We start from the raw sequence: 461,373 nt of genomic DNA on the forward strand, positions 1-461,373 counted from the left end.
GCTACGCATTAAATGCAGGTGTAGTCATAAAGTTATTTCCCCTCTCTCCTTAATTTCTTATAAATACCTTTCAAATAGTTTACCACAAATTATAATATAGTTCCAATTATATGAATATTTAGAATTACCTGAGCCCCAAAGATCTTTTAAAGATTCAAAAATCATCCATTTATTTTTTAGCTTTTTTAGCAACACATAACATTCCGCATGTGCCTTATGCTGGAACATATCTATTAGTTTCACTTTTATAGTTTTATGTCCTAATTGATTTATAGTTTTTATATCTATTACTAAAGTTGCTGCGTTTGCTACTTCACTTAAATATAAATTACTACTATTTATTTTAGACCTTCAATTCTCTCAACTATAGCTTTAAGCATTTCTTTATACTTTTCACCTTTAGCTTTTTCAACATCAACTATAGCCTGTGGTGCTTTTGCAACGAATTTTTTATTAGAAAGCTTCTTTTCTACTCTATCAATTTCACTTTCTAGCTTTTCTTTTTCCTTATTTAATCTTTCTAATTCCTTTTCTACATCTACTAAATCTAAAAGTGAAAGATATATTTCAGCTCCTTTAGTAACCACAGATATAGAATTCTCTAGGATTTGTTCTTTAGAAACTAAGAACTCAACTTTACTAGCTGAAGTTAATTTTTCAAAATACATTATTCCTTTTTCAAAGACTCCTTTAGCTTCACTTGAAGCAAATACTATTAATTTAGCTTTTCTTGAAAGTGGAATCTTCATTTGAGCCTTTATATTTCTAACAGTCTTAATGGCTTCTATAACATAGGTCATTTTTTCTTCTGCATCTTTAAATGAGTTTTCTTCACTATATTCTGGCCACTTAGATATTGTACTTGACTCATATTCTCCATCTAAATAAAAGAATTTTTTCTAAAACACTAATGGAGAAAAATTCTCCTTTTTTATAATTTATTATTTTAAAATAATAAATTATACTTCTTTTAAATCTGAAACATTTACCATAAATTCGTTATTATTGTTTAAATCTTTTACTAACACTTCATTATTACCCTTATTTACTGTTTCCAACCAAACTAAATTTCCATTATAGCTTACATTTATTACACCTAAAGATTGTTTTATTTCCATAACCCTATGTAAATCCATAATTATTTCTCCTTTTTTCATTGTATTTATTAACTATATTATTCCCTTCAAAACAATATAGTATGTTTATTAATTTGATACTTTTTATACTTTTTACTTCAATGTAATAAGAGAAACTAAAACGTATAAATAAACTATTAATTGCCAAATATAATAATATATTTATTTTAGATACGATAAGGAAGTGTTTTTAATAGATGAAAAAACAAAAACATTTTAGAAGGTTTTTATAAAATAAAAAATGAAGTAAATTCTAATAGAAAATAATAGATTAATTAAATATGTCACTTTGTCTATTTTATACCACATATGGTGTTTATATTCACATATATTTTATTATAAAAAGGTTAAACTACAAATGTGCTTGAATATAGTATATATTTTTGAAGGGAGTAATATTTATGAATAACAAAAATTTAGAAGAAGCTAAACAGGCAAATGCTCAATCAAGAGCTAATAGCGGCATGACTAATAGTGGAAATACTGGTATGACTAGTAGCACTAACAACTCTGAGTTAGAGGAAGCTAAACAAGCAAATGCTCAGTCAAGAGCTAATAGCGGCATGACTAATAGTGGAAATGCTGGTATGACTAGTAGCACTAATAACTCTGAGTTAGAGGAAGCTAAACAAGCAAATGCTCAGTCAAGAGCTAACAGCGGCATGACTAATAGTGGAAATACTGGTATGACTAGTAGCACTAATAACTCTGAGTTAGAGGAAGCTAAACGAGCAAATGCTCAGTCAGGAAATCCTATGAAGTAACTTAAAATAGGCAGAATAAAGTCTGCCTATTTTAATTTATATTATTAAGAGTCTGTCAAGAATTTTGTGTAAACTTCCATAAACATTTTAAAATATTCAATATTTTTGCAACAAGGTAGCATGTTGATTTATTATTACGTATCAACATTTTTTTAAAATGACTGATTGTAAAATGAAATTGAACTAAAAAAATCTATAGTGAATTATTCTGTATTATGATTTAATCAGAAAACAAAATCTAAACAGGAGATAACCACTATGAACTACACAAATAATAACACAGAATCGCGTAAATTAAATCGTCCTATAAATACTATTCTTAATAAAATTCATCGTGGTACTACTACTCAGATTAAGCAAGGAAGAAAAGTTGAAGTTTATCTTGCTGATACTGGTGAAGCAATCTATCTTAAGAACCGTCAGAACTCTCATCATCTATATAAGCCTCTTGAATGTAGCACATTCATAAACTATGTTATAGATAAGATTATAAACGATTCATGGTCTCCTGATGCATGTTTTGGCAATGCTCTTAAAAGAGCTGAATTTGAACGTTCTCAAATGGTTTCTCTATAACTATATTGATCTTGGTCTTTTAAGGGTTAAGAACTCAGATTTAACATTAAAACTAAGACACAATATAAAGCTATCTAAAGTTCGTAAGAACAAGAAAAAACTTGGCAAAAGCATTGAGGAATGTCCTGATTCCATTAACAACAGAGAAGAATTCGGCTATTGGGAAATAGATACTGTAATTAGTGAAAAAACTAATGATGACCGCGTTCTATTAACTATTCTTGAACGTAAGACTAGGAATGCTCTTGTACGCAAAATCCCTTCTAAAACATCTGAAGCTGTTATGAATGAACTTACGAGTATTCGTCAGCTGTTTGGTGATAAATTTAGTCAAGTTTTTAAAACTATAACTGGCGATAATGGTTCTGAATTTGCAGAACTATCATCTCTTAAAACTGATACAGAGACTATGGTGTATTATACCCATCCATATTCATCATTTGAAAAAGGAACCAATGAAAGGCATAATAGGTTGATACTCCGATTCATCCTAAAAGGTAAGAGTATAGATGGCTATACTTCTGATAACATTGCTTTTATAGAAGACTAGATGAATACATTTCCTCGAAAGATACTAGGTTATAAAACCCCAGAAGAACTTTTTGAGGAATAACTGGATATAATATATGCTATCTGGAGAGCATCTGGAAAATTAAGTCATAATAAGAAATAGTTCAATTTGTTATTACAATTTATCTCTTAATATTCCTTAACCTTTACTCATCTTTATCAAAGTTTTTACATGTTATTGATTAATTATCAATATCATACATTAATTTATATTTTTTATGCTATTCTAATAACTCCTGCTAATGTTGCAGAATTCAGATACGGATGTCCGTAATGAAATGTAGTTTTCTTAGTTTCTTCTTCAAATATTTCTTTAAATTTATCCCTATCATATAGAATCTTTAACTCCTTATCCCTGTCTTCGATCATTGTAATTTATATTAGTACTTATTAAATAACTCTCATCTAAACCTTTTTATAGTAATTGCTATTATATTCTACATTTAGTTCAGTAATGCCTGACTTCAATAATTTCTCTTCGATTACACGTTTTTTTTCATTACTTTCCATGATGTTGATGGTATTGAATACTCCATCTGCAATTGTATCAAATTGATGCATCGGTATGCCTACTGCTAATTCATGATCTTTCCATCCAGATCTATGCCTAGTTCCAATACATAATAAGGATACTTGCATATCTTGTGTCACATAAGGTTTAGCACTACATTCATAGCATATAGCTTGATTGCCCAAGAACCCAATATCCTTTCTTGCTCCATAGTGATATGAATATCCTTGTACTATTCTCATTAAATTATAGGGGTTAGTTACTATTAGCGCGATGTCAGGAGAGTCCTCGAACATACTTAAAGGCTGGACTAAAACACCATATGGCTCCTCTTTAGAATATGAGAGGCTATCCCTAACTTCTTTTGCAACTTCAGCATCTTTATACAGTCCTAGCCGTACCCAATTTTGGCCTCTTTCATTTACAGTATCTTCTTGAAATCCAAGAGTTCGAGCAGCGCTAGTACACGCTAACATATCTCCAGTTGCTTTCAATGAGTGTCCACATGTGGCACTTTTAACCATTCCACAATAGTTTATTTTTTTTATAGGACATTGACCACTTAGTAGTTCATATTCTTTTTTAGAAAAAGCAAACTTAATTCCAACTATTTGTCTTTCTAAATCTAAAGCACAGTTGAGTTTCAATAAAGCTTGTTTCCAACTTGGTTCCATATCATTTCTCCTCTCCATGTATATATCTAATATTATATAAAACAGCACTGCTATTATATAAATTGCTGTGCTGTTTTAGTAAATTGTATTAATTAAATTTTTACTACAACTATAGGGATACAAGCTCGAATTTTAAATTATTCATGAACCTTAAAAATATTTCCATGCAAAATAAAGCATTGATTTTTAAGTGGTCACGAGCATGCATCACTATTTTAGGTTCCAAAATTTTAAATGTATAAGTTAAATTGTGATTTTGGAACCCTATATTTGCTTTTCATTTTATTTATAATGAGTATATACCCCTGGGAATTTAGCGTCTATTTCATCTTTTACTGATTGTATTTTTAGACATTTTGCATAGTCAATAGCCCATTGCTTGTCTTTGTTTTCTGCTTTAACTACAGGTCCAATTGGGTAGTCTACAGATTGTTTATCACGAACTAAATATGTAGAAGGATTTTTTCCTGCATTGAACATATGAGTGAAGAATACTAGTGATCCATCCATATCTTCTAGGCTTCTTACAGTTTGAGCTTGTTCCATATCAATGATTTGAATATTTTTAGGGTTTTTAGCTACATCAGCTACAGTATATGGACCTTTATGGTCTTTAGCTAATTCAATGAGACCTGCGTCTTCAAGTACATGCATACCTATATCCATGTTCATAGCATCATTCATAATTGCTATTTTAGCACCTTCAGGAAACTCAGATACAGATTTATATTTTTCTGAATATAGACCTATTCCTGTATAATAACCATATGGTTCTAACATATGTAAGTCTCCTTTTTGACCTTGATTAAATGTTTCAATAAATTTCTTATGCTGACCTATAGAAATATCTACTTCTCCATCATTAGCAGCAGTTACCACCAAAACATTTGAATCAAATAGAACAAATTCTGTCTTATATCCTAATTTAGCATATTCTTTTTCTATAGCATCATAGGTTACTTTAGAGATTTCAGTACCTCCTACTCTAATTACATTCTTTTCATCTTCTTTTTTATTGCCACAACCTACCAACAATGATGATATCATTATTGCCAAGGCAATAAACTTTAATAATTTACTTGCTCTAAATTTCATTTTTTTCTTCCTTTCTACTTTAAAATTTTATAAATAAATCTACCTAATCCTTGAATTAGAAGAACCATAATAAGTAAAATAGCCACAATGAAATACATGATTAAATCGTCAAACCTTTGATATCCGTATGCAAGAGCTACAGCGCCTAATCCACCAGCTCCTACTGCACCAGCAATAGTTGTAGTATTTAGCATATTTATAATCATCATAGTAAGATTAGATACTAAATTTGGCAAGGCAACTACATACATAACTTTAAATACAATTTGTAGCGTTGAAGCTCCCACAGATTTTGCAGCCTCTATTAATTGTTTATCTACTGTTCTCAACGAATTTTCAACTATTCTAATTGCGTAGGGTACACCTGCTATAGAAATTGAAAAAATTGCTGAATTTGCTCCAACAGTAGTTCCTATAATCAATCTTGTCAAAGGCATTAATGCCACTATGAGAATTAAAGTTGGGAAAGACCTTAATATGTCGGCACATTTATCAATTATGATAAATACAAATTTATTTGGTATTAATCCATCTTCGTCAACAAGTACTAATATAGTACCTAAAACAAGTCCTATAATAATAGAAAACAGAGAAGAAAAAAACAATATTTTTACTGTCACCCATATAGCAGGAATAATCACAGTAGGTAAGTACTCAAATAAGCGGGTATTACTTGCATCCATCAATAACACCACCTTTACTTACTAACCTAAATTCAACACTCTTCTTCTGTAAAAACTCTATTGTTTTATCAAAATCATTTTCATCAATATTTATAAGTAGATTGTTGTAACGAATGGAATCATTATTATAAAAATCACTATCTAATAAATTAAAATCTCCTGAGATATATTTAGCTAGTTGAGAAACTACACCATAATCTCTGTTTAAATTAACATTTAGTCGAATATTAACACCACTTTTAGGTAAAATGACCTCCTTTTCTCCTAATAAGTTTAGAAGAGACTTAGGTTTATCTGAAAATAAATCAATAACATTTCCTGATTCCGTTATTTTACCTTGTTCTAAAATAGATAGTTCATCACAAATACCTTGTACAACATCCATTTCATGTGTTACAACCAAAACAGTTATATTCATATCCCTACTAATTTGTTTAATGAGATTAAGAATAGATTTTGTAGTATTAGGATCTAAAGCTGATGTAGATTCATCAGATAAGATGTATTTAGGTTTTAAAGACAAGGCTCTAGCAATTGCAACTCTTTGTTTTTGTCCCCCGCTTAATTCAGTTGGGTAAGCATATATTTTATCTTCCAAACCTACCATTTCAACTAACTCTTTTACACGATTATGTATATCATCTTTTTTATATCCCCAACATTCTAAAGGAAATGCAATATTTTTATATACAGTCTTCCTATCTATCAATGAAAACTGCTGGAAAATCATCCCCATATCTTTTCTAAAATTGCGCATTTCATATCTATTTAAATCTTCTACTTTTATACCATCTACAACAATTGATCCTTTATTATACTTCTCCAAACCATTGATACACCGTAGTAGGGTGGACTTTCCAGCACCGCTTTGCCCTACAAGTCCATATATCATTCCAGTATCTATTTTTAAATTGACATTGTCTAGCACTTTGCGAGTATGAAATGACTTTTCTAAATTGACAATTTCTATCATATTTCCTCCTTTATATGCATAAATATAAATAAAAATTAACTTAAAGTAAAATCATTACTTCTTATTTTTTAAAATTTCTTATTATATACTAATTATTTGAGAAATTATAATAATCATTAATAAAGTATACAACTTTGTATAACATTTTAAAAATTTAAAAATCCAATAGATACATAACTATCTATTGGATTTAACTATATAAAAAATATATTTTTATCATATAACAAATTCTCATAATATTTACCTGAATTATAAATTCATTTGAATCCCTGAACTACTTTATATTTAAATATACAATTTATATGGTACTACTACCTTAGTATAGAAGAAATATATATCAACTATATTTAATAGTTTTTGTCATTACTCCTTCTACTTAAGTCTTGTAAATTTATTAATTTCTAGCTCATCTTTCTCTAAAGACTATACTTGTACTAATAACTTTTGAATCTCATCTTCTTCTAACATTCTATACTGCCCTTTTTTAAGTGTTTCATCTAGCATTAACTCTCCAATGGAAATCCTCTTTAAATAAATAACATAACAACCTACTGCTTTTAACATACGTTTTACCTGATGTTTACGTCCTTCTGAAATTGTGAGATATCCGGATACAACCAGTTGTTCATAGTGATTTGAATCTATATTATAAAATCTTCTAATATCTGTGTCCTGTTCAAACTCTTTATATGTTCCACATCTTACCTCATCTATTTTTGCAGGCTTCGTCAATGCTTCACCTTCTCCTATAGAAATGCCTTCTTCTAACTTTTTTATCTCCACTTCATTTAGGGAACCTAATGCAATAAAAAAATATTTCTTTTCAATATGCTTTTCTGGATACATCAATTTATGATTAAAGTCTCCATCATTGGTAAACAACAACAATCCTTCCGTATCCTTGTCTAATCTTCCAACATGAAATATTCCACTAGTGTTAACTCCCTGTAAAAAATCAAAAACTGTTTTATTTACTGCATCTTTTCTTGCAGTAATACATCCCTCTGGTTTATGAAACATATAATATACTTTTCCTGTGTAGGCAACCACCTTATCAAGATACTCAATAACATCAGTACTTTCACTAATTTCCATTATCGGTTCTGTTACAACTTGTCCATTGACTTTAACAGCCCCTTCTTTAATATAATTTCGAACATTTTTCCGTGTTCCAACTGCTGATTCTGCTAAAAATTTATCTAATCTCATGTTTCCTCACTTCTAATCATTTGTAAAATAAATTTAACTATATTAATATATAATATTTTTATTTTGGAGTAAAGATTATAACTCTAAAATTTTAAAAAAGAACTAGGTGATTTCTCTCCTAGTTCTTTTTACCTCTTTCATTTTATACTTGTGAATTCCATGAGTTCCAGCATTAATTCTCAAGACTTAACCATGCTTCCATAACTATATCCAATTCTTTATTTAATTCTTCTTTTCTACAATACAACTTATTAAGCTCTTCATAATCTAATAAGCTGTTAGACATAGCTAAATCAAGCTCTCTTATTTCATTTTCAAGACTTTCAACTCTTTTTTCAGCCTTAGCCTTTTCCGCTTCCTTCTTTTTACTTTCATCAATATTTCTTGGCTTCTTAATTTTTTCAGCCTTTATCACCGGTTCTTTAGGCGCCTTCAAACTTAATTCATCTTTTATGCTTTTATAATAATCATAATTACCAGAATAACTTTTTAGTGCATTGTCCTCAACAGCAATAACTCTTTCTCCAATTTTATTGATAAAATATCTGTCGTGAGAAATGAAGAATATAGTTCCTTTAAACTCTTCCAAAGCTTCCTCAAAGGTTTCTATGGAATCAATATCAAGATGATTAGTTGGCTCATCCAGTATCAATAGATTTATATCTTCATACAATAATTTACCTAACTTTAGCCTAATCTTCTCTCCTCCTGACAAATGTTTTACTTTTTTAAATACACTTTTACCATAAAACATGAACTTCGACAGGTATTCCCGTGCTTTTCCCTCCAGTATAGAAATATCTTCCCTAAAGCACTCTAACACAGTGAGCTCTTCATTTTTAAAAGTTATTTTCTGTGGTAAATATGATGCCATAACATTTGCTCCTAATTCTACTACTCCATCATCAGGATGTTCTTCACCTAATAGTAATTTTAAGAAAGTGGTTTTTCCGCATCCATTGGGACCTATTAATGCAACTCTTTCACCAAAATTAATCAATAAATTTGCATCCTTAAAAATAACCTTATCTTCAAAACTTTTAGAAAGTTCTATGGCTTTGATAGTCTCATTACCTGACCGCTGTGCAGATTTTAAATTTAGTTTCATATTTTGTTTTTCAAAAATTGGTTTTTCTATTTTATCCATTTTATCAAGCTTTATTTGTATACTTGCAGCTCTTCTAAAGAATTTATTATTATCAGCTCTCATAGCCCAATCTCTTAAATCCTTTACGGTCTTCTCCATAGCATTTATCTTCTTTTGCTGTTCTCTAAAATTCTCAAATTGAATTCTCATATTTTCTTCTTTTTGATTAACATAAGAAGAATAATTGCCCTTGTAAGCTATAGACTTCATATCCTCTATTTCTACTATTTTTGTTACTACATTATCTAAAAAATATCTATCATGAGATACAATAATTACAATTCCTTTATAAGCTTTAAGATAGCCTTCGAGCCATTCAATAGAATCCATATCCAGATGATTTGTAGGTTCATCCAGTAGTAATATATCTGTATTATCAATCAAGAGCTTCCCAAGAACTACCGTAGTTTTTTCCCCACCACTTAATAAACTAAAGTCTTTATTTAAAAAGCTATCATCAAATTTTAGTCCAGTACAAATTTTGCCTAATTTTTCTTCTATATCATATCCTCCATTAACCTCATATAGTTGAACTAAGTCACTATACTGCTTCAACACTTTTTCTAGCTCAGCACCTTCTAAAGCTTTCATTTTATCTTCTAATTTATGCATTTCCCTTTCTATGCTGTGAGCTTCCTCAAAAGCCAAATTTAACACATCAATAACTTTCAAACCTTCAGGATATTGAGGTATTTGTTCAAGATAAGCTCTAGTGGCTTCTCTAGGTATAGAAATAAATCCTTCATCATATCCAGGGCTTGTAGCACCTGGGTAACCAACGCAATAATTCATTGGTTCTATTCCCGCTATTAATTTAAGAATAGTGCTCTTTCCACTTCCATTTGCACCTACTATACCAACCTTTTCTCCTGCATAGACTTGAAAAGTTATATCTTCAAGAATAAGGGTAGCATCCATATATTTTTTTATACCATCTAATGATAATTGAAACATAAAAATTCCTTCTTTCATCCATCTTTTAAATCAGCATCTTATGGATAGGCAGAAAAAATCTTAACTACTATACTATTACATTTTTTAAAGAAATTTTAAAAATAAAAAGACCATAAGAAGATGATTCTTCTTACAGTCCAAAATACTCTATTATTATAATTTATTTAAACCTAGATATAATCAAAAATTACGAATGTAAATAAAAACATCCATTATGCTTATATACCTAATTGCAGAGTTTCTCAAAAACTCTAGCTCAATATTTCAAAATAAATATTTGAAACATTATATAAATTATAATATTGAATTTCAGTAAAGTAAGTTACCTTCTAAATGCCTTATTCCATAAAGAGCATAACAATAAAACCTAAATATAATTAGGCAAATTTAAAACTCATTATAAAATACATATTAATTTAAAATTAATATTAGCAATTAGCTGGTGTCATAACTTACTTCCCTCCTTCAATGTTTTCTTTATTATATCATCATTTGTATTTTATGTAAATAAGTTAAAATAATGCATTTATTATCTAAAATCTCTTGAATGATTATTACCTTAAGCTAATCCTTTATTTCCCATTTATCCTGTTTATTATTGTAATGTACATAAAAACTTTTCTTTACTGGCAACCTACAATCTTTATCCTCAAAAATATAAAAATCACCTTGAACCTGGCCACAGTGTGGGCAAATGTGTACTGCATAAGGTGTCTTAACAATAGATGTCGAGCGATATTCCATTTTTATCCCTAAGTTATTAGCAAAATCCGCATAAGATTTAGGTTTATTCCATGTTAAATAATATTCATATGTTTTAGTGTATTGAAGGTTCTTCGGTGGTTTAGAAAATGGCTGTAATATATCCATACCCTTTCCACATCTACAGCAGGGGTACCCTTCTCTGATCTCCATAAATAACTGTATATCGTTTAAATCATTTGAATAATCATCTTCTTGTAAGATTTCTTTCCTTTTTTCACTATCTGCATAAATAAAGACATCAGTATTCAACCATTTCAATACAGGTATTAAATCTTTGCAAACAGGAAAATACCAGACTTTTCTTTTAAAATCCCACTTTGCCCCTGCTTTTTTCGCTTCTTCTTTTTCTTCGTATTTTACATTTAATTTAATTCCTTTTATTTCCATATTCTTCTCACCTTTACAAGTATTTTACTGTAAATTTTGAGTTCTTTATTTATAATGTTAAATATTTTTTCATAATATGATACTTTTTAAAGAATAAAAGTTACCGAAATCTAGCATGTACTCTAAGACATCAATCATCGTAACTTGTCTAAAATGCTGAACTCTATTTTAACACTATACTTAGTCACATCTGTTCCCTTAACAAAATATCTAAATATCTTTTCAAAGAAATCATCTGCTGAAAGTATGGTTTCATTACATAGTATGGAATCTAAATTGAATTTAAAGACTATTTATCAGGCTAATTATAATTTAGTAATATAAGTTCGCTCTTTCCGAAATATTTCTACAATAACGCACTTTCTAGTTCCTTAATGCCCCTCACATACATCTCGCACATAAAACCTTTAGTTTTAAATTTATCTATTTCATCAATATAAATTCCATATCTAGATAAATAAAATTTTCTATGTAATTTATATTTAGATACAATTTATATGCACTAACTAATTATGTAATAAAAAAAATATATATATGATCATTTAACATAAGGTTCGTGTAGGCATACCTATACTATAAACTCTATTCCTATGATTATATCACCTTATATTGCATTTAATTTAATACATTTTTTTGAGCAAGCCACTCGCACTATTTAATGAATCTTTCAAGCAATTTATATCACCAAATATAAAAAAATGATCTTTTGCACGAGAAACAGCCACATTCATTAAACTTTTATTTGCATCAATAAAAAAACAACCATCTAAATTTCCATATACTGTAGACATCACTATAATTTTTCGTTCTGCTCCTTGAAATGTATGTATGGTTCCTACACTAATTTTCATATATTGTTCTGGCATTTGTTTCTTTAATTCTGCTTGTATACATATTACTTGAGCTTTAAATGGAGTTATAATTCCAATAAGATTTTCTTTTTCATCTTCTGGGTAAGCTTGTACAATAAATTCATAATTCTCTTTTAACCAGATTACAATTGTTTCAGCTTCTAAACAATTCATTCTGCTATTATCCTTTTTTAAAGAATATTCTGAGCTAATTTGCTTTAACCCCATCTGAGGCCATTTCTTTATGACAATCTTTTTATCTTGACTTCCCCTTCCTCTCATAGGCTGAAGCTTTCCTTTGTATACTAGTTTATTGCTATAGTCAATAATTTCATCATAGCAGCGGCGATGTTCACTTAAGAACAAACCTTTCTCATTAAATTTTTCATACTTACAACATTTAGTAGAAACTTTCATAACACTTGAGCAAGAACTATTTAATCCTATCTGTTCTAGCAATCCAAATTCACTGAAAGATTGTATTACCCCATTTGACAGTGCCAGTGTTTTGTCAAGTGCCCGATTTACGCTCCATACTGGTTCTATCTGATATATGTCTCCAACAACAATAGCCTTTTTAGCAAGCGAAAATGCCCCGGCAGCAATTTCTGGAGATACTTGTCCTGCTTCGTCAACAATGAGTAAATCAATGTAATTATATAGGAAAAAGTTTTTTTGATCTCCATATGCTAAGAACTGCTTAGGTAGCATATAAAATGTCATAACCATGCATGGTGTTATCATACTAAGTCTATTATAAAACATATCTAAAACATTTTTAAAGTTTGTACCTTTCTGGTTATCTGACAGTTCACCCTCTCCACTCACCCATCTGCACTCAAAATAATGTACTGCCAACCAAAACTCCATATATCTAATCTTTTTATCTATTAAGTTATTTATAAAGTCGATATTAAGGTTATATTTTTCATCTTCTTTTTCATCCAATATTATATTATGATGTTTAAGCTGCTCTAGCTCTTTGTCATATTGTCTTTTGATTTTTGGACTTGATCTTTTTTCTTTTTGAGGTCAGAAAGCTCTTCGTTATATTCAAAATATCGTTGACTATATCTTTCTTTAATTTCGTCGAAGCTCATATATTCATTTATAAAACCATGTTCTTCATCACTCATAAATAATCTAAATTCAGTTTGAATTTTTTTTGAAAAACATTTTATAAACCTTAACAACTTATATAAAAATGGAATACTCTTGTAGTAGCTTTCCCAATCACTAACTCTTTGATGAATATTAGAGATTTCTTCTTGTTTTTTCTCAATTTGATGTTGTAAATTGCTTAGGCATTTATCTATAGTTTGTCCATTCAAATCATATCCATCAACTTTCTGAGCCAAGGACAACAAAGCATTTTTACTTTTTTCGCAAAATAATAATTCCTCATGCAATTTATCCTGACAGGCAGTTATATCTTGATACTCAACTCCAAAATATTCATTACAGCTTTTTATAAGCCTAATTTTTGAACTTTTAATATTTTCTTTATCTTCAACATCAGAAACAAAAAATTCACCTTTTTGATTGGTATATTGATATCCTTTATTTTTCGCTTCTTTTATCTTTTTGGCAGACGGGAAATAAGTAGCAAAGCTATTTACTCCTTCAATCCATCTTTCTTCCAGGTTAGATATTCCCACTTTTTTAATATTTCCGAAAGAAGCAATGATATTAGTTACTGCTTGATTATTAGTTGAAGAAGCTACAATCAATGGAGCTCTCTCTTTATTTATTGCTCTTTTAACATACATATCCGCAACTATTGATTGCAGTAAAGTAGTTTTGCCTGTACCTGGAGGACCATTAACCGCTAAAATCTCATCATCACTCATGCAATTGAAATGATTAACGACTTCTCTTTGTGATGGAGATAAAGGATATTCTCCACCCATCTGCCCACAGTGTATCTGCATTTTTGATAAATTATTTTCTATAAGCGGATTTGTATTTGTTATTTTAGTTGATATAAAATTATCATAAAGTGGCTTAGGTTGATTATCTTTTATTAAATGATTGTATAAGCTCAGAATATGGTAAGTGGAATGAACTGTTTTGTCTATGAAAACATACATATTGTTTTCCAATTCAAAGAAGGGCTCTTTATCATCCATATTCCGAATCGTATTCTGTTCAAATTCTGATTCTGTGACAGACTCATAGAACTTTTTAAAAAATTCAACATATTCTAACCACGTTTTAATTTTTTCAACTTGATCTACATGATCACTCATAAAATTGTCAACTATCTCTGCTTTTCCTATGGCTAATACAGGCTCTATCATAGGTGTTAAATACTCTCTCGGAATCCAAGGCAACTTTTTATTTCCTTCATCAAAAAACAAAGTGCCTTCCATATCAAGAATTGCAGGTATGTACAGTAAGCCTGTTAGTTCATCTATTTCATCTTGCACTTTCTCATTTTCACTAAAAATTGTCTTTACTGTTTTTGCACAAATAATAACTGAAACTTTTGATTTTTTGCTAATTGGAATTTCATCATCTACGCCTTGCCTATTTAACGTGGAAAAAATATCCTTGCATACTGTTAACCCAAGTTCTCCATTAATTAACTCTTGCTGTTTGATTATAAAAAACTTATCTGATTTAAAATCTATCCCCATATTAGATTGCACTGCCACAGTATTTCTAAAATAATTTGTTATCTCTTTTGTTTTGTAATTCATTTATACTACCACCATTATTAATCTGATTTTTCAAAAGTTTTGAAAATATCTTCAGATACATAAATATTACCAGAATTATGTATCTCTTGATAATTAATTTTTTAAATCTATTATAAATGTAATATTCTACAAAATTCCAAATATTCCTTCTTAATTACCATAAATTTGACAATACATATTTACATTTTTCACCAATATGCAACGTATAGATATAAAAATCATGAAATTATAAAACTGAATTAGCTTCTTCATAACCTTTTTACTTTATATTAGATTTATAGTTACGTATCTACTAATACCATAATAAATTACTACTTCTCTCTTTATTTAATTGATCTGATCGTTATCTTTAAAATTATTATCATTTGTATTAAGATCGCACAAAACTTCAAAATAAATAAATTCAACGACTACAAAAAAATCCTTGTAATATATTCCTACCACATACTCCACACGCCTCACCCGTGAATTTTATATAAAATGCCCCTATTAAATACCTTTAATAGGGCAACTCGATTTCTATTATATGAGATTAACGAATAGAGGAATTGAGCAATTAGATTTTTACCGAAAGAAATCTTTTTTCTTCATACTCCTTCACTCAGCACTATATTGATTAACTATTTCAAGTAGCTGCTTAACTTTATCATCAGAAACATTTTCAGAAAGTCTTGCACAAGCCAAAATAGGCGCCCATAAAAATATTTGTTCTTTGTTTAGATGGCTCTTTTCACAATAAAGATGGAGATATAATTCAGCTAAATCCACAGAAAATTGCAAATATAAAAGATAGGAACGATACACATCAGCAGCTATATTACCACAGGATGAGTCAACCCAATCAATTATTACAATATCATCTTTTGTCTTCATAAGATTAAATATATGACAATCACCATGACAGAGATTATTTCCATAGGATATTTTATTCATTTTATCTAACAGCCTTTGTTTAGTCATATGACTTGGTCCTATAGCAGCATTTATTTTTTCCGTAAGCTTTTCTGACATTGGCTGAAATTTTTCAGTGGGCACTGCATGAATTTTCATCTGTGTTTCGATTGCTAGTCCCATATAATATTCTGCTTGTTTCATATCCTTATAAATTAGACTACCAAGAGATTCTCCCTCAATATATTCCATAACAATTGCTTGCCTTCCATTAATTAATGTAACATCATAGACCTTTGGAACTGTTAACCCGCAATTGTATGCATACTCTTGCTTTGCTGCTTCATAATAGGCTTCACCTTCAGCTGCCCCTTTATGAAATAATTTAACTGCCTTATCTTCCCATTGATATAATTTTGCTGTATTTCCTTCTGCAATTAGTTTATGCAATCCCATATGAAAAACCTCCATCTACATTTTTTATAATGATATTTTGAAGTAATGATTCTTCATAGTCTTTTATTAATAGGTCTAGTATTATAATCTTTTTATTTTGAATTTTCTACATAATAAACTTATACATGTATCCTATAAACTCCACAACTTTAAAGAGTTATTCTGACTTTCTACAGACGCTAATAATGCTAGGAGCTAAAGGTAAGAATGGAGTTTTATCCCAATCTGAATATTGGCTTTCAATATTAAAACCATTGTTATTTAATATTGATTTAAGAGTATCATTATTAGTAAAACGACAGGCAATTCGAGAAGTGGTTTTCTTAAATCCCCAATCACGGAAAGTCGCCCAATGCATTATATGATTTTTTTCATCATAATATTGAGTTCCAGATACTTGAACTGATATTCCGTCCTTATCTATAAATTGTCCCCAACTTGTTTCCTCTTGGTTTGTTAAATCAGTTCCCATAGGATTACGTGTTTCAAATGCAAATATACCATTTGGTTCTAAATGCTTATAAACCGTTTTAAGTAAAGAATTTTGATCTTCATCACTCAAAAATGCTTGGAATGCATTTCCTGTTAGATATATCATAGAAAAACGCTTTTTGCATTCAAAAGTTCTAGCATCACCTTCAATAAAAGTCACAGGCAACCCCTCTGCTTTAATTCTCCCATATTCAAGCATCTCTGCTGTAATGTCAACGCCTGAAACTTTAATTCCACATTTCGCTAAATGTATCATTGTTAACCCCGTGCCACATGCAAGTTCTAAAACTTCCCCGTGAGTCAGCTTAGCAAGTTCAAGATAAAAATTATATTTATCAATTTCACCACCAAACTCAAGATCATAATTAATCGGATCTCGATATTCTTCAAGATTATTGTGCTTTATCATAATACTCTCCTCCAATTAAATTAAAGATTAAATGTACTTAACTAATACTCAAGAAAATAATAATGTAAATAATATTTTTATTGTATATTTTAAAGCGATTTATTTCAATGATAAAGCATTTAATCTTGCCATATATTTTCATGTTATTCATTAAAATTGGCTAATAATAAAACCTCAGTATTTTAACTGAGGTTTTATTATTAGCTTCTATCCCTTTTAAATAAACATTTCTTAGTAAGTGCTTACCTTGGGTATCAGCAAGTACTCATTGCTAGAAAATATGGTAAAAAATTTCTCAATTTTTTTGTGAGAGTATGTCATTGTATTTGAATGTGAAATAAAGTTTCAGCATTCAAGCATGCTGATTTTTTTATTTTAATCTATTATCGAACATTAATTGAATTTGAATACCAAAAGGGTCTTCAATAATCCCGTATGCTTTACTAAACACATTACTGGATAATGGCACAATGATTCTAACTCTGTTATCTGTAATTAAGCTATTATAAAAATGCTCAATTTCGTTTAAGTCAGCACTTTGAATACATAATGATGTGTTATTACCAACTTTATATCTTTCATTAGTATCCATTGTATCTTCTGCAATCATTACTTTAGTTTTTCCAATTGATAAGATAGAGTGAGAGATATAATTTTTATTTTCATCAGTAATCTGAATCGTGCTATCTCTTTTTGCCATATCTTCGTATGTAACCAGCAATAATTCCTTTGCATTGAAATGTTTTTTATAGAAACTTATGGCTTCTTGTGCTTTTCCGTTCATTGAAAGAAAAATAGCAATTTCTAGTGTTGTACTCATAGTATCAATCTCCTTTTGTATAATAATTTTTAGGCATATATTTAATTGATATATCCCCTTAAATTTATTATAATATGTAAAGGTATCAAAATATGACACCTTTTAAAAGGAGGATTGTATGAAAAAATCAGAAAGATTAAATGACATGATACAATACTTAAATGGTCTAGAGTTCTTTAATTTGAGTGACTTAATGGATAAATATAATATTTCAAAAAGTACAGCTTTGCGTGATATTAGTTCATTAGAACAGTTAGGTATGCCTATTTTTTCAGAGTATGGTAGACATGGAAGATATGGTATTTTAAAAAACAGGCTATTATCACCTATTATCTTTACTCTTGATGAAGTGTATGCTTTATATTTTGCAATGTTGACGTTAGAGTCTTATCAATCTACGCCATTTTATTTAAGCGTTAATAAACTAAATGAAAAATTCGAAAATTGCCTTTCTAAAGAACAAATAAAACAGATTCATCAAATGAAAAAAGTATTGCAATTTGAAGCATATCGGCACAATAATGCTAGCCAGTTTTTAGATAAAATTCTACAAAGTATTCTTAATGAAATTAGTTGTAAAATTCACTACTTAAAAAATAATAAACAAGTAAGTTATCATATTCAGTTTTTTAAAATTTCTGCTAAATTTGGACAGTGGTATGCTACTGGAATAGATCTAAATACAAATAAACATAAAGTTTTCAGATGTGATAGAATAACTTTGTTAGAATTTCATAATGATAAATCACAATTTTCTGTAGAAGAACTTATCCATCGTTCATTAGACCTTTATCGTTCTGAAAAAAATATTGAGTTTGAAGTAGAAATTTTAGAACAAGCAAAGGATATTTTTTATAAAGAGAATTATCCATCGATGAAAATAGAAAGTGGAACTAAGACACTTATAAAGGGGTTCTATAACTTAGGTGAAGAAGAATTTATTGCTAATTATTTTATTAGGTATGGTAATTCTATTACATCAGTAAAACCTGAAGCCCTAAAGCACCTTATTCAAGAAAAAATAGAAAATTTATTAAATCATTATCAAAAATTATAAATAAGCATGCAGATCACAATACTGTGAAGCATGCTTATTTCTTTATAATATTGAAGAACATGGAGAAATAAGTATCCTATTATAATAATCCTTCTAATATTGTGTTTTAGTTTGTTAAGCAGCCTTACCTATAAATATCGCCTTATATGTGATTCCTATTCGTAAGACCAAAGATTTGACGCTAACTTTCCTAAGATTTCACCTCACGATGAACACCCTTGTCTTAAGCTATACACTTACCACTACTAGGTCGTATTAAGAACTTTCACCTATAAGATTACTCTTACACTGGTCACAGCTTAAAAAGAACCCACAAAAGTGTGAATCCTTAATATTATTATTTATTTTAACTAAATGAACCTAATAAATACATACCACCAAAAATAAAAATTATAGCCATTATTGTAGCTAATACCAGACGTCCTACATTTACCTTTTTAGCCACATTAATATTATCTTCATTTGTATCTAAATCAGCTCGTCCAGATAATACGTATTCTGCATATTCGGCATTTTGGCTCATGTACCACTCTTTACTTTCTGAATTTTTCTTTGCCATTTTTTTAGCAAATTCAAAATCATTTTTCACTTTATTTTCAAAATCAAAAAAACTTATTTTTTCAGCTTTCTTTTGTATCAATCCACCTATCGTTGCTAAAATTATTCCTGTAACTAAAGCTACTGGAATAATAACTTTAAGCTCCTCTATGTAAGTTGGATTTGTAGCTGTAAAAATTCCAAATAATAGCATAACAATTGAACCTATGCAAATCCAACAAACTCCTTTTAAAATTGCTCCTAACACACTTAAAATCGTTGCACGTGTACTCCACTCATAAATTTTATAACGAACATTTACAAAATACATACAATACCTCCTAATAATAACAATTACTTATATAATGTATAATAACTGTAATAATAAAGCAACTAATAAGATTATTAGGCACAAACAAAAAAGAGTTGATTAATGATACTGGATTAGCTCAACTTTTGTTCAATCTATATGTAAAGTTATTAGAGAACCAAAAGACTAATCATATGGTATCGTTGCAGTATCTGAAGTTTTATTTAACTCAAGTTACTTTGCACTTATTAAATTGAATAACATTTATCATTATAGACTGTATACTAATATAACTGTTTTACGTGAGATTGTATTATAGGGTTGCACAATAAAAATTTAATTTATACATGATTTTAATTTCCATAACAAAAATTCTTTTCTATGAATTAAAAATTAAGAATGAAAAATGAAAAATTATGGTTAAAACTCCACCACTAAGGCCTTTGGAGTTTTTTTTAAAAATAAGTTTTATTTTAAGAAATTCACCTCTAGTGAATTTTTCCTAAACTCTTCATTATTAATTGTTAATCCTTAATTACTAAGGGTTTAAGCTATTTTCTAGAAAAATTATTTTCCAGAGTATATTTTAAGTTTTCATATTGGATGCCTATAGTTTCTCCTCACTGCTTAGACGTGTTCTCAATTATCGGAAATAGTAATTGGATTGCAAAACCCTTCCCATACTCAGACTCAACTTCAATTTCAATCTGCAATTCATCGCATAATTTCTTTACAAGATACAATCCTATTCCACTAGACTTGCTTTGACTAGAATTATCTCCTGTAAACCCTTTATCAAAAATAAAAGGAAGATCAGAACTTAATACTCCAATACCATTATCGGAGATTCTAAAATAATACCTATTTTTTACACTGTCAAAGCCAGTTTTTATCCATATAAAGCTCTCAATTTCTTCATTGGAGTATTTTACTGCATTAATTAATATTTGCGTAAAAATAAACTGAAGTGTCTTTTTATCCGATAAAATTGGTACATCTTCAATCTGAGAAACAACCTGAACTTTTTTTTCTTCAAGTAATGTTTGAAGTTCCAGCAGTACATCTTCAAAACACAGATTTAATGAGACTCTCTCCAAAAGATAGTCAACATGGGATGACTGTAATCTTGCATAAAATAGTATTTGTTCAACATTATCACTGATATTAATTCTTGCATGCTCAAGCCTTTGATACACCAACTTTGACATTTCTTCTCTGCGATTTTCCAAAACTAATGCTTCTAAAAAAATAGGTCTCTTTATCTCATGAACCCAGCTTTCAATAAACTCTTCATAGTCTATGAATTTCAGTTTTGCATCATCTAATTGATCATTTTGTATCCTCAGCTTATTAGCTAGATAGTTGACTTCTTCCTTATGAGATTCACCAATGAATTCTATAAATAAACATTCATGATCCAACGAAGGTTCATGAAGGAAATCATAGAAGGCTTTGTGCTGTTTTTTCTGTTTTTTGAAGACAAGTAATATCCCAAAAATAATACTAATTGCAGAAAAAATAACCATAATACCAACTAAAAGAGCAAATGTTTCTGGATATGCTAACCAAGCCACAAAAATGAAAAAACTATCACTTATGCAAAGAAGTAATATCCAAGAAGCTGATTCCTTTAAAATATTAGTCCAATCTCTTGGTTTCATTCACAATTACCTCCTTTTAGCTGATACCCAATTCCTCTGATTGTCTTGATTCTATTAGATAATCCAACTGTTTCAAGTGTCTTACGTAATCTGGTCATATTTACTTGTAATATGTTCTCATCAACATACTCGCTACTTCCCCATAGTAAGCTAAAAAGCTCCTCTTTTTTTACTACTGAAGGAGCAGCTTTCATCAAGGCTTTCATAATAATTCCTTCATTCTCCGATAATGAAATAGAATTTTCTCCAGAATATAATACATTTGTATTCTCATCTAACTGAAAATCACCAACATCTAACAGAATCCGCATATTTGCATAGAGATGAATCAACTTTTGAATTCTAGCAATTAGACGTTTAGGATGACAGGGCTTTGTTAAGTAATCATCTGCACCTAACTCTAATGCATGCAGCTCATCACGAAGTTGATTACGTGAAGTCAGTACCAAAACAGGACCTATTCCTCTAGCCTTAAGTGCCCGGCAAATATCAAATCCAGAAAGCTTGGGTAAATTCAAATCTAATATAATTAGTGAAGGAGATGCTAAAATAATGTCTTCCAAAGCAGTATCGAAAGAAGAGATACACTCTACAGAGTATCCCTCTTTCTCTAATATATTCTGTAACTCATCACGTAGGAAAATATCATCCTCAACAATAACTATTTTTTCCAAGCTTCAGCCTCCTATCAAATCTCTTTTAATTTCTTTATCTCTTCATCACTATTTCTCTGAATCATCCATATATAGCAAAGCTCAAAAGCAATAAAGATAATAAGTGCAATTCCTGCCAGTAAAATAATACTGCTGCTGTTTGATTCTTTTGGAATAACTATAAAAGCATCTATCATTGACCAAACTCCAAAAATTGAGCTAATCAACGCTACAGCAATCACCAAACCAAAATACCACCATATTTGTATCCTAGCTGATGAACACAGAGATTTAACACTTGCTCCTAACATAGATAAGGTAGAATATCTATGTCTTGTGCTTCTTTGCTGCATAAGGAACTTCAATCCTAACACCGTGTTTGCAATAATAAGGAACATCACACCTAAATAAAGTGTGGTATAGCTGCCTGCAACTATATAAAATATCTGTCTTCCCATACTTGCAAGATAGCTTTCATAGTTTAATCCAGATGTATTAAGTAAATTATCTACTTCATACATGGCTTGCATTAATCCTTTTTCGCTAACAAAATCAGGATCTAGAACCATATTAAAAAGTGTTGATTCTTTAGAATTTCCAATCAACACATTGTACATATCATCGGTAACAATCAATCCATAGGAAATAGTGATGGCTCGATCTGCAACAAGATTGCTTGTATATAGTGTTGATGTTAATTTATATGGTTTTTCATCTATATAAATTGTTGGGTTAGTTTCTAATACTTTACTTAACATACCATGAGAAAATGGAAACTCACTACTAGAATATACTGCAGCTTCATTATCTCCTAGTACAATAGGAGATTTATTCATAGACTCAAGTACCTTATTATAACTAGAAACAGTAATTAAATATGGGCTATCTTGATAAGACAAATCCCTTAATAGATATTCTTTTTCCTGTGAATTTTCTTCTTTTGAAACTGCTTCTTCTAATCCTGCCCAAGAAAAACTTTCTGTTCTCAAATTGCCAAGTTTCATAGGATAATAATCCTTTATATAAGGTTCCAATTTATCAGATGTCAGTACAGAAACAATTTCTTTTTCTGATCCTTCAAAAGTAAAATCTGCGGTTCTGGCTGATGCTCCACCTCGAATTAAAATTGTAGAAATACCAAAAGCAAAACAAACCATCGCCAAAAGAATTAAAAGTGACGATATAGCAAGAGAACTCGATTGATGTAAAACATTCTCTTGAAGCTGTCTTCCTGTAAATGTAAATAATCCGGTAGACGAACTACTTTTACGTCTTATCCATCGTCCAATGAAACTTCCCAATCCGCGAAATAGCATAAAAGTTCCACTGATACCAACGAACAATATTAATGCAAACATAAGAGCATCAAGAGTATGCAAATATAAAATTGCTAATATATAAGCTGCACATAGCAAAACTACTCCAAGTATCAAACTAATCCATCCCCATGCAGGTGAAAGAATTCTTTGTGATTTTTCTTTCTGTTCATTGAGTAAATCTACTGGTTCCTTTTTGCTCATCATAAAGCTAAGAATAAACATAGCTAATAATTGCACCATAATAAAACCAAGTACAGTTAATCCTAGACCAGTCCATGAAATATGAAACTGATGACCAATGATGCCCATTCCAATAAGTCTAGAAGTTGTAAGACTAATTATCTCCGTTAAAAATAAGGAAATTGGAATTCCAATAAGCAAAGCTATTAACCCATTCCATAATGTTTCTCCCATAATCATTGCGAACAATCTGCTACTTTTCATTCCCATCATTAAATAAATTCCAAATTCATGACTGCGACGCTGCAACTGGTATCTGTTAGCAAAATAAACTAAGAAAAATACGAAAAATAATGAGACCACATATAGCATAGAAATCATTAATAAAAGCCTAGCTACAGCATCACTCTCAATGGTCTTTAGATATATCATAACATCCTGTTCTCCAAGAGAAAGGATGACATAAAAAGCAACAATAGAAATAACCAGTGAGGCAAAATAAACTCCATTTTCTTTTCGTGTTTTACTACTATTTCGTTTGACGAAATCAAAGAACATTAGCACTGCCTCCTCCCAACTGTGCCATAACGGTTAAGATACGTTCATAGAACGAATTCTGGGTTTCTCCTGGCACTTTCTTTCGAAGCTCATGAAAAATTACACCATCTTGAATAAATAAGATTCTAGAACAAAAACTTGCTGCATTGGCATCGTGAGTAACCATCAAAATCGTAGTCCCATCTATCTGATTGATGGAAGATAGTTTTTCCATCAAGCTTTTTGCATTTTTTGTATCCAAGGCGCCGGTTGGCTCATCTGCTAATACAATGCTTGGATTTGAGATCAGCGATCTTGCTGCTGCAACCCTCTGCTTTTGGCCTCCTGACATTTGAGATGGAAATTTATTTAATACATCCTCAATATCAAACTGCTTCGCTAATTTTTGAAGTTGTTCCTCATTCTTTTTGGAATTCTCTCCATGTATGGATAACGGCAAAATAATATTTTCTCTAGCAGTTAAATTATCTAATAACTCAAATTCTTGAAATAAATATCCAATTTTACTTCCTCTATATTTTGCTAATTGCGATCCTCTAAATGAGGAAATATTCTGTTCCTCCAATAAAATCTGTCCAGATGTCGGTTTAATCATTGTTGCAATACAATTAAGTAATGTGGTCTTGCCTGACCCGCTTGCCCCCATTATTCCAAGAAATTCTCCTGGAAACACATCAAAAGTAATTCCTTTTAATGCAATAGTTTCACTTTGCCCCTTACCATATATTTTATATACTTCTTCAACTCGAAGCAATTTATCTGAAGCTTTCATAATATCTCCTCCCTGTACTTTTAGGTTAGTGTAAAGTTTAAAATTCTATTCAATTTATTTTTTAGGTTCAATTTTTAAAGCATGTTTTACACTATCATCTTTTCATACAAATACTATATAATAAAAATTCACCAATTAACACTTACAGTTGTTGTAAGGTTTGTAATGAGAGGGATATCTCATTTATTAAGTTAATTATCTGATCCTGTTACCTTCTTAAATTTCATATTTAAGAAGATAATCATAATTAGTTCTTATTATAATAAATCCATTGTCTGGGATATTTATTTTACCTAGCATGTCTTCCGAAATTTCACTATTCAATTTTCATTATGTTATGCACTGAACCATGCGGATTTTAGCAATACAATACCTTCTCGTATCTGTTGTTCACTCAGTAAGCTATATCCTGCAAATATAATATTTCGTGGACAATCATTCCTGTTATTCCAGAATGGAATCATAGAATATACTTTGACTCCGACTTTTTCTGCCTGTTTAATAAGCCAATCCTGTTCTTCACCATCTGTAAACTCCAAAACGAAATGCAACCCTGCTCCGCGACCATGTAGAATTACTTTGTTTCCAAACATTTTTGTTGCTTCCTGTACAAATACATCATGACGCCTTTTATAGGTGATACACATTTTTCGAATATGGCGCTCATAATTTCCATCCATCATATATTCGGCTAAAACACGTTGTGTCAACCATGATACGGGGGAATTATAGGAACGGAACAGACTACAATATATAGTCAGCAGCTGTACTGGCAGCACCATATAGTTCATCCGTAGTGAAGGAGAAAGAGACTTCGAAAAAGTTCCAATATAGATAGTACGGTCGTTGGTATCTAGGGAATGGAGCGCCGGCACTGGATTGGCATCATATCTGAGCTCACTGTCATAATCATCCTCAATGATATATGCATCGTTAGCATTTGCCCAATTAAGTAGCTCCTTGCGCTGAGAAATTGGCATCACGGTTCCGTAAGGAAATTGATGTGAAGGTGTTACATAGGCAGCACATGCGTCAGAACGGTAAATGGATGAGATGCTAAGCCCCTCTTTACTGGCTGGGAGCAAATGTAGATTATAATTATTATTGATAAATACATCCCTTGCCCCATTATAGCCAGGCTCCTCCATAACAATAGTGTTGTTTTCTTTTCGCAGAAGAGTACACAAAATATCTAATGAATAGTGTAGTCCACAGCCAACGATAATTTGTTCTTCACAACAAACCATACCTCTTGATCTATGCAGGTGTTTTCTGATTTCTTGTCGTAACAACAAATCACCCTGATTATCTGGATACTGATTAAATACTTCTTTTTGCGATGATAAGAGAATTTGAGAGGTGTATTTTCGCCATAACTTAAAAGGAAATTGCTCATAAGGAAATGCACCATACTGAAAATCATATAGACTTACAGGTTGCTTCAGTTCTGCTCTTTCAATAGATGAAGCATTTATATCCTGCGGCACGTAATTCCTCTCCGTAAATTTACTTGAAGTGTCTAGAACAAAAAAACCTGATCCATGTCTTGCTTGAATATATCCCTCCACAGCTAGCTGAGTATAAGCCTGACTAACAGTATTGCGTGCAATACCTAATGTTTTGGCTAATGTGCGAATACCTGGAAGCCTTTCTCCATGTGTAATATCTCCTTGTTCAATATCATTTTTGATCTGATGATAGATTTGAAGATATATTGGATCATCTGAATTTTCTTGAATATAAATCATATAATTATAACCATCCTTATGTCAAAGTGTATCCTATATTATATCGTATAAGTGTATCTTTTAACAGGTACACTTATAGGATATAATATGTTTGATTGTACATCAAGTACATATTTATTCTTGAATGACGATCAAGTTCAAAATACAAGGAGGATAATGAAATTATGCAATATAGAATGAAGAAATTTCAATTAACGTCGGAGCAAATTGACGAGCTACTTCATCGTGCGGATACCGGACGATTCGCTACTATCAATGAGAATGGCTATCCATATGTCGTTGCCATGCACTTTGTTTACTACAATAATAAAATTTATATGCATGGCCTACCAAAGGGACAAAAAATCGATAATGTAAATCGTAACTCCAAAGCATGTTTTGAGGTTGATGAATTGTTTGGTCTCTTGACTGACAATATCGAGAATGCCTGTGACACTGAGGCGGAGTACAATAGTGTTGTGATTGCTGGAAACGCTTCGCTGCTTGAGGACTTGGATTATAAACGTGAAGTATTCAATAAGTTGGTTGAGAAATACACGCCACAATTTGCTAGGAAAGCGCTTCCTGATAACATGATTAAGGGGACTGCTGTGATTGAGATTGATATCGTAGAGTGTACAGGAAAATATCATAAATAGGGCAAAAAGCAAACTTATTTTATCTAATTGCCATAAAAACCAAATATGATTTTCCCAATAAAATTTATCCCGCTTTTTATTGCGGGATAAATTTTATTAGCTTGTTTTAAGACTATGTGTAATATAGGCATCCAATATGAAACCTTAAAATATACTCTAGAAAATAATTTCCCCCAAAAATGGCTTAACTCCTTAAAAATTGTGAATTGTGAACTGCGAATTTTAAATTTAGGAGTGGTATATCTATATCATGACTTTTCGAAAGTTAATTACTTATTTTGTTCCTGTGCTACAATTACACTTTCTACTAATAATAAAGCTCCATATTTTAGTGCATTATCATCTGTAGCAAAATAAGCATTATGCCAAGGTGCACTTCCCTCGTCTTTTCCTACACCTAGCCAATAAAAAAAAGTTGGCACATATTTTGAATAAACAGCAAAATCCTCTGAACCTAGACAAGGGTCAGTGCCAACTACACTTTCCTCCCCCATAGCTCTTTTCGCAGCTTCACATGCAAGGTGATACATCTCTTCGGAATTATGAAGAAGTGGTACATCTCCGTCATAACTTAGACTTGCTTTACACTCATAAGAAAGTGCAGTATTTTCTATAATAGCTGCAAGTCTCTCCTTTGCAGTATCTCTTCCCTTATTGGATAAAGCACGAATAGATCCTGTCATAACAATTTCATCTACAATAAGATTCTCCGGCGTACCTCCATGGATGGAGCAAATTGATACTACTACAGCATCCAATGGATCTACATTGCGGCTTACAATAGTTTGAACTGAATTGATAATACTTGCTCCACATACAATTGGATCAATAGTTAAGTGAGGCATTCCTCCATGACCTCCTACTCCACGAAGAACAATTGTGAAATTATCTTTTGCAGCCATTAAGCTTCCTTTTTTTACAGCAACTTTCCCAGTTTCAATCTCAGGACGATTATGAAGTCCAAATATATAGTCTATTTTTATCTTGTCGAACAAGCCATGCTTAATTAGCTCTGCGGCACCTGATGTAGTTTCTTCTGCTGGCTGAAAGATAAATACAACATCACCACTTAATTCACCTTTCATATTTGACAAAACTTTAGCAGCACCTAATAGTGCTGTAGTATGAAAATCATGACCACAAGCATGCATTAGTCCTTCTGTTAAAGACTTATCTTTTACATCAGCCATCTCATGACACTTGATTGCATCAATGTCTGCACGTAGTCCAACCACCGGTCCTGATTTTCCCGTTCTTAATATGCCTACTACTCCTGTATCCATCCCCATATTCTGCAATTCAATTCCCAATGATATGAGTTTTTCTTTTAAGAACTTAGTTGTTTTATATTCTTTCATAGAAATTTCAGGATGCTGATGTAAATATTTTTTAATATCTTTTAATTCATTTTCTTCTGATTCACTTATATGTAACATTATTCCACCCTCCATTATTATTTTTCATCACTTCCAAACAGTACAAGTACCTACCTTTTCTCAAAATCAATTTGCTGGATATGTAATATGCAGGAACATAAAATATATCCTAATCATTATATTTAAAGTTGTTTTATTCTTATTCAATTAGTAAAATATCATTCTCATCTACACCAAGATATTGAGGTAAAAATTCAGTATTATTATGTTCACCAATCTTTTTTTCTCTTTTCCAATATATCTTACTTGATTCATAACTATGGGTTAATTCTCCGCTAGAAAAGATAATATTGTATTCAAATGGTGCCTCAACCACATTTAGTGGATTTACCTTTATTCTATTAACACTTTGTCCAATCTTTTTTTCATCGTCTATTGTGATAGGATAAAAATCATGAGCTCTAATTCCAACGCCAGACAGATTATCTGGAACTCTTTTGCCTGTTTTTAAAGTGACTCCCCAATCTAATGCCCTCACTTCATATTCTCCTGTTTTTGCTGCCTTTGAAAAATTTTTGCATCCTGTTAGTTTTGCAACTTGATGTTTTACAGGATTTTCAAACAATCCTTTTGTTTCGCCCTTAGCTATTATACTTCCATAATCAATAACCATAAGTTCATTACTTAATTTATATACCTCATCTCTGTCATGAGTTACCATAATTGCAATTCCATCAAAACTTTTTAAAAGTTTTGATAGTTCAATTTGAAGTTCTTCTCTCAAATAAGAATCCATTGCTGAGAATGGCTCATCTAAGAGGATTACTGATGGTTCATATGCTATAATTCTGGCTAATGCTACCCTTTGCTGCTGTCCACCTGATAGATTTACCGGATATCTTTTTTCTAACCCTTCTAGATGAAATTGCCTAATTAATTGGTTTATCTTATTATTCTTATTGTCAGCAGATAACTTTGAAGTAGCGAGACCTACCCCAATATTCTCCCTTACAGTCATATTAGGAAACAAAGCATAATTCTGAAATAGATAACCAACTCTTCTCTTCTGGGGACGCAGATTTACTTTTGTCTTTGAATCATAGAGGTAGTTTCCATCTAATATAATTGTTCCTTCATCTGGTGTAATAATTCCTGCAATTGATTTTAATGTAACACTTTTACCGCAGCCAGATGCTCCGAGAATTCCAAGACAGCCTGGGGATGCTTCAAACTCTATATCTAACATAAATTCTTTTAACTTCTTTTTTATCTTTACTTGTAATGACATAACTTCTCCCTCCGCATCAGTTAAAAACAAAATAACTTAACATGAACTCAGCGTGAAAGTACTTCTCTTTCTCACTGGGTTCCTTGGTTTTAAATAATAGATTACGCTCCTTATCTAATATAGAGATACAATGTGAAAACTTAGTATATACCATGAAAAATAAATTTTCTATAAAAGCAGTTTAATCCCTTAAAAATTAAGGATTAATAATTAATAATGAAAAATTTAGGATGAAATTCACCCTTAGTGAATTTCTTAAAATAAAATTTATTCTCAAAAAACTTCAAAGATCTTAGACGTGAAGTTTTAACCATAATTCGTGTCTTTCATTCTTAATTGTTCATTTATAGAAAAGAATTTCTGTTATGGAAATTAAAATCATGCATAAGTTAAATTTTCATTAGGGAACTCTATATAAAATTTTTAGAGTTATTCCTTTTCTTCACTGGCTTTCTAAAATATATTTCACTATTTTCGCCGTTTATTATATTGCTTTACAGCAAAATAATTCATTAATACCACAATAGCAAAAGATATAACAACAAGAATCCAAACATATTGGTACGCATTATCCATATTTCCTGCTGCCACGTTAGAATAAACTGCCAAGGATAATGTTCTAGTTTTACCTGCAATATTACCTGCAATCATTGCAGTTGCACCAAATTCTCCTAATCCTCTTGCAAAAGCAAGGATTCCACCGGATACTACACCGGGTAAAGCATTGGGCAATAATACTTTCCAAAATATCCACCACTCAGATCTTCCAAGTGTTCTTGCCGCATCCATTAAGTTACCATCTACTTGTTCAAATGCCCCTTTTGCGGAACGGTACATTAGCGGAAAAGAGATAACAACTGCTGCTATTACAGTTGCCGTCCATGAAAATGCAATCTTGACATCAAAATAATCAATAAATAATTTACCAACTGGTCCATTTACTCCGAAGATAAGAAGTAAAAAGAAGCCTGCAACTGTTGGAGGCAGCACCATAGGCATAGTCAAGATTCCGTCCCATATCATTTTACTTTTTTCATTATTTAATCCAATCACTGCCCTCGCTGCCAATATGCCTAAAAAAAATGTAATTATAATTGAAACAACAGCGGTTTTTATAGAAATCAAAATTGGTGATATATCCATAGTGCGCTCCTTACTTATTTTAATTCACAACTTAAGTCAATGCACAATTCACAATGCAAAATGCACAATTAAGGATGAAATTATTTTTAAGCAAAATAATTTCTTTAATATATTTATACCTAGCAATGCATTTGCTAGGTATGTGGCGAACACTGTTCGCCGCTACAAAATCAATTCAAATTTATAAATTGTGAATCTAATAGTTTTAGTTGCTATAATATAAAACTCAATTATTTTATATAGTTTTCCTTACCTTATATATGCTGTTTTTACATAGTTCCATTATTTATTTGGCGTAAAGCCATATTCTTTAAAAATTGTGCTTACTTCATCAGAAGTAAGGAAATCAACTAAAAGCTGTGCTGCTTCTTTCTTTTTAGAATTTGTTACTATTGCTGCAGGATATATTACTTTTGTTTTTAAGCTTTCTTCTGGAGCTTCTGCAATTACCTTAACCTTATCTGTGCTAATAACATCAGAGCCATATACAATACCTGCATCTGCACTTTTTTCTGCAACCCAGTTCAAAACTTCAGTTACGTTGGTTCCAAGGCTTGCCTTTTTGCTTACTTCATCCCAATTACCTAAATTAGTTAATACCTCTTTTGCATATTGTCCTGCTGGTACGCTTTCAGGATCTCCAATTGCAATTGCATCAGCATTAGTGATATCTTTAAAATCTTTTACTTTTGAATCTCCATCTGCTGGAACAATTAGTACTACCTTATTTTCTAATACGTCTACAATAGTATCTTCATCTACCAGCTTTTTATCTTTTAGTGCATTCATTTGTTTTGTAGCAGCAGACATGAATACATCTGCATCCAGCCCTTCTTCAATCTGTTTCTGTAACTTTCCTGAACTATCATAAGTACCTTCCACTTTAACCCATGGATACTTTTCTTGGAATGCTGGAATAATTTTATCCTTATATGCATTCTCAAGACTTGCTGCTGCAGCCAACATAATAGTTACATCCTCATGAGCCTTTTCTTTCGTTTCATTCTCTGCTGTGTTCTTCTTGGCACTTGAACATCCTGTCATCACAACCATTGCAGCCAACATTGCTGCTATCCCCTTAACTAAACGATTTTTTTTCATTTTTTTACCCCCATCAATATTCTATTTTCTTGCACAGTCTGAACTAGATCCTTTTAAAATTCTAATTCCATGTTCTAGCTCATCTATGATAAATCTCAGGCTTTCTATTACAGCTTTTTTGCTTCCTGGAAGATTTACTATAATTGTTTCATTGCGAATAACAGATGCGCCCCTGCCTAACATAGCTCTCTTTGTAATATTCATTGAACCATATCGAATTGCCTCTGCAATACCTGGAGCATTTCTAGTAGCAACTGTCATAGTTGCCTCTGGCGTGCAATCTCTAATAGAAAATCCTGTTCCTCCTGTAGTCAATATTAAGTTAACCTGTCTTTGATCCGCCAATCGAATTAGATTTCTTTCAATTTCTTTTTGTTCATCTGGAAGAATCATGGTTTCCATAATCTCATAACCTGCTTCTTTTAGTATAGTAACAATTGCAGGACCACTTTCATCTTCTCTCTCTCCCTTAAAGCCCTTATCACTTAATGTAATAACAGCCGCAGTAAGTTTTGCATCCACAGAAGGTAATTCCATGTTCATTTCATCTTCCACTTTCATTCTCCCTCCATGTAATACCTTTGCAAATACACCTTCTCTTGGCATTATACAGTCTCCCATTGCTTTATATATCTGACAATGACTATGACACTCTTTTCCGATTTGAGTCATCTCAAGAACTACTTCTCCACAATGAAATCTAGTACCAACAGGCAGGTTTCTGAAATCAAAACCTTCTACAATAAGATTTTCTCCAAAATCCCCCAAAGAAACATTTGCTCCTTTTTCTCGAAATGCTTCAATTTTATCAAAGGAAAGAAGACTTACTTGACGATGCCAATTGCCAGCATGAGCATCATCTTCAATTCCCCAATTTTCTATAAAATTTGCCTCTTCAATCTCTCGTTTTTTAGTACCTCGCTTTTCGCTGATACATATTCCTTTTATTATTCCCATATGATTTATCTAACCTTTCATTCATGAATTTAAGCCTAGTTTCTTAACAGCAGCTTCTAATCCTATCCTCCAATTTTAACCATAGCCTCTCCTTCTGTAATTTTCTCAAGATGGTCAAAGCAATGAGCTTTTGGTTTATTTTTGATAACTTCTTTCATGTTATCTAATAATTCCATTTGACTCCCATTTCTTAAAACTTCTTTAAGATCAGCTCCGCTCTCATAGCATAAACAAGGTTTCATAAAGCCTTTTACCGTAATCCTAATTCGATTACATCCTTTACAGAACTTACCATGCATTGCACTGATAAATCCTATGCTGCCATTAAATCCTGGAATATGATAATAAATAGCAGGGCCATTACCATGTTTTTTCATGTCTTTTTCTATGCTTGGATATTCTTGTTTTATTCTAAGCAATAATTCTTCATTATTAACTGCTTTAAATTTTCTTCCATAACCTATTGGCATCATCTCAATAAATCTTACATCAACAGGTATCTTGTTTGAGAACTGAATTAATTTTCTCCACTCCTCACCATTTTTTTCTTCCATTAATACACTATTTATCTTAATCGGAATCTTTTTCTCAACCGCTTTTTTTATTCCTTCTATAACTTTATCTAAAGCATTTAGTCCTGTTATTTCATAAAATATATCAGGCTTTAAAGTATCTAGACTAACATTAATACCATCAATCCCTGCTGTTATCAAATCTTCAAGATACTCCGATAGTAAAACTCCATTGGTAGTTATGGTTACTTTCTCTATACCAGGTATTTTCTTTATCATACCAACTAACTTCGCACAATCCTTCCTTACAAGCGGTTCCCCTCCTGTAATCTTTATGGAATGAATGCCAAGAGAAGCTGCACTTTTGCAAATCCTTTCAATCTCTTCAAAAGTTAGTATCTCATTCATGGAAGTCCATTCAATTCCATTTGGCATACAGTATTTGCATCGAAGATTGCACCTATCTGTAATAGAAATTCTCATATAATCAATTATTCTTCCATAAGAATCAATCATATTAACACTTGCACCTTTCCGCTTCATCATATATCTTTGGGATTCTGAAATAGCCCGCTTTTTCCTCCAGACTTTTGGCTTAAACGAATATTTCCAATCTCCATGGTTTTGTCTACAGCTTTACACATATCATAAATTGTAAGAAGTGCAATAGATACTCCAGTAAGTGCTTCCATTTCTACTCCGGTTTTTCCATAAGTTCTCCCAATACAACATGCTTCAATTTCACAGCTCTCTTCCTTTATCTCAAAATTAATTTCTAATTTTGTCAGGTTTAGAACATGGCATAAGGGAATTAATTCAGAAGTTCGTTTTGCCCCCATAATTCCAGCAATTCTAGCCACACTTAATACGTCACCTTTTTCTACAGTTTTGTTTACAATTTTCTCAAGGCATTCCTTGCCCATATGAATACGTCCCTTAGCAATTGCTTCTCGCAGAGTATCTGGCTTTTCACCGACATCTACCATTACTGCATTACCCTTAGAATCAAAATGTGTAAATTCCATGTTTATACCCCTTTTCCAAATCCACAGTTTGGGAATGTACAGATTGGACAAGACAAACATAATCCTCCTTGCCCTAATGCCGCAAGTTCCTCTTCTGTAACTTTATCATCTGCCATAATTCTTGGAAGAATTAAATCAAAGATTGTTTTCTTAGAATACATCACACATCCTGGAAGTCCAAGGATTGGTATAGTGTTTTTATAATATGCCAATAAGAACATAGCGCCCGGTAGAACTGGGGCACCGTAGGATATTATCTTAGCACCAGTATTCTTAATTGCCAGAGGAGTTTTATCATCAGGGTCTACACTCATTCCCCCTGTACAAAGAATAAGATCAACTCCTTCTTCAATCATACTCAAACAATTCATGGTTATCTTCTCATGGTTGTCATCTAAGGTAACATGTTTTATAATCTCTACATCATATTCCGCCAGTTTTTCCTCTAAAACAGGGGTGAATGTGTCTTCTATTCTTCCATAATACACTTCATTGCCAGTGGTAATAATTCCAACCTTTTTATGAGAAAAAGGCAATACATTTAGAATAGGTTCTTCTCCACATAATCTCTTTGCTGCTTCCATCTTCTCTTTTTCAATTACTAAAGGAATAATTCTAGTTCCAGCTAATTTATCTCCTTTTTGTACTGGAAAATTACCATGTCTTGTGGCAATCATCATCTGCCCTAACCTATTGATTTGTTTTAATTTTTCATTATCTATTTTAAGAAGTCCGTCACATGAGGCAATTAACTCAATTTTACCTTCCTTAACATCGGATCTCTCTATATGATTTCCTCGACAAATAGAACATAATATCTCTGCTGCTTCATTTTCATGAAGCATTCCCTCTTTGTTTTCCCATATATAAAGATGATCCTTTCCAACACTTAATAATACAGGAATATCTTCCCTAGTAACGATATGACCCTTTCGAAATACAGTATCCTTTGTAACACCGCGAATAATCTGGGTAATATCATGGCATAGAACATGTCCCACTGCATCTTCTGTTTTTATTAATTTCATAACCTTTTCTCCAATCAATTAATAATAAAATCTTCTATAAGAATATCCATGGTTCCTCCGCAGACCATACCTTCACTTTCAGCAACTTCTCCTGTTAAATCTTGATGTACCACTTGATATTTTCCTGTTCCTATAATTTGAATTGCTATGTTTATGATGTCTTTTTCCGCGCATCCTCCACCAATACTTCCATATACTTTTCCATATGAATTAACAACCATCTTAGCACCTACACTTCTTGGAGTAGACCCTTTTGTACTCATTACAGTTACAATAGCTGCTGGTTCTTTTAATGAAGCTAAATATGTGATAACATCAGAATCTAAGTCAGAGTTAACAACATCCTTTTTCATATTTCTATTACTTCTTCGAATATTGCTTCCTCGTTTATATGAAATTAATTCTGCTAAAATTGAGATAGCAATCTCATCTGGAAGAACTGCTCCAATATCCAGTCCAATAGGTGAACAAATTTCACCTATTTTATCTCTATCGTATCCCTCTTCTTCTAAAATCTGAAAAAGGCCTTTTACTCTTCTTTTTGATCCTATCATCCCTAGATAAAATGGTTGAGCATGCCCCAATACATATCTCAAACAATCTGCATCATAACGATGTCCTCTGGTTATAACGGTAATATAATCTGTATCCTTTATAGATAACTTTCTTAATGCAGGCTTAAAGCCCTCACAAATTACTTCACTAGCCCATGGAAATCGCAGATGATTTGCAAATTCTGGCCTATCATCTATCACAGTTACATGAAAGCCTGCCTTAGATGCAAATTCACATAAAGGCAGTGCAACATGACCGCCTCCAAGTATAATCAGTCTATCCTTTAAAGCAATGGGTTCATAAAAAGATATACTTTTATCTTCTTTAAGAGCAACAGGTTTTATGATAGATTCTCCTGTTATCTCATCTAATATAAGCTTTTTTGATAGGTCATCATGAATTCTGCCTTCTTGTCCTGAAAAGGTTGTCACAATATTTACTCTTTGTCCCTTTTGTAAAGCCTCTTGAACTTGTACATAGATGTTTTTATTCATCTCTGATTACTCCTTATCATATTTTGTTCTAAAAATATTTCATTTTCATAGTAAAATATCGAATTGTTTTTTAATACAACTCGCTTTTAAAAAAAAATTTGTTTTATTATTTTATTACGTTTTTTCTAAAATATCTTCCATAAAATATTCTCTGAACTTTTCATCAACAATTTCATTAATCTCTTTCTCAAAGCACTCATAGTGTTCTAAAAGTTTTGATCCTTTCTCTGTTAAAGTAGTGTATCCTCCGCCTATACCGCCTTGTTGTCTATTTACTACCTTAAACCCTAACTCCTTCTCCATGTTTTTTATCATATTCCAACTTTTACTGTAAGATAGATTTAGGTTCTGACAGGCATACCGTACCGAGCCAGTATATTGAATCTGTTTCATTAAACTAGCAGAACTGGAATCAAAAAATGGTGTTTCTTTCGCCAACCTTATTTTTATCTGTGCTCTAAAAAGCTGATTGGTGTGAGATTTTAATGTCTCTTCATAATCTTCTTTGGTATCCGTATCCATTAAAACACCTTTATCATCTACTTGGATTAGTGTCTTATTATAACCACAATTTTTAATGGCTTTTCTAAGACCACCCTTTCCCTTGTAAGATAAAATGTTATCTAAAACTTTACAATTCAATAGAATTGGATGACCATTCCTTCCTTGGAAAACAGGTACTGCAACCATGGCATCTGACTGTAATAATACTCTTACAGTTTCAACAGTAAATAGAGGAATATCCGCTGGAGTAAAAATAATCTTTTCACATTTGTCTTTTAAATGCTCTAATCCAATTTTGGCTGATTCGAACATGTCAGTTTGAGCATAATCTTCATTTCTTAAAAAGATTATTCCCATATGACGAAGTTTATTTTCCAGTTGTTCGGCATTATTACCGGTAATAACCACAATATAATCTACACCAGCTGCTTCCGTGGTATGGATAATCCGCTCAATCATTGTAATAGAACCTACTGGCATCATGGGCTTAAATTCACCCATTCTAGAAGACATACCTGCTGCTACAATTATTGCTCCCTTCATAATACCCTCTCATTCTAATGCACAGAGAACTTCTGCCCTGTGACCATTCTTATTAATATGAATTAAGACCATCTATAAATGCAATTTACCGTGAATGTCTACAACTAATAGCTTATTTTAATAGGATTTTGAATTATTTTGTGGAGCTAAGCTATTGTTGTAAGCTTCAACTCAATCATTCATCCATACTTCCTAATCATGTAGAAAGTATGTCTACATGATATCAACTATTATAGACACATAATACTCCTTTGTCAGAACATTGTAAATACTCTATTTAATAATTATTTTCAACCCAAATTTATCATTTATTTCCAAACTAACCCACACTCTTTTTGATACACCGCTTAAAATCAATCTTTTTTATATCACTATTTTCCATAGCTACACCCTCAAATATTTCAATTCGCAATGCAAAATTCACAATTAAGATTGAAATTATTTTTTACAAATTAATTTCTTAAACTAATTTTTACTAGCAATGTATTGCTAGTTTTCCACCTCTGGGGAACAGTAGTGAAGCCCTTTAGGGTTCCCCTGAGGTGCAGTATAGCTCGGAACAATACTAATAAATTTAACTAATACTATAGAGAGGCTACATTTGCTGATGTTTTATTGTAGATGCGAACAGTGTTCGCCAGTTCTTTTTAATACGTCTTATAGTTTAATATTTATTCAATAATATATGGCGAACACCGTTCGCCGCTACGGTTAATCAATTCTAAATTTCTCAGTTATTACTGAGAAATATCCAAAATTGTGAATTGTGAACTGTGAATTTTGAATTTAATAGTTTTAACGGAATACCATAAGTGTTAATTATTTTTAGAGATAGATTAAATTTAGGAGTAGTACATCTATAATAGGTGTAATATTAAATTAAGATGGCATAGAGCCACCTTAATTTAATTCCCTTACATCCTCTGAAATAAACAACGAAGATTTTCATGCATTTTCTATAAAACTTTATTTAATCCTATTTTTCTTCCGCTATAGCAGATATATTTAATTTGTCATATAGATCCTTATTTGCTTTAGCAAAATCTAATGACATATGTCTGGCCTGCTCTAAAATGCCCTTTGCTTCGTCTATTTTATCATGTTCCATAAGGGTTGCTGCACAGTCATGGTAAGGATCCATATAGTTATGATCCGTAAGTTTCACAGCATTTTTAAGATAATTTATGCCATTTTCAACTTCCCCCAATTTGCATAATGTTAGGCCTAACCCTTTATTTGCATATATATCATTGTGATTTATTTTAAGAATTTTTTCATTTATCTCCTTAGCTATAGTATAATTCTTTAGCATAAAATTTACGTAGGCATAAAGATTTAAAAGCTTTATATTCTCCTTTTCTAAATGAGCTGCTCTTTCTAATAAAAGTTCAGATAATTGAAATTGTCCAATTTCTGCTAATTTTTCTGCATTTTCAAATAGATTATCTATATCATTTATAGCTTTTATTTCTTCTCTTTTTCTATCCATGGCTATGTAATATGAACAATATCTATTTTCTTTGTATATACTATTCTCCATACATAATCTTGTATTAGAGCATCCACCAAGGCATATATCCCCATAATTACATTTACTACAAAATCCATCTATTTTTTCTTTTGTAATTTCTCTATTCCATTTAAAAGTTTCAGAATTTGTCCATATATCCTTTAGAGAAGTCTTTCTTATATTTCCTTCAATAAATTCTTTATTTCTTATAGAAGTGCATCCCACTATATCCCCATTACATAAAATACCTAAGCTATGCTTTCCAGCTCCGCAGCCTTGCCATATGTAATCATTATTAGAAGAAGTCTTTCTTACTTCCATTTCTTTTGTATTATAATATCCTATGCAATCCGCAAAGTGTATTTTTATTTTATTATCATTTAAATTTTTATATCCAAAATCGATTATTGTATCAATTCCCTCGTTATCTAAAACTAATTCACAGTTTTCTTTTAAATTTCCCATTGGCATACCAATTTGAAGCTGCCATGTAGTTACTCCGCTTTCTATGAATACATTTTTCATATCTTCTAACTGATTTATATTCTTTTTATTTACTGTAGTTATTACTGCAGAGTACATGCCTTTATCTTTCATAAGCTTAAGAGCTTTTATAGATCTTTGAAAGGAATCAGCCTTTCTCATAAAATCATGAGTTTCTTCCAAACCATCTATACTTATAGCAATAGTATTTATTCCTGCTTCAATAGCCTTATCAATAATTTCTTCATTTATAAGCCATCCATTGGTTATCATAGTTGGAATAATACCATTATCCCTAAGTACCTTTGCTATAATATGCCAATCATCTCTTGTGGTAGGTTCTCCTCCAGATAGAGTTATATGTTTAAAACCTAATGTTCCAAGTTCTTCACATAAACTTAAAGCTTCCTTCGTCGTTAGTTCGTCACTTTGTGGGCTTTCACATATTGATCCACAATGTTTACAACGCATATTGCATCCCATCGTTATTTCCCATACACCAGTTATTGGCTTATATTTCATAACCATCCTCCCTCTTAAGCATGTTATTATTTATTGTCTATTATATAAAAGATTTAGAATTAAGATATTGGGAATGACTTAAGCCATTCCCAATATTGCTTATGATATTTCCTAAATTTCTACTGGTGGAATTCCATATAGAGGTTCTGGTTTAGAATTATCCCCCATTGTGTTAAGTGATTGTGTAACTTCATCTGTAGATATAAACTCCTCAAGACCTTTAGTTAATTCTTTGATATCCACATAAATGCCCCCTTTCTATATTTATTTTACATTAATACTAAATAATATATTTAATGTAAATATATTATTTAACTGTATATTATTGTATAATGTATAGATAGAAAAGACAAGCTTTTGCACAAGATTTAACAATTATATTGATGGAACTTTAGAACTAGCTATTAAGAAGGAGTGGTAAGTATGGAAAAAGCAACTTATGATAAAGAAAATAGAGAATCTTTTGCCCTATGTATGTCAGCATTATGCAAACATTTTGGTACTAAAATCTCTGTGTCTAAAATTAACAGCATTATAAATTATAAAGAAGAAGATTTAAATATTACGAATTTAGAAGATAAACTAGGATTTTCCATTAAACAGCTTAAAGGAAATAATATTGAAGATATATTATCTTATTGTCCTATACCTGCAATAGCATATATAAATGAAAATGAAATCAATCATTACATAGTCATAAAGAAAATAAATAATGATAAAATAATAGCATATATTCCCAAAAAGGTGTTACAAGCTTTTCTTTTGCTGAATTTATGGATATATGGAATGGTATTATGTTTATAATCATCCCTAAAATACAGTTAGATTCAGAAAAGAAAGGGCTATTTAAGAAATTTTCTGCCATCCTAAGATATCAAAAAAAGTTTATTATAAAAATATTTTTTAGTTCATTACTCATAACAATTTTTGGTGTAATAGGAGCATTTTATTTTAAGTTTCTTATTGATAAAATAATTCCTAATAATTCTAAGGATTTATTAACTAAATTTTCTCTTTTATTTATTTTGCTTTTCACCTTTAAAACTTTATTTGAATTATTTAGAACTCAGCTTCTGTTATATCTTGGACAAAATATAGATATAGGGCTTATGCTCGGCTATTATGAACACGTTGTTGACTTACCTATGAACTTCTTTGATAGAAGAGAAGTTGGAGATATAATATCAAGATTTAATGATTCAGGAAAAATAAGGGATGCTATATGTAATGTAGCTTTAGCAATTATGATAGATGTTCTTATGGCAATTATAGGTGGAACTATGCTTTATCGCCAAAATGCTATATTATTTTTAGTAACCATTATTCCCATTGTTTTTTATGGCATAATAGTATACTTTTTAGAAAACCTTTAGAAGATATAAATAGAAAAACTATGGAAAGTGGATCAAATCTTACTTCATATTTAATATCATCACTAAACGGAATAGATACTATCAAAGCTTTTAATACGGAAAATGAAACAAAGCTTAAAGCGGAAAAGAAATTTTTAAATTTGGCAAGAAATGCTCTAAAAAGAGGATGGACTACCAACCTACAAAGTTCTTTAAAAGCCTATATTAAAGTTATATTTAACGTAGTGATCTTTTGGATTGGTGGAATAGAAGTAATAAGGGGAAATTTAACTTTAGGTGAGCTCCTAACCTTTAACGCTCTACTTGTATATTTTTTAAACCCAATAGAAAGCATAATAAACCTGCAGCCATCTATTCAAACAGCAATAGTTGCGGCAGAAAGAGTTGAAAATATATTAAATATTGAGAAAGAAAAGATAAAGTATAAAGGTTCTTTAAAACCTTCTTTAAAAGGAAATATTAGATTTGAAAATCTTTCCTTTCAGTACAATTCAGATAGCCCTGTGTTAAATAATATTAATATTGATATAAAATCTGGTGAAAGAATTGCCTTTGTAGGTGAAAGTGGTTCAGGCAAAACCACTTTAACAAAGCTTTTAATGAATTTTTACTCCATAGAAAAAGGAAATATATTTATAAATAATATTAATATAGATGACATAGATCTTGATTATTTAAGAAAAAAATTGGATATGTTTCTCAAACCCTGTTTTTCTTCAATGGAACTATAAAAGAAAATCTACGTATGGGAGATTTTTTTATAAAAGATTACGAAATAATTGAAGTTTGTAAAAAAGTTCATATAGATGACTTCATAAGTTCTCTTCCTAATAAATATGATACTATCATAGATGAAAATGGAACTAATTTATCAGGAGGTCAAAAGCAAAGGCTTTCTATAGCAAGAGCTTTATTAAAAAATCCAGATATATTTCTACTAGATGAGGCCACTAGCAATCTGGATTCTATAACTGAAAAAATTGTTGAAGAAACTATATTGGAGTATGCAATGAATAAAACTACCATAATTGTAGCTCATAAATTGAAGTTTATAACTTCCTGTGATGTTATTTATGTTATAAAGAATGGGAAAGTAATAGAAAAAGGGTCTCATCAAAAACTTATAGAGGAAAGTGGAGAATATTATAAGCTCTGGCATAAACAATTGAATGATTAAAATATATGCTTTGAAGTATTTTCAAGTGTAATTGAAAATACTTCAAATGCAGGAATCTATTTTATAATTTTCTTTTAACATTACTTATAATAAATCCACTTTTCGGCAATGTGGGTATTCTTACCAGACTATAGCCTAAATCTTGCTCTGAGGCTTCAAACTCAATTTTGTTAACAAGGAAATCTAAGCTTCCTCTCATAATTTCTATGGTAATACCCTCACCTGGACAACGGTGTGTCTTAGAAGGGTCACCTCCACCTTGAGGGATAAAATCAAATAAACTTCCTTTCCACTCTTTAAACCGCTCCGGATTAAATTCATCAGGTTTTTCCCATATACGTGAATCATGGTTAGTACCGTACATATCAAGTATCACGAGCATTTCTTTTTTAAATTCGTATTCATTTAATATAAAATCCTTTCGCACTCTTGCACCAATAAAAGGACCGAAAGGATAGTACCTGCGGACTTCTTGCACAAACATTTCAAGATAGTTGTTGTCACCAGAACGCAACTTTTTTTTACATTCTGGATGCTCATATAAAGCTAAGGCTGCAAAGGTAATAAAAGTTGAAATAGCAACAATAGGTCGTAATACATTAATAAGTTCTATAGCCGCCATTTGAGTATCCATCTGACTACCATCAAGCTCCTTATGAAAAGCCATAGCGTATAATGCTGAACATTCTTCAGCTTCCAATCTACCAGAGCGAACATCTTCAATAATCCCCTCTATCCACTTTTCAGCTCTATATCTTGCCATTTTTCCTTTCCAGTACCGCGGTCCAATCGCCCCTAAGGCATCAACCATTGAACTAAAGTCCTCTGCCCGATTCTTTATTTCTGATTCATGTAGTGGAACTCCTGCCCACTGACATGCTACCTGGCATAAAATTTCTTTTGCTTCATCAAAAAGCACAATCTCCTTGCTAACCTGCCATTTACTTATAGTAGCTTCCCATTTCTTCATTACAAGTTCAGCTAATTTCTCTTGATGTGGTTGGGTCATAAGTGACATAAAAAGATTCTTTCGATGAATGTGTGTTTGTCCATCCATAGTCTGGATTGCATTCTCTCCAAACAGTGTTTTTTGTATCCGTTTAGGTGCTGCACCGCTTCGCTGAAACCGTTCTTGGTCATAAAATAACTCTGCTGCTTGCTTACCGGTCATGCAAATTACCTTTTGTCCTAATAAGCGAGTTTCAAACATGTCAGACTGATACTTATCAACTCTATTTTTGATAAACAAATATCCTTCCTGCAACAAAGCGTGAGTGTTGTCAATACTTTTATCCTGTGCGATATAGTCCTTAATTAACATACACTTATCTTCTCCTTTTTACTATAATTGTAAAATCAGCATATACTTTAAGTATTGAAATATAACTTTTTAGATATAAAAATAAATACCATTCTTATGTCTTATTCATGAACATTAAAAAACCACCACTTACAAATAAGTAAATATATTACACATTTAAATTGCTCCAACTCTATTTTGAAGACTTCTTTCTTATATATTCTTTTACATGAAATCTATTATGTGTAAAAAAAGTATTTCTATACAAATGAGCTTAATGAATCTACATAGTTAAAAACAATATTTCATGTTATAACAAAAGTTATTAATAGTATGGAATAGCCAAATAGTAATATATAGAGATACAATGCGAAAATTTAATATATACCCTGGAAAACAAATTTTCTATAAAAACAGCTTAAATCCTTAGAAATTAAGGATTTATAATGAAGAATGAAGAATTCAGGAAAAAACTCACTAAAGGTGAATTTCTTAAAATAAAATTTATTTTTAAAAAACTCTAAAGGCTTTGGCCGTGGAGTTTTAACCATAATTCTTCATCTTTCATTCTTAATTTTTCATTCGTAGAAAAGATTTTTTGTTGTGGAAATTAAAATCATGCATAAGTTAAATCTTCATTAAGGAACCCTATAGAGTTCATGTCATTAAGTTTAAGTAAAACTTCTTATCTTGCAAATAAAGCAAAGAATAAATTATGACATTATATTTAAGTTGTGGCACTACAGATATCTTTAAGAAGAATTTAAAGACCTCCCTTAGTCATTATAATAACTAAAAGAGGTCTTCTAATTTTTATTTTAGCAGGCTATTACTTCTTTAATAAAAAATTCTCTTCCACTTAATATTTCCCAGTGAATACTCCCGCAGTTTGGACATTTTTTATGGTTTTGAATAAGGTTAAAAACCTTGTTGCAATCTTTGCAAAGAGCATTGCCCGGTAATATCTCGATTTCTAATTTTGTGTCTTCTAATATTGTACCATCAACTGCCGCAGGATAACATTGCTCTATATACATAGGAATCATTGATGAAAGCTCCCCAATTTGCAGTACCAATGTATCAATTTTAGCTAATTGATTTTCTTTTGCAATTTTCTCTACTACCCTAACAACCTCAATCACGACACCTAATTCATGCAAATTAATCACCTATCCTTTACAATGGTAAAAGCCTTATACTTAAGAACTTATAAATAAATTCTTAACCTTTTTAACTGCAATTTTTCCTTTACGTTTAAGAAGTTGTTTAACAACTACCGGTTTCATATCTTCATAGGCTACACCTTCACCATCATATTTTCTAACAAGTGAAATAGCATCAAACTTGCATTTAGTTGTACATTGACCACATCCTACACAGAGGAATTCATCTACAACAGTAGCACCACAGCCAAGGCATCGCTCTGTTTCCTTTTTCATCTGCTCTTCTGTAAAAGTACCACGTAAATCCTTGAAGGTTTTTTTAGATTTATTTTCATCCTCATGACTTGCTTGCTGTCTTGGAATAGTATCGTATCCATCAAATATAGCCTCTGATTTATCTAATGAATGATACTCTTTTCTGTCACGACCGATAATTAAGCTCTGTCCTGAATTAACATAACGATGTATTGAAATAGCACCTTCTTTACCTAAAGCAATAGCATCGATAGCAAATCTAGGACCTGTAAATACATCTCCTCCAGCAAATATATCTGGCTCTCCTGTCTGTAATGTAACAGAATCAGCTTTGATTGTCTTATTAGGATTTAATTCAATTTTGCTGTCTGTAATCAAGTTACCCCATTCCATTGCCTGGCCTACTGAAAGCAATACATGATCTGCATCAACGATTATTGTATGATTTTCGTCATACTGTGGATTGAACTTTCTATTTTTATCGAAAACAGAAATACATTTTTTAAATTCTACACCAATAACACGTCCATTTTCTGTAATAATAGACTTTGGACCCCAGGAATTATTTATTGTAATATCTTCAGATAAAGCTTCGTCAATCTCTTCTTCAAGAGCTGGCATTTCTTCACGGCTTTCAAGGCAAAACATATCTACTTTTGAAGCATCAACTCTTACAGCGGTTCTTGCAACGTCTATAGCAACATTACCTCCCCCGATTACAACTACATTTCCTTCAAGTTTGGAGCTGTCACCTAAATTTACATTCCTTAAGAAATCAATGCCTGTAATAACTCCTTGTGCATCTTCACCTTCAATCCCAAGTTTTCTTCCTGCCTGAGCACCGATTGCAAGATAAAAGGCTTCATATCCTTGACTTCTTAAGTCATTAATAGTTACATCTTTACCAACTTCAACACCTGTTTTAAACTCAACATCTAATTCTCTTAAAATATCAATTTCAGCATTAATTACATCTTTTTCTAGTCTAAAAGACGGAATTCCAAGTGTTAACATTCCACCAAGTTCATTTTGTTTTTCAAATACTGTTACCTTATAACCATCAATAGCTAAGTAATAAGCACAAGAAAGGCCGGATGGACCTGCACCGATAACACCAATTTTTTTGCCATATTCATGTCTTCGTTTAGGTACATAGCGACGTTCCATATTTAGATCTTGCTCTGCAATGAATTTTTTGATGTCATCAATAGCAATAGGTTCATCAATATCTCCTCTGGTACAAGCAGATTCACATTTCCTTGGGCAAATACGTCCGCATACTGCTGGAAATGGATTTTCATACTTGATAAGCTCAAGGGCTTCTGTATATTTTCCCTGAGATGCTAACTTAATATAACCCTGAATTGCAATATGAGCAGGACATTCTGTTTTACAAGGACTCGTACCAGTATCAACTACATTTTTTCTATTAATACGATAATCTGTATTCCATTTCTCCGGACCCCACTCTGTATCACGTGGAGTTTCTTTTCTTGTTATTGCTTCAGTAACCGCTGTTTTAGAACACAGCTTTTGACCCAATTGTAATGCATTAACTGGACAATTCTGTACACATTCTCCACAGGCAACACATTTATCTTTATCTACATGTGAAACATAGTTTGAACGTACCATGTCAGCATTTATAAACATCTCAGCAGTTCTCAAGGAAAGACAGGAACATCCGCAGCAATTGCAAATTGCATGAGTTTTTCCTGAACCATCTAAATTTGGTATCTGATGCATCAAACCGTTCTCTTCCGCTCTTTTAATAATTTCAAAAGCTTCTTCACGGTTAATCTGACGACCTCTGCCTGTACGGATATAGTATTCAGCAGCATGCCCCATCTGAATACACATATCTTCTTTTAAATGACCGCATCCTTCTCCCATAACTTCCCTCGCTGTACGACAAGAACAATCTGAAACCGTAAAGATATCGTTTTCATTAAGGTATTTAGAAACTTCCTCATAAGATGCTCTTCTAGTTTCACCTTCAATAGCTCTTTCTATAGGAATAACACGCATAAGCCCTACCCCTACAGGAAAATTACCTGTGGTTTTTGGTCCTCTTACTCTTCCGTATGCCTCAAAAGCTTCTGCAATTTGAGGATATTTTGCAACATTTTCCTTGTTATTGACCATCATTTCCATAATACCTGGAACCCAAGTGTCATACCAAAAATGATCTACTCCATCAATTTCATTGACAAAACAAACACCTGCAACTGCCAAATCAAATAATAATTTAGCGGTTTTCTCTAAAGATTTACCGCACAGTGGAGCAAGCTCTTTTGCAGTTGTCTTTTTACGTATCTTCATACAAAGTGCCACTTCAGCCATCTCTTCTGTAACAACAGGTTCAAGGATCATATATTCTGGATCTGTTGGTTTAATTTCATTTTTTGAGCCTCGTTTTTTGTTGCTAATATGATTGGCAAGATCAAGTACTTTTTCTTTAACCATAAGTTTTACCCTCCAATAGAGATTATGATAATGCTAATTTTCATTCCACTTTTTCACTTCAGCACGTAGCCAATCTACCCATCCATCAATTCCTTTGCCTGTTTTTGCAGAAATTTCAAAAATTTTAATATTTGGATTTAATTTTTTTGCTCTTTCCTTACATGCTTCTAAATCAAAATCGAAGTATTCCAATACATCTATTTTGTTTATCAAAAGAACATCAACAATGGAAAACATTAGTGGATATTTCAGCGGTTTATCATCACCCTCAGGTATACTTAAAATCATGGCATTTTTTGATGCACCGGTATCAAATTCCGCAGGGCATACCAAATTTCCCACATTTTCTAAAATAGCAAAATCTATATTTTCAGTCCCTAAGCCAATTAATCCTTGCTTTGTCATATCTGCGTCAAGATGACACATACCACCTGTATGAAGTTGAATTACTTTTACACCAGTTTCGGAAATAGTGTGAGCATCAACATCTGAATCAATATCTGCTTCCATAACTCCGATATTCATTTCATTCTTTAAAGCATTAATTGTTCTTGTAAGTGTTGAGGTTTTACCAGAACCTGGTGATGACATTAAATTAAGTAGAAAAGTTTTCTCCTTTTTCAAATCTTCTCTAAGCAACTTCGCTTGGCAATCATTGTCTTCAAAAATACTTTGTTTAATCTCAAGAACTCTAAAATTATCCATAATTTTAACCCCCAAATATTTTATTATTCAGCAAATGATTTTACTTGCTGATATTTTTTCATATCTACATAAAGTTCATTTTTGTATGGATTTCTCTTGGTCTTTACAGTCTTATAACTCATGAAAATCAATACTGCAATGTTGACTACTAATGCTGCAAAACTCCATATAGTTAATGCACTAGTATTATATGTGGAAGATACAGCAAATTTTCCACTATCGATAAATGATGGGAAAGTTTGTGCAAACATACACCATAGTGCTAATGTGTGGGCACGATGTTGTAACCAAGCACCTTTACCAATGGTAAATGCACATAGAGTAGGAACTAACAGTAAAGCAAATCCACAGTACCATGCATGACCTGGTAAGCAGTTATATGTGTATGCAAAGTTCCAAATGTCATAGGCTACAATCCAGAACCACATCATATCTGGCCATAACATATCCTGACTTCCATCCTTTCCAGTTTTCTTACGGATACAGATGCCAAACCATCCAGTGATAGCAATGATATTTATGATACCTGCTGCTGCGTTCATAAAATTCCATGGACCTCCAAGTACATACATTGCTTCATCAGCAAGAAATCCACCTTGTGCATAGTTAAGTCCTACTTCAATGTCACGAACTACTGCTTCACATATATTAATTGCAAGAATCAATGGTGGGAAGCAAAGTGCAAAACGACTGTCAGAAAGACGCCATTCTTTTCCGGTGTTCTTATTTTTGCCATGCAAATGACGAATACACCAAAAACCAATACAACCTGCGGTAGAAGAATACACCTTAGCAAGATGAAACCAGTCAGTATAAGTAGTGTCACTCAATACTGTAAACCAGAGAACAGAAAGTATAATAGGCATAATAATAAAACATAAGAATCCTGCTTCCTTGGATCTTCTTGTTACTTCATTTAAAGCAAATAACAGAACAAATACCAATATCCAAACAAGCCACACAGAAATTGCGGATGCACCGCCTTCATAGTTGAATATAAACATTCCAAATCCCCCTCCTTATTTACTCCAGTTTCGCTATTCTAGGATAGTAAACTGTCCATTTTATGATCTCCATTTCTCTGGTCATACCAGTATAACAGGTGTGGTTTTGATAAAATATTAACATAAATATGCTCTATATGCAATATTTTACATGGTTTTTAATACTTTTTTTCTATATTTTTCTTGTTTCTTTAGTGCTATTACATTATAATTATTATTGGCTTCTGTACATACCACAACCAGTTTAAAGGAGTGATAAAACCATATGGAGTTTAAGAAATTGAGTTCACCATCGTTAAAAGAATTATTTATTAAGGAACTAGAGATTATGATTCTATCTGGCAAACTACCCATAGGAAAAAAGCTTCCTTCAGAAAGAGAACTTGCTGAATCCATGCAGGTCAGCAGATCTGTAGTCAATGCTGGTATTTCAGAACTTGCCAGAAAAGGCTTTTTATTAATTAAACCAAGAGTGGGTACCTTTGTAGCTGATTATCGTAGAAACGGAACTATGGAAACTTTAATTTCTATTATGAATTATAACGGTGGAATATTAAGAGAAGCAGAAATACGTTCTATTTTGGAGCTTCGAATAGCATTTGACTCACTTGCCATAGAATTATGTATTCCAAAAATTACAGATGATGAAATTAATATATTAAAAGGATATGTAAAACAAATGGAGGAGGCAACCTCTCCAGAAGTGGCTTCTGAGATTGCCTTTAGCTTTCAACATGAACTTGCCTTTCTTTCCGGAAATACACTAATACCTTTGATCTTCTACTCATTTAAGGTTCCCATTCTATCCTTGTGGGAACGTTTCTGTAGATTATACGGTTTAGAATCTTTACACAAAAACACAGCTATTTTGTGTGATTACATTGAAAAAAGAGATACAGATAAAGCTTTAGAATGGCTAACTACCTCCATCAATGATACCATCAATGGCAGCAGACAAATTTACTATTAAAAATTAAGAATAAAAGATACGAATTATGGTTAAAACTATTGAATTCACAATTCACAATTGATTAACTGTAGCGGAGAACAGTGTTCTCCATAAAACCCAAATCCATTCCCATTATCAGATATTGGACATATAAAAAATGACGAACAATGTTCGCCGCTACAAAAATCTATACAGAAATTAGTTTGATTAAAACTAATTTCAACCACCATTTTCAATTGTCCATCGTCAATTCTCAATTGATTAGTTATTGGCTGTATATTAATCTTTAAATTAGTATATCTATATCTGCTCTTCCTTTATGAGGATAACGGCTTAATCCCCCGCAAATGTTTCTGCGAGGGATTTTGCTTATGGCTAAAAGTCTTTTACTACACTGATTCCCACTGCGTTAGCACTAGTCATCATAATCTCATCTTTTTATATATACTGATACTTAAATCCTAGTTAATTTAAGCTGAAAATCAAGGTACATCATTAATTATAGATTTAGTCATTCTAAAAATCCCTTTAAACTTTCTCTTGCAAAGACTAATATATTACCCTTAGTCTTTATTTCTCGTTATTTTCAGAATAAAATTTTAGGGCTTCTCCGATAAATTTGGATGAACCATTTCCATATTCCTTATTAGTTACTTTTATCATAATAGAATCTGACAAATAAAGCTCTGCTGTATACCCCCAATGATTTTCTCCCTCATCTACTTTTAAAGCTTCATTCTCTTCCTTGGTTTCCTCTGCTATTTCTTCAACAATTTGTTGAATCTCTTTTGAATTAGGATTTTTACTTAAGTCAGATACAAGCTTTTTATATAGTGTATTTAATTTAGGCTGCTTATCTCCCAAATTATTTTTTAGAGCTTCACCAATAAATTTAGATGCACCATTTCCATATTTATTATCAACTGCTTTTATCCATTCAGGCGCAAATAAATAAATTCGCACCATATAGTACCAGCGATCGTCTCCATTATCCATTTTGAAAATTTCATAATCTTTTTTAGCTGTATTTGTTATTTCTCCAGCAATTTGTTGAATCTCCTTTGAAGAAGAATCTTTATTCAAGTCAGATACAAGCTTTTTATATAATTCTTTTAATTCAGGATGATTATCTTCCAAGCAATCTTTTTTAAACTCATCATATTGTTCTGCTATAGTGAATACATCACTATTAAGATTTTTCTTCATAGCTTTAACATATTTTTCAATACTTCCATACTTCTTTATAGCCATTTTAGCAATTTCAGCTTGATTAGATTTAAATTTTTCAATATATTCATTATATTTATCTACACTACCATAATATTTAATTACCTTATCCTCATGTTCTTTTTTAAACTCTTCTAATGCATTAAAATATTCACTCATATCAAATTCTTTAAAACTCATTGTATTTTCTCCTTTTAATGTTCTATTTATAAGCTTTATTAAATTATTTAATCTGTTGCGTTTTAAAATAAGCAACCTTTTATGACTTTCTAGCGCTTGATTTTTATCAAAGCTAGGATTATCCATGATTTCTTTAATCTCTTTCAAAGGTAAATCAAGTTCTTTAAAAAATAAAATCTGCTGCAAGGTTTGAAGAGCTTCATCGTCATAAAGTCTGTAACCTGCATCTGTGAATTTGCTTGGTTTTAGGAGTCCAATCTCATCATAGTAATGTAGTGTACGTACACTTATTCCTGTAAAATCTGAAACTTGTTTTACTGTTCTCATTTCTACACCTCCAAGTTTCCTTTTAGAGTTATCAATACTGTCTAACAGTTTGCCGGCTATGATTTCTTGTCACTATCATCAAACTCTATCTTTACGTTACATTACCACGTAACGTTAGGGTCAATACTTTTTTAGGTTTTTATGCCCAAGATAATGTAAACATATCTTTATCTATAAAAAGACCTTTATTATTATAGTTTTTTATAAAAATAAATATCTTAACTATAAGAACTTCAAGAAAAAACTACCAAGTTATTACAACTTGGTAGCTCTTCAAATATATTAAACACATGCTTAGTATTAAATGTAAGATTATAAGAATTTAACAAATATGATTCCAATCATCATCAATACTAGAGTAGCAATTCTTCTACTATCAATCTTTCTTTTTTGTAGATTAAACATTCCAAACTGATCAATTATTAATGCCATAATCATTTGACCCAGTAGGAAAATCATAGTAGTTAAAACTGATCCAAGTACAGGCAGCAAGATAATGTTGCCTGTTAGAATAAATATTCCAAATATACCTCCCATATATGTCCAAATAGGAATACGCTTTTTTTCAGTGTTATACAAAGGAAACTCTAAGCGACGTTGAGTAATCAATATCAAAGTAGCCAAGATAATGGTGCCAACGAAAAAAGAAATAAAGGTAGCTCCTAAAATAGAACCGGTTGCAACACGAAGTTTTCCATTAATGGCAGTTTGCAATGGTGGTAAAAATCCAGCTAGAACTCCCAAAATTACCCAAATAATTTTACCATCCTTCTTTTCTTCTTGTGACGCCATAGTTAAATCTTTTCTCTTTTTAGGTTGAACCAATGAAATGGCGAAAATCATAATGACAACTCCGAGTGTTCTAGTAATGGTAACGGGATTAGCTTGTACACCGAACCACCCAAAGTGATCGATTAGGATTCCTACAATCATTTGCCCAGTTACGGTTACTAGCGTTGTAATTGAAGCACCAAGTTTTGAAAAAAGAATGATATTAGCCACATTAAAGCCAACACCAGTTATTGCTCCACCGATAAAAACATACAATGGATATGAAAAATCAATTCCAACTGTAATTCCTATAGGATCTATTATTAAATTTATAACCAGCAGTATCACTGTTCCTAAAGAAAATGCGATAAATGAAGCTGTTAAAGGTGTTTTTGAATAAGAGCTTAAACGAGCGCTTATAGATGCCTGAATAGGGAAAAACATCCCGATAATTATACCCATAATTAAGTAAAGTGTGATTTGCATAAGTTTGCCTCCTTTTATTTATTTATTACTTTTATTTTTAAATTGTAATGATACGATTAAAATTATTTTCTGAAATAACAATCAAAAATCAGTCTTTTTATCTAACTATCACACTAGGGACAGTTGAATAGATTTTCCGTAATATTGCCTTATATTTAGAATCGATAAAAGATATTTAACTCAATTGATTTAATATTTATCCATACCAATAATCAATCAAATTTATAATTAAAGATTTCAAAGACTCTTTATATCTTTAATTAATTAAAAAATAAGAGTGGATTATAAATCCACAGATATTTTCTTAACAAGATCTGATATTTTTCGATTCTTTAATTCTTCCTCCATTTTTTCCTCCGCCGAAAGCATCACTTTTTTTATAACGCATTCTGAATGAGATTCTAAACAGCAATCAAATAAAGATGATTTACCCTCAATAGCATGTATAATGTCCAAGAATGAAATATCTTCCCAATTTTGACTAAGCGAATAACCTCCGTTGACACCTGAAGAAGAATTGATCATTCCTTCCTTAACTAACTTGGTCAATATTTTGGACAAGTACGTTGGAGAAACTTTTTGTTTTTCTGCTAACTCCTGTACACTCACAAGTTTATTCGGTGTGTCTATTGCAAGAAAAAGCATGGTATGAAGAGCATAATTTGTAGCTTTTGAATACTTCATAACGTATGAATCACCTCCAATTAAAGACTTCATATATCTATAATAACCTTAATAGTCTTACTTTGTCAAATAGTTTTTTATTTGCTTTATATAACTTATTTATAGATAAACTACTTTTAAAATTAATGTATAGGTGAATATAGCTGCACCCTTAAGTATTTCAATTCGTAGCTTAAAATAATGCACAATTCACAATTAAGGTTGAAATTAGTTTTAATCAGACTAATTTCTTTAATAGATTTTTTAATAGAAGTGACTGCGTCACTTTGAAAAGAAATAAATTTAGAACTTCTCTTATAAAAGAGAATTATCAATAATTCTCAATTGTATAAGAGTTCCTCTAAGATTTAGTATAACTCAGAACGATACCAATAAATTTAACTAATACTTTGAAGAGACTACAGCTGCTAATTTGTTTATAATAAGTAACTATATTACTTTAAAACAAATTAATGCCGAATTCCTCAGCTTCCGCTGAGAAATATCCATAATTGTGAATTTTGCATTTTGCATTCAAAGTTTTAAGGGTGGAAGCCGAGTATTTCTTCATCTAATGAATACTATTAGATACATTGTTTGGACGTATATTCTGTAGTTTTAAATCTTTTTCTAGTTTATCTAATACTTTTAAACATATATTATAATAAGTAATTTCAAGGCTTTCATTCTTTAGACTTCTTTTACATATAATAAAAGTTAGAATTATGATTATAAAAAAAGCTGCTAAATATAAAAACATTGAATAAAATATATTTTTATTCTCACCTATTAAAACAAATCTATTAATAAAGATATTTAAAAAATTTGTAACAACTACTAGGATGGAAGCCGAGATACGTGTAAAAAGGGTCACAAGCTAGATAAATTTTACATATATAGATTTAATTTAAATAATTTAGGGTAGTACCAGCATCCCTGTCATGTACTGAAAGGTATCTGGAGTAAAATGGAACAAAAAAGTATAAGACATTAACCTAGCACAACAAATATAGTTAGGCTTTATATATTTAATAGTAATTAATAATCTGTGCCATCTAAGTATCCATTTGTAAATAATTGAAGATCTTTTTTTTATTTGGTTAAATGGCAGTATACGATATATTATATATGTACATAGTGTTATAGACTAATATCACTCGGTTTTAACTGTCTTAGTATAGATAGTCTGACAAAATCTACGCTAAGACATAAATTTATGAATTAAGAGTTAAATACTGTACTCCAGTTAAAATTCCCAGATTTCTTCGCTTTTTTAGGCCAATTGGAACACCATTTGGACACTAATGGTGTTTCTCTCTATCAAGACTAGGTGTGTATGGTTTAATATCCAAAACAGGAATTTCATTATCAGCATATATATAGGCTAAGCCAATAATGTCGTTTTGATAAAAAAGGAAGTCTGAGAATAATCAAACTTCCTTTTTACTTTAGAATATTCAATTGATATTTATACTATATTTTTAATATCATATGGTAATAAATTCTTCACTTATTAACCATTAATTTATAATTCTAGCATTAGCCCAATCAGCATGATCATTGTCTACACCATCTCCGCCGTCAGTAGCAACAAGCTTTAACTGGCTCACTCCAGTTACATTTACGTTTATTGATTTAGCTGGTGTACCTCCAGTAATCACACCACTGTCATAAAGTTTAACTCCATCCCCAAATACTTGGAATACTACACTACCATTATTACCAACCTCACTATCTACTCCTACATCAGCTCTGAACATTGCGAATTGATTTCCAAGGTCATAAACAGTTTCACTTACAGCATGTGTGCCAATTCCCTTTGTATAGTGTTGTCCATTAATACTAATTTGATTAGAATATACACTCTTATCCTTTTGTGTTGGAAGTGAAGGGAAAGTTGTGGTTGCAGATGTCCAGTCAACATCACTTAGATAAGTAGATGTATTGTATAATCTAGCATTAGCCCAGTCAGCGTGATCATTTGTTTCACCATCTCCGCCGTCAGTAACAACAAGCTTCAACTGGCTCACTCCAGTTACATTTAACCTTATTGTTTTAGCTGGTGTAGCTCCGGTCATCAAGCCACTATCATAAAGTTTTACTCCATCTGCATATACTTGGAATATTACACTACCATTATTAACGACCTCACTGTCAACTCCTAAGTCAGTTTCAAAATTTGTGAATTGCTTTCCAAGGTTATAAACAGTTTCACTTGAAGCATGTGTTCCAATTCCCTTTGCATAAGTTTTTCCATTAAGTGTAATTTGATGAGAGTCTACACTCTTATCTTTTTGTGTTGGACGTGGAGAGTAACTTGTGGTTGCAGATACCCAGTTAAGATCGCTTAAATAGGTTAAATCAGTAAAAGCATTCACACCATAAGATATTTCAGGAGTTGCTGCTTTTACGGATGTTGTTGGCATCATTGCAAAAGTTTGAAAAAATACTGTAGATGTGATTAGAGACGTAGCTAATAAAAGTTTTAATTTTTTATTCATTAATACCTCCAAAATAAATTAAAATTATTATTTTACATTAATTACCTTTTAAGTATATATATTCTTTTTTAGCTTGTCAATCATAATATTTATAATAAATATAAATCCTACTTACAAAAGGCTATAGATTATTTGAAATTGAATTGTCCATTTGATTAAAGTTTACTTAAACATATAATGGAAGCTGAGATACGTGTAAAAAGGGCCACAAGCTAGATAAATTTTATTTGGATATGGTTCTAACATGGGCCCTGTTCAAACTTCAAAGCATATTAGGGGTTCTATTACACCTCATATGATAAGTTTTACAAACAAAAGACATATTACAGAAGAAAAATTAGATAAAGCTCTAGTTGATGTTATTAATTTTTATAATAAGTTTTCCTTACCTAAACTGTGGTGAAAAGTTAATGTAGTGGCAGCAGATGGAACACAGCTAGATACTTATTCTCAAAATTTATTAGCAGAAAATCATATTAGATATGGTGGTATTGGAAATATAGCTTACAATCATGTTTCAGATACATGTATAGCATTATTCAGTCATTTCATACCCTGTGGTGTATGGGAAGCAGTGCATATAATAGATGGGCTATTGAAGAATAAATCTGATATTCAACCTGATACGATTCATGCGGATACTCAAGGACAATCAACAACAGTATTTGCATTGACACATCTTTTAGGGATAAATCTAATGCCTAGAATACGTAACTAGAAAGATCTAAAATCCTACAAAGTTGACAAAGACTTAAAATATACTTATATAGAAGCATTGTTTAATGCTACAATTAACTGGAATATCATAGAAACACATTATAAGGATCTATTTCAAGTTGCTTTATCAATTAAGGCTGGTAAGGTATTACCTTCTATGCTCCTTAGGAAACTTAATAATGAAAGTAAAAAGAATAAGCTATCCCAAGCGTTCAGAGAGCTTGGCAGTGTAATAAGAACTATTTATCTACTGGAATTTATATCAAACTTTGAACTAAGAGAAAAAATAACTGAAAGTACTAATAAAGTTAAAGCTTATAATTGGTTTCTAAAGTGGTTTTTCTTTGGAGGAGAAGGCATCATCTGTGAAAATGATCCAGATGAGCAAAATAAGATTATAAAATACAATGAATTATTAGCAAATGCAGTTATACTTCATAATGTAATTGACATAAATATTGCTCTTGAAAAATTAGCTGTTGAAGGTGTAATTGTAACCAAAGAAGAGATTAAATCTTTGAGTCCATATATGACAGCACATATTAAAAGGTTTGGAGAATACATTATAGATTTAAATGAAATTCCTGATCCAATACATGAAGTTGATCTTGAACAAATAATAGAAGAGGCTGCTGTGTAAATTTTTTACACCTTGTGGCCCCTTTTACACGTATCTCGGCTTCCACCCTTTAACTATGTCACTAAAAAGTAGCAATTAGCTTCACATATATTTAATATTAAAAATAGTATATCTACACTATACCCCTCTATAAATTTTTAGATACATGAGAAATATGGATTCATGCCAATGACTATCGGGTTCGTCATGTGTAGTGTTTTTTAGATTTGTAGTTTCATCACCGATCTCATTTCAAATTGTATTTCTATTACAATTTTCTGTTTACTTAATGTAAGTCTGAAGATAAATACACTTCAAAAGTCGTTCCACTTTTATCTGCTTTTACAATCCGTATATCTCCATCATGAAGTTCAACGATTTTCTTTGCAGAGTCAAGTGATACCGTTGCCTTTTGTTGCATGAGAGGTATCGCCCTGATAAAATTTATCAAAAATACGTGCTGCCGTTTCTGAGTTCATACCACTCCCCTGATCAGAAATAGTGAAGATAATATTTCCTTGTTTATTAATGATACGAATATCAATAGCTGAATTTTCCGGTGAAAATTTAATAGCATTATCAATTAAGTTAATCCACACCTGTTTAAGCAATTCTTCATTTCCATACAGAAAAATTCATCGCAATCGAAAGAAATTTCAATATTCTTCTTTGTCCATTTACTTTCCAACAATGCAACCACCCTACGGACTTGTTCGCTGACATTATAACGAGCCCTGTCTGTTACGATTGTTTGATTTTCTATTTTTGAAAGATTCAGTACATTGGTGGCTAGGTCAGCAAGACGATCTGATTCACTGATGATAATATCAAGATATTCATCCCTCTCCTCTTTGGAAAGGTCATCATATTTCAGCATTTTTGCAAAGCCCCGTACAGAAACGATGGGCGTTTTGAATTCGTGGGAAAAATTATTGACAAAATCAGAGCGTAACATTTATGCTTCCCAGTTCTTCTGCCATATGGTTGAAACTTATGTTCAGCTTTTGTAATTCGTCCGCCCCTTTTAGATGAATCCGCGCGCTGAAATCCCCCTCAGCCAATCTGTCAACTGCTGAAATAATTACACGCAAAGGAGTAAGCGGAATACGACTGAAAATCATCGCAATGATTGTTCCTACAAGCACACTGATCATAGCAAACCCAAAACGGCATGATAGGCTCTCGTGAAGGATTCGGATTATACAAGCCAGTACGGCTAAGTATCAAAAACACTACAACCAGAAATAATGTCGACAATAACATAATTATAAAAATAATAGCTGCAAACATCATCGCTAGCTGAAACCTCCCTGGCTTTTTACAAAATTTATTCACACTTCTTCACCGCCTTATATCCAATACCACGAATAGCAACAATTTCAAATTCGGTATAGCTTTCAAAACCGCTTACGCAGACGGGTAATATGCACATTTACCGTAGTATCTACCGTTTCAGACTCCATTCCCCATATCTCATCCATCAATTGAATGCGAGTAAAAATCTTATCAGGATAAGACAATAACTTATAGAGCAGATAAAACTCCTTTTGTGGCAGTGTCTGGCTTTCTTTCTCTCTAGTAACTGTTAATGCGTCGTAATCTAGTGTAACTTTGCCAATATGCAGTTTACGTTCGTTTACAATCTGCGCACGGCGCAGCAATGCCTTGATACGAAGCAGCATTTCTTCCTCGTTGACAGGCTTTACCATATAATCATCCGTTCCAACAATAAACCCCTTACATTTATCCTCAGGCAACTGCTTTGCTGTTACCATGAGAATCGGTGTATTAATTTTACAGCTGCGAAGCTGTTTGGTAAATTCATACCCGTCCATTTCCGGCATCATAATATCCAGAATAATCAAATCAATATGCTGCGTATCCATCAGCTCCAGCGCAGCAACACCATTTTCCGCATGAAGTGCTTCATATCCTGCGTGTTTCAGCACCGCCTGCATCAGTCGTGCAGTATTTTTATCATCTTCTACAACTAAAATCTGAAACATAAAATCATTCCTCCTATCTCATTTTTGCTTTCGGCAAGTAATGTCAGAACTGTTCTCTCGTCATGCTCAAACTCGAAAATACTTCATAATTTCAAGCAAAACTCAAAATGCCTTTCACGTTCTCGGTGACTTCGCTCGTCAAATAATCATAAATAACCCTGCTTAAACAAACTTAGCATCACTGTCCATGATTACTTTGCCCTGCCTTTTATAGGTATTATACCCTGGGAACATAAACCTAAAATAAACTAATTCAAATTTTATTTTTTACTGTCTGAGTTTATTTTCAGTTTTTGAAAATATTGTAGAATAGATTCTGTTGAAAAAAATTCTCAATAAAGACAAAACAAAAAGGAGTTGACACAGTATGCTTCAAATCAAAAATATATGCAAAAAATATACCACAGGGGATTTGGTGCACTCCGCCCTCGATGGTGTCAGTCTGAACCTTCGTGACAACGAATTGCCATTCTTGACCAGCGGTTCTGGTAAAACTACATTACTGAACATCATCGGCGGTCTCGACCGCTATGACAGTGGCGATCTTATCATCAACGGCATCTCTACTCAAAAGTACAAAGATGGCGATTGGAATTCTTATCGCAACCATACAATCGGTTTTGTTTTTCAAAGCTATAACCTTATTCCACATCAGTCAGTATTGTCAAACGTTGAATTGGCACTGACGATTTCTGGTATTTCCAAGAGCGAGCGTCGAAAACGTGCGGTGGACTTTGAAAAAGTAGGGCTGGGTAATCAGCTTCACAAAAAGCCGAATCAAATGTCCGGCGGACAAATGCAGCGTGTTGCAATCGCCCGTGCGCTTGTAAATAATCCAGATATTCTTCTTGCGGACGAACCAACGAAGTACGGATAGCGAAACAAGTGTACAGGTTATGGAGCTACTGAAAGAAGTAGCGAAAGACAGACTTGTAATCATGGTTACACATAACCCAGAACTGGCAGACCAATATGCTACCCGTATTGTGAAACTGCGGGATGGAAATATAACCGACGATTCCAACCCATATCAGGTAGATGAAAAACAAACTGTGCCTCCACAGCACAAAAATATGGGTAAAACATCCATGTCCTTTCTAACAGCCTTATCTCTAAGCCTCAATAATCTGAAGACAAAAAAGGCAAGGACGATTCTTACCTCATTTGCCGGAAGTATAGGCATCATTGGAATCGCACTAATACTGGCGCTTTCCAGCGGTATCAACGCATATATTGGAAATGTGCAGAAAGATACTCTATCAACCTATCCTGTCAGCATTGAAAGTAACAACACGGATATGACCTCCATGATGTCTGAATTTATGTTTAAGAATACAGAAGACGGCGTGGATCATGACCTTGACAAGGTATATTCTAATAACATTACCACGAGAATGTTTTCTACACTGAGCAAAGAAACAAAGGCAAACGACTTGGGAACTTTCAAGAAATATATTGAAAGCGATGAATCCAACATTCTCGATTATGTTTCCTCCATTCAATATGGATACGATTTAGACTTGCAGATTTACAGTTCCGATACCTCGGATGGCGTTTTACAATTAAATCCCAGTGAACTATTGAACAGTAGTGGCATGGGCAACATGAGTGGTTTCGGTGCCCCAAGCATGATGAGTATTGATGTTTTTGAGGAAATGCTCGGCAACAAAAAGCTTTTGGAATCTCAATATGATGTTCTTTCCGGACGCTTCCCGGATGAAGACGCATATAACGAGGTAGTGCTTGTAGTTGATGAAAACAACGAAATCAGCGATATGACTCTTACTCCATAGGTTTAATGAATCAGGAAGAATACAAGGAAATAATGAAGGCTGCCATGAGTGGTGGTGATGTCAAAGAATCTGAACAGGCTTCCTTTACTTATGATGAAATTCTCGGTACTACATTCAAACTGGTACTTTGAACACTGATTACTATAAGTATGACAAAGAATCCGGTGTTTGGGAAGATATGCGAAAAGATGAAAATTATATGACCAAACTGGTTGATAATGCCCTTGAGCTGAAAGTTGTTGGTATTCTTCGTCCAAATACTGAAGCTAGCGCTACTTCCATCAGTGGATCAGTGGGATACACCTCTGCACTTACCAAATACGTTGTCAATGGTAACAATGACAGTGAAATTGCAAAAACGCAGCTTGCTAATCCTAACACCAACGTCTTTACCAATATGCCTTTTGATATGGACGACTATGCGAATAATCTGACCATGGATGATGTGAACAAATATGTGGCAACGTTGTCTCCTGAGGAACAGCAGCAGGTTCAAGTGATGTTGTCCACCATGAGCGAAGAAGAAATTCTGAAGACCTTTGGTGAACAAATGCAAGCAAATGCCGAAGAGGAATCCTCTTACGAGAATAACATCTCCACATTGGGCATCGTAGATATGGATCAACCGTCTGTCATCAATATCTATCCTGTAGACTTTGAAGCCAAAGATGAAATTACATCAATCATTGAGGATTATAACGATGCACAAACCACCGCTGTACTATGAAGAAATGACTATCGGCTATACAGATATGGTTGTATAATGATGTCTTCCGTGACAACTATCATCAATATGATCAGCTATGTATTGATTGGATTTGTGGCAATATCTCTGGTAGTATCCTCAATTATGATTGGTATCATCACCTATATCTCCGTTATAGAACGTACAAAAGAAATTGGTATCTTGCGTAGTATCGGTGCATCTAAGCGAAACATTTCCAGCATCTTCAATGCAGAAACTATGATTGTTGGATTTGCTTCTGATGCCCTCGGTATCGTTATCACTTTACTACTGTTGATTCCAACCAATGCAATCATCGCCTCAGTGTCCGGTGTTTCCGGCATTGCTTCCTTGCCATGGGAATATGCAATTATACTTGTTGTAATCAGCATGGTATTAACTTTGATTGCTGGTCTGATTCCTTCCGGAAAAGCTGCTAAAAAAGATCCAGTTACAGCTCTCAGAACAGAGTAATATTATAATACACAATGCTTCCAGCGAAACTTTTAAGCCAAAAGTATTGTGATATATCCTTTCATATTCCATAAAGAAGAGGTTTAAAAGCTAATTTAATAAAATCCCATATTTAAAAAAGAGGTATTGTTTTTACAGCGATACGCTCCTCTTATATATGGACAGTTTAGAATTCTAATAATTCTCATATACTTGAAAGGGAACAGTACACAAGCAATGTCTCTACTTTTATTCAGATTGTCTGTATGTTACAGATTTAATAGGTGAAATTGAAAAATTTGATTTTCCTATTTAAAATTGTGTTAATAGGGTGTCATCATTCATAAATACCCGATGTTATCTATAAAAAACCCTAAAAATCAGGGCAAAAAAGGGGCATTTTTCGCCCCAATTTTTGTCCGTTTTTCACGTCATAACCACAACATCTTGTGATCAAATTGCCTTATTTGTCCTTTCAATCACAATTCATCATCAAACCTATGCACTCAACGTGTGCTGTCTGTTGGAGCATGTCTACTGGTTGTACTTCTAGGGTTTTATATCCTAACTCATTTAGTATTCTTAAATCTCTTACTAGAGTTGCTGAATCACAGGAAAGGTAGACTATTTTTTTGTGGTGATATTTTGACTATGGCTTGAAATAGTGATTCCTTGCAGCCTTTTCTTGGTGGGTCTATTATTTTTTGAAGATGCCTTACTTAAGGCATAATTATGAACCGTCCCTTACATGTATAAATCTATTCCTCAAGAATACAAGAATATAAACAAAGGATAGAGGCTTTAGATGAAGAGACTATTAACGTTATAGCTACAGATATATTTGATATTGATAATTTAGATGAATTGCAAAAGTATCTTTAAGTGAATTGTGGTGTAAAATTATGTACTTCAACCTCCCTTTTAGATACTCAAATACTTTTATAAGACTTACAAATTGAAAACTAATTTATCATGACCTAATTCTGAAAATATATTTGTAAGCACAAAAGAGCTAAACATCTAGTGAATAGGGGCTTTTTCCAGAGTATCTTCGCTGCGTGCTTAACTCTCTAATTGAGAAGCATATAAATATATATTTACATAATAAAATCTACTCATTCTCATCTATATTCCAAAGCTATTTCTCATCATTCCATAATAAATTAATTGTAATCTTTCTATAATATTTGAAAATTTATTACATGTAGTATATAATATGGTTATAAAGCTTAATTAAAGATATTTTTCATATTGCTACAATTTAAGTAAAACAAAGTAATTAGTTGTATCTACCCATTTTTTTATATTCCAAGTATGGCTTTTTAATTAAAAACATATAAATTAGGGCTTATATAAAAAGAGGAACTCCTAAAATATTTATAAGAAGTTCTTTTTTTATGCGCTCATTCTTCTAAAATTTCAAAGGAAATCAAAGGGAATATATTTGTTCTTTTAATAAGAATACAACTAGAGGTTATATACATATAACCTCTAAAATTATGCCACCATTCTTTCGCTAAGCTTACCAAATATAGAGTTCCACAATGAAAAAATTTTATGCTTTTCAGTATTATAATTTGAACTATTGGATTCACAACTTTTTCAATTCACAATTCACAATTCACAATTTTGGATATTTCTCAGCAGAAGCTGATAAATTTAGAATCTATTAACTGTAGAGGAGAACAGTGTTCTCCACAAAACCCAAATCCATTCCCATTATCATATATTTGGCATATAAAAAATGGCGAACAATGTTCGCCGCTATAAAAATCTATTTAAAGAAATTAATTTCCTCATCAATTGTCAATTGTCCATTTTCAACTCTCCATTGATTAAAGTTGTGAATTGGAATATTTAAGGGGTAACTATATTTGGCTATACATTAATTTTTTAGATAGTTTATCTATATAGTTCTTATCTAGCTGGCATTAGTGGTCTTTGGCTATGGGTAATTATTAAACCATAATTTTAAAATAAATATATTGTATAGGAGGATATACACATTGGATTTACTCTTAAAAATTAGTATTGTATTATTTGTTGGTGTTATTGGAGGAAGATTAGCTAAATATCTTAAACTTCCTAATGTAACAGGTTATTTAGTAGCTGGATTATTTATCGGTGCATCTTTTTTAGGAACAATTACTGAACAAGACATGGCAAGTTTTTCAATCATCAATGAAGTAGCATTAGCAACTATAGCTTTTAGCATAGGTAGTGAATTTGTGTTAAAGGATATGCTAAAGGTAGGTTCAAGTATTCTTATAATCACAATAGCTGAGGCCATTGGTGCTGTAATATTAGTATTTATAGTGACTTATTATGGATTTAATCAATCCTTTGCATTTAGTATTGTAATAGCATCTATGTCTGCAGCTACAGCTCCTGCTGCAACAATGATGGTAATTAGGCAATATAAAGCTCACGGCCCCCTTACAAGGACTATTTTACCGGTTGTTGCAATTGATGATGCTGTAGGAATTATGCTTTTTGGACTTGCTATGTCCTTAGCTAAAATATCTATTGATTCAACAAGCCATTCTTTTTTACAGATGATTAGTGCACCAATTATAGAAATTTTAGGCTCTCTTTTACTTGGATTTTTACTAGGAGCTATACTTACATTTGCAGCTAATAGAGCGAAGAGTAAAGAGGAGTTATTATCAACTGTATTAGCCTCAATTGCTGCTAGCACTGGACTAGCTAATTTATTAAATCTATCTCCCCTTTTAACTTGCATGATGCTTGGTGCAACTCTTGTAAATTTAATGCACAATTCAAATCGTGTATTTACACTTATAACGGATTTTACTCCTCCTATTTATTTGTTATTTTTTACTTTAGCAGGAGCCAGTTTAGATCTAGGTATTCTAGCTCAAGTTGGTGCTTTAGGTGTAGGATATGTTATAGCTAGAGCCACAGGAAAAATCCTTGGTGCTTTCTTAGGAGCAAAGGCTGTAAATGCAGATGATGCAGTGGTTAAATATTTAGGACTTAGTCTATTGCCACAGGGTGGTGTTTCCATAGGATTATCCATAATAGTAAGGCAAGAATTGCCACAATTTGCCGCCGCCATAACTACAGTTATTCTATTTAGCGTATTAGTTTATGAAATTTCAGGACCTATTCTAGCAAAAATCGCCATAGAAAAAGCTGGAGAAGTTAATGGATTAAATAAGGTTTCAAAGCAAGCCTGTTAAATACAATAGAAATCATTGGAAAAGCACTCTTTTTTGTATATAATTTAAATGACTAATTATATGATGAAAGTTGGTGATACAATGTACGTATTATTTCTAGTACTTAATGAGGTTGATTACTTAGACGATATTCTATCTACCTTTTTAGATATTGGTGTAAAAGGTGCAACAATTTTAGATAGCCAAGGAATGGGTAGTGTCCTAGTTAATGGTGAAAATGGGGACATACCTCTCTTTAGATCATTAAAAAGTTTTCTAGATAGTTCTAGACCTTATAACAAAACAATTTTTACCGTTATCCAAAGCGAAGAACTTGCTAAAAAGGCTATGAAAGCAGTTAATGACGTAGTTGGAGATATTTCAAGACCAGGTGTAGGTTTAATGTTTACAATTCCTATAGGTCATATTTATGGTATGAATGAAAATTGCTCCTATGAATAGTTTTTAAAATTCCTTACCAATTTTTAAGTTGATAATTGATAAGTATAAATAAAATTTTAACCATACTAAAACTTCTAAAAATATATTAAGGATTCTGCTTAATCAGAATCCTTTCTTCTTTAACTCTCCATTATCAACTCTTAATTTTTAAAGATGGCTTCCATGTTTTATTTTCAGTTGTGAAACTAAAGATTCGTCCATAAATTGAAATAAAGTAATACTTGAACATCCAATTAGGCAGCTTTTAAACTTTTTCTATTATAATTTTTTTATCTTTCAAAGATTTTACCATAAACTCCTTAATTCTTGGAGTTTAGAATTTATTTTTTGCACAAGGAGCTGCGCACTAATTATTTAATGCGCAGTCCTGTTATTCTATTCTCTTTTGTAAAAATCTTGGACTATTTCAATAAATGCCTGCATTTGCGGAGTCACCCATTTATTCTTATGATAAAGGAGCTGACTGCACATCTGAATCGTGGGGATATCCGTTTGAATCCGTGATAACGTGCCTTGCTTGATTGCTTTTTTTACTGAAAACAGAGGCAGAAAGGAAACTCCTACGCCTTCTTCAAGCAGATGGATTATGGTTTCGGTGTTGCCGATTTCCAACACAGGTCTGATGTCCATCTCCTGTGCGGCAAGCATCCTTTCCAGTTCATAACGATAGCTTCCACCCTTTTCCGTCAATATGAAGGGTTCTTTTATAATATCTTGTAGGTCAATCTTTTGTCCATCTATAAAAGAATGGCGGCTCGAGGTCACAAAAACAATATCTTCCTCCTGCTGCACGGCTCGTACCCATTCTGAACCGTATATCTTTTGATCTAATGTAAAGAGTAGATCTATATCATTGCATTTAATCATATTTATCAATTCTTCTGTCTTAGCGGTTTTTATAATTGTCTCTACCTGTGGACAAATGTGATGAAATTGCAACAATAGTTCAGGAAGTATAGCGGTACACAGGGATTCCACTCCTCCAATGCGAAGAGACCCTGTTGGAACATCAGCATTAGATGCAAAAGTCATAGCTGCATTTGTAACCCTCATGATTTCATTAGCATAAAGAATAAATGCCTCTCCTCTATCTGTCAAGTTCACTTGTTTGCCAATCCTTTCAAAAAGTTGTGTCCCAAGTTCTCTCTCCAATTGTTGCATCTGAATTGTGACGGTAGATTGAGAGTAACCCAGCTGCTCTGCTGCCTTTGAAAAATTTCTTGTTGCTGCTACCCTCAAAAAAGTTGCAATATTTCTAAACTCCATGTATATCACCTATTAATATTTTTAATGTATATTATGAAATCTATGAATTTCACAAATATATAGTTACATGCTACTATAGGTAGTGGGAGATGTCAATCTTTTAGTTTGACGTTTCTAATATACTATATATGTAAGGTGACGATAGAATGAATAAACAGAAAATGACATTAAATAATCAAATACAACATGCAGTTGAAGATTTTATTCAGGCATTTTGTGCTGACAGGCAGGAATTAGCTGCTAACAAAATTATGCATGAAGCCGATGAAAACCAAATTTCAAAACTTAAGAAAATTGACATACCCGCTAAGGGATGCCCTATAAATACAGTGGTAACCGAAATGATGGAAGACGTTTATAAATATAGAGCCTGCGTAAATCATCCCCGATTTTTTGGCTTCGTTCCGGGACCGGCGTCCATGCTATCCTGGTTAGGTGATGTTATGACATCCGCTTATAACATTCATGCTGCAAATTGGGCGACAAGCTCTGCAGCAAGCTGCATCGAAGAGAAATTGATTGACTGGCTCTGTTCTCAGGCTGGCTATACAAAGAAATCTGGTGGATTGTTTGTGTCTGGTGGTTCCATGGCTAATATGACAGCACTTACTGCCGCTCGTGATACGATATTGAAAGAGGAAAAACAACACTTAGGCGTTGCCTACGTTTCAGATCAAACTCATAGTTCTGTGGCAAAAGGCTTGCGCATTATCGGAATTCCAAACACCAGAATTAGGAAAATTCCTACTGATTCTTGGTTCCGAATGGATATGAATCAGTTAAAAGCTGCCATTGAAAAAGATATAGCGGATGGGCTTATTCCATTTGTTGTGATTGCAAGTGCCGGAAGTACCAATACTGGAAGTATTGATCCACTGCAGGAAATCTCCTCTTTGTGTCATAACTATGGCATATGGATGCATGTGGACGGCGCATACGGAGCTTCTGTGTTGTTGACGAAGAAATATAAGCATCTACTCAAAGGAATTGAAGCTGCAGACAGCATCAGTTGGGATGCGCATAAGTGGTTATTTCAAACCTATGGCTGCGGTATGGTTCTAGTAAAGGATAGATCAACCCTGTTCAACAGCTTCAGTACCCATCCAGAATACCTTAAGGATTTGGAAGCAAGGGAAGGTGAAGTAAACTATGGCGATATGGGAATGGAACTTACGCGACCAGCCCGTGGCCTGAAATTATGGTTTACTCTACAAGTAATGGGATCAGAGGCCATTGATGAAGCAATAGAGCATGGATTTCAACTTGCAGAATGGGCAGAGGATGAACTGAAAAAGAAAAGAGATTGGGAAATCATTTCTCATGCACAGCTTGCCATAGTAAATTTCCGTTTTGCTCCATCTGGCTTAACGGAAAAACAAATAGATGAACTTAATCAAAACATCTCTAAAGCAATCATTGATAACGGCTACGCAGGTGTCTTTACTACAGAATTAAACGGCAAAAAGGTTTTACGTATTTGTGCACTTCACCCTGATACTACAGAGAGTGATATGAGAAACACAATCCGTCTGTTGAATGATTATGCCCAAGAGTTTTATCAACCGATGAGAGCAATGAGAATTAGCAGTTAAGGCTTTTAATAACTTATATTTTATAGATTGAGTTATTAAATTAAAAGGTTGTTGTACTACAGAAGAAAAATTACAAATAAAGCCTGCTCTCTTTGCAGGCCAGGCTTTTTTATTATGTGCTTTAGCCTGTTGAGAATGGACGTTATATGGGCATTTAACACAGGCTAAAGCACATATAAATACAAAAAAGTCAAGTGCTGTTGCAGTTGGCTTCTTTGTATTTATATTGTTTTATATCCTAATTGATCTAGAATTATTAAATCTCTTGCTAAAGTTACAAAGTCATAGTAAAAATAGACTATTTTTACTATGACACTTTAACTATTATATCTAGTAAGCTTTATTTAATTTTCAGCTCCTAAAATAATAGAAATTCTTATTGATTTTAGATAATATGTTAAGTATTTATTTGTTCTAAAATCTCATTAAGCCATAAGTTAACTAAGTTTATTGCCCCACGAAAGCCTATAAATGGTGATTCATAAGGATTTAATCTCCATTTTATATCGGGGTTAGATATTTGAAGATCTATGTTTCTTTTTGCCCATTTCAAAGTTTCTCCGCTTGCCATTAAAAGTCCATTTTTCTCTGATGCTATAACCTGTACCCATTCATCTTCCGAAAAATAAGGGATTTCTTCGCTTGTCATACTTTTACAATCACACCAACAAGTTCCCCTAATTAGCGATAATTCTTGTTCTGCATAAGAAAGAATACCTTTTACCACATCAGCATGACCTCCTAATGAAATTCTTCCTCCATCAGGATGTTCTCGTATTATATGTTTAAAGGCAGTAATTGCAGGTGAAGTTTGATTCATAATTTTTTCTTTTTCTAATTTTATAAAGCTATTATCTGGAGTTAATCCAGAAATCTTAGCTATCTTATCTATCCATCGAAGAGTTCCCTCAATTCCATAGGGTCTAGCTAATAAATATGGCGTTCCAAATCTCTCTTTTAGTTGTTTTGCAGCAGGTTCACCCTCTCGTCGTATTACTAAATTAATATGGGCACCACCCATATTCTCAATTTCTTCCACAGATGTACCAGAGGTCATAACACAAAGTTTTTTCATACCAAAAGCACCCTTCATTATGCGGATAAGTTCTTCTGCATCAGCGTGAAAGCGAAATAAATCAGCACAGGAACCAATTATATTAAAAGTAGGCTCTTCTGTTTTTTCTATATCCTTTGGTAATGTTTTTGCAAGAAGCAAAAGTGCTTCCTGAACACCACGATGTCCACATATATCAAAACCTCCATATCCAAATGGAAGTAAAGGAATATTAGGATATTCCGGTTGTAATTCTTCGCATATAGCCATTAGGTCCGTTCCAATAATCGTTGGTACTGAAGATGGTAGCAAGAAAACAATCTTAGGCTTATCCCTTTCTACAATTTGAGCAATAGCACGATTAAGTCTGTTAGTATCACCTAATGAAATATCTGTTTCATCAATGTGAGTAGAGTATAGTTTGCACCCTTCAGATATCCCAGCTTGATTTAAAAACATTCGTCCATACTGCATGTGTCCCATACATCCGTATTCAATCAAAGCAGCGTCACGTATTGAAGCAAGGGTCCATAATGCCCCCATTCTACCTGACATTGGTGGTTTGAATTTATGAATTCCCATTGCTGTTCCTCCTTATTTCCTGCATGTTTACTTTTTCATACACATTTAGCATCCTACTTAATAAAGCTACTGTTCTTTCATAGCCCATTTGTCCATACAAGTCCTCTAAGTATGGTACGCAAGGAACTGAAACTGAATCTTTTAGAAGTTGTCCTAAAGAAAATTCTGTTTTAATACGTTCCAAAAGAGCTATATCAGCATTATTATTTACCATATGACATATCATAGGATCATAACCTTGCTTTTTAATAGCTTTTGCCCATTTTCTATCATCAGGATAAAATTCATCCATATGTAACAGTATAGGATTCATTTCAAATTTAGTTAAATATAAGACAAGAGGTAAAGGCATCATGGCACCAATATGAGTCAAAATATAGTTTTTCTCTTTTAACACATCTTTTGCCTGATTTTGTAGTGTAATAGCTTTTTCTCTTGATTCATCAAATTCATGGTTAAATTTAATTTTCAATGCTTTTGCTACAGCTTCATAAATGTTATCAATTTCAGATACATCATAAATTTCATGAAGACTTATAAATGGAACTTGAAACTTCTCCCACATCATTTCGGCTAAAGGATTCATGAAAGGTGAAAGTACAAGATTAAGAGCTGCATCTGGTGAAACAATAAAATCCTCAACATCAGATTTTGGAGCAAGCATTCTAAGGTAAAATCCTCTTTTCTCCAATGCTGTTAATAACTCAGGCATAGGAACATGTTTTTCTCTCGGACTACGACCAAGAATATTGATTGTATCAGCTCTTGTTTTTCCCCTCTTCATTAAGCTTTCAAATGCTACTAAGGTTTTCCAATAACCTGAAGGATAACTATTACACTTAAAATGTGCCATTAATACAAATGTAAGTTGTGCTGAAACTTGAGGCTGTAGCTCATGTACAATTGCCTCTATATCTTCACCAATTACCTCTGGAACACAGGTTAAAATTATCATAATGGCTTTTGCACCGGACTTATCCATTTCTTTGATAGCTTTAATCAATCCCTTGCGACATCCAAATACAACCTCGGTTGAATCTAAAATATACGTCCAATGTAGCTCACCTTCTTCGTTTTTAATACGAGAAATAATATTACGACTATAGGTTCCACATTCTGGTGTGCCTACAACCAATGTAGACATCCCCTTAACTTGTGCACTAAGTGCCAATGCAGTATGCATAGGACAGTGATTTCCCGGGAAAGCGGCTGGAGTTAGAAACTTTACACCAGCATTTGTCTTAACTGAAGATAAAGGCTTTAAATGTTCTAATTCCTTCATTATCACTTTCCTCCCTCCAATAGAATTTTTGCTAAAGCTCGGTAATTCTTTGTCATCTCACATTCTGGGAAAGCTTCAACTACAGTTTTTCCTAATGCCTCAGCCTTCTGTACATAGGGATCTCGTGACATGGAATAAATTACTGGGCTTTCAATTTCCTCTGCAACTTTTCTAACTAATTCTTGTTCATTTTCAATGTTTTTAGAGTTGAGTATCAGTCCTCGAAGAGATGCATATCCACGTTTACCAAAGCTTTTAACAGCATGTGCAATATTTGTAGCTGCGTAAAGTGACATCATTTCCCCTGATGTTACTATACATACCTCATCAGCATATCCTCCTCTAATAGGCATAGCAAATCCGCCACATACCACATCCCCCAACACATCGTAGAGGATAACATCCGGCTTATACACTTCATATGCATCTAATTCTTCCAATTTTTCAAAAGCAGTGATTATTCCACGACCAGCACAACCTACACCGGGAACTGGCCCTCCTGATTCTACGCACAAAACCCCAGTACTACTTTTAAATACAAGGTCATCTAGATTGATATCCCCTTTTTCTCTCAAAGTATCCAATACTGTGGGGATGTTTTTACCACCAGTTAGATTGCGAGTAGAGTCCGCCTTAGGATCACATCCAATCTGCATTACTGTTAGTCCCATTTCTGCCATAGCTGCGGATACATTGGATACTGTAGTGGACTTACCAATGCCGCCTTTTCCATAAATCGCAATTTTTTTCATATAACCATCTCCCTTTAATACTATTTCTACTACTTGATTAGTTCATAGGAAATACATGTGGGACGGCCTGTTTTAGATCCCCACACAATCTCCGCATCAATATTGAAAGTATCTTTTAAAACCTTTGTAGTCATAATTTCTTTAGGTGTTCCATGACTTATAATACTTCCACTACGCATTGCTATCATATGATCGGCAAAACGTGCCGCTAAATTTAAATCATGGAGCACCATAACGATTGTACGATTTTGTTCCCGATTCAAATTGTATAAAAGCTCCAACAGCTCTAGCTGATATGTCATATCCAAATAAGTGGTAGGTTCATCTAACAATATCAAATCAGTTTGTTGTGCTAATGCCATTGCAATCCATACTCTCTGACGCTGACCCCCTGAAAGGTTATCCACCGCAGTGGTTTCAAGTTCAGTTAACTTTGTAATCTCTAATGCCCACGCAACTATTTTCTTATCTTCAGAGGACAGTTTACCAAGTCCCCTCTGATAGGGAAAACGACCATAGGATACAAGCTCACCAACAGTAATACCTGGTTGAGCCTGAGGAGTTTGGGGCAATATCGCCATCTTTTGTGCCACATCCTTAGTGGAAAATTTTCTAATATCATCACCATTTAAGTACACCATGCCATTTTTAGGCTTTAAAATACGCCCTATAGTTTTCAGTACAGTTGATTTTCCACAGCCATTGGGACCAATTATGGTAGTTATCTTACCCTTAGGTATATTCATATTCAAATCATCGACTATGAGTTTATAATCATATGCAATGGATAAATGCTTTGTTGCAATACTGTTCATAAGTGGTTACTCCTTATATCAAATACATATTTTCTTATAGTAAAATTTGTTAACTTAGAATTCTAAGCATAAGTGTAAAATTAAATCATATTTTGCATTATTAATAATTGAGAATACAGCCCCTCTTCCACTTAATTCTCCTATTGTTATTGGTTGCTACGAGAAAGGAGATAAAGAAAATATGGTGCCCCTATAACAGCTACCACAATTCCTGTTGGAATTTCAGAAGGTTGAATTATAACACGTCCAATAGTGTCTGCAATAGATACTAATAAAGCACCAACAAGTGAAGTAGTCAATAAAAGTGTACGATGACGTGATCCAACAAGTCGCCTTGATAAATGTGGTGATATGAGGCCAACAAAGCTAATACTTCCACTAACAGATACACATGAAGCAGCAAGCCCAACAGCCACCGTAAGTAATCTTCTACGCTCTTTCTCTACTGAAACACCAAGTCCATAGGCTATATCGTCGCTAAGGTTTAATATATCCATAACAGATGCTTTGGTTAATGTATAAGGAATTAATACCAATAACCATGGCAATAATGCTAAAACAAAATTCCAATTTGACCCCCAAATACTTCCTGACATCCAAGCAACAACAAAGTTATACTGTGTTTCATCTAACTTCACCACCAATAAAGTGGTTAATGCAGAAACCCCAGCTTGTACTGCAACTCCTGTTAAAATAAGTCGCATAGTTGTGACACCTTCATTTTTCTTATAAGAAAAAATGTACACTAAAACTGCCGTTGCCCCTGCCCCTATCAATGCTAGAAAAGGTAAAGTAAATACTGATAGAAAGGATTCCGTACTAAAAATCATTACATACAAAATTACCATTAAACTAGCGCCTGCATTAATACCTAAAAGCCCTGAATCGGCTAAAGGATTTTTTGCTACATTTTGTATTATGCATCCTGATAGAGCTAGTCCCATTCCTGTCAGCATTGAGATAACTATACGAGGTAGCCTAAAATCAAATAAAATCATCTTTTCTTGGTCTGTACCTTCCCCAAATAAAGTCCTTAAAGTATCAAGTGGAGATATTTTAATATATCCAGCATTCATACTTATAATTAAGGAGATTATAAGTAATACTAAACATCCAATTATAATTAATGTATTACGAATAGCTATCTTACGTTTATATGCTTCAGTTATTTGTTGTTGTTCTTTCATTACATTGCGCTCCTTTGCTTACGAGCTAAGTTTAAGAATAATGGCACACCAATTAAAGAAATTATAACACCTATTGGAGTTTCAAAAGGAGGGTTTAAGGTTCTTGCCCCTAGATCAGCCAATACAACTATCAAAGCTCCTATTACTGCTGTAGAAGGAATAATTAATCTATAGTCCATCCCCACAAAGAAACGTGCAATATGAGGAACAATCAACCCTACAAATCCAACTGCACCTACTACAGATACAGAGGCTCCTACCAAAATGAGAACTATAAATGAAGATAATGCATTTACTACTTTTATATTTGTTCCCAATCCCTTAGCAGTATCTTGACCTAAACTTAAAATAGAAATAGAACGTGATAATCCAATTGCCCCTATTAATCCCCCAATTATCAAAGGAAACATTATTCTAACCTGCTCCCAATTAGAGCCAGCAACACCACCAACTGTCCAAAACATTATGCTTTGAGCCACATTAAAATAAAGGGCAATCCCCTGACTAAGTGCTATAAGCAATGTATTGACAGCTGCACCTGCCAATACAAGACGAATAGGTGTTGCTCCCCCTTTTCCCATAGAAGCAATTCCATTAACTAATCCAGCTCCAAAAGCTGCTCCTAAAAAAGAGATCAATATAATATGCATATATTTCATTTCGGGAAAGAAGGCAAAACATATTGAAAGAGCAAATGCTGCCCCAGCATTAAGCCCTAGTAAACCTGAATCAGCTAGTGGGTTTCCTGTAGTTCCTTGCATAATTGCTCCTGAGACAGCAAGAGCAGCACCAACTAGAGCACTTGCTATAACACGAGGTATACGGATATTAAGTATAATAAGATGATTCATTTCTCCATCATTGAAATGAAATAGAGCATCCCAAACAGAAGATACTGAAATATTTGCTGCTCCCTTGGTAATAGAAAATATCATAATAAAAATAAGTAATCCTAGTCCACCCAATAGAATAAACCACATCGCCCATATATGACCTTTTTTCTTCATATAACTGCTACCTCCTCATTACTGTAAACTGTCTTTATTAGGTCACAGAAATCACAAACTTTTATTTAAATCTAATATAGTCTGTGAATAAAGGTTATTTTGATAGGGCTTTTATTAAATTTTTAGCTGCAATCTGCAATGCTAGTGGACTTTCACTATTTAAAGAATCATCGAAAAATAAAATATTATCGTTCTTTACTGCGTTAAGTGACTGCCATACTGGAGAAGATTTTTCTTTTTCAATAGCAGAATTAACAATATCCTGAAAATGTCTAAATATAATATAATCTGGATTCATCTGAGATAAACCTTCTAATGAAATAACCTCACTATTTTCAGGGTAACCATTAGGTATTGACAAATTAAAACCATCATCCTTGTTATAATAAATGGTATTACTTGAGCCAAATGCAACAAAATTTCCCTTTCCATCAACTCGAAGTAAAGCAAATGATTTGTCTTTATGCTTTTCTAATAGCTCTCTAGTTTTTTGAATTTCATCTTCAGTTTCATTTATAATTTTAGTAGCTAACTCATCTTTTCCAACAATTTGTGCACATTGCATAGTTTTATTTTGCCAAGAATCTTTAAAATCTATTTGAACCACAGGAGCTATTTTAGCTAATTTATCATATATCTTATCTACATGACCTTTAAATGTCACAATTACATCTGGCTTGGATTCAAGAATTGCCTCTATGTTTAAATCTCTAGCACTACCTAAATCTATAATATTAGCTGTACCAGCATATGGCTTAAGGGTTTCAAATTCATCTAAAGCTTTCATTGCGTTACCAACCGTTGCTCCAGCAGAAGCAGTTGGTGGTGTTTCCAAAGCAAAAAAATAATCCAAAAACGCCGCATGAAGAATTGCTATTCTCTCAGGTTTTTCATCAAATTTAATCTCCTTTCCTGTTGCATCCTTTATAGTCCTAGGCCACTGAGAGTTTCCCTTATCTTCTACCTCTTTCGTAGATGTATTATCTGATTTACTTGCACTATCCTTATTATTAGCTCCACTACAACCAGATAGTATACCTATGATTAATGTAAGTGAGATAAATAATCCCATAAACTTTTTCATTTTCATTCCTCCTAAATAATAATTTCAATAATATAGATAAATTCCTTAAAGTTTAATATATAGCTAAACATAGCTACAGTCTTGAGTATTTCAATTCACAATGCAAAATTCACAATTATGGTGAAAATTAATTTTTACAAATTAATTTCTTTAAAAGATTTTTCAATAAAAGTGACTGTGTCACTTTTAAAAGGAATAAGTTCAAAACTTCTCTTATAAAAGAGAAGTATCCGTAATTGTCCATTGACAATCGTCAATTCTCAATTGTATAAGTGATTGTATCACTTCAAAAATAAATATTTTTAAATTTCTTAGCTTTTGCTGAGAAATATCCACAATTGTGAATTGTGAACTATGAATTGTGAATTCAATAGTTTCAACTATAATACTAAAAAACACCAATTATTTTTGCATATATTAATTTTAGAGATATTATATTCATATAATCATATTGATAAAGTTAGTCATGACTAATTTAGCTATGACTAATATAGCAAATAAAAAATACTATGAAAATGGATGATTACTGAATCCATAATGCATTATTCCTGAATTTCTCTTAAATTACAAATTAGAAAATTAATGGTATGATTGAATTTTTTTCATAAGGTAAGATGCAATCTCTATTGTGATTTAAAGAATAAATCAGTCTTAAAAGTCGTAAAAAATAGTTTAAACAAAAAAAGAAAGTTCTTAAATCCTTAAACAATAAGAATTTAAAAACTTCCTTTTATATACTTCAATATAAAAATTAATTAATATACCATGATTCAATTCTAGTAAAATGTAACACAGACTTGAATCATCACTCTTTATATCTGAACTTCTCACGAAACTTACTTGGCGAATCTCCAAATTGTTTTTTAAATCTCTTACTAAAATGATATGGATCATGATATCCAACGCTTTTTGCTATGGCTATTACGGGAGTATCAGTTGTTACTAACAATTCCCTTGCACGATTAAGTCTATGAATCATAAGATAATCTCCTGCCCCCATTCCTACATATTTTGAGAACACATAAAATAACCTATTCTCATTTACGCCATGTAGTTCTGCAAGAGAACGAATAGTAAGAGTATCCATATAGTACTCATGAATATAATCTGATACTTGTTTAAATAATATCCTATCATCACCATTTGATTGGTTATATGCACATGTAAAGATTTCATCTAATGCACAGCGAAATGCAGTATCTGTTTGAAATTTAGCAATTGATCCTGGTTGATTTGATACTCTCCATAATCGTTGTAACAACTCAACAAGCCGAGCACTTTGTCCTATAACAAGTTCAAAATGTGCATTCTCTAATGAAAATCCTTTTGGCTCTGGCTTACGCATACTGTAGAGAACTAAAATATAACTCCATTTTTTATCACCAACCACACTTTTACTCAAACTCATATTCGCGCCACCATGAATCACATTTCCAACACTTGCTATGTAAGAAGTGCCATTAAAAAGTAAGTCCGCTTGACCTCCTAATGGGAAAATAAATCCGGGAAAAGGTGCTGTTTTCATATTACCAGAACTTCCTGGTTCAATACTATAATTATATACTCCTTCTACTTGAAAAGCGGTATTAGCGAAATGTTCTACAAGATTAAGTAATTCTATCCCCATTTAATACCTCCTTTCACACTATGTTTTATAACAGCCATTTAATAATATTACTTTATAAAAAATAGTTCTATTAATCTATGATATGTGCTTAAATATTTAGCTCATTATAACTTAATTATTTATAGTTTACAATCTTCCTCTGGTATCATCATATAGACATCCCGTATAAAAACTTAAAATATACTTATGTGGATGATTTTTATATAAATTACTATATTTTATCCAATGGAATTTGAATTTCAGTCAAGTATTTATCAGGATTTCTCTCATTCCATGGTCCACGATGAACAATTTGCCTGCTTTGCCCAGTCATTTTATATTGATTGTGTTTCTGTAACCAATTAGCAAAGGCTAGAAATGCATTGGCAATATTCTTAAACTCACCATATACCATTGTGCAAGCCATTATTGGTATAGGTTCTGTATTGCGATATACAAATCCATTCATATTTTCCCCTATTTTGTCTACAGGTGCACATAGTTCAACATCAACATCTCTTTCTTTATATTCTGTATCATGATAAATAGAAAAAGTGTTATTGGAAATGGAAATATTATTTTCATCTGAAAACTCAGACATTTCTTTCCAAAGCTCACCTTCCCCATAATAGTCAGGAATTACTTTTCTCAAAGAAAGAACTTTATAACTAGGTATGCTTTTAATAGTAACATTGTAGTGAATTGACATTTTTTCCTCTTGAATATCTTTCATTGCTAATTCTATCTTACTCAATTTATCCTGTTCTTCCTTAATGGCATTCTCAATTTCTAAACGTTTATTTTCAAGTTGATTTGTAATAAAAGTATCATCCCAGCGACTAAGTGCAATTGCAATTTCTGATACATTAAATCCTATATCTCGTAGAAAAATAATTTTATTAAGAATAGGAATTTGCTCTGTAGAATATAACCTATAGCCAGAAAATTTATCTATTTTTGCAGGTTTTAATAGACCAGTTTCATCATAATATCTTAGCATTCTAACTGATACTTGGGTTAATTTAGAAAACTCACCTATCTTGAACATTACTATCACCCCTATATCAAGATATTATAGTGATTGTTCTACTAAACTTCAACATACTTTATTAAGGACGAACCATGAAGCAATGTACATCACAATATTATTAAACAACACCATAAATAAAGCAATTTTTATATTTATTGCTTTTTAGTGGTTTCCTCTTTAACTTCTAGATTTTATACTTTGATATGACAAAAATATGATAGTTTATAGTTCATCTATCGACCTACATATAAAACTAGAAATTAAATTCCTTTTCCCAATTAAAACTGCCAGATTCCTCTAAACTTTTGTACCAGTGACTGCACCATTCTGGCACACCAGGAGTCTCAATTCTGTCAAGGCTTGGTGTATATGGTTTTATGTCAAGTACAGGTGTACCATCATTAGCATCAATATAAGGAATTTGAATGATACCTTTCTCATAGTCAATGTAAATAATTTGCACTACAGTCAATGCAATAGGGTTTGGACGAATAGGTGACCTTGTAGCAAATATCCCCATTATATCTGGAGACTTTTTATATGGCTGTGATACTTCAAGTGTATTTCTTGCCTCTTCATTATCAAAGCCACTAAACCACCAAATCACATTAATATGACTAAACCCATCTAATGCCTGTAGAGCTGGAATATAACTTGGCTTAATTTCAATAACCATTTTCTCCTCATTGACGCTAATTTTTCCAATAGGACTTACTTGAAAACTTTTCATAACTCATTCCTCCACATGATTTTTATTTTCCCATAAACCCACTGTATACCCTGACATCATGTGAGAGTCAATATGAAAAATAATCCTCATTAATGTTTAAGCCCATTGATGAGGATTATCATTTTTGCCTTAATAGCTATTGAATTATATAACTTGATCAGTAAAGATTTTTTTCGTTTTACCTAAGTATATCAGTGATATTATAAAAAATAGAAGTATTGCACTCTCGTAATGAATAAGTTTATTATTTTCATTTGGTATAATGCGGCAGGAAAATCTATTAATGCATGTATCAATATTGCTATAAACAAATATATATTTTTTCTATATTTTATAGCATATAGAACTATCATTGTTAAGCCTATTTGTATCCCAAATGCAAATATTCTTTCCGTAAAACTAATTATAAAATTACTAACAGGTGTTTGTATCAGTATTTCTTTTAGTTTCAAAAGTTGACTTGCTTTAGAAGCAGGGACTTTTGAAACTATATTATATCAAATAACCCTCTATTTATTAAATTACTATATATTATAAATTGTACACTTGAAAAAACACCTATAATTATAGCTTCTATACCACCATGACCTATACCAAAAGCAATGCCATCTTTCCATTCATGATTATTTTTAAGAACTGTTTTAAAAGCAATAAATCTGCCCACTTCTTCAAATATACCCGCTGTTAATGCTCCATATATAGAAAAAAATATAGGATTTTTAATTAAATTATTTCCTATTACAACCATATGAAGAAGTCTTTCAAGTATTTGCGTAAAAATAAAGAAAACAATGGCACCTATAATAACAGGCTTTAAACTTATTTTTTCTTTCTTTTTAAAGTATATCAGTACAATTATCGGAAGTAAAACGCACATAGCTCCAGATATTCCCGCAGAAATTATTGATGCTGAGTTCACCAAAAAAATCCCCTCTTTTTTATATTGTTATGTTTGTTATATATATTATATAACAAATATAATAAAAAATCAATATTTATGATAATTTACTAATATTTATGGCAAATAGCTAAAAAACACAATTTTAATAAAAAAAGACTCTATTGAAATTTCTTTCAGTGGAATCTTTTTTATGCACCTACTTATCTTTTAAGTCCTTTAACTCATTGAAAAGAGCTTCTGTCTTTTCCTTCTCTTCGTAATTTATATAAATAATTTTTTCCTTTGTAGCTATTTTAATTACTGAATTTTTATCATCCTCTATAAATAATTTAACTCTATCTCCATCTTTTGTTCTAAATTGTCCCACCTTTTGTTCCCAATGGCTCCTCCATTTTGTTTAGCAGCTATTGGAGGAAGAGATTTTTCAAAAGACAATTCCACTATATCTTTTCTATCTATATTTTCAGAGTACATACCTTTAATAGTTACAACTTGTTCTCTTATTTGTAAATCAACTTTCATTGAAGTAGACGCATAAACTGTCATCACAATAGTACCTATTATCAATAATGCTGTAAGAGCCATAACTACTTTTCCCATAGGACGTGCAACATTTACGGTCCAACCCACGCCTGCCCTCTTTTCTACAAAAAATGCTGGATCATTTGGATTATAATAAATCATACCAAAAATGTAATTATCATCATCTTCTCTATTAATAACTAATGTATCTTTATCTTGTCTATCTTTCTCTATTGAAATATTTTTTCCGCTTTGTCCCACTTTATAGCTATATATAATCAATGCAAACCCTAAAATTATACTAAATATGCTCATAGTTGTTGCGATAATAAACTCATTTTTAGTTGATATTAAATTCATATTTCCCAAATTTATTGCAGTAAAAAGTATGGCTATAGCATAGGTAAACATAATTATAAATATTGACATTATCCTTCTAAATTTTATACTTTGAACTCTTATATCTTCAACATTTCCTCCATTTAAGTTTTGCTTTGATTTGCTAATTGATAAAAAACTAAAAAATAATACAATTATTGTAAAGAGGAAAGTTATTAATCCTATAATCTCTACTTCTTTCCAATTTCTTAATGCTATAAAAAACACCAATAGGAAAAGTAAAACTGGAGGAGCAAAATACCATTTACTTAACTTTTCATAATTTCTGCCCTTAGCCTTTATATCCACTACTACTATATTTTCATCAGTTAATAAATCTTCCCAGTTTTCTCTTTTTTTAATAGTTTTTACTCTTTTATTAGTCTTATAAAAGCACCAACTGTTCTCAAATATAAATAAAAATACGCTGAATATAAGTATAATTGACCAGTACTCTTCACTTACTTTAATCATTATTAATATACTTAAAAGTACAGTTAATAAAAAACATATATTTAAATTTCTTTTATAATTTTTATCTTCTTTTATCAAGTCTTCTTTTTCTCAAAACCTATTGGAATTCTAACTCCGTAAAAAACAGCTCTTTGAGAAAATTTCTGCATAAAGACAAGAGGAATATAGGTTATTATCATTATAATTAAAAATATTAATATTTCTGCTTTCACAAAAATCACCTACCTATTTAATATCATCATATTTGTCGCTAATTAACTTAATTATTTCTTCCTTACTAGCTCCTTTACATATGCACCTGCATAAAAAAACTTCTAGTTCCTCATCTATGGAATTTAAGAAATCCTTCTTATTACCCTTATTAACATTAACCATAGCACCTTTTCTTCTATCTATTGATAAGTACCCCTCATCTTTCAAAAGATTATAAGCCTTATTAATAGTATGAAGATTCACTCCAATATCTACACTTAAGTCCCTAATAGACGGGAGAGCCTCACCCTCTTCTAGCTCACCTCTTGCAATTGCTTTAATAATTTCATTTTTTAATTGTACATATATTGGAGTTTCACTATCGAATAATATCTTAATCACCTCACCACCACCTTTAAATCCTAACATTTATTCTACATGTTATATTTGCTATATATATATTATAACAAATATATTAAAATTCAATATCATAATTATTTTTTTAATTTTATTGTCAAATAAAAATTAGATACTGCGAGAATGAAAACTTTTGAGGGATTTTTATAAGTTATAGTTTTATTCAATTACCTATTTAATGAAGTAAAAAAACTCCTCAAAGGCTTGTATTTACAAGATTTTAAGGAGTAATATGAACTCTTATTATACACTTTAAAATTAAATTTGCTTAATACTAATTTATCACTATTTAATCATTGGACCAAAATCAATTTCAATACCATATATATTCTTTAAAGACAGAGCTTGTGTATTGACATCCTAAATCACTATGAAGTATTAAAGGTTTAGTTGGCTTTTGAAGCCCCATGGCGTTCTTTACAGCTTGCAGAGCAAGAACAGTGTCAAGGTGTTTAGACATTGAATAATCTATTATTTTTCTACTATATATATTCATAACTGAAGCTAAACAGCACCAACCGTCTTTAATTGTAACATTATAATCTGTCCCTCCTATTTACGCCGCATCGAACTGACTATTATATAGGTCTGCATAGAATCCGCCTTGTTCCATTAATTCGTTATGACTTCCGCTCTCCATGATATCCCCATCTTTCATAACAAGAATCAAATCCGCATTTTTAATTGTTGATAGTCTATGGGCAATAATAAATGAAGTACGTCCTTTCATTAACTCATCCATGGCATTTTGAATGATTAACTCTGTACGAGTATCTACAGAACTTGTAGCTTCATCAAGAATTAACATTGGTCGATCTGCAATCATGGCTCTCGCTATTGTAAGTTGTTGTTTTTGTCCTGCCGATAGATTCACTTGATCATTTAACACCGTATCATATCCATGTGGAAGCGTACGTATAAAATGATGCAACCCAACTGCTTTACATGCCTCTTCTAACGTTTGTTCAGAAACATTTTCTGTACAATATACTAGATTTTCACGTACCGTTCCTTCAAAAATCCACGTATCTTGAAGCACCATACAAAATTGTGCATGAACATCCTCACGTCGTAACTGATGAATTGGAATATTATCAATCTTAATTGTACCACTTTGTATTTCATTGAAACGCATTAAAAGATTCACAATCGTAGTTTTCCCTGCTCCAGTTGGTACAACAATTGCAACCTTTTGACCTGGCTTGGTAGAAACCGAGAAATCATTAATAATTGTTTTATCTGACCCTTCATAACCAAAATGTACATCTTCAAAATCAACCTTACCTTGTACATTTTCAAGCTTTCTTGTCTTTGTTGACTCTTCTTCCATTTCTTCCGCTTCAAGAAATTCAAACACACGCTCTCCTGCTGCTGCAGCCGATTGTAAAGACTGGGCAGCTTGCGCAAGCTGGCTTAATGGCTGTGTAAAATATCTTACATATAATATAAACCACGATTACTCCAAAGGAAATCGTTTTATTCATTGCAAGAACGGCACCAACTACACAAACTGCAACATAACCTAAGTTACCAATAAATGACATCAGGGGCATCATTAACCCTGATAAACATTGAAGCCATAAAAGTACTTTCTCGAAGTTCATTATTTAAATAAACAAATTTCTTTCGTGCTTCAGCTTCACCATTATAAGCTTTTACAATGGTATGCCCGGCATAAATTTCTTCAATATGTCCATTGATTTCACCTAGATGCTGCTGCTGACATGCAAAGTATTTTTGTGATTTTCCCATTATAAGCATCATTAATACAACTCCAATACAAGTTGCAACAATTGCTGTAATTGTCATGATTACATTGGTCTTTAACATCATAACCAAAGATCCAACTAATAAAGTAATTGCAGAAACTAATGTCCCCACACTTTGATTTAGAGACTGCCCAATGGTATCTACGTCATTAGTCACACGAGATAGCACATCTCCTGTTGTTGTCTTATTATAAAACCACATCGGCAAACGATTAATCTTAGCAGAAATATCTCCACGTAACTGTTTAGATATATTTTGTGTAATAGTAGCCATCACCATACCTTGTATTAATGACAGCAGAAAACTAAGTCCATAAAATATAACCAATGTCCAACCAATTCTAGCAACACCATCTAAATCAATTCCAGTCACAATTCCTTTGTAATCAAATCGGTAAGTTCTGATAATTTGTCAGGACCAATTAAGGTTAACACAGTACCCATAACTGCACAAAGTAATGCAATTACCATAACTAACCAATATTTTTTACAATATTGAAGTAACTTTACCCATGTTGTCTTAAAGTCTTTGGCTTTCTCACCACCGCCGCCCATACCTGGTCCTGGTGGTCCCATTTGTTTTCTATGATTAGATTGCCCTAATTTATATTCTTCTTTATGACTCATGCTAACTCCTCCTTCGATAATTGTGAATACGCAATTTGTTGATACACTTCACATGTTTTCATTAATTGTTCATGTGTATCAATTCCCACTACTCCCCTTCATCAAGTACTACAATTTTGTCTGCATCACGAACAGTTCCAATACGTTGTGCTACAATCAGTTTGGTAGCATCTGCACACTGAAGTTTTAATGCATCACGTAATTTACGGTCTGTCTTATAATCTAGCGCTGAGAAGGAATCATCAAAAATAAATATTTCTGGATGTCTACAAATCGCTCGGGCAATAGATACTCTTTGTTTTTGTCCACCAGATAAATTGGCACCGCCTTGTGCTACAAAGCTATCATAGCTTTCTTCTTTTGCTTCTACAAATTCAGCTGCTTGGGCAGTACTAACTGCCTCTATAATATCAGTGGCAAGAAATCCATCCTTACCATTATCTCCAAAGGCAACATTCGATTTGATAGTTCCTCCAAATAACGTTGCTTTTTGGGATACATACCCAATTTTATTATGAAGTGCGTATTGGCTATATTCCTTCACATTAATTCCGTCTACTAAAACTTCTCCTTCTGTTACATCATAAAAACGTGGTACTAAATTAACTACCGTGCTTTTACCACATCCAGTGGAACCGATAAATGCCACCGTTTCCCCCTTTTTGCAGTGAAACTTACATTACGTATTACATATTCCTCTGCATCTGGATACTTAAAACTTACATTTTTGAATTCCACTTCACCTTTACATTCTGTTTTTGAAAACGTAATCTGTCCATCTACGATAGTTGGTTTTGTATCTAATACTTCTAGAATACGTTTCGCAGAAACGGAAGCACGAGGTAACATAATAAAAATCATAATTAGCATCATAAATGCCATAACTACTTGCATTGCATAAGAGGAGAAAACTATCATATCTGAAAACAATGTCATTTTCTCCATCATACTAGCTTCTTGAATTAGAATCGCTCCCACCCAATAAATTGCTAAGGATAAACCACTCATTACTAACTGGATAGTTGGCAGCATCATAGCCATTACACGGTTGGCAAATAAATTGGCTCCCGTTAATTCTGTATTTGCTTTTTCGAATTTACGCTCTTGATATTCTTCTGCATTATATGCACGAACAACCCGAAGACCAATAAGGTTCTCTCTCGTTACTCTGTTTAGATCATCCGTTAATTTTTGAAGTCGCTTAAACTTAGGCATTGCTAAAATTACACAACAACCAACAACAACTATTAGGAACAATACCGCAAGTGCTGTTGTCAATGTCCATTGCCAACTCTTACCATAGATTTTTATAATTGCCCATACTGCTAGAATAGGTGCTTTAATCATGGCTTGTAAGCCCATTACAACAAGCATTTGCACTTGTGTAATATCGTTGGTGGATCTTGTAATCAAACTGGATGTAGAAAATCTATTGATTTCTTCCATCGTAAAGGACTGTACCTTATCAAATAGATTCCCTCTTAGTCTGGCACCGAAGTTGGAAGCAACTTTTGCGGCTAATGCAGCAACAATAACGGAACCAACAAGACTTCCTAGTGCACATGTTAACATCTTTCCTCCTGCAGTTAAGATTTCACTCATTGTGCTACCTTCGATCTGCACCAACATTGTAATTTCACTCATATAATCTGGTAATTTTAGGTCCAACCATACCTGTGCTATAATAAATACAAGGCTGATTCCTACAAATAACCATTCTTTTTTCGTTAAATTTTTAAATAATTTAATCATATGATTCTCCTTTCTGTAAGTTAGGAATATCATATCGCATAAAAAGAAACTGAAACTAAACTCATTATGCATTTATATTAATACATAAAAAAAGAGCAATTGTTCTAAAACAATTACTCTAATCAATATATTATTATACTCTATTTTGGTAAAATAACAGAAAATTTCGTTCGCTCCTTTGAGCTATATACATCAATTTTCCCTTTATGAAGTTCTACAATTCGTTTTGCAATGGATAAACCAATTCCCGTACCTTCCGAGGCATGAGAGGTATCCCCTTTCCAAAATTTATCATAAATACGTTTAGTTTCTTCCGTATTCATCTCTGGTCCATGATTAATGATGGATACAGTAATCAAATCATGTTCTTCTATCAATTCAATCTCAATATCACTATGGGTTGGTGAAAACTTAATGGAATTATCCAAAATATTAATCCACACTTGCTTTAATAATTCTTCACATCCTTCAATATAATACTCATTAAATTCCACAGTCATTGAGATTCCTTTTTGCATCCACTTATTCTCTAACATTAATACACTGTTTCGCAATTGCTCCGAAAGATTAAATTGAGAAATGTCCGTTAGAATGCTTTGATTCTCAACTTTGGTCAAATTAAGTACATTGGTTGCCAGCTCAGAAAGTCTAGTAGATTCCTCCACGATAATACTTAAATACTCCTTTTGCTTTTCTTTCGAAATCGTATCCCTTTGTAATAACTTAGCAAACCCGCAGATTGACACAATTGGTGTTTTAAATTCATGGGAAAAATTATTGACAAAATCAGAACGAAGCATCTCTGTATTTTCCAATTCTTCTGCAAGTGTATTGAAACTATTGGATATGTCCATGGCAAACGATACGTGTCCTAAATCTATTCGTGTTTGATACTTTCCATTGGCTAATCGATTCATGCCATGAATGATTGTATTGATTGGCTTTAAGGGTATACGGCTAACAATAATAGCAACTACAGTCCCGATTAATATACTAGCAATTGCAAACCAAATAGTTGGGATCCAAATATTTGGTGTGTTAAAGGTATCAATAATTTGTAGTTTATTTAACAATACAACAAAAGAACCTACAATCACCATAGTAATCCCCAATATCAAAAAACCAAAATAGCAAATACTAACGTTAATATCACTGGTGTGGGATCTTTAGTACTTATGTTTCCTTATGAACTTTATCATACTAACTTCACCGCCTTATACCCTAGCCCCCGTACGGATTCAATTTGAAATTCTGACCAACCCTCAAATCTCCTGCGTAACCTACCAACGTGTACAGTTACAGTTTCCCAACCCGAGTCACTCTCTGTCCCCCAGATTTCATCCATAAGCTGAATCCTTGTAAATATCTTACCCGGATAAGATAATAATTTAAATAGAAGCTGAAACTCTTTTTGTGGAAGCACTTGTGTTTCTCCCTCTCGTGTTACCGATAAAGAGTCTGCATCAAGTACTACATTTCCAATCATTATTTTTCGTTCACTTGTAATTTTAGCACGACGTAACAGCGCTTTAATGCGTAGCACCATTTCCTCTGCATCTACTGGTTTTGTCATAAAATCATCGATTCCCACTTGAAATCCTTTTTTCGATCAGCAGGAAGTTGTTTCGCCGAAACCATTAATATAGGTAGTTCATTTTGTACGCTACGCAAAATCTCTGTAAATTCATAGCCATCCATCTTTGGCATCATAATATCTAACACGACTAAATCAATGTGAGTTGTATCTAAAATATCCAAAGCTTCCACTCCATCGGAAGCTGTAAATACAATATACTGTTCTTCTTCTAGCACTGCTTTCATAAATCTTCTCGTATTTTTGTCATCATCTACAACAAGAATATGAACCATACTTCATCACCTCCATTTTATTATAATACATTTTCATAAACTCATTCTAAACAAATTGATACTTGTATTCTTAATAAGTATTATACTGTAGGCGTATTTATGTCACTGCCTTTATCTCTATCCCTTCAACCGATATCCTACCCCCATGCCCTTTGAATATACCTTGGATTCGATGGTTCTTTTTCAATCTTCTCTCTTAATCGATTAATATGAACCTCCACCGTTGCACTATCTCCTAATGCATCCATGCCTCATATTCTTTCATATAGCGTTTCACGGTCAAAGATAATATCCACATGAAACATAAAGAATAACAACAACTCATACTCCCGATTTTTTAAGGCAACTTCATCTCCTCGAACAAAAACACGATGTGTATCTGTATTTAATTGAAATTCTTCAATGGATAGAATTGGATTCTTTACCGTAGGAATTTCTTTCAAACGATTATAGTAATCAATATGAGTTTTTATTCTTGCCAACAACACATTGGGAGAAAAGGGCTTTTCAATATAGTCACTGGCTCCCAATCCTAGTCCTCGAACTTCATCAATATCTTCTTGGCAAGCAGTTACCATTAAGATTGGAATATCAGCTTTTCATTCAATTGCCTCCACACCTTTCCAATTTTTTTGTTTTCTGAGTTCTATTTTTAGATACAAAAAAGAAACCACTCATTCTCAAAAGCTTGAAAATAAGCGATCTCCACACTCTTTACTATTTAATTGAATGATTATAATAACATTATTTTATGAACTGTAAATTTATGTGTTTCGAGACACCATATCAAGAACTACAGATACATTTACGCCATCATAAATTGCTTTTTTTCTTCTCTTTTCAATCTTCTTGAGAAAAGCTGAAATCTCTCTCAAAGTGCCTAAAATCAAGGATTTTTATATACCTGTTCGATGTATTGCAACTATGGTCTCCACATGTGCCGTCTGCGGTAATATGTATACTTGTTGTACTTCTAGAGTTTTATATCCTAATTGATCTAGAATTCTTAAATCTCTTGCTAAAGTTACAGAGTTACAGGAAAGGTAGACTATTTTTTATGGTGATATTTTAGCTATGACTTGAAGTAGTGATTCTTAATGGCCTTTTCTTGGTGGGTTTACTAATGTAATCTAAATTTACTTAGGATATAATTATGAACCGTCCCTAATAATAAAAACCAGTAGCTATTATGGTAATTCAGAGTGTCAATAAACCCTTTTTAGGAGAAGTTGAAAAGCTGTCCCATTTGCTGGATTTGTTTTACTTCCATACTTAAATAATATATAATAATATCTAATTAGTAGGTCTTTGTAGTAGAAAGCAAATTGACATAACAGAATGTAATTATGAACATAGTCGGGACCTATATGTTGATAAAGGAGTGGTTACTATGTCATTAATTTATTTTCCGGGGTGCAAATACACTGCACATTCACCTATAAATAGTGATAAAATTCAAAACTATCTCAAAAAACGATTTGACATGCACATTACAGGCTGCTGCAGTACAAATATGAGCGGAGTATCGGATGAAGATATAGCAGTATATGTATGTCCTACATGCGGGGCTTTTCTCCAAGAACATTCTCCTCAGATAAAGTCAATCAGCGTGTGGGAGATTTTAGATGAAGATAGTGATTTTCCATGGCCTGATTACCGTGGCGAAGTGATTACTGTACAGGATTGTTGGAGGACCTATGATAATCGTGCACTACAAAATGCTGTCCGTAGTATCTTAAGTCGCATGAATATTGTAACCGAAGAAATTGAAGCATCATATGACAAAGCTGATTATTGTGGAATATCTCTTTTAAAGGCATACTCTCCCCGTTATGAGCGTTTTGCCCCAGTGCGATTTATTGAGAATGCAGGAGATAAATTTGTTCCTCGCACTGAAGAAGAACAGAAAGTTTTGATGCAAAAACACTGTGCTCAATTTAAGACTGATAAAGTTGTATGCTATTGCACAGGTTGCTTGGAAGGATTATCAATGGGAGGAGCGAACGGCATTCATCTAATGGATTTAGTAATGAATTCCGTACAGTAGATAAAATGATCAAAGAAATACCCCAAGAGATCTATTTATGATGTATCCATCACCATCGTGGATTTCCACTGACGGGTACAGGCTATACGCCTTTTCTTTCATGGGACCTTCATCAAGATATTCTGTATGGTCGCGATGATTTTCAAAATATTGATTCTCTTTAGTGATGGTAGTGCGTATGACGTCCTCATACTCCATGGCCTCTGACGGGGTTATTTCCTCCGAAGGCTCATCTAATCCTACTCACCTTGAGGATAGGGGATGATGTTCAGAGGAGAAAAAGATAAGCATCATTTCATTTACCATTGTGCTTTCCTTCAATCTTTATTGAAGTGATAGATTTTGAACTCTAAAAAAGGCATAAAAAAGCAGGATATCTTCTTTAGAAAATACGCCTGCTCATTCATTTTCAGAGAATAGTTATTTGTGTTCTTGATGAGATTAACTTGTTATCCTCCTTCATTGCTATGCATTATATAAAAATATGAGATATCTATTATAATTAACTTTTATAAATTTTGATAAAAATAAAATAATGGCAAGACGAAAATAAATTTTATAACATGCTTATAATTTTGCGTGCTCGCTCAATTACACTTCCGGGTGGAATTTTTATACACGTATATCCAAAGGACTTATACGTTTTTTCATGAATATCTTCAAAACATAAAGCTTCCTCAAAGCTAATCTTTCTTGCCTCTGAGGGCTGGCAAAAACCCAAATTCTCAATAAAGAATACCGTCTTCTGATAGATTTGTTCATTCTCAATTCTATTTATTTCTTCCAGAATATCTTTAGATGGTTGATATCCAAGATATTCACTTAGAGCATATGTGCAAAAAACTGAGCGGTCATAAATTTGAACTTCAGATGGAAGAGCTGAAAGCTGTACTTGCCTTTGTTTTTGCAATTCCACAATTTTATTAATAAAGAACGCATCCTTCCATGGCTCAGCATTACCTTGTACTTGCTCTAAAGCAATTATATCAGTTGCGGCTTCTTCTACTACCAAATAACCCATTGTTTCTAATAATCTAATAATTGAAGTTTTTCCACTTCCTGGTGCACCTGTTAAAATATATCGTCTCATAAAACACCTCCTAAAAAAATTTAATTTAAACGCATAGTCTGCCATTGTTTTTGCTCCTTCAGTTGCATATCCGTTTTCATAATATTTTTTAATCAAGATATATCCGATTCCCTAAACTTCTTCATGGTCTACAGTCTCTTTTAAAAGGCAATTTTGCCTACGACTTCCTGTGTGAGCTTATTTATAGCTAACAGATAGATATTCGTTCTTCAAAATGCTCATAATGACGATATCATGCCAACTTCCATTACGATAGAGTGCCTGACGTAATTTTCCTTCATGTATAAAACCCATTTTTTCATAAAGCTTTATGCCTCTTTTATTGAACGAAAATACTTGCAAATATATTCGATGCAAATTAAACTCATTAAATGCAAACTCTAGTATTAAAGAAATAGCAGCTGTACCGATTCCTTTTCCCCACATCTCTTTTACTCCGATATCAATAATACACTCAGCAGAGCGATTCTTATAATCTATATTTATTAAAGAAATGATACCGACTGCTTGATTAGTTTCTTTGTACTCAATAATATAACCCTTAGCATTAGATTGAGTGGCTATTGCTGAAACGTATTCTTCCGTTTCTTCCAAAGTATACATATCGAGTTGTGGACTAGTACTTTGCATAACCTCTATGTCGTTACGCCAATTATGATAGGTAGAATAATCATTTAAAGAAATTTTTCGTAATCTTATCACTTCATTTTCAAACATTATATGCTCCTCCTTAAGATAGAATACTCTCAATCATCGTATTCAGTAAATCAAATATTTTAGAAAGTTTAATACTCGGACAAAATTGATTATATTGTTGTAACATAATTCCATCAATCATTGCGATAAGTAATTCAGCAAAGGAATTTACATCAATTTTATCTCTAAATTCTCCTGCCTCAATCCCCATGTTAATGAATAACTGAATAGCATCCGCAAGCTTTTCATGCCTTTCTTGTAAATATGGAATTTCAGAAACATCATGTGAAAGAAAAAATTCTGATTTTGCACGTACTAAATTCGTTTCTGAATTTTGTATTGACAATACTGTTTTCTGAATCCAATCTTTTAGCTGCGGTAATAAGGGTTCTTTGGGATTAGGGCTTAAAACTGATTCCATGTTTAAAAAATCATCATATTTTAATGCAGCTACAAAAACAGAATCAATATTTTCAAAATGTGCATATAAACCGCCCCTCGATATTTTTGCTTCATCCATAATGTCTTTCATCGTGGCATTAGAATAACCTTTCTTAGCAAAAACATTAATGGCAGCTTTTGCAATCTTACTTTTTCGTGCTTCTAAATATTTCTCACTTACCTGTGGCATTAAAGTCACCCCCTACACTAAAATAGACATTATTGTCTATTTTAGTGTAGGGCTAAATAGTGAATTTGTCAATACTATTTCTTAACAATCTTCCAGTTGTTTTCATTCTTTTCCAATACTAAATCAAACTGTGATACTTGCATTGCCTTTGTCTGCTTAGATAAATATCAATTAAATAGAATGATTTTATTTCTTTTTTTTAATAGAGATAAAAGTTTCTCATTTTTTCGTTGTATACTAATCACTTTTCTCCTGATTTTTTACACAAAATAGGCACTCATTTCTGAAGATCCAGACATAAAAAAGAGATACCATTTTCACAGTACCTCATAACTTTTAATTTTATTCTATTGTATCTCCACACTCCATATCAATAACCACGGAAATGTTAATATATTTTTTTAACTGTTTATTACGAATATTATCACCCTCATTTGTAAAAACAAAATGGTTGAAGAAGTACCTAAAATTAAGGACTTCTATATAATTTTTCGTTATAGCAACATACAAGTCTCCACATGCCTTGAGGATCCAAAAAGATACCGTTTGGGCATGGTAGTACCTTGGCGGCAAGTTATAATTCAGAAACAGTCGCCTGGATAGGTCATTTTTTGTGTCAATTTGCACCTACTTTTGCATTACAATTCAATTTACTGTTTTGATATTCCCATTAATGAGGTTACCAAGTTATTTTAGAATTTATTTTTATATAGGGACTTGACGGTTACGTTACGTTACAGACTATAATGAAGAAAAGCAAAATATGCAAATAGAATTTCGGAGGATTTATTATGAGTAAAACATTGGTTGTATATTACTCTTATTCAAATACAACAAAAAGTTTGGCAGAAGATATAGCAATCATTACAGATGGAGATATTAGAGAGTTAATCCCGGAAAAACCTTATTCATTTACCTACAATGGCGCAACAAAAGAAACAAGAAATGAAATTGAAAGGGGTACTGTCCTAAGTTGCTGTCTGGAAATGAACCGGTAAACAAGTATGAATATATTTTTGTAGGAACACCTAATTGGTTCAAATCTTTTGCACCGCCAATATTGAGTTTTCTGCGTAGTGTTGATTTGAGCGGAAAAACAATCATTCCGTTTTGCACTCATGGTGGTGGTGGATTTGGGCAAATAGAAATCAATATATCTAAAGAATGCCCTAATTCAAAATTGTTACCGGGATTTGCGGCAACAAGCGATTTTGATGATAAGCATGTTCAAGATTGGATTGACAGCATTGAGATGTTAAAGTAAATGAAGTTCTAAATCTCAACGTTAATGGGAGGATGCTCAAAGTGCGAAAGCAGTATTATACAGTAAACGAAATAACCAAGATAGCAGGAATTACACGAAGAACCTTACATTACTATGATGAGATAGGTTTGTTGAAAGCAACAAACCTATCCTCTCATGGCTATCGCTTATATGATATGAACGATTTTGAAAGACTACAAATTATTCTGTTTTTGAAAGAAATGGATTTGCCATTAAAAGATATATCTTGCATTCTTCAATTATCAAAACAAGAACAAAACAGAATATTGGAACGTCACTATAAAATTTTATCAAAAAACAGAAATTGGAAAAGATGATGTCCAACTTAGAACGTTACTTGTCCGGTGAGGATATATTTGATTTAGATATATTTGAAAACACAAATGTTCTTCCTCTAAAAGAGCAATACAAGAGAGAGGCAAAATTTGCCTACGGTGAAACAGAAAAATTCAAAGAGTATGAGAAAAATATGTCCCTATTAACCAGCGAAGAAAAAGATAAACTCTATACTGAGTTTGATGATGGCATGAAAGAGCTGTTCAAACTATTTGCCAAGCATATGAAAGAATCTCCTACTTCGGATAATGTACAGTCCATTGTCAAACAATGGGCAGACAGCTTTCAAGACTTTTGTATGTGATAATGAAATCCTGAAATGCATCGCAAATACTTACAAGTTTGATAGCAGATTCAAAAAATATATAAACCAATTTAGTGGTGAAGATTTGAGTGATTTTATTTACAGAGCTATCATTTTCTATTGTGCTGACAAATGACTTCTAAATAATCTCCACCACCTCAACGGAAATAAGAAACAAGCCTCTAAGCTTGCCTCTACTTCTTTTACGGGTTATGTCATCTTTTTTATCTCTTCAATGGTCATCTTACAATCATCTAAGCTAAAAACCGCCTGGACACCTTTATTTATCAAGGTTTCAGGCGGGTTCAATTCTCCCCACGGCTTCTGTATGTGCTGTCCGTGGAAACATTTCTACTTGTTCTACTTCTAGGGTTTTATATCCTAATTGATCTAGAATCCTTAAATCTCTTGCTAAATTTGCAGGGTCATAGTAAATATAGACTATTTAACTATGGCTTGAAGTAATAATTCTTCACAGCCTTTTCTTGGTTGATTTGGTTCTATAATCTGAATTTACTTAAGATATAATTATAAACCGTACCTTAGATATATAGCAAGGAACTATAATTGACAGCTGGTTTGCTCCATTCTCGTATCATAATAATCTGCCATTGCATAGCTTCCAGTTGGTATTAAATTTATATTTTTATGAGTTAGACCCTTGGCACTTTCTACATTCCAAATATTTAATAATACTACAGGCTTATTTTCTTTATGTAGGCTTCGAAATAATTTTGTTTTTTCCTTTATTGTCATATTATGACCCCTTTCATAGTTGATACACTCATTATAAAGTTATCCATAATTTTATGCATACGAAAAATGAACATCTATTTCTTAATTAATGATCTAGTATAATCCTGTAAACACAAGAAGCGGAACAGCATAAAAAATGGAATACACCAAATAAGACATATCCCATTTATACTCATAGAAAATATAAGCAAAATTTCTATATTTCAATTTCTATGTTATTAATTATTAGGTTTTCCACTCCTAACAATGGATGGGGTGTTCTGGGTAACATATACCTACCCGTGTTACCAAATACCGGAAGCTCATATGATTATTTTCCACCTGGTCGATGAAGTTATTCTCATGCTTGTTAGACCATAGAATATTAAGATACAACCTTATCCTTATCCTCAATGACAGCAATTCCGTCTATTTCAAGAAGGCAAGCTGGGCGTGCAAATTTCGAGACAAATAGGACGGTGACTAAAGGTGGATTCTCTAATAAACCTACCATTTCTTGGAATACTTTGTAACCAATTCACAGGTCGCATCCACTGAATAAATAGATATTGAGTTTAACCAAATTGGCAAAGCTTGCATTTTCAGAAGCTAAAATAGTCACGATATTATTAAGCGCTTGCTTTGTCTGCAATTCCAAATCACCGACTCCAATCAGCTCACCTTTTGAATTAGTAGCATTTTGTCCGCCTATATAAATTTTTTGCCTTTCCGCTTACGGTAATCGCTTGACTAAATGCTTTTGATACGAATAGCCCCTTTGGGTTTTTATGCTCCATTTTAAATTCACTCATAATTTTTGCTTCTTTCAATCAAATCTATCCTTTTGTTTTTCTGCACTTTTAAAGCTATCTGCCCATTCTCTTACTCTACAGATGCTTTCTTCTTCTGATAAATCCTCAATCCTGGTCATAATAGACCATCTTACCCCAAAAGGATCCAAAATGCTCCCGAATCGATCACCTGAAACAAAGTTAACAATTTTTCCCTAACTTTTGCTCCCCTTGCCACTGCATTTTCAAACACCTGATCAACATCTGAAACGTAAATTGCCAAAGAATAACATGCATTATCCTCAGTTGGCGGCAAGACCAATTTGTATGACGGATTCTCTACTCCCAGCTGCAAAAAGCCATTGCCAAAATCTAATTCCGCATGAACAACTATTTTATTACCATTTCCGTCGAAAAATTCAGTAGTATCCTTAACCCTTGCATTAAAAACTGTCTTATAGAACTCTATTGCTTCAGAAGGATTCTTCACTACTATAAATGGTGTTATAGTTGTAAAGCCGTTGGGTATTCCATTCTTTGTATATTTACCTGTTACTCCTATATATTTTTTGCAATCAGCCATTTTGGTACCTCCTTTAAATTATGCCAAAATATTATTAAGCATGTGTTCATTGGATCGAATTCATCAAGCGTAATCAATCATTTATTTGAATCAACGCTTTTCATCATTATAAAACAGCTTCACTGACAACTACTGTCAGCAAAGCTGTTAAATCTGATAATATTCCATTAGCTCCGATGCAACGGTAACAAGTTTTTTCTTCAAACTCTGCGGTTCGATTACTTGAATGGCCTTTCCATAAGATAGAAGAAAATAAGGTACATATGCATGAATGGCTCTTTCGTCAAGTAAAAAAACTGCTTGATTTGACGTCCTCTCTTTCAGATGATGACCTAAAAACCAATGAATGCACAAATCGTCCAAAGCTTCTGCTCTGCCACTGATAATTAATGAAATCACTCCATCCTTACCTGTTGAATCAGGCAAAAGATTCTGCAAAAAATTTCCTAACAGAAAAGGTTTCAGGTCTTTTAAATATCATTTGTGTTCGTTTTATCTGTAAAATCCGTTCAGCTCGAAAGCTTCTGATTTGATTCCTAAGATGGCAAAATCCTACCGTATACCATTTATTGTTCCAATAAAGTATTCCATAAGGATCAATCACTCTTGACCGGGGTTGTTCTTCATGGCTTGTGCGGTATTCAATTTCTACAGAATATTCGTTTGCTACAGCCCGCTCCAGTTCTTCCAATGTCGTCTTAACAGAAGGGGCAATATTACGGTTTATCACTTCGAAACCAGCTAAATGGCGATTGAGAATACTTTCTTGTTCCCGGTTTGAATACATTTTTAATTTTTGAGTTGCATTACTTAAGGACTCACTGAAAGGGTATCCTGCTTCTTTGGCAAATACAGCGGCATGAAGAAGCGCTTTTTGTTCTTCAACATCAAAAAACAAAGGTGCTTGGATAAAATTGTTCAGCAATCTATATCCACCGTTCTGCCCTGCATCTGATAAAATCGGTACTCCGCTTGCACAGAGCGAATCAATATAACGGTAAACGGTTCGTATATTTATCTCTAATTTTTCCGCAATTTGCTTAGCAGTTATTTTTGCTCCTGAATTCAGCATCCAAAGAATTGCCAGCATATTATCATTTTTTGCCATGAGACACCCTCCTCTCCTACTTTTCTTCCAATGCAATTACTCTATGATCTTCAGCCAGCAATTTCATCTGACTGAGATAACAAATTTTATTCCTCCGACATTTCGGTATAATTCAATTTTTTATATGTTTCTCTAATATATACTCTAGTAGCTAAAATTAATTATGTCAAATGGAATGTTAATAAGAAGTTTTCATAACTTGTTTATTCAAAAACTAATTAAATTTTATTTCATATTGACATGAATAGAGTGCAATCCCTTGTTCAAGAAATGCACTCTATTCATGTTCTTCATATTCATTTATTCAACGGTATAAGGAATAATTTTTTTAACAGTGATAGATATCAGATAACCTTAGAAATCTACTTTATCCGGATGAAGCCCTGAGCTTCCACAATCGGTTAGTCTGTCAATCTTCTCAACATCTTGTGCACTGATTTCAAAGTCAAATACCTCAAGATTATTTTTAATTCTCTCCGGTGTAACAGACTTTGGCAATGGAACAATTCCCTTTTGAATAATCCAGCGCAGACTAAGCTGAGCTACAGATTTTTTGTATTGATCCGCAATTTCCTTTAATGCTGGATGCTTCAAAATCTGTCCGTTTGAAAATGGAGCCCATGCCTCCACCAAAATATTGCGTTGCTTACAAAATACTACAGTTTCCTCCTGCAACATGCCGGGATGGAATTCAATTTGATTCACCATCGGTTGAATCTTAGCGGTTGCCAGCAATGGTTCTAAATGGTGCGGAAGAAAATTACTAACTCCGATTGCTTTAATTTTACCCTGGTTATGAAGTTCCTCGAATGCTCTCCAGCTCTCGCTGTTTGCTTCCTGCCAGTTATTCTTGGATGCTTTTGCAATAGGCCAGTGGATAAGGTATAAATCAAGATAATCAAGCTGTAAATCCTCTAAGGTTTTATTAAAAGCAGCTAATGTCTTTTCATATCCTTTGTCATCATTCCACAGCTTACTTGTTACAAATAATTCTTCACGTGCCACACCGGATTTACGTATGGCTTCACCAACACTTTTTTCATTTCCATAAGCAGCAGCGCAGTCGATATGTCGATATCCTGCCTTGATTGCATTTAGTACAGACTGCTCTGTTTCCTCTCCACTAGGCGTGCGGAATGTACCGAATCCTATATTTGGAATCTTATAGTTGTTGCTTAATGTGTAAAAATTTTCTTTCATAATTATTTTCCTTTCTGATTTATTATCGTATAAAATTTGTTATAACATGGTCTTCATCTACAGGAACAGGTATTTTTTCTTTTTCAGCGTCAATTATCTTAAGGAGCCAGGCCATTGATCTGGCATTTTTACGAAGGGTCTGAATACCTTCTTCGTCCTGATGAACTTCTCCTCTTTCCAAACCATATGCTACTGTCCAGTATTGAGACGGCGGCATAACTGTCTGGGCTAAGTTAAGATAGTTATTTAGCTGGTGTACTACATCTACACCACCGGCACGTCTTACAACTGAAATGGAAGTTGCAACTTTATATTTGAAATAATCTGAACTCGTGTAGAATACTCTGTCCAGAAAAGCCTTCATTGTTCCTGCTACTCCTGCATAATAGGTAGGGGATGCAAGAATAAAGCCATCTGCTTCACGCATTTTTTTTGCAACCTCATTGACAATGTCATTCTTAAAAACACAGTGATTTTCCTCGGAAGTCCAACAGTATCCACAGCCAATGCACCCATGAATATTTAGCTGGCCAATTTGAATGATTTCAACTTCTATACCCTGCTGCTCCAGCTCATCTGCCATAACCTTAAGTGCCTGACTTGTATTACCGTTTTTACGGGGACTACCATTAATAACTATCACTTTCATAAATTCACACCCCTTTCTCTGCTATACGGCAAGTATAGACCCTACACCTAACTGTAAGTCAATAGTATATGTAAAAAAAATTTTTCATATTCATAAATTCATACTCCTTTCCCTACGATACAGCAAGTATAACCTTACACTTAACAATTTTCATAATCATCCTTGACTTAGAGTTAAGTGTAAGTTATATAATATATAAAAAACTATTTGAGGTGATAAACGTGAACTATACCATAGCACAAGCCGCTAAAAAAATGAATTTAACAACATATACATTAAGATACTATGACCGTGAGGGACTGCTCTCTAATGTTAAAAGGGATAAATCAGGCAATCGTATTTTTACAAGGGATGATATGGAAATGCTCTCACTTATATGCTGTCTTAAGAATACTGGAATGCCTATTAAGAAAATTAAGCAATTCACAGACTGGCAGAATGAAGGTAATCATACCCTTCATGTCCGTAACGATATTTTAATAAAACATAAAGAAGATATTTTAACGCAAATCGAAGATTTAAAAAAACATCTTCGTTTGATTGACCGAAAGCTCGATTATTACCATGATGCCTGCCAGGCCTATGATACAGACTCACCAATTCCAACCTGCTGTGCATATACAGACAATGAGTTGGATTTTTAGGTCTAATTTTAACAACTATTTTTATTTATATAATTTTGATATAAAATGTTTAATCCCAAAAGGACGCGGCAGGATAATCTAAATAAAATCCTTCCGCGTAGTTTTTAATATCAAATTTTTTAGATCCTAAATCAGTATTCTTATGGGATTTGAAATCACGTTGTTTCAAAATTTCCTTGTTATGATTAATCCAATGAGGATTCCGCTTCTACAGCCAAGCATTCTCGCTGTATCTCCTGCTTCAGTTCTTCATTAGCCTACAAATAACCTTAAGTTCATCTCGTATATTTTACAGGACTTTGTAAGATAATAAAATTGTGAGCATGCACACATGGTTATACTATAATGAAATATGGAGGCAAATATGGAAACAACTAATCAAAATTCAAACTGGTATCCGTCTGCCTATGGCGCGGACGACGAAATCGGTGCGGCCAACCTGCTAACTCAGGAGGTAGTACTACAAGCCATGCAACTAGTAAAACAAGGTAAAACACTGCCTTTGGCTGTTCCGGTCGACAAAAACTTTCCTGCATTCCGCCACCGTAGTTTTCGATTGTACAATATACAACCAGGGCAGCAAGACGGGAAGACTCTTGGTCCAAACAAGTTTACCTTTAACGATGAATTGGTGAACGCCTGGACCGGTGTGGGTACTCAGCTTAACGGTATCTTACCATATCGGTATTGACAACGTTTATTACAATGGCAACAAGGCTGCTGATTTCGTTACCATAGATGGAGTAGAAAAGCTTGGCATCGAAAAAGTGCCGCCAATTGTTACCCGTGGAGTAGTGCTAGATATGACTGCATATTATGGTCAGGACATTATTCCCGGTGGCACCGAGTTCACTGTTGCAGACATTCAGGTACCGTGTTGAAGAAACAAGGCATTGTCTTACGCAAGGGCGACGTAGTATTGTTTAACACCGGTTGGCTAGAACTCGTTGGCAAGGACAATAAGCAATTCCTAGAAATGGAACCCGGTATCGGTATGGCAGCAGCTCAGTGGCTAGCCGATCAGAACATCGTAGCTTTCGGCGGTGACACATGGGCTTCGGAAGTGTACCCTGATTCCAAAAACGGCGAACAATTTCCTGTTAACCAGTTCCTACTGACCAAACGGGGTATTTATAACCTAGAGCTGATTGATAGCCGCTCACTAGTACGTGATCAAATTTGGGAGTTCCTGTTTGTGCTAGGACACCCATTATACGTTGGTTCTACACAGGTTAATATCAATCCGGTGGCGATTTATTGATGCCATAGGATATTGTGGATTATAAATTCGTACATAGTGGTCATCCTATTCTGTTTCGTTTAAGTGGAAATTAAAAACGCCTTGATGCTTGCACTGAGCATCAAGGCAAAAATTTTATTCTGTGCTTATCTTTCTACAATTCATCTTTACGACGTTCATCTCTCTAAAATGAACAGGGAGTCCCATAACTCTCTTCCACCTCTTAAATCCACTATAGCCTATTATTCTTATGTAAGTATTGACTGTATCATTTACTATAAAATCGGTAAGTTTTATAGTACAAGTTAAAGCCTCAATAATAGGTTAAAACAACATATGCTACTAACCATCCCACGGTAAATTCACGAGCCCACTTCCTTCCAATATCCTTTTCATAGGATTTTTTAAAAATACCATTTCAGCATGTTATTGTCAATCACTTTTTCCAAAAAAAGGGACACAACTTCCCCACCTAAAAAATGTAAAAAAATATAGTTAACTATTTACAGTTATATGTTTCGTACTAAGTCCTTACATTACTTTTGAAATAGTGCGGAATCATACTCCTTGCTTGTTATAAGTCGCACAATACTCCACGTAATCTACTTAGTGCTTTTTCATTCATAGTATTCATAGATTTTATTACACCTTCTCTTTGCTTCATTCTATAGCTTTCACCTTTAATAGCAACAAAATGGGCATGATGGATGAATCTGTCCAATATAGCAGTTGCTAATACTGGATCATAAAATATTCTTCCCCATTCTTCAAATACTTTATTTGATGTGATTGTTACAGACCCCTTTTCATATCTTTTTGATATTATCTCATAGAAATCATCAACACTATTTTGATTGAATTTCTTTAATCCAAAGGAATATAATCTATATAATTGTCCGTGTCTAGTACCAAAAATGATAGCTATTTCTTATAGAGTCCTTTTTTTACCATATATACAAATAAAGAAGTTAAAATGAGCCCTTTTAATACAGCACTAATACTCATGCTCCACCATACCCCTGTCATTCCTAATGTCATGCTTGATAATATTAGAGCTCCAGGAATCCTTAGAAAATTTAAAACAATTCCCATTGCTGCCGGGATTTGAGTTCTGCCTATACCATTAAATGCTCCTGCTGATGCCATCTCAATAGCTATAAAAAATTGAGCTAGTCCCAAAATTCTTAAATATACTATTCCTTGAGTTATTGCAGTAGCATCCTCTGGTGTAAACATTTTAAATATGGGCCCCCCTGCAAATATAAGAATGAGGGTTGCAAATATTCCTATAGTGCCAACTATTTTAATTCCTTTATAATATCCTTTTTCTACCCTTTCATAATTTCTAGCACCATAATTTTGCCCTATAAATGCTTGTATTGCGGAGGAAAACCCTTCTGCCGTCCTCCATGATATGCCCTCTATTTGAGAGCCTATAGCTTGTACAGCTACTGGTGTTGGTCCCCATTTAGCTAATATTTTTACCAAAACTATAGATACAGATACAAGGGCTCCCGATTGTAAGAAAGCTGGAAATCCCAACTTGAATATCCTCTTAATGTAATCCTTCTTTGGTAATTTTAAAATATGTAAATTGGAAAATAAAACTTTGTTTTTTCTTGATGCTAATATAAATATTAAAGTAATCACAATCTGGGCAGCTACGGTAGCTAATGCCGCCCCTTTTATACCCATTTTAGGGAATGGTCCAATCCCAAAGATTAAAACAGGGTCTAAAACTACATTAGTTACTAATCCTATAGAATTTATTATAAAAGGCGTTAAACTATTTCCCGCTGCATTAAATATTGCTGAATAAATTGGACCGATAAAATGAAATACAAGTCCACAGGCTATAATTACATAATAATCTATTGCCATTTGAATGGTCTCAGAATCACCCAAATTAAAAAATCCTATTATCTTATATCTAAATACTAGTAAAATCAATGAGTAAATAAGCCCTATAAATATGTCTAATTTTATTGCATTGGAAATATACTTCCTGGCATCTTCCATATCATTTCCTCCATAAGCTTGAGACACACCCACACTTACCCCTATTGAAGAAATCAGAACTAATGCCGTGCCAAACCACATAAAATATCCTACAGTACCTGCTCCGGCTACGGCCTTGGTACTAAGTCTACCTAACCACATCATATCTGTTAAGTTATACATCATCTGTATAAAAGATGTACCCATAATAGGTAATGCTAATTTAATAAGCGTGCTGGAAATATTGCCCTCTTTTAAATTAATGTTTCCTTTCATATAATCCTCCTCTGTTTATCAACTGCAAGTAAAACTACAGCAAAACTTGCGGCAAATCCGATATATGTAGTTACAACATCACAGTGCACAAATTGCATAGTATCGTATATAACTTATCCTGTGGTAATCGAACCACTAGGGTTATTAATATAAAGCTGAATACCTTTATCAGAATTTTAATCGTCTAAAAACAAAAGTTGAGCAATAATGGAGCTGGCAAGTGTTCCGTTAATTTCTTCTCCTAATAAAGCTAACTTTGCACCTAAAAAAGTATGTTACTAAATATACATATTATTTTACAACATAAGTAATCTTGACCTACATTGTTTACGATGCCGATTTATGTTGAGCGAAAGACTATCTTTAAATGAATGTGAAAAAAATAAAAACCACAAGTATAAACCTGTGGTTAAAGTACGGCGTATTTAAATCATTTTACGAGTAAAACTTATTCAGCATTGCGCAGTAAGGAGGATTCCCTATATTTTAATGGAGTAATACCATATTGCTTTTTAAATGCTGCACAGAAATTGCTAGAGCTTGAATAGCCAATTTCATAGGCAATTTCATTAATTGATTTCTCTGTGTTCAACAGCATCGAAGAAGCCCGTTGTAAAGAAAATTTCCTGTGATAGCTAAAAATAGTATCTCCATAAATAAGCTTGAAACCTTTGGTCAGTTTTTTAGGATTAATGACCAACTTTTTAGATAGTGAAAGAATGCTTGGTAATTCAAATGGCTGTTCAAGCAGGATTTGAGGAATTTCCTTGATTTTTTGTAATTCATAAGGGGTGAGTGCTATCAACTCATATTTTTCATGCTTCATAATTTCGTCTGATACGATCATTGATAATGTCTCCATAACCTTACTTTCGTAAAATAAAGTGCGGGTTTTTTCAGGGAGGCGACAATTAAATATTTGCAGAAAAGTGGCAGCTATTTCAGGAGGAGTGTTCAAACCTAAATAATACTCCGAGCGATGCTGATCTTCCAGTTTTTCTATCGTATCATTCCATACTTCAATTCCAGCGCTGCCAAAATAAGAGGGAATTGCACTTCTACTGGATATAATAGATACCCCTTGATATTTTTGGTGGGCATATCGTTTCACAGTTCCACACATATCTTGTGACATAGATACAGATAAATTGTTTGGCCCAAAACATGTGTCTCCTGCTTTTCCTTCTTGGATATACATACACCCATCTATACAGTATTCGATTTCAAAATAACCCCCAGATAAATCAAACGCTGTTTCTATGTCCTTAGAAAAAACACAGTCATAAATAAACAACATAATATTGCCTAACAAGTTATAAATCTGTATAGTGCCTTCTCCGTATTCTGGCTTTATATCGTAAACAATGCCTTTACATTCATCATGGTTGGGCAAGAAACGAGCACATCCAATTTGTTCATGCATGGCCCTATACTGCTCAAGCATATTTGTGTATCCATTTCTTGAATTTATATAGAATTTATGCTCCATTTACAAGCTCCTTTCTTACCCTAATACTGCCAAAAAACTACCTTTAAGTAAACTCTTAAACAAATTAATTATACTATATTGTCCTATCTATTTCTATTCAATACTTTTAAATACATATGTTGTTTTATAGTTTCTTCTCTGTTATTAAATATTCTCCTAAAGTGGGTTATTCACTGCACTACAGCTATTTGTATGTTTGTAATCAATTTTTCTGAATCAATACTTTCCTTTAATATTCCATCATTTTAACCTTAACATCAATCCTTATGGCTTCAATGATTCTTGCCACTTAATTTACAAATATGTTATCGTAAAGGGTAATTCTATCAATAATAATCTTGGCACTACCATGCATAATAAAAAAGGCATTCCTAGGTAGAAATGCCTTTGCAAAAAATTCTATTTATCTTAGTTCCGTTGTTACCTCTGGGTATCTATCAATCCTATCATCAATTAAAGGCTCTTTTATCCCCTTAAGATATTTATTAAAAAATGACAGTATATAATCATTCATGATATTTTCTTGTTTATCACCATCGATTTTACCTAAAACATCAAATCCTATACTTTTTACCCCAGGAAGTAAAATTGTCATATCTGTGAAATCATTATGCTCAGCTTTATCCACTGCCACAATTAACATTTTCTGTTTTGGATGATACCCATCTATTATCGTTTCTTTACCTTCTGAACATGTCATAAGCATGAAAGGCTGTGAAAGATTATTATAGACAAGAAATGGTGAGCCATCCATATTTATTCCTGCCTTGAAACGCTTATCCACTGCACAAACTTGACCAGCTGTTGCTCCTCCAAAAGAATGTCCAAAAACGCCCATATTGTTTACATCCAATTTACCTTTAAACTGGCTCAAAATTTCCCCTTTATTAAGTTTCTCTATCTGGTTTGCAACAAAAATGGTGTCATCCTGCCAAACATTAAGACTTTCAAAAACTGTCCCCTTTTCGTCAAGTGTTTGTTTGTAATACTCATAGTTGGAAGCTTCTTGAAGATAAGAGTATTTATCCCAATCATCATCTAATTTATTGATTTGTTCTTCACTGAATGGAATGCTTACCCCATCAGGAAATCTACTCTCAGCTGCTTCATAGGTATGAGCAATACTGAAGACAATGTATCCATTGCTAGCTAATGTTTCCATTTGTGCAGTATTCTGCCCTATAAGCCCCGTATGCCCATGAGAAAAAACTATTACTGGATATTTGTGTTCCTGGTTAGAAATAGGAACCTCCTTATAGCTGTTAGTTTTGACTGATGTGAGGTGTCTAAGCAGATAAGGTATACCTAAAACTCTTTCAAAATTTTTACAACTCTCTTTCTCCATATAAAATTCTGGTTCTTTATCTGTACAAAACTTTGCCTCTGTAGGGTACCATACTTGAACAGGAAGCATTCTCTGCGTATTCGAGTTTGTATAAATTTCTTTGCGAGAATTATCAGTGAAGCTAAATAATTGAGTACCAACTTGATATTTTCCCTTTGGGCTAGGTAAATCTACTACAGGCAAAATTAAATGAATAGCGATTATTAACAGTAGTATGACCCCAAGTAAACTAATCATTACTCTTTTTGTTGTTTTAGACATAATAAATTTCATCTCCTCTCTTCTTTTGCAAGGGATAAGTCAAAATCGATATACTGCTGGTATATCCTTCTATGTACCAATCACATTATTGTTTTTAGGTTTATTGTGCCTTTCAGATCCTTCTCGATTTTATCTCTAAGTTTACTTATATAAACTATAATGATATTTCTCAAAGATACTTTGTTCCTCACACAGCCTTATAAGCTTCCTTCTGCCTTTCTAAACAGTTCTTTATCCATTCAATCCCTCCTTAATTCATTTTCAGCATAAAAAAAGCCGCATATTCACTTTTGAATAATACGGTATTTTACTATATTCTATGTCTATTAAACCAAGGAATAAAATAATCAATAAGCTTTAAAACTTGTTTCGATGTAACTTCTTCCTTCCCCTTAAGCATTAAATCTATATATTTAAAACTTGTTTCACCTGGAAAATAATAATTAAGTACAATAATTATATCCTCAATTTTTGTTATCCAACTTTTATCTATTACTGCAACAAGACAATATGCTCCACGAATAATTCTTTTTAAAGCTGAGATTAGCATATTACTATCTACTTCATTTTTAATTATATTATCTTTATAATTTATAAGAGAACTAATAATATCTTGATTTAACGATTGACATATGATTCTATTAGGTTTCATTTTAGGAAAATTAATAGATAAATCTTCCCCATATATGCAAGTACATATATGCTTAATCCAAAATCCCCAATAGTATAAATTTTCCTCTTTCAAAACATCATTTAGTGTTCCAATATCAAAATCTATTTTAGGAACCATTTTATTCTCTTCTAAAAACTCGTTCTTATGATTATTTAACTTTTCTAACTCTTCACGAGTGAGCTGTAAATTTAATACTATTGATAAATCAATATCTGATTTTCCCAAAATAGCTTCACCTCTGCCAACACTTCCATATACATATATGCTATGCAATTTATCATTCAAATCTTGCTTCAATAATTGTATTAGCTCTTCTAATATTAATAAATAGTTTAAACTTATATTATCTTTTGAAGCATAGTTTATTATATATCCTTCTCTATCTGTCCCTATCTGAGTTGGAAAATTCATATAATCACCTTCATTTCTTATTGATCTTTAGATTGTCTTATATAATTAATTTTTTTAATATTAAGTGTTTTATATAAACCATTATATATACAAATACCGCATTATTCAATTTTCAAAGAACATAGGTAAAGTCTCAAAATTTCGAGGATGATCGGCAACATAATTGAATACCGATCCGTCCGATATTCTAGAAACACTCCACCTCTGCATCAATTACCTTTGTATTTTAATGGGCAAAAAAGGTGTAGCAACATAAAGCCACTATACTTTTTTATCGTTCACTTAATTATTTGGCAACCTCACCCATAAGATTATGCTATATAGATACACTATCCATATGAACTCCTTCTTCAAAATTATCAAGTCCAGTTCAAAGCCTTCTTAAGCAGTATGCAATATTAGGCATATGAAAGAAAATAATAGTTCAAAGATGTTAGCATATGCTTCATATCAGACAAGACGTTAGGTTCTGCTCATAGTGGCGCTATAATCGGATTCTGACAACGCAGTATGATATTAAATAGGCTAACCATACTGATCTATTATTCTTTTGAAGATGCTTAAGTCTAAATAAATTGTAAACGCTACAAATCCTATAGATTCCAGTTGCCTTAAGTTAAAGTATATCCATGTCTTAAACTTCTTTATTTAAAACACTTGAATATAAACTTTTTGCATCAACCACAATTCTTTGATTCTCAAATGTAAAACTGTATCCTACGTCCGTAATAAAATATCCGTCTACTGTAGGTAGAAGTTCAACAGGTTGATCTAATCCTGGTAAATTAGCAAATAACTTATTCTCTTTCATAAATACTTCAACATTCTTTTCATACTTACCACAAAATGATGGGTATTGCGAAGTGTTTGGATTTTTATCTAATAATTCTTTAAAATCTCTTATTGGGCTTGGTTCTTCACCTCTAATGATGCTATTTAATCCATACATGAACGTTGCACTTCCCCATTTATTAGGTGTCTCAATATTAGATAAGAATATAAACGTTAAATCTTTATCTATATAGCGAACAAAGTCTGTTGAATAGCCTGGCCACCCTCCGGAATGTAGTATTATTCGTCCCATTTTCTCATCATTTCTAATTGACCATCCATAGCCATAATATTCTATTTTCCCATTATCATACGCTGTAGGTGTATACATTTCTTCTTGAGTTTCATGAGATAATATTTTACCTTCTTTTAAAGCTAAGCTCCATTTAAGCATATCATGTACTGTTGAATTAACTGCTCCATCTCCTTCTATACCGTCTAAAGGTATGACTTCACTGTATCCTTCAGAATCATCTGGCAAAATATACTTACCATTTTCATAGACATAGCCATACGCATAATTATCAATTTTTTCTCCATTCAGCCTTCTATGGTACACTTGAGAATCTTTCATCCCAGCTGGCTCAAAAATTTCTTTTTTAAGAAACTCTTCGTAAGATAAACCAGATGCCTTTTCAACAATAAGGGCAAGCAGTGAATATCCTGTATTAGAATAATCCCAACCTTCATTTGGTTCAAAGTGTACAGGAAGTTTTGATTCTGCAATAAACTTTTCCATGATTTCATTGTCAGGGATGGTATTATTTTTTCTACCATTTTGTTCAACCCAATCCATATAATCTGGAAGTCCACTTGTATGGTTTAAGAGATTTTTTACTGTTATCCCTTTATACGGTATTTCAGGAAAGTATTTTTCTAATTTATCAGATAGGGATAATTTCCCCTGATCACGTAAAATCATAATCGATGAAGCAGTAAATTGTTTGCTTACCGAAGCTAGTTCAAAAACAGTATCTATATTGAGATTTTTTTTATTTTTTTGATTTGCGAAGCCTATCGCATTTTCATATATAATTTGATCTCCTTTTGCTAAAAGTACGGTTCCATTAAATACTCCTCTCTTATACGCATCATTGATGTACTTATCCATTAAATCTTTGTTTATATTAATTTGATTTTCATTTTTCTCTTCAGCTTGATTAGCTTCTATATTTGAATTTCCACAAGCTGATAATGTAGCACCCATCAATGCTAATCCAATTACAATAATTAATACTTTAGAATATTTTTTCATTTTTACCTCCTTGTAAGATAAATAGTTTAAGGTGGCAGGAAGAAGACCTGCTGATGTTAACAATAAATTTCTTCTACTTTCATCTGCACTTTCCGTAATTTTGTTTTACCTTGAAGTAACATATTTCGTTGTAAAAAATGCTACAATAATGGAAACCGGTAGTACACTCAAGGCGATAACCACAGGAGTTATAGGCAACATAAATGCCACATATATCAACCAGCATACTGGTACATACAAAAGTAATATCCCAACACCAAGTACAGTTGTCGCTATCAATCTGCCTATATTATACTTCTCTAAAATTGCCACAAGCAGAAGTCCTAATGTTGATAATGTGAACAGATAACTAATCGAAATAAAGAAAACAGTGGTTCCGATGATCAGCAGCAGTAAAAGCGGTAGCAAACCTGCAAGAGCTTCGGTAAGTGATTGTTTTCTCATACGGAAGAAAAATATTGTCAGAGTGCCAACGGTAAGCACCATGGTTTGACAAAGGAAAAGCGTTTCAGTGTTGCTTGATTCGCTTAAATGCATTATCTGCGTTGTCAATGTTACAATACACCAACTCAGTAACGTCATAACGGCCATTGTTTCAATCAGCCGGCCCGCGCTAATGGCTATCCCGCTGATTCGGACCCTGCCATACCTGATCTGTAAAATAAGCCATAATAAAGCAGCCAAAACAACAAGTCCTGAAAGGATATATGCCACAGTATTGCTCATTAATACTAAACGGCCAGGAAAAAATGGAAAATAAACACCGTCTTGTTTTGAACTGTTGCCCTGAAATTGCTCTTTTGCACTATAATCAGCCATTTCCCTAACAGTTTTCAGATAATTATATGCTGTTCTAGGATTGAAGTTCTCATAATTGTCTGACATTGCGCCATAACTCTCAACGCCTTCTGCCACTGTAAAATTAAGTCCAGAATACCCTGCATCTAAAAAACTAGTCATATCAGTAGTATTTGGCATTTTACGATACAAAGAAGATGTAAACGAAAAAGCCAAAGGACGGGAATTTGCCGATTTAAAATAACGCATGAGATCATAATTATAAGCAGAAGATTCAAACATAAGCACTCCTCCACGATTACCGCGACCATCTACGTTAATTACAAGATTAATAGACTCTTTTAATTCTGGATGAGATTTAACAAAGGCTTTTGAACCAAATGCCCCTAACTCTTCGCCATCACAAAATAAAAAATAGATATCATTTTTCAAGTTAGTATTTTTTGATTGTTCACGCATAGCTTCAAGCAAGGCGCATACAGAAATCATATCATCACCTGCGCCAGGAGTACCCTTTTCAGTATCGTAGTGAGCCATCATCAATACACCACGGTCAGTATTTGGCGCATCCAATTTAACTAAAATATTTTTTAATATTAATTCATCATTTTTATTAAAATGGGCTTCATTCCGAATATGGTCTTCTATTTCATTTTCTTCGCCCGGCTCAGCGCCCAGCCCAGATTTAATATCCTCAATTGTGTAAACCTCAGTTTCAACAATAGGTTCCAATCTCATTTCACGGATTTGTGCCAAAATATGTGTGCGTACTGATTCAAGCTCTTTTGAACCGGCTGGGTGCGGCACTACTGTCATGTCTTTCAGATTGTCAAGCATCCGTTTATAAGCTGGATAATCCGTATCCGATTCCGATGGTACTGCTGGTGGCTTCATTTGTAGAAGACCTACCGAAGTACCAACCACAAAAACTATAATCATCAAAAAAATTGGTATTTTTTTAGATAAATTTTGCTCTTTGCCTTTAAATAAATTTTTTAATGAATTCCAAATTGTGTCCATTTTATACCTCCACGAAAATTAGTATATACTCAGCATAATTCAAGGAAAATTAAATAATGGTAAATAAACAGCTTACTGGTAACATTGGCAAACCTTTTCTTCTTCTCCTGTTATATTTTATTGCATTATAAATTCCCTCAATACTCCGGAAACTTTGTTTCTGACACTAATATTCTTATTTAAAATATCAGTTGAAAGCTCATGTATTACTTTTATAAATTCAACAGTAAAAATAACTTAATAATTTTTTAAAGACGACAAATTTCAAGCTATACTTTATTTATTTTTACCTAAAGGCTGTTGCTGAGTAACACAGTACAGCATTCCCCCATGCTGATACAAGTTAATAACATCAATAGGTATAATTTCTCTGTCCTCATACAATTCGGATAAGACTCCGATTGCTAACTCATCCTTGACATCATTGTAAACAGGTAATAAAACTACTTCACTCCCAATATAATAATTAAGATAGGATCCTTTGCATTTAAGTCCCTCCACGTTTTTTGAGGTCAGAGGCAGCTCAATAATTTTATATGGTTCTCCTTTAGCATAAAGAAAACAATGGCATCTATAATAACAGGCTTTAAATTTATTTTTTCTTTCTTTTTAAAGTATATTAGTACAATTATCGGAAATAAAACTCACATAGCTCAAGATATTCCCGCAGAAATTATTGATGCTGAGTTTACCAAAAAATCCCCTCTCTTTTCTATATTTATATTTGTTATATATATAATATAACAGATATAATTAGAAATCAATATTTATGGCAAATAGCTAAAAAAAACAATTTCAATAAAAAAGACTCTATTGAAATTTCTTTCAGTAGAATCTTTTTTATACACCTACTTATCTTTTAAGTTCTTTAACTCATTGAATCTGCTAAAACATTTTGTTTGCCTTTACATAAAAATCTTCAAAATTCCATATCTTGTTTTATCTCTCCAAAAGTACCTTCAACTTGTGTACTTCGATTCATTCTAAGCTTGCAACCTTCTTGACTTGCAATTCTTTCAAAGTCTTCTTTGAGAAGTTCGTTAAACAACTTTGAAGTTTCAAGGCTTTTCACTCTTTCTTCTAATGGCGTTTTGCAGTTGTTTTCTTTTATGAATTTGCTTTTGTGTGAACAGTTACCACATTCCTTAAATGAAATTAAAATTTAATGATGTATCCTGTTTGCTAAAAAGTAAGTGTCAAAGGCACTACATTTTGATGATGGGTTTTAGCTATACTATTTTACACAAAAGTATGGCATCAAACGAATTAATAGCTCATGTAATAAATTTAAAATACCAATACGCAATGTCTTTATATTCCCTAGATTAAAAAAACAAATCAATAATTGACCTTATAAATCATAAATAACTCTGTCGCCTATTCTTATAGATGAAAATAGAGATGCTTTTATATTTTTGATTTCATCATAAATTTCTTTAATGCTATGCTATAATTGCTATACAATCGAACTGTACTTTTTTAGTGTCTGGATATAATACGATAAATGAAGAAGAAAAAGAACTATATGATGTAATTATTATTTGTGCTTTAGGATGCGTCCGTGGATTTAAGCATTGTAAAAAATAATAAATGGTTGAGGTAATAAAATGAATGTAAATGAAATTCGACCTTATAAAAAAAATAGCTTAAGCAAAAAACAGGTGGGTATGAATGTTATTTTATTTTTTGTTATTGGTATAGTTTTAGGAATTGCATCAAAATATATGGATACTGTACCATCAAACGGTGTCATTGGAAGTATTATAAATGTTATTGGAAATATTTTCTCACAAATTGAAGTATGGGTTCTTATTGCTACAATAATTTCTTCTTGGAGTAAAACCCCCATATCAGCAGCATTAAATGTTTTTATGTTCTTCTTTGGAATGATATTAAGTTATTATATTTATTCAATGAAATTATTTGGATTTTTTCCAAGCTACTATTTTATTCGCTGGGGACTAATAGCCTTATTATCACCTTTTGGAGCATATGTAACATGGTATGGCCGCGGGCAGGGCTGGATAGCTGCATTATGTGCTGCTCTTCCTATTGGGTTGCTTATGTCTAAAGGATATAGCTTTTTTTACTTATTTGATATCTCATCTGGTTTTGATCTTATTGCAGCAATTTTACTATACTTCATTTTACCCATTAACAAAAAACAGTGTTTTAAGATTTTACCCTTGGCCATTGTAATTGCTTTTATTTTTAGACGCTCTAGTATTTTAAGCCATATTTTTGGCGGCTTATAAATATAGTGATGAAAATATAAGGATATTTATATATTACAAAAATAATATCCATAGTGATCCTTCTAATCAATATCTTAAGTTATAAAGTAAAATAGATAATCCATATAATATATAAATATGAGCTGGATAAAATATATAAAATAGCTTCTTCATAGGTTTACCCTTTTCTCCATTATATAAAAACATAAAAATTACAGCAAAAACACCCATCCATTCGTAGTAGTTTGTAAACATAAGTTTTAAACTAATAGGTCTTATAAGTAAGATTGGTAATATAATCATCCATAAAAACTGGAACAGTCCAAAAGCTGTTATCTGTACTTTTCTGTTTTTGTAAAAAATATATAGTATAAGTCCAGATATAATAATATAAATACCTCCTTCAACTATAGAAGGCGCTGGTAAAACTGTATAAAATAAAATATTTGCATAAATTCTTAGAGAATCTGTTAAAAAAGGAGATAAAAATGATCCAATAATATATGGTGCAATAAAAGGCCCTATTAAAAATAGTACTCCTTTAAATATTTTCTTTTCCCTGAGATAGTCAATTCCCCTAAACATAACCATAAGTATAACAAAGGTAGATAGTATTCCATTCATAGCATAAAAGCCATCTCCTCTTCGAAGTTGTGGAATAGTTTCCAATAAGAATCTTACAACTCCCATTGCAATTGATATTAAATAAATCCTTAAAAAATATTTTTTCTTATTAGAAGTATATGTATATCCTTCTATCATCATAAATAAAAATAATCCACCAGCTAATCTCCCAATCCAAGAAAACACAACAGGCACCTTACCTGTAAATTCAAAAAAATAATGGATATGATCAAATAACATAAATATAAGAGCTAATAATTTAATTTGAAATCCTGTAAATCCTTTTTTACTTGTTTGTAATGTCATTTTAATTTCTCCTTATCAAGTAATTATTAGTAGCTACTAGATATAATCTAACATCTAATTATAAAGAATTTATAAAGTTTATCTAAAAAAATAGGGGGTAGTGCTAAAAGAGCCCCTTCTATTATTTAAAATCATTAGCTAAAAAATCAAATAAATGATTTTGACTAGTTGAAGGATAAATGGCCCATACTGTGAACTACTACCACTTACTTCGTTGAAGTAGTAGCTTCATGGTCAATACTCCCAACGGAGCAGGCGCCGAAAAAGCCTTGTATTATAAGGCTTTCCAGGCGAAAAACCAAGCAACAAGGGATTTATAAAACCGCATTCTATGGCGTGACAAGACGCATATAGCAGCACCCACAGAAAAACGGGGTGCAGTGGCCACTAATCGGCTACCGCGCCCCGTTATTTTTTATTCATCAAACTAAATTTTGGATTTTACTGTTTGTATTTTCCCCATTTTATATACGCAGCTGTAGTCACAATGTTTTTCTTCTATTACTTGAAATTTATGTGTATGAAAATAATCTTTTTTATTACATGAAAAAAAGGTTTTGAAAGATTTGGGTTCAAGCAGCTTCATTGGAGAAAACTTTATTTTTTTCATAACTTCTTTGGGCTGTTCCCATTCCAAAACCAATAAATATCCTGTGGTTTTTAATACACGATATGCTTCTTGCAGGACTTTTCCTGCAAGATTACTGTCTATTTCATGTAGTACTAATGCAATCAGAACTATGTCAAATGAATTATCTTCAAAAGGTATTGAACTTGCATCAGCCTTATAAACTTCAATATTGTTAAATTTTCCTTTTTGAATTTTATCCTTTGCAATTTTCAGCATATCTGAAGAAATATCTATTCCAACTATTTTTGCGTTTCTTCAATTTTCAGCAATGAGCAAACTATTTGATGCAGTTCCAGTACACATATCCAAAATATCAATAGGCAAATCTGGAATTGCTTCAATAATAGCTTTTCTTGGATTTATCCCTTTTTCCTTAAAATAGAATACATCAATTAAGTCATAAAAACTAGATAATAACTTATATGTCAAGCTCATAAGCTTGCTCCTTTCTGTAATAAATTAATTATATCACTTGATGATAGAAAAAATTTAAATTACAAATTTGGCATCAGAACTGGCGTGCAATATTTTTCCAGTGTTAATGCAGCTTCAAAAAGACGTATCTCATCTGCACCATAAAGTATCATGCCACGAGGCATACCATCATCGCCCATACCGAGGCGTATTGCTAACGATGGCAGACCACAGAAATGCATAATGTTTGTTGGTCCAGTCATCACACAAGCATCAAATCCACGTAAGCTTTCAAGTATTTGAGTACGAAGCCTTACACGTTCACTTAGCGCAGCTAAATACGTCATATTGTCAACTTTTCCAGAGATATCATCCAAAGCACTGCGTAGGAACGAGTTACCATATTTCATCATATCCTCAGGATTATTTTCATAAGCGCAGACAATTTCTTTAAGTGTACGATGTTTTGCATTTGAATTAGCGAGATAATCTTCCAAGTCATGTTGAAATTCAAAATGCATCACATCTCTCTGGCATGGTACATGCGCATGGGTGACTTCATCTATGTGAACGCCATCCTGCCGCAACCCATCAAACACACATTCATACCTTGCAAGTTGTGCTTGAGAAACTTGTTCCTTATCAAAGTTATTTACAGCTATACGCATACTTTTAGGTTCCTTTGGATTTATTGATGTAAGTGGCTTTTCACGCATACATGAATAAATCAGTAGTGCATCTGCCATATCTCGAGTTATTGGTCCCGCACTATCAAGTGTTCTAGCAATAGGAATAATACCTTGAAAGGATAAGGATTCGTGAGCTGGTTTCAATCCTGTCACTCCATTTTCCGTAGCACAACCTATAATAGAAAAAGAAGTGTCAGTGCCAACAGCGGCACTACAAAAGCCAGCTGACATTGCGACAGCCGAACCAGAACTTGACCCACCAGGGCTTTTCTCACGATTATAAGCATTTTTCACCTGACCACCACGTGAGCTATAGCCACTAGGCATGTTGGCACTAGTATAGTTTGCAAATTCCGTCATATTGGTTTTACCGAGTATAATCGCACCATTTCGCCGTAAGTTTGATATAATTTGTGCGTCACATTTGGCTAAATTATCAGCAAGTGCAAGACTTCCTGCTGTAGTATGGAGACCTGCTACATCTATGTTGTCCTTCACAAGTATGGGAAGTCCGTGTATTGGTCTGTTAAATGCTGATTTTTGATTATCCATCTGCCTTGCTATATTTAAGGCATTTTCATTGATCTCAGCTACTGCATTCAACCCATCTATCCCATCATATTTTTCAATACGCTTAAGATATGCCCGTGTAACCTCCTCTATCCCTAAACGCTTTTTCTGTATCTCTCGGATAAGCTGGATGGAGGTCATAGCAAATACTTCATTCATAAAGTTTCATCTCCTCACATATCATCATTTTGATATACAGCTGAACTTCTATAGTGTTTTATTAATACTTATACTTCTTGTCATCCTAGTAATTTTCCTTGTAGATAAGCCTTTATTTTTAATATTACTAAATACTCATTTACTGAATCTATCAAAATATTTTATTAAATTATAATAGAATTTATAATTTCGCTAAGAAAATCTGATGTATCTTTAATTAAATTGAAATCTATTTGGTCAATAGTATCCATTTCAGTATGTGTTATATCTAAGGCAGATTCAAACAAATCACTTGAAGTAACTGCAATACAGGGTATTTTCTTAAATGCAAACATTGTATGGTCTCCTGAATACCATTCTTTATCTATTACAACATTTTTACTTTTTTCAATCCCATTGCTTAATTTCCCACTTAATTCATTTGTAAAATTATAAGTTAAAATTGCTGTTTGCGAGTTTCTACGACATGGTGAATCAATATTAATAATAAGTTTAAAAATACGCAAAAACAAAACCTTAACGCAGACATCCTCAGTTCTGCGTAAAAGTACGCCCTAGGCCAAAAATTCCCCCAAACCTTAGTTTGAGGGAACATAAAACACACTTCAATATTTACATGATATTGACAGAACAAGATAAAGCCTTGTAGACATAGGTCTCTTTTTGTTAAATCAATACTTATACAATAATTCAAAGTAAATATATTATGATTTTCCACTTTTCAATTTTATCTCAATAATTTCAATTCTATCAGCAGGATTAGAAATTTCTATCTTAGAATTTATTTTTGAGAATCAAGAATAAACATAGATGCATCATGACCCATAAATATTTTATTTCCAGTATAAAAAGTTTTGGATTTAATATCCCTGTACCCAATTTTAGTCATAATATCAGTTAGCTTTACTTGATCAAATCCGTTATGAACCATATCTGAAACTATTTCTTCATTTTTATTAAAATCTACGATTAGTAAATGTCCTCCTGGATTTAGAACATCATATAATCTTGATAGAACTAATTCAACATCATTAATATGGAGTAGAACCTGAGCCATAAAAATATAGTCAGTATGTAAATCCCATTGACCTTCCTTTTCAAAATCAAAGCATAAGGTCTCTACATTCTTAATATTGAACTGAGAAATCTTTTGATTTACTTGATTAATCATGTTTTGTGATGTATCCAGAAAAAGCATAGAATTAAAATCATTTAACAAGTTCATTCCTACAAGCCCAGTTCCACACCCAAAATCAATAGCCTTCTTACTTTTGGTGTCAACTAAATATTCGCCAATGGCATCTGATGATACCTTAGCAATTTGGATTCTTTCAGAAGTGTCATATCTATTAGCTATCATTTCAAACTTATCAGTATTTCCCATAATTACCTCTCCAATCTGCTTTAATAAAAGCTAATCCCATTTTTATTATCTATTCAAGGACTTTAGCATATACACCCAAGCAGCAATGCAGCATTCATAATTGATAAGACACTCTAATAATCTATTAATACTGGTTTATAGTCGTCAGGCAATTCTTCTTCACTTAAGAATTGAAAATTATCATCATTTAGTATTGGAAAGAATGCTTCATATGGAATCCTAGAAAACTCACATGCATAATCATTAGCTCCGAACCATCTACCCTCTTTGCTGCTTAAATTTAAACCTCTAGCAAATTTTGTATAGTTTGAGCAATCATGAACTGCTAAATTCCAGTTTTCTTCATCAGCTATTTTCATGAATTTAAAAGTTAATTCCCTACTCCAAATTGGAGATATGTAGCCCTGTCTTGAAATATACATGTTATCCTCAGAATAGTTGTCTATGTTGTTCTCATTTAAATGTAATTCTGCACAATTGATAAAATCCAGTTTTGTATCTAAAATAGCTTGCTTTTTCTTAAAGAATGTTTCGAAAAACTCAGGAGTCATTGGAGTTTCAACACCCACATTTTTAATATATTTTTTCGCAATTCCAATATTCTCAATAACTTTATCTGAACAATTAGAAGCACCAAGGTTAAAACGTATCTCATCAAGACCAGCTTCACCCAATGCTTTCAATGTCTCTTCTGTAGCTAAAGTTCCGTTGGTGTATAGATGTTGATGAATTCCTGCATCACTAAATTTCTTTATAACCGAATAGTATTTTTCAATTTCCATGAATGGCTCTAAATAAACGTAGGAAATACCTGTAGGTTTCTGGTGAATGGAAAGAAGCAAATCAATATCCTTCTCATAAAATTTACTTCCCCCAATTTCCCACATACCTTCTCCAATAGGAGGAATATCTTCTAGTTGTCCATAATTATAACAGAACTTACACTCTAAGTTACATTTGTTTGTTTTTCTAATTGCACTTAATCCAGTCCCTAAAAGGCAAGAACGACATCCCTTTGAGAATTTATTTTCATTTCCGACAAAAAAAGTTCTATTTTCTAAAGTCTTTAAACCTTTAATTTCTGACATTAATTTATCATTTCTATGATCGATGACTGCCTCAATTTGTGCTAAGGTAGCATAAATGATTTCCTCATGTTTTACACTAAGCCCTTCATCCTCAGGCAATTGGGCAAAAAAATCAAACCATATCAACGCATCACTCTTTGAAATTTTCATAATGTATCCTCCTCTAATTAATCCGTTAGTGTAAAATTTTTTACACTATTTTTTAGATTTTCTCTTTATATCTCAAGGGTTGCAGAGTTTTTTACACAAAAAAATAATGCCTCCCTTTTTTGGTATAATTGAGTTCACTTACAACGTAAGACTATCCAAAAGGAGAGTGTCATTGTTGAACCCAATTATATCATTTTTATTCCTATATAATCAATATTTATTAAAACAGATGGATCAGTTACTTTTATAGGGATACAAGCTCGAATTTTAACTTATTCGCGAACCTTAAAAATATTTCCATGCAAAATAAAGCATTGATTTTTAAGTGCTCACGAGCATGCATCACTATTTTAGGTTCCAAAATTTTAAATGTATAAGTTAAACTGTGGATTTTGGAATCCTATATCCATCTCTCACTTTAGAAGATGGGAGAATTTCGCACAGGAGGGTTGAAATAAAAGTAAATATCTTATAACAAAAGCACCAAGATTTTTATATCTCAGTGCCTTTATTTTCTATGTTAATAATAAGAAAATTTCATATTGGAAAATCCATTTATTCTTCTTCAATATATTTATAATCTACTGCAATTTTTTCTATGAATAAATTTGATAGCTTATTTCATCGTAAACTCTTCCGTTGACGGCCGACCATTCCAGACATCCCCGTTGGAACGGTAGTATACTCTTTCTACAGAACCGTCTGTTTTTGTATAGTCTATAACAAAAACTTGCCCTGTTTCTATAAGCATCGGATAATTGTCATAAGGCAGTACATTGCCCGTTTTCTTCTTATCCTTGAAATCGTCATAAGCATTTTCCAAGCGCCAAAATTCCCGACATGCGTAATCTTTGAATCCTGTCAAATCTTGTTTTCCGAAATAAGACGCCTCGTAATCTTTTTTGTTGACTGTGATTTTATCCACTCTGAACGGTTCAATGTCTTTCGCTAGCCAAGCTAAGTCCTCCGAATAAATGGCGTCGCCGTAACGTTCCTTTAGTTGGTTTGCCATACAAGGAATAGATTTAGTCATATAGTCCATAGCACCAAAATCCGTATGAGCTCCGCCGTAAATCCCCATAATGTTCTCACCCTTTAGTTTGTCAAATTCGCGGATAAAGTTTTCTACCATCTTGTTTTCGCGATATACATCATCAGAATGTTCGTAAAAATACTTGCCTTGCTCAATCGCTTCTTGTGCCAATAAATATTGCTCGGAGCTTTCCAAATTATTTTCTTCAAGATACTTCAAAAATCGTTGTCCAGTAGTATGGTACTGGTGACCCACATCCGTACCGTGGAAAATAGTTTCGGGGCACTCGCTTTTTATTTTCTTATAAAATTCCTTAGTATAAGGGGTGTATGACGCTGTACCTTCCCAATCCTTATATAATTCCTCCAGAATATCGTCGCTATCCGACTGCATCCACAAGTTTAAAAACTCTGCAGAATAGTATGAATCTTCAACAAATAAATGTCGCATATTCTCGTTATGGTAGTATTCATGCCACAGCTCTAATTCTTTTTCCAATATTTTTTCAACACCATGCTGCTCTCCATACAGATAAATCTGCCCCGTTGATATCTCTGCAAATTTCTGAATGCGTGGCTGTATCAACCAGCGCGGCGCTGTCTGAACAAGTAACCAATGCTGACAGCATGATTAATGCGACAGCAAACATAAAGAATCTTGTCTTTTTCATAGTTTCACCTCATAATATAAATTATTTTTGTTAACTTAATTTATCTCAAAAAGCAAAAAACACGAAAAAATATGTCTTTCACGCCCTATAAATAATATTTTGCTTGTACTATACGCTTGTATCACAAGTTAAAAGATTGTCCAAAGATATAGTAAAGCCTAAAGACTTATACATATCCACATCTATATCGGCACAACCTACCCAGCCTGACGTTACACTTTCTGATTTCCTTGTATCAAAAACATAGTTTGCAAGGTTACTTGAAACTTATTCCAAATATAGATAATATTCCATATCAACTATAACATCCAAATCATCTTCTTACAATAGATTTAGGTGATTTTATCAAATAAAAAGAGCGTCTACGACGCATTAAAAAACTATCTCTAATTAAACTTAATTCTAAAAATTTATTTTCTTCTTATCTTGATGTATAGCACACGCTATTAATATTATTAAAAATCAATTGACTTCTGTAAACACCAGATTAATACATCTTATGTCATTACTAAAGGCATTAATGAGTCTTCTTTAGATGGTACTTCTTCGCTATGTGTTCCTAAACCAGACATTGCACTATATATGGAATATAGGGAGAAAAGAAAACTAGAATTAGAAGATTCTGAGAGTAAAGATTCCTATGAATTTGTAACTACATAGAAAGATTGCTTTTGGTTCTGTCAAAGGCGAACGTATCGAGTTTATTTTACCCTTGACCGGACCAAAAGAGCAATCTTAGGAGATATTATCTCATAGAAATTGATGGATTAAAATGCGGGTTGGATTTTCCCCTTACCCAACTAATTATTAAAAATAGACTGCATATTTTTTCTTACTGCCTTTATCAGTTCTTTTGGTAGTTTTTCTACTTGTTCACCAATCATTACTCCATGTGGTTGTTTATATCCTTCATTCCATACGAAGTTAAAGATTTTTTCATTTGTTTCGCTATTTTTTCCTATCTGAAAAGCATAGACTTCAACATTTTTAGATAATAATTCTTGTACAGCTTCTTTTGATGATCCTGGAAAACTTGATGCACCATCTGTAACTTCAAAGACTATCTTTATTTGTTTCCCTTTTTTAAGTTCACTTTCCTGTATGGGCGTAATTTTATTAGATATTTCCCTAAGGCAGCTTGCATCATCTGTTGCCCCATCTGTTGCATTTAGCTTTACGATTGAGCGAATTATATCGCTTTTCTCTTTTTCACTCACATTTTTATCATTAAATTCTTTAACATTATAATACTTACTGCCAAAAAACCAAGTTTCGCTTAAAACTTCTACTTTCTGATTCAATTGCTCTGCATTACTTTTCAAATATCTATTAAAATCATCTATAGACAGCAAGGTCACTGCCAAAGCTTTTCTAGCTGCCTCAATTTTTGACGGATTCATTGATCCTGAATTATCTATCACAAAGGAAATCTCTATTCTTTCAGGCAATATATCTGCTCGAGTCTCTAGTAAGTATCTATTGAAAATTGGAAGATTTTTATAATTTCCCTTTTTTTCAGCTTCTACAAAATCTGGATAAAAGTTAATAAAACTATCCACATCTAGTTTTCCCTTTATTTGACCATCTTTTTTTACACTTACTTCTTTTTTTGCGTCCCCTATTAACTTTTTCCAAAATTGGCGCATTTGTTCTCTTTCTAATTTCATTTTATTTGAATAAAATTCAAACAATTCTTGATCTGATTGGCTAATCCCATAGGTCTCTAAATCTACCTTGCCTTGCATGGCATTTTGTATACTCTCACTTATTTGATCTTGTTGATCCATCATTTCTTCTAAAATCTTTTCTACTTCTTCTTGAGTAGATTCTAGTGAATCTGGCATCTCATCTGCCTTTGACTGTTCAAAAGGATTTTCACTTTCTTTAACCTGCTCTTCTTTCTGTCCTTTTGATTTATAAAACATCATTTCATCAATTTCTTGTTTCCATAATTGTTCAAAAGTTGGATAGATGAAGGAACGAATGAATGGATCTCTCTCTCTAATTCCTTGATCATTATTTATCTGTCTAATTAATTGATAATGAATAAAATCAAAAAAAGGCTGATTGAAAATTTTTCTATCAAATGGATTTTCAGCACATTCTTCAATTTTAGGCTCTATTTTATATAATTCAATAATAAAAAAGCTATTTGCAAAAGCTCTATGCCTAGGCATTTGAGAAATTGACTCAATGGTCTTACCTGTTTTTTTCATATATGAGACAATCTTTTTGAAGTTTTCTTCATCCCTATATATAGGACACATCTGCAAAACTCTTAAAAATGATGTCTGTTTATCCAGTAGATGTAACAAATCAAAAATTTCTTTTCTTACATAATTAGAAATAATTTTAGGCTTATATGCGGGGTCATTTTCCAATCCTTCTTTTTTTATCCTAGCCATAATATAACTTGTCATGTGATCAGTTTCTTTCTGCCAATCTTTTTTTCTATTCAAATATTTTTTAGTTTGTTTTTTCCAATCAGGATATAAAGCTAGCTCATAGTAGATATGCCACATGATTTGATTATCATCTAACTCTCTATCTAGAAAACTTTCCAAGGGTAAGTACAAAACTCCTTTGGAAGGATTTAATAAAAATCTTTGTAGTTTTGAATCAGGAATATACATCAAACTAGAATCTCCTGTAAATGTGGCTAATGAGCGTTGTTCTTTTTGCAAAAACTCTTCGCAATGTTTTTTAGATTCTTCAATTAGTGTTTGTTCATCAAAGTTAAACATACTCATTCCTCCTATTAATACAGCGGCAGATTCCACAAGTCTTTTGGTGTATCAATTCGATCAATGTGTAGCAGATTTAATTTACCTTCTATATCCATCAGCAGATATTTTGAAACATCTAATTTAAGGACATTAGTAAAAAATATATCCTTAATCGTTGCATCTTTATTTAGATACCAATTTCCAAAATTCTCTTCAAGTAAGTATATGATTCCATCTTCACTTAAAACTATAGCTGTGCCACTTTTAGATTGAACATCAAACAAATTACCTTTTAAATCATTCAATTCTATTTTTATATTTTTTGAGTCTTCATATAAAGGAAATATCTTAAGCTGACCTTTATTGCCTGCCACTATAATGGAATTCTTATTACCATTTTCATCCTCTAAACATCTAATTTGCCTTATTTCATCATTTAGAAAATCAATTTTTTCTGTAATAGTAAATTGTTTGTTCTCATATTTAATAAAATATAATTCTCCCGTCTTTGTTCCAACTACAAAATAATCGTCATTTATTTTTTCTAGTACAGTCCAATTTGGAATAGTGCAATATATATCTTTATGAAAAAGCAAACCATATTCATCATTTTCTTTTATTATTTCAAATAAATTTAACTTTTCATCTCCATTTTCCACCACAAATAAACCATTTCTAATTGATAAACATCTTCCAAACCCATTGAAATCATGATCTATTTGAACCCTTTGAACTTTAACCTCTCCATTAATATTAGGCAGCTTATCAAAATTATCACTTGAAATTAGATAGCATCCTCCTCTTACTCCCAAGAGCAAAATTTCTTTATCATTTAATTTGCACATAAAGGAAATTGTCTCTTTTATTTCTTTAATAGGAGGGCTCCATTCTCCTTCAATTTGATTATGATCAGAAAAATCATCCACAACATCTATATAAAAAAATTGAACTTTTCTATCCATACTACTTGTAATGAAAAGGCTTTTATTAATCCTCAATGTAGTTTGTAAAAAACTCTCAAAACTAAAAGCCCCCAATTGTTTTATCGGATTTATCCTCATTGAAGTCTTCTTAATATCATTTGCATAAACTCGATAATAGGGAATTAAATCAGTCAATAACTCTTCTTCTATTTTTAAAAGTTTGTTTAATTGCTCTTTAAAACCATCATCTAAAATTCCATTTCTTTGGCATTCATTCAGCTTTTCTCTTAGCTCTTTAACTTGGCTCCTAAAATCCTTGACCTCTACCGACAAATTTATTTTCATTTTTCTTCTCCATTACCTTCTAAGTATTCAAGTAAATCTTTTGAATGCTCTAAGTGAGATAATTGTTGGTCTAGCTTTTGATACTCTGCCGCATCAATTCGCGATGAATCATCAATAGCAGCTTCAAAAGTTTCTTTTAGTCCTTTTGGTAAAGTTTTTCTCGGAGTTCCTTTCCCAAATATCAGATGAACTACATCTAAATAGCTTAAAGTTTCTGTTAATGGTCGGACATAGTTATATGGACGAGTACGAATTTCATCATATGTTGTGGTTGCTTCTCCTATACCTTTTGACTCAACCTTCCATCCTTCTCCCATAGGAAAAAATCCAAAACGTACTGCTTGTGAGAGAATATAGTTTTGGTCATCAGGATAAGTGATTGAACTAATAAAGCCATCCCACAAAGCTTTGCTTAGGTCTTTTTCTTCTCCTCCATTCCAATTATTTAAAACGTGCAAAATATTACGAATTGATAATACAGACTCCCTTAGCTCTAGTTCATCCATTCCGCAATCTTTTTGAGCTTCGTCATCTTTCCATTTACCCATAAAAACATTTTGAGTAACTCTGCACAATTGAGAAAATCTAAACAATTCTTCTAATGTTCTTTTGGAATTAGGAAGATGGATATTTCCATTTTTATCAGCTAATCGCGCTATTATCACTCTAAAAAGTTCATTTCTTTCTGGGAACTCTTGATCTTCTAAAGAACCAATTGTCTTTTGAGGTACATAATTATATTCAATGGTTACGAAACGGGATTTAAATGCTGGATTTAGCTCATTGGTTCCTTCATAATTGACCATTTGACTTGACAGGTTTCCTGTACCAATAAATCCAAATCCAGACTTAATCAAAACAGGACCAACTCCTGTGATATAAGCTGTATTCCCTGCATGACGCTGCAGAATATCATTTAAAGCAATTAAGTTTTGCATAGCAATTGTATTTAATTCGTCTACGATTACAGGGCGGCCTTCTTTTACTGCAATCAAAATTTCTCTTTCTATTTTTTTGATTTCAGTACCAAAAGCACTATTACTTGCTACCAATAAATCAGAAAAACTTTTCCATATTTGAATCTTAAGTTGTAACTGTTCTTCATCAGTCATCTTCTCTAGTCTAGTTCTGTGCTCATCCATCCACTCATAAAAATCTCCTATAATCATGTTCAGATAATCCGCAAAAGATCCTTGGGAGAAACTGTGTTTGAGAGACAAAGTTTTCTCTACAAACATATCTTCATAAGTTAAATTGTGGGAGCCAGATATAAATAGTGGCTGCAGCGATTCTATTTCCTCTTTACTTCCATTAGTTAAAATATTTTTATAGTGTAGTTTTCTTTCTTCATTAAATTCTCCAAATTTTTCAATAGCATCACTTTCTGTGGCATTTGGATTTCTAGAAAACCAATCCTCCATCTTATCTTCTAATTCTATTTGTATTCTATTTTGAATAGTAAAATCTAAGGCTGCTTCAGTTGCTAATTGTGTTTTTCCACTTCCCAAATGTCCTACAATATACACAGGAACACCTAAATTCAACGAATCTATTACTTTTTGTTTTGCTTCAACTACATAAGGTACAGTTACCAAACGCTGCTGATGTTGGGTTTCTATATCACTTGTCAATTGACGTTTATGATAAAATTCCCATGCTTCTGGAGAATTTTCTAGAATTGTCTCTAACTCTTTTTCCAATTTTTTTATGCAATCAACTCGATATCTTGTAGCTGAATTACTGCCATAATGACTATAATTATTACTCTCGCTGTTGACCCTTCTTTCCCAACGAAGAAAAAACTTTTCATATTCAATTGAATTTTCAATTTCTTGTATCTTTTTGCCCTTGTTTTCCGTTTCTTCTTCCACATAAGTTTTATATTTTTCGTAATAAACATTGTTTCTTTTAGAATCTAGAGGAATTTCATAATCCCTTTCTTCAAGTCTTCGAAAAGCTTTAAAAAACGTCCCTTGCTCTTCTATTTTTTTATTATTTTCGTATTCCGATGATTTTAGAGCTTCTTTTCGTAAATCATCTTCATACCAGCTTTGCATTTCTCCTATATTAGGAATATAACCTTGCTTAAGATCTGTTTTTTCTTTCACAGAAGTTCCTCCTTCGTATGATATTCTATTATATTATTAATATACCAAGCAGCCATATAAATAATAACTATATATAAATTAAAATCCCGATTTTTTTAAAATTCGGGATTTCAATCAAATTATCTAACTGTAAATGTCATTAAATAATTCCATATTCTTTTAATAATTTTTCAACGTCTGTTCCTGCTACTTGTTTTAAAACTTTACGTTTAGCCATTGGTGGTAAATCAAGTTTTGGTTTTTCTCCATCTAATAAACATACACCTGCGCTTAATAAATAGCGGATGTCATATCTTGAACCAAATACCTCAGGAACTCCTTTTTCAACTCCAGTTAAAACATATACTGCTTCCATAGCTGTACGTCCTGAATATTCTATAGTAAATACAGTATCACGGCCTGGATCATCTAATGTTTCAGCAAATTGTCCAAGGAAAGCAAAGTTTACTCCATTCTTTGGTACAACATATGGACGATCTCCAGCTGCACGAGGCATAAACATAGATGTAATAAATGGCATCATAACAGGAACTGCAGTACATGATCCTGCTAATTCTTCAATTTCATCTGTAGGAACGCCTATATGATATAACCATTCTTTTGTGATTTCCTTACCAGTACAATCTCTCATAGGTTTCTTAATATAATCTCCTGGAACATCAGAGAATAAACCATATACCCAAACAACAACGTCTTTTTCAGGCTGTCCATAATATTGTTCTTGACGGTTTATCGTCCAACTCATCAGCCATGAAGAGTCAAGAGCTGAAACTATTCCTCCTGTTACAGTACGTCCGCCATATGGTGAACGTTTTGTGATTTTTTCAATGTACTCAGGAACACGTTCATCATGACAAGTTACTGTACAAGATTCCCAATTAGATTTTTCTGTATGTGTACAGAATTTATCAGGTCTTCCAAATTCATCTGATTGAGCTGCTATATTTCTCCATAACTTCCAGCATCCTTCTGGCTCTCTATTAAATGGTGCAGGAGTATTGTCATCACCATATCCTGAACTTTCAGTCATAGAACCATTAGTGATAAACACTAAGTCGTTTTCTGTTAAATCAATAGATATATCTTTTCCAGTTTTATCTGTTGCAACTATTTTCTTTGCAACCTTTTTATCATTTGAAATTGAGAATTCAACGTTATCAACAGTAACTCCATATTCGAATTTAGCACCATGGTCTTCTAAATATTTAACCATAGGTTTTACAAATGAAGTGTATTGATCATGTCTTGAAAATTGTAGTGCAGAAAGATTTGGCAATCCGTCAACATGGTGAATGAAACGATTCATATATAATTTCATCTCTAAAGCACTATGCCAGTTTTCAAAAGCGAACATTGTTCTCCAATATGTCCAGAAATCAGTGTTTAAAAGCTCTTCAGAAAAAATATCTTCAATAGCTTTATCTTCAAGTTCTTCATCTGGCATATTTACAAAAGCAGCTAATTCTTTTGCTAAGTCTTGACCCAAATTGAATTTTCCATTGTCATAGCGCTCACCTTGATTTTTAGTAATACGACAATTGCTAAAGTTTGGATCATCGTAGTTTGTATAATAAAAATGATCTAAAACACTCATATTAGGATCTTCTGTAGATGGTAATGAACTAAATAAGCTCCATAAAACCTCAAAATGGTGACCCATTTCACGTCCGCCACGTGCTACATAACCCATATTCTGACGAACTTGACCGTCTAAAGATCCGCCTGGAATGTCTAATTGCTCTAAGAAAGTAATCTTACTGCCATCCATGTGAGCATCACGAATTAGAAAGCAACCAGCAGCTAAAGCTCCAATTCCAGTACCAATTAAATAAGCTTTTTTATCTTCAATTCCTTTCGGCTTTCTTGCATTTACTAAAGCATGGTAACTTCCATTTGTAAGAGTAAGTCTATCATCATGTGTTTTTAATTTCATTATTATCTACCTCTTTCTTAATTTTTTTATAGTTTTCTAAATACTACTATCATATTTAGAGTCCTTCTATATTCACTCTACTAGTATGCCAATATGGTGTCATAATAATAAGTCCTCATTTAATTTTGTGGATACTTATTATCTGTAAGCTTTCTATAAGTCTATGATATAGTCTTTTTGTGTCCTTTTCATTAGATAAACAAACTGCGGTGTTCGAAATTCGAACACCGCAGTTTGTTTATCTATTTTTTAGGCATTTAGGTCAAAATGTCTGATATAAAAGAAATTTCATATTTATTTTTGCTAAACATCATTTAAACCAGCACTTCGCTTAAGGGATAACTCAATATTTCCATCGAAGAGGTACCCAATTCGTCTGATGATAGTATCAGGGTCTTCCTTCATTCCAGAAGCAATCCAGCGTAGTACCATTTCAGTGAGGGCACACTGATAGAAGGAAGCAATTAGTTTTCTATCTTCCAAAGAAGCTGAGATACCATCACTTACTCTTTCAACATACCGAATCATAACATTTCCTGATACATTGAATATATAGTTCACTAACTCTTCTCTCTGCATGGAATTATATACATGATAAACTGCTCTTCTGTTTTCTAAAGCAAATTTAGCAGCCACAGTAAAACTCTCCTCCCAGGAGAGTGTATCATTATATTCATCAATGACTGTCTGAAGTTCTGTTTGGAAGATTTCTGACAAAAGTGCATATACATCTGTGTAGTAATAATAAAAAGTATTTCTGTTGATCTCACATTCTGTAGCAATATCCTTAACTGTGATCTTGTTAAGTGGACGCTCATTCAGCATCTTTATAAATACCTCACGAATCATTTTTTTGGTATATTGCTGTGCCAAATCGCCACCCCCTTAATGCTTTATTTATACTCAAAATTATACCATAGGGTAAGCTATTTTTAAATAATTCATCATAACTCTCAACTCTTTAAAATAGCGTTATCTAATCCGTCAACACAATCACATATAATATTGTGAGTTAAATTTAAAATTAGTTATTATTATTGTACAGTTCACCATATCAGTGACATGTAATATAGTTTATTAGTATATCGCTTTTGACAATTGAATATTCACCATTATTCCCATCTGAAAAATCGAATAGCTATACCGGTGCATATTACCATAAGAGCAATCATCACAATGCTTGGCATCATTATATTATCTACAGCTAAACCAAGTGAAGTTGCTTTTAAAAGCTTTATTCCTTGCGTCAATGGTAGTATATTAGAACACTTTTGAAGCGCTGTTGGCATAACTTCATAGGGCAGCGTTGCCCCTGAAAAAATCAACATGGGAAAATATAACATACTTGCCATAACACTTGCTGTCTTTAAATTTGGAGCAATTCCTCCTACCATAAGCCCTATACTAAATATAGAGCCCATCACTAAGAAATAAGAAGCTAAAAACTGGATCCAAGAACCATTTAATCTAAAGCCAAAGAAAATTGCTGCAATAGCATAAACAAGTATAAGTGAAGCAATGGCGTAAAATGCATAAATTACTACCTGAACTGTTAAAATCACAGCAGGGCTTATAGGTGTTACTTTAAACCTCTTTAGAATTTTTTTATGACGATAGTCAGATACTACCAGCGGTAATCCCATGACGCCACCTGCACATATTGCAATTGTAGTAATAGCTCCAAATGATTGTTCTAAAAAAGTGTATCCCGCACCATCAAATGCTGATTTATCTCCGTAGATAATACCGATAAGGATTGTTACCACTACTGGCATGCAAATTGCAAAAATAAACATGTCCATCCCTCGCAGGGACAATTTCAGTTCTGTTTTCAACATTGTTTTAAATGCTTTCATTATCCTCTTCCCCCTCGCCTATATACCATAAATATGCTTCCTCAAATTTTTCATATGGACTTCCTGCAATTGCTTCCTGTACTGTTCCATAGAAAATGCTTTCCCCTTTTTTAAGAATACAAATCCTATTACACAATACTTCTACCTCATCCATAAAATGCGAAGTTAAAAAGATAGTAAGTCCTTTCTTTTTTAAATCTAAAAGTCCTTTCCATACCTCTCTCCTTGCTCTAGTGTCAAGTCCTGTAGTTAGTTCATCTAAAAACACAACTTCTGGGTTAGGAATTAAAGCGAGTATAATAAATAGTCGCTGCTTTTGACCACCTGAGAGCTCACTCACTTGGCTTTTACATTTATTTGAAAGGCCAAACTGTTTTAACAATTTCTCATAACTTACTGGCTGTTTGTAAAGAGCTTGTGTAACTTCGCAAAGTTCTTCTACTGTTAGTTTGTCTTGATAGTTTGATTCTTGAAATTGGATTCCAACTCTCTGATATAATTCTTTTCTCTGCGTTTGTGGATTCATTCCTAAAATAGAAATTGAGCCGCTATCAAATTTCTTCGTACCTAAAACACATTCAATGATAGTACTTTTCCCTGCCCCATTAGCACCAAGTAATCCAAATACTTCTCCATTTTTAACGGATATGCTAACCTTATTTACAGCTTGTATACTCCCATATGATTTACATAAGGCATGAATTTTAACTGTTTCCATGTTTAAAAAACCTCCTATTTTTAATACATAAAAAAGAATAACACCAGAATAAAGTCTGGTGTTATAATGTAGGATTTATATTAAATTTTTCTTGCATGGATTTTAGCTGACTTAAAACACAATTTGCATTTAACTCCGCGTTACTTAGTGAAGTAAGAAGCTCATCACATACTGTTACAATATCTTCATCAGCTTTTGGGGTATCAATAACTTCCCGTATATCGATTTCTGAATTATTGGATAGTGCATTTACCATGCGCAAAATTGCCGCAAGAGAATAATTTGCAAGGCGTAAAGAACGTATTATCTTCAATAATTGAATATCGTTTTTAGTGTATACCCGATATCCATTTTGTTTTCTTTTTACAGAAAATAATCCATTCATCTCCCAATTTCTTAACGTATCTATGGTAATATTCAAATGTTCTGCAGTTTGTTTTCTTGTGAAAGCTACGTCATCTTCTTTCTCCTGTATACCAGAGAGTAATTTTTTTGTAATTTCTATAGACTCTTCTGCATTTTTCTGTTCTATTTTAACTTGATCTATATAGCTATTAGTACATACAATTGCCTTTTGGAATTCACCTTGGGCAGATAATTTAATAATATTAATCATATTTTTCCTAAGACCACTTTGCAACACCTCAACTTTAAGTGCTGTCCTAGCCAGCTTAAATTGCGTAATATGAAACTCTGAGAAAACCCGATATCCATTGGATAATCTTTGAGGTTTAGGTATCAATTCTAGTTTTTCATACAATCTCACAGTATTAGGGTGTATACCTATTATCTTTGCTACTTGTGCTGTCTTATATCCATTTTTCATAGCATCCTTACCTCCATTTATCTCTATCATAATGAATATTTAAAGTCTGGTGTTTTAGTGTATAGTTTATTATTAATAGTGGTAAATCAACAAACCCTGTTTATAAATCATCTTTCTCAAACAAAAGCAGTTCATCTATCCATCTTTCAGCTACTTTACAGCTAACATCAGAAAAAGACTTCAGTAAATTGCTGAAGCTAGTGGTTGTAATTTTAAAAGTTATATTTTTTGAGAATAATGATAAATACTTATATAGTCAATTCCTTGCATCTTCTTGCATTTTTTCTGTTTTCTTCTGTTGTTATTTAACTATCGAAGAAATCCTAGAGTGGGTAACCCCAAATAACACTTAATTCGACAGATGTCTTAATAAATTAGAGATACAACTATAGATGCACTCTATCTATAGACTAGAAGGCGCTTTAAACATTTATGGTGGACATTACAAATTCGTCTTCCCGTTGAATTCCTTCTTTATGGTATTGATAACATCGAGGATGCAAATAAATTTCTGGACTCTTATATTTATACTTTCAACAGCAACTTTACAGTATACCTTGAAGATATCTAGAGAGCTTTCACAAGCCCTCTCCTAGATATAACCTTGATTACTGCCTCATTGTAAAAATGTAGCGTCAAATCGTTAGGGGAGGTGTGCCCTCCTACGGAAGTAAGTTATTTAATATTGATGAATCAAGAGCTTGATTCATCCTCAAGGTGGCTCAAATTCCGAGCGTTCTATAGGTTATTATTAATAGTATGATTTGATGCAGATAAAGATATTCGCAGTATGTTGTAGGATATCTCTCTAAATAACTATGTTTAAAAAGATAATAACTCCTTAGAGAGTGAAATTTTGAAAGTTTACTAAAATTGGTTTTTATTGTTTAATACTACTTTGTTTAATGTGTGCAACACCCCATGTGTTCATAGAATCCAAGATTGGTTTCAATGAGTGTCCAAGTTCGGTCAGTGAGTATTCTACCCTCGGTGGTACTTCCGGATAGACCTTTCTATCAACTATTCCGTCTGACTCCAACTGTTTAAGCTGCTGCGTTAACATCTTCTGGCTTATTCCACTAATTCCTTTACTTAGTTCAGAGAATCTTTGTGTTCCGTTATTAAGCAGATTTCTTATTATTAGGACTTTCCATTTATGCCCTATCAAATTTACAGTATATTCAATCGGACATGATTTATCACATGGCATTATGCTTCCTCCAATTCATCTTTATTAAATACTTACTATTTGGTTAGTATTGAACCGAAAAGTGCCTTCTTGTAAAAAGAAAGTAACTATACTATGATAATTTTACAGTAACTCATTTGTAAACTCAAGCGCTTGTAATTTATTCATTGTTATTGCTGCATACTGAAATAAATGTTGGTACTATGAAAAATTTAATAAAAAAATATACACCGATATTATTCGGATTACTAATGAGCAGTTTTACATCATGTATTATTTCCTCTGCTTTAGGATTTGTGGGCAATACATCTGGTATTTTTTTTATTAATTGGATAAAAGAGAGAATAATTATTCTTTATTTAGTTCTTCTATCGCAACATTTGTTCCCCTTATAATCAGAAAAGGGATTATAAAAATTACAGAGGATTGACTAAAAATATAAATACAACAAAACTATATAAAAAAGGAGAATTTGTTATGCAAAAAATTAACATTGAAAATATTTTAGACTTTGCAGTTGGCAAAAGTGCCCGCAAAGAAATATTCAAAGAAGGTCAGTTAGATATAGGTCTTTTGCTTTACGCCCCTGGACAAACAACACCTGATCATAAACATTCCAATATTGACGAAGTTTTTTATGTAATTTCCGGTGAAGGCACAATTACTATAAATAACGAACCAATGCTTGTAAAAGAAAAAGACATCATTTTTTCCCCTCATGATGAAACACATGGATTCCAAAATACGACTTCCTCTAATTGGGTCGTATTGCAGATTAAAATGGCATTACCAAAAGAAAACTGAATACAGAGCTTATAAACACTAAATAATGAACTAGGAGGTATTAATGAATGTTTACACACATTGATCATATTGCAATTTCTGTAAAAGACAGAAAAAAGTCTATTGACTTTTATGAAAAAAACTTTGGGTTTAAAAAATATTTTGAACATGATGTTCCTGGTGTACCCGAGATTGAAAAAGTTGTCTATCTTCAACTAGGTGAGACTGTATTAGAACTTGAGAATTGGACAAATAAAAAAGTGAATTCTGGATACCACTTTTGCCTTATTAGCGATGACTTCGATGCAGATTACGATAGACTCATAAAAGCAGGTGTACCTGTTGTGACTAAGCCGCATATCCCCAGTCCTAGAACCCCTGAAGAAAAGGGTTGGAAAAGGGTCGTCTTTAAAGGCCCGGACGACGAACATATCGAATTTCGAGGTTAAATCAAATCAATGAAAAAACTACTTGAAGTTCTAAATGTTATCTATTTACCGTTTTAAAAGTGCAGCTAAACCACGATAATTACAAATTATCGTGGTTTTTTATTGTCTTATTTAGAATTACCTTCCAAGTTTGAAGATGACGAGTATTAATGAATTGGAGGTGAACTAATGGAACATAATAACTTTGATAGGCTTAAACTGCCAGAAATACAAAAGGACTTACACGCGAATAGTTAGCTGAAATCATAAACATAACTCCTCGCTATCTCATGTCAATTGAAAATGAAAATAAGAAACCAAGCTACGATGTCCTGTTCCAGCTTGTCCGAGAGTTAATCATATAGAATTAAATAATAGACCTGCTGACAAAGTCTCTTTTTTAGAAAAAACATCTATGAATCCTGTATAACTACGTTATAATTCTAAAATAAATTCGGCTTTGCCAGCATGTCCAATAATTAAGAATTTCTTAATATCAAATTTTATGAATTATTCAATGGGAAGTTTTGAAAGCATTTCTGCCACATTAAAATACATTTGTTCAATTCCGTTTCGATCATATTTCATTCCACAAACCTCAATATGATCTGTATTATCCAATTCACCAAGATAATTCCATGTACCCTTTACGGCAGTTCCGTTATAATCCATCATTTGGTCTGTTGAACCAACCTTAGGGTTTATGGCTGATATCACACTCACAACTCCGTCATTTCTCCACCAGCTTTTATCTATAGGAACTTCACCACTCTTATTGTTTGTATACATACCCATAAATATCGAAGTTTTTATAAGAATCGGATTCATATTTTTATTTGGTACCTGAAAATGAGTTAATCGATCTTCATGAGTATTTACACATGCAATTGAAAAATAATTGATATCACTTTGTGCCTTAACATAGGAATTAAATTCCTGTGCTCCTTCCGGTGACAAATCCCAGATACTTAAATCCTTGCTTTTTTTCCAGATTTCACTGTTAATTACTTTATTGCTGTAGTCTAAACATGATTCGCCAGGTTTTCTTCTAAGTCCCCACTGATCTAATTGAAAATCGTAATTTAGGTCACCTAAATCAACCTTTCTGCCTTTTATTGCGGCAATGGCTGCAACAAATTGATGTGTGAGGGGCTCAATATCACATTTTATATGCGCTTCCTGACTTCCATCATGTGGAGTAGCAATAGATGTAATACTGGATACCCATGATTTTCCCCCAGTAAAAAGTGGATTGATGTTTTCGTCTGTGGTAAATTCTAATTCATCAGGATCTCCATTTTCTAAAAGCTGTGCCAATAGGCGGGTTGTCTGTCCTCCCATACTGTGTCCAATTAGGTGAACTTTCTGAATATTGCCAGATGAATCTTCTGTTCCAATTTCTTTGTACACGCCTGGATAACTTCGTCCGTATCTTGCATGTCCATATTTTTTAGAGTGTGATTCACCATAATCAACTGTGCCGCCTACAATATATGTATACAGCTCACATGCTCTATCCCAGTTACTTGAAACAGGTCCGATAGATGGAGAATATACAGTATAACCCTTCTCCCTAAGCTTTTTAGTCAGACTTTCCTGACCTCCCCAGTAATAAAGACCGGCTGCCTCATTGCTTCCCCAACCAAAACATCCATGTACCATAACTATGGGATAATCATTTCCAACTACCATAGCATCACTGTTATCAACAGCTTTTACAGTAGAAATTGAAGTGAAACCAAAAATTGTACACATGATAAGAATAGATGCCATAAACCTTTTAAAATAAGATTTTTTCATACCCATGCTCCTTTACATTATAAATTCTGTAGTCAGCAGCTAGGCTATAGAACTTATTTTATTTTGATCAAATTAATAGTAACTTTCAATTGGAGTATCCTAATGTTAATTATTCTTAACAGGACATTAAAGAAGGTTAGTTCGTTCATTTTTGATAGAGTACTATAGGGTTCCACAATGAAAATTTAACTTATGCATGATTTTAATTTCCATAACAAAAAGTCTTTTCTTGAATGAAGAATTAAGAATTAAAGATGAAGAATTATGGTTAAAACTCCACGGCCCAAGCCTTTGGACTTTTTAAAAACAAATTTTATTTTAAGAAATTCACCTTTAGTGAATTTTTTCCTAAATTCTTCATTCTTCATTATTAATCCTTAATTTCTAAGGATTTAAGCTGTTTTTATAGAAAATTTATTTTCCAGAGTATATATTAAGTTTTCATATTGTATCCCTATATATTATTACAAAAGCTTGTCCACTGACTTAAGTATCACATGCTGCTTACTCAAGTGTTTCATCTCTAATGATAGCCGTATTAAGGCATTTTCATTGGATAAAAGCTGATTATATGAGACTTTAATCAGTATTTTACTTAGGATATTCCTTTTCTGATTTCTCCATTTTTTCTATAGAAAGGTAGTGATACCATAAAGAAAGCAAATGACTTATCTGCCTCACTTATAAGTGTTGATGTTTATGCCTACGAAAATATTATCTGAATTTTAGACTGTGACCAGAGAAAACTTCTTTAATTTACTGTCCCCAATGCTCAATTTGATGTGGATAAGATTATTGATAAACTTTCCGTATTTTTGTAATTTCACCTCCTTTTAGCTACCTTTCTTTTTGCTAATATTTTATTAGTTGTTAATGTCTTCGTTATAGCATACCATTATATTACAGTCAATCTTATGAAATGACTATAATAAGCCTAAAATACCAAATATCCAAAAATATCTTCCTTTTTTTAACTATTACATTATTTTCCTATTTCGAAAAAATAAAAAAGGAGAACCTCTAGATTCTCCACTACGAATGATAGCTTCAATTCAGCAATACAGCTCTGATGAGAAAGCTTTCTTTTTCCAAATCTTTTCCGTTTAAAAATTTATTTGCAAAAGCATATAGTATTGATTCGACATCATACTTATAGTCATTGTTTATATCTTTTACTACGTGTATAGCATTAATTATTTTATCCGCTATCCCTATTTTTCCTCCCATAATAGGAGTGAATGTTAAATATATTATATCTTGTTTTGTAATATCCTTGCCTAATTTTATTTTTTCAACAAATTGAACTATTTCTAATTATAACTTAAATTTCCAGCCATTTTTAAAGATCATATTTAATTAAATATCTTTTGATGAAATGTATTCAGCGAATCCTCTCACTCTCTATCTAAGCTTTCACTACAAACCTTCTCTATCTTATTTGCAGCTGCACTAGCTCCTCCAGCTTTCTGTAAGCTTTTAGAAATCACTTCTGCATTTCTTTTGTAGGATATATCATTCAATACTTGTAAAACAGTTTCTCGAATACTACTTGCAGTATCTGACTTTAATCTTTTTCCAGCATTTAGTTCTGCTACTCGGTTGGCCACCATAGCTTCTTCACTGTGTAATGGAAATAAAACGGATGGTACACCAAAATATAAACTTTCACTTATGCTATTCATCCCACAATGAGTAATAAACACATCAGTCTGCTGTAAAACTTTTAATTGTTCAACTTTGGGATAAACTTTAAAATTGTCTGGTAACTTATCAAAACTAAAGATATCTGCCTTTTCTCCAACAGACATGATAACTTGGCAATTTACATCAGCTAATGCCTGAATACAGTTTTGATAAAAATGTCTATTTTGATTCAACACCGTTCCTAATGAAATATAAATCAGTGGATATTTCTTTTCAATTTGTTCAGCTTCTGGAACTCGGAAAGAAGGTCCTACAAAAGCATACTTATCTGAAAATGTTTCTACCATAGGCTGAAATTCTTTAGATGTATAAATGATTGTATCAGTATCATTGTCATTTTGAATAATGCTTATAAAGTTTTTTACATTATAGCCTTTTTCCTGGAGCAGCTTTATCTTTTTATTAATTCTTGGAATGCCTATAAACATACGGAACACTTCTTTTAGACTCTGTTTTATTAACTTTGCAGTATGTTTGTTCATTGCAAAGGTCGTAGTAGAGCAAATATATGGTACATTTAATTTTATTGCAAATAATTTTCCCCAAATACATATAGAATCTGATACTATACAGTGCGGCTTAAATTCTTTAAGCTCTTTACATACCTTTTCATCTAGACTCATAGTCATATCTGCTGTCATCTCTATAAGGGATGCAAAATCCTTTCCCACTTTCTTTTCTATATCTGGCGTAAGTTCTGGCAAATAGCTATCGCATGGAATAAATTTTGCACCTGCGTTTTCAATCTTCTCCTGAAACTCATAAAAGGAATAATACCAAACTTCATGACCACGTTTTACCAATTCATCTACTACTGCTATAGTAGGATTAGTGTGCCCATGAGCTGGGATGCTGAAAAATACTATTTTACTCATCATCTTCTCCTTCAGACTCACTCAATTTTTTTATTTCTTTAGCAAAAACAAGTGAATCTTCTTCCGATTCCAATGGATAAATCTCCCGTGCTTTACCTGCAAAAATTGCATCAGCAATCTTAGAAAAAATCTCATACCGTTCAATTGCAATACCTTTTTGGGCATCTGCAAGCAAAATTAAAGTATCTCCTGGAGAAATATCAAACATATCTCTCACTTCCTTTGGAATAACAATCTGTCCCTTTGGACCTACCTTCACAGAACCCATATATTTATCTTCCGAAGCTTTTTTATTCATAGCAATCTTCCTTTCAGTATTACTTTTTATACTAGTTATACTTAACATACTCTTGTATTGAAATTTTGTCAATGTAACTAACTTAAATATTACAAAAAACTCCTAAACTATCAGTCTAGGAGTGTATAACATATATTTGAAAGTAAATCGCTAAAACTATCCCATTGATTTTATATCTATAAGTGTTTTTTTATTCTTCGCTACCTACTGACAAATTAATTTCTTCATACGTTATAACCTTATTTTTGCTATCTCCAAACTTTCTAACAACTGGCGTAGGATTTTGATTAAAATTCATGCTTAAACTTTGATTTGAATAGTGCCCTGCTGGATCAATGTAGTATTTAAAATCTATTATTTTTTCTACATCTATTTCTGCATAAGCTATTCCTTCTGTTTCTGCTGGGATCATTTCACTTATTGGTTCTCCATCTGGTCCATAAATGCAAGTATGTCCACTCTTGAATGTATCAAAGTATTCTCTTTGTTCAGGGGTTAAACAAATCATATCTTTCATTTCTTCTGAATAAATTGATGAAGTCATTAATACAAATGTTTGAGTAGAAATTGCATAGTATCTGCTTGATATTTCATCATTGAAATATCCTGGCCAAGATGCTACATGAACTTGCTCATTTTGTGAATTCATTGCTAAAAGATCTAATGGCACTTGATGTTCCCAGCACATACATCCACCTAAATTACCTATTTCGGTTTCAAATACTGGCATTAAACTTCCGCTTCCATCTCCCCAGATTAATCTTTCTGCAACTGAAGCTCTCATTTTTCTATGCTTTCCGATTAAATCTCCATCTGGATTAAACCATAATTGTGATAAATATAATGAACCGTTATCTTTTTCACTACAAGAAATACATACATATGTTTTATTTCTTTTAGCTGCTTCACTTATTTTTTGAACTGCTAAACTTGGAATTTCAACTGCATTTTTGTATAATTCATGATAGAATTTTCTTGTATATTCAGGATGTCCGATAAATGCAAACCAAGGATAACCTGGAAGGAATGCTTCTGGAAATGCAACTAATTTTGCTCCATTTGATGCTGCTTCATCAATTAATCTACAAGATTTCTCAACTGTTGCATCTAAATCTAAATATACTGGTGCAGCCTGAACTGCAGCTCCTATGAATTTTGGGTATTGTTTTGCCATAATTATATCCTCCTTTAATTTAACAAAAAAGACGTATTAAGTTATTATTTTTCACTTACATACTTCTTACAATTATGGTATTATAGTGTAATCTATATATCAACAAGTAAAATTCAGATCTGTGCTAGTACAGTACTTAAGGAGTGATTCATTTTGCTTAAATATGAAGAGATTATAGAATATATTAAAAACAGTATAAAAACAGAGAAATTAAATCATCCAAAAAAATTGCCTTCTATAAGATTTATTCAAAAATTGTTTCAGTGTAGTACTGGCACAGTTTTAAAAGCTTATTCAAAGCTTGAACAAGATCATATTATCTATTCTGTACCTAAAAGTGGATATTACATAGTTGATAATTTTTATAAGCTAAGTACTGCTAAGGAAACTATAATTGATTTTTCAGCTGTAAATTTAAGTGCTGAAGCTTTTCCATATGAGAATTTTCAACACTGTCTAAATAAATCAATAGATTTATACAAAGAGAAACTATTTTCTTATTCCGATCCTAGAGGCTTGAACTCATTAATTAATGTGCTATCAAAACATATTCAAAACTATCAAATATTTGCAAAGCCAGATAATATACTTATTACATCAAGCTCTCAACAAGCATTAAACATATTATCAATAATGCCGTTTCCGAACGGAAAATCTAATATTCTAATTGAACAGCCTACATACCATGGAATGATAAAATCTTTGGAGCTTAATAATATTCCAGTTTTGGGCATAAATAGAGATTTTAATGGACTAGATTTATATGAATTAGAAAAATTATTTAAATATGGAAATATAAAATTTTTTTACAGTATACCTCGATTTCATAATCCAACTGGAACTTCATATAGTAAACTTGAAAAACAAGAAATTGTTAAATTAGCTCATAAATATGACGTATACATTGTTGAAGATGATATTGCTGCTGATTTAGATATGAATAAAAAAAATGATCCAATGTTTTCTTATGATATTTCTTCAAAAGTAATCTATCTTAAAAGTTATTCAAAAATACTTATGCCTGGTTTGAGAGTTGCTGCTCTCATATTACCTGATTTATTAATTAATAGTTTTTTAGAACATAAAAAATGGACTGATATAAATAGCCCTATACTATCTCAGGGAGCCTTAGAAATATACATAAAAAACGGAATGTTCGATACTTATATGAAGCAATTAGTTAATTTATATGCCGAACGCATAGGCTCTTTAAAAAATACTTTATTAAAATATAAACATCCAAGAATAAAATATAATATTCCTGAATCAGGATATTTTGGTTGTATTTATGCGGATGGCTCTTTAAAACATGATAAAATACTTAATTCATTACACCATAAAAATATCAAAATATTTAATACAACTGAATGTTTTCTTAAGGAATATAGATGCAATAATTATTTCAGAATTACTATAAGCGAAGTAAATAACAATCAAATAATGAAAAATGTTCCTATAATACTTGATACTATAAAAAAGTACTTGGTCTAAAATAAGTTTAACTTAAACAAAGAATTAAATAATTATAGAGGAGAAATTAAAGTTCAATAATCCAATATGTCTGTTGTTGATGAAGCGAAAGCATTATCTATTTATTGCAATTTCTTATCTATTGGATTAGTGGATATGAAGAAAATACAATTAAAATACATTTCTATGACATTGAACGGCACTCTATTCATATCAGTATGAAATAAAAAAACTAAGACAGGGAAATAACGAATTAAGAGAGGATTTAGAACTAAAAAACTCATAGAATTCTTTTCTATGTCTATATGTGTTGATTTATACTTAAAATTGGTTCTTCGTCAAATTTGATGAAAGCCACCATTTGGTGGCTTTCAGGATACATACTAGCATTAGTTACGCTAGTATAATCTTTAAGTATACCTTTTACAAAGCTTTTTATCTCTTTAATTTTAGAATTAGAATAATGTGATATCCATTCATCTAAGAGGTTTGGATTCTTACCATTTAGTACTTCTTGTAGTGAAGCTATCGCTAAAAACGCTTCATCTAACATTACCCCTCCCCCTAAGTCAAATTTAATTAATTATTTAATGCTATAATCTAAATTTACTTAAGATATAATTATGAACCGTCCCTTATATGTTGAAACTATATTTTTATTCTAGCGAAAGAGGCAATACTGAATAATTACCATTTCTTATTATTTCATCAAATTTAAAGTTTACAGGTTGTTTAAAAAGTGGTCCATCATATACAAAAGTGTGGTATTCTCCGTTTTCTCCACAAATATCTGCGCCTTCAGCTACAATTTCTTCTATAAGTTCTTTTGTTAAAGTTTTTCCTAGAAACTTTTCACTAAGTCTAGATGAATCCACAATGGTTATAACAGCTTTAAATCCACTTTCTATAAATTCATAAACCAATTCTTTTCTACTTTCATTCCAAAGTGGAAATATACTTTCAATCTTAGCAGCTTTACAACGAGAATCACACCAGTCATAATGAGCTTGTATATCAATATCACCAAAAATGCAAGCATTAACACCGCTGTCTTTAAGTTTTAACAATGCCTTTTCAAAATCTTTAGCGTAGTCGTCTCCAGCTCCTGTTTTTACAAGCTCTAAAGGAATATCTATAAGTTGTGAAACTTTATTCAAAACCTCTACTGGTACCCCATGAAACCATGAACGATTAGCACTCTCGTTATAAGTAGTCAGTAAGCTTACTGGCTCATACCCGCTTTCTATAGCTCGATACAGTGCAAGCATACCGTCCTTCCCTCCACTATAAGATGCTACAAATTTTATCTTTTTACTCATACTCATTTCTCCTTATTTTTACTGCCTTTTGCTCAGATTCACAACTGTCTCCACATATATTTTGGCTATAAGATGATACTGATACGTAGAAATATTAGAATAGACTCCCTATGCCCCCTTGAATTAAAGAGACATGATCACTTACTTTAGATTTATACTTTTACGCAATAATTACAATACTAAACAGTTATGCGTTCACTAGTAATTCACATGGTCTGAGAAACTGCTCAAAAAATTTCTTTCTCATTTTATCATCTCCAATAATAGTAGCCATTTTTACCATATTAAACAAACCAGCTCGACCACCTTGTTCAATAACAAAATTCTTAATCTGGTCTGATGTTTTTGTATTTTTCCACAATATTGCTATCAGTATGTGATGATGTTCACAATTTCCAAATCCCCATACATATGGATTAAGTTTTTCTTAATAAATTAAAACCTTCGGCATGGTCTTCCTTCTGCCATTGACAAATACATCATAACGAATAACATTATAACAAAAAAAGACTGGATAATAAAAATCCAATCTTTTTGTAATCTGAAATGCAGCTCTTCATTCATCCATCATTTATTCTCGGCCTTATTCTATAAAATTCTATAGGGTTTGCTTTTCATTTTATAATTAAAAATGGTTTCACCAATATATTAGTTAACTAAAAATAACGTCAACTTTCCTTCTTTAATAATAGCATTCTAAAATAATTTCATCAACGATACATATCCCGGCTCTGCCAGTATTCCTTCCCCTTTAGGGTAATCCTACTGCCGCCTCTTCCCTTTCTGATTTTTACAAAACCCTTTTCCTCCATGTCCTTTAAAATATCCCGAATCTCCTTTTGAGATAATAAAAGATGCTGGCCCTTCGCCTTTAGCATCAATTTATCCCTTCCGATAAACTCATCCCGCTCCACTGCCATATAAAGCTCTTCTAGAACGAACCAAAAGGGCGAAGGCACCTCCTGCAGTCTCTCCTTCTTCTCCACATTCACCGTTCTAAATGTCCGACCATGGAAAATAGTAGGCGGTAAATCGTCCATCTCAATCACCTGTTTTCCGGTATAAACAAAGTATTCCACTGTGTTATGCAGTTCCCGGATATTTCCCGGCCAGGAATACTGACGCAGAAAATGTTTTACTTCCTCTGATAACCTAAAGTCACCCTGGAGCTCCTCTTTAAAATGCTCCATCAAAAGAAAAACATCCTCTCCCCGTTCCCGTAACGTCGGTACTACAACCGTCAAGGTATTCAGGCGATAATACAGGTCCTTTCGGAAGCTTCCTTCCTCCACCTTCTGATCCAGAGATTCATTGGTTGCTGCAACAATTCTGACATCAACACTTATGATTCCGCTACCGCCTACACGCATGACTTCGCCTTCCTGCAGAATTCTTAGTAGCTTTACCTGCATGGCCTGACTCATCCCTTCTACTTCATCGAGAAATAGGGTACCACCATGGGCAAATTCAAACAGACCGGGACGTCCTCCTTTTTTTGCACCAGTAAATGCACCTTCTTCATAGCCAAAAAGCTCGCTTTCCAAAAGATTTTCCGGCATGGCTGCCACATTAATGGCTATAAAAGGGCTCTTGCTCCGTTTAGATGCACAATGCACCGCATGAACCAACAGTTCTTTTCCCGTTCCTGTCTCACCTACAATTAAAACCGGACTTTCGGTAGCTGCCATCCTTTTTAAAATCCTCTTCGTCTGACAGATACAATCTGACTCTCCGATTACATCATCAAAGGTATACTTGGCACAATGACCCTTTTTCAGCAGCTGGCTTCTTAACTCATTCTGCTTGGATTCCAGCTCACTAAATTCCTGCAGGGTAGCAAATGCACCGATGCATTCCTTCTGACGTAGAACCGGTATAACTGCAATACTTACGTTTACGCCACCCAACTTAATCACTTTAGGTGGAATTTCTTTCTTGTCCCTCAGGGCGCTATAAAAGGGAATATACGGAAATACTTTTTCCCCACATCTGCCAAGAACAAGATTCTCCTCAATCTTTGCAATTTGGCAGGCTTTCTTGTTGCATGCAAAGATTTCACCCTTTTCATTAACACCTACCAGTCCCTCATCCAATATTTCCATCAAAATATGGAACTGACTTTCCAGTCTTCTAGAACGGCCGTATATCTGATTAAAACTGTAATTATTCGTTGCCATTTCATGAAAATAATTCTGGAATTTTTTCGTCTCCAGCAGCTCTTCAAGTTCTAGACGCAAAGCAATCTCAATCATCATCCCCGAAGTACAGGAACGGTGTCCGATATTTAAAACCTTCTTTATGCTCTGAGGTACATATCTCTCCTCCTCCGGCGTTACAGCCATATCCACCGGCTCTTCCAAAATATCACCTGGATAAAATGGAATAAAACGAATATGATTTATTCCCAGCTGCTGCAGCTGTGCAATAGCCTCCCGGGCCATGGTATCCGTCAAGTTTACAAAAAGCGCTCGAGTTCCCTTTGGTATCATACTGAGTTTTTGCAGTGTACTCCACCGATAAGAAACCTCAATGCCCATGGTTAGGCTGTCTATAGGAACATGGCGGGCCACCTCTTCTGCAGAACCATATGCATCTGTTGAAATCACAAATAAATCTGCCTTGGGCAACGTTCCCATGGCAGACCCGTCACTCACACTGTATGTTGTTATTTCTACATATTCCCTAAACAGTTCATTGATTTCTTTTGCATAAAATTCTCCGGCCTTGGAATCCAAAACTACTACAGATATCGTTTTTTTCATGTTTCCTCCACATTTCCTCATGTTTTCTCTTATTTTCTCATATTAGCTACATCTATTATAACTTAAATAATAAGTGAATACAATTTGCTCCTTTTTTATATCTTCACTTAAGTTTCCACACCTATATGCTATATTTAAGCTGTGCATAACAAAATGCATTCAATGGAAAAATGCTTATGAAGTTATCACTAAAAAATGAACAAAAGCAAATTCTATCACCAAAAATAATTCAGTCATTAAAAATCCTCCAGATAGCTGCCGCACAGCTTCTAGAAAACCCGGTTCTGGAGCTGAGTGAAAAGCAACCGACTTCACTACTGCACAGGACTGAACGGAATTGTTCTTCATCATTCCAATGAAGCCTGGCAGCAGCTCCGGTACCGCCGGCCACTCCTCCTATAATTATCATTTTCACCACATTCTCCTTATATGATAAAAGGATGCTGCAAACGCTGTTATCCCACCATGCGTTTTTATGTAGCATCCCCTTTCTTTTTATTTTATTTTTTGTCTCTTTAACAGCCAATCCTTGGCTTACACTAAGTATCTGCGTTAGGTCCGATATTTCTTCCAGGTCTTTTTCTTAACCTTCTAAAACCTTTTTGATATCCATGGTCAGTTCATTGTTCTCTAAAACAAAGCATGGAATTCCCAGGCTTTCTGTTCCTCTGATTTCATCGTAAAGAGCATTAGTATCTCTCAGTTTTAAATATTCCTTTAAATCTGCATGGCAGGACAGGATATCCTTAAAATCAATATCTGCTCCACCAGCAGAAAGCTTGTTTAATGCAGCTAAAGTATCTGGGCAAAGATGGCTTCCAATTACAGTAATCTTCATATTATTTCCTCCTTATTTTACAGCAATTGCTTCAATTTCACATAATACACCCTTTGGAAGGGTCTTTACTGCCACACAACTGCGGGCCGGCTTTGATACGAAATATTTTGCATAAACTTCATTAAAAATTGCAAAATCCCCCATATCTGCTAAAAAGCAAGTAGTCTTAAATACTTTTTCAAACCCTGTGCCTGCCGCTTCTAGGATGGCACCTACATTTTCACAGCTTTGTTTTGCTTGTTCTGCAATTTCCTCTGGTATTTCTCCACTTTCTGGATTAACCGGAATCTGACCAGAAGTGTAAACTATTCCGTTCACCTCATATCCTTGAGAGTATGGTCCAATAGCTCCGGGAGCTTTTGTTGTTTCGATAATTTTCATGTTTCTTCTTCCTTTCTTTATTATGTCTTTAATATCTTTTTCTTAGTCCTCTAGGGCCTTTTTGATATCCATGGTCAGTTCATTGTTCTCTAAAACAAAGCATGGAATTCCTAGTCGTTCTGTTCCTCTGATTTCATCGTAAAGAGCATTAGTATCTCTCAATTTTAAATATTCCTTTAAATCTGCATAACAGGACAGGATATCCTTAAAATCGATATCTGCTCCAGCAGAAGAAAGTTTATTTAATGCAGCTAAGGTATCTGGGCAAAGATGGCTTCCAATTACAGTAATTTTCATATTATTTCCTCCTTATTTTATAGCAATTGCTTCAATTTCACATAGTACACCCTTTGAAAGGGTCTTTACTGCCGCACAACTGCGACCGGCTTTGATACGAAATATTCTCATTAAAAGTTGCAAAATCCCTCATATTTGCCAGAAAGCAGGTAGTCTTAAATACTTTTTTACTTTATATCCCTAAGATGCTCCGTTAGTTTCAGGGGCTTTTGTCATTTCCAGAATTTTCATCTCTTCTTCTTCCTTTCTTTTTATTTTATTTTTCTCTCTCTTTAACATCCAATCCTTACCTTCTACCAAACGTGCGACAATCATGGATGCAATGGTATCACCTGACGAATTGAGGCAGGTAGCTGCTGGATCCACCAAAAACCCAATAGTAGCAACTAATGGGAATGCTTCTCCTGGAAAACCAAAGAAGCTGACAATCAACATTTCTCCTACCAGACCACCACCTGGAGCACCAGATAATACAAATGCACTTAAAATTGCTACTATTACAGCCATTGCATAGGTTCCTACCCCTGTAAAGGGCATTTGGAACACACCAAATAGAAAAGCAATTTTAGTTATGGATGAAAGTACGGAACCATCCATATGCATGGTAGCTCCCATAGGCAGAACGATGTTAGAGATATCCTCTGGTACTCCGATATTTTTACATGCTTCCATATTAACAGGCAGGGTAGCTACAGAACTTTGTGTTGCAAATGCAGTAATTGCAGGATTAAAAATATTCTGAATCATTTTCTTTACTCCCAGCCTTCCTCCGGCAAAATATGCATAAGCCGGGTAGAAAACTACTCCATAAACAAGACACATCGGATAATAAATTAGCATTGTACGTCCATAATCTCCAATCAGCTGAGGACCAAACTCACCAACTAGGTTTGCAAAATAAGCACCCAATCCAATAGGAGCTAGTTTCATAATCATTTCTACAATCTTCATAATCACATCATTTAAGTTTCCTAATAACTTACCTACATAGCTTTCTTCACCACCACAGGCAGATACAGCCAGACCGGAAATGATGGCAAATACAATAATCGGCAGCATATTTTTACGGCTCATAAGACCAGAAAAATCGTCAACTGTCAAAGTGCCTACAATCATAGAGCTAATGTTTGTAGTCTCCTGCATCTCTGCACTTGCCATTGTAATTGCAGTATTTGCTGCTGGCGGCCAGATATTGACAACCGTCAAAACCAGAACTGCTGCGAAACATCCAGTTACCACAAAGGTTAGCACCATACTTCCTAGGATTTTACCCAGACGTTTCATATTCAGCATACTTCCTACAGCAGTTGCTATTGAAACAAATACCATCGGAACTACGATAGTAAACATTAAATTAATAAAAATATCTCCCAAAGGCGCAAATACTGTTGCCTTTTCCCCCAAAACAACACCCAGTATAGCTCCAGTAATAATCCCCCCAAGCAAAATGAGAGGAGATCGATAATGCTTCCATAGTTTCTTCTTATCCATACCTTCTCCTTCCTAGCATTTCACAAAAACGCTCCCCTTTGTATTTTATAATTTATCAACTGCTTCCTTTAGCTGTTTCAATGCCTGTTCTAGTACAGAACGTGGACATGCTGCATTAAGTCTCATGTAGCCGGAAAGACTACGCCCGAAGCTACATCCTTCATTTAAGCCTAAACCAGCCTTATGGATCATAAAGTCACGAAGCTCTTCATTTGTCATGCCTAATTCTCGACAGTCTAACCAAATCAGATATGTAGCATCTGGAACATTTGGCTTGATTTTTGGAATATTTTCATCAAAATATTTTTTAATAAAATCAAAGTTTTCTGAGACGTAAGCAAGCAACTGTGTAAGCCACTCTTCGCCTTCATTGTAAGCTGCTTCCATGGCTACTGAGCTGAAGGCATTGTTTCTATGAATATCCATATTCATCCAGAAACGGTCAAACTTCTGCTTCATCTGTTCATTTGGAAAGATAGTCGTAGAAGCCTGAAGCCCTGCTAGGTTGAAAGTTTTAGTTGCAGATACACAGGTAATGACTTTTTCTCCAATTTCTTTAGAAAGTGTTTCTGTAGGCGTATGCTTCTTTCCATGGAAAATTAAATCTGAATGTATCTCGTCTGATACTATAAGCACATCATTTGCAATACAAACTTCCGCCATCCGTTTTAATTCCTCTGGCTCCCATACAATCCCAAGTGGATTGTGAGGATTACATAAAAGAAAAATCTTACACTCTTTTGCCTTTTTTTCAAAGTCCTCAAAATCAATATACCATTTTCCATTTTTTTCTATCAACTGGTTTTCTACCACTACTCGTTCCCAAGCCTCTGTGACATCATAAAACTCTGGATAAACCGGAGTTTGAATCAAAATCTTGTCACCAGTGTGGCTGAAAATTTTGACAATAGACGATAATACAGGAACAACTCCCAAGCTCCAGCTCATCAGAGATACGTCAACATCCCATTGACTTCGCCTTTTTTGCCACTCCTGTACAGATTTAAAGTAGCTGTCCGGCCTAGAAGTATAGCCCCAGATGCCTTCCTCAGCTTTCCTTTTGCAAGCATCGATGATTGGCTGAGCAGTTCTGAAATCCATATCCGCAATCCACAAAGGAATCACTTCACTTGTACCAAATTTTTTCATCCGTTCATCATACTTTGCAGCACGGTTATTACTGCGGTCAATGATTTCATCAAAATCATATTTCATAATAAATCTTCCTTTCTTCACTGTCCTTGTTGTTTGCAGTTGATGCTAAATGTAATGAGCAAAAACCATGCCAAAATTTTTTTTTGTCATTTCTTAAAAAAAATTATATTTTTTCGCCTTCACAGTTTGTTTTAATTGGTCTATTTGGTTATATATATGGTTAATACGTTTTATTTGACCATTTTAACCATATTTTTTGATTATTTTACCTTTCTTTCTGGTTCTAATCTTCTCTTTTTCTCTGATTCGAAGATTGGCATATTCTTTGCTTTATAAAGTAAAAAACAAACCTTGAAAGGAGATTTTCCCAATGCTAACAAAAGAAAATTTATTAGCCTTATTAAAGCAGGAGGTTGTTCCTGCCCTCGGATGCACCGAACCCGTCTGTGTAGCACTGGCTGCGGCGGACGCCTATCATGCCATAGGAGGCAAAATTGTTTCTATTAAAATAGAGGTCAATCCGGGAATTTATAAAAACGGAATGTCTGTAGGCATCCCTGGCTTCGATCGGGTCGGCCTTAAATATGCTGCCTCACTGGGAGCAGTTATAGGAAATCCTGAGAAGAAGCTGGAGCTTTTAGAGGACATCACTCCAGAGGTAAGCCAGAAAGCCATAAAAATTGTAGAAGACAGCCAGGTTATAGTAGTGATTAAGCATGAAGAAGTCCAGTTATACGTACGGGCGGAAATCATCACCACTGCCGGAATCGGAATCAGCAAAATCCGCGGCACTCATTCCAATATCATTTTTACCAAACGAAATAATGATGTGCTTATGCAGAAGGAATACTCTGCCAACTCTGACGATTCTCTTCATCAGCAGCTGAAGCTTATGAGCGTAGCTGAAATCCGTCAGTTGATTGATCAGTGTAGGGAAGAAGAACTTTCCTTCCTGTTGAACGGCATTGATATGAATGAAAAGTTGGCAGACTATGGTCTGGAGCATTCTCTGGGAATCGGCATCACTTCTGCCCTCCGGGAAAAAATGACCGCAGATATTATGGGAGATAATTTATTCAGCCGTACTATGCTCCGCGTTGCCAGCAGCGCTGAAGGTCGTATGAGCGGCTGTCCCTACACCGTCATGAGTAGTGCTGGCAGCGGCAATCACGGAATCACAGCCATTCTGCCTGTAGCCGAAATGGCCCGTTACTTAAATTCTTCCAAAGAACAGCTGGTAAAAGCACTGGCATTTTCACACACTCTGAATGTTTATATCAAACTTTTTACAGGCAAGCTGTCTGCCACCTGTGGCTGCGGCGTATCCGCTGCTACAGCAGCATCGTCCGCTATGGTATGGCTGATGGGCGGAAATGACCGCCAAATTACCAATGCCATTATCAACATGAGTGGAAATTTAACAGGTATGATTTGTGATGGTGGCAAAATCGGTTGTGCCTTAAAGCTAGCTACTGCAACAAATGCAGCATTAATGTGCGCTTATCTGGCTGTGTCTGACGTAGCGCTGCAGCCATCAGACGGAATCTGCGATGTAACAGCGGAACAAGTTATACGAAACATGGGACAAGTTAGCAATCCTGGCATGGTTGAAACAGACCGAGCTATTCTCTCTATCATGATAGAGAAAGACCAAAGAGAGTAAAAAACACCCTGTAAGATAGACACAGAAAAGAAGCTGTGTTAACTTACAGGGTATTTTTTTACTAGTAAAAGCACCTCTTGTAGTAGATGGAAATATTATTACTGCAATTGGTATGGCTTACAGGGAGTTTGCTATAGAAGTAGGCCGTAAATTAAAATTTGATTGTGATGAAAGCTGATTTAATGGAATTAAAAAACCTATTAAACTAGAAGATTATACATTTTTTAGAAATGCCCAGCAATTTATATAAATATACTATAATACAGAATGATCTTAAAAAATTTTTCTTTCCTCCATATCTACTGTGTAAATTATGTATTTTCTGACTTCACAAAGTTATCCACAGATTTAAAATTTTATAATTTCCTATAGAAAAAATAAGAGTTATACAGTAAATTGCATAACTCTTATTTTCTATTACCATGGTTTAGGATCTACTTCTGAACATACAGCTATTGATTTATTATTAGAATAATCTTTATTAATAGTTTTTAATTCTTTTGCAAATGCAGTAGTGTAAAGTGTATTAACAGCTACTAACCCCATTAATACTAATATACCAATTCTTTTTTTCATTTTTAAATCCTCCAACATTTATTATTTATAAATAATATAATTATTATAATAACTTATTTATAGTTAAAAATTGAGCTTTAATATTTTTAAAAATCTATGTAACTAAATGCTCTTAAGTAGATTTCTCCTAATGCCTTTTTCTTATCATAGTTCTTAATTTTTTCATCTATATTCTTTAATATTTCTAAATTCCTATTCTTATTATCTTTTGATTCAAAATAATCAAATATTCTATTTACTGCGTCTAGTATTATCTGGTTATCACTTATTAAAAATGCTTTATCTAATGTTTTATTAAAATAATGAAGCATTTTATCTTCATCAAATTTCATATAAATACAAAACGCTTCATGAAGAATTTGCGCTAATAATTCATTATCAATATTATTACTACTAACCTGTAAGGCCATATCAATGTAAAATTTGGCTCTTCCATAATCTTTTAACAAATGATAATAATATGCTAAATCATTATAGGCAATTGCCATATTTCTATTACATTTTATTTTAATATTTAAGTCTAAATATTCACGCAGCTTTATTTCTGCAAGCTTGTAATCTCCATTTTGCCTATAAAGAGTTCCTTCTAAAAGTGTTATATCATTAAGCTGACCTTCAGTAAGCTTAAATTCTGATTTAAGTTTATTTATATAGTGCAATCCCTCTTTGCTCTTATTCAATTTTTTACAGGATAGAGCTATATTAAAATATATTCTTTTTCTATATGTTTCGTTATCTATTTTATTATTCTTCATAAATTTTAATATATATTCACCTAGATGCAATATACTAGAATTTTTATTTAACTCTATATATATTTTCATTTTAGTAAGTAATGATTCAATATATTCTATCTTATTTTGTTCTATTGATGATAAATCTAACTTTTCCAATATGTAAACTTCAGCCATTTCATAACAAAAATTATTATAATAAAATTCAATAATAATTTTATAAAAATCATACAATATGTCTTCTGGTATATTATATGAATCAATTATGTTTTCAATATCATTAACTTTTAATTTAAATTTTTCTATTGATCCATTCTCATATTTACTTAATTCTGTTATACCATTTTTTACAATTATTATAGCTTGTTCTTCTTCACTTAAAAGTAGTTCATCTGAAGTTATATGTGGTAGTGTATATGCTCTATCATCTATTATTTTATTTAAGTTATCAGCAATAACCTCAGCTGCATTAATACTTAATGCAGCTTTCTTATTTTCAATTGCACTAATAAAATTTCGGCTTATGCTTTTGCTAGAAAGTTCTTTTTGTGCTGCTTGTATCATTATCCTTAGTTTCTTTACTTTTTCTCCTGGATGTAAAATTTCATTTTCAAAATACATTGTAATTCTCCTCACTTTTCCGGAAGAAATCTAAAATTCAATATACAATTTTAATATTTTTCTAAAAAATGTTCTTACAACCCTTTTCTATAAACCCGCATAAGAATTACTGCTTTCGCTTGCTACTAATTCTACAAAAATTCATCCAGTATTCTAATTTATTACATTCATTCAACTAATTCTATATTAAGAGATATAATCCTTTATTTATAAAATATTTTTACCATTATAAACTTTTAATTTTTGAAGCTCTTCTAATTTCACATAATGCTCTTGCTCACGTTTGATTTGCCAAGCTATTATCAATTCACAACAGAATATTTTCATGATGACATAACAGAAAATTTATTTTACTATATCATCATCAAATCCCCGTATAGATGCACTTTTATCTTAAATTTCATTTTTTATTTCTCTCTTTACCCTATAATGATTAATTTTGCCCCCGTAACTTACATTGACAGTATCTTCATCTTGATAAACTCCTATATCAATTTCATCAAACATTATAGAAATCACAGGAAAAGACTTTTTGTTATAATAAATCAACTGATTCCAAGATACAACATCAAGAAGGTTTCTTAGCTTATCTATATCATCCCTGTTCGATATTTTTATAGTATTGGCACTCATTTCAATAACCACCTCATTGGTATTATTAAATATTTCCAAAACTAGCCTTTTGCTATGTGTTTCTATAAACTTATATACAGATACTAGTCCAACAATAGCCACCACAGCAAATAATTCAAAAATTTTAAACTTCTTCATAATACTTTATACCTCGCTGGATTTATACATAACATAGTACCACATCCCGTTAATCCTATAATTCAAAATACTTAGTATAAATTCTTGTTCAAAACTTTGGATATTGTATTTTCCAATTTCAATCTATTTCTTTTCTAGCAATACAACCGTCTCCACATTTTCTGACTTCACAAAGTTATCCACAAATTTAAAATTTTATAATTTCCTATAGAAAAAATAAGAGTTATACAGTAAATTGCATAACTCTTATTTTTATTACCACGGACCCGGGTCTTCATCTGCACGCATCATAATGGTTTTATTATAGAAGTCCTTATTAATAGTTTTTAATTCTTTTGCAAATGCAGTAGTGTAAAGTGTATTAACAGCTACTAACCCCATTAATACTAATATACCAATTCTTTTTTTCATTTTTAAATCCTCCATAACGTATTATTTATAAATAATTTAATTCTTATAATAACTTATTTATGGTTAAAAATTGAACTTTAATATTTTTTAGAAATCTATGTAACTAAATGCTCTTACATAGATTTCTCCTAGCTCATTTTTCTTATCATAAGTCTTAGTTTTTTCATCTATATCTTTTAATATCTCTAAATTCTTATTCTTATTATCTTTTGCTTCAAAATAATCAAATATTCTGTTTATTGTATCTAGTATTAGCTCATTATTACTTATTAAAAATGTTTTATCTAATGTTTTATTAAAATAATAAAGCATTTTATCTTCATCAAATTTCATGTAAATACAGAAAGCCTCATGAAAAACAATTGCTAATAATCTATTGTCAATATTACTAGTGTTAATAACCTGTATGGCCATATCAATATTAAATTTAGCTCTACCATAATCTTTTAAAAAACAATAATGATATGCTAAGTCATTGTAACCAACTACTATACTTCTACTACATTTCATTTTCTTACTTGATTCTAAATATTCATGTAGCTTTATTTCAGCAAGTTTAAAGTTCCCAATTTGCCGATAAAGTTTACCCTCTAAAAGTATAATATCATTAAGCTCAACTTCGGTAAACTGAAATTCTGATCTAAGCTTATTTATATAGCACAATCCTTCTTTACTCTTATTCAGTTTTTTACATGATAACGCTATATTAAAATATATCCTTTTTCTATACGTTTCATCATCTATTTTATTTTTATTCATAAAATATAATATATATTCACATAGATGTATTATATTCGAATTTTTATTCAACCTTATACATATTTTCATCTTGGTAAGTAATGATTCAATATATTCTATTTTATTGTGTTCTATTGATGATAAATCTAACTTTTTTAATATATAAATTTCAGCCATTTCATAATAAAAATTGTTATAATAAAAATTAATAACAACTTCATAAAAATCATACATTATGTCTTCTGGTATATTATATGAATCAATTATATTTTCAATATCATTAACTTTTAATTTAAACTGCTCCATTGATTCATTCTCATATTTACTTAGTTCTGTTATTTCATTTTTTATAATTCTTATAGCCTGCTCTTCTTCACTTAAAAGTAGTTCATCTGAAGTTATATGTGGTAGTGTATATGCTCTATCATCTATTATTTTATTTAAGTTATCAGCAATAACCTCAGCTGCATTAATGCTTAATGCAGCTTTCTTATTTTCAATCGCACTAATAAAATTTCGGCTTATACTTTTACTAGAAAGTTCTTTTTGTGCTGCTTGTATCATTATCCTTAGTTTTTTTATTTTTTCTCCTGGATGTAAAATTTCATTTTCAAAATACATTGCAATTCTCCTCACTTTTCTGGAAGAAATCTAAAATTCAATATACAATTTTAATATTTTTTTAAAAAATGTTCTTCCAACCCTTCTCTATAACCCGCATAAGAATTACTGCTTTCGCTTGCTACTAATTCTACAAAAATTCATCCAGTTATATCTAATTTATTGCATTCATTTAATGTAATTCTACATTAAGGGACATAATCCTTTATTTACAAAATACTTTTACCTCCTTGTTTTTTGTTTGTTTTTGTCTTCACCTATATATGACTAGGAGATATAAACTGCAGTGATCTTTTTAGCAAAAGGAGATTATTTTTTTATATGATCATCACTAAAGCCATTCTAAACATACCCGCATAGCAGGTAGTTTTCTAAATACAAAAACAGGCCATACACTGGAATTGTAATCCAATGTGTGGCCTTTTTCTTTCATTAATATAGTTAATACCTATTATCTGATGTTCACAGAATAATTTGAAACAGTTTTTCCTGAAAGATCTTTATAATAGAAATTAATATTTGTATTACTATTGCTATTTATTAAATTTATAAGCAATCCATATGCTCCATTATTTCCTTGCTTCATTGATCTCATATTTGCATATGTGAAATTAATAGGAACTGCTGAAGAATACTTGGAGCATTTTATGTCTATTTATAGTATTAATAAAAAAACAAACGTTGTACTCGAATTTTATTTTTATAAAAGATGAAAAAAGACAATTACTAAATAGTGTTTTTTTATTTAGCAATCGTCTTTTCTCTTTAAATAAACGGAAGAATATGTTCTTTTATAAGCTTCTCCCTATAACGTGGTTGTTGAGTGATTCTGGAAGCAATTGCAATAGTTGCTCTTTTTTCTGGAAATATGCCAATTAAATTTCCACCAGAACCTGCTGCCAGAATGCTAGAAATCTCTTTATCTTTATCTATCCACCAAAGATATCCATAGTCATTTCCATGAGACGTCGTTGATAAATCCACCCATTCTTTACTAATAATCTGTTCATTCTCCCAAACACCATTCTTCTGGTAAAGAAGGCCGAACTTTGCCATTTCACGTAGGGTTAATGTCAATCCCCAGCCACCAGCTGAATATTGGTTTGGGTCACTTACCCAGCCACGTACATCATCGCCGAACACATGAGCTAAATCAAATATCATAGGATAATCTGGCATCTTTTCAATTCCTAAAGGTTCAAATAGATGGAGATTAGCAAACTCACGAGCACTCATACCAACGCTTTTTGTTAAAATGGCTGATAGTATATGTGCACCCGCAGTTGAGTATTTAAATTCTCCAATTCGTCCACCTTCTCCAAGTATTTCAAGAGAGTATTTAATCCAGTCTTTTCGACGAATCATTCTGTATAATGGCTCTCCCATGTTTGGAAAAGGAAAAGGTGCAGTCATAGTTAAAAGATGATGAATAGTAATATGATTTCGATTTCTATTGTTATCATTAAATTCATATTCTGGGAAAAAAGAAATCACCTTTTCATCAATATTTTTTATATAACCCTTATCTATAGCAATACCAATCAAAGCTGAAAGCACACTTTTTGTCACAGAGGCTACATGAAATTTATTCTCCTTGTTTTTACCGTGGTAGTATTTTTCATGAAGAATATAACCATCTTGTAAAATAAGTATTCCTTCAATATTTGTATATTGTGTTTTAATAATAGAATCAAGATTCGATAACATTTCTAGATCTAACTTTTCCTTTGCTTCCCAAACTGCATTTGGAGTATAGCCATTTTCCATTTACAAATACCTCCCAGTTAATGAATCTTTATTTTCTTTGAGTTGCTCCGGAGTTCCTTCTGCTAATATATTACCACCTTCAATACCGCCGCCTTTTCCTAATTCTATAATCCAATCACATGAAGATAAGATATCTAGGTCATGTTCAATGACTATAACAGAGTTTTCATCAATAATTAATTCATCAAGTAATGTAATTAATTTGGCAGTATCATATTGACTTAATCCTGTGGATGGTTCATCTAGTATATAGAGAATGTTTCCTTTTTTCTGCTTCCCAATTTCTTTGGCTAATTTAATTCTTTGGGCTTCTCCACCACTCAAAGTTGGAATTGGCTGACCTAACTTTATATATCCCATTCCAATTTGTTCCAATACTTTTAGAGGTTTGAATGAAATCTTCATATCTTCAAAAAAGGTGAGGGCTTCTGTAATACTCATTTCAAGTACATCATAAATATCTTTGTCCTTGAATTTTATGGATAAAGTATCATGATTAAATCTCTTACCATTACATTCATGGCAGCTTTTATCAAAATGAATATCATTACCTATTGAAATAGTTTCTAATCCACTTCCCTTACAAACTGGACATGCACCTTTGGAATTAAAAGAAAAGTGTCCAGCTGATAAGTTATTTTGCATAGCTTTTGGTTGTTGTGAAAATAAAGTTCTTATTTTATCCCATAATCCAAGATAAGAAATTGGTGTTGAATTCATTTTGCGTCCAATAGGGGCTTGAGAAATTTCCACATAATCTTGGATATGTTCCATACCATCTATTTGATTTACAATAGGTCGCAGGAGAGGAGGTGTTTCATCATAATCATCTTCAAATTGTTTTCTTTGCGTATTTTTATAGAAGTTATTTTTAAGTAGTGGTAAAAGTGTCTTAGAAATGAGTGAACTTTTTCCACTTCCAGATACTCCTGCTATACCTACCATTTGATTTAAAGGTATGGAAACAGTTAAATCTTTTAAATTATTCGTTTTTGCATTATGAATCGTTATATGTTTCATGTTTGTTTTTGGCAGATTTTTTCTTTGTCGCACAGGAAATGGTATTCTTCCTGACAAATATTTGCCTGTAATTGAGTGCTTAGCGTTCAGTAATCCTTCAAAGTTTCCTTGATAGACAATATCACCACCATACACACCAGCTTTTGGGCCAACATCAATAATATGCTCGGCAAGCTTAATAGTTGATTTATCATGCTCAACAATAATTACAGTATTACCAGACTTTTTAAGCTTAAGAATTGCCTGTAATATTTCTTGTTTTTCAAATTCGTGTAAACCACTGGTTGGCTCATCAAAAATATATATAAGCGAATCCATTCCAGAATCCAAATGTGAATTAAGAAAAATTCTTTGTAGCTCTCCACCACTTAATGAAGGCATTTCACGATACAAAGTCAAATGCCCAAGCCTAACTCTTATTAATTCATTAATCTTTTTCAAAACTGTGTTCGTCATTTTAAAACCAAATTCTGTTAGAGTGTTTTGAGACAATAATTCTTGCAAATAATTACGAACTTGCGATAAAGTCATGTTACCAATTTCACCAATATGACGATGATCTAGAAAAACACTTCTAGCTTCTTCACCAACCCTAAATCCATGACAGGATTCGCAAGTTTCCATTTCATAAATTCCTTTCAAGCTCTCACCACGTAAATAACGATTATGCAAGACTCTTTCAATACAGTAACTAACATTATTTGAGTTATTTGTTGGAATGCCATAAATTAACTCATCTTTGAGGTCATAGGGTAACTGATTAAAAGGAGTATAGAAATATTCATGGTATTTCCGTTGTAATAAATTCATATATCCAGAAGTAGCACCAATATTTTGGAACACTTGTTGCATTGTAATTTCATTATTTGGAATAATTTTATCTAAATTGACGTTGAAGTATTTTCCACGACCACCACATTTCATGCACATACCATTTGGCGATGTATATGAAAAATAGCTTGAATCTAACTTTTCATCATCCTCTATATTAAAATTTGTCTCTTCATTCACCATTTTGCCATCATTAGAAAAAAGGAGGGCAAGCATATTTAAAATGCCAGTTTTCGAACCTACTGTTGAACGAGAATTTGTTTGACGAACAAGACTTTGTTTCACTGCAATAGTTGGACTTAATCCAGTAATACTATCAAATTTGTTATCGTCAAATTCTAAACTCATACCTAATGATTGTAAATATTGTTTTCTTCCCTCCTCGAAAATAAGATCAAAAACTAAACTGGATTTTCCTGAACCGCTAACTCCAGTGACAACAATTAATTTATCTTTTGGAATTGTGACATCAATATTCTTTAGATTATGCATATGAGCATTTTTAATTTTTATTTCTTTCACTAAAATTCCTCCTCTATTTTAGAAGAGTGGTTCTATAGGCAAATAAATATCTACAATATGTTTATGTTGCGGATGTTCATCTGGATCATTCATATATACTTCAAAGGGAAAATAATCCCTGGGGAAATAACCACTTTGTGGCAACCACTCTCCACATAAAAAATCCCATGCATCTGGATATTCACTTTGAAAAATTTCAAAATGAGCGACTGCATAAGTTCCAGACAAAATAGACATATACCCAATATCACTTTTATCATCAATTGTTATAGGCTCCTTGATGGAAAGGCAGATACTTGTTCTTTGCTTTTCTTCATCTGAAAAATCTGGGTGGCTATGATAAACAGCAAGTAGTTTTGACTTTTTTTCATCAATTAAATTTTGCTTTGTGGCAAAGGTAAATAATTTTTCTATAGAATCTGAATAATTATCCAATTCTTTATATGCCCCAATTTTTCTTATATAAATAACAGGTAGTGAATCCATGGTAATTATTTCAACATCACCCTTCACTGTATTAACATTGCTGTTTACATTCTTAGTATAGCTCATTTTTAATAGAGAATCTTTGCAATTGTTGCTATATTGTTTTCTTAATTCCCTTGGGCTCATATCATAATATTTTTTAAATGTTCTTGAAAAAACAGCTGAATCACTAAATCCAAATTGATAAGCAACATCAGTAATAGATAAATCCGGTCGAGCAATTAAAGTACTTGCTGCAAATTCTAGTTTTGTTCTTGTGGCATATTGAAATACTGTTTCTTTTGTCATACTTTTAAAAATACGATGAAAGTGATATTTCGAAAATCCAGACACCCCTGCAAGCTTTTCTAGCGTGTGTGTTTCATATAAATTATTTTCAATATAGTCTTGTAATCTATATATACGGTTTATATATTCCTGCTTATAATTAATACCATCCATAATATTTTTCTCCTTTTCTAAGCATCAAAAACATTAACTAGATTATAACTTAAAGAAATTTATATTAGAATAACTTAATTAAAAGAGTGTGTATTATTTGATAATCTTACAATTCTCCTGTTTCTGTAAAGTCAACTCAAACCAACCTTCTACAACTATGGATATCTACTCACATATTACCGATAAATTAGAACTTAAATGGTACTAAAAGTTTTTTACAAGCTACACAGCCAATGTTAGCATTTCTGCATATCTCATAAATATTTTTATGTCATTTTTCGTTAAAAACTTTGTGATATTTGTTTACTATAAATATATTGGAAAGCCTTGAAAAATTGCCTATTTTAGCCATCCCTTTCTCTAATATATATATTATAAAGTCTCCAATTATGGTAGGATCAAGAAGAGAATTATTTTTTTATCGAAGGCTTTTAATGATCTCAAGATATCACATAAACTTCAATGCAAATAAATCTAATTACATAAACATCTTTAGTCTTACATAAAAGTTCACCCATCTTAAGTAAAAAGTCCCTCAAACCTAAAGTCTGAGGGACATACAATGCTCTTCAATATTTAATTAAAAATCTTCGAGATCTTTAAAATGAGATTATTTTTTTACTCAAATGGATATTTTTGAACTAACATCTAATTCATCTTCATAACACAACTGTCCGCAAGCAGCACTAATTTCAGAACCAAATTGTGTTCTAACAGTTACACTAATACCAGCTTTCTTTAGTGTACTGCAAAATTGCTTGATAGCACTTGAAGATTGAAATTTTAAAGTTGTTTTGTCTGTAGAATTATAAGGTATCAAATCAATGTGATATAAATGCTCCCATGAACCACGATTTTTCAATAAACCTATAACTGCCTCTGCATGTTCTTTCGAATCATTAATTCCTTCAAGCATAATATAAGCAATAAACACTCGTCGTCCCGTATGAATGATATGTTCATCTAATGTCTTCATTACCTCATTCAATGGAAATCTTTTATTTATAGGCATTAAATCACTTCGTTGACTTTCAAATGGTGAATGAAGTGAAAAAGCCAAATTCACTTGTGGAAATTCTTTGGTCAATCTTTGAATTCCTGGTATAATGCCAATTGTTGAAATAGTAATTCTTCGTTGACTTAACCCAAATAAATTTTGATCAGTTAAAATTTTTACTGCATCAAATAACTCCGGATTTGCAAAAGCCTCACCCATTCCCATAAATGAAATACTATTCAATCTATGGTCATTAAAATAGAAATAAAGTAATTGGTCAGTTATCTCATCGGCAGTAAGATTGCGTTTAAATCCAGCACTTCCCGTTGCACAAAAACGACATCCAAAACCACAACCACATTGGGAAGAAATACAAAACGATTCCCACCCCTGTTTATACTTTAATCCAATAGCTTCTATTCTTTCTCCATCAGTCAATTCGAATAACAATTTTTGAGCTTGTTTAGAATCTTGTGAAAAAACAGGTATTACACTAGACACATTATTTCCAAACTCATTTACTAAAGCTATCCTTAACGCTTTTGGTAGTATATGCATATCATCAAATTTATCTATTCTTTGATGAAAAATAGCTTTTGTAAGCTGCTCATATCTATAATCAGGTAATTTTAAATTTGATATTATTTGTTTTATTTTTTCATATTTCGTTTTTGTCTGTTTCATGTAGGCTTCCCCCTCACTATTAATAGTTAGGAAGCAAAGCCAGTATAATTAGCGACTTATATTACTCCATGCAAGCGTCGCCCAAAACATCTGGCTTTGCATGGAGCCTATTGTGTGTTACTTTTATATTTCCATTAAACATATTAATTGCCATTTCTACCTTTATAATTTTATTATTTTTGTTGCAACATTTTCACAAAATACACTATCATGCTCAACAAACAAAATTGTAGGTTCATGTTCAATTAACAATTTCTCAATCTGCATACGAGAAATGACATCAACAAAATTCAATGGTTCATCCCAAATATACAAATGTGCCCGTTCACACAAGCTTTCGGCAAGCAATACCTTTTTCTTCTGTCCTCCACTAAAATCCTCGATATTCTTTTCAAACTGTTCTCTTGAAAAATCAAGTTTTCTAAGAATCGATTTAAATAAACTCTCGTCAATACAGTGTTTATCTGCATACTCAGATAAGCTACCATATAAATCCGAAGTATCTTGTGAAACATACGAAATAATTAACTTATTATTCTTTCTTACAACTCCACTATGGGGGATGTCTTCTCCATAAATTAATTTCAATATACTCGACTTTCCACTGCCATTCTTTCCTTAAATAGCAATTCTTTCACCTTGTTCTATAGTGAAGTTTACTCCTTCACAGACAATTCTATCATCATATTCAATTGCAACATCTGTAAGTTCTACAAGCTTTTTATCATGGAAGGTAAGTGGTGCTATTTTTAAACTTTCATTAGATTCAATATTTTTAAGAAGCTTTGATTTTTCCTCAATCATGTTTTGTTGTCTAGCTTCTATATTTTTAGCACGCTTCATCATTTTTGCAGCTTTATGTCCAACATATCCTTTATCTAATTTGCTCCCAGAATTAGTGGTTCCATGCTTGCTGCTTTCAACACTATCCGACCACGTAGATGTACGTTTTGCCGAGCCGGAAAGTCTATTAATATCCTTTTTCAATTTTTCGTTTTCTGCTATCTCAAAACCATCTTGTAATTCTTTGTTTCTCCACCATGAAGAAAAATTTCCTTTTTGTATTTCAATATTAGTTTTATTAATAGACAAGATATGGTCAACACAATTATCTAAAAAAGACCTATCATGCGAAATCAGGATAAATCCTTTCTTTTTTTTCAAGTAATTACATAGTTTTTGCCTAGCTTCAGCATCCAAATGATTGGTAGGCTCATCAATAAGCAATAAAGAGTTCTCCTTCAAAAACATAGCAGCCAGCAATACTTTGGTCTGCTCTCCTTTAGATAGTGTATAAAACTGTCTATATAAAGCATCGTAGTCCATATCTAACAAAGATAATTCTTTTACTATTTCCCAATCCATTGAATTTGGACTAATCTCATTTATGACATCTATGGTGAAATTGCTTTGCTCCTGCACCTCATAAGGAAAATATTCAAAAGTCACATCAGCTGAAATGTTTCCATTATATTCGTATTTCCCAAGCAATAGATTTAGAAAAGTAGTCTTTCCTCTTCCGTTTCTTCCAGTAAAGCCTAATTTCCAATCAGTATCAATTTGAAAACTTACATTTTCAAAAATATTATCATAACTACCTTCATAAGCAAAGGTTAGGTTTGTAACATTTATTAAAGACATATTTTTGTCCTCCTCTGTATTTAATAGTATAAATAACAAAGTCGGAACAATAGGCGACCTTGTTATTACTCCATATAAGTGTCGCCTACAATATCCGACTCTATATGGAGATTATCATGTGTTAACAAAGTATCTTTATTTATCATAATATTATTTACCCTCCTTATTCGAATTATTTATAAAAAAATAAGAGCCGCAAGAATTAATTATTCTTACAGCTCATAGATATACGTAGTTAAGCTAATCATTATAGCATAACACAAGTGTATATATTACAGAGAAAAAAGAATAACTTTCTTGCATAAGTACAACAAAACAAACAGACCACACCTGTTTACCTTTGTATTAAATGTACTTTAAAAATTAGCAAGAAAAATTAATCATTTTTTCACCTCAAATTTCAATTTTTTTATCATTATACTATTATGCGTCGAAAAAGTCAATAAAGAGTGAATCAAAAAAATCTATTTCTTCTCTATCTTCACAACACACTCTACATGCCTTGAGGATACAAAAAAGATGCCGCTTGAGCCTGATGTGGCCTTGGCGGACACTCTATTTCTGAGAATCAAGAATAAACAAAGATGCATCATGCCCCATGAATATTTTACTTCCAGTATAAAAAGTTTTAGATTGAATATCCCTGTATCCTATTTTTGTCATAATATCAGTTAACTCTATCTGATCAAATCCGTTATGAACCATATCTGAAACTATTTTTTCATTTTTATTAAAATCTACGATTAGTAAATGTCCGTTTTCTTTTAGAACCTCATATAATCTTGATAAAACTAATTCAACATCATTAATATGGAGTAAAACCTAAGCCATAAAAATATAGTCAGCATGTAAATCCGAAAGACTATCTTTTTCAAAATCAAAGTATAATGTAGCTGCATTCTGTATATTAGAACTCGAATTTTTTTTGCTTTATTTCATTAATTATGTTTTGTGATGTATCCAGAAATAGCATAGAATTAAAATCGTTTAACAAGTTCATTCCAACAAGACCAGTTCCACACCCAAAATCAATAGCATTCTTACTTTTAGTATCAAATAAATATTCACGAATGGCATTTGATGATACCTTTACAATTTGGATTCTCTCAGAAGTGTCATATATTAGCTATCATTTCAAACTTATCCGTATTCCCCATTATTACCTCTCCAATCTACCTTAATAAAAACCTAATGTCATCTATTTTATCTCCTCAAGGATCACTTTGTCACTTGAGCTCTAAGCTCAATCAAACCCCTTATTTATCAAGGTTTATGCTCGTTTCAACAGGCAAACTGATTCTATATGTGTCGGATTGGCAATAAGAACAATTTTCGATTAACTCACCCTGTTGATAAGAACACATTTGAGTGTTAAATTTGGAGTTAGGATTAACTAATATTTGGTGGTGAAAAAATTCCGTTTTAACTTGTACCAAAACTTGACAGAGGACCAAAGGAGGTTGCCCATGCAAGAATCACTTGTGCTTTCCTGAAAAATTGCTTTATATGCCTGTGCGGTCAGCCCGGTCGCTTTCTTATAGGCATTGCTGAAATGAAATTCATCATAGAAACCCAGTGCCAGCGCAACCTCGCGGAGAGTATATTTTCCCTCCATCAGATAGGTGTTTGCCGCATGAATCCTGCAATTCATAAGGTATTCCTGCGGACTTATCCCTGTTCGGTGCTTAAACACGCTGCATTCCTTCGGGGAACTATTCGATTTCTAACATAGAATCAAGAATTAAATCAATCTGGGCGTTCATGGATATGATATCATTAAACCAAAACATATTGCTTGGAGCTGAAATGACTCTATTTTTCTTCACTGCCGGAAGGCTCTTCCATACATTGCTGTCTCCAAAATCATCCAGAGAACCATTTACAAGGATAAAATCACCCGCATATTCATTTATTACTTCATATGATAATTTCACACCACCCGCATGGGCATTCTTACTATCCTTCATTGCTTCTTGCAGTTTTTCAGGAGCATTAAAACCTAACAAATCGTACATTAGCGGTGCTCCCCGTCCCAGCCAAGATGCCGACAGAACATCCTCTCGCTTTTCAATGCACAATACGCTTTTATTGCTTAACCCTTCGTTCGCAAGTTTTTGTTTTGCATTCTCAATCTTGCTTTCAAATGCATGAATCAGTTCTTCTGCTTTTTCAGAACGGTTGAATATTTCTCCCAAAAAGCGAAGCCTTTCTTGGTAGTTCATTCCGAAATAGTTACAGGCTATTGTGGGAGCAATGTTTGAAAGAGATTGATAGGTTGACTCATCTTCTGTATTCCATAAAATTAAATCAGGATCTAACGCCATAATCTCTTCTTCGTTAATGGAAAACGCATCTATCACACTAATCTCTTGCACTTCATTTTCGAAGGCGGCACCGGTATTGAATGATGTCGCCACGGGTGTTATGCCGAGTGCTAACAAATCACCTTGAACAAAAATTACGACCACCCTCTTCGGATTCACCGGCACCTCCACATCGCCCATAGCCGTGCTGATGGTTCTCGTTCCTTCCTCCACAGGCTCTGTTGCTTCCATTTCTGGTGCTTGTGTTGTCACCGCCGAAGTCTGTGTAGAATTCGTTCCGCTGGTATTCGCCGGTGTAGTGCTGCAAGCCGAAAGTAGTAACATCAGCGATAAAGCTGCTGCAACCCCCTTGCTTCTCATCTGTTTAAACATGTAAGTTGCTCCTTTCCCTTTGAGTTCGCCAAGACTAACTTGTCCTTTCTCATTATAGGGAAAAGTAATGAGATTTCCAAGGACACCATCTCTCATATCGTACGACACATTCTCTCTAAAGGCATTGGGGGTTATGCCGATATTCTTTGAAAACATCCGCTGTAGATTGCGTTCATCCTGAAAGCCACAATAATCGGCAATTTCCCGAATAGACATCCGACTGTTTTGGAGTAGCTCCATGGCTGCTGTCAATCGGGTGTTGATCAGATATTCCCGTGGGCTTTTGCCGGTCTGCTGCTTGAAGCTTCTGTGGAAGTGGCTATAGCTGACCCCCAGCATTTCACACATTTCCTGAATAACGATAGGCTCTGAATAGCACTTGTCCAGATATCGAATAGCCATCGCCACAACATCCGGTTCGAAAACGCGAATGTCTCCTTGCTCCAATTCTTCATAGATCTCGTAAACAAATCGAGAAAAGGCGGCTTTGCCATAAAAGAGATTGAGAGGCGCGGGACCTTTCCACTTCTCATACATTTTTCGCAGCTCTTCCGAAAAAAAGATGGGGTTGTCTGGCACAAATCCATATTGCTGCCGGAAGGGGTTGGCTTGTTCTAGTAGCCGCATATATTCTCCTTTATGAAAAGGCGATTCTCCGGCTTTGTACATCACCAGATAGTATTCCAACCAGTCGCATCGGGGCTGAATGGTCAGCTCTGTTCCTTTGCCCCCATGGAACAGACCGAATCGCTCTACACTATAGGAGGTATCGCCTAGCGATACCTCCGCTTTTCCGCCGTTGGTATAGAGAAATGTACTTACGGGCAGTCGGTAGCCATGCAAGGCTTCCTCCGGGGAAATTAAGTTATGGCGAATATCCAAAAGGGAAATTGCCGCCCGATTCCAAACTTGGATCGCAGCGGCAATTTCTCTCTTTGAAAAGTTTGATGTTTTTTTATTTGTGTACATATCACACCTCCATGGTAAATAGGATAGTTAGATAAAACTAACTTTAATTTTATCATCTATTACACCGATTGTACATCATTTGCCATCAAGATATTCTAAGCAATACTATTTAGCTAAATCCGTCAAAGCATCGTACACTAAATCCAGATAGTGATTCTTCAGTATTATCAATAACCCATAGGGCGAGAACTTCTTTTTTCCATGCCAAATTTTGTGCATCGCTCCCGTTTCCGGGGAGCAAATACCAATGAGAGGCATCGTCTGCTCGGTGCGGCAGCTAAGATTGGTAAATGTATGTAAAATTTTAATAAAAGTTTTAATTTCTTCCTTTATTATCTTCTGGTAACGTTCATCAAAATCAATCGTTCCATATCTCATAATCCATCATTATCATATCCATCAATAACTTTATGTAGATTCAATGTTGGATTTTCTTCTAACTTCGTCACAACTTGTGCCGAAGTTAAATCAAGCTCGCTTTCCTTGCTGCTTGAGTGCCTCCAATTTAATTTGGTATGCAAATGCCTTCTCGCTTGGCTTGATTTTCTCTCTCAGCAAATTACTATCTACCATTGCAATGACTGCTTGGCAGTTATCAAGATCACGAATAATAACAGGTACTTCTGTTACTTCAACCCATTCACAAGCTGCTTTTCTTCTATGCCCTGAGATTAACTCAAAACCTTCTCCATTCGGATTAGGTCTAGCAAGTAATGGAACAAGAATTCCATCCTTCTCTATGCTCTGCATCAGCTCAAACAGCTCAGTATTTCTCTCGACCTTAAATGGATGATCTTTGAAATTTACAAGCTGATTAAGCCTCAAAGTCTTGATTTCATCCACCTGTGTATTCGTATTGCCTTCTGTAAGAACCTCTTCCTGCAAAGAAGAACAGTTCTTCTTTTTTGCACCCATATTCATGACCACATCCTTCCTATAAATAAATTTCTGAAACCAAAAGAGACCGTCCATTCTCAATTAGCTTGAAAAGAAACGGTCTCACGACTTTTTTATATAATTGAATAATGAAAAATAGTAAAAGTGTTAATTTAATTCTCATGTGTTCCCGGACCCCTATCAAGAACCACTGATACGGTAACTCCATCAGAAATTGCTTTTTTCTTCCCCTTTCGATCACTTTGTAAAAACTAAAAAAATCTCTCAAAGTGCCTAAAATCAAGGATTTTTAGATATCTTTCCGATGTAGTAGTATAACCGTCTCCACATGTGCCGTCTGTGGAAACATGTCTACTGGTTGTACTTCTAGGGTTTTGTATCCTAAGTCATTTAATATTCTTAAATCTCTTGCTAAAGTTGCTGGATCACAGGAAACGTAGACTATTTTTGTGATGACATTTTAGCTATTGCGTGGAGTAGTGATTCTTCACAGCCTTTTCCTGGTGGGGTTAGTTCCATAATCTAAATTTACTTAAGATATAATTATGAACCGTCCCTTATACATTCTACATTACTTGTGTAGGATGGATTCTGTATTTTCAAGGCCTAAAGCGCCTTTCGGGACGATTGCGAATCACTTGACTAGATGTTTTTTGATTTTCTATCAAGTTAATATCGGTTTTGAATTAAGTCATGTCATCCCGAAGCGCGTCAATGATATTTTCTTTTTTTATCTTGCTAATGGCATACAGCATTGTAATGAACACGATAAAGAGCACGCTGAACACGCTGATTGCCATACTGCCCCACGGGAATACAAAATCCAAGTTGTCCATCCTTTCTTGGGCCACCAACCCTTCGTAAATCAGCCACGAGATGATTCCCGCTATTGGAAGCCCGAAGAGCAACGTCCTCATGCCATAAAAGACACACTCGAAATTCATCATCTTATTGAAATCGCGGTCCGACATCCCCACAGAGCGGAGCATGGCAAGTTCCCGCCTGCGCAGCCTGATATTGGTGGAAATGGTGTTGAACACATTGGCAACCGCAATCAACGAAATCATGATGACAAAAACATAGGTGAACACATCAATAACAAATGTCATACTGTGGTATTGTTCAAGTATCGAGTACACATTGTACAGGGTATACGCAGACGTAATCCCCGCGCCCTGAATCATCGCTTCCATTTCAGTCACCGATTGTGAAGGATTCTTTGACAGAAAGCCCAGGCCTATAGCCGCATGGGTATCAGAGGTTTCAAACTTCTCTTTGAGCGAATAGGGGGCCACCACCATAAAAACGTATAGATTCTGCTCGGGCTCGGAAGATTCCTTTGGGGGCGGATCCACCGGGTACGTATCGACAAACGTAATGTTTATGCTTTGCCCCTGTTCCATCAATGGCTTGTCATTTGTTTCGGGAGCGACACTGAAAGTCATGGAAAGACTCGCAAACATATCAAACACTTCACTCGGCCTGTCTTTCTTGTCAACCCGCTGTTTGGCACAGGCAATCATTTTCGCGTCCTGCCCGGTATATTCTTTTGCGGACAAGCCCAATTCTTTGATAAAACGCAGATATTCGCTGTCCTCAATAAACTGGATGTCCATTGGCAGATGAACCGTTTCGTCCGGCGCAGTATAACCCGCGTATTCCCGGTAACGGTCTGAAAAATCGCTTGCCTTAACGGCGCATGAATACGCAAAAATCGCTTGGTACGAGCTTTCGTAAACCCCGTCTGCGTTTTTTAGTTTGTCGTAAAGCGGGAGCATTTCGCTGTCATCCATGTCCTGAGTGACAAAACCGATGTCATAGTCCATGTCCACTACATACTGTTCCGAAAGCCGTTTCAGAGTTGTTCCAAAAGCACTTCCCGATACAAACAGCACGACGCTTAAAGTAAGCGATAACACGATGCTGCGATAGCGTTTTTTATTTCTCTTAAAATTCTTCAGCGCAAGGGTTCCCTCCAAACCGCAAATACGCTGCGCAAGTTTTGAAGTTTTCACGGCTTTGGATTCAACTTTGACCTCGTTGGTCTGGCGAATACTCTCCATCACGGGAGTGTTTGCGGCTTTCCTGGCCGGGATATAGGCTGAAATCAAAATGGTAACCAAACTGACCACCGCCGCCGCGACAATCGCGGGGACAGACACCGATAAGGTTAAAGGCACGGTGCTTGAGACAATGTTCCCGAAATTCCCGGCAACAATAGGAATTACAAGCCCGATACTGCCTATGCCGACCATAACACCAATGGGTATGCCGACTGCGCCAATGCAAAATCCCTCAAATAGCACCGAATTTCGTAGCTGCCTCGCTGTGGCTCCCACCGACGAGAGAATCCCGAACTGGCGTGTGCGTTCGTTCAGCGAGATGTTGAACGAGTTATAAATCAGAAAAATCGAGCCTACCATTATTATGGCAACCAAAATGCCGCCAACCGTGTACAGAAGCGCGTTAAACAGTTTATTGTCCGAAAGACCCATGAAGCGCAACATATTATCGTTAAAGACATAGCTATGGCTGACCGCTGTGCTGCTTGCGTAAGTCTGGACTCCGCGCGGGTTTTTAAGCGTGACAAATATACTGAAGCTGTCCGCTTTGTCTTGAGTATCTGCTTTCGTTATCAAGGTGTATCCCGGTGCGGAATGTTCCTCAAAACCGGGTCTTTCGCAGATACCGACAACCGTGTAGGTTCTCTCTGCTTTTGGCACAAGAGTTTCTTTCCCGGAAATGTAAGGGGCATGTTGACCGAGATTCTTGTTGCCATTCATGCGGCTTCCAACAGCAAGTGAAAGCGTGTCGCCCGCCCTGAATCTAACGCCGCCCTTTGCCGCGACGTGGCCCGGGACAAGAATCTCCCCGCTATTTTCAGGCAGCCTGCCAGAAATAAGGGTTATGGGCAAGGTATCAAAGGCTTCCTTGCTGAATCCGGCGATAAAAAGATAGGGCTTTTCAGGGCTTTTCCCGCCGTCAAGCGTTGCATAGCCGATATTTTCAAACGCTGCGGTGTTTGCAACTCCATTGTCGTGGGTTCGCTCCTGCACGAAAGAGGAATCAACATCCAAAAACTCAACGTGCCAACCGCCGTATTTCACAATAGAACCGTTTACCAGAAAATTTAACAGGAAAGTGCCAAAGGTAGCTACTGCCGTAATCATGGCGACGGACAGGATAACTCCGATAACCGTTACAATTGTTCGTGTGCGGCTTTTTTTCATGCCTTGCAGTGTAACTTTGTTGAAAATGTTCATAGTCTCACCCTCTCGTCTCGCACTACTTTGCCGTCTGATATGCCGATAATGCGGTCTGCTTGCAGGGCGATATTTTCGTCATGGGTGACGAGGAGCAGAGTCTGCCCATATTTTTTATTGCTTTCTTTCAGCAGTTTGATGATTTCATGCCCATTTCGGCTGTCCAAACTGCCTGTGGGTTCGTCTGCAAGCATGACCGCTGGGGCGTTCATCAAAGCGCGTCCTATGGAAACGCGCTGTTGCTGACCGCCCGAAAGCTGATTGGGTAAATGCGTTTTGCGGTCTTTTAGCCCAAGCATTTCGAGCAGGTCATTCAGCCGTTCCTCGTTGCCCTTGCGCTTGTCCATCAGGATAGGCAAGGTGATGTTTTCCACCACATTCAGAGTGGGAATGAGGTTGTGAAACTGGTAAATCAGCCCAACCTGCCGCCTGCGGAAAATGGCGAGTTTTTCATTGCTTTGGGCATATACATCCTGCCCGTCCAAATACACCTTTCCGCTTGTCGGCACGTCCACGCCACCGATGATGTGAAGCAATGTGGATTTGCCGGAGCCGGAGGAGCCGATGATTGCGGTAAACTCCCCCTTTTCGATTGTAAGTGAAACATGGTCAAGCGCGGTAACTTGGTTTTCGCCCTTGCCATAGACCTTGCATAAATTTTCAATTTTTAAAAATTCCATTATGCGAGTCTCCTTTCTCATGTTTACCTATATAATAGAACCTTCAACTTACATCTCTGTGACTTTCAGGTGAGAGATTCGTCACTTTGGGAAACGAATGGCAAATATCGCGCCACCCTGCGGGTGATTTTTTGCGGTAATCGTCCCTCCCTGCCGTGTTATAATCATCTTGCAAAGAGCCAATCCAATCCCATATCCTGTCGCACTTGCGTTTTTCCCACGATGGAACCTGTCAAACAGGCAGGGTAAATCTTCTTTTTCAAAGCCTGCACCGCTGTCGTGGATGGCAATCTCGGTAAACAATGAGTTGTCCTTGCAGACAATCTCAATCTTCCCGTTCTCGCCTGCGCTCTCCATGCAATTTTTGAGGATGTTTTGAATTGCTTCCGAAAGCCAACCTGAATCGCCCTGAATAATCATCCCTTTCGGTGCATCTATTTTCAAATCAATATCGTGCAGTTCCATTGGGATTAGGAACGGGCGAAGCGCGGCGCATATCAAGTTGTTTACATCTATCTGCTCGCTTTGGAACACCACAATACTAGCGTCCAAGCGGGATAATTTCAATAGGGAAGTAATCAGCCAATCCATCCGCACAAGCAATTCCTCTGTTTCCCGTATCAATGCTTTCCGTTCATTTTCGTCAGAGTTATTCTCTAACAATGACAGAATAAGATTCACGGATGTGAGAGGGGTGCGGAGTTGGTGTGCTATGTCAGCCAGCGAATCAGCAAGATGTTCTTTTTCTTTTTTCAATGCGTCGTTTTGCTCCCGAATACGCAGCGTCATTTTTGTTATCTCACTTTGCAAAATAGAAAGTTCGCCCTCGTCCGATTCACCAATATACAGATGGTCAGCGTTATGAAGCACAAGATCGATTTGATCTGAAATCTGCGCAATGCTTTTATATCGGGCTTTGGTAAACGCAAAAAACGCTGTTCCAAAGGCGGCGGCAGAAGCAATGACAAGGATTCCAGCCGCCGCATTTATTGCAAATCCCAGCATTACAGCGGCGGCGGCCATTAAGGAGAACAAAATGGCAAACTGCCGAAACTCTCTATTCCGAAGCATACTCGCCCCCCAATCTATACCCCGTCCCGCGAACGGTCAGAATTATTTGCGGGCTTGCTGGGTCATTCTCTATCTTCTCTCGCAAACGTTTGATGTACACGGTCAATGTATTGTCATTGACAAACTCGCCCGCCGCGTCCCACAATTCGTCAAGTAGCCTGCCCCTCGTGATAATACTTTTAGGGTTGCTAATAAACACCAGCAACAAGCGATATTCTAATGCTGAAAGAAAAACCTCGTTGCCGTTTTTTTTCACAACGCCGCTTGCCGTATCGACATGAAGCCCGCGAATTTCAAAATCCGACCCGGAACGCCCGCTTTTTCGTAGGGCGGTTCCAATTCGCGCAATCAATTCACGCGGACGAAAAGGCTTGGTGATATAGTCGTCCGCGCCCATGTTCAGCCCGGTAACAACACTCGCCTCATCACCAGAAGCCGTCAGAAAGATAACGGGAACATCTTGCGTTTCTTTGATTTCCGTGCAAACCGTAAAGCCATTTCCGTCAGGCAAAGAAATATCAATCAATGCCAAGTCAAATTTATTCCCGGCAAGGGCGGCAAGGGCTTCACTCCGCGTAGGGGCGTGGGTGACTGTAAATCCCTCCGAGCGGAGCAAAAGTATAAGGTTTTTAGCGATTGCCTTATCGTCCTCAACCAAAAATATCCGTTTCATTTATTTTCACCATCCCTTACTTTACTGCTCCTGTATCGTCCGTCAGCCGGTTTTTCAGCGTCAACCGGAACAAGCCATGTATTTCCCATTTTTTTAGCTCCCTTAATTCGTCCAGCAGAGCAATGGTACACTACCATTCTGTCTGTGATTCCCCAATTTTTCGCTGCTTCTTTTGTCGTTATATAATCCACGCATAACACCTCCATAATTTTATTATATTTCTTTTGACAGAAATATACAAACTAAGGTATAAAGAAAAAAGACACTCATTTCTGAACACCTAAATTAAGAAAAAAGGAGTACCATTTTCACAGTACTCTTTGATTCTCAATTTTTATTTTCTTGTATCCCCACACTCTATATCAACCACCGCAGAAACATTGATATAGTTTTTAATGACCTTATTTTTGATTTTATCACCCTCACCTGTGAAGATTATATGTTTGAAAAAGTGCCTAAAACAAAGGATTTCTACATATCTACTCGTTGTATCAACACAATAGTCTCCACATGCCTTGTTGCTGCAATTCTGATGACTATAATGCCTAATATCCCCTTGGCAGTAGAATTATATTTATTAAAACTTCCCCTTCATGCTATAACTGGTTGAATAGCACATATTGTTTTAATGAACAACTTATGTCCTAATACATTTTCTATTCATTGAGAACTATCTGCCAAATCTAACTTATTAGCCATAATTCAAATTATAGTTTCAGCAACAAAGCGGGACGAACGCCGCCTGTACATTTACCATCGCTGATGTTGCCTTTCAATATATTGTTGCCTTGGATACCTATATTACCGTCAGTCCCGAAGATGTACACGGCTTTTACATTAACGCGGCCGGGCGACCGAAGCCACCACCACCAACCCCATTCTTTACCCTGAAGTCTTGCTATTCGCTTACTGTTGTTTTCATCTTTTCTTTCAAACCAATATCTTTGATTTTTTCCTCGGTTTTGCAGTTTTGAACGGCTATCACCGAAATATTTGCACACTTCCTCAATGCTTAATAAAAATATATTGTCTTGCGTATCTTCTCCGCCCTTTGAACCATACCACTGATTGTCAGGATTTTTGTTTGTCACTGGAATTATTCTTGATTTATCAATTTCATTAAACTTATCATAAAACTCACCGTTAAGATATTTTCTTAACGAGCAGTCAGCCCATGTTATATCTTTATAAGCGTCATGGTAAACACGTTGTTCAAGCACTGGTATCTGTTCTGCAGAATACATTCTATATCCTGTAAATAAATCGACCTTTACAGGTTTTAATAATCCAATCTCATCATAGGCTTGTGTCAAGCAATAGACTAAACTTTTTTAAACACCTTGCAAATACGCCAAAAACCCAACAATAAACTGTTTAATGTTGGGTTTCAGAAAACTAAGTTAGAAAATATTGATAATCAAGTAGTGGTGTTTTTTGGCTCGCAAGTTAGAAACTGCTTATTCTTTACGGATTTATTTCGCCGTTTTATTGATAAAATCAATTTCATACTGACATTCACCGTATTTTTTTTCGTTGTCAGTAATCGTCCCCTCTGTGAGGGAGATACGCAGAACGATTGAGTTCGGATTGTCTTCGTCGCCAACTTCATCGAACCAATTGAAGATTTTTTTAAATTTCGCTCTGATTTCCGCATTTTTCTCGTCCTTGACCCAACCGAGATTTTCAGCCGTACCTTGGAAGGCGTACCAACCTAACCCACCGACGGAAACCTCGTTGTTCTTCTCAATTTGCAGCGTTTTATTCTTTTTTGCGTCCGTAGAAACATAAAATACGCCGTCTTCATAATAAGCGCAAACCATACGGACAGCAGGGCGGGGATTACCGGTAGCGTTTTGGGATAGTGATATTGTCGCAAGGGCAATAACTTCTTCTTTACCATTTCCGCAACGTTCCTCCATAAGTTTTATCGCATTTTCATATTTGCTCATTTTTATTTCCTCCTCATAATATTATAATCTCAGAATCTCTAACCTTATTTTATGGGGCTTTCAGAGTATTCTTATTATCTTCTACTCCTTTGTTTGATACTGTTCTTATATCTATCAATCTCCATTATATACCAATAACCTAAAATTTTCAAAATATTCATTCATTTATCTACAGCAAATGCACCCATTAATAAATGAGTGCATTTTTATTTAATTTATTTTGTAGTATTAAGTAAGTAAACTGTCTCTATCTCCCTTGAGATAAAAAAGATGCCCATTAAACCTAACTTCCGTCTGAAGTTCTGCAAACCTGCCATTTGTCAGGCATTTCGGCGTTGCAACAGGATTACGGTCTCCACATGACTTGTCTGAGGAAACATATCTACTGGTTGTACTTCTAGGGTTTTGTATCCTAAGTCATTTAATATTCTTAAATCTCTTGCTAAAGTTGCTGGGTCACAGGAAACGTAGACTACTTTTTTGTGGGGACATTTTAACTATTGTGTGGAATAGTAATTCTTCACAGCCTTTTCTTGGTGGGGTTAGTTCTATAATCTAAATTTACTTAAGATATAATTATGAACCGTCCCTTATACACGATATTTAGGCAAAGCAGTAGGATGAAAACCAATCGAGTATTTCTTTATAGACGATAAAATCTGCTCAGGTATTATTTGAGATAGACCAACAACAAACAAATAATCGATATTACTATTTTCGATATCATTAGCGATATCATTTACCTTAATGAATTTTTTATACTGGATATTATTTTGCTCTGCATACTCGTGTAATGGAAAATAATCCGAAACATTTTCAGAAATAGATTCGTCTAATGAAAAAACAATACTTACCTCAATTCCAAATTCTAAAATTGTTTGGAGAGCAATTTTGCTTAATAATACCGAACCAATAAAAGCTGTTCTCATCGTAACCTCCTCCTCTTATACAAACATTGTAAAAATATTATAGTTTATATGTATTTGTGTATAGTAAATTTTTAACTTTTTAGAATATTGATATTATCTATCAACAGCAAAGTGATTAGACATTATAAACAGTTGGTAGCTCTATACCTGCGGTATTTACGTTCCAAGTCTCTAACTTTCTCTATTTAGTAAAAAGCAAAGTTTATAATCTCAAAGCAAGCGTTCTTCAAGCAATTACAACAATATGACTAATCAAATATAACCTCCCATTTTTCATTCTTATGTGCATCAAAACACATTTGGATTTGATCATAAACATTTTTATTTTCATCTATGATAGGCAAATTATCAAGAGAAAAGAAATTACTTTCAGTTGTTTCATTATTTGATTGAAAACTACCACTTATTACAGAACAAAGAACAAACACTTTGCAAATTCCATAAGCAAATTTCGGAAAATTGTGTTTATTTCTATCCTGTATTGCAATAATCCTTAAAGGAATAATGTCTAAACCCGCTTCCTCTTTTACTTCTTTAATTGTATTCGAAGAGATTGACTCATTGTAATCAACCCAACCACCTGGGAGTGACCATTTATCTTGCTCTTTTACAAGCAAAATTTTGTTTTCGTTGAATATTGCCGCTCGTGTTTCTATTTTAGGTGTCTGATAGCCAGTTTCATTACAAAACAAATCTTTAACCTTTTCAATCGGAAATCCTGTTTTCATACTTACTATTTGTGCTGATATTTCCCTTACTCTCTCAAAACGCTCTTTATCAAACGGATCTTTTGTATATGTTAAACCATTTTGAGCTATTGATTGTAATTCCATTGCAAACTTTATTAATGCATCTAAATCATTCATAAATTAACAACTCCTTATGTATCTAAATTTTTTGTACATTAACACCTTACACTTAATGGTATTTGTTTTACTTCATGAAATCAAAAACTGCTGAATATGAGATGCAACAACACTTTCATCTTCATTTTTGTTCCCATTATATTCAAGAGATATAACTTGGGGGTTTGTTCGACAAAGTACCCACTCCAACAATGCAAAATCCTCATCCTCCATTGCTTGATGAGAATCTATAAGAGTCCCATTTTTATTTAGACCACACCCATTTATATGGATTTCCTTTACTCTATTTAACAACAACGCATTCAAGTATCCATATATATCCCATCCATGAAATCGTGCGGCAATCTTTGCATGCGTAATATCTAAAAGTAATGACACATCATTATCATGTAACAATCTATTTATTTGATCTGGAAAGACATATGGAACAAATTTATAAAATCGTCTTTCTACAAGACAGTCCGGCGTGTTTTCAATTAACAAAGGTACTTTTAACATATTTATTAATAAATATAGATATTTCTTCTTTCACCTTTCACATTCTCCTTCCTATTGTACAAAATCAACTTTCCATTATATATTAACTTATATTATACATAACCAGAAATTTACTTAAAACTAAATTTTTAACCTTTTTATTAATTTTTTCAAAGCAACACCCAATTGTGCTATTCTACAAAATTTCAAGTATCCCTTTAAAATATTCATAAATATTACAATTTGTTTATATTTTTTATCAATATATAAAATATAACATCAATTTCACAATATACATTTATAAAACACAAAAAGACCATGAAGTTTTAACTATAATAGCTATCTTCATAGTCTTTTTCTATTTCATATTAAATTAACACTAACATATCCACTCACACCACTTTAAATACCAGCTCTTACCTTAACACCCTTAACTTGCTCTTTATTTCTAAAATCATCACCTTTTGTGTTAAAATTAAAAAAGCTCGTAAAGTGAGTAAATTCAATGATTATAAGGTATCTTTGCGACGTATTCCTACTACTGTCTCCACGTGCGCCGTTTGCGGAAACATGTCTACTGGTTGTACTTCTAAAGTTTTATAATCTAAATCATTTAGAATTTTTAAATCTCTTGTAAGGGTTGCTGGGTCACAGGATACGTAGATTATTTTTTGTGATGACATTTTAGCTATAGCTTTAAGTAGTGATTCTTCGCAGCCTTTTCTTGGTGGGTTTAGTTCTATAATCTAAATTTACTTAAGATATAATTATGAACCGTCCCTTATATGCAGAGGAAAATATAAGCAGTATTGCTGATATAATTTCAGTAATCAGAAGCTTTAAGAAGACTTAAATCATACTAAAAGTTTTTTACAAGCTACACAGCTAATATTAGCATTTCTGCACATCTCATAAATATTTTTATGTTCTTTTTCGTTAAAAACTTCGTGATATTTGTTTACTGTAAATATATCGAGAAGTCTTGAAAAATGGGCTATTTTAGTCATACCTTTCTCTAATATATATGTATATAAATTATAAAGTCTTCAATTATGGTAGGATCAAAAATAGAATTATTTTTTTATCGAAGGCTTTTAATGATCTTAAGACACCACATAAACTCCAATGCAAATAAATCTAATTATACAAACATCTTTAGTCTTGCATAAAAGTTCACCCATCTTAACCAAAAACTCCCTCAAACCTAAAGTCTGAGGGACATACAATACTCTTCAATATTTAATTAAAAATCTTCAAGATCTTTAAAATGAGACTATTTCTTTACTTTTTAAAATATACTTCTAATAAGTAACCTTGCCAATGGGTAAATTAGAAAAATCGTATAAATTGTCATAATATAAAATTGTTATATCATCTTATTTTTCTTTTCCCTAGCAATTGTATATGTCAATTTATTAAAATCATCTCTTCTTCCAGCTATTATTATGATCGTCACGAAGAGAGTCAACGTATTGCTGAGATGCCTCTCTTTTTTTATTTAATTTTATTACTAATAAATCGCTACTGGCCCATGAGGACCATCAATAATTTCTATTTTTGTTTCAAAAATATCCGTCAAAACTTCTGGATCCATAACCTCTTCTGCTGTTCCAAAAGCGGCAATTTGTCCATTTTTCATAGCACAAATTCTATCAGAATATTTGGCCGCAAAATTTATATCATGCATAACAGTCAGAATCGTTCTTCCAAATTCATTAGCAGCATGCCTCAAATGCTCCATCATTTGAACAGAACGAGCAACATCAAGATTGTTCAGCGGCTCGTCCAAAAGTACATATTCAGTCTCTTGGCACAAAACCATTGCTACATATGCTCTTTGCCTTTGACCACCAGAAAGCTCATCTAAATATCTATTTTCTAAATCAGTCAAGCCTAAAAAATCGATATATTTAGAAATAATAGTTTCATCCTCTTTCGTTAATCTTCCCTTTGAATAAGGAAAACGTCCAAATCCAGCTAATTGTCTAACAGTAAGCCTGGTTACAAAATGATTTTCTTGCCTTAGAATAGTCAAAATTTTTGCTAAGTCTTCTGATTTAGATTCAGAAACATCCATATTTGCCACCTTGATTTGACCTTCATCCATATCTAAAAGTCTTCCAATCATCAAAAGTGTCGTAGACTTTCCAGCACCATTTGGTCCAATTAAAGAAGTAAGACCAGCCTTTGGTATTTTAATATTCAAAGGTCCTATTTTTACCTCATCACTATACACCTTTTTAACATTATCAATCTTTATCATAAAGTCCCCTTCCTTAAAATCACAATCAAAAATGTTATGCCACCAAACATTTCGATAATAACTGAAACTACACCTTGGGCAGCGAATACATGATACATAAAAAAATATGCACCAGTTAGTATCAAAAATCCTATAGCAAGAGCCATTGGAAAAATATATCTATGATCATAAGTTGGCACCACTTGATAACTCAAAGTTGCAACTAAAAATCCATAGAAAGTGAGTGGTCCAACCAAAGCCGTGGAAATTGACATCAAAACAGAAACTAATACAAGAGTATAAATTACACTAAATTGATGATTAACTCCCAAAGAAGCACAGACATCCTTTCCAAGTGACAATACATTTAACTTCTTAGAATAAGCAAGAATAAGTAATGCTGCAATTATTACAATTGGAATTGCAATAAAGAAATATTGAGAATCAGCATTATTGACAGACCCAAACAATCTTGCCTGTAAAATATCAAACTCAGACGGCGCAAGAAGTCTTCTCATAAAAGATGACAAAGACTTGAGCCCAGTTCCAATAATAACTCCAACCAAAAGCATAAGTTGTAAATTTCCATACTTTCCAGAAAGCAACCATCCATAAAGTATCAAACACATCAATACCATAACAACAACTTGAAATATAAATGATCCAACACCACTAAAATTTATAAATGTACTAGCACCAAAGAAAAATATTGTACTAGTATGAATTGTTGAGTAAAGTGCTTCAAAACCTAAAAGTGAAGGAGTTATAACCCTATTATTCGTGGTGGATTGAAACGCAACGGTTGACAAACTCTGGCAAACTGCAGAAATAATCATTGCAACAAGAGCTACCATCCTTCTTCTAACAACTGGGATAAAAGAAGGGGAATTTATTGGAACTGGATTGTTATAAACCAAAAGTCCATAGGAAGAAAGAGCGCCCAAAGCAATCAGCGTTATCAGCAAAATCCAATAACGTTTTTCTTCTTTCTTAGAACGAAAAGCTCTAGCTGATCTATTTTCATTATGAAGGCTAGAGACGATTTCGACGTTTTCATTATTAGGATATTCTAATTCACTCATCTTAGCCTCCTTTTTCTCAATAAAATAACAATAAATACCACTGATCCCACTGTTCCAAGTATCAAAGAGACAGGTACTTCAAAAGGCATTATAATTGTTCGAGAAATTATGTCACAAACAGTTATCGTACCCATTCCCAGCACACATACCCAAGGCAAATTACTCCTAAGATCATCACCTCTATACATTGAAACAATATTTGGTACAATTAAACCTAAAAAAGGTAAGTTTCCAATAACAGCCGCAACAATTCCAACTGCAAAAGAAATAAGACCAGTCCCCAAAAGAACTATCCTATTATAATTTACTCCAAGACTTGTTGTAACATCTTCCCCTAGTCCAGCTAAAGTCAATCTATCAGCATAGATAAAAATAAGAACAGTAATTATAACAATTAACCATAAATATTCATATCTTCCAATTTGAACCGATGCAAAAGAACCTACAAACCAATTTTCAATATTTTGCGTCATTTGAAAAACAAGTCCAATAAAAGTTGAAATTGCAGAAATAACTGCTCCAAGCATCATCCCAACAATGGGGACAATTAAAGACGAACGAAGTTTAATTTTTCTTAAGAACAAAAAGAAAATCATAGTTCCTATAAAAGAAAAAATGATTGCACCAGTCATTCGTTGAACTAAAGTTGGTGCAGGAAATAATAAATAGACAAAAACAAGCCCCAAACCTGCCCATTCAATAGTTCCTGTTGTGGTAGATTCAACTAAACGATTCTGTGTAATAAGTTGCATTACCAGTCCTGACATTGACATTGCAGCTCCAGTAAGCATTAGTGAAACTGTTCTTGGAACACGAGTTATGAAAAACATACTCATTCCATCCTCTTGTCCTAATATATCATAAACTCCAGTAAACAGTGATATAATACCTAGGATAATAACAACTGTAATTGCTAATATAAAAGGTTTTGTCCATATTTTATTGTGATTATAATCTTGGGGCTGAGAGTTCTCAGCCCCATACATTTTTTGTATTGTATTTTTCTGCACTATATTATACTCCTTTATGCTACTTAGCTAAAGTATTTGCAAATTTTTTAAATAACTCTAGATAAGTTTGTATTGATTCATTTGTGTAAGTATCGTCTGGTGCATAAACGATCTTTCCTTCAGAAACAGCAGTTGTTTTTTGAAGAGCAGGTGATTTATCGATAACATCCTGAGCAGGAACTGCATCAGTTGTAGAAGATATTGCAGCATCACGATCTAGTACGAAAATCCAATTAGGGTTACTTTGTGCAATAGCTTCAACAGAAATATCATCACCTTGATGATCAGAAGAAGCATTGCCAACCTCTAATGCTGGAACCCATCCAAAAATTTCATACATTGGTCCCCAAACACGTCCAGAATGAGGAGCTGAAAAACCAATATCTCCACCAGAAACTACAATACTCATAACTGTATCAGTTCCATTATATGCAGACTTAGCATCTTTGATAGCTTGACCAAAATCAGCTACCAATTGTTCAGCCTCTTTATTTTTATCAAAAATTTGTCCCAAAGCAATTGTAGAATTCTTAAGTCCATTTACTAAGTTTTCTCCAGGTTTATCAGCTGCCTCAGAAACATCAAAATTAAGGTCAATAACAGCTGCATTTGGCACTATTTTTTTTATTTCTTCATAAAAACCAGCAAATCTTTGGCCAATAATTACAAGTTCAGGGTCTACAGCCGCTATAATTTCAAGATTTGGTTCACGATGATTTCCAATATCTTTAACTGACTCATCTTTTACATATGGTGAATCCGCAGGCATTACACTCTTTGGAACAGCTGCTAATTCAATTCCCCAATCAGCTAAAGTTTCAAAAGTTCTATTATCCAAAGCAACTACATTCTTTGGATTTACAGGAACAGTAACAGTTCCATGAACATCAGTGATTTCAACCGTTGATTCAACAGGCTCATTAGTTTCAGGGCCACCAGCTTCATTGTTTGAATTTGTGCAAGCTGTCAACATTAAAGCACAAATCGCCATAATAGCAGTTAATTTAAAAATTTTAAATTTTCTCATACATTTCTCCTTATATGTAAATTTTATAAATAAGCAAATTATTGAATTGATAAAATTAATATCTACGTTATATTTTTATATATAATTTAAATAATAATTATTTTTATTTCACTATAGTGCACAGAGAGAATACAAATCCATTGATATTAATTATCATTTTCAATATTTAAGTTAATTATAACAAATCAGGAAATATTGTCAACTATTTTTGATAGCTTTGATACCCAAATATTGTTAAAACACAATGTCTTCCTGTATATCTTTTGATATGCACTTTGCCAACTTCAAGTTGCATCTATGTAATTAGACCATTTCCGCCTCTTGGATTGTATCATTTTTATACTATGAGTTCATAGTTGTAAAAACGTTACCCAATACCATTAGGTGCCTAATAGAAATTTATTTATAAGGTAGCTTCAATCTCAAAAATATGGTTAGCATACACTCTCCATCCCGTGGCATATATTTATATTTTATTTTTCGATTCCTATAATTTATTCTAAACTTCTCCGCAAGGAAAATTTAATGCCTAATCAAAAATACAACCATAGGTTGTAGCAATTAGGCATAATGAAATGATAAACTCTGAGAAAACTACTTAATATCTAGTAAAGCGGATGCCCTATGTGAGCATCCGCTTTTATATGTGTTGCAATAGACTAGTACGTCGCCATCAATAGATACCAAATACCAAGATTCATCGAAATAACATTTTTTTCTTACTTAATTATTAACATTAACTTGTACTTATCTTTTAAATTAATCTAATGAGGCAATTTATAAGGTTGCTTCAAGCCAATAAACCACAATTTATTAATGAACTTTAATAAATTCAGCCAATTCATTTTTTATTTCTCTCTTTACCCTATAATGATTAATTTTGCCTCCGTAGCTTACATTGATATTATCTTAATCTTGATAAATTCCTATATCAATTTCATCAAGCACTATAGAAATCACAGGAAAAGATTTTTTATTATAATAAATCAACTGATTCCAAAATCCAACATCAAGCAGGCTTCATATACAAAAACTTAACTCTGCTAACTTGTATTTGCTAACTATCTCAAAATACTTTGGATCAACATTAATGTTATTTACATATTTATAGACTTTGCCCCAATCATTTAATTCAATTAAAGTATTTAGTTCCATATTTTCACTTCTTTTGTATCAAAACATTTCTCTATTTCATAAATAAATACAAATGAATTTAATACACATCACACTGTTTTCTCTAAAAACCTTTGGAAATTCATAAGAAGACGAACCGGGTTAGGAGTATCACCCTTTGTCCTCCCATCAATTACAGCTTTTGTCATTAACATAAAATTCTTTGCTCCGTCCGATGTGAAACCTGCTTGCTCTAACGTACTTTCCCATTCATCAGGTAAAATTTGCTGTAATGTAACATTCTTATTGAGTACTTTCTCAAATATCCTTACTATATCCAATGAGCTATAATCCTGAGGGCCACAGACTTCGTATATTCGTTCTTGGGGCGTTTCTCGAATCATTACATCAGCTAAAAACTCTGCAACGTCAATTGGAGAAATCATTGGCAATTTCATTTCCAGTGGAAAAAAAGTCGGTAAGATACCTTCTGCCATTATTAATTCCAAATATCCAATCCAGTTGCTATAGTAATATGCAGGTCTAACAAAAATCTGTTCAATATTAAGTCCAGAAAATGCGTGTTCCAACAGGTATGATGCAACTAGATTCCCTGTATCCGATTCATGCTGAGCACCCATAGAAGATAAGCCAACTATTTTATTGATGCCAGATGCTTGTATGGCCTCACGATAATTGTCAATTATCAGATTGACTTCATCAAGATAATTTTCAGGGTTGGGACTTTCAGGCGTTAAAAGAAAAGCGGTTTTTCCACCACGAAAAGCCTTTATTAATGCTTCTTTATCGAGATAATCTGCAACAAAAACCTCAATTCCTATTTTTTTTAATTCATGGGCCTTAGCCTCATCTCTAACAACCGCCCGTACTGGTTGACCCTTCTTAAAAAGGTTATTTGCCAACATAAATCCTATCTGCCCTGTAGCTCCTAAAACAATATTCATATACTACCTCCTACTATCACATAAAAGTAATCTACATCATAAGATTGATTTCTTACTAATATCAATATACAATGAAAACATGTCAGTTATTGTCATGTTTTTTTATTTTTATATTATTAAAATGGAGGGAAGATACTGATGTCAAAAGCCAAATTGCTATTTGATTTAATCATCTATGTAAATACTAAACGGAGCTTTACTGCCCAGGATGTAGCTTATGAATTTAATGTATCGCTCAGAACAGCTCATCGTTACCTAATTGAGTTGGGTGAAATGGGTATTCCAATTTATACGGAACAGGGACGAAATGGTGGCTATCGAACTCTGAAAAACAGAACTCTCCCGCCTATTCTATTTGATGAGGATGAAGCTTTTGCCATATTCTTTGCATTCCGATCACTGAATTATTTTCAATCATTACCTTTTAGCATAAACATCGATTCAGTATCAAGAAAACTTTACGCAAGTCTTCCAGATGATACAAAAAACAAAATTGACCGCTTGGAATCTGTACTATTAGTTTGGTGCAAGAAAAGAAGTGTTCCTTCTCCATATTTGAAGGAAATTATTGAAGCATCAATAAAAAATCATGTGGTAATTATTAAATATCAATCAAAAACAGAGGATAAGATAAAGGAAGTCAAACCCATTGGAGTATATACGGATAATGGATTTTGGTACATGCCAGCCTTTGATATGGAGCATAAAACGATACGGTTATTTAGGGTTGACAGAATCCTATCCTTTGAAGATTCAAAAAAAGTGTTTAATGTTACGACAAATTTAGAGAGTTGGCTAACCAATCACGTTGTAAATAATCCTGTCAGACTTCATGTCAAATTGACAAGGGAAGGGCTGCGACAATGTCGGAGTGAAGCTTGGCTTGAGCCCAACATTATTTCATCTGAAGATGGAAATGGATATGTTGATATGGAAGTTGATCAAAGTGAGATACCATTTATATCTGAGTATTTTTTCCATTTGGGCATAGATACAAAAGTAATAGAGCCAAATGAGGTAATTGATTATATTAAAGAGCAGACGAGACAATTGCTTAACCATTATCAATAACAGGTTTACATATCACATTTGCAAAAGCACATAAAACAACAATCAAGGAAACTGTGCCACTTTTCATAGGCAGGACCTTCCCCAGATCTCATACGGGACTTAATATCAATAATCATACTTTGGGCACGACCTTCTAATAAAGCTCCCTAGGTATAATACGTATTTTATCAAATGTCATGATTTATTGCAGCAGTTAAACCATACAAATTTAGAAAATCGATTAGATGCAAGTCTTAAACACTTTAGTAAATATAGACTCTTAATAATAGATGAATTAGGCTATCTACCAATAGATAAGGAAGATTCTAAATTATTTTTTCAGCTTATTGATATTTAATATGAGAGAAAAATTACAATTTTAATAACAAATATAAATTTCAATGCTTGGATTAATCCTCCTTTCTCTTAAATATCTTACTATCTTTAATATTTCCATAATATCTCTTAATACCATGCTGATAAATTTTGTTATGATACAATCAAATTTCCCTTTTGTTGTCTTCTTTGGCATTTTCTCCAACCCAGTTCTTCCATTCCTTCTTAATCCACTTTTTCCAGTATCAAAAAATACACCAGTGAAAATCCAATTCAGGTGTTCACTTATCATCTTTATATATGATTTAATTTGCCAATTAAGGTTAAGTCTCTGAGCCGAACCTAATGTGCTGATACAACAACATGCTACAGCTTTCAGCCTTTTATGTTCTGGAGGCTTAGGTGGTATAATCATAATCTTTCTCATAAAGTTGTTCTCCGTCATCTATATAAGATAGAAGAACCTTTGTGTTTTTCTATCAAAAGAGGACATGAAAGTTTTACTTTCATGTCCTCAATTTTAGATCATTCTTATGGTTTTATCTTAAAAAATTCAACTGTTTTTCTTATGCAACATAACTACACACTCCACCGTATTACCTTTATCCCACAAAAGTTCCTGCACCTCTCTCCCATACTTAAAGACTAGAAAGTTAAAGGTAATGGACTTTAGTGGCACTTCTACTTCTTCACGGGTGTATATCTGAATTTCTTTAATTAAAGAAGGTACAAGAACTTTTCGCCCTTCATCACTGATTCTATCATACATTTTTTCAAAGTTAATCATCAGAGTGTAAACATTGTCCAACGTTATGGCGTTCATTTCCACAGAACGGCGTTTTATTTATGCGATAACTATCAATTACTTTAGTCAATATAATTTATTTAATAAGAGTTGTAGGAGAGGTTTTTTTGAAAACAATCATTCCGTTAAATGTGTCATTTGGAACAATGGTAGTTGTATAAAAGGATTTCAAGAGCTTTTGCCACCCCGCTATTCCTACATTTAGCGTTGTAATTTTTTGCTGACCCTTCAAAATCCCTTGCCAATTTTCATTATCAGCTACTTTTAAAAAATCAATATAATAAAAGTTACTCTCCATATTGCCAAGCTGACTATTCAACGCATTTTGGTTTTTAACTTCCATAACACTAAAATTTCCATTGTTATCTTGTGAATTAAATGTTGTATTCTCTGCATCTGTCCCAATAGCAAAATAGTTTTCTCCTATGCCGTTCGTCAGCAATTCGCCCAAGCAAGTATAACCGGAAACAGAGGTTTTTCCAATATGTCCGTTATGACCGCTAATAAAGAGTACACTGTCATCTCCATGCTGTAGAAACCAGTTTACTTTATCAGACATATACTTATCCCGTAAAGAGTTATACTCGGCGTTATTGCTCAACAGTATTTCGCTATACTGATAGATTGTATTTGCACTTTCCCTTGCAAAATCAAAGGCAGTTTGTCCAGAAATGGTTACAATATCCGTTTCAGCAGCGTCCATTTCTTTTAACAACCCTAAGGCATCCATTTTGGACTTATCCAAAACATCACTACTTAAAGTCAATCTTGCTTCATCAGTTAATTGTGAAAATGCCATTTTATATTTTTTACTTAAGGCAGGTGACGCTATATCTAACACAGAAAACAGATATTCCTTGTTATTATCGTATCGCTGTATATCCATTCCGTAAAAATGCAAGTCTTTTCCCTTAGGGGCACTTTCATTATAGGAACGCATCCAATCCACTAAATTAGCCATCTCCCGTGTGCGATAAATCGCAAAACCAATTTCTCCAGCAGCATCTTCAGCAGTTCCCTCCCCCCCATGAATATAGTCATCTACCTTTAACGCACCTCCAAAGTCACCTTCAATAATAAATGTCCGGCATCCATTGTTTGCGACTAATGCTTTGAACACTTCTGCTTTCATCTGATGATATTCTTTTACACCATGGCTCGCTTCTCCAAGCCCCACAACCTGCACATTTTCAGATACAGTTAAAGTGCTAATATCTGTTTGCAAAGCGGATAAATCCGCCGATATTGTATTTGTTCTATTCCCACACCCCATAAGCAGAGTCATACACAATATTGCCATTATAATAATACTTAAAATCCATTTCTTACTCATAATTGATTTCCTTTCATATTTCTTTTTGCTGATTTGCCATTTCTTTATCATACATGATCAGAAGCAAAATAAAGAACCGGCACCATTGAGTTGTTTCTCACGAGGTATCGGCTCTGCGTCTATGCGTCTGGCTCTTTGATAACAGCTATATTCATTTGTTGGGCAGAAATTAAGGTTTCCTGTTTACATTTAGGACAGTATAATGGGAAATTTTCAAGTCTGGTGTCCTCTCTAATTTTAAGGCGAGTTTTATTCTTACATACAGGACATAAAATCCATTTATATTTTTGCATGCCACTCCTCCAATCTCTTTATTTCTGTAATAAAAGAAAAGTTCTTGATTCAAACAATTAATCTTGTTTTTCTCCTTCATTGAGCTTCTTTTCAATCCTTTGCTGCCCTTTCATATTGAAACAGTATAGAATAACGAATACAACGGAATTAAAAATAGCTGCAGAGATAAAAGTAACCACTAACACTGAAATAAAGAGTCCGTCTAATATTCCAGTATACTTATCCCCATATAGAGAATAGTTTCTTATTCCGTTTATAATGCTTATAGCAAGACTTGAAATTAAAATAGTCGATACTGTTGATACCTTTCCACTTTTAGAATTGTTCATAAAATCGTATCCGACTAACATACTCCTTACCACAATGTAAGCTATTGATAAAATAATAATACCAAGCTCAAATGCATACTGTGAGAACGACATATCCATCACATAGGACTTAATAAAAACAGAAACAGCCGCAAGGAATATCACTATAAGATAGGCTTCACTTTGAATTTTGTTATTTAACTGTAAGACACGTTCATCTTTGATTTTTTTGCTTTTCATTATGGTTCCTCCCAAAATAAGTCGTTTAATGTTTTGTTGAGAGCTTTGCATATTACAATACAAAGTTTCAATGTTGGATTATAATTTCCGGACTCTATCAAACCAATAGTTTGACGTGTGACGCCAACAATATCTGCTAAGTCCTCTTGACTCATATCGCATTCAATTCTGGCAATTTTGAGTTTTTTATTTTTCACCAAACTCCTCCTTCTTCTGCCTTGATGATTAAATTGTATATTATATATTTCATAATGTCAATTATATATTGCATAAAGGAATTTATAATTGCTTTTAGACATATCATTAGACCAATTTTTCCCAAATCAACAAATAGACAAATCTACGCAACGCAGACAACTTGACAGTCTGCTTGATGATATAAGCAATAAGGGATTGCGAATAATCAGTGCCACAACAAAAGAGATTACGTAAATCGAAACAGTAGGCGAGTGAATGTCCATGCTACAATCAAATAGCAGTTGAGAAGCGTTGCAGACGATACGGTTTTGCAGCGTTTTTCTTTTGAACTTATTTGACGAAATGAGGTTTTTCCTAGTTGCAGGTATCAATGGCAAAGTAAAGTGGCAAGCAGAGCAAGGCGGTACACACCTTGCGATTTTGCACGAAATTCCCTTACGGGATTTTGGCAAATCTGCTTGTTGGGGAGTATCCCCACTCCCCATTGAACACACAATAAATTGTGTGGCTACGCTCCCTTCGGAGCTAAAAAACACAGGAAATATTATCTTTGTTCCTCTATCTTTTCTTTATCCGACATATTCTCCCCTAAAGCACGATCAACATTTGCCTATATAAAAAAAGCTGTCTACCCTACTCAGAGCAAACAACTTTTTGTTTTTATATATTTGGTTATTAAATTAATTAAAAATGTTTTAAGGCATTGCATCTATCTTTTCAGTGTTCACTGCTTTTACGTTGATATATGTTTATGATTTTTTGTTGAAAAGAAGTACAACATTCTTCACATGCATTGTTGCTGCAATTCTGATGACCGTCGAGCCTGGTAACCCCTTGGTGTTAGATTGACATTATTATAAAATACATCCTAATAAAATTGCCACACTATTTTTTGATATAAATACCAATATAAAATCAATCTTACACTATATTGCTGGATATTCACTCCATTACAGATCACAAACCCTATAAGAATAGCATATTTATTTTAATAATAAGCAATTGCTTACACCTGCAGTAAAAAGTAAATTTTATACTACATGACAATAATATGCATTTACCCCATCTAAGACTATATATTATTTTCTTAACATATATTTCTTTGTTGCTCAAATAAAATATTTCATTCAAGAAATCGAAGCCGTTTTTCGTTTTCTCAAATCTAATATTGAAATATTTATGTATAGTTGTATTTTATCTGTGTAAACATGATTTCTGATAAACCTCACACTTCGCTCATACTCACTATCAGTAAAACAGGCAATAAGATAAAACGCATTCTTATAATTGGTAGACAGCATATAGTCTGTTAGTTGTTTTTCATATCCTTTCTTTAAATACGAACTATTTCCTCTTTTTATTTCGATTAGTAATTTCTCTTCTTCATGATTAGTTTTATATAGCTTAAAATCAACTTTTCCATTTCCTAATAAAGCCTCTCTGGTAATTTCTACTTCTTGATTATAAAAATAAGCGTCCATTATATTTTCTAAAATTAGTTGTATACGTTCCTCTTTAACTGGAATATCATTCTCCCAAAAAAGTTTATATAAATTTCCATACTGTATTCTGTTATTAATATATTTTAACATTGAAGAAACTTCACTAGTGAGTGTAACATGCTTTGTCTTATATTGTTCCTGAATGTCAAGTGGAAATAGTTCAAAATAATAATCGATATTAATCCCTAACAGCTCTTCAATATGTGTGTCTCCAACTTTTCTTTTATTATATATTGCATCAATAAACAAAAAATCCGTATCTTCAAACAATGAATCTGGATATGAAAAAATATCATAAAAGATTTCTCTGTACTCTTTGAGAGTCCACTCATCATTCTCAACAAAATCAATCTGGCTAGCTTGTTCAATCAACAAATGACCTTTTTCATCAAAATAGATTTGATTAAATTTAGGTAACTGTTTTTGCAATTCTGCCATATAATCAATAAAATTATATAACAGTAATTCGTGAAAAGCCCCCATCTGATGATAAAAGGAGTCCTCTGTCCAGTGTAATAACTCTTTAAATATTTTCGTACATTTAGAATACTGTTCTCTATACAAGTATTTAGGCAGAAGAATCTCTATCATATCACCTATATCTGTATCTTCATTGAAAACTTCCATTTCCAAAAAATGATGTATAATGTGATTATATACTTCCTGATGATAAGTTTGAAAAAGTATCATAATTTTCCTCCAATTATAAATGGATTAGTAAATTTATTATTTTTAAAAATACTATTCAAAACACACCCACACATTACCATAAAACACCATAACTCGTTGAATTACTTTACTTTGATTTTCGCTCCAGCATCATGACCGTTTCAACATGTCTTATTGCTGCAATTCTGATGACCATCGAGCTTGGTACCCTCTTGACGTCAGGGTATATTTTTAATAATTCCGCCACTCTAGCCCCGTTTTTATAAAATCGTTGTACTGATTATAACATGGCAACTCATACTTTCCGATATTCAATTAGGAAAAATCAAAGCAAAATTTATTTTTATTAAACATTTCTATCAGAAATATAATAATCTATCATCTATCATCAATAAACTTTCCGAAGTCTCTATTTTCTCTTTTATCAGATCATAAACGCTCTTCTGACATCCCACTTCCATCAAGTCCATCATAGAAATTGGAATAATGATTTTACCTCCCGATAGTTGATATTTAATTTCTTCATTTGCTACTGAAGAAAACCCTTCTTTACTAACAATAATTGCAGCATGAATTCCTTTTGCTTCCATCGTTGGTACAATATTTCGGATATCTGCTACAGAAACTTTCTTGTTTCTATTCTTACATTCAATTAATATTAAAGCACCTAGTTTCCAGAGTATAGAATCATGCGACCTATTACAACACAAAATGTCCACTTCAGCTCTTGCTCTTTTAGCTCTTACATCAGTCACTTTGAGCCCAGGAACTGTACCAAGCATATACTGTATTAACTCTTCTAAATATATGCCTTTTTTATATGAGGAAGTAATACTAGCCAAATTGTTTAATTGTCTTTGCCAATATGTATAGTCAAAAGTATTTGTATTAGTGATTTGATCAAATTTAATACCGCATTCTTTTTGGATAAATTGATGAACAACTGGTAAATAATTATATCGATTTCTCATCATAATCAATACATTCTTGGAAATACCAGGCTCTTCTTCTCCTTTTAAGTAATTTCTAATGTTATCCATAATCCTTTTAAGTACCAGAATAAACTGGTTCATCTCGATAATTGTATCTTTAACATGAATATATGGACATATATGTTTGCTTATATATTTACAAAAACGTCGATATAAAAATTCAAAATCAACATTCTGTAATTCACTCTCATCTATTGTCCCTAACACATATAAGAATACATAGAACCATTCAGAAACCAAATCCATATGCTGAAAATAATATCCAAAGGCATATAAAGGATTTAACAATATTTCCTCAATCTCACCTATGGTCCATTTATGGATATGGCTACTATTAAGTTTACTTATTCCAGTTTTAAAATCATATGCTAATGGTAAATATACTCCACCTTCAAGTACTAGCCCCCAACCGACTTTATTATCTGGAATTGTAGCCAATACTTTACGACCATGTAAATTTTTTAAAATAAAAGATTGCGTTAGACACTGATATCCCTTTACCATAGGCTTTTCAAGGCTTATCCAAAAAGAAATTATCCGATTCACTTCTTCTATTGGATTATTAGAAGGATTCGACGACCAGTAAAAAGCTAAGATAGTAGTGTCTTCATATTCACCTTTCCATGTCAGTGGATAATTGACATATTCTGTTGTAATCAGTTCCGAAAGGTATATCCAATAGAAAGATTCTAAACAATAATTTTCAACACTACAAATTTTATTTTTGATTTTTTTGAATATCTGCTCGCCTTGAATTATTTTATCAAATGTTTGTTTTATGTTGTTTCTCCATATTTGTTCAACGTAATTTATCTTATCTTTATGTCCAGCAATTATATAGATTCTTGGAACTTTTAAATCATCTTCAAACTCAATAAAATTGTGATTATTCCCTTGAACTTTCCGCAGAAAATCGCCAAAAGGATTATGATAATTATCAACTGTCTTAAGTGTAATCGTTTCATCTTTTATAAAGCCATCAATAATAGTCAATAATAACCCTGTCGTATCTGGAAATCTCATTTATTTCTCCTCCATCTCTGAACACAATACCTTCCTAGTTAATCTGCCTCCGTATTTTGTAAGTATGGAATTGAACCTTCATGACATATCAGGTGTATAAGCTCCTTATTATATTTAAATAATAACCCACTGACATCTAATTAAGTATACAGATTACTATCTGCACCTCCTATTATTTTTTTAACAATTCAACTATTTTTTCGTTGCATCAGAACCACGCACTCCACATGAGCTGTCTGTGGAAACATATCTACTGGCTGCACTTCTAGGGTTTTATATCCTAAGTCATTTAGAATTTTTAAGTCTCTTGCAAGGGTTGCTGGGTCACAGGATACGTAGACTATTTTTTGTGGGGACATTTTTGCTATTGCGTGGAGTAATGATTCTTCGCAGCCTTTTCTTGGTAGGTTTAGTTCTATAATCTAACTTTACTTAAGGTATAATTATGAACCGTCCCTTATATACCAGACAAACCAGTGAATGTTTTACCCATATCTCCCAAAGTTCGCTGTTCCCAAGTAAAAATTGAGAGTGGGAAAGTGAAAATTTCACCTCCCCACTACTAGTAAAGTCTAAATTTGCACGCCTAAAATCTTCAATTGTTCATTAATTGCTGCCTCAAGTTCTGCAATTTCTTTATTATCTTGCTGCAGCTGTTTATTCACTTCTTCAAGATCAATCGGCGCTTCTTCTTCAAAGGTATCGACGTATCGAGGAATGTTCAAGTTATAGTCATTTTCCTTAATTTCTTCCAGTGATGCCACATGAGCATATTTATCAACATCTTTTCGTTCTTTAAACGTAGTGATAATTTTATCTATATTCTCGTTGCTCAAGTTGTTTTGATTCTTACCTTTTTCAAAGTCGTTACTTGCGTCGATGAATAAAATGTCTTTTGTTTTACGATTTTTCTTGAACACTAAAATGGTTGTTGGAATGCTTGTTCCATAGAATAGATTAGCAGGTAAACCAATTACCGTATCAAGATAATTCTTTTCAATCAACGTTTGACGAATTTGCCCTTCAGCTGCACCACGGAACAACACACCATGAGGAAGCACAATCGCCATTGTTCCAGTATTATTCAAATGATAAATACTGTGCAAGATAAACGCAAAATCTGCTTTTGAAGCTGGTGCTAATTTTCCATATTCACCAAAACGTGGATCTTTTAACTTAGTTTCTGAATTATCCCATTTTGCTGAATAAGGCGGATTTGCAACTACCGCATCAAAACTTCTCGGATGGTCAACTCCTTTTGCATCTGGTCCATCTGGCCAATCGCTTTCTAATGTATCAGCGTTATTTAACATCATATTGTTAAATGACACATCGTGCATCATTAAGTTCATTCGTGCTAAGTTGTATGTTGTTGTGTTCAACTCTTGACCGAAATATTTCATTGGTGTGCCATTTGGTAATTCTTGTCCAACGGTAAGTAGCAGCGAACCAGAACCCATTGTTGGGTCATAAACGCTAAAGAATTCGTCTAATTTTTCTACTCCATTAGTGACAACTTTAGCCAAAATCTTACTTACTTGATGAGGTGTATAGAATTCCCCACCTTTTTTACCAGCACTTGCGGCAAATTGCCCAATTAAGTATTCATATATTTCTCCTAAAATATCTTTACCGTTATCGCCCTTGTATTCAATTCCATCCACTAACTTCACAATATTATTAAGTGATTTGGCACGAGCCGTTGTTGAACTTCCAAGACGTGAATCTCCTAAATTGATGTCATTAAACACACCGCTAAAGTCCTTAGCTGCTTCTTTGTTCAATTCGGCATTTTTATTAAAGTTGTCAAAAATCGTTTGATAATCACTAGGAATGACTTGGCTATTATCAATTTTGTTGTTCAAAGATTCCCATGTATCTTCTGGTGCAATTGCATATCCTAAACTTGATGAAATATCTTCCAAATAATCGGCTAAATCATCTCCTACTGCTTGTTCTTTATATGCATCGTTGACTGATTGCCCATCAGCAACATCGATAACATTATTTTCAACTAAATATTCTTCTTGATGTTCTGATAAATAGCGATAAAACATAAATGCTAAAATATAATTTTTATATTCTGAAGCATCCATATTCCCACGCAGTTCATTGGCCATTGCCCAGATTTTACTGGTTATTGTTTGTAGGCTATTACTCATTATTTTGATTTCCTTTCCCTTTTCAAATTATTGTTAAACAAACATCTGTTGTAGTAATGCTCTTTTACGTTCTTGCAAATGATTCAACTTATGCTGATGAAGGGTGATGAGATGGTCTAATTCTTCAAAAAACTCTCCAATTTTCTTCTGTTCTTCAACACTTGGAGCAATAAATTGAAAGTCATTCATATCTGCTTGGAATAAATGGGGAATACTACTTCCTGATACTTTCAAATAGATAAGACGTTTAAATTGGTCACTACGCAACACTTGATAGAAGAATTTTGAATCTATTGTTTCATCAGTTCTAACTAACATCATAGTTGAGTTAATTGTGGCTAAATCCTTCAAGTTATCGATTAGTGCTGGATTTCCAAGTGAACCATCTTTTGAGAAAATGACATCACCATCTTCTAACATAATCTCTGGTGATTCATCATAACGCCATTGTGGAATATGGTCAACTTTAGTCCAATCAATGATCCCGTCAGAGATATGTTTCCCAGCAATCATGCTTGGTCCTTCATCTGTGTACTCGTTTTGTTTTAAACTTTTCCATCCTAAACGACCTTTGATAATAGCGTTATCACCCAGCTTACGTTGTTCCCAAGCGTCAGTAAATCCTGGGAAACGAAGTTCTGGAAAATCTTCACCATTCTTCGGAAACATTTTTTGAAGCAAACCTTTTTTCTCATCTTTCAAGTGATTCAACTTACGCTGATGAAGGGTGATTAGGGTGTCCAAGCTAGCAAAGAAATCACCTATTTTTTGTTGCTCTTTATAACTAGGTAGACCAATTAAAAAATCATTTAAGTAGTCTTTTGTAATTGTACTTATTGTCGCACCCCAAGCTTTTTCTTTTTCTTTTCTAAATAATTCTTTAATTACTTGTGCAAAATACTGTTTATCTATCTCAACTTTATAACTTTCAAATATTAAAATAGTTCTATCTACATAAGCATCATATTGTGTAATGGCTGTTCTACCTATGCTTGTCTCGATACTACCTTGTAAAGCTACTATTACTTTTCCTTTTTCAACAAATCTACTTTGTTTTTCTGCTAAATTGCTAATGTGAAATCTTGTATCTTCATTTAATTTCAAATCATACCCAATATCAGCTACTTGAACAAAAGGTTTTCCGTTTTCTTCATCAAACCATTCGGGATTTGTATATGGTTGTGGAAAAGAACCACGGATATAATTTGCTACATCTTTCAACCTCCGCTGTTCCCAAGCGTCATCGAATCCAGGAAATCTCATTTTTGGTACATTTATGTTACTTTCACTCATTTCTGCTCTCCTTGTATCCTTTTAATCTCCCTATCAAAATCAGAAACTATTTTTTGATGTTTGTTAAATTCTTTATATTCACCAATTGCCTTTTGTTTAGCTGTATTGTGTGAAATACGTCCATGTCCTTCTAAAATTTCATAGCGATTGAATTTTAAAAATTCATCAATACTACTTGCAAAGTCTTCCATCCCTAGTAATCTTTCATCTTCAAGAAGTCTTTCCACATAATCAAAATATGAAGAAACATTTCTTTCAAGTCTTTTGATTTCTTTTTCTGATAAATAGTTTTTTGCAACTACCACATCAGATTGCAAAATACGACCATCTGGTGAGTTTTTCCATGAAGTTAGTCCCATATGTTCCTTATTCTTATCTGCACTATCATATATAATCTCTGCAGCTGTTTTACCCGTTATTGCATAGTGAAATTTATTTTGAACAGTGGCATAGAACTTTTTCGTGATGTCGGAATTCTTATCATAGTCATAAGAAATTTCTGCAAACACATCTGTTATTTGTTGCCAGATTCTTCGCTCGCTTGCTCGAATAGAACGAACGGTTTCAAGCAACTCACGGAAGTAGTCTTTCCCAAAGACTGTTTCCCCTTGTTTCATACGTTCAACATCAATCTTAAATCCTTTTTGAATATATTCTTTCAAGACATCAGTTGCCCAAATACGAAACTTCGTCGCCTTTTGCGAATTGACACGATAACCTACTGAAATAATCGCATCTAAGTTGTAATATTTTACGGGCTTGGTCTGCGTTTTTCCTTCAATAGCACCGTGTTGAGTGGTATGTGCAATTTCTGCACATACCACTTTTTCATCTAATTCGTCTGTTTCAAAAATATTTTTCAAGTGACGAGAAATTGACGTTCTATCAACATCAAACAACTCAGCAATCGTCTTTTGAGTTGCCCATATTGTTTCTTCTTGAACAAGAACTTCAACCCTTTCATCAGCATCGTACATTAAAAATTGTATTTCGTTCATCATATCCTCCCTTTTAGTTTCCCTCCAACTCATCGGCTAATTCATAAATAGCTTCACGCAAGCCATTGCGGTACTTGATTTTAGATAAAGCCTGAACTTCTTCATCATGTGCTAAGGTCTTATAATCCACACTGGCTTTTGCAATAATGTCTCGAATTTGACCTGTATCATCTAAATCTTGCAAGCCATATCTATGACGGCTAAATAATTCACGCATTTCTTTGCTACTTATGATATCAATAATACCCCACTTTATTCTAAAATCTTGAAATTGACGGTCAAGACTGACATTATTTGCTGCTTGAATAACTTGCTCACTATCGCTTAATTTCACAGGATATTTATCTACTGTAAAATATCCTTTAATAATAGCAGCAGCCGCATTCATAATCTTCGTAGCGTAATTTCTATCTTCCAGACCATTGGCAAATTGGTCAATTTTTTCTTTCGTTTCTTGAGCTTCTTTATACAGCTTGTCATGCACTTGATTCAACAATTGTTCAACAAGCTCAGTTAAATAGTCATAGTCTATTTTAACTTCCTTGACGTGGGTCATTTTTAATTCAATTTGATACAACGGAATTTTCTTCTCTTTTGCAATATGCTGTTTTAACTCATTTGTTAGAACAGTTGTAAGCATAACTTCTTGTTCACTGGTCATACCAAGAGCTTCAACTAATTCATCAGGGTTATCGTAGTTAAAACCTATTTTGTTTCCATCAACTTCTTCTGGATCATATTGTTTAAGTTTAGACATACCCGCATTGTAATCTCTTAGTAATTCAAGCATTTTTTCTTTTTGCTTTTCACTAGGTGGCAATTGTTGAAATTCACTGGTTAAGTTATTTAACTGTCCGACTACCTTCTTCACTTCGTTAAAAACATCTTCAAATGGTTTAGCGATAATGCCGTCTTTTTCATTGATATTGCGTTGCTCTTCTTCTGATAAAATTGCTGAATCCTTATTGGCATAAATCGCTAAGGCTTTATTCATGAGTTTTTCGTTTTGAGCTGGCCAACGATAATTGACAATACGTCCCCAAGGCTTTTCTTGCATATCAGCAATACGGTTTGTTCTTGAATATGCTTGAATAAGGCCTGCACCTTTCAGAGTTCTATCCACATAAAGTGTATTAAGTTCTGGTGCATCAAATCCAGTCAAAAGCTGGTCAACTACAATCACAAGATCTAAAAAGTTCTTATCCGTTGCTGTGCGGTTTAAACGACTTGTAACGTCTTGTGTGTAACCAGGGATATCATCCATACCAAAATTTGTACCAAATTCTTTATTGTAGGCTTGAATCGCATCGAATAAACCTTGATTAGTCGCAAGCATACTATCATTATTTGATGGATTTGGGCTAAAGGTAACAGCGACTTTCAGAGTTTGTTCACCGTTTGCTTTATTTTCTACATTCACACGTTGAAATTCGTTGAAATACATCATTGCCATAGGGGTACTAGCTTTTCCACCACCTACGTGCGTCGTAAACAAGGCATTGTATTTCCCTTCATTAGAACGATTACGCCAATTTTTGAAAATATCTTCTACAACTAACTTCACGTGTTCAGGATTTTCATCATAAAAACTTGGTTCAACTGCATCATCCATATCATCTTGAGAAAGATTAGCGATTTTATCTTGAATTTTTTCTTCTGTCCATTTTGGATAACGTTCACGATAAAAATTCGGCAAGTACTCCGATTTCATTTGACCTTCATCAATTGTTGTTTCAAAATCGACTTTAAACCCTAAAACATTTCTGTCTGCAATTGCTTCACGGATGGTATAAGCATGTAGCAATGGGCCAAAAATATCTTCAGTACGTAATCCTTGAGTTGTTTCATCGAACATTGGTGTTCCAGTATAGCCAACCCATGCAGATTTTTTAAATGCCTTTTGAATCTTCTCAAAGTTTTCGCTTGCGGTGCTTCTATGAGCTTCATCGACAATAAAGACGATATTTTTATCAGGAGCTTTAAAGTTTTTACGATTGACTAACGTTCCTAATTTTTGAACGGAAGTTACAATGATGTTATTGTCTTTGCTTTTCAACTTACGACTTAAATCATTGGTGCTATTTGTGCCTTGAACGCTTCCTGCTTTAGTGTCATCTGTCACATCGCCATCAGGGTCATATGCTTTATAGTTTTCGTTTGTTTGTTTAGTTAAAGCTATTCTATCCACCACAAAGACCACTTTATCAACTTTCGGCATACGACTTGCAAGCCATGCTGTTTTGAAACTTGTAATCGTCTTACCTGAACCAGTCGTGTGCCAGATATAACCTACTTTATTAGTGCCAAGTTCAAAATCAACTTTTTTCAGATTTTCGATAACGTTTTGTGTCGCATACACTTGATAAGGACGCATTACTTTAAGTGTTTGCTTATTTTTAGTTCCATCTAAAATCATGTAGTTTGTCGCCATTTGATGTGCCATTGGAATACTAAGCATTGAATTTGCAAACTCTTTCCAGTTACGAACAATGGCGTTATCGCTTTTACGCTGCCAGTTAAATGCGAAATCTTTATTAAATTTATCTGATGTGGTATTAGCCATGTATTTTACATTATTTGGTGTAATCGCAACTAAAATCTGCAAAGTTGAGAAAATATCACGATATTGATTTTCATCAATATATTGGTGCATTTGATTTAATGCCTCATTCACGTCATGAGTATCACGCTTTTCTTCTATTTGAATAATTGGTAAACCATTAATTAAAAGTGTTGTATCAAAGCGGCGATTTTTTTTCCCAGTGATAACTGCAGGACGTTCGATTTGATTAACCACCTGATAAACCGTATCTCCTGCACCAATTTGTTTTTGGTCGAAAACAGTTAGGAACACATGGCGGCCATCATCTAAGTCAATCTCAATTTGCGATACCCCGTTCAAACCGTATAAAAATTGCCCAGCCTCATAGGGTGTGCGAATATCTGATATAATTTTCTTAACTTGATTAAATTCAACCACACTTAGAGGATGTTCAAGAGTGTTTTGATTGTGTTGTTCTAGGATTTTTTTGAAATTATCCCAAAGTGCATCAGTGGTTTTGATACTAGGTTCATACTTCCATAACTTAGTTTTAACAATATAATTAGCTGATTTTTCCCGCACCACGAAATCATCCGAACCATCGGATATCTCTGAATTATTTATCGTTCCACTAGTAAGATATTGTATTAGTTCAGTTTCAAATTGGTTCTCATTCATTTTCCAGTCTCCTCCTCTAACTTGGCTAGTCGAATAGTTGTTTCAAGATTCGCAGCTCTATTTCTAAGCGCTTGTAATCGCAATTGTTTAAAGTAAACATCGCCAACAATTTTTTGTTTTTCTATTGATGGTAGTTTTGGTATCTCAAGTTCTTTTAATTGTTTAAGCGTGTATTTTAGAACTTGCGAACCTTGCAGCCCCATCATGAATTGTTTCTTAATCCTTTTATCTTCATTAAGTAGATAAACTAAAAATCTTGGGTCAACGTTTTTATTGGGTATTAGTTTAACGTAATTTTGCGTATATAAGTAACCTTCGTGTTCTTTTCTTATAATTGAAGCAGTTCCCGATATTAAACTAAACACGACATCCCTTGCACATAAAGTATTCACTTTGTCCTTTGTCCTAACTTGCTTATTGTCTGAGTCACTTGAAATAATGTCGACCAAATCATCTGATAAATCTGTTTGACTATAAAAGGTATATAATGGCGCTTGTTCGTCCATCACTTCAGTAATTCTGAATTGAGGCGAGCCACTGACAAATTCAACCATTCCACTCAATTTACCCATAAATTATCGTGCCTTTCTAAAATTAACTTTTTCCTTGATAGTATAATCATATCAAAAATGAGAATATTTTGCAATACCTTTAATCTTTAATTTTATGAAATTACAATTTTATATATTTTTCCATGTAAATAATATCCACTAAACCTAACTCCTACCAAGCCACAGTGACTCCCCAAATAACAAAAAATCGCCAGAAACCCCAACCACCAACATTTGATGATTAAAGCTTCTGACGATTACTAGCAATCGACTACAATCCGCATGATAACGCCTACTTACGTATGAGCAATCCCACACACTCCACATGACTTGTCTGTGGAAACATATCCACAGGCTGTACTTCTAAAACTTTATAGTCTAGGTCATTTAGAATTTTTAAGTCTCTTGCAAGAGTTGCTGGGTCACAGGATACGTAGACTATTTTTTGTGGGGACATTTTAGCTATTGCATGGAGTAGTGATTCTTCGCAGCCTTTTCTTGGTGGGTCTACTACTACTACATCTGCTTTGATGCCGCTGTCTATTAGTTTTGGTATTTCACTTTCTGCTTCTCCAACTATGAACTCTGCATTAGTTACTCTATTTGTCTTGGCATTTTCTATTGCATTTTCTATTGCTTCTGATACTATTTCTACTCCATAAACCTTTTTAGCTCTTTGAGAAAGGAATAAGGATATTGTTCCTGTTCCACAGTAAGCATCGAAGACTGTCTCATCTCCTGTAAGGTCTGCATATTCTAGAGCTTTTTCATATAATACTTCTGTTTGTATTGAGTTTACTTGAAAGAAAGATAGTGGAGATATGTTAAATTTAAATTCACTTATAAAATCTGTTATAGTATCTTTTCCATATAAAGTTTTTGACTTTTCTCCTAATATGACATTGGTTTTATTTTTATTTATATTTTGAATTATAGAAGCTACTCCCTCTATATTTTCTGTCATAAGCTCTACAAATTCATTACTATATGGTAACTTTTGCCCATTAGTTACCACAACTATCATTATCTCCCCAGTTTTAAAACCTTTTCTAATCATTATATGTCTTATAAGTCCACTATGATTTTCTTCATTATAGGTTTCTATATTGTATTTTTCTATCCATCTTTTAGTTAATTCTACTACCTTATCTGCTACTTCATCTTGTATATGACATTTTTTCATGTTTATTATGTCATGGCTTCTTGACGCATAGAATCCAACAACTACTTCACTATCTTTATTTCTTCCTACAGGAAGTTGTACTTTATTTCTATAGTTGTATGGATTTTTCATACCTAGAGTTTTATGTACTTTAATATTTTCAAGCTTTCCTATTCTTTTTATAACTTCTTCTACTCTTTCAGTTTTAAAGTTTAACTGAGCTTCATAGTTAGTATGTTGAAGATTGCATCCGCCACATCTTTTGTAAATAGAACAAATAGGATTCTCTCTTTCCTCTGAAGGAGATATTACTTCTAAAAGCTTACCTATTCCATAGTTTTTATTAACTTTAATTACTTTTATTTTAACTACTTCTCCTTTAAGTGCTCCTTCTATAAATATAGTAAAATTATCTATTTTGCCTACACCTTCACCTTGGTGTCCATTACTTTCTATTTGAAGTATATATTCTTTATTTTTTTCTACTGCTGTATTATATTCTTTTAACTTTCCCATCTTATCACCTTTCATTGAAGTAATATTATTTAATCAGTTCACAATTCACAATGCAAAATTCACAATTAAAGATGAAGCTATTTTTTATAAAAATAATTTCTTTAATAGATTTTTAGTTAGCAATACGATTGCTAGTTATTATATGGCGAACACTGTTCGCCGCTACAGTTAATCAGTTATAAATTTCTCAGCTTATGCTGAGAAATATCCACAATTGTGAATTGTGCATTGTGAATTGAATTTTAGTCCAAATACTAATAAGGCTAATTATTTTCAGATATAGATTAAGTTTAAAAGTGATAGATCTATATTGATTCTAGCCCATCTACTTATTGTAACAGAAAGAAACAATTTCAACCATAAAAATAATAAACCAAAGCTCTTAAATTTCTCACGTCAGACAAGACGTCAGAACCTACTCATAGTGGCGCTATGTGTAGGTTCTGACAACGCAGTATGATAGAAAATAGGCTAACATACTGATTTATTATTTTTTTGAAGATGCCTAATTAAAAATGACATGCTGCGTAATGCAACATGTCATTTTAGGAGGTTATGCTTTATCACTGGAGAACTGTTGAGATTTTACTGTTTAAAAGTTTGACACTGAGTTCTTGCACTGGTTAATGCACCAGGTCCATGAATTTGTATATAATCAGCTGAACATTTTTCGTCAATATTATATGTACAGCTTACAGCATCACATTGTATATGTGGGCTCATTTCTATAGATGAATTAGTAAACGCCTGTCTTAATTCTCCTGGTATATTCATATTAAATACATTTGAAATAGCGTTTTTTAATCCTCTTTCAGCAAAGGTTCCACATTGAGTTAATGAAGTACTATGAGCATTTGATCCTAATACTTGAATAGTATTAGCTGAACATAGTCCTGACATATTATGTACACAGTTTTCAGCACTACAACTTAAAGATCCATTCATAATATCACTCCTATTCTTCCATGCTTCTACCTTTATATAGAGAACCAGGCTTTACAATAGCTTCACTATATATAATAACCAGGCTCTCGTGAACTACTACCACTTAATTTGTTGAAGTGGTAGCTTCGTGGTCAATATTCCTATTGAAACAAGTTTACCCACGCTCAAAAGGTCGAACCAACCTCGTTTAAATAGCTTTATAAGCCAAACATAAAGTTTTAAACTTATAAATCTATGAATCTATTTTGTGTAGAAATTTAAATTTTATACATAAAAGAATATAAGTAAATTTATCCAATTAGTATTTGGCAATGAATATCACAATTATGATTAAAATTACTATATAATTTTAATCATAAATCAAGTTTAAGCTTCTCTTATAAAAGAGAAATCATAAATAATCTTATTTTTACACTATTATGTAATTTTTACAACAAAATTTATTTTTGTACACAAAAAAATAACACCCAAATAGGGTGTCAATAATAAAAATCAGTTGCCTATATGTTCCATCTAGAATACTGTCCACATATTTATAATATTATACATAAAATGGATTAATGCATCTGAAATAAAATAACTAGCTTATTTTTTTGAAGGCACTTAAGAACTTATATTTGTTCTTCCACTGTAAACTAATCCACGTTTAGAATCCATGGTTATAAAGGAACCTGTTTTGATAATTGATATTGCATCTACTGCACTATATATAATTGGAATATCTCTAGATGAACATTCTAACACAACGCTTGTGCTCATCTCGTCTTCTTCTACAATTATTCCAGCTACATTATCTAATACATCTAGGAATTCTCTACCTAATCTTTTTACTACAAGTATATCTCCCTCTTGGATGTTATTTATAGCATCCTTTGCATCTTTTGCGTATAAAGCTGTACCGAAGGCAGATACATCTGCTGTTCCTTTACCTTTAAGCAATACATCTCCTACTATATGAACTTTCATCATATTAGTACTTCCTACATAGTTTGCAGGCACTCCTGCTGCCATAACTACAAGGTCACCTTTAGATACATATCCTCTTTCTAATGCAACTTCTGCACATTTGTCCATAAGCTCATCTGTACTTTCTACTTTTTCTGCTTGTATTGCATATACACCCCAGCTTAGAGCTAGACTTCTTGCAACTTTTTCATAAGGAGTAACCGCAATTATAGGACATTCTGGTCTGTATTTTGAAACCTGTCTTGTAGTATGACCACTTTGAGTTGCAGTAATTATAGCTGATGCATTTAATTCTTTAGCAGTAGCACAAGTTGCTAAACTTATAGCATTTGATACATTAGGGATATGACTCATTTGACTCTTAGATAATGACGACTCATAGTTTATATGTTTTTCAGAAGTTATTGCTATTTGAGCCATTGTTTTAACAACCTCTATTGGATATTTACCATTAGCTGTTTCTCCACTAAGCATTATTGCATCCGTTCCATCAAATATTGCATTAGCAACGTCTGATGCCTCTGCTCTTGTTGGTCTTGGATTTCTAATCATAGAATCAAGCATTTGAGTTGCTGTAATAACTGGTTTTCCTGCAGCATTACATTTTTCTATTATCATTTTTTGAACTACAGGAACCTCCTCTGTTGGTATTTCAACACCTAGATCTCCTCTAGCAACCATTATACCATCAGAAAATTTTATAATTTCATCTATGTTATTTACACCTTGTCTATTTTCTATTTTTGAGAATATTTGAATATCTTCTCCACCATTTTTGCTTAATACTTTTCTTATATCTAAAACATCAGAAGCTTTTCTTATGAAAGATGCTGCAACTATATCTATTTCATTTTCTATACCAAATATTAAATCTGAAACGTCCTTTTCAGTTAATGAAGGAAGGTTTATTGCAACATTAGGTACATTAACACCTTTATTGTTTCCTATAACTCCAGTATTTTTAACTAAAGTATTAATTTTGTTCTCTTCTACACTTTGAACCTCTAAAGCTACAAGTCCATCATTGATTAAAATAGTATCATTTTCATTTACGTCTTCGCAAAGATTACAATAGGTTACAGAACATTTGGTTTCATCACCTAAAATTTCTTCTCCACAATATATAGTGAAATTAGTACCTTCTTTAAGTTCAACAGTATCACTACTAAATTTATGAGTTCTAATTTCAGGTCCTTTAGTATCTAGAATTATTGCTATATGTTTTTGTAGTTCTACTCTTGTTTCCTTAACCATATCAATTCTTTTTTTATGTTCTTCATGACTTCCATGAGAAAAATTTAATCTTGCTGCATTCATTCCTGACTGTATTAAGGTTCTAACTATTTCTTTATCGTCAGTAGTTGGTCCAATTGTACATATTATTTTTGTTTTTTTCATTTCTTTTCCTCCTTTAATTATGCCCATCCTTTAGTTGCTAGGATTATATATTAGTAAGATAGAGCCTTTGATATATTATATAGCTTCTCATCAAAACTTCTTTCCATTTTAAGAGCTTCATTAATATCCATATCAATGATTTTGCCTTGTCTCATACCAACAACTCTTCCACCTTTACCTTGTATCAATAATTCTACTGCTTTTGCGCCTAGCTTTGAAGCTAGTACTCTATCAAACGCACTAGGATTTCCACCTCTTTGAATATATCCAAGCACTGTAGCTCTACTTTCAATGCCTGTAACTGCCTCAATTTTTTCTACTAATTGGTGAGCTCCACCAATATTCTTTGCTACACCTTCTGCTAATATAATTAGATTATGTAGTTTTCCTCTTCTCTTACCTTCAAAAATTGCTTGGCATATTTCATCAAAATTGAATTCTTTTTCAGGTAATATTACACTTTCAGCACCACCAGCAATACCGGCATGAAGTGCTAAATCACCACATTCTCTTCCCATAACCTCTATAACACTAACTCTTTGATGTGAAGTAGATGTATCTCTTATTTTATTTATAGCATCTAATACTGTATTTAATGCGGTATCAAAACCTATAGTATACTCAGTATAAGGCAAGTCATTATCTATTGTACCTGGAACTCCTATAGTTGGCACTCCTTTTTCTGATAAAAGTTGTGCTCCTTTAAAAGATCCATCTCCACCTATAACAATTAATCCATCTATTTTTAAAACTTCCATAACATTAATAGCTTTTTCTCTTCCTTGAGGAGTCTTAAAATCATCACTTCTAGCAGTTTTCAGCATAGTACCGCCTCTGTGAATTATGTCCGCTACAGAGCTTCTATTCATTTCCATTACATCTCCATGAATAAGACCATTATATCCATTTTGTATTCCTAATACTCTTAAATTACTATCTGTACCCATTCTTACTACAGCTCTAATTGCTGCATTCATAGCAGGAGAATCTCCTCCACTAGTTAATACTCCAATAGTTTTCAATGTAATCACTCCTCTTCATTATTAGAACTATCATGTATAAATATTGGAATAAGGCATCTGAAATAAAATAATAAACCAAAGATGTTAGTATATTTTATATCAGACAAGACGTCAGACTCTGCCCATAGTGGCGCTATTGGCAGGTTCTGACAACGCAGTATGATGGAAAATAGGCTAGCATACTGGTTCTATTATTTTTTTGAAGATGCCTAAATTCAAAACTATCACTATATAAATTGTAAGCAAAATTAAAGATATAATCAATAAATTTAACACAGGTTTAAAGGTTATACCTATATAATTCATAATTCGCAATGCAAAATTCAAAATTGTGGATATTTCTCAGCAAAAGCTGAGAAATTTAAAATTGATTTGTTTTTGAAGTGATATAGTCACTTGTTATAAAGATTAGATGCTGTAATATCTCTATAGTACTAGCTGAATTTATTAGTCTTATTCCAAAATATGCTGCACCCTTATACAATCCACAATTCATAATGCAAAATTCACAATTATGAATATTTCTCAGTAGAAGCTGAAAAATTTAGAATTGATTCTCTTTGAAGTGACGCAGTCACTTCTTATAAAGATTAGATGCTGTAATATCTCCATAGTACTAGTTAAATTTATTAGTCTTATTCCAAAATATATTGCACCCTTATACAATTGAAAATTGACTATTGAGAATGGAGAATTATTGATACTTCTTCTTTATAGAAGAAGTTTTGAGTTGATTTATTTTTCAAGTAATAAACTCACTTTTATTTGAAAATCTATTTGAAGAAACTAATTTCAACCTTAATTGTGAATTGTTAATTTTGAATTATGCATTATTTTAAGTTGTGAATTAAATAAATCTAATTTCAACAATAATGTATATTATTTTTAAAAATAGTATCACCATATATGATTGCCAATATTTTTTATATCAATACTTTTAAATAGGTTTATGCTATGAATTAATCATAGCATAAACCTATTATTCAACAACCTTTACATTTTTTTCTCCAAAGGTTTCTTTCAATATTTCTATTGTATCGTATTCGTTACTAAGCCATGCAGATTTATCCATTAAATAGGACTTTCTATCATCTGCTGTGCATAGATATACTGGAGTGTTTCCTTTAAACGCTTTAAGTCCACTTTTAATTTCATTAGCAGTAGGTGTAAGCAAAGTTTTATCTTTAATTAAAATATAGATCTTATCCTTATTGATATTAATAAGAGGCTTTATTTCCTCACATAATATTTTAGTTTGCTCATCTTCCCTTACTGCCACTCTACCTCTTACAATTACAATTTCATCTTCATCAACTAGATTTCTGCAGTTTTCAAAGGTTTTAGGAAATACTACAACTTCTATAGTTCCATATAAATCTTCTAAGGTGATAAAAGCCATCATAGTATTATTTCTAGTTACTTTTCTACTTACAGCAGAAATTAACCCTCCAACTATAACTTTATCTCCATCGCTAACCTTAAGATTTTGTTCTTCTAGTTCCACTCCATCCTCAAAGCCATCTTCTAAAAGTAAATCTGAGATATTATGACTTGTTTGAACTTTTAAGGATTTTTCATATTCATCAAGTGGATGACCAGATAAATAAATTCCTGTCATTTCTTTTTCCATAGCTAATAGATATTTCTTATTAAACTCCTGTATTTTAGGGTATTCTATCTCAAAATTTTTCTCTTCTAAAATCTCTTCAAAAAGACTTATTTGTCCTTTAACATTTCGTTTTTTCTCATTGTGAATTCCATCTAACACTTTTTCAAATACTGCTGATAATTGTGAACGATAAACACCTAAAGAATCAAAAGTTCCTGCTTTTATTAAGCTTTCAACAGCTCTTTTATTCACTTGTGCAGTATCTATTTTATTACAAAAATCCATAAATCCAGTAAACTCGCCTTTTTCTTCTCTATGTTTTACTATGGATTCAATAACATTTTCTCCAACGTTTTTGATAGCAGAAAGCCCAAATCTTATAGTTTTATCTTTAACAGTAAACTCGGAATAACTTTCATTAATATCCGGTGGAAGCACACTTATACCTAATTGGTTAGCAAACCTTATGTAATAAGCAACCTTTTCATTACTTCCTTTAACACTATTAAGCATTGCTGCTATAAATTCCGTTGGATAATAATACATTAAATAAGCAGTTTGATATCCAACCACTGCGTATGCCGCTGCCTTTTCCTACTCTTACTTTCATAAGCCTATATTTAATATAGTTGTAGGCTGGACTATACCATGTACTAAATGCTTAGTACCTCCTATTATAGTCTCTGAACGTCTTTCCCATGTAATCTTTCTATTTTCTCATCATTCCAAAAGGTTTCTCTTATGGTATTACCCTCATCCCTAAGCTTATATATTTTTTTAATAGATTGCTTATCTAAAATAATACCATCTCCTAAAGTACATCTTTATTGGGAAATTTCGCTGCTGATAACCCATTCTATTTTATGTAACTTCATAAAATAAATACTTAGAATTTACTCATATATCATCTACTTAATTTTTTCTGACTTTCGTCCACCATCACATCTGCCTTTACAAGCTATGTTGTGGTTTAAGTAGCTTTAGGGCTTCCCAGCAATTTAAGGAGTTTTTAACTATACATCACTATATAGTGCCACACTAAATTTATAATTTATGGCTTTTGTTGAACGCATAACTTGCAAAATCCATCATTTGATCAAATATCTTATTTGCTGCATCTTCTGATATATCATTTCTTAAACAACCAGGGACTTCTATATCTCCCTCATCATTTACTATTCCATAAATAAAATTCTTTCTTTCCTCTTCCATGACCTTGTGCTTTTTCTTAGACATAGCCCTTCGCACCAAGTCACTTCTTCCCAGGGAATAACCCCCTAATTTCCTAACTATTTCCATTACCTGTTCTTGGTAGACCATTACCCCATAAGTAACATTAAGTATTGGTTCTAGTTGCGGTGTTTCGTAGGTTACTCTGTTTGGATTTTTTTTACTTTCTACGTATCTTGGTATTTCTGCCATTGGACCGGGTCTATAAAGACTTATTCCCGCTATAATATCCTCTAGTGAGTCAGGTTTTAACTCCTTCATAAAGCTAGTCATACCTGATGACTCTAGCTGGAATACTCCTGCTGTTTTACCTTCTCCTATCATTTTGTAAACTTTTGGGTCTTCAAAATCTATTTTATCTAGATCAATATCAATACCTCGATTTTGTTCAATATAATTAACTGCATCTCTCATTACTGTTAAAGTACGAAGACCTAAGAAATCCATCTTTAAAAGCCCTAATTCTTCTAAAGTACCCATAGTAAATTGAGTTACAATCATTTCCTCATTTTTTTGAAGAGGTACATAACTTACAAGAGGCTGAGATGCTATAACTACTCCTGCAGCATGAGTTGAGCTATGTCTTGGTAGACCTTCTAAATCTCTTGCCACATCAATTAATTCCTTAACTCTCATATCACTTTCATAAGCTTCTTTAAGTTCAGGATTCATATTTAAAGCTTTATCAATAGTTATATTCAAAACTGTAGGTATCATTTTAGCTATTCTATCTACTTCTGCGTAAGGGTAATTCATAGCTCTACCTACATCTCTAATACAAGCTCTAGCTGCCATTGTTCCAAAGGTTATAATTTGAGATACATTATTAACCCCATATTTTTCAACAACATAATCAATAACCTTTTGTCTGCCTTCGTAACAAAAATCCGAATCTATCTTTTCTACCCTGCCTTTCAGCATATTTAACTTTTACACTATTCGTAAAAAGGGAATAGACCATATCTTTATCCACCGTCCTTTACGGTTTGGATATCCCCCGCTTCGAAAGAAATAAATTCTTTCTACTCTCCTATGAGATGGTCGTTGAACTTTTCCCATATATTTTTATACTTAGGGACTTAGCTGCTTGGTTATCCAATTCTTATAATTTTTATAGTCATGCTACCATCACGTTTATCTTTCGATTCCGCTGTGGTTTATAAGACTCTAAGGACTTTCCAGCAATTCAAGGGACTTAACACCTAATGTTTCCATTAAGCTCGACTATAAACTAATTGTTTTAAATATAGGTATTTTAAGATTTTTATATAATATTAGTATACTTTAATACAATTAGTTTTTTAATCTGGCATGCTCACTCTCTCCGGATTTAAAAATCTCTCAAAGAGTAAGCCATATTTTATTGGATCTATTTTTGTTATTCCTAAGGTATAGGCTACTATTGATCCTGCTGCTGAACCTCTTCCTGGTCCAGTTGGTATTCCATTTTCGTTGGCAAATTTTATAAAATCCCAAACAATTAAGAAATAATCAACATAACCCATTTGATTTATGATACCTAGCTCATATTCCAGCCTATCAACTATTTTTTTTGCCTCGTCATCCTCTTTAGTTATTTTTATAACCTCTTCGAAGTCAAAAGGCTTTTCTATTAAAGATTCAAAAACCTCATACCTCTCAAAGAGACCACTATAACAGGTTTCTTTAAGATAATCATAAGGGTCTACCCCCCCTGGTAATGGAAATTTAGGTAATTTTGATTTGTGGAATTCATAATCAAAATTGCATTGCTCTGCAATTTTCACTGTATTCTCTAACGCCTCTGGAACATATCCAAAGATTTTTGCCATTTCCTCAGGAGATTTTAAATAAAATTCATTGGAAGGATACTTCATTCTCTTTTCATCTTCCATTGTTTTTCCTGTTTGAATGCATAATAGTATTTCATGAGATTTTGCATCCTCTTTATTTATGTAATGAACATCATTAGTACATATTAATGGAATATCACATTCTTCTGATAGTTTAATTAATTGTTCATTAACTCTTAACTGCTCATCCATGCCATGATATTGAAGTTCTAAGTAAAAATCTCTATTAAAAATTTCTTTAAATCTTAGTGCTGCTTCTTTTGCTTTTTTCTCATTATTTTGAAGTAAATGTGATTGGACTTCTCCTCCTAAGCAGGCACTACTTGCAATAAGCCCTTCACTATGAGCTTTTAAAAATTCATGGTCAACTCTGGGCTTATAATAAAATCCCTCTATGGATGCAGTAGAAACAATCTTCATCAAATTTTCATATCCCACTTCATTTTTCACTAACAATACTAAATGATTGGTTTCATTTTCACTATTAGCATCCTTAATATGCATAGATTTAGATGCAACGTAGATTTCACATCCTATAATTGGCTTAATACCTTCTTCTTTTGCAGCCTTATAGAAATCAACACAACCATACATAGTTCCATGGTCTGTAATAGCTATGGTTTTCATGCCTAATTCCTTGACCTTTTGCACCATTTTACTTATCTTTCCTGAGCCATCTAAAAGACTATATTCTGTATGGACGTGAAGATGAGCAAAACTGCCTAAATCTATTCTTTCTTCATTATTTTCCATATAGTTTTATCACATCCTATTCCTTTAGTTTACCTCTCACTATTAACCTTTGTTTCCCATCATCTGTACATGTAACTAAAGTTATAGTAGCATCCTCTGTAGGATTTAATACTTCTAGCGCATCTTCATTTACCACTTCCATGCCACTAACTCTATATACATAAGTATTCTCATGAGTTCTAACTTTAATCTCATCTTTATCAGTTAGTTTATGAACATTTAAAAAGAACTCTCCAGTGGTATAGTTTCTATGACCAGCTACTGCAAAATTTCCTTTTTTACCTGGCATTGCAGTGTTTTTAAAGTGACCTACAGCGTAATTAAGTATATCCATTTCTATTCCTTCTTTAACTGCTACTTGCAACTTTATCTTAGGTATTTCCATTATAGCAATAACATCATCAGTAAGAGGAATTTCTTCTTCTTTTTTATCTTCCTGTTTTTTATTTTCTTTAGTTGTCTCATTATTACTATCTTTAATGTGATTTAAAGCTGATTCAAAGTTTTCTATCATTTCTTTTTGTTTATTATTAGTTTTAACCTTATTATGAATTCCATAACCAACCATCGAAGTTCCTATAACCAATAATACTATACCAAAAATTTTAAAAACTTTGTTTTTCATAGTTCTACCTCATTTCTAGTCTTTAGGAAAACTCTATGACAACCCAATTATCATGAAAACCTATAGACATGTCTGGTGCAAAATATAATACCTATTTTTAACTAGTTGTTTTCTTTTATATGTCTTAATTAATTATACTATAAATGATTAATATACCATAGCTTTAACAATGGAGAATTATCGATATTTCTCAGTTATTGCTGAGAAATTTAGAATTAATTTATTTTTGAAGTTACACAGTAACTTCTTATAAAAAACTAGCAATTGTATTGCTAGTAAAAAATTATTTAAAGAAATTAGTTTGATTAAAACTAATTTCAACCTCAATTGTCAATTGTCCATCGTCAATTCTCAATTGATTAACTGTAGGGGAGAACAGTGTTCTCCAGAAAACCTAAACCCATTCCTATTATCAGATATTGGACATATAAAAAATGGCGAACAATGTTCGCCGCTACAAAAGTCATTTAAAGAAATTAATCCGTAAAAATTAATTTCAACCATAATTCTTAATTTCTATAGTCTCTCCACAGTATTGGTTAAATTTATTGGTGCTACTCCAAACTACACTGCACCTCAGGGGAACCCTAAAGGGCTTCACTACTGTTCCCCAGAGGTGTGAGAAAAAAAGAGATAGCTACATTAATGTATTTACCTCTTTTTATAGCTTAATTAAGCTGCATCTTCACTTTTCTTTTTCTTGTTAAATAAGAACATTGCTATTCCTAATAATGATACTAATGAGCCTAGAGATATAAAATCTTCACTACCAAACTCTAGACCGGTTTGTGGTAATTTTTCTTCTTCAGAATTATTATTAGTTGAACTTGGTTTGCCTTCCGGATTAGTTACTTCGCTATCCTTGTTATCAGGTAGCTCTGGTGCTAAATGTTTAATATCATCCCAAGTTATACTTCTAACATTTGGAGTTCTTCCATCTTCAGAGGTTGGAATATCAACTTTACCTTCATTTATAAGTTTAACCGCAGCATCTCTTTTTGCTTTATCAAAATTATATCCTGTAAGCTTCCAGTTATTATCCATTGTTGGAGTGATGACTCCATTTTTCTCTTTTACAATATATTCTCTAATAAAGTCTCTTACTGCTGATAACTGCTCATTTGCGGAGTCGTAAACAACTTCTACATTTTCACCTTTAAATATACCAGAGTCACTATTTAAAAGTGTTGTATTAGCTCTATAGTTATTAACAGTTAAATAAATTATATCCCCATCTTTCACAGCTGTTCCATCATTATAAGTTAAATTTTCTATTCTTGACCCTTCAGGTTTGGATATATTTATTTCATATTTAACTCCACCAAACATATCATAATTGTACATTCTTATTTTCTCATTAAAAGAAATTGTTAAATCTCCTTCTTTAAAAGTGTTATAATATTTTGCTGACCACTCCATATATTTCTTTAATTGATTTCCATTAATTTTTAAAGTCATCAATGTATTATCATATTTATAAATCTTTGAAGTATCCGCCTTTTTGATTTTTCCTTCTTTTGCATTAGCCTTTGAGTCAAAAATTGCGGCAGCGGAAACATGATGTGCTCCATTTGGAACATTTTTCTTTCCATAATGCATTTGAACTTCTAAAATTAAATCTAATAATGGAGTATCTCTTAATTGAGCCTCAGTAATTCCCTTTATTTCATTAGCTGGTGCTAAATCTCCACCCTTAAGTTCCCCTATTATTATATTAGCATCTGCTAAAGCTTTTTCATGTTGTGGAGCTAATTTTGATTTTAAAGCTTCATCTTCCTTATAAGTTTTAACTTCTACTAAATCTGACTTAATATCTGTACTTCTATTTTTAATTACATACTTTCCGTCTGAATTTTTAGTTAATTTTATATCTACTTTAGAAACAAATTCCCCATATTTACCTGGCTCTGTTATAAGTACGCCATTTATAACTTCCCCTTTTATAGTTGAATGGGCATGACCACAGATTATTGCTGCGATTTCTGGACATGCTTCTGCTATTTCTGAAGCACTATCCCCCAATCCATACTCTGTGTCTTTTCCCATATGAACAGTAGCAATTATAATATCTGCTTTTTTATTATCTTGAATTTCTTTAACTGCTTTTTTTGTTTCCTCAACAGGGTTGGTAACTTTATATCCTTCAAGATTAGGACCATCCCATTTAGTAATATGAGGTGAAACCATTCCTATATTAGCAACTTTTACTCCATTTATATCAACTATCTCATAAGCCTTACCAAGAGGTTCTCCATTTGGTTTATATACGTTTCCACATAAGATAGAAGTGTTTGTAAATTGTGACATCATTTTTTCTAAGGTTGGCACCCCATAGTTAAACTCATGATTTCCTAAAGTCCATGTATCATATCCTATTTCATTCATGGCTAAGACCATTGGATGAATATCATCTTTTAAAAATAACTGTGATGAGTTATCCTGTACAGTATCTCCCGCATCTACAACCATTGTGTTAGGATTTTTTTCTTTAAGCTCTTTTATTAAAGATGAAATTTGACTAAGACTTCCCTTTGTGTTTGCCTCATTCATAGCATATTCATAAGGCGCAAATCTTCCATGTAAGTCTGAAGTTCCTATTATTTGTATTTCTTTTGTTCCCTCATTAGCAAAAACTTCTTTTGTACTATGGAAAGAAAACAAGGTAAATACCATAGTAAATACTACTAATAAGGATATAGGTTTTTTCATTTTAAAGAGCTTTAACACATTCAACTCCCCCTAAATTAAATATTAAGATAAATTATTTAAATTTACTGTTATAAGGATAATAAGTACCTTGTTATAAATATTCAATGTGAAAACTTAAAATATACTCTTGAAAAAGAATCTTTGTTATGAAAATCGAAATGTATAAATTAAATTTTTATTAAAGAATCCTATATACTAACAAGGTACTTATATATCAAATTATACTTTTTTATTAAGAAAGGTTATGCTGCATCTTCTTCCTTATTTTTTCTATTTCTTACAAACATAGTTCCACCTAAAAGAGTAACTATAGTTCCTAGAGTTATAAATTCACTACTTCCAAAACCTGAACCAGTTTGTGGTAATATTTCTTTATCTTCTTTTGAATTATCTGGTTTAGTTTCTGGATTAAATCCTGGTTGAGTCTCTGGCTTTTTGCCTTCTATTAATAAGCCTTGAGAAGTATAATCTATTTTTCCTTCTTTTTTCATAATTTCTACCATACCATCTCTGATTGGTTTACCTGTATCTAAAATGTTTTTACCACCTGAAAAATCAAATTCGTCTCCGCCTTCAGCCATAAAGTCATTAGTAACAACTTTATAATATTTGTCCATTTCTATTGGAGTACCATCTAATAATTCCATATGATTAATTCTTTCTCCTGATGGCTTTTCTTTGTCATAATAAGCTCTTACACCATAGAATTGAACCCATCCATATGTTTCATTAGCAATGCCATGTTCTAAGTTTTTCTTAATATCAGAACCTTTTAAGTCCATAGTAACTAAAGTGTTATCAAAAGGCATAATTGTATACATACGTCCCATTGTTATTTCACCTTTAGGTAATGGTGCTCTTATTCCTCCACCATTCATAAGTCCAATTTGAGCATCAGCTGACATTGTCATATATTTAGCTGTAAGCTCTCCCAGTGGACTTAATCCTTCTCTTCTATCATGAGGTAAATCAACTGATAAATATGCAACTTTTTCATTTAATACAGGTGTTAACTCGTCAGTATACTTTCCTATTAAAGCTTTAACTTCTTCATTTTCTTTTAAATCTTTTCTTTCATATAATACGTCTACAGATGGCTCTATTGAAGATAATTTATTATCTTTATCAACCTTTATAGAAAGCTTACCTAGAGCTCTTCCATTATACATAGCTTGTACTATAGGAACGTTATTAACTTTTCCTGAAACTTTTTGATGAGTATGTGAAGATATTATTCCATCTAACCCTTTAACATTGTTTGCAAGTTCTGCTGCTTCTCCAGTTATTGTTCCATCTTGGCTTTGAGCACTTCCTACATGGGTTAATGCTATAACTACATCAGCCTTTTCTACATTTCTTAAATGATCTACCCAAATTTGTGCTGCTTCTGATGGGTCTTTAAATTCATAATTCTTAACGTTTTCAGGCTTTGTTTTAACTGCTGTTTCTGGAGTTGCAAGTCCTACAAAACCTATTTTTACTCCATCAATTTCTTGTACTGCATATGGCTCAGCCCATTCTACAGGCTTTCCTGTTCTTTTATCATAAACATTTGAAGCTAAAAACTTAAAATTTCCTTCTTGCTGCCATGAAATTAAATGCTCATCGCCCCAGTCGAACTCATGGTTTCCTAAAGCTGAATATTTAATTCCTATTGAATTAAATACATCTGTTACTGGTTTGCCATAAGTCAAGTTAGACATAGCACTTCCTTGAAAGGCATCTCCTGCACATACTACAATACTATTAGGATTAGCTTTTCTTGCTTCATCAATTGCTCCAGCAAGTTTTGCTGCTCCTACATTTTTTCCACTTTCCTCTAGTGATCCATGGAAATCATTGAAACTTAAGATATCAATTTGTTTATACTGTGAATTTACCTCTTCAGCATAAACTAGTTTAGCATTAAATTGAACTACCATTGAAAATACGAAGGTAAATGCAATTAATAGTGCCAATTTTGCTTTGTCTTTGAAAAATTTCTTCATATTAAATCCCCCTAAATTAAATGATATAATTTAATTATATTATAATTTTTATTATGTTGAAATATAAAAAAGCCTTTTTATTTTAAATTATTGTTAAATTGTAAATATTAACCATATAAATAAGCTTGTCATTACAGCAAGCTTATTTATCAATATATTTTAATATTCTTTAAGTTTGATTTTAATTTTATTAACTCTAATTGTTGTATTTTAGTTTATTTTTCTTTTTTCTTTTCTTTTAAAATTTCCATTAGTTGAAAGGATAGTGCAATTTCTTTAACAGGTGTTTGGATAGATGCTATTCTCTTTACATCAAAAGATGGTTCTCTCTCTTTAACTACTTTTAAAAATGAATCATATAAGTTCTCTCCATTACCTAGTTTTTCTTTAATTTCTTCACATTCTTCTATATCTAATCCTAAAGTTCCTTTATGTAGTATCATAATTTTCTCCTTTTCATATGCCTTATACAAATATATTACAATATTATACTATTTTATACTGTTTTAATGCAATTTAATCAATTGAGAAATAAAATTCTGCAAATAAACCTTATTATATGATAATTTAGACAGCTCATGATGAGAATAAATTTTCAAGTAATAAATTCCTAATATGTAACACATTAACTCATAGTTAATATTATATGTAGTAGTAAACAATATTAGGAGAAGTATTATGTTATCAAGAGAGGCTATGTTTTCAAGAGAAGAATTTATACAAATGTCTTTACAATTAAATTTATTTTTTCTTAGGATTCAAAAGGAGCATTCAACTTTTTTAGAAGCCGGATTCACACAAAAAAATCCAGATAGAATTGAAGAAGCAGCTTATTTTAGAAGAAGTTTTGATCAACTACTATTAGAAGCCGTAAGACTATCAAAGAATGTCGTTCCTTCCGAGGTTATGCTCTCTGGAGAATTTTTCACAGAATTTACATTAGATGCTGAACTCTCTACTCAATTTTTCACTGGAATACCTATAAATACTAACCTTACTAGGATCCAATTAGGGATGATTCCGGGTCCTGAGTCTGAAATCCCTGGTATTCTTGAAAATAGGGTTACCTTCTTAAATAAAAGAGCTATTTATTTAACTAATAACCTTATAGACTTTAAGAAAAAACTATTAGAAGATGTAGTTAATTGCAGAATATTTACTTTTAATTATCCATTACTTATTGACCACATATTAAGAGAAGCTGAGCTTTTTGTTACGTTATTAACAAGATTACAAAATAATCAATTTCTTCATTTAATGGATGAAATTGCAGAACAAGAAGTATTCTGGGATAGAATTATGGCAGAGCATTCACTATTCATTAGAGGATTATTGGATCCAACAGAGGAAACATTAATAGGTGTTTCCAACAATTTCGCAAAAGAATTTGAGAAGTTACTAGCAGAAGCTCAGAATGCCATGGAAGTTTGCGATACTCTTTCAAATTTAACAAAAGAAACTTTAACTTCAACAAGAAACATTAGAGATTTTAAAAGAGATGCTACTAAAGGTTTATTAGACTGTAAAATTCAGGGTCTTATACTTCCTCTATTAGGAGACCATGTATTAAGAGAAGCAAACCATTTTCTTAGATTGTTGCAAAGGTATAACAAAACATTAAAGTGCTAAAACCTTATAAATAATAATAACTTTTTAATATGCTCATATCTACAAACATAGTTTTATTAAATTGGTAGTAATTTTCTTTTAAAAATGATTACTACCAATTTTATTTAATACTTTGCCTTTGACTCACTTTAAACTGCTATTAAAATCTACTTAACAGTAATTCTTATATTTAAAATATTAAAGAAAATAATTATCCAAAGATATATCCTTAAAATAGTATGGTAAAAATACAGAATTATATTGACTAGTTATTTTTGAATATATCTTAATTTCTATATTTTAAATTGTGAAGTATATAATTCATAATAAAATCCTTTAGATTCTATTAAACTTTTATGATTTCCACGTTCTATTATTTCACCACTTTTAATTACTATTATTTTACTTGCTTCTTCTATAGTTTTTAATCTGTGAGCTATTATAAAGCTAGTTCTTCCTTTCATAAGATTGTTTAAACCTTCTTGTATTTGAAGCTCTGTTCTTGTATCTATGTTACTAGTAGCTTCATCAAGAACTAGTATATTTGGATTTGATAATATAGCTCTTGCAATGGAAATAAGCTGTCTTTGTCCTTGGCTTAGGTTTTCTCCTTGAGCTGCAACAACTGTATCATATTTATCTGGTAAGTAATCTATAAAAGAATGAGCATTAGCAAGTTTAGCAGCTTTAATAACCTCTTCATCAGTAGCTTCTAATCTTCCATATTTTATATTATCCTTTATTGTACCTGAAAAGAGAAAACTATCTTGAAGCACTACACCTATATTTTCTCGTAAAGAATCAATAGTGTAATTTTTAATATCTAAACCATCAATTTTTATTTCACCACTGTTTATATCATAAAAACGTGTTAAAAGATTTATTACAGTAGTTTTTCCAGAACCTGTTGGTCCTACTAACGCTATACTTTCCCCTGGTTTAGCATTGAGATTTATATTCTTCAACACCATTTTTTCTTCATTATAACCAAAAGATACATCATTAAAAACTACTTCTCCTTTTAAAGACTCTATATCTTTAGCATCATTATTATCCGCTATATCTGGAACTTCATCCATAATTTCAAATACTCTTTCTCCACCAGCTATAGCCGCCTGAATTGTGTTATACAATGTAGCTAGCTGATTAAGTGGCCTTGAAAATTGTCTTGAATAGTTTACAAAGGTAGCAATAACGCCTATGGTAGCTAGGTTCTTTAAAGTTAAAAATCCACCTACTGCAACAACTAAAGCAAAATCTAAATTGTTGACAAAATTCATAAGAGGATTCATTATACCAGAATATATTTCAGCTTTTAAGGAAGCTTCTTTAAGATTGTCATTATTAACGTTAAAATTGTCAAGGACTTCCTCTTCTTGACCAAATAAGGCTATTATTTCCTGACCTCCTATTGTCTCCTCTATAAAACCATTTAATTCTCCTAGTGTTTCTTGCCTCTCTATAAAAGCATCTTTTGTAAATTTACTTAACTTCCTAGTAATAAGAAATATTACTGGTATTATAATAAATGCTACTATTGCCATAATCCAATTTAAAGAAAGCATAGCAATAGTTACTCCTATAACCGTTAAAACACTTGTTAAAAATTGAATTACACCTTGAGTTAAAGCATTATTTAAATTATCTATATCATTGGTTACATGACTCATTAGTTCGCCATGCGGATGATTATCAAAGAACCTTAAAGATAATGTTTGAAATTTTGAAAACAAATCTGCCCTTATATTTTTTATAGTTTTTTGAGAAATTATAACCATAATATAGGTTTGAAGCCAGGTCAATAGGGCGTTTGAAATATAAACTACTGCCATAATTCCAAGCATTTTTAATGTCCCATTTAAATTTTTATTAATTATGTAATTATCAATAGTAACTCCTATCAAATATGATCCTAAAATCCCTAAAATTGATGTTATTATAATTAATAAAATAACCAATGTTAGTGCCTTTTTCTGTTTATTTAGATATGCCCAAATTCTTTTTAGAGTTCCTTTGGCATTCTTCGCCCTCTTCACCTGATCAAATCCACTTGAATTATTGGCCATATTAACTCGTCTATTATCACTCTTCATATGCTACCTCCTTTCCACCTTGAGAAAGGTATATTTCTTTATATACATTACAGTTTTTTAATAACTCATTATGAGTTCCCTGTCCTACAAGTTCTCCTTCATCTAATACAAGTATTCTTTCTGCATCAATAATTGAAGAAATTTTTAATGCAATTATAAATGTAGTTGTATCATTAAATTCTTTATCTAGTGCCTCTTGAATTATACCTTCCGATCTAGCATCCAAAGCACTAGTTGAATCATCTAAAATAAGTATTTTAGGCTTTCTTATTAAAGCCCTTGTAATAGCTAATCTTTGCTTTTGCCCACCTGAAAGATTAGTTGCCATTTGAGTTAACTCATATTGAAATCCTTGCTCAAAAGTACTTAAAAATTCCATAGCACAAGCTGACTCTGCTGCCCTTCTCATTTCTTTTAGTGCTGCATCTTCCTTACCATATTTAATATTACTTTCTATAGTACCAGAAAATAATAGTGGCTTTTGTGTAGCCATACCAATAGCACTTCTAAGGGAAGAAATTGTTAAATCTCTTATATCCATACCGTCAATTAAAATTTTTCCTTCGTCTACATCATATAGCCTAGGAATAAGTTTAACTAAAGTAGATTTACCACTTCCTGTTGAACCTATAATACCAATTTTTTCTCCTCGATTAGCCTTAAAGCTAATATGCTTTAACACCATTTCTCCATCATCATTGTAACTGAAAGAAACGTCTTTAAATTCAACATCTCCATTAAAATTATCCATTTTTTTTGCATTTTCACTATCCATAATTTCTAGTTCAGTATCTAAAACATTCATAATCCTTTCTACTGAAGGTACAGATCTTGCTATATGAATAAATATCATAGCTATCATTGTTAATGCCATTAATAATTGAAGAAGATAATTTAAAAATGCTATAATTTGGCCAACTTGAATAGTTCCCTTATTTACATTAATAGCACCTAACCATAAGGCAACAACTATACCAAGATTCACTACTAGCATAATTACAGGAAGTAGTATAGATATAGATTGGACTGCAGCTGTATTCACCTTTGTCAAATCTTCATTGACCTTACCAAATTTATTTATTTCATACTCTTCTCTTACAAAAGCTTTTACAACTCTAACTCCCGACAAATTTTCTTGCATAGTTGTATTAACTTTATCTAAAGATTCCTGTACTTTTCTAAAAAGCATACTGGCTTTTTTACCTATGATAATTAATGCTATTACTAAGGCAGGAATAACTCCTAAAAGCACCGGTGAAAGCTGATAACTATTTATAAATACCATCACTATACTTCCAATAAAAAGTAATGGAGATCTTACCATAGTCCTAAGCATCATCATTATAGCCATTTGTACATTACTTACATCAGTAGTTAATATAGTTATTAATTTTCCACTTGAAAACTTATCAATATTTCCTCCTGAAAACCCTTGTATTTTTTCATATAAATCCTTTCTTAAGTCAGTAGAAGCATTTATTGCAGCTGTTGTAGAATATTTAATACAAAGTACACCACCAATAAGACCTATAATTGAAACTACTACCATAAGTATTCCCGACCTTATTACATAGTTAAAATCACTATTTGCTATTCCTACGTCTATGATATTTTGCATTATCTTAGGCTGGTATAAATCCATAATTACTTCTAATACCATAAATAATGGTCCAATAATAGCAAGAAATTTATATGGCTTTAAGTATTTAAGTATTCGTTTTGTATATGCCATACTCTTCTCCTTTCCTTACACAGTTAATTTAAATTATTTATATTCTTTGATTAATTTTTCTTATATATTCATAAATAACTCGCTATCTATGAATTTTAAAATATACTAAAATTATTTTTCATTGCTTTAAGTCGTGAATTAAAATACTCCAATTAAAATACTTAAAAATAGTATTTATTTTATATAATATAATTCTTTCTCAACTTAACTAAATTTTTTATTCTTATTCAATAGTTTTTAATTATAAAATTCTTTAAAATAATAAAAGCGTGACATTAGCCACGCTTTTATTATTTTTCACAAATATTTCTTCCCATCAATACTCCCATAACTGAAGCCATCATTAATCCTCTAGTCCATCCACTTGAATCTCCTAAGCAGTAAAGACCCTTTATATTAGTTTCAAAATTTTCATCAATATTAATTTTATTACTATAAAACTTAATTTCTGGTCCATATAATAATGTCTCTCTACTTGCAAATCCTGGCACTACAGTATTCATAGCTTTAATAAAATTTAATATATTAGTCATGGTTCTATATGGCATTGCAGAAGTTAAATCTCCTGCTTCTGCATCTGGTAAGGTATGTTTAACATTTGATTGGTATAGCTCATGTTCCCAAGTTCGCTTTCCATCTAATATGTCACCATATCTTTGAACTAATATTCTACCATTACCTAACATATTAACCAGTTCAGCTACCTTTTTACCATATTCTATAGGTTCATTAAAAGGTTCTGCAAAGTTATGTGAGCTTAATATAGCTAAATTTGTGTTTTCCGATTTTTTATCTTTATAAGAATGGCCATTAACTATAGCCAAATTATTATCATAGTTTTCTTGACTTACAAACCCTCCTGGATTTTGACAAAAAGTTCTAACCTTATCGTTAAAAGGTGCTGGATATCCTATAAGCTTAGATTCATAAAGTACATTATTTACACTTTCCATAACTTCATTTCTAAGCTCTACACGAACTCCAATATCTACAGTTCCAGCACAATGCTTAACTCCATGCTTAATACACATATCCTTAAGCCAATCAGCACCTTTTCTTCCTGTTGCCATTATAACTTTATTACCTAAAACCATTTCTTCATTGGTTTTGTTTTTTGAATCCGTTAAAATTATGCCTTTAATTTCATCATTTTCAACAACTATATCTTTAACTAAGGTATCAAACCTTATCTCTACCCCTGAATCTAACAAGAAATTTTGTATCTTTAAATATATTTCCTGTGCTTTTTCTGTTCCCAAATGCCTTATTGGGCAGTCAACTAACTTTAACCCACCTTCTATGGCTTTTCTTCTTATTTCTTTAACTTCTTCAGTATTTCCTATCCCTTCCACCTTTGTATCTGCACCAAATTCAAGATAAATACCATCAGTATAATCAATAAATTCTTGTGCCTTATCAGTTCCTATAAGAGTAGGCAAATCCCCTCCTACTTCATAACTTAAAGATAATTTTCCATCAGAAAAAGCGCCAGCTCCTGAAAATCCTGTAGTAATATGACAATATGGTTTACAAGAAACACATTCCTTTGTTTTTTCCTTAGGACAATGCCTTTTATCAATGCTTCTTCCTTTTTCAATCACTAAAATTTTTTTATTAGCTTTTTGCCTTACTAATTCTAGTGCTGCAAAAATTCCAGATGGACCTGCTCCTACTATTATTACATCGTACTTCAAAATAATCATCTCCCTTAAAGATTTTCTGTAGAATTCGTAATAATAATTCTTGCACTTATAGTATAGAACTATTTACGGTAGCTCGGTAGAAACATCTAGCCCATATCGCTAGACTTATATAAGTGAACATTATTATGTTTTTTTCATAAAAAGTTCCCTACATTACGAAAGTTTAATATATTTTTTATAAAAAAGCAATAGATTTTATTCTTTTTCACATATTATTATATTAAGTTTTTTGATAAAAATTCTTATGAATATTTAATATTTTGATTAAATCATTTTTATCTATATAAATGTACTAGCTTAATATAATTCACAATGCACAATTCAAAATCCGCAATTAAGGTGGAAATTAGTTTTAATCAAACTAATTTCTTTAACTAGTTTCTTTATAAGAATTGACCGTATCACTTCAAAAATAAATCAATTATAAGTTTCTCAGCAATAGCTGAGAAATATCCACAATTGTGAATTAATGATAAACTCAATCTTATAAAAATGTAAGAAATAATTACACTTTTGTAAGGTTAGAGTCATTTAATAAGATATTGTGTATGCTATACTTATATCATCAATTAACAGGAGGTGTTAAAATGAAAAAATTAATTCCAATTCTTATGGTGATATTGATAGTTCCTATGGTATTGACTGGCTGTAGTGATAGATATAATCCTTTTGCAAGTAAAACTTATTACTATGTAGTAATTGAAGGAGAAGGAACTCCACAAAAAGATGATAAAGGTGAGGTTATGGAAAGTAGAGAATATAAATTACCTGCATATGACAAAGAAGGTAAAGAAAAAATTATTACTTTCACAGGTATAAATCAACTTCGTGAAGGCGCTTTCTTAAAACTTACTTTAAAAGGTGAATCAGTAAAAACATATGAAGAAGTTCAAAAAGAAGATGTTCCTAAAGAAGCTATAGAAAAAATGAAAATAAAATAGCTATTATCCTTAATATAATAAGCTTTAAATTTATATAATTTTTAGGTTAACTTCTTATAAAACTGGTGTAAATATAATTTTATATTAGTTTATTACATAAACAAATGTTATTTTAAAATAGTAACTTTATAAAAAATTTAGGAGGCATAAGATGAAAAAATTAATTCCAATTTTAATGGTTGTATTGATGATACCAGCAATCTTAACAGGATGTGATTCAAAGTATAATCCCTTTGTAAAGAAAGTAGATTATTATGTAATAGTTCAAGGAGAAGGAACTCCACAAAAAGATGACAAAGGTAAAGAAACTTCATCTAGAGGATATGAATTAACTGGATATGATAAAGATGGTAATGAAAAATCTGTTAAATTTTTAGGAATGAAACAACTTCGTGAAGGTGCTTTCTTAAAGGTAACTTTTAAGAAAGATGAAGCACTTTCATATGAAGAAGTACAAAAAGAAGACATTCCTAAAGCAACTGCTGAAAAATTAGACATTAAATAATTATATTAATAAAAAATAAGTGATAAAGATTAATCTTTATCACTTATTTTTTTATATTTAAACTAGAAGTTAATGCTTCAATTAAAAAATATAATAGGCTTCCAATATATGAGAATACTCAGTAAGATTTGTCAGTGTAATTTATTAAAATGTTATATAAGCTTCATTTACATAATATACGTAATGATCTTTAAAATGGATATATAGTGCCTTACATTAATAGTGCATAAAAAATAAATATATTTGTTTATCAAAAAACAAAAAATTTTATCTTATAAAAACACAAAATTAAATTTAAATCTATATACTGATTGTAGATACTATGATGAAGGAGATATTATTTGGATAAAGGATATGCTAAAACATGTTACAGAACTGCAAGTGAAGATTTTAGCATTAAAGTTTATTAAGAACTATAGATATATTGAAATTGCTGAAGATTTGAATATATGTAGACAAGCTATAAATAGAACTATAGGGGTACAATACAAAAACTTAATCTATACTTTGGAAAATAAATTTTCTATAAAAACAGCTTAAGTCCTTAGAAATTAAGGATTAATAATGAAGAATGAAAAATTTATGATGAAATTCACCCTTGGTGAATTTCTTAAAATAAAATTTATTCTCAAAAAACTTCAAAGGTCTTAACCGTGAAGTTTTAACCATAATTCTTCATCTTTCATTCTTAATTTTTCATTCAAAAAAAGATTTTTTATTATAGAAATTAAAATTATGTATAAGTTAAATTTTTATTGTGGAACCCTATAAAATATAGCTTTACTAACTTTAAAAAAATATTAATTAGATAAGGAGTAAAATATGGAAGGTAAATTAATAGAATTAGCTTCTTCTCATGGTATATGGGCACTTTTAAGTGTGGCACTTATCTTTTATATACTAAAAATGCAAGAAAAAAGAGATTTAAAACAAGAAGAAAGAGAGTCTAAATATCAAGAAATAATCTCTAGTCTTACAGACAAATTAAAATTAATTGAAGATGTAAAAAAAGATATAGAAGATATAAAATCTTATATTATTACTAAAAAGGAATAATATTAGAATATATTATTTTTAACTAGAACAGTCTAATAACATAAAGACTCTTCTAGACTTAATATCTTTTCATATATTATTTTTATTTAGTTTAAAATAATCTTTATAATAAATGTTTACACTTTTGCGAAAATTTCATTCTTATTAATTGTATTTAGTTAATCTACTAAAAAATAAAATATGTGAGGGGGAGTTTTATTAAAATGAAAATTTTCGTAAGATTTGGCCATGAAATTTTAACAAATGGTAGCAATACTTCAGCAGTCGGTTATTTAAACGAATATACAGTAATAAGAGAATATGCACCTAAAGTTGTTAAATATCTACAGGATATGGGGCATACAGTAAAGGTCTTTAATCCTGCTGAAAGAAAATATTCAAGTGCTAGTTCAGCACTTAGTGCAGGTGCTAGTGAAGCTAATAGCTGGGGCGCAGATTTATTTGTTAGCTGTCACGTTAACGCCTATACTACTGATGTTGCTACTGGAAGTGAAGTTTGGTATTATACTGGCTCATCAACAGCACAAAACTATGCAGCTAATGTAAGTAGAGAAATTGCTTCTAGATTATCACTTTCAAATCGTGGAGCTAAAGCTTCTACTGGTTTATATGAATTATCTGCAACTAGTATGATTGCAATAATTATTGAACCTTTCTTTGTATCAACTTCTAAAGATTGCAACGCATACAAAAATGCAGGATCAGATAAACTTGCAAGAGCTATTGTTAAGGGATTGACTGGAAAAGAACCTTCTGGAGGGTCGACTGGTGGTGGGACAACCACTTACTATAGAGTTGTAGTTGGTTCATATAATGAAAAAGCTAATGCTGATAGAAGAGTTCAAGAATTAAAATCTGCTAGTATAAGTGACGTATTTATAGATTATAATAATGGATATTATAGAGTTATTGCCGGTTCATATACTGCTAGAGCTAATGCTGAAAGCAGAGTTCAACAATTAAAAGCCAAAGGTTTCGATTGTTTTATAGCTATATATGAACTTTAGAAATTTAATGAAGTGGCTGTTGAAAAATCAACAGCCATTTTTTATATAAAAAATGATTTAAACTTAAATAATTTCTGATTTTTTTTTGTAAATTGTACTTATTCGTTAAAGCCCATGAAACCAATACGCAAGAAAGGATTTTATCAACTATATTACCTCCAACTCTTGGTATGAATGCTGATGAAAAAATTTTAGTTCCAGAGCTTTTAAGTATTGTAAAGAATATATCATTAACTGATCCTGTGACACCCCCATAAACATAGACAACTATTGGTGTTCCAACTAAAGGACATGCAATTGATAAAATTATTCCAGTTATAACTGCTGTTTTTATATTAAATTTAAATTTCTTAGCAATTAGTCCTACAATTAATCCAACCATAGCATTAACAATAAAAAATGGAATATCTTTTGGATTTCCTGAAAGTATTGGACTTAGTATATTGGAAACTGCCCCTACCATAAAACCATAAAATGGGCCAAATAATATTGCACTTAATATAGTTCCCATAGTATCTAAAAATACTAGTGGAATTTTTAAAAACTGTACTAAAGTTCCTAAAACAATATTTATAGCTACAGATAATGCACTTATAGCTAAAATAAATGACTTACTTTGTTTCAATTTTATCCCCCCAATTAAAATATAGATTTACTAATCTATACTAATACTAAATAAAACAAAAATGTAAATATACATAATTACAAATCAATTATATATACTCTGAAATATAAAGTACAATTGGAAATAATAATCAATAATATCTTATCTATTTCAAAAGAAAATACTATTTATACAATGGAAAACTTAACTTAATTCATAATGCACAATTCACAATTATGGATATTTCTCAGTATAAGCTGAGAAATTTATAATTGATTAACTGTAGGGGAGAACAGTGTTCTCCAGAAAACCCAAATCGATTTCTATCATCATATATTAAAAATATAGTTGATTTTCAATAAATAATATTTCAAAATATTATCCTAATACTAAAATTGATAAATATATTATTATGGCAAATCATATTTATACAATCAAGTGCAAAAATTTAATCATATTAAATATATAAAAATGACCAACAATGTTCGCCTCTGCAAAAATCTATTTAAAGAAATTATTTCGTAAAGAATTAATTGCCAATTTAATTGTGAATTGTTCATTGAGCAAATTCTCCATAGTGGAAAACTAGCAATGAAATTGCTAGTAAAAAAGTCATTTTAGTAATTAAATATATAAATCCATTAATATTTCATCATCAAAGTTACCATTTATATTGAAGTAATTTTTATGAAGCCCAACTTTTACAAATCCAAGTTTCTCATACATCTTAATTGCGTTAATATTGCTTGCCCTAACGCCAAGACTTATATTTTTTATCCTTCCACCTTCCTTTGCAAACCTTATTATTTCTTCCATTACAGCACTGCCAATTCCATTTCTCCAATAATCTTTTTTAACAGAAATAGAAACTTCACTATTATGAGCTATTCTTTTCCTGTTAGAACTAGTAATTTCTGCAAGGCTAACAATATTATCATTTATAATTCCTAACATCATAAGTGAATTGGAATCATTATTCATCCTTTTAATATGTTCTCTTTCCTGCTCAACAGTAAGATGAAATTCATCCTTACCAAATAATAGATTATCGCTTTCTCCACCAGCAATATTAATATATTCAATCATTCTTTTAGCATCCTCTATCACAGGTCTTCTTAATACTAATTGCTGACCATTTTTTAATTGTATTTCCTTTAAAATATAATTTGATAAATTTATACTCATAAATATCCCCCTTAAACAATTGATAATTGACTATTGACAATGGACAATTATCGTTACTTCTCTTTTATAAGAGAAGTTTTAAATTGATTTCTCTTTGAAGTTACACAATAACTTCGTATAAAAAACTAGTAATTGTATTGATAATAAAAAATCTGTTTAAAAAATTAACTTGATTAAAAGTAATTTCAATATTAATTGTCAATTGTCCTTTCTCAATTATTCATTGATTAAAATATAGGGACGGTTCATTACAAATTATAGAATCAAAGAATGAACCCTCCCTTACTTATACAATGTACAATTATTGATACCTCTTTTTTATAGGAGAAGTTTTGAATTGATTTATTTTTGAAGTTACATAGTAAATTCTTATAAAAAAACTAGCAATTGTATTGCTAGTAAAAAAATCATTAAAGAAATTAATTCTTAAAGAATTAATTTCCTCCTTAATTGTGCATTATATGGTAAAACTATATTCTTACTAATATATGGTTTATATCTTCACTAACCTTAATTCTTTCATCATAAACCCATTCTTCATCAAAGTTTAATTTAAAAGCCTTAGAAAATGAATAATATAAATTTATTTTTTGATAATAATCTTCTAGCTGATACAAATCTTTAAATTTATATGTAGGCTTTGTAATTTTTTTACTCTTAGAAATGAATATTTCATCCATATAATAAAGAAAACAATTCATAATATTTTTATTGCTCACATCAAAAGGTATTTTTAAAAGTTTCCATTGAATTACTTCATCTAATTTATAATTTTTAATGCTATCTAAAACAATTAAATATTCTCCTATATCCATCTTTCTATAATAAGGTATATCTTCTTCCATAGTACTCCATAGTGCTAATTTCTCTCTTAAAGGCAAAGTTTTAATTTTTAAAATTTCTTCACTTGGTCTTAAAACTGCTGATTCTATAAGCTCATCTTTTATCTCTAAATTATCACTAATAAACTTTTGCGTATTACCATAAGAAGCCACGAATCCTTCATTATAAATTCCCTTTCTTCCAGCTCTTCCTGCAATTTGTTTTACTTCTTGAGAGTTTAAATATCTTACTTCATTTCCATCAAACTTTTTAATTTCCATAAACACTATTCTTCTTATAGGTAAGTTTACTCCCATACCAATAGCATCGGTAGATACTAGCATACTGCTTTCACCTTTTATAAATTGTTCATACTGTTTCCTTCTAACTTCTGGCGGTAAATCTCCATATATCATGCTTGACTTTATTCCTAAGGTTGAATAAAAGCTTCCTAATTCTAAAACTCTTTTTTTAGAAAATACCACTAGAGCATCTCCCGGTTTGACATCTTTATAAGAAAATTGTTTATACTCCATGATAAGAGGTATATTTCTTTTATACTCCTTTATTTCATACTCTTCTCCACAGTCCTCTAATATATCTATTAATAACTCTTTTGAATTTATGGCACCACAAATATGTATTTCCTTACAGTTTAATGCTAATAATGCTCTAGTCCATGAAGCTCCCCTCTGATCATCATTTATCATTTGAATTTCATCTATTATAGCTATTTCGTATTCTTCATTTATATTTAATTTCTCTATAGTACAAGAAATATGTTCCGCTCCTTCAATTATAATTTCTTCTTCACCGGTTATTAAATTACATTTAATCCCCTCTTTGTTGAGCCTTTCATAATTTTCTAAAGCAAGTATTCTCAGTGGAGAAAGATAAATACCCTTTGAAGACTTTTTAAGCCGTTGTATTGAGTTGTAGGTTTTTCCTGTATTTGTTTCACCAAGATGAAGATAAAACTTTCTTTTAAGCTTCCTTACTTCCTTATATTCATCCTTAGGGTTTAAAGGGAAAACCTCCTCAAATTCCTTAGCCACTATTTTAGGAATATGCTCTGTAATAAGAAGTCCCATAATCCCTGATTTAAGGTATGAACTTTCTTTCTCTTTTACTATATCTTTAAAATTAAAATCTGTATTATTTTTATAATTATAATCCTGTAAAAGCTTTTGCGAAGCATAATTTAATAATTCTAGATATTTATTATAAATTGTTTTATATTCTTTAACATCTAATTCCTTATATTCCTTTAACATTCTAAGTTTTTTTCTTATAGCTGCTTCATGTTCCCACAGATTATGAGATTTACTATGCTTTACTATATTCTCAATATGATTAAACTCACTTTTTATCTTCTTAAAATTTCTTTCTGCTGCTTTATTTTTCATAAGTTCTAACTACACCGCCCTTTTATTGGATTCTATTGTAGTTTGCTCTTATTAAGATAAATCCATGTACAAATATGTTCCTTTAGAATTTAGTCTATATGTTTATATAGCGATGTTTTTAAATTATTTTAGTTCACAATTTTTTCGATTCATAATGCAAAATTCACAATTGTGGATATTTCTCTGCAGAAACTGAGAAATTTAGAATTGATTTATTTTTTGAGTGACATAATCATCTAAAATAAAAATACTAGTAAAAAAATTATTAAAAAAATTAGTTTAATCAATGCTAATCTCAACCATAATTCTTCATTCTTCATGCTTAATTCTTAATTCCTATAGTCTCTCCATAGTATTAGTTAAATTCACTAATTCTTGTTCCTAACTATACTGCACCTCAGGGGAACCCTAAAGGGCTTCACTACTGTTCCCCAGAGGTGAACTAAATTCACAATTGTGGATATTTCTCAGCAGAAGCTGAGAAATTTAGAATTGATTTATTTTTGAAGTTACACTAGATGTGAAAAAAGAACCGGCGAACACTGTTCGCCCCTACAATGTTGTTAGCAATTATATTGCTAGTTTAAAATCTATTAAAGAAATTAATTCGTAAAGAATTAATTTCCACCTTAATTCTTCATTCTTCATACTTAATTCTTAATTGCTGTAGATATAGGGACGGTTCATTACTAATTGTATAAGAGCCTTTAAAATTGTCCAGATAAAGTCTAACTAATTTTATCAGTAAGTAATGCTACGAAATTTGCTTATTTATAGTATATTCATTAAAATAATTTATATAATATGGAAATTAATAAATAGTTTGTATTAATAAGACTACGTAAATGTGAACTATTAGAAAGCAAAGAGTATAAAAGGGATGAGAAGGGAAGGTGCATAAATTGCTAATTGATAAAAATTCATTTAATAATATTGAGAGTTTTATTGAGCATTTGAAGAAAAATGAAAATATTATAGGTATAGTAGAATATGGGGGAAGAACTTATACAGACATGTCAGTAGGTGGAGATTATGATTTAACTGTAATTTTTGACAAATCCGTGTCTACTAATTTTACAGGGGTTCATTTCCATATTAATGGCATTCCAACTGACTGCATGATTTTATCTAAAGAAGATTTTATGTTAGATAACCCATTAAATGAGTTTTTGCTTGTTCATCTTAATTGCAATATTTTATACGATAAAGACAATATTACATCGGAATTATTGAAGAAAATTCAAACTACATGGGCATCAAAAAATAAATTATCTGATTCACAAATATCTCTATATAGATTTACCTTTAAGCATATACTTGATAAATTAGAACATAGACTTCATGATAATGAGCTTTATACAAAATATTTTATTTATTCATCTGTTGATTGGTTTCTATCCTGTTATGCTAATATTAAAGGTTGGGAAATTGGAAAACCAAAATTGTATTTAAAACTTATTCAGAATCAAGAGCCTATACTATTTGAGATTATTTCAAGGTTGTATTCAGAAAGTTCCTTAGAAACACAATTTATATTACTTAAGGAATGTGCAGAGTATATGCTGAAAGATATTGGAGGGCTATGGAGAGAAAATGAAGTTTTATTTCATTTATCGCCAGAAGGTAAAAATGATGAAGATGAACAAAATAGACTTCTAAACATCTTGTTCAATTAATAGAGTTAATTTTATAGAATAATTTTAAATTATTGTTTATTAAACTAAAAAAATAATTTAAATAAGGTTGCCTATCTGAAATATGGGGACGGTTCATTACAAATTAAAATTATAAAATGAAAATTATTAAAAAGAATGAATCGTCCCTTACTTGTAAATTAAGGATTAATAGCTAAGAATGAAGAATTTATGGATATTTCTCAGCAGAAGCTGAGAAATTTAGAATTGATTAGCTGTAGTGGAGAACAGTGTTCTCCATAAAATCCTTAGATATGAAAAAAGAACTGGCGAACAATGTTGCTAGCAATTGTATTGATAGTAAAAAAATGAGTTAAAGAAATTAATTCTTCATTTTTCATACTTAATTCTTAATTCCTACAGTCTCTCCATAGTATTAGTTAAATTTATTAGTGTTGTTCCAAACTATGCTGCACCTCAGGGGCACTACTGTTCCCCAGAGGTGAAAAAAACTAGCAATTGTATTGCTAGTTAAAACTTTCCTCTTGATTTATTTTATTATATCTTGGAACTCTCCATTTATAACACTTAAAAGTTTGTCTGGAGATATTTCTATTTGCATTCCTATTTTTCCACCGCTTACAACAATCTTTTCTATATCTTTAGCAGTAGAGTCTATAAATGTTTTGTAACTTTTTTTCATTCCTATTGGTGAACATCCTCCTCTTATGTAACCAGTTAATTTCAATATATCATTAACAGCTATCATTTCAACTTTTTTCTCTCCAGCTGATTTGGATGCTTTTTTTAAGTCTAATTCTTCTTTAACAGGTATTACAAAAACATAGATTTCTTTACTATTTCCTTGAGTTACTAATGTTTTATATACAAGAGATACATCTTTACTTATTTTTGTTGCTACAGAAATACCATCTATCTTACCATCAGTATTGTCATAGGTTATAATTCCGTACTCTATATTTTTTTGATCTAAAATTCTCATTGCATTTGTTTTCGCTTGTGCCATAATTTAACCTCTTTTCGTAAATATATATTACTGCATAAATTTATATCTATAAATGCTAGCTTATCTTATGTAACCATAATAAACATATTTTTATTATAATATATAATTTTATAAAAATATAACTTCTTTCAAAGATACTTAATTTTCCATAATAAAAAAGAGCAATGTTTTGCTCTTTTTATAACTTACTATAATTAAAATTTATTTGGGAATTGTTTAATTATACCACTTGAAATAATATCAGCAAATTTAATTATATGCTCTTCACCTTTATCAAAGGCATCTATATCTCCTGTCCAATTACCATTTAACCTATTAGTAACCTGAGCTATTATAAAATCTAAATGTTTATATAGCATATCTTTTAATTCTTTATTTGACCATTCTGGATTTAGATCACTTAAAAATTTAGCAATATCCTCTGCACTCTTATGCCAAAGCTGATTATATTTATTTAAATCCTCTTTATTTCCATTTTTAGCAGCATCAACAACTTGACCTGCAAGTCTAATATGCCCCTTTAAAAGTTCTGTAAGCTTTTTACTATTTTCTGCACCATAATATGGTTTAATTAAATTTCCAATATCCTCTTGGTTCTTAAGAAGTCTATTTAAAACATCACTCTTATCTTCAAGATTAGATAAGTCACTTTTTATAAAATCTCTAGTCCAGAAAACATGTTCAATCCAAAACCTTCTCCCTTGTTCTCTTAAGTTCTCAGCCTTTTTGCTACAACTATCCTTATAGGCAAAAGCACTTTCTACAGCATAAGCTTCATAAGGTACTGTTATTATACTAAAAGATAATAAAGCGAACAGTAAAATTGATAATATTTTTTTCATTTTTCTACTCTCCTTTTAGGCATTTGAAAAAGAATAACTAATTAAATATGTTAGTTATTCAGTTTTTTTTCAAGTTGCTTTAATTTTTAATGCAATAATATTTTGCTCAAAAGTAAAAAAATTATTAAAAAGCAATTTAATTTTTACAATATATAAAGATATATTAAGGCATCTTCAAAGAATAATAGACCAGTATGTTAGCCTATTTTTCATCATACTACGTTGTCACACCCCTCTTATAGCACCACTATGAGCAGGTTCTGGCGCCTTGTCTGATATGAGGCATATTCAAAAAAATAGATAGTCAGTATGCTTATCTATTTTTTTGAATATGCCTAGAATATACTAACATCTTTAATCTATTATTTTCTTTCAGATGCTTCAATTTTAAAGATTCTTAAATAGTTTTTTAATTATCATATATTAAATCAAAATTAACTTCTTCATCCAATAGCCCGTACTTAATTATCTCTTCTATGCTTACTCCATTATAACTTTCCTTCATGTTTGAAAACTTCTTTTTCAACTTATCAAAAAGCTTTATCATATATCTTCTTCTATATGGAAAATATTTTTCTATTTCTTTAAAATAACTTTTACTATATAAATTCTTATTTGCTGCTATAGCAAAATAGATTAATTGTAAGCAATTCTTCTTTATTAACTGTTTTAACTCTTTTATATTTTTACATTGAAAACATTCTACATCCTCTATTAAGTTAATAGTAAAATTTATTAATCCATTAGTTATGTTGTCTAAATCCCACTTTTCAGCTAACTGGGATATTATAGTCATATGATTATTTTCTAAATCTTCTGTTGCATCTTGCAAGTCATCACATATTTGAAGAAGTATTCCATATCCATAACAGAATCTTGCTTCTTCATAATTTAGTTTTCCCTTAACTAAATAACCATCTGCTAAAACAGAACTTCCACCCTTTTCTATTGATATACCTAAAATATCGGTTTCGTAGGGTGATGTTCTCTTTCCTTGCTGAATCATACTCTTTACTTGACCATTATAAATATATATTAAGCTTTGAAAGACCTCAGTATAAGTTTCTCTATCAAAAGTGTTTTCAATTTTTGATACTAGCTCAAATACCTTCTTTTCATATTCATTATTCGACTCAATTAAATGTCCTTTTAATCTTTTTTCTAGTCTTTTATTAGTATTCGCTTTTTCTTCCTTTGATATTTCTGGATTATCTAAATAGTTATCTGTATAAGGATATAACATGCTGTATCCAAATATTGAGTCAGTAAATGATACTTTCATACCAAATAACATTTGAAGTATATTCATTATCCATACATTTCTCATAGCTTGACCTATATCTTCTGCGGAAATATTACTGTCAAAAGTTTTTGCTACATTTATAAACTCCTCTGTACTTTTTAATAATTCTCTGCTCAATAAAATTTCTTTATCTTTACTATTAATTAAGGGAGATTTATTTATAAACTCATCTACTATATCATTAAATCTATCTCTCCATTGCTTCCTCTTTGCCTCTTCATTAGGAAAACTTTCTATTATCTTTATAATTTCATTAATAAACTTATCTGTCTGTTTTTCCATTTTTATTTTTTCAAAATAACTGACCTTTCCATCTAACTTTGGAAAATCTTTATTTGTGTTCCACCAAATATTTTTATATAAATTATTTAACCCCAATGTGTCTTTTGTCATTAAATTCGTATTCTCCCTCATAAATTATTACCCCTAAAAACAATTTAAGCAATGGATAATTGAGAATGGACAATTGACAATTTATGTTGAAATTAATTTCTTAAATTGATTTTTTACTAGCGATTATATCGCTAATTTTTTATAACAAGTTACTACGTAACTTCAAAAAAAGATCAATTCAGAACTTCTCCTATAAAGGAGAAGTATCCATAATTCTCCATTGTCCATTGTCAATCCTCAATTGTATAAGTATTACTATATTTATATCTAATCTTTACTCTATTATTACATATATTGCATAAAATTGAAAAATAAAAAGTTAAAAATGTAATTACAATATATAATATAAAATTAAAGTAGAAATTTTATTGCTACTTTTTTATAAAAAGTTATTTCATAACTTCAAAAAATAAAATTAAAACTTCTCCTACAAAGGAGAAGTTTCCTAAATTGTCCATTATCAATTTTCAATTCTTAATTACATAGAGCATTTTACTTTTATTCTAATTGAAATATCTGAACTAATTTAAACCATTGCTTCATAACTCCAAAGCAAATAAATCTAAGACTTCTCTCTAAAAGAGAAGTGTTCTAAATTGTCCATTGTCAATCCTCAATTCTCAATTGTATATCATGCTCCCTTTTCATTATGACTTTTGCTATTTTCTACTTCTTTTTGCTTTTCCTCTAAATAATCGCATATTTCTCTAAAATCAATAATCCATTTTATTTTAGCTAGTTCTCTTAAATCTAGTATTATTCCTGTATCCTTTTGTTTTATATATTCCATATCATAAATTTCTGTTTCTATAAAACCTTTTTTGTAATCATATATACAAGGAACAAAATAACTCCAATTATTTTCAAAATATTTCGTCTTTGCAAAGCATAATCTATATATATGAAATATCATCCCTAAGGCTGAAGTTTTTTTAGCAAATTTATGACTGAAGTACTCCTGTACAGGATATTTTTCCTGTATTCTCTCCCAATATAGTCTTCCATTTGGATGAAGATCATATTTATCTAATATTCTGCACTTTTCCTCCCCTAATTCCTCTCTCATAATCTTCTCTCTAATTTCTGGTCTTAAGCTTTTCAAAGTATCATTATCCAAAGAAATCTCCTCCTTAATACCATAAAACTATAAATCTGTTAAATATATATATAGATTTTATCTTACTACTATTAATAATATATAAAACTTACTTTACCTTAATTCTAATAATAATTCTCTTTGATTTCCAATACTAATTATTTATGAACAAGATATCATCTATAAGTTTTTTAAATAAATAAAAATATAACTTTATGATTTAAGCTATCTAAAATACAATAATTTTAAAAATCTTTTAATTAGCAAAAAATAATCTCTACAATAAGGTTGTCCTTATTGTAGAGATTATTTTTATGACTCTAAAATTTTGATTTAATACATTTTACTTTTATTCTATATTAAGAATTACCTCTTAAATATTCCAAAAGGTTTACCAACTGGTAAAAATTCTCTTCCAAAGTGTTTGTTTAAAACTGCAGCACCTGAACCATAAAATGAAAGTATAGAAATTATAAATTCAGAATATGCAGCAATCTCATGACCAAGCTCTGGCATAATTCCAAGGGAATTCATACTTAACCCTAAGAATAAAAAATCAATAAATAAAAAAATACTAAATAATACCTTATGAGTTTCCATAGCTCCAATAGTCATGAATATAGTAAAAATTAAATACCCTACAAATGCAAAACCTAATTGCTTAGGATCTACCGATGTAGCAAGTTTTTCTCCAAATACTCCATTTTGAATTAACCATGTGAATGCCATTCCAAACCAAAAAAACGCATATCCTCCAAAAGCTGTCGCTCCAAAAGTGTTATTGTGCTTAAAGTCATTGATACAAGCAAATAATTGGGCAAAAGCGCCTAAAAATATTGCCCAAGGTAATAACAATGATATTCCTTGAGTAATCCCAAGCTTCTGCGAAGAAGCTACAAGTGTAATTATTGCTAATCCAAAAAGCCCTAGTCCAGATGGGTCAGCAGTAACTATTTTTACTTCTTTTGATTCATTCATAAATTTTCTCCTTAGATTTCATTTAAACTTTATTAAATATTTTAACTAGGAAATTTTATCAAAGAAAATTTATCATGTCAATTCAAAGAATAAAAATATTAAGTTTATATAGATTTTCAAATTACACTTCTACATATTATTTGCTAATAATTTTAACTTACATTTTTGTGATTTATTATTATATTTAATCTTTTCTTTAGATGTAATTCTTATATCATTTAACAAACAACAAATTCACTTTCTTTTATATTATTATCTTCACATATTTTAATATCTGTTCCTATAGAGGAAAATGTCTCTATAATATTTTCATATCCACGTTCTATATGCTCTATACCAGTTATATAAGTAGTCCCTTCTGCTGCTAACCCTGCTAAAATAAGAGATATTCCTGCTCTAACATCACTAGCATGAACATGTGCTCCTCTTAATTTACGATTACCTGGAATTACAAAGCCTTCCTCTTTAATTATAATATCTGCTCCCATTTTGTTTAATTCAAAACAATGATTAATTCTATTTGGATAAACAATATCTTTTATCATACTATGACTATTTGCTTCTACAAGCATTGCTGTTAATGGTTGTTGAAGATCTGTAGCAAAGCCTGGATACATAGAAGCTTTTACATTTATACCTCTTAAATTACCTTCTTTAATTGCTCTTATATAATTTTCTCCTGTTTCAATATGTAATCCTGTTTCTTCAAGCTTGGCTACACAAGATAATAAATGTTCAGGTATAACATTTTCTACTGTAATATTTCCTCCAGCAATTCCTGCACTCATTAAAAAAGTTCCTGCAATTAATCTATCTGGAATAACGCTATGATTACATTTTTTAAGCTCATTTACTCCATCTATAACAATTGTACTAGTACCTGCTCCTTTAATATTAGCTCCCATTTTATTTAAAAGAATAGCTAAATCTACGACTTCAGGATCTCTTGCAGCATTTTGTAATATGGTTTTTCCTTTTGCTCTAGCTGCCGCAAGCATAAGATTAATAGTAGCACCACTAGAAATTATATCAAAAAATATTTCTGCGCCCTTTAGCTCTTCCGCTTCTACTACATAATAATCATTATAAAATTTAAACTCTGCTCCTAAAGCTTTTAATCCTTTAATATGCTGGTCAATAGGTCTACTTCCAAAATTATCTCCTCCAGGATATCCTAAAGTAACTTTTTTAAATTTTGAAAGTAATGCTCCAATAAAATAATAAGATGCTCTATAAGCTGAAGCTTTTTTAGGATCAATTTCAGCTCCTAATATATTTGTTGGGTCAAGTAATAAATAATCTTCTTTATTAATTATATTAAATCCAATATCTCTGCTTATATCTTCTATCAAAGTTACATCAGAAATATGAGGTACATTTTTAAGTATAATTGGTTCATCACTCAAACAGCACGCTGCCATCAATGCAAGCGAACTATTTTTAGCTCCTGGTATACTCACACATCCATTTAAATGTTTCTTCCTTTTAAGCTCTATCCATCGCATATAAAAAAACCATCCTTAATTGTATTCTAATTTCTATTATATTATACCATCTAGCCTCAGCTTTGTTAATATTTGTTAACAATTATAAATTTTTATTAATATTTTTTATTATTTATTCATTTTTATTATCTTTATTATTTTTTTTATTTTTATGTAACATATGTTTTTGTAAAAGAAAACTACTTTAATATAAATTCTTATAAAGCATCTCCATTATACAATTGAGAATTTAAAATTAACAATTATTGATACTTCTCTTTTATAAGATAAGTATCAATTGATTTCTTTTTTGAAGTTACGTAGTAACCTCTCATAAAAAACTAGCAATTGTATTGCTAGTAAAAAAATTAGTTTAAGAAATTAATTCCTAAAGAATTAATTTCAACCTTAATTGTGAATTTTGAATTGTGCATTGTGAATTAGTTAAGATAGTGTCTATATATAATCATAGGTTATGTTATGTATTTAAGTAGGAAGGTATTCATATATGCGTAAGGTTATGTAGTATTAACTTTTAAAATTAAAAAACCTATAGGAATTGCTTCCTATAGGTGATTTATTACTGTTTAATTATCTTTGGAATCCTCTGTTGTTTTGTTGCTTTCTAGCTCTTCTACAATCAGGGCATCTTTGTGGTTCATTTTCGAATCCTTTTTCTTTGTAGAACTCTTGCTCTCCCTCAGTGAAAACGAATTCTTTTGAACAATCTTTACATACTAAATTTTTATCTGCCATTTTAAACATTTCTCCTTTTTATTTATATTAAGATTTAAAAAACGATCTACTCTATACACCTAAAAAGGGAATGTTTTAATCATATTAAATCTTTATGTTTCAGTTATTTAACTGATAACTTCTTTAGTATATCATGCTTTTTTATACAAGTCAATACTTCTTTAAAAGAATTTAATAAGTATTTTTACAGTGTTCCTGCTTTTACCATGGCTTTGCAAATTCTCTTCTGTAATCATCACACCATGCTATTAATCTTGGTCTTAATTTGGCTAACCAATCTGGATCTTTCACAAAATCACTATCTTTCATAGACCTCATTAAGATTGCAAAGGATAATAAATTGTCATACCTTCTAAACTTTGGTATTAATTCTATATACTCACCTTCTATTTTTTCAACGGAACAATATCCTTTTAAAAAAGATTTTAAAATTATTTTTGACTTGCCATCTTCAAGCTCATCTAACTCTAATGCCCGCACAATATCCATCATATACCAATGATATATACTATCATCAAAATCTATGATATTAAAAGAACTTGAGCTATCATTCCAAAAAACATTATCTAACTGAAAGTCATAGTGAATTAACCCAAAATTTTCATTAGATATTGGCATGGAATTCAGCCATTCATAGACTCTTTGCAACTCATTTACTGCAGATTTCTCCTCTGGAAAATCCTCTAATATACTTTTCACATATTCTAGTTGGTCTTTCCAACTATTACGAATATAGTTTTTAGGTTTATATTTTTTAGATAAATTGTGAAGTTCAGCTAAAGATTTCCCCCATATTTCAAGTTGTTCTGTAGACATTTCAGTAATATCTAAATTTTTACCTTTTACAGCTTCAAATACCACCGCATAGCATGTTCCTATCTCTGTTTCTACTGTTTCAATATACCTTCCATTTATAGATTTAACAGAACAAGCAACCGAATAGCTATTCTTATTTAAATAGAGTACAAAATCTAATTCAGAAGTTATTCTTTCTATAGAACTTTCATCTTCATGAGAAAATCTTAAAAAATACATCTTATTATTATATTTAAATCTATAAACAAAATTAGTACTAGCACGCCAGAATATAACTGTATTCTCATCATGGTGCCAATTATTTAAAATTTCTTCTGCAGTTCTATCTGTATCAAGAACCATTTTTTTTAATTGCATCATAGTTATATCTCCCCTACATTATATTCTTTTTTTCATTTTTCTATTCATATTTATTTGAAATTGTCTTTGACTCTTACTTAATCTTTGTAGTTCACCTAATTGCTTTTTGTAACTTTCAAATCTCTCATTGGTAATGATTCCATCTTTAATAGCTCTTATAACTGCACATCCTTGTTCTTTTTCATGAGTACAATCTTTAAATCTACAATTTATAGCTATACTAGTTATATCTTGAAAGCTATCCTCTAGTGCATCTTCACTTCCCCATAATTGAAGCTCTCTTAATCCAGGAGTATCAATTATCATGCATCCTGAATTATGAAAAAATAGTTCCTTACTTGTGGTGGTATGTCTACCTTTTCCATTTGAGTTACTAACGGAGCTTATTTTTTGTTTTTCTTCTCCCAGCAAGTAATTAATTATAGTTGATTTTCCTACACCAGAAGATCCAAAAAACACTACTGTTTTACCTGATAATAAATACTCTTCAAAAATATCCATTCCTAAATTTTTTATAACACTTATCGGATGAATTGGTATATCCTTTGCAATCTCTTGTACTCTGTTTTGATAATCAGTAATATCATCACAAATATCCACTTTGCTTAAAAGGATAACAGGGGTAACACCACTGGCATAGGCTAAAGTAATATATCTTTCAATTCGATTAATATTAAAATTTCCATCTAATCCACTTACAATGAAAGCGGTATCTATATTGGATGCAATAATTTGCTCCTCAATTGATCCTCCAACAATAATTCCATTTTTTATCTTTCTTCCACCAGATATAGGTAGTTTTCGTGCAAAATAATTTTTTCTTGGTAACACTCCATATATTATCGCCTCACTGTTATTTTCAATTAATTTAATTACTACCCAGTCGCCTACTGCTGGAAAATCTTTCTTTAAAGCTGCTTTATATCTAAACTTACCAGCAAGTTTTGCACTTATTATTTCTTTTTCAAAGTGCACAAAATAATTATTTTTCTGCTCTGATAACACTCTGGCAGGAAAAAATCCCTTAGTTAAATAGTCTTTAAAATGTTCTTCAAAGTAATCATTCCAACCTAAAAGTTCTAAATTCATATACTCACCTTCTCTATGAAAATAATAAAATATATGAAGGCTTAATTTTTTAAACAAAGCAGTATTAAGGTTTCTTAGAACAACTTAATATTTAACTTCTTTAAAATACATAGAAAAAAATTACTATATTTTATATAAAATAAAAGTTATTTTTCTTTCTACATAATCAAATAGAATAGATTTTTACTTACAAATAAGTATAAAAATTCCACAAAGAGATAACCCCTTTGTGGAATACCTAGAATTTTTAGCATAAAAAAAACAGGCTAACCTGTATCCTGCTAATTGCCTCTAATTAATTAGGCTGAAAGGTTATACTTAGACTTTCACAAAAGACACCACAAATAAAGGGAAATAATTCCCCATTTAAATTGCCTTTTGTTTCATATGCAGTTAATTCATAATCACCTCAACTACTACTGTCATAATAACACTCCTTTCACCTATTATATTTTAAGCTTTCAAATTTATTATATTATAATTTTTCTGAAATTTCAATAATTTCTCTATATTTCCTTTAATCCTTCATAGAATTTCTATCAATTTAGAAGTGCCATAAATATTGAGGACTAAATAAAAACAGGACCTGCTAATAGGTTTTCTATTAGCAGGTTCTGTAAACAAATATTACGAAAAATAGTTTATAATACTGACTATCTATTTTGGCAGATGATTTATAGTACTTTTACTATTCCATCATATCCTCTTCTAGCTCTTCTAGGATATAATGTTTTATCTTGTTTTAAATATCCTAGTGCTATTGTCATTACTATTGTTTTATCTTCACTTAATTCAAATTCTTTCTTTATACCTTCAAAATCAATTCCACTCATAGGATGAGAGTCTACCCCAAAATTTTTAGCTGCATACATTATAGACATTGATAATAATCCGCCGTTACTTTCAGCAAATTTAATTTTATTTTCTTCTGAAGTTCCATATAAATTATAAGCGGCTTGTTGTGTATTCTTAACTGCTTCCTTTGATCTTACTGCAATTATACTCCAAGGTTGAAGATTAAAAGCAGAAGGTGCAAGTACTGACAAGTCTATTATCTCCTTTAAAAGTTCCTCACTAATGTCTTTGTTAGTGTCAAAGAAATTTATTGCTCGTCTTTCTTCATATACTTTTTTTAAATCCATAAAAAATCCCTCCTATTTATCAAAAACTCCATTATTATAATCATCTATTGCTTTAATTATTTCATCACTGGTATTCATTATAAAAGGTCCATATCTTGCAACTGGTTCTCTAAGTGGATTTCCACTTATATATAAAAATCCACCTTCCCCTGTAACTTCTATATTCCCACCACCAGTTATAAAGCACATATTGCCAGATTTCACAGCTACATTTTCTCCTTGTGCTTCTACGTTTATCTCTCCACTATGAGCATATAAGAGAACTGTTTCCATTCCTTCCTTTTCAAATCTTCCACCATTAATTCTAACATCTATATAATCTACTGGTACTGTGGGATTTGTAACTCCATTTTTATCTTTATAGGTTCCTGATATAAGTTTTACTAGAACTCCTTCTTCCTTTATAACAGGAATTTCTTCATTACTTATATGCCTATATTTAGGTTCAATCATTTTCTTTTCCTTTGGGATGTTAAGCCAAAGTTGATATCCCCATAATTTTCCGTCTTCCATTACTGGCATTTCCTCATGAAGTATTCCTCTTCCAGCAGTCATCCACTGGACATCTCCTGAATTTAACACGCCTTCGTTTCCTTTTGAATCTCTATGCTTAAAACTGCCCTCTATCATATAAGTTATAGTTTCAATTCCTCTATGAGGATGCATAGGAAAACCTGCCATATAGTCACTTTTGTTATCACTTTTAAACTCATCAAGAAGATAAAAAGGATTTGCATTATCTAAATTTCTACTTCCTATAACTCTATTAAGTTTTACTCCAGCTCCATCTTTAACAGCTTCACCATTTATAATCTTTATCATAGGATTACCTCCTCTTCCATATTGTATATATTTTCTTTATTAATTATTCTTTATTGACTTTCTTACAAAATTAATTGAAATTATTTAACTTACTTTATATAAGTATCGTACTAAAAGTAAGTATATATTGTCAAGTAAGTTTTTAATTTTTTTATATTTACTTTTATTTTTATAGAAATTAAATTATAATTGTAGTAGTAATTCTTTCATAAATTTAAGCATTTATAACATACTAGAATGAGAGGTGATATGATGAGTGAATTTCATATGTGTCCTAAATTTGAATATGCTTTTACATTACTAGGTAAAAAATGGACTGGACTTATAATAAAAGTACTTTTAAGTGGTCCTAAACGCTTTTCTGATATAAAAACTATGATTCCAGAGCTTAGTGATAGAATGTTAGCAGAAAGATTTAAGGAATTAGAAGGAGAAGGGTTAATTAAAAGAATAGTTTATGCTGAAACTCCTGTAAGAATTGAGTATGAACTTACTGAAAAAGGTAAAGAACTTGAAAAAGCTATGATAGAAGTTCAAAACTGGGCTGAGAAATGGGTGTAGAAAGATTTCATATAGACTTTTTTATAATTAAAGTTATTCAATTTACAACTTTATTCAATTCACAATTCACAATGCAAAATTCACAATTATGGATATTTCTCAGCTTTACTGAGAAATTTAAAATTAATTCTCTTTGAAGTTATGAAGTAACTTCTTATAAAAAGCTAGCAATTATATTGCTAGTAAAAAATTAGTTTAAGAAATTAATTTGGTTAAAATTAATTTCCACCTCAATTGTGAATTGTGAATTGTGAATTGTGCATTATCTTAACTTCTCCATTGAAAATATCTACTTTACTCTTGACTTAAAACCAACTTACTTCTAGAATTAAGTTAACTTGGTATACTTGGAGGTAAGCTTATGTATGAAAATTATTCAATGCCTATATATCAAAAAATAGCTTTGGATATAGCCAGTGGCATATATAAAGGAGATATTGAGGAAGGGAAAAAATTACATGGTCGCTCCACTTTAGCAGGAAAATATAATGTTTCTCCTGAAACTATAAGAAGAGCAATAAAACTTTTAGAAGATGTGAATGTAGTTCAATCATCTAAAGGAAGTGGAATAACTGTTCTTTCAAAAGATAATGCTTTTAAATTTATAAATAAATTTCAAAATATAGAAAGTATTGCTTCTTGTAAGACTACCCTTGCGGACTTAATTGCTAAAAAGCGAAAACTTGAAGACGAAATAATGGAAACTATAAATAAAATAGTAGACCACTCTGGCAGATTAGGCAATATAACTCCAGTAACACCTTTAGAAATAAAAATTCCCGATAGCTGTAAGCTAATCGGTAAATCTATTTCTGAAGCTAAGTTTTGGCAAAACACAGGAGCCACTATTGTAGGAATAAAAAGAAATAGTTCTCTTATACTTTCTCCTGGTCCTTATGCAACCTTTAATAAGGGAGATGTGCTTTTACTTATAGGTGATGAAAAAGTATATAACTCTGCAGAAATATTTTTATCCGATGATTAGAAAGTATATCCAACTTAAAGTTGGACGTACTTTCTAATCATCGGATTTTTTAATTTAATTCACAATTCACAATGCAAAATTCACAATTGTGGACATTTCTCAGCAGATGCTGAGAAATTTAGAATTAATTACCATATTAATTACCTAGCCGTAGCGGCGAACAGTGTTCGCCATAATATTTTTTATATTAATATTAAATTTTGATATGTATAAAAAAATGGCGAACAATGTTCGCCACTACAATAAATCTATAAAGAAATTAGTTTGATTAAAACTAATTTCCACCACAATTTTCAATTGTCCATTCTAAATTGATTAACTACTTAGATATTAATCCCTGTTCTAATAAAAAGTCTTTAGCTACTTTTTCAGGTGATTCTCCAAGTTTATCTACCTTATAGTTTAAATCTCTCATTGTATCATCATTTATTTTACCGGAGAGCTTGTTCATAACTTCTTCAAGCTCTGGATGTTTTTTTAATGTCTCTTCTCGTATTATAGGTACTGCATAATATGGTGGGAAAAAGCTTTTATCATCCTTTAATACCTTTAAATCAAAGGCTTTTAACAACCCATCTGTTGCAAAGGAATCTATAACATCACTTTTCTTATTATCTATTGCAGTATATCTTAGTCCACCATCTACAGGTTTTAAATCTTTAAAGCTCATATTATACTCTTTAATAAGGCCTAAATATCCATCCTGTCTATTAGTAAATTCTATGGTCGGACCTATTACTAAATCATTACTTACCTTTGCTAAATCTGAAAAGCTCTCTAGATTATACTTCTCAGCTGTATCCTTAGTCACTGCTAACACGTAAGTATTATTAAATCCAAGAGGATCAAGCCATTTTATATTATACTTATTCTCAAATTCTTCTGATACTATATCATAAACTTTATTTGGATCATTTACTATATCTTTTTTCAATATATTCACAAGACCTGTTCCTGTGTACTCTACATAGGCATCAACTTCTCCAGCAGTCATTGCACTAAAGGCAATATTGGTTCCACCTAAATTTAGTTTTCTTTCAACTTTCAAATCAGTATCATTTTCAATTAAATCTGCTAGCATATTACCTACTATAAGTTGTTCAGAGAAGTTCTTAGAGGCAATAACTATTTTATCGTTATTTCTACTAAATGCAAAAATGGTACCTGATACAATCACTATTAATAGTAAAGCTGCTATTAAAGGATTCTTATTAGATCTCTTTCCATTAGATACCTTTTTTATTTTCATAGTACCATCAACCATCTTAATTCCACTAGGCGCCACCACTTTTTCTACTTTTCCAACTATAAAGTCAATTACTAAGGCTAATATACAAGCAGGTATAGCTCCAGCTAAAATCATATAGTTGTCTACTGTTTGTATTCCTGAGAACACCATGTATCCTAACCCACCTGCACCAACAAAAGCTGCTATAGTCATAAGTCCAACTGCTGTTACTGCAGAAATTCTTATTCCTGCCATTATTATTGGAAGAGCTAAAGGGATTTGTATAAGTCTAAGGATTTGTCCTTTGGTCATCCCTATTGCCTTTGCAGCTTCTAGCATATCTGGATTTATATTGGTAAGACCTGTGTAAGTATTCTTTATTATAGGTAATAAAGAATATAGCACTACCATTAAAATAGCTGGCTTACTACCTATTCCTATTATGGGAATTAAAAATCCTAATAGTGCTAAGCTTGGTATAGCTTGAATGAGGTTTGCTAACATAAGTATTGGCTTAGAAGCTTTTTTAACCCTTGTTATTAATATACCTAAGGGAATTCCAATTAATATGGCAATGAATACTGCAAATACCGTAAGTTCAATATGTTCTAATAAAAGCTGAAAAATTTGCCCTTTTTTATCTACTAAAAATTCTAAAAAACCTTGCACTAAGCATTCACCTCCATGTCTATGAATTGTTCACTCAACACTGAAATTAAACTGCTTCTAGTGACTAATCCTACAAGCTTATCTTCATTATTTACAACGGGAACATATCCAATTGCATGCTTATTCATAGTTTCTAATATATCTATTAAGTTATCTTCATCGTGTACACGTATAACGTTCTTTTCCATAACATCTTCAAGTTTTAAAACCATATTTGGATTTTTCTTTATATTTTTCAATGTAACTAATCCATTTAGAGTTCCACTTTTATCAGTTATTAATAAGCTGTCTACCTTCATACTTCTCATAATTTCGATTCCTTGAAGTATTGTTCTCTTACTACTTATTCTAACTGGATCTTCAATCATAATATCCTTAGCTTTTATATACTCAGGATTGTTCCAAATTTTATTCTTTCCTATAAATTCTTCAACATATGTTCCTATTGGATTCCTTAATATGTTTTCAGGAGTATCATATTGTAATATTTCTCCCCCACTCATAATGCAAATTTTATCAGCAAGTTTTAACGCCTCATCCATATCATGAGTTACAAACACTATAGTTTTTTTAACTTCTTGATGAAGATTAAAAAGCTCTTCTTGAAGATCACTTCTAGTTATTGGATCAAGAGCACTAAAAGGTTCATCCATTAATATTATTTCCGAATCTGTAGCAAAAGCTCTTGCAACACCTACCCTTTGTTGTTGTCCTCCACTTAATTCACAGGGATATCTATCTATAAATTTATCAGGATCTAATCCAACCATTGACATAAGTTCTTTAGTCTTAGCTTCAATCTTGCTATCATCTAGTTTTTGTAACTTTGGTATTAACTCTATATTTTCTCTAACAGTCATATGAGGAAATAGACCTGTTTGTTGAATTACATATCCTATTCTTCTTCTTAATTCAATAGGATTTTCACTCTCTATATTTTTTCCGTCTATAAAAATTTCTCCAGATGTAGGTTTTATAAGTTTATTTATCATTTTTAATAAAGTAGTTTTACCGCATCCACTAGAACCAATAAAAACTACGAACTCACCTTTATCTATTTTTAGACTTATATTTTTCAAAACAGATGTATCCTTATAAGATTTTTTTATATTTTTAAATTCTATCATATTCTTCCTCCTTTTCTCCAGAATATTTTACACTTTTCAACAGTAACAACTTAATTGTAGCATAAGGTTGTTACTTTTGCAAAATTCACTATTGGTATAAGAAAAATTTTATAGTTAGCAATACTATAGAATTTAGTATTTTCTAAGACAGATTGTACTTATACATTAAAATTAAAAACCTATGAAAATTATAGAATTCTAAATTATTTAACTTATAATTCTATAATTCTCATAGGTCAAACTTTAAATATGTCTTACATTCTTTTAAAATTATTCTGCTGGAGCTACAAAAGTTCTACTTGCCAATTCTTGATCTAACAAATATAGAGAAGGACCTTCCACAAGTTTTAATTTAGAAATAACTAAATTTACAGTTGCTTCTTCTTCTATTTGTTCATTATTGAACCACTCCAGGGCACTAACAGTAGCATAGTCCTTTTCTGCCATAGCCATATCAGTAAGATCATAAAATCTTTTAGTAACTAATTGTTCATGTTTCAACGTTTCATCAAATATTTCTTGCAAAGAATTAAATTTTGTTTTTGGTGCTGGAATCTCTTTTAGCTCTACAACAGCACCTCGTTGATTTATATAATTAAATAGCTTCATAGCATGAAATCTTTCTTCTTCATTTTGCACCAAAAACCAATTTGCAAAGCCATCTAAATTTTCATTATAGCAATATGCCGCCATGGATAAATATAAATGAGCTGAATAAAATTCGTAATTTATTTGGTCATTTAATGCTTCAGTTAACTTCTTACTAAGCATAAGTACACCTTCCTTTTTATTATTAGTATTTGATTAAATTTCTTTTCTATACAAATTTAATCATCTGATCATATATGTAAATATTTTTAACTTTTCTTATTTATCAATGCTTTTTAATTATAAATGCTCCTAACCCTATCATTAATATTCCTATCCCTAATATTGATTGGGATGAGAATATGTTACCGGTTTGAGGTAGTAGCATATTGATATACAGTTTATCTTTAAACCCTGTCTTTACTTGTTCTGCAACTAAAATATCCTGTATAGATGTATCAAAGGGCTCATAATATTTTTCAATATAACTGGTTAAATTGGTACTAATATCAATGTCAATATTTGAAATCTTATTTGATTTTGGTGTTTTTATATAAAACTCTTTATCTATAATCACTGTATTACCAACAGCTTCTCCATTACCATATACCAATGTTGCATTTTTACTTAGTAAATTTATTTTTATTTCTTCTGATCTTTCAATATCTCCTTGTATTTTTATTGGTCCAAAATAATTAAAGCCTTCCTTCTCAAAAGCAATTTTATTTATAGTGTCTTTGTTATATTGAAAAGTAATCAAACTTTCTTCTTTATTTTCTTCTGCTTTACTTATAAGATATTTAACACCTTGTAATATTCTCTTATCTACTATATCCTCTTCTACTGAAAATTTTATTATATCCCTATTAGCTTCTGTATAATGCCAAAGTGCTAATTGAGTTACTGCATAAGCTTCTTCTAAAGAATAATAACTTTCTTCATCAAGTCCAGATTTTTTTGATAGCATCTCTGGACTGACAACTGGAAAACCATTTACGAAAACCTTATTTAGTTTATTTCTATCTATACTACTTGATAATTCTCCTAATTTATACTCTGTTCCATTATAGGAAGGGTATTTCTTATACATATCAATACAATAAGCATATAAATCTTTATTTTCTTTACTAGTTATTATAAGAATTGTATCCTCTCTAATTCTTTTACCATTTTTTACATAAGAAAAATGCACATTAGCACTTTCTTTAGTAGGTCTTTTAGAAATAAATTCTCTTGCAACATCCTGAGCTTTAACAATATTGCAACTGAAAATAAATGCTACTAAAAATATTGTCAAAAATCTTTTTAGTTTTTTCATTTTTTCATCTCCTCAACAATTAATTGATCTTTAATAAAATTTTCCACATGTATTTTAATGAATAAATTAAGTTATATTTCTCTTATAAACATCTATAAAACTTCACTAATAAATATGTTTTTTTTATTATTAGTTATATATAAGGTAATTATTCCTAAAACTTACCTCTTCCCCCTAAAATTTTGACAATTGAGAATTGAAAATTGACAATGGACAATTATGGAGACTTCTCTTTTATAAGAGAAGTTTTCAACTGATTTCTTTTTTGAAGTTACACAGTAACTTTTATTAAAAAATCTATTTTAAGAAATTAATTTTATAAAACCAATTTCCACCTAAATTCTTCATCCTTCATACTTAATTCTTAATTCCTGTAGTCCCTCCATAGTATTAGTTAAACTTATTGGTGTTGTTCCGAACTATACTGCACCTCAGGGGAACCCTTATACAATTGAAAATTCACGATGCAAAATTCACAATTATGGATATTTCTCAGTTATCACTGAGAAATTTTGAATTGATCTTGTAGCGGCGAACAGTGTTCGCCACATAACTAGCAATTACATTGCTAGTCAAAAAATTTCTTCAAAGAAATTATTTTTCTAAAAAATAATTTCAACCTTAATTGTGCATTGTGAATTGTGCATTGTGCATTATTTTAAGTTGTCCATCGTCAATTTTCAATTGATTAAGTTTTCCAGTAAATAAAAAGTAACTCTTACTTAACAAAAGTAAGAGTTACTGATTTGAAATTTTCTCAGATATTAATGATTTTCCTATTATTTTTTCTGTTTTTTTAGAGTATATTTTAAATTTTCACATTGGAAACCTATAAGGTCTCATCGGAAACTAAATATTTTTGTGATTTATTAACTGCTGCTTAACAGGTAAGGTAATTATAAAATTACTGCCTTCATTTATTTCACTTATTACTTTTATATTTCCTCCGTGCAATTCAACTAATGATTTTACCAAGGTAAGACCTATTCCACTACCTACCTTCTGCTTTGATATAACATTATTTGCTTGTCCAAATCTATCAAATATTATTTCATGATATTCTTTCGCAATACCACTTCCATTATCCTTTACTGATATTTCGATGAAATCATCTTTATCATATATGTTAATCCATATAGTTCCACCTTCTTCAGTAAATTTAACAGCATTAGATATTAAGTTTATAATACATCTCTCTATGTCTCTAGCATCACATTCAATAAATTTTTCTTCAACTTCTGGATCTATTATAAGCTCTATACCGTTACTTTCTACAAATTGTTTCATAGACAATGCTATATCTTCTACTAAATATATAATATTTTCCTTATTAATATTTAATCTGTAACTTCCAGATTCAATTTTAGAGGTATCTATAAGCTCATTGATAGTATTTAAAAGACTGTTGGAATTACGCTTTATTATACCAACATATTTATTTAATATATCTTTTTCTAATACTACATCCTCTTTACACATCTTTTCAAATAATTGAACTGCAGATAATATTACATTTAGTGGACTTCTAAGCTCATGAGATAAGTTAATAAAGTATTTATTTTTAAATTGTTCATTTTTTATGAGCTTTTTATACAACTTATCATTTTCTTTAAGCTTATTGTTTAGCTGAATAGTTCTTTGTTTTACTAAACTTTCAAGTATGGTTACATAGTTCCAAACTACGTATATAACTATTAGAATTAATAAAGCGTATAATAGATATGCCCACCAAGTTTTCCAAGGAGGTCTTAAAACTGTAATAGGTATTTCCGTAACTTCACTCCATATACCATTACTATTTCTTGCCTTTACTTTAAAAGTATATTTTCCATGTTTAATATTAGTATAGCTAGCATAATTTCTATAATTCGAATATACCCACTTCTTGTCAACACCTTCTAATTTATAGGCATACTTTGTTTTAGTTGGGTTTTCATAATTTGGTAAGAAAAAATCTAAAGAAAAATTCTCTTGATTATGATTAAGTTTTATTTCATTCCTGATATCCATAGGTTTACCATTTATAGCGAAAGACTCTATCACCACTTTAGATGAATAATATTCTTTCGATAAATCTTCTGGATAAAAGTTATTTAATCCATTTACCCCACCAAAAAACATTTCTCCTGATTTACTTTGAAAATATGAATACCCATTAAATTCATTGCTTTGCAACCCATCGTTAATGTTAAAATTTACAATTCTATTATCATATACATTTATTTGGGCCAATCCACCATTTGTACTTACCCATGGATTATCAAGTTTATCTATTAGAACCCCGTAGACATAATTATTACAAAGACCATCATCTTCAGTATATCTAGTAAATTCTTCTTTTTCTTTATTAAATTTATTTACCCCATAATGAGTTCCAATCCACAAGTTTCCATTTTTATCTTCTGTTATGGATTCTATACTATTATTACTAATGCTCCTGCTATTTTCTTTATCATATTTATAATTCTTTATCTTATTAGTTTTTCTATTAAATTTAATTAGTCCACCTTCTAGTCCACATCCTAGCCACAAATTCCCATTCAAATCTTCATAAATTGCAGATATATAATAGTCCTTTACTCCATTACTACTAAGCAGCCAATTATAATTAGTAAATTCTTCTTTTTCCTTATTAAAAGAGTCTAAGCCATGACGTGTACCTATCCATATAAGTCCTTCACTATCTTCGTATATATATCTTACTTCATTGTTTATTAAACTATTGTTATTATTATTAAAGTATCTAGTAAATTTTTCTGTAGTCTTATCAAATTTATTTAATCCATAACTAGTAGCTATCCATAGATCTCCATCTCTATCTTCAGTAATTGACCAAATACGATTATGACTAATGCTTTCATCATTATTGGGATCATTTGTATATTGCTTTACCTCTCCATTTTTTCTATTAATAGAATTAAGCCCTCCACTATTAGTACCAATCCATATTACATCTTTGTCATCTACATATATTCCATTTATCATATTGTCATTTAAGCTATTTTTTTCAGTTTCATTCTTTTTATAATGGTTAAACTTGGAAGCAGGATTGAGCATACTTATACCGCTATATGTTCCTATCCAAAGCATACCAGCTTTATCTTCATGTATATTTAACACATTATTATCTATTAAACTATCTGAGTCATAATATTTATTTTTATATGTGAAGAAGTCATCAGCATCCCTATTGTATTTACTTAATCCATTTTCTGTTCCTATCCATAAAATTCCCCTGTTGTCCTGAAAAATAGTTTGAATAGAGTTAGATTGTAATTGATTCTTTTTATTGCTGCTTTTATAATGTGTAAATTTATTAGTTTTTTTATTATATTTATTTAATCCACCTATTAAAGTGCCTATCCAAATATCCTTATTTTTATCTTCATAAATTTCAGTTATATAATTATCACTAATGCTATTTGTATTTAAGCTGTCATGAGTATATCTTGTAAATAAATTTTTTTCAGTATTAAAGCTGTTTAATCCATTCTTAGTTCCGGCCCAAATTAATCCATCACTATCTTCATGTAATGAAGTAATAAAATCATGACTTAAACTATTATTATCATTTTTATCAAAGAAATATCTTATAAAAGTATTTGTTTTTTTATCGTATTTATTTAACCCCTTATCCGTTGCAACCCATATATGTCCTTTACTATCCTCCATAACATCCCATATATTATAGGATGATAAACTCTTGATATTATTAGGGTCGTTTACATATCTAGTAATTTCGTTTGTATAGGTATCTAGCCTATTTAATCCTTTAGTAGTACCTACCCATAAAAAACCCTCGTTATCTTCTATAATTGAGTTTATGTAATTAGATGTTAAGCTGTTATCATCATTAAGATTATACTTATAAACTTTAAATTCATGACCATCAAATCTATTCAATCCGTCTGTTGTACCAAACCACATATAGCCCTTACTATCTTGAAAAATGCACTCTACGGAAGATTGAGATAAGCCATCCTTAATAGTTATTCTTCTAAACTTAAAATTATTTTCTATAGCTTGTACAAGAAATTCATTAAAAAATAAGCTAAAAATTACTGCAATAATAAATACATTTAATTTTTTTATTTTTTTAATCATTTTACCTCCAATTATAGGATTATCATTCTAAAAATATTTTCCCATAATATATATAAATTTACAATAGCATATATTACAAAAAGCGACATTTAATAGATAAAAATGCTCATAAAATTAGTGATAAAATGTTTTTTCAATTTAAAATTAAGAATTTAAAGAATTTAAATCAAGAAGATAGGTAAGTATGTATATGGATGTACCACTGCTAGATTTAATCTATACACTTATAAAATTGTGTTAAAAAATTATTTTAGCTTATATTTATACAATACGAATTGACGATTGACAATGGACAATTATGGATACTTCTCTTAAGAGAAGTTTTGAACTTATTCCTTTTAAAAGTGACGAAGTCACTTTTATTAAAAATCTATTAAAGAAATTAGTTTGATTAAAACTAATTTCAACAATAATTGTCAATTCTCCATTATCAATTGTCAATTTTTTAAGGTCGTGAATTAACATATCAGAGTGTTAAGCTATATTCAGATATACATTAAATTTTAGAGTAGTTTATCTATAGATGTATTGTTTCTAATATAAAACTCCACCTTTTTTAAGAAGATAGATTTTTAAAAGCTTCTCTAAGGTGGAGTTTACAATTTACAGTTTTCTGTTTTCTCTAGTGACATTTATATAATTTAAAATTTCTTAATACCTTCACTAATATTATTTATTTTAATTAATTTTAAGGCATCTTTTGCTGATATTTCTGTTACCAATTCTAATTTATCAATGTATTTTAGAATGCTTTCACTTATTTGAATATTATTAGTAGATGATACCTTAATTCTTTCTATAAAACTTTTAACCTTTACGGTTTTAATTTTATAATCAAATATAGAAAGTATCTTTAAATTGAATAGTGTTAAATAAATATCTTTATTCTCTTCCCACTGTTCATAAGTATTTATATTAGTAAATATATCTTTTATAATATTATTTATTTCATCATTAATTTTTTCTATATTTTCTTCATATATAAATGTAATAGAATCTATCTCTATGAAACATATCGACAGTTGTTTTATTATAGAATTTTTTATATTCTCCGATTGCTCTTCATTAAATAGAAAATTTAACTTTGAAAAACTGATATTTTTTAAAAATATATTTTTAAAGTACATTATGAAACTTTCAAAATCCTCTGAGTTATTTCCTAATTCTATTTGAAATAACATTCTAAAAAACAAATTCCACTGAAAGTCATTATTGATTGATTTTAATATTGCAGTACCAACAGTATTACAGAATTCATCTTTAAATTCTACTTCTCTTTCAAATTCTATTTGAGAATTAAAGTTCATATCATCTTTTCCTATGGCATTTAATCTAGATAAAGTTTTTAATAAAGTTTCATTATAGTCCTCTAAATCTTCTGCATTATTAGTTCTAAATATGTATTTTACTATAGCATCACAGGACTTTTTAAAATCTACAATTAGCCCTATACTTTTTTTCATTTGTGTAGAAAATATATCATAGATTATTTTAGACAGTACAGTTTCTAATTGAGCTTTCCTAACTGTTGGATCAATAGCATTAAATTTATTTACTTGATCATATATGAGTAAAAGTTGATTATCTATCATAGAAAGATTTTTCTTAATTGCTCCCATTATATTTTTATAAAACTCATCAACTAACATATAATTATTATTTTTATATATTATTTTATGCTCTATTTCACCCCAGAATATATTAACTAAAGATTTAATTTGAAGTTCAAAATTGAATTTTTTATCATTATATTCATAGAAACCATCTATTCTAAATATTTTAAATCCATTTTTCTGTTCTTGAGGTTGTTTATCTGATAATTTTAATTTTATATTTTTCTTTGATGAATTATAATAATAGCCTTCCTCATCTATTTCTGTAAAATGTGTTTTAATCACCTTGTATATTTTATTTTCATCCTCAATAAATCTACATTCAATTCTAATTCCTATTAAATCTGAGAGGTTAGAAAAAAATTCCTCCACAGTGCTATATTTTTTATAATAATTATTTCTAATAATCTTTTCTTTTAAACTACTAATAGATTTTACTCTAGAATTAATATTTAAAACTCCTTGATCTTCTTCCATTAACATTTCTTCAAAATAACACTCTATATCTTCACATAAGGTATCCAAATGGGTTTCTATATCTTTAAAATATATAATAGAATCATCAATAAATTGAAACATCTTTAATTCCATAACCATCCTCCTGAGTTTTGTAACCAATATTTTTCATATTACAAGTTTACCATAAAAGTATTTAAAATTTAAACTTAATAAAAAATCCTAGTTTAAGGTATCCATATAATTTTGCAATTTTTTTCTTTAATCATAATTTGGCATGTCAAAAACTAAAAATGACTATATCTTTGGAAATAGCCACTTTTACAATTATAAATTTTCTACATTTGAGTTATAGATAAGATATTAAAAATTAATAATCACTATTATAATTTCTATTATATATTAATATAATTTAAGAACAGCTTTTATCTTTATATATAAAGAAAGAGCTTTTTATATTTTATAATTAAATTAATAGGAGGACTTATTTATGAAAAAATTATTTAACAGCTTAATATTTAAGCTAATTCTTGCCGTTATAATAGGCCTTTTAGTTGGACTTAATTCTCCAGCTAATTTTATACACGTTGTTGTTACCCTGAAATATATATTAGGGCAAATAATATTCTTTGTTGTGCCACTAATTATAATAGGGTTTATTGCTCCATCAATAGCAAAGCTTAAAAGCAATGCATCAAAATTATTAGGATTTGCAGTATTATTAGCATATCTATCCTCTGTTGGAGCAGCGGCATTTTCATCATTTTTTGGATATGTTTTAATTCCTAAATTATCTATAACTCCCGTTACTGAAGGATTGAAAGAACTTCCTAAACTAATATTTAAATTAGATATAGATCCAGTTATGTCAGTAATGAGTGCTTTAGTACTTTCAATATTGATTGGACTTGCAACAGCTTGGACAAAAGCTGATTTATTTGAAAAATTACTTGATCAATTTCAAGGTATAGTTTTAAGTATAGTAAATAGAATTGTCATTCCTATACTTCCTTTATTTATAGCCTCTACATTTGCTACTTTAGCTTATGAAGGTTCTATAACAACACAATTACCGGTATTTATAAAAGTTATAGTTATAGTTATAATTGGACATTTTATCTGGCTTGCAGTATTATATCTTATTGCTGGTCTTATATCAGGAAAAAATCCATGGCAAGTACTTAAAAATTATGGACCTGCATATTTAACAGCTGTTGGAACTATGTCCTCAGCAGCTACTTTACCAGTGGCTTTAAAATCAGCTAAAAAATCTGATGTGTTAAGAGAGGATATCGTGGATTTTGCAATTCCATTATGTGCAAATATTCATCTTTGTGGTTCAGTATTAACTGAAGTATTCTTTGTTATGACAGTATCACAAATACTTTATGGACAATTACCTTCTGTTTCATCTATGATATTATTTATTCTTTTACTTGGTGTGTTTGCTATAGGGGCCCCTGGAGTTCCTGGTGGAACTGTAATGGCATCTCTTGGATTAATAATAAGTGTTCTTGGATTTAGTGATGCAGGAACAGCTCTTATATTAACAATATTTGCTCTACAAGATAGCTTTGGAACAGCATGTAATATAACTGGCGATGGAGCTTTAGCTCTTATGCTTTCAGGAATTGCTGAAAAGAAAAATTATGCTAAATAAGTTTGTAGTCATTAAAAATAATTAGGTTCTTAAATTTATATATAAAAAAGCATTAAGTTTTTATTTAAACTTAATGCTTTTTTATTTTAATATTATCAATAAAATATCAATTAATATTCTATTTATCAAATAATCCACCAGTTTTTTTACTGCTTTTTCCCTTTCTTAGTTGTCCCATTGATTTTTCTGCCCTTTGCATACAATTTTGTTTTGAACTATTATTTTTCTTTTCTTCAATAATTTTTTTCATCATTTCAATATTTTTACTTGTCATACACTGTTCTCCTATTATCTTACTAAGGTTTTAAAGTAATAAATACATTTAAATTTTAAAAATTTCACTAGAATACTTTTAATACATATAAATTATTATATTAGAAAAACTAGGATTAATCATCTATTAATTTCTTTAATTAATAGTAATAATATTGCTATTTCTCCACCTCAGGAGAAGTTAATCAATGGAGGATTGAGAATTGAAAATTGACAATTGTGGTTGAAATTAATTTTTTACTAGCAATACAATTGCTAATTTTTTTTACCCAGTTACTGTGTAACTTCAAAAAGAAATCAATTTAAAACTTCTCTTATAAAAGAGAAGTATCAATAATTGTCCATTGTCAATCGTCAATTTTCAATTTGTTTAAATGCTAAACCTTAAGAATTCTTAAGGTTTTATTATAATTTTTTTAAACTATTTTTCTTAAAATCAAAGTATATTAGCCTTTAGCCAAATATTTAAAGTTATTTTCAATAAATAATCTTAAATATTGCTATTAGTGTTAAATAGAAATTATCTAATTTAAGGAGGAATAGTTTTGAAAAAATTATTTAGAGGGGTATTATATATAATAATTATAGTTTTAGGTGTTGTTGGAATGGTTAAAGTAGCAAGTAAATCAGATATTTCAAGTGAGGTAAGTGTTGAAAAAAATTCTGATGATATTTTAGTACTAGTAAATAGAGAGCATTCTATAGGTAAAAATTATAAGCCTAAAGATTTAATAAAACCTAATGTGAGATTTTTTTCAAATATGACAAAAGAAGAGAAATTAATGAGAAAAGAAGCCGGTGATGCTTTAGAAGAATTATTTAAAGCAGCAGGAGATGAAGGAATAAATTTATATGCACTGTCTGGTTATCGTTCCTACAAAACCCAAAAGAAGACCTATGAAGAAAGAGTAAAACGTCAAGGAGAAGAATTAGCTGATAGCTTTGTTGCTAAACCTGGATATAGTGAGCATAACACAGGTTTGTCTATGGACATAACCAATAAAGATTTTAGTACAAGTTTTGAAACTACTGCTGAAGGAATTTGGTTAAAAGACAATTGTTATAAATTTGGATTCATAATAAGATATCCTAAAGGTAAAGAAGATATAACAGGATATAGTTATGAGCCATGGCATATAAGATACGTTGGAAAAGAAGTGGCTGAAATTATAACAACACAAGGCATTACTTTAGAAGAATATCTAAATAAATAATCGATTTTATTTGGAGCTTATAGTTATGAATCTATATTGAAATTATCTTTGATAATTATAGTATATATGTTTATATAAAATTGTCCTATAATAGTGTTGTATACATCTATAAATGTATGTATATCTCAAATAGCTACTTCAGAATAATGGATAATTGACAATGGACTATGGACAATTATGGATGAAATTACTTTTTACTAACGATATATTCTAGTTGTAGCTAAATTAATATAGGAGGGTTTTATGGATAAAAATATACTTATTGTAGATGATGATCATGAAATTGTAGATTTATTAGAAATTTACCTTAAAAATGAAGGATATAAAATATTTAAAGCCTACAATGGCGTAGAAGCATTAAAAATAATTAAAAATACCAATATACAACTTGTTATTTTAGATATAATGATGCCTGAACTGAATGGCATAGAGGTATGTAAACAAATTAGGACAACATTAAATATACCTATTCTTATGTTAAGTGCCAAAAATGAAGATACGGATAAAATTACTGGATTAATCACTGGTGCTGATGATTATATGGTTAAGCCTTTTAATCCATTAGAAGTAACTGTAAGAGTAAAAACTCTATTGAGAAGAGCTTATTATTTTAATGAAAATATGATGAATTCACAAGATGAAGACATTATTAGAATTGATTCACTAGTTATAAAAAAATCCACTCATTCAGTACTTGTAGATGACATAAATATAAATTTAACTTCTACTGAATTTGAAATTTTACACCTTCTAGCAAGCCACCCTGGAAGAGTTTTTGGTGCTGAAGAGATATTTGAACGGGTATGGAAAGAAAAATATTATCAATCTAACAATACAGTTATGGTTCATATAAGTAAGCTTAGAGATAAATTAGAAAAAGCTATGGGTGGAGAAAAAATAATTCATACAATTTGGGGAGTAGGTTATAAAATTGAAAAAAAGCACTATCTATAAACTTCAAATAAAATATATATCTGTAATTGTTCTAAGTATGTTTCTCTCTTACTTAATTTTAATTACTCTTAAGGATATGTTCTATCCTATTCTTATTGATTCTGGATATGATCCAATTATGTGGCGATTTTTGAAAATTCCTAGAAGGGTATCAGACTATATTCCTTTGAGCGAATTACGTTTTCTATCCTACATATTGTGGCTTTTTATTTTTATATTAATTTTATTTTTATTTACTCATAAAAAAGCAAAGCACTTTATTCAAATTATTAATGCTATAGATCTTGTTGCTAAGGGAGGTTTTGATGAAAAGCTTACTATAGAATCAAGAAATACACTAGGTAAAACTGCTAAAAATATGAATATTATTATTGAACGATTAAATAATTCAGTAGATGAGCGTATAGCAGAACAATCTAAAAATGAATTAATCACAAATGTTTCTCATGACTTACGCACTCCTTTAACGTCAATCATTGGATATCTTGGAGTGATTGAAGAAGACCGTTATAGAGATGAAGTTCAATTACGATATTATGTAAATATTGCCTATGAAAAATCTAAAAGATTAAATCTTTTAATTAATGATTTATTTGAACTTACCCGAATGGGAAATGGTGGCGTTAAAATTAGTAAAAATCCAATTAATATTGTGGAGTTATTAAATCAATTAATTATACAATTTCGTTTTCAACTTGAAAGTGCGAATATGGAAGAAAGATTATTTTTTTCAGAAGATAGACTTATAGTTCTTGGTGATGGCGATAAATTAGTGAGAGCATTTGAAAATCTAATTTCCAACGGTATAACTTATGGTAAACATAGCAAATATATTGATATTGTTACAAATAAAGAAGATAATACTGCGGTTATAAAAGTAATTAATTATGGTGATCCTATACCAGTACTTGATTTACCACATATTTTTGAACGTTTTTATAGAGTGGAAAAATCTAGATCAGAAGAGACTGGTGGATCAGGACTTGGTTTAGCTATAACAAAAAATATCGTCCAATTACATAATGGAGAAATAACTGCATATAGTGATGAAGAAAAAACCACATTTGAAGTAAAATTACCACTATTAGATTTGACAGATTAACTATAATAGATATAAAGTTTATACTTATTTGTTAGCTAATGTAAAAAATCTTAAATATATTGAATAAATCACTATATTATTTAATATATTTTGTAGAATAAAGGATTTTCCTATTGATTAGTGGAATATATTACCCTTAACCATGTATAGAATCATAGGAGGATGATTAAAGTGAGTCTAGAACATCTTATTAACTTAATACTTCCTTATATTATTCATTTTTTAGAATTAATAGGAATTATTATAGTGGTAATTTCTGCGCTTAAGGGATTTTATCAGTATATAAAAAGCTTATTTAATCCAAGTACTAATTTAATAAAAGTAGATTTTGCTGAAGCTTTAGCACTTGCTTTGGAATTTAAATTAGCAGGTGAGATATTAAAAACTGTACTTATAAGAACCCTTGATGAAATGTATATTTTAGCTGCAATAATTTTATTAAGAGCAATATTAACCTTTGTTATTCACTGGGAAATTAAGTTTGATAAAACTCATCATGCTGAACAATAAAATAATGAAATTTAAAATATTTTTTTAAAAATTCTGTTAAAATTAAAAACCTATTAACCTTTAGAAAGTTAGTAGGTTTTTTGCTATTTTATCTATATAAATAAACCTGCTATCTTTTTTATATGAAAAATAACAGGTTCATAAAAGGATGGATTAATGGAAATAAAAATATATTTGTTAACATTGATTTTTATGACTCATAGCATATTTTGCTAAATTATTAGCTGTAAACTTACCACTATAAAGAGCACCTTGTATCCATGCATGGTTAGCAGAGGCATGTTCTCCCGCAAAAAATATTCTTCCATTATACTCTGGTTGTAAAATATTATAGGTAAATAATTGTTTCTGTCCTGGTGCATTTACAGCAAAGGCACCTCTAAAATATGGCTCTGTATTCCAGTCAATACTTTTATACTCTTTTACTATGTTATCTAAATAACCAGCAGGAAGTCCATGCACTTTTTCTACTTGTCTTTTAGTTAATTCAAATTTTGCTTCTTCTTTCATACCTCCTACACGAATAGAATCTAAAGATAAGCTATAAGAAGCTAATAATATTCCTGGTTCTTCTGGGCAATAAACCTGCCTAACTGCATGATCAGAAGGATAAACAATTGACTGAATTGCCTCATCAGTGTAAGATACTCCCCCTAATATACCACCATAATATTCGTCATCTTCCCAAAAGCGCCTTTTGCAGTAAAAAAATGTTTTAAGGGAGTTTTCATAAGTAAATTCTTTAATAGCTTGCATTTTTCTAGCGCTAAACACTGGAGCTACATCCACTTCCCTTAAAGTACTAAAAGGAATAGCACATATTACATAATCAAAAGTTTCCATATAGGTTCTATTATTATCCGTATTCCTATACTCAATAGATACTCTTTCATGTTTATTACTCGTTTTATATATTCCGGTTACTACACAACCTGATTTCCATTTACATGTTCCTAGCATATGTCGAGGTATATTTTCATATTCTGTTGGCTCTTCAGAAGTTAAGCTTCTATGGAATGCAAGTGGAAGGTTAACCATACCACCATCAATTTGATACAAATAGTTAAAAGTTACTGGGTAATTTTCCTGCATTAGCTCATTATAAGAAGCGTTAAAGAATGGTGATGTTAAAACATCAACTCCAGCTATTAACTCTATAGCACCTTGGCTTAATTTATTCTTTTGCAATACTTGACGTATACTAAGGTTATCTAGATATTCATATGGTAAGCTATATCTAGGAAGTATCCTTAAAATATCTGTTCTTTCTTTTGGGGTTAAATTATTCATAGAAGAAATCATTCCATAATTATGCAGCTCATCCCAAGGTGTATCTCTTTCCCATTTTCTTAAAGGAAATAAAGGATAGATATATTTCTCTATATTTTCACTAGTATTTCTTATCCTTCTGTTTCTAACAAGTAAAAATGTCATAGGATTATATTGAACAAAGGGATTAGTTTTTAAACTAAATAAGTTTATATAATGCCATGTAGTTTCATGAGATGCAGGTACTCTCATTGCTCCCAGTTCCCCATATAGTTTTTTAGATTTATCAAAATAATAGGTATAAATTCTTCCACCAATTCTATCTTTTAATGCTTCATAAATAGTTATATCTGCTCCCAATTTTCTTAATTCAAAAGCAGAACTTAATCCTGCAGCACCTCCACCTATAATTCCTATTTTCACCCCTTTTAAGGATAATGGTGGAGCATAGTTTGTAATATCAGGTGGAGGACTTAATAAGTTAATTACATTATAAAAATCTTCTGGTCTTCCCACTTCATTTAATGATTCTTTAACCATCTCATATCTTTGCTCATTTGTAGGATTGCTTGGATGTAATTTAAGCATTTCTACAGCCATTAATATTACCTCTTAAAATTTATTACATTAATATAATATTAATGAATTTTTAAAGTATTACTAAATATGACGGAATAATTAAAAAATATATTGTAATAATTTAAAATTAAAAAATCGTGATATTTAATCACGATTTTTTATTGAATAATTTTAATAATTTATAATGCTTTTTGATTCTGCTCCAAGTTTTTAGAAAATATTATTCTAAATCAATAGAGCCCCCCCTTTTTTGTTTTTTCATATCTCCATTTTTAATCATTTCTGGTTTTTCATTTTTAGTATATTCTTTATTAGTCTTTTTTGCTTTTTTTGGTTCTCTATGACTCATAAAAACGCTCCTTTATATAATAAGTTTATTTACTATTATTTTTTCTCTTAATATAGAATTTATTCCTTAACTTATTATTTAAAATATATTTTTTCTATTAGCAAATTCTTATGGCATAGTTTGATAGCATACTGAATAGTTTTTAAAAATATTTTATAAATTTTTTTCCTAATTGCATATTTGCTTATTAGAGTTATGTATTTTAGGAGGAATGGCTATGTTATATACTAAAATTGATAATAAGGTTTTAAATTATAATATTTCTGTTGGAGCTTTTAAGCTTCATTTCTTACTTCAAAGTATGTGCTATGGAGACAAGCTTCAATGCTTCCCTTCCCAAAGCTATTTAGCTAATATTTTAAGAAAATCTGTAAGAACTATTCAAAGATACTTAAATGAGTTGATAGCTGCAGGAATTATAAAAAAGCAAAGAAGAGGAAGTACTTCAAATCTTTATACAATAACTTTAAAAGTAGACCCAATAGAACATCAAAAAAATTTACTTTTTAAAAAGAATAAAAATATTAAAAGCAAAAATATCAAAGCCAAGAAAGAAAGTATTTGGAATAAGATACCTAGCAGAAATTATAATTTTGATTCCTTAGAAAAAATGCTTCTTGGAGAAATAGAATTTAGTAACTACAACTTATATAAATGATTTAATGTTTTTTCTATTGATATAAACCTTATATAGAAAAAACTATTTTTTAAACCTATTTTAAATAGGTCTTTTTGTATTTTTGAAAACTACTTATTTAATAAAATTTTATTAAGATTTACTATCTCCTTGCAGCATATTTTTTTAAAGTTATAAATTATCCTGTTTCTCTCTAGAGTTCTTTATTTTTAAGAAAGAATGAATATATTTTGTCGCATTAAATACGTCAAATATAATCTTCATTATGACATTAAGTACTTTTATTATAAGACACTAAGTAGCTAGGAATAATAAAAAGATAATAATAAAAATTTAATAAGGAAAACTATAATAACCTATATATACTACTTTAAAATTTAATATATATCTCTATGGTATTTTAATTCACAATTCACAATGCAAAATGCACAATTAAGGTGAAAATTATTTTTGATCAAAATAATTTCTTTAATGGATTTTTTAACTAGCAATACAATTGCTAGTGATTTATTGTAGGGGCGAACAGTGTTCGCCAGTTTTTTTTAATACGTCTTATAGTTCAATATTTATTCAATAATATATGACGAACACTGTTCGTCGCTACGGTTAATCAATTTTAAATTTCTCAGTTACCACTGAGAAATATCTACAATTGTGAATTGTGAACTGTGAATTTTGAATTTAGTAGTTTTAGTGACTATACCAATAAGTGTTAATTATTTTTAGAGGTAGATTAAATTTAGAAGTGGTACATCTATATATGATATTTTATAAATGTGTAAATAAGTAAGTAAAGTCTTTATTTTTTTCCATAATTGGTTTATGATTAAAGGTAAATGTAAATAAATATAGTAGAGATATCAATAATTATTAACTATGTTTGTTTTAGACATCTTTAAAAAAATAATGAGATAGTATGTTAGCCTATTTTGTATCATACTGCGTTGTTTGGTTCTGTCTATATTACTACTATAACAGAACCTAACGACTTATCTGATATAAGGCATATGAGATAAAATAGACTAACATCTTTACCTTGTTATTTTCTTTCAGATGCTTAAATAATTTAACAAGAGAGGTATGCATTATGTCAAACGAATTTAATTCATCTAACTTCATAAAAAACATAGTAATTGAAAATTTAAAAAGTGGTAAGCATAAGGAAATAATAACTCGTTTTCCACCTGAACCAAACGGCTACCTACATATTGGTCATGCTAAATCAATAGTTTTAAACTTTGAGCTAGCTGACGAATTTAAAGGAAAAACTAACTTAAGATTCGATGATACTAATCCTATAAAAGAAGATACTGAGTATGTAGAATCTATAAAAGAAGATGTTAAATGGCTCGGCTTTGACTGGGATAATCTTCATTTTGCTTCTAATTATTTTGAAGAAATGTATAATAGAGCAGTTGTTTTAATTAAAAAAGGTAAAGCTTATGTTTGCGACTTAAATCCAGAGCAAATTAGAGAATATAGAGGTACATTGACAGAGCCAGGAAAAGAGAGTCCTCACAGAAATAGAACTGTTGAAGAAAATCTAGGCTTGTTTGAAAAAATGAAAAGTGGAGAATTTAAAGACGGCGAAAAAGTATTAAGAGCTAAAATAGACATGTCTTCTCCAAATATCAATATGAGAGATCCAATTATCTATAGAATTTCTCACTCTACTCATCATAATACTGGCGATAAATGGTGTATTTATCCAATGTATGACTTTGCTCATCCACTTGAAGATGCTATTGAAGGCATAACTCATTCTATTTGTACTTTAGAATTTGAAGATCATAGACCACTTTATGATTGGTTTGTTAGAGAATGTGAAATGGAGTCTGTTCCTCAACAAATTGAGTTTGCAAGATTAAATATAACTAATACAGTTATGAGTAAAAGAAAACTTAAAATGTTAGTTGATGAACATGTAGTTGATGGATGGGATGATCCAAGAATGCCAACAGTAGCTGGTTTAAGAAGAAGAGGATATACGCCAGAGGCTATAAGAAACTTCTGTAGAGCTATAAGTGTTGCTAAAGCTAACTCTACTGTAGATGCTCAAATGCTTGAGTACTTCATAAGAGAAGACTTAAACCCAAAAGCTCCAAGAGCTATGGCTGTGTTAAGACCATTAAAATTAGTTATAACTAACTATCCAGAAAATGAAATAGAGATGTTAGATATCGAAAATAACCCTGATGATGAAAATGCAGGAACTAGAAAAGTACCGTTTTCAAGAGAATTATACATAGAACAGGAAGACTTCATGGAAGAACCACCAAAAAAATACTTTAGGTTATTCCCTGGAAACGAAGTAAGATTAAAAGGTGCTTATTTCGTAAAATGTAATGAAGTTATCAAAGACGAAGATGGAAACGTTGTAGAAATTCGCTGTACTTATGATCCAGAAACTAAAAGTGGTACTGGATTCACTGGAAGAAAAGTTAAAGGAACAATTCATTGGGTAGATGCTAAACACAGTATTCCAGCTGAGTTTAGATTATATGAACCATTAATACTTGATGATGAAGATGGAGAAGATAAACATTTCTTAGAGCAAATCAACCCAAATTCTTTAGAAATACTTAAAGGCTTCATTGAACCAAGTGTTAAGGGAACTAAACCTCAAGATAAATATCAATTATTTAGACATGGTTACTTTAATGTAGATTCTAAATATTCTACAGGTGATGAAATAGTGTTTAATAGAATTGTTTCATTAAAAAGTTCATTTAAATTAAAATAATCGAAAAGCAGTAGAAAGTAATTTTCTACTGCTTTTTTGTTTGTATTGCTTCAAACTTATATATATCTAAATATCCAAATAAAAAAGTAATTAAACATCCTATAACTAAATATATTAAAAGAATAGTTTTGTCTTTAGTAACAAATTCTAAGAACGGTATTCCTATGAAGAAATATAACATTACAGGTACATATATTAATTTTCTTAACTTTTTAGTTCTTATACATTCATCTATTGGTATTAATAGCATAAGTAATTGTAATATATCCATTAATTTCACTCCTTAATATTATTTTATAAATGAATTAATTAAAACTTACTATGCATAGCATAATGCTTATCTATATATCAAAATAAATATTATTTTTGGTACTTTAATTAGAAGTATTAAATTCACAATGAACAATTTAGAATTATTGATACTTATTCTATAAATACATAAAAATAAGACCTACCATAAGCAAGCCTTTTAAACTATTAGCCATCTAAATTATTATACTAAAACTTATAATATTGTCTTTACATTCTGCCCATATTTTTCCCTCATGAAGCTCCATAATTTTTTTTGCTATAGAAAGTCCTATGCCACTACCATTTAAACTGTCCTTTCTTGATTTATCAATCTTGTAGAACTTATCAAATATTTTATTTATCTCATCTTCTGATATATTATCTCCTTTGTTCTTTACTGTTATTTTAACTTTGTTTTCTACTTTATTTGCTTCTATTAAAACCTTTGAAGGCTTATAGGCATATTTTAAAGCATTAGTCAGAAAATTGTCTAAAACTCTCATAAATTGATCTACATCTATATTAGCTTTCAGTTCTGTATCTTCAATTTTTTGCTCTAATATTAGATTATTCTGTTCAAATATTGGTATATATTCTCCTACAATTTGATTAATTAATGATGATAAATCTACATCAATTTTTCTTAATTTAAGATCATCATTATAAAGCTTTGTATATTCAAATAGTTCATTAACTAATTTTTTCATTTTTATTGAAGTATTATAAGCAGATTTTATATACTCTTCCATTGATTTCTCATCTTTATACTTTTTATCTTTTATAATTTCAAGATAACCTATAATAGATGTTAGTGGAGTTCTCAAATCATGAGAAACATTTATTATTAAATCATTCTTTATTCTTTCATTTTCTCGTTCACTATCAAATTTTTCTTTAAGTTCTAAAGACATTATATTTATACTATTACAAAGCTCAGCAATTTCGTCATTTCCTTTAACATCAATGGTATATCCTATATTCCCTTTTGATATTTCTCCTACTTTTTCAGATATATATTTTATATATTTTATTTTTTTTCTAACCATTAAATAAAAAACTAAAATAAATGTTATTATCCCTACTACAAATACCATTATAACAAGAAAGTTAAAAATAGTTACATTTAGGTTATATTCATTTTTTGAGAAATAATAAACAGAAGTATACGTTGCAAAAATTGTCCCGATTATTATAGATAAAGTAAAACTAATAATGAAAACAAGCAGAAGTTTTATGCTTATTTTGCTCCTAATTAAGTTTTTCATATCTTATATCCCACTCCCCATACAGTCTTAATATATATTGGATTTTTAGGATCTTCCTCAATTTTCTGCCTTATATTTGTTATATGAACCATTACTGTATTATCAGATTTAAAGAATTCTTCCTTCCATACAGTTTCATAAATTCTAGGAATACTCATAATTATTCCTTTATTTCTAACAAGAAGCTCTAAAATATCGAATTCTTTTGAAGTAAGTGAGACTTCCCTATTCCCTACAAAAACTTGCCTTGTGTCAGAATTTATCTTTAAATTTCCTATTTCAATTATTTTCTCATTCTTATCTATTTGATTATATCTCTTATACCTTCTAAGTTGTGACTTAACTCTTGCAATAAGTTCTACTGTACTAAAAGGCTTAGTAATATAGTCTTCTGCTCCTGAAGATAATCCTAATATTTTATCAATTTCTGCATCTTTAGCAGATAAAAAAATTATAGGCATAACATAATTTTTTCTTATTTCATTGCAAAGTTCTATCCCATTAAATTCAGGCATCATTATATCTAATAATACTAAGTCTATAGACTCTGCTTTTATAATCTCTAGAGCTTTATATCCATTTTCAGCCTGTAACACTTCATATCCTTCATTTTTAAGATATATGGATACAACATTTCTAATTTCATTATCATCATCAACTATCAGCACCTTTTCATTCAAATCAATCACTCCATTTTATTTATTTTTACATTTTAAAACGTGAGCAGGTGGAAGATTTAAAAACACTCTTTTTCTTTTAATATTTCTAAAATAATCTTTAAAAAGTTTCATTTTAAGCAAAGTATACTGAAAAGTTATAAACTCTCCTTTAGTTCCAAGTATTTCTTTTGTAGCAGATAATATTTTATGACCCATAGAATCTGGTAAACTAGTAAATGGAAGACCTGATATTACATAATCTATCTTATCAATATTATATTTATGAATATATTCTTTTAAGTTTTCTGCTGAATCATTCACAAGTATAAAATTATTTTCTTCTTTAAATTTATCTTTTAATATTTCATAAAACTCCTTATTATACTCTATAGCTATAAATATAGTGCTATCCTTCTTTTTATTCAATATTTTTTCCGTGAAAACTCCTGTACCAGGACCATATTCAATAATACAAGAAGCATTTAAAAAGTTAATATCTTCTATCATTTTATATGCTAATTTTTCTGAACTTGGAGCTACAGCACCTACTGTTTTTGGATTTTTTAAATATTGTTTTATAAAATTACTTAATTCCACTTTATAATACCCCCTATTTTTAATATGAGAGTAGTATAAAATATAAATCTTAAGCTACAGCTTAAAAAAGTATTAAGATTTCTTAAGATTTAATATAAAATAAGAAAAGTCGTGAATTTCTCACGACTTTTCTTATTTATTAAAGATTTAAAAATTTATTAAATCTACTTCTAACTAAATCTTCATCCATGATTTGCATTATAGTATATAAATCAGGTGTATTAGCTCTATGAGTTAAAGCAGCTCTAACCACTCCAGCTACATCTGAAACCATACCTTTATAAGCCTCTGGTTCTTTCTTAAAGCTCTTTCTATCTGTAGCATAGCCCAATTCTACAGCTACAGCTTTAAGTTCTTCAAACCAAGTATCTTTATCTGTGTTGAAATTATAAGCTTTACTATAGGCTTCTATAACTCTTTTAGCTTCTTCTAGCCCAACATTCTTTGGAAGCTCTATATTTTCTGTAGCATCTTCTTCAAATAATTTATCAAAGAAGAAGAAAATTTTCTCTCTTACATCTTTCCATTTTGCAAAGTCTTTTCTTGGTTTTGGCCCTTCTTTATCTATGTTAAAGATTTCTTTAGCCATTTTCTCATTACTAATCATTAAATCATACATTTCTTTATCATATTCTTTAGCCCAATTTATATAGTAATCATATACTACTGGCGCCTTTAATCTGCAAATAACATTTTTACTTACATCATTTAATTTTATAATATCAAACAGTGCACCACTTTTGCTCATTTTTTCTAATTCTACTGGGAACTCTTTATAGTCTACAAAAGGATTTTCTTCTCTCCATACTTCAAAGTTTGAATTGATGATATTTAATAAATATTCAACAACTGAAACCATTGGATATCCTTCTTCACTATAATAACTAACAGCACTTTCTGGATCTTTTCTCTTGCTTAATTTTCTCTTAGAGTTTCCATCAAGCTTCATTATAGTTGGTGTATGACAATATTTAGGTTTGTCAAATCCAACAATATCAAATAACTGAACATGTGTTGGAAGTGATGATAACCATTCTTCTCCTCTAATAACATGAGTAGTTCTCATTAATCCATCATCTACAGCATGAGCAAAATGATAAGTTGGAAGTCCATCAGATTTTATTATAACTATATCTTGATCGTTTTCTGGGAAAGATATATTACCTTTAATTAAATCTTGAATTTCCACTCTATTTTCAATGTTTCCTGGAGATTTTAATCTTAAAATAAATTTTTCTCCCTTTTCAATATTTTCTTTAATTTCTTCAAAGCTTAAATTTCTACATTTTGCCCATTTTCCATAATATCCTGGGTTGGCTTTTATAGATGTTTGTTCTTCTCTTGTAGCATTAATTTCTTCTTCTGAACAGAAACATGGATAAGCATATCCTCTTCTAACTAAATCTTTAGCAAAGGTTTTATATATTTCCCCTCTTAAACTTTGTTTATAAGGACCATAGTTTCCTATCTCATTAGTTTCATCAATCATACCTTCATTAAAATTAAGACCAAAACTTTTCATAGTTGAAATGGTATCAACAATAGCACCTTCTACTTCTCTCTTTTGATCAGTGTCTTCAATTCTTAAGTAAAAAACACCTTCACTTTGACTTGCTATTCTCTCATCAACAAGTGCTGAGAATACTCCTCCTATATGTTGGAAACCTGTTGGACTAGGTGCATATCTTGTAACACATGCACCTTCTTTAAGGTTTCTAGCTGGATACTTTTCAATATAATATTGTGGTGTTTTATCAATAGTAGGAAAAAGAAGTTCTGCTAAATTTTCATAATTCATATTATTCACCTTATCTTTCTATATATTTAATTGTATTACTTATTTACATTAATATTGATTTGAATTCATTTCCACCCTTAGTGTGCAGCATGATATGGAGGAATATTTAATATAGTAGACAATACTTTAGTTATATTGCATATATCCATAACATTAATTAAATTCACTAATTCTTGTTCCACACTATACTGCACCTCAGGGGAACCCTAAAGGGCTTCACTACTGTTCCCCAGAGGTGGATTTAATTCACAATTGTGAATACAATAAAAAAAGTCCTTCATCCTAAAACTTAGGACGAAAGACATACTTCCGTGGTACCACCTATATTGGCTAATTTATTAGTAATTTAACCCACTCATTTCTCTTTAAGGGAAGAATCCCATTAGTTTACTCCAAAAATTTATTTCAACTAATAGCTCCAGAGCTTCCTTCCATAGTTTAACTTACCAAGCTTCCACCATCCTTGGCTCTCTTTAAAATCTGCACCTATGTACTCTTCTCCTTCAACGCAAAACTATTTAATTTTACTCTTAGACATCTAAAAAAATAACTAGTTAGATGCCTTGTTTAATTATATCTTTGAAAATTATTTTTGTAAACCTATATTTGTTAGTATTCCCCTTTTTTAAGATTAAATCAGTATATATACTAGTTTGAGAATTAATATATATATGAAGATATTTTATTAAAACATATATTAATTCAATAATATATGCAAAGCTTTAGTACAGATTGTTCTAAAAAATACATTAAGGAAAGTAACCAGACTTCCCTTGAAAATTATAAAATATATTTTAAATCTTTTATAAAAGCATATATACATGCAGAATTTAACACAATAAAAAAAATTATATAATTAATAATTTTTTTATTCTCTTTTTTATTTCTAGAATCTTTGCATTTTAAATAAATTAAAACTAAAAATATTAGTGCTATTCCAGATATAATAACTCTAAATACATCAAGAAATAATCTTATATTTTCAACTGTAATAAAAAAAGTTAAAATAAAAACTAATTCATATAATATATAAAGTGATTTTTCATTTAAAATATCTTCTTGCAATTCATGTAAGAATTTATTATTCATAATAAACTAATCCTTTCAGATTTCTATACACCCTAAGCTATAAAGCCACCTAGATATTTTTTAAAATTTATTCGTTTTATTTATCATTAAATAAAAATAGAAACTACTTTATAAATATTATAAAGTAGACTTGCTAAAATAAAAATATCTATTAATATACTGAATGAAAATTGTCGCTTTGTATAATCTTTTTGAATCAAATTCTTATTTTGGATATTGAATTTTCTTTGTTGCCTTACTTCCATAAAATATAAAATGATTAACAAAAATGTAGCTATTATATTTTCAATATCGAAGTAAAATCTAATACTATCATCTGGGTGAAAATGTTGTTTTATTGATCCTATTAAAAGCTGAACAATAATAAATAATATAATAAATTTACGATATTTACTTTTATATTTAGGATTTTCATTTGAAAACATATATACCCCCTTCCATTAATAACAAAAATATATATATTAATACTAATTTGTATGTTTTTACAATATAATTATATACCTTATTCAAAATATTGTAAATTGGGAATATTCTTGCTATTTATTTTTAATACTTAAATGATTAAGCAAAAAATAAACAAATGAAAACATTCATTCTTATGATTGTTTTTAGATTATTTTTCATGATGGTTGCTATTTTAAACTTCAGGAACTTAATTATACCTAAAATTATTGAAAAAAATTAAAAAATCCCCCTATGTAAAACACAAAGAGATTTCAGTTGAAAATTTATTTCACAATATTATCTATAGCTTTCTCTGCATATTTAGTAGTTACTATTTTATCATACGGTGCTCTTTTATCAAGTTCTCCTGCAAGCTCTATTACATCCATTAATCTATTTAAACTTTCTTCTTTTAGTATTGGATTTTCACACCATGCATCTATTTTCTTGTATCTTTCAATTACAACTACTAAATCTTCCATCTTAATATCAGTAAAGAATGGCTGTATAGATTTAGCTATATCTTCAGAGCTATGATTTTGAACATATAACTGTCCTTTATATAAAGCATTTGTAAACTTTTGAACTATTTCAGGATTCTTTTCCATATATGTGTTGGTTACAGAATATGCTGTAAATGGAATTTCTCCTGATAATTCTCCTACAGATGCTACTATATAACCTTTATCTTGTTTTTCCATAGCTGTAGCCAATGGCTCAAATAAGGTTACATAATCTGCTTCTCCTGCACTAAATGCTCCTCCCATTACATTAAATTGTATATCTGTTCTTACATTTACTTCTCCTGCTTTAACATTTTCACCTATAGTTAGCCCTGCGTTCTTTATTGCATATTCTAAGCTCATTTCAGGCATACCGCCTTTTCTTCCACCAAGTAGTTCTTTTCCTTTTAAGTCATTCATTCTAAAATTCTCATGGGCTTCCCTAGCAACTAAAAAACTTCCATCTCTTTTAGTAACTTGAGCAAAGTTTATAGCATAGTTTTTACTTCCTTTATTATGAACATAAATTGAAGCCTCTGGTCCCATAAGCCCTATTTGTACTTCTTCTGAAACAAGGGCAGCCATAGTCTTATCTGCTCCTTGAGCTGCTATAAGCTCTACGTTTAACCCCTCATCTTTAAAGAATCCTTCATTAATGGCTACATATTGAGGAGCATAGAATATAGAGTGAGTAACTTCTGCAACTTTTATCTTAACCAAATCATCCTTTTTAGAACAGCCACCTAAAATTACTGCAGCTATTGATAGACAAGCTAAAATTGATGCCATTTTTTTTATTTTGCTCATAAATTCACCACCACAATAAAATTTTTATATAAGAAATATCTTATTATTTATTTTTTCCTATTTCTAAGTTTAAGAATTACCTTAATTTCTTTTTTCCCTATAAAGCTTTTCTATCACATTAACAATTTGATACATAACTAATGCACAAATTGCTAAAACAACAACACCCATCATAACTAAATCTAATTTAAACACTTGTCCACCGTATACTATTAAATAACCTATACCATATCTAGATACTAAAAATTCACCAACAATAACCCCTACCCAAGACATACCTATATTTATCTTTACTATATTTATGATGTTACCTATATTTGAAGTAAGTATAAATTTTCTTAGGATTTGTCCTTTAGTAGCACCAAAGCTTTGCAGCATTTTAATCTTTTCTTCATCTGCATTTACAAAATAGTTGTATGCAGATAAAATTGTTGTAACTACTGATATTGTTATTGCTATTACAACTATTCCCTTAATTCCTGCTCCTGCCCAAACAATAAGAATTGGAGCTAGTGCAGTTTTAGGTAGAGCATTTAAAACAACCAAATAAGGATCTAGAATTTTAGAAGCAGTTTTAGACCACCAAAGCATTATAGCTATTAAAATTCCTAAAATCGTGCCTATAGTAAATCCTAATACAGTTTCCCATACAGATATGCCTATATGTTTAAATAATTCTCCATTCCTCATATAGTCCATGAATAGTACATGTATATCTGATGGCTTACTAAATAGAAAAGTATCTATAACATTAACTCTCGCCAAAATTTCCCATAATCCTAAAAGTAATACAAGAATAAATATTTGCCAAAATAAAATCATTCGTTTTTCTCTTTTTCTTTTCCTTAAAAAATTTTCATATGGGGTTAAAGAATTATTTTTCATAAATATCTAACTCCTTCCATAAAAGATTAAAATAATCCTTAAATTCTGGCGCCTTCCGTGCAGATAAAGGAGTTTTTTCTTCATTAACTGTAAGGTTAATATCATATATGCCTTTTATAGTTGATGGCCTTTTCGATAAAACCACCACAAAATCAGCCATTGATATAGCTTCAGATATATCGTGAGTAACAAGTATAGTAGTTTTTTTCTCATTCTTTATGATTTTATAAATATCGTCACTAACTAAAAGTCTAGTTTGATAATCTAATGCTGAAAAAGCTTCATCTAAAAGTAAAATATCTGGATCAACAGAAAGAGTTCTAATCAGTGCAACTCTTTGTCTCATTCCACCGGATAGCTCTTTGGGATACCTATTTCTAAAATCCCAAAGCCCATAAACTTTTAAAAGATTTTCTATTTTTTTTCTAGCTTCATCATTAAGTTTTTTTTGTATTTCAAGACCAATAGTTATATTGTCCATTATAGTTCTCCACTCTAAAAGATGATCTCTTTGAAACATATAACCAATCTTACCATTGATCTGAACTTCTCCAGAAGTTGGTTTTAAAAGATTGCTCAAAATATTTAGCATTGTAGATTTACCACAACCAGAAGGACCTAAAAGGGCTAAAATTTTACCCTCTTCTACGGAAAAATTTAAATCCTTAAGAACTTGAAGCTCTCCTTCTAAAGTATAAAAGCTCATATTAACATTATTAACTTTTACAATAGCCGACATTAACCCACCTCCCAATACAATACTTGGGCAAATAAATAAAATTTGCGTAATTATCCTTATACTATATTATTAAAAATGACATAATTTGCTATAACATAATATGAAATATTTACTACATTCTTTATATAATATAAGTAAGGTAGTATTTTATAGGAGAAGATAATGAAAGATACACTAAAAAACTTATTACGTAGACCTTATCGTCTAATTAAGTATAAAGTAACAGCCCTAAATGATGCTTTGAGAAAAGATCCTAACTATATATCTACAGCTACAGATTTTGTAAATAAAAATAATTTTGCTAGTAGCACTAATTATTTCATTTGGGTGGATACTAAAAATTTTAAAGTAAATATATTTCAAGGTTCAAAAAATAATTGGAAACTTATCAAAAGTTACTTATGTTCAATTGGAAAGCCATCTACCCCTACCCCTAAAGGAAATTTCACTGTTGGAATTAAAGGACTTTCTTTTGGTGCTAGTCATGGATATATAGCTAGATATTACACACAAATAAAAGGTAATTACCTCTTTCACTCAATTTTATATAACCTTGATGGATCTATACGAGATGGAAGACTCGGAATGGCTATTTCTAACGGATGTGTACGTTTAGCTCTAGAAAATGCTAAGTGGATATATGATAATATACCAGAAGGCACGGCTATTCATATATCCTAATAACCATTAAATAAAGATATATAAAAAAATAATGCATGTATAACCTAATATACATGCATCTTTTAATTTATATAAATGCTATTTAATTTTTAAAATGTCTATTTAATATGTGGATAAAAATTGACTACAGATGTTTATCTCCTTCTTGCCAATCTACTGGACAAAGTCCTCCTGATTTAAGTGCTTTTAATACTCTTAATGTTTCATCAACACTTCTACCAACATTTAAATCATGTACAACTGAATATTTAACTTCTCCACTTGGATCAATTATAAATAATCCTCTTAAAGAAATTCCTTGTTCTTCAACAAGTGTGCCGTATTCTTTTGAAACTTGCTTTGTTATATCTGAAGCCATAGGGAAATTAATTTCTCCAAGGCCATTTTTTATCCATGCTTGATGTGAATATTCTGAGTCAACGCTTACTGATAATAACTCTGCGCCCATTGCTCTAAAGTCATCCGCTCTCTTACTAAATCCTGTAATCTCTGTTGGACATACAAAAGTAAAATCTAATGGATAAAAAAACATAACTAGCCATTTACCATTGTAATCTGATAATTTTATCTCCTTAAAATCACTTCCGTCACCAGCAACTGAATTCATCTTAAAATCTGGTGCTTTTCTACCTACTAATCTTTCCATACATTTTTCCTCCTTAAATTCTAATTACCTTATTTTTTTCTCATTTTGTGTTTTATATACCCTTTATGACCTCATTATATACTATATGAAAACAATTATCAATATCAAATAACAATTATTATTGATTTAAATAATTAATTTTTATGCTATATGCTTTGGAAATATTTACTTTATAATTTACATATATTAGAATTTAGTTATACATATATTATAATTTATGACCATAAATAAGCTATCTTAAAAATGAGAATCAATTTTAAATTTCTCAGCTTCTGCTGAGAAATATCCATAATTGTGAATTGTGCATTGTGAATTAAGTAATCTAAAATATATATATTAAAATTTGTAAAATACAATTTAAAGGAGGTTCCATTATGTTTAATAGATTTCAATTAAAACTTATAATGCTTTTTTTTATGTTACTTGACCATATAGCAAGCTTTATACCCAATACCCCTTTATGGTTTCACTACGTAGGAAGATTAGTAGCACCTATATTTTTCTTTTTATTAATAGATGGGTATTTTCATACAAGAAGCAAATACAATTATGCCAAAAGACTTTTTGTTGCATCTGGAATAATGGCATCTGGTAATATATTAATAACCACTATTTTTCCTTCTGGAATAACTAATGGAGACGCAAATATATATTTAGTTGGTATTATAATTACAGCTGCAGTACTACTGTCAACTTATATTGCATATAAAGCTCCTTCTGAAAACATGTTTAGAATAATTTTCTGTGGAGTTATAATGCTCTTAGCTCCTATAATATTTTCTATTATCTTCACTGATGTTAGAGGAGTTAAAAATAATATTTTCTTATCTATGGCATTTTCTATAGTATTATTAAATTTTATTGAAGTACGTGATAAAGAAAATAATAAACCTTTAACTTCTTTATCCATAATGATAATACTATTTTTATCATTGTTTACGGAAGGTTCTATTTTAGGTCCTATACTTACCTTTATTTTCTATTATTTTAGAGATAAGAAGCTTTCTTTAGTTTTATTTTATTCTATATTTTCATTATTATTTATAGGAAGCGACTTTAGCTATAATGGATTATTCATAGAAAACATACAATGGATGATGATATTTTCCATACCATTCTTCTTTTCCTATAATGGAAAGAAAGGTAGTGATTTAAAATATTTATTTTATGCTTTTTATCCTATACATATATGGATACTCTATATAATAGGATTTTTTATGAAAAGATGATTTGAGGTTAGTTATCTACCTCTGATGAACAACTTCATCAATGGACAATTGACAATTAGGGTTGAAATTAGTTTTAATAAAACTAATTTCTTTAACTGATTTTTTAACTAGCAATGCAATTGCTAGTTTTTATAAGAAATCAATTTAAAACTTCTCCTTTATAGGAGAAGTAACTATAATTGTCCATTCTCCATTGTAGAAGAGAGAAGTTTCTACAATGGTTAACTGTGAATTAATTATAGCTATGCCTATCTTCCTCCGTTGATAATTGAGAAAATTTATTAAGGACTATTTTTATAGCTATAACATCATCTAAAAATCCTATTGGAAAGATAAAGTCTGGAATAATATCTGTTGAGATAATGAAGTAAAGCAGTCCACTTCCAAGTATTATAAGTTCTTTAGTAGTTATATTATCAGAACAAAATAATCTATACATTTCTTTCAATTTATCAACAAATGCTCCAGTTTCACCAACATTTTTTATTTTTTCACTAAAATTATTGTGAACCATTGAACTGCCTTCTGATGTTAAAACATATTTCTCGTATTTATCTAACTCTCCTTTAATTTGTTCATTTATATAATCATCTTCTAAAATATTAGAGAAGTTAAATATATCCTCTATGTCATCAATTTTATTATTATAATTATATTTTGATTGTTTTTTCTCTTTTACATTATTTAAATCATATCCTGAAGCTATTAGTAAATTTTCTAATGGAATTTCTAATGCTTTAGACAATTTTTCTAAATGTTTAATATTAGCTTGCTGTTTTCCATTAAGAATTCTAGAAATAGTTGATGTATCTATACCTGTAATCTTACTTAATTTTCGAATTGAAAGAGATTTTTCCTCTAAAATAGGTTTAATTATTCTCCCTATTCCCAACTCCTTTTTATTTTCATTCAAGGATATCCCTCCTATAAATTATATAAAAACAACTATTAAAACATTTTAAGTTAACTACATACTGTGTTTTTATTTTTTAAAAATGTATAAACTTATAATTTCTCATATTACATTATATGTAGCATATTTTCTTTTATTTAACTGTTGCATTTTTATCAACATTTTTTTGCTTTAATAGCACTTTTTTATAAATTTTAACTACTATGTATATTGAGAATATAACAATAGGAGGATATATCTATGTTAGAATCAATATTATTAGTTACATCATTATGTATGGATGCCTTTGTTGCTAGTTTTGGATATGGAACAAATAAAATTAAAATTCCCTTTACTTCAGTAACAGTTATTAATTTTATTTGTTCTGCACTTTTGGCTATATCTCTTTTCTTAGGTTCAGTAATAAAAGACTTTTTGCCTGAAAGTGTATCAATTGGAATATGCTTTACAATTTTAATGGTACTTGGAGTAAGTCGCTTTTTAGAAGGAATTATTAAAACTTACTTAAGAAAAAAATCTACTAATAGAAAAAATATAAAATTTAAGCTATTGGATTTAAATTTTATATTAGATGTATATGTTGATAATACTAAAGCTGATATGGATAATTCTAGAACTCTTAGCCCAGGTGAAGCTTTTTATCTTGCTATTGCTTTAGGTTTAGATGGAATAGCGGTGGGTTTTGGAAGTGGTTTAGCAAATATAAATTATATTCAAGTAGTACTGTTTTCATTAATTTCTGATATGGTTGCAGTCTTAATTGGATGTTACTTAGGTAGAAAGTTTGTTGAAAAAGTAAATTTAAATCTTTCTTGGTTAAGTGGGCTAATATTGATTATTTTAGCCTTCATGAAACTCGCATAAACTTTATAATAAAAATCTTTTCATGTAATTAAAGAAGAAATTAGTTTTAATCAAACTAATTTCTTTAATTAATTTTTTTACTAGCAATTCTATTGCTAGTTTTTTATTTTAAATTTCTCAGCTATTGCTGAGAAATATCCACAATTGCAAATTTTACATTGTAAATTGTGAATTGTATAAATTATAGATTAACTGCTAAAAACAGCAATTATTTTATATATTAATTTTATAAATATTATCACTACATAATGTGGAAGACTTTTCTAATTACCTTGGTGTATAATTAAAAAAGGGGGTAATTATATGAAGTTTAAAGAATTTACTAAAAATATATCATCAGGAATTAAAAATAGTATTAAAAGATTTCCAGTTTCTATTGTTCTTTCTTTATGTTGTGCTATCTTATTAATTTATATTTCTGAGCTTGGTTATGATGCGAATCCTGATATAAGAGAAAATTTTATGAAATTAGCTAGAATTTTTGCACTTGGAATTCCACTCTTCTTATGTATAAAACTTTTCTTTGAGAGATTAAAAGAATATAAAAGAATAACAATTTTTCTAACATATATAGGTGGAGCTATTCTTCTTATACTTTACTATTTATTTCTACTGAATGATTTTAAAATGGTTTCAATGACAAGATACTTTTCTGTAACACTAATACTTTATTTAGCCTTTCTTTTTATACCTTATATCTCTAAGAAGGATAATTTTGAGTTATATATTATAAAGGTTTTTACAAGTTTTTTTACAACCTTTATATACTCTATTGTGCTGTATCTTGGCTTATGTGCAATTTTATTTACAGTAAACAAACTTCTTGGAATAAATGTTAAATATCAAATTTATTATTATACTTGGCTTATAGTTTCTTTTGTATTTGCTCCATGCTTTTTTCTTGCTGGAGTTCCATATAAAAATAAAACTTTTGCTTTAAAGGATTATCCAAAACTTTTAAAGATACTTATTTTATATATCATAATGCCACTAATCACTATATATACAACTATATTGTATATATATTTTATTAAAATAATAATAACTTGGCAGTGGCCTCAGGGATTAGTATCTCACCTTGTACTTTGGTATTCAGTCATAACTGCTGCAGTTTTATTTTTTATTTATCCGTTTATTGAAAATAATTCTTGGGCAAAAACTTTTATGAGAATTTTTCCAAAGGTTCTTATTCCTCTCATTGTTATGATGTTCTTTTCAATTGGAATAAGAATAAGAGCATATGGAGTTACTGAAAATAGATACTATGTTGTAATTCTTGGACTATGGGTATTCTTAATTATGTTATATTTTTCAATTTGCAAGAAATTTAAAAATATTATACTACCTATGTCCCTGGCAATAATTATTCTTATTTCTACCTTTGGACCATTTAGTAGTTATTCTATATCAAAATATAGTCAAAACAAAAGGTTTACTAATATACTTAGTAAAAATTCCATGATATCAGAAGGTGAAATAATTCCTAATTCCAATATATCAACTGAAGATAAGAATCAAATAAGTAGTATCCTTAGCTATTTTAACAATAAACATAGTCTTAGTGATATAAAATATCTACCAAAGAATTTTAGAATTCAAAATATAGATAGTGTTTTTGGATTTTCTTATATAGAAAATGAGTACAATAGCTTAAGTTACTACACTTATTTTAATAATTATGAAGATAGAATACCATTAGAAATAAAAGATTATGACTATCTTATTGATTCGGAAATGCTGAATATAAATAATAGTTCGGCTAATGAGTTAAATGCTGAGTTTATCCCTGAATCAGGAATTGTAAAAATAACTCGCAACGGAGACGAATTATACTCAAAGGACTTAAACGAATTTACTAAAAAACTTATTGATAAATATGGTATAAATAACGGTGGTCAAAGTGTTGATTTAAAAGAAATGACCTTTGAAGATGAAAATGAAAAAGTAAAAGTTAAGTTTTTGTTTTCTCACATCTCAGGAAGTAAAGATTCTTCAACAGGTAAAATTGAAAGTCATGGAAATGATTTTTATATATTATTAAAGCTCAAATAATTTAGATATAAGATAAATTATAAAAATCTAATGTTAAAACCCAGCAAACAAATATTTGCTGGGTTTACTTCATAATAAAAAATTTTTAGTTAAGAAATACTGTAAAATTGATTTTGAAATAATAGTGTATCTAAATAACTGTTTCTTTCTTATAAAAGTTTTTAAATTTTAAAAACTACAATATATATTATTTAGTAATAGGAACCCATATTTCGCAAATATAATCATCAGAACTTGTATCCCCTGGAGGGTAAACTTCAATTTCATAATCAGCTGCTCGTTTGTATCCACAGGTTTGAAACCATTCAGTTGTTATCCTTGTCCACATTGCATCAATTGGATGTCCCTTGCCGCTAAGGCTACCTTTTACAGTAAATATTGCCCATTTGTTTGCTGGAATATCATAGGTCTCTAAATCCGTTAAAACATTTGCATCTGCTTCAGCACCAATTGCAAGTAAAGTTTCTCCATTCTCAAGTGTTTTTGTGAAACCCATCTGCCACATAGGTGCACGATAAAGGTTGTAAACATATGCAATTTTCTCATCGATACCGCTGTTTAAAAACTCATCCCATGCATTCCAAGTTTCACTCATAGCTTCTTTCCAATCATTTGCCATAATATTTGCTGATTGTCTTTTTATATGCTTAACCATTCCCACTAAATTTATTTCTTGTTTTTCTTCGATACGATATTCCATCTCTACATCCCCTTTAATTGAAATATGAAAAGTGATGCGTGGATAGGCTTTAAGTTTTACTCCTAAAGTGCGCGCTGTCTTAGGAGTTACACCATGCATTCCGAAAAAAGCACGAGTAAATGAATCCGGTGAACTATATCCGTACTTCATAGCAACATCAATGACTTTTACATTCCCACTTTGTAGTTCTAATGCTGAAAGTGTCAATCGTCTACGACGAATATATTCAGATAAGGATATACCTACAATATAAGAAAAAACACGTCCGAATTGATGCATTGAGCAGCAAGCAATTTTTGCTACTTCATCATACATGATGTCATCAACTAAATGATCTTCAATATAATCCACTGTTGTGGTCATTCTTTCAATCCACTCCATCTCACATCCTCCTTTCTTATTTAATTCTAGCAAAGGTAATATTAAACTACCCTGCATTCTAAGTACAAATATGCAGGGAATGTAGATCATTTTAAAAACTAGTGTATAACTAATAACTACATTATTAAATACTTAAATTCACAACTTTAATCAATGAAGAATTGAAAAAATTATAAATTCAAGAATTCTAAATTTTATAGAGGGTTGCTACGTAATTTCATATTTAATGTATTTAATGATATAAGGTATCCATTATAAGGATTTATAGAAATTTCTATATTTGAGTTTTCTGATTTATTTTCAAAAGTAAACATATACTCATTTGTATTAAAATCTTCCCAATAGGTTTTATTAATAAGTTTATAATTATCTATATTATAAAGAGGCAGTTTTTGTATATATTTATTTGCTAATTCTTCTAACTGCGTTTCTGATAACTTATCACCTGATTTAACCTCTTGCCCTAAAGATGCATAAATCTGTAAAATCTCACCTGTATTCAAATTAAGACTTATGAAAAAATAATCCTCAATATTCTCTTTATGTGTTAAGCGAATATATATCTCATCACTATATCTATAAACACTTTGCTCAGTTTTTGGTAGATCAGTAACATAATCATTAAAATTTATTTCTGAATCAAAAATTGTTGATAGAATTTCCTTAGACTTATTTATAAGTCTATCATCACTTATACTACTATTATAGTTCCTTGTAGTATATTCATTTAAAATCATATCTCTTTCATAAACTGTATTTTCGTTAATAGGATTTTGTATGCTTAAAAATACTAACAATGCTGCTCCTAAAAACACAGTGGCAATTGTAATCGTATATCTCATAGGTTTACCTCATCATTAAATAGTATTATAATTTTAGTACCTTTACCAAATGTACTTTCAATACTCCAATTCATATGGTGAATTTCTAATATTTGTTTACATATAGATAGTCCTAATCCAAAACCATTAATAGAACTTTGCCTAGATTTATCAATCATATAAAAAGGTTCTAATATTTTCTTAAGTTCTTTTTCTTCTATTCCTACACCTGTATCTTCAATTTTTAAATAATTCTCCATAATTTCTAGAATTATAGTTTTTTCCGCTCTGTCATTTAAAGCTTTTATAGAATTATCTATTAAATTTGTAATTAACACCATAAAAAGTTCCTTGTCCACATTTATATGATAACTACATCCCTTGACTTCTAAAGCAATATCTTTTTCTTTAAGCTTAGGTTCAAAGGTAGATTTTACTTCCTTCAAGGTATCAAATAAATCTATATTTTCTTTATGTAATACAGTTTTATCTAAAGTTATAAGTTTTACAAGCTTTGAAGTAAGAGATAGTATTTTTTTTCCTTCTCTATTAATATTTATAAAGGAATCTCTCATAAGATCTAAATCAGTAACTTTCTTATTAACCATTAAGCTAGAATAACCAATTATAGATGTTAAAGGTGTTCTAATTTCATGAGTTAGATTATCTATAAACCTTTGTTTAGATTGGTTTTGCTCTTTTAATAGTCTAAGTTTATTTTCAATTTCATCATTCATCAAATTAAATTGCTCTGAAATTACTTTAAATTCATAAACATTACTAGAGTAATTAAGTTTTTTAGTATAATTGCCATTTATTATTTCTTTTATATTATTTATTAATATTTCTATAGGTTTTGTTATTTCCTTAGCAATAGAATAAATTATAATTATGATTATAATTGCTAATAAAATATTTATTGTAAATATAAAGTAAATATTATTTAACCTATCCTGCTTAAGAAAAGAGATATCATCTATATATGTAAAATAAATACCTGATCCATTGAGTATAATTTTATTATTTATAATCAGATAGGTTTTATCTTCATTCTTTGTTATTAAATATTTTACTTTATTGTTTTTAATATCAAAAATTTCATCTTTAATAGGTACCTTATTTTTTGAAGATGAATATATAATTTCTTTATTTAAGTCTCTAAATTCTAATGCAATATTTTCATTTGGAAGGTTTCTTAAATAATCTTCTGTTTTATGTTGTAATATTTCTTTATTAGTTAAGAAAAGATTTTTTAAGTTCTCTCCTGTTTTTATATTTGAATATATTAAAGAATAGCTAGCAAAACTAGAATCTATAACTTTTTTAAAATTAGTATTATAGGTAGTTTGAATTAAGAAATATGCAAAAATATTAATGGTTATAAAAAACATAACTCCAAAATTAATTAACATCTTTTTCTGTAGTTTCATATATGATTTATCTCCTTTAACTTTTACAGGATTCTATTCTTTAAGCTTATACCCTACCTTGTACATAGTTTGTAAATAATCTTTCAAATTAAGTTTTTCTCTTAATCTTTTAACATGCATATCTACGGTTCTAGTTTCTCCGCAGAAATCATATCCCCATATTTTATTTAATAATACCTCTCTAGTTAAAACTATGTTTTTATGATTTAAAAACTCTAATAATAAATCAAACTCTTTTGGTGTTAAATATATTTCCTCATTATTCATAGTTACTGTTCTTTCATTTTCTAATACCATAATATGTTTAAATGTAACAGCTTCAGATTTCTTTTTATTCGCCCTACTCCTTCTTAAAAGTGCCTCTATTCTAGCTAATAATTCCAAAGGTTCAAAAGGTTTAGTTATATAATCATCTGCTCCAAGTTTAAGCCCCATTACCTTATCTTGTATAGAACTTTTAGCAGTTAAAAAAATTACAGGTATATTTTTGTTTTGAATTTTATGAAGTACTCCATATCCATCTATTTTAGGTAACATTATATCTAGAAGAATTAAATCTATATCCTCTTCATCAAGCTTACTTATAGCTACCTCTCCATCTTCAGCGGCTACAGCATTGTAATTTTCCATTTGGAGTGTTAATAGAATTAAATTTCTTATTGTACTATCGTCTTCTACAATCAATATTTTTGCCATAATATTCTCCTTATAAAAATCCTTTTTTTAAATTTAATATAGTAACTATTATATCAAAGAATCAAGGAAACATTAATTTCTTTAATGCTGTTCACTACAAGTAAATTATTACAATATTTATTAAAAACCTAGAAAGTGCTCTATGATTTAGCACTCCCTAGGTTTGTTATTTATAATATATAGATATATGGCTTTCAGTTTTAATGTATGGATTACGTAATTATTTTCTTAAATTATTTAGAATACTAAAGGAATGATACTTGTTTTAATATATTAATTTTAAAAGACAATATATCTATATATGGACTACCTTAGAAAATGTATAGCTACACTCTCAAGCATTTCAATTCACAATTCACAATACAAAATTCACAATTATGGTGGAAATTAATTCTTTATGAATTAATTTCTTAAACTAATTTTTGCTATCAATGTATTGCTAGTTCTTTATAAGAAGTGATACAATCACTTCAAAAATAAATAATTTTAAATTTCTCAGCTTTTGCTGAGAAATATCCACAATTGTGAATTGTGAACTGTGAATTGTGAATTCATTAGTTCTAGCTATGATACTAAAAAACATCAATTATTTTCATATATATTAATTTTAGAATAAGTAATCTTGTATATACTATGTATTTTTTTATTTGATAGTTTTAAACTTATATCCTTGCTCTTTTAAATACTCAATTATATTTGGTAAGGCATTTGCAGTTTCTTCCTTACCATATGTATCATGCATTAATATAACTATTTTGTTTTGCTCTCCTGCTGTATTCTTAACCTCAGCTAATAATTCTTCTGCATTTTTTCCAGTACCATCAGCATCACCATTCATAGCATTCCAATCTATACTATCCCAATTCTCTTTTTTAAGTCTTTCATTAAACGCTCCTAGATTAGGATCATTATAATATTCTCTAGACATATATCCACCTGGCATTCTTAAAACCTTTGTATTAAAGTCTTGTCCAATTGCTTCTTTCATGGCATTATCAGTACTCTCTACTTCTTTCATATAGGTTTCTATATCAAGTTGATTATTAGGATAAAGTGTTTCTAAACTATGAGTATAACTATGATTACCTAATGCATGTCCCTCATCATAAATTCGCTTAACTAATTTTTTACTTTCTTCATTTTTTTCAATATTTTCTCCTAGTTGAAAAAATGTTGCTTTAACATTATATTCATCCAAAGTATCTAGAATTTTTGGTGTCACTGATGTTGATGGCCCATCATCAAAGGTTAAAAAAGCTACCTTTTCTCCATCATCTTCATATGTTCCTTTTAACATCTGCTCAACTTTAGCTGCATCAACAGCACTTTCATCTAAATTAAATTTTTTATCTTTTCTGTCTTCATCTTTATTTGATAGATTTTCACTTTTCTCACTTAAACTTTCATGATTCTCTATAAATACTGTTGTAGGTTCTTCACCTTTTATAGCTTTTGCTGTTCCCAATATAGTAACTACCCCTGCAATTATTCCTAATGCTACTAATTTCATTAATCCTTTTCTTCTCATTACAGTACCCCCTTAAACTTCTGTTTCTCAGTTAGTTTGTTTTTCTCTCTCATAAGACATTATATATATCACTTTAGATATTCTTTTATAGAGGTTGTATAGAAGTTGTAAAATTTTTCTTAAATTTTTCTTAAGTAGATTTTTTAGTTGTTAGAAATAAATGAGACTATTATTTAGTAAGTTAAATTATTATATTAATTATTTGTACTAAAAAATCCACCAAAGTTATTGGTGGATTTTCATTATATTTGATAATATTCTTTAAAATATCATTAAATCATTTTCTTTTAAAAATTTAAGTTTAACTTTTGCTCCTAAAGGTAAATCAATATATTTATTGCAGATTACTTTCAGTTCACTATTTTGACTTTTTAAAGTATAAATATACCTATCCCCTACATAAAGTTTCTTATAAATAACTATAGGACTGTTTTCATCTAATACGATTTCAATATCTTCAGCTTTAGATATCAATGTTGATTTATAGGAAGCCGATTTATCTACCTTTAAATTTATATTAAAAATATCATTAATAAAATGATTATCTTCAATCAATCCTTCTATTACATTACAGTTTCCAAAAAAGCTGGCAACCTCTAAAGAATTCGGTTTCTCATATATTTCATAAGGTGTCCCAACTTGAAGTATCTTTCCTTCACTCATAAGAGCTATCCTATCTGAAATAGTTAGTGCTTCCTCTTTATCATGAGTTACAAAAACAATAGTCAATTTAAAGGTATTATGTAGATCTTTAATTAAATTTCTCATGGTTTCTCTAAGATTTATATCTAGGCTTGAAAATGGTTCATCTAAAAGTAGAACTTTTGGTTCAGTTACTAATGCACGTCCTAAGGAAACTCTCTGTTTTTGCCCCCCAGAAAGCTGATGAGGATAGCTTTTTTCAAGTCCTTTTAATTCTAGAAGTTCTATTATTTTAGAAACTCTATTATTTATTTCAGATTTAGGAAGCTTTTTTATTTTAAGCTACCAAAAGCAATATTATCAAAAACCTTCATATGAGGAAATAATAAATGATCTTGGAATACAAAGGGAGTATTTCTCTTTTCCATAGGAATATTTCTAACATTTTTTCCATCTATTAATATTTCCCCTTCATCAATAGAATATATACCAGCTATAGTTTTTAATGTGGTAGTCTTACCACAACCTGAAGGTCCTAATAGTGTGAAAAAACATCCTTCTTCTATAGTAAGATTTAAATTATTTAAAATGGTTTTACCACTGAGAACTTTAGTTAGATTTTTTATTTCTATAGAACTCATAACTTTCTCCTTTATACAAATTTCTATAAATAAAAAGATTTCTTATAATGTATAGACACTATCTTTTCTAAAACTATAAGTACCAATAGTGAAGAGGCTATAAACAGAATACTATAAACTGATGCTAATGTTCTATCTCCACTTTGAATATAAGGTATTAAAACCATAGGTAAAGTTTTTATTAGTCCTCCACCTATAAGAAAAGTTGTAAAGTACTGGCTAAAAGCAATAATAAATACAAAAGCACAAGAAGATATTATGCCAGGTAAAATCATTGGAAATGTAATATAAAAAAATGCCTTTATAGATGAAGCACCTAAACTTTTCGCAGCTATTCATGTTTTTTCCCAACTATAGACATAACATTAGATATAAGTCTTACTCCATAAGGTATACAAGGTATAGTATTTATAAGTGTTACTCCTAAAATTGTATTAGTAAGCCCAAGTTTTATAAATAGTATATGAAGCCCCATAGTAATAGAGGTCAGTGGAAGTATTAAAGGTGAAGTTATTAGTAAAGTAAAAAAAGTTTTTCCTTTAAACTCCTCCTGTGATAAAGCTCTAGCTGCAGGAATGCATAATAGAACAGTAAACAATGTAACTAATAATGCACAGCCTATACTATTAAAAGTTATAGATAGTGACTCTGTACTTAGTAAGGCATTTATTCCCCTAGTAGTAATATTATTAGGAATAAGATTTGGATAAGCCCAATTTAAACATAGTGCATAACAAATAAGTATTATAATAGGAAAAATAAATGTAATAGTTAATAATATAGTAATTAGTCTTTTCAAATAAACTTTCCTTTCTTTAAACATCTTTAATTTGTATTTATTGAAGATGTGACTTATTTTAAAGCTTTTCTAAAAGCTCTTTCATAAAACACTATAAGTATTAAAGATATCAATGCTAATATAGTATTTATCGCCATAGCATAGAGTACCTATTAAACAAATCAGGGCTAGAATATTCTATGAAAGCTTTTACTGGTAATGCCTTAGGCGTAGTTGGACCTAAAAGATATGGAACTTCAAAGGCTCCAAAAGAAAAGGCAAGAATTATTATAAAACTAGTGATTATACTTTTTTTACTTAGTGGAAGGAGTATTTTAGTAAATACTTGTGTATCATTAGCTCCTAAGTTTCTAGATGCTAATATTAAATCTTTATTTATATTAGAAAGGATTCCGTAGGTTATAATACCACAAAAGGTACTTCCTTCCATAAGTAAGCAATTATTATACCTATTCCCAACTTATCATTGACCAAAAGTGGAAAGGAACTGGAATCTTTTATTATAGATAAATTATATAATATACGACTTAAATATCCTCCTGTAGAAAATATGGAAATCACTATAAGTACAGTTACCATATGAGGTATTATTACAGGTATCTTCATAATCAAATTATTAGTTTTGCTTTCATGTTTAAACAACATATATGCTAAAAATACTCCAATAATAACAGCTAACACTGATGAAATTAGAGAAGTTTTTAAACTGAAAATTAAAGACTCTATAAAATCTGGTTCTTTAAAAAGTTGTATGTAATATTTAAAAGTTATCTCTTCCATTCCTAAAGAAGGTATAAAGCCAAGGCTTTGGAGAAATCCTTGAATTACCCCAAAGCCTAAAGTTACAACTAAAAATATAGTACATGGAAGAAGCAATATATAGGGAGTTAACTTCTTCACTTATTAGTCCCCCTTAGCAACAGTCTCTAACCATATCTTCTCTATTATAGGTATAAGATGAGCTGCTGGTTCTGATTTTCTATGAGATAAAAGTTCATCTTGCGGTACAATAGCATCGCTAATTTTAGCTTTGTCAAATATAGATTTTTCTTCATCTGATAACTTACTGTTATCTAATACCGGTAAATCACCCCAAGTAATTGGGTCGTATTTAGTACTTTGCATTTCTACAGATAATATAGCATTTGCTACAGCCATAGCACCTTCTTTATTAGAAGCATTAAATGGTATAGCTACGAAATGAGTATTACCAATAGTTCCTTTTTCAAATATAGCTGATTTAGCTTCCTTAGGGTACTCTCCAGTTTTAATCTTTCCATCTATAGAATTTGGTGAGTATGTTACAGTTCCCACAACTTCTTTATCTGCAAACATATTATCCAATTGAGCTATAGTTGCTGGATAAGTTTTTCCTTCACTCCATAAATAAGGCTTTAACTCATTTAAATAATCTATAGCAGGTTGTATAGCTTTTTGAACTTCTTCTTTAGTTTCAAGTCCATCAAGTTTTTCCTTACCTACAATATCATATATTATGTTTCTTACAAAAGCACTTCCAGTAAAATCTGGTGGTGCAGGATAAGTAAACTTTCCAGGGTTTGCTTTACAAAATTCCATAAGTTCTTCTGCACTTTTAGGAGGTGTTTTTACAAACTCATTATTATAAACCATTACTAGTTGAGCCTTACCATAAGGAACCTCATACCCCTCTACTTCATATCCAAAATCATGTGTAACATCTGGAGATTTTTCATCTATATATTTATTAAAATTAGGCAAGATATCTGCAAATGGACCATAGAGCAAATCAGCCTTTTTAGCAGTATAGAAATTCTCACCATTAATCCAGACTAAATCAATAGTACCACTTTCATTATTTGCTTGTTTTTCACCAAGCATCTTATTTAATATGTTATCTATATCCATTGGTACTCTTTTTAGAGTTATGTCATAATCTTCCTTAACTTTTTTAGCTAATACATTATCAATCCAATTGTTTGTAAATTCACTGCCGCCCCAACCATAAAAGTTAACAGTAGAACCTTTAGCTTTGATTAAAGCCTCTTCCCAATTAGCCTTTGGTTCTTCCTCTTTTGCAGTTTCTTTCTTAGTGCAGCCAACTAGCGAAAATACAATCATTGCTGTCAATAAAATAGATATTATTTTTTTCATCTAATCCCACCCTTAATCTATGTTATAAATATACTATTTAAACAATGGAGAATTGACGATTGACAATTATGGATACTTCTCCTTTAAGGGAGAAGCCCTAATTTAAATTTTTTTGAAGTTACATAGTAACTTTTTATGATAAAAACTAGGAATTGCATTGTTTGTAAAAAAATCAGTTAAAGAAATTAGTTTTATTAAAACTAATTTCAACTATAATTGTCAATTGTCCATTTTCAATTATCAATTGATTAAATAGTACATATTTAATTATACATAGTTTTATAAAAAATTACATATTTCTACTATATGCTTTTATAATAGAAACATGTTAACTATTGATAATATTAATAAATAATCAATTTTCTCCATATATCTTATATTAACGTGTATTTTTTATAAATTTAAAAGCTTTAACATACTATGATAATCTTCATTAAAATTACTAATGATTTATGAAGACATTATCTATGTTAAAGCTTTTAAAGTACTACTATAAATTAAAACTAATAAATTTTGTAAAGCATGATTTAGGCATCTTCAAAAAAATAACTAGTTAATACTTTAGTATATTTTATTTCAGATGCCTTATCTATGGAAAAATTTAAAACATTGTAAAGAAATTTGTTACAAAACTTCTTTACAATTACGCAGCCAATTTTAAGAATTGTTTTATAGAAATAGCGTATTGTATTTCTTTTGTTAATTCCTTATCTTTTATAAAACCTACTTTTTTAAATGCTCTTTTAGAACGATCATTCTCAAAGTTGATTTTTGCAATTACTTCATCAACTCTCCATTCAAAAAATGCTTCTTTCAAGCCTTCTTTAATTGCATTAGCTCCTAAACCTTTTCCCCACTCTTCCTTGTCTCCAATCACTATGACCATCTCTGCTATTTTTCCCTTAGGTACAAGTCGTAGAAAACCAATTGGTTCTTTTTCATCCGTTGTTATCATAAAAAAGCTCCCGTATTGATTAAATAAAGGAGTAAGAATAGGCATATTAACTCTATATATTGTTTCTCTAATGCTATTTCCAACATTTTGTCTTTCATTTAAGTATTTTATTATTTCATCATCTTCTAGCCAATCAATAATTTTCCAAGCATCAGATGTAAACACTTCTTGGCGTAATTTTACCGTATTGCTTTTCATTAGTAATTTTCCCCCTAAAAATAATAAAAGCCCTACTATAGGCATACTCCTGCCCAATAATAGGTTTAAAATCAATTACCTTGAAAGTGTACCATCATCACCCATTTAAATCAAATCCTGTAAATAGGGCTACAGGAGAATACTGATTAAAAGAGGATTATTCCTTACCTTTTCTCCATATTCGACATATACTTCTATTTTTAGCGGTAAAAATACAATTATTAGTAAGATATATAATTTGAACGTGGAATTTAATTATTTCAGAAGATGATATTCAAATCATCTGAAATCTTGTTCTTATAAGTAATTATATTATATTTACAGAAAAAGTCCAGTTTCTATAAATTTTATAGAAAAACACAGTATTAATCACTTCACAATTCACAATGCAAAATTCACAATTGTCAATTTTCCATTGACTAACTGTAGGCGCAAGCAGTGTTCACCATAAAATCCAAATTAGTTGCTATTATTAAATATGGGGACGGTTCATTACAAATTATAAAATAAAAACTATAAAAAAGAATGAACCATCCCTTACTTCTTAAAAAATGGCAAATAATGTTCGCCACTACAAAAATCTGTTTAAAGAAATTAATTTATAAAACTTTTCTCATAAATTTAATCACTCTAGTATTTTTTGAGTCATCAAATATATCTATTGGATTACCATCTTCCACAATTTTTCCGCCTTCCATAAAGATAATCCTATCAGCTACTTCCTTTGCAAAGTTCATTTCATGGGTAACAATAATCATTGTCATATGAGCATTAGCTAAAGTTTTTATAACTTCAAGAACTTCTCCTACAAGTTCAGGGTCTAGGGCAGAAGTAGGTTCGTCCATTAATATTATTTCTGGTTCAACAGCTAATGCTCTTGCAATAGCAACTCTTTGCTGTTGTCCACCTGAGAGCTTAGATGGATAGGAATCCTTCTTCTCTTCAAGACCTACCTGTTTTAAATACTTCATAGCAATTTCTTTTGCCTCAGTTTTTTTCATCTTTTTAACTGTTACTAAAGTTTCCATTATATTTTCAAGGGCAGTCTTGTTTTTAAATAAATTATAACTTTGAAACACCATAGCTGTTTTTCTTCTAATTTGTAATACACTTTTTTTATCTCTTTCTTTTACATCTATGTTAATATCCCCAAGAGTTATAGTTCCCTCATCTCCATGCTCTAGAAAGTTTATACATCTTAATAAAGTGGATTTTCCTGTACCAGATGGACCAATTACAGCAATTACCTCACCTTTCTCTACTTGAAGATTTATACCATCTAAAACTCTATTACTACCGAATGCCTTATGTAAATTATTAATCTTTAACATATCCATCACCTTAATAAGCCTTATTTAGAGTTGCCTCTAACTTCTTTTGAATAAATCCAAGACAAGAAATTATTATCCAATATACTATAACTACGCCAGTATATGCTTCCAAAAATTTATAACTTGAAGCAGCTTCCGATTGAGCAGATGCCATTATTTCCGTTACTCCTAATGTAAATGCTAGTGAAGAACCTTTAACTATATCAGAAAAATTACTTGTTAGTGCTGGTATAGCAACTCTTGCTGCTTGTGGTAAAATTATTCTTCTCATAGCTTGAATATAGGTCATTCCAAAGGCTAATGCTGCTTCCATTTGCCCTTTATCCACTGAAAATATAGCACCTCTAAGAGTTTCAGAACAATATGCAGCAGAGTTTAAGCTAAGTCCAAAAACTGTAGCAGTGAATCCATCTAACCCCTTAAGAGCCGGGAATAATTGTATTAATCCAAAGTATAAAAAGAAAAGTTGAGCCACTAATGGAGTACCTCTAAAAAAAGATACATAAACTTTTGCTATAGGATAAAGTATTGGTGTTTTAGCATTTATAATTAATGCAATAATTATAGCTAAAATTAAACCGAAAAATAGAGAATAAAGAGATAGTGCAATTGTTACCTTAACATACTTTAACATCACTGGAATTATTCTTAATAGAAAATTAAAATCAAACATAAAAATATACCTACTAAACTAATTATTTTCTTTAGTGGTATCTAATTCAAACCATTGGTTTGATATTTTACTAAAAGTACCGTCTTCATGCATTGATTTAATTGCTTTGTTCACATTTTCAATAATCTCTTTACTTGCTTCTTCCTTCCTAAAAGGATATTTGTTGATTTCGAATACACCAGTGTTAATATCTGCTATTTTTAAGTCTAAATTTCCCTTTTCTATAGTAGTTTTAGCCTTAACTTCACTTAACCATCCTGCATCTATTCTTCCTACTTCAACATCTTTTTCCATTGGCGTTCCATCATAAGTTACTATATCTAAATTTAAATCTTTGCTTTTATTTAATTCCTTTATAGTTTTTTCTCCATTTCCTCCTAAAACACAACCAACTTTTTTCTCTTTTAAATCTTCAACTTTACTTATATTACTTTCCTTTGGAATTACAAATTTATATTTACTATATGCATAGGTTTCACTAAAGTCATATTTGACTCTTCTTTCCTCATTAGTAGACATTTGATGTGCAACTGTATCAATTTGTCCTGAGTCTAACATTCCCATTAATCCGCTAAATTTTGAAACTTTGAATTCTATTTTGTAGTTAGCTCTTTTACCTATCTCATTCCATACATCAATTTCAAAACCTTGTAGTTTGTCCTCCTGTTTAAAACACCATGGAAAATATTCAGTTGAAACTCCTACTTCTATGATTTTCTCTACTTTTTCGCCTTCATCATTCTTTGGCTTCTCTGAGACATTTTTTGTTCCACAGCCACTAAACAAAGTTACTCCTAGTACTATTGTTGATAATGCTATTAACAGTTTTTTACTTCTTGTTCTCATCTCAATTCCTCCCTGTTAATGATAATACCAACCTCTTTACTCCCTCTTCCAAAACACTTCTTGGGCATGCAACATTAACTCTGATAAACCCTTCTCCACCAGTACCAAAGCTATATCCTTGATTTACCAAAATCTTTCCTTTTCCTATTAAAGAATTTTCTATATCTTTTGGTTCTAAATTTAATTCTCTAAGATCAAGCCAAGCTAAAAAAGTTCCTTCTGATTTTATCATCTTTATTTCTGGAATTTCTTTTTCTAAAGTTTCCTTTAAAAATTTAAAGTTATCTTCTACATATTCAATCATTTCATCTAACCACTGTTCACAATAATCAAATCCAGCTTTAAGTGCTGTAAGTCCTAATAAGTTTGGCTTATTAATTCCATCTTTTAATTGATCATCATTATAAGCATTTCTTATAACCTCATTTGGAATTATCATATTGCAGATTTCAAGCCCAGCCATATTAAATGTCTTATGAGTAGATACACATAAAATACTCTGATTTGCAACTTCTTTACTAATACTGTGAATAAAATGATGCTTATATCCCTTAAGCACTAATTCAGCATGAGCTTCATCTGATACTATTAAAATTTTATTTTCTACCAATATATCTGTAAGTTCTTTAAGCTCTTCTCTTGTCCATACCCTACCTACAGGATTATGAGGACTACATAAAATAAACATCTTTACCTTAGGATCAATTTTTTTCTTTAAATCTTCTAAATCCATAACATATTTACCATTTTTTAAAACTAAAGAATTCTCTACTACTTCCCTGTGATGATTCTTTATAGCATCACGAAAAGCTGGAAAAACTGGTGGCTGAATTATTATTTTATCGCCCTCTTCAGTAAATGTTTTTAAAATTCTGTTAATAGCATTGACTATTGTTCTACTAAATTGAATCCAGGATTTATCAATACTGAAATTATGTCTTTTTTCATACCAATTAATAATTGATGCATATACATCCTCAAAGCCACCACTATAACCTAAAATTTTTTCATCGATTCTATTAATAAGAGCATCTCGTATAGGTTTCGGAGTTTCAAAATCTAAATCTGCTACCCAAAGAGGCAGTAAGTCATCTCCCTCAATTCCTAAACGTTCCTTAATACCATCATATTTTAATGAGTGGGTATTTCTTCTATTGATTATAGTATCGAAATCATACATCTCTCTCACCTCTCTTGCCATAGTTTCAAGTAAATAATATCATAACTTCTTTATTTATACTTATATTGAATTACTATACATATTTGTGCATCTATTTACTTTACCTATTTATTATATAAACTAATGTAAAAAATAACTTTTATATACTAAATTCAAATTATCTATCTCATGCAATTTTAAGAACCTGCTTTTAAGAAACATATCTTTATAAAATTTTTTTAAAACAATAAAAATCCTAAAGCTAGAAATACTAGCCTTAGGATTCTTATTAATTAATTATAAATTTTATTACAGCTAATCCCCATAAGTGTAATGGGTAAAATACATAAAACATGTATTTACTAAATTTATTATTTAGTCCTCTTTCTCCATTATAAAGAAGCATAAATGGGACTACTGTTATAAATAAAAAGTCTGAGTTGTACATAAGCATATCTATAGTCATATCTAATGTTGGATAAATAACTAAATTCATTTTAAGCATTATGGCGAATAATAAAATATATCCAATTAATAATTTTTTATTATTTCCTCTAAAGAAATAAGTTATTATTATAAATGGTATAAGATTCATTCCACCTTCTACAAATAGTGCTCCAGGAATTAGAAGAATAGATAATATTATTACTCCTATCTTTTTATTTCCTTCACATTTTTTACTGTACTCTAATAGATTTATAATAGTAAGTCCAAGTGCTAATGTAGCAAATATATTATTGGATACACTTACATTTTTAGATATTAAGAGCATATTAATGATTGAGTTACCAAGCATCATAAATATAGCCCAACCTACTAACCTTATATTATACTTTAACTTATTTCTAGTATGAAATAATCCTTCTACTAAGAAAAATGCAAATAGTGGTGCAACAAATCTTGATAGTGGATGAAACCATATTGGAAACACCTTTGGAAAAGCAAACCATAAATGGTCTAATAACATAATTACAAGTGCAAAAAACTTTAATTGAAAAGCATTTAATTTTTTCATATTTTCTCCCTTCATTAACCAAGTTTATAAAATTATTATATAAAATTAATGTTGAAGGAGAAATTTAAGTTTATTACACTTAACTTACATTTTTGTAATGTTAAAGTAATTAGTCTTTTTTACTATTGTAATTAGAGCTATTATACTCACAACTTTTTCAATTCACAATGCACAATTATAGACGTTCCTCAGCAGAGACTAAGAAATTTAGAATTGATTCTTTTTAAAGTGATCCAGTCACTTCTTATAAAAAGACTAGCAATTGTATTGCTAGTAAAAAATTAGTTAAAGAAATTAGTTTAATTAAAACTAATTTCCACCTCAATTGTGAATTTTGAATTATGCATTGTTCTAAGTTGTGAATTGAAATATTTAACAGCATAGTTATTAGCTATACATTAATTTTAAAGGTAGTATATTTATAAATTAATTACATACATAAAAGCCAATTGTTATCAATTGTAACAATTGGCTTTTATACTACTTTTTATATCATTATGTAAAAGTATTCTTTTAAAATAAAATCATTTTACCTATAGATACATATAATCACTTAAAAAATAAATAAATTTAAATCTTCTTTATTAAAAATCATCGTATTTACTTTAAACTATTGCACTATAAATCTATAAATTAATTATTATAGTAAAGGCTTTCTGAAGGGTATTCAGCATCACAAGTTAGATCTATGCCTAATTTTCCTAAAGTCTGTTCATCATTTCTACTTAAAATTGTAGTTGAGTGAGCTTGACATCCCTTTAGCATTGCTAACTTTTTCATAGCTACTTGTGCTGTTGGATTTGTAGCTGCACATATACTAAGAGCAATTAATATTTCTTCACAACTTAAAGCTGTACTCTTACTTCCTAATGTCTTTAATTTAAAATTTATAATTGGTTCAAGTATAACTGGAGAAATAAGATGGATTTCATCAGATATATTTGCAAGGTATTTAACAGCATTTAAAACCACAGCAGCTGTTGCATTCATTACATTTGAGCTTTTACCAGTTAATATTGTTCCGTCATTAAGTTCTATTGCTAGAACAGGGCAAGCATCATTTTTATTAGATGTTTCCTTTAACTGAGCTGAACGTTCCCTTGCAGGAATAACAACTTTTCTATCTTCTTCTTTTAAGTTAAGTTCTTCCATAATAAGCTTAATTCTTTGGAAAGTTTCTTTATCTACATAACCTTTTTTATATTCACAACCAGTTTTAAAATATCTTCTAATTACTTCTTGCTTAGATGCTTCTTTAATAACTTCGTCATCAATGATTCCAAATCCAACTCTGTTAACTCCCATATCTGTTGGAGATTTATATACAGACTCTTCTCCTGTTATTTTTTCTATAATTCTCTTAAGTACAGGAAATGTTTCAATATCACGATTATAATTTACAGCTATTTTATTGTAAGCATCAACGTGGAATGAATCAATCATATTTACATCCTTAAGATCTACCGTTGCAGCTTCATAAGCTATATTTAAAGGATGTTTTAGTGGAACATTCCATACAGGGAACGTCTCAAATTTTGAATAACCGGCTACTTTACCTTGTTTATATTCATGATAAAGCTGACTAAGGCAAGTTGCTAATTTACCACTTCCTGGTCCTGGTGCTGTTACAACAACAATAGGTTTTGAGGTTTCAATATATGGATTTTTACCATATCCTTCGTCACTTACAATTGTATCTACGTCTGTAGGATATCCTTTAGTTTCTCTGTGTTTATATACTTTTATTCCTCTACGTTCAAGCTTATTTATAAAAACAGTTGTTGCTGGCTGTCCTTCATATCTTGTTATTACTACACTATTTACATCAAGTTCATATGCTCTTAAGTCATCTATCAATCTTAAAACATCAACATCATAAGTTATACCGAAATCTCCTCTTATTTTGTTTCTTTCGATATCTCCTGCATATACGCAAATAACAACTTCTACTTTTTCTTTTAATTTATGTAGAAGTTTAATTTTTGCATTTTCATCAAATCCAGGTAAAACTCTTTTTGCATGAAGGTCAAATAATAATTTTCCTCCAAATTCTAAGTATAACTTATCATAATTATTAACTCTTTCTAAAATGTACTTTGATTGCTCTTCTAAATATTTTTTGTGGTCAAATCCTATCTTCATCTTTACTCCTCACTATATGAAATTATTATAAAACTTTTGTATTAATTATTTGTATTATTTGTATAAATTTATATCTATAATTACTTGTTTTCACAATTGTTCATTATTACACAATTTTAATTTAAAGTAAACACCATTATAATTATTCTCTTATATAATTAATTTTACTACTAAACTATATGCTAAATAAAATAATTGGTACAATATTATATTAATTATTTTATATTTAATATAAAAAACCGTATACACTTTTTGTGTATACGGATTATTTTTTGTGAATTATGAAGTATAATTTTAAAATTAACAACTACTTTTCTATATTTATACAACCTTTAGCTACTGCTAAAACTTCATAAAAATTATCCATATTCATATCAATAAATTCTAACAGTTCTTCCCTTGAGGGTTCTTTATACCTATGAGATATTCTATTTCTTAATAGCCTTGCTTGATTTAAAAATAAATATAATTTTTCATCAATTATATATTTATTTTTTAAAATAGATAATGATTCCTTCATATCTATTCCTATCTTAAACTCTTTTAATTCCTTTAATATTATAGAGGTTAGATTTTCTACTGTTATGAAGAAATCTACAAAAATTTGCTTTAATCCAAATTCAATAAATATAGTTGTATTATTCTCTTCAGTTGATTTTAAAATTTCTTTACAATCATTAAGATTTTTTACAACTTCAGTCATATCTTCTATTATTTTAAGTAATCTTTCTTCATTCATGATAATAAATCTCTCTTTCTATAATAAAAAAAATTTTCATTTTCTCTATAGTACCATTCTAATTTATCTATTAACTCTTCTAAACTTTTATTATTATCACTAGTATACAAAACTTTACCGGTATTTAATATGTTTATTTTTATAAACAAATCTAAAGTAGTACTATTTAAATCAACAACATCAATAGGGCGGTTTAAAATTTCTTCAAAAAATAATTCTAAACTTAATATATCATTTAATTTTAACTTTTCATCTGATAAAATTGCTATGTCCACATCAGAATTAATATTAAAGTCATCAGTAAGAACACTCCCAAATACTAATATATTTTTTATCATATAATTCTTACTAATCTCCATTAAATCCTTTGATTTTATTTTTTCTAGAATTTCTATCTGTGAATTATTCAAAGTTATCTCCTCCCTATGACTTTTTCATCAATATTGAGTTTTTCTATATATTTTTATTATATCCTAATCTTTAAAAACTTTAAACACAGTAAAAATTAAACCTTGCATAACCAACTTTATTTTAGCACTAATGAAAAATTTTATGAATATCATCATACTAAAAAATAGCTAGCACGCTAACTAGTTATTTTTTTGAAAATGACTCGTATATATTACTACTCATTCATTTTCTTGCAATCATAATAAATAATTCATAATCAACATTTCTTTCTTCTATGCTTTTGCTTCCTTTATAAAAGACTTTATTTCTTATGTCTTTAAATCCTATATTTTTCAAAGTTTCCATCAAATCATTCTGATTAAATCCATTATGACCTTCAAAACCTTTTTCTGAGCTATGAAAGGTTCCATCTTCTTCAACTAAATCTACTATATACAGTTCCCCTTCTAAACTCAGCAAACTGTGTAGTTTTTCTAATACTTTACTTATATTTACAATATGATGTAATGTCATAGAAGTATATATGACATCATATTTATTTTCATCATCTATTTCATCAATATTTCCACACCATGTACGAATATTATTTACATTTTGATTTTTAATTTTTTTATTTACCTCTTCAATCATACCTGCAGAATTATCTACCATCATAATATCTTTAAATTTATTTTTTAAATTAAAAGTTATAAGACCAGTTCCACATCCAAATTCCATAGCATTATTATTTATTTTGTCCCCTAACCATTTATCTATTTCCCCTGAAATTAATTTTGCTCTAGCTATTCTTTTATCATCATCCCAACTTTTAGCTTCAAAATCAAAATTCATATAATCACCTCCAAATTTAATGTATAAGTTAATATAATTGTATACTTAAATAATTTATAATGCATCCCTCTGTGGAATAGTTTAGTCAATGGACAATTGACAATTAAGGTGGAAATTAATTTTTAATAAAAGTGACTGCGTCATTTCAAAAATAAATCAATTGAGACTTCTCTTATAAAAGAGAAGTCTCAATAATTCTCCATTGTTAATTATCAATTGTATAAGGGTTTCCCTGAGGTGCAGCATAGTTTGGAGCAACACCAAAAATTCTAATTAATATTAATAAAGATAAGCAATATAACTAAAATATTCTTAATGATGTAGATATTGTGCCCTACTATACTGCACCCCAGGGGTATATTTTAGAGCTTAGTTTATATATTAGGCTTATTCATGTATTTTAATTTCTGTAAAACTTTTTTAATCTGTTACATACCCCAGGGGTGGAAATTAATTTCTTTAACTCATTTTTTAACTAACAATATAATTGCTAGCAACATTGTAGGGGCGAACATTGTTCGCCGGTTCTTTTTTCATATCTAGTATCACTTAATTTTATCACCATAGTTATATGAACATGATTAGTCATAATAATATATTTATCAAACTTGGTATTAGAATAATATTAAAAAATATTTTTTATTGAAATATCAACTATCTGTCCAATATGTGATGCTGAAAACTGATTTAGGTTTTCTGGAGAACACTGTTCTCCCCTACAGTTTAATCAATTGAGAATTGAGAGTTGATAATTGACAATTATGGTTGAAATTAATTCTTTACGAATTAATTTCTTTAATAAATTTTTTACCAGTAATACAATTGCTAGTTTTTATTAAAAAAGAAATAAATTTAAGACTTTTTCAATAAAGAAAAAATTTCCTCAATTGTCCATTGTCAATAGTCAATTCGTATTATATAAAGCTTACACCTATTGATATAAGCTTTTGCTATATTTTATTATACTCTTCTATCCACTATTCTTCTTATCTTCCCTGTACGTCCTACTCTTTCTATTCCAAAGGGTGGTAATAATTCAACTTTTAAATCCTTAATTAAATTCTTTTCATAATCTGTCCCTAAACTTCTAATATTACTTTTTAAGGAAGTTACTATTTTATCTTTTAATATATCTCCTTTTAAAGCCATGTCTTTATCCTTTGTTTCTATCTTAAATGTTACATTTCTCATTTCATCTACATTGTCAACTAACACTTGGAAGAAAGGTGATACTTCATTAACATCCTTTAATGCTTCATGTACATCATTTATATATATATCTGATACATTAAATCTTATAACATCATCAGTTCTTGACAATAGTTTAAATTTCTTTGAAGTTCTGCCGCAGGAGCATGGTTCATCAATCCACTGAATACTATCTCCAAGTCTATATCTTATTATAGGATTAAGAAATCTATTTAAGGTTGTTACAATTGCATCTCCATTTCCATCTCTTTCTACATAACACCATTCATCCATAACATGATGCTCAGTTCCCTTGCAGCATTCACACTGAAAGCCTATTGGTCCAACTTCTACTGCTGCATATCCAAAAGATGCTATCTTCTTTGCACCAAATATTTTTTTCACATATTCTTGTGCTTTTGGGGACATATGCTCCCCTGCATAAAATATTTTTTCTAGTTTAATATTCTCATTTAATTTTTCTACCTCTTGAGCTAAAAGTACAATATTTCCTGGAAGACTTATAAGTACATTAGGTTTAAATTTTTTTAGATATTCTATAGTTTCCTTCTCAGGCTGGTTAGCTGTTAGAGATAGTATTTTACAACCTGTTTCCTCTAAACCCTCATTTACTGCTGGAAAAGCAGTCCAAAGGGCACCGGCTTTCATGTAATTAACTGCAAAATCATTTTCATTTATCCCAACAGCTCTAAAACCATCTCCAAATATTTTTTTCGATTCTTCAAATTCCTTGCTGGAATAAGCTACATATTTCATTCTACCTGTAGTTCCCCCAGCTGAAAAAACATAAGAGCTTTCCATATTTCCTGTAATCATATCCATGCTTTTATCTACACTATTTTCATAAATATGCTTCTTTTCAAGTATAGGAAGATCCCTAAAATCCTGTAAACTTTTTAATGGTAAAGAAATGTCTTTATAAAATTCTTTATAAAATGGTGATTTTATAGCCTCATTAATAAGAGAATTTAACCTCCAAAGTAACATATTTTCTTTTTTATGCTCATCAACATATTCAAGTCCTAAATTATCTATATCAATATTTTCTTTATTTATAAATCTTACAAGTAAATTAGTAATATACATTCCATCATGAGGTAAAGAATCATCCTCACTTTTACTCATAGCTCCTGGTTTGCAAAACCTCATTATTCCAAAATCAATAAAATCTTCAATTATATTTTGTATTCCACCATTACATGCTATAGCTAATGTCGACATATAGTATTTTAGGAGTTGTATGTTTCCATCTAAAATATCCTTATAGCTATCAACTACGTTAACATATATAGTTCTGTTCAATGGTGAGTCAACAATATTATTTTTCTCTTCCATAATTATAGTATGATTTGCATTTTTACCTTCTAGCACCAATGCCCTATTGTTAAACTCTTCCCATTTTGCAAGTTCTCTTTTCTTTCTTATCTCAACAGCAGAATCTATATCTAATTGATTTTGAGGAAATTCTTTTCCTTTTTCTTCTAAAGCCTCATATAAATATTGAATAAAACTTTTAACATTATCACTATTTTCTATAAATATATTTTGACAGCTTGTACACGCTCTTTGCTCCCAAAAAACTATATCATCAGCAAAACCTTTTGCAGTTTCTCTTAATTCATCATCATTTAAACCTTTACATACCATGCCAAAGCTTATTTTGGGACCAAAAGAATAAAGCTGAGTATTAACAGATAGACCATTCTTATAACTTTTTACTGCTTCTTCTCCTCCAAATAAAAGTATGGCATCAAAGCTGTTTTTAGCAATTGTATCTAAAGCTTTATTACTACTTTTCCAATAAGTAATAGTTATATATGGAGTAATTGTTTTATCTATATCTACTTCTTTTAATGCTCTGTAAAATAGTGTTGGAAATAAAAAATCTTGACTAGAAACTTTTAATATATTTATATTTTTCGTTATTATTCCCATAATTAATGAATCTATTGAACCTAAAAATATGTTTCCTGCTGCTATATGAAGAACTGAGCCAATTGGAACTGCTCTAGTTATCTTAGAGTATCTATTCTTTGTAAAGGTGTCTAAACAATGATAATCTCCAAGACTTTTTAATCTTAATTTTAAGGAATTTATACTTAACATTTCTTTAAGGGCATTCATTCCCATATCAACCATTGAGGAAGAATAGCTAATTAACTCAGGCATTTTTTCCATTATTTCTTTATAATAGTCTCCATCTTTATCACATAGTTTGTATGCAGTTCTTTCTAAAATATAAAGTATTTTATTTATAGGTGTATTACTAAACTCCTTAGATTTTTTCCTTAAAAGAGCTGAATCAAAATATTTATTTGCCTTTTCTTCTGTTAATTCTCCTTTTATTTCTAACTGTTCTCCAAAACATATATGTTTAAAATCTTCTAATCTCATACTCGTACCCCCATGCAATCTGATCACTTAGTTATTTAATATTTCTTGTGCTGCAATGGCACATCCTTTATGCTTAGTTATTCCACCTCGTCGTATTTTTTCAATATAATCTCCCTTTATTCCGCAAGGACAATCCTTTTTAATTACAGCTAAATCTGTTGATAATACTGAAAGATTAGGTTGTGCTGTATTATAAGGAGTTATAAGTTGCAAAAGTCCTTCTTCTCCATATCCTTTTTTCTTAAAAGTTATAGGATCTCTTGCAATTATTCTACTGTAAATAGGACCATGTAAATGTCCTTCACTACAAGAGCAATAAGGAACTCCATGTTCTGCCATACCATAAGTATCCCTTATATTTTCACGTTTAAGTCCAATATTTTCTTCTATATAGTCCATAAAATCATTTAGTGACATGCTTTTCCCTAAATGATTCTTCCATCCACCTCCAGCTATTATAAAAGAATCCTTATGAACTTCGATTTTTCCATAGCCCTCTTTAATTTCCTCCACCATTTTATACATGAATGCTGGAAATCCTAATAATCTTACAGGTGCTTCATTACTTAATTCTTTAAAGATTTTAGCCCATTTTTTGCTATCAAAAACAAATTCACTTTTATCTTCATCCCATTCAATCATCCAATTAACGGATAGTGCAGGTGCAAGACTTAAAATTTGTTCATCACTCCAACTTGTGCCAACGTTTTCTGCTTTTTTTATATCATAGGAAAATAGGAAATAATGTACTGGGGTATGACTCTTAAAACCTATAGAATTGAAAGTATTTTCTGCTAAACTTTGAAGTCTTAAAAATGAGTTTTTATCGAGGAATAACTGAGTTTTTTGACCATTAGTTCCTGAGCTTGTTAAGATAAGTTCTAAATCACTTTCTTTAAAATTGCAAAAACCATTTATTTTCATAGTTCCAACAAATAAATTAGGAATATTATATATATCTTCCATCGTATTTAAACTGTTAATATCAAAATTTTCTCTTTCAGCTAAGTATTTAACATATGGTTGATTATCAAGCTGAAACTTATAATTTTCACTCATAGCTTTTATAAACAATTCTTCTGTTTCTCTTGAAAAATTAAAAGCGTCTTCCCTACTACATAGCATATCTATATTATTGAATCTCATATACTAATCCTCCTCTTTCCATTACAAGCAATATCACGTTCTTTTACGTGGTCAATTAAAGTATTTCCTATAACGGAATTTGCATATATGTTTTCGTAATTAATGTCATCATTAATATATTGAAGTATCACTTCATCTTCATCGCCATTTCCAGGCATAATACCTGCAAAGAAAAATCCAATTTGCTCCATCTGGTTCCATATATATATGCTGCTTTTATTACAAAGTTTTAATTTTAAAAATATTGCCTTTTTCCTTTCAAAATATAATTTATTAAATTGATTTAGTATTTTATTCATTCCATCTTTAGCAAATTTGTTGACATATATTGTTCCTGTATCGTAATTATCTACAATAGTTTCTATAGAAGTTACCTTTGAAAAAGTTTCATTATCATCTTCTAGTTTTCGAAATACTATTTTTACTCCTAAATTCTCATATATATCATTAATAATTTCTTTGTATTTCTCTGGTGCATAAATATATTTTTTACGCTGTTTTTTTAAATATTTATACTGTATTATAAGACTTTCTCTTTTTTCGCTTTTATCATATATATCTTTGAATTTTAAGGCTGTAATTCTTGATAGAAGTAAAGCACAATCTTTAAATCCATTATTTTCTGCTGATTTTTGAGAATATATATGGCTTGTTACTGCATGTACATATATTCCTACATCCCCTCTTTTTTCACTTTCCTCTATTGCAAATCTCGTCAAATCTGTAAGACATCCTCTTCCTCTAAATTGAGGATCAACAAAGGCATGTGAAATCTCACATATGCTAGATTTTTGAAAGTATTCTAAAGCTACATGTCCAATTACCCTATTTGTTTCATCTAAAGCTATATAGGATATTATCGTTTCTTCATGATTTAATTTATTTATCATTACTTTATCATAGATATATTTGTGTATATAAGAATTTCCATAAGTTCTATAAGCACAATTTACTATTCCTTCAGCTTCATCCTCTAACCTTTTTATTATTATTTTACTTTCTTCATCAAGTGTTTTTCTTGAATTAATCTCTGAATTTAAATCAAGTTTGTCCTTCATTTTTTCAGTTATTAATACCATAAAATTTTTTAGCAAACTATCACCTCTCAAATCACACATTATTTTTCCTTCTAACTTTATACCCTTTTTATACCACAACAGCCAGTTTATATTATAATTGTTTAATTTTTCTTTTGCAACTTTTCCCTTCTTTTATTTTCTTTAAGAATGCTTTCTTTCAATTTTTCTGTATCTTTATAATAAAAATGACTCAACTAGTTTTATCCCTAGTGAGTCATTTTTTTATTATATCTCATTTAATAAAATACATCATTATTACTATACATTTAAATCTCTTTTTCTATAAAACACATAAGTTGTACACAGTAAAACTGCAATAATTATAACAGATAAGATTACAAACGCAGGTTCAAAACCGCCGCCAAACATAAGATTTTTAGCCTCATAATATTTAAATGGTATAATGTATTTTAGTCCATCAAGATTACTATTCATATCAACTATCATGGATAATATAAAAGTAATTAAAAGTATCCCTGTAGATGCAGTGGTTGCAACCTTTGGATTTTTGCTTATAGCTGCTATTCCTGTACCTATAGTCAAAAATATTAACTGTAAAATAAACATTCCAATCATCAATATTACAATATCGCTAGTTATTCCCTCACCTTTAGCATAATACTCAACAATAGTGATTGAACTAATTAGGGTGATAATATTAAAAATAACTATATTAAAAAATGCTGCTAATAACTTTGATGTGATAATTTTATTTCTTGAAATAGGTTTTACCATTAAAAACTCTGCTGTTTTATCTCTCTCTTCCTTTGAAATTATATTAGCTCCTAGCATTGAAGCATGGATAGTAGCCATTAGAACTAAATATGAAAAAATTACTCCATAAAATCCACTAGCCTTTGATAAATCAAAGGAAACTGTACCAAACATAATCTGCAAAGATTTAGGCATTGATGATATAATATCATTCATATATTGCCCTGAACTTGATACTACTCCATACTTACCCATTCCAGCAACAACCATTAATATTACACCAATGCACCATAAAATAAGTGATTTTCTATTGGCTTTTATTTCTCTAATAAATATATTCATAGTCGAATCTCCTTTACAAGAAAATTTTGTGTGCTACCATGACTAAACTGCATGAATATCTTTTTTAGAATATATTAGGTAGCTGATAGCAGTAGTAATCCCAATAAAAAGTATCTCTATAATTATAAAGGAAGCTTCATAAGCAGAATTTTTAATTATATATGCTGTATCAAAATATTTAAATGGAGTTATATAACGTATTGCATTGTCCCCAATGACAGACCCAAACATACTTATAATAAAGAACCCAAATACTGTACTAAGTGAAATTGGAAGTACAGATTTAATTTTAGGAACTAACACAGAAATAATAACTCCCAATGATAAAAACATAAGTTGAACAAAAAATCCTGTGATAGAAATCATAAAAAATATCTTGAAGTCAAAGGATCCATCCGTTACAATTAATGCAACTATAGTAATTGCTGCTATATAAATTACATTAGTAATTATCAATGAAGTTAATACTGCTAACAGTTTAGATGTAACAACTTGCATACGAGTTACAGGTTTTGTTAGTAGAAAATCAGCAGTTTTTTCACGGATTTCCTTTGATAAAATTGAAACACCTAAGTTCATAGCCTGAATTGAGCTACATAGTACTATATACAAAAATATATAAGAATAGAAACCTATAAAAGTAGAAATAGTATCTATAGAAATTCCCAATGCTTTTCTTACGCCCTCTGGAAAACTCTCAAGTATTTTATTGAATTCTGCAACATCCTTTGAAAAGGACGGAAATAGCGATAAAAAGAGAATACTTACAGCTACTAATACACATGTCCATACAATTGTTGATTTTCTATATGCCTTTAATTCATGTAAAAACATATTCATATTTCTTAATTCTCCTTTTCATAATAATGCATAAAGATTTCTTCAAGGTCAGGTTCATCTACCCATAAATTAGATAGCTCTATTGAGGAAAGTTTTTTCATAATTAAGTTGATATTACCTCTAAATAAAAAGCTAACTGTATTATCTTTTACTTCTAAATTACTAACACCTTCAATATTAAAATAATTCTTATCTATATTACTTATAGTTTCAATTTTAATTTTTTTATGATTATTTTCCTTTAATGTACTAATCTTTTCAACGGTTATTATCTTTCCTTCTTTAATAATCGCAACTCTATCACATAGTTTTTGAACCTCACTTAAAATATGTGAAGAAAATAAAATTGTAGTTCCTTTCTTATTTTCTTCTTTTAGTAAATCAAAGAATTTTTGCTGCATAAGTGGATCTAGTCCACTGGTAGGTTCATCAAGTATAATAAGTTTTGGTTCGTGAAGTAACCCTTGAACTATTCCTACTTTCTTTTTATTTCCAAAAGATAAATCATCAATTTTTTTATTGAGGTCAAGATCCATTATTTTTGCTAATTCCTCTATCCTTTTACTACAATCTCTTTTATAAAAACTAGCAGAGTACTTTAAAAGATCAATTACTTTCATTTTGTCATAATAAAATACTTCTGATGGCAAATATCCTATTTCCTTGGCAATTTCAGGAGCAAACTTTAAAGAGTCTTTACCAAAAATTGTAGCACTTCCACTGGTTGGATGTATAAGTGATAATAATGTTCTAATTGTTGTTGATTTACCTGCACCATTAGGTCCAATGAATCCAAAAATTTCACCTTCTTCAACATTAAAACTTACATCAGTAATTCCCCTTGCGCTACCATAATTCTTGGTCAAATTTTTAATCTCAATAACATTCATTTTATGACCTCCCTATATTATTTATAGAAACAGTTTTTAAACATATCTATGTAAATATCTGCTTCAGCAAAAACTTCACTATAATCAGGCTTATCTAAGGATAATAATTTTGCTTTTTTAAGCGCCTCATCTCCTAACCCCTGAAAAGTCCAAATCATAACATTAATAGCTTTTTTTACGTCAATGTCTTCTTTAAACTTAGAAAGGTCAATGCCTTCAAATACTTTAATAGAATTAATCTTAATAAGCTTTTCTTTTCTTTCATCTAACTCTTTCTTAACACTCTTTGAGGTTTCCATATATGCTGTTTCAATAAATCTAAACATTTCAGGATATTTGTTTAGTAGCTCAAATTTAATTACACACATTTGATTCAACCTAATAAAAAAGTCTTTTTCATCTAAATTAATCTTTTTATAAAATTCATTGGTGCTTACATCAATACAGTGATCATACAAGAATAAAAATAGATTTTTCTTATCTTTAAAATAATGAAATAGTAGCCCCTTTGATATATCAGCTTCTTTAACAATCTCATTTGTAGAAGCTTTTTCAAAACCCTTTTGTGCGAATTCCTTCATTGCTGCGTTTAAAATTCTATCCTGTTTTTTCATATCTAGATTTAAAAACTTTGAAAACATATTGCACTCCTCCTTTGTAATATAAAACAAAACGTTTGACCATATCGGTCAATTATATTGTAACTCTTTTTGACTACTGTGGTCAATTGTGTTTAAAAATATTTATTAACAACTTTATTGCTAGTTTTCTCCACCTCTGGGGAACAGTTTGATCAATGGACAATTGATGATGGACAATTGACAATTATAGTGGAAATTAATGTTGCAAATTAATTTCTTTAAATATATTTTTAATAAAAATGACTGCGTCATTTCAAAAATAAATCAATTGAAAACTTCTCTTATAAAAGAGAAGTCTCAATAATTCTCCATCGTCAATTGTCAATTATCAATTGTATAATGGTTCCCCTGAGGTGCAGTATAATGTGGAACAATATACAAAAACTTAACCCAATATTAATGGAGATAACCAATATAATTTAAATATTAGTTAATGTATTAAATATTGTTTTATACCATACTGTACCCTCAGGGGTATATTTTAGAACTTAGTTTATATATTAGACTTATTCAGGTACTTTAATTTCGCTAAGACTTTTTTAATCTGTTATATACCCCAGGGGTGGAAAATTAATTTAAAACTTATCCTTTATAAGATAAGTATCAATAATTATCCATTGTCAATGGTCAGTTCTCGATTCTATAAAGTATATTCATTTTTAAAGCTTTGTTTATTTCCATGACCTTGTATATGATTTTTATTATGAGAATAATTATTATTTTAATTAAATCGTATTTTAAAATTACAACTATAGCAGTATAATTTAAGTAATAGTAAAAGCGTAGTTAAATATACTGTTACAAAATATATAAAGTTAGGAGAGATTATATGAATTTAAATAGAAATGACTTATGTTGGTGCGGCAGCGGATTAAAATATAAGAAATGTCATATTGATTTTGATAATAAATTAAATGCTCTAAAATCACAGGGATTTCAAACTCCACCAAGAAACATTATTAAAACTAAAGAACAAATTGAAGGTATAAGAAAAAGCGCCAAAATTAATAATGCTGTATTGGACTTAGTCGGTAAAAATATAAAAGAAGGTATGAGTACTGAAGAAATTGATAAATTAGTTCATGACTATACCGTATCTCAAGGAGCAATTCCAGCAACTCTAAATTTTGAAGGATATCCTAAAAGTTTATGTACCTCAATCAATGATGAAGTATGTCATGGTATTCCTAGTGAACATATAATTCTTAAAAATGGAGATATAATAAATATAGATGTGTCTACAATACTAGATGGATATTATTCAGATGCTTCAAGGATGTTCATCATTGGTGAAGCATCTGAGGAAGCAAGAAAACTAGTAGAAGTTTCAAAGGAATGCTTATATAAAGGTATAGAAGCAGTAAAACCTTGGGGATTTTTAGGTGATATAGGTGCAGCAGTTCAAGAACATGCAGAAAAGCATGGTTACTCTGTAGTAAAAGATTTTGGTGGTCATGGTATTGGACTTGAATTTCATGAGGAACCTTTTGTAGCTCATTATGGTAAAAGAGGAGAAGGCATGATTTTAGCACCTGGTATGGTATTTACTATAGAGCCTATGATAAATGCTGGCTCTTATGAAATAGTAATAGATTCTGATGATGATTGGACAGTATTCACAGAAGATGGATCACTTTCTTCACAATGGGAACACACAATATTAGTAACGGAAGATGGGATAGAGATACTCAGTAAATAAAGTTGATTAAATTTATCTTCATATGATAATGTGCAAAAAATCTACACGCTAATATGAAAATGTATTAGTGTTTGTAGATTTTTATTATTTTAAAATATATAATTTAAACCTTATATTTAATATTTAAAATAACTAAATATCTAAGCATCTAGTTTAGTTGATTTATAGCTTCATAACTCAATATCCATATATCTTAAAAACTAGACTTTATTAAAAATTTCTCTTATATATGTTGGTACTTTACCTATATCACCACTGATTAACACATATATAATAACTATAGGTATATATAAAATTAAAAATCTTTTTCTTATTGATATATTTTTCTTACTCAAATGAGTGTCACCTACAATAATTTGTATATTTAAACTAAACCACCCTATGCAAATATTATAACATATAATAACATATTTATGCATTATATGTAAAAATACCCCTTATATAAATCATTAATAAATTCATATATATTAATATGTTTATATTAATTATTCACACTCTTCATCAATTTCAAGCTTTGTAAAACATAAAGCTGCAACTAATACCATAGAAATCCATAATACTATTAAAATAATATTTTTTATTCCAAAGGTATTATTGCGGAAGTTGTACATAGCAAACATTAGGACTGTAGCTCCAATTCCACCACCTGTCCCTCCAATTAATCCTCTTCTTAATTTATTATTAACAAGGGACTTGTCGCAGCATTTACAATGTATATTATTAAGGCATCTTCGAAAAATAACTAGTCAGCATGCTAGTCTATTTTCCATCATACTGCGTCAATAGAACTCACTCATAGCTTAAACTATGAGTAAAACCTGTTTCCTTGTCTGATACAAAATAGGCGTCGCATCTTTGACTTATTATTTTATTTCAGATACCTAAAATTTGTTAGAAAAAGCACCTTCCATGATGGGATTTTATTATTGCAATTAGCACAAGTTATCACAAAATAATCCTCCTAGTATATTATACTTTTTCATGATTATACCATTATCATAATGAAAATAATGTAAAATCCTCTGAATTTCATTTATTAAATTGCTTAATTTTTATTAAGAATTAATAATTATTTTCAATAAATTGAGAGAACAGGAGATAAAATAAGTAAAATCAAATAAATGTAAGGGGTTCTCCTTTTATGCACCTATATCCAAAAATTCCAATAAATTCAATTATTGAACATATATCTAAAGAACGATATAATTCAATTGAGCGTTAAAAAATGTTCATAAAATTATAAGAATATTCATAATATTATAAGAATATTCATAAAATTATATCTTTTAAAGGAGGATTACTATGAAAAAATATGCAATTTTAGCTTTAACAGCAGTTATGGCTACCAGTATCCTAACAGTTTCAGCAAAAGCTTCACCTCACGGTATTGTGGAAGGTGGATGTGTTCTAGGAAGTGAGTTTTCAAACGATTATTGCATAATGGAACCTAGAAATGAAGGTTTCGTACCATTTTATTTAAGAACATGCCGTCCTGGAGATGTGGATACATTTGTTACTAGAGACGTACAACATTTACAGTGTCTTCTTACCACTATGGGATATAAAAATTTAGACGAAGTTGGAGTGTTTGGTCCTAAAACTGAAGAGGCAGTTAAAGATTTTCAAGAAAAATATGGACTTGATATAAATGGAATAGTTGCTCCAGAAACCTGGGAAGTAATTAGAGATGTATCTATTAATGAATTAATAAACTAGAAAATTAATAAGTTTATAAATTAATAAATATAAAAAAGATATAATGCAATTGTTATTAAAGAATATCAGTAAAATTACATTTTTAGAGGAGGATTACTATGAAAAAATATGCAATCTTAGCTTTAACAGCAGTTATGGCTACTAGTATCTTAACAGTTCCAGCAAAAGCATCTACTGATGGAAGCCAAGGTATACTACCAGGTGGATGTGTTATAACCGGTCCTAGAGATTATTGTGATATGGAGCCTATAAATGAAGGTTTTGTACCATACTTTTTAAGGACATGCCGTCTTGGAGATATTGACAGAGGACCTGTTGCTAGAGATGTGCAACATTTACAATGCTCTCTTACTCATCTAGGATATAATGATTTGGATAGGGTTGGATTCTTTGGTCCTAAAACAGAAAAAGCAGTTAAAGATTTTCAAGAAAAGCATGGACTTGAGGTAGATGGAATAGTTACTCCAGAAGTTTGGAAAGTAATTATGTATGCATAATATAATAGACATAAAAATAAAATAAATATTTCATAAAACATAGAATTAGAATACAATTTTACTTTTATAATACTTTACTTCTTTATAGATTGCGTTTCCTTTTTTATGTATTATGTAATTATTTGCTCATTATTATTATATTTAAGCGTTAATAAATTGAGACAATAGAATCTAATATGATTAAATTTAAATAAATATAATATTTTCCCTTTCATATGTCAGTCAATAAATTTTAATAAACTCATTTATTATCATTAAAAAATATTCATAAGATTATAAGAATATTTATAAAATAATATCTTTTAAAGGAGCATTACTATGAAAAAATATGCAATCTTAGCTTTAACAGCAGTTATGGCTACTAGTATCTTAACAGTTCCTGCAAAGGCATCTACTGACCAATATCAGGGTATTGTAGAGGGTGGTTGTGTTATAACCATTCCTAAGGATTATTGTGATATGGAACCTATAAATGAAGGCTATGTACCATACTTTTTAAGGATATGTCGTCCTGGAGATCGTGGAAGAGCCGTACAACATTTACAATGTCACCTTAGTAGTATAGGATATAAGAATTTGGATGCAGTTGGAATCTTTGGTCCTAAAACAGAAAAAGCAGTTAAAGATTTTCAAGAAAAACATGGACTTGAGGTAGATGGTGTTGTTACTCCAGATGTTTGGAAAGTACTTGCAGATGCATTATAGTAGGCATAAGAAATAAAATAAATGTTTCGTAAAGCATAAAAGAGAATATGATTTTATATTTTTGCATAAAAGTGTTAGATTTATTAAAATCTAGCACTTTTATTCTAGATTGCTTTAATATTCTATTTGCTATGAATTTATAATACTCTAGCCAAATAGTTTCTAAATATTAAATGCAAATACATTTAAATAGAGCTGTAATCCAATTGAGCGTTAAAAATTGTTCGTAAGATTATAAGAATATTTACAAAATTATATTTTTAAAGGAGGATTATCATGAAAAAATATGCAATTTTAGCTTTAACAGCAGTTATGGCTACCAGTATCTTAACAGTTCCTGCAAAGGCTTTAACTACACAACCGCAAAATATTGTAGATGGGGATGCGTTTTAATACCTCATAGTAAGCGCTGTGAGATGAAAAAGGATGGCTTTTCAAGGACATGTCGTCCTGGAGATCGCAGCGAAGATGTTAAACATTTACATGAGCATCTTCGTACGAGGGGATATAGTGACTTGGATGAAGATGGATACTTTGGTCCTAAAACAGAAAAAGAAGTTAGAGATTTACAAGGAAAACTTGGACTTAAAGTAGACGGAATTGTTACTCCAAGGGTTTGGAAAGTAATATAGCATAGATGTTTCTTAAAGCATAAATTTAAAATACAACTTTAAATTTTAAATCAAAAGTGTTGAATTTATTAAAATTCAACACTTTTATCTTTAAAATACATATTAAAATACTAAAAATATAAATTATGATTATATACTTCCTCTATTCTGCAAAGCCTTCTCCACTAGTTCTCGATTTTCAAATAACGTACATCCTCCTTTATGATCCTTTAACACTCCATGTAGATTTCGGATCTCTTTTAATGTAGGTGAAGCTAAAGCCTCTTTAAGAGTTAAATCTGTCAAATTAACGTCAGAATATGGTGCAAAAGGACATGCTTCAACCCCACCTCTTGAATTGATATGAATAAATCCTCTACCAGCAGCTAAGCATCCTCCAAATACCTTTTCATCCCCAGGAAAAGATATAAATATTCCACTATATTTTTTTCTCAATTCATTAAGTGTGACATCAAGTTCACCCCTATTCGTATCAGATATCACAAGATTTTCAGTAGTGGTATCAAAAGGAACATATTCTATAAAGAAAAATGCTCTGCATCCTTTATCAATATATCTTTTAATAAAGTTTTCACTTAGAACATCATAAAAATTTTCTGATGTAATAGTTATTGATATTCCATAAAATATATTTCTTTTTTTAAGTAAATCAAAACTTAATGAAACTCTTTCAAATACCCCTTCTCCTCTTCTACCATTCGTTTGCTCTTTATCTCCTTCTATACTTATAACTGGCATAAGATTTCTACATGTAGCAAAAAACTGTGTCCACTCTTCATCAATCAATATCCCATTTGTAAACATAGGAAAAATAATCTCTGGAAATTTTATACACTCTTTAATGACTTTATCTTTAGTAAGTGGTTCACCACCTGCAAGCAATATAAATGACATTCCTAAATCCCTGGCCTGAAGAAAAATATCTGACCACTGCTTTTCACTAAGTTCTAATGAACATTTATGAGCTTTTGCTCTATCATAACATCCCTTACACTTTAAATTGCATGTGCTTGTAATAGACGCTATCATAAATGGTGGTACATGAAGCCCATTTTCTTCATATTTACTTCTAATATTTCCTGTGTTTTTTTGTTTTAATGCAATTTTTATAATATTTTTTGCTGAAGAGAAATCGCTAAGAGCTATTTTTGCAAAATCTTCAATAAGAAATCCAATTGATTTATTCAACATTTTTGTTAAGTTTTTATTAGATATATCAGAACAATTTTCTTTTTCCATTACCCCATCCTCCAAATTATCACTTTAAATATCTAAATAACTATAGAGATACAATACGAAAATTTAATATATACTCTAGAAAATAAGTTTTCCATAAAAATAGCTTAAGTTCTTAGAAATTAAGGATTAATAATGAAGAATGAAAAATTTAGGATGAAATTCACCCTTAGTGAATTTCTTAAAATAAAATTTATTCTCAAAAAACTTCAAAGGTCTTAACCGTGAAGTTTTAACCATAATTCTTCATCCTTCATTCTTAATTTTTCATTCATAGAAAAGAATTTTTTTTATGGAAATTAAAATCATGCATAATCTAAATTTTCATTAAGGAACCCTATAATGCAGTATTCCATAATAAATCTATATATCTATTTTTAAAATCTCTCAATATCTAGATTATTCATATCTTTTAACCTAAATTCTCTTTTTCATATATCTAATTTCATCAATTATATCTAAAATTCCTTCATCAGTGTGACTCTCTCTTTATAATTTTTAAAGCTTCATTCATTTATCAGTAATAGATTATGTTATAAAGGGAAAATTACAATTTGCTTTAATGGAGAAATTTTAGAATAAAAAGTGCCATCAAAATGTTTTATTATATAAGTTTTTTAGTAAAAAAGTGAGCCATCTCACTTGTATATTGAGATAGCTCACTTATTAAAACCTTAATTCAATATTAATTTTTAAGCTTAATCCACTCTTCCAATTGCTACTTTTTCAATCTGTTGGTTATGTTTATCATTTAAACGTCTTATTTCATAAATTAAGAATAAAACTGTTACTAATGATGCTAAAAAGTCTGCTATTGGACCTGCAAACCATATGCCATTTAACTCCATAAATTTAGGTAATACCAAAAGAAGTGGTATTAAAAATATAACTTGTCTTGTCATACTTAAGAATATAGACTTTTTAGCTTTTCCTATGCATTGGAAAAAGTTAGAACTTACTATTTGTAAACCTACTATAGGTAACATAAACAGATAAGTTTTAAGACCTTTTGTTCCTACTTTAATAAGCTCTGCATCATTATTAAAGAACTTTATTATAGCTTCTGGGAACAACTGTATAGCTAAAAAGCCCAATATACAAATTGATGACGCCCCTATTATTGCATACTTTAATGTATCCTTAACTCTTTTATAATTTTTTGCTCCGTAGTTATATCCTATTATAGGTTGTGCACCCTGATTAATTCCAAAAATAGGCATTAAGAATATCATAGATACACTACTTATTACTGTCATAGCTCCTACAGCGGTATCTCCACCATAAGTACTTAAAGCCCTATTAGATATAGCTGATACAACACTAGCTACTAATTGCATTGCAAAAGGAGATATTCCTATAGCAAATATTGATTTTACTATGTGAGATTTTAATTTGAAATTCTCCTTTTTTATCTTAAGCATACTATTTCCTCTAAAATAGTACATTAGGGTCCATATAGCTGATCCTATTTGGGATATTACTGTAGCTATGGCAGCTCCCTCTATTCCCATACCAAATACAAATATAAATATAGGGTCTAATATAGTATTAAGTCCTGCGCCAAATAGCATTGTATACATAGATATTTTAGGATTACCCTCTGCCCTTATAAGATTATTTAACCCAAAAGCTACATTATTGAATACATTTCCAAGTAATATTATTCTTATGTAAGATAAAGCATATCCTACGGTCTTTTCTGATGCTCCAAGGCCCCTTAATATAGGTTCTGCAAAAATTAGTCCAAGTATAGTAAGTGATATATTGATTACTATCATAAGAAAGAAAGCATTACCTAAAATCTCTTCAGCCTCATCCTTCTTTTTCTGACCTAACCTTATAGATACCGTTGCTCCAGCACCTACTCCTACAAGCATAGCAAAAGCAAGTAAAATTGTTACTATTGGAAAGGTAAGTCCTATTCCTGTAATAGCTAAATTACCAGTCTCAGGTATTTTACCTATAAATACTCTATCTACTATATTATATAGTGCATTTACTAACATTCCCACCATACTAGGAATGGAAAAGCTAATAAGAAGCTTCTTTATATCTTCACCTGCTAATCTCTTGTCTCTATCCTTATCCATATTTCTCCTCCTTAAACGTGATTTTTAGAATTATTAACCATTCTTTTTAATAAACTTATTGCTAAGGCTTTTTCTTCTTCTGTAAAATCTTTAGTAAGTACTCTATTTGCCTCTGCTAGTATTTCAAAAAACTCTTTTTCTATGTATTTTGCTTTATCAGTTAAAAAAACTCTATAAGCCCTTTTATCTTCCTCATCCACAACCCTTATTATATATCCTAGTTCTTCTAATCTTTTTAATGCTCTTGCAGTAGTGCCTTTATCTATATTTAAATTTGAGCTTATACATTCTTGATTAATTCCATCATTAGAATATAAATGTATCAAAAAAACATATTGTCCACTACCTATACCAAATTTACTAAAAGATTTTGAAGCTAGTTTTCCATTCATCCTATACACTTGTGCTATATATTTCCCTATGCTATCACACTTATGCAAGTGCCTACACCTCGCTTTAAATTAGTTGCAATGCCAACTTTTTGGACGCAATTATACATCTATGGTAGTCTTTTGAAGAATTCCCCTCCATAGTTAACTAAATTTAGTCACAATCTATTTACATGCTTTATAACAATAATACTTTCAAAATTAACTTCTTATTAATTTAAAATTTAGTTGTGTCCACAACTAATTATATCTAATTGCCTCTATCATAGCAAGATTTTTTATTATGATCAGGCCTACTATTTCGATTTATATAGGATCCACAATAAAAATTCTTTTTTATGAATGCAAATTAAGAATGAAAAATGAAGAATTATGGTTAAAACTCTGTTGCTAAAGCCTTTGAAGTTTTTTTAAATAAATTTTATTTAAAAAAATTCATCTCTAGTGAACTTTTTCATGAATTTTTTATTATTAATTGTTAATCCTTAATTTCTAATGATTTAAGCTATTTTTATAGAAAACTTATTTTTCATTTTAAAATTTATCAATATCTAGATTATTCATGTCTTTTAACCTAAATTCTATTTTTCATATATCTAATTTCCTCAATTATATCTGAAATACCTTTATCAATATAATCTTCTCTTATATTTGATACATTTAATTTAAGCATTCTTTCCTTTAGAAAGAAATCCAAATAATGTCCTTCTTCTGTGGCTACTATAATAGATTTCTTTTTTAATCTATTTATGAGTTTTTCACTGGATATTCTATTATCTATGGTTATATAGGTATGAACACAAGGATTTTTAACAGATTTATATTCAAAAATACCACCACAACTTTTAAATTGTTTTTCTAAGGAATTATTTAAATACCTAGCTCTTAAAGAATAAGAAGATTTAATCTTTTCTTTATGACGATCAAACATACCACTTTTAATATAGATTTCTAATGCTGCTTGAGAAAGCATAGAGCTATCTACATCCATAAGTCTTTTATATTTACTAAAGTTTTCAAGGATAGAATTAGGGATAACAGCAATACCTATTCGTAAGCCTGGAAAGATAATCTTTGAATAGCTCTTTAAATAAATAACTTGTGAGAAGTCATCATAGGTATAAATAGGATCTGCTTTCGAATCCTGTTCTAGATCAGCTAAATAATCATCTTCCACAATAAACACATCATATTTTTGTGCCAGCTTTACAATAGCTTTTTTTTCTTTTTGAGAATAAGACGTTCCTAGTGGATTATGAAATCTTGGCATTGTATAGAAAAATTTAATATCTTCTGTTTTAAATAGTCTCTCCAGCTCACCTAAGTCAATTCCTTCACTAGTTCTTTTAATGCCTATCACAGGAATTTTATGAGTTTTTAAATAATCTATAAATAAATGATAACTAGGTTGTTCTATTAAAATTGTTTCTTTTTTATTTGGAAAAGGTATTGTACTTAATATAGCCAATGCCTGTTGAACTCCAGAAGTGATAAAAATATTTTCTTTATTAGTAAAAACCTGATAATTAGCTAACTGTTTTTGTGCTACATTAATTAAAGAAGTCAGCCCTTTTGGAGTTCCGTATATAAATAAATCATTTTTATATATATCAATTGCTTCGTTAATGCAATGCTGAAAATCTAAATACGGAAATACCTCTGGATCCGGTGCTGAAGATGCAAAGTCCAATATTAAATTTTTATTATTAGAATTATTTTTTCTCTTTACAACATAATATCCACTTTTAGGTATAGAATAGACCATATGCTGTTTTTCTAATTCCTCTAATGCTCTTATGATAGTACTTTTATTGCAATTATAACGATGAGTAAAATCACGAATAGAAGGAAATTTATCTCCTTCTTTATATTCTCCATTTTGAATTAAACTCTCCATGTGATTTAATATTTCCAAATATTTGTACATATATTTTCACTCCTACTTTAAAATCTGTACCGGCATAGATAAGATTTATTTATATTGTATCATATACATTAATCCACTAATATATAAGTGTAATTAATGATAAGTCTATAAAGGTAACCTTTATTCAATTGAGAATTGAGAATGGACAATTGACAATTAAGGTGGAAATTAGTTTTAATCAAACTAATTTCTTTAATAGACTTTTTAATGAAAGTGACTGTGTCACTTTTAAAATAGATGAATTTAAAACTTCTCTTTTAAAAGATAAATATCCACAATTGTCCATTGTCAATTATGTAGGATAGAAACCCAAATAATCAATAACATAATTATATAAATATCTAGGAGGAATATATAAATGAAATTTTCATATAAAAAAAAGGCTTATTGTGCTGCTATATTAAATGCTCTTATAACAGGTCTCTCTTTCTTGTTTACAAAATTAACTCTAACTGTAGCAACGCCTATTGATATACTTGCGCACAGATTCACAATATCGTTTATTTTTGGTTCTATACCTATTTTATTAGGATGGATAAAATTAGATATAAATAAAAAGGATATACTTCCTATCCTTCCACTTTCACTATTTTATCCAATTATGTTTTTTGCTTTTCAAGCTTTTGGACTGACTTATATTTCTTCTTCTGAAGCAGGAATAATTCAAGCAACAGTTCCTGTCTTTACATTAATATTTTCAATATTCTTTCTAAAAGAATATCCTAGTATGTTACAGAAAATATCACTACTCTTATCTGCAACTGGAGTTATTTATATATTTCTTATGAAAGGTATAAATTTAAAAAGCAATGCTTTTATAGGCATAGTATTTATTCTTCTATCTGCACTTTCTTCTGCTGGAAACAATGTGCTAGCACGAAAATTGACAGGAAAATATAGTCCTATATGCTTAACTTACATTGTAAATGCTATAGGCTTTTTATTTTTTAATATTGTGTCCATTACTAATCATAGTTTAAATGGAACTCTTAATCTTTATTTTAAACCCTTTACCAATCCATTATTTGTAGTTTCGATAGTTTATTTAGGTATATTATCATCACTTATCACATCGCTACTATTAAACTATGCATTATCTAAAATAGAAGCCTCTAAGATGAGTGTGTTTATTAATCTCTCAACATTAGTAACTATGATAGCTGGTGTAATCTTTTTAAAAGAAAAATTAGAATACTTTCATATCATTGGAGCAATCATGATTCTTCTTGGTATAATTGGAGCAAATTTTTCAAATAAAAAAACAGTATCTTAAAATAATATTTTAGAATTATAAAAGTTGTAGATACATAAATATCTACAGCTTTTATTTTTACTAAAAACTTTTTATAATTCTCAATAGAATAATTTTTACTTACTTTTAAGTTACTATATAACAAGGAAGTGCCTACTTACCTCTTTTTTTATAATGATATATAGTTTAAATATGCTTAAAGCTAATTACAATATATAAATGGAGGTATATTTTATGAAAGTAATAGCAATTAACGGTAGTCCAAGAAAAAATGCCAATACAGCTACTCTTTTAAAAAAGGCACTTGAAGGAGCATCATCACAAGGTGCGGAAACAGAACTTATTAATCTTTATGATTTTAACTACAAAGGTTGCATCAGCTGCTTTGCCTGTAAAAGGATAGGTGGTAAAAGTTACGGAAAATGTGCAATAAATGATGATTTAACACCAATTTTTGAAAAAATCGTGGAAGCTGATGCTCTTATTTTTGGATCTCCTATTTATTTTGGTGATATAACTGGAGCAATTAGGTCTTTTATGGAACGTTTGATGTTTCCTTATACTGTGTATGAAGAGAATTATCCCTCTCTTTTTAAGAAAAAAATATCAACAGGTTTTATATATACAATGAATATTAGTGATGATTATGTAGATGAGGCTGGATATAAACATAACTTTAAAATTACAGAAAATTTTATGAGAAACATTTTTGGCGCATCAGAATCATTACTTGTTACTGATACCTATCAATTTGATGATTACTCCAAATATGTTTCAACAGTATGGAATGAAGAAAAGAAAGCAAAAAGACGAGAGGAAGAATTCCCAAATGATTGCAAAAAAGCCTTTGAAATGGGAGTAAGATTTGCTCAATAAATTGTTTAGATAGATAAAATTCTAATGTTAAATATTTATATTATTATTTTTAGATATAATAAAGGACCTACTTTAATGCAGTAAGTCCTTTATTAATTGAATATTGACAATTGACAATTAATGATGAAATTAATTTTAGACAAATTAATTTCTTAAAAATCTAATTAAAAACATAGGTTTTTAATTATTTTCTAATAGAAACCTCCTAAAATTTATTATATAAAAACAAAATAATAAATTTTAGAAAATACATCAGTTAGGAAATTCTCATGCTTTGCTGAGAATTCACCACAATTGTCCATTGTCAATCGTCAATTATCAATTTTACAAACTATCATATCCAAAGCATACAGGAGATCCGTTTTCTTCATCAATCATAATTCTTGCTTCAATGTTAAAAACTTCTTTGAGCACAGGTTTTGTAATTATTTCTTCTGGCTTTCCTACAGCAATTATTTTTCCACCTTTCATTGCCACAATATTATGAGAAAATCTTGATGCATGATTAATATCATGTAGAACCATAACTACAGTACGCTTTCTTTCTTTATTTAGCTCTTCTACAATTTTAAGTACTTCTAGTTGATGGGACATATCAAGATAAGTAGTAGGTTCATCAAGAAGTAAGACATCTGTTTCTTGGGCTAATGCCATGGCTAACCATACTTTTTGTCTCTGTCCGCCAGATAAACAACCTATTTCACGGTCTTTAAAATCAGTAACTTTTGTGATATTTATAGCCCAATCTATAATTTCTTTATCTTTAGTTGTCAATTTATTCATCTTCTTACAATGAGGAAATCTTCCATAAGAAATTAATTCTTCAACCTTTAACTCTGGAGGCGCTACAGGATTTTGTGGAAGAAGAGCTAAATCCTTTGCAATATCTTTTGTATGGATTTTAGTAATATTCTCTCCTCTTAAATAGACAGCTCCACTGCTTGACTTTATAATACGTCCCATAGTTTTTAATAAAGTAGACTTTCCACATCCATTAGGTCCAATAATAGTAGTTACTTTTCCTTCTTCTATTTCTAAATCTATATCTTTGAACACTTTAAAGTTTTCATAGCATGTTTCTAATTTATTAACTTCTAATATACTCACCTTAATCACCTTCTATACTTTTGCTTTTAATAGTAGATACACAAAATAAGGTATGCCAACTATAGAAATAACAATTCCAACAGACAATTCTGCAGGAGCAAATACTGTTCTTCCAATAGAATCCGAAACTATAACCAATAACATTCCTATTAATCCAGCTACGGGAATGGCTCTCTTATGTTGTATTCCAACTAAACTCTTTGAAATATGAGGTGCAAGTAATCCTACAAATCCAATATTACCTGATACAGAAACACATGCACTAACAATGCCTATGGCTGACAATAATAATATAGCTTTTTCCCTTTCAGTAGATATTCCTAGACTTTTAACTGTATTTTCTTCTAATTGAAAGAGATCTAAAATAAATGCTTTTTTTAAAATAACAGGAAATAAAACAACTACCCAAGGTATTATAGATAAAATATATTTCCAATTGGCATTCCATATACTTCCGTTAATCCAAACTGTAGCCATTTCAAAATCTGAAGGGTTCATTTTTAAGGATATAAATAGTGAAACTGCTCCTAAGCCTGAACTTATTGCTATCCCTACTAAAATAAGCCTTTGGGTATCCAACCTGCCATTTTTCCAAGCAAAAAGATAAATTAATATAGCTGACGTAAGTCCACCCATTAAACCAAATAAAGGCATAGCAAAAACAGAAAACCATCCTGTATTATTAATATTCCCTTGGAATAGGAACATGAATAATACAATTGCCATTCCAGCTCCTGCATTTATACCTAAAATTCCTGGATCAGCTAAACCATTTTTCGTTACTCCTTGAATTACTGTTCCCGCAATTCCAAATCCAAATCCTACTAAAGCTCCAATTACAACTCTAGGAAGACGAAATTCAAATATAACCAAATCATTATTTGGATCAGGATTTATTCTAAATATTGTATCTATCAAATCCTTAATAGAAATATCATAAGTACCCTTACTTATACTTATATACATTGCTGCTAAAATTAAAATAATACTTACTACAATTACAGTACTATACCTTTTTAAAGAATCTCTACGCATTTTTTTGCCCTCCTTTAGTCCTTGCTAAATATAAAAAGAAAGGCACCCCTATAAGAGAAGTTACAACTCCTATTGGTGTTTCAAATGGATAATTCAAAAATCTACTTACTATATCACAAACTGCTAAAAATATAGCTCCAGTAACCGCAGAGCATGGAATAATCCACCTATAATCACTTCCAATTAAAAATCTAATTATATGAGGTATTATAAGCCCAATGAAAGCTATTTTCCCGGCCAAAGCTACTGATATTCCTGTTAGTATAACAACCGTAGTCATAGCAATAATTTTTATAAGTCCAGTTCTTTGTCCAAGACTAATTGAAATTTCATCCCCCAAAGATAATATTGTTATAGATTTAGATATTGCCATTGCAGCTATCATTCCCACTATAGCAAAAGGTATTATAAACTTTATTTTATCTGGGGTAATTTGATGAAGCCTAGCATTGTACCAAAAACTTATGTTTTGTGAAACTTGAAAATATGTAGATAAAGCCAAAGAAATACTACTTAAAAAAGCACCTGTAATTGTTCCAATAATGGCAAGCTTTACTGGTGACATTCCATTTGGCAAAAGGTATGCTAGTCCAAAAATTATTAATGCTCCAATGGCAGAACCTATAAAAGAACAAATAATTAAACTCAATGAAGATGCTTCTGGGAAAAATATCATACAAATTGTAACTACAAAAACTGAGCCATCGGAAACTCCCATAATAGAAGGGGATGCAAGGTAGTTCCTTGTCACCCCCTGCATTAATGCTCCAGATACTGCTAAAAATGCTCCAATTAAAAGTGCACTTATAACCCTCGGTAAACGAGAATACATTATAATTTGATGATTTACGTTGGTTGAATCAAAATTTAAGAAAGCATCTCTTATTATGTTTATATCAATGTCCTTTGCTCCATATAGGATTGATAAAACCACTGTTAACACTATAACTATTGGCGATATTGATAAAATTAACATTGGTTTTGAAATCTTTTTTGACATAACACTATTTTCACTCCTAATTATTTAGATAACTCTGATACAGCCGCCTTTAAGAAATTTGATTTACTCCAAGCAGTTCCCCCTTGACCCAATGGATCAACAGTATTTACAAAAACTTTTCCTTCTTTTACTGCATTAATACTTTTCCAAATTGGATTATTGTTTAGTTCTTCTAATGCTTTAGGCTTGTCTGCATTTTCATTCTCTGAAAATTGAACAAAAATATAATCTGGATTTAATTCTGAAAACTTTTCTAGTGAAATCTCTTCTTGAGCTTTTGCAGCCTTAACTGGTTCTGGAGCTGTTAATCCTAAATCATTATAAAGGACTGGATTAAAGAATACAGTTTCAGGATAAATAAATATATTGCCGCTTCTTATTCTTATAGTAACTACTTTTTTATCTTTCATTTTATCACCAAGTTTTTCCTTAGCTTCTTTTGCATCTTCTTTATATTTCTCTATAATTTCTTTTGCTTTATCCTCTTTACCACTTAATTGCCCCATAAGCATAAGGTTATCTTCCCAATCTGTAGATATGTGTGAAACTGGTATAGTATCCTTTACTTTGTTTAACTTTTCTAAAGTTTCAGCTGGAAATTTAGTTGATCCTAATATTATATCTGGTTTTAACGATAAAATAGTTTCAATATTAGGTTGAATTTTCTCTCCTATAGGTTTTGTTTCAGCTGTTATTTCTTTAAACATTGCTGGAAATTCTCCACCTACAGTAATTGCACCTAAAGGTTTTACATCAAGTATTAATGCATCTTCCATTGACTCCATAGTTCCTGTTATAACAATCTTTGCATCTTTACTTGGTACTGTATAATCTTTTCCTAAATAGGTTATTTTCTTTTCTTTGTTTTCTTGCTGTGATTCGTTGGTACTTTGTTGTACTTCTTTATTACCATTTGATGCATTTTCTTCGCTATTATTTTTACTACCACAGCCAGTTACACCAACAACCACCAATGCTGATAAAGTTAATACTAATAATCTTTTTTTCATTAACATCTACTCCCCTTTAATATGTTATGTATTTTTATGTGCATATAAGTGCTTAACCTACTAAGATTAAAATTTAAGTACTTATGTGCCATATGTAATTAAATTCAATATAAGGTTTTGTTTATATATAAACTTTTTATTGATAATGAATATCATTATTGATTATACTTATTAATAGTTATATTTGTCAATAAATTATTTATTTTCCTTGTAAAAATTATGCTATATATATTTCTTTTACGTAGAACAATCTTTAATTAGCCTACTTTTACAGCATCTAAACCACTTATTATAAATATCTAAAATAAAATTATTAGTAAAAAAATATATGCAAACTTTTATTTATAAATCAATTAAGCGGTACTATACAATATATGATATTTTTTAATCTAAACTTAAAATAATTCCAAGATTTAGATGTTTATCTACTTGCCCATTTTTTAGTTAGATGATATAATTCAGTTTGTTTACATTCTTGATAATGATAATCATTATCTTGCATAAATAATATATAACAATAAATAGTCAAACTTAATAGGGGGATTATAAATGAAAAGAATTGCAATATATGGGAAAGGTGGAATAGGTAAATCTACAACAGTATCTAACATTTCTGCTGCACTTTCTGCTATGGGAAAAAGAGTATTACAAATTGGCTGTGATCCTAAAGCAGATTCAACTAGAAATTTAACTTATGGGAAACCTATTCCAACTGTACTTGAAACCTTAAGAAATATCGATGATAGTGATGTAACTTTAAAAGATTTAGTATTTGAAAGTGACAGTGGAGTTCTTTGTGTAGAAGCAGGTGGACCTATGCCAGGAGTGGGATGTGCAGGAAGAGGTATAATAACTGCCTTTGAAAAATTAGAAGAACTTGATGCCTATGAATACTATAAGCCTGATGTAGTCCTCTATGACGTTCTAGGAGATGTAGTTTGCGGCGGTTTTTCTATGCCAATAAGAGGAGGCTATGCTGATGAAGTATGCATTGTCACCTCTGGAGAAATGATGTCTCTTTACGCAGCAAGTAATATTTCCTATGCCGTAAAAAACTTTGGAAAAATGGGCTATGCTTCTCTAAAAGGTCTCATTTTTAACGCTAAAAACTTTGAAGGTGAAAAAGAATTGGTAGAAAAGACCGCAGAAGAAATTGAAACGGAAATAATTTATAGCATAGCTAGAGATCCATTAGTTCAGAAAGCAGAAGCTATGGGTATGACTGTTGTACAAGCATTTCCAGATAGTGAAATGGCAAAAAAATATCATAATCTTGCGAATATAATTTACGGAAATAAAATTAATGAATAAATTTTGTAAGATTATTTACAAGAGGTGAATTATGGAAATTAATTCTATTTTAAAAGAAAATACTGCTATTGATAATTTAAGAAAACTTTCAGATATAAAAAAAGATAAGGATATTAAGCAAGGTGCACATGCCATTTATCCTGGTCCTAGATGTCCTCTTGCATTAGTAACTAATGTTTTTTCAGGAATAAAAGGAGCTTCAACGTTGATAGTTGGTACAGCTGAATGCACTTATTACAATAAAAATATCTCCATATCTTCCAAGGATGAATTTGATGAAAATACTACTTGGTCTTATTCTTTAGATCCAAAGGAAGTTATTTTTGGCTGTAGAGATGGTATTATTGAGGCATTGCAAGAAATAGATAAAACAGGTACAGAGGTAATAATTTTAGTATCTGCTTGCGTTCCTGAAATGATTGGTGAGGATTTTCAAGGAATAGCCCGTAAAGCAAATTCTATTTTAAATTCAAAGGTAATTCATATAAATGCTGCTCATTTTAAATGTTATAGTTCTGTTCCCTCAAAAGAAGCTTCTTTAAGTTCTCTTTGCGATATTATGGAAAAACAAAATGTTGAAAAAAATACTATTAATATATTAGGTGAGGGATCTAATAAGCTTCATAAAAGTGAAGTTATAACTTTGTTGAAAAATCATAATATAAAAGTTAATTGTACGATTCCACATAATCTAACAATTGATTCTTTACGTAAAGCTCCTTCTGCTGAGCTTTCTATTGTTACAGATATAGCAGCACTGCCATTAGCTGAAAAAATTTATGAGAAGTTTGGAACTCCATATGTTCTCTTTCCTCACCTTTTAGATATTGATGAAATAAAAAATGCTTATGAACAAATAGCTAGTTATTTAGATATATCCATAGAAAGTGAAATAGAAGAACTTTATATAAAAGCTAAAGAACAAATAGAAACCTATAAACCTGTTCTTAAAGGAAAAATATTTGCTAGTGGATATATGACATTAGATCCATTTATTCATTCAGCATTTCTTTCATCTTTAGGGATGAAGCCAGTATACATAGAAGCAGATTATTTTTTTGATAAAAATAAATTATGGAGTAACAAAATACTTTCATTAGATTATAATCCTTATGTAGGACATACATTTAATTTTAGTACTATAAATAGAGCTTTAAGTTCATTTCCTATAGATTACTTCTTTGGTTATACACCAATAGAAAAAAATGAAACATTATCTATGCAATGTATAAGATATAAAGCTGGTGATTTTGAACTTGGATTTGAGCAACCTTTAAGCATCCTTAAAAATATCTGCTCCGTAGATAAATCTTATAACCATAAAACTAATAAGGAGGTGAATGAATAGTGGCTCTTTATAAATACTATCCTATACCTTCTGATAGAATGGGATCACTTTGGACACTATTACCTATAAAAGATGCTTATATACTAGAGTTTGGTACATCAGGAACTACCAGATTTGAATTAAACAGTTTTGCCAGAATGCAAGGTGAGCAAAATAGTAAAATCTTTACTACTCACTTAGATGAAACTGATATAGCCTTAGGAGAAATGACTCGTCTTGATAAGGCAATTGATGAAATTATTAAAGCTCATAATCCACCTGTACTTTTTATTATGCCATCTACCCTTTCGGCAACTATGGGATCAGATATTGCTATGAATTGTAGAAAATATCAAAAGAAGTATAGTAATACACAAATAATACCTATAAAAAATGATGGCTTCCAAGGAAATTGGACTATTGGAATTCGAGATACACTGGATATCTTAGTAAAAACTCTTCCTGTAGATGTGAAGAAAACAGAAAATTTAACTTTTAATATAATAGGGTCTTGTGCAGATGATTTTAACTATCTTTCAGACATATATGAAATTAAGAGAATATTAAAGGAATGTTTTAATGCTAAACCAATTTGTATAATGACTTCTGATACTGATATTTCTGACATAAAATCTATGGGAGCATCTCATGTAAATATTGTACTGAGAAATGAAGGTATTAATGCTGCTAAAACTTTAGAAAATCGTTTTGGAACGCCTTATGTTTTTGGAAAACCTTACGGTCTTAAGGGAACTTTACAATGGATTGAAAAAATTTCAGAAACCTTAAAAATGAAATGTAATGATGAATTTATAAAATCTGAAGTAAATGAGTTAGAAACTTCACTAAAAGTTGCATCATCTTATACTGCTCAATTTAATAAACCTTCAATTGTTATTGGAGGTCATATTGACGTAGTAAGTGGAATAAAAGATTTTTTAAAGGATGAAGCTGGATTTAACATAGCTCATGTATGGTGTACTTCTCCTGACATGAAAACAGATAGTATTCCATTTTATAAAGAAAATCAATGGGAAGAAATAATTAAAAAAGAAAATTTTCAAATTCTTATGGGTAATGCTGTTACACTTAGTTTGTGTAAAAATAAATGTAAAAAGATACAAATAGATATTCCAAATTATGAATTTTACTTTTTAAAATATCCTTATACACCTTATGTAGGTTTTAAAGGAGCATTGCATTTACTAAATAAATGCTTAAATCCTTAAAATACCGCACAGTTTACAATGTAGAATTATAAATAAGCTAATTTTTTCCTTCTAATGTATTGTCATTTCCACCTCAGGGGAACAGCTTAACCAATGGAGAATTGAGAATGGAAATTTGATAATTATGGTTGAAATTAATTTTGTAAATTAATTTCTTTAGATAGATTTTTAATAAAACAATTATTGATACTTCTCCATAAAGCAGAAGTATCAATAATTGTCCATTGCCAATCGTCAATTCTTAATTGTATAAGGGTTCCCCTGAGGTGCAGTATAATTCGAATCAATACCTATAAACTTAACTATAATAAATATACGTATTACAATTAAAGTATTAGTTAATATATTAAATACTACAATTGTAAACTGTGCTTTATAAATTTAATAATTATAATTACAACATTAAAAAACAACAACTTTTCCCATGAAGACAGCTTTGAAATATATAAGCCGTCTTTTATTTTATCCAATAATATCTTTTTGCATTTTCTTACTCAAAGAATTTAATACTAATTCATATGACATATCTATCATTTGTTTTAAAATATCATCTGGAACCTCACCATCTAAATATACAGAGTTCCAGTGTTGTTTATTCATATAATATCCTGCAACAATGTCTTTATATTCTTCTCGTAAATGCTGTCCAAATAGTGGTTCACACTTTAATGTAATAATTGGTTTTTTATCTTTGTCTCCACCCTGCATAGCAAACATTTTACTTCCTATGAGATATCTTGTTGCATCCCATTCTATCTTAAAGTCTTTTACTGCTCCACTTTTAGAAAGACAATACTCATCAAGCCATTCATATTTCATATAAAACACCTTCAATTCTAATTAATAAATTACATCTTAATATAAAACAATTGTGTAACTTATTTATGTGCTAATTATAACATTATTTTCCGTTATAATTTGCTTAGTATTTTATCTATAATTTCCTTTCCTTGTACTACATTATGTCCTGAAATGCAAGTATCAAAATCTATATTTGTATATTTTAAAAGTGTATTAGTATATACCTTTGGTTCGCAACAAAGACTTGGAATAATTTCCTCCATATTATCTCCAATATTATCGCCTACATTGATTACTTTTTCCTCCTCGTCGATAATACTTATTGAGTCAATTGTATGTCCTGGGGTATATATAATCCTTATTTTATCTTCTGGAAAATACAATTCCTCCTCAAATACTAAATTAGGCAAATACATTTCTACTTCACCACAAACATAATCCCTATTTTTTTGCATCATTACTTCCCAGTTTGATTCTATCATTTCTCTACATAATTTATGAGATATAATTATATTATCTTTCATGGAGCTGTTACCCCATATATGGTCCCAATGATAATGTGTATTAATTACCACTACTGGCTTAGGATCATTTTTTATATATTCCTTTATAGGAGCAATCCCTAAAGAACCTAATCCAGTGTCGATAATATAATTATTTTTTTCTCCCATAATTAAATGTAAGTTTAAATCCCAGAAATCTGATGGAGAACTAGTAAATAAAACATTTCTATTTTTTATTTTTTTAATTTCCATTAATTCATACCTCTTTCCTTACTAAATTTTATAAAATATAACAGTATATTCCCTTCACTGTTCATAAACTCCTGCTACATTCATTATAATAAACAATGACTGACCTCATGGTGTCAGTCATTGTATTGATCTAATATTTTATTTGCATTTAGGCATATGAAAATAAATAACAAGTCAAAGATGCGACGGATATTTTGTGAAATACGATGACTTGGAATCTACTAATAGTGGTGCTATTAGTAGATTCTAAGGAAGAAGTAGTTCGCAAAATAAACTAGCATACTGACTAGTTATTTATTTGAATGTGCCTTATCTTAAATATTTAAGTTCTACTACTTCACAATTTATAATTTTATATAAAACATCCTGATTTTTTCATTATTATATCACTGTCTATTAATGTTGCTTCCTCTACTGAAATACCTGTATTTTTTAGAAATCCTTGTACTGCATGATATCCTACTGCATATCCTGCACTAACTGGTATACCTGTAGATTCGCATCCCTCAACATTTACAAGTTGATCTCCAAATACATATTTACGAACTTCATTAAATCCAGTAATATCAAGTGCATCTCCTATAATTTTAAATGATTTTTCTAAATCCCTACCTTGGACTGATGTAACCCATGGTCCTATAAATTCATCTCCATATAAGCTTGCTGCAAAACTTTCTGCTAACCCCTCTAAGGCTATATATTGACTAACAGATACATTCATAAAATTCCACTTTACATTTTTCATAAGTACATTATGATGAAATTCATGTGCTATAATTGACTTTAAACGTGGTAAATTATATTCATTAGGTGCAATTACTATTTGAATATATCCTGGGATTGATCCCATACCAGTATAGCCTTTCATATTTTCAAGAAATTCAGGATTGCCTATGAAAATTCCCAGGGTAATACTTTCTGGTAAATCTATATTAATATTTTTAAACCTTTCAGCAGATTCCTCAAGTGCTTCTTTCGCCACGCTCCAAGCATTTTCCTCTTGAAGCATATTTAACATATCATTTATTTCATCATCATGACCATTAAGGGGCAAATACCCCATCATTTCAGGTTCCATTTTCATATTCATTATATTATACATAAACTCAAATGGCTTAGCTAAATTGCTTTCGTAAAATTCTAAACGATTTTCTTTAGGTAAATTAATCAATTCTTTATATAAATTATAAGTATCTAAAATTTTAATCTCCATACTATTCTTCCCTCTATCTAGGTAGTTAGCATTAGAATACCAACTACGTTTATTTTTTATTTGAAAATATTTTCTATATTTTAATGGTGTTAACCCCATCTACAATCTTATAATAGTCCTTTACGGACCGTTAAGGTCAACAGTTATTTTGAAAAATAATAATGAAAACCTTAATTACCAATATAATGATAATTAAGGCTTGTTAGTCTATAATGTAATCTTTTAAATTTTGTGGTGTTAATTCTAGTGGAATTATCAGTTATATAGCATAATAAATATAGACGTTATTATTAATTTGCTTAAAGTTTTCTTTCTTCTCTAAAACTACTACATACCTATATCATCTTCGTACTTTAGCCTCTCTGACCAGTATTCCTTATCCAAAATCTGTAGTATCTCTTGAGTATTTTCTTGAATTTCTGTGAAAGAGATTTAGAACCTTTCTTTTTCATTCAGATGTCCTAACTTCTATCATCCTATTACCTCTCCTAAGGGTTAAAATAACTTTACTATATTTCCGAGGTAAGGGCTTTCAACATAACAATATATATTTAAAAATAGTATGTTATAATAAATTTATTGCGTCAATTTACAATTATAGTATATAAAAAGAAAGAGGTGAATACTTCTGAATAGTATAAAATGTGAACGTAGAATATACGATTATAAACTTAATACACATGCTCATTTATATGCTCAATTGATTTTACCCATTCATGGGATACTTTATATAGAAACCAATTATAAAAAACTAGCACTAGACGATGAGCACCTGTTCTTTCTTCCTCCAGATTGTAAACACAGCTTTAGAGCTAATAAAAGTAATGAATTCTTGGTTTTAGATATATCTAATAATATGCTTAATAAATATGATATGGAAAAGATGATAGGTGGAAGAGAATTCTTATTTGATGATAAATGGAAAGCTATAAGATATTTATTGTTAAATGAAGCTAACAATAAAAAAAGTTCTAGCTCCATTAATGACTTATTCCTCTACTGTTATCATTTTATTGCAGATAGAAGTATACCTGATTCTATAAAATATATTAACGAACATTTTACAGAAGATATAGATTTAAAAAAATTAGCAGATATTGAGCATTATAATATAAGTTATTATAGTGAATGGTTTAAAAATAAAATGAATGTCTCTCCTGTTGAATATATACAAAATCTAAGAGTGAAAAAAGCAAAAGAACTTCTTTTAAATACAAACTTAACAATTTTACAAATTTCTCAAATTGTGGGTTATGAACATAATTCATCATTTACTAGAGTATTTAAGTATTTAGAAAAAATATCACCTACAGATTTTAGAAGAAAAATCAAAAAATAAGCTAAATACTAACTAGATTTTAGAAAAGACTTATCTATCCAAAAAGTTATAATAGTATGTAGATAACATTTTAAAGGACTATTTTAAAATAGTTCTTTATTTTTTTAAATAGTTTAGGGGGTAAAAATGAATAATAAAATAGAGATAATTATAAAACAATTTGTAGAACACTATTCAGAAATGAGAGATGTTCAAACTAAATGGAAAGAACCTTTGGTAGCATATGCAGATGCCATGGATGAAATGTTTTATAATCTTAAAGATGTAGTAAGTCCTTCTCATGCAATACCTCAAGATTTTTTACCAGAAGCCAAAACCGTAGTAGCATATTTTATACCTTTTGATGAAGTTGTAGTTGAAAGTAATATAGAAAGAAAAGAAAGTTCGAAAGTTTGGGCAAAAGCATATGTAGAAACTAATCAACTAATATTAGATTTAAATACTTTTATTAAAAATGAGTTACAAAAATTAGGGTATAAATCAAATATTATGCCAGCAACGCATAATTTTGATAATAAAAAATTGATTAGCGACTGGTCTCATAGACATGTTGCCTTTATTGCTGGGTTAGGAAAATTTGGGCTAAACAATATGTTAATTACTGACAAAGGATGTTGTGGAAGGGTTGGTAGTTTTATAACTGATTTAAAAATAGAGCCTACTAAAAGAAAAAATAAAGAGAATTGTTTATATAAGCATATGAATGTATGCAAAAAATGTGTGGATAGATGTGTAAATAATGCTTTAAAAGTTGATTGCTTTGACAGACATAAATGTTATGAAATGTGTTTGCATAACGATAAAATTCATTCAGATATTGGTTTATCAGATGTTTGTGGTAAATGTTTAGTTAACGTTCCTTGTTCTAAGACTAATCCAGTAAAAATAAATAAATAGTTCTATTAATACATATTATTCTTATATTGTGTATCAAATCGAAAGGAAGGTGTTTTTATGGTTACTTTTGACGATTTAATGAAATTAGATATACGAGTTGGGGAAATTATCGAAGTGGATTTTTTTGAAAAAGCCAAAAAACCTGCTTATAAACTATTGATAGATTTTGGTAACGAAATTGGTATAAAGAAATCGAGTGCCCAAATTACTGAATGTTATAAAAAAGAAGACCTTATAGGTAAGCAAGTTTTAGGGGTAGTAAACTTGCCGTCAAGACAAATTGCCAATTTTATGTCGGAGGTATTAGTATTAGGAATTTATGCTAAACAAGGAGTGGTATTAATTCAACCACAACAGCCTGTTAAAAAAGGTGATAAATTAGGTTAATGCATAATTTTCTTAATAGATGAATCAAGGACTTACTTTATCATAGTAAGTCCTATTTTATTAAGTCTATATCAATGATAACGACTATGTTTGTATTATGTTAAACTTCAAATCTTATAATACTGATACTAAGAAGTCTACGTCATTTGTGGTACAGCTCTCCGTACCATAAGTAAAACATTTCTCCGTATGCAGAATATTTAATACTATTATCAAGTTTAAATTTTTCATCAATTTTGAAAATAAAAAGTCATAAATCTAATTATGACCTTTAAATATTTATAACTTTCAAAATACTATATTTAAGTTTCCCTATAAAATTAATTTAAAATAGCTTTATCAATAAACTCTTCAACACTATTTATTATATTAAATAGTTCATATTCCTTCCACATCTCTAAATTAGATAATAATACAATCTGTTTATCTTTACCTTTTAATTTATATTTTAATAAATCATCTATCATATCTACCTCTTTAGAGTCATTTAAACTATAAACTACTGTTCCTACTGAATTTAAGTTTTTAACTAATAAAATATTGAAAAGTTGCTCTCGATTTCTAAGATAAAATTTGTTACTAAAGGATATCCTACTATAACTGCTACCAATATTGCAAATAACATGCATTATTCAGAATATGCTCAAGTTGATAAGGTTGCGTTGGCTTATGAACCTCCTGAAAATAATAGACTTAGGGATATTATAGTTCATACCTTATCTGCAAAAAGAAATTAAAATACTTTCTGCTCATAACCAACATAAGTAGCAAAGACATAAATGCAGTAGAAATATTTTACTTTTATAATAGACGCCAAACTATAGAAGCTTTCTTTAAGATGGCTAAAATGTATATCATATAAAGAATCTCAGAACGCCAAAGTCATATGCTATCTATAGTTTCTTATGGCTAATATTTATAGCACATAATCTTATAAGCTGATTTAAATCTACAGTTCTATATGGAACAGAACTGGAAAGTGTAGGAGTAAGAGCCTAGTCAAACGTATTGGCAATATAAAATGCTTTGTTAAAAGAACTTCTGAAAGACTTAGCGTAAATATTCCATCAATAACAAGCTTATCAAGACTAATTGCTGACGTACTTTGTGACCTTAAATATATTCAACTCACCTTAAATATCTGAAATTTAAAATCGACACTTATTCAATACAGCTTAGTAAAAAATCGAAAAAAATTTTAGCTCTTTTTAGTATTACTATTTTTAAAATTTGTATATTATTCTAGTAGTTTCACATAAGGTATTAGGAGTTAAAAGAATATTATACACAATAATTACTTTAATTTTTTAATCCTTTTAATAGTCTTGTTGATATTTCGCATTCTTCTTCATTTACCATATAAATTCTTTTGTTTTTTATATCAATTTCTTTTATATTATTTTTATTAACTATGTAGGATTTATGACATCTATAAAAGTTACTATCTAATTTTTGTTCTATATCTTTCATTTTTCCATAAAACTCTACACGTCTATCTATAGCATGTACTATTATTTTATGTATTGTAGATGATGTCTCAAAAAATAGTATTTTGTTTAATTCTATATTTATAATTTTATCATTTACTTTAATACTGAAAATTTTTTGAATATCTGTTGTTTTAGCAGAATATTTGGTATTTGCATCTATTACACATTGATGGAATTTTTCCCTTATATCGTCATAATTATTTTTTATTATATAATCCATAGCTTCTACTTTATATAAAAAAGTTAGATAACTCATTTCTGAATGAGTGGTTATAAATACAATAAACCCTCTTGGATCATATTTTCTTATCTCACTTGCTAGTTCTATACCGTTTATATCTAATTTTAGATCTATATCTAAAAAATATAATCCACATACATTACTTCTACTTATATGATTTAAAATTTGATTTGGATCCTCAGTAGATAATACTAACTTCATATCAAAGTTTTCTATTAGGATAATATCTTGAATTATTTTAACAAATTTTTCTCTTTGTTCTATATTATCTTCACATATAAATAAATTAAGCATAATTACCTCCTTATTAATACTTAATCATATAAAAGAAAATAATTAGTAAAAAATGCACTTAATATTATTTTTTATATAAGATTTTTTCTAGTAAGTTATATTATTACTAGATTATAGTTAACACGGATATCTTAATAAATTAATTAATTATAATTTTTAAGATATATCATTATTAATCTCAAGAAGCTGTTTAAATTCTCCATTCTCTAATAATGTATCTAATGATACATTATTATATTTTCCTATAATTTCTCTTAAAATGCTAAGCCCTAATCCTCTATTATTATCTTTTGTAGAAAATCCTTTCTCATAAATCTTAGATATATGTACTTTTCCAGAATAATTATTTATTATTACTATTAAAACAGACGTACTTTTATTTATAATACCTACTTTTAGGAAAGACTTGTTGCATTTTTCAACTGCTTCAATGGCATTATCAAGAAGTATACCTATTGATTTACTAATATCTATAATATCCATATTTAAACTTTCAATAGGTTCTATAATATCGACAAATACATCGATTCCTAATTCTTGTGCTCTTATAAGTTTAGATGAAAATATTCCTTTAATTTCTGGGATTCTTATATTTTTAAGTGTTCCTAATTTAAAATTATCACAGTCCATCTCTTTACTTAACGGCAATATTTTTTCATTAAAAATTTTTTCAATCCCATCTATATCCTTATTTTGTATATATCCAATCATAGAAGATAACATATTTATATAATCATGCTTAAAAACTCTTATATTAGAATATAACTTTTCTAAATTATTTGTATATTCCTTTAAACTTTCAAATTGCATTTGTTTATTTTTAATTTCTAGCTCTTTTGTAACACTCTTAAATAATATGTACATTACTACCATTAGCAATGCAAAATAAATAATAAATAATATTCCATTTATTTTTATAATTTCATTTTCTAAGATATTGCTAGATTCAAAAATTATATTTACATAAAATATTATAAGCGTCAATATTAAGCTTATAATTATTAATAAAGAAACTTTTCCTCTAACCTTTAATTTGTGTATTTTAATTTTTTTATTAAATATAAATCCAATAAATCGACTTACTAAGTATACTAAGACATATGAAATACTCATAAATCCCCAATACAACTTAATATTACTCCTTATTATTGATGTACTGCCTCCAAAGATTAATATATATATATTACTAATTAAATAATCTATAATTACAGCTATAAGTACTGAAATTATAGGAATTAAAATGCTCTCACATATATTTTTGCTTTTAATATATATATATATATTTGAAATTATTATAGTAGGAAATATTATTAAAAACTCGCTTAAATCTATTAAAAAAGATGAACTAACCTCTATTAAAACTATTATTAATACAATTTCTTTCATTTTAAAACTGAATGAAATTAAATTTATTATAGAAATATATATTAATATAATAGAGCCTAATATTATTATATATTTTTCCATATTACACATATTTCTCCTTAACTATACTACTATTATATCATAAATATGTATAATATTGTATATTGCTAGAAATTTATAATCAAATCATCTTGTAAAAAGATGTCCCTAGATTCTTCATTATTAACTTCAATGATTTAACTAAAAAAATAGCTACATATTAAATTTTGTAGCTATTTTAGTGTCAATTAAGCTTCATAGTTTATATATGCACTATGATAAAATTTAATTTACACTCAGTTTAAAACATTCTCCACAAATTCTCTGTTTTTAAATAGTGTGTACCCTTTTTTATGCTCCTTTGACATTCGATGAATATTTCATATTTTCTTTATTATAGATAAGCTTAACACATCTTAAATTCATATAAATGTTCAATTTCCCCTAAGTTAGAATTCTAAAAATCTCTTTTCAGCTGCAGGAAAAAATAGAAATATTCCTTTATATTTTTCTTAATTCTTTAAATCTGACATCAAGTTCTTTATTATGGTTCTCGGATATTAAAAAATTTTCAGTAATGTATCAAAATGGATACATTCAATAAAGAAAACTGCTCTAAATTCTTTATCAATATAGTTTTAAATAAAACCTTTATTTAAAACATGATAAATCACAAATACCAAGCGTAATGCTATTTGATTACAAAAAATAACCCTTACTGACACGTTCATGTTAAAGTAATAATTGATTAGAAAACTGCTTTAAAAGACGTAATTGTTTGAGTTATAAATCTATTACTATAAATGAACTCTGTTGTTATAGTAGAGCATTTAAACTGTAATAGATTGTATCAAAAATTAGTATAGAAAATATTTTAAAAAATAAACTAAAATATATTTTAGTTATACAATATCATTAGAAATTTTTAACGAAGAACAAGCTAAGTGTTGCACTTAGCTTGATAATTTATCACTTGTTAAATTTAAAGGTATGCATAACCTTTTTTATAAGCATATTTAAAAAAGTTGCTCGTATTTGATATTCCGAATTTTACTGTAGAATTCTCTCCAAGTTTAATGTCAACTCCACCATTTACAGTAGTTGTAGCATTATTGTAAAAATTTCCATTTACAATCCAGTATATTTTATTTGGAGCTTCTAGATTAGCATAAACAGTTCCATCAAAGCCTTTGCTTATGCCTCTATAATTTCTATTCATATCTATATTCAGTATTTTTTCTATTGATCTAAAACTACTCCCTTGCCACTCATCTGTTTGACAATAAAATTCTACAGAAGGCTTATATGTTGAATCAACCTCAAAAGTATTAGTTATTGTTCGATATGTCGCTGCTCTAGCCACCATAGATTGTTTCTTCAATCCTGGTTCTGTAGAAAAATTTGATTCAACTTGACGAGCTGATTCACTTAACGTGATATTATTATCCTTAGCTATTTTTTGAACGATTTCATCAAAAGTTAACACTTCACTTATAATTGTTTGTGAGTCTCCTACCTCAGAAACCATAGTAGCAATATTATTATTTTGATTGTCGTCGTTTAATATATTTTCCTGTGCAAAGCATGGAAAACTTGACATTAAAACAATACTTAACGCTACTCCTACACTTGACATAATTTTTTTGCTTTTCATAAATATTCCTCCTTAATTACATTAAATATAATTTATTACATAATATCACATTTTATTTTTAAAAATACATTAAAGTAATAATCGTTAAATTTTAAGTAATGAACGTTAAATTTTATATAGAATTGCATTACTAGTAATTAATATTTTGCATATTATTGATATTTGAAATTCTCTATGATTAATTCAAAACATCTTTTTCAATAAGCCTTATAATACTTCAAAGAAAATTAAATATATTCTGATTACTACAAAAATCAAAATAAAGGGCAAGAAATAGCATATTTAGAACACAAATACAGTAATATTCCATGATGAGCTAATAGATCTCAGATTAGAAATTAGAGAAAGTTATTAAATATAAAATAAATATAATCTTTTTACTTCTGTCTTTTAATTTATAACTTAATGTATTTTCTAAAATAATAAGGAAATTAAAATGCAATTTCCTTATTATTCTAGAAAAAGTATTTACAATTGACTAAATTTAGTTTAGAATAATAATATAAAATATACTAAAAATTCTGAAAGGAGGCTGTAAAATGTTAATTTACAAAGATAGAATTAAAAAATCCCTAAACAACAATATATACAGTCTGCTGTCAGTAAATTATTTATGTTAAGATTTAATAATATCTTGTATTATTTATGTGTATAAAATTTTGACCGCAGACTTCATATCTGCGGTTTTATTATATTCTATAGATATTAATGTGAATTACTTTTTCAGTTTTATTCGGTGACCAAACTACTGATATACTATCCTATGTAAGTTAAGATAATCAGTAATACTACTCTAAATAAATTTTTCTAAGTTCAATGAAAGTAATTCAAACTACAGTGAAAGTAAAAATCACCGTATATCTATTTAAATTTGTATATACTTACCGCAGAGAAAATCTGCGGTTTTTTAATTTGTGATTTTATCCTATGTCTATTGCTGTTAATACTACTTCTTTTACAGCAAGTAGATAACCAATGGATAACTTCTTTTAATCTTCTATTAGAGTACAGTATTACTCCTAAGTTAACTCTATATGAAGATAAGAATCACTTTATCAATATTTTAGCCGCAGTGCAATGGAATACTTTTAGAGTTTCCATTGTTTCTGCGGCTTTTATATATTTATTCTATATCTATTATTGCTAACACTTTCTATTAGCAAATTTAAGTTAAGTAATAATAAGATTATTAATAAGCTCTTTTTAGCCTTAGATATAATAAATCATTATCGCTAAGAACGCTTATGACTTGAAAATAGGTAACACAAAATTATCTTAGGAGGGTTTAAAAATGAGCCTAAAATAAAAATACTGCAGTCAGTAGTAAAATTCAAATTTTTAATAGGAGGCAAAAAATGAGGTTAAGATTTTTATAGATAGAAAGAAATTTTAAAATATTATTATAATAGATATTTAATTGGAGGAAATTATATGATAACAGGAAATATTAATGGAATAAAAAAAATAATACTTGAAAAGCTAGAGGGTTTATATGAACTTACAATAGATAGTCACAGCATTTTTTCTTATGAATTGGTAGAAAAAATCAATGAAATTAGTAAAATTATAAAAAAAGAAATATGTGTGGTTATTAATAGACGTGGAAAAATTACTGCAATTTCAGTTGGTGAAATTAATAATGTTGAAATACCACATATAAATGTTGCAAATAAAAAGCTAAGTGGATTTAGGGTAATTCATACTCATCCTACTGGTGACAGTAAGCTATCTTCAATGGACATTTCGGCCTTAGTAGATTTAAAATTAGATACTATTGTTGCCATTGGAGTTAAAGAAAATATAGAAGATGCCAATATAAATATAGGCTTCTGCGATGTTTATAATAATAGCCTAACCTTTAGAGAACTTGAAAATCTAAGTCTAGAAGATTCATTACAATTAAACTTTAAAGATAATATAGATTATATTGATAAAATAATTGGTGATGTAGTGCAATGTGAAAATGATGTTGAAAGAGCTATTTTAGTGGGAACTGATAGTGAAGAAAGTCTTGAAGAACTTAGTAACCTTGCCAAAGCTTGCAATGTTGTTCCTATATACAAAATACTTCAAAAGAAGAACAAAGTGCATTCTGCTTATTATGCAGGACAAGGTAAAGTTCAAGAAATAGCGCATTTAAGACAGCTTAAAAATGCTAATGTAGTAATATTTGATGATGAGCTATCAGGTTCTCAAATTAGAAATTTAGAAGAAGCTATTAAATGCAAAGTAATAGATAGAACAACCTTAATTCTAGATATCTTTGCAAGGCGTGCTAAGAGCAAAGAAAGTATATTGCAAGTTGAGCTGACTATGCTTACTCATAAACTTTCTAGATTAAGGAATGCAAATGCAAATCTTGCAAGAATTAAAGGTGGTGTTGGAGTAAAAGGTGGTGTTGGCTCAAAAGGACCTGGAGAGAGAAAACTTGAAACTGACAAAAGGCACATTGAAAGTAGAATAGAGGAAATAAAAAATGAACTATCTAAAATAATAAATCAAAGAGCTATTCAAAAAGTAAAGAGATCTAAAAATAATATTAGTAAAGTCGCTATTGTAGGATATACTAATGCAGGTAAATCAACTTTAAGAAATAAAATATGTAAAATTGCTGCTTCTAATATTATAAATAAAAAAGATGTTCTAGAAGCTGATATGCTTTTTGCAACATTAGACACTACTGTTAGAGCTATAACATTAAGTGATAACAGAAAAATTACTCTTTCTGATACTGTTGGTTTTATTAGTAAACTTCCTCACGAACTTGTTGAAGCATTTAAATCAACCTTAGAAGAAGTAATTGAAGCTGATTTACTCTTGCATGTAGTAGATGGATCAAATAAAGAGGCAATAAAACAAATAAAATCAGTAACCATGGTTCTTAATGAACTTAATGCTAAAAATAAAAACACTATAATTGTTTTAAATAAAATTGATAAAGCTTCTGATAAAAATTTAAAAGAGTTAAAAGACTTCTTAAAAGATGAAAAAATAATAGAAATTAGTGCCATAGAAGAAATAAATTTAAATGATTTGCTTCACATGATAGGTAAAGAGATTCCAATTAAATTGGTAGAAAAAGATTTTATTATACCTTATAGTGAGCAAGAACTAGTTTCAATGCTTCATGAAAATTCCAGTATCATTAATGAAGACTACATTGAAGAAGGAACTCGCATCAAAGCCTTGGTTCATGAAGAAATTTATAAAAGGTGTGTGAACTTTGAAGTAAAAGCTTAGTCAATTGAAAATTGACAATGGACAATTGAGAATTAAGGTGGAAATTAGTTTTAGTCAAACTAATTTCTTTAATAGATTTTAAACTAGCAATTTTATTGCTAGTTTTTTGTATATATAGTATCATCAAATACTACTACCATAATTATATGAATCTGATTTGATTTTCTGAAGAATACTGTTAGGCCTTACAATCAGTCAATTAAGAATAGAAATTTTGCAACAATAATAAAAGTATAGTTACATATTAAATTAACTATACTTTCATTTATGTACTATAAAATTTATTTTACTATTGTTGTTCCTGTTAATCCATTAATAGCTTCTTTTGCTTTTTCAAGAGAAGTTATAATTGCTTTTCTACCTTCTTTTGATTCTACAAAATTCATAGCTGCTTTTACTTTAGGAAGCATTGAACCTGGCGCAAAATGCCCTTCTTGTATATATTTTTCTGCATCACTTAATGTTAAATTTGAAAGATTCTTTTGATCTGACTTTCCGAAATTAATAGCTACTTGCTCTACAGCTGTTAATACAATAAATGTATCAGCATTTAATAGCTGTGCGATTTTACAAGATGCAAAGTCTTTATCAATTACTGCTGGTACGCCTTCAAGAATTCCGTTTCCTTTATCTATTACTGGTATACCACCGCCACCAACAGTAATGACAACATGGCCTGCATCAACTAAAGTTCTAATAATCGGTTCTTCAACTACAGATACCGGCATAGGTGAAGGCACTACTCTTCTCCATCCTCTATTAGAATCTTCTTTCATTGCATATCCTTTTTCTTGTATTAATTTTTGCGCTTGCTCTTCTGTAAAAAATGAACCTACTGGTTTGGTAGGATTTTTAAATCCTTCATCATTCTTATCAACTATAACTTGAGTTATAACTGTTGCAACTTCTTTATTTATACTTCTCTTTTTAAGTTCTTCTCTTATAGCCTGTTGAAGATGGTATCCAATATATCCTTGACTCATCGCTCCGCATTCTGGGAAAGGCATTATTGGATTATTTTCATTTACATATGCTGCAATTTCATAAGTAGCTACAATTTGACCTACTTGAGGCCCATTACCATGTGCTACAATTACCTCATGCCCTTCTTGTATTAAATCTACAATAGCCTGTGAAGTTTCTTTTGCTGTTATTAGTTGTGCCTCTGCTGTAGTATCTTTTGGATTGGCTTGAAGTGCATTTCCTCCAAGTGCTATTACTATTCTTGACATTTATAATTCTCCTTTCTTTATAAATACTCTAGTATAACTTTATTTTTCCTGTTCCAATCATTACTATCATAAATATTGCTAATAATATTATTATCCCCATTGCTCCTTTTTCTTTTGAAGTAATTTCTTTATTTTTTTCCTTTTTAGCTTTTACATAAATACCTGTTCCTAATGCATACATTATTAGCGCCGCGCCTAAATACTGTAGTCCTACTGCAAAAATTACATATAAAGAATAGGCTGAGGAAGCTATTGATATAATCATATCTTTATATCCTAATTTATCTTCTTTTGAAACTTTAATAGCATATAAGCTTGAAAGTAAATATGGAATTAATATACAAGTAGTAGCAATTAAAAATACATTATTATATGCTGTTTGAAGTGCTGGTAAAAGCAGTGATAGTAAAAAAATTTGAATTAATATGTCTGTTAATAATAATGAATTTGAAGGTGCTCCATTTTTATTTTGTTTCATAAACCATTTTGGTATTGTTCCACCTTTTGCAGCGACATAGGGAATTTCTGCTGCAAGCATCACCCAACTAATTAAACAGCCTAATAGAGAAATAATTAGTCCTAATTTAACTATTACTGGCCCTGATCTACCTATTACCGTTCTTCCTAGCACATCGGCAAGTGGGGTTTGTGAATTTAAAAGTATTTCTCCTGGAACTACCCCCATTGATACTACGGAAACAAGCATATATAAAGCTAGTGTTATAATTAAGCTTAAAATTGTTGCAGCTCCAACAATTTTAGATGATTTAGCTTTTTCTGATAATACAGTAGCAGCCTCTACTCCAATAAAACACCATAAGATAATCCCCATTGCACTATTAACTTGTTTAAATAAGTTTGTTTGCTCACCGGTAGCAACAAGTATTGATTTCCAATTTTCTACATTAAATATTTTTAAATCAAATACAGTAACTCCTAAGATAATCACTAATAATAGTGGAATTACTTTTGCAACTGTTGCTATTGCATTTATTATACCTGCACTTTTAGTTCCTCTTAACTGAATCCAATGTACTGCCCAAAGTATTAAAGATGCTATTAGAAATGATACTATAGGCCTCATTTCACCAATTAAACTATTTAAGGTTTTAAACATAAGAATAAAAAAAGCAACATTTCCAAGCCATGCACTTAGCCAATATCCCCAAGCTGAATTGAAACCTGTAAAGTCACCAAACCCTTCCTTAGCATAAGTAAAAATTCCTCCTATAAGCTTTGGTCTTTTATTCGCAAGTAATTGAAATACTAAAGCTAAAAATATAACTCCAATACCACCAATAGTCCAGGATAATAACACTGCTTGTGGATTTGTATTACTAATAAGATCAGTAGGACTGTTAAATATTCCCCCACCAATCATTGAGCCTACTCCAAGAGCAACTAATAACGATAATCCTAACTTTTTATCACCATCCATTTGTTTTGCTCCTTTTCTTTAGTCTTATTATTTTTAAAAAGCTCCAAAAGTTTTGACCATGGAGTTTTTACCATACTTCATATTTTTCATTGCCAATTTTTAATTCATAGAAAAAAATTTTGTTGTAATTGAAGCTAATTCTTTGTGAATTAATTTCTTTAACTGATTTTTTACTACCAATTATATTGTAGGGGTGGAACATTATCCGTCAGTTCTTTGCATATATAGTACAATCAAATACTATCACCATAATTATATAAATATGATTTGGCTTTTCTGGAGAGCACTGTTCCCCCCTACAGTTTAATCAATGGAGAATTGACAATGGACAATACGAATTAAGGTAGAAATTAGTTCTAATAAACTAATTTCTTAGAATAGATTTTTTAAGAAAGATGACATCGCCACTTTTAAAATAAATAATTCTAAATTTCTCAGCTTTTGCTGAGAAATTTTCATAATTCTTCATTATTCATTCTTAATTTGCATTCATGGTAAAAATTTTATTATGGGAATTAAAATCATGCGTAAGTTAAACTTTCATTAACGAACCCTATATATCTATATGTTTTAATTTATTGACCCAATGTAGCAACCATTACTGCTTTAATAGTATGCATTCTGTTTTCAGCCTCATCAAATACTATTGAATGCTTACTTTCGAAAACTTCATCTGTAGCTTCCATAGCTTCTAAGCCAAATTTTTCGTTTATCTCTTTTCCTACAGTAGTTTTTAAATCATGAAATGATGGTAAACAGTGCATGAACTTAACATTTTCATTACCTGTCTTATTTAGCATTTCCATATTTACTTGATATGGCTGTAATAATTTTATTCTTTCTTCCCAAACCTCTGGTGCTTCTCCCATAGATACCCAAACATCAGTATAGATAACATCTGCACCTTTAACGCCTTCGTCGATATTATCTGTTATAGTAATTTTAGCATTAGTTTCTTTTGCTATTTCTTCACATCTAGATACTAGATGTTCTTCTGGGAATAGACTCTTTGGAGATACAATTCTAAAATCCATACCCATCTTAGCTGCACCAATCATTAGAGCATTTGCCATGTTATTTCTTCCATCACCACTGTAAACAAATATAACTTTATTTAATGGTTTATCAAAGTATTCAGTTATTGTTAAAAAGTCTGCTAAAATTTGAGTTGGATGATCCTCATTAGTTAATCCATTCCAAACTGGCACTCCTGAATACTTAGCTAACTCTTCAATTATTTCTTGACCAAAGCCCCTGTATTCAATACCGTCATACATTCTTCCAAGTACTCTTGCTGTATCAGCTATTGACTCTTTTTTACCCATTTGGCTTCCTGTTGGTCCAAGATATGTTACATGTGCACCTTGATCATATGCTGCAACTTCAAAGGCACATCTTGTTCTTGTTGAATCTTTTTCAAAAAGTAGTACTATATTTTTTCCTTTTAGTTTTTGTTCTTCTGTTCCTGCATATTTTGCTCTTTTAAGATCTCTTGATAAGCCAAGAAAATATTTTATTTCCTTTGGTGTAAAATCCATTAAAGTTAAAAAATGTTTGTTTCTTAAGTTAAACATAATTTTTCCTCCTAAATTTTTTATATAAGTATCTTTTACTCTAAGTTACTTCTATTTAAAGGCATACTCATACATCTTGGGCCGCCTCTACCTCTTGAAAGTTCTGAACTTGGCATTGTTATAACATTAACTCCACGTTTGCTTAAAGCCTCATTTGTTACATAGTTTCTTTCATAAGTTAGAACTTTACCTGGAGATATTGCCAAAGTATTGGAGCCATCATTCCATTGTTCTCTTGCAGATATTATTTCATCACCATTTCCACATCTTATTAAATCTACAGCTGGTAAGCTTAATGCATCTTTTAAGACATTATCTAATGTATTTTTATTATGAGTAATATCTAATCTTCCATTCTTTCCTTTTGTAATTTCAAAAACATTCAGTGGTCCTTCTATTCCCGGATGTATAGTAAACTTATCATAATCAACCATAGTAAATACCGTATCAAGGTGCATAAATGCTCTACGTACTGGTATTTCAAAGACTAATACTTTTTCAAAAGAAGTATTAGCATCAAATAAGTTTTTCGCTATAAATTCAATTGCCTCTGGTGAAGTTCTCTCACTACAACCTATAGCAACGATTTTATCTGACAATACTAATTCATCCCCACCTTCCGAACTACTTTGAAATCCTCTATCATACCATAGTGGAATTTCAGAAAGTTTAAAATTTTTATGGTATTTATGGATATATTTCATAAACAGCGTTTCTCTTCTTCTTGCTGAAGTTTTCATCGTGTTGATTATTAGTCCATTTCCTACTGCCGCCGCTGGATCCCTTGTAAAGTATAAATTTGGCATAGGATCTAAATAAAATGGATATTTATCTTCCATAAGTTCTCTTAAAGAACGTCTCGTTTTTATTTGTACTTGTTCTTTTCTTACTCCAGCCATAAGGGTATCAATCATATCTTTAGTTGAGCGAGAAATTAAATCTTGATATAATGCCTCATATATATCCATATTATTAATATGACTTTCTTTTAAAAATTGATTTAAAAATTCATCCTTTATTTTTTTATCTTCCAAAGCTTCTGCTGCTAAGTTTTCTAAATATAGTACTTCTACACCATTTTCTCTTAATATTTCAGCAAACCTGTCATGTTCCTTTTTAGCTATTTCTAAATATGGAATATCATCAAAAAGTAATCTTTCTAGATGTTCAGGAACTAAATTTTCTATTTCATTTCCTGGTCTATGTAACATTACTTTATTGAGTTTTCCAATTTCAGACGTAACGTTTATAAAGCTCTCCATATGTTTTCCTCCTTGTTTTGTTATTTATAGGTTGTTGAATAACTAATTTTTACAAGTAATTATTTAAGAAAAATATATTTATATTTTTTATTACTACAATTAGCTACAATACATTATTTATCCTATACATAATGTATTATTATTTAATGCTGATTAAAATATACTTATTTGTAGTGTGATTTAAGATCTCTATATTTTATAATAAAAAATGCATTAAAGTAGATATTATAATCTACTCTAATGCACTTTCATTTTTTTAATAATTTTCATTTTATAAATTGTAATGAACCGTCCACACCTACAGTAATTAAGAATTAAGTATGAAGAATTAATTATTATGGTGGAAATTAGTTTTAATCAAACTAATTTCTTTAATAGTTTTTTATAAAAAGTTACTACGTAACTTCAAAAAGAGATCAATTTAAACTTCTCTTGCAAAAGAGAAGTTTCCATAATTCTTCATTCTTCATTATTAATTCTTAATTAATAAGAATGTCAGTTCTAAATTCCTCAGCTTCTGCTGAGAAATAGCCTCAATTTTGAATTAAATTAAATTGTGAATTGGTTTATTCCCATATTTTCCTCAATAACTTTAGGGTTATTTTTATTGATAAAAAATATGGTTATAATTGTTCCAATTAACCCTATAATAACGAATATCATACAACTAGTTGTATTAAATATATCACCCATTACTGTAGGTATAATTACAGCTATAGTATTATTTGCCATATGAGCAATTATGGCTGGCCATAGAGATTGTGTTTTATATGTTATAAATCCAAATATTATTCCTAGTAGGCTAGCATAAACACCTTGAATAAGATTACCATGATATATTCCAAATAAAACTCCTTGAATAATTATTGTAACTGGTATTGATATATTTTTACTTAAAGTTCTATATATAACTCCTCTAAATAAAAACTCTTCTGCAAAAGGCGCTACTATTCCTATTGTTAATACCATAATAAATAAATTTCCTTCAGTTAATGGGTTTAAAATCTCATTCATTCCTTGGAATTGTTCCATAAGCAGTCCATTTAATTGTAACAAAACTAAAATTCCAGAGTTAAATAGCCATACACTTGTACCTATTAATACTGCTATAACTATGTTCATAGGTTTTGTCTTTTTAAGAAGTATTTCTTCAGTTAGTTTTTTCTTTCTAATTGCATATATTATTAAAAATATCAGTACTGTTACTATAGAAGATATTAATAATATATAATTCAATTTTCCTGCGACTTCATTAACTACATTAGTCATACCTTGTTGTTCCATGTTGTAACTTTGTTTATAAGCATATTGAAGTCCTATAAGCATTCCTCCAATTACAGACACAAGCACTTGGATAATAAATGCCATTAATAAATATCCAAGTGCAGCAAAAAAACTTTTTAGTTTATTTCCCATTCTAATCCCTCCTTATAATAATTATTAGAAATATATTCCATTTAATTATACCTCATATCACTTAAATTTGGTAATTCATATAAAACTTTTATATTTGAGTTAATATAAATTTTAAAATGTAAAATTTAAAATCATAGATAAAACTATATAGAAACTTTTTAAAAAATATAAAATAAAGGTGGAAATTCTAAAAAAATTTCCACCTTTATTTTATATTTTTCCATATCTTATTACAGATCTTTAAAACACAATTACTTAGCCACATTGGCAGCTACATTTAATACATCCCAAGTTCTAGCAAAAGGTGGTGCATAACATAAGTCTAACATACCTAATTCCTCTGTAGTCATTTTTTTAAATATTGCAGAGGCTAATACATCCACCCTTAACACTGCACCTTTTTCACCAATAATTTGCCCTCCAAGTAATACCTTTGTCTCACCATGGTAAATTAACTTTACATAAATATCACTTTGTCCCGGGTAATAATTAGCTTGATTCTTATCCTGTATAAATACCTTTTTATAGTTTATATTCATTTTGCTTGCATCTGCTTCAGAAATTCCTGTTCTACCCGCTTCTAAGTCCATTACCTTTATTGCTGCTGAACCTAAGGTCCCTTGAAAAGAAACTCTCTTCCCTACAAGATTTTCTCCAACAATTCTTCCTATTTTATTTGCTGTAGTTGCAAGTGGTATATATACATTTTCTTCTTTAATTAAATGATATACGCTAGCACAATCTCCTGCTGCATATATGTCTTTTATACTAGTTTCACCATATTCATCTATAACTAAGGCTCCATTTCTGAGCATTTCAATTCCTGTAGTTTCCAAAAAACCAGTATTAGGTCTTACTCCTGTACATATTATTACTAAATCTGCTTTATAGCTTCCCTTATCTGTAATTACTCCCTCTACTTTTTCAGTTCCTTTAAAAGCCTTAACAACCTCATTTAAATTAAGCTCTACTCCATGATTTAATAATTCTTTTTCCATAATTGAAGTAATCTCTTCATCAAAGGTATCCGGTAAAACTCTAGAATCTAATTGAATTACTCTTATATTCTTACCTAGTTTTTTCATGGCTTCTACAGTTTCAATACCAATGAAACCTGCACCTATTATAATTACATCCTTAATTTCATTCTTTTTAGCTACTTCTTTTATAGCTATCCCATCACTAAATTCTTTTAAAGTAAATACATTCTTTAAATTTTTATTTTCTATAGGTGGTATTATTGCACTAGCTCCTGTAGCAACCATAAGCACATCATATTTATCATCAAATATATTTCCTGTAGATAAATCTTTTACCGTTACAGTTTTACTTACTGGGTATACTTTCAAAACCTCATGTTTTGTTTTTACATCAATTCCACTCTCTATGAATTTATTTAATGGTCTTGCTATCATGGTATTGGGATCTTCATAAAAATCCCCTACATAATAAGGCAATCCACAAGCCCCCCAAGAAACCATATCTGATTTTTCATAAACCACTATTTGAGAGTCAGAATCTGTTCTTTTAGCTTTTGATGCAGCACTCATTCCTGCGGCCACACCACCTATAATTATAATCTTCATAAGCCTTCCTCCAATGCAAAATTTTAGCTAGTTTCTTCAATAGATTTGTTATTATATATTTCCATATCTAATTCCTTCATAATCTTTCCTGAAACTACTCCTGTTACCATAGAACCACTTACATTTAATGCCGTTCTTGCCATATCTATTAATGGTTCAATAGCAATTAATAATCCTACTAATCCTACTGGAAAACCTAATGCTGAAAATACAGTTAATGCTGCAAAAGTTGCACCACCACCTACACCTGCTATTCCAAAAGAACTTAGTGTAGTTATAAGTATCAACTTCACTAAAAATCCTGGTGACATTGGATTAATACCTAGTGTTGGTGCTACCATTACTGCAAGCATCGCTGGATAAATTCCTGCACATCCATTTTGACCTATACTAACACCTAGTGATGCTGAAAGATTTGCAACCCCTTCTGAAACTCCTAGTTTATCCACTTGAGTCTTAATGTTAAGTGGCAATGCTCCAGCACTAGTTCTTGATGTAAAAGCAAAGATAAGTACTGACGCTGATTTTTTAAAATAGGTGATAGGATTTAGCTTAAATATCATTAGGATAATAGAATGTACAATAAACATTATTAATATAGCTACATATGAAGCTACTACAAATTTCATAAGTCCGAGAATTTGTGAAAATTTACTTGTTGAAACCATTGTTGTCATAAGAGCTAATACCCCAAAAGGAGTTAATCTTAAAACTAAAGTTACCATACGCATTACCACATCATGTAATGCATTTAAAAATCCAATAAATATTTCTGCTGATTTAGATCGTTTCTTTTTAATTCCTAATGTTGCAATTCCAATAAATCCTGCAAAAAATACTACTGATAATGTAGGTGAATCACCTTGCCCTGTTAAAGAATAGAAAGGATTAGTTGGAATTATATCTATAATTTGTTCTTGAACTGGCTTTTGCTGCAAATTAGTTAATTTTTCTTCCAGTTCTTCTCCTCTCTTGATCTCTGTATCTCCTGTTTGCAATCCTTCTACACTTAATCCAAAAGTATTAGCTGTAGTTGCGCCCACTAATGCGGATACTGCTGTAGTAAGTAAAAGTACAATTAGGATTGTGCCCGTAAGCTTTCCAAGATTACTAGACTTTTGATTAATTATAGCACAAGTAATTGACACAAATATAAGTGGCATTACTATCATTTTTAATAATCTTACATATCCACTTCCAATTACATTGAACCAGTTGTTAGCTCCCTCAATAACTGGAGATTCCACTCCAAAAATAATTTGAAGTATTGCTCCATATACAATTCCTACTATTAAGCCTGTAAGCACTCTAGCAGTAAAAGAATAGTGCTTCTTTTGCATCCAAAATATCGATCCAATCAAAATAGCCATTACTATTATGTTTAAGATTATTAATAGTGTGTCATTCATTTTTTCACCTTCTCCTTATTATAATATTTACCCTATATTTATAAATGCTGTTAATCCATTTAATGTTACACTTTAGTTATAAATATAATATAACCCATTGTTTGCATAATATTAATTAGCATAAACCCTTTCTTTATGAATTGTGAATTCAATGGCTTCAGCTGTTATACCTAATAAATATCAATAATTTCCATATATATTAATTTTAGAACTGGTATATCTGCAAATCATATAATGCATATATGTTTAGTATGTTTAAAATTGTAGCTCTGTAAAGATGAAAAGTCAATAGGTTTTCAAAATTAATTTTTATAATACATATATGATTAGTATGATATTAAACAACTATGAAATGAGTGAATATAGTGAGAATATCAACAAAAGGACGCTATGGTTTGGCAGCAGTGATTAATATATAGCTAAATATAACTATACCCTTGAGTATTTCAATTCACAATGCATAACTTTAAGCAATGGAGAATTAGCAATTATGGTGGAAATTAGTTTTAATCAAACTAATTTCTTTTAAGTAATCTAAAAAGTGCGGCAAAACTACCTGCTAAAGTAATTTTGCCACACTTTTATCTTTTAACTAATGAATTAATTTTTTATAACGGAGCTGTCTTGCTGACTTTAAGCCCTATCCCATCTAAAAAACTCTGCAATTTTTCTTTATCATTTTTATTTACCTTAAGTTTAACTTCTGCATCATAAAAATTATCATGGTATTTAGGTATATAAAATATTATATTTCCATTTCCTCTTTTATCTTCATCACCCCACTGATATGTTTCTATTTGATTCCACTTATAAATCTCTTTTCTTATATAAATTCCATCATCTCTTATTTCATTTCTCATTCCTGTTATTAATTTTGGGATGCCTATAACTATAATTATTATATTTCCTTTCACCATATCCATAGACATATCTCTTTGAGAAATAAAAAACTCTAGAATAAATAGTATAATGAACAATATTCCAATTATTCCATATAATATGTCACTATTAATCCTAACTTTTCCCCTAGTAATAATTACTCTATGTTCATTGATTTTTCTAAGCTCACTTATTAAGTCTTTCACTCCCAATATAATTCCTAATATAATTAAAATATTAATTATATATTCTTTCATAGCATCCTCCCATATATCCTCATCAAAAATCAACTTATTTATATCTTACATCATATGGCTAATTATACTATAATTGTTAACTCAATTCCAATAATATACTATTTTATTATTGAGTTTTAACTGATAATATAGTGAAGTTTATAAGTAAGGAACTCTTAACAGTATTTTTACGATAAGAGTTTCTATTATTAAAGTTATACAAAAAAATCCACAGCTTTATGATTAATATCATGTATACTGTGAATCTTTATTTTAAAGTATTACTTCCAATTAGATGCATTTTTTAGTGCAATTTCTATTAATTTGCTCATTGGTTCAGATATACTTTTATTTTTATGGTATGCAAGCTGAGTTGAAAACTTACCTAATGATTCTTTTAGTCCTATCATCTTAAGACTTCCTTCCTTTATCTCATCTCTTACTGTATATAAAGGTAAAAATGAAATGCCAAGACCATTCATTACACACTTTTTAGTAGCTTCTATACTTGAAAATTCTAAAGGATTTTTATATCTTATTTTTTTCTGCTTTAGGTAATTTTCAAAGGCTATTCTAAAACTACACCCATTTTCACTTAATATAATGTTTTCTCTTGCTACCTCATTTACCAAGTTTGTAGATAAAAACTCTAAATCTGCATCTGGTGAAGCAATAATTGCCATACATTCATCTTTTAAATTTTTAACTACTAAATCTCTGTCCATAATTTGAGGTTCAATGGTAAATATAATATCTATCTCTCCACTATGCAATTTGCTTCTTAAATCACTACAAATTGAATTCTTTAAAATAATGTTCACATTTGGAAAGTTTCTTTTATATTCCTTTAAGATTTCTCCTAGTCGATATATAGACAGCGATTCTCCTGCTCCAATAACCAAATCACCTGATATACCTTTTTGTTCTGATGTAATATTCTTAATTTCTTTATAGACATCAAGCATTTGTTTTGCATATGGAACTAAGTCCTTACCTACATTGGTTAAAACAATTTTTTTACCTAAGCGATCAAATAAAACTTCCTTTAGTTCACTTTCTAAGATTTGAATGTGAGATGTTATAGTAGACTGAGCATAACCTAAATGTTCTGCTGCTTTTGAAAATCCTCCAAGTTCAACTATAGTTATAAATGTCTGTAAATGTCTAATTTCCATCGTTCTCATCCCTTTATAATTTAATTATATAATATAAATTATAGTATCATATATTTCGATTATTTACTTCATTTATTTCAATTTTACTGATAACGTAAATAGCGTTATACTTAAGAACATCAGATATATAGGGTTTCACAATGAAAATTTAACTTATGCATGATTTTAATTTCCATAACAAAAATTCTTTTCTATGAATGAAGAATTAAGAATGAAAGATGAAGAATTATGGTTAAAACTTCACGGTTAAGACCTTTGAAGCTTTTTGAGAATAAATTTTATTTTAAGAAATTCATTAAAGGTGAATTTCATCCTAAATTTTTCATTATTAGTTATTAATCCTTAATTTCTAAGGGGTTAATCTATTTTTATAGAGAATTTATTTTCCAGAGTATATATTAAGTTTTCAAATTGTATCCCTATAGATGTTCCATTTTTAAATTTAATCTATGAATTTATAGAACTCTATTATTAAATCGTTCAAGTTTTCATTTAAAAGGAGATGATTGAATATGAAAAAAGTATTATTACTTCTTGCTAATGGGTTTGAAGCAGTAGAGGCAAGTGTTTTTACAGATGTTATAGGTTGGAATAAGTTAGAGGGTGACGGTACTACAGATCTAGTGACCGCTGGAATGAGAGAAAAGTTAAAATGCACTTGGAATTTCACAGTAATTCCTGAAATGCATATAAGTGAAGTTAATGTTAATGAATTTGACGCCCTTGCAATACCAGGTGGATTTGAAGAAGCAGGATTTTACGAAGATGCTTATGATGAGAATTTTTTAAACATAATAAGAGAATTTGATAAAGCAGGAAAAATTATAGCTTCTATTTGTGTTGCTTCATTACCTGTTGGAAAAAGCGGTGTGCTAACTGGTAGAAATGCCACAACATATAATTTGTCAAATGGTAGAAGACAAAAGCAATTAGCTGAATTTGGTGCTAATGTACTTTGTGATGAACCTATTGTTATAGATAAAAACATAATCACTTCTTATAATCCATCCACTGCTTTTAATGTAGCTTTCAAGCTTTTAGAACTGCTTACATCTCAAGAGAACTGCAACAATGTTAAGCAACTAATGGGATTTAATTGTTCCATTAAATAAAAAGTCTTCTATCTAGACAAACTATTGAAAATGCTCTATAAATAAAGGATTAGGCCTTCTTAGCCTAGTCCTTTTGAGTTATAAATCATCATTAATCCTATAACCTATTACCTCTAAATACTCTTTTTGTTTTACAGATAACAATTTTCTATAAAACCAAGTGATTTATGATACAATTCATTATTAATTATATTTTAACAACCCCTTATTATCAGACTTTTTAAAATTATTGATTGACAGATTTTTCTTGTAAGCATATAATTTTATATATAAAAATATTTATTGTAAAATACAATATGTTCTTATGGAAGGAGAGATGTTATATGTTAGCTAATTTAAAGGTGATTGTTGCTTAGAACTAAATATGAGCGAAAATGTAATTTTAAGGGTTGTTCTACCCTCTATTAGTGTTGCATTTCCGCAGCTATTGATAACCTTTCATAAACATAAATGACTATTGAGGATAACAGTATACCTGTTTTTTGCACCCGCAGATAGCATCCAGTTTTGAGGTTGCTTACTGCGGAATTTTTATGCCCATTTTTAGAGCTTATTGATCTTATTATAGGAAAAGGAGATTTTAAAATGTCTGAAAAAATATTAAATCAATATATTATTTTAAAAGAATATATATCTGAAAAAGATTATAAAGAAATAAGCCAACTTGAGGAAATTTGTAATTTAAATGATAAATGCAATCTAAAATTAGAATTAGACTATAGACTAAATATGTCTAGAAGTTCTGATATAGGATTAAAAACCGTCAATGAATTTCTTTATTATGTAGATGAAACTTTAGTATCATACATTAACATTTCAAGCTTTGGAGGTAATATAAGTGAGATTATTGGTATGACTCATCCAGATTGGAGAAGAAAAGGGTTATTTAAGAAGCTTTTTAAACTTGTTATAGATCAGTGCCAAAATAGGAACTTTAATAAAATATTACTACTATCAAATGGTAAATCTAACTCTGGAATTGAGTTTATAAAATCTATGGGAGGAAACTACGATTTTTCAGAGTATAGAATGAAACGTTCTGATAAAACTCCTATAGAAATAGGAAATTCAATTACTCTAAGAAAATCAAACAAATTAGACACTAAAGAAATTCAAAAGCAAAATTCAATATTTTTTAATCTTGATAGAGATGACATTGAAAATTTTATAGATGATGATAATATAACCACATATATGATTGAGCTTAATGGTGATATTATAGGTAAAATCAGAATTGAATGTAATGATAACTCATCCTATATAGCTGGCTTTGGAATATTACCTGATTTTAGAGGTAAAGGCTATGGAAAAGCAGCTTTAAAAGAAGCTTTACACTTAATAAATGAAAAAAATATATACGACATAGAACTAGATGTAGAAACTAAGAATGCTAATGCATTAAATCTATATAAAGCTTGTGGTTTTGAAGAAAAATCTATAATGAATTATTATGAGTATAATATTGAATCTTAAGTGATATCATATTAAATTTTTAGAACTATAGTTTATAAAGTGATTCTAAGGTTAAGATGAAATAATTCTTTCTCCACCTTAACCTTAGAAAAGCTTATTCATAGATATATTTTGATATTAACTCAATAGATCCTTAAACTATTCTGTTCTTTTATTCCATGTGTATAACTTTCCAACTATCTTAAATCCTACGGATTCATATAACATAACTGTTAAGTTACTCTCTCATATAAATAGTGCGAATATCTTTAAAATGATTAGTCTAAAAAATAATTTTCTTATAAATATAGTTATATAACTTCTTTAAAGTATATAAATTAAATAAAATGCATGTTGTTATACAGAGATAGATTACCTTTCTTTAAAATCATTTATCTTAATGCAAGAACCTCTCTGTAAATAAACTTAAATAAATGGACGATTAAATCTTTTATCAAAAGCATTGTTTTGTTTCAACATTTTATTCCACCATATATCACCTAAACCTATATTAGTAATGAATTGCAGACTCTTAAGTTTAAAGCCTGTAAGTTCATATGGTATTTTCATTTTTTCAACAATTTCACTATCAAATCTATTAGTTTCTTCATATATCCTACCTAAATCAGATAACATATTAAAGAGCTTTTTATTAAGAAAATCTGGTTTCACATAAGTTCCTGCTGCCTCACCTTTCGTTACAGTTCCTAAATAAGTTCTGTTAAGTTCTATAGATAGAGACCTAAAATAAGCTTCTGCATATTTGCACTGAGCTGTTTCCATAAATCCACATTGCAATATAAAACCAATAGATTTTTTTTCTGAATCCTTGGCAGGTTCTAAATAATTAATAAAACGTATTGTAATACCTGGTATGCTATGAATATAAAGTGGAAGTACTAAAATAATATTTTCAAATGACTGTACATATTTAGCAAGTGATTTCGGATCTTCACTACAAATATATTTAACTTCATAAGGAGATTTCATTTCTTTTATAAACTGTTTTATAAATATTTCCGAATTACCATTTTCGCCTTTTGGTGATCCATTAATGATTATTGTATTCATCAAACTTCCCTCCACTCTTCTATTCCTTTTACAACTATATTTTTTGAAGCAAACTGGTCAAATGTACGACAAATATATTCTTCTAAAATTTTTCTACCCTCTGGATTTACAAAATTACCTTCATAATAAAATTCTATATCAGGATATTTTTCATATCTAGGTACGTGCCTTGACTCACCAGTTGAGTATTCTACATAAGGAAGAAATAACGGTATCATCCTATCAAAAACTGTTTTTAAATTACCACTTACGAAACCTTTTACAACTTTAGAAAAAATAATCACTCTATCTGCTTCTAAATATTTTGAGTAAAAAGTATCTAAATCTTTACTTATGCATCTGCCTGGTGTTTTCCACCAACATGCCCAACAACCACAGCAGTCTTTAATTTCTATTTTTAAAAGATCTAGCTCATATATTGACTTAATGTTATAATCTCCGAACTCTTTTATAACTACTGTCTTCATAATTTCACCCCATTAAAATAAGGCACATGAAAAAATAATGGTTTAAATATACCTTCTATACTAGTTCATTATTTTTTAATATGCCTAAATAATTATCTTGCTTATATATTCAGTCTAAAGGTAGGAGTAACCCACAGGTCAATAATATCTTACTTTACTGGAGCATAAATTTCTAAATAGAAATAGTTACCTCCATTTTCATATGTGCTTATTAACATGTTAATATATACTACTCCAAGTAGTTCATAACCCATTTTCATTGCTATATTCCTAAATTCTTTTTCCATTTTTTTATCAAGCTCTTCTCCATTTTCTTTTAACTTATCATCAATAACAGTATAAATACACTTTGGATAAGAAATTATTTCTCTCTCTGTTTCTTTATCATCTTCATTTATTTTTTTAACCACTATATATTTATGTCCTATTATTCCTTTATCATCGAAATTGATAACCCGTGTCAATGTTTTTAGGGTTGTAGCTTTCTTTAGGTTTTCTTCTCCTTCTTTTAAAAGATCATATTGGTCCAACATATTTTCTAGTTGAAATTCACCTTTTACTTCTACTGGCTTCATTTCTTTAATGCTATATTTCCATAAATTCTCCTTAATTGTTTTATAATTATCCTTCACAGTTTTTATATTATTTAAAAGCATTTTCTTATACTCTATTTCTTCTTGTATTTTCTCTTCTTGTTTATCTAATAAAGACTCTATTTCCTCTAAATTACCATGATTTTTTAATTTCTGAATCTGTTTGATCTCAACATCTATCTCTCTATAAAAATTTACTGTTAATACATCATCTATATCAAATAGCGAGTATCTTCTGTATCCATTTTCTTTATCTTGCACCGGTTTTACTAATCCCTTTTCCTCATAGAACTTTAATGTATCTCTTGATACTCCTAAAAACCTAGCAACTTGTCCAATTGTGTACACTCTCATTCCCCCAATATACTAATTATACCTATTTATAATAGTATAGATATAATATAAAGATTAAAAATATACTTTGAGAAATAAATTTTCTATAAAAATAGCCTAATCCCTTAAAGTTAAGGATTAATAATTAAGAATACTAATTGACGATGAAATTCACTAGGTGTCAATTTCTTAAAATAACTTTATAAAAATAAGGAGCCAATTAGCTCCCTACTTCATTATTTCATATTCGACTTTAATTAATCCCCTTTTAACTGTAGAAAAACGCTTATTTTATCTGCAAGATTTGCAATGGAATGGCCAGTTCCTAGAAGAATATTTATATTTGCATGAGGAAGTAAATTTTCTAAGCGTTTTACAGTTTTTAAAGAATGTAACATTATATCCTTTTCCCCAACAAACAGTTCAATAGGCATTGTTAATTTCTTTAGTTCCTCATCAGAAAATATAGGAATTATCTCTCGTCTATAATTGAAATTTTTTTCTATAAGTTTTTGATATTTTAACATTACTTGAGGTATTTGATTATTACCATTAACTTTATAACATAATCTATCCATTCCTTTTTCTCCAAAAATCTTATAAAATAAAGCCTTTATAAGAAAAGATGTTTTTTGCGGTCCAATACCTGACGGACTAATCAACACAAGCTTATCTAAATTTTCAGGATAGCTTACAGCGAACCTTACTGATAGCCATGCTCCTAGGGAAATACCAATAAGACTTGTTTTTTCTATAGATAAGCTGTTAAAAACATCCTTGAGCCACAGTGCATAAAAATCACCTTTTAAAGGCAATTGATTTTCAGCACTTCTTCCCGGTTCACCAAGTATGTCTACAGCATATACTCTATAGCTTTTAGAATACTTCTCCATATCTTTTATCCACATAACAGAATTCATTCCACTGCCATGTAATAATATAATCGGTGGATTATTTTTATCACCACTTGCTATAATATGGGTATTTCCATAACGGGTATTAATATTTATCCTTTCATAGAGAAAAGAACATTGATTAACCATAAAATCATAATATTTAAAAATATCTTCTTTTCCTTTTTGCGATTTAAATACATTTGTTGTTTTCATTTTACTCTTCTCCAATTTAAGATAAAAGCCAGTTTTCTGCTTCAGTAACATTTTTAAACACTCTAAAATCATTACCTTTATTGGCTTCAAAAACCATTTCTCCAAATTTTCCCTTAATCTTTTCTTCATTTGCTATAATGGCTGCAGCTTTTATATTATAATTGATTAATTTTTGAAGCATGGTTCCTGCTAATCCTGTTCTAAGGTTAAAAAAATCTTCTGAGAATACTTCGCCATGAAGCATTAAGTAGTTACATCTATGCTCCATACAAGAACCAATAATATCTAATACATCTTGTTCAGAAGAAATCTTCATTTCTTTTGAAGTATATTCAATATATTTTTTATCATTTTTATTCACTATTCTATAGTCCACTTTGACTACCTCCACCTCTTAAATTATAGCTCTCTTTGCTCTACTAATATGGAAATTGTGCTCATCATTTCCTCCATGAATTTTACTCCACCCCACAGCATTATTCTTAGTCTATTTTCACGTTCATAATAATTCATATTAATAGTTGAGTTCTCCATTTTACTATCTTTAGTATTCATCATAGCTATGAGCATATTAGATATTCTCATGTACTCATCCTTATTTATTTCATTAATATCTACAACGGTAGATACATTTATTTTTTGTTTTACAGTTCCTACTTCTTCACTAGAAACTGAAAATTTAACATTTTCTTCTCCACTTGTATTTTTACTTTTTATATTAACATTATTTTTCTCCATAAAAATACTTAAATCATGACCAGAAATTCTCCACTGCTTTCCAACTTTATTAGCTCCAAGCTTACCTTCTGTTATAAATTTTCTTATAGTTTTATGATGCATGCCTAAAATCTCTGCAACCTGATCAATTGTATAAAATTTGCTTTCCACAAAAAACATCCTCTCATAATTACTTTATGAGTGGATTATAATAGATTTTATTGCACTTGTCAATCATTTTAGTATACTTTATTGTACTTTGTTGTACTTTATTGAGTTTTATTGACTCATAAAATTGCTATTTTATATAAATTGTATCAATTAATTTTTTTATTTAAACAATAAATTATTATATGATTTATAGTCATCACATTTATCTTCTAAATGGCATGACCTGTATATCAAACCAAAATAAGCAGCAATCTCTTTAGTTTCCTCTACTTAATATGAAATAAAAATTCCCCTTTATAATTAATCTTAGTTATATTATAAAGAGGAATATACGACAACTGTATGTCGAATATTATTTGGATTGCGCAATAAAAAATCGCAAATTCAATCTCTTGAATAATGCGATTTTTTACGTTTATTATTATAGTAAAATAGTTCCCTTTGCCAAAATAGCTACCTCTCCAGACACTAATATTTCTTTTTCAGAAATGCTCATAGAAACCTTAATTTTACTAGGTCTGCCGACAAATCTTCCTTGATTTATTATAATCTCATGACCTACATTAAAAATATTATGCTTATATAAATATGCACCTAATGGTCCAGCTGCACTTCCTGTTGCAACATCCTCAACGTTTCCTTGATTATCCCAGGTCCGTCCTTCTATATAATTCACATCAAATATATAAGCAAATTTAGCACCTACTTCTTTTAACATTTCTTCAAATTTAGAACTAATTATTTTTGCATTCTCTATTCCTGAAGTTAATGGTACTAATAAGTATGGTAATCCTGTTGATACAACTTCCATAGGAAATTCTTCGCTTAAATTCTCTTCTGACAAGTTCAATGCGTGTACATATTTATTTCTCTTCTCTTTTGAAACTTCACAGAGGAATTCCGCTTTTCCTTGATTCATTTGTACTTCATAATACTCCTCTATCTTTTTTGAATTAACTATAATTGTTTTTTGATTTAATTGAAATGTAATTGCTATATCTTCTTCATTTCTAAAAATATGACTATGAATAGTAGCAGCTGCTCCCAAAATAGGATGCCCCGCAAAATCCAATTCTTCCTCTACTGTAAAAATTCTTGCATTAAATATACTATCATCTATTCTTCTCACAAAAATTGTTTCAAATTGCTTAAACTCTTGTGTTAATTTCAACATAAGATTATCTTCTAATTCCTCATTACAAAAAACAACAGTTAATCCATTGCCAGATAAAATTTCATTGCTAAAAACATCAACATGAAAATATTCCATTTTAATTCCTCCTTATATAAAAAATATAATTAACATTTATTTTACCTAAAATTATAACATATAGTGTAAATACCGCATTATTTAATTTTCAAAGAACATCTTTATCATTTACTACGCAAAATAATCAAATTATGAAACAAAAATACCGCTTATTCTTTTGAATAATACGGTATTATGAATAATTTATTTGATTTTACAGTTTAGTTGTTAAATATGAATAGTATGTCCTAATGTCTACATATGTCAGATGTTTTTATCTCCTTTGTATATTAACTTCAAAGGTTATTGGTCTGCTTTTTTCTCTTATTCTTTTCATTAATAAAATAAACTACCAATAAAATCAATAAAGAAGTCCAATATATTATATTAATGATTATTTGTGCTGTTTTACCTACATTGCTATATATGCCAAAAGATTTTCTGTAAAAAATTCCTGTAATAGCCATCAAAACTATAAGTAAATTAGAACCCTTTTTATCTTTACTAAACTTAATTATAAAATATATTCCTATGATAATAAAAAATAAAATTGTACCATAATCCATAACAATATCCTCCCTTCTGGTCCGTCATATCTTACTATCATGAATTAATTATAACATATTTTGTAAATACCGTATTATTCAATTTTCAAATAACATTGTCTGTATCTTCATTTTCAAGAGATACATCGCATTTTAATCAAATTGTGACGTAAAAAATATCGCAAATTCATCTCTGAATAGTGCGATATTCTAATATATTATTTATGTTTTTAACTTAATAATGTACAAACTAATAAGCTCATCAACAAGCTGAAATTTATTTTTTATCTTTTTTGTTGATAGCAACTAAAGCGCATAAAAGAGCAGCGCCTATTATAATCCAAATGGCAATATTCATTTGAAATTTCCCCTGTCAAATTCTAATTTGAAATCAATCATACATAATAAAAATACCATAAAATTCAACTTCAGAATAATAGGGCATTTTCATAAATAATCCGCTTTTATTTTTGTTGCATATATAAGGTATTAGGATAAAATCCAAGCTTCTTATAAAAACATATCGTTGATTCATTTTCCTGGGACACAGTTACCCCAATCACTTTACAATTCATTTCCTTCATCCATTCTATATGTTTGGATGCAAGTTGCCTCCCGATTCCATTACCTCGATTACTCTCATCAACATGCAGTGATTGAAGCTCTCCCGTTCCATCCACTATGGTTGATATACAATATCCTATATATTCATCATTGCTTTTAGCCACAGTTATTTTCATTGTATCTTTATTAAACATAGAAAAAGCCTTTATTCTTTCATCAAAGTTAATGGAGCGATATGATTCTTTAAAGTATTCTGAACTATTCTGATGATATAACCTATTCTTTTCCCAAAGGTTCTTGATGATATCAATGTCATTATAAGAAATATCTAAAATCTCACTCATAATTATCTACTCCTTAATATATTTATTGCGTATAATTATACAATTATGATTAAAACATGTCCATTTTATCTACATTATGTCATACTTTCAAATGCCGTATTATTCAATTTTCAAAACTTTCTTGATATTTTTTATTAGGTTCAACTAAAAATAAACCTTTCATAAATTACTCTCCCATTTTTATATTATAAGTTCTTTTCATCTAAGTACCTTTTTGCCTCTTTTATTGCTATTAATTCTCTTTGATTTATGTATTCTTCATACTCATTTTCTTCCTCAAGGATTTTTATAGCCTCATCTAAGGTATACCATTCCACTTGATACCCTTCTTCTAATTCATCTGGCATAAAATTAGGCTCTAAAATTTTTCCAACTACTTTTACAAGATAAAAATATGTAATTTGCTTCATTTTTCTCGGTTCTAAGTTTTCAACGACTATTCCTAACTCACTAATAATTTCAACATTTGCACCGGTTTCCTCTCTTAACTCTCGATACAAAGCTTCCTTTATATTCTCACTTGAATCCACTCCACCACCTGGTAACATATGAAAATACATATTTGTTAAATTCATTAGAATTATTTCTTTTTTATCATTTAACACTATTCCCGCAGCTCTATTTCTTTCTGTAAAATTACCATTTATTTCTTCCCCCAAAATACCTATTCTTTTCATTTTACTCTCCTTTTTAGCCAAACTAAATGTGCAGACTACAAAATCAATTCATTAAAGATTATACCATATTTTGCTATATATTTATCTTCATAATATCTTAATGAATGCCCACTTCCACAACCAACTTCAAGCATTGTTTTTCCTGCTACATCACCAAATAAATTCAATTCATCTTCTGTAACAAATTGAACGCCATACTCAGATAAGGCAGTAGCACCAAACCAGCTATCAGAATTTGCATTATAATATGTCTTATTAACTTGATGTATAGTTTTGCTTTCCATATAACTGTCCTTTCATACATAATCTAATTAATATTTAATCCGCATAAATTACTATTATGGATTAATTATGGCATATTTTGTAAATGCTCTATTATTCAATTTTCAAAAAATATTTTTTACTAACTAGTTCATTCTATATTTGAAATGTAACGTAAAAACACCCCAAAATTCATATTTGAATAGTGGGATGTTCACATAAATTATTCGTTTTTTAGTTATTACATTAAATAAAAAGAATAGGACATAAGGTTTCTATTCTAATTGAGAATTAATTAAGATTTTTTAATTCCTAAGAAGATACTTTTTCTATAAGCTTTTTTGGATTTACTATTTTACCTAAATTGTATTTTTTCCCTTCTTTCTCTATTTCCACTACATCACCTGTATATAATACTGCTTCTAAAAACTCATCTGGAGTTATATTAGGATTTACTTGGCAGCATAAAGTATATAAAGCTGCTATATAGGGAACAGACCAACTAAGTCCACCTTCTCTATAAAATACATAATCTGATTTTCCTGTAGGTGATGCCGTGCACCTGCTGTCCATTGGTACCATAAAGTTCTTTTCTATATTAAATCTTTCATTATGAAATTCTTCGTCATTTTTTAAAAATGCATCTTTCCAAAATACTCCTGGTTCATAACTTTTAAAATCCTCTGGATTTTTCATACTTTCTCTTCCAAGTCCCCAAAAACCAACTCCATAATATTTATCAAAGCTTGTAGAAACTACTAATATTCCTTCATCTTTAGCCCTTTTTACTGCTGAATCTACCTCATTAAATCCTTTCTGTCCTTCAGTCCATCCTATAGACATAGAAATAACCCTTATCTTTTTTTCTTTAGGCAGAGTCTTATTTATTTCTATAATCCTATCTATAGATTTTGCTAAATACTTAAAATCAAAGGGAAAGCCAGTTACCATACTACTCAAAGTAAATTTTCCGTGAGTTTCTGCGATGTAGTATAAATCTGCCTCTGGTGCAACACCTACAGTTTTTCCCACTGCAATAGAGCTAACAGCTGCCCCATGCATAGCACCATCCTCTTCACAATTATGGATTTCTTCATAAAATTTTAATCTATCTTTATATTCTTCATGGTCTACTAAAAGAGTTTGATCGATAATAGCCATGCTCACTCCTTTTCCTGTAATACCCCTTTCATGAAGTTTTCTTAAATTCAATCCTGGGTTTTTTCCATATTCCATAATAGTTTGTCTATCAAATTCTTTTGGAATATCAGAAGGCCATTTTGTTTTACTATCAAAATCAGCATGCATTAAATCCTTTAAGTTATTTTTAACATTAAGTTCTGATAAATCATAGCTTCTTAAATCAACCTGCCACTGTTTTTTTGAGTTTTCATCATATTTAGGAAGTTCCTTAAGCTTTCCTCTTTTATAATCCACAGCATTAGGCACTCTAGCTATTCCACTATTTCCATTCACCTTAGAATCTACATATTTGCCTAGTGGAAAATTGAAAGCAAATATTAAAGATCCCCCTAAGATAATAACAAGTGTAAAAAATATTTTCTTTTTTAAACTAAACTTTTTAATTTTATTTAGCATAATTATTCCCCCTTATCACCTTCATTTTAGTACTAATAATCATATGAAGAAATCGAAAGAGGTTAAATTTATCTTACATTTACCTTACGCCTATACCTTATACTTACCATAGTACCAACTCCAACTTTTGCTTGAATAGTTACGTCGCATTTTTTTTGCAGTGCGACATAAACATACCGTAAAATCCATTTCTAAATAATATGGTATTTATATAAAATATTCGATTTTAAATTTTAGTCATTAAATAAGAAATATGTACCTTAACTAAAGCTAAAAACTGTATTTTTATTCAGCTCTACAAATTGAAATTTTGCGATTATAATCTCACTTTTTTTCTACCAGTAAGCAATTCCTTGGTCCAATATAACCAATAGAAAAAACAAGTATAACCATAATCACTCCCAACGTTATAATTGAAATTACAGGTTTAATAAACCAAGACAACAAAAATCCAGATATACCCACCGCTAACATTATAACAAGTACTTTTTTCAAACGGCATATGGCGATTCGAGGATCATATTTTCTCTGTTCCTCCACATCCATTTGCCAATACCACTTTATCCACTTAGAGGATTTTTCAACATTCACTATTGAAAGAACTATATATATTGCCAATGAAGCAAAAATAATTACAACAATACCTCTTTGAAATTTATCCATTTTTCCCACCCCACAGTTTCCGATTTATTGGATTTTTTATATATAATTAATATATCACAACATCTTACCATTGTAATTTAGCTAATAGTAATTATATTATATTTATATAATTACGTATGGTTATTTTTACAATAAATGCAAAGCGATTTTATTTCCTAACACTGTATTATTCAGTTTTCAAAGAACATTGTTCGTATTTTCAATTTAAATAGTTACGTCGCCTTTTAATCAAATTGTGTCGCTATATAACTCATTAGCCTCTAATAGATGATATTACGTTAGCTTTATGGATAATATGGTTATGATATGCTCCTTCCAAACTCGAAAAACAATTTGTTTTATACCACATTTTTTCATATATTTCATTGTTTATCATATCGTAAGAGCGAACACTATTCACTAGTTTACATTTACCCAGCTAATGTCATTGGATTGTAAAACATATTTATATGGATGTAACTTGTCATAATAATATATTTATCAACCTTGGCATTAAAATAATATTATGCTCTATAAAGTATTTATTAAAGTTAATATAAAATTATAAAATATTTGTATTACCACGTAAAAACACGTACAATTCACTTCTAACTAATACGGTGTTTTAGTAAATTATTCGTTTTTTCAGTTATAACGTTAAATAAGAATATTGAGAGGAAATCGGCTAAAGATTATGCTCATTTTATTTATAAACAAAAAAATTAAATAATGCAATTATTCCACTTGATGCAGTGGCTACAATTAATCCAATTAATGTACCGATAATGGCACCTTTAATATGATGAACGGGATTTTTATACTCTTTTACCATGTCCTCAGTCCCCGGGATAATTACTCGTTTGTTATGACAAAATAGCCATATGTCTAATATAAATAAATCATAAAGATTAACTGCAAAAAATAATATAAATATATGCATAAAAGCTTCTATAAATGTTCTTGAACCAGAAGCCCATGCGATTACTGTCATAAGAATAATACATAATAATGTAAACAATAGTTTAATCGTAATATGTTTAGTTTCGTATTTTTTAATTGATGACTGATATTGGGGCAAACTTTCTACCCTTTCTCTAATCGCTGTAGGATATGACATTATGCAATTTAATGGATTTTTATATAATGGTGGAAGCACCATTAAAGTAAATAGTCCACATAGAATAATGCATTCAATAATTAATACCATTATCCATAACCTCCTAACAAAATATAAATAATCTTTGTTACATAATATACTACTATTGTTAATTAGCTAATAGTAATTATATCATATTTATACACTAATGCATGGTTTGCTTGGGAATAAATACAAATTACTTCCACTTCCTAACACCGTACTATTAAATTTTCAAAGAACATTATTTATATTTTAAATATCATATTTACGTTATAATATATTTGTTTCACGACGTAAAAGCACCGTAGAATCCATTTCTGAATAATACGGTGCTCAAGTAAATTATTCGTTTTTTATAGTTAGATCATTTAATAAGAAAAAACAGATTAATAAATCATCTGCTAAATATATGGTTTAGTAGCAGATTGAGCTTCTTGCCCCATTGCTTTTAATAAAGATAAACCAATTTCTCTTGCAGCTATTACTGATTCTCTAACAGCATCTGAATCTCCAGTAACTGTTATAATTACTTCGTTTGTGTGTGCTGTTCCTGCATCTGGACTTGCATATGTTACCATCTCAATATTTGCAGTTTTCATTGCTGTATCTGCCATTACTAAACCGATACCAGCTGGAGCACCAGCAATTATCCCAAAAGCTTTTCCAATTGGAGCACCAAATGCTTTTTCTGACGCCAAGCTTGCTCTTGCAGTATATGAAAGCTCCAAGTGTCCTGAATCACATACATAAACATCTCCAAAAGTTCTATCTAATTCTTTAAGAACAACTTCTACTGCTCTTCTTACATCTGTTACGTCTTCTGCTGCCAGAATGATTAAGCAACCATGTCCTGCTCCACCCTTTGTATCTCTTGGCATTTCAATCTTTACTACTTCTGTATTAGTAGCTTTTACAGCCTCATCTGCTGCCATAATATGTGGCCCTGCACCTGTTCTTGCACTAATTATTCCTATAGACCGATATTTTTTATCTAATCCCATTTTTTCATGAAGAAAACAATCAACATTAGCTATGACTAAGCCAACGGTATCTCCAATTGCTGTTCCTACAAATTCTGTTATTGATGATGGTGTATTCATTGTTAGTACCTCTCTTTTCTGCCACATTCTTATCTTCACTTACTTGAACAACTTCTTTACTAAGTGTTTTTTCTACTACTGCTTACATAATTTTGTTCAAAATATATAGTTTGGTAATCATTACCTCTTGGATATATTTTATTTAAATTACTATTTTGATTTTACTAAAGGTAATTATATCATAATTTTTATTAGTAAAGATAATTACCTTTCCAAATAAATGTGAAGTAATTCTACTTTTTCACACCGCATTATTCAACTCTCAAAGAACATTGTTCCTACTCTCAATTTCAATAGTTATGATTCGCATAATAATCAAATTGCGAAATAAAAATACCGCTTATTCTTTTTGAATAATACGGCATTATGAATAAATTATTTAATTGTATATCGGTTTCATCATTTAAGAATATTGAGTGCCAAATTTCACTTAACACCCCTTAACCATACCTATTTTTTGCTTACAATTAATTTAAAATGCCTCGAAAAATATTCAGTATTCTCAATGTTATAATATTCAATTTCCTCAATAGGGATTTTAACGAAGTTATAGTCCTTAAAGTATTTCTTTATATCTTCTATATCCACATAAAAATGAGGAACGTCTTGTTCAGTATCATGTTCACTTCTTAATATAGTATTATTATCAATACGTTTATTCTGGTCAGCATTCTGATATGACAATGTATTTTTTGAATTTAACGTAACAAATAATTCTCCCCCACTTTTCAACACTCTCGTAATTTCTTCAAGTGACTTTACAAACCCTTCAGTGTCGGTATGATAAATTACATTGTATGCCATTATGCAATCAAATGTATCATCAGCAAATGGTAAATTAAGCATATCACATAACCCTGTGTTAATTTCCAGTTCTTCTTCCTCCGCCCACTTTTTCAAATGATTAATTCCGTCTTTAGATAAATCTGCAGAGTGAACGTCAAAACCTTTCTTTCCAAAATAGATGGAATGTCTTCCTAATCCGCAACCTAAATCAAGAAATTTGTCATATCCCTTTGATTTCCATGATTCAGCCAAATAACATGACTCAATCGTTGGGACTAACCAATAGTCACTTGTATTTTTACTCCAATCCCAGGCCTTTGATTCAATCATAGTGCTTTCCTCCCCACAAAAAACAAATTATTCTATTCTAACCAAAATTAGTTCATAATTTGAAACTATTATAAATTTGTTATGGTATATTTTGTAAATACCGTATTATTCAATTTTCAAAAAAACATTATTTGCACCTCTTATTTAAGTAGCTCTATCGTCTAATAATCAAATTACGTCATTATATAACCCATTAGTCTTTTATGTTAGCATTGTGAATAATATGGTTAAATTAAATCATATAAATGCCCAGTGTCATTAATGCATTTCACAATGCCCTTATTATTTTTAACATCGTATTTTACAATGCTTATACTACAATTATCAATATTCATATTAAATCTTTTATATTGTTCTAGCCCTAAAAAGTAACTTAAAAGTATAGCAATAGTTCCCCCGGAAGTGACTATTGCTATATCTTTATAGCTTTTTTCTATTATTTCATCTATAACTTTCAGTGTCCTTTTACATACATCCCCACCACACTCCCCATCGGGATAAGGTAAATCTTCTAAATGCTTATGCCATTGTTTTGCATAATGCTCATTGTTTATATATCGTTCTTCAATGGCAAGTGTGTCCCATTGGCCCATATTTATCTCTCTAAGTTCTTCTTTAATAATAATATCTTTACAAATATACTTGTTTATAATTTCAGATGTTTCCATTACTCTTTTTAAATCACTTGAATACATAATATCTATACTATAATTCTTTAATCTTTTTCCAAGCAATTCGGCTTGTCTTCTTCCAAAGTCATTTAAATCCTTATCTGCAGTAGATTGATATCTTCCATCTCTATTTATGTTTGTCTGACCATGTCTCAAAAAATAAATATTCATTCTTCCCTCTCTAATAAACAATATTTACAAATCCTCATAAGTATCATATTCTTTTTGCTGCCTTAAAATAAATAAATTATTTAATTATATAATGTGCTACGCTTTATAAGAATATTTCAAATTAAATTATTATCTTATTGGTAGCAAAATTGACTTTATAATTCAAAAGTATTCTCTATAACTCCTGGTAATACGTTATATATAGATTTCCCTATTTTTTCATCAAAATAATTTTTCAGCTCCATGAAAGCCTTCCATTTTGGAACTATATGTTCACTTATCCCATGTCGTAATGCAACATCTACAAGCCTTTTTTCTATAAGTGTAAAACCATTATGTAATCCTAATGCGTCACATAATTGTATTAGTTTATCATAATCATCATATTCAACTGTATTTAAGAAATTTTCAACAAAATTATATCCATCATCTGTGTAACTTTCTTTAACTTCAAAAATATCTGAAATATTTTTACTTGGACAAGAGTGTGTCACACAAATTTTAGCTAAAAGATTATATCCTCTTTCCATAGAATAATTATATCCCTCCATAATATGACCTATAGTAGTTTTTCCACTTGGCGTTGTTTTACCAATATCATGAAGAAGCCCTAAGATATATGCCACATCAGGGTTTAAATCCTTACAATTAGTTGCTATCAATTTTGCACTTTCTGCAACATATTTACAATGTCCGATCCATAGTCCTGAATTTATCTTTTCGGCCTCTTCCAATAATAACTTTGCTTCTTCTAAAGTTGGAAGCCCTTGTACAATATGACTTTTCAATTTACTCATCCCCTTAATAATCAAATTGTTTGTCAGCATAATACAATTATGTTATAATTTATATAAAAATTATAACATATTTTACACTTTATTGTATTATTTCCTCATATTCCTTAGGAACAATTTTTATCTTCTAATATTGTATTATTTAGTTTTAAAAGAGCTTAATTCTTAAGTGAACACTGTTCGCCCCTACACAAAATATATTTATTTTTTATAAAATGCTTACTAAATTTAATATAGAATCTTTAAATTATAAAATAAAAATACCGTAAAATTCATTGCTGAACAATACGATATCTTAATAATTGCTATCTATTTGAGAATTGATTTTAATATCAATTTTCAATAAATTTTTCCATATCATTTAATCCTTGAAGCACTTCTCCTCTTGAGAAATCTCCTTTAATAAGTTCTTCATCACTTTTTGAAAGTAAAATATTATAAAAATCTTTTCCTACATTAACTAAATCATTTGAAGGATTTTTATTCAATTCTTCAAATAGTATATTTTCTGCTTCATTATATTTACCTTCAAGAACAAGCTTTTTTAATAAAATCTGAAGTATTTCTTCTGAAGATAATGAATCTAAATTAATATTTTCATATTCTTCTTGCTCTTTGTCTAAAAGTACCTTTGCAGCAAATTTTCCAAGGTCTTCTACTAATCTTAATATATAATCATTATTCATTGTAATCTCCTTTTTATTTTGGTTCATAAAAGCTTGCTATTTTAACTTAACTAATTAATACAATTACTGGACTTCTAAATAATATCTTCGAATAATGTTAAGAGAAAAATCACATAATTTCTTTCTAAAATTCCCTTCTAAAAGTTTTATATTTTCTTTATTTAAATAAAAATTGTATAAGTCTTCAATCACTTCTAACTCTGACCTATCTGAAAAGAGTGTCTTGCAAAACAGAAAAATATCACTCTTCTTTATGCTTAACAATCCTTTACTAATACATATACATCTAATTGCTTCCCAAGCATTTTTTATTTGAGTTATAGTAGCATTTTTCATATCATAATCAGAAATTCTGTCTCCTAAATCCATAATAGATTTTTGTATTCTTTCCATGCGAATAGGAACAAAGTATTGAGGTTCAATTTTAGTATAGAATTGTGTTATATCTTCCCCATATATTACAACATGATGCTTAATGCTATCAAAAGCATATAACCACAACTTTAGATATCCTTTTGGAATATTGCTTACACTCCATTCATTTAATTCTCTTTGCCCACATTCTTTTACAGTATTAATATCTTGCCATTGAATATCATAAACTAGTGGTTTTCTTGGATATTCTCTTTTAGGCAATTTACTTTGAATATTTTTTATCACTTCTTCTACATACTTTTTAACTTGTAAGTCTATATTTTTATGAGTGGTTGTAATAACGATGGCATCTGAAAGAAAATAACAAGTTAAAGATGCGAAGTATATTTTATATCATACAAGGAGATAGGTTTTCATGATAGTTGGGCTATCATGAAGTTCTATCGAGGAAGTAGGATGAAAAATAGGCAAGCATACTGACTAGTTATTTTCTTGAAGATGCCTAATCAATATCACTGGAATCTTCAATAAAGTCGCCTTTTACAACACTTCCATCAACAATTACACTAGCAATTTCATTCTTTATTAATGAACTTATTCTTTGTAATTCACATTGTAATAGTTGTATATTTTCTAAAACTTCATTTAGTATCATAACACCATTTTTTCTCCTATTATATTGTTAACTAATAAATTAGTCAGCTTTATCTCAATAGTCAATTTCATCTAATAAGAATTTTAAGCCTATTGAGTTTCTGAATGATTATTTAATTTTCCATAAAGTCCATATTTATTCTGTTAAGATACACATCTTCTCCATATTCATCAGTATATGCTTTTTCAAACCCTAAAGATTTCCAAAATCTTCGGTTATTCTCGTTGGATAAATTAAGTGCGAAATATTTAGCTCCCTCTGCAATGACCTCATCTTTTAAAAGATAAAAAAACTGCTTACCAAGCCCTTGATTTCTATAATTGAAATCTATACAGTAATCAACTATGAAGCACTTTCCGTCCTCAGAAATATAAGTTACATAAACGCAAAATCCAACATATTCATTATTTTTTCTAAAAAGTAAGATATTCAATTGATCTTGATTTCTATTAAAAAGATTCATTATATGATCTTTGTATTCTCTCGAGAAAAACCATTTTTTGACCTCTTCATCCAGTGGATTTCCTAATGTGCAATTTGGAATTATATCTTCCTTCATATATTGATCTCTTTTTTCCCAAAAAAACTCAACTTCTTCCTTCAATTTAACCTGATATAAACTCAGCTCAGAATTCATTTATTTCCTCCTAAATATGCAAAATTATCTAAATATTAGTAATATTGTAACATATTCGGTGTATTACTGTATTAATTTTGATCATTATATAAGACTTCCTCTGTTTTATCACTCAAAATATTGTAGGGGTAAACATTGCTCGCCAGTTTTCATTCATAGGTTTCTAGTATCACTGCATTTTAAAGCGAAGATTATGTAAATATGATTTGAAATAATAATATATTTATCAATTTTACTGCTAACATAATGTTTTACAACATTATATATTGGAATATCAGCCGACTATTCAATATATAATGTCAGAAACAAATTTGAACTTTCTGGAGAACACTGTTCCCCCTACAAAATAATATTATATTCTATAAAATACTTATTGAAGTTAATATAACATCGTAAAATATCTGAAATACGACATAAAAAATATCGCATATTCATATTGAATAATACGGTATTATAGAAATTTATTTATTTTTATTTGTTACAACTTATATTAAATCTATTCCTAAATTGGAATTTATCAACTTAATGTTTGTAGATTAAATAATTCAGTTTTATAATCTAATATCTAGAAATATTTAAATGAGTTTAGTCATATTTATTATTTAGTAACTTGAATTCATTCTTATAAAAATCGATTAAACCATCTCTTTTCATCCATGCAAGTTCCCTAGATAGGGCACTACGATCTACATTTAAATATTCCGCCATTGCTTCCCTATTAAAAGGAATTGATACAACTTGTGTTTCAGATTCACGGCTGAGTCTAGTTAAATAAGTTAGAACCTTATCACGAATAGTTGGCATAATCAAACAATCATTTCGATCATGTAACTCTAATGCTCTCTCTGCAATACTATCAAAAAGATTACCAAGTAATTGTTCATGCGCCATACACAACTTTGAACAATTTGCTAACACATTTTTTATAGGAATAAAAAGAACGCTAAGAGGTTCTAAAGCCTGTACCGACATAGGACATTTACGTGTACGGCTGGCTGCTGTTAAAACAGCAGTATATCCACCTGGGTAATGAAGAGATACAATAATTTGTTTACCTTTAACACTTAATTTAGTGCTTTGAGCAATACCTTGAAGTATAATACCAATTTCATTGACTTGATCCCCTTCACAAACAACCATTTCATCTTTATCATATTCTTTGCGCGTCGCTGATAGACACATAAGCATTTGGGAAATATCAGTTGGTTCAATGCCTGAAAACAGGCTAGATTGAGCTAATAAATTTAATTCTTTCATAACAAACACCTCGTTGCATATGCAACATATTTTTTATGTTTATTGTAATATACTTATAATAAACATACAATAACTTTAATTATTTTATATAACAAGTCATAATGGAGGAATAAAAATGCAAAAAAAAGACAATTCGATAAAAGCAAGATATCAACTTTTGGCAACAAAAATAATTAAAAATCTTCAAAGTAGAAATTTTGAAGCTTATTACTGTGATAATGCTACAGATGCAACTAAAAAAGCACTATCACTTATCCCAGAACACTCATCGGTGTCATGGGGTGGATCTGTTACACTTAAAGAAATTGGACTTATTGACCAAATATATCAAGGTAATTTTACTATAATTGATCGTGATAAAGCTCAAACAATAGATGAAAGATATGAATTGATGCGTAAATCATTGCTATGTGATACCTATTTGACAAGCTTCAATGCAATAAGTGAAGATGGTATATTGGTTAATGTAGATAGTGTAGGCAATCGAGTAGCAGCAATTACTTTTGGTCCTAAAAGTGTTATAGCTGTTATTGGTATGAATAAGGTTTGTAAGAACATTGAAAATGCTATAGATAGGGCTAGAACATATGTAGCTCCAATTAATGCTTTACGCTGTTCTTCAGATTCATTTTTAAATTCTACTACAAAGACACCTTGTGTTATCGATGGTTCTTGTGGAAATTGTAAATCAAAGGATTGTATTTGTTCTTACGTTATTGAAACTAGAATGTGCAAAACAGAAGGAAGAATAAAAGTTATCCTAGTTGGCGAATCTCTAGGCTTTTAAGTTTAAATACTATAAAATGTTTTTACTTTCACACATATAATTTAAAACAAGCATTTAATCTATCTGAACGGTCAGGATATTAGAATGGGTATAACTTATCTAATCCCTGTCCGTTCTTATACCTGCATCACATAAAACTCATATACTCTGTTTTTCCCTTCATTTTAACACACTCTAATAAATAATCTCACCATCAAATTCCTATTTATCGGCTAATTTAATAAACAACTAGTTCACATAATTTTACTATCACGAATCAATTGTAACATATTTTGTAAATACCGCATTATTCAATTTTCAAAGAACAAATTTTAATACTTAGTACGTCTTATAATCAAAGCAAGACGTAAAAAATACCGTAAAATTCATTTTTGAATAATACGGTATTTTAAGAAATTATTCTTTTAATAATCATGATGTTTAATAATATAAAAGCCTACTAACATAACATTGCAATATAATCTTGTATATCAAAATGCATTCCATAAGAATATAAAAATAAACACACAACCCCATGCGTTATCGGTAAGTTCCTTTATCATAAGCATACCATATATAATAATAAACACTGTAATTCCTTCAATTATATTCTCTGCTGTAACTCCTATGATTCCATGAATTAAAAGGCACATTATAGCACAAATAATTGCACCCCAATTCAGCCACTTTTTTTCACTTGGATACCTAATATTAATCTTTTCATTGATTACTACATAATTAAATCCTTCAAAAAATCCCCAAGCAATTGAAATTAATACCATACCAATTATATTTGCAGGAAATGAGCTTGCTAATACCTCTTCTGTCATACCCACACTTTGAAATGGTAAATACCTAGTTGCTTGCCCTGTTACAAATCCAAATATAATATTCGGTATGAACACAACTGTAGAAAGAACGATTGACTTTAATGCCCCTTTTCTCTTCAGCCCATATCTTAAAAAACTTTCCTTTCTCAAAATAGAAACTATTGTTATCCCAAGACCTGCAATGCCAAATTGAATGAGAGCTATAACCATTGTACGTAATATAATATTGATACTTTTATTTTCTACAAAGTTCATAATTTGATTTCCAAATATCATAAAACTTCCTAGAACTATAGCTGTTACAATAACAATTATATATAGATCCATATCCGCTTTCTTTTGTTTTACTGTTAATTCTGTATTTACCATATTTCCCCCTCATATAGAAACATTAAATTTGTTTATTCTTATCAACAAATTTAAGTTTCAGTAATATTGTAATATATTTGGTATATTATTATATTATTTTTGTGTACAATATAATATTCTTTAATTAATTTCTGCCATTATATAAAACTTTATATGTTTTATCATTTAAAATATTGCAGGAACGAACATCATTGGCTGATTTTTCTTCTCATATCTAGTATCGCCAAATTAAGTGATCAAAATTATATGACATATACTCACATAAAGACGGTGAAAGGAAAAGCAGAATAGCTGAGCCAATGAAGGCGAATCTACCCTGCTTCTACATATTTAGCACATTCAATTAGATGGATTAAAGGGCTTTCTCATATCCTGTATAGTTTCACAATAAAAATTATATCTCATTACTACTCAACAATGATTCCCCAAAGACTAATTAAATCAGACGCCTGAACCATGCTGATTTTAGCTCCTTTGAGTTCACTTGGTGGCGCAGATACCGTTGGAGCAATAAGCTCATTTTTTGTAAAATCAATACCTGCCAACATTGTCTTGAAGAAGTTGTTTTTAATAAAGCGCGAATTTTTTGCTTCGAACCTTTTCAATTTAGCTTCAGTTATAGATACCTCGGTGACATCCGTATCCTCAAAAGCAATGTCTGTCATTTTAGTTTTATCGAAATAGGAATACTGAAAATTTGATCCTTGCATAGATGTGTGCTTGAAAATAGTGTCGCTCATATTTACTCCTACACATTTACAGGCAACAAATTGACACCTTTCGAAATATGCGTCTGTAAAATTGCTGTTTGATAAGTTACAGCTTTTGAATACGACGTCAACAAAGCTTGCCCCTTCAAAACTGCAATCAAGGAAGGTACAGTTTTCGAAAATACTTTTATTGATTTCGCTTTTGGAAAAATCAAAATGTTCAATATGTTCTTCATAGCTCTTTATCTGAATGATTGGTATTTCCTCATATAAATATCGCTGTGCATATGATGAAAAATCGTCTACCTTTATCGGATCTGCTGGAATTTGTGGATTGATGATACTCATGACTTTCTTTACTTCCTTTCAATAGAAATTATATGAATAATAGGTTTATCTTGAAAAAATGCTTCTCGTCAAAAACTTTTACTAAAAGATCTCTTTTGCCTTGGCATACAATGAAAATACATTAATCCATTATATAAATTAATGATATCGTAGGGGTGAACATTGTTCACCAGTTTTTATTCACATATCTAATCTATATAGATTATAACATTATGACTATATGAATGTAATTTGTTATAACAATATATTTTTAAATATTGATGCCAAGTTAATGTTTGGAAATACTAACCGTATATCCAATATCAAATAATATGATTCAATTTAAATTTTCAGGCGAACACTATTCATCCCTACAGAAAATAATATTATGTTATAAAAATCACTTATTGAAGTTAATATAACATCATAAAATATTTGAATTATGATGTAAAAATACCGTAAAATTCACGTCTGAATAATACGGTATTTAAAAAATTATTTATTATAAATATAAAACTAACTATTCATTATACTCTAATATTATGCTATTTAAGTCACTAATCTCACTTTCTTCTATTTGCTTAAAGGCATTTGTAGTTTTACCAAGTTTCAATGTTGAAATGACTTTTAAATCTTTTAATAATAATAATGCTTTCATTCCATCTGCAGTAGTAATTATTTTAGAACTTATAACTTCTTCTTCATTATCTGATGTATTTGAATTTAAATTCTTTTTTATATCACTTCTAAGCTTTTCACTATCTTTAGATATAAATTTTTCTTTTGCTGATTTTTTATAAGGGCTAGAAAATTCCTTATAATTAAAAACATTTATACTTTGTAACTTCATGCACTTCCCCCCCCTCCGTTTTACCATAGCTAGTCCTACATAATTATATTATATTTAATATAATTATATTTCAATACCGTATTATTCACTTTTCAACGATTCATGATTTACTTCGCAGTTGCAAACGAAAATAGAAATATAGTTTATTTTCGTAGCAAAGAACATATTTTACTTCCAATTCGTCTTATATTCAAATTACGTTATCATATAAATTTATGACATCTTCAGTAGATGATATATGGTAGAGACGAACACTGTTCGTCTCTACATAAATTAAATAATATATTAAGTATAATGTTTATAATTCTTTTAAATAAATAACATAAAAATTTAAACTTCTATTTATTTCTTATATATTCTAATAAAAAAGCGCCTAAATATACTCTAAAAATTACTTATTAATGTTAGTATAAAATATCCGACCACAAAAAAATATCGCAAATTCATTTCTGAATAATGCGATGCTAGATGCTTTAATCTATTTGTTTTTGCTAATTCTTACTGCAATAAGATTGTAAAATAAAATTATCACAAATAATATTCATTTTACTTGTTTTTCTTTTTTTCCATTTTATATTTTTGGTAAAGGATATCTTTTAAAATCAAAACAGTATCCACATCGTTAAAATTGAACTCATTTTTAAAAGTGTCATACAACTCGGATATCTTTTCACAGTAGGTATTTATTCCTTCTATACCTTGATATGAAGCTAAAATAGGATGCTTTTTACTCCATGCGCTAGTCCAATCAATTTCATCAACTATCATTTCAATACTAGTAACATCACCACCAATATGGCTTTCACTAATAAGATAGTCATAGCTTACATTGTACAGCTGACTTAATAATTTTGCTTTAATCAATTCAGGGACCGTCTGGTTAGTTTCCCATTTACTTACTGTTTGTCGAGATACATTTAATTTTTCAGCCACATCTTCCTGTGATAAACCTGCTTTTTTACGCAAATACAACAATCTTTCACCTAATGACATAATAATCACCATCTTTTCTTTTATTTCAATTCTCTTTTATCTCAAGTTAACTTGTAGATATAGTATACTAAAAACTAAAATTGTTTTCTATCAAGTGAAGATGGAGATTTGTCAACTAAACTTAACATTTTCAGATATTTCTTTCTTATGTATTCGCTCTATTATAAAGATATTAGCAAATGTAGTCTCTCCATAGTGTTAGTTAAATTTTCATTTATGTATTTAAAATTAAAAATTAAGGATGAATAATTATGGTTAAAACTCCATAACCAAAGCCTTTGAAGTTTTGTTAAAATTAATTTTATTTTAAGAAATCCACCTTTAGTGAATTTTTTCCTGAATTCTTCATTCTTCATTATTAATCCTTAATTTCTAAGTATTTAAGCCTTCACATTGTATCCCTATATTACTTCCCCTACCAAGCTCACAACGGATTTTCACCATCAAGTTGATCCCGATGCTAGGACCAGAAAAAAGCCATAATGATATTAAGATTCATTATGGCTGCTGATTTATACATAAAACCTAGATACTCTTAAAAATGCAGGATAGATTTTTAATAAACACTGTATCCTTAACAGTAAGAAACAAATACTTCTATTCTATTTTCAAAATTTCAAATATCTCTGCTCTTATTTCTATTTAGCATCAATAACTTGATGAACCATTTTAATCAATTCATCTTGTGATAGATCAGAATCTACTACTAAGAAAGAATAATGAATTCCATCTTGCATCCAACGTAAATATTGAATTTGAGAAATTTTTTCTTCGACAGATCCAAAGCTAAATACATATTTTCCAGACGCTTCATCCTTCTTATCTTGTTCTGTCATTGTATAATTTCCTGGGACTAATTTGTTGGCATATGAAGTATAATATAAATCTATACTATTATAGTTATCAACAATCTTTTCTTTTCCTGATTCTCCTGCCAATCTTCCCTCATCCATATTAAGAGTTACTTCATCATTTCCTTTTGTATAATCAAAACTCAATGCTTTTGCTTTTAATACAGGATTTCTTTCTGAATCATTACCTGTCTCATCAAAAATATGTCCACCTTTAAAGGTATATCCATTATCAAATTCCTTAACTAATTTAGGATTAAATCCTACATCTTTTTTTACTTTTTCTTCTGTAGGTATGGTAGTATAATTTGGTATATTACTTCCATGTGACTCTATAGATACAATTTTTCCTGCAGCAAATACAGTTGTTCCTACTACCATAGCAGCTACTAGTGCAACCATAGTTCTCTTTCTAAATGATGCTTTTTTATATGATTTTTTATTTTCCATTTCACAATTCTCCTTTTGATCTGGTAAGCTATTTAATGTAGACCTTACCTTATTTTTAAAATTTTCTGGTGTATCTGGAAAGGCATTATCCCAATTATGATTATTCATACGATACCTCCATATCTTCTAGTTCTATTTTTAATAACTTTCGTCCTTTTGATAATCTACTTTTTACAGTTCCTGCAGGTATTTTTAAAATTTTTTTAATTTCTTCTATTGAGTATCCCTCTACATAATAAAGTACAATTGTAATACGAATCCGCTCTGGTAATTTCTGAATTGCCAAATATAATCCGCTATAATCCTTTTTATCATCAGCCTTGGTAAACTCAAAGTACTCTTCATAAGATACAGTTGCACATTCACTACGTTTTAAACTATAACATTCATTTATGAGTATCCTAACTAACCACGTCTTAAAATATTGTTCTTCCTTTAATGTATCTAATTTGTTATAAGCTTTTAAAATTGCTCCTTGAACTGCATCCTCACAATCTTGATCATAAATCAAAATTGATTTAGATACATGATATAAAGTAGACTCAGTCTCAAGAACTTTATCTATAAATGTATCTTTATTCAATTGACTTCCTACCTTTCCTTGCAAATTGCAGCGCTACTTTTTTGCCTTACACTAGTTAGACGCATATACCTTCTAAAAGGTTCATTTGATTTTCACTTAAATTTAATTTTTTTATAATATCTGGAATTAACTTTATTTTATAATAATTTTATGTAAAACTATAATCTTTATATTATAAATTAATTGTAAAACAAAAATATCACAAATTTATTTTTGAAGAGAGACGTAGCCGCTCTTTAACCCTACTTTTAATAAGTGCTAGTATCAGAACTAGTAACCATTGGATAAATATAGGCATGACAAGTGTTTTAGTAAGTTGTACACTAAATATGTAAGGGAGTGTGTTATATGTTAATTTGTGATAAAAAAAGATTAGAAGATAAGATTATTACTTTCAGTAAGTTCGGCGCTACAGAAAATGGCGGAATAACAAGATTATCTTTATCAAAGCCAGCCCTTCAGGCAAGAGCAGAATTTTCAAAGAGAATGAATGAACTAGGAGCAAGTATAACAACAGATGATATGGGAAATATGTATGCTACTTTCAAAGGCTCTGAAGAAACCCTTCCTCATATTGCAATGGGATCACATTGTGATTCAGTAGTACAAGGTGGAAACTATGATGGTATTTTAGGAGTACTTACAGCAATGGAAGTAGCTGAAACTATAGTTACAGAAAAAATTCCACATCGCCATCCAATTACAGTTATGATTTGGACTAACGAAGAAGGTGCTCGTTTTGACCCTGCTATGATGTCCTCAGGTGTTATTACAGGTAAATTTGATAAATCAAAAATGCTAGATTCTAAGGATAAGAATGGTATATCCTTTGGTGAGGCACTGGATGCAAGCGGATATAAAGGTGAAGAACAAAACAGAATAAATCCCAAAGATTATATGGCTCTTCTGGAACTTCATATTGAACAAGGTCCAGTTTTAGAATCATCAAAAGTAGATATAGGTGTTGTAGAAGGTGTTGTTGGAATGGTAAATTATGAATTTGAATTTATTGGCCAAGCTGGTCATGCTGGAACAGTTCCACAAAAAATGAGAAAAGATGCTCTTCTAGCAGCTTCTGAAGCTATTCAATATTTGCATAAAGAACTTAATAAACTTGATGATAAATTAGTTTATACTACTGGTAGAATAATTTGTTTCCCTAATATACATACAATTATACCGGATAATGTTAAATTTACATTAGATGCAAGACATCAAAATCCAAAAGTAATACAACAAGTGGTTGAAATTATTGAAAATATCCCCAAAGAATTAGCAAAATGTAAAGTTACTTATAGGAAATTATGGTCACGCAAAACTGTTAGTTTTAATAATGAATTGATTAATTTTGTAGAGAAAAATGCTAATCTTTATGGTTACTCTAATATGAGAGTGTACAGTGGTCCCGGCCATGATGCCCAATTTACGGCAGATATGTTGCCTACAACCATGATTTTTGTTCCAAGTATTGGCGGACACAGCCATTGTGAAATAGAAAAAACACCACTTGATAATTGTTTAAAAGGAGCTAATGTGTTACTGCAAACAGTTCTAGATATAGATAAAAAATAAATATTCGCTTATATGCAATCTCATTAATATTTTTATTGTTACTGGGATTGTATATTTATAATTTTTCAAATGTTTATTTTTGTAGCCCATAGTGATTATCTCCTGAAAGGGTCATATTATAATTCATTCCCAAGCACCACAATATTTAGTTTTCAACAATTAATTTTATTATATTGCAACATAAAAATACCGTAAAACTCATTTCTGAATAATACAGTATCTTAAAAAATTATTTAAATTTGTAGCCTTCATATCTTATAAGAAAATTGCGCTCACTATCCTTATAGCAATTTTTCATATAGTCTAAACCAGTTCAGTCCATAGTTTCCAAGTCCCAGGTCAACTGTATCAATATATTTAAAACCACATTTTTCATATAATCTAATAGCAGGTGTATTGCCTTCGTAAACATCTAATCTAATTGATTTAGCTTGTGACTTAATACTATGTTCAATAGAAAAGTCCATTAATGCTTTGCCTACACCACATTTCAAAAATTTGGGATGAACTACAAATGTATATATAACAAAAACATCTGAATAGTCAGATTCAAATTCCCATTTAGCCTTATAATACGCAGCCTCTGGTTCATGCCTTAGAATGACAGAACCAATGATTTTTCCATTGTGTTTTAATACATATAGATTACCATCTTTAACTCCATTAATTGCATTTTCCCGAACAGGATATATCCCTTTTTTCCATCCAGGATAGTTTATTCCTTGTTCTAAATAGTCATTTAGATCGTTATAAAGCTGTTCTAATTCATTAATATCACTTTCTTTTCCTAAATCAAAAATTATATCCATATCTTTGTCCCTCCAATCAACATAACATAAGTAATCTCCATAATATGCTACAATTATATACTAATATATCTATCAATTGTATATAATTTTCTAATACCATATTCTTCAGTTTTCAACAATAACTTTTATTATATTGCCACATAAAAATACCGTAAAACTCATTTCTGAATAATACGGTATTATAAAAATCATTTATAGTTATTAATTAAATATAAATATATTAAGCTAATCTAATATTTAATTGTCCTTATTTCATAAATTTAAAAATATTAATACTTATTAAGAGAATCTTAAATGAACAATTTTATTATTGAAACGCTTTCTAAATGATGGAATTAATGCTAGCCGCCCAAACCAACGCCATCTATCCTTATGGTAGTCAAAATAATTCCACTCCTCAATAAAATCAATTCTTTCGTTAAATTTTAACATTTCTTTTCCACTGTTTATTCCCCATTTAAAACTAACCCCAACCTTATTTACAGTGTCATGTTTATTACTTCTCTTCACTATACTAGGTGTCATTGTTTCAAAAAGCATTTCTGCATTTGGAAATGATGACACTAATTTATTTATTAATTTTTTCACTTCTTGGTCTGTAAAATACATTAATAGTCCTTCAATTATAATCAAGATTGGTTCATTAGATACTTTTATTTCATTAATCCATGAATAATCAAAGACAGATTTAGCTATCATTCTGTATCTTTCCATTTCCTCAAAAAATTGCTTTTTTATTCTAATTGGTTCAGGTAGATCTAATTCATACCATACAATTCTATTATTATCTAATCTTAAAAAGCGAGTATCCAATCCACAACCAATATTTATAATTATAGCATTAGGATTTTTATCAATAAAAGATTTAGTAGCATTATCAAGAATTTCAGTTCGTACAGCAACTCCAGTTTGAGACATCTAAGCATTATCAAATTTTGAGAAATCATAATCAATATTTTCCATCATCTCTATTGCTTTATAATCTTTTATTATTGGATTTGAATTTTTAGTTTCAATTGCTCTAGCCCAAAGTGGAATAAGTAATGTTTCAGGAACCCCACTTAATTTCTGTTGCATTTTATTATACCTCCCTTGGTATGACATTGACATTGATATTCATTCTTAATTATACTCTGGTTTCATATTACCAAATAAAGTATTCCATGTCAAATAAATCAAAGGAGGTCTTCTTTTCATTTTTAATGTTTTAAGCTATATAAAAATTAAGAAATAGCTTAAATCTTTATAAATTAAGATAGTCTCCACCTCTTGGGAACAGTAGTGAAGCCCGTTAGGGTTCCCCTGAGGTGCAGTATGATTTGATACAACACCAAAAACTTCAACTAATATTAATGGAGATAAGCAATATAACTAAAATATTCTTTAATGATGTAGCTATCGTGCCATACTATACTGCACCCCAGGAGTATTTTAGAGTTTAGCTTATATTTACTAGGCTTATTCATGTATTTTAATTTCCATAAAACTTTTTTAATCTGTTACATACCCCAGGGGTGTAAGTTAATTTCTTTAGCTAATTTTTTGATAGAAATACAATTACTGTTTTCTCGTAGGGGTGAACAGTGTTCGCCAGATATTTTTTACATATATAACATCATCAAACGCTACAACTAAAATTATATAAATATGGCTTAGGATTTATGGAGAACACTGTTCTCCGCTACAACTAGTCAATTTTAAATTTCTCAGTTATTGCTGAGAAATAACCACAATTGTGAATTGTGAACTCCCTCTTTATAATCAATACATCTGTGAGTTGTGAATTCAATAGTTTTAACTACAATACTAAAATATCATTTTTTCATATATATTAATTTTAGATCTGGTATATCTATATATCAAATATCAATCTCATAATTAGAAAATCATAGTCATTACCTCTTATAGTATTAACAATTTCTTCAATAATTTTAAAACCTAATTTTTCATATACCTTAATTGCCCTTTTATTGAATTTTGCTACTGTTAAATCAATGTAACTTAAATTATATTTTTTCTTTCCAAAATTAATTATGGCCCTTACAAATTCTGTACCAAAGCCTTTTCCAGTAAGTTCTGGTCTCATTTGTACACCTAAACAGAAGAATTCTTCAATATAATAGAATGAACAATTGCCTACAAGTTCATTTTGCTCATTATAAATTGAAAAATTATCATCTGAATTAATACAACTCTCTATCCACTCTATCTTTTCCTTCTGAATGCTGTTATCATAAAATGAATATATTCCATCATATTTCCATGTCAAAATATCTTCAATGTCACTTTTTACAGGTATTCTAAATTCCAACTTCATCTTTATCCCCTCACTCAAATTCCATTATTGTTTATAGCTTCATTCTAACATCCACATTTTTATATTAAAATCTTATAAACGGTTCATAATAGAATTCAAGCATATAGCATAAGTTTATTCTTCTTTGCCACTTTGTAGAGATTTTTGCTAAATTATATCCAACGCTGCGATAGATACAAAAAAAGCCTTATTATCAATACTAATTGAAATAAGACTTTTTTATAATAAGTATTAACGTTTTTCCTTACTTATTATCCCTCTTATAGTTTTTTCTGAAAGATAATATTCTTCTGATAGTTCAACAACAGCACTTCCATTTATATATTTATAAAATATTTCATTATTTCTTTTCTTAAAACTTTTCTTTATGCCATTCTTTTCGCCCCAAGATTTTTCATTTCCATTTTTTCTTGGAATATATAGACATTCTCCATCTACGTATTCTTGTATTAATTTTATTACTTCTTCTGGTAACACAGTTTGTGCACTAATATAAGCCATATCTTGCCCTCCCTATTAATATAAAGTTATGAGCAAAGACTACTTATAAAGTAATTTTTATAACATCTTCATAGCAGTCTCTGCTATGAATTTACAAATGGCTTTAAGCATGGATATTTCATAAGAATCACTCCAATCACAATGTTTTTCATTTCTAATTTATAAAATTATATCTGACTGTACTTTAGATTTTATCATAATTTTATGAAAATTCTACAAATCCAAACTTCTTATATAGATTATATGCAGGTTTATTATCAGCATGAACATCTATAATGATGTCTTTTACACTTCTCATATACATATCATCTATACATGTGAATAATAACTCAGAGGCTGCCCCTCTATTACGATATTTTGGTGAGACATGTAGTGAATAAATGTGCATTATTTGGTCTTCTTGTGGAAATCCTATTAGAATCCCAATAACTTCATCATTATCATATACAGCTATAATATATCTTTTTGAGAAATCTCCAAAAATGCCATTTTTAAGATTTGTAATAAATTTGTCTGGTTTTTTACCTGCAATATCTGGATCTAATGTTCCCTCAGTAAATATTGATAAGCAATATGTTAATTTTTCTTCCAGTTCTATACCTTCTAAAGTCAACTTTTTATTTGAAATTTGGATGGATTTTCTGCTTGTCCAGTTAAACTTTTTTTAAGTTGTACTTTCATATGCTTCTCCCTGCCAATTAATAGTCTAATCTCATAATGTGTTCACCATCAAATACTTGTCCATTGAAATCAAAACCTACACTCTTATATAAATTTACAGCTTGAATACTTTCTTTATGGACCCCAAGAAAAATCTTATTATGTGACTTATCTTCCTTTATAATCTCTAAAAGCTTCTCTAAAGTTTTTTTACCGTATCCATTTGATTGATAGTCTTTATCAATCATTATTCTATAAATCCAATATTCACCATCATCTTCATCAATACAATACATTATAAATCCTACCATGGTATCATCATTATACACTGCAAGTGGTATACATTCTGGTTGGACTTTTGCCTGCGCAATTGAAACTGCATTAGATGCCACAAAACTTTTCTGATTTTCTGTAACACTAAGTTCAATGCATTCCCAGAAGTTTTCTCTCGTAATCTCTTTAAACAATATCAATAGAATTCCCCTCTTTCTAGTTAAATAAATTTATAATTTTTTACTAGCAGTTACACTATATATAGATATATTTTTTCTTATACATACGCGTAGCTATTGTTCTTGATTAGCAACATGTTTTAGCTAATGTCACATATTTTCTTTTTCATGGTAATATAAAAAATTAAATCCATTATCTTCTGAAGTGCCAATCCAATCCTCATGAATATGGTAGTCAAAGTTATATTCTTCGTCATCCGCCATCCCCGTCATATGCCTAGTATCATAGGCAAATTTTAAAAATACATCTCTGTTAGTTGAGATTATTAAAAGGTTTTTGAACCGCTTTGTAGTTAATTTTCTGTCAGTTAACCAGTGATTAGGATACTGAATATGTGTTTCTTCAATAGCTATATCTCTAAGTTTTTCAGAAACTATATTTGTTTCTTTAATAGCTTTAAATATTTCTTTAGCTTTAAGCTGAACTCCATGATAATTTATAAGTACAATATCCATATCAAATATTCCATATTCCCATATATCTCTATACTCATTTAATTTTGCAGGATTTGTTGGGATATATATAAGTTGTTGAGCCTCTAAACTTGAAGCAAAAACAAACATTTTTTTAAGAAACTCATAAGCAGTTGAATTACCAAGTATCGCCTTGTCCCAAACTATTGGATCTACAGCTGTAAGTTGCTTCGGTATTTCTAAAGGTACATAAATATATAATTTATTATTTCCGTGTAATATTTTTTCTCTTACTTTAAACTTCATATCTTCCTTCCTAAAATAACAATTACTTTTAATGATTTAAGTTTTTCTGTTGAATTCGTAAGTCTTTAATCTTTCATAAAAATAACTAGTACTATTTCATTCTAAGATTCTTTATAGTTGCTAGTTATTTCAATGTTATCATTATCTGAATTATCAACTAATCTGTATTGATCTTAGATAGTTAATAAATTTCTCTACTAAAACTCTTCAAGCTTTTCTACAGTTCTTTCATTTATTACATTCCCAGTATTCAACGTTGTTTTTGCTTCAATTAGCATTACATGTACTTCCTCTTCAGCCACAGGCATATGTTCAATTCCTTTTGGAATAATGAGAAACTCTCCTTGGTTTAAAGTAATGTCTTTATCCCTAAATTTAATAATCAGTTGTCCTTTTAATACATAAAACATTTCATCTTCATTTTCATGAATATGCCATAGGAATTCTCCTTTAAATTTAGCAACTTTCACATAAGATTCATTGACCTCTCCTAAAATTTTAGGATTCCAATATTCATTAAATAAACTCAATTTTTCACAAACATTAACTTTATCCATTTTTACGTCCCCATTAATTTACTGTATTTATTATACTAAGTGCTACTAATATTAATAATAAAATGAACTTCATTTAATATGAAAAATTTTTCTTATATTATAAGTACAGTATAAATTTTATAACTATTATATCAAATCAAATGTAAATTATATACTTTATTGTAACTTTTATATCATATTTGTGCTAACGTACTTATAGAAAATAAAAAGACAATGTAAGTCCAATCTTTATGTTGTCTAATAAAGTCTAATGCTATTTAGTCTTAAAAGTTAATACTATATAAATATAGATATATCAGTTTTAAGATTAATATATGTGAAAATAATTAGCGCTTTTTAGTATTATAATTAAAACTATTTAATTCACAACTTTTTCAATTCACAATTCACACAAAACAAATTCTATTCATAATTTGTTTATATCCCTAAAGATAATTATAAAAAAGGTATTTTCAAGCTATAATTTAAAATTAATACTTGAGAATACCTTTTATTTTAAATATTATTTTATGATAAATTCTTTCTTAAATAGAAACAATTTATCAAAGAAATTATAATTACAACACTTGCAATTACATAGAATATTGGGAAAGTAATACTTCTGCATGCCATATCAAGCTTTTTACATCCACCAATTAAAACAGCTGGTATCAAAAATGTTAAAACACCTAAAAATATATTTGATATGCTTATTCCGAATCTAATTAATTCTGACTTTGCTAAAAGCACGCAAACCCCAGAAGCTATAAATAAAATTCCAACACCTAATTCAGCACGTTGAGTCCAAAAACATTTCATAATTTTTTCTCCCTGTGGACAAACAGGTATAAAGGTTTGCGGTCCAACAATCAATAAAACACCTACAATTAAATAAACAATTCCTATTCCAACTCTATTCTTCACAAATGCTGCCCTCAACTTTCGTCATTTATTTATCAGCTAAAACTTCATGCCATAAAGAATCCATTAATTTATCTGTATCTTTATCTTCACTAATTAATCCGAATGTTTTATAATCATTAATAATACTACGTAAAGTATCATCAGTAGCCTTATCAGAAATATCAAATTTATATGTTTTAGCAATATCTAATACTAAATCATAATCTCCTGAAGCCCATTTTTTATCAAGCATAATTTTTACAAACTCTTCTTTATTTTTTTCTATCCAATTACTTGCCTCTTGGTGAGCACGAGTAAGTTTTTTTACCGTAATAGGATTCTTTTCATAAAAATCACTATTTACTGCATGAACACAACATGTTTCTTGTGCAAAATCCTCATCAAATGTTAAAGAACGAATAATCTTTAATGTACCGTCATCTACAAACTTCTTTGCAAATTGATCGCTTAAAGTTACTGCTTGTACTTCACCATTTTGCATTGCCAATATAACAGCACTAGATTCTACTGGTTTAAATTTTACTTTATTTGGATCTACATTATCATGATTTAGAAATCTCAATGAAATGTTATGATCAGATCCGCCAATACCATCTCCAACAGCAATTGTTTTTCCAACTAAGTCAGCGGTTGACTTTATTCCAGAATTGGCTAATACATAAAGTGATTTACAACCTGTATGACATCCAGTTGTAAATACCATATTAACACCATTAACAGCTGGAACTAATAATGTTGCAATATGGTCTCCTGCTACATCTACTTGTCCTGTTCCAAGAGCATCTGTTTGCGATGTCATTTTCACTACTTCAGTTTTTAGTCCTTCTGCTTCATAAAAGCCTTTTTCAGATGCAATACCAAAAGCTCCTAAACAAAGTCCTCCATTATATCCAATTTTAATTGATTTCCCATAAGCAGGTTCTAATTTCCAAGCTTCTTCTTCCGAAAGTCCTTCCTTATTTGAAACACTGCCAGCAGAAACTGGCTTATCTGCATCTGCACTTGAATTATCAGTTTTACTACAACCAACTAATCCTACTGATGCTACTAAAATAGCACTTAGTATTAAACTTAATAATTTCTTCTTCATTGTTTTCCCCCAAATTAAAATATATTTAAAGTGGTTGTCTCAAGGTAAATTTAATTTAAGACACCTCTTTATTACTACTCATTTTTACCAAAATTCAGCATCTCCAATATCTTAATACGATATTCTAAGAACTTTTTACTATTACGATTTCTAGGATATTCTAAATCAATAGCTATATCCTCTCTTATTCTTCCTGGCCTTGGTTCCATAACAACTACCCTTGTGCCCATATATATAGCCTCATCTACATCATGAGTAACCATAACCATTATTTGTTTTTTTTCTTTCCACATACTAAGAAGTTCATCTTGCATATTCATACGTGTAAATGCATCTAATGCTCCTAATGGTTCATCTAATAAAAATACTTCTGGCTCGTTAATCATTGTTCTTATTAGTGCAACACGTTGTGCCATACCCCCGGATAGTTGATGGGGATAGGAATTACGAAACTCATCTAACCCTACCATATTAATCATTCTATCAACATTATTTTCATTTCCTTTTAGTTGTTTTTGCATACGAAGACTAAATGATACGTTTTGCTCTACAGTTAACCAAGGAAATAATGTAGGTTTTTGAAATACCATTCCACGTTTTGGATCTGTTCCTTTTATTTCTTCATCATCTAAAGTAATTCTTCCAGTGGTTGGAACAATTAGCCCTGCTATTAACCTTAAAATAGTTGATTTGCCACAACCACTTGGTCCAACAATACTAACAAAATCTCCTGGATTAATTTCTAAATTTATATTTTCCAAAGCATTGGTTATCCCCTCAGCATCTGTTCTTATAAAACTTTTAGATACTTTATTTAACTTTAAATCTCTAGATGTTTTCATTATTGTACCACCCCTTCCTGCCAACGTAGTACACGCTTTTTAATAAGTGAAAAAATTACGTTAACTAGAATGAAGATCAAACATATTATGATGATTGCTGCATACATCTTAGCAAATTGTGCCCAGGATTTTTGCCATGTAATATACCATCCAAGTCCTGATTCAACACCTAACATTTCTGCTACTAACAAAGCAGTACATGCACTACTCATACCAGTAGTTAATCCTTGAAACATATTTGGTATTGCTGATGGAATTGCAATTCTAAATATTAACTGACTATTTTTAGCACCTAAAGTTTTTGCTGCCTCATAATAGGATTTATCAATATTATTGATACCCGTAATAGTAGCCATTGTAACTGGATACCATACCCCTAATGCAATAATAAATATACTTCCTTTAAATAAAGAAGCTGCAAGAACCATAACTATAGGAAGCCATGTAGTAGATGGTATAGGTCCTAATAATTTCATAAATGGAGATATCCAATAATTAATCTTTTTACTATAACCACATGCAATACCAGTAATCAACCCTACAGCTGCACCTGAAAAGTATCCTATAAACAATAAAATTAGAGAATGCTTAGCACAATCAAATAAATACACTCTTTCATCTATCATTGCATTTAATAATTGATCTACACAAGGAAAATAAGGCATCATCAATATACCAGTCTTTAAAGTTAAATAATCATAAAGCATTAGTAAAAAAAATACAAAAATATAAAAAGGCGCTAAATGTCTTAATTTACTAAATACACTTTTTTTAAACAAGCTCACTACAAAACCTATAAAAACTGCCAACATAAGTGCTCCTATGAATATACCATAGGAGTTTGTACTTTGATTATTCTTATAATTGGGAAGAAAATAATATTCTAATAAAGCAAATACTCCCATAATAATAGGCCCAAAACAAATAAGATAATCCATTAGCCTTTGGAGTTTTGTTTTTGGTGCACTTTCAAGTTCTATGAGCTTTTCTTTTGTAATAACAATATTTTCAGATCTTTCCATAACATCACTCCCCTTTAATTTAATATCTAAACAATACAGCCTTTTTCCATTTTGTATAAACGATCAAAATAGTGATAAAATTCTTTTTCATGAGTACTAATAAGCACTGAAACTCCATATTCTGCAGATTTTTTTAAGCTCTCCATAACATTAATGCCATTTTCATAATCTAAATTACTAGTTGGCTCATCTGCAATAATAATTTTAGGATTTTGCATTAATGCTCTTGCAATAGCTACTCTTCTTTGTTCTCCACCAGACAAACTAGTTGGATATGAATTTGCTACATCTTTTAAACCAACAGAGTCCAAAATCCTAACAGCAGCACCAGTATCCACATTTTTATTTCCTGCTAAATATAATGGCATACAAACATTTTCTAAAATCGTAAAATTAGATAATAGATTATATCCTTGTAAAATATATGCCATTACTTGCTGCCTTATATTAGCCAATTGTTTTTCATTTTGATTCAATATATTTATATCATTTATAAATATTTCTCCCTCTGTAGGTTTTAAAATTCCTGCAATCATATTAAGTAAAGTGCTTTTGCCACATCCAGAATGACCAACAAGTCCTACAAATTCCTTATCCTGTAGTTCTATATTAACACCATTTACAGCATAAAATTCTTGCCCATTTCTTATGTATTTCTTTTTTAAATTTACAGTTTTTAAATTCATAATATTTTCCACCTAGTTATCTTTTAAACTTGATTTTCACTAATTAAATGATATGGTTCTTTTTTCCCTACTGTGTATGCTGAGTATAATGAAGCTATTACTCCTGATATTAATGAAATTCCTATGCATACTAAAAAGTTTTTGAATATAGCTGGTCCGTATAATTGCAATTTATCAACCTGTAATTTCACAGCAATAAAATTTTTAAATATAACAATTAATCCATAAGAACAAGTAGCACCTAAAATCCCTCCAATTAAACTTATTATACTAGCTTCAATAACAATCATTTTCACAAGCTGAGATTTTATCATACCCATAGTATATAAAATTCCAAATTCTCTGTTTCTTTCTTTAATAGTCATAGAAAATATAAGAATTAAAGCCATAAATGTCATAATGAATAAAAGAGTTATTAAAACTGTGCTATAACTTTGAAATTGCTTCATATTATTCACAGTATTACTAACTAAAGTATTTGCAGTGCAAACATTAATTCCTTGTTTTGGGAATGCATATTCAATATTTTTCTTAACTTGCTCTATATCATAACCCTCTTCTACATCAATGGTGACCATAGAGCTTAAGTTGTCATAGTTATTAAATTTCAAGTAACCTTTTGCTTCCTTGGTTTGTACCAATTCCTTTGCGGTTTCAAAAGACATAAAAACACATGTATCATAACTCATATTTGTTTTTTCCATTTTATTTTTTACTTTTAAAGGATAATTAAAATATTTCAACATTCCATCTTGCCCAACAATTAAGTCACTTCCCACGATAACTTCATCTTTTTTTAATTTACTATCTTCGCGGAGCCATGATTTTACTATAAAATCTGTAGATTCATCATATGCAATTAATTGATTGCCTCCTACACAACAAAGGCTATCTGTCATAGTAGCTAAGTATAATTGTGGACTAGCTTTTTTAACTCCTTCTACAGAAGACAATTTCCCCGCCCAATTACCTTCAAAGTAAATGGTACATGCTTCTCCCGTAAACATAGATGTTTTTAATTCTTCCTTATACCCCTCTGGGATTACAATAATATCAGCACCCATTCTTTCTACTGCCTTATCCATACCTATTTTTATGTTAAAAATGATTAAGGAACTTGTAAATAAAGATGCAGATAACAATATAATAAAAAAAATCATTGCTATACTTCTAAATTTTCGATATTTTAAATTTTGAACTGCCATATAAAAAGTATTCGATGATTTAAGTGATTTCATCATTCTTCTCCTTTAAAAGCCTTATGTTATATTTTTTTATTATTTTATATATTGTTTGTATTTTTTGTAATATTTATAATGTTTTTAGTATTTTTAGTATTTTTTTGAATTAATTTTAATTATATTGTACATTGACAAATTTGTACAATATAAATGTCAAATAATTGATGTTATTGTTATAAATTTTCATAATACATGCTACAGATTTTTTATTTTGAATTTATGTACTACACTCCACATTAGGATATTTCTATTATTTAATTGCTATTAATTAAAGCTTGAAGTACTAATTAATATAACAACAAGTTTCTTTTGAAAACATAAAATTCTTCATTATACAAGCATATTTTTAGGTAAGGCTACTAATATTAATAGAGAAGATAAATGATATACATTATTTAGATATACCAGTTCTAAAATTAATATATATGTAAAAAAATTAATGCTTTTCAGTATTATACTTGAAACTATTACATTCATAACTTTTCAATTCACAATTCTCAATTGACTAACTGTAGGGGGAACAGTGTTCTCCAGAAAATCCAAATCAGTTAAAAAAATTAATTTACACCATAATTCTTCATTTTTCATTCTTAACTTTTAATTCATGGTGAAAATTTTTTGTTACGAAAATTAAAATCATGTATAAGTTAAATTTCCATTGTGGAACTCTATATTAGTTTTGATGTAAAATATTTAGTGCTACTTATATAAATAAATTTTAGAACATAAATAAGGAGATAATATAATATGGATATTAAAATATATAAAGAAGAACAAGAAGATTATACTACTGTAGAAGAAGTGATTAAAAAAGCTTTTGAAAATGCTGAACACACAGACCATTGTGAACATAATTTAGTATCAAAATTAAGGAAAAGCCCTGAGTTTATTCCAGAACTTTCTCTTGTTGCTAAAAATAAAAATCTTATTGTTGGACACATTCTTTTTACTAGAATGTTAATTAAGAATCATGATTGTGAATATGAAGCTTTAGCATTAGCTCCATTATCAGTACTTCCTAACTATCAAAATAAAGGAATTGGAAGTAAACTAATAAATGAAGGTAATAAGATAGCAAAAGAACTCGGTTTTAAAGCTGTAATTGTATTAGGTCATGAAAAATATTATCCTAAGTTTGGTTTTAAAAAAGCTAGTAATTATAATATTAAGGCACCATTCGAAGTACCAGATAATGCATTTATGGCACTAGAGCTTATAGCTAACGGATTATCTGGAGTTAGTGGTACTGCCATATATTCTAAAGCATTTTTTGAAATATAATCAATTTGTTAATTTTAAAGTAATTTCATAATAAATATTATAAATGAAAATAGATGAAATAAAACTTTTTATACAAGCTTTATTTCATCTATTCTTTAATTATAAAGTTATACCTGGGAACATTAAATTTTTCTCTATGACTGCCCTTGACTCATGTGATTTATGCATTCTGTTTTTGAACTACCTTGGGTATAAAGCCACAAGGATTCTTTTAGCGTAGTTTGATATTTAAGTTTCCACTTATATTAACAAGCAACCCTTATACGCTTGGGAGAGTTCAATTTCCCTTTATCCCTCATAGCTCGCACTAATTCAGGAATACATTTTTCTGATTTTCTAAGTATGTTTAGACTTCCATTTACATCAGAATTAATCAGTCCATAACTGCTTACAAACAATCCTCTTACTATTCTTCTTGATTTATCATAATTCTTCTTTGTTATAGGTTCTAAATCTAATGCAGAACAACCACTTGTATAACTTTCTTCTTGAAATTTGACTTCTATTCCTTGCAATTTAGCTTTGTAACTGATTAATTCAGCTAAACACTGTATCGGAACTTGGACAAAAGTCTTATTATAATTCATATCTTGTTTAATTCCTTTTAGTTTACCTATAACTATTTTACCTACATTATTAGAAATTGCTTTATCAATAATAAATTTGCTAACTTTGTGAAGATAATCATTGATATAATTATTTCTATATCTTCTAAGTTTATTAATTCTTTTAGTATTTTTAAACTTATCAGAACCACATTTACTCATTTCTATTGATTGTAAATGAGATATTTGCTTATTAGTATAGGAATTAACTGATTTAAGTTTTTTACCACAGAATATATATTGATTTAATCCATCTTTAAAAGTTAGTGTAGCAATATTATCCAGTCCTAAATCAATACCCATTACATTAGTTTTATCGTTCTTTAATTCTTCTTTATTGTAAATGACAATTAAAAACCAACATTTCTGAACTTTATCATAGTTAAATCTTGCTTGTTGTAAGCTGTTCCAGTTTATAATGCTTTGAAGCTTTTTAGAAACCCCAAAATTAAGACTTTCCACATTAAATAATGACTTTATAGCTTTAGATAATGATAATTTTAATAATCCATCCTTATATCTTATAGCAAGATTCGTAAATATAATTTCATTCTTATTTTTATCAGTATTTTTAAATTTTGGTGGTCTTGGTTTTGCTTTGTATTTACTTGGGACTTCCCCAAAATCTTTAATACTTGCAAAATAAGATTTCCAGTTTTGTTCTAAAACTTTAAACATTTGCTGTCTTGTATGACTATGCAAAAAATCACAATGCCAATTTGATTTATATTGTTTTTCAATTTCATAATAACCTTTAAATCCATTTTCCCTTAAATCATAATTTATTACATTGTATAGTTTCGTTGTATGATAAGATAATTCTTCTATAATCTCTAATTGTTTATTGTTAATATTAGGTTTAAATTTAAAACTTAATTTCATTTTATTTCACCTCCTTACATAGTTATCTATATATTTATTATAATACTACATTAGATGAAGGATTATACAAAAGCATTAGAATATTAGCACTCCAAAGAGGCGTAAATGCTAATGACTTAATCGAAGAAGGAATGAAATACATCATTGAAAGAGAAAGTAAGAAAGACCAGTCATAGCGTATATAATATTAATTATTATATAGCCTTTTGTCCAAAATATAGGCATAATATCTTTACTGGTGAACTGGAATACGAAATTTCCAAGCTCTTCAAAGTAATAGCCTATAATTACGGTTTTGAAGTGTTAGAAGAAGAAATCATGTCAGACCATATTCATTTATTTATAACTGCTCCTCCAACTATCGCCCCAACTGAAATAGTAAAAACACTTAAAAGCATTAGCGCCAACGAAATATTTAAAGCATTTCCTAACTTAAAGAAATCTAAGTTTTGGGGTAGCGGACTTTGGAGCAAAGGATATTATATTGGAACTGCTAGAGCAGTTAGTTCGGAGATTATTAAGAAATATATACAAGCCAAAAACTAAAGTAATGGAGCTTACAGCCACGCCCACAAGGTGAGCGTGGTTTTACGCCCTTTTATTATAAAAATTATTCTACAAAAATTTCTAGATATCCGATGATTTCATTTACATTATACTCTTCCAATACTCCTAAGGATGGGTCGTAATACTCTCCATTATAAAACAGCAATAGATGACTACGTTTCTCAGAACGAGCATTTATAATACAGCACTTAGGTAATTCCTTTACTTCATTACGCATATAAATCATTTTAGATGAATGAGCAATCCCATAGTAATCTAAGGTTTCAATTACCTTACTTAAAGATGCTTGCCATCTTTTTGATTTCATAACATTAACTACTTCTTCTATGGATACCCCTGCTAACATTGCTACACATGTTTGACCGCACATACCACTTTGCGGCTGAATAATACTTTCTATCTTATCTATTTTTCGTATAGGATTTTTAATACTGTATGGACTATTCTTATTAATCCTAGTCAATCCATCAATTATTTCAAAAGATACATTAAAATTTATATGATTTTCTATCTCCTTAAGAATTGGCTTTGTGATCGGGATATAATAGTTTCCATTACCTTTAGGTACAAGTTTACATTCAAAAGTTATATTATTTACTGTGACTTTTACAGGTATTATGCGCTTTTGCTTGCATACTTCCCACACATTGAAAGGTATTACTATGAATGTTCTTATATTCTCCTTTAATAACGTTCCTTCAAACTTATATTCCATAGCTTTCCTCCTAGGAATTTTTCTTAATTTTATTGCAATCCATACTTCCTGCCTATTATCTTGCAAATAACATTCTATTACTGGCAAATCATCAAGTTCATAACTAGAACTTGGTAACCATTCTGTATAAAATTTCTTATAAATATTCTGAACAGCTTCTGGTAATGCTCCATTTGCTTCAAATATTGCCCATGTGGCTTTAGGAAATTGGAATTCATTCATATGACTAGGAATGGTAACCTTAGCACATTCATGTGTATGAACATAAGTAGTTACACCTAAATAATAGTCCATTTCCTCTGAATTCCCACATTGTTCTCCAGTGCTGATTCCAAGAAGCCCTACAGGACGCATATCTGCTTTACTCCAAAGGTCAAATAATTGTTGCATAGTCCCATCTCTGCCCGCTGTTTCCCAAATCTGTGGAATAAGTTGGAAGGCTTCATCAGTATTAATTCTTCTTCTTATTCCTGAAATAGTAAAAGGCTGTACCATTGTTCAATCTGATAATTCATATAACCATCTCCTTTAATTGTAATATGAAAGGAGATTTTAGGACAAGATTTAAGACTTACTGTATCTGTACGTACTTTTGATGGAAGAACTCCATGAAACTTTTGAAAGGCTCTTGTAAAAGAATCATGAGAAGTATATCCATATTTCATTGCAATATCAACAATATTTACTTTGCTATTTAAAATATCAAAAGCTGCAAGAGTAAGTCGTCTATTTCTAATGTATTCCTTCAAAGACTTATCTGCAATATAGGAAAACATTCGTTGAAAGTTATATATAGAACATCCAGAAATTTGTGATAATTTCTCATATGAAATTTCACCATCTAGATTTTCCTCAATATAATCTACAGCTCTATTGATGTGTTCTATCCATTCCAATTGTATCATCTCCTATCATACAATATCATACATTTTATTAAATAAATTCTCTCGCTTTTTTCTGCCCCAATTAGTCGATAATGCAAATTTCACATAAATCACTTAGTTTATTTCTGTATTCTCATAAAGTATATGTAAAGTTATCCATATTTCCAATCATCCCCTCATAAGAGAGTTGTCCATAACCCTACCCTATTCTTCAACTTTAAACTGCAATATATTTATTACATATAATTCCTTTAATTATATTATTTACAGAAAATTAAAACAATACAGGAAGTTAAAGAGTTTAAATTTGCTATAGGTAGAGGTGTCCTCATTGTAATGGTGAATATATATTAAGGAATAAATATAATGGTAAACAAATATACATTTGTAGAACCTACAGGAAGAGTTTTAGTGACTTTACTAACTTAAAAGCAAGAAGACATTAGATAAGTGGCTTAAATATGCTAAGTGTATGCTTAATGGCTACTTTATAAGTAAATCTGCTGAAATAGTGGGAATAAATATAGCAACAAGTTTCTTTTGGAGATATAGAATTTCTGATTATATAAGTACATTTTTAGGTGAAGGACATGCTAATGAGGTTATTGAAGCAAACTAAGTGTTCTTTGCTTATTCTTGCAAAGGAATTGTACCTAATTATATGCTGCGAATTAAATGAAAGGAGATAGAATTCATATGAAGAAATTTTTAACAACTAAAACTTTAGGTGTTATTGGTGCAATTTCATGGACTGGAACAATTATTTTAAGAGAGACAACACTAAATAGTATTCAAGTATTGAATTTTATATTAGGTATCGCTCCAAATATTGCAGCAGCATGGCTTTTTGCTTTTTTAATAGAAAATATTTATTCTGCACTATTAAAAAGAAAGTTTAAAATTAAAGACGCTCTTGCAATATCGATGACTATTTGGTTATTGAGTTTAGGTTCAGAAATTATCCACGATTTATTTCTAAATAGCCCATTTGATATAAATGATATAATAGCAACAGCCTTTGCTTTAATAGTTTTCTCCATAATTTTTTATTTTAATAATAAAGATTTAAATAGCGAAGTGTAAAACAATAAATAGTATTATTCATAATAGGGGAATTAACTCCCAAGAAGGACAAGCACGAACTTGTCCTTTGATTTATACTTAATTATCAACAATGGTTCAAAACAGAGCAAAATCTCAAGATTATTTCAAAACTCTACTAATTCTATATTAATTTCATTTTATTAAGAAATTGCTTGTAACCTTTTAAATTCCGATGTCTTTAATATATCATCGTATGCTCCACTTTGAATAATTTCACCATGGTGCATAAGAATTATTTCATCAAATTGTTCAAGCTGTTGTTGAGATAATTTATGGGTGACCATGATTATAGTCTTGTCTTTCATATCCATTAAAATATTCTGTAAAATTTTTGTTGTGTTTACATCCGTTGCTGAAAAAGGCTCGTCCATAATACATATTGGAGTATCTGCACTAATCATACGGACAATATTTACTATTTGCTTTTCTCCTCCGCTTAATTGTTGACAATTCTCCTTATATTTTATATTTTCCAATATATTTAAGTTTAACTTATCAACAACTTCATTAATTTTATCATTTTTATATGTGGAAAACATTGAAACATTGTTTATAAAATTTTCTGCAAATATATGCTCATCTTGATTTACACAACATACTATACTTGAAGTATCCAATGTATTTAAATTCTTATTATCAATATAAACACTTCCACTATCTAATTCATTATAATTCATAAGAGTATTTACTATGGTTGATTTACCACACCCACTATGCCCAATTAAAGCGTACTTTTTACCTTTTTCAAATTTATAAGAAAAATTCTTAATTGAAAAATTTTCATAATTAATGTTCACATTTTCAAATTCTATATATGAGTTAAAGTTCTTCTTATTTACTTTATTAGAAAATTCATATTCATTAATATAGGTAAACACTTTAGATTTTACATGCTTTAAAGAACTTATAGTATTTATATCCCTTAAAATTTCATCTATAGGGTTAATAAAGCATTGAATATATCCAAATGTAGCAATTCCTGTGCCTATAGTAATTTCATTTTTAAAATAGAATTCCTACTGCAATAAAACTAAATACCCCAATAATATCTACAGCAAATCCATTTATTCTAAGTGTAACAACTTTAAATTTTCCGTATTCATATCTCTTATCTGCTGTTTCTTTAATAATTTTATCATGCTCTTTGCATATGTTATCTCGTGTCCTACTGTTAATTAATTTGAAACCTTCAAAGAAATCTTTTATACAGGATACATACCGTCCAACCTGAGTTAAATAGGTATTACGACGTTTAGCTAATGTTTTTGCAGTTATTTTAGGTACGAATACCGATACAAGAGATGATAAAAATATAACCAACGCAACTCTAAAATCTACAAATACAAACATTATTACACTATAGATGATAAGCATATTTATAGATTGAATAATTGAAATTAACGGTTGAAGATAATCCTGTTCTAGAGCCGTAATATCATTACCTTGTATAGATATATACTCACCAATATCTCTTTCAGAAAATCTCTTATAACTATATCTAGATATTGATTGAAAAAAATCCTTTTTTAATTCTGTTTCAAAAATTATAGACCTTTTCCAAGTATATTTTTCCGATATATACAAAAATATTAAACCAAAGATCATAAAAATGAAATACAAAAGTGAAAGCTTTAAGACCCATCCAATCCCTTTATCCAAAGCATTGTCAAACAATAATTTCTGCATATATGGAACTATAGCAATTGTCAATGTATATAAAGCATCAAATATAATTCCTATCAAAATATACCATTTAATTTTATTAATATATCTCCTCATTACATAGCCCTCCCCCATAATACTTATACAATTGACTATGGACGATGGACAATAGACAATTGTGGATATTTCTCAGTAATAACTGAGAAATTTAAAATTGACTAACTGTAGAGGAGAAAAGTGTTCTCCATAAACCCAAAACCATATTCATATAATTTTGGTTGTAACATTTGATGATGTTATATATTCAAAAAATAACTGGTGAACAGCATCCACCCCTAAGAAAAAACTGCAGCTATATTTCTAGTAAAAAAATTAGTTTAAGAAATTAACTTCCACCCCTGGGGTGCAGTATAGTATGGCACAATAACTACATAATTAAAGAATATTTTAGTTATATTGCTTATCTCCGCTAATATTAATTAAAGTTTTTGGTGTTGTTCCGAGCTATACTGCACCTCAGGGGAACCCTAAAGGGTTTCACTACTGTTCCCCAGAGGTGGGAAACTAGCAATTGCATTGCTAGTAAAAAATCTATTAAAGAAATTAATTTCCTCCTCAATTGTCCATTGTCCATTGTCAATCGTCCATTGATTAAAATTATACTACCAGCACTTTCTTTATTCACTTTCGCAAATGATTCTATATAGAATTTGGTTTTTTATTTATCTTCTACATAATAAAACCAGCAGAACTATAAAGCTCTGCTGGTTTTATTCTTAACTACTTAACTTTTCACTTTTTATTATTCTTCTTATGCTACTTTCAGAAAGATAATATTCTTCACATAGTTCCTCTATACTAAATCCATATATGAATTTCTTATATATCTCAACATTTCTATCCTTTAAAATACTTTTTATTCCGCTCTTCTCTCCCCAAGATTTCTCGTTGCCTTTTTTTCTAGGGATATATAAATATTCACCATCTATATAATTTTGAATAATTTCTATTACATACTCTGGTAAAATACTTTCTGCTTTAACATATTTCACTTCTATGCACTCCTTTTAATCCACAATATAACTATGAATTAAGTGCAAAGACTACTATATGTTAAGCCTATTTTATCTACTATATCTAAATTACTCTAAGCAAAGTTGTAGACTTAACATTAAAATAGCCTCTGCTTAGAGCATCTTATACTATTTAATATAAACTTTAAGCTATACATTTTATTCACCTCACTCTTATATAAATATAATAAAACATTCTACAATTTCACCAGTTTTCCTTCTCTTTAAATCATATTGCAAGCGAAAAATCGTAAACTTTTCCATATATAATATAATTAGTGTTTTTTAAACTTAAATTTTTGTTATACCTCTATATAAAAGTAGCTAGTAAAACTTAATATATTTTACTAGCTACTTTTGTATTAGGTTCCACAATAGGTTTGGTATGGACAACTTGATAGTTCAGGTAATGTAGAGTAATAATCCTGTTCTTTAGAATGAGCATAAGGCTTTGAAAGTGCATCTAAAAGTCGTTCCATCACACTATAATCTCCTTGCTCTACCGCAGCTTTTAGTGCTTCTTCTACCCTGTGATTACGTGGAATTACTGCTGGGTTACTACTTTTCATAAGCTCCTTTGAGGAGGCTTTTGATTCCTCTTGACTTGTTAATCGCTCCTGCCATAACTTATACCACTCATCAAATTCCACTTTCCCAAACAGCACTGTATCCTCTATGCTATCAAAAGTTAATGCGCGAAAAGTATTAGTATAGTCTGCACCATATTTCTGCATCATACTTAGAAGTCCTTCAATTAGAGACTCATCCCCAGACTCTTCGTTAAATATGCCAAGCTTTGCTCTCATTCCAGAAAGCCAATTGCGCTTATACAACGTAGTAAAATCTGAAATTGCACTCTGTGCTAACTTGAGAGCTTCCTCCTGATTAGTATGCAACAATGGTAGCAGAGTTTCAGCAAACCTTGCAAGATTCCATGCCCCAATATTAGGTTGATTGCCATAAGCATATCTACCATGGATATCAATGGAACTAAATACAGTTGCAGGGTCATAGACATCCATAAAGGCGCAAGGACCATAATCAATTGTTTCTCCACTAATTGCCATATTATCAGTGTTCATTACTCCATGAATAAAACCAACCAGTTGCCATTTTGCAATAAGCTCAGCTTGATTTTTAATTACTTCCTGAAGTAAGAAAAAATAACGATTTTCTTTGTTATCTGCTTCTTTAAAATGTCTTTGTAAAGTATAATCAGCTAGGGCTCTAAGTTCTTCAACTGTGCCCCATTTTGAAGCATATTGAAATGTACCAACACGTATATGGCTTGCAGCTACTCGAGTTAGTATTGCACCAGGCAATTCAGTTTCCCTTATTATTGACTCACCTGTTCTAACTACAGCCAGACTACGGGTGGTAGCAATGCCCAGCGCATTCATTGCCTCACTTATAATGTATTCTCTTAGCATTGGACCTAGTGATGCTTTACCATCGCCTCTTCGTGAATATGGAGTTTCACCTGAACCCTTAAGTTGAATATCAAATCGCTCACCTAGTGGAGTGATGTGTTCTGCTATCAGCAGAGCTCTCCCATCACCTAACATGGTAAAATGCCCAAATTGATGTCCTGCATATGCTTGTGCAAGAGGTGTAGCACCTTCTGGAGTCTTGTTTCCTGCAAGCATATCTACTCCATCAGTACTTTCTAAGCCCTTAGCATTTAGTCCTAAAGAGGTTATTAACGGATAATTAAGTGTAACTAATTTTGGTGAAGGTACTTGACTTGGGCTCTGTCTAGTAAAAAATATTTCTGGAAGGTGAGCATAACTATTGTCCAAGTTTAAACCTATTTCTATTACTACTTCCCTTTCTTTCATGCTATCTCCTTTTCTTCTTTTATTTTTTTATATAACCTTTTTACATAAAACAAAAATCATAGTTTCTATGATTTTTCAGATATAAACTTCTATAATGCCTTAACTCTTTTTAGTTTATACTTATAAGAATTTATTATTCTCGCTATATTTCTCTTTAGCTCCTAACTCTTTAATAACTTAATCTATAAATTTGTATTTCATCTCTTTATAAGGACAATTTACTCCAAAGGATTCATGTGCTCTAAATTATCTTTAATTTATTACTTTTAACTATTAGAATATTATTATGTTTTAACTGGTCAGTTATATAATTAATATATTTCAAATTCAAATTTCTATTATATTCTTTTATAAATATTATTTATTATAAATCTTCGATAATTTTTTAATACGATGAATAAGCTCTTTACGTACATTTTCAGGGCCTAAGCATTCACATTTATCTCCAAATCCTAGCAAAATATTGTATCCTAAGTCATCTTCTACAAATGGAAAATCAACTATAAATTGATCATTGCCATAAGGTTTAATATTTTCTTCCCCACAGCGTTCAACCATTTGCTCTCTAAGAGACCAATCAATTAAAAGTTTAATTGTGACGAGTCTTTTATCTATCCAACCAGATCCATCCAACGGTTTTTCTTGAAATTCTCGTGGTGCAAATGTAGAATCTGAAACTTGAAGATTTGAAATTCGAGATAGTTTAAAAACACGAAAACCATTCCTCAAAGTACAGTAACCTTGTAAATACCAATTTCCTTCTTTTAATACCAATTTATAAGGTTCAATACAACGGTTATTTTTCTCTCTGTTCCCACTATAATATTCAAATAATAGATATTTACTGTCATTTAGAGCTTTTTTTATTTTTTCAAGGTTGGGTTGAAAATTCTTATTACCCATCCATGTGGTGAGATCTATGGTTATTTGATTTGCTTTTAATTCAATATCCTTAAATTGTTCTTTTGGAAGTAAGCTTTTTACTTTTTCTAGCGTACCTATAATTTCTTTATGAGATAACGTTGTTGAAATACTTCCAAGTCCCATTAAAAGTGTTGAAATATCTGAAGTAGTAAAAAATTTTTTATCTACTTTATATTCAGGTATTATGCTAATACCACCATTAACACCGCTGTGAGTAATAATTGGTATACCTGCTAAAGATATTGCTTCTATATCCCTATATATAGTTCTAGGTGTAACCTCAAACATTTCAGCAAGTTTTGTTGCACTGATTCTTTCACAATTTAGTAATATCATGACTATGGACATTAATCTATCTATTTTCAATTGTATCGCTCCTTAAAATCATATATACACTAATTTTAAAAACTTGACATAATGCTGTCAAGTTTTGCGTGCTATATTAAAACTATAGAAGATATTCTATAAAATAATAAACTTATACGAGGAGGAATATAAATGGATTTTTTACAAGAATTTAATAGAATTATGACAGAGCAAGGCGAGATAGCTTTAGCAACTTGTGTGGACAATATCCCAAATGTTAGGATTGTAAATTTCTATTATGATACTAAAAAGAAAGGGATAGTGTATTTTTCAACTTTTAAAGATAATCAAAAGGTAGAGGAATTTTCGAAAAACAATATAGTAGCATTTACTACTGTCCCACATAAGGGAAATGATCATGTTCGAGTTACTGAGGCAATAATTCAAAAAAGTAATTTAACAATATATGATTTAAAAGATGGATTTGTTAAAAAAATTCCTGATTATGAAATGACAATAGAACAAGCTGGAAGTCAGTTGGATCTTTATGAGATTTGTTTTAAAGAAGCTGTGGTGACATTAGATTTCGCTCACTCTAGTAACATAATTTTATAATCTCAAAACAACTGCCCCACTAACTTTTACAGGTAGTCGGGCAATTGTTCTATTAATTAATCAATTTATTATAAACAAATAACAGATTTTTATTTGAAATAGGTCTCTATCCTAAATTAATAATACTTTATTTTTTCCTAGCAGATATTATAAGAAATATTGGCCTTCGTAATTCATGTTTCATTTCTGTGTTTGTTTTTAATAATTCTGGATCCGGCTTTGGTTCAATAATCTCTACTATTTCAAAGCCTGACTTAATAAGGCTATTTACATAAGTTGTAATAGTTCTATGATATTTTAAAACACCCTCACCTAAAAAGTTAGTCTCACGTATTCCTTCATAGAAATAGTTATCAACTGGCCAGTGCAATATATTCCCCTGTTTATCATTATACCAACTTTGTTTTTCATTAGATGTAAAAATGGGATGTTCAACTGAAAAAACAAAATCTCCACCGCTTGTAAGACAAGTATTAACTTTATTAAAAATATCTTTAATTGACTCTATATAATGAAATGCTAATGAGCTAATGACTACATCAAATGTATCTTCTGGATAATTAATATCTTCAATTGGCATTTTAATATATTCTATTGATGTATATTTTGTATTCTTTTTAGCCTCACTTAGCATTCTTTCTGAAATATCAATACCTATTACAGACTTTGCACCTTGTTCAATTGCATATCTACAATGCCAACCAAAACCACAACCTAAATCTAAGACACGTTTATTATCTAAGCTCGGTAACATCTTTTTAAATACATGCCATTCTCCTGCTACTTTCAATCCCCCAACTGAACGGGGCATTTGTTTGTATTGATTAAAAAAATCTATATTATCATACTTATTCTCTTTCATAATTTCTCTCCCTAATTCTTTACTTATATCATATAGTTTTCTAATAACTCTACTAAATTCTTTATGAATAACTAACTTATAAAGATAATACTACAACATAAGTTAATAAAGTTAGTACATAAACAATTCTGTCTCATTTATAATCTTGTATAAGGCATCTGAAAATAAATAAAAGAGATATCTGATTTTATACAAATATCTCTTTTATTGATTATCTTTTTAATAATCTATATTCTCTTATTATTCTTCTTATACTACTTTCGGAAAGATAGTAGCTATCAGCCAGCTCTTTAACTGAGGCTCCTAAAAGAAATTTATCATATATTTCTATATTTCTTTTAACTAACTCATTTTTAAAACCACTATCTTCCCCCCAAGATTTTTTATTATCATCTTTTCTTGGTATATATAAATATATTCCATCAACATACTGTTGAAGTTGCTCTATAATATCATTTGGTAATATATTTTGTGCATTTTCATATTTCATATTTTTGCTCCTATTCACTATTATTAATGTAAATACTGATGCAAAAACTGCACAAAACTATTTTGATAAACTGTCAATTTCTAAAATAGCTCCTAACAAAATATGTTCTGCATTCTACAGCTTTTGCTCGGAGCTTGATACAATTACTAAATGATCTGTACTATACATATATTGTCCCCCCTTAGTAAAAAAATATTTTACTAGTATACTTTAACATAAATATAATATTATAAACAAAATTCATCCTCTAAAAACTTAATAGTTTCTGATATTCTCTTCTTGTTTACCTTGTAGAATACCTTATTATCTTGTTTAGATATTTCAACTAAATTTAATAAAAGTAAATTATTCATATGATATGAAACACTAGCATTTGAAATCTTAAATTTCTCAGCTATCTCTTGTCCATATCTCTTATCATCTAATATATACTTCATAATGCCAAACCTTGTTTTATCACAAAGATTTTTAAGAATTTTAAGATATGTTTCCATATAATCATTTTGATTAATAATCTCTTTATGATAAGGCCCCACTACTAGATAGCAATTTTCCGTATTGCTTCTTAATGTAAAATAGATTAAATAACTATCAAAGTAGGAACTAGCTATATATATTTTTTTAAAGTCTTTTAAACTAATAAAATTATTTGTATATTCCTTGATAAATTCAATTCCTGTAGAATTAATTCCTTTTGTTATATAGTTATTAATCTCATCAATAAACTTACTTTGATTCTTATATAACTTATTAAATTTAGGAATATAATCTTTGATTAACGTAATAAATTCCTGTTTATATTTCTCAATATTATCTATAAAGCAGTAAAGATCCCATTTTGATGACTTATTAATATCAAGTTCTTTAATAAAATTTAAAGTATTCTCTTTATTGTCTGCAATCTTTTCTATACAATAATCATCATTTTTAAGCTTGTCATCTATCAACGTCTTTACCAACATTGTTTTTAAGGAATGTTCGCTTATATCCTCAATAAAACTAATATATTCTTCAATAGACTTGCTTTCCCATATTTTTTCAAAAATCATAAAAGCTCTAAAGATTTTTGATTCATTATCAAAAAAGAAGTTCATTTCTTCTTTCTTATCATTATGTATTTCATTTATATAGTAATATTCCTCTTTGAGTTCTTTTTTTAATGTTATTCCAAAGATGCTTATATGTTTTTCAAGTATGTGTACATTCCATCCAAGGTAAATACTAGTAAATAGACTGTAAATCTCCCCTGCCTTTGGGCTAAAAATTATCTCCATCTTTTTTTCCTCCATTAATTCTGAGTCACTATACGTATTTGGCTATTTCCTTGGAAATCTCTCACTATCAAAGTTACAAATTTTTAAGTTTATATTAATTAAAGATATTTTTTAAACCACATTACTGCCTGCTCCATCATACCTGTAGTTATCTTATGATCTACCTTGTCTTCTTCTATAAACTGAAACTTCTCTGAAATTTCAGCATATAATGGCAGCATTTTATTAAAAAATATCCTTTGGCTTTCAATTGGTACCGAAGTATCCCCTGTACCATGTAATATTAAAATAGCTCTTTCTTTCAATTCATCTCCATTGTTCATAGGATCGTAGTATTCTATTAGTTTCTTATTATCTTCACTGACTTGAGGCAAATAATCCTTTTTAATGGAGTCCTGCCATGAAAAGCTTCCATTAAATCCAACAAGACATTTTACATTAGGATTATCAATAAAAATTCCACCAGCAGTAATTGCCCCCATAGAACTACCTGTAATTCCAATCTTTCTAGGATCAGCTTCATGATCATTTATAATTGACTCTATGAATTTTTTAGATTCCACAACACTTTGAAGTATTATTTTCCACAAATATCTTTCAAGATTTTGTGGATTATCATGATCAATTGAATCTCTATCTCCATGATGTAGTGCATCTGGTACAATTACTTGATATCCATTAGTAGCAATTATTAATGCTTTGAATCTTATAAAATCTTTACTAGAATGCCATCCATGATAAAAAATCACTGTTGGCATTAATCCTGTATACCCCTTTGGTTTAAATTTTAAACATGGAATCCCGTTAATTTCTTCCTTTGTAGTTGTAATAAAACTATTCTCATACTCAAAAATTGACCAAGGCATTTTCATAACCCCCTTATTATCTATCATCAAATTTAAAATGTTTAGATGCATATTAAAACTCATTTTAAAATTACATCTAAATTGATTGTAATTTACTCATACTTTATTGTCAATATTTACAAATTAAAAATTCGTAAAAAGTAATTCATTATAAGGATATTAGCATTTTTCTTAAGATTAGCCTCTTATTAATTAAACACTTCTATTATAATGGAAAGATGATTTTATATTTTTCAAATTTACAAGTTCCATAGATTAAAGACTATAAAAAAATTGGGTACTAATCAGCACCCAATTAATCTAAAATTGATTTTACTTATTTATTTCGATAGTAAATTCCTCTCCTACCTGTTTGAAATCATTGCTCATTTTTCCACTCTCTTTAGGGAAAGCTACTGCATAAGGCATAAGTGTTAATGTCTTTGCATCATCTGAAATATTAAATCCCTTCATTATTCCTTTTCCATGAGATTGGCTTGTAAGCTTAAACATAATTTCATTTCCTAAATCATCTTTTCCTCTTAATTCAATATCATATGTGACTCCTTTACCCTCTGCTGAATAATAAATTTTTTGTCCTACTGCATTACTAGTGTATTTTTCTAATATTACTTTATTGCCATTTTCTAATTTAAAATCATAATCTATATTCCTTTCTGCTGTCTCTATAGCTAACTGATCTCCATTAGTTTTAAATTCAAATAACCAAGGCCCTTTTCTTTTCTCTACTTCATCAATATATGCATTTTCATATTCTATCTTTACATTTAAATCCCCGCTTGGAATCTCTTCATCCAATTTATAGGACATTACATCCTCCATGGTATAATCATCTATTTGTTTAGATGAACCACCTGCTCCACCAAATATATTCTTACCATTTATATAAACATTTTCTACTGTTCTTATAAGGCCAGGTTCTCCTAATTTAGTGTCTGACTTTAAAGTTGTGGAAACAATTAATTCGTCCTTATTTAGGATAACTTCATTTAATTGAATTGTTACTCCATCTTTAGTTATAGTCTTACCAACTATAGTTTTATAATCTGATAAATCTTTATTAGTCCCTAAGTAATTCCCCATATCAAAGGCCATTAATCTTATCTTTGCTACTGCCTCATTTCCAATATTAGTTCCAAACAATGTAACTGCTAGTACTCCTGCAGCCACTGCTACTGCAACCCCTTTGTTTTTCCTATTCCTATCTTTATGAATAGTTTTCTTAAATTTCTTTTTTATTCTTCTCTTTTCAATATCATTAAAGCCTTCTTTTTCTAATTCCTCTAAATTTATTGAGTTATCATTCAACATATTATATATATTCTTTGCCATAATACTATCCTCTACTTTCTACAATTTTGAATAATTTTTTATTTTCATTTTTCCTCTAGACAGTCTGTTATAGATTACGTCTTTTTTAAGTCCTGTTTCCTTACTTACCTCATTCATATCTTTTTCTTCCACATATAATTTAAGGAAAAGTTGTCTATCTTCTTCCTTTAAACAATTTAATAATTCTTCTAAATCCTTATTTAATTCCTTTGATGTAAGCTCCTTATGAGCAGAATCTTCTACACTGATATTTAAATCTTCTATATTGTCATATTCCAAATTTTTTAAATATCTTCTCTTATAGTCAATAGCTTTATACTTTGCAACTCCAGCTAACCAGTTCTTAAATTCACTTCTACTTTCATCAAAGCTATCTATGTTATTCCAAATGGCTAAAAGTATATCATTTATACATTCTTCTTGATGATCAACTAAGTTATACAAATGTTTTCTTACTGTAGCCTTAATAATCCACCCATAGTTGTCTAGAACATATTCTATGGCTTCTTCATTTTTCATTTTTAGCTGATTTATAAAATTTTTATCAGAAATTCTCATTTTTTACTCCTTCTATTAAACAAGCTTGTTTTTACCTTACACTATATACTTCGCTTCAATTAAGATTAATTCTATCAAAATAGTAAATTTTTAAATAAAAAAATATTACTGGATAGCTGCTATCCAGTAATATTTTAATTAATCTTATTCTGTGATTTCCATTGATTCTATTTTATCTTTTACATTCTCTTCTACTTTATCTTCTTTTTTCTCTTCTATTTTATCTTCCACATTTTCTTCTATAAGATTCTTTCCATTATCTTCTTTATTATTTTTGCTTTTATCTATGGAAAATCTTATAGTTATAGTTTCTTTATTACCTGCATTATCTACTGCAACTACTTTTAATCTGTAATTTCCATTGTCAGTTATAGGTGTTCCCATTTCATAACTTCTGAGATTTAAAGTTAAAGTAATTTTGCACTCTTCAGAAGTAGTTATATTAGGAATTACATCTTTATTGTAAACTCCTTTATCTTCTACGCCTGCAATTTTTATTGTAGGAGGAGTTTTATCTATAATGAAATTATATTCATCAGTAAAGACATTTCCTAATCCATCTGTGGTCTTTATCCTTAATGTGTGTTCTCCTTCTTCTGATATAGTTGTTCCACTCTTATATGGATTTCCGTCTAATGTAAGTTCTAAATCTACTCCTGAACCTACTGTTATTCTAGGAGAAACATTTGAATTATAATATTTTTTATCCTTATCTATACCATAGATCCTAGGTTCTGTTCCTGCTTTCTTTATTTTGAATTTCACAGTAGTACTACTTGTATTACCTGCCTCATCAGTAGCAGTAACTTTTAACTCATAATTTCCATCAGTGTCTCCAATAGGAGTTCCTAGTTCATAAGGATTTCTATTTAGTGTAGCTGTTATTATAGCGCCTTCCTCTGCTTCTATCACTGGAACTATGTCTATATTGTATACCTTGTTATTTTCAATATTTTTTATATTTACCACTGGAGCAGTTCTATCTATCTTAAATTTAATTACTTCTTCTGTATAAGTTCCATCAGGTGCAGTAGCTGTAACCTTAAGTTCATAATCTCCCTCTTTATAAATTAGAGTCCCCATAGTATATGATTTTTCATTTAAAGTAGCTTTAACTTTTACCTTTCTATCAACTGTAGCTTTTGGCCTAACTGATTTATAAGCTTTTCCATTTTCTATGCCTGTTACAGTTAAATCAGGGCCTTGGCTTGCCTTAACAGTTAAAGTTTTTGTAACTGCATGTCCCATCATATCTTCAACTTTAAGCTGTATTTTATCCCCTTCTTTAACTTCTATTCTTTCATTAAAGTCATATCTGGATTTTTCTACTCCATACTCGCCTTCTACTGATACTTTTTTAACAACTTTATTATTGATATAGAAAGTATATCCAAATCCACTATCTCCAACCCATCCCTGTAGATCTACATAATTTTTATCTTTACCAATTAGTATTTCTCCATTTTCACTTACTGTAGGAGATGTTAAATTCATAACTGGATCCTCTGTATCTAAGAAAATTTTAATAGCATAGTCTGCCAACGCTTGTTCAGTTGATGTTATTTTCACTGAAGCTATAGTTCCATCAAGATTTTCTGCATAAACTCTTAAGTTGTTAGTACCTTCTCTTAGTTTAGCTTTATTTACTGTATACTTAAAAGTTAAATTTTCTTTTACAGTTACATCTTCTCCATTTATTTGTAACTTATTTAGTGGTTTACTTACTCTTCCCTTAATCTCATATAATCCATTACTGTCAAAAACAGTTTCATTCCACTCCACTGCTTTTGGGTCTATATTATCAAAAGTCACTATAGAATTTTCTACAACACCATGCTTAACAGTAAATGGAGTTATTGCAACATTAAGTCCCTTATCTACAGTTATTATAGAAATATCATTAGCTTCATTTTCAACTAAATTTAAATTAACACTATATTTATTTCCATCGAAAACTATATCTTTATTTGGTATTTTCTTTTTGTTAAGAGTCACATCATATGAGGAAACACCAGAATAATCTTTAACTTCCCACTCTAGTTTGTATTCTTTCTTATCAGTTACCTTGCTAGATAATACTTTAACCTCTGGAATTTCTGTATCAACTATTACAGGAATATCATATTTTTGTGGCTTAGAATTTGGTAAATCAACATAGAAATTGTATCTTAAAAGATACTCTCCATCCTTAGGTACAACCTTACTTCCTTTAGAAACATCATAATAAGTTCCATCCCAAGCTAGGTCTGGATATAAATAAGCACCCTTTCCTCTTCCATCAGGGCTACTATATACTTGTTTCCTCATATTATCTTGATATCCAACTTCACCTAGGATTTTTCCATCTTTATTAATTAATTCTGTTCTTGCAGTTTTTATATTTCTTAACTTGTATAATACAGGCACAACAGTGTCAAAATTACCGTCTCCATTAGGTGAAATTACCGCATCAATTAATTTTCCATTATCCTCTTCTCCTAAATATACATAACTTCCTTGAACCTGAGATGCTATACCTGAACTTAAATTAAGCATAGCTGGGAAACTTGTTGGATTCTCCCATCTCCAATCACTTATTACTCTATCTTTAGACCAATCTCCATAGAATCCCATAAAAGGTACATATAAGTTTGAATTTTCTTTTTCGTCTTTAGAAGTAAATTTTACAAAGCCTTCAATAAAGCTCTCTGAATTTATATCTTTTAATGATAATGTAACTGTAACTTTTCTTGAACTATTTGCTTTTATAGTAATTTCCTTGTCACTAAAGCTTAAGTTAGCTTTATCTTGAGGCAATACATCATCATATGGAGTTATTTGTGCAACATTATTTTGAACATTATTTGTTAATACTCCACCTTCAACTCCTAATGTATAAGTTGCATCTTTATTTCCATAATTTTTAATGTCTAACTCAAAGGATACTTTATCTGACTTAATCTCCTTTAATGCTACAGATGCCTCTCCGTTATGAGTTACATTAATTCTATTTCTTACAGCCTCATTTAATTGAAGCATACCAGCTCCTTGTCTTCTTGGAGAGAAAGGTCTAGCCTCCATTCCTGCCTGTGGAGTTTCATACTGAGGTTTTGCTGTATTCATAACAGATATCTTTGCAAATTCTACGCTATCTTTACCATTAATAGTTGGTAAATCTTTCTTTAATGCTTCTCTTATAATTGACATTGCTCCAGATATATGTGGTGCTGACATAGATGTTCCTGACATATTTCCATAAGCATTATTATTAAGAGTTGAATATATACTTCCACCTGGTGCTGATATTTGCGGCTTAAATGATAAATCCGGTGCACATCCCCAAGAAGTACTTAACGCAAAATCATTTGCTCCCTCATTAGGTAAAAACATAGCTCCTGCACCTACTTTTATTGTATATGGGCTACCATTAGCTATGCTTGTTGCTACAGTTTTACCTAGAGTATTTCCTACAAATATGGCAGGTATATTAACTGCTGGATCTTCAGCCATATTAATTAAGCTGTCTTCTCCACTTTCATTGTTATACATTATTACAGCCTTAGCTCCTGCTTTTTGAGCGTTGACTATCTTTTCAGCAAAGGATATATTTCCCCTTTTTATAAGAGCAACTTTTCCCTCAACATCTATTCCAGTAAAATCATTAACTTCTCCAAAATTACAATTTACTATATCTTTTAGCATAAAGCCATTATCCATTTTAATTGTGTGTTCTGCATATGGAAATCTTACTGCTTGTCCATCTGAGCCTTTTATAGGATTTCCATCTTTATCGCATAAACCTACAGATGGAAGAGTAATAAGTGAGTTATTGTAGTTTGCCACCATAAATGCATCTTTAGCTAATGCTGGTGCTCCTGCTGTACTAATATCTTTTACATTAGGGTCATTATATGGTGCTGTTTGATAGGAAGAGTTTCCAGCAGAAACTACAACTACAACCCCTGCCTCTGAAGCTTTTTTTATAGCCTTTTGTTCTGCATCATTGACATCTACAAAACCTGCTGCAGATCCTAGACTCATGTTTATAACATCAGCTCCTATTAATACTGAATCCTCTATTGCTGCAACAACATCATCTGTATAGGCACTTGGACGTGGTCCATTAGAAAATACTTTCATTCCTAACAGTTGTGCTTCGGGAGCTACTCCTTGTATCCCTTCCATCTTTTTCATATCTTCATCACTGGCATTAGCTGCTACAATTCCAGCAACATGCATACCATGCATTGAAGCATCATATTGGATATCTATAATTTGTTCATTATCGTCTGAATAATTAAATCCAAATGGGACTTTATCAGTATAATATCCTTTCACAGCTGTTTTATCTAACCAACTTTGTCCTGCTTCTAATGCACCTGATTTCACCAATTCTCTAACTCTTGATTCATTCAATTTATTTTTTGATGGATCTTGAGGTGCCCTCATATCTTTATGAGTATGATCTACACCTGAATCTATTATGGAAACTACTGTTCCTTCTCCTTTATATCCATAATTACTCCATTCAGTATAAACTTGAGTCATATCTTTAGCATTAGTCATGTCTAAGTAATAAACATTGGCTTCCTTAACGCTAACTACACCAGATATTTTCTTTAATGGATTCATCTCTTTTCTCTTTATATCCATACTAAATCCATTTATTAGTGTTCCATAACTATGCCTTATTTTAGCACCTTGTAAGTTACTAGCTTTCGCTTGTATACTTTTAATATCATTTTTTATTTTGCTGACATCTTGAAGATTTATCTTCCCTCCATTAGCAGACATATCTACTGCAGATTTTCCTTCTACTTCAACTATAACTCTTACTACCTCTTCTTGATCTTGCTCTTTTAAATCTACCTTTTCAAACTTCATATCTTTTATTATGCTATTTATATTATCTTTTTCATTTAAGGTCTTTTCATTTATTGAGATATTCTTCTCATTGTTTATATTGGGCTCAACCCTTGCATAAGCTTTAACCCCGCTTGCAGATGAAAAAATAACCATAGCTGATGTAACAATACTTAACGTTCTAATTTTTTTACTAACCATAAAACCCCTCCTCAAAAATAGAATAAATGTAAATATAATACTTTAATTTTATTTTATAGATAAGTTTATTTCAACTATAAAATAAATATTATTCCATTTTAAGTTAAAATTTACAAATAGTTAAGAATATCCAATAAAAATTTACAAATATTTAAAATTAGTTAGATAAATTAAAAATCTGTTACAAATATAACATTTATATTAAATTATTGCGTATTAAAGTAGATTAATATAGGATTTCTTAATAGAAATTTAACTTGTGTATGATTTTAATTCCCATAACAAATATTCTTTTCTATGAATGTAAATGAAGAATGAAGGATGAAGAATTATAGTTAAAACTCCGACGTCAAAGCCTCTGGAGTTTTTTAGAATAAACTTTTATTTTAAGAAATTCACACTTAGTGAATTTCATCCCTAATTCTTCATTCTTAACTATTAATCCTTAATTTCTAAGGAGTTAAGCTAATTTTATATTGAATACATAATATAAAACTTAATAGTCTTAAAAAAATATACCCTTTTAGTAGATACGTTTTTTAATTTTGTATCTACTAAATGGGTATAATAAATTTATATTTTATTTACTCACTGTTGGTCCTTCGTAATCTAATATTCCTCCTCTTAAATTATAAAGCTTGCTAAACCCTTCCTCTTCCATTAAGCTGCAAGCCACACTACTTTTCGATCCAGCCTTACAATAAACAAGAATCGGCCTATCTTTATAATCTTCTAATTCATAAATTTCTCCCTCTAATTCGTCTACAGGAATATTTATGGCATTAGAAATTCTACTTTCCTTAAATTCATTAGCACTTCTAACATCTAAAATTAATAGTTCATCATTTTTTTCTATTAGTTTTTCCGCTTGTTCATTATTAATATATTTTATGTTGCTCATATTTCATTACCTCACTTAATATATCTAGTGTATCACATGCTACACTAATTGATTTTATCTGTTTTATACATAGACTACATATAACCTATGTAGTCTATAATTTAATTGTTTTATGATTATAATTTAGTACACAATATAAGAATATTACGTCTTATTATTATCAGTTTGATTAAAAGTAAATTTTACCGTTTTAAGTTTCGTAGTGGCTTACCATACCTTACCAATACATGCCATAAGAGTTTTAATTCTTGAAGCACTTCCTTATAGCATCCTCGATCATTCCAAGCATTCGGATTGCGTTTCAGATCTATAGCAGCAGCTCCAATCATGCTCACATCTATAAAATCGTCTCGTGCAATGCGTTTCGCTAATGAAGGCATTGATGGACCTCTAAAATCCATGGGAATTTCATCAACCAACAACGCAAAACCCATATGCCAATAGAGATCAATTGAATATTTATTGCATATTTGCTCTAAAATTCGTCCTATATGCGTACCCTTAAATGAAGGATCTGATACAAGCACCTCCACGTCTTGTTTAAGAGAAATATCGCCATGAACTTGAGCTTCAATATAGTGGTTAAGATTACGGTTTGACTCTTTGTTTGAAGGGTCTGTGAATGGCTTCTCCAGATTAATTAGCAGATGATCAAGTAATTTTATTGGAGTCATGTTTTTTTCACCTATTGCAAAATCACTAACGAATGTCTCAGTTATAAGAGCTGCTAAAATGTCATCAAACTCTTTGTAAGTACCCTTTTCCTTTGGATCCTGATGTGAATCCAAATAAGTATATGTACAGCGATATGAGACTCTTGGGGATAAAAGGAAATAGCATGATCAAAACGTGGAGCTGGTCCATCTGGATGTAACATTAAATCAAGTGCCCCATACTTGGGACGCTGGCTATTAGTTGAGTCTTTTAGTTGATATGATCCTCCAAAATCCTCTTTTCCCATAAGTCACGTTCACCACCAGGATAAGCCGATACGCTGCCATTGGATAATAATGTCTCAAACTGGCTCTTATAAATTCCCTGCTCCAATAATGCCTCTGCAATTGTTTTCATTGTCGAATCCAATCTATCTGGATGAAAATGTAAACCAACCTTAGCATGAGTCTTTATCTTAGCAGCAGCATCCTCAAATGTTTTCCAATCAATATTAGACATTTGAAGTACTTCCTTAATCGATTGCTGAGCTTCATGCTTTCGGTTTCTTGCATACTTTGTTATATATTCTAAAGCCATTAATTGTGATCTTGTTAATTGCTCAGACAGATAAGCATCTTTTTTTATATTAATTTCTCCATCCAATTCCGACGTCCCCTTTCATTAGGAGTTTATAGTTTCCTGCTCTTGATTTTACTACACTATTTTTGAATAAATAGAAATAGCCCTTCAAAGTTTTAGATTGTCTACTATTACCAACATAGTATTGTCCTTAAACCTAATAAACTTTAATATTGGTAATCCATCATCATCTGCAACAAAGTATCTCTCTTTACCATCTTCTGTTTTTACTTTTACTACTTCCATATCTCTATATACACTCATATACTTCTACATACCTCTGCATATAGTTTCCTATAATTACTATACTGTATCAAACTATATATAGAGTAATCACTGTTATATCTTTCTATTATAAGAGTATATAAAATACTATAACTACTATCTATTTATCTGCACTATATTCCTTAGTTTATAATAAGTTATTATATGTAATTGGTTTCTTAACTATTTATTTTTACAATATAATTATTTTTTGAAAATAATTATTAGAATCATCATGACAATAAAATCTAAAATTCCAACAAAAGATAATACTAGACTAACAACCTTTGAAGTATCATTTTTTACCCTATATAGCGAAAAACTTGTTAAGAAGATTATTATTAGAGATATAACTAAAAATGATGTCATACACTTGCCTCCATTTCTATATTTTATATTATAACTCCTAATAAAATAATACTCTAACCTTTTAACTTACCTATATTAAATTTTTTATTTACTTCAAATAAATTAAAATTATTTATCTATATATGAATATGATTCCATATAAACATAAACTTAATACAAATAAAATTTTACGACTCTATAATTTATTTACATACTCTTTAAACATATTCCCACGAGCCTCAAAATCTTTAAATTGATCCCAAGCAGCACATGCAGGACTTAAAATAACAACATATCCTTCATCTGATGAACTATAAGCTATCTCTGTTGCATCTTCTAAGGTATTAACAACTTTACAAGGAATACCACACTCCATAGAGAAATTATTTATCCTCATCTTTGCTTCACCATAGGCTACAATTAGTTTTACGTTTATTAAATAATCCTTGAGTTCAGCAAAGCTATGTCCTCTATCTAAGCCGCCCAATAATAATATTGTTGGTTTTACAAATGATGCTAAAGCCATTTGGGTTGACTTTATATTGGTAGCTTTAGAATCATTGTAAAAATCTATATTGTTTATGGTTTTAACATATTCCATTCGATGCTCTACTCCGCCAAAAGCTTTTAAAACACTAAGGATAACACTATTATCTACGCCTAATTCTTTAACAACCGCAATAGCTGCCATAGCGTTTTCGTAATTATGCCTTCCTTTGATTTTTACTTCATCCAAAGCTATTATTTTATCATTATTATAGCAAATATAACCATCAATTATTGAACAACCTAATTTATTTACAGAACTATATGAAAAATATCTTTTATTAGATTCTATATTATTTGTTAAGTCAATCACTTCTTTATCATCTAAATTAAGAATTGCTATATCACTTTTAGTGTGATGATTGAAAATCCTTTTTTTCATGTTTTTATAAATCTCATATGAACCGTGAAAATCAAGGTGGGCTTCTGATAAATTAGTTAAAACCGATATATTTGTTTTAAAATCTAGCACATTACATAGCTGATGATCTGACACTTCCATGAGAGCAATGTCTTTATTCTTTAATTTAGACACAAAAGAACACGCTGGATATCCTATATTACCCATTAAAAACACGCTCTTTGATGCCTTTTTTAAGAATTCATAAATCAATATTGTTGTAGTTGTTTTACCATTAGTTCCTGTAACGCCAATAATTGTAATGTCTTTTTGAAAATAGTGAAAAGCTAATTCCATTTCATTGATAACAGGTACATTAAATTTATGTGCTTTTTCTATATATTTATGTGAATTTGAAATACCTGGATTCTTAACTATCATTTCAAAAGTACTGTCAAATAAATCCTCAGGATGACTTCCTAGAACAATTTTAACACCCAGTGATTGTAACTCATTTATTTCCTTTATGTTTTGATCAGTTTTAGCATCATTAACAATAACGTCATAGCCTTTACTAGCCAGTAACTTTGCTGCCTCATAGCCACTTCTAGCCATACCTAGAACAAAGACTTTCCTATTATCACTCATTTTATTAACTCCTTTTCCATAACTCCTGTGTTCAATATATTAACAATTATAGCATATACTTCATATTGATTATGATACGATATTTTTACTACTGCAACATTAATTAAATCAGTAATTTCAACACTTACAGAAAAAAATTCACTAAAAGTGAATTTCTTAAAATAAAATTTATTTTTAAAGAACTCCAAAAGCTTTAGTAGTGGAGTTTTAATTATAACTCTTCATATCTAATTCTTAATTTGCATTCATAAAAAAGTTTAAATCATGTATAAGTAAAATTCCTATTGCAGGATTTCATGCAATTTACCATAACAGGTATAATATAGGTTACTTTAAGTTAATAAAAATCTTTCTAATTTGTGAATTTTTTTAATTTTTTAAAAACAATAACATCCACATTAGTAGGTATTTTCATTTCATTTATGTCATATAAGAAATCTTCTGTAGAAATTTTTCGGTATGATGAGTCAATATTAATTATTGTGAATTTTTGACTAGTTCTCAGAAAAATATGTGTACGTAGGGAATCCTCTTTCTTCTTATCATCAAAATATGATCAAATTATACTTAGATAGTTTACTTTTGTCTCCCCTTTATCTACACTTAAAACTTTAGTAGCTTTCTCTACTAATCCTTTCTTCTATTATTCTATTGTGCTTTTTATTCAATGCTTAATAGCTTTAATTATTCATCTATTAATGAATCAAAAATAACCTATTGCCTTTACTCTATCTAAAAACTCAATAGAAGTTATATTCTAATCTAATAAGAATATAACTTACTATCACCTATTTTTATAATATATACAATACCCTTTTCTTTATACTCTTACTTGTATGGCTAGGTATATATCATTATATATTAACAATGTGTTAACATTATGTTAACAACCGAAAATGGTGATTGCTTGATAAAAATAGCAATTAATATTATAATGTTTAAAACAAAATTAAGGAGGAAACCATTGTGAAGAAAAATACGAAAGATGTAATTATAGTAGGTTTTGCTTTATTTGCCATGTTTTTTGGTGCTGGTAATTTAATATTCCCACCATTTTTAGGTAATATGGTGGGCGACCAATATATTTTAGGAGTTATTGGATTTGTATGTACTGGAGTTGGCCTACCACTTCTTGCTATAATCTCCACAACAAAAGGTGATGGTACCTTTGAATCAATGGCATCTAAAATAGGGCCAAAATTTGCTTTAATTTTTGCCACAATATTATTTATAGCAATAGGTCCCATGCTTGCAATTCCAAGAACCGCTGCAACCACTCATGAATTAACCATAAACCCTTTAATACCTAGTATTACTCCTTTTGTTTCAATGATAATATATTTTGGAATAAATTTAATATTTGTACTAAAAAGTTCTTCTATAATTGATACTATAGGTAAATATCTCACTCCCACGTTAATAGTCGTATTAACATTTTTAATAATAAAAGGAATAATTTTTCCTATCGGCGATATTATTCATACTGATGTAACCTCTGTATTACCACTTTCTTTTATAGAAGGTTATCAAACTATGGATGCATTAGCTGGATTATTGTTTGCTTCAATTATTACAAATGAACTTAGATCAAAAAACTATTCAGAAAAAGAAATTCTTCCTATGACACTTAAATCAGGCGGTGTTGCTATAATTGGCCTAGCATTCATTTATGGTGGTTTAATGTTTTTAGGTGCTCAAACAAGTGGATTTGAAATTTCTAATTTATCTAAGACAAGCCTATTATTATTAATATCCAAATCTATATTAGGTAATCTTGGTTCTACTGCTATAGGTATTGCTATTGGACTTGCTTGTTTAACAACTTCCATTGGATTATTAGCTTCCGGTTCTTCATTCTTCGAAAAAATATCAAATGGAAAACTTCCTTATAAAATAAATGCAATTGTAATTTCGATAATAAGTATTGTAATTGGGTCTCTTGGTGTTGATAACATTATTAAGATATCTGGCCCTATTTTAAGTGTACTATATCCAGTAACAATAACTTTAATATTTACTACGCTAGCTGATAAATTCATAAAAAATATAAAAGCAGTGCGAATTGGTGTTTACACTTCATTAGTATTTGGTATACTTGGAATAATACCTTTTATTAATCTAGATTTTATACCTCTTGGTAAATCAGGCTTTGCTTGGCTTGTTCCAACTGTGATTTCTATATTGATAGGATATATTGTATTTCCTACATCAAAGCAAAAAATAAGTGATTTATACTAAAAATAATGATTGCTTAGTGTTTTATTAACACTAAGCTTTTTATTTATAATCTATTTTTTGATACAAGTTTCAATATATTTTAATCCTTCTATAGTTTTAGTTTTCAATACATATCTAACTTTATTTTCTTTTACTATTCTTAACCTATACATTATATCAATCTGACCTGTTTCTAATATCAAATGTTTTTTTGACCCACTAGCATCATGAATGTGTTAATGAGAATTTTCACTTTCAAGTAATAAATCCATTCCTTCTTTTATAAATTATTAATATCCATCACAATTTTCAATGCATATTTTAAATCTTTTAATATCAATACTGTTTCTGTGTATTGTGGTAAATTCATGTTTATTTCTATAAAATCTTACCCCAATTCCTCACATAAATTTGCACACTCATTTATAAAGAATGGCACTATATTAATGTTGGCATTCTATATGATATTTTATTCATTTATTATAATCCCTCTACTTATAATAAAATTATCTAATAGCACTTATTTATAGTACGGTTCACCGTATCAGTAGCAAGTGCTATAGTTTTTATCTCATCCCTAAATAGAATTGTTTGCAAAAAATATTTCAAATCCATTTCTGAAATAATGCGCTGCTGATTCAAAAAAGCACTTATTATAGATTCAATTTTTTAATTGCCCATTGCGCCATTTCTCTTACCTTTGAATTGTTATCGTTACAAGCGTACAGTATGTATTCTCTATATTGCTCCTTGTAGTCATTTACCATTGCGTTAATAGCATTAACTTTCCATTTCCAAACATCAGCTTTTTCTATATACCAAAACTTAGACTGCATTACTTCTTCTAAAAAGTAATAATCCATTTCTATAATTTTTTCTAAGGATATATGTTGACTTAATTCTTGCAAATTAGGAAACTCTTCTGTTTCCTTCCAACGGTTTTTATTCATAGGGCAAACATCTTGACAGACATCACATCCATAAACCCAATTTCCTATTTGTTCTCTGTATTTTTCGTTAGGCATATCCCTACCCATAAATGTAGTTATACAAGATATACACGCCATAGGATTCATTGTATATGGCTGGTATAAAGAAGCTGAAGGACAAGCTTTTATGCATAGATTACACTCTTCAGAGCAAACTTTTACTTTTGGTACTTCTATAGCTTCAAGTTCTTTATCAATGAGCCATGCCTCTAAAGACAGCCATGAGCCATTTTCAGTATAAAAAAAGTTATTCTTTCGAACTATTCCAAGTCCAGCTTTCAATGCTGCCCAGCGTAATGCTGTAAAACCAAACTTACGCTCATTTTCTGCTCTAAGCCCTAAGTCTTGCATATATTTTTCAAATTTCAAGCTATCTTGAAAATCTTTAGAGTTCTCATCTTTTCTTATATCAGCTAAATAATATTTTGCAATCATACCTTTTAAATGTTCTGGAATATGATATTTTCCATATCTTCTTACACATATGACAATTGATTTTGCCCAAGGATGAGTATCTTGTAAATGTGTAAAACGATAAAGATTTTGGTAAAAACCTTTGGCTTCTGGAATGAGATCAATCCTTTCATTGAGTTTTTCCTCATATCCATCAATTTGGGAGATCTTAATAATTCCACACTTTTCATATCCCATTTCCAGTGCTACACTTTTTATTTTCTCTGCTAATAAAGTCATTTTCCACACTTCTTTCTAAATTGATGATTATAATTAATCTCTTTCAACTATTAAGGCAGTTCCTTGACCTCCACCAATGCATAGAGTAGCAAGTCCCTTCTTCGCATCCCTTTTTTCCATAGCATGTAGCAACGTTACCAAAATACGTGCACCAGATGCACCTATAGGATGTCCAAGTGCTATAGCTCCACCATTAACATTAACTTTACTCATATCTAAATTTAAATCTTTAGTTATGGCTATACTTTGAGATGCATAGGCTTCATTTGCTTCAATTAAATCTAAATCTTCACATTTTAAATTAATTTTATCTAAAGCAGCTTTTGTTGCATAAAATGCACCATATCCCATTATTGCTGGGTCTAATCCAGCTGATCCATAGGAACTAATTTTAGCAAGTGATTTTATTCCTAGAGCTTTAGCTTTGTCTGCACTCATTATTACTAATGCTGCTGCTCCATCATTTAGCCCTGATGCATTTCCTGCTGTCACTGTACCATTTTCTTTAAAAATAGGCTTAAGTTTTTTTAATGCTTCTATAGTATTTTCAAACCTAGGGAACTCATCTTGGTCAAATATTATTTCACCTTTTTTTGTTTTAATTACTACAGGAACTATTTCATCTTTAAATTCTCCGTTCTTAATAGCTATTTCGGCTTTTTGTTGTGATAGAAGTGAAAACTCATCTTGTTCTTCTCTTGTTATATTCCATTTTTCTGCCACATTTTCTGCTGTTACTCCCATATGATAGTCATTGAAAGCATCCCATAAACCATCTTTTATCATTTCATCAACTAGTTCACCATGTCCCATTCTTTGTCCCCATCTTGCATTGTCAAGTAAAAATGGTGCGCTAGACATGTTTTCCATACCACCTACTACAATAGCATCAGCATCGCCAGCTTTTATAATTTGAGCTGCCAAACTTATAGATCTTAATCCTGATCCACAAACTTTATTAATTGTAAATGCAGGTATTTCTACAGGTAATCCTGCTTTCACAGCAGCTTGCCTTGCTGGATTTTGGCCTAAACCTGCTTGAAGTGCATTACCAAAAATAACTTCATTGATTTCATTAGGGTTTATATTTGCTCTTTTAACAGCCTCTTTTATTACTATTGCACCTAATTCAACTGCTGGTACATCTTTTAAAGTTTTACCATATGCTCCTATTGCAGTTCTTACTGCGCTTACTATTACTACATCTCTCATTTTTTATTCCTCCTATAATCTAGTACATCCTTGCTATTTTCTAGCAAATATTATTATGCAAATTCATTTATTTTTATTGATATAAAGTTATTCTCAAAACTTACTTAATCAATTTTATAGCTGCCTATGAATTTATACTATCAAGGAACTATATATTTGTAAAATTGATATATTTGAATTGACAATTCGATTTTATCAATATATTATTAACTTAATATAAAGATTGAGGTGAAATAAATGGATATTAGACACTTTAAAACCTTTAAAAGTATTATTGAAGAAGGTAACTTTTCAAATGCTGCAATGAAATTGGGGTATACACAATCCACTGTTACCTCACAAATTCAGCAGTTAGAGCAGGAACTCTCAATCAAGTTATTCGAAAAAATTGGTCGCAATATGGTATTAACTCCATTTGGAAAAGAATTGATACCTTATGCAAATGAATTACTTAATACAGTGAAAAAAATTAAGAGTATTGGTAAATATGGCGAGAATATTACAGGAGAATTAAGAATTGCAGTTGCAGAATCATTGATGTCTTATAAATTACAAACTGTATTGAGCTTGTTCAAAGAAAAAGCTCCTAATGTAAAACTTTCCATAATTTCTCTCAATTGCTATGCTATAAAAAATATCTTATCGAATGGTGAAGTAGACCTTGGTTTAATGTATGATGTAGGAAGTCAAAATGATAATTTAACTACTGTTAAGCTTTCTGATTTCAATTTAGCTTTAATTTGTTCGTCATTATTCGAACAAGAAAATTTAGATTTTTGTAAGCCAAATCAAAAAATAAATACAAGCCTTATCATTAATGAAGTTGAATCCATTTATCGGAAAATAATTGAAAGTTATTTTTTTGATAAGAATATATTCTTAAATAATACAATTGAACTCGGGAGCATAGAAGCAATAAAAAAATGTGTTGCAAGTAATTTAGGAATTTCGTTCTTACCCCGATTTACAGTAGAAGAAGAACTTGAAAATGGTAATTTAAAAGAACTTAATGTTGACTGTTCTGATGCTAAAGTTACAGCAATATATGCTTATCATAAAAACAAGTGGATTAGCCCTGCAATGTCGTTGTTTATTGAATTAGTAAGAGAAAACTTTAATATTAGTTAAAATAATCTTCCGCTTGTATTACAAAAATACACCAATCCTTATTTTCTTATGCATTTGTTTTCAAAGTAATATTTTCTTCTTATAGATTTAATACTTGACTTTATAAAATAAAAAAAGCTTAGTGTTTGACTAACACTAAGCTTTTTATTTATAATTTATTTTTTGATACAAGTTTCAATATATTTTAATCCTTCTATAGTTTAGTTTTTAATACATATCTAGCTTTATTTTCTTTTACTACTCTTAATCTATTCATTATATCAATCTGACCTATTCCTAATATTAAATGACTTTTTTGGCTTGCTAGTATCATGAACGGCATATAGTTATTTTCTTTAAATAAAAAATCACTTTTTATATGCTCACTTTATTCTTTTTCTTTTAATTTTATTGGAAACAGTAAATCTAATTGATGTTCATCACTTTCTACCAATTAAGATATGAATGATAAACATAATTTAGACCTTCCTCTAATAATCCTCCCATAACTTCACCATTGTCATCAGTAGTAAGTGCAGTTTTCCTAGTCAATATACTCAAAATGAATATTTCATAAAATATCTAATTATCGCTTAAAAAGTAATTAATTTCATCATCTATGATTTTCAAATTTTGATTATATATCTCTTTTGCTAGTCGGATTCTTTCTTTATATTTTTTTCATTTAGTGTTATTCTTTCAGCCAATTGATTTTGTTCATCAATATTTATATCAGGTATTAACATTTCTTTTAATTTATTAGGATTTAGAGCAATTATAGTTGCTCCTTCTTGAATATATGATAATAATTCTTTGCCTTTTTTACTATTTAAATAAAACTTTAAAAAATATGGATTATAATTTGATTTTAATCTTATAAGTAAAATATTACCCGAAAATACGCAAGGTGGCATCCCTTCTTCGTATATAGCAGTTTTAATTAAAGATCCTCTAGCAGATATTATAAGATCTTTTGGTTTTAATTCATATAAACTTATTTCTTTCTCTGTCAATTGATCAATCTTATCATTGAATTCAATAGCATCATTAATTAAATCACTTATTTTAATATAATAATAAGAACTTATATTTAAATCATCAGTAAGACGATCTCTTGATATTTGTAATCCTCTTTTTATATCAGCTACTTCACTCAAACGTCTCATTTTTAAATTTTCTAAATTTTTTATTGTATAGTTTATATAAAATGAACTATCAAGCTCAAACTTATTATTTGCGATAGTTGATAACTCAACTATTTTACTATATCCTTTCTTCTCAACAAAGTTACAATATGCATTAATTATCTTCTCTATATGTTCTTCAGATAAATCATTTCTTCCGCGTTCTTTTTTGGTAAATTCTTTACTTGCATCAATAAATAATATTTTATTTTTTATTGGTTTATCTTTATTTATTATTAAAACTTCAATTGGAATAGTCTTTGTCCCATATAAGTTATTTGGTAATGAAATAACTGCTTCAATAATATCATCATTTAAAATTTGTTCTCTTATTTTCCTTTCTGTTTTACGAGTTAATGTGCCTTTGCTTACTATAAAGGCGGCTTTTCCACAATAACCTAATGCCTCCAATCCTCTTTGTATAAATATCCACTCAGCATTATTTTTATTAGGAATTCCATATTTAAAATCATTCTTATAACTTATTTGTTTTTCGTCCCAGCTTAATCCAAGTGGTAAATTAGATAATATAACATCAACTTTTTTATTTGTACTGAATGCTATAGGCTCTTTTAAACTATCATTTATATTAATCTCAGGATATCTTATTCCATGTAATAATAAATTAATTTTACAAATAAGTATTATTTTAAAATTAATCTCTTGACCATAGAATTTTATTTTTGTATTGTTTAAATTACTATCATTGCATTGATTAATAACTTCACTTAAAATTCCACCAGTTCCACAAGTGATATCGGCTATACTCATATTTTCACTAATATTAAATAATCTTGACATCAGTTTCCTTATAGGTAACGTTGTAATAAATGAGTATGAATTTAAATTATTACTTAAATATTGTAAAAATAATTCAATGAATGGTCCTGTTATGTTTTTCTCCGAAGATAAATCATGAAAATTACAATTAGCATATGCAGAAATTATCTCTTTTACATAACCTACTTCAATATAACTAAGACTTGAAAAACATAATTCAGTAAATATTCCAGCTAATTCAGGATTAGAATCTTCAATATTTTTTGCTTCTAAGTATAAATTGTTTATAAAATCCTTATTGTAAAAATTAGAATTATTAATCAATTTGTTATAATTAAATGTAGTTCGCCATAAAAGTCTTTCTTTTGAGTCACTAATCCATTTTAGAAGTAATATTCCTATAGGAAGAAAAATAATTTCTTCCTGAGGTCCTTGAGATTTCAATAAATCAAATGAATGTATTACCTTATTTATAATACTATCAATTATAATTTTATGTTCCTTAATCATATAGCCTCCTTATATACTACGGATATACAATTTTATCATATTAAAAAATATTAATTTTCATCATTATGAAATGAAATACATACAACTTCGTCTGGAGGATTAAATCTTATTTTTATATATATAAGTTGATTTTTTAGATAGTCGATTTTAAATTTATAAATATATCCTAGATATCCATTTTTATCACTTTCAGGTCCAACTGGTCTATCGTTAGGACTTAACTGCATTATCGCTTCCTTAACATCATCTAATGTTAATTCAGCATCTTTTAAAAATTTTGAGTTTTTATCTCGCTCCCCCGCGAATTTAAAGTTACCTTTTGATATATTTTTCTTTACTTGTTTTAAAAATTGTTTTAAAAACTCAACTTGTATATATCATCACCTCTTTCTATTTATATTATTTGTATACTCGTAGTAACTAATTATTTTTTAAAAAATAATATGCAAGAATCGTCTTGCATATTTAGTATAAATTACCATATAAAATCTGTCAAGTCCTTCATATAATTTTCTTTTAAAACTTCATCTTTAATTCATCTGCATAATCATACGAAATAATATTGTTTATATCATTTTCAATACAATTAAGTTCTTTATATGATTCATCAGAGATTTTGTCGCAACTCATATTTTTTAATTTATTGATAACTGAATCAATAACTTCAAGTTCAGATTTAGTATATATAGACATATCATAATTATTTTTGCTTATTATTTTTATCTTACTTGAAATAGAATTTTCATCCTCAATTTCCTGCTTATAGAATTTATCATCCAATAAATTTATTATTTGTTCATATCCCTTACCTTCAATTACAGGACCATATCGCTGTTTTATATATCTTAACCCTGTTATAGATCTTACACTTTCTTGAAAATTTTTAAAATCAATAAACCATAAATATTTATTTAAACTTGTTTTATACAAGTTATCAACTTTAGATGCAATATAACTTATCAAATTTTCCACTCTTTCAATATCAAATTTTCTAAATCCATTTAATATATCCTCATCGTGCTTTAACTCCAGTTCAATTAATGAATTAATTAAATTTCTTTTTGAACTATTAAAAGAAACTGATACTTTTTCATACGTTTTTAAAGTAATTCGTTTAGCTTGCAACGCTTCATATACAATTGATTTAAAATGTTCCTCATCTTTAATAATAGCTTTTAAAATATCACTATGACTTTTACTTGGAAATGAACCATTCTCATATCTATTAATAGTCATCTTTCCCCAACCAAGAATATATACAAGTTCTCTTTGAGATAGATTATATTTTTCTCTAAATTTAGTAATCTCTTCCTTAGATATTAATCCCGTTAGTTCTCTATATTTATTATATAACCTTTTTAAATTGTCGTTTTCAATGCCTGGGACAAAAATATCTGTGCCACATTTATTGCAAACTGCAATGTTTTCTTCAACATTCACACTTTGTCCTTTATATTCTTTAATAATATTTTTTCTTATTGTATAAACTACTTTTTCTTTACATACTTCACAAAAAAAATTTTCCATATTCATTTTCTCCTTTATCTTTAAACATATTTTTAATATTGTTTTAAGATACTCTATATTTATATAATATCATTTTTAAGATAAAATCGCCATCATTTGATGGCAAGTTTAAAATATATTTTTTATTCTAACCAAATTATATAATGCTATACTCCATATATTTAAAACAATTATTTTTGTTTTAAATTCTCTTAGCTTTTAAAACAAAGATATCAAAAAATCGCACCTATTTATTGTATGGTTTAGCTTTTCTAATTCTAAAACCTTCTAATACGATGATACCGTATTTTATATAACAATAGGTTACACTAAAAGTAAAAGTTCTAATATATCTATACCATCATAATAATATAGTAATTTCATATACTATGTTAAATTTTTAAAAAGTTAAATCTTTATTTTAGTTAGGTAATTTTAAAGAGAAGCTTGTTTTTATTACAAGCTCCTCTTTTATAAAATTCCTAGAATTAAATCTATTTATATTTTAATAATAAAAGTAGTTATCTCTGGAATGTTTCCTAGTCTAGGACGTAACTTGGTATTTCCTAGTCCTGTATTTACATATAGTTTTGTTTTTCTCTCATTATTTAATTGATAAAAGCCTTTATTATACCTCTCAGATAATACGTTGTTAATTATTGGTCCATAGAAAGGTATATATACTTGTCCACCATGACTGTGCCCTGCAAGAGCTAAGTCTATAGGATAATCTTTAAAATCATCTATTAAATCAGGTTCATGAAGAATTAATAAATTAATATCACTTTCATTAATACCATGCATAGTTTCTTCTGCATTATAGCCACCCATAAGTTTCTCGTCAGCTCCAAATATTCTTATATCATCACCTTCTAATTTTATATATTCACTTGAATTTTTTAACACTTTAAATCCTGATTGTTCCATAATTGAGTCATAATATCTAGCTGCTCCCCCTCCATAGTCATGATTACCATATACTGCATACTTTCCTATTTTACAATTTATTTTGCTTAACACATCAGCTATTTTAGATATATCTTCATATTGTGATGCATTATCTATCAAATCTCCAGTAAAGACAACTATGTCAGCCTCTGTACTATTAATCTTTTCTACCACTTTTTCTAATTGTTCCAGTGAAAAAAACTCTCCTAACTGCGTATCTGAAAACTGAACAATTTTTAATTCTTTTCTTTCACCTTTATCAATAATAGTCCCATAGTCTTTAACTCTCATTAACTTAGGCTCTATATACATTGAATATACTCCAATAATAGCTACAATTACTATTAGGTATATTATTATTCTCTTTAATATTTTCATTTACCTACTCCTTATACTTATAGATTTAAACCTTTATACAACAATTACTTTATATGTCTTAATAGGAAGTTAGAGATATCTTTTCATACTATATCTATATTATATAAAAATAAGAAGCCTATTTTTTTAATAAGCTTCTTAAATATATAAAATTTTATCATATTATCATAGATTTTAAAACTAAGACTTAATTTATTATTTTCTTAATTAACAAATAGCTTTATAAGGCCTTGATTTTTATAATATCTAATAGCTCTTTTTTGAGAGTTATTTTATCTATAAATTCACTTATTTTCTATTTTCATAAAATAATTTAAAGCTAACTGTTATTAACTATATACTCTACTTCATATCCTTCCCAGTTTTCTATCATATCAAATTTTCTTATCATATTGTTTATAACTTTCTCAGGTACAACTCTATCTCTAATTTTGTTTCTTAAAAGTAGTTCTCTATAAGATACTTCAACATATATAAATCTCACTCTAGCACCATACGCTGAGAACAGACTACATAAACTTTTTCTAATTTCTTTTGATATATTAGTAGCATTCCATACAAAAGAAATTTTTTTCTTTAGAAATTCTTTTGCTCTCTCTTTAGCAATAGCAACTACTTTTGCAGAGTCTTTTCTTGGTGAAATGTTAAATTCCTTCCTAATACTATCTAGTGAAATCATAGGTATAGATTTTAAGTAACTTTCTATATAGGTATCCTTTCCAGCAAGAGGAAAACCGACCATTATGGTTACTTCATAGGTTGTTATATCAAAGACCTCATCACCATGCCATATGTTTTGCTTATTTAAATATAAAAATTTAGTATATTTATTAGTAAACTTTTTTGATGAATAAAAGCAACCTAACTCTTTTGCATAATCTTTAAAGCATTCTATATTATCAAGAATATCCTCTTGATCATCACATTCTCTTCCTAATAAATCAGCTTTTGCAATAAGATATAATAATTTCATGTTAACAGATTGGCTAGCTTTAATTAAATCATAATCCATATCTTCCCTATCAATAAAAAATAATGGGAGTCCATGATATTTAATTAATGAAGCTACTTCTTCTCTTAATTTAAAACTTATATGATATTCTTTATAAAAAATCTCTCTAAAAAGTTTTGAACCTTTCACTCCATGCTTAGGGGATACTATTTCATCATTTTCTAATCTAGTACAAATCAGCTTTCCTATATCATGAAAGAAAGCTCCAAGATACACTGTAACTCTTTCAACATTATCAAGTTTCTTCCACTCCTGCAATTTAATTAGTTCTTGGCAGACCTTTTTAGTGTGAACATAAACATTTCCTTCCCTATGATATTTAGGATTTTGATCTATATTTTTAAACTTATAAATAATAGGAAAATCTTTTGTTATTTCATCAAAATCAAAACTTTTATCTACAATATTTTTTATTAGCTTATTATCCATAACTCTTCACCCACCTTTAAGAAAATATATCTATTCCAAATTTTAATTTGTTGGGAATTATAGGTCTATTTAACCAGTGAGTTTCTGAATCTGAAATTGTATTAAGAAAAGAAGATCTCACATACTTAAATCTATCCATAACATAATCTTTACTTTCTACCTTTATATATAATCCTTCCATTAAATCAGAGCAATCTGTTTGTTTTTTAGCAATATCAAAGGATAAATTTAATTCCTCACAACTTTGCCTTAAGGTTTCTTCATTATTTGATGATTTGAAATTAGATTTTGATAAAAGCGAAGTTAGTTCTTTGAAGTTGTTTAATTTCCCCTCATGAAGTACTAATACAGAAATAACAAATTTATAATCTTTAAGGATTTCCTTTCTTCGTTTTGTACTTAAAAATTTTCCTTCTTCTTTATCAAAAATATCAAATTCCATAAAATAATGAGTTAATTCATCATAAAACACTGTGTGTTTTGCATAAAGCCATTCCCCATACATAACATATCTATTTCCCAAAAGTTTATATAAATCATGAGTATGGCAACTTGTCCAAGTTTTGAAGAGTGAAAATTGCTTTTCTCCATAACCTCCATTTAAAAAATGTCCTCTACTTTGTAAAAGCATCTCTCCATTTTCATCAAAACTAATTCCACAATTAGCCCCATCTACTTTTTCCTCAACTACTATATATTTATCTTTTATATAATCAAAATTAATAACTTTTAAATCCTCATCTCCACTTTGAAGTCTTGATCCTTCAATATGACGGGTTCTAGGATACTTATATATTCTTTCCATAAAAAAATACCTCTTTTCTTAGTTAATTGTTAAAATAAAAAAGTTGTGATCATTACTTTTCACAACGCAAATAAACTAAAAAGAAGGTATTCTTTTTAGAAAATTATTATGCTATAAAAAGTATGTTCCACTAATAAAAAGAGTACATCAAAAACACTCCCATTTTTTCAATTTTTAAATGGGAATACTATAATTAATATTATCTATTTTGATAAACTCTCATTATTTATACCAAGTTATATCGGCATAATAGACAAACTCTTTTCTAAAAGAGCCAATCCTAGAACATACAGAATTACATAATAATCTTCCTTCCAAATTTTATATAAACTACTATTTTTACATATGATAACATATTATAAAATTTATTGTCAATGTGTTAGATATGAATTATACATATTCTAAGTATTGCTTTTTATCTTATTAAAATTATTTCATAACACTATTTAAAACAATATATTTTATAAAAGTATATAAACTTATAAAGTATTATCTTAATTATAAACATAATATAATAAAATCTAGAAAATAAACAGGTTTAGTTTTTTAAAATAAAAATTAATCAGATAGCACTCAAAATAAAAAAGATACTTTATTATCAAATATAACACTTGATAATAAGGTATCTTTTTTAATATATAAGTATTATTCTACTACTTATTTTCGTAGTTATACTTTTTTAAGTAATTAGCAACCGCTTTCTGATTTTCGTGCCACCATAGTATTTCACAATCTTTTACTTTGGTAAATCCTAGTTTTGCAGCTAATTGATTTGAAGGTTCATTTCCATAGTCAGCGTCCCACAATGGAATAAGTTTTTTATTTAAACTAGTATTTATAAATATTTGACATGCTTTAGTTGCAAAGCCCTTTTTTCTAAACTCTTCTCTTGTATCAATGCTTATTTCTGAATAACCTCCGCCTATATAGAATGTAGTACAAACACTAACTATTTCCTTATCCTTCATAATACAATAGCCAATTCCATTTGAGCAAAAATTTCTTGGGGTTCCCCAATGTACTTTGAAAGTACTATCCATTTCATCTGCATATTTGTAAAAAAGTACCTCATCCATCTTTTTCATTTCATATTCACTACTTAAATCTATGTCATCTATATTTTCACCTTCATAAATATAAATCGAACGTTTTAACCTTACTACACTTCCTCTTAGCATTTCCTCTAATATATCAATCCACTTATTTGATGATGCATATAAATCATAAAATATATGATGATTTTCTACTTTCTTTAAAAAATCTATAATATCTTTATTGAAAGCTTCATTTGTTTCATTTCCTAATACCAAATATTTACCCGAAACACTTGCTATTAAACAGCTTTCAGGGTTATCAATACAATTCACATAGACCTCTCCTGGAATATTATTATCAATTACAGAAAAAGCAAATTTGCATTCTTCTCCTGAGCTATTTAATAACTCAGTAACCTTATAATATTGATTCTTTTCTAAATTTTCCATCCTAAATGCCCCCCATCAACCCATATAAATATTCTTGTTTTAATCATTGTTTTTCTTGTAATAACTATCTACAGATAAGCTACTGAAAAGTTAATCTACAACCAATAACTACACTATTAAATATTTTAATTCATAACTTAAAATAATGTACAACTCACAATTTAATGAAAACTACTAAAAAGTATAATTTCACGCAAATTACAGAAGTTCTGCCATTAAGTTCTTTTGTAATAAAACAGCTTATGCTTTCATTTAATACTTCAAATCCATTAATTTTGTATTTTACTGTTTTCTAAGCAGTTATCTTTTTTCATTGAGATTATTATAGTAGTTAATAATCCTCCCCAAAGTACTGTTGCACCTATACCGAAGAATATTATTGCATTTAATGTCATTTTCATCACCACACCTTTATTCATTTTTTAAATTAATATTATCTCTCCAAGGTTGTCTACTTATTAAAATTGCTCCGGTAATTCCTATTAAAATAACTCCCCATCCATAAACAATTAATGCCGGTAAACTGTATCCACCATAAGGTGTACGCATTTCTGTAATAAAACTTTGAACTAGAATGAAAGTTAAAACAATTGGGTTTATATATTTAATAATTATATCCCACCATTTTCCTATTCTATAATAAGATACTGAATTTGTATGATCACGAATAGTTTTAGGTTTTACAATCCATCCTACTAAGATAGTTTCTAATAATCCAACTACAACTACTCCATAATTATTAATAAAGTTATCCATAATATCTAATAGGTATAATCCTGCTCTAGTTGCAAAGGAGATACTTATAATAAATCCAATTAACAATATTCCTGTTACTACTTTTTTACGTTGCCATCCTGTTTTATCTATTATGGCTGAGGAAATTGCCTCAACTAAGGATACTGCTGATGTTAATCCTGCAAATATTAAGCAAGTAAAGAACAATACAGATAGTATATTTCCCCATGTGCCCATCACTGAAAATACTTTAGGAAATGCTATAAATGCAAGACCTATGCCATCAGATGCAACTTTATCAATAGATACTCCTTGATTAGTTGCCATGAAGCCAAGTATTGCAAAAACCCCTATGGCAGATAAAAATTCAAATCCACAATTGGCAAAAGCTGTCATGAATGCACTGTTATTTATATCTGTTCTTTTAGGAAGATAACTGGAATAAGTCATCATAATTCCTGTAGCTATGCTTAATGAAAAGAATACTTGTCCATATGCTGCAATCCAAACTTTAGGATCTTTAACTTTTTGCCAATCAGGTGTAAACAGTGTGTTTAAGCCTAAAGAAGCACCTTCTAAAGCTACCCCCTTTATTACTATAATTATCATTATTATTAATAGAGCTGGTAATAGTATTTTACTTAATTTTTCAATTCCAGCTTTTATTCCTTTATAACATATAAACCAGTTAATTAGCCAAACTAAAGTTATTCCTATTAGTATTGGAACAATTATACCTCCAAAATCGAAAGGCGATGATGATAATTTTAATACTTCATTATAAAAGTAACTATTAGTGTCATTTCCCCATACTTTATTAAAGCTTAATGTTAAGTACTTTATAGCCAAACTCAAAATCATTGAATAATAGCATAAAATTATAACTGCGCTAATTATAGGCCACCAACCAAGCCATTCCCATTTTTTATTTGCTCTTGCTATTGCTAGTGGTGTTGAACCTCTAAATTTATGCCCCATTCCATATTCAAGAATTAATAAAGGTATTCCTGCTGTGAATATAGCGAAAAAATATGGTATTAAGAAAGCTCCACCTCCATTTGAATAAGCTATGTAAGGAAATCTCCATATATTACCTAGTCCTACAGCAGAACCAATAGCTGCAAGTAGGAACCCTGCTTTTGTCCCCCATTGTTCTCTGGATTTTTTCATTTCTATTCCTCCTAAACTATTTGACTGAATCTTCCAAATATTGATATTTATAAATAAAAAAGCCCCACAGTTTATACTATGAGACTTTTTTACCTAGGATATCATAAAAGTCCCATAGTCTATCTATGGGACTCCATTTATTTCAATACAAATAATTAGCCACCATAGATGCAAAACGCCTGTTTTGGCGATTGCATCTATAGTAGTATGTAACGTATCTATATATGCAACCGCTATCTTAAGTTAGCTAATAAGAGTAGATTATTCAATTTTGAAACAGATATATTTATTTTGATATTCATAATAATCCTCCTCTTGGTAATTTTATGTTATGATATCATGCTATTCTAATAATGTCAATGTAATTTAAAAAATAATATAAAAATAATGAATCATTAGAAATTATTTCTTTCTTTTGATAACATAAGCAAATCTTTCTCAACTATATAATTAATTTCCAGATATTCGAAAACTTTAACACATTTATTTTAACTAAAACAAGCTTTTTCATAAGTAAAAACGCCGCTAAATTATCTTTAGCGGCGCTTTTTATTATGTTATACTTAATTGAGGCATCTTCAAAAAAATAACTAGTCAGTATACTAGTCTATTTTCCATCATACTGCGTCAACAGGTTTCACTCATAGCTTAAACTATGAGCGAAACCTGTTTCCTTGTCTGACATAAAATAGGCGTCGCATCTTTGACTAGTTATTTTATTTCAGATTCCTAGAATCTATTTTGCAGCTTCTTTAGATGCTGGAAGAATTACTTCAACTTCGCTGTGTGGTCTTGGAATTACGTGAACTGATATTAATTCTCCAACACGTTGTGCAGCAGCAGCACCAGCGTCTGTAGCAGCTTTAATAGCTCCAACGTCACCTCTAACCATAACAGTTACAAGTCCGCCTCCAATATATTCTTTACCTATTAAATATACATTTGCAGCTTTAACCATAGCATCTGCAGCTTCTATTGCTCCTATTAATCCTTTTGTTTCTATCATTCCTAATGCATCGTGTTTCATATTAAAATCCTCCTAATCGGTGTTTTTTATTATGTTATGCTTTAATTAAAAATCTTATTTTGCAGCTTCTTTAGATGCTGGAAGAATTACTTCAACTTCGCTATGTGGTCTTGGAATTACATGAACTGATATTAATTCTCCAACACGTTGTGCAGCAGCAGCACCAGCGTCTGTAGCAGCTTTAACAGCTCCAACATCACCTCTAACCATAACAGTTACAAGTCCGCCTCCAACATATTCTTTACCTATTAAATATACATTTGCAGCTTTAACCATAGCATCTGCAGCTTCTATTGCTCCTATTAAGCCTTTTGTTTCTATCATTCCTAATGCATCGTATTTCATATTAAAATCCTCCTAAATATTTTTTATTTATATATTTTAATTTTTATTTATAACCTTTATTTAACTATTGTTATTTTTGATTTTGAATTAATGCCCATTGCATTAGCTTCTTCAATATCAAGATGACATTCAAGACTTGAAGAATCGTTAGCTCTAATAGCCACGTTGCTATATATTCCGCCTCTTAAATCTTCAAATTTTATTGATACTATTTCTCCATCATGTACTCCTAAATTTCTAGCATCTTCAGGTGTCATGTGAATATGTCTTTGTGCAACTATTAATCCTTCTTCAATTTGAACAGATCCCTTTGGTCCAACTAATGTAATTCCAGATGTTCTGTTTAAATCTCCAGACAATTTTACATGTGGAACTGCTCCAAGTTTAATGCAGTCTCCAGCTAATACTTCAACTTGAGTCTTACTTCTTACAGGACCAAGAATTCTAACCTTCTCAATTGCACCTTTTGGTCCGCAAATTGTTACAACTTCCTTACAAGCATATTGTCCAGGTTGAGATAGTTCTTTAAGCTTCGTAAGTTGGTAATCTTTACCGAAAAGACTCTCTAAATCCTTTTGTGAAAGATGCACATGTCTATTAGAAATTCCTACTGGAATCTCAGATGAATTTTTCTGAACTCCATTATTTGCTTCATTGCCTTTAATGGCTTCTAGTAAAACTCTTAATACTTCTTCATAATTATTCATTAGTTTGCTCCCTTCATAGTAGCAACTATTTGATTAACTAAGTCTAAAAGTTCTTCATTTTTTGTGCTTTCACTATTGCATTCAGTACAATTGTTAGTGCTTTTAGCAGAATCATTCACTTTATTTAAAACTTCTGCTGCTGCTGCAATTTGAGCTGGGCTCATATTCATAAGTTGATTTTGTACTGCATGGCAATTTTCAGCAGTTTTTATACGGTTGAAAGTTGGATCATTAGATGCTAATGTTGCGCAGTCTTTTAAACCATAAGCAACTCTTTTTATGTTTATAAGGTGCTCTGGAGTAACGTTCTCAGATACTGAACTTCCTCCCCATGTACCACAACCTAAAGTAAATGAAGGGTTAAGACCTGTGCTTGCACCTGTTCCACCTTGTGATCCACCAGTATTAACAAGAATACGAGAAGCTGGTTTTCTAGCAAACTTCATAACCATATCTCTATCTTCTGTATGGATACTCATTGTATGACCAATTCCATTTTGAAGTAATTCAATACTTAATTCACATGCTTCATGCCAATCTTTTACTGTATAGAATGCAAGAACTGTTGTAAGTTTTTCAAAAGATAGTGGATTACCTTCACCTACTCCATTTTGCTTTCCTATAAGTACTTTAATGTCTGATGGAACTGTAAATCCTGCAGCATTTGCAATAACTTGTGGACTTCTTCCAACAAATTTAGCATTCATAGCATGTCCATTCTTAAACAACAGCTTACAAACTTTATTAGTTTCTTCTTCTGTCATGAAATATCCGCCTTGCTTTTTGAACTCTTGAACAACCGCATCATAATTGCATTCTTCGCAAATTATTGATTGTTCTGAAGCACAAATTGTACCATAATCAAAAGTCTTACTTGCAATAATATTTCTAACAGCCTTTTCTACATTAGCAGTTCTTTCAATGTATGCTGGAGAGTTTCCTGCTCCAACTCCAAGAGCTGGTTTTCCTGAGCTGTAAGCAGCTTTAACCATTCCTGGACCACCTGTAGCTATTATTATAGCAACTTCTTTGCTTTTCATTAAATCATTTGTAGCTGCAATTGTTGGTATAGTTACAGAGCTTATGATGTTTTCTGGTGCACCAGCTTCAATAGCTGCATCTCTCATTAATTCAACTGCCTTAATTGTACATTTTGCAGCAGATGGATGTGGTGAGAATACTATAGCATTACGAGATTTAATTGCAATTATAGATTTAAAAATTGCAGTAGAAGTTGGGTTTGTTGAAGGTACTATACCCATAACTAAGCCAACTGGCTCAGCAATCTCTATAGTCTTATTTACCTCATCTTCTCTAATTACACCTATAGTTTTCATGTCTTTGATTGAATCATATAATATAGTAGATGCTAAATGGTTTTTGAAAGTTTTATCTTCAGCTTTACCAAAGCCTGTCTCTTCAACTGCCATTTGTGCTAAGCAAGCTTCATTTTCTTCTGCTACTCTAACCATATTACGTAAAATTTTATCAATTTGCTCCTCAGTATAATCAGCAATTTTATCAGCTGCTATTTTTCCAAGTCTAGCAAGATTTCTTGCTTCTTGTATTGAACGCAAATCTTTATCAAAGTTTTCCATTATTCATTACTTCCTTTCATAAACCTTAAATAGCTAGTTTTTCTCGTAATATAATTTAAATTTAGTAATTAGTGTATTCTTACCTGCCTTTGAGGTGGCCCTACCTGTAATTCCAAAATCTTTATATTCACGAGCTAAATTTCTAAGCTTAATAACTTTTAGCTTATCTAGTATTAAAAGGGTTTGTTCTATACCATTTTTATTTACTAGATTATCTACATCATCTTTATGCAAATTCTCTAAGTCTAACTTATGTAGTTTATCTAAATCCACTTCTAAAGCATCTTGATCTTCTTTAATCTCATCTTCAGTTTCTACTACATATACTTCTTCTGTCTGTTCTACATCTTCTGTTTCTTGTACTTCTTCAGTTTGCTCTGCTTCTTCTACATCTTCTGTTTCTTCTAATTTTTCAGTTTGTACTTCTACTTCTTCTGTTTTTTGTATTTCTTTGGCTTGTTCTACATCTTCTAATTCTTCATTAGATGATGGAACTTCTAAAACTTCTGGTGGAGTATTAGGTCCAATTATGCTTTCCACTTCCTCATGAGGACGTGGAATTACATGATTCGAAACTAAAAATTCTTCATCAAGTTTTTTAACAGCTGCTACTCCAGCTTCTATAGATGCTTGTACTGCACCTACATCACCTGTAACTAAAATTGTAACAAGCCCTCCACCTACATAAGTTTTTTCAATAATACTTACATCTGCAGATTTCACCATTGTATCAGCTGCTTCAACAGCTGCAAGTAATCCTTTTGTTTCTATTAAACCAAGTGCTTTCATAGGCTAATCCTCCTAACCTTCTATAAAAGATCCGCCCAGTTTGCTGGATATGTTGTGTAAAATACCCTAGCTTTATCTGGTGAACCCCAAACCACTTTAGAACCTGATGGCACAAATAGCACATCTCCAGGATAAGCTGTATATGTCTTTCCATTGATTTCAACCGTTAAGGTTCCCTCAATAACATAATCAATCTCTTCGTAAGTTAATTCCCAATCAAATTTTGAATTTTCAATAACTAAAAACCCAGCACTCATTTTTGATTCTTTTTTACTTACTAATTCTTGAAAATAAGCTTTTGCATTTGGATTACCAGTATCAAATACATCCATTTTTACTGTGTTTCCTCTAACAACTTTAAGTCCATTAGGGTCACATTCTGCTTCAAATGGAAGATTCTTTTGCTTTAAACATTGAAGCATTTCTTCTAAAAGACCTTTGTCCATCATTTTTCTAAAGAAATTAAGTAACATTTCGCTGTCAATATTATCTATGCTTGGAGTTTTGTTAACTCCTAAATCCTGTACTTTAGGTGCAGGAGCTGCTACAGTAAACACTATTCCATTATTTTTTGCAAGATCTTGAGCTGATGGTGTAATTATTTCACTGCCATCTACATAAAGTGTTTTTTCGCCCTTTAATATTAATGCTTCAACATCTTTTGCACAGATTAATTTTTTCATGTTTTCACATCCTTTCAATATAGTATTTGATATCTATAAAAATCATAAAATACTATGATTTTTTCGAATGTGGCTTAATCAAAATTACAATCATGATCAATTATTCCAATAACAACTGCATCTACAGGAATATTATCATCTCCTAACATTCTGCGAGCAGATGATCCGGTACTAACGACAACTTTATCGCCAATACCTGCACCTATAATATCAACAACAATAAATCTACGTCCGTCATTTATTCCCCCAATTTCCTCAGCAAGCATAAATTTAAGTCCGCTCAGGGATTCTGCTTTTCTAGTTGCCCATATATTATCAACAAGTCTTGCTGCTATCATATTGTTTTTCCTCTTTCATTTTCAATTTAATCTCATTTAATGCAGCTTCAACTGATGCTGTATCACCTAAAATTCCAATTAAAACCATGTGCTGTGGACATAATCCCCTGATATCCTCAACGGTAACCCCAACAGCCTTTTCAGCAATATCTGCCGCATAGATCATATCGATAAATTTACCTTGAACAAGTCCTATTGCATCAGCATTTTCTAAATCTGTTTTACAATTTCCACCCATTCGTCTTTTAAGAATATCTTTAGTGCTATCAGAAGGTGATTTTATAATTCTAAAATCCACTTTAAACACTCTCCTTATTGGGCACATTCAAATAAATGACAATCAATTTATTTGAATGTGACTTATTCTATGATATCTCGTGTACAACTTAATGCTATTCCAAGTGGTGTAACAAACATAGGATTTTTAGGTTTATGAGTATATATTTTTGTTTGCTTTTGAATGATTTCTTCAATTCCTGTCAAACAACAAGTACCACCTACTAAAGAAATTTCATTAACATCATAATTTTTAATCTGATTATTAATAATTGATGACACCTTTTCAACTACTGGTCTTAGTATCGGTAAAATTTCCTTGTGATTTTTATTGTCCCTTTTGAATTTATCTGCCTCTTTAAAAGGCATTCCATAGGCACCTGAAATAACTAATGAAAAGTGTGTACCACCTGTAGGTTCATCAACAACCTGAATAACTTTTCCATCCTTTAGAATTGATATCCCTGTTGTTCCTCCACCTATATCTACAACTGCACCATTTTCAATCTTAAGTAGATTATTTGCAGCAGTAGGTTCATCTAAAAGACATGTCAACTCAAATCCTGCTGCTTGAACTACGTTTTTAATTGCTCCAGAATCTAATGCATCTGTCCCAGGTGGAATTGCAGCGGCTGCATAAAGAAGCTCTGTATTAAGTTTTTCTTCAATTTCTTTTTTAAGCTCTCTTACAATGCCTACTGCTCCGATATAGTCCACAACCATACCATCACGAACTACATCTGCATATCTATATGCTCCAGCAACTGGTTTATAATTTTCATCTAAAACAGCCAATACTACGCAGGCAGTACCTAGATCCACACCTGTATAATAAACAGAGGAATCATTAATAATTGGTTTTTCTATAACTTCTTCAAACTTTTGAACCATTTTATCGCAATATTCAAAAGTTATTTTTTTCTTTGACATTCTTTTCCTCCTACCGCTAAACAAATTAATTGAGATAATGAATTGATTATTGAATTAATATTTTCTATAATTCTATTTTTTAAAATCTCATCATCACTTTTAAAATTCTCAATTATTTCAAATTGCAATTCTCCTAAGGCACAACGAAGAGTGTGCATTTTTAAGATTGCATTGCTTTTTTCAAGCTGCATATGAAATTCTGTTATTTCAAAGCAATCCTCAAGCTCAGTTGTGAAGTTTGAGGAATTCATAAACGTACATTCTTTACAATGAATAGTTTCAAGAATACCTTTTCCATTCATAACATTTCTGATATTTGATATTTTCTTTCCCAAATTTATAACATTTTGAGCTAAAATAATATCATCTTTTAATATTTCACTACCAGTAACAAGAAATACTGCCTCCATAGATTTCAATTTATAACAAAGCTTTTTATTCAAATTTGAATTATTATTTTCTGTTTCTTTTATTGTTTCCGCCTGGTTGCTTTTAGAAACATTCTTATTTGATTTTAAAGCATCATCATTTATTTTTATTCTTCTATCAGACAAATACTGAGCTGCTCCAGGTGTAAGGCGTTGTCCTTGTTGTAACTTGTAGGTATCAAAAGGTTCTTTTCTGTGTAAATCTCTTAAATACTCTTCAGTAATAAATTTCATCATTGACATTTACTCCTCACCTTTTTCAAATAAATACTTCTTTAAAGCATCAATTCCTGTTCCCATCGGAAAGCTAGTATGAAAATATGGCTCTGATACTCCTATGATTTTTAGCTGCCTTAAACATTTCTCTTCATTCTCAGGTATTAAGTCACATTTTGTTATAACCCCGATTACCGGACATCTAAAAGACTTTGCAAATCCAGGGGAGTATATTTCAGTGCAATTAGACTGGTCAACCAATATAACCACATGGGATGCATCCTGAGATAATGCAATTACATGTTTATACATCCATGCATTTTCTATATAAGCGCCTGGAACATCAATAGTATTCTTACCGTAAATCAAATCTGGTGTTCGTCTTAATGGACCATCATAATCATTTAATGCATTAACTATTGTAGTCTTGCCAGATTTTGAAGGACCAATTACCATTATGCGCTTTTTTCTCATGTTCTTGTAATGGGAGCAGCCGTAAATCCAAGCATATCCTTTAGCGTATCATTCACTGCATTAAGTGCCGTTTCAACACTTTGAACATCACCATTTATTACAACAGAGCCTGTAAAACGATCAAGAAATCCAATTCTAACATCTGAAGCCTTTGTGGCAATGTCTGCAGCAATAATAGCAGTTTCATATGGTGAAAGAGTTAAAATCCCTATTGCTCCTTTATCCTCAATTCCAAGACGGTCATATATGTCAGGCATTGGAGATGCAATAACATGGGCTATAGTG

At 30.4% G+C, this 461,373-nt stretch carries 409 protein-coding genes, 29 pseudogenes, 1 riboswitch and 1 other annotated feature (1 of these 440 running past the window's edge); of the genes and pseudogenes, 73 read left to right on the forward strand and 365 right to left on the reverse strand.

The window, feature by feature from the left end; all coding sequences use genetic code 11:
* Positions 1-338: 338 nt before the first annotated feature.
* Together ACWPW7_RS19650 and ACWPW7_RS19655 are read right to left on the reverse strand one after the other, a co-directional pair.
* A complete protein-coding gene (locus ACWPW7_RS19650; RefSeq protein ID WP_454055546.1) occupies positions 339-857 on the reverse strand; it encodes a hypothetical protein in 519 nt (172 codons plus the stop codon).
* 102 nt (positions 858-959) lie between these two features.
* Complete coding sequence (locus tag ACWPW7_RS19655) at positions 960-1,136, reverse strand: H-type small acid-soluble spore protein (protein ID WP_454054901.1); 177 nt, start codon at positions 1,134-1,136, stop codon at positions 960-962.
* 401 nt (positions 1,137-1,537) lie between these two features.
* Between ACWPW7_RS19655 and ACWPW7_RS19660 the strand changes: the two genes are divergently transcribed.
* Positions 1,538-1,900: a hypothetical protein gene (locus ACWPW7_RS19660; RefSeq protein ID WP_454054902.1), complete on the forward strand. Its 363-nt coding sequence runs from the start codon at positions 1,538-1,540 to the stop codon at positions 1,898-1,900.
* Positions 1,901-2,158: 258 nt separating this feature from the next.
* A pseudogene (locus ACWPW7_RS19665) lies at positions 2,159-3,089 on the forward strand (IS30 family transposase).
* A 173-nt stretch (positions 3,090-3,262) separates the two neighbouring features.
* On the opposite strand, the gene ACWPW7_RS19670 reads toward ACWPW7_RS19665, so the two are convergent.
* From ACWPW7_RS19670 to ACWPW7_RS19730, 13 genes are all read right to left on the reverse strand, one after another.
* A complete protein-coding gene (locus ACWPW7_RS19670; RefSeq protein ID WP_454054903.1) occupies positions 3,263-3,415 on the reverse strand; it encodes a hypothetical protein in 153 nt (50 codons plus the stop codon).
* A 36-nt stretch (positions 3,416-3,451) separates the two neighbouring features.
* Positions 3,452-4,231, reverse strand: a complete 780-nt coding sequence (locus ACWPW7_RS19675) for a DUF169 domain-containing protein (protein ID WP_454054904.1) — start codon at positions 4,229-4,231, stop codon at positions 3,452-3,454.
* Positions 4,232-4,513: 282 nt separating this feature from the next.
* Positions 4,514-5,326: a MetQ/NlpA family ABC transporter substrate-binding protein gene (locus ACWPW7_RS19680; RefSeq protein ID WP_454054905.1), complete on the reverse strand. Its 813-nt coding sequence runs from the start codon at positions 5,324-5,326 to the stop codon at positions 4,514-4,516.
* A gap of 14 nt (positions 5,327-5,340) precedes the next feature.
* A complete protein-coding gene (locus tag ACWPW7_RS19685) occupies positions 5,341-6,009 on the reverse strand; it encodes a methionine ABC transporter permease (RefSeq protein WP_454054906.1) in 669 nt (222 codons plus the stop codon).
* The gene (locus ACWPW7_RS19690) at positions 5,996-6,982 is read right to left on the reverse strand and encodes a methionine ABC transporter ATP-binding protein (RefSeq protein WP_454054907.1); all 987 of its coding nucleotides are present in this window, start codon (positions 6,980-6,982) and stop codon (positions 5,996-5,998) included. Before ACWPW7_RS19690 ends, ACWPW7_RS19685 begins: the two co-directional genes overlap by 14 nt.
* A gap of 423 nt (positions 6,983-7,405) precedes the next feature.
* Entirely contained in the window at positions 7,406-8,191 is a 786-nt protein-coding gene (locus ACWPW7_RS19695) for a pseudouridine synthase (protein ID WP_454054908.1), read from the reverse strand.
* A 172-nt stretch (positions 8,192-8,363) separates the two neighbouring features.
* The gene (abc-f, locus tag ACWPW7_RS19700; protein ID WP_454054909.1) at positions 8,364-10,292 is read right to left on the reverse strand and encodes a ribosomal protection-like ABC-F family protein; all 1,929 of its coding nucleotides are present in this window, start codon (positions 10,290-10,292) and stop codon (positions 8,364-8,366) included.
* Positions 10,293-10,856: 564 nt separating this feature from the next.
* Positions 10,857-11,444 carry a DUF5710 domain-containing protein gene (locus ACWPW7_RS19705; protein ID WP_454054910.1) on the reverse strand — a complete coding sequence of 196 codons (588 nt, stop codon included), beginning with the start codon at positions 11,442-11,444 and terminating at the stop codon, positions 10,857-10,859.
* Positions 11,445-12,064: 620 nt separating this feature from the next.
* The gene (locus ACWPW7_RS19710; RefSeq protein WP_454054911.1) at positions 12,065-13,243 is read right to left on the reverse strand and encodes a DEAD/DEAH box helicase; all 1,179 of its coding nucleotides are present in this window, start codon (positions 13,241-13,243) and stop codon (positions 12,065-12,067) included.
* A 26-nt stretch (positions 13,244-13,269) separates the two neighbouring features.
* Positions 13,270-14,997 (reverse strand): AAA domain-containing protein, encoded by a 1,728-nt coding sequence (locus tag ACWPW7_RS19715; protein WP_454054912.1) that lies wholly within the window; start codon positions 14,995-14,997, stop codon positions 13,270-13,272.
* 597 nt (positions 14,998-15,594) lie between these two features.
* The gene (locus tag ACWPW7_RS19720) at positions 15,595-16,344 is read right to left on the reverse strand and encodes an aminoglycoside phosphotransferase family protein (RefSeq protein ID WP_454054913.1); all 750 of its coding nucleotides are present in this window, start codon (positions 16,342-16,344) and stop codon (positions 15,595-15,597) included.
* Between the two features lie 157 nt (positions 16,345-16,501).
* On the reverse strand, positions 16,502-17,245 hold the full coding sequence (locus tag ACWPW7_RS19725) for a class I SAM-dependent methyltransferase (RefSeq protein ID WP_454054914.1): 744 nt from the start codon (positions 17,243-17,245) through the stop codon (positions 16,502-16,504).
* A gap of 370 nt (positions 17,246-17,615) precedes the next feature.
* Positions 17,616-18,065, reverse strand: a complete 450-nt coding sequence (locus tag ACWPW7_RS19730; RefSeq protein WP_454054915.1) for a VOC family protein — start codon at positions 18,063-18,065, stop codon at positions 17,616-17,618.
* A gap of 118 nt (positions 18,066-18,183) precedes the next feature.
* On the opposite strand from ACWPW7_RS19730, the gene ACWPW7_RS19735 reads away from it, so the two are divergent.
* Positions 18,184-19,122, forward strand: a complete 939-nt coding sequence (locus tag ACWPW7_RS19735; RefSeq protein ID WP_454054916.1) for a helix-turn-helix transcriptional regulator — start codon at positions 18,184-18,186, stop codon at positions 19,120-19,122.
* A gap of 346 nt (positions 19,123-19,468) precedes the next feature.
* On the opposite strand, the gene ACWPW7_RS19740 is transcribed toward ACWPW7_RS19735, so the two are convergent.
* The 6 genes from ACWPW7_RS19740 to pdxR form a co-directional block, all read right to left on the reverse strand.
* Entirely contained in the window at positions 19,469-19,990 is a 522-nt protein-coding gene (locus tag ACWPW7_RS19740; protein ID WP_454054917.1) for a hypothetical protein, read from the reverse strand.
* A 599-nt stretch (positions 19,991-20,589) separates the two neighbouring features.
* Positions 20,590-21,630, reverse strand: coding sequence for a sensor histidine kinase (locus tag ACWPW7_RS19745; RefSeq protein WP_454054918.1), 1,041 nt, complete (start codon positions 21,628-21,630; stop codon positions 20,590-20,592).
* Positions 21,627-22,304, reverse strand: a complete 678-nt coding sequence (locus tag ACWPW7_RS19750) for a response regulator transcription factor (RefSeq protein ID WP_454054919.1) — start codon at positions 22,302-22,304, stop codon at positions 21,627-21,629. Before ACWPW7_RS19750 ends, ACWPW7_RS19745 begins: the two co-directional genes overlap by 4 nt.
* 14 nt (positions 22,305-22,318) lie before the next feature.
* Positions 22,319-24,340, reverse strand: coding sequence for an FtsX-like permease family protein (locus tag ACWPW7_RS19755; RefSeq protein ID WP_454054920.1), 2,022 nt, complete (start codon positions 24,338-24,340; stop codon positions 22,319-22,321).
* Positions 24,330-25,112, reverse strand: coding sequence for an ABC transporter ATP-binding protein (locus ACWPW7_RS19760; protein ID WP_454054921.1), 783 nt, complete (start codon positions 25,110-25,112; stop codon positions 24,330-24,332). Before ACWPW7_RS19760 ends, ACWPW7_RS19755 begins: the two co-directional genes overlap by 11 nt.
* Positions 25,113-25,447: 335 nt before the next feature.
* Positions 25,448-26,860, reverse strand: coding sequence for a MocR-like pyridoxine biosynthesis transcription factor PdxR (gene pdxR, locus ACWPW7_RS19765; protein WP_454054922.1), 1,413 nt, complete (start codon positions 26,858-26,860; stop codon positions 25,448-25,450).
* Between the two features lie 164 nt (positions 26,861-27,024).
* Between pdxR and ACWPW7_RS19770 the strand changes: the two genes are divergently transcribed.
* Complete coding sequence (locus ACWPW7_RS19770) at positions 27,025-27,498, forward strand: pyridoxamine 5'-phosphate oxidase family protein (protein WP_454054923.1); 474 nt, start codon at positions 27,025-27,027, stop codon at positions 27,496-27,498.
* Between the two features lie 269 nt (positions 27,499-27,767).
* On the opposite strand, the gene ACWPW7_RS19775 is transcribed toward ACWPW7_RS19770, so the two are convergent.
* From ACWPW7_RS19775 to ACWPW7_RS19830, 12 genes are all read right to left on the reverse strand, one after another.
* On the reverse strand, positions 27,768-28,934 hold the full coding sequence (locus ACWPW7_RS19775) for a M20 metallopeptidase family protein (protein WP_454054924.1): 1,167 nt from the start codon (positions 28,932-28,934) through the stop codon (positions 27,768-27,770).
* Positions 28,935-29,073: 139 nt separating this feature from the next.
* On the reverse strand, positions 29,074-30,162 hold the full coding sequence (locus ACWPW7_RS19780) for a sulfate/molybdate ABC transporter ATP-binding protein (RefSeq protein ID WP_454054925.1): 1,089 nt from the start codon (positions 30,160-30,162) through the stop codon (positions 29,074-29,076).
* Between the two features lie 468 nt (positions 30,163-30,630).
* Positions 30,631-31,305: a molybdate ABC transporter permease subunit gene (modB, locus tag ACWPW7_RS19785; RefSeq protein ID WP_454054926.1), complete on the reverse strand. Its 675-nt coding sequence runs from the start codon at positions 31,303-31,305 to the stop codon at positions 30,631-30,633.
* Positions 31,306-31,587: 282 nt separating this feature from the next.
* Positions 31,588-32,406 carry a molybdate ABC transporter substrate-binding protein gene (gene modA, locus ACWPW7_RS19790; protein WP_454054927.1) on the reverse strand — a complete coding sequence of 273 codons (819 nt, stop codon included), beginning with the start codon at positions 32,404-32,406 and terminating at the stop codon, positions 31,588-31,590.
* Between the two features lie 21 nt (positions 32,407-32,427).
* The gene (locus ACWPW7_RS19795; RefSeq protein WP_454054928.1) at positions 32,428-33,363 is read right to left on the reverse strand and encodes a molybdopterin-binding protein; all 936 of its coding nucleotides are present in this window, start codon (positions 33,361-33,363) and stop codon (positions 32,428-32,430) included.
* Positions 33,364-33,425: 62 nt separating this feature from the next.
* The gene (gene moaA / locus ACWPW7_RS19800; RefSeq protein WP_454054929.1) at positions 33,426-34,421 is read right to left on the reverse strand and encodes a GTP 3',8-cyclase MoaA; all 996 of its coding nucleotides are present in this window, start codon (positions 34,419-34,421) and stop codon (positions 33,426-33,428) included.
* A complete protein-coding gene (gene moaC, locus ACWPW7_RS19805; protein WP_454054930.1) occupies positions 34,418-34,900 on the reverse strand; it encodes a cyclic pyranopterin monophosphate synthase MoaC in 483 nt (160 codons plus the stop codon). The genes moaA and moaC overlap by 4 nt, the downstream gene beginning before the upstream one ends.
* A gap of 2 nt (positions 34,901-34,902) precedes the next feature.
* Positions 34,903-35,928, reverse strand: a complete 1,026-nt coding sequence (locus ACWPW7_RS19810) for a molybdopterin-binding protein (RefSeq protein WP_454054931.1) — start codon at positions 35,926-35,928, stop codon at positions 34,903-34,905.
* A 14-nt stretch (positions 35,929-35,942) separates the two neighbouring features.
* On the reverse strand, positions 35,943-36,977 hold the full coding sequence (locus ACWPW7_RS19815) for an XdhC family protein (RefSeq protein ID WP_454054932.1): 1,035 nt from the start codon (positions 36,975-36,977) through the stop codon (positions 35,943-35,945).
* Between the two features lie 114 nt (positions 36,978-37,091).
* On the reverse strand, positions 37,092-38,024 hold the full coding sequence (locus ACWPW7_RS19820) for an NTP transferase domain-containing protein (RefSeq protein ID WP_454054933.1): 933 nt from the start codon (positions 38,022-38,024) through the stop codon (positions 37,092-37,094).
* Between the two features lie 976 nt (positions 38,025-39,000).
* Positions 39,001-40,539, reverse strand: coding sequence for a radical SAM protein (locus tag ACWPW7_RS19825; RefSeq protein WP_454054934.1), 1,539 nt, complete (start codon positions 40,537-40,539; stop codon positions 39,001-39,003).
* 111 nt (positions 40,540-40,650) lie between these two features.
* Entirely contained in the window at positions 40,651-40,782 is a 132-nt protein-coding gene (locus ACWPW7_RS19830) for a hypothetical protein (RefSeq protein WP_454054935.1), read from the reverse strand.
* Between the two features lie 180 nt (positions 40,783-40,962).
* Between ACWPW7_RS19830 and ACWPW7_RS19835 the strand changes: the two genes are divergently transcribed.
* Positions 40,963-41,343 carry a cysteine peptidase family C39 domain-containing protein gene (locus ACWPW7_RS19835; RefSeq protein WP_454054936.1) on the forward strand — a complete coding sequence of 127 codons (381 nt, stop codon included), beginning with the start codon at positions 40,963-40,965 and terminating at the stop codon, positions 41,341-41,343.
* A pseudogene (locus ACWPW7_RS19840) lies at positions 41,334-43,089 on the forward strand (peptidase domain-containing ABC transporter). Before ACWPW7_RS19835 ends, ACWPW7_RS19840 begins: the two are co-directional and overlap by 10 nt.
* A 61-nt stretch (positions 43,090-43,150) precedes the next feature.
* Here the strand turns inward: ACWPW7_RS19840 and ACWPW7_RS19845 are convergent.
* From ACWPW7_RS19845 to ACWPW7_RS19865, 5 genes are all read right to left on the reverse strand, one after another.
* Positions 43,151-44,410, reverse strand: a complete 1,260-nt coding sequence (locus ACWPW7_RS19845) for a cytochrome P450 (RefSeq protein ID WP_454054937.1) — start codon at positions 44,408-44,410, stop codon at positions 43,151-43,153.
* Positions 44,411-45,207: 797 nt separating this feature from the next.
* Positions 45,208-45,549 (reverse strand): hydrogenase maturation nickel metallochaperone HypA/HybF, encoded by a 342-nt coding sequence (locus ACWPW7_RS19850; protein WP_454054938.1) that lies wholly within the window; start codon positions 45,547-45,549, stop codon positions 45,208-45,210.
* A 39-nt stretch (positions 45,550-45,588) separates the two neighbouring features.
* Positions 45,589-48,273, reverse strand: a complete 2,685-nt coding sequence (locus ACWPW7_RS19855) for an FAD-dependent oxidoreductase (RefSeq protein WP_454054939.1) — start codon at positions 48,271-48,273, stop codon at positions 45,589-45,591.
* A 33-nt stretch (positions 48,274-48,306) separates the two neighbouring features.
* A complete protein-coding gene (hypB, locus tag ACWPW7_RS19860) occupies positions 48,307-48,978 on the reverse strand; it encodes a hydrogenase nickel incorporation protein HypB (protein WP_454054940.1) in 672 nt (223 codons plus the stop codon).
* 23 nt (positions 48,979-49,001) lie between these two features.
* Positions 49,002-49,982 (reverse strand): DUF5692 family protein, encoded by a 981-nt coding sequence (locus tag ACWPW7_RS19865; protein WP_454054941.1) that lies wholly within the window; start codon positions 49,980-49,982, stop codon positions 49,002-49,004.
* Positions 49,983-50,247: 265 nt separating this feature from the next.
* On the opposite strand from ACWPW7_RS19865, the gene ACWPW7_RS19870 reads away from it, so the two are divergent.
* On the forward strand, positions 50,248-50,952 hold the full coding sequence (locus ACWPW7_RS19870; protein ID WP_454054942.1) for a FadR/GntR family transcriptional regulator: 705 nt from the start codon (positions 50,248-50,250) through the stop codon (positions 50,950-50,952).
* 549 nt (positions 50,953-51,501) lie between these two features.
* On the opposite strand, the gene ACWPW7_RS19875 is transcribed toward ACWPW7_RS19870, so the two are convergent.
* The 4 genes from ACWPW7_RS19875 to ACWPW7_RS19890 all read right to left on the reverse strand — a co-directional run bounded on the left by ACWPW7_RS19875 (position 51,502) and on the right by ACWPW7_RS19890 (position 57,086).
* Complete coding sequence (locus tag ACWPW7_RS19875; RefSeq protein ID WP_454054943.1) at positions 51,502-52,665, reverse strand: MerR family transcriptional regulator; 1,164 nt, start codon at positions 52,663-52,665, stop codon at positions 51,502-51,504.
* Between the two features lie 312 nt (positions 52,666-52,977).
* A complete protein-coding gene (locus ACWPW7_RS19880) occupies positions 52,978-53,922 on the reverse strand; it encodes a DMT family transporter (protein ID WP_454054944.1) in 945 nt (314 codons plus the stop codon).
* A 282-nt stretch (positions 53,923-54,204) separates the two neighbouring features.
* The gene (locus ACWPW7_RS19885) at positions 54,205-54,606 is read right to left on the reverse strand and encodes an Rrf2 family transcriptional regulator (protein WP_454054945.1); all 402 of its coding nucleotides are present in this window, start codon (positions 54,604-54,606) and stop codon (positions 54,205-54,207) included.
* Positions 54,607-56,105: 1,499 nt separating this feature from the next.
* Positions 56,106-57,086, reverse strand: a complete 981-nt coding sequence (locus tag ACWPW7_RS19890; RefSeq protein ID WP_454054946.1) for an NPCBM/NEW2 domain-containing protein — start codon at positions 57,084-57,086, stop codon at positions 56,106-56,108.
* A 220-nt stretch (positions 57,087-57,306) separates the two neighbouring features.
* On the opposite strand from ACWPW7_RS19890, the pseudogene ACWPW7_RS19895 reads away from it, so the two are divergent.
* Positions 57,307-58,443 (forward strand): annotated as a pseudogene (locus tag ACWPW7_RS19895) (transposase).
* A gap of 371 nt (positions 58,444-58,814) precedes the next feature.
* On the opposite strand, the gene ACWPW7_RS19900 reads toward ACWPW7_RS19895, so the two are convergent.
* The 4 genes and pseudogenes from ACWPW7_RS19900 to ACWPW7_RS19915 form a co-directional block, all read right to left on the reverse strand.
* The gene (locus ACWPW7_RS19900; RefSeq protein ID WP_454054947.1) at positions 58,815-59,021 is read right to left on the reverse strand and encodes a sensor histidine kinase; all 207 of its coding nucleotides are present in this window, start codon (positions 59,019-59,021) and stop codon (positions 58,815-58,817) included.
* Positions 59,006-59,377, reverse strand: coding sequence for a sensor histidine kinase (locus ACWPW7_RS19905; protein ID WP_454054948.1), 372 nt, complete (start codon positions 59,375-59,377; stop codon positions 59,006-59,008). Before ACWPW7_RS19905 ends, ACWPW7_RS19900 begins: the two co-directional genes overlap by 16 nt.
* Positions 59,364-59,576 carry a HAMP domain-containing protein gene (locus ACWPW7_RS19910; protein WP_454054949.1) on the reverse strand — a complete coding sequence of 71 codons (213 nt, stop codon included), beginning with the start codon at positions 59,574-59,576 and terminating at the stop codon, positions 59,364-59,366. Before ACWPW7_RS19910 ends, ACWPW7_RS19905 begins: the two co-directional genes overlap by 14 nt.
* 173 nt (positions 59,577-59,749) lie before the next feature.
* A pseudogene (locus tag ACWPW7_RS19915) lies at positions 59,750-60,428 on the reverse strand (response regulator transcription factor).
* A 367-nt stretch (positions 60,429-60,795) separates the two neighbouring features.
* Here ACWPW7_RS19915 and ACWPW7_RS19920 point away from each other — a divergent pair.
* Positions 60,796-63,419, forward strand: a pseudogene (locus tag ACWPW7_RS19920) (ATP-binding cassette domain-containing protein).
* A gap of 454 nt (positions 63,420-63,873) precedes the next feature.
* On the opposite strand, the pseudogene ACWPW7_RS19925 reads toward ACWPW7_RS19920, so the two are convergent.
* Positions 63,874-64,099: pseudogene (locus ACWPW7_RS19925) on the reverse strand (23S rRNA (uracil(1939)-C(5))-methyltransferase RlmD); the annotation flags it as partial.
* Between the two features lie 1,305 nt (positions 64,100-65,404).
* Here ACWPW7_RS19925 and ACWPW7_RS19930 point away from each other — a divergent pair.
* Complete coding sequence (locus ACWPW7_RS19930; RefSeq protein WP_454054950.1) at positions 65,405-66,601, forward strand: cation:proton antiporter; 1,197 nt, start codon at positions 65,405-65,407, stop codon at positions 66,599-66,601.
* A gap of 48 nt (positions 66,602-66,649) precedes the next feature.
* Entirely contained in the window at positions 66,650-67,042 is a 393-nt protein-coding gene (locus ACWPW7_RS19935; protein ID WP_454054951.1) for a hypothetical protein, read from the forward strand.
* 375 nt (positions 67,043-67,417) lie between these two features.
* On the opposite strand, the gene ACWPW7_RS19940 is transcribed toward ACWPW7_RS19935, so the two are convergent.
* On the reverse strand, positions 67,418-68,308 hold the full coding sequence (locus tag ACWPW7_RS19940; protein WP_454054952.1) for a LysR family transcriptional regulator: 891 nt from the start codon (positions 68,306-68,308) through the stop codon (positions 67,418-67,420).
* 146 nt (positions 68,309-68,454) lie between these two features.
* Here ACWPW7_RS19940 and ACWPW7_RS19945 point away from each other — a divergent pair, with 146 nt between their 5' ends.
* Positions 68,455-69,900 (forward strand): pyridoxal phosphate-dependent decarboxylase family protein, encoded by a 1,446-nt coding sequence (locus tag ACWPW7_RS19945; protein ID WP_454054953.1) that lies wholly within the window; start codon positions 68,455-68,457, stop codon positions 69,898-69,900.
* Between the two features lie 397 nt (positions 69,901-70,297).
* On the opposite strand, the gene ACWPW7_RS19950 is transcribed toward ACWPW7_RS19945, so the two are convergent.
* From ACWPW7_RS19950 to ACWPW7_RS20055, 22 genes and pseudogenes are all read right to left on the reverse strand, one after another.
* Positions 70,298-71,536: a nitrogenase component 1 gene (locus tag ACWPW7_RS19950; protein WP_454054954.1), complete on the reverse strand. Its 1,239-nt coding sequence runs from the start codon at positions 71,534-71,536 to the stop codon at positions 70,298-70,300.
* On the reverse strand, positions 71,523-72,818 hold the full coding sequence (locus ACWPW7_RS19955; protein ID WP_454054955.1) for a nitrogenase component 1: 1,296 nt from the start codon (positions 72,816-72,818) through the stop codon (positions 71,523-71,525). The genes ACWPW7_RS19950 and ACWPW7_RS19955 overlap by 14 nt, the downstream gene beginning before the upstream one ends.
* A gap of 2 nt (positions 72,819-72,820) precedes the next feature.
* Complete coding sequence (locus tag ACWPW7_RS19960) at positions 72,821-73,570, reverse strand: nucleotide-binding protein (protein WP_454054956.1); 750 nt, start codon at positions 73,568-73,570, stop codon at positions 72,821-72,823.
* A gap of 29 nt (positions 73,571-73,599) precedes the next feature.
* Positions 73,600-74,385: an ABC transporter ATP-binding protein gene (locus ACWPW7_RS19965; RefSeq protein ID WP_454054957.1), complete on the reverse strand. Its 786-nt coding sequence runs from the start codon at positions 74,383-74,385 to the stop codon at positions 73,600-73,602.
* 146 nt (positions 74,386-74,531) lie between these two features.
* Complete coding sequence (locus ACWPW7_RS19970) at positions 74,532-75,572, reverse strand: FecCD family ABC transporter permease (RefSeq protein WP_454054958.1); 1,041 nt, start codon at positions 75,570-75,572, stop codon at positions 74,532-74,534.
* Positions 75,572-76,579, reverse strand: coding sequence for a FecCD family ABC transporter permease (locus tag ACWPW7_RS19975; RefSeq protein WP_454054959.1), 1,008 nt, complete (start codon positions 76,577-76,579; stop codon positions 75,572-75,574). The genes ACWPW7_RS19970 and ACWPW7_RS19975 overlap by 1 nt, the downstream gene beginning before the upstream one ends.
* Before the next feature lie 94 nt (positions 76,580-76,673).
* Positions 76,674-77,663, reverse strand: coding sequence for an ABC transporter substrate-binding protein (locus ACWPW7_RS19980; protein WP_454054960.1), 990 nt, complete (start codon positions 77,661-77,663; stop codon positions 76,674-76,676).
* 805 nt (positions 77,664-78,468) lie between these two features.
* The gene (locus ACWPW7_RS19985; protein WP_454054961.1) at positions 78,469-79,290 is read right to left on the reverse strand and encodes a helix-turn-helix domain-containing protein; all 822 of its coding nucleotides are present in this window, start codon (positions 79,288-79,290) and stop codon (positions 78,469-78,471) included.
* Between the two features lie 211 nt (positions 79,291-79,501).
* Entirely contained in the window at positions 79,502-80,317 is an 816-nt protein-coding gene (locus ACWPW7_RS19990; protein WP_454054962.1) for a MerR family transcriptional regulator, read from the reverse strand.
* Positions 80,318-80,552: 235 nt separating this feature from the next.
* Positions 80,553-81,029 carry a tRNA (N6-threonylcarbamoyladenosine(37)-N6)-methyltransferase TrmO gene (gene tsaA, locus ACWPW7_RS19995; RefSeq protein ID WP_454054963.1) on the reverse strand — a complete coding sequence of 159 codons (477 nt, stop codon included), beginning with the start codon at positions 81,027-81,029 and terminating at the stop codon, positions 80,553-80,555.
* 200 nt (positions 81,030-81,229) lie between these two features.
* The gene (locus tag ACWPW7_RS20000; protein ID WP_454055547.1) at positions 81,230-81,520 is read right to left on the reverse strand and encodes a YhfC family glutamic-type intramembrane protease; all 291 of its coding nucleotides are present in this window, start codon (positions 81,518-81,520) and stop codon (positions 81,230-81,232) included.
* On the reverse strand, positions 81,517-81,948 hold the full coding sequence (locus ACWPW7_RS20005; RefSeq protein WP_454055548.1) for a YhfC family glutamic-type intramembrane protease: 432 nt from the start codon (positions 81,946-81,948) through the stop codon (positions 81,517-81,519). The genes ACWPW7_RS20000 and ACWPW7_RS20005 overlap by 4 nt, the downstream gene beginning before the upstream one ends.
* Positions 81,949-82,126: 178 nt before the next feature.
* Positions 82,127-82,297 (reverse strand): hypothetical protein, encoded by a 171-nt coding sequence (locus tag ACWPW7_RS20010; protein WP_454054964.1) that lies wholly within the window; start codon positions 82,295-82,297, stop codon positions 82,127-82,129.
* Positions 82,249-83,382 (reverse strand): DUF5808 domain-containing protein, encoded by a 1,134-nt coding sequence (locus tag ACWPW7_RS20015; protein WP_454054965.1) that lies wholly within the window; start codon positions 83,380-83,382, stop codon positions 82,249-82,251. Before ACWPW7_RS20015 ends, ACWPW7_RS20010 begins: the two co-directional genes overlap by 49 nt.
* 147 nt (positions 83,383-83,529) lie before the next feature.
* Positions 83,530-83,898, reverse strand: a complete 369-nt coding sequence (locus ACWPW7_RS20020) for a GntR family transcriptional regulator (protein ID WP_454054966.1) — start codon at positions 83,896-83,898, stop codon at positions 83,530-83,532.
* A gap of 328 nt (positions 83,899-84,226) precedes the next feature.
* A complete protein-coding gene (locus ACWPW7_RS20025; RefSeq protein ID WP_454055549.1) occupies positions 84,227-84,469 on the reverse strand; it encodes a DDE-type integrase/transposase/recombinase in 243 nt (80 codons plus the stop codon).
* Positions 84,470-86,258: pseudogene (locus ACWPW7_RS20030) on the reverse strand (ABC transporter ATP-binding protein). It abuts the gene before it with no gap.
* A gap of 47 nt (positions 86,259-86,305) precedes the next feature.
* Positions 86,306-88,061: pseudogene (locus ACWPW7_RS20035) on the reverse strand (ABC transporter ATP-binding protein).
* A gap of 140 nt (positions 88,062-88,201) precedes the next feature.
* Positions 88,202-89,161 (reverse strand): HAMP domain-containing sensor histidine kinase, encoded by a 960-nt coding sequence (locus ACWPW7_RS20040; protein ID WP_454054967.1) that lies wholly within the window; start codon positions 89,159-89,161, stop codon positions 88,202-88,204.
* Positions 89,162-89,256: 95 nt separating this feature from the next.
* Positions 89,257-89,930 (reverse strand): annotated as a pseudogene (locus tag ACWPW7_RS20045) (response regulator transcription factor).
* Positions 89,931-90,067: 137 nt separating this feature from the next.
* Positions 90,068-90,178 carry a winged helix-turn-helix domain-containing protein gene (locus ACWPW7_RS20050; RefSeq protein ID WP_454054968.1) on the reverse strand — a complete coding sequence of 37 codons (111 nt, stop codon included), beginning with the start codon at positions 90,176-90,178 and terminating at the stop codon, positions 90,068-90,070.
* 3 nt (positions 90,179-90,181) lie between these two features.
* Positions 90,182-90,508 carry a response regulator transcription factor gene (locus ACWPW7_RS20055; protein WP_454054969.1) on the reverse strand — a complete coding sequence of 109 codons (327 nt, stop codon included), beginning with the start codon at positions 90,506-90,508 and terminating at the stop codon, positions 90,182-90,184.
* A gap of 812 nt (positions 90,509-91,320) precedes the next feature.
* Between ACWPW7_RS20055 and ACWPW7_RS20060 the strand changes: the two genes are divergently transcribed.
* Positions 91,321-91,977 carry a hypothetical protein gene (locus ACWPW7_RS20060; protein WP_454054970.1) on the forward strand — a complete coding sequence of 219 codons (657 nt, stop codon included), beginning with the start codon at positions 91,321-91,323 and terminating at the stop codon, positions 91,975-91,977.
* Positions 91,978-92,533: 556 nt separating this feature from the next.
* Here ACWPW7_RS20060 and ACWPW7_RS20065 read toward each other — a convergent pair.
* The 3 genes from ACWPW7_RS20065 to ACWPW7_RS20075 all read right to left on the reverse strand — a co-directional run bounded on the left by ACWPW7_RS20065 (position 92,534) and on the right by ACWPW7_RS20075 (position 94,394).
* On the reverse strand, positions 92,534-93,163 hold the full coding sequence (locus ACWPW7_RS20065; RefSeq protein WP_454054971.1) for an AAA family ATPase: 630 nt from the start codon (positions 93,161-93,163) through the stop codon (positions 92,534-92,536).
* An 81-nt stretch (positions 93,164-93,244) separates the two neighbouring features.
* Positions 93,245-93,784 carry a GNAT family N-acetyltransferase gene (locus ACWPW7_RS20070; protein WP_454054972.1) on the reverse strand — a complete coding sequence of 180 codons (540 nt, stop codon included), beginning with the start codon at positions 93,782-93,784 and terminating at the stop codon, positions 93,245-93,247.
* A 13-nt stretch (positions 93,785-93,797) separates the two neighbouring features.
* The gene (locus tag ACWPW7_RS20075; RefSeq protein WP_454054973.1) at positions 93,798-94,394 is read right to left on the reverse strand and encodes a TetR/AcrR family transcriptional regulator; all 597 of its coding nucleotides are present in this window, start codon (positions 94,392-94,394) and stop codon (positions 93,798-93,800) included.
* A gap of 791 nt (positions 94,395-95,185) precedes the next feature.
* Between ACWPW7_RS20075 and ACWPW7_RS20080 the strand changes: the two are divergent.
* The 3 genes and pseudogenes from ACWPW7_RS20080 (at position 95,186) to ACWPW7_RS20090 (ending at position 96,455) form a co-directional block, all read left to right on the forward strand.
* Positions 95,186-95,658, forward strand: a pseudogene (locus tag ACWPW7_RS20080) (flavodoxin).
* A gap of 41 nt (positions 95,659-95,699) precedes the next feature.
* Positions 95,700-95,996: a MerR family transcriptional regulator gene (locus ACWPW7_RS20085; protein WP_454054974.1), complete on the forward strand. Its 297-nt coding sequence runs from the start codon at positions 95,700-95,702 to the stop codon at positions 95,994-95,996.
* A pseudogene (locus ACWPW7_RS20090) lies at positions 95,996-96,455 on the forward strand (TipAS antibiotic-recognition domain-containing protein). Before ACWPW7_RS20085 ends, ACWPW7_RS20090 begins: the two are co-directional and overlap by 1 nt.
* 425 nt (positions 96,456-96,880) lie before the next feature.
* Here the strand turns inward: ACWPW7_RS20090 and ACWPW7_RS20095 are convergent.
* From ACWPW7_RS20095 to ACWPW7_RS20120, 6 genes and pseudogenes are all read right to left on the reverse strand, one after another.
* Complete coding sequence (locus ACWPW7_RS20095; protein WP_454054975.1) at positions 96,881-97,075, reverse strand: hypothetical protein; 195 nt, start codon at positions 97,073-97,075, stop codon at positions 96,881-96,883.
* 517 nt (positions 97,076-97,592) lie between these two features.
* The gene (locus ACWPW7_RS20100; RefSeq protein WP_454055550.1) at positions 97,593-97,772 is read right to left on the reverse strand and encodes a RidA family protein; all 180 of its coding nucleotides are present in this window, start codon (positions 97,770-97,772) and stop codon (positions 97,593-97,595) included.
* A gap of 224 nt (positions 97,773-97,996) precedes the next feature.
* On the reverse strand, positions 97,997-98,428 hold the full coding sequence (locus tag ACWPW7_RS20105; protein WP_454054976.1) for a VOC family protein: 432 nt from the start codon (positions 98,426-98,428) through the stop codon (positions 97,997-97,999).
* A 147-nt stretch (positions 98,429-98,575) separates the two neighbouring features.
* Positions 98,576-99,536 (reverse strand): annotated as a pseudogene (locus ACWPW7_RS20110) (helix-turn-helix transcriptional regulator).
* Positions 99,537-99,890: 354 nt separating this feature from the next.
* Positions 99,891-100,736: an aldo/keto reductase gene (locus ACWPW7_RS20115; RefSeq protein ID WP_454054977.1), complete on the reverse strand. Its 846-nt coding sequence runs from the start codon at positions 100,734-100,736 to the stop codon at positions 99,891-99,893.
* Between the two features lie 22 nt (positions 100,737-100,758).
* Positions 100,759-101,385: a flavodoxin family protein gene (locus ACWPW7_RS20120; RefSeq protein ID WP_454054978.1), complete on the reverse strand. Its 627-nt coding sequence runs from the start codon at positions 101,383-101,385 to the stop codon at positions 100,759-100,761.
* 221 nt (positions 101,386-101,606) lie between these two features.
* Between ACWPW7_RS20120 and ACWPW7_RS20125 the strand changes: the two genes are divergently transcribed.
* The 3 genes from ACWPW7_RS20125 (at position 101,607) to ACWPW7_RS20135 (ending at position 103,290) form a co-directional block, all read left to right on the forward strand.
* Entirely contained in the window at positions 101,607-102,029 is a 423-nt protein-coding gene (locus ACWPW7_RS20125; protein WP_454054979.1) for a MerR family transcriptional regulator, read from the forward strand.
* A 364-nt stretch (positions 102,030-102,393) separates the two neighbouring features.
* Positions 102,394-102,720: a hypothetical protein gene (locus ACWPW7_RS20130; RefSeq protein ID WP_454054980.1), complete on the forward strand. Its 327-nt coding sequence runs from the start codon at positions 102,394-102,396 to the stop codon at positions 102,718-102,720.
* A gap of 186 nt (positions 102,721-102,906) precedes the next feature.
* On the forward strand, positions 102,907-103,290 hold the full coding sequence (locus ACWPW7_RS20135) for a cyclase family protein (RefSeq protein WP_454054981.1): 384 nt from the start codon (positions 102,907-102,909) through the stop codon (positions 103,288-103,290).
* 553 nt (positions 103,291-103,843) lie between these two features.
* Here ACWPW7_RS20135 and ACWPW7_RS20140 read toward each other — a convergent pair.
* The 10 genes and pseudogenes from ACWPW7_RS20140 to ACWPW7_RS20185 form a co-directional block, all read right to left on the reverse strand.
* The gene (locus tag ACWPW7_RS20140) at positions 103,844-104,194 is read right to left on the reverse strand and encodes an ATP-binding protein (RefSeq protein WP_454055551.1); all 351 of its coding nucleotides are present in this window, start codon (positions 104,192-104,194) and stop codon (positions 103,844-103,846) included.
* Positions 104,191-105,543: an MATE family efflux transporter gene (locus tag ACWPW7_RS20145; RefSeq protein WP_454054982.1), complete on the reverse strand. Its 1,353-nt coding sequence runs from the start codon at positions 105,541-105,543 to the stop codon at positions 104,191-104,193. The genes ACWPW7_RS20140 and ACWPW7_RS20145 overlap by 4 nt, the downstream gene beginning before the upstream one ends.
* Complete coding sequence (locus tag ACWPW7_RS20150; protein WP_454054983.1) at positions 105,540-105,641, reverse strand: ATP-dependent Clp protease proteolytic subunit; 102 nt, start codon at positions 105,639-105,641, stop codon at positions 105,540-105,542. Before ACWPW7_RS20150 ends, ACWPW7_RS20145 begins: the two co-directional genes overlap by 4 nt.
* Before the next feature lie 350 nt (positions 105,642-105,991).
* Positions 105,992-107,032 carry a helix-turn-helix domain-containing protein gene (locus tag ACWPW7_RS20155; protein ID WP_454054984.1) on the reverse strand — a complete coding sequence of 347 codons (1,041 nt, stop codon included), beginning with the start codon at positions 107,030-107,032 and terminating at the stop codon, positions 105,992-105,994.
* Between the two features lie 403 nt (positions 107,033-107,435).
* Entirely contained in the window at positions 107,436-108,638 is a 1,203-nt protein-coding gene (locus ACWPW7_RS20160) for an alpha/beta hydrolase family protein (RefSeq protein WP_454054985.1), read from the reverse strand.
* A gap of 310 nt (positions 108,639-108,948) precedes the next feature.
* Complete coding sequence (locus ACWPW7_RS20165) at positions 108,949-109,722, reverse strand: nucleotidyltransferase domain-containing protein (protein WP_454054986.1); 774 nt, start codon at positions 109,720-109,722, stop codon at positions 108,949-108,951.
* Between the two features lie 634 nt (positions 109,723-110,356).
* Positions 110,357-111,808 (reverse strand): serine hydrolase domain-containing protein, encoded by a 1,452-nt coding sequence (locus ACWPW7_RS20170; RefSeq protein WP_454054987.1) that lies wholly within the window; start codon positions 111,806-111,808, stop codon positions 110,357-110,359.
* 105 nt (positions 111,809-111,913) lie between these two features.
* Complete coding sequence (locus ACWPW7_RS20175; protein WP_454054988.1) at positions 111,914-113,626, reverse strand: M28 family peptidase; 1,713 nt, start codon at positions 113,624-113,626, stop codon at positions 111,914-111,916.
* Positions 113,627-113,902: 276 nt separating this feature from the next.
* Positions 113,903-114,211: pseudogene (locus tag ACWPW7_RS20180) on the reverse strand (agmatine deiminase family protein); the annotation flags it as partial.
* Positions 114,212-114,548: 337 nt separating this feature from the next.
* Positions 114,549-114,770, reverse strand: a pseudogene (locus ACWPW7_RS20185) (transposase); the annotation flags it as partial.
* Positions 114,771-115,233: 463 nt separating this feature from the next.
* Here ACWPW7_RS20185 and ACWPW7_RS20190 point away from each other — a divergent pair.
* A complete protein-coding gene (locus tag ACWPW7_RS20190) occupies positions 115,234-115,881 on the forward strand; it encodes a DUF6518 family protein (RefSeq protein ID WP_454054989.1) in 648 nt (215 codons plus the stop codon).
* 66 nt (positions 115,882-115,947) lie between these two features.
* On the opposite strand, the gene ACWPW7_RS20195 is transcribed toward ACWPW7_RS20190, so the two are convergent.
* The 18 genes from ACWPW7_RS20195 to ACWPW7_RS20280 form a co-directional block, all read right to left on the reverse strand.
* A complete protein-coding gene (locus ACWPW7_RS20195) occupies positions 115,948-116,790 on the reverse strand; it encodes a TraX family protein (protein ID WP_454054990.1) in 843 nt (280 codons plus the stop codon).
* 427 nt (positions 116,791-117,217) lie between these two features.
* Positions 117,218-117,664 carry a methyltransferase domain-containing protein gene (locus ACWPW7_RS20200; RefSeq protein WP_454055552.1) on the reverse strand — a complete coding sequence of 149 codons (447 nt, stop codon included), beginning with the start codon at positions 117,662-117,664 and terminating at the stop codon, positions 117,218-117,220.
* A gap of 12 nt (positions 117,665-117,676) precedes the next feature.
* Positions 117,677-117,856, reverse strand: coding sequence for a hypothetical protein (locus tag ACWPW7_RS20205; protein WP_454054991.1), 180 nt, complete (start codon positions 117,854-117,856; stop codon positions 117,677-117,679).
* A gap of 59 nt (positions 117,857-117,915) precedes the next feature.
* A complete protein-coding gene (locus ACWPW7_RS20210; RefSeq protein ID WP_454054992.1) occupies positions 117,916-119,253 on the reverse strand; it encodes an amidase family protein in 1,338 nt (445 codons plus the stop codon).
* Positions 119,254-119,417: 164 nt separating this feature from the next.
* Positions 119,418-119,759, reverse strand: a complete 342-nt coding sequence (locus tag ACWPW7_RS20215) for a hypothetical protein (protein WP_454054993.1) — start codon at positions 119,757-119,759, stop codon at positions 119,418-119,420.
* 275 nt (positions 119,760-120,034) lie between these two features.
* The gene (locus ACWPW7_RS20220; RefSeq protein ID WP_454054994.1) at positions 120,035-120,637 is read right to left on the reverse strand and encodes a class I SAM-dependent methyltransferase; all 603 of its coding nucleotides are present in this window, start codon (positions 120,635-120,637) and stop codon (positions 120,035-120,037) included.
* A gap of 113 nt (positions 120,638-120,750) precedes the next feature.
* On the reverse strand, positions 120,751-121,875 hold the full coding sequence (locus ACWPW7_RS20225; RefSeq protein ID WP_454054995.1) for a radical SAM protein: 1,125 nt from the start codon (positions 121,873-121,875) through the stop codon (positions 120,751-120,753).
* Between the two features lie 616 nt (positions 121,876-122,491).
* Positions 122,492-123,406: a hypothetical protein gene (locus ACWPW7_RS20230; protein ID WP_454054996.1), complete on the reverse strand. Its 915-nt coding sequence runs from the start codon at positions 123,404-123,406 to the stop codon at positions 122,492-122,494.
* Positions 123,407-123,413: 7 nt separating this feature from the next.
* The gene (locus ACWPW7_RS20235) at positions 123,414-123,578 is read right to left on the reverse strand and encodes a hypothetical protein (RefSeq protein WP_454054997.1); all 165 of its coding nucleotides are present in this window, start codon (positions 123,576-123,578) and stop codon (positions 123,414-123,416) included.
* Positions 123,579-124,378: 800 nt separating this feature from the next.
* Entirely contained in the window at positions 124,379-126,322 is a 1,944-nt protein-coding gene (locus ACWPW7_RS20240; protein WP_454054998.1) for a vWA domain-containing protein, read from the reverse strand.
* A 14-nt stretch (positions 126,323-126,336) separates the two neighbouring features.
* On the reverse strand, positions 126,337-127,572 hold the full coding sequence (locus ACWPW7_RS20245; RefSeq protein ID WP_454054999.1) for a hypothetical protein: 1,236 nt from the start codon (positions 127,570-127,572) through the stop codon (positions 126,337-126,339).
* Positions 127,569-129,680 (reverse strand): hypothetical protein, encoded by a 2,112-nt coding sequence (locus ACWPW7_RS20250; protein ID WP_454055000.1) that lies wholly within the window; start codon positions 129,678-129,680, stop codon positions 127,569-127,571. Before ACWPW7_RS20250 ends, ACWPW7_RS20245 begins: the two co-directional genes overlap by 4 nt.
* 139 nt (positions 129,681-129,819) lie before the next feature.
* Positions 129,820-131,613, reverse strand: a complete 1,794-nt coding sequence (locus tag ACWPW7_RS20255) for an oleate hydratase (RefSeq protein ID WP_454055001.1) — start codon at positions 131,611-131,613, stop codon at positions 129,820-129,822.
* A 303-nt stretch (positions 131,614-131,916) separates the two neighbouring features.
* Positions 131,917-132,486, reverse strand: a complete 570-nt coding sequence (locus ACWPW7_RS20260; protein ID WP_454055002.1) for a TetR/AcrR family transcriptional regulator C-terminal domain-containing protein — start codon at positions 132,484-132,486, stop codon at positions 131,917-131,919.
* 239 nt (positions 132,487-132,725) lie between these two features.
* Complete coding sequence (locus ACWPW7_RS20265) at positions 132,726-133,469, reverse strand: ABC transporter permease (protein ID WP_454055003.1); 744 nt, start codon at positions 133,467-133,469, stop codon at positions 132,726-132,728.
* Complete coding sequence (locus ACWPW7_RS20270) at positions 133,456-134,187, reverse strand: ABC transporter ATP-binding protein (RefSeq protein ID WP_454055004.1); 732 nt, start codon at positions 134,185-134,187, stop codon at positions 133,456-133,458. Before ACWPW7_RS20270 ends, ACWPW7_RS20265 begins: the two co-directional genes overlap by 14 nt.
* A 61-nt stretch (positions 134,188-134,248) precedes the next feature.
* Positions 134,249-135,013 carry a MerR family transcriptional regulator gene (locus ACWPW7_RS20275; RefSeq protein ID WP_454055553.1) on the reverse strand — a complete coding sequence of 255 codons (765 nt, stop codon included), beginning with the start codon at positions 135,011-135,013 and terminating at the stop codon, positions 134,249-134,251.
* Between the two features lie 880 nt (positions 135,014-135,893).
* Positions 135,894-136,223 (reverse strand): winged helix-turn-helix transcriptional regulator, encoded by a 330-nt coding sequence (locus ACWPW7_RS20280; RefSeq protein WP_454055005.1) that lies wholly within the window; start codon positions 136,221-136,223, stop codon positions 135,894-135,896.
* 456 nt (positions 136,224-136,679) lie between these two features.
* On the opposite strand from ACWPW7_RS20280, the gene ACWPW7_RS20285 reads away from it, so the two are divergent.
* Together ACWPW7_RS20285 and ACWPW7_RS20290 are read left to right on the forward strand one after the other, a co-directional pair.
* Complete coding sequence (locus tag ACWPW7_RS20285) at positions 136,680-137,006, forward strand: cupin domain-containing protein (protein WP_454055006.1); 327 nt, start codon at positions 136,680-136,682, stop codon at positions 137,004-137,006.
* Between the two features lie 47 nt (positions 137,007-137,053).
* Positions 137,054-137,434, forward strand: coding sequence for a VOC family protein (locus tag ACWPW7_RS20290; protein ID WP_454055007.1), 381 nt, complete (start codon positions 137,054-137,056; stop codon positions 137,432-137,434).
* 489 nt (positions 137,435-137,923) lie between these two features.
* Here the strand turns inward: ACWPW7_RS20290 and ACWPW7_RS20295 are convergent, their stop codons facing one another.
* The 5 genes and pseudogenes from ACWPW7_RS20295 to ACWPW7_RS20315 all read right to left on the reverse strand — a co-directional run bounded on the left by ACWPW7_RS20295 (position 137,924) and on the right by ACWPW7_RS20315 (position 143,264).
* Complete coding sequence (locus ACWPW7_RS20295) at positions 137,924-139,213, reverse strand: esterase/lipase family protein (protein WP_454055008.1); 1,290 nt, start codon at positions 139,211-139,213, stop codon at positions 137,924-137,926.
* A gap of 1,083 nt (positions 139,214-140,296) precedes the next feature.
* Positions 140,297-140,509 (reverse strand): annotated as a pseudogene (locus ACWPW7_RS20300) (hypothetical protein); the annotation flags it as partial.
* Positions 140,510-140,607: 98 nt separating this feature from the next.
* A complete protein-coding gene (locus ACWPW7_RS20305; protein WP_454055009.1) occupies positions 140,608-141,792 on the reverse strand; it encodes a macrolide family glycosyltransferase in 1,185 nt (394 codons plus the stop codon).
* Complete coding sequence (locus ACWPW7_RS20310; RefSeq protein WP_454055554.1) at positions 141,785-142,090, reverse strand: AbrB/MazE/SpoVT family DNA-binding domain-containing protein; 306 nt, start codon at positions 142,088-142,090, stop codon at positions 141,785-141,787. Before ACWPW7_RS20310 ends, ACWPW7_RS20305 begins: the two co-directional genes overlap by 8 nt.
* A gap of 190 nt (positions 142,091-142,280) precedes the next feature.
* The gene (locus ACWPW7_RS20315; protein ID WP_454055010.1) at positions 142,281-143,264 is read right to left on the reverse strand and encodes a carbon-nitrogen hydrolase family protein; all 984 of its coding nucleotides are present in this window, start codon (positions 143,262-143,264) and stop codon (positions 142,281-142,283) included.
* A gap of 153 nt (positions 143,265-143,417) precedes the next feature.
* On the opposite strand from ACWPW7_RS20315, the gene ACWPW7_RS20320 reads away from it, so the two are divergent.
* Positions 143,418-144,755: an aminotransferase-like domain-containing protein gene (locus ACWPW7_RS20320; protein WP_454055011.1), complete on the forward strand. Its 1,338-nt coding sequence runs from the start codon at positions 143,418-143,420 to the stop codon at positions 144,753-144,755.
* A 280-nt stretch (positions 144,756-145,035) separates the two neighbouring features.
* Here the strand turns inward: ACWPW7_RS20320 and ACWPW7_RS20325 are convergent, their stop codons facing one another.
* From ACWPW7_RS20325 to ACWPW7_RS20370, 10 genes and pseudogenes are all read right to left on the reverse strand, one after another.
* On the reverse strand, positions 145,036-145,287 hold the full coding sequence (locus tag ACWPW7_RS20325; protein WP_454055012.1) for a hypothetical protein: 252 nt from the start codon (positions 145,285-145,287) through the stop codon (positions 145,036-145,038).
* Between the two features lie 103 nt (positions 145,288-145,390).
* On the reverse strand, positions 145,391-146,053 hold the full coding sequence (locus tag ACWPW7_RS20330) for a Dph6-related ATP pyrophosphatase (protein ID WP_454055013.1): 663 nt from the start codon (positions 146,051-146,053) through the stop codon (positions 145,391-145,393).
* Positions 146,054-146,763: 710 nt separating this feature from the next.
* A complete protein-coding gene (locus ACWPW7_RS20335; protein ID WP_454055014.1) occupies positions 146,764-148,815 on the reverse strand; it encodes a sigma-54 interaction domain-containing protein in 2,052 nt (683 codons plus the stop codon).
* A 229-nt stretch (positions 148,816-149,044) separates the two neighbouring features.
* Positions 149,045-149,341 (reverse strand): hypothetical protein, encoded by a 297-nt coding sequence (locus ACWPW7_RS20340; protein ID WP_454055015.1) that lies wholly within the window; start codon positions 149,339-149,341, stop codon positions 149,045-149,047.
* Positions 149,342-149,398: 57 nt separating this feature from the next.
* A complete protein-coding gene (locus ACWPW7_RS20345) occupies positions 149,399-149,653 on the reverse strand; it encodes a glutaredoxin (protein WP_454055016.1) in 255 nt (84 codons plus the stop codon).
* Positions 149,654-149,665: 12 nt separating this feature from the next.
* Complete coding sequence (locus tag ACWPW7_RS20350; protein WP_454055017.1) at positions 149,666-150,034, reverse strand: RidA family protein; 369 nt, start codon at positions 150,032-150,034, stop codon at positions 149,666-149,668.
* Between the two features lie 42 nt (positions 150,035-150,076).
* The gene (locus tag ACWPW7_RS20355; RefSeq protein WP_454055018.1) at positions 150,077-150,331 is read right to left on the reverse strand and encodes a glutaredoxin; all 255 of its coding nucleotides are present in this window, start codon (positions 150,329-150,331) and stop codon (positions 150,077-150,079) included.
* A 12-nt stretch (positions 150,332-150,343) separates the two neighbouring features.
* Positions 150,344-150,500: pseudogene (locus tag ACWPW7_RS20360) on the reverse strand (Rid family hydrolase); the annotation flags it as partial.
* An 11-nt stretch (positions 150,501-150,511) separates the two neighbouring features.
* Positions 150,512-151,822 carry a dicarboxylate/amino acid:cation symporter gene (locus ACWPW7_RS20365; RefSeq protein ID WP_454055019.1) on the reverse strand — a complete coding sequence of 437 codons (1,311 nt, stop codon included), beginning with the start codon at positions 151,820-151,822 and terminating at the stop codon, positions 150,512-150,514.
* 45 nt (positions 151,823-151,867) lie between these two features.
* A complete protein-coding gene (locus ACWPW7_RS20370; protein WP_454055020.1) occupies positions 151,868-153,037 on the reverse strand; it encodes a MalY/PatB family protein in 1,170 nt (389 codons plus the stop codon).
* Between the two features lie 310 nt (positions 153,038-153,347).
* Between ACWPW7_RS20370 and ACWPW7_RS20375 the strand changes: the two genes are divergently transcribed.
* The gene (locus tag ACWPW7_RS20375) at positions 153,348-154,640 is read left to right on the forward strand and encodes an L-cysteine desulfidase family protein (protein WP_454055021.1); all 1,293 of its coding nucleotides are present in this window, start codon (positions 153,348-153,350) and stop codon (positions 154,638-154,640) included.
* A gap of 417 nt (positions 154,641-155,057) precedes the next feature.
* Here the strand turns inward: ACWPW7_RS20375 and ACWPW7_RS20380 are convergent, their stop codons facing one another.
* The 34 genes and pseudogenes from ACWPW7_RS20380 to ACWPW7_RS20545 all read right to left on the reverse strand — a co-directional run bounded on the left by ACWPW7_RS20380 (position 155,058) and on the right by ACWPW7_RS20545 (position 189,410).
* Entirely contained in the window at positions 155,058-155,216 is a 159-nt protein-coding gene (locus tag ACWPW7_RS20380) for a hypothetical protein (RefSeq protein ID WP_160289184.1), read from the reverse strand.
* A gap of 86 nt (positions 155,217-155,302) precedes the next feature.
* Positions 155,303-156,571 carry a hypothetical protein gene (locus tag ACWPW7_RS20385; protein ID WP_454055022.1) on the reverse strand — a complete coding sequence of 423 codons (1,269 nt, stop codon included), beginning with the start codon at positions 156,569-156,571 and terminating at the stop codon, positions 155,303-155,305.
* A gap of 393 nt (positions 156,572-156,964) precedes the next feature.
* Positions 156,965-157,342 (reverse strand): hypothetical protein, encoded by a 378-nt coding sequence (locus ACWPW7_RS20390; RefSeq protein ID WP_454055023.1) that lies wholly within the window; start codon positions 157,340-157,342, stop codon positions 156,965-156,967.
* Between the two features lie 255 nt (positions 157,343-157,597).
* Positions 157,598-157,753 (reverse strand): hypothetical protein, encoded by a 156-nt coding sequence (locus tag ACWPW7_RS20395; protein WP_454055024.1) that lies wholly within the window; start codon positions 157,751-157,753, stop codon positions 157,598-157,600.
* Between the two features lie 87 nt (positions 157,754-157,840).
* Positions 157,841-159,112 carry a helix-turn-helix domain-containing protein gene (locus tag ACWPW7_RS20400; RefSeq protein ID WP_454055025.1) on the reverse strand — a complete coding sequence of 424 codons (1,272 nt, stop codon included), beginning with the start codon at positions 159,110-159,112 and terminating at the stop codon, positions 157,841-157,843.
* 451 nt (positions 159,113-159,563) lie between these two features.
* Positions 159,564-159,707, reverse strand: coding sequence for a hypothetical protein (locus ACWPW7_RS20405; protein WP_454055026.1), 144 nt, complete (start codon positions 159,705-159,707; stop codon positions 159,564-159,566).
* Positions 159,708-159,877: 170 nt separating this feature from the next.
* Complete coding sequence (locus ACWPW7_RS20410) at positions 159,878-160,879, reverse strand: serine hydrolase domain-containing protein (RefSeq protein ID WP_454055027.1); 1,002 nt, start codon at positions 160,877-160,879, stop codon at positions 159,878-159,880.
* On the reverse strand, positions 160,880-163,252 hold the full coding sequence (locus tag ACWPW7_RS20415; protein ID WP_454055028.1) for an excinuclease ABC subunit UvrA: 2,373 nt from the start codon (positions 163,250-163,252) through the stop codon (positions 160,880-160,882).
* 18 nt (positions 163,253-163,270) lie between these two features.
* The gene (locus tag ACWPW7_RS20420; RefSeq protein WP_454055029.1) at positions 163,271-164,179 is read right to left on the reverse strand and encodes an AraC family transcriptional regulator; all 909 of its coding nucleotides are present in this window, start codon (positions 164,177-164,179) and stop codon (positions 163,271-163,273) included.
* Positions 164,180-164,801: 622 nt separating this feature from the next.
* The gene (locus tag ACWPW7_RS20425) at positions 164,802-165,860 is read right to left on the reverse strand and encodes a Cfr family 23S rRNA (adenine(2503)-C(8))-methyltransferase (RefSeq protein WP_454055030.1); all 1,059 of its coding nucleotides are present in this window, start codon (positions 165,858-165,860) and stop codon (positions 164,802-164,804) included.
* A gap of 162 nt (positions 165,861-166,022) precedes the next feature.
* Positions 166,023-167,501: pseudogene (locus tag ACWPW7_RS20430) on the reverse strand (Lsa family ABC-F type ribosomal protection protein).
* 1,393 nt (positions 167,502-168,894) lie between these two features.
* Positions 168,895-169,194 carry a helix-turn-helix domain-containing protein gene (locus tag ACWPW7_RS20435; protein WP_454055031.1) on the reverse strand — a complete coding sequence of 100 codons (300 nt, stop codon included), beginning with the start codon at positions 169,192-169,194 and terminating at the stop codon, positions 168,895-168,897.
* A gap of 19 nt (positions 169,195-169,213) precedes the next feature.
* Positions 169,214-171,166, reverse strand: a complete 1,953-nt coding sequence (locus ACWPW7_RS20440) for an ABC transporter substrate-binding protein (RefSeq protein ID WP_454055032.1) — start codon at positions 171,164-171,166, stop codon at positions 169,214-169,216.
* Between the two features lie 105 nt (positions 171,167-171,271).
* Complete coding sequence (locus ACWPW7_RS20445; protein WP_454055033.1) at positions 171,272-171,544, reverse strand: hypothetical protein; 273 nt, start codon at positions 171,542-171,544, stop codon at positions 171,272-171,274.
* Positions 171,545-171,634: 90 nt separating this feature from the next.
* Positions 171,635-172,087 carry a ParB/RepB/Spo0J family partition protein gene (locus ACWPW7_RS20450; RefSeq protein WP_454055034.1) on the reverse strand — a complete coding sequence of 151 codons (453 nt, stop codon included), beginning with the start codon at positions 172,085-172,087 and terminating at the stop codon, positions 171,635-171,637.
* Between the two features lie 265 nt (positions 172,088-172,352).
* Positions 172,353-172,570 (reverse strand): annotated as a pseudogene (locus ACWPW7_RS20455) (23S rRNA (uracil(1939)-C(5))-methyltransferase RlmD); the annotation flags it as partial.
* A 179-nt stretch (positions 172,571-172,749) separates the two neighbouring features.
* Entirely contained in the window at positions 172,750-175,326 is a 2,577-nt protein-coding gene (locus ACWPW7_RS20460) for an ABC transporter permease (RefSeq protein ID WP_454055035.1), read from the reverse strand.
* Positions 175,323-176,006 carry an ABC transporter ATP-binding protein gene (locus tag ACWPW7_RS20465; RefSeq protein WP_454055036.1) on the reverse strand — a complete coding sequence of 228 codons (684 nt, stop codon included), beginning with the start codon at positions 176,004-176,006 and terminating at the stop codon, positions 175,323-175,325. The genes ACWPW7_RS20460 and ACWPW7_RS20465 overlap by 4 nt, the downstream gene beginning before the upstream one ends.
* Before the next feature lie 81 nt (positions 176,007-176,087).
* Entirely contained in the window at positions 176,088-177,077 is a 990-nt protein-coding gene (locus ACWPW7_RS20470; protein ID WP_454055037.1) for a sensor histidine kinase, read from the reverse strand.
* A complete protein-coding gene (locus tag ACWPW7_RS20475) occupies positions 177,064-177,750 on the reverse strand; it encodes a response regulator transcription factor (RefSeq protein WP_454055038.1) in 687 nt (228 codons plus the stop codon). The genes ACWPW7_RS20470 and ACWPW7_RS20475 overlap by 14 nt, the downstream gene beginning before the upstream one ends.
* On the reverse strand, positions 177,747-177,941 hold the full coding sequence (locus ACWPW7_RS20480; protein ID WP_454055039.1) for a helix-turn-helix domain-containing protein: 195 nt from the start codon (positions 177,939-177,941) through the stop codon (positions 177,747-177,749). Before ACWPW7_RS20480 ends, ACWPW7_RS20475 begins: the two co-directional genes overlap by 4 nt.
* Before the next feature lie 516 nt (positions 177,942-178,457).
* A complete protein-coding gene (locus ACWPW7_RS20485) occupies positions 178,458-179,063 on the reverse strand; it encodes a DUF6273 domain-containing protein (protein WP_454055040.1) in 606 nt (201 codons plus the stop codon).
* Positions 179,064-179,222: 159 nt separating this feature from the next.
* Positions 179,223-179,699: a pyridoxamine 5'-phosphate oxidase family protein gene (locus ACWPW7_RS20490; RefSeq protein ID WP_454055041.1), complete on the reverse strand. Its 477-nt coding sequence runs from the start codon at positions 179,697-179,699 to the stop codon at positions 179,223-179,225.
* Between the two features lie 320 nt (positions 179,700-180,019).
* Positions 180,020-180,254, reverse strand: a pseudogene (locus tag ACWPW7_RS20495) (23S rRNA (uracil(1939)-C(5))-methyltransferase RlmD); the annotation flags it as partial.
* A gap of 35 nt (positions 180,255-180,289) precedes the next feature.
* A complete protein-coding gene (locus tag ACWPW7_RS20500) occupies positions 180,290-180,628 on the reverse strand; it encodes a hypothetical protein (RefSeq protein WP_454055042.1) in 339 nt (112 codons plus the stop codon).
* 248 nt (positions 180,629-180,876) lie between these two features.
* Positions 180,877-181,494, reverse strand: coding sequence for an NUDIX hydrolase N-terminal domain-containing protein (locus ACWPW7_RS20505; RefSeq protein ID WP_454055043.1), 618 nt, complete (start codon positions 181,492-181,494; stop codon positions 180,877-180,879).
* A 72-nt stretch (positions 181,495-181,566) separates the two neighbouring features.
* Positions 181,567-181,992: a multinuclear nonheme iron-dependent oxidase gene (locus ACWPW7_RS20510; RefSeq protein WP_454055044.1), complete on the reverse strand. Its 426-nt coding sequence runs from the start codon at positions 181,990-181,992 to the stop codon at positions 181,567-181,569.
* Positions 181,993-182,480: 488 nt separating this feature from the next.
* A pseudogene (locus tag ACWPW7_RS20515) lies at positions 182,481-182,705 on the reverse strand (23S rRNA (uracil(1939)-C(5))-methyltransferase RlmD); the annotation flags it as partial.
* A gap of 120 nt (positions 182,706-182,825) precedes the next feature.
* Positions 182,826-182,978 carry a hypothetical protein gene (locus tag ACWPW7_RS20520; protein WP_454055045.1) on the reverse strand — a complete coding sequence of 51 codons (153 nt, stop codon included), beginning with the start codon at positions 182,976-182,978 and terminating at the stop codon, positions 182,826-182,828.
* 503 nt (positions 182,979-183,481) lie between these two features.
* The gene (locus tag ACWPW7_RS20525) at positions 183,482-184,234 is read right to left on the reverse strand and encodes an iron ABC transporter ATP-binding protein (protein ID WP_454055046.1); all 753 of its coding nucleotides are present in this window, start codon (positions 184,232-184,234) and stop codon (positions 183,482-183,484) included.
* On the reverse strand, positions 184,231-185,295 hold the full coding sequence (locus tag ACWPW7_RS20530; RefSeq protein WP_454055047.1) for an iron chelate uptake ABC transporter family permease subunit: 1,065 nt from the start codon (positions 185,293-185,295) through the stop codon (positions 184,231-184,233). Before ACWPW7_RS20530 ends, ACWPW7_RS20525 begins: the two co-directional genes overlap by 4 nt.
* Positions 185,292-186,305: an ABC transporter permease gene (locus ACWPW7_RS20535; protein WP_454055048.1), complete on the reverse strand. Its 1,014-nt coding sequence runs from the start codon at positions 186,303-186,305 to the stop codon at positions 185,292-185,294. The genes ACWPW7_RS20530 and ACWPW7_RS20535 overlap by 4 nt, the downstream gene beginning before the upstream one ends.
* A 19-nt stretch (positions 186,306-186,324) precedes the next feature.
* Positions 186,325-187,332 carry a siderophore ABC transporter substrate-binding protein gene (locus ACWPW7_RS20540; protein WP_454055049.1) on the reverse strand — a complete coding sequence of 336 codons (1,008 nt, stop codon included), beginning with the start codon at positions 187,330-187,332 and terminating at the stop codon, positions 186,325-186,327.
* 1,223 nt (positions 187,333-188,555) lie between these two features.
* Complete coding sequence (locus ACWPW7_RS20545; protein ID WP_454055050.1) at positions 188,556-189,410, reverse strand: NmrA family NAD(P)-binding protein; 855 nt, start codon at positions 189,408-189,410, stop codon at positions 188,556-188,558.
* Positions 189,411-189,548: 138 nt separating this feature from the next.
* Between ACWPW7_RS20545 and ACWPW7_RS20550 the strand changes: the two genes are divergently transcribed.
* Both ACWPW7_RS20550 and ACWPW7_RS20555 read left to right on the forward strand, forming a co-directional pair.
* Entirely contained in the window at positions 189,549-190,481 is a 933-nt protein-coding gene (locus tag ACWPW7_RS20550; RefSeq protein WP_454055051.1) for a helix-turn-helix transcriptional regulator, read from the forward strand.
* A gap of 148 nt (positions 190,482-190,629) precedes the next feature.
* Positions 190,630-190,815: pseudogene (locus ACWPW7_RS20555) on the forward strand (ATP-binding protein); the annotation flags it as partial.
* Positions 190,816-190,839: 24 nt separating this feature from the next.
* Here the strand turns inward: ACWPW7_RS20555 and ACWPW7_RS20560 are convergent.
* From ACWPW7_RS20560 to ACWPW7_RS20585, 6 genes are all read right to left on the reverse strand, one after another.
* Positions 190,840-191,223, reverse strand: coding sequence for a recombinase family protein (locus ACWPW7_RS20560; RefSeq protein WP_454055052.1), 384 nt, complete (start codon positions 191,221-191,223; stop codon positions 190,840-190,842).
* A 126-nt stretch (positions 191,224-191,349) separates the two neighbouring features.
* Positions 191,350-191,619: a hypothetical protein gene (locus ACWPW7_RS20565; RefSeq protein WP_080619018.1), complete on the reverse strand. Its 270-nt coding sequence runs from the start codon at positions 191,617-191,619 to the stop codon at positions 191,350-191,352.
* Positions 191,620-191,677: 58 nt separating this feature from the next.
* Positions 191,678-192,985 carry an erythromycin esterase family protein gene (locus tag ACWPW7_RS20570; protein ID WP_454055053.1) on the reverse strand — a complete coding sequence of 436 codons (1,308 nt, stop codon included), beginning with the start codon at positions 192,983-192,985 and terminating at the stop codon, positions 191,678-191,680.
* 68 nt (positions 192,986-193,053) lie between these two features.
* Positions 193,054-193,227, reverse strand: a complete 174-nt coding sequence (locus tag ACWPW7_RS20575) for a cysteine-rich KTR domain-containing protein (RefSeq protein WP_454055054.1) — start codon at positions 193,225-193,227, stop codon at positions 193,054-193,056.
* A 57-nt stretch (positions 193,228-193,284) separates the two neighbouring features.
* Positions 193,285-193,776 (reverse strand): DUF6773 family protein, encoded by a 492-nt coding sequence (locus tag ACWPW7_RS20580; protein ID WP_454055055.1) that lies wholly within the window; start codon positions 193,774-193,776, stop codon positions 193,285-193,287.
* On the reverse strand, positions 193,776-193,973 hold the full coding sequence (locus tag ACWPW7_RS20585; RefSeq protein WP_454055056.1) for a helix-turn-helix transcriptional regulator: 198 nt from the start codon (positions 193,971-193,973) through the stop codon (positions 193,776-193,778). Before ACWPW7_RS20585 ends, ACWPW7_RS20580 begins: the two co-directional genes overlap by 1 nt.
* A gap of 88 nt (positions 193,974-194,061) precedes the next feature.
* On the opposite strand from ACWPW7_RS20585, the gene ACWPW7_RS20590 reads away from it, so the two are divergent.
* Positions 194,062-194,208, forward strand: a complete 147-nt coding sequence (locus tag ACWPW7_RS20590; RefSeq protein WP_454055057.1) for a hypothetical protein — start codon at positions 194,062-194,064, stop codon at positions 194,206-194,208.
* A gap of 893 nt (positions 194,209-195,101) precedes the next feature.
* On the opposite strand, the gene ACWPW7_RS20595 is transcribed toward ACWPW7_RS20590, so the two are convergent.
* The 19 genes and pseudogenes from ACWPW7_RS20595 to ACWPW7_RS20685 all read right to left on the reverse strand — a co-directional run bounded on the left by ACWPW7_RS20595 (position 195,102) and on the right by ACWPW7_RS20685 (position 223,582).
* Positions 195,102-196,166, reverse strand: a complete 1,065-nt coding sequence (locus tag ACWPW7_RS20595) for a hypothetical protein (RefSeq protein WP_454055058.1) — start codon at positions 196,164-196,166, stop codon at positions 195,102-195,104.
* A gap of 338 nt (positions 196,167-196,504) precedes the next feature.
* The gene (locus tag ACWPW7_RS20600; protein WP_454055059.1) at positions 196,505-198,160 is read right to left on the reverse strand and encodes a restriction endonuclease; all 1,656 of its coding nucleotides are present in this window, start codon (positions 198,158-198,160) and stop codon (positions 196,505-196,507) included.
* Between the two features lie 188 nt (positions 198,161-198,348).
* Positions 198,349-198,567 (reverse strand): annotated as a pseudogene (locus ACWPW7_RS20605) (23S rRNA (uracil(1939)-C(5))-methyltransferase RlmD); the annotation flags it as partial.
* A 165-nt stretch (positions 198,568-198,732) separates the two neighbouring features.
* Positions 198,733-200,322 (reverse strand): type I restriction-modification system subunit M, encoded by a 1,590-nt coding sequence (locus tag ACWPW7_RS20610; RefSeq protein ID WP_454055060.1) that lies wholly within the window; start codon positions 200,320-200,322, stop codon positions 198,733-198,735.
* Between the two features lie 33 nt (positions 200,323-200,355).
* Positions 200,356-201,615 carry a restriction endonuclease subunit S gene (locus tag ACWPW7_RS20615; protein ID WP_454055061.1) on the reverse strand — a complete coding sequence of 420 codons (1,260 nt, stop codon included), beginning with the start codon at positions 201,613-201,615 and terminating at the stop codon, positions 200,356-200,358.
* Positions 201,612-202,613 (reverse strand): virulence RhuM family protein, encoded by a 1,002-nt coding sequence (locus ACWPW7_RS20620; RefSeq protein WP_454055062.1) that lies wholly within the window; start codon positions 202,611-202,613, stop codon positions 201,612-201,614. The genes ACWPW7_RS20615 and ACWPW7_RS20620 overlap by 4 nt, the downstream gene beginning before the upstream one ends.
* Positions 202,614-202,626: 13 nt before the next feature.
* A complete protein-coding gene (locus ACWPW7_RS20625) occupies positions 202,627-205,833 on the reverse strand; it encodes a type I restriction endonuclease subunit R (protein WP_454055063.1) in 3,207 nt (1,068 codons plus the stop codon).
* The gene (locus tag ACWPW7_RS20630) at positions 205,830-206,405 is read right to left on the reverse strand and encodes a restriction endonuclease subunit S (RefSeq protein WP_454055064.1); all 576 of its coding nucleotides are present in this window, start codon (positions 206,403-206,405) and stop codon (positions 205,830-205,832) included. Before ACWPW7_RS20630 ends, ACWPW7_RS20625 begins: the two co-directional genes overlap by 4 nt.
* A gap of 271 nt (positions 206,406-206,676) precedes the next feature.
* Positions 206,677-208,077 carry a 23S rRNA (uracil(1939)-C(5))-methyltransferase RlmD gene (gene rlmD, locus ACWPW7_RS20635; RefSeq protein ID WP_454055065.1) on the reverse strand — a complete coding sequence of 467 codons (1,401 nt, stop codon included), beginning with the start codon at positions 208,075-208,077 and terminating at the stop codon, positions 206,677-206,679.
* 570 nt (positions 208,078-208,647) lie between these two features.
* Positions 208,648-209,007 carry a DUF1540 domain-containing protein gene (locus ACWPW7_RS20640; RefSeq protein ID WP_454055066.1) on the reverse strand — a complete coding sequence of 120 codons (360 nt, stop codon included), beginning with the start codon at positions 209,005-209,007 and terminating at the stop codon, positions 208,648-208,650.
* A 603-nt stretch (positions 209,008-209,610) separates the two neighbouring features.
* Entirely contained in the window at positions 209,611-211,371 is a 1,761-nt protein-coding gene (gene pyk / locus ACWPW7_RS20645) for a pyruvate kinase (RefSeq protein WP_454055067.1), read from the reverse strand.
* 50 nt (positions 211,372-211,421) lie between these two features.
* Positions 211,422-212,393: a 6-phosphofructokinase gene (pfkA, locus tag ACWPW7_RS20650; protein ID WP_454055068.1), complete on the reverse strand. Its 972-nt coding sequence runs from the start codon at positions 212,391-212,393 to the stop codon at positions 211,422-211,424.
* Positions 212,394-213,372: 979 nt separating this feature from the next.
* A pseudogene (locus tag ACWPW7_RS20655) lies at positions 213,373-214,590 on the reverse strand (helix-hairpin-helix domain-containing protein); the annotation flags it as partial.
* Positions 214,591-215,055: 465 nt separating this feature from the next.
* Positions 215,056-216,129: pseudogene (gene dnaE / locus ACWPW7_RS20660) on the reverse strand (DNA polymerase III subunit alpha); the annotation flags it as partial.
* 410 nt (positions 216,130-216,539) lie between these two features.
* Positions 216,540-217,817, reverse strand: a pseudogene (gene dnaE / locus ACWPW7_RS20665) (DNA polymerase III subunit alpha); the annotation flags it as partial.
* A gap of 16 nt (positions 217,818-217,833) precedes the next feature.
* Positions 217,834-218,442 (reverse strand): class D sortase, encoded by a 609-nt coding sequence (locus ACWPW7_RS20670; protein ID WP_454055069.1) that lies wholly within the window; start codon positions 218,440-218,442, stop codon positions 217,834-217,836.
* 672 nt (positions 218,443-219,114) lie between these two features.
* Positions 219,115-221,169, reverse strand: a complete 2,055-nt coding sequence (locus ACWPW7_RS20675; protein WP_454055070.1) for a 5'-nucleotidase C-terminal domain-containing protein — start codon at positions 221,167-221,169, stop codon at positions 219,115-219,117.
* A 224-nt stretch (positions 221,170-221,393) separates the two neighbouring features.
* On the reverse strand, positions 221,394-223,139 hold the full coding sequence (locus tag ACWPW7_RS20680) for a 5'-nucleotidase C-terminal domain-containing protein (protein ID WP_454055071.1): 1,746 nt from the start codon (positions 223,137-223,139) through the stop codon (positions 221,394-221,396).
* 215 nt (positions 223,140-223,354) lie between these two features.
* Positions 223,355-223,582 (reverse strand): hypothetical protein, encoded by a 228-nt coding sequence (locus ACWPW7_RS20685; protein WP_039630804.1) that lies wholly within the window; start codon positions 223,580-223,582, stop codon positions 223,355-223,357.
* 235 nt (positions 223,583-223,817) lie between these two features.
* Here ACWPW7_RS20685 and ACWPW7_RS20690 point away from each other — a divergent pair, with 235 nt between their 5' ends.
* The gene (locus tag ACWPW7_RS20690) at positions 223,818-224,768 is read left to right on the forward strand and encodes a DUF2935 domain-containing protein (protein WP_454055072.1); all 951 of its coding nucleotides are present in this window, start codon (positions 223,818-223,820) and stop codon (positions 224,766-224,768) included.
* A 272-nt stretch (positions 224,769-225,040) separates the two neighbouring features.
* Here the strand turns inward: ACWPW7_RS20690 and ACWPW7_RS20695 are convergent, their stop codons facing one another.
* From ACWPW7_RS20695 to ACWPW7_RS20705, 3 genes are all read right to left on the reverse strand, one after another.
* On the reverse strand, positions 225,041-226,840 hold the full coding sequence (locus ACWPW7_RS20695; RefSeq protein ID WP_454055073.1) for an ABC transporter ATP-binding protein: 1,800 nt from the start codon (positions 226,838-226,840) through the stop codon (positions 225,041-225,043).
* Positions 226,830-228,572 carry an ABC transporter ATP-binding protein gene (locus ACWPW7_RS20700; protein WP_454055074.1) on the reverse strand — a complete coding sequence of 581 codons (1,743 nt, stop codon included), beginning with the start codon at positions 228,570-228,572 and terminating at the stop codon, positions 226,830-226,832. The genes ACWPW7_RS20695 and ACWPW7_RS20700 overlap by 11 nt, the downstream gene beginning before the upstream one ends.
* A gap of 290 nt (positions 228,573-228,862) precedes the next feature.
* Positions 228,863-230,266 carry an NAD(P)/FAD-dependent oxidoreductase gene (locus ACWPW7_RS20705; protein WP_454055075.1) on the reverse strand — a complete coding sequence of 468 codons (1,404 nt, stop codon included), beginning with the start codon at positions 230,264-230,266 and terminating at the stop codon, positions 228,863-228,865.
* Between the two features lie 38 nt (positions 230,267-230,304).
* A riboswitch (purine riboswitch) is annotated at positions 230,305-230,408 on the reverse strand.
* A gap of 454 nt (positions 230,409-230,862) precedes the next feature.
* Here ACWPW7_RS20705 and ACWPW7_RS20710 point away from each other — a divergent pair.
* The 5 genes from ACWPW7_RS20710 (at position 230,863) to ACWPW7_RS20730 (ending at position 233,784) form a co-directional block, all read left to right on the forward strand.
* Positions 230,863-231,216: a YxeA family protein gene (locus ACWPW7_RS20710; RefSeq protein ID WP_454055076.1), complete on the forward strand. Its 354-nt coding sequence runs from the start codon at positions 230,863-230,865 to the stop codon at positions 231,214-231,216.
* 151 nt (positions 231,217-231,367) lie between these two features.
* A complete protein-coding gene (locus tag ACWPW7_RS20715; protein WP_454055077.1) occupies positions 231,368-231,721 on the forward strand; it encodes a YxeA family protein in 354 nt (117 codons plus the stop codon).
* Between the two features lie 354 nt (positions 231,722-232,075).
* Entirely contained in the window at positions 232,076-232,261 is a 186-nt protein-coding gene (locus ACWPW7_RS20720) for a hypothetical protein (RefSeq protein WP_454055078.1), read from the forward strand.
* 282 nt (positions 232,262-232,543) lie between these two features.
* Positions 232,544-232,777, forward strand: a complete 234-nt coding sequence (locus ACWPW7_RS20725) for a BhlA/UviB family holin-like peptide (RefSeq protein WP_039630791.1) — start codon at positions 232,544-232,546, stop codon at positions 232,775-232,777.
* Positions 232,778-232,980: 203 nt separating this feature from the next.
* The gene (locus tag ACWPW7_RS20730) at positions 232,981-233,784 is read left to right on the forward strand and encodes an N-acetylmuramoyl-L-alanine amidase (protein ID WP_454055079.1); all 804 of its coding nucleotides are present in this window, start codon (positions 232,981-232,983) and stop codon (positions 233,782-233,784) included.
* A 4-nt stretch (positions 233,785-233,788) separates the two neighbouring features.
* Here ACWPW7_RS20730 and ACWPW7_RS20735 read toward each other — a convergent pair whose 3' ends face one another.
* The 3 genes from ACWPW7_RS20735 to ACWPW7_RS20745 form a co-directional block, all read right to left on the reverse strand.
* Positions 233,789-234,409: a CD3073 family putative ECF transporter S component gene (locus ACWPW7_RS20735; protein WP_454055080.1), complete on the reverse strand. Its 621-nt coding sequence runs from the start codon at positions 234,407-234,409 to the stop codon at positions 233,789-233,791.
* A gap of 603 nt (positions 234,410-235,012) precedes the next feature.
* On the reverse strand, positions 235,013-235,573 hold the full coding sequence (locus ACWPW7_RS20740; protein WP_454055081.1) for a GNAT family N-acetyltransferase: 561 nt from the start codon (positions 235,571-235,573) through the stop codon (positions 235,013-235,015).
* A 470-nt stretch (positions 235,574-236,043) separates the two neighbouring features.
* Positions 236,044-237,801: a helicase-related protein gene (locus ACWPW7_RS20745; protein ID WP_454055082.1), complete on the reverse strand. Its 1,758-nt coding sequence runs from the start codon at positions 237,799-237,801 to the stop codon at positions 236,044-236,046.
* Positions 237,802-238,703: 902 nt separating this feature from the next.
* Between ACWPW7_RS20745 and ACWPW7_RS20750 the strand changes: the two genes are divergently transcribed.
* Positions 238,704-239,477, forward strand: a complete 774-nt coding sequence (locus ACWPW7_RS20750; protein ID WP_454055083.1) for a hypothetical protein — start codon at positions 238,704-238,706, stop codon at positions 239,475-239,477.
* A gap of 508 nt (positions 239,478-239,985) precedes the next feature.
* On the opposite strand, the gene ybaK is transcribed toward ACWPW7_RS20750, so the two are convergent.
* The 11 genes from ybaK to ACWPW7_RS20805 all read right to left on the reverse strand — a co-directional run bounded on the left by ybaK (position 239,986) and on the right by ACWPW7_RS20805 (position 251,543).
* Complete coding sequence (gene ybaK / locus ACWPW7_RS20755) at positions 239,986-240,462, reverse strand: Cys-tRNA(Pro) deacylase (RefSeq protein ID WP_454055084.1); 477 nt, start codon at positions 240,460-240,462, stop codon at positions 239,986-239,988.
* A 194-nt stretch (positions 240,463-240,656) separates the two neighbouring features.
* Positions 240,657-241,304 (reverse strand): glycosyltransferase, encoded by a 648-nt coding sequence (locus tag ACWPW7_RS20760; RefSeq protein WP_454055085.1) that lies wholly within the window; start codon positions 241,302-241,304, stop codon positions 240,657-240,659.
* A 409-nt stretch (positions 241,305-241,713) separates the two neighbouring features.
* A complete protein-coding gene (locus tag ACWPW7_RS20765) occupies positions 241,714-243,021 on the reverse strand; it encodes a class 1 isoprenoid biosynthesis enzyme (RefSeq protein WP_454055086.1) in 1,308 nt (435 codons plus the stop codon).
* 610 nt (positions 243,022-243,631) lie between these two features.
* Positions 243,632-244,117, reverse strand: a complete 486-nt coding sequence (locus ACWPW7_RS20770; RefSeq protein ID WP_454055087.1) for a hypothetical protein — start codon at positions 244,115-244,117, stop codon at positions 243,632-243,634.
* Between the two features lie 345 nt (positions 244,118-244,462).
* Positions 244,463-245,074: an acetate uptake transporter gene (locus tag ACWPW7_RS20775; protein WP_454055088.1), complete on the reverse strand. Its 612-nt coding sequence runs from the start codon at positions 245,072-245,074 to the stop codon at positions 244,463-244,465.
* Between the two features lie 218 nt (positions 245,075-245,292).
* Positions 245,293-246,579, reverse strand: a complete 1,287-nt coding sequence (gene murA / locus ACWPW7_RS20780) for a UDP-N-acetylglucosamine 1-carboxyvinyltransferase (protein ID WP_454055089.1) — start codon at positions 246,577-246,579, stop codon at positions 245,293-245,295.
* A 570-nt stretch (positions 246,580-247,149) separates the two neighbouring features.
* On the reverse strand, positions 247,150-247,314 hold the full coding sequence (locus ACWPW7_RS20785) for a zinc-ribbon domain-containing protein (RefSeq protein ID WP_291565609.1): 165 nt from the start codon (positions 247,312-247,314) through the stop codon (positions 247,150-247,152).
* 201 nt (positions 247,315-247,515) lie between these two features.
* Positions 247,516-248,490 (reverse strand): phosphotransferase enzyme family protein, encoded by a 975-nt coding sequence (locus tag ACWPW7_RS20790; RefSeq protein ID WP_454055090.1) that lies wholly within the window; start codon positions 248,488-248,490, stop codon positions 247,516-247,518.
* A gap of 18 nt (positions 248,491-248,508) precedes the next feature.
* Positions 248,509-249,579 (reverse strand): ribosome small subunit-dependent GTPase A, encoded by a 1,071-nt coding sequence (gene rsgA, locus ACWPW7_RS20795; protein WP_454055091.1) that lies wholly within the window; start codon positions 249,577-249,579, stop codon positions 248,509-248,511.
* A gap of 674 nt (positions 249,580-250,253) precedes the next feature.
* Positions 250,254-250,721, reverse strand: coding sequence for a nitroreductase family protein (locus ACWPW7_RS20800; protein ID WP_454055092.1), 468 nt, complete (start codon positions 250,719-250,721; stop codon positions 250,254-250,256).
* 12 nt (positions 250,722-250,733) lie between these two features.
* Complete coding sequence (locus ACWPW7_RS20805) at positions 250,734-251,543, reverse strand: pirin family protein (RefSeq protein WP_454055093.1); 810 nt, start codon at positions 251,541-251,543, stop codon at positions 250,734-250,736.
* 252 nt (positions 251,544-251,795) lie between these two features.
* On the opposite strand from ACWPW7_RS20805, the gene ACWPW7_RS20810 reads away from it, so the two are divergent.
* Together ACWPW7_RS20810 and ACWPW7_RS20815 are read left to right on the forward strand one after the other, a co-directional pair.
* Complete coding sequence (locus ACWPW7_RS20810) at positions 251,796-252,104, forward strand: winged helix-turn-helix transcriptional regulator (RefSeq protein ID WP_454055094.1); 309 nt, start codon at positions 251,796-251,798, stop codon at positions 252,102-252,104.
* Positions 252,105-252,465: 361 nt separating this feature from the next.
* Entirely contained in the window at positions 252,466-253,089 is a 624-nt protein-coding gene (locus ACWPW7_RS20815) for a TrkA C-terminal domain-containing protein (protein WP_291565597.1), read from the forward strand.
* A gap of 319 nt (positions 253,090-253,408) precedes the next feature.
* Here ACWPW7_RS20815 and ACWPW7_RS20820 read toward each other — a convergent pair whose 3' ends face one another.
* The 6 genes from ACWPW7_RS20820 to ACWPW7_RS20845 form a co-directional block, all read right to left on the reverse strand.
* Positions 253,409-254,986, reverse strand: coding sequence for an ABC transporter permease/substrate-binding protein (locus ACWPW7_RS20820; RefSeq protein ID WP_454055095.1), 1,578 nt, complete (start codon positions 254,984-254,986; stop codon positions 253,409-253,411).
* The gene (locus ACWPW7_RS20825; protein WP_454055096.1) at positions 254,986-256,113 is read right to left on the reverse strand and encodes an ABC transporter ATP-binding protein; all 1,128 of its coding nucleotides are present in this window, start codon (positions 256,111-256,113) and stop codon (positions 254,986-254,988) included. Before ACWPW7_RS20825 ends, ACWPW7_RS20820 begins: the two co-directional genes overlap by 1 nt.
* Before the next feature lie 270 nt (positions 256,114-256,383).
* Positions 256,384-256,884, reverse strand: coding sequence for a ferritin (locus ACWPW7_RS20830; RefSeq protein ID WP_454055097.1), 501 nt, complete (start codon positions 256,882-256,884; stop codon positions 256,384-256,386).
* Positions 256,885-256,987: 103 nt separating this feature from the next.
* Positions 256,988-258,019, reverse strand: a complete 1,032-nt coding sequence (locus tag ACWPW7_RS20835) for a Cys-Gln thioester bond-forming surface protein (protein WP_454055098.1) — start codon at positions 258,017-258,019, stop codon at positions 256,988-256,990.
* Between the two features lie 849 nt (positions 258,020-258,868).
* Entirely contained in the window at positions 258,869-262,123 is a 3,255-nt protein-coding gene (locus ACWPW7_RS20840; protein WP_454055099.1) for a ligand-binding sensor domain-containing protein, read from the reverse strand.
* A 641-nt stretch (positions 262,124-262,764) separates the two neighbouring features.
* Positions 262,765-264,327 carry a GTP pyrophosphokinase gene (locus tag ACWPW7_RS20845; RefSeq protein ID WP_454055100.1) on the reverse strand — a complete coding sequence of 521 codons (1,563 nt, stop codon included), beginning with the start codon at positions 264,325-264,327 and terminating at the stop codon, positions 262,765-262,767.
* 355 nt (positions 264,328-264,682) lie between these two features.
* Here ACWPW7_RS20845 and ACWPW7_RS20850 point away from each other — a divergent pair, with 355 nt between their 5' ends.
* The gene (locus ACWPW7_RS20850) at positions 264,683-265,852 is read left to right on the forward strand and encodes a dicarboxylate/amino acid:cation symporter (protein ID WP_454055101.1); all 1,170 of its coding nucleotides are present in this window, start codon (positions 264,683-264,685) and stop codon (positions 265,850-265,852) included.
* Positions 265,853-265,970: 118 nt separating this feature from the next.
* Here the strand turns inward: ACWPW7_RS20850 and ACWPW7_RS20855 are convergent, their stop codons facing one another.
* Positions 265,971-266,126, reverse strand: a complete 156-nt coding sequence (locus tag ACWPW7_RS20855; protein WP_454055102.1) for a hypothetical protein — start codon at positions 266,124-266,126, stop codon at positions 265,971-265,973.
* A 544-nt stretch (positions 266,127-266,670) separates the two neighbouring features.
* Between ACWPW7_RS20855 and ACWPW7_RS20860 the strand changes: the two genes are divergently transcribed.
* From ACWPW7_RS20860 to ACWPW7_RS20875, 4 genes are all read left to right on the forward strand, one after another.
* On the forward strand, positions 266,671-267,339 hold the full coding sequence (locus ACWPW7_RS20860) for a M15 family metallopeptidase (RefSeq protein ID WP_454055103.1): 669 nt from the start codon (positions 266,671-266,673) through the stop codon (positions 267,337-267,339).
* A gap of 243 nt (positions 267,340-267,582) precedes the next feature.
* Positions 267,583-268,293 carry a response regulator transcription factor gene (locus tag ACWPW7_RS20865; protein ID WP_454055104.1) on the forward strand — a complete coding sequence of 237 codons (711 nt, stop codon included), beginning with the start codon at positions 267,583-267,585 and terminating at the stop codon, positions 268,291-268,293.
* Positions 268,271-269,395 (forward strand): sensor histidine kinase, encoded by a 1,125-nt coding sequence (locus ACWPW7_RS20870; protein WP_454055105.1) that lies wholly within the window; start codon positions 268,271-268,273, stop codon positions 269,393-269,395. The genes ACWPW7_RS20865 and ACWPW7_RS20870 overlap by 23 nt, the downstream gene beginning before the upstream one ends.
* Before the next feature lie 171 nt (positions 269,396-269,566).
* A complete protein-coding gene (locus tag ACWPW7_RS20875) occupies positions 269,567-269,905 on the forward strand; it encodes a DUF1622 domain-containing protein (RefSeq protein WP_454055106.1) in 339 nt (112 codons plus the stop codon).
* A 177-nt stretch (positions 269,906-270,082) separates the two neighbouring features.
* Here the strand turns inward: ACWPW7_RS20875 and ACWPW7_RS20880 are convergent, their stop codons facing one another.
* Both ACWPW7_RS20880 and ACWPW7_RS20885 read right to left on the reverse strand, forming a co-directional pair.
* Positions 270,083-271,774: a flavin monoamine oxidase family protein gene (locus ACWPW7_RS20880; RefSeq protein ID WP_454055107.1), complete on the reverse strand. Its 1,692-nt coding sequence runs from the start codon at positions 271,772-271,774 to the stop codon at positions 270,083-270,085.
* Positions 271,775-271,973: 199 nt separating this feature from the next.
* On the reverse strand, positions 271,974-272,102 hold the full coding sequence (locus tag ACWPW7_RS20885; RefSeq protein ID WP_454055108.1) for a hypothetical protein: 129 nt from the start codon (positions 272,100-272,102) through the stop codon (positions 271,974-271,976).
* A gap of 217 nt (positions 272,103-272,319) precedes the next feature.
* Here ACWPW7_RS20885 and ACWPW7_RS20890 point away from each other — a divergent pair, with 217 nt between their 5' ends.
* Positions 272,320-272,760 (forward strand): helix-turn-helix domain-containing protein, encoded by a 441-nt coding sequence (locus ACWPW7_RS20890; RefSeq protein WP_454055109.1) that lies wholly within the window; start codon positions 272,320-272,322, stop codon positions 272,758-272,760.
* A 1,066-nt stretch (positions 272,761-273,826) separates the two neighbouring features.
* Positions 273,827-275,482 (forward strand): glutamine--tRNA ligase/YqeY domain fusion protein, encoded by a 1,656-nt coding sequence (locus tag ACWPW7_RS20895; protein WP_454055110.1) that lies wholly within the window; start codon positions 273,827-273,829, stop codon positions 275,480-275,482.
* A 25-nt stretch (positions 275,483-275,507) separates the two neighbouring features.
* On the opposite strand, the gene ACWPW7_RS20900 is transcribed toward ACWPW7_RS20895, so the two are convergent.
* From ACWPW7_RS20900 to ACWPW7_RS20945, 10 genes are all read right to left on the reverse strand, one after another.
* The gene (locus tag ACWPW7_RS20900) at positions 275,508-275,753 is read right to left on the reverse strand and encodes a hypothetical protein (protein ID WP_454055111.1); all 246 of its coding nucleotides are present in this window, start codon (positions 275,751-275,753) and stop codon (positions 275,508-275,510) included.
* 214 nt (positions 275,754-275,967) lie between these two features.
* Positions 275,968-276,819: a HAMP domain-containing sensor histidine kinase gene (locus ACWPW7_RS20905; protein ID WP_454055112.1), complete on the reverse strand. Its 852-nt coding sequence runs from the start codon at positions 276,817-276,819 to the stop codon at positions 275,968-275,970.
* A gap of 215 nt (positions 276,820-277,034) precedes the next feature.
* Positions 277,035-277,718 carry a response regulator transcription factor gene (locus ACWPW7_RS20910; RefSeq protein ID WP_454055113.1) on the reverse strand — a complete coding sequence of 228 codons (684 nt, stop codon included), beginning with the start codon at positions 277,716-277,718 and terminating at the stop codon, positions 277,035-277,037.
* A 15-nt stretch (positions 277,719-277,733) separates the two neighbouring features.
* The gene (locus ACWPW7_RS20915) at positions 277,734-278,294 is read right to left on the reverse strand and encodes a class I SAM-dependent methyltransferase (RefSeq protein ID WP_454055114.1); all 561 of its coding nucleotides are present in this window, start codon (positions 278,292-278,294) and stop codon (positions 277,734-277,736) included.
* A gap of 139 nt (positions 278,295-278,433) precedes the next feature.
* Positions 278,434-280,092 carry a glutamate--tRNA ligase gene (gltX, locus tag ACWPW7_RS20920; RefSeq protein ID WP_454055115.1) on the reverse strand — a complete coding sequence of 553 codons (1,659 nt, stop codon included), beginning with the start codon at positions 280,090-280,092 and terminating at the stop codon, positions 278,434-278,436.
* A 287-nt stretch (positions 280,093-280,379) separates the two neighbouring features.
* Positions 280,380-280,608, reverse strand: a binding site (T-box leader).
* A gap of 264 nt (positions 280,609-280,872) precedes the next feature.
* The gene (locus tag ACWPW7_RS20925; protein ID WP_454055116.1) at positions 280,873-281,181 is read right to left on the reverse strand and encodes a hypothetical protein; all 309 of its coding nucleotides are present in this window, start codon (positions 281,179-281,181) and stop codon (positions 280,873-280,875) included.
* 86 nt (positions 281,182-281,267) lie between these two features.
* A complete protein-coding gene (locus ACWPW7_RS20930) occupies positions 281,268-281,606 on the reverse strand; it encodes a hypothetical protein (protein ID WP_454055117.1) in 339 nt (112 codons plus the stop codon).
* A gap of 303 nt (positions 281,607-281,909) precedes the next feature.
* A complete protein-coding gene (locus ACWPW7_RS20935) occupies positions 281,910-282,935 on the reverse strand; it encodes an ABC transporter substrate-binding protein (RefSeq protein ID WP_454055118.1) in 1,026 nt (341 codons plus the stop codon).
* 81 nt (positions 282,936-283,016) lie between these two features.
* Positions 283,017-283,820 (reverse strand): ABC transporter permease, encoded by an 804-nt coding sequence (locus ACWPW7_RS20940; RefSeq protein WP_454055119.1) that lies wholly within the window; start codon positions 283,818-283,820, stop codon positions 283,017-283,019.
* Entirely contained in the window at positions 283,810-284,559 is a 750-nt protein-coding gene (locus tag ACWPW7_RS20945; protein ID WP_291567672.1) for an ABC transporter ATP-binding protein, read from the reverse strand. Before ACWPW7_RS20945 ends, ACWPW7_RS20940 begins: the two co-directional genes overlap by 11 nt.
* Positions 284,560-284,721: 162 nt before the next feature.
* Here ACWPW7_RS20945 and ACWPW7_RS20950 point away from each other — a divergent pair, with 162 nt between their 5' ends.
* Positions 284,722-285,240, forward strand: a complete 519-nt coding sequence (locus ACWPW7_RS20950) for a L,D-transpeptidase (protein WP_454055120.1) — start codon at positions 284,722-284,724, stop codon at positions 285,238-285,240.
* Between the two features lie 124 nt (positions 285,241-285,364).
* Here the strand turns inward: ACWPW7_RS20950 and ACWPW7_RS20955 are convergent, their stop codons facing one another.
* Entirely contained in the window at positions 285,365-285,886 is a 522-nt protein-coding gene (locus ACWPW7_RS20955) for a peroxiredoxin (RefSeq protein ID WP_291567952.1), read from the reverse strand.
* A gap of 374 nt (positions 285,887-286,260) precedes the next feature.
* On the opposite strand from ACWPW7_RS20955, the gene ACWPW7_RS20960 reads away from it, so the two are divergent.
* Complete coding sequence (locus ACWPW7_RS20960) at positions 286,261-287,115, forward strand: TraX family protein (RefSeq protein ID WP_454055121.1); 855 nt, start codon at positions 286,261-286,263, stop codon at positions 287,113-287,115.
* A 232-nt stretch (positions 287,116-287,347) separates the two neighbouring features.
* Here ACWPW7_RS20960 and ACWPW7_RS20965 read toward each other — a convergent pair whose 3' ends face one another.
* Positions 287,348-288,028, reverse strand: coding sequence for a helix-turn-helix domain-containing protein (locus tag ACWPW7_RS20965; protein WP_454055122.1), 681 nt, complete (start codon positions 288,026-288,028; stop codon positions 287,348-287,350).
* 240 nt (positions 288,029-288,268) lie between these two features.
* Between ACWPW7_RS20965 and ytaF the strand changes: the two genes are divergently transcribed.
* Together ytaF and ACWPW7_RS20975 are read left to right on the forward strand one after the other, a co-directional pair.
* Positions 288,269-288,892 carry a sporulation membrane protein YtaF gene (gene ytaF, locus ACWPW7_RS20970; protein ID WP_454055123.1) on the forward strand — a complete coding sequence of 208 codons (624 nt, stop codon included), beginning with the start codon at positions 288,269-288,271 and terminating at the stop codon, positions 288,890-288,892.
* Positions 288,893-289,195: 303 nt separating this feature from the next.
* Positions 289,196-290,944 carry a DUF4153 domain-containing protein gene (locus tag ACWPW7_RS20975; protein WP_454055124.1) on the forward strand — a complete coding sequence of 583 codons (1,749 nt, stop codon included), beginning with the start codon at positions 289,196-289,198 and terminating at the stop codon, positions 290,942-290,944.
* A gap of 187 nt (positions 290,945-291,131) precedes the next feature.
* Here the strand turns inward: ACWPW7_RS20975 and ACWPW7_RS20980 are convergent, their stop codons facing one another.
* The 30 genes and pseudogenes from ACWPW7_RS20980 to ACWPW7_RS21125 all read right to left on the reverse strand — a co-directional run bounded on the left by ACWPW7_RS20980 (position 291,132) and on the right by ACWPW7_RS21125 (position 320,270).
* On the reverse strand, positions 291,132-292,115 hold the full coding sequence (locus tag ACWPW7_RS20980) for an AraC family transcriptional regulator (protein WP_454055125.1): 984 nt from the start codon (positions 292,113-292,115) through the stop codon (positions 291,132-291,134).
* A gap of 104 nt (positions 292,116-292,219) precedes the next feature.
* On the reverse strand, positions 292,220-292,867 hold the full coding sequence (locus ACWPW7_RS20985) for a hypothetical protein (RefSeq protein WP_454055126.1): 648 nt from the start codon (positions 292,865-292,867) through the stop codon (positions 292,220-292,222).
* Positions 292,864-294,276, reverse strand: coding sequence for an ATP-binding protein (locus ACWPW7_RS20990; protein WP_454055127.1), 1,413 nt, complete (start codon positions 294,274-294,276; stop codon positions 292,864-292,866). The genes ACWPW7_RS20985 and ACWPW7_RS20990 overlap by 4 nt, the downstream gene beginning before the upstream one ends.
* Before the next feature lie 33 nt (positions 294,277-294,309).
* A complete protein-coding gene (locus tag ACWPW7_RS20995; protein ID WP_454055128.1) occupies positions 294,310-294,972 on the reverse strand; it encodes a response regulator transcription factor in 663 nt (220 codons plus the stop codon).
* A 643-nt stretch (positions 294,973-295,615) separates the two neighbouring features.
* Positions 295,616-296,500, reverse strand: coding sequence for a polysaccharide deacetylase family protein (locus tag ACWPW7_RS21000; RefSeq protein WP_454055129.1), 885 nt, complete (start codon positions 296,498-296,500; stop codon positions 295,616-295,618).
* Positions 296,501-296,761: 261 nt separating this feature from the next.
* Complete coding sequence (locus ACWPW7_RS21005) at positions 296,762-297,268, reverse strand: hypothetical protein (RefSeq protein ID WP_454055130.1); 507 nt, start codon at positions 297,266-297,268, stop codon at positions 296,762-296,764.
* A 42-nt stretch (positions 297,269-297,310) separates the two neighbouring features.
* Positions 297,311-297,478, reverse strand: a pseudogene (locus ACWPW7_RS21010) (ATP-binding cassette domain-containing protein); the annotation flags it as partial.
* Positions 297,475-297,783: an ATP-binding cassette domain-containing protein gene (locus ACWPW7_RS21015; protein ID WP_454055131.1), complete on the reverse strand. Its 309-nt coding sequence runs from the start codon at positions 297,781-297,783 to the stop codon at positions 297,475-297,477. The gene ACWPW7_RS21015 and the pseudogene ACWPW7_RS21010, both read right to left, overlap by 4 nt.
* A gap of 23 nt (positions 297,784-297,806) precedes the next feature.
* Positions 297,807-298,118 (reverse strand): ABC transporter permease, encoded by a 312-nt coding sequence (locus ACWPW7_RS21020; RefSeq protein ID WP_454055555.1) that lies wholly within the window; start codon positions 298,116-298,118, stop codon positions 297,807-297,809.
* Positions 298,115-298,582: an ABC transporter permease gene (locus ACWPW7_RS21025; RefSeq protein ID WP_454055132.1), complete on the reverse strand. Its 468-nt coding sequence runs from the start codon at positions 298,580-298,582 to the stop codon at positions 298,115-298,117. The genes ACWPW7_RS21020 and ACWPW7_RS21025 overlap by 4 nt, the downstream gene beginning before the upstream one ends.
* A gap of 127 nt (positions 298,583-298,709) precedes the next feature.
* Positions 298,710-299,012 (reverse strand): ABC transporter permease subunit, encoded by a 303-nt coding sequence (locus ACWPW7_RS21030; protein ID WP_454055133.1) that lies wholly within the window; start codon positions 299,010-299,012, stop codon positions 298,710-298,712.
* Positions 298,982-299,482: an ABC transporter permease gene (locus tag ACWPW7_RS21035; protein ID WP_454055134.1), complete on the reverse strand. Its 501-nt coding sequence runs from the start codon at positions 299,480-299,482 to the stop codon at positions 298,982-298,984. The genes ACWPW7_RS21030 and ACWPW7_RS21035 overlap by 31 nt, the downstream gene beginning before the upstream one ends.
* 3 nt (positions 299,483-299,485) lie before the next feature.
* Positions 299,486-300,715, reverse strand: coding sequence for an ABC transporter substrate-binding protein (locus ACWPW7_RS21040; protein ID WP_454055135.1), 1,230 nt, complete (start codon positions 300,713-300,715; stop codon positions 299,486-299,488).
* Between the two features lie 643 nt (positions 300,716-301,358).
* Positions 301,359-301,868, reverse strand: a complete 510-nt coding sequence (locus tag ACWPW7_RS21045) for a GNAT family N-acetyltransferase (RefSeq protein ID WP_454055136.1) — start codon at positions 301,866-301,868, stop codon at positions 301,359-301,361.
* A gap of 599 nt (positions 301,869-302,467) precedes the next feature.
* Entirely contained in the window at positions 302,468-303,199 is a 732-nt protein-coding gene (locus ACWPW7_RS21050) for an amino acid ABC transporter ATP-binding protein (RefSeq protein WP_454055137.1), read from the reverse strand.
* 10 nt (positions 303,200-303,209) lie between these two features.
* Complete coding sequence (locus ACWPW7_RS21055) at positions 303,210-303,872, reverse strand: amino acid ABC transporter permease (RefSeq protein WP_454055138.1); 663 nt, start codon at positions 303,870-303,872, stop codon at positions 303,210-303,212.
* Positions 303,873-303,890: 18 nt separating this feature from the next.
* Entirely contained in the window at positions 303,891-304,718 is an 828-nt protein-coding gene (locus tag ACWPW7_RS21060) for a transporter substrate-binding domain-containing protein (protein WP_454055139.1), read from the reverse strand.
* Between the two features lies 1 nt (position 304,719).
* The gene (locus ACWPW7_RS21065) at positions 304,720-305,898 is read right to left on the reverse strand and encodes a MalY/PatB family protein (RefSeq protein WP_454055140.1); all 1,179 of its coding nucleotides are present in this window, start codon (positions 305,896-305,898) and stop codon (positions 304,720-304,722) included.
* Positions 305,899-306,166: 268 nt separating this feature from the next.
* Positions 306,167-306,892: a TraX family protein gene (locus tag ACWPW7_RS21070; RefSeq protein ID WP_454055141.1), complete on the reverse strand. Its 726-nt coding sequence runs from the start codon at positions 306,890-306,892 to the stop codon at positions 306,167-306,169.
* Between the two features lie 633 nt (positions 306,893-307,525).
* Positions 307,526-309,034 (reverse strand): DUF1846 domain-containing protein, encoded by a 1,509-nt coding sequence (locus ACWPW7_RS21075; RefSeq protein ID WP_454055142.1) that lies wholly within the window; start codon positions 309,032-309,034, stop codon positions 307,526-307,528.
* 307 nt (positions 309,035-309,341) lie between these two features.
* Positions 309,342-309,773: a DUF4145 domain-containing protein gene (locus tag ACWPW7_RS21080; RefSeq protein WP_454055143.1), complete on the reverse strand. Its 432-nt coding sequence runs from the start codon at positions 309,771-309,773 to the stop codon at positions 309,342-309,344.
* Positions 309,770-310,183, reverse strand: coding sequence for a type VII toxin-antitoxin system MntA family adenylyltransferase antitoxin (gene mntA, locus ACWPW7_RS21085; RefSeq protein WP_454055144.1), 414 nt, complete (start codon positions 310,181-310,183; stop codon positions 309,770-309,772). Before mntA ends, ACWPW7_RS21080 begins: the two co-directional genes overlap by 4 nt.
* A 223-nt stretch (positions 310,184-310,406) precedes the next feature.
* Positions 310,407-311,015, reverse strand: a complete 609-nt coding sequence (locus ACWPW7_RS21090; protein ID WP_454055145.1) for a class I SAM-dependent methyltransferase — start codon at positions 311,013-311,015, stop codon at positions 310,407-310,409.
* A 960-nt stretch (positions 311,016-311,975) separates the two neighbouring features.
* Positions 311,976-314,618 (reverse strand): aldehyde dehydrogenase family protein, encoded by a 2,643-nt coding sequence (locus ACWPW7_RS21095; RefSeq protein ID WP_454055146.1) that lies wholly within the window; start codon positions 314,616-314,618, stop codon positions 311,976-311,978.
* A gap of 27 nt (positions 314,619-314,645) precedes the next feature.
* Positions 314,646-315,764, reverse strand: a complete 1,119-nt coding sequence (locus ACWPW7_RS21100; protein ID WP_454055147.1) for a LuxE/PaaK family acyltransferase — start codon at positions 315,762-315,764, stop codon at positions 314,646-314,648.
* Positions 315,761-316,882 carry a GNAT family N-acetyltransferase gene (locus ACWPW7_RS21105; protein ID WP_454055148.1) on the reverse strand — a complete coding sequence of 374 codons (1,122 nt, stop codon included), beginning with the start codon at positions 316,880-316,882 and terminating at the stop codon, positions 315,761-315,763. The genes ACWPW7_RS21100 and ACWPW7_RS21105 overlap by 4 nt, the downstream gene beginning before the upstream one ends.
* A gap of 219 nt (positions 316,883-317,101) precedes the next feature.
* Complete coding sequence (locus ACWPW7_RS21110) at positions 317,102-317,899, reverse strand: ABC transporter permease subunit (RefSeq protein WP_454055149.1); 798 nt, start codon at positions 317,897-317,899, stop codon at positions 317,102-317,104.
* Between the two features lie 42 nt (positions 317,900-317,941).
* On the reverse strand, positions 317,942-318,739 hold the full coding sequence (locus ACWPW7_RS21115) for an ABC transporter permease subunit (protein WP_454055150.1): 798 nt from the start codon (positions 318,737-318,739) through the stop codon (positions 317,942-317,944).
* A gap of 5 nt (positions 318,740-318,744) precedes the next feature.
* Positions 318,745-319,629, reverse strand: coding sequence for an ABC transporter ATP-binding protein (locus ACWPW7_RS21120; RefSeq protein ID WP_454055151.1), 885 nt, complete (start codon positions 319,627-319,629; stop codon positions 318,745-318,747).
* Positions 319,630-319,646: 17 nt separating this feature from the next.
* Positions 319,647-320,270, reverse strand: a complete 624-nt coding sequence (locus tag ACWPW7_RS21125; protein WP_454055152.1) for a TetR/AcrR family transcriptional regulator — start codon at positions 320,268-320,270, stop codon at positions 319,647-319,649.
* Positions 320,271-321,099: 829 nt separating this feature from the next.
* Here ACWPW7_RS21125 and ACWPW7_RS21130 point away from each other — a divergent pair.
* Positions 321,100-321,969, forward strand: coding sequence for a methionyl aminopeptidase (locus tag ACWPW7_RS21130; protein WP_454055153.1), 870 nt, complete (start codon positions 321,100-321,102; stop codon positions 321,967-321,969).
* A 200-nt stretch (positions 321,970-322,169) separates the two neighbouring features.
* On the opposite strand, the gene ACWPW7_RS21135 is transcribed toward ACWPW7_RS21130, so the two are convergent.
* Positions 322,170-322,304 carry a hypothetical protein gene (locus tag ACWPW7_RS21135; RefSeq protein ID WP_454055154.1) on the reverse strand — a complete coding sequence of 45 codons (135 nt, stop codon included), beginning with the start codon at positions 322,302-322,304 and terminating at the stop codon, positions 322,170-322,172.
* A 150-nt stretch (positions 322,305-322,454) separates the two neighbouring features.
* Entirely contained in the window at positions 322,455-322,580 is a 126-nt protein-coding gene (locus ACWPW7_RS21140) for a hypothetical protein (RefSeq protein WP_454055155.1), read from the reverse strand.
* Positions 322,581-323,271: 691 nt separating this feature from the next.
* On the opposite strand from ACWPW7_RS21140, the gene ACWPW7_RS21145 reads away from it, so the two are divergent.
* From ACWPW7_RS21145 to ACWPW7_RS21160, 4 genes are all read left to right on the forward strand, one after another.
* Positions 323,272-323,685 carry a peptidoglycan-binding domain-containing protein gene (locus tag ACWPW7_RS21145; RefSeq protein WP_454055156.1) on the forward strand — a complete coding sequence of 138 codons (414 nt, stop codon included), beginning with the start codon at positions 323,272-323,274 and terminating at the stop codon, positions 323,683-323,685.
* 98 nt (positions 323,686-323,783) lie between these two features.
* Entirely contained in the window at positions 323,784-324,182 is a 399-nt protein-coding gene (locus tag ACWPW7_RS21150) for a peptidoglycan-binding domain-containing protein (RefSeq protein ID WP_454055157.1), read from the forward strand.
* A gap of 318 nt (positions 324,183-324,500) precedes the next feature.
* Positions 324,501-324,887 (forward strand): peptidoglycan-binding domain-containing protein, encoded by a 387-nt coding sequence (locus ACWPW7_RS21155; RefSeq protein ID WP_454055158.1) that lies wholly within the window; start codon positions 324,501-324,503, stop codon positions 324,885-324,887.
* Between the two features lie 416 nt (positions 324,888-325,303).
* The gene (locus ACWPW7_RS21160; protein WP_454055159.1) at positions 325,304-325,519 is read left to right on the forward strand and encodes a peptidoglycan-binding domain-containing protein; all 216 of its coding nucleotides are present in this window, start codon (positions 325,304-325,306) and stop codon (positions 325,517-325,519) included.
* A 129-nt stretch (positions 325,520-325,648) separates the two neighbouring features.
* Here the strand turns inward: ACWPW7_RS21160 and ACWPW7_RS21165 are convergent, their stop codons facing one another.
* The 4 genes from ACWPW7_RS21165 to ACWPW7_RS21180 form a co-directional block, all read right to left on the reverse strand.
* The gene (locus tag ACWPW7_RS21165) at positions 325,649-326,758 is read right to left on the reverse strand and encodes a radical SAM protein (protein ID WP_454055160.1); all 1,110 of its coding nucleotides are present in this window, start codon (positions 326,756-326,758) and stop codon (positions 325,649-325,651) included.
* A gap of 695 nt (positions 326,759-327,453) precedes the next feature.
* The gene (locus tag ACWPW7_RS21170; RefSeq protein ID WP_291567973.1) at positions 327,454-328,845 is read right to left on the reverse strand and encodes an MATE family efflux transporter; all 1,392 of its coding nucleotides are present in this window, start codon (positions 328,843-328,845) and stop codon (positions 327,454-327,456) included.
* Between the two features lie 11 nt (positions 328,846-328,856).
* A complete protein-coding gene (locus tag ACWPW7_RS21175; protein WP_291567976.1) occupies positions 328,857-329,285 on the reverse strand; it encodes a MarR family winged helix-turn-helix transcriptional regulator in 429 nt (142 codons plus the stop codon).
* 523 nt (positions 329,286-329,808) lie between these two features.
* Positions 329,809-331,161: an aminotransferase-like domain-containing protein gene (locus tag ACWPW7_RS21180; RefSeq protein WP_454055161.1), complete on the reverse strand. Its 1,353-nt coding sequence runs from the start codon at positions 331,159-331,161 to the stop codon at positions 329,809-329,811.
* 128 nt (positions 331,162-331,289) lie between these two features.
* Between ACWPW7_RS21180 and ACWPW7_RS21185 the strand changes: the two genes are divergently transcribed.
* The 3 genes from ACWPW7_RS21185 (at position 331,290) to ACWPW7_RS21195 (ending at position 333,289) form a co-directional block, all read left to right on the forward strand.
* Positions 331,290-331,466 carry a hypothetical protein gene (locus ACWPW7_RS21185; protein WP_454055162.1) on the forward strand — a complete coding sequence of 59 codons (177 nt, stop codon included), beginning with the start codon at positions 331,290-331,292 and terminating at the stop codon, positions 331,464-331,466.
* Between the two features lie 53 nt (positions 331,467-331,519).
* Entirely contained in the window at positions 331,520-332,434 is a 915-nt protein-coding gene (locus tag ACWPW7_RS21190; protein WP_454055163.1) for a DMT family transporter, read from the forward strand.
* Between the two features lie 213 nt (positions 332,435-332,647).
* Positions 332,648-333,289 (forward strand): flavodoxin family protein, encoded by a 642-nt coding sequence (locus ACWPW7_RS21195; protein ID WP_454055164.1) that lies wholly within the window; start codon positions 332,648-332,650, stop codon positions 333,287-333,289.
* Between the two features lie 324 nt (positions 333,290-333,613).
* On the opposite strand, the gene ACWPW7_RS21200 is transcribed toward ACWPW7_RS21195, so the two are convergent.
* The 4 genes from ACWPW7_RS21200 to ACWPW7_RS21215 are packed head-to-tail and all read right to left on the reverse strand — an operon-like array spanning position 333,614 to position 337,441.
* Positions 333,614-334,396: an ABC transporter ATP-binding protein gene (locus ACWPW7_RS21200; protein ID WP_454055165.1), complete on the reverse strand. Its 783-nt coding sequence runs from the start codon at positions 334,394-334,396 to the stop codon at positions 333,614-333,616.
* Positions 334,397-334,408: 12 nt separating this feature from the next.
* The gene (locus tag ACWPW7_RS21205) at positions 334,409-335,431 is read right to left on the reverse strand and encodes a FecCD family ABC transporter permease (RefSeq protein WP_454055166.1); all 1,023 of its coding nucleotides are present in this window, start codon (positions 335,429-335,431) and stop codon (positions 334,409-334,411) included.
* Entirely contained in the window at positions 335,424-336,431 is a 1,008-nt protein-coding gene (locus ACWPW7_RS21210; protein ID WP_454055167.1) for a FecCD family ABC transporter permease, read from the reverse strand. Before ACWPW7_RS21210 ends, ACWPW7_RS21205 begins: the two co-directional genes overlap by 8 nt.
* Before the next feature lie 20 nt (positions 336,432-336,451).
* Positions 336,452-337,441 carry an iron-hydroxamate ABC transporter substrate-binding protein gene (locus ACWPW7_RS21215; RefSeq protein ID WP_454055168.1) on the reverse strand — a complete coding sequence of 330 codons (990 nt, stop codon included), beginning with the start codon at positions 337,439-337,441 and terminating at the stop codon, positions 336,452-336,454.
* A 549-nt stretch (positions 337,442-337,990) separates the two neighbouring features.
* Between ACWPW7_RS21215 and ACWPW7_RS21220 the strand changes: the two genes are divergently transcribed.
* From ACWPW7_RS21220 to ACWPW7_RS21230, 3 genes are read left to right on the forward strand one after another with little or no spacing between them, the layout of a single operon-like run.
* Entirely contained in the window at positions 337,991-338,752 is a 762-nt protein-coding gene (locus tag ACWPW7_RS21220) for a nucleotide-binding protein (protein ID WP_454055169.1), read from the forward strand.
* A gap of 31 nt (positions 338,753-338,783) precedes the next feature.
* Positions 338,784-340,100, forward strand: coding sequence for a nitrogenase component 1 (locus ACWPW7_RS21225; protein WP_454055170.1), 1,317 nt, complete (start codon positions 338,784-338,786; stop codon positions 340,098-340,100).
* Complete coding sequence (locus ACWPW7_RS21230) at positions 340,100-341,308, forward strand: nitrogenase component 1 (protein WP_454055171.1); 1,209 nt, start codon at positions 340,100-340,102, stop codon at positions 341,306-341,308. The genes ACWPW7_RS21225 and ACWPW7_RS21230 overlap by 1 nt, the downstream gene beginning before the upstream one ends.
* Before the next feature lie 462 nt (positions 341,309-341,770).
* Here the strand turns inward: ACWPW7_RS21230 and ACWPW7_RS21235 are convergent, their stop codons facing one another.
* The 3 genes from ACWPW7_RS21235 to ACWPW7_RS21245 form a co-directional block, all read right to left on the reverse strand.
* The gene (locus ACWPW7_RS21235; protein WP_454055172.1) at positions 341,771-342,127 is read right to left on the reverse strand and encodes an MmcQ/YjbR family DNA-binding protein; all 357 of its coding nucleotides are present in this window, start codon (positions 342,125-342,127) and stop codon (positions 341,771-341,773) included.
* 92 nt (positions 342,128-342,219) lie between these two features.
* The gene (locus tag ACWPW7_RS21240) at positions 342,220-342,864 is read right to left on the reverse strand and encodes an MBL fold metallo-hydrolase (RefSeq protein WP_454055173.1); all 645 of its coding nucleotides are present in this window, start codon (positions 342,862-342,864) and stop codon (positions 342,220-342,222) included.
* A 352-nt stretch (positions 342,865-343,216) separates the two neighbouring features.
* Positions 343,217-344,077 (reverse strand): DUF2268 domain-containing protein, encoded by an 861-nt coding sequence (locus ACWPW7_RS21245; RefSeq protein WP_454055174.1) that lies wholly within the window; start codon positions 344,075-344,077, stop codon positions 343,217-343,219.
* Between the two features lie 628 nt (positions 344,078-344,705).
* On the opposite strand from ACWPW7_RS21245, the pseudogene ACWPW7_RS21250 reads away from it, so the two are divergent.
* From ACWPW7_RS21250 to ACWPW7_RS21260, 3 genes and pseudogenes are all read left to right on the forward strand, one after another.
* A pseudogene (locus ACWPW7_RS21250) lies at positions 344,706-345,432 on the forward strand (AraC family transcriptional regulator).
* A 110-nt stretch (positions 345,433-345,542) separates the two neighbouring features.
* Complete coding sequence (locus ACWPW7_RS21255) at positions 345,543-346,313, forward strand: epoxyqueuosine reductase (RefSeq protein ID WP_454055175.1); 771 nt, start codon at positions 345,543-345,545, stop codon at positions 346,311-346,313.
* Between the two features lie 57 nt (positions 346,314-346,370).
* Positions 346,371-346,700 carry a tRNA-binding protein gene (locus ACWPW7_RS21260; RefSeq protein WP_291568007.1) on the forward strand — a complete coding sequence of 110 codons (330 nt, stop codon included), beginning with the start codon at positions 346,371-346,373 and terminating at the stop codon, positions 346,698-346,700.
* Between the two features lie 320 nt (positions 346,701-347,020).
* On the opposite strand, the gene ACWPW7_RS21265 is transcribed toward ACWPW7_RS21260, so the two are convergent.
* The 4 genes from ACWPW7_RS21265 to ACWPW7_RS21280 form a co-directional block, all read right to left on the reverse strand.
* Positions 347,021-347,329, reverse strand: a complete 309-nt coding sequence (locus tag ACWPW7_RS21265; RefSeq protein ID WP_454055176.1) for a DUF6718 family protein — start codon at positions 347,327-347,329, stop codon at positions 347,021-347,023.
* A gap of 670 nt (positions 347,330-347,999) precedes the next feature.
* On the reverse strand, positions 348,000-348,725 hold the full coding sequence (locus tag ACWPW7_RS21270; protein WP_454055177.1) for a LytR/AlgR family response regulator transcription factor: 726 nt from the start codon (positions 348,723-348,725) through the stop codon (positions 348,000-348,002).
* 156 nt (positions 348,726-348,881) lie between these two features.
* Positions 348,882-350,192 carry a sensor histidine kinase gene (locus ACWPW7_RS21275; protein WP_454055178.1) on the reverse strand — a complete coding sequence of 437 codons (1,311 nt, stop codon included), beginning with the start codon at positions 350,190-350,192 and terminating at the stop codon, positions 348,882-348,884.
* A 919-nt stretch (positions 350,193-351,111) separates the two neighbouring features.
* Complete coding sequence (locus ACWPW7_RS21280; RefSeq protein ID WP_454055179.1) at positions 351,112-351,783, reverse strand: hypothetical protein; 672 nt, start codon at positions 351,781-351,783, stop codon at positions 351,112-351,114.
* 1,431 nt (positions 351,784-353,214) lie between these two features.
* On the opposite strand from ACWPW7_RS21280, the gene hflX reads away from it, so the two are divergent.
* A complete protein-coding gene (gene hflX / locus ACWPW7_RS21285) occupies positions 353,215-355,023 on the forward strand; it encodes a GTPase HflX (RefSeq protein WP_454055180.1) in 1,809 nt (602 codons plus the stop codon).
* A gap of 281 nt (positions 355,024-355,304) precedes the next feature.
* On the opposite strand, the gene arcC is transcribed toward hflX, so the two are convergent.
* From arcC to ACWPW7_RS21330, 9 genes are all read right to left on the reverse strand, one after another.
* Positions 355,305-356,255, reverse strand: a complete 951-nt coding sequence (gene arcC / locus ACWPW7_RS21290; RefSeq protein ID WP_454055181.1) for a carbamate kinase — start codon at positions 356,253-356,255, stop codon at positions 355,305-355,307.
* A 28-nt stretch (positions 356,256-356,283) separates the two neighbouring features.
* Complete coding sequence (locus tag ACWPW7_RS21295; RefSeq protein ID WP_454055182.1) at positions 356,284-357,693, reverse strand: basic amino acid/polyamine antiporter; 1,410 nt, start codon at positions 357,691-357,693, stop codon at positions 356,284-356,286.
* A 575-nt stretch (positions 357,694-358,268) separates the two neighbouring features.
* Entirely contained in the window at positions 358,269-359,267 is a 999-nt protein-coding gene (gene argF, locus ACWPW7_RS21300; protein WP_454055183.1) for an ornithine carbamoyltransferase, read from the reverse strand.
* A 35-nt stretch (positions 359,268-359,302) separates the two neighbouring features.
* A complete protein-coding gene (arcA, locus tag ACWPW7_RS21305) occupies positions 359,303-360,529 on the reverse strand; it encodes an arginine deiminase (RefSeq protein ID WP_454055184.1) in 1,227 nt (408 codons plus the stop codon).
* A gap of 549 nt (positions 360,530-361,078) precedes the next feature.
* Positions 361,079-361,945 carry a CPBP family intramembrane glutamic endopeptidase gene (locus ACWPW7_RS21310; RefSeq protein ID WP_454055185.1) on the reverse strand — a complete coding sequence of 289 codons (867 nt, stop codon included), beginning with the start codon at positions 361,943-361,945 and terminating at the stop codon, positions 361,079-361,081.
* A gap of 251 nt (positions 361,946-362,196) precedes the next feature.
* Positions 362,197-363,531, reverse strand: coding sequence for a CoA-disulfide reductase (locus tag ACWPW7_RS21315; RefSeq protein WP_454055186.1), 1,335 nt, complete (start codon positions 363,529-363,531; stop codon positions 362,197-362,199).
* 23 nt (positions 363,532-363,554) lie between these two features.
* Positions 363,555-364,940, reverse strand: coding sequence for an L-cystine transporter (locus tag ACWPW7_RS21320; RefSeq protein ID WP_454055187.1), 1,386 nt, complete (start codon positions 364,938-364,940; stop codon positions 363,555-363,557).
* 608 nt (positions 364,941-365,548) lie between these two features.
* Positions 365,549-366,076 carry a DUF5673 domain-containing protein gene (locus ACWPW7_RS21325; RefSeq protein ID WP_454055188.1) on the reverse strand — a complete coding sequence of 176 codons (528 nt, stop codon included), beginning with the start codon at positions 366,074-366,076 and terminating at the stop codon, positions 365,549-365,551.
* 260 nt (positions 366,077-366,336) lie between these two features.
* Positions 366,337-367,230, reverse strand: a complete 894-nt coding sequence (locus tag ACWPW7_RS21330; protein ID WP_454055189.1) for a LysR family transcriptional regulator — start codon at positions 367,228-367,230, stop codon at positions 366,337-366,339.
* Between the two features lie 512 nt (positions 367,231-367,742).
* Between ACWPW7_RS21330 and ACWPW7_RS21335 the strand changes: the two genes are divergently transcribed.
* Both ACWPW7_RS21335 and ACWPW7_RS21340 read left to right on the forward strand, forming a co-directional pair.
* Positions 367,743-368,342, forward strand: coding sequence for a DJ-1/PfpI family protein (locus tag ACWPW7_RS21335; protein ID WP_454055190.1), 600 nt, complete (start codon positions 367,743-367,745; stop codon positions 368,340-368,342).
* Positions 368,343-368,927: 585 nt separating this feature from the next.
* The gene (locus ACWPW7_RS21340) at positions 368,928-369,815 is read left to right on the forward strand and encodes a GNAT family N-acetyltransferase (protein ID WP_454055191.1); all 888 of its coding nucleotides are present in this window, start codon (positions 368,928-368,930) and stop codon (positions 369,813-369,815) included.
* A gap of 405 nt (positions 369,816-370,220) precedes the next feature.
* On the opposite strand, the gene ACWPW7_RS21345 is transcribed toward ACWPW7_RS21340, so the two are convergent.
* The 23 genes from ACWPW7_RS21345 to ACWPW7_RS21455 form a co-directional block, all read right to left on the reverse strand.
* Positions 370,221-370,865 (reverse strand): NAD(P)H dehydrogenase, encoded by a 645-nt coding sequence (locus tag ACWPW7_RS21345; protein WP_454055192.1) that lies wholly within the window; start codon positions 370,863-370,865, stop codon positions 370,221-370,223.
* Positions 370,865-371,332, reverse strand: a complete 468-nt coding sequence (locus ACWPW7_RS21350; RefSeq protein WP_454055193.1) for a flavodoxin family protein — start codon at positions 371,330-371,332, stop codon at positions 370,865-370,867. Before ACWPW7_RS21350 ends, ACWPW7_RS21345 begins: the two co-directional genes overlap by 1 nt.
* Before the next feature lie 149 nt (positions 371,333-371,481).
* A complete protein-coding gene (locus ACWPW7_RS21355) occupies positions 371,482-372,273 on the reverse strand; it encodes a MerR family transcriptional regulator (protein ID WP_454055194.1) in 792 nt (263 codons plus the stop codon).
* 242 nt (positions 372,274-372,515) lie between these two features.
* A complete protein-coding gene (locus tag ACWPW7_RS21360) occupies positions 372,516-373,367 on the reverse strand; it encodes an alpha/beta fold hydrolase (protein ID WP_454055195.1) in 852 nt (283 codons plus the stop codon).
* A 16-nt stretch (positions 373,368-373,383) separates the two neighbouring features.
* Positions 373,384-373,743 carry a DUF4180 domain-containing protein gene (locus ACWPW7_RS21365; RefSeq protein WP_454055196.1) on the reverse strand — a complete coding sequence of 120 codons (360 nt, stop codon included), beginning with the start codon at positions 373,741-373,743 and terminating at the stop codon, positions 373,384-373,386.
* Between the two features lie 23 nt (positions 373,744-373,766).
* Entirely contained in the window at positions 373,767-374,255 is a 489-nt protein-coding gene (locus tag ACWPW7_RS21370) for a helix-turn-helix domain-containing protein (RefSeq protein WP_454055197.1), read from the reverse strand.
* A 421-nt stretch (positions 374,256-374,676) separates the two neighbouring features.
* Entirely contained in the window at positions 374,677-375,525 is an 849-nt protein-coding gene (locus ACWPW7_RS21375; RefSeq protein WP_454055198.1) for a PhzF family phenazine biosynthesis protein, read from the reverse strand.
* Between the two features lie 275 nt (positions 375,526-375,800).
* Positions 375,801-376,070, reverse strand: a complete 270-nt coding sequence (locus tag ACWPW7_RS21380; RefSeq protein WP_454055199.1) for a hypothetical protein — start codon at positions 376,068-376,070, stop codon at positions 375,801-375,803.
* A 443-nt stretch (positions 376,071-376,513) separates the two neighbouring features.
* Positions 376,514-376,957 (reverse strand): GNAT family N-acetyltransferase, encoded by a 444-nt coding sequence (locus tag ACWPW7_RS21385; RefSeq protein ID WP_454055200.1) that lies wholly within the window; start codon positions 376,955-376,957, stop codon positions 376,514-376,516.
* A 185-nt stretch (positions 376,958-377,142) separates the two neighbouring features.
* A complete protein-coding gene (locus tag ACWPW7_RS21390) occupies positions 377,143-377,634 on the reverse strand; it encodes an NUDIX hydrolase (RefSeq protein ID WP_454055201.1) in 492 nt (163 codons plus the stop codon).
* 35 nt (positions 377,635-377,669) lie between these two features.
* Complete coding sequence (locus ACWPW7_RS21395) at positions 377,670-377,918, reverse strand: hypothetical protein (RefSeq protein ID WP_454055202.1); 249 nt, start codon at positions 377,916-377,918, stop codon at positions 377,670-377,672.
* A 289-nt stretch (positions 377,919-378,207) separates the two neighbouring features.
* Positions 378,208-379,494 (reverse strand): S8 family serine peptidase, encoded by a 1,287-nt coding sequence (locus ACWPW7_RS21400; protein ID WP_454055203.1) that lies wholly within the window; start codon positions 379,492-379,494, stop codon positions 378,208-378,210.
* A gap of 324 nt (positions 379,495-379,818) precedes the next feature.
* The gene (locus tag ACWPW7_RS21405; RefSeq protein WP_454055204.1) at positions 379,819-380,157 is read right to left on the reverse strand and encodes a hypothetical protein; all 339 of its coding nucleotides are present in this window, start codon (positions 380,155-380,157) and stop codon (positions 379,819-379,821) included.
* Positions 380,158-380,839: 682 nt separating this feature from the next.
* Complete coding sequence (locus ACWPW7_RS21410; protein WP_454055205.1) at positions 380,840-381,343, reverse strand: hypothetical protein; 504 nt, start codon at positions 381,341-381,343, stop codon at positions 380,840-380,842.
* Between the two features lie 332 nt (positions 381,344-381,675).
* The gene (gene pduB, locus ACWPW7_RS21415; protein WP_454055206.1) at positions 381,676-382,374 is read right to left on the reverse strand and encodes a propanediol utilization microcompartment protein PduB; all 699 of its coding nucleotides are present in this window, start codon (positions 382,372-382,374) and stop codon (positions 381,676-381,678) included.
* A 450-nt stretch (positions 382,375-382,824) separates the two neighbouring features.
* Positions 382,825-383,490, reverse strand: coding sequence for a class I SAM-dependent methyltransferase (locus ACWPW7_RS21420; RefSeq protein ID WP_454055207.1), 666 nt, complete (start codon positions 383,488-383,490; stop codon positions 382,825-382,827).
* A 227-nt stretch (positions 383,491-383,717) separates the two neighbouring features.
* Positions 383,718-384,332, reverse strand: a complete 615-nt coding sequence (locus tag ACWPW7_RS21425) for a histidine phosphatase family protein (protein WP_454055208.1) — start codon at positions 384,330-384,332, stop codon at positions 383,718-383,720.
* Between the two features lie 155 nt (positions 384,333-384,487).
* Positions 384,488-385,120, reverse strand: coding sequence for an HD domain-containing protein (locus tag ACWPW7_RS21430; protein WP_454055209.1), 633 nt, complete (start codon positions 385,118-385,120; stop codon positions 384,488-384,490).
* 338 nt (positions 385,121-385,458) lie between these two features.
* On the reverse strand, positions 385,459-385,812 hold the full coding sequence (locus ACWPW7_RS21435; RefSeq protein ID WP_454055210.1) for a DUF6483 family protein: 354 nt from the start codon (positions 385,810-385,812) through the stop codon (positions 385,459-385,461).
* Positions 385,813-385,875: 63 nt separating this feature from the next.
* Positions 385,876-386,472, reverse strand: a complete 597-nt coding sequence (locus ACWPW7_RS21440) for a hypothetical protein (RefSeq protein WP_454055211.1) — start codon at positions 386,470-386,472, stop codon at positions 385,876-385,878.
* A gap of 217 nt (positions 386,473-386,689) precedes the next feature.
* Entirely contained in the window at positions 386,690-386,842 is a 153-nt protein-coding gene (locus tag ACWPW7_RS21445) for a hypothetical protein (RefSeq protein ID WP_454055212.1), read from the reverse strand.
* A gap of 112 nt (positions 386,843-386,954) precedes the next feature.
* Positions 386,955-387,479, reverse strand: coding sequence for a GNAT family N-acetyltransferase (locus ACWPW7_RS21450; protein ID WP_454055213.1), 525 nt, complete (start codon positions 387,477-387,479; stop codon positions 386,955-386,957).
* Positions 387,480-388,064: 585 nt separating this feature from the next.
* Positions 388,065-388,736 carry a Crp/Fnr family transcriptional regulator gene (locus tag ACWPW7_RS21455; protein WP_454055214.1) on the reverse strand — a complete coding sequence of 224 codons (672 nt, stop codon included), beginning with the start codon at positions 388,734-388,736 and terminating at the stop codon, positions 388,065-388,067.
* Between the two features lie 115 nt (positions 388,737-388,851).
* Here ACWPW7_RS21455 and ACWPW7_RS21460 point away from each other — a divergent pair, with 115 nt between their 5' ends.
* Entirely contained in the window at positions 388,852-389,523 is a 672-nt protein-coding gene (locus tag ACWPW7_RS21460; RefSeq protein ID WP_039633245.1) for a lactate utilization protein, read from the forward strand.
* A gap of 470 nt (positions 389,524-389,993) precedes the next feature.
* Here the strand turns inward: ACWPW7_RS21460 and ACWPW7_RS21465 are convergent, their stop codons facing one another.
* From ACWPW7_RS21465 to ACWPW7_RS21490, 6 genes are all read right to left on the reverse strand, one after another.
* Complete coding sequence (locus tag ACWPW7_RS21465) at positions 389,994-390,701, reverse strand: hypothetical protein (protein ID WP_454055215.1); 708 nt, start codon at positions 390,699-390,701, stop codon at positions 389,994-389,996.
* A gap of 407 nt (positions 390,702-391,108) precedes the next feature.
* Positions 391,109-391,759 (reverse strand): pentapeptide repeat-containing protein, encoded by a 651-nt coding sequence (locus tag ACWPW7_RS21470; RefSeq protein ID WP_454055216.1) that lies wholly within the window; start codon positions 391,757-391,759, stop codon positions 391,109-391,111.
* 499 nt (positions 391,760-392,258) lie between these two features.
* A complete protein-coding gene (locus ACWPW7_RS21475) occupies positions 392,259-392,588 on the reverse strand; it encodes a hypothetical protein (protein ID WP_454055217.1) in 330 nt (109 codons plus the stop codon).
* A 546-nt stretch (positions 392,589-393,134) separates the two neighbouring features.
* Complete coding sequence (locus ACWPW7_RS21480) at positions 393,135-393,581, reverse strand: helix-turn-helix domain-containing protein (RefSeq protein ID WP_454055556.1); 447 nt, start codon at positions 393,579-393,581, stop codon at positions 393,135-393,137.
* A 638-nt stretch (positions 393,582-394,219) separates the two neighbouring features.
* Positions 394,220-394,990, reverse strand: a complete 771-nt coding sequence (locus tag ACWPW7_RS21485; RefSeq protein ID WP_454055218.1) for a hypothetical protein — start codon at positions 394,988-394,990, stop codon at positions 394,220-394,222.
* On the reverse strand, positions 394,983-395,465 hold the full coding sequence (locus tag ACWPW7_RS21490; RefSeq protein WP_454055219.1) for an RNA polymerase sigma factor: 483 nt from the start codon (positions 395,463-395,465) through the stop codon (positions 394,983-394,985). Before ACWPW7_RS21490 ends, ACWPW7_RS21485 begins: the two co-directional genes overlap by 8 nt.
* A gap of 348 nt (positions 395,466-395,813) precedes the next feature.
* On the opposite strand from ACWPW7_RS21490, the gene ACWPW7_RS21495 reads away from it, so the two are divergent.
* A complete protein-coding gene (locus ACWPW7_RS21495) occupies positions 395,814-397,037 on the forward strand; it encodes an allantoate amidohydrolase (RefSeq protein ID WP_454055220.1) in 1,224 nt (407 codons plus the stop codon).
* Positions 397,038-397,318: 281 nt separating this feature from the next.
* Here the strand turns inward: ACWPW7_RS21495 and ACWPW7_RS21500 are convergent, their stop codons facing one another.
* The 15 genes from ACWPW7_RS21500 to ACWPW7_RS21570 form a co-directional block, all read right to left on the reverse strand.
* Entirely contained in the window at positions 397,319-397,846 is a 528-nt protein-coding gene (locus ACWPW7_RS21500; RefSeq protein WP_454055221.1) for a GNAT family N-acetyltransferase, read from the reverse strand.
* Positions 397,847-398,125: 279 nt separating this feature from the next.
* The gene (locus ACWPW7_RS21505) at positions 398,126-398,764 is read right to left on the reverse strand and encodes a class I SAM-dependent methyltransferase (RefSeq protein WP_454055222.1); all 639 of its coding nucleotides are present in this window, start codon (positions 398,762-398,764) and stop codon (positions 398,126-398,128) included.
* Positions 398,765-398,923, reverse strand: coding sequence for a hypothetical protein (locus ACWPW7_RS21510; RefSeq protein ID WP_454055223.1), 159 nt, complete (start codon positions 398,921-398,923; stop codon positions 398,765-398,767).
* Between the two features lie 775 nt (positions 398,924-399,698).
* On the reverse strand, positions 399,699-400,163 hold the full coding sequence (locus ACWPW7_RS21515) for a GNAT family N-acetyltransferase (RefSeq protein WP_454055224.1): 465 nt from the start codon (positions 400,161-400,163) through the stop codon (positions 399,699-399,701).
* 231 nt (positions 400,164-400,394) lie between these two features.
* The gene (locus ACWPW7_RS21520; RefSeq protein WP_454055225.1) at positions 400,395-400,664 is read right to left on the reverse strand and encodes a CD3324 family protein; all 270 of its coding nucleotides are present in this window, start codon (positions 400,662-400,664) and stop codon (positions 400,395-400,397) included.
* A 202-nt stretch (positions 400,665-400,866) separates the two neighbouring features.
* A complete protein-coding gene (locus tag ACWPW7_RS21525) occupies positions 400,867-401,277 on the reverse strand; it encodes a GNAT family N-acetyltransferase (RefSeq protein WP_454055226.1) in 411 nt (136 codons plus the stop codon).
* An 85-nt stretch (positions 401,278-401,362) separates the two neighbouring features.
* Positions 401,363-401,797, reverse strand: coding sequence for a GNAT family N-acetyltransferase (locus ACWPW7_RS21530; protein ID WP_454055227.1), 435 nt, complete (start codon positions 401,795-401,797; stop codon positions 401,363-401,365).
* A gap of 129 nt (positions 401,798-401,926) precedes the next feature.
* Positions 401,927-402,556, reverse strand: coding sequence for a hypothetical protein (locus ACWPW7_RS21535; protein WP_454055228.1), 630 nt, complete (start codon positions 402,554-402,556; stop codon positions 401,927-401,929).
* Between the two features lie 197 nt (positions 402,557-402,753).
* A complete protein-coding gene (locus ACWPW7_RS21540) occupies positions 402,754-403,113 on the reverse strand; it encodes a cupin domain-containing protein (RefSeq protein WP_454055229.1) in 360 nt (119 codons plus the stop codon).
* Between the two features lie 507 nt (positions 403,114-403,620).
* Complete coding sequence (locus ACWPW7_RS21545; RefSeq protein WP_454055230.1) at positions 403,621-404,016, reverse strand: DUF4418 family protein; 396 nt, start codon at positions 404,014-404,016, stop codon at positions 403,621-403,623.
* Positions 404,017-404,041: 25 nt separating this feature from the next.
* On the reverse strand, positions 404,042-405,106 hold the full coding sequence (locus ACWPW7_RS21550; RefSeq protein WP_454055231.1) for an ABC transporter substrate-binding protein: 1,065 nt from the start codon (positions 405,104-405,106) through the stop codon (positions 404,042-404,044).
* A gap of 74 nt (positions 405,107-405,180) precedes the next feature.
* On the reverse strand, positions 405,181-405,948 hold the full coding sequence (locus tag ACWPW7_RS21555; RefSeq protein ID WP_454055232.1) for an ABC transporter ATP-binding protein: 768 nt from the start codon (positions 405,946-405,948) through the stop codon (positions 405,181-405,183).
* Positions 405,948-406,970, reverse strand: coding sequence for an ABC transporter permease (locus ACWPW7_RS21560; protein WP_454055233.1), 1,023 nt, complete (start codon positions 406,968-406,970; stop codon positions 405,948-405,950). The genes ACWPW7_RS21555 and ACWPW7_RS21560 overlap by 1 nt, the downstream gene beginning before the upstream one ends.
* Positions 406,971-406,996: 26 nt before the next feature.
* Positions 406,997-407,656, reverse strand: coding sequence for an ABC transporter ATP-binding protein (locus ACWPW7_RS21565; protein ID WP_454055234.1), 660 nt, complete (start codon positions 407,654-407,656; stop codon positions 406,997-406,999).
* 23 nt (positions 407,657-407,679) lie between these two features.
* Positions 407,680-408,894, reverse strand: coding sequence for an ABC transporter permease (locus ACWPW7_RS21570; protein WP_454055235.1), 1,215 nt, complete (start codon positions 408,892-408,894; stop codon positions 407,680-407,682).
* A 750-nt stretch (positions 408,895-409,644) separates the two neighbouring features.
* Between ACWPW7_RS21570 and ACWPW7_RS21575 the strand changes: the two genes are divergently transcribed.
* Complete coding sequence (locus ACWPW7_RS21575; RefSeq protein WP_454055236.1) at positions 409,645-410,178, forward strand: GNAT family N-acetyltransferase; 534 nt, start codon at positions 409,645-409,647, stop codon at positions 410,176-410,178.
* Between the two features lie 245 nt (positions 410,179-410,423).
* Here the strand turns inward: ACWPW7_RS21575 and ACWPW7_RS21580 are convergent, their stop codons facing one another.
* Complete coding sequence (locus tag ACWPW7_RS21580) at positions 410,424-411,665, reverse strand: RNA-guided endonuclease InsQ/TnpB family protein (RefSeq protein ID WP_454055237.1); 1,242 nt, start codon at positions 411,663-411,665, stop codon at positions 410,424-410,426.
* Positions 411,666-411,809: 144 nt separating this feature from the next.
* On the opposite strand from ACWPW7_RS21580, the gene tnpA reads away from it, so the two are divergent.
* Positions 411,810-412,211, forward strand: coding sequence for an IS200/IS605 family transposase (tnpA, locus tag ACWPW7_RS21585; protein ID WP_454055238.1), 402 nt, complete (start codon positions 411,810-411,812; stop codon positions 412,209-412,211).
* 64 nt (positions 412,212-412,275) lie between these two features.
* Here tnpA and ACWPW7_RS21590 read toward each other — a convergent pair whose 3' ends face one another.
* Both ACWPW7_RS21590 and ACWPW7_RS21595 read right to left on the reverse strand, forming a co-directional pair.
* Positions 412,276-413,442 carry a GyrI-like domain-containing protein gene (locus ACWPW7_RS21590; RefSeq protein ID WP_454055239.1) on the reverse strand — a complete coding sequence of 389 codons (1,167 nt, stop codon included), beginning with the start codon at positions 413,440-413,442 and terminating at the stop codon, positions 412,276-412,278.
* A complete protein-coding gene (locus ACWPW7_RS21595; RefSeq protein ID WP_454055240.1) occupies positions 413,412-413,843 on the reverse strand; it encodes a helix-turn-helix transcriptional regulator in 432 nt (143 codons plus the stop codon). The genes ACWPW7_RS21590 and ACWPW7_RS21595 overlap by 31 nt, the downstream gene beginning before the upstream one ends.
* 273 nt (positions 413,844-414,116) lie before the next feature.
* Here ACWPW7_RS21595 and ACWPW7_RS21600 point away from each other — a divergent pair.
* Positions 414,117-414,447 (forward strand): annotated as a pseudogene (locus tag ACWPW7_RS21600) (transposase); the annotation flags it as partial.
* An 80-nt stretch (positions 414,448-414,527) separates the two neighbouring features.
* Positions 414,528-414,914, forward strand: a complete 387-nt coding sequence (locus ACWPW7_RS21605; RefSeq protein WP_454055241.1) for a hypothetical protein — start codon at positions 414,528-414,530, stop codon at positions 414,912-414,914.
* Between the two features lie 161 nt (positions 414,915-415,075).
* Here the strand turns inward: ACWPW7_RS21605 and ACWPW7_RS21610 are convergent, their stop codons facing one another.
* The 5 genes from ACWPW7_RS21610 to ACWPW7_RS21630 all read right to left on the reverse strand — a co-directional run bounded on the left by ACWPW7_RS21610 (position 415,076) and on the right by ACWPW7_RS21630 (position 420,798).
* On the reverse strand, positions 415,076-415,732 hold the full coding sequence (locus tag ACWPW7_RS21610) for an ABC transporter ATP-binding protein (protein WP_454055242.1): 657 nt from the start codon (positions 415,730-415,732) through the stop codon (positions 415,076-415,078).
* Between the two features lie 205 nt (positions 415,733-415,937).
* The gene (locus ACWPW7_RS21615) at positions 415,938-416,714 is read right to left on the reverse strand and encodes an ABC transporter transmembrane domain-containing protein (protein ID WP_454055243.1); all 777 of its coding nucleotides are present in this window, start codon (positions 416,712-416,714) and stop codon (positions 415,938-415,940) included.
* A 659-nt stretch (positions 416,715-417,373) separates the two neighbouring features.
* Positions 417,374-417,649: a CD3324 family protein gene (locus ACWPW7_RS21620; RefSeq protein ID WP_454055244.1), complete on the reverse strand. Its 276-nt coding sequence runs from the start codon at positions 417,647-417,649 to the stop codon at positions 417,374-417,376.
* Positions 417,650-418,032: 383 nt separating this feature from the next.
* Positions 418,033-419,508 carry a protein adenylyltransferase SelO gene (locus ACWPW7_RS21625; protein ID WP_454055245.1) on the reverse strand — a complete coding sequence of 492 codons (1,476 nt, stop codon included), beginning with the start codon at positions 419,506-419,508 and terminating at the stop codon, positions 418,033-418,035.
* 357 nt (positions 419,509-419,865) lie between these two features.
* Positions 419,866-420,798 carry a helix-turn-helix transcriptional regulator gene (locus tag ACWPW7_RS21630; RefSeq protein ID WP_454055246.1) on the reverse strand — a complete coding sequence of 311 codons (933 nt, stop codon included), beginning with the start codon at positions 420,796-420,798 and terminating at the stop codon, positions 419,866-419,868.
* 132 nt (positions 420,799-420,930) lie between these two features.
* Between ACWPW7_RS21630 and ACWPW7_RS21635 the strand changes: the two genes are divergently transcribed.
* A complete protein-coding gene (locus tag ACWPW7_RS21635) occupies positions 420,931-421,353 on the forward strand; it encodes a pyridoxamine 5'-phosphate oxidase family protein (protein WP_454055247.1) in 423 nt (140 codons plus the stop codon).
* A 127-nt stretch (positions 421,354-421,480) separates the two neighbouring features.
* Here ACWPW7_RS21635 and ACWPW7_RS21640 read toward each other — a convergent pair whose 3' ends face one another.
* From ACWPW7_RS21640 to ACWPW7_RS21700, 13 genes and pseudogenes are all read right to left on the reverse strand, one after another.
* Positions 421,481-422,215 (reverse strand): class I SAM-dependent methyltransferase, encoded by a 735-nt coding sequence (locus ACWPW7_RS21640; protein ID WP_454055248.1) that lies wholly within the window; start codon positions 422,213-422,215, stop codon positions 421,481-421,483.
* Positions 422,216-422,426: 211 nt separating this feature from the next.
* Positions 422,427-422,705, reverse strand: coding sequence for a CD3324 family protein (locus tag ACWPW7_RS21645; protein WP_039633201.1), 279 nt, complete (start codon positions 422,703-422,705; stop codon positions 422,427-422,429).
* A gap of 227 nt (positions 422,706-422,932) precedes the next feature.
* A complete protein-coding gene (locus tag ACWPW7_RS21650) occupies positions 422,933-423,979 on the reverse strand; it encodes an ArsR/SmtB family transcription factor (protein ID WP_454055249.1) in 1,047 nt (348 codons plus the stop codon).
* Between the two features lie 98 nt (positions 423,980-424,077).
* A complete protein-coding gene (locus ACWPW7_RS21655) occupies positions 424,078-424,845 on the reverse strand; it encodes a prolyl oligopeptidase family serine peptidase (protein ID WP_454055250.1) in 768 nt (255 codons plus the stop codon).
* 312 nt (positions 424,846-425,157) lie between these two features.
* Positions 425,158-426,177 carry a DUF4179 domain-containing protein gene (locus ACWPW7_RS21660; RefSeq protein WP_454055251.1) on the reverse strand — a complete coding sequence of 340 codons (1,020 nt, stop codon included), beginning with the start codon at positions 426,175-426,177 and terminating at the stop codon, positions 425,158-425,160.
* A gap of 18 nt (positions 426,178-426,195) precedes the next feature.
* Positions 426,196-426,735, reverse strand: coding sequence for a sigma-70 family RNA polymerase sigma factor (locus ACWPW7_RS21665; RefSeq protein ID WP_454055252.1), 540 nt, complete (start codon positions 426,733-426,735; stop codon positions 426,196-426,198).
* Positions 426,736-426,879: 144 nt separating this feature from the next.
* Positions 426,880-431,778, reverse strand: coding sequence for a S8 family serine peptidase (locus ACWPW7_RS21670; RefSeq protein WP_454055253.1), 4,899 nt, complete (start codon positions 431,776-431,778; stop codon positions 426,880-426,882).
* A gap of 580 nt (positions 431,779-432,358) precedes the next feature.
* On the reverse strand, positions 432,359-432,679 hold the full coding sequence (locus ACWPW7_RS21675) for a rhodanese-like domain-containing protein (protein WP_454055254.1): 321 nt from the start codon (positions 432,677-432,679) through the stop codon (positions 432,359-432,361).
* 182 nt (positions 432,680-432,861) lie between these two features.
* Positions 432,862-433,930 (reverse strand): annotated as a pseudogene (locus ACWPW7_RS21680) (DUF3626 domain-containing protein).
* 150 nt (positions 433,931-434,080) lie between these two features.
* A complete protein-coding gene (locus tag ACWPW7_RS21685; RefSeq protein WP_454055561.1) occupies positions 434,081-434,236 on the reverse strand; it encodes a hypothetical protein in 156 nt (51 codons plus the stop codon).
* A gap of 204 nt (positions 434,237-434,440) precedes the next feature.
* A complete protein-coding gene (locus ACWPW7_RS21690; protein ID WP_454055255.1) occupies positions 434,441-434,605 on the reverse strand; it encodes a hypothetical protein in 165 nt (54 codons plus the stop codon).
* Positions 434,606-434,780: 175 nt separating this feature from the next.
* Entirely contained in the window at positions 434,781-436,118 is a 1,338-nt protein-coding gene (gene murD / locus ACWPW7_RS21695; RefSeq protein ID WP_454055256.1) for a UDP-N-acetylmuramoyl-L-alanine--D-glutamate ligase, read from the reverse strand.
* Positions 436,115-436,306: a hypothetical protein gene (locus tag ACWPW7_RS21700; protein ID WP_454055257.1), complete on the reverse strand. Its 192-nt coding sequence runs from the start codon at positions 436,304-436,306 to the stop codon at positions 436,115-436,117. The genes murD and ACWPW7_RS21700 overlap by 4 nt, the downstream gene beginning before the upstream one ends.
* A gap of 778 nt (positions 436,307-437,084) precedes the next feature.
* Between ACWPW7_RS21700 and brnQ the strand changes: the two genes are divergently transcribed.
* Positions 437,085-438,356: a branched-chain amino acid transport system II carrier protein gene (brnQ, locus tag ACWPW7_RS21705; RefSeq protein ID WP_454055258.1), complete on the forward strand. Its 1,272-nt coding sequence runs from the start codon at positions 437,085-437,087 to the stop codon at positions 438,354-438,356.
* A 50-nt stretch (positions 438,357-438,406) separates the two neighbouring features.
* Here the strand turns inward: brnQ and ACWPW7_RS21710 are convergent, their stop codons facing one another.
* The 3 genes from ACWPW7_RS21710 to ACWPW7_RS21720 form a co-directional block, all read right to left on the reverse strand.
* A complete protein-coding gene (locus ACWPW7_RS21710) occupies positions 438,407-438,538 on the reverse strand; it encodes a hypothetical protein (protein WP_454055259.1) in 132 nt (43 codons plus the stop codon).
* A 450-nt stretch (positions 438,539-438,988) separates the two neighbouring features.
* A complete protein-coding gene (locus tag ACWPW7_RS21715; RefSeq protein WP_454055260.1) occupies positions 438,989-440,017 on the reverse strand; it encodes an epoxyqueuosine reductase in 1,029 nt (342 codons plus the stop codon).
* Positions 440,018-440,050: 33 nt separating this feature from the next.
* Entirely contained in the window at positions 440,051-441,229 is a 1,179-nt protein-coding gene (locus tag ACWPW7_RS21720; RefSeq protein WP_454055261.1) for an acetyl-CoA C-acetyltransferase, read from the reverse strand.
* A gap of 237 nt (positions 441,230-441,466) precedes the next feature.
* On the opposite strand from ACWPW7_RS21720, the gene ACWPW7_RS21725 reads away from it, so the two are divergent.
* Positions 441,467-442,357 carry a LysR family transcriptional regulator gene (locus ACWPW7_RS21725; RefSeq protein ID WP_454055262.1) on the forward strand — a complete coding sequence of 297 codons (891 nt, stop codon included), beginning with the start codon at positions 441,467-441,469 and terminating at the stop codon, positions 442,355-442,357.
* Positions 442,358-442,550: 193 nt separating this feature from the next.
* Here the strand turns inward: ACWPW7_RS21725 and ACWPW7_RS21730 are convergent, their stop codons facing one another.
* From ACWPW7_RS21730 to ACWPW7_RS21835, 22 genes are all read right to left on the reverse strand, one after another.
* Positions 442,551-442,679: a hypothetical protein gene (locus ACWPW7_RS21730; protein WP_454055263.1), complete on the reverse strand. Its 129-nt coding sequence runs from the start codon at positions 442,677-442,679 to the stop codon at positions 442,551-442,553.
* Positions 442,680-442,989: 310 nt separating this feature from the next.
* A complete protein-coding gene (locus ACWPW7_RS21735; RefSeq protein WP_454055264.1) occupies positions 442,990-444,810 on the reverse strand; it encodes an N-6 DNA methylase in 1,821 nt (606 codons plus the stop codon).
* 50 nt (positions 444,811-444,860) lie between these two features.
* Positions 444,861-445,037, reverse strand: coding sequence for a hypothetical protein (locus ACWPW7_RS21740; protein WP_454055265.1), 177 nt, complete (start codon positions 445,035-445,037; stop codon positions 444,861-444,863).
* Between the two features lie 289 nt (positions 445,038-445,326).
* A complete protein-coding gene (locus tag ACWPW7_RS21745; protein ID WP_454055266.1) occupies positions 445,327-446,337 on the reverse strand; it encodes a type II TA system antitoxin MqsA family protein in 1,011 nt (336 codons plus the stop codon).
* Between the two features lie 477 nt (positions 446,338-446,814).
* A complete protein-coding gene (locus ACWPW7_RS21750; protein ID WP_454055267.1) occupies positions 446,815-447,642 on the reverse strand; it encodes a metallophosphoesterase in 828 nt (275 codons plus the stop codon).
* A 319-nt stretch (positions 447,643-447,961) separates the two neighbouring features.
* Positions 447,962-449,083, reverse strand: coding sequence for an AAA family ATPase (locus tag ACWPW7_RS21755; RefSeq protein ID WP_454055268.1), 1,122 nt, complete (start codon positions 449,081-449,083; stop codon positions 447,962-447,964).
* Between the two features lie 16 nt (positions 449,084-449,099).
* Complete coding sequence (locus ACWPW7_RS21760; protein ID WP_454055269.1) at positions 449,100-449,888, reverse strand: RNA ligase family protein; 789 nt, start codon at positions 449,886-449,888, stop codon at positions 449,100-449,102.
* Positions 449,889-450,541: 653 nt separating this feature from the next.
* Positions 450,542-451,372, reverse strand: a complete 831-nt coding sequence (locus tag ACWPW7_RS21765; protein WP_454055270.1) for a GNAT family N-acetyltransferase — start codon at positions 451,370-451,372, stop codon at positions 450,542-450,544.
* 269 nt (positions 451,373-451,641) lie between these two features.
* Positions 451,642-451,767 carry a MetS family NSS transporter small subunit gene (locus ACWPW7_RS21770; protein WP_454055271.1) on the reverse strand — a complete coding sequence of 42 codons (126 nt, stop codon included), beginning with the start codon at positions 451,765-451,767 and terminating at the stop codon, positions 451,642-451,644.
* Between the two features lie 16 nt (positions 451,768-451,783).
* Positions 451,784-453,277, reverse strand: a complete 1,494-nt coding sequence (locus ACWPW7_RS21775) for a sodium-dependent transporter (RefSeq protein ID WP_454055272.1) — start codon at positions 453,275-453,277, stop codon at positions 451,784-451,786.
* 736 nt (positions 453,278-454,013) lie between these two features.
* Complete coding sequence (gene eutM / locus ACWPW7_RS21780; RefSeq protein ID WP_454055273.1) at positions 454,014-454,304, reverse strand: ethanolamine utilization microcompartment protein EutM; 291 nt, start codon at positions 454,302-454,304, stop codon at positions 454,014-454,016.
* A 54-nt stretch (positions 454,305-454,358) separates the two neighbouring features.
* Positions 454,359-454,649, reverse strand: a complete 291-nt coding sequence (gene eutM, locus ACWPW7_RS21785) for an ethanolamine utilization microcompartment protein EutM (protein WP_039633170.1) — start codon at positions 454,647-454,649, stop codon at positions 454,359-454,361.
* 56 nt (positions 454,650-454,705) lie between these two features.
* A complete protein-coding gene (locus tag ACWPW7_RS21790) occupies positions 454,706-455,356 on the reverse strand; it encodes a phosphate propanoyltransferase (protein WP_454055274.1) in 651 nt (216 codons plus the stop codon).
* Positions 455,356-456,954, reverse strand: coding sequence for an acetaldehyde dehydrogenase (acetylating) (locus ACWPW7_RS21795; protein WP_454055275.1), 1,599 nt, complete (start codon positions 456,952-456,954; stop codon positions 455,356-455,358). The genes ACWPW7_RS21790 and ACWPW7_RS21795 overlap by 1 nt, the downstream gene beginning before the upstream one ends.
* A 33-nt stretch (positions 456,955-456,987) precedes the next feature.
* Entirely contained in the window at positions 456,988-457,743 is a 756-nt protein-coding gene (locus tag ACWPW7_RS21800) for a BMC domain-containing protein (RefSeq protein ID WP_454055276.1), read from the reverse strand.
* A gap of 20 nt (positions 457,744-457,763) precedes the next feature.
* Positions 457,764-458,426, reverse strand: coding sequence for a cupin domain-containing protein (locus tag ACWPW7_RS21805; RefSeq protein ID WP_454055277.1), 663 nt, complete (start codon positions 458,424-458,426; stop codon positions 457,764-457,766).
* Positions 458,427-458,500: 74 nt separating this feature from the next.
* Entirely contained in the window at positions 458,501-458,764 is a 264-nt protein-coding gene (locus tag ACWPW7_RS21810) for a EutN/CcmL family microcompartment protein (protein WP_039633159.1), read from the reverse strand.
* Entirely contained in the window at positions 458,742-459,062 is a 321-nt protein-coding gene (locus tag ACWPW7_RS21815) for a BMC domain-containing protein (RefSeq protein WP_039633157.1), read from the reverse strand. Before ACWPW7_RS21815 ends, ACWPW7_RS21810 begins: the two co-directional genes overlap by 23 nt.
* 62 nt (positions 459,063-459,124) lie before the next feature.
* A complete protein-coding gene (gene eutJ, locus ACWPW7_RS21820) occupies positions 459,125-459,970 on the reverse strand; it encodes an ethanolamine utilization protein EutJ (protein ID WP_454055278.1) in 846 nt (281 codons plus the stop codon).
* The gene (locus ACWPW7_RS21825; RefSeq protein WP_454055279.1) at positions 459,952-460,635 is read right to left on the reverse strand and encodes a cobalamin adenosyltransferase; all 684 of its coding nucleotides are present in this window, start codon (positions 460,633-460,635) and stop codon (positions 459,952-459,954) included. The genes eutJ and ACWPW7_RS21825 overlap by 19 nt, the downstream gene beginning before the upstream one ends.
* Before the next feature lie 6 nt (positions 460,636-460,641).
* Positions 460,642-461,088 carry a EutP/PduV family microcompartment system protein gene (locus ACWPW7_RS21830; RefSeq protein WP_454055280.1) on the reverse strand — a complete coding sequence of 149 codons (447 nt, stop codon included), beginning with the start codon at positions 461,086-461,088 and terminating at the stop codon, positions 460,642-460,644.
* A protein-coding gene (locus tag ACWPW7_RS21835) for a BMC domain-containing protein (protein ID WP_039633150.1) crosses the window boundary here: on the reverse strand, positions 461,085-461,373 show its 3' portion. Its footprint extends 65 nt past the window's final position; only the last 289 of its 354 coding nucleotides appear in the window; its start codon lies off the right edge, out of view; the stop codon is at positions 461,085-461,087. Before ACWPW7_RS21835 ends, ACWPW7_RS21830 begins: the two co-directional genes overlap by 4 nt.

Source organism: Clostridium sp. Marseille-Q7071 (assembly GCF_965112025.1).

Excerpts from the sequence above, each read along its gene's own strand:
- ACWPW7_RS19655 (WP_454054901.1), bottom strand. The coding sequence starts at position 1,136 with ATGGATTTACATAGGGTTATGGAAATAAAACAATCTTTAGGTGTAATA.
- ACWPW7_RS19660 (WP_454054902.1), top strand. The coding sequence starts at position 1,538 with ATGAATAACAAAAATTTAGAAGAAGCTAAACAGGCAAATGCTCAATCA.
- ACWPW7_RS19670 (WP_454054903.1), bottom strand. The coding sequence starts at position 3,415 with ATGATCGAAGACAGGGATAAGGAGTTAAAGATTCTATATGATAGGGAT.
- ACWPW7_RS19675 (WP_454054904.1), bottom strand. The coding sequence starts at position 4,231 with ATGGAACCAAGTTGGAAACAAGCTTTATTGAAACTCAACTGTGCTTTA.
- ACWPW7_RS19680 (WP_454054905.1), bottom strand. The coding sequence starts at position 5,326 with ATGAAATTTAGAGCAAGTAAATTATTAAAGTTTATTGCCTTGGCAATA.
- ACWPW7_RS19685 (WP_454054906.1), bottom strand. The coding sequence starts at position 6,009 with ATGGATGCAAGTAATACCCGCTTATTTGAGTACTTACCTACTGTGATT.
- ACWPW7_RS19690 (WP_454054907.1), bottom strand. The coding sequence starts at position 6,982 with ATGATAGAAATTGTCAATTTAGAAAAGTCATTTCATACTCGCAAAGTG.
- ACWPW7_RS19695 (WP_454054908.1), bottom strand. The coding sequence starts at position 8,191 with ATGAGATTAGATAAATTTTTAGCAGAATCAGCAGTTGGAACACGGAAA.
- abc-f (WP_454054909.1), bottom strand. The coding sequence starts at position 10,292 with ATGTTTCAATTATCATTAGATGGTATAAAAAAATATATGGATGCTACC.
- ACWPW7_RS19705 (WP_454054910.1), bottom strand. The coding sequence starts at position 11,444 with ATGGAAATAAAAGGAATTAAATTAAATGTAAAATACGAAGAAAAAGAA.
- ACWPW7_RS19715 (WP_454054912.1), bottom strand. The coding sequence starts at position 14,997 with ATGAATTACAAAACAAAAGAGATAACAAATTATTTTAGAAATACTGTG.
- ACWPW7_RS19720 (WP_454054913.1), bottom strand. The coding sequence starts at position 16,344 with ATGGGATTGCATAAACTAATTGCAGAAGGAAATACAGCAAAATTATAT.
- ACWPW7_RS19725 (WP_454054914.1), bottom strand. The coding sequence starts at position 17,245 with ATGATAAAGCACAATAATCTTGAAGAATATCGAGATCCGATTAATTAT.
- ACWPW7_RS19730 (WP_454054915.1), bottom strand. The coding sequence starts at position 18,065 with ATGAGTACAACACTAGAAATTGCTATTTTTCTTTCAATGAACGGAAAA.
- ACWPW7_RS19735 (WP_454054916.1), top strand. The coding sequence starts at position 18,184 with ATGAAAAAATCAGAAAGATTAAATGACATGATACAATACTTAAATGGT.
- ACWPW7_RS19740 (WP_454054917.1), bottom strand. The coding sequence starts at position 19,990 with ATGTATTTTGTAAATGTTCGTTATAAAATTTATGAGTGGAGTACACGT.
- ACWPW7_RS19745 (WP_454054918.1), bottom strand. The coding sequence starts at position 21,630 with ATGAAACCAAGAGATTGGACTAATATTTTAAAGGAATCAGCTTCTTGG.
- ACWPW7_RS19755 (WP_454054920.1), bottom strand. The coding sequence starts at position 24,340 with ATGTTCTTTGATTTCGTCAAACGAAATAGTAGTAAAACACGAAAAGAA.
- ACWPW7_RS19760 (WP_454054921.1), bottom strand. The coding sequence starts at position 25,112 with ATGAAAGCTTCAGATAAATTGCTTCGAGTTGAAGAAGTATATAAAATA.
- pdxR (WP_454054922.1), bottom strand. The coding sequence starts at position 26,860 with ATGATTTATATTCAAGAAAATTCAGATGATCCAATATATCTTCAAATC.
- ACWPW7_RS19770 (WP_454054923.1), top strand. The coding sequence starts at position 27,025 with ATGCAATATAGAATGAAGAAATTTCAATTAACGTCGGAGCAAATTGAC.
- ACWPW7_RS19775 (WP_454054924.1), bottom strand. The coding sequence starts at position 28,934 with ATGTTACATATAAGTGAATCAGAAGAAAATGAATTAAAAGATATTAAA.
- ACWPW7_RS19780 (WP_454054925.1), bottom strand. The coding sequence starts at position 30,162 with ATGTCATTACAAGTAAAGATAAAAAAGAAGTTAAAAGAATTTATGTTA.
- modB (WP_454054926.1), bottom strand. The coding sequence starts at position 31,305 with ATGGATATATCACCAATTTTGATTTCTATAAAAACCGCTGTTGTTTCA.
- modA (WP_454054927.1), bottom strand. The coding sequence starts at position 32,406 with ATGAAAAAAAATCGTTTAGTTAAGGGGATAGCAGCAATGTTGGCTGCA.
- ACWPW7_RS19795 (WP_454054928.1), bottom strand. The coding sequence starts at position 33,363 with ATGGGAATAATAAAAGGAATATGTATCAGCGAAAAGCGAGGTACTAAA.
- moaA (WP_454054929.1), bottom strand. The coding sequence starts at position 34,421 with ATGATGAAGCGGAAAGGTGCAAGTGTTAATATGATTGATTCTTATGGA.
- moaC (WP_454054930.1), bottom strand. The coding sequence starts at position 34,900 with ATGGAATTTACACATTTTGATTCTAAGGGTAATGCAGTAATGGTAGAT.
- ACWPW7_RS19810 (WP_454054931.1), bottom strand. The coding sequence starts at position 35,928 with ATGAAATTAATAAAAACAGAAGATGCAGTGGGACATGTTCTATGCCAT.
- ACWPW7_RS19815 (WP_454054932.1), bottom strand. The coding sequence starts at position 36,977 with ATGAATAAAAACATCTATGTACAAGTTCAAGAGGCTTTACAAAAGGGA.
- ACWPW7_RS19820 (WP_454054933.1), bottom strand. The coding sequence starts at position 38,024 with ATGAAGGGAGCAATAATTGTAGCAGCAGGTATGTCTTCTAGAATGGGT.
- ACWPW7_RS19825 (WP_454054934.1), bottom strand. The coding sequence starts at position 40,539 with ATGAAATATAAGCCAATAACTGGTGTATGGGAAATAACGATGGGATGC.
- ACWPW7_RS19835 (WP_454054936.1), top strand. The coding sequence starts at position 40,963 with ATGGAAAAAGCAACTTATGATAAAGAAAATAGAGAATCTTTTGCCCTA.
- ACWPW7_RS19845 (WP_454054937.1), bottom strand. The coding sequence starts at position 44,410 with ATGTTAATTAAGGACTATATCGCACAGGATAAAAGTATTGACAACACT.
- ACWPW7_RS19855 (WP_454054939.1), bottom strand. The coding sequence starts at position 48,273 with ATGGTTAAAGAAAAAGTACTTGATCTTGCCAATCATATTAGCAACAAA.
- hypB (WP_454054940.1), bottom strand. The coding sequence starts at position 48,978 with ATGGATAATTTTAGAGTTCTTGAGATTAAACAAAGTATTTTTGAAGAC.
- ACWPW7_RS19865 (WP_454054941.1), bottom strand. The coding sequence starts at position 49,982 with ATGTTTATATTCAACTATGAAGGCGGTGCATCCGCAATTTCTGTGTGG.
- ACWPW7_RS19870 (WP_454054942.1), top strand. The coding sequence starts at position 50,248 with ATGGAGTTTAAGAAATTGAGTTCACCATCGTTAAAAGAATTATTTATT.
- ACWPW7_RS19875 (WP_454054943.1), bottom strand. The coding sequence starts at position 52,665 with ATGAGAACAGTAAAACAAGTTTCAGATTTTACAGGAATAAGTGTACGT.
- ACWPW7_RS19880 (WP_454054944.1), bottom strand. The coding sequence starts at position 53,922 with ATGCAAATCACACTTTACTTAATTATGGGTATAATTATCGGGATGTTT.
- ACWPW7_RS19885 (WP_454054945.1), bottom strand. The coding sequence starts at position 54,606 with ATGAAGTATTCAAAAGCTACAAATTATGCTCTTCATACCATGCTTTTT.
- ACWPW7_RS19890 (WP_454054946.1), bottom strand. The coding sequence starts at position 57,086 with ATGAATAAAAAATTAAAACTTTTATTAGCTACGTCTCTAATCACATCT.
- ACWPW7_RS19905 (WP_454054948.1), bottom strand. The coding sequence starts at position 59,377 with ATGTTACGCTCTGATTTTGTCAATAATTTTTCCCACGAATTCAAAACG.
- ACWPW7_RS19910 (WP_454054949.1), bottom strand. The coding sequence starts at position 59,576 with ATGATCAGTGTGCTTGTAGGAACAATCATTGCGATGATTTTCAGTCGT.
- ACWPW7_RS19935 (WP_454054951.1), top strand. The coding sequence starts at position 66,650 with ATGACTAATTATATGATGAAAGTTGGTGATACAATGTACGTATTATTT.
- ACWPW7_RS19940 (WP_454054952.1), bottom strand. The coding sequence starts at position 68,308 with ATGGAGTTTAGAAATATTGCAACTTTTTTGAGGGTAGCAGCAACAAGA.
- ACWPW7_RS19945 (WP_454054953.1), top strand. The coding sequence starts at position 68,455 with ATGAATAAACAGAAAATGACATTAAATAATCAAATACAACATGCAGTT.
- ACWPW7_RS19950 (WP_454054954.1), bottom strand. The coding sequence starts at position 71,536 with ATGGGAATTCATAAATTCAAACCACCAATGTCAGGTAGAATGGGGGCA.
- ACWPW7_RS19955 (WP_454054955.1), bottom strand. The coding sequence starts at position 72,818 with ATGAAGGAATTAGAACATTTAAAGCCTTTATCTTCAGTTAAGACAAAT.
- ACWPW7_RS19960 (WP_454054956.1), bottom strand. The coding sequence starts at position 73,570 with ATGAAAAAAATTGCGATTTATGGAAAAGGCGGCATTGGTAAGTCCACT.
- ACWPW7_RS19965 (WP_454054957.1), bottom strand. The coding sequence starts at position 74,385 with ATGAACAGTATTGCAACAAAGCATTTATCCATTGCATATGATTATAAA.
- ACWPW7_RS19970 (WP_454054958.1), bottom strand. The coding sequence starts at position 75,572 with ATGAAAGAACAACAACAAATAACTGAAGCATATAAACGTAAGATAGCT.
- ACWPW7_RS19975 (WP_454054959.1), bottom strand. The coding sequence starts at position 76,579 with ATGAAGAAAAAAGGTCATATATGGGCGATGTGGTTTATTCTATTGGGT.
- ACWPW7_RS19980 (WP_454054960.1), bottom strand. The coding sequence starts at position 77,663 with ATGAAAAAGTTTATGGGATTATTTATCTCACTTACATTAATCATAGGT.
- ACWPW7_RS19985 (WP_454054961.1), bottom strand. The coding sequence starts at position 79,290 with ATGGGGATAGAATTACTTAATCTTGTAGAACATTTCGCTAATACCGCT.
- ACWPW7_RS19990 (WP_454054962.1), bottom strand. The coding sequence starts at position 80,317 with ATGTTCAAGATAGGTGAGTTTTCTAAATTAACCCAAGTATCAGTTAGA.
- tsaA (WP_454054963.1), bottom strand. The coding sequence starts at position 81,029 with ATGAAAAGTTTTCAAGTAAGTCCTATTGGAAAAATTAGCGTCAATGAG.
- ACWPW7_RS20040 (WP_454054967.1), bottom strand. The coding sequence starts at position 89,161 with ATGGTGATTGTAGGTTCTTTTGTTGTATTGTTAAATAAACTACAAATT.
- ACWPW7_RS20050 (WP_454054968.1), bottom strand. The coding sequence starts at position 90,178 with ATGGATGCATTAGGAGATAGTGCAACGGTGGAGGTTCATATTAATCGA.
- ACWPW7_RS20055 (WP_454054969.1), bottom strand. The coding sequence starts at position 90,508 with ATGGTAACTGCTTGCCAAGAAGATATTGATGAAGTTCGAGGACTAGGA.
- ACWPW7_RS20060 (WP_454054970.1), top strand. The coding sequence starts at position 91,321 with ATGTCATTAATTTATTTTCCGGGGTGCAAATACACTGCACATTCACCT.
- ACWPW7_RS20070 (WP_454054972.1), bottom strand. The coding sequence starts at position 93,784 with ATGTTTGAAAATGAAGTGATAAGATTACGAAAAATTTCTTTAAATGAT.
- ACWPW7_RS20075 (WP_454054973.1), bottom strand. The coding sequence starts at position 94,394 with ATGCCACAGGTAAGTGAGAAATATTTAGAAGCACGAAAAAGTAAGATT.
- ACWPW7_RS20095 (WP_454054975.1), bottom strand. The coding sequence starts at position 97,075 with ATGACAATAAAGGAAAAAACAAAATTATTTCGAAGCCTACATAAAGAA.
- ACWPW7_RS20105 (WP_454054976.1), bottom strand. The coding sequence starts at position 98,428 with ATGGCTGATTGCAAAAAATATATAGGAGTAACAGGTAAATATACAAAG.
- ACWPW7_RS20115 (WP_454054977.1), bottom strand. The coding sequence starts at position 100,736 with ATGAAAGAAAATTTTTACACATTAAGCAACAACTATAAGATTCCAAAT.
- ACWPW7_RS20120 (WP_454054978.1), bottom strand. The coding sequence starts at position 101,385 with ATGAAAGTGATAGTTATTAATGGTAGTCCCCGTAAAAACGGTAATACA.
- ACWPW7_RS20130 (WP_454054980.1), top strand. The coding sequence starts at position 102,394 with ATGGAAACAACTAATCAAAATTCAAACTGGTATCCGTCTGCCTATGGC.
- ACWPW7_RS20145 (WP_454054982.1), bottom strand. The coding sequence starts at position 105,543 with ATGAAAGGAAACATTAATTTAAAAGAGGGCAATATTTCCAGCACGCTT.
- ACWPW7_RS20150 (WP_454054983.1), bottom strand. The coding sequence starts at position 105,641 with ATGCAATTTGTGCACTGTGATGTTGTAACTACATATATCGGATTTGCC.
- ACWPW7_RS20155 (WP_454054984.1), bottom strand. The coding sequence starts at position 107,032 with ATGGAGCATAAATTCTATATAAATTCAAGAAATGGATACACAAATATG.
- ACWPW7_RS20160 (WP_454054985.1), bottom strand. The coding sequence starts at position 108,638 with ATGTCTAAAACAACAAAAAGAGTAATGATTAGTTTACTTGGGGTCATA.
- ACWPW7_RS20165 (WP_454054986.1), bottom strand. The coding sequence starts at position 109,722 with ATGAATTTTCCAACTCAGATAGGGACAGATAGAGAAGGATATATAATA.
- ACWPW7_RS20170 (WP_454054987.1), bottom strand. The coding sequence starts at position 111,808 with ATGAAAAAATATTCTAAAGTATTAATTATTGTAATTGGATTAGCATTG.
- ACWPW7_RS20175 (WP_454054988.1), bottom strand. The coding sequence starts at position 113,626 with ATGGACACAATTTGGAATTCATTAAAAAATTTATTTAAAGGCAAAGAG.
- ACWPW7_RS20190 (WP_454054989.1), top strand. The coding sequence starts at position 115,234 with ATGAATGTAAATGAAATTCGACCTTATAAAAAAAATAGCTTAAGCAAA.
- ACWPW7_RS20195 (WP_454054990.1), bottom strand. The coding sequence starts at position 116,790 with ATGACATTACAAACAAGTAAAAAAGGATTTACAGGATTTCAAATTAAA.
- ACWPW7_RS20205 (WP_454054991.1), bottom strand. The coding sequence starts at position 117,856 with ATGAGCTTGACATATAAGTTATTATCTAGTTTTTATGACTTAATTGAT.
- ACWPW7_RS20210 (WP_454054992.1), bottom strand. The coding sequence starts at position 119,253 with ATGAATGAAGTATTTGCTATGACCTCCATCCAGCTTATCCGAGAGATA.
- ACWPW7_RS20220 (WP_454054994.1), bottom strand. The coding sequence starts at position 120,637 with ATGGGAAATACTGATAAGTTTGAAATGATAGCTAATAGATATGACACT.
- ACWPW7_RS20225 (WP_454054995.1), bottom strand. The coding sequence starts at position 121,875 with ATGAAAATTTCAAAGAGTGATGCGTTGATATGGTTTGATTTTTTTGCC.
- ACWPW7_RS20235 (WP_454054997.1), bottom strand. The coding sequence starts at position 123,578 with ATGAAAAAGACAAGATTCTTTATGTTTGCTGTCGCATTAATCATGCTG.
- ACWPW7_RS20240 (WP_454054998.1), bottom strand. The coding sequence starts at position 126,322 with ATGTTTAACTTTGATGAACAAACACTAATTGAAGAATCTAAAAAACAT.
- ACWPW7_RS20245 (WP_454054999.1), bottom strand. The coding sequence starts at position 127,572 with ATGAAAATAAATTTGTCGGTAGAGGTCAAGGATTTTAGGAGCCAAGTT.
- ACWPW7_RS20255 (WP_454055001.1), bottom strand. The coding sequence starts at position 131,613 with ATGAAATTAAAAACACATGATGATAGACTTACTCTTACAAATGGAAGT.
- ACWPW7_RS20265 (WP_454055003.1), bottom strand. The coding sequence starts at position 133,469 with ATGAAAGCATTTAAAACAATGTTGAAAACAGAACTGAAATTGTCCCTG.
- ACWPW7_RS20270 (WP_454055004.1), bottom strand. The coding sequence starts at position 134,187 with ATGGAAACAGTTAAAATTCATGCCTTATGTAAATCATATGGGAGTATA.
- ACWPW7_RS20275 (WP_454055553.1), bottom strand. The coding sequence starts at position 135,013 with ATGAAAAATGGATATAAGACAGCACAAGTAGCAAAGATAATAGGTATA.
- ACWPW7_RS20280 (WP_454055005.1), bottom strand. The coding sequence starts at position 136,223 with ATGCCATGTGATAAATCATGTCCGATTGAATATACTGTAAATTTGATA.
- ACWPW7_RS20285 (WP_454055006.1), top strand. The coding sequence starts at position 136,680 with ATGCAAAAAATTAACATTGAAAATATTTTAGACTTTGCAGTTGGCAAA.
- ACWPW7_RS20290 (WP_454055007.1), top strand. The coding sequence starts at position 137,054 with ATGTTTACACACATTGATCATATTGCAATTTCTGTAAAAGACAGAAAA.
- ACWPW7_RS20295 (WP_454055008.1), bottom strand. The coding sequence starts at position 139,213 with ATGAAAAAATCTTATTTTAAAAGGTTTATGGCATCTATTCTTATCATG.
- ACWPW7_RS20305 (WP_454055009.1), bottom strand. The coding sequence starts at position 141,792 with ATGAGTAAAATAGTATTTTTCAGCATCCCAGCTCATGGGCACACTAAT.
- ACWPW7_RS20310 (WP_454055554.1), bottom strand. The coding sequence starts at position 142,090 with ATGAATAAAAAAGCTTCGGAAGATAAATATATGGGTTCTGTGAAGGTA.
- ACWPW7_RS20315 (WP_454055010.1), bottom strand. The coding sequence starts at position 143,264 with ATGGCAAAACAATACCCAAAATTCATAGGAGCTGCAGTTCAGGCTGCA.
- ACWPW7_RS20325 (WP_454055012.1), bottom strand. The coding sequence starts at position 145,287 with ATGTTAGATGAAGCGTTTTTAGCGATAGCTTCACTACAAGAAGTACTA.
- ACWPW7_RS20330 (WP_454055013.1), bottom strand. The coding sequence starts at position 146,053 with ATGAGTAAAAAGATAAAATTTGTAGCATCTTATAGTGGAGGGAAGGAC.
- ACWPW7_RS20335 (WP_454055014.1), bottom strand. The coding sequence starts at position 148,815 with ATGAAAAAAACGATATCTGTAGTAGTTTTGGATTCCAAGGCCGGAGAA.
- ACWPW7_RS20345 (WP_454055016.1), bottom strand. The coding sequence starts at position 149,653 with ATGAAGATTACTGTAATTGGAAGCCATCTTTGCCCAGATACTTTAGCT.
- ACWPW7_RS20350 (WP_454055017.1), bottom strand. The coding sequence starts at position 150,034 with ATGAAAATTATCGAAACAACAAAAGCTCCCGGAGCTATTGGACCATAC.
- ACWPW7_RS20355 (WP_454055018.1), bottom strand. The coding sequence starts at position 150,331 with ATGAAAATTACTGTAATTGGAAGCCATCTTTGCCCAGATACCTTAGCT.
- ACWPW7_RS20365 (WP_454055019.1), bottom strand. The coding sequence starts at position 151,822 with ATGGATAAGAAGAAACTATGGAAGCATTATCGATCTCCTCTCATTTTG.
- ACWPW7_RS20370 (WP_454055020.1), bottom strand. The coding sequence starts at position 153,037 with ATGAAATATGATTTTGATGAAATCATTGACCGCAGTAATAACCGTGCT.
- ACWPW7_RS20375 (WP_454055021.1), top strand. The coding sequence starts at position 153,348 with ATGCTAACAAAAGAAAATTTATTAGCCTTATTAAAGCAGGAGGTTGTT.
- ACWPW7_RS20380 (WP_160289184.1), bottom strand. The coding sequence starts at position 155,216 with ATGAAAAAAAGAATTGGTATATTAGTATTAATGGGGTTAGTAGCTGTT.
- ACWPW7_RS20385 (WP_454055022.1), bottom strand. The coding sequence starts at position 156,571 with ATGTATTTTGAAAATGAAATTTTACATCCAGGAGAAAAAGTAAAGAAA.
- ACWPW7_RS20390 (WP_454055023.1), bottom strand. The coding sequence starts at position 157,342 with ATGAAGAAGTTTAAAATTTTTGAATTATTTGCTGTGGTGGCTATTGTT.
- ACWPW7_RS20395 (WP_454055024.1), bottom strand. The coding sequence starts at position 157,753 with ATGAAAAAAAGAATTGGTATATTAGTATTAATGGGGTTAGTAGCTGTT.
- ACWPW7_RS20400 (WP_454055025.1), bottom strand. The coding sequence starts at position 159,112 with ATGTATTTTGAAAATGAAATTTTACATCCAGGAGAAAAAATAAAAAAA.
- ACWPW7_RS20405 (WP_454055026.1), bottom strand. The coding sequence starts at position 159,707 with ATGAGATCAATGAAGCAAGGAAATAATGGAGCATATGGATTGCTTATA.
- ACWPW7_RS20410 (WP_454055027.1), bottom strand. The coding sequence starts at position 160,879 with ATGGAAAATGGCTATACTCCAAATGCAGTTTGGGAAGCAAAGGAAAAG.
- ACWPW7_RS20420 (WP_454055029.1), bottom strand. The coding sequence starts at position 164,179 with ATGGATGGTATTAATTATAAGCAGGAATATATAAACCGTATATATAGA.
- ACWPW7_RS20425 (WP_454055030.1), bottom strand. The coding sequence starts at position 165,860 with ATGAAACAGACAAAAACGAAATATGAAAAAATAAAACAAATAATATCA.
- ACWPW7_RS20440 (WP_454055032.1), bottom strand. The coding sequence starts at position 171,166 with ATGTACACAAATAAAAAAACATCAAACTTTTCAAAGAGAGAAATTGCC.
- ACWPW7_RS20445 (WP_454055033.1), bottom strand. The coding sequence starts at position 171,544 with ATGAGATATGGAACGATTGATTTTGATGAACGTTACCAGAAGATAATA.
- ACWPW7_RS20450 (WP_454055034.1), bottom strand. The coding sequence starts at position 172,087 with ATGAATATGGGTGCAAAAAAGAAGAACTGTTCTTCTTTGCAGGAAGAG.
- ACWPW7_RS20460 (WP_454055035.1), bottom strand. The coding sequence starts at position 175,326 with ATGAACATTTTCAACAAAGTTACACTGCAAGGCATGAAAAAAAGCCGC.
- ACWPW7_RS20465 (WP_454055036.1), bottom strand. The coding sequence starts at position 176,006 with ATGGAATTTTTAAAAATTGAAAATTTATGCAAGGTCTATGGCAAGGGC.
- ACWPW7_RS20470 (WP_454055037.1), bottom strand. The coding sequence starts at position 177,077 with ATGCTTCGGAATAGAGAGTTTCGGCAGTTTGCCATTTTGTTCTCCTTA.
- ACWPW7_RS20475 (WP_454055038.1), bottom strand. The coding sequence starts at position 177,750 with ATGAAACGGATATTTTTGGTTGAGGACGATAAGGCAATCGCTAAAAAC.
- ACWPW7_RS20490 (WP_454055041.1), bottom strand. The coding sequence starts at position 179,699 with ATGAGCAAATATGAAAATGCGATAAAACTTATGGAGGAACGTTGCGGA.
- ACWPW7_RS20500 (WP_454055042.1), bottom strand. The coding sequence starts at position 180,628 with ATGAGAACAGCTTTTATTGGTTCGGTATTATTAAGCAAAATTGCTCTC.
- ACWPW7_RS20505 (WP_454055043.1), bottom strand. The coding sequence starts at position 181,494 with ATGAATGATTTAGATGCATTAATAAAGTTTGCAATGGAATTACAATCA.
- ACWPW7_RS20510 (WP_454055044.1), bottom strand. The coding sequence starts at position 181,992 with ATGTTAAAAGTACCTTTGTTAATTGAAAACACGCCGGACTGTCTTGTA.
- ACWPW7_RS20520 (WP_454055045.1), bottom strand. The coding sequence starts at position 182,978 with ATGACTAAAATAGCCCATTTTTCAAGACTTCTCGATATATTTACAGTA.
- ACWPW7_RS20525 (WP_454055046.1), bottom strand. The coding sequence starts at position 184,234 with ATGATAAAGATTGATAATGTTAAAAAGGTGTATAGTGATGAGGTAAAA.
- ACWPW7_RS20530 (WP_454055047.1), bottom strand. The coding sequence starts at position 185,295 with ATGAGTGAATTAGAATATCCTAATAATGAAAACGTCGAAATCGTCTCT.
- ACWPW7_RS20540 (WP_454055049.1), bottom strand. The coding sequence starts at position 187,332 with ATGAGAAAATTTAAAATTTTTAAATTAACTGCTATTATGGCGATTTGT.
- ACWPW7_RS20545 (WP_454055050.1), bottom strand. The coding sequence starts at position 189,410 with ATGAATATTGTTTTAGGAGCTACAGGGCAGATAGGATTTATGTTGGCA.
- ACWPW7_RS20550 (WP_454055051.1), top strand. The coding sequence starts at position 189,549 with ATGTCAAAAGCCAAATTGCTATTTGATTTAATCATCTATGTAAATACT.
- ACWPW7_RS20560 (WP_454055052.1), bottom strand. The coding sequence starts at position 191,223 with ATGAGAAAGATTATGATTATACCACCTAAGCCTCCAGAACATAAAAGG.
- ACWPW7_RS20565 (WP_080619018.1), bottom strand. The coding sequence starts at position 191,619 with ATGAACGCCATAACGTTGGACAATGTTTACACTCTGATGATTAACTTT.
- ACWPW7_RS20570 (WP_454055053.1), bottom strand. The coding sequence starts at position 192,985 with ATGATAAAGAAATGGCAAATCAGCAAAAAGAAATATGAAAGGAAATCA.
- ACWPW7_RS20575 (WP_454055054.1), bottom strand. The coding sequence starts at position 193,227 with ATGCAAAAATATAAATGGATTTTATGTCCTGTATGTAAGAATAAAACT.
- ACWPW7_RS20580 (WP_454055055.1), bottom strand. The coding sequence starts at position 193,776 with ATGAAAAGCAAAAAAATCAAAGATGAACGTGTCTTACAGTTAAATAAC.
- ACWPW7_RS20595 (WP_454055058.1), bottom strand. The coding sequence starts at position 196,166 with ATGATACTTTTTCAAACTTATCATCAGGAAGTATATAATCACATTATA.
- ACWPW7_RS20600 (WP_454055059.1), bottom strand. The coding sequence starts at position 198,160 with ATGAGATTTCCAGATACGACAGGGTTATTATTGACTATTATTGATGGC.
- ACWPW7_RS20610 (WP_454055060.1), bottom strand. The coding sequence starts at position 200,322 with ATGAGTAATAGCCTACAAACAATAACCAGTAAAATCTGGGCAATGGCC.
- ACWPW7_RS20615 (WP_454055061.1), bottom strand. The coding sequence starts at position 201,615 with ATGAGTGAAAGTAACATAAATGTACCAAAAATGAGATTTCCTGGATTC.
- ACWPW7_RS20620 (WP_454055062.1), bottom strand. The coding sequence starts at position 202,613 with ATGAACGAAATACAATTTTTAATGTACGATGCTGATGAAAGGGTTGAA.
- ACWPW7_RS20625 (WP_454055063.1), bottom strand. The coding sequence starts at position 205,833 with ATGAATGAGAACCAATTTGAAACTGAACTAATACAATATCTTACTAGT.
- ACWPW7_RS20630 (WP_454055064.1), bottom strand. The coding sequence starts at position 206,405 with ATGGGTAAATTGAGTGGAATGGTTGAATTTGTCAGTGGCTCGCCTCAA.
- rlmD (WP_454055065.1), bottom strand. The coding sequence starts at position 208,077 with ATGAAAGGTGATAAGATGGGAAAGTTAAAAGAATATAATACAGCAGTA.
- ACWPW7_RS20640 (WP_454055066.1), bottom strand. The coding sequence starts at position 209,007 with ATGAATGGATCTTTAAGTTGTAGTGCTGAAAACTGTGTACATAATATG.
- pyk (WP_454055067.1), bottom strand. The coding sequence starts at position 211,371 with ATGAAAAAAACAAAAATAATATGTACAATTGGACCAACTACTGACGAT.
- ACWPW7_RS20670 (WP_454055069.1), bottom strand. The coding sequence starts at position 218,442 with ATGAAAAACAAAGTTTTTAAAATTTTTGGTATAGTATTATTGGTTATA.
- ACWPW7_RS20680 (WP_454055071.1), bottom strand. The coding sequence starts at position 223,139 with ATGAAGAAATTTTTCAAAGACAAAGCAAAATTGGCACTATTAATTGCA.
- ACWPW7_RS20685 (WP_039630804.1), bottom strand. The coding sequence starts at position 223,582 with ATGATACTACATAAAGGAACTTTAGGATTAGATATAGAAGAATGTGAA.
- ACWPW7_RS20690 (WP_454055072.1), top strand. The coding sequence starts at position 223,818 with ATGTTATCAAGAGAGGCTATGTTTTCAAGAGAAGAATTTATACAAATG.
- ACWPW7_RS20695 (WP_454055073.1), bottom strand. The coding sequence starts at position 226,840 with ATGAAGAGTGATAATAGACGAGTTAATATGGCCAATAATTCAAGTGGA.
- ACWPW7_RS20700 (WP_454055074.1), bottom strand. The coding sequence starts at position 228,572 with ATGGCATATACAAAACGAATACTTAAATACTTAAAGCCATATAAATTT.
- ACWPW7_RS20710 (WP_454055076.1), top strand. The coding sequence starts at position 230,863 with ATGAAAAAATTAATTCCAATTCTTATGGTGATATTGATAGTTCCTATG.
- ACWPW7_RS20715 (WP_454055077.1), top strand. The coding sequence starts at position 231,368 with ATGAAAAAATTAATTCCAATTTTAATGGTTGTATTGATGATACCAGCA.
- ACWPW7_RS20720 (WP_454055078.1), top strand. The coding sequence starts at position 232,076 with ATGCTAAAACATGTTACAGAACTGCAAGTGAAGATTTTAGCATTAAAG.
- ACWPW7_RS20725 (WP_039630791.1), top strand. The coding sequence starts at position 232,544 with ATGGAAGGTAAATTAATAGAATTAGCTTCTTCTCATGGTATATGGGCA.
- ACWPW7_RS20730 (WP_454055079.1), top strand. The coding sequence starts at position 232,981 with ATGAAAATTTTCGTAAGATTTGGCCATGAAATTTTAACAAATGGTAGC.
- ACWPW7_RS20740 (WP_454055081.1), bottom strand. The coding sequence starts at position 235,573 with ATGAGTATAAATTTATCAAATTATATTTTAAAGGAAATACAATTAAAA.
- ACWPW7_RS20745 (WP_454055082.1), bottom strand. The coding sequence starts at position 237,801 with ATGAAAAATAAAGCAGCAGAAAGAAATTTTAAGAAGATAAAAAGTGAG.
- ybaK (WP_454055084.1), bottom strand. The coding sequence starts at position 240,462 with ATGGCACAAGCGAAAACAAATGCAATGAGAATTTTAGATCAAAAAAAT.
- ACWPW7_RS20760 (WP_454055085.1), bottom strand. The coding sequence starts at position 241,304 with ATGAAAAAAATATTATCAATTTTACTGTTCGCTTTATTATCTTTTAGT.
- ACWPW7_RS20765 (WP_454055086.1), bottom strand. The coding sequence starts at position 243,021 with ATGAGGGAGAATACGAATTTAATGACAAAAGACACATTGGGGTTAAAT.
- ACWPW7_RS20775 (WP_454055088.1), bottom strand. The coding sequence starts at position 245,074 with ATGAATGAATCAAAAGAAGTAAAAATAGTTACTGCTGACCCATCTGGA.
- murA (WP_454055089.1), bottom strand. The coding sequence starts at position 246,579 with ATGCGATGGATAGAGCTTAAAAGGAAGAAACATTTAAATGGATGTGTG.
- ACWPW7_RS20785 (WP_291565609.1), bottom strand. The coding sequence starts at position 247,314 with ATGGCAGATAAAAATTTAGTATGTAAAGATTGTTCAAAAGAATTCGTT.
- ACWPW7_RS20790 (WP_454055090.1), bottom strand. The coding sequence starts at position 248,490 with ATGATGCAATTAAAAAAAATGGTTCTTGATACAGATAGAACTGCAGAA.
- rsgA (WP_454055091.1), bottom strand. The coding sequence starts at position 249,579 with ATGAATTTAGAACTTTTAGGTTGGAATGATTACTTTGAAGAACATTTT.
- ACWPW7_RS20800 (WP_454055092.1), bottom strand. The coding sequence starts at position 250,721 with ATGGATTTAAAAAAAGTATATGAAGAAAGACGAGCAATAAATTTCTTT.
- ACWPW7_RS20805 (WP_454055093.1), bottom strand. The coding sequence starts at position 251,543 with ATGATAAAGATTATAAATGGTGAAGCTGTTAAAGATGGAGCTGGAGTA.
- ACWPW7_RS20810 (WP_454055094.1), top strand. The coding sequence starts at position 251,796 with ATGAGTGAATTTCATATGTGTCCTAAATTTGAATATGCTTTTACATTA.
- ACWPW7_RS20815 (WP_291565597.1), top strand. The coding sequence starts at position 252,466 with ATGTATGAAAATTATTCAATGCCTATATATCAAAAAATAGCTTTGGAT.
- ACWPW7_RS20825 (WP_454055096.1), bottom strand. The coding sequence starts at position 256,113 with ATGATAGAATTTAAAAATATAAAAAAATCTTATAAGGATACATCTGTT.
- ACWPW7_RS20830 (WP_454055097.1), bottom strand. The coding sequence starts at position 256,884 with ATGCTTAGTAAGAAGTTAACTGAAGCATTAAATGACCAAATAAATTAC.
- ACWPW7_RS20835 (WP_454055098.1), bottom strand. The coding sequence starts at position 258,019 with ATGAAAAAACTAAAAAGATTTTTGACAATATTTTTAGTAGCATTTATT.
- ACWPW7_RS20840 (WP_454055099.1), bottom strand. The coding sequence starts at position 262,123 with ATGATTAAAAAAATAAAAAAATTAAATGTATTTATTATTGCAGTAATT.
- ACWPW7_RS20845 (WP_454055100.1), bottom strand. The coding sequence starts at position 264,327 with ATGGAATTAAAGATGTTTCAATTTATTGATGATTCTATTATATATTTT.
- ACWPW7_RS20850 (WP_454055101.1), top strand. The coding sequence starts at position 264,683 with ATGAAAAAATTATTTAACAGCTTAATATTTAAGCTAATTCTTGCCGTT.
- ACWPW7_RS20855 (WP_454055102.1), bottom strand. The coding sequence starts at position 266,126 with ATGACAAGTAAAAATATTGAAATGATGAAAAAAATTATTGAAGAAAAG.
- ACWPW7_RS20865 (WP_454055104.1), top strand. The coding sequence starts at position 267,583 with ATGGATAAAAATATACTTATTGTAGATGATGATCATGAAATTGTAGAT.
- ACWPW7_RS20880 (WP_454055107.1), bottom strand. The coding sequence starts at position 271,774 with ATGGCTGTAGAAATGCTTAAATTACATCCAAGCAATCCTACAAATGAG.
- ACWPW7_RS20885 (WP_454055108.1), bottom strand. The coding sequence starts at position 272,102 with ATGAGTCATAGAGAACCAAAAAAAGCAAAAAAGACTAATAAAGAATAT.
- ACWPW7_RS20890 (WP_454055109.1), top strand. The coding sequence starts at position 272,320 with ATGTTATATACTAAAATTGATAATAAGGTTTTAAATTATAATATTTCT.
- ACWPW7_RS20895 (WP_454055110.1), top strand. The coding sequence starts at position 273,827 with ATGTCAAACGAATTTAATTCATCTAACTTCATAAAAAACATAGTAATT.
- ACWPW7_RS20900 (WP_454055111.1), bottom strand. The coding sequence starts at position 275,753 with ATGGATATATTACAATTACTTATGCTATTAATACCAATAGATGAATGT.
- ACWPW7_RS20905 (WP_454055112.1), bottom strand. The coding sequence starts at position 276,819 with ATGGTTAGAAAAAAAATAAAATATATAAAATATATATCTGAAAAAGTA.
- gltX (WP_454055115.1), bottom strand. The coding sequence starts at position 280,092 with ATGAATTATGAAAATTTAGCAGAACTTCTTTTTCCTACTATTGATAAA.
- ACWPW7_RS20925 (WP_454055116.1), bottom strand. The coding sequence starts at position 281,181 with ATGAATAATAAATTCTTACATGAATTGCAAGAAGATATTTTAAATGAA.
- ACWPW7_RS20930 (WP_454055117.1), bottom strand. The coding sequence starts at position 281,606 with ATGTTTTCAAATGAAAATCCTAAATATAAAAGTAAATATCGTAAATTT.
- ACWPW7_RS20935 (WP_454055118.1), bottom strand. The coding sequence starts at position 282,935 with ATGAGCAAAATAAAAAAAATGGCATCAATTTTAGCTTGTCTATCAATA.
- ACWPW7_RS20940 (WP_454055119.1), bottom strand. The coding sequence starts at position 283,820 with ATGAAAAATAATTCTTTAACCCCATATGAAAATTTTTTAAGGAAAAGA.
- ACWPW7_RS20945 (WP_291567672.1), bottom strand. The coding sequence starts at position 284,559 with ATGTCGGCTATTGTAAAAGTTAATAATGTTAATATGAGCTTTTATACT.
- ACWPW7_RS20950 (WP_454055120.1), top strand. The coding sequence starts at position 284,722 with ATGAAAGATACACTAAAAAACTTATTACGTAGACCTTATCGTCTAATT.
- ACWPW7_RS20955 (WP_291567952.1), bottom strand. The coding sequence starts at position 285,886 with ATGGAAAGATTAGTAGGTAGAAAAGCACCAGATTTTAAGATGAATTCA.
- ACWPW7_RS20960 (WP_454055121.1), top strand. The coding sequence starts at position 286,261 with ATGTTTAATAGATTTCAATTAAAACTTATAATGCTTTTTTTTATGTTA.
- ytaF (WP_454055123.1), top strand. The coding sequence starts at position 288,269 with ATGTTAGAATCAATATTATTAGTTACATCATTATGTATGGATGCCTTT.
- ACWPW7_RS20975 (WP_454055124.1), top strand. The coding sequence starts at position 289,196 with ATGAAGTTTAAAGAATTTACTAAAAATATATCATCAGGAATTAAAAAT.
- ACWPW7_RS20980 (WP_454055125.1), bottom strand. The coding sequence starts at position 292,115 with ATGATCTACATTCCCTGCATATTTGTACTTAGAATGCAGGGTAGTTTA.
- ACWPW7_RS20985 (WP_454055126.1), bottom strand. The coding sequence starts at position 292,867 with ATGAGATATACGATTACAATTGCCACTGTGTTTTTAGGAGCAGCATTG.
- ACWPW7_RS20990 (WP_454055127.1), bottom strand. The coding sequence starts at position 294,276 with ATGAAACTACAGAAAAAGATGTTAATTAATTTTGGAGTTATGTTTTTT.
- ACWPW7_RS20995 (WP_454055128.1), bottom strand. The coding sequence starts at position 294,972 with ATGGCAAAAATATTGATTGTAGAAGACGATAGTACAATAAGAAATTTA.
- ACWPW7_RS21000 (WP_454055129.1), bottom strand. The coding sequence starts at position 296,500 with ATGAGAAGAAAAGGATTAATGAAATTAGTAGCATTAGGAATAATTGCA.
- ACWPW7_RS21005 (WP_454055130.1), bottom strand. The coding sequence starts at position 297,268 with ATGAGAAATTTAATTAAAGATCTACATAATACCTTTAAATTGACTATT.
- ACWPW7_RS21015 (WP_454055131.1), bottom strand. The coding sequence starts at position 297,783 with ATGAGTTCTATAGAAATAAAAAATCTAACTAAAGTTCTCAGTGGTAAA.
- ACWPW7_RS21030 (WP_454055133.1), bottom strand. The coding sequence starts at position 299,012 with ATGGAAGGAAGTACCTTTTGTGGTATTATAACCTACGGAATCCTTTCT.
- ACWPW7_RS21040 (WP_454055135.1), bottom strand. The coding sequence starts at position 300,715 with ATGAAAAAAATAATATCTATTTTATTGACAGCAATGATTGTATTTTCG.
- ACWPW7_RS21045 (WP_454055136.1), bottom strand. The coding sequence starts at position 301,868 with ATGAAAAGCAATACGGTAAAATTACGCCAAGAAGTGTTTACATCTGAT.
- ACWPW7_RS21050 (WP_454055137.1), bottom strand. The coding sequence starts at position 303,199 with ATGTTAAAGATTAATAATTTACATAAGGCATTCGGTAGTAATAGAGTT.
- ACWPW7_RS21055 (WP_454055138.1), bottom strand. The coding sequence starts at position 303,872 with ATGTTTGATTTTAATTTTCTATTAAGAATAATTCCAGTGATGTTAAAG.
- ACWPW7_RS21060 (WP_454055139.1), bottom strand. The coding sequence starts at position 304,718 with ATGAGAACAAGAAGTAAAAAACTGTTAATAGCATTATCAACAATAGTA.
- ACWPW7_RS21065 (WP_454055140.1), bottom strand. The coding sequence starts at position 305,898 with ATGTATGATTTCGATACTATAATCAATAGAAGAAATACCCACTCATTA.
- ACWPW7_RS21070 (WP_454055141.1), bottom strand. The coding sequence starts at position 306,892 with ATGAAAAAATTAAATGCTTTTCAATTAAAGTTTTTTGCACTTGTAATT.
- ACWPW7_RS21075 (WP_454055142.1), bottom strand. The coding sequence starts at position 309,034 with ATGAAGATAGGATTTGACCACAAAAAATATTTAGAAGAGCAATCAAAG.
- ACWPW7_RS21080 (WP_454055143.1), bottom strand. The coding sequence starts at position 309,773 with ATGAATGAAGAAAGATTACTTAAAATAATAGAAGATATGACTGAAGTT.
- ACWPW7_RS21090 (WP_454055145.1), bottom strand. The coding sequence starts at position 311,015 with ATGAATTTTGATTTTGAAGCTAAAAGTTGGGATGATGATAAAAGAATA.
- ACWPW7_RS21095 (WP_454055146.1), bottom strand. The coding sequence starts at position 314,618 with ATGAGATTAGAAGATTTTAAACATATATGTTTTGGAGAACAGTTAGAA.
- ACWPW7_RS21100 (WP_454055147.1), bottom strand. The coding sequence starts at position 315,764 with ATGAGATTCAATAATATAGATATGCTATGTAGTAGGGAAGACGCTTTT.
- ACWPW7_RS21105 (WP_454055148.1), bottom strand. The coding sequence starts at position 316,882 with ATGTGTGATTTGAGAGGTGATAGTTTGCTAAAAAATTTTATGGTATTA.
- ACWPW7_RS21110 (WP_454055149.1), bottom strand. The coding sequence starts at position 317,899 with ATGAATATATTTATTAGAGAAATAAAAGCCAATAGAAAATCACTTATT.
- ACWPW7_RS21115 (WP_454055150.1), bottom strand. The coding sequence starts at position 318,739 with ATGAATATGTTTTTACATGAATTAAAGGCATATAGAAAATCAACAATT.
- ACWPW7_RS21120 (WP_454055151.1), bottom strand. The coding sequence starts at position 319,629 with ATGAATGTTATTGAGATTAAAAATTTGACCAAGAATTATGGTAGCGCA.
- ACWPW7_RS21125 (WP_454055152.1), bottom strand. The coding sequence starts at position 320,270 with ATGTTTTCAAAGTTTTTAAATCTAGATATGAAAAAACAGGATAGAATT.
- ACWPW7_RS21130 (WP_454055153.1), top strand. The coding sequence starts at position 321,100 with ATGAATTTAAATAGAAATGACTTATGTTGGTGCGGCAGCGGATTAAAA.
- ACWPW7_RS21140 (WP_454055155.1), bottom strand. The coding sequence starts at position 322,580 with ATGTACAACTTCCGCAATAATACCTTTGGAATAAAAAATATTATTTTA.
- ACWPW7_RS21145 (WP_454055156.1), top strand. The coding sequence starts at position 323,272 with ATGAAAAAATATGCAATTTTAGCTTTAACAGCAGTTATGGCTACCAGT.
- ACWPW7_RS21150 (WP_454055157.1), top strand. The coding sequence starts at position 323,784 with ATGAAAAAATATGCAATCTTAGCTTTAACAGCAGTTATGGCTACTAGT.
- ACWPW7_RS21155 (WP_454055158.1), top strand. The coding sequence starts at position 324,501 with ATGAAAAAATATGCAATCTTAGCTTTAACAGCAGTTATGGCTACTAGT.
- ACWPW7_RS21160 (WP_454055159.1), top strand. The coding sequence starts at position 325,304 with ATGAAAAAGGATGGCTTTTCAAGGACATGTCGTCCTGGAGATCGCAGC.
- ACWPW7_RS21165 (WP_454055160.1), bottom strand. The coding sequence starts at position 326,758 with ATGGAAAAAGAAAATTGTTCTGATATATCTAATAAAAACTTAACAAAA.
- ACWPW7_RS21170 (WP_291567973.1), bottom strand. The coding sequence starts at position 328,845 with ATGGATAAGGATAGAGACAAGAGATTAGCAGGTGAAGATATAAAGAAG.
- ACWPW7_RS21180 (WP_454055161.1), bottom strand. The coding sequence starts at position 331,161 with ATGTACAAATATTTGGAAATATTAAATCACATGGAGAGTTTAATTCAA.
- ACWPW7_RS21190 (WP_454055163.1), top strand. The coding sequence starts at position 331,520 with ATGAAATTTTCATATAAAAAAAAGGCTTATTGTGCTGCTATATTAAAT.
- ACWPW7_RS21195 (WP_454055164.1), top strand. The coding sequence starts at position 332,648 with ATGAAAGTAATAGCAATTAACGGTAGTCCAAGAAAAAATGCCAATACA.
- ACWPW7_RS21205 (WP_454055166.1), bottom strand. The coding sequence starts at position 335,431 with ATGCGTAGAGATTCTTTAAAAAGGTATAGTACTGTAATTGTAGTAAGT.
- ACWPW7_RS21210 (WP_454055167.1), bottom strand. The coding sequence starts at position 336,431 with ATGTCAAAAAAGATTTCAAAACCAATGTTAATTTTATCAATATCGCCA.
- ACWPW7_RS21215 (WP_454055168.1), bottom strand. The coding sequence starts at position 337,441 with ATGAAAAAAAGATTATTAGTATTAACTTTATCAGCATTGGTGGTTGTT.
- ACWPW7_RS21220 (WP_454055169.1), top strand. The coding sequence starts at position 337,991 with ATGAAAAGAATTGCAATATATGGGAAAGGTGGAATAGGTAAATCTACA.
- ACWPW7_RS21225 (WP_454055170.1), top strand. The coding sequence starts at position 338,784 with ATGGAAATTAATTCTATTTTAAAAGAAAATACTGCTATTGATAATTTA.
- ACWPW7_RS21235 (WP_454055172.1), bottom strand. The coding sequence starts at position 342,127 with ATGAAATATGAATGGCTTGATGAGTATTGTCTTTCTAAAAGTGGAGCA.
- ACWPW7_RS21240 (WP_454055173.1), bottom strand. The coding sequence starts at position 342,864 with ATGGAAATTAAAAAAATAAAAAATAGAAATGTTTTATTTACTAGTTCT.
- ACWPW7_RS21245 (WP_454055174.1), bottom strand. The coding sequence starts at position 344,077 with ATGGAGATTAAAATTTTAGATACTTATAATTTATATAAAGAATTGATT.
- ACWPW7_RS21255 (WP_454055175.1), top strand. The coding sequence starts at position 345,543 with ATGAATAATAAAATAGAGATAATTATAAAACAATTTGTAGAACACTAT.
- ACWPW7_RS21260 (WP_291568007.1), top strand. The coding sequence starts at position 346,371 with ATGGTTACTTTTGACGATTTAATGAAATTAGATATACGAGTTGGGGAA.
- ACWPW7_RS21265 (WP_454055176.1), bottom strand. The coding sequence starts at position 347,329 with ATGCATGTTATTTGCAATATTGGTAGCAGTTATAGTAGGATATCCTTT.
- ACWPW7_RS21270 (WP_454055177.1), bottom strand. The coding sequence starts at position 348,725 with ATGCTTAATTTATTTATATGTGAAGATAATATAGAACAAAGAGAAAAA.
- ACWPW7_RS21275 (WP_454055178.1), bottom strand. The coding sequence starts at position 350,192 with ATGGAAAAATATATAATAATATTAGGCTCTATTATATTAATATATATT.
- ACWPW7_RS21280 (WP_454055179.1), bottom strand. The coding sequence starts at position 351,783 with ATGAAAAGCAAAAAAATTATGTCAAGTGTAGGAGTAGCGTTAAGTATT.
- hflX (WP_454055180.1), top strand. The coding sequence starts at position 353,215 with ATGATAACAGGAAATATTAATGGAATAAAAAAAATAATACTTGAAAAG.
- arcC (WP_454055181.1), bottom strand. The coding sequence starts at position 356,255 with ATGTCAAGAATAGTAATAGCACTTGGAGGAAATGCACTTCAAGCCAAT.
- ACWPW7_RS21295 (WP_454055182.1), bottom strand. The coding sequence starts at position 357,693 with ATGGATGGTGATAAAAAGTTAGGATTATCGTTATTAGTTGCTCTTGGA.
- argF (WP_454055183.1), bottom strand. The coding sequence starts at position 359,267 with ATGTTTAACTTAAGAAACAAACATTTTTTAACTTTAATGGATTTTACA.
- arcA (WP_454055184.1), bottom strand. The coding sequence starts at position 360,529 with ATGGAGAGCTTTATAAACGTTACGTCTGAAATTGGAAAACTCAATAAA.
- ACWPW7_RS21310 (WP_454055185.1), bottom strand. The coding sequence starts at position 361,945 with ATGGGAAATAAACTAAAAAGTTTTTTTGCTGCACTTGGATATTTATTA.
- ACWPW7_RS21315 (WP_454055186.1), bottom strand. The coding sequence starts at position 363,531 with ATGAAGATTATAATTATAGGTGGTGTGGCCGCAGGAATGAGTGCTGCA.
- ACWPW7_RS21320 (WP_454055187.1), bottom strand. The coding sequence starts at position 364,940 with ATGAATGACACACTATTAATAATCTTAAACATAATAGTAATGGCTATT.
- ACWPW7_RS21325 (WP_454055188.1), bottom strand. The coding sequence starts at position 366,076 with ATGAAAGAATATATAATTAATATTTTAATTATATTAGGAATTATATTG.
- ACWPW7_RS21330 (WP_454055189.1), bottom strand. The coding sequence starts at position 367,230 with ATGGAAATTAGACATTTACAGACATTTATAACTATAGTTGAACTTGGA.
- ACWPW7_RS21335 (WP_454055190.1), top strand. The coding sequence starts at position 367,743 with ATGAAAAAAGTATTATTACTTCTTGCTAATGGGTTTGAAGCAGTAGAG.
- ACWPW7_RS21340 (WP_454055191.1), top strand. The coding sequence starts at position 368,928 with ATGTCTGAAAAAATATTAAATCAATATATTATTTTAAAAGAATATATA.
- ACWPW7_RS21345 (WP_454055192.1), bottom strand. The coding sequence starts at position 370,865 with ATGAATACAATAATCATTAATGGATCACCAAAAGGCGAAAATGGTAAT.
- ACWPW7_RS21350 (WP_454055193.1), bottom strand. The coding sequence starts at position 371,332 with ATGAAGACAGTAGTTATAAAAGAGTTCGGAGATTATAACATTAAGTCA.
- ACWPW7_RS21360 (WP_454055195.1), bottom strand. The coding sequence starts at position 373,367 with ATGAAAACAACAAATGTATTTAAATCGCAAAAAGGAAAAGAAGATATT.
- ACWPW7_RS21375 (WP_454055198.1), bottom strand. The coding sequence starts at position 375,525 with ATGGAATATTTTCATGTTGATGTTTTTAGCAATGAAATTTTATCTGGC.
- ACWPW7_RS21380 (WP_454055199.1), bottom strand. The coding sequence starts at position 376,070 with ATGGATTATGGTACAATTTTATTTTTTATTATCATAGGAATATATTTT.
- ACWPW7_RS21385 (WP_454055200.1), bottom strand. The coding sequence starts at position 376,957 with ATGAGTGAGATTTTAGATATTTCTTATAATGACATTGATATCATCAAG.
- ACWPW7_RS21390 (WP_454055201.1), bottom strand. The coding sequence starts at position 377,634 with ATGAAAAGAATAGGTATTTTGGGGGAAGAAATAAATGGTAATTTTACA.
- ACWPW7_RS21395 (WP_454055202.1), bottom strand. The coding sequence starts at position 377,918 with ATGGAAAGCAAAACTATACATCAAGTTAATAAGACATATTATAATGCA.
- ACWPW7_RS21400 (WP_454055203.1), bottom strand. The coding sequence starts at position 379,494 with ATGCTAAATAAAATTAAAAAGTTTAGTTTAAAAAAGAAAATATTTTTT.
- ACWPW7_RS21405 (WP_454055204.1), bottom strand. The coding sequence starts at position 380,157 with ATGGATAAATTTCAAAGAGGTATTGTTGTAATTATTTTTGCTTCATTG.
- ACWPW7_RS21410 (WP_454055205.1), bottom strand. The coding sequence starts at position 381,343 with ATGGTATTAATTATTGAATGCATTATTCTATGTGGACTATTTACTTTA.
- pduB (WP_454055206.1), bottom strand. The coding sequence starts at position 382,374 with ATGAATACACCATCATCAATAACAGAATTTGTAGGAACAGCAATTGGA.
- ACWPW7_RS21420 (WP_454055207.1), bottom strand. The coding sequence starts at position 383,490 with ATGATTGAATCAAAGGCCTGGGATTGGAGTAAAAATACAAGTGACTAT.
- ACWPW7_RS21425 (WP_454055208.1), bottom strand. The coding sequence starts at position 384,332 with ATGAATATTTATTTTTTGAGACATGGTCAGACAAACATAAATAGAGAT.
- ACWPW7_RS21435 (WP_454055210.1), bottom strand. The coding sequence starts at position 385,812 with ATGAATAATGATTATATATTAAGATTAGTAGAAGACCTTGGAAAATTT.
- ACWPW7_RS21445 (WP_454055212.1), bottom strand. The coding sequence starts at position 386,842 with ATGATACTAAATGAAGTTTTAGAAAATATACAACTATTACAATGTGAA.
- ACWPW7_RS21450 (WP_454055213.1), bottom strand. The coding sequence starts at position 387,479 with ATGAATTCTGAGCTGAGTTTATATCAGGTTAAATTGAAGGAAGAAGTT.
- ACWPW7_RS21455 (WP_454055214.1), bottom strand. The coding sequence starts at position 388,736 with ATGAAAGAATTAAATTTATTAGCTCAATCTAGCCTGTTTTCAGGCATT.
- ACWPW7_RS21460 (WP_039633245.1), top strand. The coding sequence starts at position 388,852 with ATGCAAAAAAAAGACAATTCGATAAAAGCAAGATATCAACTTTTGGCA.
- ACWPW7_RS21465 (WP_454055215.1), bottom strand. The coding sequence starts at position 390,701 with ATGGTAAATACAGAATTAACAGTAAAACAAAAGAAAGCGGATATGGAT.
- ACWPW7_RS21470 (WP_454055216.1), bottom strand. The coding sequence starts at position 391,759 with ATGAGTATCATCAATCCACAAATTCCAGCAGATCCGATAAAGGTAGAC.
- ACWPW7_RS21475 (WP_454055217.1), bottom strand. The coding sequence starts at position 392,588 with ATGAAGTTACAAAGTATAAATGTTTTTAATTATAAGGAATTTTCTAGC.
- ACWPW7_RS21480 (WP_454055556.1), bottom strand. The coding sequence starts at position 393,581 with ATGTCATTAGGTGAAAGATTGTTGTATTTGCGTAAAAAAGCAGGTTTA.
- ACWPW7_RS21485 (WP_454055218.1), bottom strand. The coding sequence starts at position 394,990 with ATGAATAATCATAATTGGGATAATGCCTTTCCAGATACACCAGAAAAT.
- ACWPW7_RS21495 (WP_454055220.1), top strand. The coding sequence starts at position 395,814 with ATGTTAATTTGTGATAAAAAAAGATTAGAAGATAAGATTATTACTTTC.
- ACWPW7_RS21500 (WP_454055221.1), bottom strand. The coding sequence starts at position 397,846 with ATGGATATAATTTTTGATTTAGGAAAAGAAAGTGATATTAATGAATTA.
- ACWPW7_RS21505 (WP_454055222.1), bottom strand. The coding sequence starts at position 398,764 with ATGTCTCAAACTGGAGTTGCTGTACGAACTGAAATTCTTGATAATGCT.
- ACWPW7_RS21510 (WP_454055223.1), bottom strand. The coding sequence starts at position 398,923 with ATGCAACAGAAATTAAGTGGGGTTCCTGAAACATTACTTATTCCACTT.
- ACWPW7_RS21515 (WP_454055224.1), bottom strand. The coding sequence starts at position 400,163 with ATGAAGTTGGAATTTAGAATACCTGTAAAAAGTGACATTGAAGATATT.
- ACWPW7_RS21520 (WP_454055225.1), bottom strand. The coding sequence starts at position 400,664 with ATGGCTTATATTAGTGCACAAACTGTGTTACCAGAAGAAGTAATAAAA.
- ACWPW7_RS21535 (WP_454055228.1), bottom strand. The coding sequence starts at position 402,556 with ATGAAGTTTAAAGTAAGAGAAAAAATATTACACGGAAATAATAAATTA.
- ACWPW7_RS21540 (WP_454055229.1), bottom strand. The coding sequence starts at position 403,113 with ATGGATAAAGTTAATGTTTGTGAAAAATTGAGTTTATTTAATGAATAT.
- ACWPW7_RS21550 (WP_454055231.1), bottom strand. The coding sequence starts at position 405,106 with ATGAAGAAGAAATTATTAAGTTTAATACTAAGTGCTATTTTAGTAGCA.
- ACWPW7_RS21555 (WP_454055232.1), bottom strand. The coding sequence starts at position 405,948 with ATGAAAACATCTAGAGATTTAAAGTTAAATAAAGTATCTAAAAGTTTT.
- ACWPW7_RS21560 (WP_454055233.1), bottom strand. The coding sequence starts at position 406,970 with ATGGAAAGATCTGAAAATATTGTTATTACAAAAGAAAAGCTCATAGAA.
- ACWPW7_RS21565 (WP_454055234.1), bottom strand. The coding sequence starts at position 407,656 with ATGAATTTAAAAACTGTAAATTTAAAAAAGAAATACATAAGAAATGGG.
- ACWPW7_RS21570 (WP_454055235.1), bottom strand. The coding sequence starts at position 408,894 with ATGAAATCACTTAAATCATCGAATACTTTTTATATGGCAGTTCAAAAT.
- ACWPW7_RS21575 (WP_454055236.1), top strand. The coding sequence starts at position 409,645 with ATGGATATTAAAATATATAAAGAAGAACAAGAAGATTATACTACTGTA.
- ACWPW7_RS21580 (WP_454055237.1), bottom strand. The coding sequence starts at position 411,665 with ATGAAATTAAGTTTTAAATTTAAACCTAATATTAACAATAAACAATTA.
- ACWPW7_RS21590 (WP_454055239.1), bottom strand. The coding sequence starts at position 413,442 with ATGGTACAGCCTTTTACTATTTCAGGAATAAGAAGAAGAATTAATACT.
- ACWPW7_RS21605 (WP_454055241.1), top strand. The coding sequence starts at position 414,528 with ATGAAGAAATTTTTAACAACTAAAACTTTAGGTGTTATTGGTGCAATT.
- ACWPW7_RS21615 (WP_454055243.1), bottom strand. The coding sequence starts at position 416,714 with ATGAGGAGATATATTAATAAAATTAAATGGTATATTTTGATAGGAATT.
- ACWPW7_RS21625 (WP_454055245.1), bottom strand. The coding sequence starts at position 419,508 with ATGAAAGAAAGGGAAGTAGTAATAGAAATAGGTTTAAACTTGGACAAT.
- ACWPW7_RS21635 (WP_454055247.1), top strand. The coding sequence starts at position 420,931 with ATGGATTTTTTACAAGAATTTAATAGAATTATGACAGAGCAAGGCGAG.
- ACWPW7_RS21640 (WP_454055248.1), bottom strand. The coding sequence starts at position 422,215 with ATGAAAGAGAATAAGTATGATAATATAGATTTTTTTAATCAATACAAA.
- ACWPW7_RS21645 (WP_039633201.1), bottom strand. The coding sequence starts at position 422,705 with ATGAAATATGAAAATGCACAAAATATATTACCAAATGATATTATAGAG.
- ACWPW7_RS21650 (WP_454055249.1), bottom strand. The coding sequence starts at position 423,979 with ATGGAGATAATTTTTAGCCCAAAGGCAGGGGAGATTTACAGTCTATTT.
- ACWPW7_RS21655 (WP_454055250.1), bottom strand. The coding sequence starts at position 424,845 with ATGCCTTGGTCAATTTTTGAGTATGAGAATAGTTTTATTACAACTACA.
- ACWPW7_RS21660 (WP_454055251.1), bottom strand. The coding sequence starts at position 426,177 with ATGGCAAAGAATATATATAATATGTTGAATGATAACTCAATAAATTTA.
- ACWPW7_RS21665 (WP_454055252.1), bottom strand. The coding sequence starts at position 426,735 with ATGAGAATTTCTGATAAAAATTTTATAAATCAGCTAAAAATGAAAAAT.
- ACWPW7_RS21670 (WP_454055253.1), bottom strand. The coding sequence starts at position 431,778 with ATGGTTAGTAAAAAAATTAGAACGTTAAGTATTGTTACATCAGCTATG.
- ACWPW7_RS21675 (WP_454055254.1), bottom strand. The coding sequence starts at position 432,679 with ATGAGCAACATAAAATATATTAATAATGAACAAGCGGAAAAACTAATA.
- ACWPW7_RS21685 (WP_454055561.1), bottom strand. The coding sequence starts at position 434,236 with ATGAGTGTATATAGAGATATGGAAGTAGTAAAAGTAAAAACAGAAGAT.
- ACWPW7_RS21690 (WP_454055255.1), bottom strand. The coding sequence starts at position 434,605 with ATGACATCATTTTTAGTTATATCTCTAATAATAATCTTCTTAACAAGT.
- murD (WP_454055256.1), bottom strand. The coding sequence starts at position 436,118 with ATGAGTGATAATAGGAAAGTCTTTGTTCTAGGTATGGCTAGAAGTGGC.
- ACWPW7_RS21715 (WP_454055260.1), bottom strand. The coding sequence starts at position 440,017 with ATGACTTTATTAGCAGAGAAAATAAAAAGTGTAGCACTGGAAATGGGA.
- ACWPW7_RS21720 (WP_454055261.1), bottom strand. The coding sequence starts at position 441,229 with ATGAGAGATGTAGTAATAGTAAGCGCAGTAAGAACTGCAATAGGAGCA.
- ACWPW7_RS21725 (WP_454055262.1), top strand. The coding sequence starts at position 441,467 with ATGGATATTAGACACTTTAAAACCTTTAAAAGTATTATTGAAGAAGGT.
- ACWPW7_RS21730 (WP_454055263.1), bottom strand. The coding sequence starts at position 442,679 with ATGCCGTTCATGATACTAGCAAGCCAAAAAAGTCATTTAATATTAGGA.
- ACWPW7_RS21735 (WP_454055264.1), bottom strand. The coding sequence starts at position 444,810 with ATGATTAAGGAACATAAAATTATAATTGATAGTATTATAAATAAGGTA.
- ACWPW7_RS21740 (WP_454055265.1), bottom strand. The coding sequence starts at position 445,037 with ATGCAGTTAAGTCCTAACGATAGACCAGTTGGACCTGAAAGTGATAAA.
- ACWPW7_RS21745 (WP_454055266.1), bottom strand. The coding sequence starts at position 446,337 with ATGGAAAATTTTTTTTGTGAAGTATGTAAAGAAAAAGTAGTTTATACA.
- ACWPW7_RS21750 (WP_454055267.1), bottom strand. The coding sequence starts at position 447,642 with ATGAAAATATTAAAGAGAATAATAATATACCTAATAGTAATTGTAGCT.
- ACWPW7_RS21755 (WP_454055268.1), bottom strand. The coding sequence starts at position 449,083 with ATGGATAATAAGCTAATAAAAAATATTGTAGATAAAAGTTTTGATTTT.
- ACWPW7_RS21760 (WP_454055269.1), bottom strand. The coding sequence starts at position 449,888 with ATGGAAAGAATATATAAGTATCCTAGAACCCGTCATATTGAAGGATCA.
- ACWPW7_RS21765 (WP_454055270.1), bottom strand. The coding sequence starts at position 451,372 with ATGGAAAATTTAGAAAAGAATCAATATTATAAGGTTACTGAGTTATTA.
- ACWPW7_RS21770 (WP_454055271.1), bottom strand. The coding sequence starts at position 451,767 with ATGACATTAAATGCAATAATATTCTTCGGTATAGGTGCAACAGTACTT.
- ACWPW7_RS21775 (WP_454055272.1), bottom strand. The coding sequence starts at position 453,277 with ATGAAAAAATCCAGAGAACAATGGGGGACAAAAGCAGGGTTCCTACTT.
- eutM (WP_454055273.1), bottom strand. The coding sequence starts at position 454,304 with ATGAAACACGATGCATTAGGAATGATAGAAACAAAAGGATTAATAGGA.
- eutM (WP_039633170.1), bottom strand. The coding sequence starts at position 454,649 with ATGAAATACGATGCATTAGGAATGATAGAAACAAAAGGCTTAATAGGA.
- ACWPW7_RS21790 (WP_454055274.1), bottom strand. The coding sequence starts at position 455,356 with ATGAATAATTATGAAGAAGTATTAAGAGTTTTACTAGAAGCCATTAAA.
- ACWPW7_RS21795 (WP_454055275.1), bottom strand. The coding sequence starts at position 456,954 with ATGGAAAACTTTGATAAAGATTTGCGTTCAATACAAGAAGCAAGAAAT.
- ACWPW7_RS21800 (WP_454055276.1), bottom strand. The coding sequence starts at position 457,743 with ATGAAAGCACTTGGTTTAATAGAAACAAAAGGATTACTTGCAGCTGTT.
- ACWPW7_RS21805 (WP_454055277.1), bottom strand. The coding sequence starts at position 458,426 with ATGAAAAAATTAATCTGTGCAAAAGATGTTGAAGCATTAATATTAAAG.
- ACWPW7_RS21810 (WP_039633159.1), bottom strand. The coding sequence starts at position 458,764 with ATGATAGCAGCAAGACTTGTTGATAATATATGGGCAACTAGAAAAGCA.
- eutJ (WP_454055278.1), bottom strand. The coding sequence starts at position 459,970 with ATGTCAAAGAAAAAAATAACTTTTGAATATTGCGATAAAATGGTTCAA.
- ACWPW7_RS21825 (WP_454055279.1), bottom strand. The coding sequence starts at position 460,635 with ATGATGAAATTTATTACTGAAGAGTATTTAAGAGATTTACACAGAAAA.
- ACWPW7_RS21830 (WP_454055280.1), bottom strand. The coding sequence starts at position 461,088 with ATGAGAAAAAAGCGCATAATGGTAATTGGTCCTTCAAAATCTGGCAAG.